Origin of the sequence: Arthrobacter sp. AG1021 (genome assembly GCF_003633665.1) — a bacterium.
Taxonomy (GTDB): Bacteria; Actinomycetota; Actinomycetes; order Actinomycetales; family Micrococcaceae; genus Glutamicibacter; species Glutamicibacter soli.
In genome coordinates this window covers 1-339,701 of sequence record NZ_RBLB01000011.1, presented here as the reverse complement: position 1 = coordinate 339,701, position 339,701 = coordinate 1, and the positions used below count along the sequence as shown (strand labels likewise).

At 62.6% G+C, this 339,701-nt stretch carries 341 protein-coding genes, 4 tRNA genes, 6 pseudogenes and 3 riboswitches; of the genes and pseudogenes, 155 read left to right on the top strand and 196 right to left on the bottom strand.

Annotation, left to right across the window (positions count from 1 at the left end):
• Positions 1-292 precede the first annotated feature (292 nt).
• Positions 293-565: a hypothetical protein gene (locus DFO58_RS16965; protein ID WP_053799215.1), complete on the top strand. Its 273-nt coding sequence runs from the start codon at positions 293-295 to the stop codon at positions 563-565.
• 175 nt (positions 566-740) lie between these two features.
• A complete protein-coding gene (locus DFO58_RS16960) occupies positions 741-1,199 on the top strand; it encodes a hypothetical protein (protein ID WP_147407326.1) in 459 nt (152 codons plus the stop codon).
• Between the two features lie 159 nt (positions 1,200-1,358).
• Here DFO58_RS16960 and DFO58_RS16955 read toward each other — a convergent pair whose 3' ends face one another.
• A complete protein-coding gene (locus DFO58_RS16955; RefSeq protein WP_053799213.1) occupies positions 1,359-1,658 on the bottom strand; it encodes a hypothetical protein in 300 nt (99 codons plus the stop codon).
• A 261-nt stretch (positions 1,659-1,919) separates the two neighbouring features.
• Positions 1,920-2,468: a MarR family transcriptional regulator gene (locus tag DFO58_RS16950; protein ID WP_053799212.1), complete on the bottom strand. Its 549-nt coding sequence runs from the start codon at positions 2,466-2,468 to the stop codon at positions 1,920-1,922.
• Between the two features lie 237 nt (positions 2,469-2,705).
• Here DFO58_RS16950 and DFO58_RS16945 point away from each other — a divergent pair, with 237 nt between their 5' ends.
• The 3 genes from DFO58_RS16945 (at position 2,706) to DFO58_RS16930 (ending at position 4,750) form a co-directional block, all read left to right on the top strand.
• Complete coding sequence (locus tag DFO58_RS16945; RefSeq protein WP_147407325.1) at positions 2,706-3,119, top strand: hypothetical protein; 414 nt, start codon at positions 2,706-2,708, stop codon at positions 3,117-3,119.
• Positions 3,120-3,254: 135 nt separating this feature from the next.
• On the top strand, positions 3,255-3,737 hold the full coding sequence (locus DFO58_RS16940) for a hypothetical protein (RefSeq protein ID WP_082123735.1): 483 nt from the start codon (positions 3,255-3,257) through the stop codon (positions 3,735-3,737).
• A gap of 686 nt (positions 3,738-4,423) precedes the next feature.
• On the top strand, positions 4,424-4,750 hold the full coding sequence (locus tag DFO58_RS16930) for a hypothetical protein (protein WP_183043246.1): 327 nt from the start codon (positions 4,424-4,426) through the stop codon (positions 4,748-4,750).
• A gap of 144 nt (positions 4,751-4,894) precedes the next feature.
• Here DFO58_RS16930 and DFO58_RS16925 read toward each other — a convergent pair.
• The 3 genes and pseudogenes from DFO58_RS16925 to DFO58_RS16915 all read right to left on the bottom strand — a co-directional run bounded on the left by DFO58_RS16925 (position 4,895) and on the right by DFO58_RS16915 (position 7,595).
• A pseudogene (locus DFO58_RS16925) lies at positions 4,895-6,134 on the bottom strand (IS3 family transposase).
• 65 nt (positions 6,135-6,199) lie between these two features.
• A pseudogene (locus tag DFO58_RS16920) lies at positions 6,200-6,457 on the bottom strand (transposase); the annotation flags it as partial.
• A gap of 328 nt (positions 6,458-6,785) precedes the next feature.
• Positions 6,786-7,595, bottom strand: coding sequence for an NADP-dependent oxidoreductase (locus DFO58_RS16915; protein ID WP_286163649.1), 810 nt, complete (start codon positions 7,593-7,595; stop codon positions 6,786-6,788).
• A 365-nt stretch (positions 7,596-7,960) separates the two neighbouring features.
• On the opposite strand from DFO58_RS16915, the gene DFO58_RS16910 reads away from it, so the two are divergent.
• Together DFO58_RS16910 and DFO58_RS16905 are read left to right on the top strand one after the other, a co-directional pair.
• Positions 7,961-8,401 carry a helix-turn-helix domain-containing protein gene (locus DFO58_RS16910; protein WP_286163648.1) on the top strand — a complete coding sequence of 147 codons (441 nt, stop codon included), beginning with the start codon at positions 7,961-7,963 and terminating at the stop codon, positions 8,399-8,401.
• Between the two features lie 834 nt (positions 8,402-9,235).
• A pseudogene (locus tag DFO58_RS16905) lies at positions 9,236-10,434 on the top strand (IS110 family transposase).
• Positions 10,435-10,465: 31 nt separating this feature from the next.
• Here the strand turns inward: DFO58_RS16905 and DFO58_RS18340 are convergent.
• From DFO58_RS18340 to DFO58_RS16885, 5 genes are all read right to left on the bottom strand, one after another.
• Positions 10,466-10,909: a hypothetical protein gene (locus DFO58_RS18340; RefSeq protein WP_147407324.1), complete on the bottom strand. Its 444-nt coding sequence runs from the start codon at positions 10,907-10,909 to the stop codon at positions 10,466-10,468.
• A gap of 211 nt (positions 10,910-11,120) precedes the next feature.
• Positions 11,121-11,582 (bottom strand): DUF4913 domain-containing protein, encoded by a 462-nt coding sequence (locus DFO58_RS16900; RefSeq protein WP_120991777.1) that lies wholly within the window; start codon positions 11,580-11,582, stop codon positions 11,121-11,123.
• Positions 11,579-12,427 carry a hypothetical protein gene (locus DFO58_RS16895; protein WP_147407323.1) on the bottom strand — a complete coding sequence of 283 codons (849 nt, stop codon included), beginning with the start codon at positions 12,425-12,427 and terminating at the stop codon, positions 11,579-11,581. The genes DFO58_RS16900 and DFO58_RS16895 overlap by 4 nt, the downstream gene beginning before the upstream one ends.
• Positions 12,428-12,665: 238 nt before the next feature.
• On the bottom strand, positions 12,666-13,112 hold the full coding sequence (locus DFO58_RS16890) for a nuclear transport factor 2 family protein (protein WP_053799201.1): 447 nt from the start codon (positions 13,110-13,112) through the stop codon (positions 12,666-12,668).
• On the bottom strand, positions 13,109-13,876 hold the full coding sequence (locus DFO58_RS16885; protein ID WP_120991775.1) for a hypothetical protein: 768 nt from the start codon (positions 13,874-13,876) through the stop codon (positions 13,109-13,111). Before DFO58_RS16885 ends, DFO58_RS16890 begins: the two co-directional genes overlap by 4 nt.
• Before the next feature lie 210 nt (positions 13,877-14,086).
• Here DFO58_RS16885 and DFO58_RS16880 point away from each other — a divergent pair, with 210 nt between their 5' ends.
• On the top strand, positions 14,087-15,271 hold the full coding sequence (locus DFO58_RS16880; protein ID WP_053799199.1) for a thiolase family protein: 1,185 nt from the start codon (positions 14,087-14,089) through the stop codon (positions 15,269-15,271).
• An 88-nt stretch (positions 15,272-15,359) separates the two neighbouring features.
• Here DFO58_RS16880 and DFO58_RS16875 read toward each other — a convergent pair whose 3' ends face one another.
• Positions 15,360-16,823, bottom strand: a complete 1,464-nt coding sequence (locus DFO58_RS16875; RefSeq protein ID WP_120991774.1) for an MFS transporter — start codon at positions 16,821-16,823, stop codon at positions 15,360-15,362.
• Between the two features lie 218 nt (positions 16,824-17,041).
• Positions 17,042-18,508 carry an MFS transporter gene (locus DFO58_RS16870; protein WP_120991773.1) on the bottom strand — a complete coding sequence of 489 codons (1,467 nt, stop codon included), beginning with the start codon at positions 18,506-18,508 and terminating at the stop codon, positions 17,042-17,044.
• Positions 18,509-18,795: 287 nt separating this feature from the next.
• Between DFO58_RS16870 and DFO58_RS16865 the strand changes: the two genes are divergently transcribed.
• The 4 genes from DFO58_RS16865 (at position 18,796) to DFO58_RS16850 (ending at position 22,618) form a co-directional block, all read left to right on the top strand.
• Complete coding sequence (locus DFO58_RS16865) at positions 18,796-19,551, top strand: SDR family oxidoreductase (RefSeq protein WP_053799196.1); 756 nt, start codon at positions 18,796-18,798, stop codon at positions 19,549-19,551.
• Positions 19,552-19,683: 132 nt separating this feature from the next.
• Entirely contained in the window at positions 19,684-20,871 is a 1,188-nt protein-coding gene (locus tag DFO58_RS16860; RefSeq protein ID WP_183043245.1) for a Rieske 2Fe-2S domain-containing protein, read from the top strand.
• An 85-nt stretch (positions 20,872-20,956) separates the two neighbouring features.
• Positions 20,957-21,235 (top strand): hypothetical protein, encoded by a 279-nt coding sequence (locus DFO58_RS16855; protein WP_047120458.1) that lies wholly within the window; start codon positions 20,957-20,959, stop codon positions 21,233-21,235.
• A gap of 123 nt (positions 21,236-21,358) precedes the next feature.
• A complete protein-coding gene (locus tag DFO58_RS16850; RefSeq protein WP_120991772.1) occupies positions 21,359-22,618 on the top strand; it encodes an NADH:flavin oxidoreductase in 1,260 nt (419 codons plus the stop codon).
• Between the two features lie 40 nt (positions 22,619-22,658).
• Here the strand turns inward: DFO58_RS16850 and DFO58_RS16845 are convergent, their stop codons facing one another.
• Together DFO58_RS16845 and DFO58_RS16840 are read right to left on the bottom strand one after the other, a co-directional pair.
• Positions 22,659-23,774, bottom strand: coding sequence for a PrpF domain-containing protein (locus DFO58_RS16845; protein ID WP_120991771.1), 1,116 nt, complete (start codon positions 23,772-23,774; stop codon positions 22,659-22,661).
• A 70-nt stretch (positions 23,775-23,844) separates the two neighbouring features.
• Positions 23,845-24,825: an alpha/beta hydrolase gene (locus DFO58_RS16840; RefSeq protein WP_120991770.1), complete on the bottom strand. Its 981-nt coding sequence runs from the start codon at positions 24,823-24,825 to the stop codon at positions 23,845-23,847.
• A gap of 225 nt (positions 24,826-25,050) precedes the next feature.
• Here DFO58_RS16840 and DFO58_RS18640 point away from each other — a divergent pair, with 225 nt between their 5' ends.
• Positions 25,051-25,638 carry a TetR/AcrR family transcriptional regulator gene (locus DFO58_RS18640; protein WP_047120462.1) on the top strand — a complete coding sequence of 196 codons (588 nt, stop codon included), beginning with the start codon at positions 25,051-25,053 and terminating at the stop codon, positions 25,636-25,638.
• Here DFO58_RS18640 and DFO58_RS18635 read toward each other — a convergent pair.
• Together DFO58_RS18635 and DFO58_RS16830 are read right to left on the bottom strand one after the other, a co-directional pair.
• Positions 25,635-26,030 (bottom strand): N-acetyltransferase, encoded by a 396-nt coding sequence (locus DFO58_RS18635; protein ID WP_183043244.1) that lies wholly within the window; start codon positions 26,028-26,030, stop codon positions 25,635-25,637. The two genes, DFO58_RS18640 and DFO58_RS18635, sit on opposite strands and share 4 nt — an antisense overlap.
• A 35-nt stretch (positions 26,031-26,065) precedes the next feature.
• Positions 26,066-26,386 (bottom strand): metalloregulator ArsR/SmtB family transcription factor, encoded by a 321-nt coding sequence (locus tag DFO58_RS16830; protein WP_286163651.1) that lies wholly within the window; start codon positions 26,384-26,386, stop codon positions 26,066-26,068.
• Positions 26,387-26,515: 129 nt separating this feature from the next.
• Here DFO58_RS16830 and arsB point away from each other — a divergent pair, with 129 nt between their 5' ends.
• From arsB to DFO58_RS16790, 7 genes are all read left to right on the top strand, one after another.
• Positions 26,516-27,601 carry an ACR3 family arsenite efflux transporter gene (arsB, locus tag DFO58_RS16825; RefSeq protein ID WP_120991768.1) on the top strand — a complete coding sequence of 362 codons (1,086 nt, stop codon included), beginning with the start codon at positions 26,516-26,518 and terminating at the stop codon, positions 27,599-27,601.
• A 3-nt stretch (positions 27,602-27,604) separates the two neighbouring features.
• Positions 27,605-28,015, top strand: coding sequence for an arsenate reductase ArsC (locus DFO58_RS16820; protein WP_120991767.1), 411 nt, complete (start codon positions 27,605-27,607; stop codon positions 28,013-28,015).
• A 9-nt stretch (positions 28,016-28,024) separates the two neighbouring features.
• Positions 28,025-29,422, top strand: coding sequence for an FAD-dependent oxidoreductase (locus DFO58_RS16815; RefSeq protein WP_120991766.1), 1,398 nt, complete (start codon positions 28,025-28,027; stop codon positions 29,420-29,422).
• 570 nt (positions 29,423-29,992) lie between these two features.
• Positions 29,993-30,166 (top strand): hypothetical protein, encoded by a 174-nt coding sequence (locus DFO58_RS18630; RefSeq protein WP_183043243.1) that lies wholly within the window; start codon positions 29,993-29,995, stop codon positions 30,164-30,166.
• A gap of 36 nt (positions 30,167-30,202) precedes the next feature.
• Positions 30,203-30,493: a transposase gene (locus DFO58_RS16800; protein ID WP_120991763.1), complete on the top strand. Its 291-nt coding sequence runs from the start codon at positions 30,203-30,205 to the stop codon at positions 30,491-30,493.
• A complete protein-coding gene (locus DFO58_RS18915) occupies positions 30,490-30,777 on the top strand; it encodes an IS3 family transposase (RefSeq protein WP_120991762.1) in 288 nt (95 codons plus the stop codon). Before DFO58_RS16800 ends, DFO58_RS18915 begins: the two co-directional genes overlap by 4 nt.
• Positions 30,666-31,322 carry an IS3 family transposase gene (locus DFO58_RS16790; protein ID WP_353616387.1) on the top strand — a complete coding sequence of 219 codons (657 nt, stop codon included), beginning with the start codon at positions 30,666-30,668 and terminating at the stop codon, positions 31,320-31,322. The genes DFO58_RS18915 and DFO58_RS16790 overlap by 112 nt, the downstream gene beginning before the upstream one ends.
• Before the next feature lie 245 nt (positions 31,323-31,567).
• Here DFO58_RS16790 and DFO58_RS16785 read toward each other — a convergent pair whose 3' ends face one another.
• The 3 genes from DFO58_RS16785 to DFO58_RS16775 are packed head-to-tail and all read right to left on the bottom strand — an operon-like array spanning position 31,568 to position 33,952.
• Positions 31,568-32,608: a LacI family DNA-binding transcriptional regulator gene (locus DFO58_RS16785; protein ID WP_082344903.1), complete on the bottom strand. Its 1,041-nt coding sequence runs from the start codon at positions 32,606-32,608 to the stop codon at positions 31,568-31,570.
• 38 nt (positions 32,609-32,646) lie between these two features.
• The gene (locus tag DFO58_RS16780; protein WP_053799185.1) at positions 32,647-32,976 is read right to left on the bottom strand and encodes a hypothetical protein; all 330 of its coding nucleotides are present in this window, start codon (positions 32,974-32,976) and stop codon (positions 32,647-32,649) included.
• A gap of 4 nt (positions 32,977-32,980) precedes the next feature.
• Positions 32,981-33,952, bottom strand: a complete 972-nt coding sequence (locus tag DFO58_RS16775) for a DUF6772 family protein (protein ID WP_220668566.1) — start codon at positions 33,950-33,952, stop codon at positions 32,981-32,983.
• Between the two features lie 99 nt (positions 33,953-34,051).
• On the opposite strand from DFO58_RS16775, the gene DFO58_RS16770 reads away from it, so the two are divergent.
• The 12 genes and pseudogenes from DFO58_RS16770 (at position 34,052) to DFO58_RS16725 (ending at position 44,225) form a co-directional block, all read left to right on the top strand.
• Positions 34,052-35,365, top strand: coding sequence for an MFS transporter (locus DFO58_RS16770; protein WP_053799183.1), 1,314 nt, complete (start codon positions 34,052-34,054; stop codon positions 35,363-35,365).
• A 45-nt stretch (positions 35,366-35,410) separates the two neighbouring features.
• Entirely contained in the window at positions 35,411-36,424 is a 1,014-nt protein-coding gene (locus tag DFO58_RS16765; RefSeq protein ID WP_082344902.1) for an NAD(P)-dependent alcohol dehydrogenase, read from the top strand.
• Position 36,425: 1 nt separating this feature from the next.
• On the top strand, positions 36,426-37,922 hold the full coding sequence (locus DFO58_RS16760; protein ID WP_120991760.1) for an FGGY family carbohydrate kinase: 1,497 nt from the start codon (positions 36,426-36,428) through the stop codon (positions 37,920-37,922).
• A gap of 28 nt (positions 37,923-37,950) precedes the next feature.
• Positions 37,951-39,201 (top strand): phospholipase D-like domain-containing protein, encoded by a 1,251-nt coding sequence (locus tag DFO58_RS16755; RefSeq protein WP_082344901.1) that lies wholly within the window; start codon positions 37,951-37,953, stop codon positions 39,199-39,201.
• Positions 39,202-39,773: 572 nt separating this feature from the next.
• A pseudogene (locus DFO58_RS16750) lies at positions 39,774-41,008 on the top strand (IS3 family transposase).
• A gap of 5 nt (positions 41,009-41,013) precedes the next feature.
• The gene (locus DFO58_RS18910) at positions 41,014-41,223 is read left to right on the top strand and encodes an LPXTG cell wall anchor domain-containing protein (RefSeq protein WP_120991797.1); all 210 of its coding nucleotides are present in this window, start codon (positions 41,014-41,016) and stop codon (positions 41,221-41,223) included.
• Positions 41,224-41,582: 359 nt separating this feature from the next.
• Positions 41,583-41,750, top strand: coding sequence for a hypothetical protein (locus DFO58_RS18840; RefSeq protein ID WP_286163647.1), 168 nt, complete (start codon positions 41,583-41,585; stop codon positions 41,748-41,750).
• The gene (locus tag DFO58_RS18905; protein ID WP_353616389.1) at positions 41,689-41,937 is read left to right on the top strand and encodes a response regulator; all 249 of its coding nucleotides are present in this window, start codon (positions 41,689-41,691) and stop codon (positions 41,935-41,937) included. Before DFO58_RS18840 ends, DFO58_RS18905 begins: the two co-directional genes overlap by 62 nt.
• Positions 41,916-42,221 (top strand): annotated as a pseudogene (locus tag DFO58_RS18835) (IS481 family transposase); the annotation flags it as partial. The gene DFO58_RS18905 and the pseudogene DFO58_RS18835, both read left to right, overlap by 22 nt.
• A gap of 106 nt (positions 42,222-42,327) precedes the next feature.
• Positions 42,328-43,616, top strand: a protein-coding gene (locus DFO58_RS16735) for an IS3 family transposase (protein ID WP_120991759.1) whose coding sequence is annotated in 2 segments (ribosomal slippage) — positions 42,328-42,601 and positions 42,601-43,616 — 1,290 coding nt in all. Because the reading frame shifts where the segments join, the coding sequence is not laid out codon by codon here.
• A 62-nt stretch (positions 43,617-43,678) separates the two neighbouring features.
• Entirely contained in the window at positions 43,679-43,960 is a 282-nt protein-coding gene (locus tag DFO58_RS16730; RefSeq protein WP_147407322.1) for a hypothetical protein, read from the top strand.
• 28 nt (positions 43,961-43,988) lie between these two features.
• Positions 43,989-44,225, top strand: coding sequence for a hypothetical protein (locus DFO58_RS16725; RefSeq protein WP_120991757.1), 237 nt, complete (start codon positions 43,989-43,991; stop codon positions 44,223-44,225).
• 510 nt (positions 44,226-44,735) lie between these two features.
• On the opposite strand, the gene DFO58_RS16715 is transcribed toward DFO58_RS16725, so the two are convergent.
• Both DFO58_RS16715 and DFO58_RS16710 read right to left on the bottom strand, forming a co-directional pair.
• On the bottom strand, positions 44,736-45,074 hold the full coding sequence (locus DFO58_RS16715) for an ATP-binding cassette domain-containing protein (RefSeq protein ID WP_120991755.1): 339 nt from the start codon (positions 45,072-45,074) through the stop codon (positions 44,736-44,738).
• Positions 45,071-46,111: an ABC transporter permease gene (locus DFO58_RS16710; protein WP_286163646.1), complete on the bottom strand. Its 1,041-nt coding sequence runs from the start codon at positions 46,109-46,111 to the stop codon at positions 45,071-45,073. The genes DFO58_RS16715 and DFO58_RS16710 overlap by 4 nt, the downstream gene beginning before the upstream one ends.
• 525 nt (positions 46,112-46,636) lie before the next feature.
• On the opposite strand from DFO58_RS16710, the gene DFO58_RS16705 reads away from it, so the two are divergent.
• Positions 46,637-48,292 carry an AMP-binding protein gene (locus DFO58_RS16705; RefSeq protein WP_120991753.1) on the top strand — a complete coding sequence of 552 codons (1,656 nt, stop codon included), beginning with the start codon at positions 46,637-46,639 and terminating at the stop codon, positions 48,290-48,292.
• A complete protein-coding gene (locus DFO58_RS16700; RefSeq protein WP_053799173.1) occupies positions 48,285-49,010 on the top strand; it encodes an enoyl-CoA hydratase/isomerase family protein in 726 nt (241 codons plus the stop codon). Before DFO58_RS16705 ends, DFO58_RS16700 begins: the two co-directional genes overlap by 8 nt.
• Before the next feature lie 192 nt (positions 49,011-49,202).
• Here DFO58_RS16700 and DFO58_RS16695 read toward each other — a convergent pair whose 3' ends face one another.
• Complete coding sequence (locus DFO58_RS16695) at positions 49,203-50,759, bottom strand: FAD-dependent oxidoreductase (protein ID WP_120991752.1); 1,557 nt, start codon at positions 50,757-50,759, stop codon at positions 49,203-49,205.
• Positions 50,760-51,013: 254 nt separating this feature from the next.
• On the opposite strand from DFO58_RS16695, the gene DFO58_RS16690 reads away from it, so the two are divergent.
• Both DFO58_RS16690 and DFO58_RS16685 read left to right on the top strand, forming a co-directional pair.
• Complete coding sequence (locus tag DFO58_RS16690; protein ID WP_147407320.1) at positions 51,014-52,054, top strand: hypothetical protein; 1,041 nt, start codon at positions 51,014-51,016, stop codon at positions 52,052-52,054.
• Positions 52,054-52,326: a ferredoxin gene (locus tag DFO58_RS16685; protein WP_120991750.1), complete on the top strand. Its 273-nt coding sequence runs from the start codon at positions 52,054-52,056 to the stop codon at positions 52,324-52,326. The genes DFO58_RS16690 and DFO58_RS16685 overlap by 1 nt, the downstream gene beginning before the upstream one ends.
• Positions 52,327-52,976: 650 nt before the next feature.
• On the opposite strand, the gene DFO58_RS16680 is transcribed toward DFO58_RS16685, so the two are convergent.
• Positions 52,977-54,032 (bottom strand): ferredoxin--NADP reductase, encoded by a 1,056-nt coding sequence (locus tag DFO58_RS16680; RefSeq protein ID WP_120991749.1) that lies wholly within the window; start codon positions 54,030-54,032, stop codon positions 52,977-52,979.
• Positions 54,029-54,931 (bottom strand): alpha/beta fold hydrolase, encoded by a 903-nt coding sequence (locus DFO58_RS16675; protein ID WP_047120474.1) that lies wholly within the window; start codon positions 54,929-54,931, stop codon positions 54,029-54,031. Before DFO58_RS16675 ends, DFO58_RS16680 begins: the two co-directional genes overlap by 4 nt.
• A 233-nt stretch (positions 54,932-55,164) precedes the next feature.
• On the opposite strand from DFO58_RS16675, the gene DFO58_RS16670 reads away from it, so the two are divergent.
• From DFO58_RS16670 to DFO58_RS16655, 4 genes are all read left to right on the top strand, one after another.
• On the top strand, positions 55,165-56,349 hold the full coding sequence (locus DFO58_RS16670; RefSeq protein ID WP_120991748.1) for a hydroxylase: 1,185 nt from the start codon (positions 55,165-55,167) through the stop codon (positions 56,347-56,349).
• Between the two features lie 31 nt (positions 56,350-56,380).
• Complete coding sequence (locus tag DFO58_RS16665; protein ID WP_053799166.1) at positions 56,381-56,590, top strand: hypothetical protein; 210 nt, start codon at positions 56,381-56,383, stop codon at positions 56,588-56,590.
• 52 nt (positions 56,591-56,642) lie between these two features.
• A complete protein-coding gene (locus DFO58_RS16660) occupies positions 56,643-57,572 on the top strand; it encodes a VOC family protein (RefSeq protein WP_047120477.1) in 930 nt (309 codons plus the stop codon).
• A gap of 126 nt (positions 57,573-57,698) precedes the next feature.
• Positions 57,699-58,433: an ankyrin repeat domain-containing protein gene (locus DFO58_RS16655; protein ID WP_120991747.1), complete on the top strand. Its 735-nt coding sequence runs from the start codon at positions 57,699-57,701 to the stop codon at positions 58,431-58,433.
• A gap of 18 nt (positions 58,434-58,451) precedes the next feature.
• Here the strand turns inward: DFO58_RS16655 and DFO58_RS16650 are convergent, their stop codons facing one another.
• Positions 58,452-60,185 (bottom strand): hypothetical protein, encoded by a 1,734-nt coding sequence (locus DFO58_RS16650; protein WP_120991746.1) that lies wholly within the window; start codon positions 60,183-60,185, stop codon positions 58,452-58,454.
• Between the two features lie 584 nt (positions 60,186-60,769).
• On the opposite strand from DFO58_RS16650, the gene DFO58_RS16640 reads away from it, so the two are divergent.
• Complete coding sequence (locus DFO58_RS16640; RefSeq protein ID WP_120991745.1) at positions 60,770-61,714, top strand: restriction endonuclease; 945 nt, start codon at positions 60,770-60,772, stop codon at positions 61,712-61,714.
• 361 nt (positions 61,715-62,075) lie between these two features.
• Here the strand turns inward: DFO58_RS16640 and DFO58_RS16635 are convergent, their stop codons facing one another.
• The 5 genes from DFO58_RS16635 to DFO58_RS16615 form a co-directional block, all read right to left on the bottom strand.
• Positions 62,076-62,615, bottom strand: coding sequence for a hypothetical protein (locus DFO58_RS16635; RefSeq protein WP_113607338.1), 540 nt, complete (start codon positions 62,613-62,615; stop codon positions 62,076-62,078).
• 255 nt (positions 62,616-62,870) lie between these two features.
• Positions 62,871-63,704, bottom strand: a complete 834-nt coding sequence (locus DFO58_RS16630; protein ID WP_047120479.1) for a bifunctional allantoicase/(S)-ureidoglycine aminohydrolase — start codon at positions 63,702-63,704, stop codon at positions 62,871-62,873.
• 11 nt (positions 63,705-63,715) lie between these two features.
• On the bottom strand, positions 63,716-64,972 hold the full coding sequence (locus DFO58_RS16625; RefSeq protein WP_120991744.1) for an aldolase: 1,257 nt from the start codon (positions 64,970-64,972) through the stop codon (positions 63,716-63,718).
• Positions 64,969-66,600 carry a malate synthase A gene (gene aceB / locus DFO58_RS16620; RefSeq protein WP_047120481.1) on the bottom strand — a complete coding sequence of 544 codons (1,632 nt, stop codon included), beginning with the start codon at positions 66,598-66,600 and terminating at the stop codon, positions 64,969-64,971. Before aceB ends, DFO58_RS16625 begins: the two co-directional genes overlap by 4 nt.
• A gap of 80 nt (positions 66,601-66,680) precedes the next feature.
• Positions 66,681-68,066 (bottom strand): NAD-dependent malic enzyme, encoded by a 1,386-nt coding sequence (locus DFO58_RS16615; protein ID WP_120991743.1) that lies wholly within the window; start codon positions 68,064-68,066, stop codon positions 66,681-66,683.
• 217 nt (positions 68,067-68,283) lie between these two features.
• On the opposite strand from DFO58_RS16615, the gene DFO58_RS16610 reads away from it, so the two are divergent.
• Positions 68,284-69,057, top strand: coding sequence for an IclR family transcriptional regulator (locus DFO58_RS16610; protein WP_047120483.1), 774 nt, complete (start codon positions 68,284-68,286; stop codon positions 69,055-69,057).
• Positions 69,058-69,147: 90 nt separating this feature from the next.
• On the opposite strand, the gene DFO58_RS16605 is transcribed toward DFO58_RS16610, so the two are convergent.
• A complete protein-coding gene (locus DFO58_RS16605; RefSeq protein ID WP_120991742.1) occupies positions 69,148-70,308 on the bottom strand; it encodes a hypothetical protein in 1,161 nt (386 codons plus the stop codon).
• A gap of 399 nt (positions 70,309-70,707) precedes the next feature.
• Between DFO58_RS16605 and DFO58_RS16600 the strand changes: the two genes are divergently transcribed.
• Positions 70,708-72,429: a 3-ketosteroid-delta-1-dehydrogenase gene (locus tag DFO58_RS16600; RefSeq protein WP_120991741.1), complete on the top strand. Its 1,722-nt coding sequence runs from the start codon at positions 70,708-70,710 to the stop codon at positions 72,427-72,429.
• A gap of 147 nt (positions 72,430-72,576) precedes the next feature.
• Here DFO58_RS16600 and DFO58_RS16595 read toward each other — a convergent pair whose 3' ends face one another.
• The gene (locus tag DFO58_RS16595; protein ID WP_120991740.1) at positions 72,577-74,430 is read right to left on the bottom strand and encodes an ABC transporter ATP-binding protein; all 1,854 of its coding nucleotides are present in this window, start codon (positions 74,428-74,430) and stop codon (positions 72,577-72,579) included.
• 454 nt (positions 74,431-74,884) lie between these two features.
• Between DFO58_RS16595 and DFO58_RS16590 the strand changes: the two genes are divergently transcribed.
• The 4 genes from DFO58_RS16590 (at position 74,885) to DFO58_RS16575 (ending at position 80,052) form a co-directional block, all read left to right on the top strand.
• Complete coding sequence (locus DFO58_RS16590) at positions 74,885-77,056, top strand: heavy metal translocating P-type ATPase (RefSeq protein WP_120991739.1); 2,172 nt, start codon at positions 74,885-74,887, stop codon at positions 77,054-77,056.
• A 35-nt stretch (positions 77,057-77,091) separates the two neighbouring features.
• Complete coding sequence (locus DFO58_RS16585; RefSeq protein ID WP_183043241.1) at positions 77,092-77,715, top strand: TetR/AcrR family transcriptional regulator; 624 nt, start codon at positions 77,092-77,094, stop codon at positions 77,713-77,715.
• A gap of 420 nt (positions 77,716-78,135) precedes the next feature.
• Positions 78,136-79,020, top strand: coding sequence for a sugar phosphate isomerase/epimerase family protein (locus tag DFO58_RS16580; protein ID WP_286163645.1), 885 nt, complete (start codon positions 78,136-78,138; stop codon positions 79,018-79,020).
• A 30-nt stretch (positions 79,021-79,050) separates the two neighbouring features.
• Positions 79,051-80,052, top strand: coding sequence for a Gfo/Idh/MocA family oxidoreductase (locus tag DFO58_RS16575; protein ID WP_053799155.1), 1,002 nt, complete (start codon positions 79,051-79,053; stop codon positions 80,050-80,052).
• Positions 80,053-80,141: 89 nt separating this feature from the next.
• Here DFO58_RS16575 and DFO58_RS16570 read toward each other — a convergent pair whose 3' ends face one another.
• The 3 genes from DFO58_RS16570 to DFO58_RS16560 are packed head-to-tail and all read right to left on the bottom strand — an operon-like array spanning position 80,142 to position 83,310.
• Positions 80,142-81,137 (bottom strand): substrate-binding domain-containing protein, encoded by a 996-nt coding sequence (locus tag DFO58_RS16570; protein ID WP_120991736.1) that lies wholly within the window; start codon positions 81,135-81,137, stop codon positions 80,142-80,144.
• A gap of 26 nt (positions 81,138-81,163) precedes the next feature.
• Positions 81,164-82,348 (bottom strand): Gfo/Idh/MocA family oxidoreductase, encoded by a 1,185-nt coding sequence (locus DFO58_RS16565; RefSeq protein ID WP_120991735.1) that lies wholly within the window; start codon positions 82,346-82,348, stop codon positions 81,164-81,166.
• Between the two features lie 26 nt (positions 82,349-82,374).
• Entirely contained in the window at positions 82,375-83,310 is a 936-nt protein-coding gene (locus DFO58_RS16560; protein WP_120991734.1) for a sugar phosphate isomerase/epimerase, read from the bottom strand.
• Between the two features lie 232 nt (positions 83,311-83,542).
• Between DFO58_RS16560 and DFO58_RS16555 the strand changes: the two genes are divergently transcribed.
• On the top strand, positions 83,543-84,544 hold the full coding sequence (locus DFO58_RS16555) for a LacI family DNA-binding transcriptional regulator (RefSeq protein WP_286163644.1): 1,002 nt from the start codon (positions 83,543-83,545) through the stop codon (positions 84,542-84,544).
• A 74-nt stretch (positions 84,545-84,618) separates the two neighbouring features.
• Here the strand turns inward: DFO58_RS16555 and DFO58_RS16550 are convergent, their stop codons facing one another.
• The 5 genes from DFO58_RS16550 to DFO58_RS16530 all read right to left on the bottom strand — a co-directional run bounded on the left by DFO58_RS16550 (position 84,619) and on the right by DFO58_RS16530 (position 90,099).
• Positions 84,619-85,506, bottom strand: coding sequence for an ATP-binding cassette domain-containing protein (locus tag DFO58_RS16550; protein WP_053799151.1), 888 nt, complete (start codon positions 85,504-85,506; stop codon positions 84,619-84,621).
• An 18-nt stretch (positions 85,507-85,524) separates the two neighbouring features.
• Positions 85,525-86,589, bottom strand: a complete 1,065-nt coding sequence (locus DFO58_RS16545; protein ID WP_053799150.1) for an ABC transporter permease — start codon at positions 86,587-86,589, stop codon at positions 85,525-85,527.
• Between the two features lie 78 nt (positions 86,590-86,667).
• Positions 86,668-87,663 carry a substrate-binding domain-containing protein gene (locus tag DFO58_RS16540; protein ID WP_120991733.1) on the bottom strand — a complete coding sequence of 332 codons (996 nt, stop codon included), beginning with the start codon at positions 87,661-87,663 and terminating at the stop codon, positions 86,668-86,670.
• A 198-nt stretch (positions 87,664-87,861) separates the two neighbouring features.
• Complete coding sequence (locus DFO58_RS16535) at positions 87,862-88,884, bottom strand: LacI family DNA-binding transcriptional regulator (RefSeq protein WP_120991732.1); 1,023 nt, start codon at positions 88,882-88,884, stop codon at positions 87,862-87,864.
• Between the two features lie 9 nt (positions 88,885-88,893).
• A complete protein-coding gene (locus DFO58_RS16530) occupies positions 88,894-90,099 on the bottom strand; it encodes a Gfo/Idh/MocA family oxidoreductase (protein WP_120991731.1) in 1,206 nt (401 codons plus the stop codon).
• Positions 90,100-90,474: 375 nt separating this feature from the next.
• Between DFO58_RS16530 and DFO58_RS16525 the strand changes: the two genes are divergently transcribed.
• Together DFO58_RS16525 and iolB are read left to right on the top strand one after the other, a co-directional pair.
• On the top strand, positions 90,475-91,215 hold the full coding sequence (locus tag DFO58_RS16525; protein ID WP_120991730.1) for a GntR family transcriptional regulator: 741 nt from the start codon (positions 90,475-90,477) through the stop codon (positions 91,213-91,215).
• Positions 91,216-91,248: 33 nt separating this feature from the next.
• The gene (gene iolB / locus DFO58_RS16520; protein ID WP_120991729.1) at positions 91,249-92,145 is read left to right on the top strand and encodes a 5-deoxy-glucuronate isomerase; all 897 of its coding nucleotides are present in this window, start codon (positions 91,249-91,251) and stop codon (positions 92,143-92,145) included.
• A gap of 77 nt (positions 92,146-92,222) precedes the next feature.
• On the opposite strand, the gene DFO58_RS16515 is transcribed toward iolB, so the two are convergent.
• Together DFO58_RS16515 and DFO58_RS16510 are read right to left on the bottom strand one after the other, a co-directional pair.
• Entirely contained in the window at positions 92,223-93,011 is a 789-nt protein-coding gene (locus DFO58_RS16515) for a TIM barrel protein (protein ID WP_053799144.1), read from the bottom strand.
• Positions 93,008-94,099 carry a Gfo/Idh/MocA family oxidoreductase gene (locus tag DFO58_RS16510; protein ID WP_120991728.1) on the bottom strand — a complete coding sequence of 364 codons (1,092 nt, stop codon included), beginning with the start codon at positions 94,097-94,099 and terminating at the stop codon, positions 93,008-93,010. The genes DFO58_RS16515 and DFO58_RS16510 overlap by 4 nt, the downstream gene beginning before the upstream one ends.
• A gap of 94 nt (positions 94,100-94,193) precedes the next feature.
• Here DFO58_RS16510 and DFO58_RS16505 point away from each other — a divergent pair, with 94 nt between their 5' ends.
• Entirely contained in the window at positions 94,194-95,195 is a 1,002-nt protein-coding gene (locus DFO58_RS16505) for a LacI family DNA-binding transcriptional regulator (protein ID WP_120991727.1), read from the top strand.
• Between the two features lie 59 nt (positions 95,196-95,254).
• Here the strand turns inward: DFO58_RS16505 and DFO58_RS16500 are convergent, their stop codons facing one another.
• The 10 genes from DFO58_RS16500 to iolC form a co-directional block, all read right to left on the bottom strand.
• On the bottom strand, positions 95,255-96,466 hold the full coding sequence (locus DFO58_RS16500; protein ID WP_120991726.1) for a Gfo/Idh/MocA family oxidoreductase: 1,212 nt from the start codon (positions 96,464-96,466) through the stop codon (positions 95,255-95,257).
• Positions 96,467-96,514: 48 nt separating this feature from the next.
• The gene (locus tag DFO58_RS16495) at positions 96,515-96,874 is read right to left on the bottom strand and encodes a universal stress protein (RefSeq protein WP_053799140.1); all 360 of its coding nucleotides are present in this window, start codon (positions 96,872-96,874) and stop codon (positions 96,515-96,517) included.
• Positions 96,875-96,877: 3 nt separating this feature from the next.
• The gene (locus tag DFO58_RS16490) at positions 96,878-98,311 is read right to left on the bottom strand and encodes a sugar porter family MFS transporter (RefSeq protein ID WP_120991725.1); all 1,434 of its coding nucleotides are present in this window, start codon (positions 98,309-98,311) and stop codon (positions 96,878-96,880) included.
• 201 nt (positions 98,312-98,512) lie between these two features.
• Positions 98,513-99,394 (bottom strand): sugar phosphate isomerase/epimerase family protein, encoded by an 882-nt coding sequence (locus DFO58_RS16485; protein ID WP_120991724.1) that lies wholly within the window; start codon positions 99,392-99,394, stop codon positions 98,513-98,515.
• A 12-nt stretch (positions 99,395-99,406) separates the two neighbouring features.
• Positions 99,407-100,420 (bottom strand): Gfo/Idh/MocA family oxidoreductase, encoded by a 1,014-nt coding sequence (locus DFO58_RS16480; protein WP_053799137.1) that lies wholly within the window; start codon positions 100,418-100,420, stop codon positions 99,407-99,409.
• A gap of 88 nt (positions 100,421-100,508) precedes the next feature.
• Entirely contained in the window at positions 100,509-101,432 is a 924-nt protein-coding gene (locus tag DFO58_RS16475; RefSeq protein WP_120991723.1) for a sugar phosphate isomerase/epimerase, read from the bottom strand.
• A gap of 48 nt (positions 101,433-101,480) precedes the next feature.
• Positions 101,481-102,995 (bottom strand): CoA-acylating methylmalonate-semialdehyde dehydrogenase, encoded by a 1,515-nt coding sequence (locus tag DFO58_RS16470; protein ID WP_120991722.1) that lies wholly within the window; start codon positions 102,993-102,995, stop codon positions 101,481-101,483.
• Positions 102,996-103,031: 36 nt separating this feature from the next.
• Entirely contained in the window at positions 103,032-104,963 is a 1,932-nt protein-coding gene (iolD, locus tag DFO58_RS16465) for a 3D-(3,5/4)-trihydroxycyclohexane-1,2-dione acylhydrolase (decyclizing) (protein WP_120991721.1), read from the bottom strand.
• Positions 104,964-104,994: 31 nt separating this feature from the next.
• Positions 104,995-105,957, bottom strand: a complete 963-nt coding sequence (locus DFO58_RS16460) for a deoxyribose-phosphate aldolase (RefSeq protein WP_120991720.1) — start codon at positions 105,955-105,957, stop codon at positions 104,995-104,997.
• A 3-nt stretch (positions 105,958-105,960) separates the two neighbouring features.
• Positions 105,961-106,953 carry a 5-dehydro-2-deoxygluconokinase gene (iolC, locus tag DFO58_RS16455; protein WP_120991795.1) on the bottom strand — a complete coding sequence of 331 codons (993 nt, stop codon included), beginning with the start codon at positions 106,951-106,953 and terminating at the stop codon, positions 105,961-105,963.
• 322 nt (positions 106,954-107,275) lie between these two features.
• Here iolC and DFO58_RS16450 point away from each other — a divergent pair, with 322 nt between their 5' ends.
• On the top strand, positions 107,276-108,292 hold the full coding sequence (locus DFO58_RS16450) for a sugar phosphate isomerase/epimerase (RefSeq protein ID WP_053799132.1): 1,017 nt from the start codon (positions 107,276-107,278) through the stop codon (positions 108,290-108,292).
• Positions 108,293-108,404: 112 nt separating this feature from the next.
• On the opposite strand, the gene DFO58_RS16445 is transcribed toward DFO58_RS16450, so the two are convergent.
• The 4 genes from DFO58_RS16445 to DFO58_RS16430 all read right to left on the bottom strand — a co-directional run bounded on the left by DFO58_RS16445 (position 108,405) and on the right by DFO58_RS16430 (position 113,049).
• The gene (locus DFO58_RS16445) at positions 108,405-109,433 is read right to left on the bottom strand and encodes a Gfo/Idh/MocA family oxidoreductase (RefSeq protein ID WP_120991719.1); all 1,029 of its coding nucleotides are present in this window, start codon (positions 109,431-109,433) and stop codon (positions 108,405-108,407) included.
• Positions 109,434-109,447: 14 nt separating this feature from the next.
• Positions 109,448-110,692 carry an MFS transporter gene (locus DFO58_RS16440; RefSeq protein ID WP_120991718.1) on the bottom strand — a complete coding sequence of 415 codons (1,245 nt, stop codon included), beginning with the start codon at positions 110,690-110,692 and terminating at the stop codon, positions 109,448-109,450.
• 71 nt (positions 110,693-110,763) lie between these two features.
• Entirely contained in the window at positions 110,764-111,723 is a 960-nt protein-coding gene (locus DFO58_RS16435) for an ROK family protein (protein ID WP_120991717.1), read from the bottom strand.
• Between the two features lie 84 nt (positions 111,724-111,807).
• Positions 111,808-113,049 carry a low temperature requirement protein A gene (locus DFO58_RS16430; RefSeq protein ID WP_120991716.1) on the bottom strand — a complete coding sequence of 414 codons (1,242 nt, stop codon included), beginning with the start codon at positions 113,047-113,049 and terminating at the stop codon, positions 111,808-111,810.
• A gap of 558 nt (positions 113,050-113,607) precedes the next feature.
• On the opposite strand from DFO58_RS16430, the gene DFO58_RS16425 reads away from it, so the two are divergent.
• On the top strand, positions 113,608-115,077 hold the full coding sequence (locus DFO58_RS16425; RefSeq protein ID WP_286163643.1) for an amino acid permease: 1,470 nt from the start codon (positions 113,608-113,610) through the stop codon (positions 115,075-115,077).
• Between the two features lie 253 nt (positions 115,078-115,330).
• Here the strand turns inward: DFO58_RS16425 and DFO58_RS16420 are convergent, their stop codons facing one another.
• Complete coding sequence (locus tag DFO58_RS16420; protein WP_120991715.1) at positions 115,331-116,593, bottom strand: MFS transporter; 1,263 nt, start codon at positions 116,591-116,593, stop codon at positions 115,331-115,333.
• 353 nt (positions 116,594-116,946) lie between these two features.
• Between DFO58_RS16420 and DFO58_RS16415 the strand changes: the two genes are divergently transcribed.
• From DFO58_RS16415 to DFO58_RS16405, 3 genes are read left to right on the top strand one after another with little or no spacing between them, the layout of a single operon-like run.
• Complete coding sequence (locus tag DFO58_RS16415; protein WP_120991793.1) at positions 116,947-117,561, top strand: XRE family transcriptional regulator; 615 nt, start codon at positions 116,947-116,949, stop codon at positions 117,559-117,561.
• 42 nt (positions 117,562-117,603) lie between these two features.
• Positions 117,604-118,506 (top strand): EamA family transporter, encoded by a 903-nt coding sequence (locus DFO58_RS16410; RefSeq protein ID WP_244910876.1) that lies wholly within the window; start codon positions 117,604-117,606, stop codon positions 118,504-118,506.
• Between the two features lie 53 nt (positions 118,507-118,559).
• Positions 118,560-119,246 carry an SDR family oxidoreductase gene (locus tag DFO58_RS16405; protein ID WP_120991714.1) on the top strand — a complete coding sequence of 229 codons (687 nt, stop codon included), beginning with the start codon at positions 118,560-118,562 and terminating at the stop codon, positions 119,244-119,246.
• 38 nt (positions 119,247-119,284) lie between these two features.
• Here the strand turns inward: DFO58_RS16405 and DFO58_RS16400 are convergent, their stop codons facing one another.
• Positions 119,285-119,533 (bottom strand): hypothetical protein, encoded by a 249-nt coding sequence (locus DFO58_RS16400; RefSeq protein WP_183043240.1) that lies wholly within the window; start codon positions 119,531-119,533, stop codon positions 119,285-119,287.
• Positions 119,534-119,894: 361 nt separating this feature from the next.
• Between DFO58_RS16400 and DFO58_RS16395 the strand changes: the two genes are divergently transcribed.
• Positions 119,895-120,824 carry a DNA-3-methyladenine glycosylase 2 family protein gene (locus DFO58_RS16395; RefSeq protein WP_183043239.1) on the top strand — a complete coding sequence of 310 codons (930 nt, stop codon included), beginning with the start codon at positions 119,895-119,897 and terminating at the stop codon, positions 120,822-120,824.
• Between the two features lie 170 nt (positions 120,825-120,994).
• Here the strand turns inward: DFO58_RS16395 and DFO58_RS16390 are convergent, their stop codons facing one another.
• On the bottom strand, positions 120,995-121,942 hold the full coding sequence (locus tag DFO58_RS16390; protein WP_286163642.1) for a patatin-like phospholipase family protein: 948 nt from the start codon (positions 121,940-121,942) through the stop codon (positions 120,995-120,997).
• A 267-nt stretch (positions 121,943-122,209) separates the two neighbouring features.
• Here DFO58_RS16390 and DFO58_RS16385 point away from each other — a divergent pair, with 267 nt between their 5' ends.
• Positions 122,210-123,004: a carbon-nitrogen hydrolase family protein gene (locus DFO58_RS16385; protein WP_120991711.1), complete on the top strand. Its 795-nt coding sequence runs from the start codon at positions 122,210-122,212 to the stop codon at positions 123,002-123,004.
• Between the two features lie 123 nt (positions 123,005-123,127).
• On the opposite strand, the gene DFO58_RS16380 is transcribed toward DFO58_RS16385, so the two are convergent.
• Positions 123,128-124,759, bottom strand: coding sequence for an APC family permease (locus DFO58_RS16380; RefSeq protein WP_286163641.1), 1,632 nt, complete (start codon positions 124,757-124,759; stop codon positions 123,128-123,130).
• Between the two features lie 56 nt (positions 124,760-124,815).
• Positions 124,816-125,505: a TetR family transcriptional regulator gene (locus tag DFO58_RS16375; RefSeq protein ID WP_053799122.1), complete on the bottom strand. Its 690-nt coding sequence runs from the start codon at positions 125,503-125,505 to the stop codon at positions 124,816-124,818.
• Between the two features lie 101 nt (positions 125,506-125,606).
• Between DFO58_RS16375 and DFO58_RS16370 the strand changes: the two genes are divergently transcribed.
• Together DFO58_RS16370 and DFO58_RS16365 are read left to right on the top strand one after the other, a co-directional pair.
• Positions 125,607-127,223, top strand: coding sequence for an amidohydrolase (locus DFO58_RS16370; protein ID WP_120991709.1), 1,617 nt, complete (start codon positions 125,607-125,609; stop codon positions 127,221-127,223).
• Between the two features lie 67 nt (positions 127,224-127,290).
• Positions 127,291-127,764 carry a hypothetical protein gene (locus tag DFO58_RS16365; RefSeq protein ID WP_120991708.1) on the top strand — a complete coding sequence of 158 codons (474 nt, stop codon included), beginning with the start codon at positions 127,291-127,293 and terminating at the stop codon, positions 127,762-127,764.
• Between the two features lie 154 nt (positions 127,765-127,918).
• On the opposite strand, the gene DFO58_RS16360 is transcribed toward DFO58_RS16365, so the two are convergent.
• From DFO58_RS16360 to uraD, 4 genes are all read right to left on the bottom strand, one after another.
• Positions 127,919-129,454, bottom strand: coding sequence for a nucleobase:cation symporter-2 family protein (locus DFO58_RS16360; RefSeq protein WP_120991707.1), 1,536 nt, complete (start codon positions 129,452-129,454; stop codon positions 127,919-127,921).
• 77 nt (positions 129,455-129,531) lie between these two features.
• Positions 129,532-130,455, bottom strand: coding sequence for a factor-independent urate hydroxylase (pucL, locus tag DFO58_RS16355; protein ID WP_047120510.1), 924 nt, complete (start codon positions 130,453-130,455; stop codon positions 129,532-129,534).
• A gap of 4 nt (positions 130,456-130,459) precedes the next feature.
• A complete protein-coding gene (gene uraH, locus DFO58_RS16350) occupies positions 130,460-130,816 on the bottom strand; it encodes a hydroxyisourate hydrolase (RefSeq protein WP_047120511.1) in 357 nt (118 codons plus the stop codon).
• A gap of 53 nt (positions 130,817-130,869) precedes the next feature.
• Complete coding sequence (gene uraD / locus DFO58_RS16345) at positions 130,870-131,364, bottom strand: 2-oxo-4-hydroxy-4-carboxy-5-ureidoimidazoline decarboxylase (protein ID WP_047120512.1); 495 nt, start codon at positions 131,362-131,364, stop codon at positions 130,870-130,872.
• Between the two features lie 320 nt (positions 131,365-131,684).
• Between uraD and DFO58_RS16340 the strand changes: the two genes are divergently transcribed.
• Entirely contained in the window at positions 131,685-131,867 is a 183-nt protein-coding gene (locus DFO58_RS16340) for a hypothetical protein (RefSeq protein WP_047120513.1), read from the top strand.
• 89 nt (positions 131,868-131,956) lie between these two features.
• Here the strand turns inward: DFO58_RS16340 and DFO58_RS16335 are convergent, their stop codons facing one another.
• The 3 genes from DFO58_RS16335 to DFO58_RS16325 form a co-directional block, all read right to left on the bottom strand.
• A complete protein-coding gene (locus tag DFO58_RS16335; protein WP_047120514.1) occupies positions 131,957-132,292 on the bottom strand; it encodes a cupin domain-containing protein in 336 nt (111 codons plus the stop codon).
• Positions 132,293-132,451: 159 nt separating this feature from the next.
• Positions 132,452-132,925: a hypothetical protein gene (locus tag DFO58_RS16330; protein WP_120991706.1), complete on the bottom strand. Its 474-nt coding sequence runs from the start codon at positions 132,923-132,925 to the stop codon at positions 132,452-132,454.
• Between the two features lie 73 nt (positions 132,926-132,998).
• Entirely contained in the window at positions 132,999-133,658 is a 660-nt protein-coding gene (locus DFO58_RS16325; protein WP_047120516.1) for a TetR/AcrR family transcriptional regulator, read from the bottom strand.
• A gap of 125 nt (positions 133,659-133,783) precedes the next feature.
• Here DFO58_RS16325 and DFO58_RS16320 point away from each other — a divergent pair, with 125 nt between their 5' ends.
• Positions 133,784-136,069, top strand: a complete 2,286-nt coding sequence (locus DFO58_RS16320) for an ABC transporter permease (protein WP_120991705.1) — start codon at positions 133,784-133,786, stop codon at positions 136,067-136,069.
• Between the two features lie 161 nt (positions 136,070-136,230).
• Positions 136,231-136,995: an SDR family oxidoreductase gene (locus tag DFO58_RS16315; RefSeq protein WP_047120518.1), complete on the top strand. Its 765-nt coding sequence runs from the start codon at positions 136,231-136,233 to the stop codon at positions 136,993-136,995.
• A 33-nt stretch (positions 136,996-137,028) separates the two neighbouring features.
• On the opposite strand, the gene DFO58_RS16310 is transcribed toward DFO58_RS16315, so the two are convergent.
• From DFO58_RS16310 to DFO58_RS16300, 3 genes are all read right to left on the bottom strand, one after another.
• Positions 137,029-137,469 carry an SRPBCC domain-containing protein gene (locus DFO58_RS16310; RefSeq protein ID WP_183043238.1) on the bottom strand — a complete coding sequence of 147 codons (441 nt, stop codon included), beginning with the start codon at positions 137,467-137,469 and terminating at the stop codon, positions 137,029-137,031.
• 54 nt (positions 137,470-137,523) lie between these two features.
• Complete coding sequence (locus DFO58_RS16305) at positions 137,524-137,784, bottom strand: hypothetical protein (protein ID WP_120991703.1); 261 nt, start codon at positions 137,782-137,784, stop codon at positions 137,524-137,526.
• Positions 137,785-137,881: 97 nt separating this feature from the next.
• Complete coding sequence (locus tag DFO58_RS16300) at positions 137,882-138,334, bottom strand: MarR family transcriptional regulator (protein WP_047120521.1); 453 nt, start codon at positions 138,332-138,334, stop codon at positions 137,882-137,884.
• 169 nt (positions 138,335-138,503) lie between these two features.
• Here DFO58_RS16300 and DFO58_RS16295 point away from each other — a divergent pair, with 169 nt between their 5' ends.
• Together DFO58_RS16295 and DFO58_RS16290 are read left to right on the top strand one after the other, a co-directional pair.
• Positions 138,504-139,505, top strand: coding sequence for a pirin family protein (locus DFO58_RS16295; RefSeq protein ID WP_120991702.1), 1,002 nt, complete (start codon positions 138,504-138,506; stop codon positions 139,503-139,505).
• 24 nt (positions 139,506-139,529) lie between these two features.
• Positions 139,530-139,862 carry a GNAT family N-acetyltransferase gene (locus DFO58_RS16290; protein ID WP_120991791.1) on the top strand — a complete coding sequence of 111 codons (333 nt, stop codon included), beginning with the start codon at positions 139,530-139,532 and terminating at the stop codon, positions 139,860-139,862.
• A 10-nt stretch (positions 139,863-139,872) separates the two neighbouring features.
• Here DFO58_RS16290 and DFO58_RS16285 read toward each other — a convergent pair whose 3' ends face one another.
• Together DFO58_RS16285 and DFO58_RS16280 are read right to left on the bottom strand one after the other, a co-directional pair.
• Positions 139,873-140,061, bottom strand: coding sequence for a hypothetical protein (locus tag DFO58_RS16285; RefSeq protein WP_053799110.1), 189 nt, complete (start codon positions 140,059-140,061; stop codon positions 139,873-139,875).
• A 13-nt stretch (positions 140,062-140,074) separates the two neighbouring features.
• Positions 140,075-141,319 (bottom strand): MFS transporter, encoded by a 1,245-nt coding sequence (locus DFO58_RS16280; RefSeq protein WP_183043237.1) that lies wholly within the window; start codon positions 141,317-141,319, stop codon positions 140,075-140,077.
• A gap of 144 nt (positions 141,320-141,463) precedes the next feature.
• Here DFO58_RS16280 and DFO58_RS16275 point away from each other — a divergent pair, with 144 nt between their 5' ends.
• Entirely contained in the window at positions 141,464-142,171 is a 708-nt protein-coding gene (locus tag DFO58_RS16275) for a hypothetical protein (RefSeq protein WP_147407319.1), read from the top strand.
• Positions 142,172-142,299: 128 nt separating this feature from the next.
• On the opposite strand, the gene DFO58_RS16270 is transcribed toward DFO58_RS16275, so the two are convergent.
• From DFO58_RS16270 to DFO58_RS18895, 51 genes are all read right to left on the bottom strand, one after another.
• Positions 142,300-142,638, bottom strand: coding sequence for a hypothetical protein (locus tag DFO58_RS16270; protein ID WP_147407318.1), 339 nt, complete (start codon positions 142,636-142,638; stop codon positions 142,300-142,302).
• Positions 142,639-142,640: 2 nt separating this feature from the next.
• Entirely contained in the window at positions 142,641-143,978 is a 1,338-nt protein-coding gene (locus DFO58_RS16265; protein ID WP_183043236.1) for an N-acetylmuramoyl-L-alanine amidase, read from the bottom strand.
• Positions 143,979-144,061: 83 nt separating this feature from the next.
• Positions 144,062-144,472: a hypothetical protein gene (locus DFO58_RS16260; protein ID WP_120991697.1), complete on the bottom strand. Its 411-nt coding sequence runs from the start codon at positions 144,470-144,472 to the stop codon at positions 144,062-144,064.
• Positions 144,465-144,947 (bottom strand): hypothetical protein, encoded by a 483-nt coding sequence (locus DFO58_RS16255; RefSeq protein WP_120991696.1) that lies wholly within the window; start codon positions 144,945-144,947, stop codon positions 144,465-144,467. The genes DFO58_RS16260 and DFO58_RS16255 overlap by 8 nt, the downstream gene beginning before the upstream one ends.
• Positions 144,947-145,246: a hypothetical protein gene (locus DFO58_RS16250; RefSeq protein ID WP_120991695.1), complete on the bottom strand. Its 300-nt coding sequence runs from the start codon at positions 145,244-145,246 to the stop codon at positions 144,947-144,949. Before DFO58_RS16250 ends, DFO58_RS16255 begins: the two co-directional genes overlap by 1 nt.
• Positions 145,247-145,273: 27 nt before the next feature.
• Complete coding sequence (locus DFO58_RS16245; RefSeq protein ID WP_120991694.1) at positions 145,274-148,966, bottom strand: hypothetical protein; 3,693 nt, start codon at positions 148,964-148,966, stop codon at positions 145,274-145,276.
• 5 nt (positions 148,967-148,971) lie between these two features.
• Positions 148,972-150,447, bottom strand: coding sequence for a hypothetical protein (locus DFO58_RS16240; RefSeq protein WP_120991693.1), 1,476 nt, complete (start codon positions 150,445-150,447; stop codon positions 148,972-148,974).
• Between the two features lie 11 nt (positions 150,448-150,458).
• A complete protein-coding gene (locus tag DFO58_RS16235) occupies positions 150,459-151,463 on the bottom strand; it encodes a hypothetical protein (protein ID WP_120991692.1) in 1,005 nt (334 codons plus the stop codon).
• A 448-nt stretch (positions 151,464-151,911) separates the two neighbouring features.
• Positions 151,912-152,766, bottom strand: a complete 855-nt coding sequence (locus DFO58_RS16230; RefSeq protein ID WP_120991691.1) for a hypothetical protein — start codon at positions 152,764-152,766, stop codon at positions 151,912-151,914.
• The gene (locus DFO58_RS16225) at positions 152,763-156,374 is read right to left on the bottom strand and encodes a peptidoglycan DD-metalloendopeptidase family protein (protein WP_120991690.1); all 3,612 of its coding nucleotides are present in this window, start codon (positions 156,372-156,374) and stop codon (positions 152,763-152,765) included. Before DFO58_RS16225 ends, DFO58_RS16230 begins: the two co-directional genes overlap by 4 nt.
• A 27-nt stretch (positions 156,375-156,401) precedes the next feature.
• A complete protein-coding gene (locus DFO58_RS16220) occupies positions 156,402-156,677 on the bottom strand; it encodes a hypothetical protein (protein ID WP_147407317.1) in 276 nt (91 codons plus the stop codon).
• A 119-nt stretch (positions 156,678-156,796) separates the two neighbouring features.
• Positions 156,797-157,159, bottom strand: coding sequence for a hypothetical protein (locus DFO58_RS16215; protein WP_120991688.1), 363 nt, complete (start codon positions 157,157-157,159; stop codon positions 156,797-156,799).
• Between the two features lie 102 nt (positions 157,160-157,261).
• Positions 157,262-157,885 (bottom strand): hypothetical protein, encoded by a 624-nt coding sequence (locus DFO58_RS16210; RefSeq protein ID WP_120991687.1) that lies wholly within the window; start codon positions 157,883-157,885, stop codon positions 157,262-157,264.
• A gap of 58 nt (positions 157,886-157,943) precedes the next feature.
• Positions 157,944-158,333: a hypothetical protein gene (locus tag DFO58_RS16205; protein WP_120991686.1), complete on the bottom strand. Its 390-nt coding sequence runs from the start codon at positions 158,331-158,333 to the stop codon at positions 157,944-157,946.
• A complete protein-coding gene (locus tag DFO58_RS16200) occupies positions 158,326-158,637 on the bottom strand; it encodes a hypothetical protein (RefSeq protein WP_120991685.1) in 312 nt (103 codons plus the stop codon). Before DFO58_RS16200 ends, DFO58_RS16205 begins: the two co-directional genes overlap by 8 nt.
• A 123-nt stretch (positions 158,638-158,760) precedes the next feature.
• Positions 158,761-159,090 carry a hypothetical protein gene (locus DFO58_RS16195; protein ID WP_120991684.1) on the bottom strand — a complete coding sequence of 110 codons (330 nt, stop codon included), beginning with the start codon at positions 159,088-159,090 and terminating at the stop codon, positions 158,761-158,763.
• Positions 159,087-159,521 carry a Gp19/Gp15/Gp42 family protein gene (locus DFO58_RS16190; protein WP_147407316.1) on the bottom strand — a complete coding sequence of 145 codons (435 nt, stop codon included), beginning with the start codon at positions 159,519-159,521 and terminating at the stop codon, positions 159,087-159,089. The genes DFO58_RS16195 and DFO58_RS16190 overlap by 4 nt, the downstream gene beginning before the upstream one ends.
• 14 nt (positions 159,522-159,535) lie before the next feature.
• Entirely contained in the window at positions 159,536-159,913 is a 378-nt protein-coding gene (locus DFO58_RS16185; RefSeq protein ID WP_120991682.1) for a hypothetical protein, read from the bottom strand.
• Positions 159,914-159,916: 3 nt separating this feature from the next.
• Complete coding sequence (locus DFO58_RS16180; RefSeq protein WP_120991681.1) at positions 159,917-160,825, bottom strand: hypothetical protein; 909 nt, start codon at positions 160,823-160,825, stop codon at positions 159,917-159,919.
• Positions 160,826-160,845: 20 nt separating this feature from the next.
• Complete coding sequence (locus DFO58_RS16175; protein ID WP_120991680.1) at positions 160,846-161,205, bottom strand: capsid cement protein; 360 nt, start codon at positions 161,203-161,205, stop codon at positions 160,846-160,848.
• 2 nt (positions 161,206-161,207) lie between these two features.
• Positions 161,208-162,509, bottom strand: coding sequence for a head maturation protease, ClpP-related (locus tag DFO58_RS16170; protein WP_120991679.1), 1,302 nt, complete (start codon positions 162,507-162,509; stop codon positions 161,208-161,210).
• Positions 162,466-163,776: a hypothetical protein gene (locus DFO58_RS18335; protein WP_183043234.1), complete on the bottom strand. Its 1,311-nt coding sequence runs from the start codon at positions 163,774-163,776 to the stop codon at positions 162,466-162,468. Before DFO58_RS18335 ends, DFO58_RS16170 begins: the two co-directional genes overlap by 44 nt.
• 11 nt (positions 163,777-163,787) lie before the next feature.
• Positions 163,788-165,623 (bottom strand): terminase, encoded by a 1,836-nt coding sequence (locus tag DFO58_RS16155; protein ID WP_147407314.1) that lies wholly within the window; start codon positions 165,621-165,623, stop codon positions 163,788-163,790.
• The gene (locus tag DFO58_RS16150; protein WP_183043233.1) at positions 165,565-166,218 is read right to left on the bottom strand and encodes a phage terminase small subunit P27 family; all 654 of its coding nucleotides are present in this window, start codon (positions 166,216-166,218) and stop codon (positions 165,565-165,567) included. Before DFO58_RS16150 ends, DFO58_RS16155 begins: the two co-directional genes overlap by 59 nt.
• Complete coding sequence (locus DFO58_RS18625) at positions 166,185-166,652, bottom strand: hypothetical protein (protein WP_183043232.1); 468 nt, start codon at positions 166,650-166,652, stop codon at positions 166,185-166,187. The genes DFO58_RS16150 and DFO58_RS18625 overlap by 34 nt, the downstream gene beginning before the upstream one ends.
• 8 nt (positions 166,653-166,660) lie before the next feature.
• On the bottom strand, positions 166,661-167,014 hold the full coding sequence (locus tag DFO58_RS16145; RefSeq protein ID WP_120991674.1) for a hypothetical protein: 354 nt from the start codon (positions 167,012-167,014) through the stop codon (positions 166,661-166,663).
• Positions 167,015-167,176: 162 nt separating this feature from the next.
• Entirely contained in the window at positions 167,177-167,476 is a 300-nt protein-coding gene (locus DFO58_RS16140; protein WP_120991673.1) for an HNH endonuclease, read from the bottom strand.
• Between the two features lie 181 nt (positions 167,477-167,657).
• Positions 167,658-168,317, bottom strand: coding sequence for a hypothetical protein (locus tag DFO58_RS16135; RefSeq protein WP_147407313.1), 660 nt, complete (start codon positions 168,315-168,317; stop codon positions 167,658-167,660).
• Between the two features lie 64 nt (positions 168,318-168,381).
• Positions 168,382-168,723, bottom strand: coding sequence for a VRR-NUC domain-containing protein (locus DFO58_RS16130; protein WP_286163640.1), 342 nt, complete (start codon positions 168,721-168,723; stop codon positions 168,382-168,384).
• The gene (locus DFO58_RS16125) at positions 168,720-169,973 is read right to left on the bottom strand and encodes an HNH endonuclease (protein WP_120991671.1); all 1,254 of its coding nucleotides are present in this window, start codon (positions 169,971-169,973) and stop codon (positions 168,720-168,722) included. Before DFO58_RS16125 ends, DFO58_RS16130 begins: the two co-directional genes overlap by 4 nt.
• An 84-nt stretch (positions 169,974-170,057) precedes the next feature.
• Positions 170,058-170,378: a hypothetical protein gene (locus DFO58_RS16120; protein ID WP_120991670.1), complete on the bottom strand. Its 321-nt coding sequence runs from the start codon at positions 170,376-170,378 to the stop codon at positions 170,058-170,060.
• A complete protein-coding gene (locus DFO58_RS16115) occupies positions 170,375-170,641 on the bottom strand; it encodes a hypothetical protein (RefSeq protein ID WP_120991669.1) in 267 nt (88 codons plus the stop codon). The genes DFO58_RS16120 and DFO58_RS16115 overlap by 4 nt, the downstream gene beginning before the upstream one ends.
• Entirely contained in the window at positions 170,638-170,940 is a 303-nt protein-coding gene (locus tag DFO58_RS16110) for a hypothetical protein (RefSeq protein WP_120991668.1), read from the bottom strand. Before DFO58_RS16110 ends, DFO58_RS16115 begins: the two co-directional genes overlap by 4 nt.
• Positions 170,937-171,317, bottom strand: a complete 381-nt coding sequence (locus DFO58_RS16105; RefSeq protein ID WP_120991667.1) for a hypothetical protein — start codon at positions 171,315-171,317, stop codon at positions 170,937-170,939. Before DFO58_RS16105 ends, DFO58_RS16110 begins: the two co-directional genes overlap by 4 nt.
• Positions 171,310-171,621, bottom strand: coding sequence for a hypothetical protein (locus DFO58_RS16100; protein WP_120991666.1), 312 nt, complete (start codon positions 171,619-171,621; stop codon positions 171,310-171,312). The genes DFO58_RS16105 and DFO58_RS16100 overlap by 8 nt, the downstream gene beginning before the upstream one ends.
• A 12-nt stretch (positions 171,622-171,633) precedes the next feature.
• On the bottom strand, positions 171,634-172,254 hold the full coding sequence (locus DFO58_RS16095) for an HAD domain-containing protein (protein ID WP_120991665.1): 621 nt from the start codon (positions 172,252-172,254) through the stop codon (positions 171,634-171,636).
• Positions 172,255-172,260: 6 nt separating this feature from the next.
• A complete protein-coding gene (locus DFO58_RS16090) occupies positions 172,261-172,572 on the bottom strand; it encodes a hypothetical protein (RefSeq protein WP_120991664.1) in 312 nt (103 codons plus the stop codon).
• Positions 172,550-172,693: a hypothetical protein gene (locus tag DFO58_RS18620; protein WP_183043231.1), complete on the bottom strand. Its 144-nt coding sequence runs from the start codon at positions 172,691-172,693 to the stop codon at positions 172,550-172,552. The genes DFO58_RS16090 and DFO58_RS18620 overlap by 23 nt, the downstream gene beginning before the upstream one ends.
• Complete coding sequence (locus DFO58_RS16085; protein ID WP_120991663.1) at positions 172,690-172,935, bottom strand: hypothetical protein; 246 nt, start codon at positions 172,933-172,935, stop codon at positions 172,690-172,692. Before DFO58_RS16085 ends, DFO58_RS18620 begins: the two co-directional genes overlap by 4 nt.
• Complete coding sequence (locus tag DFO58_RS16080) at positions 172,932-173,237, bottom strand: hypothetical protein (protein ID WP_120991662.1); 306 nt, start codon at positions 173,235-173,237, stop codon at positions 172,932-172,934. The genes DFO58_RS16085 and DFO58_RS16080 overlap by 4 nt, the downstream gene beginning before the upstream one ends.
• 2 nt (positions 173,238-173,239) lie before the next feature.
• Complete coding sequence (locus DFO58_RS16075) at positions 173,240-173,527, bottom strand: glutaredoxin family protein (protein ID WP_183043230.1); 288 nt, start codon at positions 173,525-173,527, stop codon at positions 173,240-173,242.
• The gene (locus tag DFO58_RS16070) at positions 173,524-173,724 is read right to left on the bottom strand and encodes a hypothetical protein (protein WP_120991660.1); all 201 of its coding nucleotides are present in this window, start codon (positions 173,722-173,724) and stop codon (positions 173,524-173,526) included. The genes DFO58_RS16075 and DFO58_RS16070 overlap by 4 nt, the downstream gene beginning before the upstream one ends.
• The gene (locus DFO58_RS18615; RefSeq protein ID WP_183043229.1) at positions 173,724-174,512 is read right to left on the bottom strand and encodes a BRO family protein; all 789 of its coding nucleotides are present in this window, start codon (positions 174,510-174,512) and stop codon (positions 173,724-173,726) included. Before DFO58_RS18615 ends, DFO58_RS16070 begins: the two co-directional genes overlap by 1 nt.
• 56 nt (positions 174,513-174,568) lie before the next feature.
• A complete protein-coding gene (locus tag DFO58_RS16060) occupies positions 174,569-175,837 on the bottom strand; it encodes a DNA polymerase III subunit beta (protein ID WP_120991659.1) in 1,269 nt (422 codons plus the stop codon).
• Complete coding sequence (locus DFO58_RS18900; protein WP_220668564.1) at positions 175,834-176,118, bottom strand: WhiB family transcriptional regulator; 285 nt, start codon at positions 176,116-176,118, stop codon at positions 175,834-175,836. Before DFO58_RS18900 ends, DFO58_RS16060 begins: the two co-directional genes overlap by 4 nt.
• Before the next feature lie 62 nt (positions 176,119-176,180).
• A complete protein-coding gene (locus DFO58_RS16050) occupies positions 176,181-176,609 on the bottom strand; it encodes a hypothetical protein (RefSeq protein ID WP_120991657.1) in 429 nt (142 codons plus the stop codon).
• Positions 176,609-178,120: a ParB/RepB/Spo0J family partition protein gene (locus tag DFO58_RS16045; RefSeq protein ID WP_183043228.1), complete on the bottom strand. Its 1,512-nt coding sequence runs from the start codon at positions 178,118-178,120 to the stop codon at positions 176,609-176,611. The genes DFO58_RS16050 and DFO58_RS16045 overlap by 1 nt, the downstream gene beginning before the upstream one ends.
• 58 nt (positions 178,121-178,178) lie before the next feature.
• Positions 178,179-178,388, bottom strand: coding sequence for a hypothetical protein (locus tag DFO58_RS16040; RefSeq protein WP_120991655.1), 210 nt, complete (start codon positions 178,386-178,388; stop codon positions 178,179-178,181).
• Positions 178,388-178,696, bottom strand: a complete 309-nt coding sequence (locus tag DFO58_RS16035) for a hypothetical protein (protein WP_120991654.1) — start codon at positions 178,694-178,696, stop codon at positions 178,388-178,390. The genes DFO58_RS16040 and DFO58_RS16035 overlap by 1 nt, the downstream gene beginning before the upstream one ends.
• Positions 178,693-178,839: a hypothetical protein gene (locus tag DFO58_RS18610; RefSeq protein WP_183043227.1), complete on the bottom strand. Its 147-nt coding sequence runs from the start codon at positions 178,837-178,839 to the stop codon at positions 178,693-178,695. Before DFO58_RS18610 ends, DFO58_RS16035 begins: the two co-directional genes overlap by 4 nt.
• A 109-nt stretch (positions 178,840-178,948) precedes the next feature.
• Positions 178,949-179,212 carry a helix-turn-helix transcriptional regulator gene (locus tag DFO58_RS18895; protein WP_353616388.1) on the bottom strand — a complete coding sequence of 88 codons (264 nt, stop codon included), beginning with the start codon at positions 179,210-179,212 and terminating at the stop codon, positions 178,949-178,951.
• 238 nt (positions 179,213-179,450) lie between these two features.
• Here DFO58_RS18895 and DFO58_RS16025 point away from each other — a divergent pair, with 238 nt between their 5' ends.
• From DFO58_RS16025 to DFO58_RS16015, 3 genes are all read left to right on the top strand, one after another.
• A complete protein-coding gene (locus tag DFO58_RS16025; protein WP_120991652.1) occupies positions 179,451-180,080 on the top strand; it encodes a hypothetical protein in 630 nt (209 codons plus the stop codon).
• A 69-nt stretch (positions 180,081-180,149) separates the two neighbouring features.
• On the top strand, positions 180,150-180,551 hold the full coding sequence (locus DFO58_RS18890) for an ImmA/IrrE family metallo-endopeptidase (RefSeq protein WP_120991651.1): 402 nt from the start codon (positions 180,150-180,152) through the stop codon (positions 180,549-180,551).
• A 255-nt stretch (positions 180,552-180,806) separates the two neighbouring features.
• Entirely contained in the window at positions 180,807-182,216 is a 1,410-nt protein-coding gene (locus DFO58_RS16015) for a recombinase family protein (protein WP_120991650.1), read from the top strand.
• On the opposite strand, the gene DFO58_RS16010 is transcribed toward DFO58_RS16015, so the two are convergent.
• The 7 genes from DFO58_RS16010 to DFO58_RS15985 form a co-directional block, all read right to left on the bottom strand.
• On the bottom strand, positions 182,197-182,691 hold the full coding sequence (locus DFO58_RS16010) for a hypothetical protein (RefSeq protein ID WP_120991649.1): 495 nt from the start codon (positions 182,689-182,691) through the stop codon (positions 182,197-182,199). The genes DFO58_RS16015 and DFO58_RS16010 overlap by 20 nt on opposite strands.
• 49 nt (positions 182,692-182,740) lie before the next feature.
• Positions 182,741-183,220: an ImmA/IrrE family metallo-endopeptidase gene (locus tag DFO58_RS16005; RefSeq protein WP_120991648.1), complete on the bottom strand. Its 480-nt coding sequence runs from the start codon at positions 183,218-183,220 to the stop codon at positions 182,741-182,743.
• A 195-nt stretch (positions 183,221-183,415) separates the two neighbouring features.
• Positions 183,416-183,592, bottom strand: a complete 177-nt coding sequence (locus DFO58_RS18600; RefSeq protein ID WP_183043225.1) for a hypothetical protein — start codon at positions 183,590-183,592, stop codon at positions 183,416-183,418.
• 53 nt (positions 183,593-183,645) lie between these two features.
• A complete protein-coding gene (locus DFO58_RS16000) occupies positions 183,646-184,386 on the bottom strand; it encodes a ZIP family zinc transporter (protein WP_120991647.1) in 741 nt (246 codons plus the stop codon).
• A 61-nt stretch (positions 184,387-184,447) separates the two neighbouring features.
• Entirely contained in the window at positions 184,448-185,803 is a 1,356-nt protein-coding gene (dnaB, locus tag DFO58_RS15995; protein ID WP_113607317.1) for a replicative DNA helicase, read from the bottom strand.
• A 601-nt stretch (positions 185,804-186,404) separates the two neighbouring features.
• Positions 186,405-186,905 (bottom strand): flavin reductase family protein, encoded by a 501-nt coding sequence (locus DFO58_RS15990; RefSeq protein ID WP_047120525.1) that lies wholly within the window; start codon positions 186,903-186,905, stop codon positions 186,405-186,407.
• A gap of 97 nt (positions 186,906-187,002) precedes the next feature.
• Positions 187,003-187,119, bottom strand: a riboswitch (SAM riboswitch).
• A 351-nt stretch (positions 187,120-187,470) separates the two neighbouring features.
• The gene (locus tag DFO58_RS15985) at positions 187,471-188,025 is read right to left on the bottom strand and encodes an XRE family transcriptional regulator (RefSeq protein ID WP_047120526.1); all 555 of its coding nucleotides are present in this window, start codon (positions 188,023-188,025) and stop codon (positions 187,471-187,473) included.
• A gap of 31 nt (positions 188,026-188,056) precedes the next feature.
• On the opposite strand from DFO58_RS15985, the gene DFO58_RS15980 reads away from it, so the two are divergent.
• Positions 188,057-188,992, top strand: coding sequence for a DMT family transporter (locus DFO58_RS15980; protein WP_120991789.1), 936 nt, complete (start codon positions 188,057-188,059; stop codon positions 188,990-188,992).
• An 89-nt stretch (positions 188,993-189,081) separates the two neighbouring features.
• Here the strand turns inward: DFO58_RS15980 and DFO58_RS15975 are convergent, their stop codons facing one another.
• The gene (locus DFO58_RS15975) at positions 189,082-190,872 is read right to left on the bottom strand and encodes an NAD(P)/FAD-dependent oxidoreductase (protein ID WP_120991788.1); all 1,791 of its coding nucleotides are present in this window, start codon (positions 190,870-190,872) and stop codon (positions 189,082-189,084) included.
• Positions 190,873-191,117: 245 nt separating this feature from the next.
• Here DFO58_RS15975 and DFO58_RS15970 point away from each other — a divergent pair, with 245 nt between their 5' ends.
• The 4 genes from DFO58_RS15970 (at position 191,118) to DFO58_RS18825 (ending at position 193,603) form a co-directional block, all read left to right on the top strand.
• Positions 191,118-191,471: a M23 family metallopeptidase gene (locus DFO58_RS15970; RefSeq protein WP_147407311.1), complete on the top strand. Its 354-nt coding sequence runs from the start codon at positions 191,118-191,120 to the stop codon at positions 191,469-191,471.
• Positions 191,468-191,998 carry a hypothetical protein gene (locus tag DFO58_RS15965; RefSeq protein WP_120991645.1) on the top strand — a complete coding sequence of 177 codons (531 nt, stop codon included), beginning with the start codon at positions 191,468-191,470 and terminating at the stop codon, positions 191,996-191,998. Before DFO58_RS15970 ends, DFO58_RS15965 begins: the two co-directional genes overlap by 4 nt.
• Positions 191,999-192,096: 98 nt before the next feature.
• On the top strand, positions 192,097-192,960 hold the full coding sequence (locus DFO58_RS18830) for a hypothetical protein (RefSeq protein ID WP_286163638.1): 864 nt from the start codon (positions 192,097-192,099) through the stop codon (positions 192,958-192,960).
• Positions 192,902-193,603 (top strand): hypothetical protein, encoded by a 702-nt coding sequence (locus tag DFO58_RS18825; RefSeq protein WP_286163637.1) that lies wholly within the window; start codon positions 192,902-192,904, stop codon positions 193,601-193,603. Before DFO58_RS18830 ends, DFO58_RS18825 begins: the two co-directional genes overlap by 59 nt.
• Here the strand turns inward: DFO58_RS18825 and DFO58_RS18325 are convergent.
• Together DFO58_RS18325 and DFO58_RS18320 are read right to left on the bottom strand one after the other, a co-directional pair.
• Positions 193,600-194,037 carry a hypothetical protein gene (locus DFO58_RS18325; protein ID WP_147407310.1) on the bottom strand — a complete coding sequence of 146 codons (438 nt, stop codon included), beginning with the start codon at positions 194,035-194,037 and terminating at the stop codon, positions 193,600-193,602. The two genes, DFO58_RS18825 and DFO58_RS18325, sit on opposite strands and share 4 nt — an antisense overlap.
• A 338-nt stretch (positions 194,038-194,375) precedes the next feature.
• Positions 194,376-194,669, bottom strand: a complete 294-nt coding sequence (locus DFO58_RS18320) for a hypothetical protein (RefSeq protein WP_147407309.1) — start codon at positions 194,667-194,669, stop codon at positions 194,376-194,378.
• Positions 194,670-194,852: 183 nt separating this feature from the next.
• On the opposite strand from DFO58_RS18320, the gene DFO58_RS15955 reads away from it, so the two are divergent.
• The 3 genes from DFO58_RS15955 to DFO58_RS15945 all read left to right on the top strand — a co-directional run bounded on the left by DFO58_RS15955 (position 194,853) and on the right by DFO58_RS15945 (position 197,101).
• Positions 194,853-195,089, top strand: coding sequence for a hypothetical protein (locus DFO58_RS15955; protein WP_120991644.1), 237 nt, complete (start codon positions 194,853-194,855; stop codon positions 195,087-195,089).
• A gap of 283 nt (positions 195,090-195,372) precedes the next feature.
• Positions 195,373-196,431 carry an acyl-CoA desaturase gene (locus DFO58_RS15950; protein ID WP_286163636.1) on the top strand — a complete coding sequence of 353 codons (1,059 nt, stop codon included), beginning with the start codon at positions 195,373-195,375 and terminating at the stop codon, positions 196,429-196,431.
• A gap of 466 nt (positions 196,432-196,897) precedes the next feature.
• Positions 196,898-197,101 carry a cold-shock protein gene (locus DFO58_RS15945; RefSeq protein ID WP_053799219.1) on the top strand — a complete coding sequence of 68 codons (204 nt, stop codon included), beginning with the start codon at positions 196,898-196,900 and terminating at the stop codon, positions 197,099-197,101.
• A 183-nt stretch (positions 197,102-197,284) separates the two neighbouring features.
• Here DFO58_RS15945 and DFO58_RS15940 read toward each other — a convergent pair whose 3' ends face one another.
• Positions 197,285-198,421 (bottom strand): ferrochelatase, encoded by a 1,137-nt coding sequence (locus DFO58_RS15940; RefSeq protein WP_053799220.1) that lies wholly within the window; start codon positions 198,419-198,421, stop codon positions 197,285-197,287.
• Positions 198,422-198,563: 142 nt separating this feature from the next.
• On the opposite strand from DFO58_RS15940, the gene DFO58_RS15935 reads away from it, so the two are divergent.
• The 8 genes from DFO58_RS15935 to DFO58_RS18885 all read left to right on the top strand — a co-directional run bounded on the left by DFO58_RS15935 (position 198,564) and on the right by DFO58_RS18885 (position 205,258).
• Positions 198,564-198,812 (top strand): type II toxin-antitoxin system prevent-host-death family antitoxin, encoded by a 249-nt coding sequence (locus tag DFO58_RS15935; protein WP_022876888.1) that lies wholly within the window; start codon positions 198,564-198,566, stop codon positions 198,810-198,812.
• Entirely contained in the window at positions 198,809-199,075 is a 267-nt protein-coding gene (locus DFO58_RS15930) for a Txe/YoeB family addiction module toxin (RefSeq protein WP_053799221.1), read from the top strand. The genes DFO58_RS15935 and DFO58_RS15930 overlap by 4 nt, the downstream gene beginning before the upstream one ends.
• A 318-nt stretch (positions 199,076-199,393) precedes the next feature.
• Entirely contained in the window at positions 199,394-200,512 is a 1,119-nt protein-coding gene (locus tag DFO58_RS15925; RefSeq protein ID WP_053799222.1) for a tyrosine-type recombinase/integrase, read from the top strand.
• 55 nt (positions 200,513-200,567) lie between these two features.
• Entirely contained in the window at positions 200,568-200,867 is a 300-nt protein-coding gene (locus DFO58_RS15920) for a helix-turn-helix transcriptional regulator (protein WP_220668563.1), read from the top strand.
• A 197-nt stretch (positions 200,868-201,064) separates the two neighbouring features.
• Positions 201,065-202,324, top strand: coding sequence for a hypothetical protein (locus tag DFO58_RS15915; RefSeq protein WP_147407308.1), 1,260 nt, complete (start codon positions 201,065-201,067; stop codon positions 202,322-202,324).
• Between the two features lie 558 nt (positions 202,325-202,882).
• On the top strand, positions 202,883-203,935 hold the full coding sequence (locus tag DFO58_RS15910; RefSeq protein ID WP_183043224.1) for an acyl-CoA desaturase: 1,053 nt from the start codon (positions 202,883-202,885) through the stop codon (positions 203,933-203,935).
• A 426-nt stretch (positions 203,936-204,361) separates the two neighbouring features.
• Positions 204,362-204,766: a hypothetical protein gene (locus DFO58_RS15905; protein WP_286163635.1), complete on the top strand. Its 405-nt coding sequence runs from the start codon at positions 204,362-204,364 to the stop codon at positions 204,764-204,766.
• 69 nt (positions 204,767-204,835) lie between these two features.
• Positions 204,836-205,258 carry a lipopolysaccharide assembly protein LapA domain-containing protein gene (locus DFO58_RS18885; protein ID WP_082344907.1) on the top strand — a complete coding sequence of 141 codons (423 nt, stop codon included), beginning with the start codon at positions 204,836-204,838 and terminating at the stop codon, positions 205,256-205,258.
• A gap of 40 nt (positions 205,259-205,298) precedes the next feature.
• Here the strand turns inward: DFO58_RS18885 and DFO58_RS15895 are convergent, their stop codons facing one another.
• Positions 205,299-205,772 (bottom strand): PGPGW domain-containing protein, encoded by a 474-nt coding sequence (locus DFO58_RS15895; protein WP_082344982.1) that lies wholly within the window; start codon positions 205,770-205,772, stop codon positions 205,299-205,301.
• A gap of 280 nt (positions 205,773-206,052) precedes the next feature.
• On the opposite strand from DFO58_RS15895, the gene DFO58_RS15890 reads away from it, so the two are divergent.
• Positions 206,053-207,024, top strand: coding sequence for a diacylglycerol kinase family protein (locus DFO58_RS15890; protein ID WP_082344908.1), 972 nt, complete (start codon positions 206,053-206,055; stop codon positions 207,022-207,024).
• Positions 207,025-207,180: 156 nt separating this feature from the next.
• On the top strand, positions 207,181-207,747 hold the full coding sequence (locus DFO58_RS15885) for a recombinase family protein (RefSeq protein ID WP_053799228.1): 567 nt from the start codon (positions 207,181-207,183) through the stop codon (positions 207,745-207,747).
• A gap of 38 nt (positions 207,748-207,785) precedes the next feature.
• On the opposite strand, the gene DFO58_RS15880 is transcribed toward DFO58_RS15885, so the two are convergent.
• From DFO58_RS15880 to DFO58_RS15870, 3 genes and pseudogenes are all read right to left on the bottom strand, one after another.
• The gene (locus DFO58_RS15880; RefSeq protein WP_120991640.1) at positions 207,786-208,355 is read right to left on the bottom strand and encodes a hypothetical protein; all 570 of its coding nucleotides are present in this window, start codon (positions 208,353-208,355) and stop codon (positions 207,786-207,788) included.
• Positions 208,352-208,777: pseudogene (locus DFO58_RS15875) on the bottom strand (RNA polymerase sigma factor); the annotation flags it as partial. The pseudogene DFO58_RS15875 and the gene DFO58_RS15880, both read right to left, overlap by 4 nt.
• Positions 208,778-209,212: 435 nt before the next feature.
• On the bottom strand, positions 209,213-210,385 hold the full coding sequence (locus DFO58_RS15870) for a helix-turn-helix domain-containing protein (RefSeq protein ID WP_120991638.1): 1,173 nt from the start codon (positions 210,383-210,385) through the stop codon (positions 209,213-209,215).
• A 249-nt stretch (positions 210,386-210,634) separates the two neighbouring features.
• On the opposite strand from DFO58_RS15870, the gene DFO58_RS15865 reads away from it, so the two are divergent.
• The 3 genes from DFO58_RS15865 (at position 210,635) to DFO58_RS15855 (ending at position 214,071) form a co-directional block, all read left to right on the top strand.
• Positions 210,635-212,233 carry an acyl--CoA ligase family protein gene (locus DFO58_RS15865; RefSeq protein ID WP_220668568.1) on the top strand — a complete coding sequence of 533 codons (1,599 nt, stop codon included), beginning with the start codon at positions 210,635-210,637 and terminating at the stop codon, positions 212,231-212,233.
• Positions 212,234-212,311: 78 nt separating this feature from the next.
• A complete protein-coding gene (locus DFO58_RS15860) occupies positions 212,312-212,890 on the top strand; it encodes a dihydrofolate reductase family protein (RefSeq protein WP_053799233.1) in 579 nt (192 codons plus the stop codon).
• A 29-nt stretch (positions 212,891-212,919) separates the two neighbouring features.
• Positions 212,920-214,071 (top strand): PQQ-dependent sugar dehydrogenase, encoded by a 1,152-nt coding sequence (locus tag DFO58_RS15855; RefSeq protein WP_286163634.1) that lies wholly within the window; start codon positions 212,920-212,922, stop codon positions 214,069-214,071.
• Between the two features lie 79 nt (positions 214,072-214,150).
• Here DFO58_RS15855 and DFO58_RS15850 read toward each other — a convergent pair whose 3' ends face one another.
• Positions 214,151-215,668, bottom strand: coding sequence for an acetyl-CoA hydrolase/transferase family protein (locus DFO58_RS15850; RefSeq protein ID WP_286163633.1), 1,518 nt, complete (start codon positions 215,666-215,668; stop codon positions 214,151-214,153).
• Between the two features lie 267 nt (positions 215,669-215,935).
• Here DFO58_RS15850 and DFO58_RS15845 point away from each other — a divergent pair, with 267 nt between their 5' ends.
• From DFO58_RS15845 to DFO58_RS15830, 4 genes are all read left to right on the top strand, one after another.
• Positions 215,936-216,409, top strand: coding sequence for a hypothetical protein (locus tag DFO58_RS15845; protein ID WP_120991637.1), 474 nt, complete (start codon positions 215,936-215,938; stop codon positions 216,407-216,409).
• Between the two features lie 99 nt (positions 216,410-216,508).
• Positions 216,509-217,114: a DUF305 domain-containing protein gene (locus DFO58_RS15840; protein WP_120991636.1), complete on the top strand. Its 606-nt coding sequence runs from the start codon at positions 216,509-216,511 to the stop codon at positions 217,112-217,114.
• A gap of 14 nt (positions 217,115-217,128) precedes the next feature.
• Complete coding sequence (locus tag DFO58_RS15835) at positions 217,129-217,770, top strand: CueP family metal-binding protein (RefSeq protein WP_082344911.1); 642 nt, start codon at positions 217,129-217,131, stop codon at positions 217,768-217,770.
• A 262-nt stretch (positions 217,771-218,032) separates the two neighbouring features.
• On the top strand, positions 218,033-218,398 hold the full coding sequence (locus DFO58_RS15830; protein ID WP_047120537.1) for an SPW repeat protein: 366 nt from the start codon (positions 218,033-218,035) through the stop codon (positions 218,396-218,398).
• An 86-nt stretch (positions 218,399-218,484) separates the two neighbouring features.
• Here the strand turns inward: DFO58_RS15830 and DFO58_RS15825 are convergent, their stop codons facing one another.
• From DFO58_RS15825 to DFO58_RS15795, 7 genes are all read right to left on the bottom strand, one after another.
• Entirely contained in the window at positions 218,485-218,739 is a 255-nt protein-coding gene (locus DFO58_RS15825) for a hypothetical protein (RefSeq protein WP_183043222.1), read from the bottom strand.
• 222 nt (positions 218,740-218,961) lie between these two features.
• Positions 218,962-219,804, bottom strand: coding sequence for a bifunctional hydroxymethylpyrimidine kinase/phosphomethylpyrimidine kinase (locus DFO58_RS15820; RefSeq protein WP_183043221.1), 843 nt, complete (start codon positions 219,802-219,804; stop codon positions 218,962-218,964).
• Positions 219,805-219,930: 126 nt separating this feature from the next.
• Positions 219,931-220,389: a 50S ribosomal protein L9 gene (rplI, locus tag DFO58_RS15815; RefSeq protein WP_047120539.1), complete on the bottom strand. Its 459-nt coding sequence runs from the start codon at positions 220,387-220,389 to the stop codon at positions 219,931-219,933.
• Positions 220,390-220,407: 18 nt separating this feature from the next.
• Entirely contained in the window at positions 220,408-220,647 is a 240-nt protein-coding gene (gene rpsR, locus DFO58_RS15810; RefSeq protein ID WP_013350683.1) for a 30S ribosomal protein S18, read from the bottom strand.
• Between the two features lie 62 nt (positions 220,648-220,709).
• On the bottom strand, positions 220,710-221,270 hold the full coding sequence (locus DFO58_RS15805) for a single-stranded DNA-binding protein (protein WP_047120540.1): 561 nt from the start codon (positions 221,268-221,270) through the stop codon (positions 220,710-220,712).
• Between the two features lie 55 nt (positions 221,271-221,325).
• Positions 221,326-221,622: a 30S ribosomal protein S6 gene (rpsF, locus tag DFO58_RS15800; RefSeq protein WP_047120541.1), complete on the bottom strand. Its 297-nt coding sequence runs from the start codon at positions 221,620-221,622 to the stop codon at positions 221,326-221,328.
• Positions 221,623-221,820: 198 nt separating this feature from the next.
• Positions 221,821-223,887 carry an acyltransferase family protein gene (locus DFO58_RS15795; RefSeq protein WP_052772554.1) on the bottom strand — a complete coding sequence of 689 codons (2,067 nt, stop codon included), beginning with the start codon at positions 223,885-223,887 and terminating at the stop codon, positions 221,821-221,823.
• Between the two features lie 180 nt (positions 223,888-224,067).
• Here DFO58_RS15795 and lhgO point away from each other — a divergent pair, with 180 nt between their 5' ends.
• Positions 224,068-225,276: an L-2-hydroxyglutarate oxidase gene (lhgO, locus tag DFO58_RS15790; RefSeq protein WP_120991633.1), complete on the top strand. Its 1,209-nt coding sequence runs from the start codon at positions 224,068-224,070 to the stop codon at positions 225,274-225,276.
• Here the strand turns inward: lhgO and DFO58_RS15785 are convergent.
• From DFO58_RS15785 to DFO58_RS15775, 3 genes are all read right to left on the bottom strand, one after another.
• Complete coding sequence (locus DFO58_RS15785; protein WP_183043220.1) at positions 225,273-225,821, bottom strand: LURP-one-related family protein; 549 nt, start codon at positions 225,819-225,821, stop codon at positions 225,273-225,275. The two genes, lhgO and DFO58_RS15785, sit on opposite strands and share 4 nt — an antisense overlap.
• Before the next feature lie 94 nt (positions 225,822-225,915).
• Positions 225,916-226,254, bottom strand: coding sequence for a hypothetical protein (locus tag DFO58_RS15780; RefSeq protein ID WP_120991631.1), 339 nt, complete (start codon positions 226,252-226,254; stop codon positions 225,916-225,918).
• A gap of 364 nt (positions 226,255-226,618) precedes the next feature.
• Positions 226,619-227,881, bottom strand: coding sequence for a M18 family aminopeptidase (locus tag DFO58_RS15775; protein WP_286163632.1), 1,263 nt, complete (start codon positions 227,879-227,881; stop codon positions 226,619-226,621).
• A gap of 247 nt (positions 227,882-228,128) precedes the next feature.
• Between DFO58_RS15775 and DFO58_RS15770 the strand changes: the two genes are divergently transcribed.
• Positions 228,129-228,614, top strand: a complete 486-nt coding sequence (locus DFO58_RS15770; RefSeq protein WP_052772557.1) for a lipopolysaccharide assembly protein LapA domain-containing protein — start codon at positions 228,129-228,131, stop codon at positions 228,612-228,614.
• Here the strand turns inward: DFO58_RS15770 and DFO58_RS15765 are convergent, their stop codons facing one another.
• The 7 genes from DFO58_RS15765 to DFO58_RS15735 all read right to left on the bottom strand — a co-directional run bounded on the left by DFO58_RS15765 (position 228,615) and on the right by DFO58_RS15735 (position 236,520).
• Complete coding sequence (locus DFO58_RS15765) at positions 228,615-229,310, bottom strand: response regulator transcription factor (protein ID WP_047120544.1); 696 nt, start codon at positions 229,308-229,310, stop codon at positions 228,615-228,617.
• A 3-nt stretch (positions 229,311-229,313) separates the two neighbouring features.
• Entirely contained in the window at positions 229,314-230,609 is a 1,296-nt protein-coding gene (locus tag DFO58_RS15760) for a sensor histidine kinase (protein ID WP_120991629.1), read from the bottom strand.
• 25 nt (positions 230,610-230,634) lie between these two features.
• Complete coding sequence (locus DFO58_RS15755; RefSeq protein WP_120991628.1) at positions 230,635-231,489, bottom strand: ABC transporter permease; 855 nt, start codon at positions 231,487-231,489, stop codon at positions 230,635-230,637.
• A gap of 6 nt (positions 231,490-231,495) precedes the next feature.
• Entirely contained in the window at positions 231,496-232,422 is a 927-nt protein-coding gene (locus DFO58_RS15750; RefSeq protein WP_047120547.1) for an ATP-binding cassette domain-containing protein, read from the bottom strand.
• A 155-nt stretch (positions 232,423-232,577) separates the two neighbouring features.
• Positions 232,578-233,603, bottom strand: a complete 1,026-nt coding sequence (locus DFO58_RS15745) for a YdcF family protein (protein WP_147407307.1) — start codon at positions 233,601-233,603, stop codon at positions 232,578-232,580.
• Between the two features lie 11 nt (positions 233,604-233,614).
• Positions 233,615-235,042 (bottom strand): NAD(P)/FAD-dependent oxidoreductase, encoded by a 1,428-nt coding sequence (locus tag DFO58_RS15740; RefSeq protein WP_120991626.1) that lies wholly within the window; start codon positions 235,040-235,042, stop codon positions 233,615-233,617.
• A complete protein-coding gene (locus DFO58_RS15735) occupies positions 235,039-236,520 on the bottom strand; it encodes a glycosyltransferase 87 family protein (RefSeq protein ID WP_120991625.1) in 1,482 nt (493 codons plus the stop codon). The genes DFO58_RS15740 and DFO58_RS15735 overlap by 4 nt, the downstream gene beginning before the upstream one ends.
• 286 nt (positions 236,521-236,806) lie before the next feature.
• On the opposite strand from DFO58_RS15735, the gene DFO58_RS15730 reads away from it, so the two are divergent.
• From DFO58_RS15730 to DFO58_RS15700, 7 genes are all read left to right on the top strand, one after another.
• A complete protein-coding gene (locus DFO58_RS15730) occupies positions 236,807-238,003 on the top strand; it encodes an acylneuraminate cytidylyltransferase (protein ID WP_120991624.1) in 1,197 nt (398 codons plus the stop codon).
• An 11-nt stretch (positions 238,004-238,014) separates the two neighbouring features.
• On the top strand, positions 238,015-238,908 hold the full coding sequence (locus DFO58_RS15725) for an N-acetylneuraminate synthase family protein (protein WP_113607281.1): 894 nt from the start codon (positions 238,015-238,017) through the stop codon (positions 238,906-238,908).
• 102 nt (positions 238,909-239,010) lie between these two features.
• The gene (locus DFO58_RS15720) at positions 239,011-240,009 is read left to right on the top strand and encodes a glycosyltransferase family 2 protein (protein WP_120991623.1); all 999 of its coding nucleotides are present in this window, start codon (positions 239,011-239,013) and stop codon (positions 240,007-240,009) included.
• Positions 240,006-241,358 carry a polysialyltransferase family glycosyltransferase gene (locus tag DFO58_RS15715; RefSeq protein ID WP_113607279.1) on the top strand — a complete coding sequence of 451 codons (1,353 nt, stop codon included), beginning with the start codon at positions 240,006-240,008 and terminating at the stop codon, positions 241,356-241,358. Before DFO58_RS15720 ends, DFO58_RS15715 begins: the two co-directional genes overlap by 4 nt.
• 35 nt (positions 241,359-241,393) lie before the next feature.
• On the top strand, positions 241,394-242,410 hold the full coding sequence (locus tag DFO58_RS15710; protein ID WP_120991784.1) for a hypothetical protein: 1,017 nt from the start codon (positions 241,394-241,396) through the stop codon (positions 242,408-242,410).
• Position 242,411: 1 nt separating this feature from the next.
• Positions 242,412-243,650, top strand: coding sequence for a DUF6716 putative glycosyltransferase (locus DFO58_RS15705; RefSeq protein WP_120991622.1), 1,239 nt, complete (start codon positions 242,412-242,414; stop codon positions 243,648-243,650).
• Positions 243,651-243,945: 295 nt separating this feature from the next.
• A complete protein-coding gene (locus DFO58_RS15700) occupies positions 243,946-245,031 on the top strand; it encodes an inositol-3-phosphate synthase (protein WP_053799275.1) in 1,086 nt (361 codons plus the stop codon).
• 11 nt (positions 245,032-245,042) lie between these two features.
• Here the strand turns inward: DFO58_RS15700 and DFO58_RS18315 are convergent, their stop codons facing one another.
• The 3 genes from DFO58_RS18315 to DFO58_RS15695 form a co-directional block, all read right to left on the bottom strand.
• Positions 245,043-245,228 carry a hypothetical protein gene (locus DFO58_RS18315; protein ID WP_147407306.1) on the bottom strand — a complete coding sequence of 62 codons (186 nt, stop codon included), beginning with the start codon at positions 245,226-245,228 and terminating at the stop codon, positions 245,043-245,045.
• Positions 245,229-245,280: 52 nt separating this feature from the next.
• The gene (locus DFO58_RS18820) at positions 245,281-245,403 is read right to left on the bottom strand and encodes a hypothetical protein (protein ID WP_272926284.1); all 123 of its coding nucleotides are present in this window, start codon (positions 245,401-245,403) and stop codon (positions 245,281-245,283) included.
• Positions 245,404-245,988: 585 nt separating this feature from the next.
• Positions 245,989-247,437: a CCA tRNA nucleotidyltransferase gene (locus tag DFO58_RS15695; protein WP_047120556.1), complete on the bottom strand. Its 1,449-nt coding sequence runs from the start codon at positions 247,435-247,437 to the stop codon at positions 245,989-245,991.
• Between the two features lie 124 nt (positions 247,438-247,561).
• Between DFO58_RS15695 and DFO58_RS15690 the strand changes: the two genes are divergently transcribed.
• From DFO58_RS15690 to trxA, 5 genes are all read left to right on the top strand, one after another.
• Positions 247,562-248,101, top strand: coding sequence for an NUDIX hydrolase (locus DFO58_RS15690; RefSeq protein ID WP_047120557.1), 540 nt, complete (start codon positions 247,562-247,564; stop codon positions 248,099-248,101).
• Positions 248,085-249,842: a murein biosynthesis integral membrane protein MurJ gene (murJ, locus tag DFO58_RS15685; RefSeq protein WP_286163631.1), complete on the top strand. Its 1,758-nt coding sequence runs from the start codon at positions 248,085-248,087 to the stop codon at positions 249,840-249,842. Before DFO58_RS15690 ends, murJ begins: the two co-directional genes overlap by 17 nt.
• Before the next feature lie 129 nt (positions 249,843-249,971).
• Positions 249,972-251,636 carry a hypothetical protein gene (locus tag DFO58_RS15680; RefSeq protein WP_147407305.1) on the top strand — a complete coding sequence of 555 codons (1,665 nt, stop codon included), beginning with the start codon at positions 249,972-249,974 and terminating at the stop codon, positions 251,634-251,636.
• 100 nt (positions 251,637-251,736) lie between these two features.
• A complete protein-coding gene (gene trxB / locus DFO58_RS15675) occupies positions 251,737-252,705 on the top strand; it encodes a thioredoxin-disulfide reductase (RefSeq protein WP_053799278.1) in 969 nt (322 codons plus the stop codon).
• A 24-nt stretch (positions 252,706-252,729) separates the two neighbouring features.
• Positions 252,730-253,053 (top strand): thioredoxin, encoded by a 324-nt coding sequence (gene trxA, locus DFO58_RS15670; RefSeq protein ID WP_047120561.1) that lies wholly within the window; start codon positions 252,730-252,732, stop codon positions 253,051-253,053.
• 133 nt (positions 253,054-253,186) lie between these two features.
• Here the strand turns inward: trxA and DFO58_RS18310 are convergent, their stop codons facing one another.
• The 9 genes from DFO58_RS18310 to rpmH all read right to left on the bottom strand — a co-directional run bounded on the left by DFO58_RS18310 (position 253,187) and on the right by rpmH (position 264,892).
• On the bottom strand, positions 253,187-253,600 hold the full coding sequence (locus DFO58_RS18310) for a hypothetical protein (RefSeq protein ID WP_147407304.1): 414 nt from the start codon (positions 253,598-253,600) through the stop codon (positions 253,187-253,189).
• Between the two features lie 5,738 nt (positions 253,601-259,338).
• Positions 259,339-260,487: a ParB/RepB/Spo0J family partition protein gene (locus DFO58_RS15660; protein WP_053799280.1), complete on the bottom strand. Its 1,149-nt coding sequence runs from the start codon at positions 260,485-260,487 to the stop codon at positions 259,339-259,341.
• A 187-nt stretch (positions 260,488-260,674) separates the two neighbouring features.
• Positions 260,675-261,604 carry a ParA family protein gene (locus DFO58_RS15655; RefSeq protein ID WP_082124035.1) on the bottom strand — a complete coding sequence of 310 codons (930 nt, stop codon included), beginning with the start codon at positions 261,602-261,604 and terminating at the stop codon, positions 260,675-260,677.
• A gap of 175 nt (positions 261,605-261,779) precedes the next feature.
• Positions 261,780-262,421, bottom strand: a complete 642-nt coding sequence (gene rsmG, locus DFO58_RS15650) for a 16S rRNA (guanine(527)-N(7))-methyltransferase RsmG (protein WP_053799281.1) — start codon at positions 262,419-262,421, stop codon at positions 261,780-261,782.
• A gap of 45 nt (positions 262,422-262,466) precedes the next feature.
• On the bottom strand, positions 262,467-262,994 hold the full coding sequence (locus DFO58_RS15645) for a R3H domain-containing nucleic acid-binding protein (protein WP_120991619.1): 528 nt from the start codon (positions 262,992-262,994) through the stop codon (positions 262,467-262,469).
• A 2-nt stretch (positions 262,995-262,996) separates the two neighbouring features.
• Entirely contained in the window at positions 262,997-263,962 is a 966-nt protein-coding gene (gene yidC, locus DFO58_RS15640; protein ID WP_047120567.1) for a membrane protein insertase YidC, read from the bottom strand.
• On the bottom strand, positions 263,962-264,339 hold the full coding sequence (gene yidD / locus DFO58_RS15635; protein ID WP_053799283.1) for a membrane protein insertion efficiency factor YidD: 378 nt from the start codon (positions 264,337-264,339) through the stop codon (positions 263,962-263,964). Before yidD ends, yidC begins: the two co-directional genes overlap by 1 nt.
• Entirely contained in the window at positions 264,339-264,689 is a 351-nt protein-coding gene (rnpA, locus tag DFO58_RS15630) for a ribonuclease P protein component (protein ID WP_082124036.1), read from the bottom strand. Before rnpA ends, yidD begins: the two co-directional genes overlap by 1 nt.
• Before the next feature lie 65 nt (positions 264,690-264,754).
• Positions 264,755-264,892, bottom strand: a complete 138-nt coding sequence (rpmH, locus tag DFO58_RS15625) for a 50S ribosomal protein L34 (RefSeq protein ID WP_082124037.1) — start codon at positions 264,890-264,892, stop codon at positions 264,755-264,757.
• Positions 264,893-265,410: 518 nt separating this feature from the next.
• On the opposite strand from rpmH, the gene dnaA reads away from it, so the two are divergent.
• The 11 genes from dnaA (at position 265,411) to DFO58_RS15575 (ending at position 276,399) form a co-directional block, all read left to right on the top strand.
• On the top strand, positions 265,411-266,847 hold the full coding sequence (dnaA, locus tag DFO58_RS15620) for a chromosomal replication initiator protein DnaA (protein WP_053797104.1): 1,437 nt from the start codon (positions 265,411-265,413) through the stop codon (positions 266,845-266,847).
• 466 nt (positions 266,848-267,313) lie between these two features.
• Positions 267,314-268,441: a DNA polymerase III subunit beta gene (gene dnaN / locus DFO58_RS15615; protein WP_047120571.1), complete on the top strand. Its 1,128-nt coding sequence runs from the start codon at positions 267,314-267,316 to the stop codon at positions 268,439-268,441.
• Positions 268,442-268,496: 55 nt separating this feature from the next.
• A complete protein-coding gene (recF, locus tag DFO58_RS15610; RefSeq protein WP_047120572.1) occupies positions 268,497-269,660 on the top strand; it encodes a DNA replication/repair protein RecF in 1,164 nt (387 codons plus the stop codon).
• Positions 269,653-270,210, top strand: coding sequence for a DciA family protein (locus tag DFO58_RS15605; protein ID WP_120991782.1), 558 nt, complete (start codon positions 269,653-269,655; stop codon positions 270,208-270,210). Before recF ends, DFO58_RS15605 begins: the two co-directional genes overlap by 8 nt.
• 344 nt (positions 270,211-270,554) lie before the next feature.
• Positions 270,555-272,558: a DNA topoisomerase (ATP-hydrolyzing) subunit B gene (gene gyrB, locus DFO58_RS15600; RefSeq protein WP_200899427.1), complete on the top strand. Its 2,004-nt coding sequence runs from the start codon at positions 270,555-270,557 to the stop codon at positions 272,556-272,558.
• A gap of 49 nt (positions 272,559-272,607) precedes the next feature.
• Positions 272,608-275,229, top strand: a complete 2,622-nt coding sequence (gyrA, locus tag DFO58_RS15595; RefSeq protein WP_047120574.1) for a DNA gyrase subunit A — start codon at positions 272,608-272,610, stop codon at positions 275,227-275,229.
• Positions 275,226-275,822: a DUF3566 domain-containing protein gene (locus DFO58_RS15590; protein WP_047120575.1), complete on the top strand. Its 597-nt coding sequence runs from the start codon at positions 275,226-275,228 to the stop codon at positions 275,820-275,822. The genes gyrA and DFO58_RS15590 overlap by 4 nt, the downstream gene beginning before the upstream one ends.
• Positions 275,823-275,942: 120 nt before the next feature.
• Positions 275,943-276,016: transfer RNA gene (locus DFO58_RS15585), tRNA-Ile, on the top strand.
• A gap of 31 nt (positions 276,017-276,047) precedes the next feature.
• The gene (locus DFO58_RS18700) at positions 276,048-276,167 is read left to right on the top strand and encodes a DLW-39 family protein (RefSeq protein WP_220668562.1); all 120 of its coding nucleotides are present in this window, start codon (positions 276,048-276,050) and stop codon (positions 276,165-276,167) included.
• Between the two features lie 7 nt (positions 276,168-276,174).
• A tRNA-Ala gene (locus DFO58_RS15580) sits at positions 276,175-276,247 on the top strand.
• 79 nt (positions 276,248-276,326) lie between these two features.
• Positions 276,327-276,399 (top strand) — tRNA-Ala (locus tag DFO58_RS15575).
• A gap of 44 nt (positions 276,400-276,443) precedes the next feature.
• Here the strand turns inward: DFO58_RS15575 and DFO58_RS15570 are convergent.
• Positions 276,444-277,634 carry a glycosyltransferase family 1 protein gene (locus DFO58_RS15570; protein ID WP_047121024.1) on the bottom strand — a complete coding sequence of 397 codons (1,191 nt, stop codon included), beginning with the start codon at positions 277,632-277,634 and terminating at the stop codon, positions 276,444-276,446.
• Positions 277,635-277,777: 143 nt separating this feature from the next.
• Here DFO58_RS15570 and DFO58_RS15565 point away from each other — a divergent pair, with 143 nt between their 5' ends.
• Complete coding sequence (locus tag DFO58_RS15565) at positions 277,778-278,746, top strand: bile acid:sodium symporter family protein (protein WP_047121025.1); 969 nt, start codon at positions 277,778-277,780, stop codon at positions 278,744-278,746.
• 116 nt (positions 278,747-278,862) lie between these two features.
• Positions 278,863-279,732: a DMT family transporter gene (locus DFO58_RS15560; RefSeq protein WP_047120576.1), complete on the top strand. Its 870-nt coding sequence runs from the start codon at positions 278,863-278,865 to the stop codon at positions 279,730-279,732.
• Positions 279,733-279,737: 5 nt separating this feature from the next.
• Here DFO58_RS15560 and DFO58_RS15555 read toward each other — a convergent pair whose 3' ends face one another.
• On the bottom strand, positions 279,738-279,944 hold the full coding sequence (locus tag DFO58_RS15555) for a hypothetical protein (protein WP_047120577.1): 207 nt from the start codon (positions 279,942-279,944) through the stop codon (positions 279,738-279,740).
• A gap of 170 nt (positions 279,945-280,114) precedes the next feature.
• On the opposite strand from DFO58_RS15555, the gene DFO58_RS15550 reads away from it, so the two are divergent.
• Together DFO58_RS15550 and DFO58_RS15545 are read left to right on the top strand one after the other, a co-directional pair.
• Entirely contained in the window at positions 280,115-280,660 is a 546-nt protein-coding gene (locus tag DFO58_RS15550; RefSeq protein ID WP_047120578.1) for a peptidylprolyl isomerase, read from the top strand.
• 263 nt (positions 280,661-280,923) lie between these two features.
• A complete protein-coding gene (locus DFO58_RS15545; RefSeq protein WP_052772560.1) occupies positions 280,924-281,625 on the top strand; it encodes a rhomboid family intramembrane serine protease in 702 nt (233 codons plus the stop codon).
• Positions 281,626-282,106: 481 nt separating this feature from the next.
• Here the strand turns inward: DFO58_RS15545 and DFO58_RS15540 are convergent, their stop codons facing one another.
• The gene (locus DFO58_RS15540; protein WP_113607272.1) at positions 282,107-282,724 is read right to left on the bottom strand and encodes a LysE/ArgO family amino acid transporter; all 618 of its coding nucleotides are present in this window, start codon (positions 282,722-282,724) and stop codon (positions 282,107-282,109) included.
• Between the two features lie 71 nt (positions 282,725-282,795).
• Between DFO58_RS15540 and DFO58_RS15535 the strand changes: the two genes are divergently transcribed.
• Entirely contained in the window at positions 282,796-283,680 is an 885-nt protein-coding gene (locus DFO58_RS15535; RefSeq protein ID WP_047120581.1) for an ArgP/LysG family DNA-binding transcriptional regulator, read from the top strand.
• A gap of 2 nt (positions 283,681-283,682) precedes the next feature.
• Positions 283,683-283,751: riboswitch (guanidine-III (ykkC-III) riboswitch) on the top strand.
• A gap of 14 nt (positions 283,752-283,765) precedes the next feature.
• Positions 283,766-284,083, top strand: coding sequence for a multidrug efflux SMR transporter (locus DFO58_RS15530; RefSeq protein WP_047120582.1), 318 nt, complete (start codon positions 283,766-283,768; stop codon positions 284,081-284,083).
• Between the two features lie 7 nt (positions 284,084-284,090).
• Here DFO58_RS15530 and DFO58_RS15525 read toward each other — a convergent pair whose 3' ends face one another.
• Positions 284,091-284,345, bottom strand: coding sequence for a cell division protein CrgA (locus DFO58_RS15525; protein ID WP_047120583.1), 255 nt, complete (start codon positions 284,343-284,345; stop codon positions 284,091-284,093).
• A gap of 221 nt (positions 284,346-284,566) precedes the next feature.
• Here DFO58_RS15525 and DFO58_RS15520 point away from each other — a divergent pair, with 221 nt between their 5' ends.
• Genes DFO58_RS15520 through DFO58_RS15515 form a run of 3 tightly spaced genes read left to right on the top strand, consistent with a single transcriptional unit; the run spans position 284,567 to position 286,155 of the window.
• The gene (locus DFO58_RS15520; RefSeq protein WP_052772602.1) at positions 284,567-285,334 is read left to right on the top strand and encodes a class E sortase; all 768 of its coding nucleotides are present in this window, start codon (positions 284,567-284,569) and stop codon (positions 285,332-285,334) included.
• 9 nt (positions 285,335-285,343) lie between these two features.
• Entirely contained in the window at positions 285,344-285,514 is a 171-nt protein-coding gene (locus DFO58_RS18590) for a hypothetical protein (RefSeq protein WP_047120584.1), read from the top strand.
• On the top strand, positions 285,511-286,155 hold the full coding sequence (locus tag DFO58_RS15515; RefSeq protein WP_047120585.1) for an aminodeoxychorismate/anthranilate synthase component II: 645 nt from the start codon (positions 285,511-285,513) through the stop codon (positions 286,153-286,155). The genes DFO58_RS18590 and DFO58_RS15515 overlap by 4 nt, the downstream gene beginning before the upstream one ends.
• 57 nt (positions 286,156-286,212) lie before the next feature.
• Here the strand turns inward: DFO58_RS15515 and pknB are convergent, their stop codons facing one another.
• From pknB to DFO58_RS15480, 7 genes are read right to left on the bottom strand one after another with little or no spacing between them, the layout of a single operon-like run.
• A complete protein-coding gene (gene pknB, locus DFO58_RS15510) occupies positions 286,213-288,147 on the bottom strand; it encodes a Stk1 family PASTA domain-containing Ser/Thr kinase (RefSeq protein WP_120991617.1) in 1,935 nt (644 codons plus the stop codon).
• Positions 288,144-289,970, bottom strand: a complete 1,827-nt coding sequence (locus DFO58_RS15505; RefSeq protein WP_120991616.1) for a protein kinase — start codon at positions 289,968-289,970, stop codon at positions 288,144-288,146. Before DFO58_RS15505 ends, pknB begins: the two co-directional genes overlap by 4 nt.
• The gene (locus DFO58_RS15500; RefSeq protein WP_047120588.1) at positions 289,967-291,430 is read right to left on the bottom strand and encodes a penicillin-binding protein 2; all 1,464 of its coding nucleotides are present in this window, start codon (positions 291,428-291,430) and stop codon (positions 289,967-289,969) included. The genes DFO58_RS15505 and DFO58_RS15500 overlap by 4 nt, the downstream gene beginning before the upstream one ends.
• The gene (locus DFO58_RS15495; RefSeq protein ID WP_047120589.1) at positions 291,427-292,824 is read right to left on the bottom strand and encodes an FtsW/RodA/SpoVE family cell cycle protein; all 1,398 of its coding nucleotides are present in this window, start codon (positions 292,822-292,824) and stop codon (positions 291,427-291,429) included. Before DFO58_RS15495 ends, DFO58_RS15500 begins: the two co-directional genes overlap by 4 nt.
• A complete protein-coding gene (locus DFO58_RS15490; protein WP_047120590.1) occupies positions 292,821-294,218 on the bottom strand; it encodes a protein phosphatase 2C domain-containing protein in 1,398 nt (465 codons plus the stop codon). Before DFO58_RS15490 ends, DFO58_RS15495 begins: the two co-directional genes overlap by 4 nt.
• A gap of 3 nt (positions 294,219-294,221) precedes the next feature.
• Positions 294,222-294,701, bottom strand: coding sequence for an FHA domain-containing protein (locus DFO58_RS15485; protein WP_047120591.1), 480 nt, complete (start codon positions 294,699-294,701; stop codon positions 294,222-294,224).
• Positions 294,698-295,531 carry a DUF3662 and FHA domain-containing protein gene (locus tag DFO58_RS15480; protein WP_053797109.1) on the bottom strand — a complete coding sequence of 278 codons (834 nt, stop codon included), beginning with the start codon at positions 295,529-295,531 and terminating at the stop codon, positions 294,698-294,700. Before DFO58_RS15480 ends, DFO58_RS15485 begins: the two co-directional genes overlap by 4 nt.
• A gap of 282 nt (positions 295,532-295,813) precedes the next feature.
• Between DFO58_RS15480 and DFO58_RS15475 the strand changes: the two genes are divergently transcribed.
• Positions 295,814-295,897, top strand: a tRNA-Leu gene (locus DFO58_RS15475).
• 315 nt (positions 295,898-296,212) lie between these two features.
• Here the strand turns inward: DFO58_RS15475 and DFO58_RS15470 are convergent.
• On the bottom strand, positions 296,213-296,494 hold the full coding sequence (locus DFO58_RS15470; RefSeq protein WP_286163650.1) for a Pr6Pr family membrane protein: 282 nt from the start codon (positions 296,492-296,494) through the stop codon (positions 296,213-296,215).
• A gap of 398 nt (positions 296,495-296,892) precedes the next feature.
• Between DFO58_RS15470 and DFO58_RS15465 the strand changes: the two genes are divergently transcribed.
• Positions 296,893-297,429 carry a YdeI/OmpD-associated family protein gene (locus tag DFO58_RS15465; RefSeq protein WP_120991615.1) on the top strand — a complete coding sequence of 179 codons (537 nt, stop codon included), beginning with the start codon at positions 296,893-296,895 and terminating at the stop codon, positions 297,427-297,429.
• On the opposite strand, the gene DFO58_RS18585 is transcribed toward DFO58_RS15465, so the two are convergent.
• Both DFO58_RS18585 and DFO58_RS15460 read right to left on the bottom strand, forming a co-directional pair.
• A complete protein-coding gene (locus DFO58_RS18585; RefSeq protein ID WP_157359268.1) occupies positions 297,426-297,590 on the bottom strand; it encodes a hypothetical protein in 165 nt (54 codons plus the stop codon). The two genes, DFO58_RS15465 and DFO58_RS18585, sit on opposite strands and share 4 nt — an antisense overlap.
• 2 nt (positions 297,591-297,592) lie before the next feature.
• The gene (locus DFO58_RS15460) at positions 297,593-298,642 is read right to left on the bottom strand and encodes a LacI family DNA-binding transcriptional regulator (RefSeq protein WP_047120594.1); all 1,050 of its coding nucleotides are present in this window, start codon (positions 298,640-298,642) and stop codon (positions 297,593-297,595) included.
• Between the two features lie 139 nt (positions 298,643-298,781).
• Here DFO58_RS15460 and DFO58_RS15455 point away from each other — a divergent pair, with 139 nt between their 5' ends.
• The 9 genes from DFO58_RS15455 to DFO58_RS15415 all read left to right on the top strand — a co-directional run bounded on the left by DFO58_RS15455 (position 298,782) and on the right by DFO58_RS15415 (position 305,845).
• Positions 298,782-299,765 (top strand): nucleoside hydrolase, encoded by a 984-nt coding sequence (locus tag DFO58_RS15455; protein WP_047120595.1) that lies wholly within the window; start codon positions 298,782-298,784, stop codon positions 299,763-299,765.
• 135 nt (positions 299,766-299,900) lie between these two features.
• On the top strand, positions 299,901-300,599 hold the full coding sequence (locus tag DFO58_RS15450) for a dienelactone hydrolase family protein (protein WP_120991614.1): 699 nt from the start codon (positions 299,901-299,903) through the stop codon (positions 300,597-300,599).
• Positions 300,600-300,655: 56 nt separating this feature from the next.
• Entirely contained in the window at positions 300,656-301,087 is a 432-nt protein-coding gene (locus DFO58_RS15445; protein ID WP_053797112.1) for a universal stress protein, read from the top strand.
• Positions 301,088-301,186: 99 nt separating this feature from the next.
• Positions 301,187-301,909, top strand: a complete 723-nt coding sequence (locus tag DFO58_RS15440) for a LysR family transcriptional regulator substrate-binding protein (RefSeq protein WP_147407302.1) — start codon at positions 301,187-301,189, stop codon at positions 301,907-301,909.
• Between the two features lie 53 nt (positions 301,910-301,962).
• On the top strand, positions 301,963-302,751 hold the full coding sequence (locus tag DFO58_RS15435) for an enoyl-CoA hydratase-related protein (RefSeq protein WP_053797114.1): 789 nt from the start codon (positions 301,963-301,965) through the stop codon (positions 302,749-302,751).
• A 2-nt stretch (positions 302,752-302,753) separates the two neighbouring features.
• Positions 302,754-303,419, top strand: a complete 666-nt coding sequence (locus DFO58_RS15430) for a hypothetical protein (RefSeq protein WP_120991612.1) — start codon at positions 302,754-302,756, stop codon at positions 303,417-303,419.
• 9 nt (positions 303,420-303,428) lie between these two features.
• The gene (locus DFO58_RS15425; protein ID WP_047120598.1) at positions 303,429-304,328 is read left to right on the top strand and encodes a carbohydrate kinase; all 900 of its coding nucleotides are present in this window, start codon (positions 303,429-303,431) and stop codon (positions 304,326-304,328) included.
• On the top strand, positions 304,329-305,123 hold the full coding sequence (locus DFO58_RS15420; RefSeq protein ID WP_053797116.1) for a Cof-type HAD-IIB family hydrolase: 795 nt from the start codon (positions 304,329-304,331) through the stop codon (positions 305,121-305,123). It abuts the gene before it with no gap.
• Complete coding sequence (locus DFO58_RS15415) at positions 305,120-305,845, top strand: glycerophosphodiester phosphodiesterase family protein (protein ID WP_047120600.1); 726 nt, start codon at positions 305,120-305,122, stop codon at positions 305,843-305,845. The genes DFO58_RS15420 and DFO58_RS15415 overlap by 4 nt, the downstream gene beginning before the upstream one ends.
• Here the strand turns inward: DFO58_RS15415 and DFO58_RS15410 are convergent.
• Positions 305,842-306,801 carry a hypothetical protein gene (locus DFO58_RS15410; protein ID WP_053797118.1) on the bottom strand — a complete coding sequence of 320 codons (960 nt, stop codon included), beginning with the start codon at positions 306,799-306,801 and terminating at the stop codon, positions 305,842-305,844. The two genes, DFO58_RS15415 and DFO58_RS15410, sit on opposite strands and share 4 nt — an antisense overlap.
• Positions 306,802-306,915: 114 nt before the next feature.
• On the opposite strand from DFO58_RS15410, the gene DFO58_RS15405 reads away from it, so the two are divergent.
• The gene (locus tag DFO58_RS15405; protein WP_120991611.1) at positions 306,916-310,104 is read left to right on the top strand and encodes an HAD-IA family hydrolase; all 3,189 of its coding nucleotides are present in this window, start codon (positions 306,916-306,918) and stop codon (positions 310,102-310,104) included.
• 7 nt (positions 310,105-310,111) lie between these two features.
• Here the strand turns inward: DFO58_RS15405 and DFO58_RS15400 are convergent, their stop codons facing one another.
• Positions 310,112-310,888, bottom strand: a complete 777-nt coding sequence (locus tag DFO58_RS15400; RefSeq protein ID WP_120991610.1) for an SDR family oxidoreductase — start codon at positions 310,886-310,888, stop codon at positions 310,112-310,114.
• 94 nt (positions 310,889-310,982) lie between these two features.
• Here DFO58_RS15400 and DFO58_RS15395 point away from each other — a divergent pair, with 94 nt between their 5' ends.
• The 6 genes from DFO58_RS15395 to DFO58_RS15370 all read left to right on the top strand — a co-directional run bounded on the left by DFO58_RS15395 (position 310,983) and on the right by DFO58_RS15370 (position 317,719).
• Entirely contained in the window at positions 310,983-311,780 is a 798-nt protein-coding gene (locus DFO58_RS15395) for an IclR family transcriptional regulator (RefSeq protein ID WP_120991609.1), read from the top strand.
• Between the two features lie 121 nt (positions 311,781-311,901).
• Positions 311,902-313,572: an FAD-dependent oxidoreductase gene (locus DFO58_RS15390; protein WP_120991608.1), complete on the top strand. Its 1,671-nt coding sequence runs from the start codon at positions 311,902-311,904 to the stop codon at positions 313,570-313,572.
• Complete coding sequence (locus tag DFO58_RS15385; RefSeq protein ID WP_047120605.1) at positions 313,569-313,886, top strand: Dabb family protein; 318 nt, start codon at positions 313,569-313,571, stop codon at positions 313,884-313,886. Before DFO58_RS15390 ends, DFO58_RS15385 begins: the two co-directional genes overlap by 4 nt.
• A 9-nt stretch (positions 313,887-313,895) precedes the next feature.
• Positions 313,896-315,260, top strand: coding sequence for an MFS transporter (locus tag DFO58_RS15380; protein ID WP_047120606.1), 1,365 nt, complete (start codon positions 313,896-313,898; stop codon positions 315,258-315,260).
• A 9-nt stretch (positions 315,261-315,269) separates the two neighbouring features.
• Positions 315,270-316,988: an FAD-dependent oxidoreductase gene (locus tag DFO58_RS15375; protein ID WP_120991607.1), complete on the top strand. Its 1,719-nt coding sequence runs from the start codon at positions 315,270-315,272 to the stop codon at positions 316,986-316,988.
• Complete coding sequence (locus DFO58_RS15370; protein WP_047120608.1) at positions 316,985-317,719, top strand: SDR family NAD(P)-dependent oxidoreductase; 735 nt, start codon at positions 316,985-316,987, stop codon at positions 317,717-317,719. Before DFO58_RS15375 ends, DFO58_RS15370 begins: the two co-directional genes overlap by 4 nt.
• Positions 317,720-317,790: 71 nt before the next feature.
• Here the strand turns inward: DFO58_RS15370 and DFO58_RS15365 are convergent, their stop codons facing one another.
• The 7 genes from DFO58_RS15365 to DFO58_RS15335 form a co-directional block, all read right to left on the bottom strand.
• A complete protein-coding gene (locus DFO58_RS15365) occupies positions 317,791-319,197 on the bottom strand; it encodes a sugar porter family MFS transporter (RefSeq protein ID WP_047120609.1) in 1,407 nt (468 codons plus the stop codon).
• A gap of 145 nt (positions 319,198-319,342) precedes the next feature.
• A complete protein-coding gene (locus DFO58_RS15360; RefSeq protein ID WP_120991606.1) occupies positions 319,343-320,614 on the bottom strand; it encodes a solute carrier family 23 protein in 1,272 nt (423 codons plus the stop codon).
• Between the two features lie 33 nt (positions 320,615-320,647).
• Complete coding sequence (gene thiD, locus DFO58_RS15355; protein WP_120991605.1) at positions 320,648-322,072, bottom strand: bifunctional hydroxymethylpyrimidine kinase/phosphomethylpyrimidine kinase; 1,425 nt, start codon at positions 322,070-322,072, stop codon at positions 320,648-320,650.
• A complete protein-coding gene (thiE, locus tag DFO58_RS15350) occupies positions 322,069-322,710 on the bottom strand; it encodes a thiamine phosphate synthase (RefSeq protein ID WP_120991604.1) in 642 nt (213 codons plus the stop codon). Before thiE ends, thiD begins: the two co-directional genes overlap by 4 nt.
• The gene (gene thiM, locus DFO58_RS15345) at positions 322,703-323,497 is read right to left on the bottom strand and encodes a hydroxyethylthiazole kinase (RefSeq protein ID WP_120991603.1); all 795 of its coding nucleotides are present in this window, start codon (positions 323,495-323,497) and stop codon (positions 322,703-322,705) included. Before thiM ends, thiE begins: the two co-directional genes overlap by 8 nt.
• Positions 323,487-323,581, bottom strand: a riboswitch (TPP riboswitch). (Overlaps the previous gene by 11 nt.)
• A 386-nt stretch (positions 323,582-323,967) precedes the next feature.
• Complete coding sequence (locus DFO58_RS15340; RefSeq protein WP_047120614.1) at positions 323,968-324,333, bottom strand: GntR family transcriptional regulator; 366 nt, start codon at positions 324,331-324,333, stop codon at positions 323,968-323,970.
• Positions 324,330-325,925, bottom strand: a complete 1,596-nt coding sequence (locus DFO58_RS15335) for a hypothetical protein (protein WP_147407301.1) — start codon at positions 325,923-325,925, stop codon at positions 324,330-324,332. Before DFO58_RS15335 ends, DFO58_RS15340 begins: the two co-directional genes overlap by 4 nt.
• A gap of 97 nt (positions 325,926-326,022) precedes the next feature.
• Between DFO58_RS15335 and DFO58_RS15330 the strand changes: the two genes are divergently transcribed.
• Positions 326,023-327,456: an aldehyde dehydrogenase family protein gene (locus DFO58_RS15330; RefSeq protein WP_082124041.1), complete on the top strand. Its 1,434-nt coding sequence runs from the start codon at positions 326,023-326,025 to the stop codon at positions 327,454-327,456.
• A 79-nt stretch (positions 327,457-327,535) separates the two neighbouring features.
• Complete coding sequence (locus DFO58_RS15325) at positions 327,536-328,984, top strand: amino acid permease (RefSeq protein ID WP_047120616.1); 1,449 nt, start codon at positions 327,536-327,538, stop codon at positions 328,982-328,984.
• Here DFO58_RS15325 and pgm read toward each other — a convergent pair.
• Complete coding sequence (gene pgm, locus DFO58_RS15320; protein ID WP_120991602.1) at positions 328,981-330,582, bottom strand: phosphoglucomutase (alpha-D-glucose-1,6-bisphosphate-dependent); 1,602 nt, start codon at positions 330,580-330,582, stop codon at positions 328,981-328,983. The genes DFO58_RS15325 and pgm overlap by 4 nt on opposite strands.
• A 55-nt stretch (positions 330,583-330,637) precedes the next feature.
• Between pgm and DFO58_RS15315 the strand changes: the two genes are divergently transcribed.
• From DFO58_RS15315 to DFO58_RS15305, 3 genes are all read left to right on the top strand, one after another.
• A complete protein-coding gene (locus tag DFO58_RS15315) occupies positions 330,638-330,967 on the top strand; it encodes a DUF4190 domain-containing protein (RefSeq protein WP_052772564.1) in 330 nt (109 codons plus the stop codon).
• 64 nt (positions 330,968-331,031) lie between these two features.
• Positions 331,032-331,787, top strand: a complete 756-nt coding sequence (locus DFO58_RS15310; RefSeq protein WP_047120618.1) for a hypothetical protein — start codon at positions 331,032-331,034, stop codon at positions 331,785-331,787.
• Positions 331,788-331,805: 18 nt separating this feature from the next.
• Positions 331,806-332,000: a helix-turn-helix domain-containing protein gene (locus DFO58_RS15305; RefSeq protein ID WP_286158838.1), complete on the top strand. Its 195-nt coding sequence runs from the start codon at positions 331,806-331,808 to the stop codon at positions 331,998-332,000.
• Between the two features lie 52 nt (positions 332,001-332,052).
• Here DFO58_RS15305 and DFO58_RS15300 read toward each other — a convergent pair whose 3' ends face one another.
• The gene (locus DFO58_RS15300) at positions 332,053-333,510 is read right to left on the bottom strand and encodes a peptide MFS transporter (RefSeq protein ID WP_113607250.1); all 1,458 of its coding nucleotides are present in this window, start codon (positions 333,508-333,510) and stop codon (positions 332,053-332,055) included.
• Positions 333,511-333,562: 52 nt separating this feature from the next.
• Positions 333,563-334,915 (bottom strand): amidase, encoded by a 1,353-nt coding sequence (locus DFO58_RS15295; RefSeq protein WP_120991601.1) that lies wholly within the window; start codon positions 334,913-334,915, stop codon positions 333,563-333,565.
• Between the two features lie 66 nt (positions 334,916-334,981).
• On the opposite strand from DFO58_RS15295, the gene DFO58_RS15290 reads away from it, so the two are divergent.
• Both DFO58_RS15290 and pheA read left to right on the top strand, forming a co-directional pair.
• Complete coding sequence (locus DFO58_RS15290; RefSeq protein ID WP_047120622.1) at positions 334,982-335,308, top strand: rhodanese-like domain-containing protein; 327 nt, start codon at positions 334,982-334,984, stop codon at positions 335,306-335,308.
• Positions 335,305-336,228 carry a prephenate dehydratase gene (pheA, locus tag DFO58_RS15285; RefSeq protein ID WP_120991600.1) on the top strand — a complete coding sequence of 308 codons (924 nt, stop codon included), beginning with the start codon at positions 335,305-335,307 and terminating at the stop codon, positions 336,226-336,228. Before DFO58_RS15290 ends, pheA begins: the two co-directional genes overlap by 4 nt.
• Here pheA and DFO58_RS15280 read toward each other — a convergent pair.
• Positions 336,225-337,271, bottom strand: a complete 1,047-nt coding sequence (locus DFO58_RS15280; RefSeq protein WP_047120624.1) for a diacylglycerol kinase family protein — start codon at positions 337,269-337,271, stop codon at positions 336,225-336,227. The two genes, pheA and DFO58_RS15280, sit on opposite strands and share 4 nt — an antisense overlap.
• Before the next feature lie 38 nt (positions 337,272-337,309).
• On the opposite strand from DFO58_RS15280, the gene serS reads away from it, so the two are divergent.
• Positions 337,310-338,587, top strand: a complete 1,278-nt coding sequence (gene serS, locus DFO58_RS15275; RefSeq protein ID WP_053797132.1) for a serine--tRNA ligase — start codon at positions 337,310-337,312, stop codon at positions 338,585-338,587.
• A gap of 126 nt (positions 338,588-338,713) precedes the next feature.
• A complete protein-coding gene (locus tag DFO58_RS15270; protein WP_120991599.1) occupies positions 338,714-339,544 on the top strand; it encodes an HAD family hydrolase in 831 nt (276 codons plus the stop codon).
• The last annotated feature ends 157 nt before the right edge of the window (positions 339,545-339,701 follow it).

Sequence of the window (339,701 nt, the reverse complement as noted above, 5' to 3'; positions counted from 1 at the left end):
GGTGTTCCGCGGCCCAGTCAGCGGTGTCCGGAAGCAGAGAACGATACCCGAGTGAGTGAAGGGTCAGTACGCGCCATCGGACCTGCAAGGGTTTACTCCCGCTCGCCTCCGATAGACCCTGAGCATGGCGGAAGAACCTGAGCAAAGCGGCAAAGAGGGGGATGCGCCCGAACCGAAGACCGGGCGCACCCCACGAAGGATCTACTGAAAAATTCCCCGCGGCAGTTGATAGTGCGCGTCCGCTCTGAAGATCGGATGTCGCCTTGCGGGATTAGCAGAAAGGATTGGTCTCGTGCGTAAATCGTTGCTGAGTCTCCAATTAGATGATGATCAGATCGATGAGCTCATTGCCGCGCTCTGCGCGTATCGGGATCACTTCGTCGAGCTTATCGAGCTAAATGCTGATGTTGTAGGTCCGCACGCGCGCGAGAATGACCAACAGTGGCAAAGCAAGATCCGCCAGGTGCAGGAAATGATCGATCAAATTAATGAGTCGCTGTATGGCGCACGAAGCAGGCATGCCAAGGTTAATATCAGCCAAGATTTACCAAACGCCGCCGCCTGAGAGCTAATGCCTAAAACCTGTGAATTAGAGACCGTTCGCGCAGGGGAAGCTCTGAGCGTTCTACGATGCAAAGTACTTCACATCCCAAAGCAGCCGAGAACTCGACACTAGGGTTTACCGCTAATCCGGACCTCTAGGATCATATCGACCCTGTCCAAGAACAGGAAAACGAACGATGCTTCACGAAGAATTACGTTCCCATGCCGCAGAGGAAATTAAGAACCTCTTGAGGTCACCGTACGCTCAGGATCATTTACGTCGCTACGGTTGGTATCCGGGAATGCCCGTAGCCGTTGCCGCGCCGTACGAAACCCTCGACACCGTGATGGGCCTAGTTTCCACCTATGATTCCGCGGTGCTTATTGGATCCTATGACCCGTATTTCGATGAACTGACGCTATGGCATGTTTCTGACCCCGCCACCGGGGATCGCTTCGACGAAGAACAGTGCGTGGACCTGAAGCGGAATGAAGCTTTCACTTTCCGCGAGATGCGCCAGAAAGCGTGGCATTGCACCTCCGTGCGTTTCTGGCCGAAAGGCTGGGATCATCCGGTACGGGTCCGGGAAATACCGTTATTTGCGCGCAGCGACCGCTTGGCATGCAGCGAAGCCAAAGCTATCCAATTCGCCTGAAGAAACGAAACATCCCAGAACGTCGCTCCCAAAGATCTCTGGGAATTGCTTATCCGCAAGCGTGCCTAACGAGACCTGCATAGCAGCGGTCCGCCACGATTCCGTGGCGGACCGCTGTCATGTCCCTTGTCAATATATGTCGCGTGCCTCCACAGGTGCTCATTGATTAGAATCAGATTCGAAGTCCCACTCCTGTGCCGACTCACCCTCGGTGCCGGTATCCGTTTCCTTGGTGGAAGATTTGCGCTGTTCAGGCTCGTCAGTACTGTGCTCATGAATCGTCTCGCGCAGGCCTTCAACTTCCTGGGCTCGCCCTTCCCAGTAGGCCGGCTCTAAACCAAAGCCGTTGGTCGCTTCTTCAGCCATATGCTTGAAACCATCTCGATGGTCCTCCAAAGCGTTATTCAGATCTTCGAACTCGTCATGACTAACACTGACATCAACGTGCTTTCGGGGCATTTGATCCATCCTCGATTGTTTGACAGGCTAAATACTCTTTGGTTGCTTCAAACTTACGCGCCTGAGTTATCTATGACAGCGGCCACAAGGTTTTCCTCAGAAACTCAAGGACAGAGATTTTTCGCACTTACGGTGGGCCCTCAAGAAATCAACAATCCCTGGTGGGAACCACCCAAGGAACAACCTTGGGCATGAGCTACTCGGCAAGGCCCCAACCAGTTAGCGCGCCAAAAAGTGAGGTAGACGTCATGAGCAATATGTCTACCGAGAAGGTGCGGCGCCCTCCGCCATCAAAGACTTCTTCTCGGTCGCCTGGCGTGGTTCATCATCGATCTCGACGCTACGGATCATGGCTTTCAAAAACTTGGCCGTAGCAACCCGTTCGTCCTCGGAGAGCGTGCCTGCGGCATCCATCATCCGCTCATGCATTCGATGCAACGTTCCACGAACTTCCGTATCGCTATATTCCGTGGGCACAATCCCCACCGATCGCCGATCTGCAGGATGCACAATACGCTCGGCATACCCATCCCGGCATAAACGGTCGATCAATACCGACACCGAGGCGTTGGAGATCCCCAGTTCCTCAGCAAAATCTCGCTGACGGGGAATCACCCCCTTACGGTGCTCGGCGAGTAGGAAGCGTAGTGCGGACATATCGGTTTCGTTCATACCCATCGAACCGCGGGTCGCGGATCGCATCTTCCGCTCCGCCTCGCGATACCTGCGCATCAGATTCAACAAATCCACCGCCTCGGGCACTGAACTACCCTCGGCATACCAATACCCGCTGGCTTGATACCTGCCCATGAGAACTCCTTTCGCCGGATACGAACGCCATGCCCGCAACCTCCGGGGCTCCTATTGCCCTTGATTCGAGGTCCAGCTTGCCTAACTAAAAATAAATAATGTAACCTAGCTAATAGTTAGCTAGTCTACATATATTTTACTACGAAACAGCTATCAATACCGGAGTGAAAGATGAAAAAGTCCTTAGCAGTTGCCGTAGAAACCACCGCACCCCACGCCGCCGCATGGACCACGCGGATGCATCAAACCGCCGCCTTTGGCTCGCAGCAGTGCCGCAACAAGAACACCGTGCATTCGGCAATTTGCACCATCAGCGGCTCCCCGGAGCAGCTGATCATCAACTTAGCGTGCACCGCCAAGGCCGAAGAGCATGTCTCCGAGTTGATGCAGTACGTCAACGACACCCTCCTGCCGCAGATGGAGAAGACGCTCGGCGTCCAATTTGAGGTGCGGAATTTGCAGTTCGCCGTCGCTGGTAAGGAAAACCTGCTCGCTACACCAGAGCATGTAGCCGAAGCTGAACTCCCCACCCATTGGCTGGATCAACCTTTCACCGCCCCATCACTGACCCCTAGCACTGGCCTGAATCTCGAAACCACCAGGTTGGGAACCGAGGCAGAGGCCTCCCCGGCAGATTTGAGCATGGCCTAGATCCTGCAACACCCGCCGTCCGCGAGGTGCGGCGGCACCATAACGCAGGATCCGCCTCGTAGCGCACCTTCGCTACACACTTCTGATTCCACATCATTATTTTCATGAGCAGTGCCAGAAAGGGAAGTATCTTAAATGCCAGGTCGAATCGTTCGAACCCGCACCGCAGTCAGAGTCGCCGATTTTCTCGCCACCCGTGAAGGCAAAGCCCACCTGTCCAGCTACGGTTGGGCGCAGGGAATGCCAATCGTAATGACCCAACCATCTGAATCCCTCAACGATGCCATGGGCATGGTGTCAATCCATGGGCGGGCCGTGTTGGTTGCCATGCTGGATCCGCAGACCGAAGAACTACTCATGCTGCACATCACTCCCCCGCAGACCGCGTTGAAAGTCGCTAAGGTCTGGTCAGATCAACTTACTATGGGAGAGTTCTTCCAGCGCTTGGGAACCGAGAACGTGGCTGAGTTCCGGGTGAAATTCTGGAAGCACACCGCCGTTGCGCATCAGATCCCGACCTGCCCCGCGATGCAGTCCCAGAACACCACAGCAGCCACCCGCTACCCGCTGCCAACGCGCCGCCACGCCGCCACACCTCTCACCACCGGCGCGAGCTGATCAGCCCCTTGTCCCCCGGTTCTGGCTCATCCCCCTGGCTGGCTCATAGTCCTGGTGGACAGCTGGCGAGCCAGAACCGGGCTTCATGTTGGGACTCCACCGGCTCAGGTCCTCTATCCAGGTTTGCGGATACCAGGACCCTACACAACCAAGAGCCCAACACAACCAAGAGGTCAACACCTCGTGCACCAAGCGTGATCGCATCACCCCTAAATCGGTGCCGCCCATCCTTTCGCGGTCTTCGCAACGGAATTTTCTGCCGGCCAGCTCCCTCTCTGATGCTTGCCCCGCACGCATCGTGAAGAACTGCTCATCATCCGGGCGTAAAATTACCTGGGACAGCGCGTCCACTTCAGCCAACAGCCGCCTTCCCTCTGACCCCGCATTAGCTCTGCGTTGACGGCCTTACTTAACCGTAGGGTATCCCTTAGGGGAGATCTCGCGTACCGTCGATAGTACACTGCGTGACAACCCCTGTGACTTGCCCAAAATACCTGGACAATCTCCGAGGACGCATCACTGTAGGACTCTTACTGGAAATACCGCGAGAGCCGCAAGAGCGGAGGTCCGCCATGTCCACCCACGAACTACGATCCCACACAGCCGAACACGTCAAGCACGTCCTGGGCTCTCGTCAAGCCTGCATTCACCTGGCCTCATAAGGTTGAAGGGAAGGGATGCCCATCGTGTTGGCAGAATCCCGGGAACTGCTCGATGAGGTCATGGGAATGGTCTCTATTCACGGACGATCCGTGATGGTCGCGATCTACGATGAACCCGCCGACCATCTGAGCCTCTGGTTCGTCTCTCTGCCAAATCCTGCTTTGGAAAATGTGCCGGCCGAGCCCCCGGGGCAGACTATGGGCCGCTTTATCACCCAAGGCACACCTGACGGGGCGAGAACGTTCCGTGTCAGATATTGGGCGTACAGTGCAATCATCTTTGAAATCCCCTACTACGTGCGCAGCGACAGGGGACATCGAACTTCCTATAACTCCCGTCCGGGCACATGAGATAAACCAGAGCCTGAAGATTCCCTGGGTAATCCAGAACCTAGGCACTGACCTGTGGCGTTGCGCATTAAGCTGGTTTTGTTTATAACTGAAATAAGCCTTGGCAAGTCCCGGGTTTTGTTGAGGGTCAGCGTATGAAAATTTCTAAGCTGCTTCCAGCAGTGACTGTTCAGCGTAAAACGCTTGCTCCGCCTCCAACGGAGTCTTGTACCCCAGCATCGAATGTAGTCGTTCAGTATTGAACCAATGCACCCAAGCCGCAGTCGCTTGCTCCACATCCTCCAGACCGTCCCACGGCCCATCCAGGAAGATCAGCTCCGCCTTATACAAGCTGTTCAGGGCTTCGGCCATGGCGTTATCATAGCTATCACCCTTGGAGCCCACTGACGCGACCGCTTCCACCTCACCGAGCGCTTGGGCGTAGCGTAGCGCACGATACTGCACGCCACGATCCGAGTGATGAATTAATCCGCTCAGGTCAACGCCTTCCCTGCGACGAGTATGGATTCCCATGTTCAATGCATCCAGAGCTAGATCCGTATACATCCTCGGCGAGGTCTGCCAGCCCACGATCCTGCGGGAGAAGACATCCAGGACAAATGCGACATACACCAGCCGCTGGCGGTTCTAACATACGTCAGATCAGCGACCCATAACTGGCAGGGCGATTGGGCATGGAACTGGCGGTCCACCAAGTCCTTGGGCCGGTTGGTTTCGGGGGCCGGCTTCGTGGTGCGAGGATACTTGCCGCGCACCGTCCCGCGAACCCCCAACTGCTTGCACAGCCGCTCCACGGTGCATCGAGCGACTTTGGAGCCGTTCTGGAGCCGGTGTTCGGACCGGTTCAGCTGGGCGTGGATCTTGCGGATCCCATAAACCCGGGTGCGCGGATGCGCATGAATTTTCATGATCTCCTCACTGATCTGCGTGTCAGCCACGCTCCTTGCCGAGGGGGCACGCTTAATGAAGGCGTAGTAGGTCTGCGAGGCGATCTTGATGCCGAATTCTTCGCGTAGGATCCGGCAGATCGGTTCGATAACCCACAGGTGTTTGTGCTCGTCGATGAACGTGACGATCACTTCTGTGGGCGGTCGAACTCCGCGGCGAAAAAAGCCGCTGCAGACTTCAGGATGTCGTTGGAACGGCGCAGCTCGCGATTCTCCTTCTCCAACTGGATGATCCGCGCCTGCGCATCTTGGGTTTCTACCGGCAGCCCTTCGGTTTCGGCCTTGCGCACCCAGACGCGCAGTGCTTCGCTGCTTACTGCGGTCTGTTTCGCGATGCGTGAGATGGCGCCGTTGCGCAGGGCTGGGTCTTTCCGGGCTTCGAGGCAGAGCCGGGTCGCGCGTTCACGAAGTTCTGCGGGGTATTTCGAGGTAGCCATGAGTGGTTGGTGTTGCCTTCCTTGGTTGGTGCACGCTTACTCTGTATCAAACCAAGGACACTTCAGTAGGCTGCGGTCTTGCGCAGCACCTCGTTCTCCATTTCTAATTCGCGGATGCGTTTGAGCGCTTGGGACATTTCCTTGCGTTCGTCAGCATCAGAGGCTGGGGTCATTCCGTGGGATTGGTAGCGGGCATCACGGACCCACGTTTGCAGGGCTGTCTTTGAAACGCCCAGATCCGCAGCGACTTGCTTCTGAGAAATCCCCGACTCTACGAGAGCGACGGCGTCCTTCTTGAATTCTTCGGTGAAGATTCTTGGCATGGTTTTTGTTCCTTCGTTTGAGCATAACCATAGCTGGGTTATGCGGTCGAAGTGTCAACCAAACCTTCAGCAGACCCTGAGCACCGGTGCGTAGCGGGTCCAGGGCGATCGGGCTTCGGCGGCGATCTGGTCGTACCGGTGCGGTGGTATCCGGGCGTCTGGGCGAGGACTGGATGTCAGAGCAGCGGGCCCCGGCCTCGGTGCTTTGACGGCGTCATGAACCGCCCGGGATATTCGCGTGGGTGTCAATTCGTTCGTTGGGGTCCATGGATGTCCCGGGCCCCGGGTTGCTCGCCGTGGTGGTGGGGATGGGCATCGGCCTCCTGAGTCAGGGGATGAGGACGAGCCGTCCGCGCAGGCTGCCTTCAGCCAACCTGGCGTGGGCTGCCGTTGCCTCCTCGAGCGGGTAGGTCTGTGCGACGCGGGCCCTAATTTCACCTTGGTCGGCGAGGCGGGAAAGCTCGGCGAGCTGGGCGCCGTCGGCCCGCACGTCGAGCGCATCGACACGGACGCCGCGTTCCGAATCCGGTTCCTGTCCCGGCCACAAGCCGACGTAGGAGCCACCGTCCTGGACTGCGGCGATCGCCTCGTTCCCCAGGCCTGCGGCGTCGAGCACACCGTCGAAGCCGGCAGGTGCAAGGTTCGCCCCGCGGGTCAGGAAGTGGTTGGCGCCGCGAGAGACGAGGAACGGTATGTCGCCGGCGGAGGCCAGCACGGTGACCTCCAGGCCCTGTCGGTGGGCCAACTCCACTGTGTGCCCCCCGACCCCGCCGGCCGCTCCCGTGACGAGCAGGCTTTGCCCCGGCCGCACCGCCAGCAGGCCCAGGGCCTGCGCTGCGGACAGCGCGTTCAGGGGCAGCGCCGCGGCATGGACATCGTCGAGGGAGGCAGGGGCCGGGGCGATGGCTTCTGCGTCAAGCACGACGTAATCGGCATGTGTGCCCAGCGACTCATTGTGGCCCGTGGCCAGGCCTATGACCCGGTCCCCGACAGGCCAGTTGACCCCGGCCCCCACGGCATCAATCGTGCCGGCAACATCCCAGCCGAGGCCGATCCGTTCCCCCTCACCGCCGAAGACCCCCGAACGCATGGCAGCGTCCACCGGATTCAGCGCAGCCGCGCTGACCTTGATCCTCACCTGCCCGGGTCCCGGTACAGGTACCGGGACCTCTGTGATCTCGACTGCCTCGGGTCCACCGAAGTGAGAAACTGTTGCGGCGCGCATGAACATAGCCTTCCTATGGTTTGGGTGTGGGCGGTCGTTTCTGCCGCATCGGCTGAACCTTCCGCTGTTGGGTGCGTGCGAAGCCGAACGTCAAACGTGACGGCCCGGGGTGATGGTCTCGGCCGTGCAGGTCCTGTCGGTCTCGGCCAAATGATTGAAAACGAAGATGGCCATTCTTTTCAAGTGCCTTGGTCGGATGGCCCTAAACCGGTTTCTTACACATGGTGCGTAACTCCATAATGGGACAGTATTGAATTCGATACAAAAGGCACACGCGTGTGCGTAACAGGAAGGGCAGGTGCGCCATGGAATCCGGCCCGAGCATCCGGCAGGCTGGGGCACTGTCCGGGCCGTGTTCCCGCTGGCCGGCGGAACACGGGGAAACCATCCGGCAGATCATCGAGCGGGCGGGCAACAAGTGGGCCGTGCTCGTGGTCAGTTCGCTTCAGGGCGGGCCCCTGCGCTACACCGACTTGCTTCACTCCATCCCGGGTCTCTCCCAGCGAATGCTCACCCACACCCTCCACCAGCTGCGGCGTGACGGTCTCATCACCAGAACCGCCTATCCCGAGGTGCCCCCACGGGTGGTGTATGCACTGACTGATCTGGGCACCACACTGCTCGTCGCCATCACCACTCTGATCGACTGGGCCGGAACCCACCACGACGAGATCCAGGACAACCGCACCCGATTCGACACGGCAGAGGCCATCACCTGACGCCCCGTGCCGGCCGGACACCAAAAGCATGCAGGGCAAGGCCGATCGGGGGCAAGAGGGCACTTCCTTATCTACCACCGGAGTCCGCGTCCGCCCGCGGTCCATGGACCCGTCGGGATACAGACAACCCGCCGCGGAGCCGGCATCACCGGACCAACCCGTCACCTATTATCGGCTGTAGGCCGACCTGAGGCACCGGCCGCTGCCCTGAAGAGCTAACAGGATCGCCTCCAAAACAGGAATGCCAGGGCTGGCTCGCGCCAGGTGCTCACGACCAACCAGCCACAGCCGGGTCCGAGACAGCGCAAGAGTACAGTCCATTTGAATAACGGCTGATACCAGTACTAAGCCCGGGACCGGGCCCCCTGTCTGTCAGGGTTTGAATAGAGGGTCAGCAATCACCGGGTAAGTATTATCTGAACTGTGTTCGACCTTCTGGACTACGAGATTGTCTCTGATCTCATAAGTAGTCCGAACTGGGCGTCCAGCACTGTCTACAGCCCAGGGTGCTGCAACAGTTCCATAAATTTCTTCGTTCGCATCCTGAATAAGGACATGCTCTTCGACAATCTCAGCAGACCCGTTACCTTGTTGATAGCTCCCTCACCCGAGGATGATGGGAGCTGTCGGCCGGCCAATCCCGGCATGGTGTCTTGCCCCTGCATATCCAATAGTCCGGGGGTGTTGCCACCGGGATTGGATGGCAGCGAGGTGATTGCTAATCAGGGGCACGGCGCCAGGAACACTGGACGCCAGTCGTAACGTGGGTGTAAGGCTTTGCTACCGACGGTTGGTCGACCTTGAACAAATCATCGGTTCAAAGGAGCACCGGTCATGAACACCACGGAAATCGATATTTTCCTCGGGCTCGACGTCGGAAAGACCGACCATTGGGGCTGCGCCGTGACGGTGGAGGGCACCACCATCTGGAATAAAACCCTGCCCAACGACGAAGCAAAGCTCACCAAGGTCTACCAGGATCTCAGCGCCCAAGGCGCCGTACTGGTGGTCGTGGACCAGCCAGCGACCATCGGTGCCCTGGCCGTCGCGGTGGCCCAGCACCTGGGCATCACCGTGGCCTACCTGCCCGGGCTGACCATGCGACGGATCGCGGACATGTATCCGGGTACGGCCACAACCAACGAAAAGGACGCGTTCATTATCGCTGCCGCGGCCCGCACCATGCCGCATACCCTGCGCAGCCTGCAGGTCTCGGACGAGGAAGAAGCAGCCCTGGGCATGCTCACCGGCTTCGACCTGGATCTCTCCCGCCAGATCACCCAGACCAGCAACCGGATCCGCGGGCTCTTCACCCAAATCCACCCCTGCCTTGAGCGGGTGGTGGGTCCGTGGCTGGAGCATGATGCGGTGCTCGAAGTCCTCGCTGCATGGCCCACCCCAGCCCAGTTGCGGCATGCCGGCAAAGCACGGATCGATGCGAAGCTGAGGAAGCACGGTGCTCGCCGGCACACCGTGTGGGCCGGCGCCATTCTGGACGCGGTGGATGAGCAGACAGTGGTCGTGGTTGGCACTGAGGCCGCCGGGCTGGTCATTCCGCACTTGGCCCGGCAGCTGATCGCTCTGCATGCTCAGCGGGCGGACGTGGCCACGCATCTTGAAGCTATGGTGGAGGCCCACCCTCTTTGCCCGGTCCTGACGTCCAGGCCAAGGGTTGCGGTCAGGACCACTGCAGTATTCATTGCTTCAGACCTCCGGCAAGACCTTTGATAGTGCCGCCGCCTTGGCTTCCTATGCTGGGTTGGCGCCCGTCACCCGCCAGTCGGGCACCTCGATCAAATCCGAACGCGTCAGCCATTGAAGGCAACAAGAGATTGAAGCGAGCCTTGTTCCTTTCGGCGTTCGCTGCGATCCGTTTCGACCCTGCCAGCCGCGCCTATTACGACCGGAAACGGGCCCAAGGCAAACGTCATAACCAGGCGCTCATCGCGTTGGCCCATCGCAGGCTGACGGTATTGTTCGCGATGATCCGGGACGGGTCGCTTGACGATGCTCCGGTGGTGGATGCTGCTTGACAAAATACATAGGGGCACCCCCCATCAGGGATTAGATCGTAGAAAATTCCTGGGGCTGTGAAGCATCTGTAATCGCTACGGATAACCGAACCGAAGCATCTTGCAGAGGTTGAGCAATCAGCCTCGTTCCGTCTTCAACTTCATAATGGACAGAGCCCTCCGATGATTCTTTACCCTCGGAGAGACTCTTATTGGGCAGAGGAACTAATCGGGCCGTTCCGCTAGAGTCAGTAATCTCAATTTTTGCAGATGATCCTGAATCGATAGCCACCTCAGTGCGGTCAATTTTCGCCTCGAATCGGCCACTTTCCATATCCGTCTCAGCCATCGGTATCTCTTCAGGAGCATAATCAGTGATCAGTTGTTCTAAGGAGCTGCTTGGTGTTTCTTCACTCGCGTATGCCGGGAAAGCAAGTGTCGAACTACACACGATACCGAGCACAGTTACAGAAGAAATATGCCGCCAGAGTCTCATGTCACCTTTACTTTTGAATTGATGAAGAACTTCAACAAAGAAGCAATACGCTGCTTCTGTCTGAATAAATTAAATCAAACAGTAGCATGTATAAACTTCACTTCGGCAAATGAGGAAGTTGAGCCAGCATTAATCGTGCTCCAGCGCTTCTGCAGTAGCTATTGAAGCAGTTTCCTTATCTTCCCGTTGGTTCGTTCCTGCGACAACAGCCCTATTGCACGGATGACCGGAAGTACCCCTCCGGAGCCTCAGCCACAGGGAACATCTCCGGTAGCTGCGGGTGCATGACCTTGTCATACGCGTGGAACGGGCCATCCTGCGCGGTGAGCCGATCCATCAGCGGGTAGAAGTAGTCCCGGTAGAACACCAGGATCTGCTGCGGGCCGTCCCACCGCATCTGCTCCCACGTCTCCCACAACGCGGTAATCACCGAATACACTTCAGGGTACTCATACCAGTTCGGCGCCCACGCACGCCCCGAAGGCCCATACTTCCGCAGGTAACGCGGCAGCGCGTAGCCGCGCAACCTCTGCTGCGCATCCTCATACACGAAAGGCCGCTCCGGCTCCGCGTGCCCGGTGTCCCGCGACGGGGCCGCTGGCCGTGCCGTCGGCTCCTGGGTCTCGTCGCCGTCCAGATCCAGCTCATCGTTATTCGGTGGGATGCCGATCATCGCGACAGCTCCTGTCCTTGGATTCGAGCCGGGGCCGCCGCGGACACAACGCGTTTGCGGTGCTTCATCGCCGGCTGCGGATTCTGCGTGCTCGGCGGCAACGGGAAATCAGCATCCTTACCACCCTTCTGCTTCCACACAGCGATCACCCGTACAGAGGCGGCACTGTGCTGATCTAACGACAGCTTGCCCGCATCCTCCGGGCCAGCCCCAGCCGGGGCCGGCTTACCGGCTTCTTCGGCTTCGGCAGTTTTAGCGTTCGCCCGGTCAAGGTGTTCTTCGCCCTCGAACCGTTCAGCTTGCCCCTGATGAGCGGCCTCATCCTGCTGGGCTTCCGCCGCCTCGGCAGTAGCGGTCTGCGGTGGCAGCTTCGCGCCTTCGGGCACCAGGTGCGGGAACTTCCCGGCAATCGCCCGGTCTACCTCATCGTCGTTCCCATACCAGGACGGCACATGACTGATGGTGTCGCGTCCACTAATAGACCGGTCACTCACCGTATCCGCTGGCATACTATCAAGCAGACGCAACGCTTCCTGCTTGCTGATCTCCACATCACGTTCCAGAGCGTTGTTGTAGTCGTAATTCCGGAACGTTCCGTGCGGCTGCGCAAACCACGGCTCCTGGCCCATGGGTGGCGGCTCCGCGGTGGCTCGCTGACCAGCCAAATAGTCGTCCAGGGCATCATGCAAAGCCCGGTGCCAGTCAGTCGCCGCCGTGGGATGATCCCGGTTCAGATCCTCCACATTGACCCCGAACTGGTTCCGGATAGGATCAGCACCAGTCATGAACGCGCGACTGGTGCTATTGTTTGCGCCGTGTTTAGTAACCAACGCCAAAAGAGTCACCTGTCCAGCACTTGCCTCAGAACCGGTTGCATGCCAGAACTTATCGAGTACTGATTCATTGCCGGTTATCTAAGTTACGGCGCTTCAGCCTTCGCTCCGTCTTGTGTCAGCACGGAAAAACTGAACGCACCACAGCGTCATGAATGTAGCAAATACAACTTGGTTAAATCGATCGCTTCGAACCCTCGTCTCGGCTCATGCCGCGATAGTTCCCATGTCTGCCGCATCACGAGCACCACTAGTTGCTGAACAACTGTCGCGCCCATTCGCTGCCGGTCAGCAGCCGGTTCTCGCGCTTGGACACTTTCCAGCCCTCGGCGGTGCGGACGAACTCCCAGCGGTTGGCGCTGACGCGCTCGGCGGTCCACGGCTCGCCGCGGCGGGCGAAAACCAACGAGTGGTTCGTGGCCACTGCGGCGTCCCCGTCGATGCGCAGCGACGGCGCGGTGCCGACGTGCGCGCATCCAGCGGCCATGAAGTCCTTGTGGGTGTCGAATTCGACCAGCCCTGCCAGGTCTTCGTACTGCAGCGTGATGGTGTCGAAGGAGTAGGTCCCGCCTTCCGCCCAGAGCCTCTCGATGGCCTGGCCGTTGCCGGAGTCTGCAAACGGTCCGTAGCTTGCGATCAAGTCCAGGATTTCAGCCCGGTCTTCCAGCGCCTGCAGGCGCTCTTCAATGCTTTTCACCAGTCCCTCCAAGGAATGATTGTGCTCAGTGTCGAGGAGAAGAGGACTTCTCCGGCCTGTGGTGCCGAGGGTTCGGCGGCAAGCTGATGTTCGGTCCTGCGGATGGCGGAACCGGTCATTCGCGGTTCCCCGTCCAGATACAGCAGGCGGATGCGCAGCTCACCCGGCTGGTGGCTGACGGTGTCCGCAAAAGGCAGCGTGGTGTGCTGCTGGGCGTGGCTGAAGGAGAACGTCCAGCCGCCGGCAACCCCGGGGACCTTCAGCAGTTCCGGCATCAGTTCGGTGTCTTCCCAGCGGAAGCTGTCGTGCGCGTCCAGCCCGTGCGGCTCCGGGTAGCGGGTGAGCGTGATGTGCATGCCCTGGTTCGGGCGGAACGGCAGCACGTCGGGGCTGACCAGTGCGTGCGGCGCGGAGTAGCCCTTGACCGGGCGGAAGAAGGCCAGCAGTTTGCGCTCGACTCCCGGGATGATCGGGCCGCGACCCCACTGGAACGACGCTTCGCCCAGGCGGTCCCAGGCGTCGACGCTCTGCTCTACCGGATCACGGAACCAGTACATCGCCACGAAGTCGGTGTCCGCAAACGTCGAGTCCGCCGCGTGCGCGGGGTCCTGCTCGCGCACCCGCGCCCAGCGGTCTCCCCAGGCCACGCCGGGCAGGGCCAGGTTCTCGGGGCGGTGGTCCAGTTGGTGCCAGCGGTTGTACTCGCCATGCAGCGAGGCATCGGCCAGCTGCACGAAGGAGAAGAACGCCAAATCGGAGAACATGAAAACCCTTACTCCGGAAGCTTCCGGGTCGCCGCGCGGGCCCGGTGAGGGTCCCCGCCCTCCATGCTCGCCCAGCCCCAGCCGCCGGCGCCCGAAGGATCCCGGAGAACGGGATCATCTCACGCCTGCCACTAGGACTTTTTTGTAACGTGACAGGCAAGAGGCACGCCGCGGGCCTGCCCCAGTAAACCCTGAGCTAAGGAAGCCGATTTGTCTACAGAAAAGATCGCCATTCTCGACGGCGCACGCACGCCCGTAGGCCGCTACGGCGGAAGCCTCAATTCGGTTCCGGCCCATGAGCTGGGCCAAGTTGCAGCCCGCGAGGCGCTGTCCCGCAGCGGGGTCTCCGCGGAGCAGGTCGACGAGGTCGTCATGGGCTGCGTGGGCCAGGTCGGACCCGACGCCTACCTGGCCCGACGCGTGGCCCTCGGCGCCGGACTGCCCGACTCCACGCCTGCCTTCACCGTCAACCGGCTGTGCGGCAGCGGGCTGCAGGCCATTTGGTCCGGAGCCCAGCAGCTGGCCTGGGGCGGCTCGCAGTTCATCCTCGCCGGCGGGGCCGAGTCCATGTCCCGCATGCCGTTTCTGGACTATGACGCCCGCGGCAACTCGCGGCTGGGCAACCGCACGGTGCTGGACGGCACCGTGGCCATGCTCACCGACCCGTTCTCCGGGCAGCACATGGGTGTCACCGCGGAGAACGTGGCGGACAAGTACGGCATCAGCCGCGAGCAGCAGGACGAGTTCGCCGCCGAAAGCCAGCGCCGCTCGGGCACCAGCGAAGCCCTAGCCGCGTTCGCCGAGGAAATCACGGAGGTCACCACGGGCGGGCGCAAGCCGGTGACCGTCAGCCTCGACGAGCACCCGCGCCCGGACACCACGGCGGAAAGCCTGTCGCTGCTCAAGCCCGCCTTCCGGAAGGACGGCAGCGTGACCGCCGGCAACGCCTCGGGCATCAACGACGGCGCCGCCGCGGTGCTGCTGGCCAAGCAGTCCACCGCGCAGGAACACGGCCTGCGTTCGCTGGCCACCATTGAACATGTCACCACCGCCGCACTCGACCCGGCCTACATGGGCTATGCCCCGACCTTGGCCCTTCACAAGCTGTTCTCCGAAACCGGCCTGTCTCCGCAGGACATCGACACCTTCGAAGTCAACGAGGCCTTCGCCGCGCAGGCGTTGGCAGTGATCCGGGACGCCAAGCTGGATCCGTCGCGCGTGAACCCCTACGGCGGGGCCATCGCCCTGGGCCACCCGATCGGCGCGACCGGAGCCATCCTCACGCTGCGTGCGGCCCAGGACCTGGTGCGCCGCGACCTGACCTATGCGGTGGTCACCATGTGCATCGGCGGCGGGCAGGCGCTGGCCGCGCTGATCAAGCGCAGCGGCGCCTGAGAGACCGCCGCACCGCGAAAAGAGAGGCCGGGGAGGGAACCGAATGATGGTTCCCTCCCCGGCTTCTTGCCTTCAGGTGCTGTGGTGCTTAGCCTTCGACGGCTCCGACCAGATCCTCGTCACCGGCGGCGGCCTGCGCGTTCTTCTTGTCACGGATCAGCCAGGACACCAGGAAGCCGACCAGGCTGGTAGCCAGGATGATCACGTAGGTCAGGGTGTAGGCGGACTCGCTCGGCACCTCGGTGCCCTCCACGGTGGAGGAAGCCAGCGCCATGGTGGTCACGGTCGTGCCCACGCCCATGAAGATGGTGCGGGTGACCGTGTTGATGCCCATGCCCTCGCTGGTGTTCTCCACCGGCACCGACTCGGCGACCAGGTTCGGGAACGCGGTGTAGGCGAACATGGTGCCGATGAACACCACGTTGATCGCGATAATGTAGCTCAGCACACTGTACTGCGCCCAGAACAGCGCACCGTAGCCGATCACGCAGATGACCACGCCGATCAGCAGCGAACGGCGGGCACCCACCTTCGCGGCGATCTTGCCGCTGATCGGCGAGCAGATGAACGCCACGGATGCGGCGCCGAAGATGACCAGTCCGCCCATCGTCGGCGACAGGCCCAGGCCCACCCCGGGGCCGGCCGGGGAGAGCATGATCATCGGGCCGATGATCTGCGCGGCGACCAGCGGGCCCACGCTCAGGATCGCGGTGGCCAGCTGGGTCAACGCCATCTTGTTGGTCTTCAGCACGCGCAGGTTGATCATCGGGTTCTGGACCCGCAGTTCCCACCAGATCCAGATCGCGGCGAGGGCCAGGCCGCCGAGCACGAACTGCAAGGTGCGGGCGCTGGTGATGCCCCAGGCGGCCGCGTTCGAAACGCCGTAGAGCACCAGTGCCACGGCCGGGGCGAAGAGCAAGCCTCCGATGTAGTCGATCCTCCGGTCGTCCTTGCTCAGTCCGGTGGAACGGTCAAGCATAGTCATGGCCATGACCGCTGCGATCAGGCCCAGGATGCCGGAGACCATGAACAGGCCGTGCCAGTTGCCCAGGTCCAGCAGCACGCCGGCCACCAGGCTGCCGCCTGCACCGGCGATGAAGGATACCGCGGCGACCAACGCGATGGCGCCGGGGACCTTGTCCTTCTCGATCCCCGCACGGGCGATGCCCAGGCCCAGCGGCAGCGTTGCGCCCGCCGCGCCCTGGAATGCGCGGCCGATGATGACCCCGATGATGGAGCCTGCCGTGAAGCTGATGATCGAACCGACCACCGAGATGCACAGCACGATCACCAGCATCTTCTTGCGTCCGTAGATGTCTCCCAGGCGGCCGCAGATCGCGGCGGAGGCCGCGGCGACGAGCAGGAAGGAGGTGGCCGCCCAGCCGGCGGTGGCCGCGTCCGTCTGGAACTCGGCCATTAGGCTGGGCAGGGCGATGAAGATCATCGCGGATTCAAAGGTGCCGACCAGTTCCGTGGCGATCAGCACGGTGATGATCTTTGCATAGCTTGACCGAGTGGTCGCGGCTTGCTGCTTGTCTAGAAACGACGCCATCGTGTTTCCTTTGCTGTTGTCAGTGCATGGTTGCGACAGCGCCCGGGGAACCGGGCGCTGGGTAATGCGTACTGAAAGAAAGTCCGGAACGGCGCGCGAGATTTGGGATGCGCCACCGGCGGACAGGTCCCCGCCCCGGACCGCTCGATGCGTCGAGCAAGCCGGGGCGGGTGGAATATGGCGGGTCCGGGCGGTGCCGGACCCGCTGCGCGCGGGGCCTAGCGTCCCTGGACGCTCAGGGTGGAATCCTGCGGATCCGCGGCGTCGGTGCGCGGCGCATCCTTGATGCGCAGCGCCAGCAGGAAGCCGATCACGCAGGAAGCGCAGATGATGATGTAGGCGGTGTTGAACGCTGACTCGGTGGAGACCATGGTTCCCTCCACGGTGGAGGAGGCCAGCGCGACGGTCAGCACCGTGGTGCCCACGGCCATGAAGATCGTGCGGGTCACCGTGTTGATGCCCATGCCCTCGCTGGTGTTCTCCAGCGGCACCGATTCGGCGACCAGGTTCGGGAACGCGGTGTAGGAGAACATGACGCCGATGGAGATCACGTAGGTGTTGATGATGAAGGTGAGCAGGTTGTTGTCGGCCCAGAACATCATCGAGTAGCCAATAAAGCTGATCATGATGCCGATCAGCAGCGCACGCCTGGCGCCCACGGCCGCGGCGACCTTGCCGCTGAACGGGGAGCCGACGAAGCTGAGCGTCGCGGCGCTGAAGATGATCAGGCCGCCCACGGCAGGCGAGACGCCCAGGCCGGCCGGGTCGGTGGCCGGGGCCAGCAGGATCAGCGGGGTCAGGATGCCCACCGCCACCAGCGGGCCGATGCCCAGCACCGCGGTGCACAGCTGGGTCAAGGCCATCTTGTTGGCCTTGAGCAGGCGCAGGTTGATCATCGGGTTGGAAACGCGCAGCTCCCACGCGACCCAGAGGGCCGCCACTGCCAGGCCGCCGAGCACGAAGCCCAGGGTCCGTCCACTGAATACGCCCCAGGCGCTGGCGTTGGTCAGGCCGTAGAGCACCAGGGCCACGGCCGGCGCGAAGAGCAGGCCGCCGACGTAGTCGATGCCGCGGACTTCGCCACGGGCCACCGGTGAGGTCTTCAGCATGGTGATGACCATCAGCGCGGCGATCAGGCCCATGGCCCCGGAAACGATGAACAGCGCCTTCCAGTTGCCCAGCTGCAGCAGCACGCCGGCAATCAGGTTGCCGCCAGCGCCGGCCAGGAACGAGGACCCGGCGATCAGCGCGATCACGTTCGGCACCCTTTCCTTGGGCAGTTCCTGGCGGGCCAGGCCCAGGCACAGCGGCAGCGTCGCCCCGGCCACGCCCTGCAGCGCACGGCCCAGGATCACGCCTTCCAGCGAACCGAAGGTGAAGCTGATAATCGAGCCGACCACGGAGATCGCCAGCACGATCGCCAGCAGCTTCTTGCGCCCGTACATGTCGCCCAGGCGTCCGCAGACCGCGGCGGAAGCAGCGGCCACCAGCAGGAAGGCCGTCGCGGCCCAGCCGATGGCGGCTGCGTCGACGTTGAACTCGTGCATCATGCTGGGCAGCGCGATGAAGATCATCGCCGATTCAAATGTGCCGACGAATTCGGCGACCAGCAGGACGCTGACGATTTTCGCGTAGCCAGGGAACTTGGCCGTTTTCGGTGAGGCATGCTGCCCGGAGGACGCCATGGCGCTTCCTTTTCTGTGCGGTGTGAGTGATGTACGCCCGCGGTGCATCGGTGGTTCCCGGGGCTTCCTCCCCGGGAGTGCGCGGATCGCCAAGCGTCCTGCGCGACGCAAATAACTGCGTGGATCGGGGGCCGGATGCCGGCCGCACTGCGCGAGCGTGAAATTAGTATGTTGCCGATCCGAATTCCGCTCCGCGCAAAGTCCCAGACAGTGGGATGTGAGGAGATCCTCGTCACATCCGCTTGGCACACTGAGTGCTGAAGCGTTGGCAACGAAAAGGAGCAGGCATGGGTGTACTCGACGGCCGGGTGGCTTTGATCACCGGAGCGGGCCAGGGCATAGGCCGCGGCATCGCCCGCGCACTGGCGTTCGAAGGAGCGAGCGTAGCGCTCGCCGGACGCACCGCGCAGAAGGTGGAAGACACTGCCGCCCAGATCCGCGCCGAAGGCGGCGACGCCCACGCGTTCACGTGCGACGTCATCGACCCGGAACAGATCGAAAAGCTGGTCGGGGACGTGGTGGAGCGTTTCGGCTCCCTGTCCATCCTGGTCAACAACGCGCAGACCACCGTGCACGGCCAGCTGCTGGATTTGCCGGAGCAGGACTACCTGCGCGGCATGGAATCCGGCCCGCTGGCCACCTGGCGCTTGATGCGCGCCTGCCACCCGCACATGCAGGGCAATGGCGCCATCGTGAACCTGGGATCCGCCGCCGGCGTGCGGTGGAACCCGACCGGCTACGGCGGCTACGCGGCCGCCAAGGAAGCGATCCGCGTGCTGACTCGCACGGCGGCCTGCGAATGGGCAGCCGACGGCATCCGGGTCAACGCAATTCTTCCGCTGGCCACCTCGCCCTCCCTTGAGCATTGGGAGCGCATCAACCCGGAGGAAGCCCGCGAGTACATCGCGACGATTCCGCTGGGGCGCATGGGTGACACCGAGAAGGACATCGGCCCGGCGGTCGTGTTCCTCTGCTCGGAAAACTCCCGCTACATCACCGGGCATTCCCTGCCGGTGGACGGCGGGCAAGTGCTCATGCGCTGAGCAACCCTGCAAGACCCCCAGCTCGCTGCACCAAACAGGCCTTCACCGATGATGGCCCTGCCATCGGTGCGCAGCTACCCTTCGGCGGCACCTTACGGATCGCCGGCACCACACCAACGCAAAGGAGAAGCCATGTCCATTGACATGACCGAAATCACCGATTCCGAGCAGTTCGACGAAGTCCGCCTGATCGACGCGGGCAGCAACCCGACCCGCTTCGCCCGCGGCTGGCACTGCCTGGGCCGCTCCAAGGACTTCCGCGACGGCAAGCCGCACACCATCAAGGTCTTCGGCACCAAGGTCGTCATCTGGGCCGACACCAAGGGCAAGCTTAACGTGCTGGACGCCTACTGCCGCCACATGGGTGGCGACCTGTCCAAGGGTGAAATCAAGGGCGACGAGATCTCCTGCCCGTTCCACGATTGGCGCTGGGGCGGCGACGGCAAGTGCAAGGACGTGCCGTACGCACAGCGCGTGCCGCTGCGCGCCCGCACCGCCGCCTGGGAAACCATGGAGGTCAACGGCCTGCTGTTCGTCTGGAACGACCCGCAGGGCAACCCTCCCCCGGCTGACGTGACCATCCCGGAGATTCCGGGCTTCGGCACCGACGAGTGGAGCGACTGGTCCTGGAACACCTTCCTGGTCGAGGGCTCGAACTGCCGCGAGATCGTGGACAACGTGGTGGACATGGCGCACTTCTTCTACGTGCACTACCAGATGCCGAAGTACTTCAAGAACATCTTCGAGGGCCACGTCGCCGCGCAGCACATGCGTTCGACCGGCCGCGACGACATCCACACCGGCGTGCAGCTGGACATGCCGGATTCGGAGACCATCTCCGACGCCGCCTACTACGGCCCGTCCTTCATGCTGGACACCGTGTACACCGTTGCCGGCGACACCACCGTTGAAACCAAGCTGGTCAACTGCCACTACCCGATCTCGCAGGACTCGTTCGTGCTGATGTTCGGCACCTCGGTGCACACCATCGACGGCGTCACCCAGGAGCAGGCCGACGCCATGGCCGACATGTTCACCGAAGGCGTCGAGACCCAGTTCAAGCAGGACGTGGAGATCTGGAAGCACAAGACCCGCATCGAGAACCCGCTGCTGACCGCCGAAGACGGCCCGGTCTACCAGCTGCGCCGCTGGTACGAGCAGTTCTTCGTGGATGTCGAGGACATCACCGAGGACATGGTCGCCCGCTTCGAGTTCGAAGTGGACACCACCAAGGCACTGGAAACCTGGAAGGTCGAGGTCGCTGAAAACGTGGCCAAGGGCATCGTTCCGGAACAGGATCCAACCAAGGCCAAGGCCTAGCCTTTACCGACTAACCACGCACCCGGCGCATCGATGCAGGGGAAAAGTACTATCGGCCCGGAAACGGGCCAGCGAGGAGCACCTCATGAAACAGATCGATTGCCAGCAGTGCGGGACCGCCGTCCTGGTGGAGAAGTTCAGCATCCCGCACACCAGTGTGCAGTGGGTCAGCGATGCGGCGACCTCGTGCCCCCGCTTCGCCGAAGCCACGGCCGATGCTCGGGACAGCGTGTGCGGCACCACCGCACTGAGCTGCTCGTCATTGAGCCAGAGCATCGATGACGCGGTGCGCGAGGGCCGCCTGCCTATCAAGTCCCGCGTGGAGCCGGTCATCGGCGACGCGCTTGTCGCCGACGCCCTCTAGGAATTTCGGCGGCGCACCCGGCAAAGGGGCTCCCACCACGGTCCGCACCATGGTGGGGGCCCCTTGTCTTTGTTTGTTATTCCCTATCCCACCACCCGGCCTCGTGCCGCGAAAAGGATGAGCATGACCACCACGATTCCCGATCCGTTCGCCCCGGTCACCCTGGGCCCGGTGACGCTGCGCAACCGCATCATCAAGGCCGCCACCTCCGAGGGGCGCTCCCCCAAGGGCCTGGTCACCGACGACCTGATCGACTTCCACCTGGACTTCATCCGCGGCGGCGCGGGCATGACCACGGTGGCCTACTGCTGCGTCTCCCCCGAGGGCGCCTCGGCGCCGGGCCAGATCCTGATGAGCGAGAAGTCGCTGCCAGGGCTCAAGCGGCTCACCGACGCGATCCACGCCGAGGGCGGGGCGATCTCCGCGCAGCTGGGCCACGCGGGCATGGTCGCCTCCAAGAAGATCACCGGCGTGACCTCCATGGGGCCGAGCAAGTTCGTGAACCCCTCCTCCATGGAATACTGCCGCGCCATCCGCCGCGAGGAAATCACCATGGTCATCGAGCAATTCGGGGCGGCCGCCCGGATCACGGTGGAAGCCGGCTTCGACGCCGTGGAGCTGCACTTCGGGCACAACTACCTGCCCAGCTCCTTCCTCTCCCCGCTGCTGAACCGCCGCAAGGACGAATACGGCGGCAGCATCGAGAACCGTTCGCGCTTCGTGCGCGAGATCGCCCAGCGCGTGCGTGCGGAGGTCGGGGACAAGATCGCGGTCATCGCCAAGATCAGCATGGACGACGGGCTGCCGGGCAGCATCTGGCTGAACGACTCGATCCGCACCGCGCAGCTGCTGGACGAGGACCGCAACCTTGACGCGATTGAGCTGACCCAGGGGTCCTCGATCATCCGTCAGATGTACCTGTTCCGCGGCGACGTGCCGGTCTCTGACTTCGCGGCGGTGGTGAAGGAACCGATGAAAACCGGCGTGCGGCTGTTCGGCAAGTTCGCCCTGGGCAGCTTCCCGTACAAGGACCTGTACATGCTGGACGCGGCGCGCCAGTTCGTGCCGGTCATGAAGCACACCAAGCTGATCCTGCTCGGCGGCATCAACAACCGCGAGCACATCGACACCGGCATGCGCGAGGGCTTCGACTTCGTGGCCATGGGCCGCGGGTTGCTGCGCGAGCCCGACCTGGTCAACCGCATCCGCGAGGATTCCACGGTCACCAGCCGCTGCATCCACTGCAACAAGTGCATGTACACGGTCTACGGGCGCACGCACTGCGTGCTGGAGCCCAATGACCACCATGGCGCAGTCCCGGATCGCAACTCCCCGTACGCGGTGGACCGCGCGCGGCTGCTGCCGCTGAGCAGCGTCGGGTAGCCGTTCATTCCGGAGGCTTCGTGCAGCCGCCGCGGTAGTGCTACCGCGGCAGCTGCACGAAGCCCTTCATCAAGATCCTTGCGGTGCGCAGCAGCGAGGTGTGCACCAGTGCGCCGGCGGCGTCGAAGTGCGCGGCGGCGGACACCGCGCCCGAGGGGGTGCCCAGCCTGATCACGTCGCTGTTCCGCCGCCCGGCCAGCGTCGCGGCAATGCTTCCGGGAATCTGCGCGGCGGCCGCCAGGCACATGGCCCCGGTGCCCGGAACCGCCTTGTGCGTCTGCCCCATGGAGATCACCCGGACCAGCAGATCGCAGTCCCCGGCCGGGCTCAGCGAGCCGTCCAGCAGCATCGCGGGAGCGGGAGCCGCGGCCAGCACAATCTTGGGCATGACCTGCGCCGCGTCCCCGGGAGTGGCGCACAGCCCCATGGCCACCGCCCCGGCCCGGCGGATCTTTTCCAGCAGCGCCATCACCGGCCTGTTCGCATCGATCTGCTCCGGGCTTTCGGTGCCTTCCAGGCCCAGCCGCGCGGCTTCGATGACCACCGTCGGCAGCGCGGCGTCCACCAGGCTCACCGGATACTCCTGCCCATCGACCGGCAGCACGTCCACCGGATTTCCGGTGGGCAGCAGCCCCGGACTGCGGCTTCCGGCCGGGTCGGGGTAGCTCAGTTCAATGGGTGCGGCGGCGCCGTGTACCCCGGGCAGCGACAGCTTCCCGCCTACCGCGGCGCGTCCTTCAATGACGGTCAGGACCACCCGGACGATTTTCGAGGTATTCGTGTTGAACAGCGTGAAGGCCTGCCGCCCATCCGGGACCCGGAGCAGCCCGGCTTCCAGGGCGAAGGGCACCACCCCGGAGGACAGGTTGCCGCAGTTCCCGGCGTAGTCGGTCACCCCGGTATCCACCGCGACCTGCCCGAAGGTGTAGTCCAAGTCCACGCCCTCGCGCTGGGAGCGGGAAACCACCATGACCTTGGACAGCGAGGAGATCCCGCCGCCCAGGCCATCCAGCTGGCGGCCGAAGCGGTCCGGGGAGCCCAGCGCCTCGGCGAAGACCCGGTTCCGGTCGGATTCATCCTCAGGAAGCCAGTCCTGAGCGAAAAACAGGCCCTTGCTGGTTCCGCCGCGGACGAATGCCGCCTCAATCCACTGCACGCAAACTCCTCATTGCCGTCCTCGCAGACCGCAACGCGGCCCCTGCGGCAATTCTAGGTGGGCATCAGCCTCAGGCGTTCACCCGGTCCATGTCGTGCAGGAATTCAAGGAACTTGTCGGTGACCTGCGCGGCGCGCTCCATGGCGATCAGGTAGCCGCCCCCGGGCACGGTCTGCACTGAGCGCACGTCCTCGTGCTGCGCGTCGAGCTGCGCCTGGATGCCGTCGCCGTACTGTTCGGCCAGCTGCAGGTCGGTCTCCGAGCCCAGGAAGTAGTACGGGACATTGGTGCGTCCGGCCGCGCGGGCATTGCGGTATTCCCAGTTCAAATCCGCCACCCGGTACCAATTGATGCCGCCGCCGAAACCGCTGCGGGAGAAGTCGCTGACATAAGTTTCCAGCTCCCATTCATCCAGCCAGGACCAGGGCAGGGCCGGCGGCTGCGGCAGCGCCTGGCGATAAGCGGTTCCCGGCGGGTTGGCGTACACCGCGCCGAAGTCGCCGTCGGTGGACAGCACGTGGAAGATCTTGGAGATGATCTCGCGCGGGTTCACGTCGTAGTCGGCGCGGGCGCCCTGCGGGTCCACGTGGTAGTAGGCCATGTGGTTGAAGGCTTCCTTGCCGCGCTCGATTTCGGTGAGCGAAGGCAGCGCGTCGTAGTGCGGCAGCCCGGCGTATTGCAGGCCGATCAGCGCGCGCACGCGTTCGGGGTGTTCGGCGGCCAGGTCGTAGGCGGCGAACATGCCGTAGTCGATGCCGGAGACCACCGCTTGTTCCTCCCCCAGGTGGTCCAGCAGGCCCACCAGGTCCGCGGTGATGACATCGGCCCGGTACGCCGCAAGCTCTTCGGGCGCCTCGGTCTGGCCCATGCCGCGCAGATCCGGAGCCACCACGCGGTAGCCGGCCTCGGCGAGCGCGGTGATCTGGTGCCGCCAGCTGAACCAGGTGTGCGGGAAACCATGCAGCAGGAGAACCAGCGGGCCCTGGCCTTCTTCCACGTAGTGCATCTGGATGCCGTTGATGCGGGCGTAGTGATGGGTCCAGTTCCTCATGGGCTGCTCCTTCGGGGAAAGACGGTCCGGCGGTCGGTTCACGCCGCCCACCATTACATCCCGGCGCCATGGCGGGCCGAGCGGTGCATCCCGGTGGCCGGGACGCGCCCCGCGCCAATAACGAGCGCTTGGTTAGTTGTTAGGATGGAATTCGACCCGCAGCGCCCGGCGCGCGGCGAATACCCGGAACCTCCTGCACCTGCACCTTCTGCGAAAGAGCGACATATGGCTGAAAAGACCGCCCCGGCCCGACGGACTGTCATCCTCGACAACGCTGCCCGGCTCTTCGCCGAGCAGGGCATCGGCGGCACCTCGGTGCGCGAAATCTCCGCCTCGGTGGGCATGCTCTCGGGCAGCCTCTACCACCACTTCGCTTCCAAGGACGAAATGGTCGAGGAGATCCTGACCGAGTTCCTCGAGGAGCTGCAGGGCCGCTACCGCAGCGTCACCGATTCGGGCACCGAACCGCGCGAGGCGCTGAACCAGCTGATCCGCATCACCCTGGAAATCATCCGCGACTTCCCGTATGCCACGCAGATCTACCAGAACGAGGTCGCGTACATCCAGAAGCTGCCCAAGTCCACCGGTGCGCGCGCCATCAGCAGCGACATCGCCAAGCTCTGGGTGGAAGTCATCGAGCAGGGCATCGCCTCCGGCGTGTTCAAGAAGGACCTGGATGCCCACGTGGTGCACCGCCTGGTCCGCGACGCCCTGTGGCTGACCGCCCGCTGGTTCTCCCCGTCCAAGAAGTACACGCTGGACCAGCTGACCAAGGACTGCAGCGCGCTGTTCCTCGACGGAATCGTGGCCTAGGTGTGCGTTGCTGCGCCCGGCTCCAGGCGCAGCTCGTACAGGACCGTGTCGATCCACCGGCCCGACAGGGGGCCTGCCGGCGCTTGGGCACTGCGCTCCCGGTAGCCCAGCACTCCGGGCAGGGCGGTGCCCACGCCCAGGCCCGCCTGCGCGGCGTCGACGTATACCGAATGCTCGATCACGCCACGATAGGACCGGCGGGCGGACACCGGCGACGCGGCAATCCAGCCGATCACGGTGCTGTCCCGGTGGACCGCGGCCAGGCCCAGCTGCGCAATTTTTCGCGCCGAGAAGTCCTCCCGGGAAGGGACGGCGCCCTCGAAGGTGGCCAGTCCGCCGTCGATGCCCTGGCGGTAGATGCGCTCCACGCCCGGCCACTGCCCAGCGGCCATCGGGCGAAGCTCAAGACCGGCGGGCGGCTTCACGCTCAAAGTTCCGAGATCAGCGCGGCGGCCTTGTCCAATGACCCCGGAACCAGGGTGTAATAGGCCCAGGTCCCGCGCTTCTCGCGGGCGAGCAGCCCGGAATCCACCAGGATCTTCAGGTGGTGCGAGACCGTGGGCTGGCCCAGCTGCAGCGGTTCGGTCAGATCGCACACGCACGTGCCGTCCGCGGGCCCGTGCTTGACGATGGACAGCAGCCGCAGGCGGTTCGGGTCGGCAATCGCCTTCAGGATCCGCGCACTGTCCCGCGCGGACGCTTCATCCAGAGCCTCAGCGGTGCCGATGGAACAGCATACGTCGTCCATCGCGCCTGCGGGCACCGAGGTTGCGGTCATCGGGAACCTCCTGCCTAGATTGACATCCTTCGATATCGGTCATCATACTCGACAGAGGAACATATATCGATAATCATCAATGTCACTGAAGGACAGCTCGTGCCGCCAACCACATCCCCCGAAACGACAACCGCTCCGGGGAAGCTCTCCACCCTGGATCGCTACCTGGCGGTCTGGATCCTGCTGGCCATGGCCCTGGGCCTCGGCTTGGGCAGGCTGGTCCCGCAGCTCGGCCAGATCATGGATTCCGTCCAGGTCGCCGGCGTCTCGCTGCCCATCGCCTTGGGGCTGCTGGTCATGATGTACCCGGTCCTCGCCAAGGTCCGCTACAACGAAACCGGGCGCGTGCTGGCCGACAAGAAGCTGATGATCACCTCGCTGGTGCTCAACTGGTTGCTGGCCCCGGCCTTCATGTTCCTGCTGGCCTGGCTGTTCCTCCCCGACCTGCCCGAATACCGCACGGGACTGATCATCGTGGGATTGGCCCGCTGCATCGCCATGGTGATGATCTGGAATGACCTGGCCTGCGGCGACCGCGAGGCCGCCGCCGTGCTCGTTGCGGTCAACGCGATCTTCCAGGTCGTGGCCTTCGGCGTCCTGGGCTGGTTCTACCTGCAGGTCCTCCCCGCCTGGCTGGGCCTGCCGACCACCAGCGCGGAGTTCTCCGTCGGGGCGATCACGCTCTCGGTCCTGGTGTTCCTGGGCATCCCGCTGCTGGCCGGATTCCTCACCCGCACCGTGGGCGAAAGAGCCAAGGGCCGCGACTGGTACGAGGGCGTCTTCCTTCCCAAGATCGGCCCGTGGGCGCTGTACGGGCTGCTGTTCACCATTGTGCTGCTCTTCGCCCTGCAGGGGGATGCGATCATCAGCAACCCGTGGGACGTGGCCCGCATGGCCCTGCCGCTGCTGGTGTACTTCGTGGTGGTGTTTGGCGCCGGGATGCTGATCGGGCGCGCCCTGAAGCTGGGCTACGAGCGCACCACCACCCTGGCCTTCACCGCCGCCGGCAACAACTTCGAGCTGGCCATTGCGGTCGCCATCGCCACCTTCGGCGCCACCAGCGGCCAGGCCCTGGCCGGGGTCGTCGGCCCGCTGATCGAGGTGCCGATCCTCGTGGCACTGGTCTACGTGGCGCTCTTCTCGCGCAAGTACTTCCCCACCCCGGCACAAGAGCTGAAAGGCTAGCCCATGACCACTCCCAAGCCATCGGTCCTGTTTGTCTGCGTGCACAATGCGGGGCGTTCGCAAATGGCCGCCGCCTATCTGCAACGCCTTTCCGAAGGCCGGATCGAGGTCCGTTCGGCAGGCTCCGCACCGGCCGACCAGGTGAACCCGGCCGCCGTCCAGGCGATGCGCGAAGAGGGCATCGACCTGTCCGCCCAGACCCCCAAGATCCTGACTACGGCGGCTGTGCAGGCCTCCGATGTGGTCATCACCATGGGCTGCGGGGACACCTGCCCCATCTTCCCCGGCAAGCGCTACGAGGACTGGACGCTGGATGATCCAGCAGGCCAGGGCATCGAGCCGGTGCGCAAGATCCGCGACGAGATCCGCACCCGCATCGAACATCTCATCAGCGAACTTCTCCCGCAGCGTTAGGAACCCGCCATGAAGAACGGCCATCCCATCGTGATCATCGGCGCAGGTCCCATCGGGCTGGCCGCCGCCGCGCACCTCAGCGAGCGCGGAGAACAGTTCCTGGTCCTCGAAGCAGGCGAAGCTGCCGGGGCGTCCATGCGCGAATGGGCGCACATCAAGCTGTTCTCCCCGTGGAAATTCAATGTCGACGCGGCCGCCCGGCGGCTGCTGGAAACCCCGGCGGGAAACTGCCTGGGCGACTGGGCCATGCCGCGGGAAACCTCCCTGCCCACCGGCGGCGAACTGGTGGAGCACTACCTACTGCCGCTGGCCGCGCACCCCGCCCTGGCGCCCTCCATCCGCTACCTGCACCGCGTCATCGGCGTTTCGCGCGTCTTAGACGACGGGATCGGCCTGGACAAGACCCGCACGGCAGGTCGCGACCAGGCGCTGTTCCTTGTCCGCACCCAGTCCCCCGAAGGCATCCGTGACGTCACCGCTCGTGCGGTGATCGACGCCTCCGGCACCTGGAATACCCCCAATCCCGTCGGACGCGCGGGGCTCGAAGCCCCGGGCGAGGCAGAAGCCCGCTCCCGCGGCGCCGTCACCTCGCCGCTGCCCGATCCGCTAGGCGCGGATCAGGACGCCTTTTCAGGCAAAACGCTGCTGGTGCTCGGCGCCGGGCATTCGGCGGCGAACACCCTGATTTCCCTGGGCCGGCTGAAGAGCGCCCACGCGGACACGAAGATCCTGTGGGGACTGCGCGGAACCGCCAACCCGGCCAAGCTCTACGGCGGAGGCGCGGCGGACCAGCTCCCGGCCCGCGGGCAGCTGGGCACCAGCCTGCGCCGCCTGGTCGATACCGGGCAGGTCGACCTCATTGAAAACCTCTCCATCGTGCGCCTGGAAAACGGCGAGCGCACCCTGGTCGTGGGCGCCGACGGGCGGGAACTGCACGTGGACTACATCGTTCCGGCCACCGGCTTCCGCCCGGATCTGTCGATCCTCTCCGAGCTGCGCCTGGAGATGGACCCCGCGGTGGAAGCCCCGCGCGAGCTCGGGCCGCTGATCGATCCGGAGTTCCACAGCTGCGGCACCGTCAGCGCGCATGGGGAGCGCGTGCTGTCCCACCCGGAGCCGAACTTCTACATTGCCGGCATGAAGAGCTACGGCCGCGCCCCGACCTTCCTGATGGCCACTGGCTACGAACAGATCCGGTCCATCGCCGCCCATCTGGCCGGCGACCTGCAGGCCGCCGCGAGCGTCCAGCTCTCCTTGCCGGAGACCGGGGTCTGCTCCACGGATCTCGGCGGATCCTGCGATGCCCCGGCCCAGGACGCATCGGGCTGCGAAACTGGCCAGCCGGAGCCCGAATCCTGCTGCGGGACGCCGCAACCGGTTACCTCAGGGTGCCTACAAAGTCAGTGAGCAGCTACCAAACCAACCATGGCTAACACCGTTCCCGACTGATATCGAAGCTTCCGCATCACCCTGGCAAGGTTCCGGTATCCACGCTGCTTCAACAAGGTGATGACGATGTTCCGCAGAATTGCCATAACCTTCAGCGCGTTAGCCTTCCTCACCTGAGACTTATCCTCGTTCCAGTCATTTCCCGCCGCCAACGCAACCAGTTCTCAATGCCCCAGTGGTCACGGATGAGCCCGCCAATCTCCGCTGGGCCAGCCACATGAGTGGGCAACGACGTCAACGCCTGCACCGTTTCCGTATGCCACTTCGTTGAACCTGTCGCCCGGGATTTACGGGTGACCTGTAATGCCTGGGCTACGTGAGGGAAGCTGATTCCGGCCGTCACCGTCGCGCACTTGATAGTTTAGATCGTCCTGCGCCCATTCTTCGATTCCACGCTCTGGTTCCCAGCCGGCACTTGATCCCAAGGAATCTATACGAGCTCGTCATGCAGCTCGGGCTGGTTACCTTTCACCGTAAACACATCATGCGCCCCGCGACCATGCATATGGCGGGCATGGCGGTCTGCGTATGCAGCGCATCGACGGTGATCGCTTTGCCCTTCAGATCCAGAAAATGGTCAGGCAGGGTGGAGAACTGTGTGATCTCATTCGTCTTGGCACCGACGGGATCTTGGCCGCAAACGGCGCAGGTGCCTTGGTCCAAAGCGACCAAAAGGTGCGCGCTGAATCGCACCGGGTTTAATAGAGGCAAGGAAATTGGAAAAGGAACACTTCTCTCTTGCCGATCAAATACACCGACGAACTCAAGACCCGCGCCGTGGACCTTGTGATCCATGCGCAGGCCGAGCCAAGCACAGCTAATGGCGCCATCCGACGCGTTGCCAAGGCGCTGGGCCTGAGCAGTGAAACGCTGCGCACTTGGGTGCGCAACTACAAGAACAGCGGCGCGATGACGCCGGCCCAGTCCATTGACCTGGAAGCCGAGAATAAGCGCCTGCGCGCCGAGCTGGCCGAGACCAAGCGGGCCAATGAGATCCTGAAGAGGGCAGCGACTTTCTTCGCGGCGTGAGCTCGTATTATGCTGCGAAGCAACGGCCGCCGTCGGCCCGCAGCGTTCGCGACGAACAACTACTGCCTAAACTTCGTGCGGTCTATGAGGAGAACTATTCCTGCTACGGGGTACGGAAAATGTGGCATGCCATGAACAACCAGCATGGCGATCAGTTCGGGACGATTGCCCGGTGCACCGTGGAGCGGCTCATGAAGATCACCGGGATCGATGGGTGCGGCGCAAACGGAAGAAGCCTAAGACCCGTTCAGCGGACCCGGAATCGTGTCCGGTGGATCTGGTGAATCGCCAGTTCACCGCAGCAGCCCCCAATCGGCTCTGGGTCGCTGACATCACCTATGTTCCGACCCACGCGGGGTGGGTCTATGCCATGTTCATTCTTGATGTGTTCAGCCGTGAAATCGTGGGCTGGCAAGTGACCAACCACATGCGGGAATCCTTGGCCAGGGACGCTTTGATGACGGCCTTGGCAAGGAAATACAAGGATGGCGAGGACGTGACCGGCCTCGTGCATCATTCAGATCGTGGGGTGCAATTCCGGTCCATCAGATACGGGCAGGCGTTGGCCGAGTCCGACGCGATCGCTTCGGTGGGTTCCAAGGGCGATTCGTACGATAATGCCATGGCCGAGGCGCTTAAATCGGTCTACAAGGCGGAGCTGATCGACCGGAAGCAATGGTCTGGACAGGTTGAGGTCATGGCCGAGACCTCCAGGTGGGTTGGCTGGTACAACTCCCAGCGGCTGCATTCGGCACTCGGATACAGGCCGCCGGCTCACGTGCATCAACAGTGGACCGAACGGACGCAGACGGACGTTGCGGCTGCTTAGAAAAACAAGTTAAAGAGTCTCTACAAAACCCGGGGCTTGACAGCTCTCAAAGAGTCAAATATTGACCATATCCGGTTAATTCTCGCGTGTTCCGGGTACTTTCCCCAGAAATATCCAGAGATTCCCGAACCTTAAGTTTTCCACGCGTAGATGGCAGGGTCCTATTCGAGACTGGCCAAACATGGACCATGCAACTTAATTGTCGCCCTGACGTAAGAGACAGTTTCTAACTGACAGATTTGAAGTTAAGTTGTTCGTTCAGCTAATACAGCACTGCTAGCGCGCACCTTGAGCTCTGGACGGATCAGTCTTCGTATACGTGGCCCTGAAGCTCCTGCTACTCGTTGAAGCAAGGTAGCTACCGCCAATTCTCCGACTAATGTTGCAGGCAGGTCTACGGTGCTGAGGGCAGGCGAGACCCACTCAGCAAAGGGAAGTCCCCCATATCCAACAACCATTACTTCCTCTGGCACACGCCGGCCCGATTCCTGCAGCGCTTTGAGAGCGCCAAGGGCAAAGAAGTCATCCCCAGTTATTACCGCGTCGTACGTGCGGTCCTCGCTAAGGCGATCGTTCACAATAAGGAATGCTTCGTGAGCCCGCCACTGGGGGCCAGTATTCTCAAAACGTCTGGTGTGTACATCTGCGAAGTCCACAGTGGCCTGAGGGGACTCCTCTAGGGCTCGTCTGATCCCCGACTTCCTGGCTTCCACTGTGCTGATCGCCAGATTCTCATCGATACTGAGGATCCTTTTCGCACCCGAGCCGATAAGGTGTCTTGCAGCTGCATAGCTTCCTGCTTCACTGTCCACGCCGATGAAATCGGTTGGGCTTTCAGCAATTTCACGAGTTGTTGCAACGACTGGGATTCCTGCTGCCTGTACAGCAGCCCAAGGATGGCTCCGCCCTTGGACGGGTATAGCAATGACACCGCTGGGTCGGGAAGCGATGATTTGCTCCGCAATCTGTTGCTCTTGCTCCGGCAGTTCCTCCGTCGCGTATAAATCCAGCGAGTATCCTGCTGCCCGCACTCCGGACTCAATCGCGGCTAAGAGTTGGGCTGCGAACGTGTGTGTTGCCGACGGCACTGTCACCGCGATGGTATCGACGCCGGTAGTCGGATGCTGTTGCGGGATAACGTACCCAACTTTAACCGCCTCGCTGAGGACAAGCTGGCGGGTTCGTTCACTTACTCCATCACGGCCTCGTAAGGCGCGCGAGACGGTATTGGGAGAAAGGCCAAGTGCAGTGGCGATGTCGTCCAATGTGTGACGAGTAGATTTCATTCCCGCTCCTCCCGCGCGCCTGAGTGCGCTCTAACTGATTATTCCTTAAGCACGAGGTAAACCCGTGTCAGGGGAGCCGAGGTAACTTCTTCCGGCGTGATGACGAGACGAAGCCAATGCCCGAAATCCCGCACAGAGGTGGTAATCACTCCCCTCATCTCGCCTACGGCTGGCTCGGACTCGTGATCGACCCAGGTCAGGCCATCGGCCGAGATCTGCGTCTTGGCTTGCACCCGGCCAGTATCGGACTCTAGGAATTGCACGAACCAGCGGGCTTCCGTCGCCCAGGCAGCTTCGAACGGTTCTGTTGCAATTTCTCCTTCAAGAACGACACCGCGTTCGAGGACTGCGGTTTGAGATTCACGCATGATTTTACCAATCTGCCGAGATAACGACGGAGTCGAGGAACAAGAAGTTTCGCTGGCCGCTCATCGAACGTACCGAGAAATAGAAATTCAGAAGATTTTCCAAAGATCCATAGCGTTCTTCGTAGATGGGCACTGGGACATCAGACCAATCCATGATCTGATCATTCAGCTGCAATTCAACATTGCGTCGAGTTTCGGTGTTGATGACCCATCGCAAATAATGCCAGTTCACTTTGGTCGGGACTTCGTTCATGCAAAGCTCTTGGGGCTCACCGTAGACTTCCCAATCTTCCGGGTTAGGAGCTGTGAAATCAGCCGCATAGGGGAAGTCTACTTTGCCCTCAAAGTGCTCGCGAGGAGTTGGTTCTGGAACGGTCGGGTACCTCCATTGACGAAGCATGTTCCCATCTTCGTCAGCATTCTGGTAGCGGGCGACTGTATGGTAGCGGATTCCATCATCTCCGCAGAGGTCAGTGGCGACAGTGAATGCGCCAAATTGCGCTTCTGAGGGATGGCTGTTGCCGTCGAACTTCATTTCCCCGAAGGCTTCATCTGCATCCGGGTCGACCACTGCTTCGGCTTTATATGCCAAGTAGGCTTCGATCTGCAGCAGGCCTCTCCCGCTCATGGTAAGCCGTCGGATAGCTGTCGCGGTGTGGCCAGGATAAGGCCTCGACGCCAACTTCAATGCATACGTTCCTGACATCGCTCCGTGTGTGCCAACATCGAAAAAGTCGCAGGACGAAAGCTGCGGTGGGCGAAAATCTCGGAAGTGCCTGTCTAGGGATTCGTACTCTCCCTTGCCGTTGTAGTTGCCGCCGAGTTCAACCCACCCGTGTAAGCCGGAGTTGAACTCATCATGCGCAAGGATGCGGGGCAAGGGTTTGAATTTGGATAATTTTGGATCCGCGCTCTGAACAGCTTTCCTGATCGTAGCGCTGAGATCTGTTTCTGGGGTGTTGTGCATATTTTGCATATTCCTAACGTTAGATCGTAATTGAAAAAAGTACAAGACTATTGAAAAAGAATAGTTTAGTTATAGAATCAATGTGACTCACACCACCGAAAGGGAATCATGGCACCCAAACGCCCTATTTCAAAAGCAACATTGGCATCGACTGTAGGTACTGCTCTCGAGTGGTACGACTTCTCGCTGTACGGCATAGCCTCAGCACTCGTACTGTCGCAGGTATTCTTTCCTGGAGAGAATCAAACATTGGCTGTGCTGGCATCGCTAGGAACATTTGCGGTCGGGTTCTTCGCCCGCCCTGTGGGCGGTGTCATTATCGGTATCCTCGGGGACCGCTTCGGACGAAGACTGATGCTTTTCGTCACCCTATTGCTCATGGCAGTGTCATCGACGCTCATCGGATTGCTCCCGAGCTACAGCCAGATCGGAGTATGGGCTCCCATCCTCCTGGTGTTCCTTCGAGTTCTCCAGGGCCTTGGCGCTGGAGGTGAATACGCCGGCGCTATGTTGTTATCCGCTGAGCACGCCCCCGCAAAGCGCCGAGGACTCAACGCCGCGATCCCTAGCGCGGGAAACGCGCTCGGCTCTCTCATGGCGACAGGTATCTATTTCTTGGTTCAGTCCGTCCTGCCTCATGAAGATTTCATTGCCTGGGGCTGGAGAGTCCCTTTCTTGCTCAGCATCATCCTTGCCGTCGCCGCCTTCATCATTAGGCTCCGGGTAAGCGAAAGTCCAGAGTTCGAACAAGGACATCAGGAAGAAAAGCCAGCGGTTCCTCGTTTCCGCGAAGTTTTCCGTCTCGGTGGCCGCCGCATTCCTCTAGCCATGGTCATGAGCATCTCGCCGAACGTGCTTTCATACCTCCCTTCGGTATATGCGCTGAGCTATCTGGCAACCACGGTGGGCGCTTCCGAATGGATAGGGCTCTTTGGCATCATCATCGCCAACCTTCTGAAACTCATCACCATTCCGTTAGCGGGGTTGCTTTGCGATCGTTTCGGCGGCAAAAGCCTGATGATCATTGGTTCTGTATCCGGCGCGGTACTTTTCTACCCCTTCTTCTGGATGCTCGATACCGGAACCCCAGTTTGGATCTGGGCCGCACTCGTCTTGATCTTCACTTTGTGTTGCGATCTAACCTTGGCCTCGCAAGCCACTATGCTTTCAGGGCTTTTCGATGTGCGCGTTCGTTACACCTCAGTGACGTTCAGCCGAGAAATCACAGGCGCCCTAGTCGGCGGAACCCTTCCCTTTGTCGCCGCGGCGCTGACCAGCAGCTCGGACGGTTCGCCATGGCTCGTGGCAATGTATTGCTCAGTGATGTGCTTACTGTGCGCTGGTGCAACCTACTTCCTGCCTTCTACTCGGCATATGGACCCCCACGCCATCGAGTCCCCCGCCCAAAGCGTGTCCAGATAATGCATGTCGACTCAGAATCGTTGAGCGTTTAAGAAAAGGATTGAAATGGCAAATTTCGCCGCAGTAATGACTGACCTCGGAACTATGGAACTTCGAGAAGTCCCAGAACCGACCCTTGAGCCGGGGCAAGCAATCATTGCCCCTCGCGCCGTGGGGGTATGCGGTTCAGACGTCTCCTATTTCGTCTCAGGAAAGGTCGGGCCCTTCGTCGTCTCCGGAGATTTCATCCTCGGACATGAGCTTTCCGGAGATGTTCTTGCCATCGCCCCGGATGTCACCAATGTCAAAGTTGGAGATCGGGTCGCCGTGGAGCCCGGAACCCCCTGCCGCGACTGCGCTCAATGCCGCGCCGGACGCTACCATCTATGTCCAGATCTCGAATTTCTGGCCACCCCGCCTTATGACGGCTGCCTCGTCCAGCGTCTGGCAGTCGATGCGCGTTCCCTACACGTCATGCCCGAATCCATGAGCTACGAAGCAGGAGCACTACTCGAACCGCTCTCCGTTGGACTGTGGGGATGCAGAAGAGCTGGGCTACTTCCAGGCGATAAGGTATTAGTCACCGGCGCAGGACCCGTCGGCATCCTCGCCGCGGAAGCAGCAAGGGCAGAAGGTGCCTTGGAAGTGGTAGTTTCGGATGTTTCAGAGACACGACTAGAACTCGCTCGAACCCACGGATTCCACACTTTCCACAGCAATGAAATCAAAAAGCATGATCCTAGTTTCGATGTCCTTCTAGAATGCAGTGGAGTGCCACAGGTACTTAACGCTGGGTTACACCTATTACGGCAAAATGGCAGAGCAGCTTCAATTGGCATCGGCAAGACCGACGTCGAATTACCTTTGCATACGCTGAATTGGAACGAAATCACCCTCGCCACGGTCAACCGCTATAACAACACCTGGCCTTTGGCAATGGCTCTAGTCGCCAGCGGAAGAGTCGACCTCTCAGGGCTGCACACGGGAAGCTTCCGACTCTCCGAATCCAGTCAAGCCCTACTGGCAGGTCGAGTCGACGAGCATGCAGTGAAGTCAATCATCTACCCGCAAGAAGTTTGATATGACTTCAGCAAACACAGGACAAGCATCAAAGGATACGCCGATATCCGTGACTCTCGGATTTGATGTGGGGACCTCTAGCAGCAAAGGAGTGCTGGTCGATTCGCAGGGGAATATCCTTGCGCAGGCAACAAGATCGCATGAGGTTTCACGGCCAGAACCTGGATGGCATGAGATGGATCCCGAACTCTGGTGGGAAGAATTTCAGGATATCTCGCGCGAGCTACTGGCACATGGACACTACAAAGTCGCTGCGGTAGGCGCTAGTGGCATGGGACCCTGCGTCGCCATCGCAGACCGCCACGGAGTGCCCTTACATCCAGCTATCCTCTATGGAGTAGACACCCGTGCAACCCAACAGATCCAAGCCCAAAATACACTGCTGGGTGCCGAAGATATTTACACTCGCTGCGGGTCCTTCCTGTCATCGCAATCTGTTGGGCCGAAGCTGCAATGGCTTGAGGAGAATGAATCCGAGTCATTTAAAGAAGCCCGCATGTTCTTCATGCCTTCGAGCTGGATCGTCTACCGTTTAACCGGCCAATACGTTTTGGACCATCATTCAGCGAGCCAATCCACACCTCTATATGATCTGTCATCAGCAGGCTGGTACGAACCATGGTTTGAGAAGATCGCGCCTCAGATCAATAGGCCTCGCTTGCTCTGGCCCGATGAACAAGCAGGAACCATTACTGCTGAAGCGGAACTTCAAACTGGAATTCCTGCCGGAACTCCAGTGATCGCCGGCACCGTCGATGCCTGGGCCGAAGCCATTTCTGTGGGAGCAACTCGCACGAATGACACCATGCTCATGTACGGCACAACCTTGTTTATAGTCCACCACACTCAGCGATCACTGCGTCACCGCTCCCTATGGAGCACCGCAGGAACAAGACCCGGTGCCTACTGCTTGGCCGCTGGGCTAGCGACTTCCGGAGCAATCACCCAATGGATCCGCGAACTAACCCAGACTGACTATGAAAACCTGTTCCGAGAAGCCGAAAAAAGCGGGCCGGGCGCTAAAGGCCTCGTGATGCTCCCCTACTTCAGCGGCGAACGAACACCCCTCCACGATCCCCAAGCCCGGGGAGTGCTGGCCGGCTTGGAGCTGTCTCATACGCAAGGTGACATCTTCCGCAGCGCGCTGGAAGGAGTTGGCTACGCAGTACGCCATAACTTGGAAACGTTCCAGCAAGCTGGCGGAACAACACAACGAATGTTCGCAGTTGGCGGTGGAACAACGAGCAAGCTATGGCCACAAATTATCAGCGAAATCCTCGGGACAGAACAGATCATCCGCAAGTACGCCATCGGTGCCAGCCTGGGTATGGCATTTCTTGCAGCCTCGCTGTTCACCGATCCAGACATCGAACGCTGGAACCCCGTTCTGTATAAAACACAACCCATCAAAAATCCGGTGTACGAAGCCAGATACCAACAATTCCGAGATTTGTATCCTGCAACGAAGAATATCGTCCACGATCTGTCCCGGAAATAATTCCGGTCAAAGACAATAAGGATTTGCCATGAAAATTCCAACCAAGATCAGTGCCCTAGCATTGGCTACGACGTTGTCGGTAACTGCTATCCCAGCGGCGAACGCCCAATTGGCAGGTTTGAGCACTTCGCGTTCCACCAATCTGCAAGAAGCTACCTACAAGCAAGCTGAGGTGCCCTGCGCACAAGCGAAGGAAGTACAGGTCGAAACAGGTGCAGTATTCAGTGATCCACTCCAGAACAGGGCAGGAGCTGTTGCCGAACGACTATGTTCCTACTTCAAGCAAGCTGATACAGGTTCAACGATCTCACTAGCAGCTTTCGTCATTTCTGGCGCATCTGGTGAAGACTATGTCAATGAACTTCTGGCGGCCTACCAGCGAGGGGTCAATGTCCAGGTAGTTATCGACGGCTGGCAAATAAGTTCTGCTCCCGCAGCACGGTTGATTGATGCCCTAGGCACAGACATTAAAGCAAAGTCATGGGTCGCCGTATGCAAGCACGAATCCCCTGAAGGAAATACTTCATCGTGCCAAGGCACCAAAGGGATGCACAACAAGTTCGCCTTGTTCTCCTCCGTTTCAAATGAGCGAAACGTCGTAGTCCAGTCATCAGCCAACGTCACGGACGTCAACCATACAAGCTACTGGAACAACGCTCTGACCGTGAAGGGAGATGAGAAGCTCTACCGCGCATACAAGAAGTACCACAAGGACCTTTCTAAGATGACGCAGGATCCGGACTACTACAAGGAGCATCATTCACGCGGTGAAGATGGATTCAGTGTCGCCCGGTTTTTCCCGTCTGGCTCACTGGATCCAGTGAGCGAAAGACTCTCCCATCTAGATTGCATAGCAAATGAGACGACGATTGCGGTTGGGATCAGCGAATGGGACTCGACGCGAACAGCTATCGCAGAAGAGCTTGCCAGACTTAGTAATGCCGGTTGTAACGTATCAGTTGTCGCTGGTCCTGTAGCGCCCAACATTTCAAAGATCTTGAACAACTCACAAGTTCCCTTAGGCGACTTGTCTCAGACAGACACTACCGGTCGGATCCATTCGAAATTCTTTGTAGTAGACAAGGCCTACGACGATTCCAGACCTAACCAGCATGGCCCGAGCTCATTCGTTTTCACCGGAAGCCACAACTATAACGAAACAAGCCTCAAGCGCAACGATGAAGCAATTCTCGAACTGCATAATCAACACGTTGTTCAGCAATACATGGAAAACACCGAACGCTTATGGGAAGCAACCCTAGAAGCGGAAGACTCCTAAGACGTGGGACGCAGATTCCACTACGGCATAAGAGAATTAGATCAGGGGTAGACCAAGGGATGCAGCGTCCAGGATTCGTTGGATGTTGCATCTCTTTGTCTCAATTCTCCTGTAGGAGGCGCAACCTGCCAGCCCTTGGGGGAAACTGACAAGTTCCAATAGGCTTCGCCAATATTGGGGACCTGAACGGTTCTCCCACCCACTGGTTTAGTCTGCGCATGCAGCAAACGGGTCTATCTCAATTGGCGACCTGCTTTTCCGGCTCAACTGCATGTTGAATCATGCACTCACCGGGAGATTGCGTATCGGATGAACTGTGAAAGACGCCTGCTGTAACTCACATAACCGGCACACCACCGTAGCTGGTTGCATCGCCCCTGCAAGCAACATCAAGAATAAAATGTGGATTGACGGATCTTCTCGCGGATACCACGCCCTCTCGCTTCCTACACGAGGCAAACCGTCTGCACCGTAAAGACCGTCATTGAATGAATGACACTGGGGTTAGCCTGAATTAGTGGACACCCGAACAAGCGGGATCACCCGATCCCACATTTGAGAGGATGTCACTAATGAGCAATATGAAAAAGCAACGCAGGTCCTTCACCGAGGAGTACCGCAGGGAAGCCGCCGGCCTGGTCATCGACACCGGACGCACCATCAGCGCGGTCGCCAAGGAACTGAACCTCGGCGAGCAAACACTGGGCACCTGGGTGAAGAAAGAACGATCCCGCCGAGGCCTGGACGGTGAGCCGACCGGAGCATTGGACGAGTCCGAACGTGAAGAACTCAAACGCTTGCGCAAGGAAGTCTTCGAACTGCGGGAGGACAACCGTTTCCTGGGAAAAGCGGCGTCCTTCTTCGCGTCGAAGCAACATCGGTCGAACGGTTCGAACTGATGCACGCGTTGAAGGATGAGTTCGCCTTGACCCGCATGGCGTCATTGCTTCACGTTTCGAAATCCGGGTACTACGCCTGGAGGCAACGCTAATCCGCTGGCCCGTCCCCGAGGGCTGCCGCGCAGCGGGCACGGGATGTGAAGGTCGCCAAGATCTTCAACGACTCCCATCAGACCTACGGGGCGCCGCGGGTGGCCGCGCAACTGGCCCGCGAGGGATCCCCGGCCGATCCCAAGACCGTCGCTGCTTCAATGCTGCGCCAGGGCATCGAAGGGATCAGCCCACGGAAGTTCACCCCCGTGACCACGATCCAAGGCGTTGACACGTACCACCTGCCGGATCGGGTGCGCCGTCAATGGGACCAGGGAGCCTTGGACAAGGTCTGGATCAGCGACATCACCTATCTGCGCACCAATGAGGGCTGGCTGTACTTGTGCGCAGTGCGTGATGGCTGCTCCCGCCGGGTGCTGGGCTGGGCGCTGGATAGCGTGCAGAACACCGATCTGGTGGAACGGGCCCTGCGCATGGCCAGAACCCTGCGCGGACAGATTCCGGGTCAGGTGGTGTTCCACGCGGACCGTGGCTCGCAATTCACCTCGGCCCAGTTGCATGAGGTGGCCATTGAGTTGGATTTGCTGCAGTCCGTTGGGCGCACGGGCGTGTGCTGGGATAACGCCATGAGCGAGTCATTCTGGTCGACGTTGAAGACCGAATTCTATGACCGCTACCGATGGGCTACCCGGGCGGACGCCAAGCAGAAGGTCGCGTGATGGATTGAGGATTTCTATGACCGACGCCGGCTGCATTCAAGTCTGGGGATGGTTCCTCCGGTGGAGTTTGAGCAGCTGCTTCGCAGCCAGCAGGAACGCGTTGAGCAGCATGGGACCGCGCTAACGCTGGCTGCATGAGCTAGATCACGTGTCCACTAATTGCGGGGAACCCCACTGCATCAGGGAGAGAAGTAGTTGAAAAAACTGAAGTTGCCTCGTCCAAATCTACGCAGGTAGAAGGTGAGCTTGCCAAAACAGGAGCCAACGCCTCGATTACTATCGTTGCCGGTGGCCTGTTGCTGGCCGCAGCGGGTATCGCACTGACCATGTCGCGACGTCGGAACAAGCACTAAACATTCAGTAGGTAGGTCATCCGTCTGACCCTGCAGAGATTCTTCTTGGGCAGGCGGCGATGAATCCGCTACCCAGGGCGCTGTACCAATCATGTGATTGGTACAGCGCCCTGGGTTTTTCTCCCACCAGCATTGGTTCCCCGTTCTTTCTGATGTCCGTATCGTGTGGAAAAGGGGCAGAACCCTTTCGGATGCCAGCAAATTTTGAACAGTTCTGAGAACCATAGTGCTAATTCGTTACCGGTTCTGAACGGTTCAATTCGCGGCTCAAAGAATCATTAGGTAGACGATACAGAGAGATTCGGGGGAGGACAGAACATATACTTCGTCTCATAGCTGCGCAACATAGTGTACTGGTAGTGGAAGATGATGCAGCTCTCTCCATGATGCTCAAGGAATTGTTCGAAGGTGAAGGTTACGAGGTTGTAGTTGCTCGTGACGGGCAGCGGGCTTTGCAGCTCGGGTTTGGCCGTCACTTCGTTGTCTTGGTTTTCGATCGGGGGTTTACCCATTATCGAGGGGCTTGATATTTTAGAGCGTTTACGGCGAAAAGGCATTAGTTCTCCTGCACTGATTTTGTCGGCTTTGAGCAATCCGGCGGATAGGGTTGAGGGTCTTGACCGTGGGGCGGAGGACTATCTAGGTAAGCCACCACATTTGAGGACACCAGCCCGACTGCGGGCAAGGACGCGGCGGCGAGCCCGGAACCGGTGAAGCTCGGTGCCACGCTGCGGGCCGAACTGATGGAGCCTGCCGGCAGCCAGCTGATGCGCGTGAACAAGAACCGGTGCTTGAAGGTGGCTGGCGCCTAGCTCTATCTGGGCAAGCTACTGCGCTCAACGTTGGTGAAAGTCCTCTGGGACCAAGCGGAGCTGATGGTGATCTCGATGGATGACGAGCTGATCACTAAATACGACTATCCGTTCCCCGCTGGGGTGACGTACCTGAGCTTGCGGCATGCGAAAGAGAAGTTCCAGAACACGCCTGACGTGAAGTGACTGTTACCGATGTCTCGAGACATCACACCTCTTATTTATAAATGGCGATACACGCTGAACCGTCCCGGGTTTGATGCCGCTGTCTTTCGAGAGAAAGATAGCAACCATGCCCAAGAAATACCCTGCCGAAGTCCGCGACCGCGCCGTAGCGATGGTTCTGGACCGGCTCTCCGAATATCCTTCCGTGTATGCGACCTGCAAGGCCCTGGCTCCGAAGCTGGATGTCGGTCCCGAATCATTGCGCCGCTGGGTGCTGCAGTCCCAGGTCGACGCCGGTGTGAAGGACGGGCCGACCACCGATGAACAGGACGAGCTCAAGCGGCTACGCGCGGAAAACCGGGACCTGAAGGAAGCCAACGAGATCCTGAAGGCGGCATCGATTTTCTTCGCGAGGGAACTCGACCCTCGCCGCCGCTAATCTGTCGGTTCGTTGATGAACAACGGGCCGAAGGTCATGCGGTCGAGTCGATCTGCGCCGTCCTGCGCGAGCAGGGCGTACAGGTTGCCGCACGAACCTACCGGGCATGGAAAACAAGGGTTCCGGCCCTGCGAGCAGTTGAAGATGCGAAGGTCATTGACACGTTGCGCGGGCTTAACAAGCGAGATGCCAAAGGACGACCCCGGCCGGAAATCCTCTACGGCCGCTGGAAAATGACCGCATGGCTGCGCCGCAACGGCTTCCCCGAGGTCTCCAAACACACCGTTGACCGACTCATGCGTGACGAGGGCATGAACGGCCTGATCCGGGGCCGCAAGACCCGCACCACCATCCCTGGCAAGGACGGTCGGCGAGCCGGCGACCTGTTGAACCGGAACTTCAGCGCCAGCGCCCCCAACCGCATTTGGGTCACGGATTTCACGTATGTTCCGGTGTATTCCGGATTCGTCTACGTGGCCTTGGTGATCGACCTGTATTCGCGGGCCATCGTCGGGTGGGAAACCTCCACGGTCAAGGACACGGCGTTCGTGGAGCAGTGCCTGAAAATGGCGCTGGGGCGCCGAAAATACAGCAATAGACCGGTTGACAAGGGACTTTTGCATCACTCAGATGCGGGAAGCCAATACACCTCGATCCGGTACACCGACACCTTGGAAATTGAGGGGCTGGTTCCTTCGATCGGCAGCGTCGGCGACGCTTACGATAATGCCGCCGCGGAGACCGTGATGGGCTTGTTCAAGAACGAGGCCGTGGCCAAAGGTTCCCCCTTCCGCGCTGGTGCGTTGAAGACCGAATCCGACGTCGTGGAGGTCGTCTTCGACTGGGTCTTTTGGTACAACAATGATCGCTTGCATTCCTCGCTGGGCCACCAGACGCCGGAGGAATTCGAGCAAACCTACTATGATGAAAATTCCGGCTCGTTACCCGACGCTGCCGCACACAAGACGGCGGCATGATTTCCGGGACGGTTCACGGATACGCCAAAATCTCTCTGGGCCTAGCCAAACTTGTAACCAAAATGAGCAAAGCATCCAAAACAAGCAGCCTTGGGAAAGCTTATGCCGCATGGAACAAGCTCGGAACATCAAATAAGGCCAAATTCAACGAGTTGATTGCACGGGCAAAAAACTTCGCTCAAGACGTCGTCAAGAAGGGCGCGTCCTCGGCCTTTGCGAAGCACAGGAAGCAGAGCACCAAATCCGCAGCTATGCTGGTTCTCTTGAGAGAAGGCGGCCTCGTGGTGGCCAGTGTCTTCGGTGTAAAATCCTGCTTTGAAGTCGTAAGGGAAGTCTGGAAATAGTGAACAACTACATCGAAGGTTACGTATCATGAACCCCATCATCACCTGGGCTATGTCCTTGTTGCTTTTTTTCATCGTTTTCTACACCGCGCGGAAACTCCAGCCGGTCCAGACCGCGGACCAAACAACTGGCGCAAAAGCACCGTTAAGTAAACGAATTTCTGGATTCATCGCCACGTTCGATTATCTCAGCTGGGCTCTACTAATAGCCGCGGTTTGCTTCCTGATTGCTGCCATAGCGCAGACCATCGGAACGTTTAGCTAAATATTTCCATTGGGACGTCTGGAGAACTTTCCAGGCGTCCCAATTGTGTGCCGGTACTTATTGGAAGCATTTAAGTGACCGCACAGACGACTCGTCCAAGGGGTTTGACGTCCTTCCGTGTCTCCTTTTTCGATGCGCCTAAAGGTCTGCTCTGACTGCTGCTGCCGTTTGGAAACTTACGGGAATCGAAGTAGCTGCGAGAACTCCCGTCCATCAGCAAATCCACCGTATCTGTATGTCAGGCTGACTTTGTCTGCTTCGCCGCTCTTGGGATCGGCGGCTACTCTTGCCTCTCGAGCTCTTGCGGGCGTAGTTTTCCTGCATCTAATGCATGTTTCCATGGTTTAGGGGCGTCGTGAGTGATGTCGTTCCTGGCTTCGTCCCGCGGATGCTGGTGGATCCGGACATTGGGCTATTCCGGGCAGACGAACGAGTGTACACTGCAATGCTGGATGGGTGGCAGGCACAGATGCTGGCCCGCGGGCTCCCCACTCAGACCATCAAACAGCGCTACCAGCCTCTGGAACGGTTCCAACGGTTTACGGGTGAGTTCCCATGAGCTTGGGCTTTCGAGCTCAACGCCGTCAGCTCGTGTTCATCGAGCCGCACCTGACCGGAATCCGGTTGTGACAAGGATCCGGCCACGGCCAGCAGGGAGGACTTGCCAGAGCCCGAAGGTCCCACGATAGCGGCGAATTCGCTGCGGGCAACATGAAGATCAACTGCATCCAGCGCCCGGACTTGCTGGTCGCCGTCACCCAAAACCAGCGTCACCGCACTGAGGGAAAGTCCAGATCCGGTGCTCCTGTCCTGCGTGGGTGACGAGTGCGGTGCGGTTTCTTGGCTCATCGGTTTCCTCCAAGGGCGGTCAGCGGGTCAACTTTGGCAATGCGGACAATCGAGACGGCGGCACCGAGCAGGCCCAGCGCTATGGACAAGCCGGTAGCAACAGCGATCGGCCCGCCTTCCAGCGAGAACGGAACCCCAGTTGGCATGAGCACTCCCAGTCCCAAGCCTGCGGCCAGCCCGATGAAGGTAAATCCGACCAGCAAGATTGCTGCTTGGGCGATACCGTCGCGCAGCAGGTAGCCGACGGGGGCGCCCATCGCCCGCACCACGGCAATTTCTTGTTTCCGCTGGATGGTCCACACCGAGAAGAAGGCGCCAACCACCAGAGCGCAGATGGCGTAGAGGAAGGTCTGGATCATATTGAGAGTCGTCGTTTCTGCTTGGTAGCCGGGTGATGCATTGAAGGCCTCGGAGAGCTCCATGCTCGTCGCCGAAGCGGCGGCATCGCCGTCAGACAAGGAGGGTGTGCTTCCGGGAACGAATTGAAGTGCGGCGACGCTGGCATAGTCGAAGTCGAGCTTGTCGATGTCATTCTGGGTGGGAGCACCCTCCGGGGCCCGCCCGGAAGCGATCAGCTGCCATGTCTGCAACGGCAGATAGGCCACGTCCACGTGGCCGAAGGTCGCTTGTCCCTGAGTGAATCCAATGACCGTCAGCTGAGTGTCGAGACGGTCAAGGGTCAGCACCGTTCCCAACTCCACGCCTTCTTTCCGCAAAGTATCGGAGACGACAATGCCGTCGACCTTGCCAAGCCGAGAACCCTCGGAGACTTCAGGGGAGAGGAAAGAATCCGAAGCAACACCAAAGAGCGCCACGTCAACCTGCGCACCATCATTGATGACCCCGTTGGCCATGGAACTGTCCATGGGCTGGGCACTTTGGATTCCAGGTTGCCCAGACCAGATGTCAATCTGCTCCATCTCAAGCATGGATCGCGAAAACGCGTTGTCGGTCTTGGTGCCCTCGTCGAAGGCGAAAGCCGAGGCGGGCATGGATTTGAGTCCGGAGACGCCGTCATTGACGAGTCCCGCCGACATCCCCGAAAGCATGACTGAGAGAATCGCGATGAGAGCGATAACCGCCCCCATAAGGCTGAAACGCCCTTACGCATACGCCAATTCTCGTAGCGCTAAAAACATGATGAACCTTAGGTTGAGAGAATTTTTTCGACAGGTTGTCGATAAGATGCAAACATCATGTCGGAAAGAATCGATCGATCGCAAACTGGATTCCGCACTCAGGAATTCTGAACGGTCATGCTGATTCCGGAAGCTACAGAATGGCACCCCTACTGCGGGCCACAGGACCTGAATGGATAAACCGTCGAATGGATGCAAGGTCTCTCACCGTCCGCGTCAGGCCTAGGGATACGGCCTTGGTTGCGTTACTCCCGCCCACCGGGACAGCTTCCGCGTTGCATTCCCAACCTCAGTAGCCTCGAACTATTTCCCCCCGCGCATGTCCCAACGGGTCTGCCGAGCGGAAATCCAGCTGGATTACGCCAACACAGAGCGTCCCCACAGTTGCGGACGGTGCTGCGAAAAGACAAGGGAGCCACGTGCATGCACAGCCATGAGCAACCGCAAACCATCCCCGCCCTGGTGGCCTACGCCGCCGAGCACTTCACCGACCGGGAAGCGCTGGTCGATGGGCCGGTGCGCCTGAACTTCGCCGAACTGGCCGAGCAGGTCCGCCAGGCCTCCGCGGCGCTGATCGCCAGCGGCGTGAAGCACGGCGACAAGGTCGCCATCTGGGCGCCGAACACCGCGCGCTGGGTGATCGCGGCACTGGCCGCCACCAGCGTGGGCGCCGCCATGGTGCCGCTGAACTCGCGCTACCGCGGCGTCGAGGCGCACCAGATCCTCTCCCGGGCCGAGGCCCGGGTTTTGTTCGTCGCCGAAGGCTTCCTGGACACCTCCTACACCCGGCTGCTGGTCGACGGGGCCGCGCAGCTGGGCTACACCGACGAATCCCACGTGGTTCCGGGCCTGCCCAAGCTGAAGACCCTGGTCAGCCTGCCGGCGGGGCCATCCGGCGCTCCGGTGGACTCGGCGGTGCTCCCGCTGGCCAGCTGGGACGACTTCCTGGCCTCCGGCCTCGGCGTGGACCCGGCCCTGGTGGCCGAGCGCGCAGCACAGGTCACCGCGGACGACGTCGCGGATGTCATCTTCACCTCCGGCACCACCGGGCGCAGCAAGGGCGTCGTCTCCGCGCACCGCCAGTCCCTGGGCGTCAGCTACGCCTGGGCCGGCCATGCGCAGATCTCCGCGGAGGACCGCTACCTGGTGGTCAGCCCGTTCTCGCACACCTTCGGATACAAGGTCGGCATCCTGGTCTGCCTGGCCACCGGCGCGGCCATCTACCCCATGGCGACCTTCGACCTGGATGAAACGGTCCGCCTGCTGCGCGAGGAAAAGATCAGCGTCATCCCCGGCGCCCCGACCATCCACCAGTCGATCCTGGACCACCCGGACTTCCCGGCCGCGGAAGAGACCAACTGGCGCCTGGCCGTGCTCGGCTCCGCCATGGTCCCTGACCGGCTGCTCGAACGCCTGCGCACCGAGGCCCAGGTCCAGCAGCTGACCACCGCCTACGGGCTGAGCGAGGCGGTTGTGGTCACCATGTGCCGCCCGGGCGACAGCGCCCACACCGTCACCACCACCGCAGGCCGGCCCACTGCCGGCTTCGAGGTGCGCGTGGTGGACACCGGCGGCCGGATAGTCCCGGCCGGCACCCCGGGAGAGATCCTGGTGCGCGGCGAGAACGTGATGCTCGGCTACCTGGACGACCCGCAGGCCACCTCGAAGGCCATCGACGCCGACGGCTGGCTGCACACCGGGGACATGGGCAAGCTCAACGAGGACGGCTACCTGAGCATCGTTGACCGCATCAAGGACATGTTTACCGTGGGCGGGTTCAATGTCTACCCGGCCGAGGTGGAGAACACCATCGGTTCGCTGGACGGGGTCTCCGCCTGCGCGGTGCTCCCCCAGCCCGATGCCCGCATGGGCGAGGTCGCCCACGCGGTAGTGGAGGTGCTGGCCGGCTCGCAGCTGACCGAGCAGGACGTCATCACACACTGCCGCAAGTGGCTGGCCAACTACAAGGTGCCGCGCACCGTGGAAATCACCGCCCAGCTGCCGCGCAACGCGGCCGGCAAGATCCTCAAGCGCAACATCCGCCCGCTCGCACCCACCTCGGCAGGCGCCAATGCCTAGCCTGCGACTTGAATCAACCACCGCGATTCTGGACCTGGGCGGAGATGAGAACCGCCAGTCCCTGGCCTGGCTGCAGGAGGTCAACGACCTGCTGGACCAGGTGCTCGCCGGCGAAGCCACCGCCTTGGTCACCACCGGCTCGGGCAAGTTCTACTCCAACGGGCTGGACGTGGCCGAGGCCGACGGCCCGGTGGAACTGGACCCGGACTACGTGCGCGAGCTGCAGGCGGTGTACGCAAGATTCCTGGCCCTGCCGATGCCCACCGCGGCGGCCGTCAACGGCCACGCCTTCGGCGGCGGGGCGCTGCTGGCCATGGCCCACGACTACCGGCTGATGCGCACCGAACGCGGGTTCTTCTGCTTCCCGGAAGTGAACATCGGCATCGCCTTCACCGAAGGCATGGCGGCCCTGGTGCAGTCCAAGCTCAGCGCTGCGCAGGCCCGCGACGCCATGCTCACGGGGCGGCGCTTCGACGGGGATCAGGCGGCCGCGGCCGGGCTGGTCGACGAGGCCGTCCCGGTGGAACAGCTCGTCGAGCGCGCCGTGCAGCTGGTTTCCGAGAACACGCCGCAGCACCCGGACACCCTGGGCGCCGTCAAGGAGATCATGTACGCGGACGCCGTGAAGGCCCTGGCGCTGCCGCACCGGCCAGCTGGCGCACTGGCCGGCTGGCGCGCTGGCCGGCTCCCGCTAGGGACAGACGCCGCCAAACCATAAGAAGCACCACCCAGCCGGGGCCGCCTCCATCATGGATGCGGCCCGGGCTGCGTTGCGCTGTGAAAAACCCGGCAACGCCGCACGCAGGGCGCAGAACGCAGAGAACAGAGTACAGCAAAATAGCCGAAGCCGGCTGGCGCACCTTGCGGTGCGCCAGCCGGCTTCGGCTTGTGGACTTCCCGGCGGGCGGTCCTAGACGGACTGCGCCTGGGCCGGTGCCTTCAGGGTCTGGGCTGCGCGGTAGGCGAAGACCATACCCGAACCCAGCGGGGTGCCCGGACCCGGGTAGAAGCCGCCGGAGAAGGATGCGCTGGTGTTGCCCACCGCGTACAGGCCCTCGATGGCGGTGCCGTCCTCGCGCAGCACGCGGGCGTCCACGTCGGTGCGCAGGCCGCCCTTGGTACCCAGGTCGCTGAGCACCATGCGGGCGGCGTAGAACGGCGCCTGGTCCACAGGGATCAGGGTCGGGCCCGGACCGTATTCAGGATCCGCGAAGAACTGGTCGTACGGGTTCTCGCCGCGGTGGAAGTCCTCGTCCACGCCGGTGACGGTGAAGCCGTTGAAGCGCTCGATGCTTGCCTGCAGCGCGTCGGCCGGCAGGCCGGTGGCGGCAGCCAGCTCTTCGAGGGTGTCGGCCTTGACCCAGGTGCCGGCGTCCAGGTGCTCCTGCGGGGAGGTGTTGAACGGACGCATGATGCCCGGCATCTGGCCGCCGAAGCGCGAGTCGAAGATGAACCAGGACGGGATGCGCTCAGGCGCGGCGGCCAGCACGCGGCCCATCTGGTCGTAGGGCAGGCACTCGTTGGCGAAACGCTTTCCGTTGGCATCCAGCCACACGCCTCCGCGGAAGCCCAGCGCGAAGGCCGCGTTGCCCTTTGGCTGTGCGGCGCCCGGGCACCACCAAGCCTGGTGCAGCTGCTCCACCGCGCCGCCGGCCTTCTGGCCGGCGCGGATGGCGGTGCCGATGTTGGCGCCGGCCGGAGCCATGGTCCAGCCCGAGCTGCCCGGGGTGCCGTTCACGGTACGCAGGTCCTGGTTGGCTTCGAAGCCGCCGGCGCCCAGGATGACGCCTTCGGTGGCGTGGATGCGGCGGGTGCCCTCGGCGTCCTTGACGATCGCGCCGGTCACGCGGCCGTCCTCGGTGACAAGGTCCACGAGCTCGGTTTCCAGCTGGATGGTGCCGTTGCCGGTGTTGGTCAGTGCCAGCAGCAGGCGGCCGATGAGAGCCTGGCCTGCGGTCAGCGGGCCGTCCGGGTGCGGCTGGTTGTAGCGGTCGTATTCGACCAGCGGACGCACCAGGTCGGCCAGCTCACCGATTTCCTCGCGCGGCAGGTCCACCGGCATCATGGAGCGGCCCAGCGGCTTGCTCTCATGGGCGTTGAAGTAGTCCGGGAATGCGGTCCAGTAGAACTCGATGGCCGGATCCGATTCGAAGAACTCGACCAGTTCCGGGGCGGTATCCACGAAGGCCTCGCGGCGCTCCACCTCGTGGTCACCCATGACGGCCTTCAGGTAGGCCTTGGCCGACTCGCTGGAGTCCTCGACGTCGGCGCGCTGCTGCACCTGCGTTCCGGGCAGCCAGCAGGAAGCACCAGAGTAGGCCGAAGCGCCGCCCAGAAGGTTGGTCTTTTCCACGAGCAGGGTCTTCAGACCGCGCCGGGCCGAGCTGTAGGCGCCAGCCAGGGCCGCAGCGCCGGAACCGACGACTACGACCTCGTATTCGTCGTCCCAAGCCTGGTTGTTGGACATAGTTTCTCCTTTGTCGTCCACATGGGTGTGAGCGCTACCCAATCAGACTCGGCATGGTGCCTGGATGCCGCATCCCACCCAGTAGGACAATTCGGGACAAACCCGCTTCGAAGGTTTTTGTGACGTCCCACACACCGGGATTCACCGTTTCCAGAACGGAAATTTATGGCTAGATATAGACTTACGCCTTCTTCCGGGACCGGTCTCCGGAAAGAGCGTCTCCAGGTCAGGTGTGACGAAGGAATGGGATGCACATGGTTCGGGTCGATCCGCAGCCACTTGGCGATCAGTCGCCCCACGCTGTTCCCGCGCGCTACGCGCGAGGCTGGCACTGCCTTGGCCTGTCCCACAGATTCCGCGACGGCGGCGTGCACCGCCTCGCCGCCTTCGGCGTGACGCTGCAGGTGCAGGCAGATGGCCAGGACCAGCTGACCGCCCGGCTTGAGGCCGAACAGTTCGCGCAAGACCTTTCCTGCCTTGAGCAGGACGGCCTGTTCTACGTGTGGCACGACCCGCAAGGCAATCCGCCGCCGCAGGACCTGTCGATACCCCGCCTGCGCAGCGGCACCGGCTCGGAAGACGACGAAGACCTTGAATGGTCGGCTTGGGCGTGGAAGGAAACCACGCTCGCCGCCAGCACCGGCCAGGTCATGGAGCACGTAGTGCATCTGGCCGATTCGCCCCACGTCACCGAAAGCGAGCAGCTGTACTTCAAGAATGTTTTCGAAGGACAGCTGGCCACGCAGTACTTCGAGGGGCCGCTGCACCACAGCTATCAGCTGCAGGATCCGGGGCCGAATGCTGCGGCGATCCAGCTGGCGGACTCGGTGGCCGGCTACTACGGGCCGGCCGTCATGATCGCGCAGCTGGACTACGTGATGGAAGACCGCAATCTCGACGCCATCGTGCTCACCGCGCACTACCCCATCGACGAGCAGCACCTGGTGCTGATGACCGGGGTCATGGTCCGCACCGAGCAGCCCCCGGCCCCGGAACTGAAGACCGCCGCCGCCGGGCACGCCACGCAGATCCTGCGCTCGATCACCGGGGCCGTGCGCGCGCAGCTGGACGACGCGGCCGCAACGGGCTGCAGGGCCGCACGCGGGGCCAGCAGCCCCGTCGCGGCGCTGCACCGCTGGTACTCCCAGTTCTTCGTCGACGAGCAGGACGTTTCCCCGCAGATGACCGAGCGCTTCGAGTACGAGGTGGACACCACCATGCCGATGGACCTGTGGACCAGGTCCTCGGCCCGCAACCTGATCCTCCGCCGAGTCAACGGAAAGCAGCTGGCGTAATGTCGAACCGCGAGCAAGAACTAGACACCGCAATGCAGCAGGTGCGCTGCATCGAATGCCTGGCCAAGGTGCAGGTGCGTAAGAGCGCGTGGGAGCAGACCAGCGTCCAATGGACTGAAGAGGCGCTGGACCTGTGCCGCGAGCGCCCCGCCCGCGCTACGGGCAACCTGCCGCGCGACCAGTTCGTGGGCTGCGAGACCCTGCGCGCGGCGGTGCGCGATGAGACGGTGCAAGGCAACCTCAAGCTCGCAGATCGGGCCGCGGCTTCCTGACCGGGCCCAGCTGCTGCGGTTGCCCGGGGATTGCCCCGGCCTGCCCCTGCGGGCTCGCTGTAACCCGAAGTCATACCACCAGCCCCAGTGCCGCCTTCTGCCTGGCGACGGGTCACGGTTCCCTCCCCTGGTGAGCCACTGCGCCGGAGTGGAGCGCTGCCCTCCTGCCACCAGTTCCGTATTCTCCGACGAGAAGAACCCTTCGGTCGCCTGCGGATGGATTCCCACCGGGAGTGGCGCCATCACGTAGGAGAGCCCCGGCTGCGCTGCAGCGCCTAACCGCGGCCAGACCAGGCCAAGCAGCTCGACTGTTTCCCGGGCCGAGAGGGTGGAATCCAAGAATTGGGCGCGAGCGACGGCATTCTTTGCAGATGCCCGCGCAACGTCGAGTTTTATGCCGCGAAGCCCCTCATCCCGAACTTTCCGCTCCTCACGGGCAAATCCTGCGGTGTCGATGCGATCCCCGAGGGTCCCGGCATCATCACGAATCTTCTTTTCGAGCGCATACAGCACGTGGGGCATCGAGGTCATTGGAACCCTCTCCTTGCATGCACTGCACAACAGCGGGGAATGCTGCGGGAATCCCGATAGAAGAATTTCAGCCAAAAACAGCAGATGCCCCGCCATTGGCGGGGCATCTGCTGGTGGTTCTAGCCTTCGTAGGTAATCTTCACCTTCGGGCTCAGCGCCTTGGCCTGGCAGGCCAGGATCAGGCCCTCTTCCAGGTCCTGCGGTTCGAGCACCTCGTTGCGCTCCATCTCCACTTCGCCTTCCAGCACGATGCAGGTGCAAGCGCTGCAGGCGCCCTCGCGGCAGGAGAACGGGGCGTCGATTCCCGCGTTGAGCAGGACGTCGAGCAGCTTGTTGCCGGCAGGCCAGGCAACGTTGCTGGTCTTGCCGTCCAGTTCCACCTCGACCTGGGCCGTTTCGCCATCGGCATCCACCACCAGCGGGTCCACCGGGGCGAACGGATTCGCCTCCAGCGAGTTGAAGCGCTCGATGTGGATGCGCTCCGGGGCGGCGCCCAGGTTCTGCAGCACTGTCTCGATGCAGTCCATGAACGGGCCCGGGCCGCAGATGAACGCTTCGCGCTCCGCGTAGGGCTTGGCCAGCGCGGTCATCGAGGCGAGGTCAGGGATGCCCTGGACGCTTTCCAGCCAGTGGATCACGTGCAGGCGGCCCGGGTTGGCCTTGGTCAGCGCGACCAGCTCGTCCTTGAAGATCACGTTCTGCTCGTCGCGGTTTGCGTAGATCAGGGTGATCGACCCGGTGCCGGCGATCAGCGCGGACTTCAGGATGGAGAGCACCGGGGTCACGCCGCTGCCTGCAGCGAACAGCAGGAAGTCGGTGTCCAGGGAGGACGGGACGAAGGTTCCAGCAGGCTTGAGCACCTCAAGCACGTGGCCGGCTTCCACGTTGTCGCAGATCCAGTTGGACGCGTACCCGTCGCGAGTGCGCTTGATGGTGACCTTCAGGCGTTCGTCCTCCTCCGGGGAGCTGCACAGCGAATAGCAGCGCGCGGCGTCCTGGTCGCGGTCGCTGGGGATGCGCAGGGTCAGGAACTGGCCCGGGCGGTAGCGGAAGCTGTCGGCCTGCTCGGCCGCAGGCTCCAGCACCAGGGTGTGGGCGTCGTGGGTTTCCTTGATGACCTCGACGACGCGGGTTTGCAGCGCGGTGATCCGCGGGGTGCTGACGATGCTGGTCATGACGTGCTCTCCTCACGGTTCAGGAATTCAACGACAACGCTTTCGAAGGCGGCCTTCTGCTCGATCATGGCCCAGTGCCCGCACTTCGGGAACACGTGCAGTTCCACGTCCGGGATGGTGCGCATCGGGATCAGCGAGGCGTCCATCGGGGTGACGCGGTCATCGCGGCCCCACAGGATCAAGGTCTTGGCCTTGACCTTGTGCAGCATGGACCACGCCGGCGGATCATCGGATTCGGCCTGGGCAGCGATCTGCGCCTTCATGGCGGCGGAGCTGTACATGCGGCGCGCGCTTTCCAGGGTCTTCGGCTCGGTGGCCAGGGCCCAGCGCTTCTCGATCAGTTCCTCGGTGACGGTTTCCTCGTCGAACACCATGGAGCGCAGCCACTGGATCAGCCGCTCGCGGGTCGGGTCCTCGGTGAAGGCGATCAGCAGGTTGATTCCCTCGGCGGGGAACGGCGCGAAGGCGTTCAGGCCCAGGCCGCCCACGGTCACCAGGCGGCGCACGCGCTCGGGGTGGCTCATGGAGAACAGGGTGCCGACCATGCCGCCCATGGAGTTGCCGATGATGTCGACCTTGTCTAGGCCCAGCCCGTCCAGCAGGTCGATGACCGCCTGGCTGGCCGCCGGCATGGGGTGCTTGTCGGTGGGGTCACTGACGCCGAAGCCCGGGAATTCAATCACGTAGCAGTGGAAGTGCTCGGCGAAGGCCGGCAGCACGTCGCCGAAGTTCTGCCATCCGCTGACGCCCGGTCCCGATCCATGCAGGAACACCAGGGGGCGGCCCTGGCCGGCTTCCCAGTAGCGCAGCGTTCCCTGCTCGGTGGGCAGTTCACGCAGGATTGCGTCGGCGCCGGCTGCAGGCGATCCGCCCGGCGCATTGCGAAGTTCCGTAGTCATCTGATTGGCTCCTCGATCTGCGGATACAAATTGGTCTTTGGTGAACCTTATTGCGGTGGAGCAAGCCAAAACAGGGCGGATCCCGATGACCGGGATGCCGCATTCCAGCCCGGGAAATCGAGTCGAAATCGACAATCCCGATGGCTGAGACATAGGTCACGTTAAGACGATTCTTTGCCTAGATTTTAGCCAGCAGCAAAGTTTGACGAGCTTGATTAGGAAGCGAGAATTCCATGACGATTACCACCGTGAGCGACGTCCTCACCACCCGTGCCGATGAGCTGCGCGCATTGGCCTCCGTCAACGAAGAACTGGGCAAGCTCAGCGACGAGACCGTGCAGATCATGCGCGAGTCCGGCGTCATGAAGCTGCTGGCACCGGTGGAGTACGGCGGAACCCGCGCCCACCCTGTGGAATTCGCCGAAACCGTCATGAAGCTCGCAAGCCTGGACGGCTCCGCCGGCTGGGTTGCCGGCGTCGTCGGCGTGCACCCGTGGGAACTGGAACTCATGTCCCCGAAGCTGCAGGAAGAAATCTGGGGCGAAAGCGACGAAGTCTGGGTCTCCTCGCCCTACGCACCGATGGGCACCGCCACCCCGGTCGAGGGCGGCTACCGCTTCTCCGGCCACTGGCAGTTCTCCACCGGCACCGACCACTCGGACTGGGTCATCCTGGGCGCCTTCCTGGGCGATTCCGAGGGCAAGCCGGTGCAGCCCCCGCAGTTCCTGCACGTGGTCGTTCCGCGCAAGGACTACACCATCGTCGAGGATTCCTGGGATGTCGTGGGCCTGAAGGGCACCGGCAGCAAGGACGTCATCATCGACAACGTCTTCGTCCCGGAATACCGCGCCATCGACCAGGCCGAGTTGTTCGCCGGAGAGGTGGCCCGCAAGGCCGGCAAGAACGAGCCGATCCACCGCCTGCCGTTCTACAGCATCTTCCCGGTTGGCCTGACCGCCGCCGTCATCGGCATCGCCGAGGGCGCGCTGCAGGCGCACCTCGACTACCAGCGCGAGCGCGTGCAGATCAACGGCTTCAAGTCCGTCGAGGACCCGTACACCATGTACGCGGTCAGCGAGGCCGCCGGCGAGATCAGCGCTTCCCGCGACACCCTGCTGGCCAGCGTCACCCGCCTCTACGACACGGTCGCAGCCGGCGGCGAGATCACCCTGGAGCAGCGCGCCCTGGCCCGCCGCACCCAGATCCAGGCAGCATGGCGCGCCACCAACGCCATCGACATGATCCTGTCCCGCTCGGGCGGCAACGGGCTGCGCATGAACAACCCGGTCCAGCGCTTCTGGCGCGACGCCCACATGGGCCTGGCCCACGCGATCCACGTCCCGGGCCCGAGCTACCACGCCGCCATCATGACCCAGGTCGGCGTCGAACCACCAGCGAATCTCGCAGCCGGCGTCTAGCCGCCCGGCAAGGAACTGAAAGGAAAATCCCATGGCACGTCAAACAGATTGGACGAAGCTCGCAGGCAAGCGGGTGGAACTGCGCAAGGGCGGACAGGTAGTCCGCACCGGATTCGTCAAGGACGTCCTCGACTCGGCCGATGTCCTCTGGCTGGAAGCCGAGCGCTTCCGGCAGCGCACCCTGATCGACAAGAGCATGGGGTTCACCATTCGTCCGATGCAAGATCCTTCACTGAACTAGCGGGCCCTGCCCGCACCGCAATTCACCGATACAAAACAAACGAGGGAACATCATGACCCACATTCGTGGACTTGGATATCTCAAGGTCCAGACCCAGCACATCGCCCGCTGGCGCGAACTGACCGTCGAAGCCCTGGGCTTCGCCGAAACCGTAGGCCCGAACCCGGACGGCCTGTACCTGCGCATGGACGAGCGCGAAGCCCGCCTGATCGTGCTCCCGGGCGACGTCGACCAGGTTGTCGCAGTGGGCTGGGAGGTCCGCGACCAGTTCGCCCTGGCCGCCGTGGCCAAGGACGTCGAGGCCGCAGGCATCGCGGTGACCTGGCTGACCGAAGAGGAAAACGACGAGCGCGGCCTGGAGCAGGTCATCACGTTCACCGATCCAGCCGGCCACCCGGTGGAGATCTTCTTCGGCCCGCGTATGGACCACACCCCGCTGATCACCGGCTACGCGCAGAAGTTCATCACCGGCGCGCAGGGCATGGGCCACGTCGTGCTGCCGACCACCAAGATGGAGGAGACCACCTCCTTCTACACCGAGGTGCTCGGCTTCCTGCCGCGCGGCGCCGTCCGCCTGGGCCCGGAGCGCCCGGCCACCCGCTTCCGCTTCTACGGCTGCAACCAGCGCCACCACTCGCTGGCCATGGGCCCGGCACCGCACGGCGAGGCACCGGGCCTGGTGCACCTGATGGTGGAGGTCGAGGACCTGGACACCGTGGGCCGCGCCTACGACAAGGTGCGCCAGATGGACTTCAACATCACCGCATCCCTGGGCCGCCACACCAACGACCACATGGTTTCCTTCTACGTCCGCGCACCGGGCGGCTGGGACATCGAGTACGGCACCGACGGCATGCTCGTCGACGAGTCCTACTACACCGCCGAGGAAATCACCGCTGAGAGCTACTGGGGCCACTCGCACGAGGGCGCCGAACCGCTGGCGGCCTTCATGCCGCCGGCAGCAGTCGCCGCGGCAAACTAGTCGCAGACGCGCATGACGCTCCCCGGTGCCTGGTTGGAAACAGCCAGGCCTCGGGGAGCGTCTTTTTGTCCAGAAAGACACGTAGGGCTGATGCGGCGCACCGCTGACTGCTGGCAAGCTGGAAGCATGACCGAAATCAGGCTCCGCCGCTCCGCGTGGCACGCCTTGCTGCCCTCGCTGGCGCTGGGTGCGGTGCTATTGCTCGGTTCTTGTACCCCCGCCGCGGCCCCTCCGCCTGCCGACAGCGGGCAGGGGTCCGCGGGTGCCCACGACCAGACGGCCGCACTTCAGACAGCGGTGGATTCCGGAAACCTGGCGGCGGCGCAGGCGGCCATCGCTTCCGGAGCGGATGCCAACGCACGCTTCGCGGACCAGACGCCGTTGCTCGTGCGCGCGGTGAAAAACGAGGATACCTCGATGGCTGCGGTACTAGTCAAAGCCGGCGCGGACGTGAACGCCAAGGATCCCATTCAGGATTCGGCCTTCCTCTATGCGGGAGCCGAGGGCCTGGACGAGATCCTCGAGCTCGCCATCGCGCACGGGGCCGACGTCGCCAGCACCAACCGCTACGGCGGCACCGCGCTGATTCCCGCCGCGGAACACGGCCATACAGAAACCATCAAGATCCTGCTGGAAGCCGGTGTTCCCGTGGACCACATCAACAACCTGGGCTGGACCGCCCTGCACGAGGCCATCGTGCTCGGCGACGGCGGCCCGGGACAGGTCGAGGCGGTGCGTTTGCTGCTGGCTGGCGGTGCGGATCCCGGCATCCCGGATGACAACGGGGTTTCGCCACGTGATTTGGCAAAACAGCGGGGGTATGAGGACATGGTGAAAGCCCTCGACGAATACCTGCCGTAGTCCGGCGCTTGGCTTCCGTTAGCGTTGGAGGATCTTCGAATTCTGGCGGGAACGTTTCATCTCCTGTTGAAACGCCCGGTGTCGTGGAAACCTGGAAACGAGCATCGTTGCGAAGTGTTCAGCTCCGCTCTGGTCCGAAGTCAAATAGCCGACTTCCAAACGGCTAGTGATCAGATTTGCGGCCGACGCATAGAGTGGGCGATTCCGGCCGGCGACAACCTGTACTACGCTCCGTTCAATCAATGACTCGGCTGCTCGAATACGCGCCGCACGCTGCTCTTCGGAGAGCTGTTCAACTTTAATTCTCTCCATAAGAATCGCGGCAAGCGACATATCGTTATTACGATCTAATTTTGCTACCACACTCGAAGAATCGAAAAAATCAGTGCTTTGAAGGTTCCAAAGAAAAGAATCAGTTTGGTCAATTCCAGTCCACAACTGTGCCAGCCAGCTGCCTGTAGTGGGAAGTACACTCGGTTTCTCCAGTACGGAGAGCAACAAGAACGGCAGGAGAATTTTCTGTCCAGCTTCAATATTTCGTCCAGCACCCGGAATTGCCTCGACAACATTTATAGCTTCTTCCACCTGACCCGCGAGGATCAGCAATGCTAAGTACGTTGCAGGCGAAATTTCAGTCGCACGCCTTTCTGAACGGAAGAAGTCGATCTCATTGCGCATGCTTTGCGCCGGATTCGTACGCTTTGCTTCTTCCGTATGGAGAATTACCAAGCGGCATAGATTCGGATCCGATCTGAAGGCCTCTCGCCTGGCCATCAGCCGTTGGCTTTGGTCGCAACTGCTCAAGGTCGCCAGAATATCGGCGATTTCGGCCCTGGTCCTTCCGGGTTCGGCGAGGATGTCCAATGCTTCACGCGCGGTTGCAACGGCCACTTCGTCCTTCCCCAATGACTGCACCAACACGACCCAATCTCGGTATAGCTCTGCCTGTGCAACTCTTGCATTCCGGGCAAGTTCGGCCAATGAGTCCAGTCCGCCGCTGAACAAGGTTGCTTCAACTAACAGCTTGCGAACGCGACTATTAGGGCGTTCCTGCATTCGCGCTTGCAGCTCGTTGATCCAACGAGGCAAGAAGGTATCCATATCCACAAGATCAGACTCACGGCATCGGTCAACATCTTGCAGAGTTATCGCATCCTCGAAGTCCGTGTTTTCAAACCATGCATGGGCAACTTCTGAGGCGCGTGTGTTTTCTGGCGTCAGTTCGTAGACGCACCTCAGATATTGTGTCCGGTTGATGGCAAGGTCTAGATCGAGCATGTCCGCAGCACACAATGGCCCGCTGAATATTCCAATCTCGCCATCCAGATCGAGGATTGCGAAAAGTCGTTCATAGGCTTCCTTCGCTTTGTCCAGTTCACCGGTACTGAACAGCTCGCTAGTCATGCTGAACAGGTCAGTCAATTCCTCCGCCCAAGATTCATCGCCGAAGGACCGCTCATCGTAGATATCTTCATCCCATCCGAAGCCGTCGAAGTCCTCCCCCTGTTCGAGTCGGCTATGTAGCCCGGCGATGTCTTCGAGTAGATTTCCAGATGCTATTCGTGACGCTAGAGGCTGATAACCCAGCGATCCGGAAGCATGGGCAAATACCTCGGCAAAGCCATTTCGTTGGGACGCCTCCATCTTCTGCGCATAGTCCAATATTCCTTGACGCAGGTCACCGATGGAAAGCTGGAACAAATCTCGCGTCAGCCCATCCAGGAACTTCTGCTGTTCGGGATCTTCAAGCATCGAATACTCGCTTAACTGGTCGTGGATATGCTGAACGGACCTGCCCAGCCTATCTGTTGGTCTGGCATCCCCGAGCGGAACGAAATGGCGGTATAGGTACCGAGTTTTTCACACGCTATGGGTTCCTGCTGGACCAAAATAACGATCGAAATCATAATCATCACGAGACAGGGGAAGCAGATTGGCCGTGTCCGGAATCTTTTACCGAGGACTCCTCGGACAATGATCGAGGACGCCGCGCCTACCACACACCATTTTTCCTCAAGCGACTTCATGACATTCGCAGAGCTGCCAGTTGCAAGGCACTGGGAGCTACAGCCAGATTGGTTGTTGCACCCACTTTCGATTCTCAAAACCACAGTAGACTCCGTGAAGCTACTACTACCGCTCGCGGTACGGAATGCCAAGATTCGTATGGCATGAGACAATTAAAGATTGTCAATGCGACTGAGGAAACCGAACGAAAGTTTGCGAACCTCGTTGCCAAAATTGAATACCACAAATCGAGCTATTTCTTCGGGATCAGTGGACTCGATAACTTCGTCCTGGCTTTGCAGGAATGCATTTTCAAAGGAGAACAATAGATGACGACAAGCAGCGAAGCTCCAATAACGGAGGCTTTCGAATCAGAAGTTCCGATTTGGCCTGTCTTCGTGCGCCACGTTCTGTCTGTGTTGTCTGATGGAAGTACTCTGCACCGTCGTGACCTCGTCAGCAGAGCCATCGACTCCGCTCAACTCTCGAATTCAGCACGAGAAGAAACGCTGAATTCAGGCGGCCTACGATCAGAGCAACGTCTTGGATGGGCGATTAGCAATCTGTTCAAGGCTGGATGGATAGAGCGACCTGTCCGGGCGAATTATCGGATTACTGAAGCTGGCAAAAAATGGTTCGGCGATCATCCCGACGGCATTTCCAGCTTCGCCGTTGCCCAACGGACCTTTGCTGCGTACTGGCCACAGGCCCAAAAAGACTCCGCTCCAGCCGAAACTGAGGGCCCGGATAAGGAGTCCACTGATCCGATCGAACTAATCGAAGAGGGAATCAATCGCATTTCATCCGACGTCGGCGATGCTCTGCTAATACGCCTACGAGACAGCCACCCTGAATTTTTCGAGGAAGCAGTCGTCAAACTACTACTTGCGATGGGCTACGGAGGAGCGGAACAACGCGGCCGGAGAATTGGTGGCACGGGTGACGGTGGAGTGGATGGAGTCATTGACCAGGACGCACTTGGTCTTGACCAAATCTATGTGCAGGCCAAACGCTACGCCGAAGGTAAGTCGATCAGCCGGGAAACAATTCAAGCTTTCATTGGCGCACTTCACGGATTCGGCGCCAGCCGGGGCGTGTTCATCACGACCAGCCATTTCACCCAGCATGCCCGCGAATACGCAGCAGCCATTCAAAATCGTATCGTCCTCATCGACGGTAAGCGGCTAGTATCACTCATGATCAAGTACCGCGTGGGGGTTCAGGTGAAGCAAAGCTACGATGTGGTAGACATCGATGAGGATTTCTTCGAGTAGACCACATATCCGGTCAGATATTGTGGCTTTCTACAGAAACAAATAGTCAAAGAGCCCAAAGTGTCGTAGCTGACATTTTGGGCTCTTCAACTTCTCGGCAATATTAACCGTACGGATGCGGACAGCAGTGCCGGATGAATTTCAACAGCTAAGTAGCGTCTTTGGATGATTAGAGGTTGGTTAGGTACCGTCTAAAATCCAGCTTTCGTGCCGGCCAGATTAAGCGCTTCTTGCCGGGCCGAAGAAGGCTACTCTCATGAAAAGTTCTCTGACCCATTTGCCATGCTCCCTTCACGCCCGAACGGCAGGGGTTGTGTCGACGAGTAGTGATCAAGCTAAGCGATGCATCGGCAGCTCGTCATCACGAATTTGCTTCGCGCTCCTGCTGGATTTTCTCCACCGTGCCGATCGCATCCGGCGCGAAGGCATAGAGCTTGCCGCCGCTCTGGCTGACCCAGAACCGTCCGCACAAATCTGTGGTGCGGGATTGGGTTTCCTCCGGCCACCATTCGGCGTCCAAGGTCCGCGTTGTTGAGATCTCTTCGGGGTCCATTCGCTTGACACGCTCGTCGGAGGCGTAGGCGGCGGCAAGTTCCTCGGCGCTCGGAGCGCCCGTGGTTTTCACCGGAATGCAGGATTTCTTCGGCAGCTCCCCGTCATAGTCCATGACGAAAATGCGTTCACTGCCGGTGTTGCGCTGGATTAATTCCACAGCGGTTCCGCCGGCGGGAACCCAGCCCGGCAGGATGCCCTCCTTGACTGCTTGTTCCGAGGTGGCAGCACTGCGGGTGGTCGATTCATCGAGACGGTCTTGGGCCAGTTCCCCGACATCGCAGCCGGTCAGCGCCGCAGCCAGCGGCAGGGCCAGAAGTCCGGCAATCACAAACTTTTTCTTGAGCATGAATCAACCCTATGAAGACTCGATGTTTCGAACATCGGCGCCAAGTACCAACTGTTCCGGGTGGCTGTCCTACCCTGGGTGGACAGCGCCGCCGTCCGCGACGGAAAAACCGGGGCCAGCACCCTGCGACAACCCGTACTCCGATTCACCATGCCCGAGCAAAAGAAACATCACTGGAACATGAGGTGGACGTGGTGCGCCGACGAGCGGCGGGTTCTCGCGGGTGCTGGCCCCGGCGGTCTGAAAAGCTATCGATTACAAGGTGATCTGGCGGTTCTGGTCCTTGTACAGCAGGTAGCGGAAGTTGCTCGGTCCGCCGGCGTAGCAAGCCTGCGGGCAGAAGGCGCGCAGCGCCATGTAGTCGCCGGCTTCGACCTCGACCCAGTCGTCGTTCAGGCGGTAGACTGCCTTGCCCTCCAGCACGTACAGGCCGTGCTCCATGACGTGGGTTTCGGCGAACGGGATGGATGCACCCGGCTCGAAGGTCACGATGTTCACGCCGAAGTCGTAGGCCAGGTCCTGCGGATCCAGCATGCGGGTGGTGCGCCACTTGCCGTCGGTGTCCGGCATGTGGCCCGGCTCGATGTCCTTCTCGTTGCCGACCACTGCCTTCGGTGCCGGCACGTAGTCCAGCGCCTCGTAGCGCTTGCGGATCCAGTGGAAGGTCACGATCTCGGACTCGTTGTTCTTCAGCGACCAGACGGCGTTCGGCGGAACGAAGGCGAAGCCGCCCTCGTCCAGCACATGCTCCTCGCCGTCGAGGGTCAGGGTCAGCGCGCCGCCGACCACGAACAGGAAGCTGGAGACCCCTGCCTGAGGTTCCGGCTTGGCGGCGCCGCCGCCCGGGGCGATCTCGACGATCACCTGGGAGAAGGTGGTGGGGCCGCCGGCGACCGGGCGGTTCAGCACCCAGGCGCGGGTGTCGGTGAACTCCGGGAACACGCTGGTCACGATGTCGCGCAGCACACCCTTGGGGATCACGGTGTAGGCCTCGGTGACGATCGCGCGGTCGGTCAGCAGGTCGGTCTGCGGCGGATGGCCGCCGTAGGTGTTGTAGTACGGGCTCTTCACCTGGGCTGGAACGGTCATGGGAAAATCTCCTAGTTTGCGTGGGAGCGATTCAGCGCGATCGCTTCCAGTTCGGCAAGTGTAATTTGGGCAAGATCGGTGACTTCCTGCGCGCCCACCGCGCCGCAGGCCACCCCGCGGTGGATGTAGCGCGCCAGGGCACGGGCGGTGGCGGGCTCGTCCATGATGGCCGATTCGATCTTGTGCACGTAGTTGCGCAGGCGGGTGCCGGCCGCTTCCAGCCCTTCGCGGAAGAAGGCGAAGGTGGCCAGGTAGCGGGTCACCAGGTGGTTTTCGTGCATGTCCCAGCCCTGGTAGATGCCGCGGGTGAGGTGGCGGGTCACCAGACGGGCGTGCAGCGCCCAGGCGGCGGCGATGTTCTCCGGATCGCCGGCCGGGATGATGTTGGTGGAGCCGTCGGACAATTCCACGCCGGTGCCGGCCACGGCGACCTGCATGACATCCTTGGCGAAGTCGGCCGCCGGATGCTCCATGGACTGGTAGCCGGCGGCCACCCCCAGCGAGGCCGAGTAGTCGTAGGTGCCGTAGTGCAGAGAGGAGACCCGTCCCTGGCCGGCGTGGATCAGGGCGGCGACCGGGTGGCTGCCGTCCGCGGCGATGATCACCTGCGGGGTCTCGACCTGCACCTCGAAGCGGACGCGCCCGTCCTCCAGGCCGTGCGCTTCCTCCAGCTTTTCGGCCAGGAAGACCATGGCTTCGACCTGGTCCACGGTGGTGACCTTGGGCAGCGTCAGGCGCAGCCCCTCGGGAAGGGGGCCGTTGGCGAGAAGCCGCGAGATGAACAGGTCCAGGGTGCGGATGCCGCGGGCCCGGGTGGGGGCCTCGAAGCACTTGAAACGGATGCCGATGTAGGCCGGGGCCTTGCCGGCGGCTACGGCGGCGGATACCGAGTCGGCGGCGGCCAGGGCCGCTGCATCCTCCTCGGCATCCGGCCGATTACCGTAGCCGTCTTCAAAGTCCAGACGCAAATCTTCGATGGGTTCGCTCGCCAGCTTCGCGGCCACCAGCTCGCCCAGGCGCTCCGGTTCGGCCAGGTTCAGCTTGGCTGCCAGCTTGGCCAGCCCCGCGGCGTTGCCGGCGGCGGCCAGGGCGTTGGAGCCCCAGGCCTCCGGCAGGCCGACGGTGAACTTGTCCCCCGGCACGTACACGGTGTGCACCGGCTGGCGGGCGCCGGAATCCCCCGGGTAGGCGGATGCCAGCAGCTGGTCGGTAGCGGCCAGCTTGGCTTCTACCGCGGCGAGCGTTGACTCATCGAAGACGTTGCTCATGGCTTGGTCACGTATTCCTTTTCCAGTAGTTCGTAGGCGCCGGTGGTGAGGAAGTCGGCGAAGTCCTCATCGCGCCCGGAGACCAGGGTGCCGATCAGCGTGGCGGCCGGCTCGTAGTACTTCGCGAAGCGCTCGGCGTCGTTGACCTCCCCGCGCAGCTTCTCTACCTCTTCGTCCAGGATGCTTGCCACCAGTTCGGCGGTGATGGTGTTGCCGGTGTCGGCGGCCACGACCTTGTTGCGGATCTGCTGCCAGATCTGCGAGCGGGAGATTTCCGCGGTGGCGGCGTCCTCCATCAGGTTGTGGATTGCCACGGCGCCGTTGCCCGAGAGCCACACGGCGGTGTAGGCCACTGCCACGTAGAGGTTCAGGCGCACGCCGGCCTCGGTGACCGAGCCCGGGGCGCTGGCGATGTCCAGCAGCTGCTCCGCGGTGACCTCGACCTCCGGGCGCTGCTTGTCCAGCTGGTTCGGCTTGCTCCCCAGCACGGAGTCGAAGACCTCCATGCAGGTGCCGACCAGGTCCGGGTGGGCAACCCAGGAGCCGTCGAAGCCGTCGTTCGCTTCGCGGGTCTTGTCCGCGCGCACCTTCTCGAAGGCCGCGGCGGTGACTTCAGGTTCGCGGCGGTTCGGGATGAAGGCCGCCATGCCGCCCATGGCGAAGGCGCCGCGCTTGTGGCAGGTCTTGACCAGCAGTTCGGTGTAGGCGCGCATCATCGGCGCGGTCATCGAGACATCCGCGCGGTCGGGCATGATGAACGCGTCGCCGGCTTCGCGGAAGGTCTTGATGATGGAGAACAGGTAGTCCCAGCGCCCGGCGTTCAGGCCCGAAACGTGGTCACGCAGCTCGTAGAGGAACTCGTCCATCTGGAAGGCGGCAGGGATGGTCTCGATGAGCATGGTGGCGCGCACCGTGCCGTACTCGATGCCCAGTTCGGCCTGCGCGAAGGTGAAGACCTCGTTCCACAGGCGCACCTCCAGGTAGTGCTCCATCTTCGGCAGGTAGTAGAACGGTCCCTGGCCGGATTCGGCGAGCACCTTCGCGTTGTGGAAGAAGTGCAGGCCGAAGTCGACCAGCGCGCCGACGCCCGGCTTGCCATCGATCAGCACGTTGTTCTCCGGCAGGTGCCAGCCGCGCGGGCGGACCACCACGGTGGCCAGCGGCGCATCGGTGCGCAGTGCGTAGGACTTTCCGGTCTTCTCATCGGTGAAGGCCAGCTTGCCGCGGGCGGCGTCCGACAGGTTCTTCACCGCGTCGATGACGTTGTTCCAGCTCGGGGTGGAGGCGTCCTCGAGGTCCGCCAGCCACACCTTGGCGCCCGAGTTCAGCGCGTTGATGGCCATCTTGGCGGGGGTGGCCGGGCCGGTGATCTCCACGCGGCGGTCCTGCAGCGCTGCAGGCGCCTCGGCGACCTTCCAGTCGCCGTTGCGGACCTCTTCGGTGGCCGGGTCGAAGTCGATGGCCTTGGCGTCGGAGAACTGCTTGCGGCGCACGTCGCGGGCGGCCAGCAGCTCGTTGCGGGTTCCGGCGAACTTCTGGTGCAGCTTCTCGATGAATGCCAGCGCGTCATCCGAGAGGATGTCTGCCGCGCCGTCGAACTCCGGAATGCGGGATAGTGAAATGCTCATGTGGGTTGCTCCTTAACCTCTGTGCTCTGTTCCAGTGATGCGGCCCGAAAGGGCCAGGGGTGACTAGCCCCGGGTTGTGGTTAGTCCTTTGCCGCGGCGAGTTCCACCGCGACGGCCACGTCGGTGGCGACCTGCGGGTCGAACACCGAAGGGATGATGAAGCCGGGGTTCAGCTCATCGTCGGTTACCCGGGCGGAAATCGCGTCTGCGGCGGCCAGCAGCATCTCATCGGTGATGTCTGCGACGCCGGCATCCAGCAGGCCGCGGAAGAAGCCCGGGAAGGCCAGGACGTTGTTGATCTGGTTCGGGAAGTCACTGCGTCCGGTCGCGACCACCGCCGCGTGACGACCTGCAACCTCCGGATCCACCTCTGGATCCGGGTTGGCCATAGCGAAGACGATCGCTCGCTCGTTCATTGCGGCGATGTCGGCTTCGTCCAGGACATTCGGGGCGGAGACGCCGATGAAGACGTCGGCGTCGACCACGGCGTCCTTCAGCGATCCGGAGAAATTCTCGGGGTTGGTGTTCTGCGCCAGCCACACGCGGTGCTCGTCGGAGTACTGCTCGTCGCGGGTGATCGCGCCGTTGCGGCCGCAGGCGATGATGTTCTTCGCTCCGCGGGCCGCCAGCAGCTGGATGATGGCGTTGCCTGCGGCGCCCACGCCGGAGACCACGATGCGCACGTCCTCGATCTTCTTCTCGACGACCTTCAGCGCGTTGGCCAGGGCGGCCAGGGTGACGATGGCGGTGCCGTGCTGGTCGTCGTGGAAGACCGGGATGTCCAGTTCCTCGCGCAGCCGGGCTTCGATCTCGAAGCAGCGCGGGGCGGCGATGTCTTCAAGGTTCACGCCGCCGTAGACCGGGGCCAGTGCCTTGACGATCTTGACGATTTCGTCGGTGTCCTGGGTGTCCAGGCAGACCGGCCAGGCGTCGACGTCGGCGAACTGCTTGAACAGCGCGGCCTTGCCTTCCATGACCGGAAGGGCCGCCGCCGGGCCGATGTTGCCCAGTCCCAGCACGGCGGAGCCGTCGGTGACCACGGCGATGGTGTTGCGCTTGACCGTCAGGTTGCGGGCATCGGCGGGGTTCTCCGCGATGGCCATGCAGACGCGGGCCACACCCGGGGTGTAGGCGCGGGAGAGGTCGTCGCGGTTGCGCAGGGCGACCTTCGGGACGACTTCGAGCTTGCCGCCAAGGTGCATCAGGAAGGTGCGGTCCGAGACGTTGCGGACGTTGACGCCGTCCAGCCCGTTGAGCGCGTCGCGGACCTTCTCGCCGTGGGCGACATCCATGGTGTTGCACGAAACGTCGACCACCATGTGGGTGTGGTGCGATTCGGTCACGTCGAGGGCGGTGATGTGGGCACCAGCCGAGCCAACCGCTGCAGCCAGTTCGCTGGTCGCGGTAATCGACGCTGGGGTCTCTACGCGAAGCGTCAATGAATATCCCGGGCTAGGTGCTGCCATGAGGTCCTCCTGTAAAAGTTTCCGTATAGTGGATACTAATATCCTCAAAATGAAAACGCAAGGCCATTTTGTGCAGTATGACACAACTTTTCACACTAATTTTTCTCGCATCATGGAATCTCTGTTCATCATGGGGCTATTCTTAGAGAAAAGATTTCGCATCGCAGAAGTTAAGTGCCGACAACTTCCACGATTCAGAGGCACCGAGGAGTCGTATATGACGCAGACAACCAGCAAGTCGACCACCGGCGGCGTCCAGTCCGTCGAGCGCGCCTTTGAATTGCTCGAAGTCATCGCCCGAGCCGGCGGCGAAGCCGCGCTGAGCGAATTGGCCGCCGACACCCCGCTGCCGCTGCCGACCATCCACCGCTTGCTGCGCACGCTCGTGGGCGTGGGCTATGTGCGCCAGCTGCCCAACCGCCGCTACTCGCTGGGCCCTCGCCTGATCCGCTTGGGCGAGGTCGCCAATCGCCAGCTGGGCGCCTTGGCCTCGCCGGTGCTCAAGGAATTGGTCGCCAAGCTGGGCGAATCAGCGAATATCGCCGTGCTGGACGGCGACATGGTCACCTATATCGCCCAGGTGCAGTCCCCGCACTCAATGCGCATGATCACCGAGGTGGGACGCCGCGCCATGTTGCACAACTCTGGCGTCGGCAAGGCGGTGCTCTCGGTGCTGGACGACGAGCGCGTCCAGCGCCTCGTGGCCCAGGCCGGCATGCCGCCGAAGACCGCCAACACCATCACGACCCTGGGCAAGCTGTTCACCGATGTGGAGGCGACCCGCGAGCGCGGCTACGCCATCGACGAGGAAGAGCAGGAGCTGGGCGTGCGTTGCATCGCCGTCCCGGTGCCCGGAGCGCCAACTCCGATGGCCATCTCGGTCTCCGGCCCCGTCACCCGCGTCGACGAGGCATTCATGCAGCATGCGGTCCCGGAACTGCAGGAAGCCGCGCGCGAGCTCGGCCGCCAACTGGTGGCCGCCGCCGACTAGCCATTCAAGCCCTGCTGCCCCGGGCCGCCGGCATGTCATCATGCGGCGCCCGGGCAGTTTCTTGTTAATAGGCGTGGAGCTTGATGCGCGCTATTCGAGGATCTCGCTGGCAAAGCTCACTGAGCCCGAGCTGGTCTTGGTGCTCCACGCCAGGGCCTTGTCGTTGCCGAAAATATTCTCGAAGTTGTTTTCCGGGCTGAAGGCGAACAGCTCGCCCGTCGACGCATCGAGAGCTACCGCTTCGTTGCCAAGAGACCCCAGTTCCTCCATCTGCTCCGCAGACCAGGCAATGAAGGAGTAGGATCCCGAGGTTGACTGCCCGACGGGGATCCGGCCATCCGGTATCTCGATGAGCCAAGCCTGCTTGGTCTCGAAATTCAGCACGGCCACGTTGAAGCTGTTCTCGCCCCTGTCAAGGTTGAAGCTCAGGGTGGAACCGCCATTCATGACCGGCCTCGGGCTATACGGATCGCCGCTGAATCCACCCAGTTCGAACTCTTCCGTGGCGTGGAGCAATTCAGTGCCGTCGAGCAGCTGCACGCCGCCGATCTGGTTCATTGTGTCCTCGGATTGAGGATCTTCCTGCGTGAGCACGGCGACACCCCGGTCGGTGCGGTAGACGGCCCCCGCGTTCTCTGCTTCCACTTTTTTGCTTCCGCCGGCCAACGGGATCGATACCACCCGGCGGCTCTTCGCGTCCGCTTCGCTCCAGTACACCTTGCCGCCGTCCAGGACGAGGGACTCGCTGTTCGAGTCGCTGGCCTTCTGGAAGTCCTTGATCTCCTGGATCCCGTCCTTGTCGTCGTAGGCCATCAGGGTGGTTGCGCTTCCGCCGTCGACTCCGCGGACCGTAGCCACCACGGTATCGCCGTGGATGGACCAGGAGGTGTCGTCAGTGGCGGCGTCCCGCTTGGAATCGGGCCAGTACTGCGAGTACTTCCCTGTTTCGTCGACGGTGTACGGCAGGCCCTTGCGCAGTACGACGGGTCGGGCATCACTCAAGACGCCCAGCAGTTGCTCCCCCTCGGGAAGATCGTGCGCTGCGCGATCGGAGATGGCGTCGCCGGGCGGCTTCACCGCGTCCCCCACTGAAACAACGGAAGCCTCAACCGGCGTGCCATCCGTCCAGCTCAGGCCCTCGATCTGGCGTCGCTGTTCAGCCGCAGGCTGGCTGGCATCCTCCGTCGTCGGGGTGCCCGAAGCGCTGGAAGAAACGCTGGGAGGATTCGAGGCTTCCGCAGACTGCTCCACGCCACTTACTCCGCTGGAGCAGGAGGCCAGGACGAGTCCAAGTCCGCATATCCCTGCGATAACGGTCGGAGGACGGATTGTTCGAGTCGATGGTGGCATGGATGGATTACCTCCATAAATATCGGATTAGGTCCGTTCCGCCCATGGTTCATTAATCTATCGATGTTTACACCCCCTGGCCGGGAATCGTGATCTTCGCGCTACCGCACGTTAACCAGTCCCCGGCCAACAAGCCAGGTCCCCGCCGGGGAAGCGCCGCCTCACCCCTATAGGACAGTTCCCCGGTCATCAGGCTGCAGATCCCTGTTATCGGGACTGCGCACCGAACAGGGCTGCCGCTTGGCTAGCATGAACTAACTCAGGACCCACTTCCCGGCGTCGTTCATAGGAGACCGCTTCATGGCATCGAAAACCGTTCTTGCACCCGTCAAAATCGATCAGCTCGAAGTCGACCTGCTGGTCATCGGTTCCGGCACCGGGCTGGCCACCGCGCTGGCCGCCAAGGAGCTCGGCCTCAACGTTGCCGTGGCCGAGAAAACCAAGTACGTGGGCGGCTCCACCGCCCGTTCGGGCGGCGCCTTCTGGATTCCCGCCAACACGGTGCTCAAGCGCGACGGCGCCGTTGATTCCCTGGACCGCGGCGAGAAGTACATCGAATCCGTCGTGGACGGCTCGGGCCCGGCGGAGCGCTGGAAGGCCTTCCTGGAATACGGCGACGAAACCGTCAAGATGCTCGAACGCATGACCCAGCTGAACTTCTTCTGGTCCAAGGGATACTCCGACTACCACCCCGAAAAGCCGGGCGGCAGCGCCGCCGGACGCTCGGTCGAATCGCGCCCCTTCGACCTGAACAAGCTCGGCGACCAGCTCGGCCGCTTCCAGCCGGCCACCATGGCAGCGCCCATGCCAATGCCGGTGACCGGCGCCGACTACAAGTGGATGAACCTCATTGCCAAGGCGCCGCACAAGGCATTCCCGCTGATCGCGAAGCGCCTCATCCAGGGCGCCGGCGGACTGCTGCTCGGCCGCAACTACAGCGCCGGAGGCCAGGCCATCGCCGGCGGCATGTATGCCGGGGCCCTTGATGCCGGCATTCCCGTCTGGACCGAAGCGAAGCTGGTCGACCTTGAATTCACCGATGGCGTTGTCACCGCGGCGGTCCTGGAACAGTCCGGCGAACGCGTGAGCGTGCGCACCAAGTACGGCGTGGTGCTGGCCGCCGGCGGCTACGACCACAACATGAAGATGCGCCAGGAGCACCAGAGCCCCTCGCTGGTCGAGGACCTGAGCCTGGGCGCCAAGGGCAACCACGGCGATGCCATCGAATTGGCGCAGAAGCACAACGCCCAGCTGGCAAGCATGCAGCAGTCCTGGTGGTTCCCGGCCGTGTCGCCGCTCAAGCCCGGCGGCTCGGCCAAGATCCTGCTGGCCGAGCGTTCGCTGCCCGGATCGTTCATGGTGGACCAGTCGGGACGCCGCTTCATCAACGAGTCCACCGACTACATGAGCTTCGGCCAGGAGATCCTGCGCCGCGAGGCGGACGGCGATCCGGTGGGCGAGATGTGGCTCATCTTCGACCAGACCTACCGCGACAGCTACATCTTCGCCGGGCAGTGCTACCCGCGCATGGCCCTGCCCGAGTCCTGGTACAAGGCGGGCATCGCCCACAAGTCGTCCTCGATCAGCAAGCTCGCGAACAAGATCGAGGTTCCCGCGCAGGCGCTGGAACAGACCCTGTCGGCATTCAACGAGGGCGCCGGAACCGGCATCGACGACCAGTTCGGCCGCGGCGAGTCGGCCTACGACCGCTACTACGGCGACCCGACCCAGAATCCGAACCCGAACCTGCGCGCGCTGGACGGCAAGACGTACTACGCGGTGAAGATCGTGCTATCGGACCTGGGCACCTGCGGCGGCGTAATGACCGACGCCCATGGCCGCGTGCTGGACAATTCCGGCGACGTCATCGAGGGGCTCTACGCCCAGGGTAATACCGCCGCGAACATCTTCGGCAACGTGTACCCGGGGGCCGGCGCCACGATTGGGCAGGGGCTGGTCTTCGGCGCCATCATCGCCACCCATGCAGCGCAGAAGGCCCGCGAACTGGTCCGCAGCGCCTAGCCTTCGTTATCTTCCGAGACCGGCCGCGCCGGCTGGACAGGCAGCAGTGAACACCGGATCCTTCGGATCCGCCCACTGCCGCCCCAGCCTGGCGCGGCCGTCTGCGTTTAGGAGGAACCGTGCACCGGTCCACCACGGTGCCTGCGGCTACTGGGCGAACTGCGTCTCGTAGAGTTCGGTGTACTTCCCGCCCAGGCCCAGCAGCTCGCTGTGCGTTCCGCGCTCGATGATGCGCCCGCCCTCGACCACCAGGATCTGGTCCGCGGAGCGGATGGTCGACAGCCGGTGCGCGATGATCAGCGCGGTGCGGTTTTCCAGCGCCTCGGTCAGTGCCGCCTGGACTGCTGCCTCGTTGGCGGAGTCCAGCGCGGCGGTGGCCTCATCCAGGATCACGACCTGCGGGGCGGCAAGCAGCAGCCGGGCGATGGTCATGCGCTGGCGTTCGCCGCCGGACAGCCGGTAGCCGCGCTCGCCCACCACGGTGTCCAGCCCGTCGGGCAGGGCGGCGATGACCGGCTTCAACCGCGCGCGTTCAAGCGCTTCCCAGATCTGCGTATCGTCGGCCCCGGGTCGGGCGAGCAGCAGGTTGGAGCGGATCGACTCGTGGAACAAGTGCCCGTCTTGGGTGACCATGGAGACGGTTTCGCGCAGCGAGTCGAGCTTCAGCTCGCGGATATCGGTTCCCGCCAGCTCGACGGCCCCGGAATCCACATCGTAGAGCCGGGCCAGCAGCGAGGCGATGGTCGACTTTCCGGCGCCCGAGGAGCCGACCAGGGCGACGGTCTGCCCTGCTTTCACCTCGAAATCGATGTCATGCAGGACTTCCTGCCCGCCGCGGGTATCCAGCACCGCGACCTCTTCCAGGGACGCGAGCGAGACCTTGTCAGCGCTCGGGTAGGAGAAGTTCACGTGGGAGAACTTCACGGGCACCGGCCCGGGTTTCAGGCGGCGGGCGTCGGGCGCATCGGTGATCAGCGGCTGGAGGTCCAGCACCTCGAACACGCGGTCGAAGCTGACCAGCGCACTGGTGATTTCCACGCGGGCATTGGCCAGCGCGGTCAGCGGAGCATACAACCGGGTCAGCAACATGCCCAGGACCACCACGTCGCCAGCGGCCAGGTCGCCACGCACCGCATACATGCCTCCAAGGCCATATACCAAGGCCAGTGCCAGTGCGGCGACCAGAGTCAGGGTCGCGACGAAGTAGTACTGGCGCATGGTGACCTTGACGCCGATGTCCCGCACGCGGCCCGCGCGCAGCGCGAACTGGTGGGATTCGTCCTTGGGCCGGCCGAAGAGCTTGATCAGCGTCGCTCCGGGCGCCGAGAAACGCTCGGTCATCTGCGTCCCCATTGAGGCGTTCAGATCCGCGGATTCCTTGCGCAGCAGCGCCACCGACTTGCCGAAGTGCCGTGCCGGCAGCAGGAAGACCGGAAGCAGCACGAGCGCAATGGCGGTGACCTGCCAGGAAGTCGTGAACATGACCGCCGCGGTGAGGATCAGGGCCACGGTGTTGGACACCAGCCCGGACAGGGTCCCGGCGAAGGCCGCCTGCGCGCCGATGACGTCGTTGTTCAGGCGGCTGACCAGCGCCCCGGTGCGGGTTCTGGCGAAGAATGCCACCGGCATCTTCTGCACGTGGTCGAACACCGCGGTGCGCAGGTCGTAGATGATACCCTCGCCGAGCTTGGAGGAGAACCAGCGGACCACGACGGAAACGATCGCGTCCAGCACCGCCACCAGCGCGATGACCAGCGCCAGGTTGACGATGATCCGGATGCCGCTGCGGGCGACGATTTCATCCACGATCCGGCCGGCGAGCACCGGGGTGATGACGGCAAGCACCGCCGAGCAGATGGAGAAGAGCACGAAGATGAGCAGCCGGGTCTTGTAGCCTGCGGCGAATTGCAGAACGCGTTTGGGTGTTGTCGGCGCGTAGGCCTTGCCTTTGTCCCCCGACAGCTTCCAGAGGGAATGCCAGGCGGCATTTTCCATGCTCATTGTGTCTTCTCGCGTTCCTACTCGGGCGAATGCTGCAACCTACCTGCCCATGGTGCCAGCTGGCAGGCAGTTGATTCCAGCTAGGGTCAGCTTAGGCGACGGCCCTCGCCTCCAGAACCGTTACCGGCCGAGTTTCCGGACGTCCCGCAAGCCCGGAGCCTCCGCCGCGCAGCATGGCACCTCGAAGGCAATCCGTCCGACCTACTGGATTCCGCCGCATGGCGAGACCAGCTGCCAGCACCCCCGGAGCAGCACCCTGGACTGCAGTCCCCGCGCGCCGCAGCCTCCCCTACGCCGCCCGGATTGCCGATCTCGAATCTTGGCCTCTCCGGAAAGATCGGCATACACCCTAGACTGATACCCCCGGGGGGTATATCCTCGATGCTGAATGGCGGATCCGAGCACCTCTCGGAATTTGCCGACCCATCCGAAATTACAAGCAAGGGAGGACATCATGAGTACCCAACGGCATTCAGGGCATCCCGTGGAGCACGACCAGCACCCCGGACATGAGCATCCAGCGCCCCGGAAGCACGGCGCATCCCATGGGCACGGAACACCCGCAGGCCACGGGGAGCACCAAGGCCATCAGATGCACGAAGATCACTCCGCGCATTCCGGCCACGCGGGACACGGCGGGCACGGCGGCCATGCCGCCGCCTTCCGGAACAAGTTCTGGCTGAGCCTGGTCCTCGCGCTGCCCGTGGTGTTCTTCAGCCCCATGGTTTCGCACATGCTCGGCTACCACCTGCCTGAAGTCCCGGGCGCCGCCTGGATTCCACCGGTCCTCGGCACCGTCATCTACTTCTACGGCGGCTGGCCGTTCTTGGCCGGCGGCGTTTCCGAGATCTCCTCGCGCCGGCCAGGCTTGATGCTGCTGATTTCCATGGCCATCACCGTGGCGTTCGCGGCCTCCTGGGTGACCAGCCTGGGCATCGGCGGGTTCATGCTGGACTTCTGGTGGGAGCTGGCGCTGCTGGTGGTCATCATGCTGCTGGGCCACTGGATGGAAATGCGGGCGCTCGGCCACGCCTCCGGGGCGCTGGATGCGCTGGTAGCGCTGCTGCCCGACGAGGCCGAACGCGTCACCGAGTCCGGCACGGAAACCGTCTCGCTGGGCGAGCTGGCCGCCGGCGACCTGGTGCTGGTCCGCTCCGGCGCCCGCGTTCCGGCCGACGGCACCATCGAGCAGGGTGGCGCCGAATTCGATGAATCGATGATCACCGGCGAATCCAAGACCGCCGCGCGTTCGGCCGGGGACAAGGTCGTGGCCGGCACCGTGGCTACCGACAACGCGGTGCGCATCCGGGTCGAGGCGGTGGGCGGGCAAACCGCGCTGGCCGGAATCCAGCGGCTGGTCTCCGAGGCGCAGTCCTCCTCCTCCAAGGCGCAGGCGCTGGCCGACCGTGCCGCCGCCTGGCTGTTCTGGTTCGCGCTGGGCGCGGGCGTGATCACCTTCATCACCTGGATGCTGCTCGGCGCCCCGGATGATGCCGTCATCCGCACGGTCACCGTCCTGGTCATCGCCTGCCCGCACGCCCTGGGCCTTGCCATTCCGCTGGTCATCGCGATTTCCACCGAGCGCGCGGCCCGGTCCGGCGTGCTGATCAAGAACCGCATGGCGCTTGAACGCATGCGCACCGTCGACGTGGTGCTATTCGACAAGACCGGCACCCTCACCCAGGGCGCCCACGCGGTGACCGGCATCGCGGCCGTCGCGGGCATGCCCCGCACCCGGCTGCTGGCGCTGGCCGCAGCGGCTGAATCCGACAGCGAGCACCCAGTGGCCCGCGCCATCGTCCGCGCAGCGAACGAGGATCCCGAGGCGAAGTCCTTGGGCCTGGCCGGACGCGATTTCAGCTCGGCCACGGGCCGCGGCGTGCGCGCAGAGGTCGACGGCTCGCTGATCGAGGTGGGCGGCCCGAACCTGCTGCACGAGAAACAGCTGCAGCCTCCGGCCGAGCTGGCCGGGCAGACCGGGCAGTTCATGCAGCGCGGAGCGGGCATCCTGCACGTGCTGCGCGACGGGGAAATCATCGGTGCGCTGGCGCTGGAGGACCAGATGCGCCCCGAATCCCGGGCCGCCATCCGGGAACTGCACGCCCGCGGCGTGAAGGTGGCGATGATTACCGGCGATGCCCGCCAGGTGGCCGAGGCGGTCGCCGCCGACCTGGGCATCGACGAGGTCTTCGCCGATGTGCTGCCGCAGGACAAGGACTCCAAGGTCCGCGCCCTGCAGGAGCGCGGGCACAAGGTGGCCATGGTGGGCGACGGCGTCAACGACGCCCCGGCGCTGGCTCGAGCGGAGGTCGGCATCGCCGTCGGCGCCGGCACCGACGTGGCCATGGAATCTGCCGGCGTGGTGCTGGCGGGCAGCGATCCGCGTGCGGTGCTCTCCATGATCGACCTGTCCCGCGCCAGCTACCGCAAGATGCTGCAGAATCTGGCCTGGGCCACCGGCTACAACGTGCTCTCCCTGCCGCTGGCCGCGGGCGTGCTGGCGCCGGTCGGCTTCGTGCTCTCCCCGGCGGTCGGCGCGGTGCTGATGTCGCTGTCGACCATCGTCGTCGCGCTGAACGCGCAGCTGCTGCGGCGGGTGGAGCTCGACCCGCGGCAGCTGGCTTGAACCACGGCGCACTGACTCTGGATAGACTGGTGCGGGTGAGCGACGACCAAGAATCCAGCACTGGCGCACCGGCCCCCGCCAAGCGCGGCCGCCCCCGGCAGGCGGGGAAAAACGAGCAGATCCTGGGCGCAGCGCAGCAGCTGCTGGCCGAATGCGGATTCGCGGCATTCACCATGGACGCAGTGGCCACCCGCGTCGGGGCCTCCAAGGCCACGATCTACCGCCGCTGGGCCTCCCGCACGCAGCTGCTGGCCGAGGCCATCAGCACCCTTGAGTGGTCCGCAAAGGCACCGGACACCGGGAGCCTGCGCGCCGACCTGATTGCGCTGGCCGACGTATGGTTCGCCGAAGACCCACAGCGCGATGCGATCTTCGTGAACCTGCTCGGGGCGCTGCCGCAGGACGATACGCTGCACGAGCTCTACATCTCCAAGCTCGCCGGACCGCGGGCCGAATTGGTGAAGCAGGTCCTCGACCAGGCGGCGGCCCGCGGCGAGCTGGCCACGACGGCCGCCGTGGAGAGAACCCGCGGCATCATCCCGGGACTGGTCTTCCACCGTTTGGCGGTCGAACGGCTGCCGGTGGACCGCGCCTACATCACCTCGCTCATCGACCACGTGATCCTCCCCGTGCTGCAGCGCTGCGCCATCGAAGCCTAGGAATCCGACGTTCAAGGCGTTGGACCGGTCCACGAGCCGTGGATGCCAAAGATCTTCCTGACCGGAATACTGCTGCGTGCCATCGCCTGCCCCGCCCAAGCTACTCTGCGAAACCCCGTTGCCAACGACCCGCTGACAACCGTTCAAGCCGCGCGCCGAGACCCACGCTCCAGTTCATTTCGAGGCCTCGGCGCGTTTTCATTCCCGCGGGGCAATTTGCCTGCGGGACCCAGCACGATACCGATCCGGCAATATGGCGGCTAGGACTCCAAGAGACTTTCTTGCAGCACATCCACGGTTCCCAGCTATGGATTTACCTGGCGGGATGACCTAGAGTTTTTGTGTGTCAAAATGTCAGGACATATTCACATAGTTCGCTCACTTGCCTCAATCCAAGCAGCGCCCCTGAAGGGAAAACCCGTGCCCAAACTCTCCATGAATGTCACCACCACGTTTTACGGCAACGTCGCTACCGACATCGCCACGGCGAAGGCGGCCGGCTTCGGCGGCATCGAATTGCAGAGCCCCAAACTTTACCGCTATCTAAATGCCGGGTATTCGGTGCAGGAACTGCCGCCGCTCCTGGAAGGGCTGGAAGTCACCGGAATCGGCGCGGTTCTGGACATGGAACGTCAGGGCAGTGCCCGCGATGAATTTCTGACCGAGGTCGAACGCATGGCGAAGATCGCCACGGTGGTCGGTGCACCCATCCTCCAGCTCTGCACCGGCCCCGTCGACTGGAACGTAGTCAAGGACTTCAAGGCCGGAACCCTGGCCGCAGCCGACCCCCGCTACCGCGGAACCCTGGGCCTGCCTGAATCTGCGGCCATCGACGTCGCCGCGCGGAATGTCAGCGATGCCGCAAGAATCGCGGAGGCCCATGGCCTTGACCTCTACTTGGAGCCGCTGGCGTGGTCGAACATCAACCGTTGCGCCCAGGCGCTGGAAATCATCGAGCGGTCGGGACGCGAGAATGTCGGCATCGCGCTGGACACCTGGCACTTCTGGACGGTTGGCGACACCCTGGACGAGGTCGCCGCACTGCCCAAGGAACTCATCAAGGCCGTGCACATCTCCGACGGGCTGGATCTCGACCGCGAAAACGAAGTGCCCACCCAGGATGTCCATCGCAATGTGGTGATCGGCGGCGGCGCCATTCCGTTGCAGGAGTGGGTTGATGCCGTGAAGTCCACCGGATACGACGGCTGGTGGGTCTCCGAGATGTTCTCCGACAAGGCCAATGAACACGATTTCCTGAAGGTTGCGAGCACCATGCGCAACCTGCTGGACATCATGGTTTCCTAATCCGCACTCGAATCCCCAAGGAACTTCACCATGCAACGCTTTGCACTGATCGGCGCCGGATTCATCGGTTCCGTCCATGCGCGGAACCTCGCCGCCAACCCCGACGTCGATTTCAGCTTGGTCTACGACGTGGATGGGGAACGGTCCACATCGCTCGCCCGCGCCCACGGAGCCCGGGCCGCCAGAGACCTGGATGAGGTCTTCGACCCCGCCCGCATCGATGCGGTGTTCATCGCATCCTCGACCAACACGCACGCCGCCAATCTGCGCCGGGCAGCCGATGCCGGGATCGCGGCCCTGGTGGAGAAGCCCATCGACATGGACTTGGCGCAGGCCAGGGAAACCGTCGCCTACGTCGAACGCGCAGGCATCCGCGCCATGGTCAACTTCAACCGCCGTTTCGACCGGGACCACGCAGAACTCAAGCGCCTGGTTGACTCCGGAGACCTGGGCCCGCTTTCCCTGCTTCAGCTCACTTCCCGCGGGCCAGCCCTTCCGCCCTTGGACTACCTGAAAGTGTCGGGAGGACAGATGCGGGATCAGACAGTGCACTTCTTCGATCTGGCCAGGTGGATCCACGGGACTGACCCGAAGGAAGTTTTCGCGGCCGGTTCCGCCCTCACCGATGCCCGCGTGGCGGAACTCGGAGATGTAGATACCTCCGCCGCGACACTTCTCTTCGATTCCGGGGCCCTGGCCCAGATCGACAGTGTCCGGCACACCGGGTACGGCTATGACGAGCGGATCGAAGCCCTGGGTTCCGACGGCATGGCCGAGTCCGGCCGGATGCGTTCGGGCAATGTCACCCTGTTCCGCGGTCCGCAGTCCCGTTCTGACGGCCTGCACGGCAACTGGTTCGAGCGGGTGGCGCCCACCTACGCCGCGGCTCTACAGGGTTTCACCGATGCCCTAGAGCGTGGCGAGGACGTTCCGGTGACACTTCGCGACGGCCTGAAGGCGCAAGCCATCGCCGAGGCGGCCACCCGCTCGCTGAGCAGTGGGCGCAGCGAACGGATCAATTACGAGTTCTGACGCATGGGTTGCGACAAGGGACCCTAACGGGAAGAACGGCCGCGGCCATCTCCCGGTCGGGTCCCTGCCCCCGCCGCTTGGGCAGGATGCTACCTGATCCCCTCCTGTGCGAACTTCAAAACGTCCGCACCGTTAGTCGAATCGACAATCGCCGGACCGGTCAGGATATTCTTCCCACCGCTGATTTCAAACCCGCCGCGGTGGTTCTGCCATAGGGAATCAACCGCTAAGTACCCTTGCAGCCACGGCTGTTGATCCACGGTGAACAGGATCTTTTGATCCACGATCCCCTGGGCGAGCTCGGCGTTCAAGTCGAAGGATGCGATCACCGCCTCGCTGCCGACCTCCGCTTTCGATGCGGCGGCAGTCAGCGCTATGGGCGCATCCAGCGCGACCAAAGAATCCACTTCCCGGGCGGTCTGCAGTTTCGCCGTGATCGTCGAGGCAACCTGGGTCATGTCGGTGCCCTGGACGTAGAGGTTCTCCGTCTCCGGAATCACATCCTTGACGCCTTCACAGCGGGCTTCCAAGCCCACGTTGCCCTGTTCGTGGATCACGCAGATCGGAGATGTCTTGCCGTCCTGCTTGAGCCGTTCTCCCACCGCCTCGCCAGCCAGTTTTTCGTCGCTCCCGAAATGGGCAAAAGCGCCCATGGCCGCCGACACGTCGCCACCTGAGTTGATGGACACCAGCGGAATACCAGCTTCGTCGGCCTTGGCCAAGACGTCTTCCAACGCGCCAGGCTTCGCCAAGGTGACGATGATGCCGTCAACACCCTGCACCACATACTGCTCGACAAGTTGCGCCTGCCGCCCGGCTTCGGGATCCGAACTGTAGATCAGCTCAACATTGTCCTTCGCTGCGGCCTCCTCGGCACCCCGCCGAATGGTGTCCCAGAATGTGTTTCCAGGAGCGCCATGGGTGATCATGGCAACCTTGATCGGATCGGTGGAGGCAACCTGTCCCGCGGGCGAGTTGTCTTCCACCACCTGCCGGCCACCCTGCGACGAGCATCCGGCCAGGATCAGCGCTCCGGCGAGCGCCAGCCCTGCAAAACGCGAACTCTTCGATTCAATCCAACGCATGTTGTCCTCCCTCGATCCGATGCTGGCTAGCTGTGGGCCACGAGGCCCTTGACGGTTACGGGTTCCTTGCGCTGGTGCGACTCGTAGGCGGCACCGACAACGTTCATCATGCGTTCGGCGGTGCTGAAATCGGTACTCATCGGCTGTCCATCGCGCACGCACCGCACGAATTCCTGGATCTCCGCCACAAACGCCTCGGCGTATCCGGTGCCCACTCCGGCCCCGGGCATGGCCGCCACGTCATTGAAGTACGGGTGGCTCGGGCCCGTGTAGACGGTGCGCGGCCCGTTGTATACGCCGTCGGAGCTAGCTGCGAAGATCTGGAATTCGCCGCCGCGAATGGAGTCGAAGGTGATGCTACCTGCATCGCCGAACAGCTCCACGCCAAGGGAGTTCGGGACGCCGTGCGCGATGCGGCTGAGCTGGACTTGCCCTACGGCGCCGTTCTCCAGGCCCAGCGTCAGCAGGGCCACATCGTCGTTGGTGACCTCGCCCAGCTGTCCGGTGACTGCCCCGCCATGGCCCACTGCGCCGGCGGCGGCAAGCGGGCGCTGCTTGATGACCGTGTTCAGCGTTGCGTTGTGCACAGCTTCAATACGTCCGGCCACGAATTCGACCGCATCCAGGGCATGGGCTCCGATGTCCAGCAGCGCGCCGCCACCGGATTCTTCCTGGGAATAGCGCCAGGTCAGTGCGCCATCTGGATTCGCAGCGTAGTCGGCGTTGTACCAGGCGCGCACCGTGTGAACGGTACCGATCAGCCCCTCGCTCACTGCGGCGGCCACGGCAGCCAACCCGGGGAGGCGGCGGAAGGAGAAACCGACGCCGGTCACTGCTTCGCTGGCCTGCGCAAGCCGTGCCAGATCGGCGGCTTCTTGCGGAGTGCGGCCAATGGGCTTCTCGGCGAACAGGTGTTTTCCGCTGGCCAGCACCTTCGGCAGCACCTGCGCGTGCAAGAAGTTGGGCAGGGCAACGCTGATGATGTCGACATCCGAATTGATCAGCGCATCGACGTCCGCCGTGGCCTGCTGGAAGCCGAAGCGGCGTGCCACGGATTCGGCGAGTTCCAGATTAGGGTCCGCAATGCAGGCCAGTTCGAGGTCCACGGGCTCGCTGCCGCGCACCATCATGGCGTTGCGGAACCCGAAGGCGTGGGCCTGGCCGGCCATGCCGGCGCCGATGATTCCGATGCGTAGTTTCTTGTTGCTCATTGGTCTGCTCCTTGAAGTCTGGTTGTCTAGTGTGCGGCGACGCGGATTCGCGAGGTGCACGAAGAAATGTGGTTAAAAGTGCGCTGTGCGATGGGCAGTGGCTGGTCCATGCTCTTGAGCGGGTACATGTCCTGCTCGACGATCGCGAAGATCTCCCGATCCAAGTTCGCCGCCGCCTCAAGAACCGGTCCGAAGTCGGGAACGCCGAAAGGCGGCTCTACCATGATTCCCATCTGCACCGCAGTGGCGAAGTCGATGTCATCCTTGAGGATCTGGGCAATCAGCTCCGGGTTGACCTGCTTCAAGTGCAGGTAACCGATGCGGTCGGGGCGCTGCGTGATGAGCTTGACGTTGTCGCCTAGGTAGTAGGCGAAGTGCCCCGTATCGAGACAGAGATTCAAGTATCGGGGATCGGTATTGTCCAGCAGCCGATCGATGTCTTGTCTGGTCCCGATGGGGCTGTCCGCGTGGGAATGGAACTGCTGGCGCACTCCGTACTCTTCCCACAACCGGCGTCCCAGCTCGTCATGCCCCGCGCAGAAGTTCTCCCATTGTTCGGCCGAATAGCCACGGCGCCCTTTGACGGCACCGAATTCCTCACGCACCCAGAGTTCGGGAATGACTATCAGGTGCCCAGCGCCGAGCCGGGTGATCAGTTCCGCAACTTGGCTGACTTCTTGCCAGGCCCGGCTAAGTTCCGCACCGCCCAGATGCAGCGAGGTGAAACTCGTTCCACCGGTCAGGGTCAGCCCGTGCTGTTCCAGCTGATCCGACAGCTGGCTGGCATCAGTGCCCAAATAGCCGTAGGGGCCCAGTTCAGTGTAGGAGTATCCGGCGGCGGCGGCTTCTCGCAAGTACTGGCCGGGAAGCGGCTGCAGCGGATCTTCGGCGTTCCATACACCCCATGAGTCCGGGGCGATTCCCACCTTGATTCCTGGGGCAGGGGCCTTTTCAAGAGACATGTATCCTCCGTCGTTGTTGTGTTGTTGGAGTTAATACTAGAGCGCTCTAGATTGCCGGTCAATAGGTTTGTCAGAACATATTCGCCGACATTGTTTCGCCAAGTCAGAATGGCTATTAAGATTCGTTTCGAGACGCTCAGCAGCCCCGGAGGTGCCACACTTCCCATAAGCTAGGTGCTGTGGGGGCCGACCGGCCGCCTACCGAAGAAAATTTTCAGGAAAGGGATCTGCCGTGAAGTCGGTGACCATGGAAGACGTCGCACGTGCGGCCGGAGTCTCTCGTGCGCTGGTGTCCCTGGCCTACCGAAATGCTCCCGGAGTCAACGCGAAGACCCGGGAACGCATATTCCAGGCCGGCCGCGACCTGAACTACCAGCCGAACCGCATCGCAGCTTCCCTAGCCAGCAAATCCCAGAATTCCATCGGGGTTTTCCTCTCGGATCTGCACAACGACCTGTTTGCAGACATCTTCGACGGACTGCGCGAGGGGTTCGGCGAAAGTGCCAAGCAGCTGATCCTCGCCATCGGCAGCATCGACGGCCAGCGCGACACTGCAGCCCTCGACACGCTGGTGCAATCGCGCGTAGATCTGGTCGTTGCGGCCGGACTACTGCTTCCGGACGCCGCGCTGTCAGGTTACGCCGCTGTAACCCCCATGGTCAGCACGGCCAGAATCGCTCCGGGCACGGATAACGTCTACGCCAATAACTTGACCGGCGCCGCTTTGGCGACCAACCACCTCATCGAGTTGGGGCACCGCCGAATCGCATTCCTGGCCAACCCGCAGTCGGACGGCTACCGCGAACGCGGCACCGGCTATCGCACGGCCATGCAAACGTCAGGCCTTGAACCCTGGATCATCGCTTCGTCCTACGCACGCACGCAGGCCGCCGTCGACATCGGGGAAGCCCTGCGTTCATCGCAACGACCTACTGCCGTTTTCGCGCACAACGACCAGAGCGCCTTGGGCGTGCTGGACGCCGCCGCCCATTACGGGATACATGTTCCTTCGGAGCTTTCGGTGGTCGGCTACGACAATTCATCTTCCAGCTTGGTACCCGGGATGGCGTTGAGCACCGTGGACATCCATGCCCGCGAGCTCGGGCTGCGTTCCGCGCAGGCGGCCTTGGCTCGATTGGAAGATCCGTCGGCACCATTGCAGTCCATCTCGATCGAACCCTCGCTGCTGGTTCGCGGCACCAGTGCCCGCAGCGAAGATGCCCGCAATACCTGACCCGCACGGCAAAATCCCCGGAGCACGGGATGAATTTCCCGTGCTCCGGGGATGAAGTCCTCAGATAATCGGAGCTACGACGACGTTCCGGCGGCAGCGCCGGCTTCAGCTTCAGCCAGCTCTTCCTTGTGGCCGCCGATTTGCTCCAGCTCGTGAGCCAGCTCGGCCAGCTCGGCGCCGCCGGCCATCTGGGCGGTGAGCTCCTCAACGGTGATATCCGCTTTGGAGTAGTAGCCGATGGAGCGTCCACGTTTGAGCAGGAGGAATGAATCCCCCACTGGATAGGCATGATGCGGATTGTGCGTAATGAAGATGACCCCCAGCCCGCGGTCGCGCGCCTGCAGGATATACCGCAGCACGACACCAGACTGCTTCACACCCAATGCCGCCGTGGGCTCATCCAGAATCAGCACCTTGGCGCCGAAATACACCGCACGGGCAATGGCTACGCACTGCCTCTCGCCGCCAGATAGCTGGCCGATGGGCTGCTCCACGTCGCGCAAGTCGATACCCATGTCGAGCAATTCCTTCTTGGCGATCTCCTTCATTTTCTTCACGTCCAGCTTCTTGAACGGACCAACACCCGTGGTCAGCTCAGAGCCCAGGAAAAAGTTGCGCCAGATGGGCATCAGCGGGACGACGGCCAAGTCCTGGTAAACCGCGGCGATGCCGGCGTCCAGAGCCACGCGGGGGCTCTTCAACTTGATGTTCGAGCCGTGCAGCGTAAATTCGCCTTCGTCATGCTGATGCAGGCCAGCGATGATTTTGATCAGCGTGGACTTGCCCGCACCGTTGTCACCCAGCACGCAGGTGACTTTCCCCGGGTCGACCTGCATATCCACGCCCCGCAGGGCGATGATGCTTCCGTAGTGCTTGCCCACGTTTTTCAAGGTCAGAAGATTGTCGCTGGTCTTTGGTTCCAGCTTCTCAAGCAGCTGCTCGTTGGTGAGTCGAGATTTCATAGTCCTTTTTCCTTTTCGCTACTTGCTGGATTCCGCGCGCTTCTTCACCACGATGTTCACTACCGTGGCCAGCAGGAGCATCAGGCCCAGGAAGAACTTGAACCAGTCCGGGTTCCATTCGGCGTAGACAATGCCCTTGTTGGCCATGCCGAAGATGAAGGCGCCGATGGCGCCGCCGATGGCTGAGCCGTAGCCGCCGGTCAGCAGGCAGCCGCCGATCACCGCGGCGATAATGTAGAGGAATTCGTTGCCGATGCCTTCGCCGGATTGGACAGTGTCGAAGGCGAACAGGTTGTGCATGCCCAGGACCCAGCCGCAGAAGCCGACTGCCATGAACAGTCCGATCTTGGTGCGTACTACAGGCACACCGACCGCGCGGGCGGCCTTTTCATCGCCGCCGATGGCGAAAATCCAGTTGCCCACCTTCGTGCGAAGCAGGATCCAGGAGGCGATGACGACCATGATCAGCCAGATGAAAACGGTGACCTTCACGTCGATTCCCGCAATATTCACGGATGAGGCGAAAACTGCCTTCGCGCTTTGGAAACCATCCATGTTGGCGATCGATGGCGATGAGACCGAGCCGCCGATTGCGCGAGTCAGGCCCAAATTCAAGCCAGTCAGCATGAGGAAGCTGGCGAGCGTCACGATGAACGAAGGAAGCTTGGTCTTGATCAGAATGATTCCGTTGATGAAGCCGATCAACAATGAGACGACCAGGGCCAACACCACTCCGACCCAAACGTTCAAACCGAAGTACCAGGAAAGCAGCGAGGCGCTCAAGGCGGAGGAAATCACTGCGACACCGGTGGACAGGTCGAACTCTCCGCCGATCATCAGCAGGGAGACGCCCACAGCCATGATGCCGATGGTCGAAGCGCCGTACAGGACGGTTGCCATGGAGGCCGGTGCCAGAAAGACAGGTGCGACGATGGCGAAAAAGATGAAAAGTGCGACGGCACCGACAAGGGCGCCGATTTCCGGACGACCCAGCAGGACTGACAGCGCGCTTTTCTTGGCGACGCGTTCATCTCCTGGTTGTGCCGAGGTTTTACGAGAGGTGGAAGCTGTTGTGAGTGTCATGGTGTTTTCTCCTGGTCCGGTGTTCCTGCGCCGCTAACTCGATGCCGGATTTGGCGGCGCAGGATCGAGTGGACGTGCTTAGCGGATGCCTTCCTGGGCAAAGGTGGAAATACGGTCCGCGACTTCCTTGTCGACAATGGTTGGGCCGGTCAAGGTGGCTTGGCCGCCGCCGATGGTGAATCCTCCCCGGTGGTTCTGCCACAGCGAGTCGACGGCCATGTAGCCTTGCAGCCATGGCTGCTGGTCTACGGTGAACAGCACATTGCCTTCCTGGATTTCGGTGACCAGCTGCGGGTTCATGTCAAAGGAGACCACGTTGACGTCCGAATTGGCGGTGGTCTTTGCCTTGAGCAGTGTCATAGTGATCGGCGCTCCCAGACCGATGATGGCGTCGGCTTCGGCATCAGCCTGCAGCTTGGCCGTGGAGGTCGATTCCACTTGGGTCATGTCGGTTCCCTGGACGTAAAGTACCTCCGTAGCCGGAACGACCTTCTTGACGCCGGCGCAGCGGGCTTCAAGACCAACGTGCCCCTGGTCCTGGATCACGCAGATCGGCTTCTTGATGCCTTCTGACTTCAACTTTTCGCCGGCGGCTTCCCCAGCAAGCTGTTCGTCAGAACCGAAGTGGGCAAAGGCGCCAAGGTCCTTGAAACGGTCTTCGCCCGCATTAAGGCTGACGATCGGAATGCCTGCGTCGGTAGCCTTCTTCAAAGCGCCGGCCATCGCGTCCGGCTTGGCCAGAGTGACGGCAATGCCATCGACACCTTGGTCCACTGCCTGCTCGATGAGCTGCGACTGGCGTCCGCCGTCGGGGTCGCCAAGATACTGCAGTTCGACATTGTCCTTCGCCGCAGCTTCTTCTGCACCCTTGCGGATGATGTCCCAGAAGGTGTCCCCTGGAGGAGCGTGGGTGATCACGGCAATCTTTATGCGATCAGTAGAAGCAACCTGCCCGCCACCTTCCGCCCCGCTAGCTACCGGCTCGCGACCACCCTGGCCCGAGCAAGCGGCCAGTCCGAGGGTCGGAACAATCGCGAGCGCAAGCGCCGCTTTCCGCCAAGTTGTCATTCCCATAGTCCTGTTCCCTTCAGGTAACCGTCGGCAGGTTCCGTCATCCCCTGGATCATGCCGCCTACTCAAAAATGCTCGTGATGTGAATCACAGGTCCCCTAAAGTCTGCGCCAAGAATGTCGATCCGTCAATACTTTGTAAAGACATAAGGATGTTCTTACGAGAAATTCGCTTAATTTGGGCAACACCGAGCTCGCCCGGTCACGGCGCAGGACGCCTCCGACGGGACGATTCACGCACAACCAACTCAGGCGAAACCAGGATCCGTCGAGAAAACTGGCCATCGGGCGCACGGAGCATACGCAGCAGCAAGCGTGCGCCGCATCTGCCCAATTCATCGGTGTCAGGGTCCACGCTCGTCAGAGAAATCCGAGACATGCCCGACAGCGCGATGTTGTCGTACCCGGTGACCGCGACCTGTTGCGCAGCTTCATCCAAGGCCTGCAACGCTCCGAGCGCCACAAGATCGTTGAAGCAGATCAGCGCTTCCGGGACCGGCCCCACCAACAGCATGTCCGCCACGGCCTTCCGGCCGGCTTCCAATGTTGGCCCTGCCTCAAGCACTCGCGCATGCCCCTGCAGCCCATGCTGTCCCATTGCACGATGGTAGGCCGATTCCCTGTTGCCGGACACCGAACCGGAACCGCCGGATACATGAGCAATGCGGGAAAACCCGGCGGCCACCAGATGCTCCACAACCCGCGCAATACCCTGCGCGTCGTCCACTTCGACGACGCCTATAGAACCCTGGGTAGCCCGGCCGCTGCCGATGAACACCGCCTGCGCGCCATCCAGGACAACCTCGAATCCAGAACTCTCGTCAACGGTTCCCACCACCAGGAAGCCACTCACCCGCAAGTCGCGCAATGCCTGAAAAGACGATGCTTCCACACCCCTTCCTTCGTGGGCCGGGGCGGCGCTGAACAAGACATCGAATCCCGTTTCCTGCAGCTCGTCCCGGACGACTTCGGCGACTTCAAGAACCCATGGGTTGTGAAGCTCGCCAAGCACGACTCCGATCACCCGAGGGTTCTCCGAGGCCAGCGAGCGAGCAGCGAGATTTGGCTGGTAACCCAGAGCCCGAATGGATGCTTCAACTTTTTCGCGGCGCTGAGGACTCACACGATCCGGATTCGACAGCACCAGCGAAACCAGCGACTTGGAGACACCCGCATGACTGGCGACGTCGCGGATGGTGGGTCGACGGCGCAACGACTCAGCCATGGCGCCGCCCTACCGGGCGCACGTGGCGCCGACTTGCTGTTCCACCGAATGCCAGGACCTAGTCTGCGCTGACTGCTCGGCGGCCTCCACCACGGCGGCCGCGGCTACCGCGTCATGAATATTGGAATTCAGCTCCGCCCCGCCGGCCACGGCCGCGAGAAATTTCTTGGCCTCGATGATCTTGAGATCATCAAACCCCATGGCATTGCCGGGACCAGGCTGAAAACGCGCATAGTCGCCGTATTTTGGCGAGGCAACGGTGGTGGTATATCCCTGCTCTTCGTTGGCACGCCCGAGCACCACCTGGAGCTCGTTCATGCGCTCGAAATCCCACTTCACCGACCCCTCGGTACCGTAGATTTCCAGCCGGTACCCACACTCGGGGCCCACCGCGACACGCGACGCTTCAATGGTGCCCACCGTCTTGAGCGCCCGGTCCGGCCCGGCGAACTGGACCAGCGCGGCTGCGTAGTCTTCGTTCTCAACCGCACCCAGCTCGCCTCCCTCGATCACGTCGAAATGCGTGCCGCGCCCCATCGATAGCTTCGGGCGGGCTTCAAACATGATGCTGGTCGCCGCGGTGACCTCGCTGATCGCCCCAACCGTGTACTGGCAGAGGTCTACCGCGTGACTGAAGAGGTCAGCCAGCACCCCGCTGCCAGCGAGCTTCCGTTCGAACCGCCACGACAATGCGCCGTTCGGCTCCGCCGCATAACCCGCCAAGAAGCTTGCCCGAACGTTGGTGATTTCGCCCAACCGCCCATCGACCACCAGCTGGCGCACGTGCTCGATGGCAGGGGCATGCCGGTAGTTGAACCCGATGGAGGTTTCCACTCCGTTCCGCTCGACAGCCGCTTGGATCGCGGCGGTCTCAGCAAGGCTTCGACCGGCCGGCTTTTCGATCCAGAAGTGCTTGCCTGCTTCGGCCGCCGCCACAGCCATCTCGGCATGGAGGAAGTTCGGCGCACAAATGGACACGACATCAACTTCAGGGTCGTTGAGCACCTCGCGGTAGTCCTTGGTTCCCCGCTCGAACCCCAGGACTGAGATCGCGAAGTTCACCCGGGACTGCTCGGCATCCGCGGCAATCACCAGTCGCGGAATGATGCCCAGTTCCGGATAAACGTATGGAACCGAGGTATAGGCGCGGGCGTGGAGTTTCCCCATCCACCCCACCGAAATCAGACCGACACCAATGCTTTTCTGCTCTGTCATTTTCACTCCTGCTGCTCTGCCGGGCTTCCCGGGGCGCATCGCCTAGATGCATCCTTCGACCAAAATTGGACCGTTCCACACAGACCTTATGAGCGCTTTGTCGAGTTAATCAATAAAAATCCCAAAGTTTTTTGTCAGGACAATTGGACAAGTAGACCTTCCTGTCCAACGAGCCATGTCGAAGGCTATTTTCAGCATTCAGCCAGCCACCCTTGAAACCCCATGCACCAAGGATTCGAGTGGCCTCGAGAGGCTGAAAAGCGCCGATTTTCAGCAGATTCCCACCACCCGGATGCCCAATTGGCGAACTTTCGGATATATTTGTCCTGTCAAAGCGACATTTGACGGCAAGGTCGCCAGGCAAGGGAGTTAACCGTGAGCGCACCACTGAGCATCAAGATCGATCGATCTTCACCGATTCCCCTGTACCACCAGGTAGTGCAGGGGATTGAAAAGGCCATTCACGACGGATCGCTGGAATCCGGCTCCCGCCTTGAAAACGAAATCGAGCTTGCCCAGCGCCTGCGGCTCTCGCGTCCGACCATCCGCAAGGCCATGGACGATCTGGTCCAGTCCGGCCTCCTAGTCCGCAAGCGTGGTGTTGGGACGCAGGTCGTTTCCAGCCAGATCCGCCGTCATCTGGAGTTGTCTAGCCTGAACGACGACCTCGAACGGGCTGGCAAGAAGCCTTCCACGACCCTGCTGAGCTTCGAACACACGCAGGCCCCGGCCGAAATCCAGGAATTGCTGGCACTTCCCAAGGACGTTTCGGTTTACCACTTCACCCGACTGCGTTCAGCTGGAGGCAGCCCGCTGGCGCTGATGGAAAACTGGGTCCGCGACGACATCGTAGAGCTCAGCGAGGAATCGCTGCGCGAGCATGGCCTCTATGAGCTGCTGCGCAGCGCAGGTGTGAACTTCCGTCTGGCCCAGCAACGTATTGGTGCCACCATCGCCGACAAGTCGCAGGCCGAAGCGCTGGATACCGACAAGGGCTCCGCCCTGGTCACCATGCAGCGTACCGCCGTGGATGACACCGGACGCAATGTCGAAACCGGTTCCCACGTATACAGGGCTGATTCCTACAGCTTTGAAATGACCTTGGTGCAACGCTAGGCGTTTACGCACCGCTCCTGAAAGGAACGATGCATGACCGATTGGATTTACCCCGCCGGCTCCGCAGCCGACGGCGACTGGAGCGTTTCGCTCGGAGCCCATGATTCAACCATGTCCGTTGAGGGCTGGGCCCATACTGGGCTCAAAGTCGCAGAGCTATCCCCGGGACAGGTTCTCGAAATGGACGCCGCCGCCGAGGAACGTATCGTTGTTCCGCTTTCCGGGGGATCTTTCACTGCGACGGTTGACGGTCGGGAATACCAGCTCTCGGGTCGCAGTTCGGTATTCGCCGGGCCCGCAGACGTGCTCTACACCGGGATCGACACCACCCTGACGCTGGCCTCGGCCGGAGGCGGCCGCGTGGCAGTAGCTTTGGCGCCCGCGAAACAGCAGTACCCAACCCGGCTGATCACCTCCGAGCAGACCCCGGTCGAGTTGCGCGGCGCGGGCAACTGTTCGCGCCAGGTGCACAATTTCGGTACCCCCGCAGCGCTTGAAGCCGATCGCTTCATCGTCTGCGAGGTCATCACTCCCGCCGGCAATTGGTCTTCCTATCCTCCGCACAAGCACGATGAGGAGAAGGAGGGCGAGACCTCGCTGGAGGAGATCTACTACTTCGAAACGCAACTGGCTGCCGGTATGCCGACGCCTGCGGCCACCGACCCCATCGGCTACGCCCGCGTGTACGCCTCCGACGAGCGCCCCATCGACGTGAATACCGAAGTTCGCACTGGCGACGTGGTGCTGGTTCCCTATGGCTGGCACGGCCCAGCGATGGCCGCTCCTGGCTACGATTTGTACTACTTGAACGTAATGGCAGGCCCTGGCCGCGTGCGCGACTGGCTGATCAGCGACGACCCGCATCATGGCTGGGTCCGGCAGACTTGGGACGAGCAGCAGATGGATCCACGACTTCCCTTCGGCTCTTAGCCTGGCAAGTACTGGAATTACGGCGATGGCCGGGATCGCTCTCGCGGTCCCGGCCATCGCCATACTTCGGTTTTCTTCTAGAGCATGCCAGCCCACGGCTCAAAGGCGGCGCGGAAGGCTTGTATTGCCTGAAGGCTGTCCCCACTGGCATAGGCTTCGAGGCCCACTGGGCCTTCGTAGCCCAGGCGTGATAATGCCGAGGCAACCGAACGGTAATTAATCTCCCCGGTGCCCGGCTCGCAGCGTCCGGGAACGTCAGCCACCTGCACCTCCCCGATATGCGGCAACGCGCGTTCCAGCAGCGCTATCAGATTGCCTTCGCCAATCTGCGCGTGATAGAGATCCAACATCATCTTCACCCGTGGATGCCCCACTGATTCCACCAGGGCCAAGGTGTCCTTGGCCCGGGCCAGCGGGATTCCAGGATGGTCCACAATGGTGTTCAGGTTCTCGAGAAGGAAACCGACGTCGTGTTCCTCCCCCAACTTGCCCAGCTCCTCCAGGGTTTTCGCAGCAGTCAGCCACATGTCTCCGGTGCTGCGGTAGCGCGGCACCGCGGCCTGCCCGTTGACCAGTTGAGCGGGGTGCACCACCAACCGGCTGATGCCCAGCCGGTGAGCGGTCGGGATCAGCTCGCGAGCGGACTCCACCACGCGATGGGCGGTCTCGGGATCGCACAGGCTTCCGTCGCTGTACCCGCTCATGGAGCCGAAACGCGCTCCACTGCGTTCCAGCGCCGCCAGGTCCTTGCCTTCGGTGTCCCACAGCTCAACCTCGAAGCCGGCTTCATGCAAGGCAGCGGCCCGCTGGTCGAGGGGAAGTTCGGTGAATACCATCTCTGCGCAGACGGCCAGCTTCCGGGTCATCCGGCCACCGCCAGGCGCGACGCGGCATCCAAGCGTACCGGTAGGCCGGATTCGTGGGATTCCAGGGCCGCGAGCGCAATCCGCAGAGCTGCGCGCGCGTCGGATCCTCCGGGCACCTCCAGCGCCGCGTGCGCGGTTCCCTGCCGGGTGCCGCGCACCTTGAGCACAAAAACGTCCAGCTGCTTGCGGTAGGCGTCGGCGAACAAGTCGATGTTCAGTCGAGAAGTTTCCGCCTGCGCACCCTGCGCGTCGAACAATATCGCGGATTGGTGGGCAGGCCCGCCGGCTTGGAGCATCCCTCCGCTGCCGAAGACCTCGCCGCGCACGTCGTACCCGTAGCTGGCGGAGAAACTTGCCTCCGCAATGGCGATGGCCCCATTGTCGTAGCGAACGGTGACGACCGCGGTATCCAGCAATCCGGAGTCCTTGTGTTCCGGGGCGACCAGCGCAGCGGCGACCGTATGCACTTCAACGGCCTGGGCGCCCGGATTAAGCCAATTCAGTGCATCGAAATCGTGGATCAGGGTTTCGGTGAAGATGACGTGGCTACGGATGGCACCGGCGTTGGGCAGTCCCCCGGCGACGGCCGGGTCGCGGGTCACCGAACGCAACAGCTGAACACGCCCAATGGCTCCGGCACGCACCTGCTCCCCGGCGTAGGCGAAATCCGCGGAGAACCGTCGGTTGAAACCGACCTGAAAAACTACCTGCGCTCGCTCGACCTCCTCCAGCGCCGCATCCAGATCCTTGACGGCATGCGCTGTCGGTTTTTCGCAGAAGACGTGTTTTCCGGCCCGCGCAGCCTGGGTGATGAGCTGCGCGTGGAACGCAGAAGGCGCTCCGATCACCACGGCGTCAACTTGTTCGTCTTCAAAGACGTCCTCGATGCGCTGCGTTGCCCGCGGGCAGCCGACTTCTGCTGCAAGGGCCGCCGCTCGGCCCTCGGCCGGATCCGCTACGGCATACAGCTGAGCGCCCGGAATATGGTCGGCCAGACTGCGGGCGTGGAAGGCCCCAATCCATCCGGTGCCAATCACGGCGATCCGCAGCGCCTCGGGCCGCTCGGACGGGATATTTTCGTAGCTCAACGTAGCCTCCTAGAACGTTCTAATTGATGTGTCGATACAAAGCATGGCACACTGGAGAGCACACGTCTAGAACGTTCTAGAAGAAAGTTTTGCGGTGACCGAAACCAAGCCATCCCAGAAGCGCCCGACCCTCGCGGACGTCGCTAGCAAAGCCGGCGTCTCAGTGGCGCTGGCGTCAATCGTGATGCGCAATGCCGAAGGAGCCAGCGAAGCCTCGCGGCAGAAGGTCAAAGATGCAGCCGCGGCGATGGGCTACCGACCGGATTCGCGCGCACGCTCGCTGCGCAGCCACCGCAGCCGGACATTGGGGCTGACCCTGATGCTGGGCGAACCGCTACATGCGGAACTCGCCGACGCCCTTTATGTCGAAGCGGAAAACAAAGGTTATGAGTTGATTTTAGGCGCAACTTCGGAGCGGCGGGATGAGCAGCGCACCATGGACACGCTCATCGATGCGGGGGTCGAGGGGATCATCGCGGTTTCCAGCTCACTGCCGCCAGCAGCCATGGCGCAGCTAGCCTCGCAGGTTCCGGTGGTCAGCCTGCTGCGAAACTACTCCGGCATTCCCTCGGTGCTCACCGACGAAGCTGCCGGCATTGAACAGCTTGTCAGCCATCTGGCCTCCGCCGGGCATACCAGGCTGCTGCACCTGAACGGCGGCGCCGCGGTGGCCGCTCGGCAACGCGCCGCGGCCTTCAACAGGGCGATCGAGGGCAGCAACGGGCAACTGCACGGAGAACAGGTACTCTCGGGTCCTTGCGAACAGGTCGCCGCCCAGGCGCTGGGTGATTATCTGGAACATTGCGACCCCACCCAGATGCCTACCGCGGTGCTCGCATTCAACGACCGCAGCGCCCTCGGTGCCCGTCAGACGCTGCTTTCCCGCGGGCTGTGCATCCCACAGGATGTGGCGCTGACGGGTTTTGACGACAGCGAGTTCGCCCGCCTGGCGTTTGCAGACCTCACTACCTCCCGCCAGGACGTCAACGCACTGGCCGCCTCCGCCATGGGCCTGGCAACGAACCCCGCGTCGAAGGTGCGCACGGTCAAGCACCCGCCCCAGCTGGTCGTCCGCAGCAGCGCGCCGGGCGCCTGAAAGACCGGGCCCCGCAGCCCTTTCGGGACTGCGGAGCCCGGGAAAACGTGGTTCCCCGTCTAGGCTTCCTGCAGCGAGGAGTCGGCGATCTGCACTGCAGCTCCGGAAGACTGCGCCGAAGCCGCCACCGCGTCGAGGATTTCCATGTTGCGCACGCCGTCCGCGAAGGTGGCGCAACGTGGCAGCGACCGCTCTACGGAAAGCCCTGCGACTTCTTCGAGAAATGCCCGAGCCTGGTAGCCGAAGGCGTCGTTCTGGCCGAATCCGACCATCGGGGCGTCCATGGCCAGGCCGCCGCGCAGGTACGGGTGCTCTGGGCCCAGGATGATGCGGCGGTAGCCGTTGGTACGGTCTGATTCGCCGTGCAGGTACAGCTGAATCTCGGATGGCCGAGACTGGTCGAACACCGCAGCGCCGTTTTCGCAGAAGACCTCAACGATCAACGCATTGGCGTGTCCCGCGGCCACGCGGGACACCTGCAGGGTGCCGATGCCCTGTTCGAAGCGGACACCGAAAGAAGCCACGTCGTCGTTCTCTACTGGTTCGGTCACGTCGGAGACCTCGGCGTGATCGTGCCCCAGCACAGCGCCAAGCGGCAGCGGACGCTCGGTAATAACGGTGTCCAGCAGGCCGCCGGATACCGACCGGATCGGGCCGCAGAGGAATTCGGAGACATAGGTCAGGTGGCTTCCAACGTCGGCCAGCGCACCGGATCCGGCGCCGCCCTTGTAGCGCCAGCTCATCGGAGCCTGTGCATCGCAGCCGTAGTCGGTCCAGTAGCGGCCGGAAAAATGCAGCACCTTGCCCAGCGTGCCGTCCTGGATCAGGTTGCGGATCGCAGCCAGGCCCGGGGTGCGGTGGAAGGTGAAACCGATGCGGCCCAGCACGCCGCGGGCTTCGGCCTCGTCAGCGGCCTGCGCCATGGCGCGGGCGTCCTCCAGGGTGTCCGACAAGGGCTTTTCGCACAAAACGTGCTTCCCGGCGGCCAACAGGCCCTCGACGACCTCGCGGTGCATGGAGTTCGCGATCACCACGGACACCACGTCGATGTCATCGGCCTCGGCAATAGCCCGCCAGCTGGAATCATGGCGCTCGTAACCGAAACGATCCGCGGCGGCCTGGCCGAATTCGGCGTTGACATCGCCGATGGACACCAAACGGATCTCCGGCAGGGTCGGGCTGTACAGGGTACTGGCGGCGCGGTAGGCCGCAGCGTGGGCCTTGCCGGCCATGCCTGCACCGATGACGGCGACGCCGAGGGATTCCTTCATTTCTGCTCCTTGTTGAGTGCACCGCGGAATGCGGTTGGTTTACTAGTTTTAGGTCTGCGGCCGGACCGCAAGGACCGGCACGGGGGAATTCAGCAGGATGCGCTGGCTCAGGCTCCCCAAGAGGGCCTTGCCCATGGGTGAACGTTTGCGCAGGCCGATGACCACGCGGGTCACCGTCCGGTTTTCGGATATTTCCTCGAGCAGCGCGTCGACCGGATCCCGGTCCGCACGGCCTTCGCGTTCGATGGCCCGCCAGGAGATGTCGGTGGGAACATCTGCGGGCTTGATCGGAGTGAGGCCAAGGTTGAAGATAATCAGGTCCTCGCGCCGGGTGCGCGCTTCCTCGATCCCCGCGTGCAGGGCAAGTTCGCCTTCCCTGCTTTCTGCGACTGCAGCGATGATGCTCACGGGTTATCCCTTCACTTTTTCGATGAAACCGGTTTGGAATTCCTCTTCGAACTGCTCCAGAGATTTGTTCCCGGTCTCGGGAAGTTCCTTGTACAACACGATGACTGCCACGATGCCCACCGCGAAGAAGCAGTAGAACGTGCCGGCGATGCCGAGCCCTGCGATCATCGGCGGGAAGACGAAGGCGACTACCGCGTTAGCCAGCCACAACGCGGTCACCGCGGTGCCGGTGGCAAAGGTGCGGATTTTCAGAGGAAAGAGCTCCGAGAGGATCAGCCAAGACAGCGGGCCGATAGCGCCCTGCATGGAGATGACGAAGCATAGAACGAAGACCAGGATCATCCACATCTTCGCATCGCCTTCCGGCATGAGCGTTGCAGTCAGCGCGATCAGCAGATGGAAGGTGGTGGTCAGCACGAAGCCGGTGATGATCATCTTGCGGCGGGAGATCTTGTTGATCAGGAAGATGCAGATCAGCACGCCGGAAACCGAGAAGAAGCCGTTGAGGGTGTTGAAGACGATGGCTGCGTCTGCAGAGAAGCCTGCGTTCTGCAGCAACTGCGAACCGTAGTACATGACCGCGTTGATACCCGAGAACTGGGAGAACACACCGACCAGGGCTCCGATGATGACCAGTCGGCGCACCCACGGCACAGCCAGGTCGGACCAGCCCGCAGTCTGGGTTTTCTCCTCTTCCTGCGCCAGATGCTCGACTTCCGCGATTTCAGCTGCGGCACGTTCCTTGTCACGGACCTGTTCAAGAACCATCAGCGCGTGCTTGTGCTTGCCCTGGGAGATCAGCCATCGCGGTGATTCCGGCAGGAAGATCATGCCGACCAGCAGAGCGATCGCCGGGAGCACCGCCACAATGAGCATGTAGCGCCAGATGAAGTCATGGTGGCCCCAGATCTGGTAGATCACCGCGTTGATCACGAAGGCGGCGAACTGGCCGGAAACAATCATGACCTCATTGCGGGTCACCAGCGAGCCACGCTGTTCCTGCGGCGCGATCTCGGCCAGGTAGACCGGGACAATGGCCGAGGCCCCGCCCACGGCCAAACCGAGGATGAAACGGCCCAGCGCAAGAAGCTGCCACGTCGGGGCCAGCGAACACAAAACGGTTCCGACGACGAAGACGATGGCCAGGTACAAGATGGTTTTGCGCCGGCCTGCCTTGTCGGCCAGCCGGCCGCCGAGCAGTGCGCCGACTGCGGCGCCGAGGATCAGGATGCTGACAACAAAACCTTCGGTGGTGGCGTTGATCTGCAGCTCGCGGCGCAGCGGCTCCAGGGCGCCGTTGATCACGCCGGTATCGTAGCCGAAGAGCAGGCCGCCGAAGGTTGCCACGTAGGCGATGATTCCCAGACGCCGCGAGTGCGGCCCCTTGGTCAGCGGGGGCAGCTGATAATGGCTGCCCTTAGTTTTCGATGCCAACATGCGCTCCTTTGCCGCGGGCCACCATAAGGTGACTGCAATCACAAGTTCATTTGTTATGACATTACGTCATTAAGATCAACCGGGCAAGGCTAGTAACGACAAAGTTAACTTCTTTTTCTCCCCGTCAATGATTGCGCCAGGGCAGCGCAAAAGCACCGAAAAGCCATGCTCTTCGGTGCTTTTGCGCAGGATGGATTCCGGTTACGACAGCACGCCGACCTTCTGGATGTACTGCTTCATCGTGTCCATTTGGTAGCGCGCAACCTCGGCCGCGCGCTCGTTTTCTGCGAATACGCAGGTCGCCATGACGGTCTCTTCCCGGTCCAGGAATCCGTTGGAGGCCAGGCCGCCGAAGAATTCGTCCCAGTTCACATCACCATCGCCGATGCGCAGGTGCTGGTGCACGCGCACCGCGTTGCCCGGCGGGTTGGTGATGTACCGCAGGCCGTGCGAGGCGTTGTGGTTCAGGGTGTCGGCAACGTGGACCACGCGCAGGCGGTCTCCCGCCGCCTGCATGATTTCCAGCGGCTCGTCCTTCATATGGAAGGTGTGCGCGGCTACATATGCGAACCCGAAGTTCGGGGAATTGATCCCGCGGATCATCCGCCATCCGGCCAGGCCTTCTTCGACGAAATCGTCCGGATGCGGGTCGATGGCCACGTGGACACCTTCGCGCTCGATCAGCGGTACCAGTTCCTCCATGGAGCGGTAGAAGGCAGCTTCGGATTCCTCCGGTTGTTCAGGGCGTCCGGAGAACTCCGTATTCATCTGGGTGACACCCAGGTCGACGGTAATCTGCACGGCGCGCTTCCAGTAGCGCACCGAGGCTTCGCGGATGACCGGATCCGGGGAGGACCACTTGAGCACAGGCAGCACTGACGCGATCTCGACACCGTGCTTCTTGCATTCAGCGGCCAGCTTGGCCACCAGTTCGTCGTCGGCCTTGGGATGTGAAAAGAACGGCAGGAAGTCCTTGTGCGGAGTGATCTGCAGATAGTCGTACCCCAAATCCCGAGCCAGCTTGGGAAATTCCAACAGCGAGTGGCTGTGGTGGAACGGGGTGGGATCCAATGCAATTTTCATGGATTCGTCCTCTTAGGCGTAGAGCTCGGGCTTGTTCTGGAGTTTTACGTCAATCTTGGCACCGCTGTGCAGCGCTTCAACACCCGCCTCGCAGCAAGCTGCGGCGGCATAGCCGTCCCACGCGCTTGGTCCAGCGATTTCACCGCGCAGCGAGGCATCAACCCACGCTTGGACTTCGGTGTCATATGCCGCAATAAATCGTTCTTCGAATCCCGGAGTGACGTTGCCACCCCAGCGTCCTGCGCTGCGGATATAGGCCCCGGAGTCTCCGCCGATGTTCACGATGCCTTCTTCGAAGGAGGCTTCGGTGGCCACCTGGTAGCCGAACTTGGCCTGCACGAAGATCTCCACGTCGGCGAGCACACCGGATTCGGTTTCAATCAGCACGTGCTGCGGGTCGGCCAGCTTGCCGTCGTTGGTGCGGGTCTTCTTGCCGGTGCGCACCTGGACCGAGGTGATTTCCTCGCCGGTGAAGAAGCGGATCGCGTCGAATTCGTGGACCACGGAGTCTGCGATCATGTTTTCGCTGGTGAAACCCGGTGGAATGTCGGGGTTGCGGTGCTGATGGTGCAGCATTAACAGCTCACCCAGCTCGCCGCCGGCCACGAGGTTGCGCAACTGGATGTATTCCTTGTCGAAGCGGCGCATAAAGCCGACCTGGATGCGTTTGCTGCCCAGCGCGGCCTCGGCCTGCACGACCTCCCATGAGGTGGCAGCGTCCATGGTCAGCGGCTTTTCGCAGAGTACCGGAAGGTCACGCTGGAGGATTGCCAGCAGCGCATCCTTGTGCAGGAATCCTGGCGTGGCCAACAGGACCGCGTCCACCTCACCCGAATCCAGCGCCTGGTTCAGGTCGCTATATCCGGTGGCGCCCGGGATGCCCTCGATGGCGGCGTTCACCCGGTCCAGATCGATGTCCACCACTGCGGTCACTGCCGCCCCGGTAATACGGCGGTGGAGCCGCTGGATGTGGTCCGTGCCCATTCGGCCGGCTCCGACCACGGCAATACGCAGCGTCTGTGCCACGGCGTGTCCCTTCTGTGTGGTTTCCTGTCGTGCGGCGGGAACGGTTCCCGCAGTAGTAACGTTCATGGCGTAGGCCTTTCCAAGGGTTCTAGACGCGGGTCCGCGAGCCGCAGCTAAGCAGGTATTGGCGGGTTCGGGTGGCGATGGGCAGCGGAACCGAGAAATCGGCCACCGGGTACATGTCCTGCTCGACAATGCCGTAGATCGGCCTGCCCAGCGCTTCCACCTCGCGCAGCAGCAGCTCCAGGTCCGGAATGCCAGCCGGGGGCTCGCACATGACGCCGGCCAAGTTGGCGGCGGCCCATGTCATGTCCTCGGCCCGCACCCGCTCCAGCACTACTGGGTCGACCTGCTTCAGGTGCAGGTAGCCGATGCGCTCCGGGTACTTGCGGATGAGCTCGAGACTGGAGGCCCCGCCGTACTCTGCATGGCCGGTATCCAAACACAGATTCGTGTACTCCGGGTTAGTCAGCGCCAAGAACTTCTCAATATCCGGCTGCCCGCAGACGTGGGAGTCCGCGTGCGAGTGGAACTGCTGTTTCAACCCGAAGTCCTCGGCCAGAATCCTGCCTAGGCGGTCGTGCCCGGCCGCCAGCGCCTCCCAGGCCGCATCGTCCAGAACACCGGATTCAATGGCCTGCCCGGTCACGTCGTCGCGCCACATCGCCGGAATGACCACGATGTTTTCACCGCCCACTGCAGCAGTCAGCTCGGCGACCTTGCGGGCCGGTTCCCAAGCTTCGTCCCAGGCGCCGGCCGAACCATCCACGCCGCGGTGGAATGCGGTGAAGACGGTCCCGGCGCTGACCTTCAGGTTGCGCTGGGCCAGCTCGTCGGCCAGCTTTGCAGGGTCTGCCGGCAGGTAGCCGTAGGGGCCGAGTTCGATGGTCCGGTATCCAGCCTCGACTACTTCATCAAGAAAACGCTGCCAGGGGGTCTGCTTCGCGTCGTCGGCGAACCAGACGCCCCATGAATCCGGGGCCGTGCCGATGGTGATGTTGTTCTGTGACATGGGTCTTTTCTCTTCATTCAAGCTGCCGGGGCGACCCGGCGTACGACGTTAGTTGGACGGGAAATTGAAGCTTGCGGTAGATGCCTGCGCAGGTTCGGGCCAGCGCTGGGTGACGGCCTTGCCGCGGGTGTAGAAGCGCACGCCGTCCGGACCGTAGATGTGGTGCTCGCCGAACAGCGAGTCCTTCCAGCCTCCGAAGGAGTGCCAGGCCACCGGAACCGGGAGCGGGATGTTCACTCCGACCATGCCCACGTGGATGCGGCGGGTGTAGGTGCGGGCGTGGGCGCCGGAGGATGTGAAGATCGCGGTGCCATTGCCGTACGGGTTCGCGTTGACCACTTCGATTGCTTCTTCCAGCGAAGCCACCCGCAGCACCACCAGCACCGGGCCGAAGATTTCCTCGGTGTAGGCGCTCATCTCGCGGCTGACCTTGTCCAGGATGGTCGGACCGACGAAGAATCCGTTCTCGTGGTCCTTGACCACCAGGTCGCGCCCGTCAAGAATCAGCGCGGCGCCGGCTTCTTCTGCCTCGCTGACGATCTTCTGCAGACGCGACTTGGAGGCCGGGGTGATGACCGGGCCCATGTCGGCCTTTTCGTCGAAACCGTGGGAGACGTTCACGCCGCGGCCGCGTTCGGCCAACTTGTCCACCAGCGCGTCGGCGGCATCGCCCACGGCCACCGCCACGGAGATCGCCATGCAGCGCTGGCCCGCGGAGCCGAAGGCCGCGGCGTTGATGTGGTCCGCGGCCAGTTCCATGTCCGCATCCGGCATGATGACCGCATGGTTCTTCGCGCCGCCCAGTGCCTGGACGCGCTTGCCGTGCTTGGTGGCGGTCTCGTGTACGTACTTCGCGATCGGGGTGGAGCCCACGAAGGAGATGCCGTCTACGTCCGGGTGGGTCAGCAGCCCGTCCACGGTTTCCTTGCCGCCGTGCAGCACCTGGAATACGCCGTCCGGCAGGCCTGCCTGCTTGAACAGCTCCGCGATCAGCAGTGCCGCGGACGGGTCGCGTTCAGAGGGCTTGAGGATGAAGGCGTTGCCGGTGGCAATGGCCACCGGAGCCATCCACAGCGGCACCATGATCGGGAAGTTGAACGGGGTGATGCCTGCGACGACGCCCAGCGGCTGCCGGAAGGAGAACACGTCGATTCCGCCCGAGACCTGGTCGGAGAATTCGCCCTTGAGCGCCTGCGAGATGCCGCAGGCGAATTCGACAACCTCGATGCCGCGGCCTATTTCGCCTGCGGCGTCCGAGAGCACCTTGCCGTGCTCGCTGGTGACGATGCGGGCCAGCTCGTCGGTGTGTTCGGTCAGCAGCTGCTGGAAGCGGAAGAGGATCTTGGTTCGCTTGACCAGCGAGGTCTCGGACCAGGATGCGGCGGCGGCCACGGCAGCGGCCACGGTTTCATCCAGGTCGGCTGGGCTGGCCAAGCGAAGCTGGCCGGTGACCTCGCCAGTGGCCGGGTTGTAGACCGGGTGGGTTTCAGTGCCGGCGCCAGCTGTGGCTTTGCCGTTGATGAAATGGAGGATTTCGGTGACTTCGGTGGCGATTGCGCTCATGGTGTGTTGTTCTTTCCTTAATTCAAGAATTGTTGCTTAGCCCAGGTACGGCTTCTGGCGGGCCTTGTGGCTCTCGTAGACTTCTCGAGCCTTGAGCGTGGAATCCAGTTCTGCGACTTCCGATACCGGAACGTCCCACCAGGATTCGCTCGACGGGGCATCGGCGTAGAGGTCCGATTCAATGTGGATGAGGATCGGCCCCGATCCTTCCGGGGCTGCCTTGGCCTCGGCCACCGCAGCGGCCAAGTCGTCGATGGCGTTGTGTCCCGGTGCGATGCGGATGACCTTGACGCCCAGCGACTCGGCGTTGGCCGCCAGGTCGATGGGCAGCGTCTCGCCTTCGTCAAAGGAATGTGCGCCCGCATCCAGCTTGCGGTACTTGGTGCCGAAGCGCTGGGAGCCCAGCGATTCGGATAGCGAGCCGATGGAAGCGTAACCGTGGTTCTGGATCAGCACCGTAATCAGCTTGATGCCCTCGGCCACTGCGGTGACCAGCTCGGTGTGCATCATCAGGTAGGACCCGTCGCCGACCATGACGACCACGTCGCGGTTCTCCGCCGCGCCGCGCGCGGCCTCGTCGAGCACCGCACGCTTCAGCCCCAGGCCGCCGGCGATCTCGTAGCCCATGCAGGAGAAGCCGTATTCCACGTGATATCCGAAGGGATCCGAGACCCTCCACATCTTGTGCAGATCGCCCGGAAGCGAACCGGCAGCGCAGACCACCACATCGCGTGGGTCCATGGCCCCGTTGACTGCGCCGATGATCGAGTTCTGGCTGACCAGCGGGCTGAATCGCTCGGCGAAGGCTGCATCCACGGTGGCGTCCCAGCGCTTTTTCTCTTGTGCGGTCGCCACTTCCAGGGCCCCCTCCACGCGGTAGCCGCTCAGCTCCTCGCGCAGGGCGACCAACGCCTTACGCGCATCGGCCACGACCGGCAGCACGGTGGCATGCTTGTAGGCGTCCAACGCCGCTACGTTGATGTTCACGAACTTCACGTCAGGGTTCTGGAACGCAGTGCGGCTAGCGGTGGTGAAGTCCTCGTAGCGAGTGCCGATGCCGATCACCAGGTCCGCCTCGGCGGCCAAGGCGTTGGCGGCAGTGGTGCCGGTGGAGCCGATGGCGCCCAGCGAGTACTTGGAATCCCATGGGAGCACGCCCACGCCGGCCTGTGTGTTACCCACCGGGATGCCGGTGGCCTCGCAGAAGGCAGCGAGCTCGTCGGTGGCGAATGCGTAAAGCACACCGCCTCCGGCCACGATCAGCGGACGCTTTGCCTCGCGGATCATGTGCGCGGCCTGGGCAACATCTTCCGATTCCGGCGCGGGGCGACGGATCCTCCACTCGCGTTCGGCGAAGAATTCCTCGGGGAAGTCGAATGCCTCGGCCTGCACGTCCTGCGGCAGGGAAATGGTCACCGCACCGGTTTCCGCTGGGTCGGTGAGTACTCTCAGCCCGTGGTGGAGTGCGCTGGCCAGCTGCTCCGGCCGGTTGACACGGTCGAAATACTTGGACAGCGGGCGGAATGCGTCGTTGACCGTGATGTCGTAGCCATGGGGCATTTCGAGTTGCTGGAGCACCGGGTCCGCGGCACGGGTGGCGAAAGTATCCGAAGGCAACAGGAGCACCGGCAGACGGTTCGCCGTGGCAAGCGCCGCACCAGTGAGAAGGTTTGAGGAGCCCGGGCCGATGGAAGTGGACACCGCGTAGGTGGCTCGGCGCCGGGTGTGCCGTGCGTAGGCAACAGCCTGATGGGACTGCGCTTGTTCATTGCGCCCCTGGTAGTAGGGCATCAGTGAAGCGTCCTTGGCCTGCCACTGCTTCAGTGCCTGGCCAACGCCGGCCACGTTGCCGTGCCCGAAGATTCCGAACATGCCCGGAATCAGGCGTTCGCGGTACCGCTCCCCGGCGACGGTGTCGACGGTGTACTGGCGGCCCAGGAACTCCACAACCGCCTGAGCGACGGTCATTCTGCGGGTAGTCATCGTGTTCGTTTTCTCCTTAGTTTCCGGCAGGTGCGATGACGGAAGGTTCGATATCCGCCGTGGCGGGGGTGTGGTTCAGCAGCGATGCGGCGGTGGCCACGGCTCCGGCTACATCCCCGTCCGCCGGATACAGCAGTGTGCGGCCAACGGTGAGGCCTTGGACTCCGGGCTGGGCCAGGGCGTCGCGCCAGCTGGCGAATACCTCCTCTGGGCTACCGGCAGGGTCACCGCCCAGCAGGACCGTGGGCAGCGTGGTGGAGGACATCACCCTGTCCATCTCCGCGACAACTGGGATTTTCAGCCATGTGTAGGCGCTGGATTCGCCCAGGCTGGAGGCTATTCCCATGGACTTGATGACGGCATCGGGGCTCAGGTCATTGGAGACCCTGCCCTCGATGCGGCGCGAGATAAACGGCTCCACCATGGCTACCAACCCGTGGGTGGCCAAGTCTGAAACCGCATGGGCGGTGGCTTCCAGGGTTGCGACGGTGTCGGTGTCCTCGTAGCTGATGCGGGTGAGCATCTTGCCTCCGTCGGCGCCGATCGCAGCCAAGGCCGAAGCAGTGTGGCCGGTGAAACGGTCGTCCAGCTCGTTGACAAGCCCCGTCAGTCCACCGCGGTTCATCGAGCCGAACACCAGTTTCCCATCCAGGGCTCCCAGCAGCAGCAAGTCGTCTAAGATGTCAGGGGAGGCCAGCACGCCGTCGCAGGCAGGGTTTTCCAGCGCGATCTGCAGCCGGTCCAGCAGCTCGCGGCGATCGGCCATGGCCATGCGGCGGCTGCCTACCGACAGGGCTCCGCGGGCCGGGTGGTCGGCGGCGATGATGAAGTTCTGCACACCGAGCTTGGCGCCGGTGTGGCGCAGACGCCGGTCCGCCGCGCGTTGCACAGCCTGCGGATCCTCCAGCCGCTGCCGGGTCAGCGACTCATAGCGGCGCGGGTCTTCACGGTCGATCCGTGATTCGAATGCCTGGCTCATGATCTACACCAAGTCCTTCTGCGAGTTGGGAACGGTGCGGCCGCGCTCGGCCAGCAGCGAGATGACTTCAGCAGTGGTGGGCATCGCGTCCGAGCAGGCGACCTTCGATGCCACGATGGCGCCAGCCGCGTTGGCGAAGTCCAGCACCTGCTCCAACGGCCAGCCCGCCAGCAGCCCATGGCAGAAGGCTCCCCCGAAGGAGTCCCCGGCACCCAGCCCGTTGGCGGTCTGCACCGGCACGGGTGCGGAGACGATGCGCTCGGTTCGGGTCTTTGCCATGACTCCTTCAGGGCCCAGCTTGACCACAGCGATCTGCACTCCCGCAGCCAGCAGCCGGTCGGCCTGTTCGTCTGGCGTACCCTCGCCGACTGCCACCGCGCATTCCGTGTCGTTGCCGATCGCAACCGTGGCATAGGGCAGCACCCGGGCGACCTGCTCGCGAGCCTGCTCCACCGAGTCCCAGAACATCGGGCGGTAGTCCAGGTCGAGGATCGTGTGCTGTCCTGCGGAAAGCGCCTCGACGGGGCGGGCTTCATGGGCCGCGATCTGCGCCGAGCGCGAAGGTTCGCGACTCAAGCCAGTAACGGTGGACCAGAAGATTCCTGCACCGCGGATAGCGTCCAGTTCCAGTGCGTCGGGTTCGATGTTCCAGTCCGGCGCCATGGGGAAGCGTCCATAGAAGTACAGCGGGAAGTCTTCCGGCGGCTGGATGGCACAGAAAGTCACCGGCGTCTGCAACGAGTCGTCACGAGCAACCAGTGTGCGGTCGACGCCGAACTTGTCCAGTTCGCGCTCCAGGAACGTTCCGAAGTCGTCGTCGCCAACCTTGGTGATGACACCTGCTGCACGTCCGTGTCGGGCTGCGGCGACCGCGACGTTGGTCGCAGACCCGCCTAGGTATTTGCCGAATGAGGTGACATCGGCCAGGGGGACTCCGATGTCATTGGGGTAGACGTCAACGCTGATGCGTCCGAGGGTGAGTACGTCGTAGGTCACGCAGATCGACGTCCTTTCGTTCCAGAAGTTCATGTGGTCCAGCCCGCCAATTCACTGTGAGGCGAGGCACACATAACACTTTGCACGAAAAAGTTTGGCCTGTCAAAGGTTTGTACTGACATATTGACAAGTGTCGTCACTTTGAATGGAAAACCCCCGGAATTCCGCGGTTTTTCCGCAACAGCTCTGGGGCAACCAACCCAGACCTTGCAAAAGTATTGTTTGTCCTATCATTCTTACCTAGTATGATTTCGTAGTGCGGGTCACAGGAGCCCGCGCACCCTCCACGCCTTCCGGGGCGCCGTCACCCTAAGGACCACAAATGAAACTTGGCGTCTACAACGCAATCCTGCACGACCGTCCGTTGCCCGAGGCGCTGAAGGTCATCGCAGACCTGGGATTGTCCGGCATCGAACTGAACACCGGAGGCTTCCTGCCAGCCGTCCACGTGCCCGCCATGGACGAGATCCTGAGCAGCGATGCAGCCCGAGATGACTACCTGGCTATTTTCGAGGGAACCGGCGTTGAGATTGCCGGCCTGAATTGCAACGGCAACCCGCTGCACCCGAACCGCATCATCGGCGACAAGCACGCAGAAGACATCCGCCGTTCGATTCGCCTTGCCGGCCGACTCGGCCAGACCCGCGTGGTCACCATGTCCGGCCTGCCCGGTGGGGAGCCCGGAGCTACCAAACCCAGCTGGGTGGTCAACGCTTGGAACTCCGCAGCGCTGGATCAGCTGGACTACCAATTCGAGGTAGCCAGCGCCTTCTGGAAGGAAACAGACGCCTTGGCCGTGGAACACGGCGTCAAGGTCGCCCTGGAACTGCATCCCCAGAACATCGCCTTCAATCCAGCCAGCTTCCGCGAACTTATCGAACGCTCCGGAACCAGCAACATCGGTGTTGAGCTGGATGCATCCCACCTGTTCTGGCAGCAAATGGACCCGGTCGCCGTAGTGCGGGACCTGGGCGCCCATGTCGTGCACGCTGCGGCAAAGGACGTACGAATCAACCCCAATGCGGCTATCCAGGGCGTTCTGGACAACAGCTTCCGCAAGTTGCGCGAGGACGAGCCGCGCACCAATTTGGGCGGCGACGAATGGGCCAACGAATGGCCCAAGAACTCCGCCTGGGACTTCGTGGCCCTGGGCAAGGGGCACGACACCGAGTTCTGGTCCGAATTCCTGCGCGCCCTGCACGAGGTGGACCCGGACATGATCGTGAACATCGAGCATGAGGACACCGAGCTCGGCCGCGTGGAGGGCCTCGAAGTGGCAGCCAAGGTGCTGCTGGATGCCCGCGCGCTGCACGAAGAATCGCTCGCACCCCAGGCCTAGCCGGCCCGGGGAGTCCGGGGCCGCAGGTCCAGGGTTGGACGCTCCATGTGCACACACGGTGCGTGCCCCGCCAGGTTGGCGTGGTACGCACCGTGTTGCATTTTCGGTGAAGTCAGCTGCTGAGCGGCACGCTGCGTCCTAGTCGGTCGCTTGCCCGGGCCGCATCAAGGATGTCGATGGTATGCAGCGCCTCGTCAAGATCGACCGGCAGTTCCCCGGCGCCTTCCAGTGCAGCGAACAAGCGGCGGTAGTACTCCGCGTAGTTGCCTGGCAGCGGCTGCACCCGACGTTGGCTGTCAGCCGTGCGCAGCACTCCGAAGTCCTCCCGCTCAACCATGCCCCAGTCACGGGGCTCCGCGGCGGGGCGCTGCCCGGACAGCATTTGATCGATTTGGCGATCCGGCATAGCTGAAGAATAAGATCCCTCGCTCGCATACAGGTCCATCAGCCGAGCCTCGCGGCCACAGAGCTTGCTTGCGGAAACCTGCGAATAGGTGCCGTTCTTATGGTGCAGCCCGAGGCTGAATCCCACGTCAACGCTTATTCCCTCGCGCGTCAACCAGTCCAGTGACGCATCCACGCGCGCCACCGGACCCAACAGCTGCACCGCTTGGTCAACCAGATGGGTTCCCAGATCCCGCAACAGACCACCTTCCGGGTCGAAGTCCAGGGTGCTGGGATCCGCCTGATCCATCACCAGATGGGCGCGAAAGATTTGTCCGAGCTCGCCCGACGAGGCCACCTGCCGCAAAGTCAGGAAATCCGTGTCCCACCGCCGGTTCTGGTACACGGTCAGCACCTTGCCAGCGGTCCGAGCCGCAGCGGCAAGTTCCCTGGCCGTGGCCGCGTCCGGTGCCAACGGTTTATCGGAAACCACGTGCACCCCGCGCGCAAGCGCACGCAGCACCAGCTCACGACGGGTCTGCGGCGGAGTAGAAATGACAACCACGTCCACCCCGGCATCCAGAAGCTCGTCCAATGAGTCGAAAACCTGCATTCCGGGATACTCGGCATCCAGCTGTAGACGGCGTTCGTGTGAACGGGTGACTACCCCCGCCATGTCCCAACACCCCGCGGCTTCAATGTAGGGCAGATGGAAATGGCTTCCACCGAATCCATAGCCGGCTAATCCTATACGCATGCATCCTCCTGAAGTTAGATCAAGGGTTCCCCACCCCGGCGGCGAGAAGGCACCGAAAGCCTAAGATGAAGTGCAGCGCAGAGAACTGCGCTGACAACAACGGCGGCTCCGAACCAGCTGACCGCTTGCGCTTCGCCGAAAAGCTCACCGACCCAGCCCAGCCCCAAAGCACCCGCCGCAGTCAGCGCGTAGCCCAACACCCAAAAGGCGGAACTGGCGCTACCGCGCTGGCCGAGCGGAATATCCTGCAGAACAATGCCCAACCCCACCGGGAACAAGGCACCGTGGCTCAATCCGGCCGCCGTCAACCCAGCTAGGTAGATGACCACCGCTGACATTCCAGGCAATAACGGCGCTAGGCAGATCAGCGCAGCCCCGGAAACTAGCCCGGCATAACCAGCCAGCGCATGACGTCGAACCAATGCTCCACCGAGCTTCTGGCCGATGGCGGTGGCGGCAAAGATCAGCGAACCGATGAGTCCCAGGACCCGCAGGTCGCTGATTCCGAACGAGCGCACCACCAGGATGGAGGTCATCGCGGTGCAGCCGCCCATCACAACGAAGCCCAGGGTCATCAATCCCCCGATGGCAAAATTCCGAAGAGCGAATCGGGGCACCAGCGGCAGACTGGGATAAAGGCGCAGTCGACGCGAGGGCACGCTCTCAGGCCCGAAGCATAGAACAAGCAAGCACAGCCCGGAAACCACTGCATGCGCCGTAAAAGCGATCATGGGCACGGTCGGGACTGCGAAAATCAGCCAGGCGGCCAGCACGGGGCCGCTCCCCAGGCCAACCATGTTGGCGACGCTGGAAACCGCGGCCCCACGGCTGGGGCTGCCTACCAGATCCGTCAAATAAGCCGTAGCCGTTCCGGTGACCAGCCCGGCGCAGACTCCGGAGAGCACGCGGGCTGCAAATAGCATCGGTGCGTCATCCGCAATCGAATACAGCACGCCACTGGCCAAGGAGGCGCCCAACCCGAGCATCATGACCGGCTTTCGGCCCAGCGCATCGGACAGAGAGCCGAATGCGCACAAAACAAGCAATACGGTGACCGCGTAGATTGCGAACAGCTGCGTCGCCGCGGCGGTGCTCAGACCAAAGTCATCCTGAAGCGTGGGGTACAGCGCCGTGGGCATCGTGGTGCCGCACATCGCTACGGCATAGGTCGCCAGCACCCCGAACAGGGCCCCGCGGCCGGGAGCCTTGGGGCGCGCAAAAGGTTCCGCAGGGATCTGCGCTGGGCTTCGACGGGCCATCTGGCTACCTCGCACTTGTGTAAGCTGACAAGCCGAGCCTAGATAAGTCCTAATGTCCTGTCAATGTTAATTCATCGAGCTTGCCGTCGCGCGAGGTCCGCGGCGCCAATCAGCCCAGCCGAAGGCCCCAGCTGCGCCCGGCAAATCTGGGCGAAGGGGCGGTATCCGCGGCCGGATAGGGTACGCCGATAGTGCGCTTCGGCCACGGCAAGCAACTCGGTCTTAGCCGAACCCAGGCCGCCGCCGATGACGACCATGCCCGGATCCAGCACCGAGACCAGATTCGAGATGCCAAGACCAAGCCATTGGCCCATTTCCTCGATCAGGTCGCGGCAGGCGGCGTCTCCCTGCACCGCAAGCTCGGTCACCAGAGCTCCAGTTACCGTGGAGGGGTCGTCATTGCAGGCTTCGCGCAGGCTATGGGCGACGGGCGACTTCGAGCGCACCAGTTCGGCGCCGTCGCGTCCCAGAGCATTGCCGGAGGCATATTGCTCCCAGCAGCCGCGGTTGCCGCAGGCGCAGCGATGGCCGCCGGGAACAATCGTCTGGTGTCCGAATTCCCCGGCGATTCCCGAGCTTCCGCGGTACACCTCCCCACCGAGGATGAACGAACCGCCAATCCCGGTGCCCAAAGTCAGGCAGACCATATCATTGACTCCGCGGGCGGCGCCGAATCGGTATTCAGCCCACCCTGCGGCATCCGCATCGTTGACCAGGGTGACAGGCCGGCCCAGCTGGCTTTCCAAACGGTCGCGCACCGGTTCATCGCGCCAGGACAGATGCGGGCTGAAGAGCACCCGGCTTGAGTCGCGGTTCATCCAGCCTGCGGCGCCTACTCCCACGGGACAGCTTGGCTCCCCGTCGCCCAGCTCCTGGACCAGTTCAGCGATGGCCCGCTCGGTGGCGGGGACATCCCGGGCAGGGGTAGGTCGGTGCAGTTGCCGGGTGATCATGCCGTCGGCGTCAACCAGCGCCGCAAGGATCTTGGTTCCGCCGATGTCGACGCCGATGGAAGGTTCGGAGGATTGCATAGTCACACAGCATAAACCCGATGGCGTCCATCCTTGAAAGCAGCCGAGATTTTTGACGGCGGCAAGCAGCCACGGCTGTCAGTGCTACGCCACCTGCGCGGCAGCCCCATGCTCGTCGGTTTCGCGGACTCCCGACGCCTCGATCAGCACCACCAGCGCCACCATGATCGCCGCCGCCCCCAGCACCGATACCACGACGATCTGCACGTCGGACGCGTCAGTGGGTGTCAGCTGGGGAAGCAGCGGGGCGAAGGCGATGAACAGCGCTCCGACGGGGAAAGCCCACTTGAAGAAGCCGCGCAGGCAGTGCCGCAGGATCAGCGCCCAGACTCCCAGCAGGAAGATCGAGACCGGGACGCTCAGCGTTGCCACCGCCATGGCCGAGGTCAACCCGGAATTCCCGGCCTCGTGGTCGAGCAGCACCTTGAACCCCGCCGAGTACGCGCCGGCGGCCGCGAAAACGAAGTAGTGCCCATAGCCGAAGATCATCGGCGCCGTGCGCCGGCGCAGCCAGACGCTGGCATCCGAGGAGAAGTACACCCACCACAGGCCGGCGACAAGGATGAATCCGCCAACGCCTAGCAGCGAGAATTGCAGCAGCTGGCTGGCGTTCTCGAACGCATTGGCCGCGGCCACGGTGGAAGCCAGCACGGATTCGCCCAGCACGATCAGCGTGAAGGAACCGTAGCGGTCGGCGATGTGCTCCGGATGCCACGGGGTCTGTCCCGCTCGCTCCGCGATGATCGGCACCAGCAGCTCGCAGGCGACCAATACCAGGAACACCGGCAGCGCCCAGTCGGCCGGCGCCAGTGGATAACAGACCCAGAACACCTGCACCACGGCGATGCCCACGGCGTAGCGCAGCGCTGTTTTCCGCAGCCCGGCATGGCTTCGCGAAGCCCTGATCCACTGCACGACCAGCGCCAGCCGCATCACCACATAGCCGGCGATGATCAGGTGGAAATCCCCTTCGGTCATCGCCGGGGTGGTGCCCACCGCGAGGATCACTACGCCGGCCATCTGGGTCAGCGCCAGCACGCGGTAGAGCCAGTCGTCGGCGTCGAAAGCGCTGGCGAACCAGGTGAAGTTCATCCACGCCCACCAGACCGCGAAGAACACCATCAGGTAGGCGACCAAACCGCCGGCCACATTCGCATGGGTCTCGGCATCCACGAGCTGGGCCGAGGCCAGCGAGACCGATACCGCGAAGATCAGGTCGAAGAACAGCTCCAGCGGGCTGGAGGACCTGAAGATCTCGGAGGGGTCCCTCGGGCGCATGCGCTTCACCCGCAGTTTGCGCGAGGCGTAGTGATGGTTCTCCGGCATGGCGGCCCCGCTTCGTTCCTGAGTCCAAAAAACATGTTCTGCTCAAGAATACGAAGCTCGGCGGCAAATATTCCACGTCCGGCGTGAATGACCTGTGTTTGGGTCGGCTGCCGGGACAGCATGGGATGCTCAGCTTTTCCGCCCCGGCGAGCGCACCGCTGCCGCTCTGCCAAGGTGGTCTGGCGTGGAGCATTGCCGACGGATTTGCGGACAAGGACTACACCCTGCCTTATCAAAATGCAGGCCGTGCTTGTCTGGGCGAATGTCGATCTGCAGCAGCCCGGTCTCGCAGGGCTTTCCGGTGCTTGGGAAACAGTAATGCCTGCACCCGTCGCGGGGTCGGCGCCTTCCCTGGCTTCCGAGGCCGGCCGCCTGCGCTCCTGATCGACCGCACTGGAAAAACCGGCGGCCGGCATGAGTCGAGTCACATGGCTGCCTGTCCGGTCCGCCTTTCACTACACCGTGCCGACGTCCTGGATCGAATCACCCGCCAAATCACGACTAGGGTTGTTCGATGTGCATGAAAACGGAAAGCACCGCATACCAAAGGAGAGCTCCGTGGCCCCGAAATCACCCAAACCACCGCAGCAGGACCATTCTGCGGTGCCCGAGGCATCGGAAGAAATGCGGCGCGGACTGAAAAACCGCCATCTTCAGCTGATCGCCATTGGCGGTGCTATCGGCACCGGCCTATTCATGGGTTCAGGCCAGATCGTATCGGTGTCCGGGCCTTCGAGCATCTTCGTCTACGCGATCATCGGCTTTTTCGTTTTCCTGGTCATGCGCATGCTCGGCGAGCTGCTGTTGTCCAATCTCCACTACAAAACCTTTGGCGATATTGCCAAGGATTTCCTCGGGCCTTGGGCCGGCTTCTTCGTGTCATGGAACTACTGGTTTTCGTGGGTGGTTGCCTGCGTCGCCGACATTACCGCCATCGTTGCCTACACCCAGTTTTTCTGGGAAGAAGTGCCCCTTTGGCTACCGGCCCTCGCCGCTGCCCTTTTCCTTCTGGTGTTGAACCTGCAGCCCGTCCGCTGGTTTGGCGAAATGGAATTCTGGTTTGCGATCATCAAGATCGTCGCGATCCTGGCCTTGATTGCAGTTGGCGCGGTACTGATCTTCACCGGGTTCACCCATGATGGATTCCAGGCTTCAATCACCCACCTCTGGGACCAAGGGGGCTTCTTCCCCATGGGGATCAGCGGCTTCGTGCTCGGTTTCCAGATGGGCGTGTTCTCGTTCATCGGTGTTGAACTGGTGGGTACCGCCGCCGCTGAGGCTGAAAACCCGCGGAAGAATCTGCCCAAGGCCATCAATTCGATCGTGGTCCGCATTCTTGTCTTCTACGTCCTCTCGCTCGCCGTGATCATGAGCATTTCGCCGTGGACAGCGCTGGAAGCGGGCAAGAGCCCGTTCGTGCAGACTTTCCTGCTTGCCGGATTTGTCCCGGCCGCGCTGGTGATCAACCTCGTGGTGCTCAGCTCCGCGGCATCCAGCGCGAACTCCGGCGTCTACTCCGGAACGCGTATGCTGTTCGGCTTGGCCAAAGACGGCCACGCTCCACGCAATATCGCGTTCACCGATTCACGCAGCGTTCCACGTCGGGCCGTATTCGCTACCGCGGTGCTTCTGTTCACCGCAGTCCCGCTGCTTTACGCTGGAGACGACGTGGCAACGGCCTTCGGGTTCGTCTCGACGATGTGCGCCACGATGGTTTTGTTCACTTGGGGTTCGATAGTCGTCAGCTACATCGTTTTTCTGAAGAAGCATCCGCAACGCCATCAGGAATCAAAGTTCCGAGTACCCGTCGCCCGCTTGGCGCCCTGGGTTGTTCTCGTATTTTTTGTATTCCTAATTTGCACGTTCCTCTACAGTGACGGCACCCGCTGGGCCACATTGGCGACCCCGGTGTGGTTCATTATCCTGGCGGTCTTCTGGCACCTGCGCAAGCGCGCGCTGCTCCGCGAGGGGAAGCCGTTGGCGGGCACCGTTTCAGAGCTTCCCCACCCGTTGGATGAGGCCAAGTAGCAAGCGATAGTACGTAGGCAGGCCCTCATTACATGGTGCGGCCCGCGTCGAGTCCGGGGCTGAGCCGCCTACCCAACGTGGGAACTGCGCTCAGGTGCTCGACGGCACCGGGTGCTGGGATGGCAGAATCGCACAAAGGTCTGCAGCTTCTGCCGGCCCCTGCGTGGACTGCCCACCGAGGTCCTCGGACTGCGGCCTCCACGCCAGTGTTCCGATACGCCGTGAATCCATGACAGTCAGCCAGCAGAACGCACTAGGCTTCGCCGAGCAGCACGTCCTCGGCGATCTCTTGCGGCGTCTCATGGGCAGCGCCGATGTGGCTGAGCTTGTGCCCCGCGAGCGCCAGCACCAGGATCGACACCACTACCGCCCCGGCACCCAGCCAGTACGGGGCGGCAGCGCCCAGTGCGGCGGCCAGAGGACCCGCGACAGCAGGGGCCACCGCACCACCCAGGAAGCGCACGCCGGAATAGGTGCTGCTGGCGACATTGCGCGGCAAGTCGGTGGCTTCCATGACCGCTTCGGTCAGCGCGGTGTTCATGACGCCAAGCACCAGGCCGGCGACGACGACCAGAATGATCAGGACCTTCAGTTGCTCGTGGAAGACCGCCATCGCACCCAGCAGCACGGCCAGCAGGCCCAGCATGGTGAACAGCACCGGACGCAGCCCGAACGTGCGGGTCGCAGGCGGCGCCACCAGCACCGAGGTAATCGCCAGCGCCAAACCCCAGCCGAAAAAGACAAGCCCGAGTTCGGTGGCGCCGAAGTCCAGCCCCGCCGCATGCGCCGCGGCCTCCAGCGGGAAGGGAGTGTAGGCAAGCAGGATGAAGAAACCGAAGTTGTAGAACACTGCCGTAACGGACAGGGCCAGCAGGGCCGGGTTGCGCAGCGCCTTGAAGCTGGCAGTGATGGAGATCTTGGCCGGCGCCGGCGCCCCGGCCGGGAGCTTCAGGAAGGCGAGGATCGCCACCAGGGCAATGGCCATGAGCATCGCGGTGCCGAAGAACGGTCCGCGCCATGACAGATTGCCCAAGACGCCGCCAACCAGCGGCCCAACTGCCATTCCGACACCTAGCGCGGCTTCATAGAGGACGATGGCCTGGCGGCTTCCGCCGCTGGCGGTGCCGACGATGGCCGCCAAGGCGGTGGAGATGAACAGGGCATTTCCCAATCCCCAGCCGGCGCGGAAGCCCAGGATCTCGTTGACGTTGGAGCTGGCACCGGCAAGCGCGGCGAAGGCGACGATGAGGACCAGGCCGATAACCAGGGTCTTCTTCACACCCAAATGCCCGGAAACCCAGCTGGTGAAGAACATCGCAATGCCGGTGATGAACAGGTAGCTGGTGAAGAGCAGCATGGTTTGGGACTGGCTTGCCTCCAGCGCCCGGCTGATGGCCGGAAGGATGGGGTCGACCAGGCCAATGCCCATGAAGGAGACCATGCAGGCAAAGGCGATGGCCCAGACCGAGCCAGGCTGTTTCAACAGCGATGTCTGTACGTTTCCGGCTTGCGTCATTCGATCGTTCTCATTTCTTGCTGGTGCGATGTTTTGTGCGTAGTCTGCGCTCTTCGTAGATACTCGTGGCAAACGCGAGTCCTCCCGCGATGCGGCCACGCCGGACGGATGCCCCGAGGGGACGATCCGGCGGCGCGATCGCTGCAATCCGCTTGGCAGCTTCACGGCGTTCGGGGATCTGCAGCTCGCAGGGGCACTCGGCCCCGCGCGTTATTGCATAGTCACACTATACATTTATTTACATAGGTTAGCTATGTAAATGCTCGCAGACGCACGGAAATGCCGCACGAACGCAGCGATCGGGCACGCAAGGATTGTAGATTGGTGCACCATAAGTGCACTATTATGCATTTGTGGACGAAAATACCCAGATCCTTGCACATTCCATCGGCGCGCGGGTCAAGCAGGAGCGGTTGGGCCTCCAATGGACCTTGGATCAGCTGGCAGAGCATGCCGGAATCAGCCGACGCATGCTGGTCAACGTCGAGCAGGGAGCCGTGAATCCCAGCGTCGGCACGCTGCTTCGGCTCAGCGACGCCCTCGGAGTCGGCCTCCCCGCGCTGGTCGAACCGCCGACCGCCAGGACCGTCAAGATCACCCGCCGGGGCGAAGGCGCCGAGCTATGGAGCGGGAAGCACGGCGGCCGCGGCGTGCTCCTGGGCGGAACCCGCTCCCCCAATGTCATCGAGCTGTGGGACTGGAGGCTCAAGCCGGGCGAACGGCACGGCAGCGACGCGCACGTCGCAGGCACCGAAGAACTCCTCCAGGTGCTGGAAGGCGAACTGACGGTCCAGGTCGGCGCAGAAACCTACGCGCTGGCCGAGTCCGACGCACTGTGCTTCCCGGGCGATGAGCCCCACTCCTACGAGAACAATTCAGATGCTCCGCTGCGTTTCACGCTGGCCGTCTTCGAACCGGGCGTCGGAACGTCCCACCGCCAGCTGGAATCCGATGCTCCAGCCGACTAGCCACACCCCGACTTCAGCCCAGAACCGCCCAAGGAGACCCCAATGACGGCCCCCCTCACCGGCACCAGCCTTCCTCCATGGACCATGGCCATCGCGGCCATGCTGTCCATCCAGGTGGCCAACGCCCTGTCGGTGGGAGTGCTGCGCGAAGTCGGCCCGGCGGGCACCGCATGGCTGCGCCTCTGCTTCGGAGTGGTGTTCCTCTGGATCATCTCCCGTCCGGCGATCCGGTCCATCCGCCGCAGGGATCTCCCCTCGCTGCTTATCCTCGGCATGGTCACCGGCTTCATGACAGTCTTCTTCCTGGGCGCCGTGGAGCGTATTCCACTGGGCACCGCGGTAGCCATCGAGTTCCTCGGTCCACTGATTATCGCCGGCCTCATGAGCGGCAACCGCAGGGCGCTGACCTGGCCCGCGATGGCCTTGGCGGGCATCGTCCTGCTGACCGAACCCTGGTCCGGATCCTTCGACCCCATCGGCGTCGGGCTGGCGCTGGCAGCAGGCGCATGCTGGGCCTCGTACAACGTCCTCACCCAGCGTGTCGGCGACCGTTTCGCCGGCATCAGCGGCCTGTCGCTGACCATCCCCATCGCCGCACTGGCTACCATGCCCGTCGGGCTCCCCCAGGTGATCAACGGCAACCTCGCTTGGTGGGTCCTGCCTGCGGCAGCCGGCATCGCCTTGATCACCCCGGTCATCGCATTCGGGCTGGAGATGCTGGCCCTCAAGCGCATGAACCACACGGCCTTCGGCACGCTGCTGTCAGTCGAACCGGCCTTCGGCGTGCTCATCGGACTTCTGGTCCTCGGCCAAGCCCCGTCGGTCTTCCAGGCTGTCGGCGTTGTCATCGTCGTGACCGCCGGCGCCGCTGCCCAATGGGACGGAGCGCGCAAGACCAGCGGCAACCTCACCGAAGTCCCCGCTCCCGAGCAAAGCACGCAGTAGCGCTCGTTCCCTGATCCCTGATTCGAACCGAGCAGACAAGCAAGGATGACCACATGACACCCAGCGCACTGATTACCGGAGCCACCGGCGGCATTGGCCGCGCCATAGCCGAGGCCTTGGCGCCAACCCATCACCTATTTCTGGTGGGGCGAAACTTCGAGCCGCTGCAACGCGCCGCAGAAGGTTTTCGATCCGCCACGCCGCTGCTCGCCGACCTTGGGTCCCCCGGCCGCATGGGCGACCTTGCCGCGCAGATCCCCGCACTCGATGTTCTGGTGCACAGCGCCGGCATACTCCGCATGGGCACCGTGGAGGAGACTAGCCAGGAGGATTGGGCACAGAGCATGCAGATCAACGTGTTGGCTCCGGTGGAGCTCACCCGCGCCATGCTGCCTGCCTTGCGCCGGGCACGTGGCCACGTGTTCATGATCAATTCAGGTCTCGGGCACCGCACCATTGCGGGATCGGGCGCATACAGCGCCAGCAAATTCGCCATGAAGGCATTCGCCGACGCCCTCCGGATCGAAGAAGCTTCGAACGGCATCAAGGTCACTTCCATCCACCCGGGGCGCGTTTCCACGCCGATGCAGGAACAGCTGCACTCTTGGGAAGAGAAAACCTACGATGCGGAAAACTGGGTCCGCCCCGAACAGATTGCCGAGGCTCTAATGACCGCGCTTTCCCTGGGTGACCGCGCGAACTTGGATTCGATCGATATCAACCCTTCACCGCAACCATAGGACTGAGGCCGCCATGCGAAGTTGAACAAAAAATTTGTTCATCCTCTCATGGTTCCTGGCAGTCTCCCCGCATTCATTTTCTTGATGCCCGGCAAGACCCGATCGGCAAATTGATCAAAAAATTTGTTCAGATGAGACCTCACCGGGTCACCCACAGCTTCCACGGGCGGCAGTATCGCGAGCGCTCGGGTACCGTCGCGCCGAACGACATTCTGCGGAAAATGATCAAAAAACTTGTTCAGTTTCAGTTTCCGCTTGCGGATCTCCACTGCGAATGAGACTTCCACGAGCTCCACGAGAAGAGGCGTTCTACGATCAGTAAATTTGTTCATTTCAGGTCGTTCGCGAGACCGGCAGGTGCCATGGACGGAATTTCGGTCCCGTCTAATGCGAGCAGCTTCTTGCGTATGCTGAATTCAGAACGGCCGAGTGTGCTTCATTCTGAATTTTCATCTAATTTCTAGTGGCGCTTTCGCGTCAGAATCAGTCTTTCGATCAATTAGTTACACTCAAGGTGACTTCGAAACTTAGCCGGATGATTGGGGCGAAAACATGAGTGCAGGAAGCAACCAGAAGCACCCAAGTTCACCGACTCCTTTCGGGACGCGATGTTTCGGCAAACAGTCCCCCATAGTTCTGAACATCGATTTGCCGATCCAGCACCCCTTTGACGCCCAAGGCATTTTCTCGTTTCTGGAAGCAAGGGCGATTGCCGGTGTAGAGACCACAGATCTCTCGCAGAAAGACAGGCTGATATATGCCCGAACACTCATGTTCCCAAGTGGGCCAGGGGCTATTAGGCTTATCGCTCGTAACTATGGATCCGCCAGCTGGGTCCTGAAAGCTCAGCTTGAACTCCAAAATTTGCGCGATCAAGCTGCCGCAATTTTCCGGATACGGCGCCTCTTGAATCTGGACGCCGACTCAAGCGCCATCGATCTCAACCTGTCCAGAGACCCGGCACTGGAAGCGAGTATCCTTCGAACCCCGGGCATCCGGGTGCCCGGCGCAGTCGACCCTCATGAGCTGGTCATCCGGGCCATCATCGGCCAGCAGATTTCGGTCAAGGCCGCTCGAACCCATCTTTCCCGACTCGTAGCTCAGGCCGGAGCCGCCTACACTTCGAGCTTTACCGGTTTGGACAGGATCTTTCCCGCTCCGGCGGACATCATCGAAACCGTGCACGACCCCGGAGCAGATCTACCGCTGGATCCCGATCGCGTCCTGAAGCTCCCCCGCCGCTCGATCTCTACGCTTCGAAGTGCAGCCATTGCACTTCAGAGCGGTGAACTGGAGGTCGGCTTCGAGAGCAATCCCCAGCTGCTGCGGGAGAGCCTGCTCCGAACACCTGGAATCGGGCCTTGGACCGCCGCCTACCTCGCAATGCGCGTGCTTGGTGATCCCGACGCTTGGATGCGCAGCGATGTTGCATTGGTCTCCGGAGCAGTGCGGCTCGGCATTCTGGAGCCGCAGACCTCGAAAAGCGCCAGTCACCGTTTGCTCGAAGAGTACGCCCGGCGCTGGTCCCCTTGGCGCTCCTATGCCTCCATGCACCTATGGCAGGCAGCCTCCGGCTGATCCTCTTCGTATATCGACGACTTGCCGCGCAAGATGACCCCGTCCCTCCAACGCCTAGGAAACCCGGACGCTCGCGATCCGGATGGATGGCGAGTGCCGGAAGGACACCTGGTCAGCCGTCAGGGACCGCGAGGAGAATCAGCCCGCACGGAGCAGGAAACCGCGACGGATCAACGCCAAAACTCCCGGATCTCTCCGACCTGTTCCCGGCCTTGGCGGAATCCCTCGCGGGCAGCCGTCGAGCGCAGGGACTGGTTCATGGCGTTGACGCCCACGTAGGCTTCGGCGGCGGCATCCGGCACGATGATCTGGATCTTGCTTCCGGACGCGCGAAGCTGGTCCGCCTGCGCCGACAGCTGCATGCCCCAGCTCTCCGGGTGCAGGCTCCGACCGCCCAGCGGAGACAGCGCCAGCACCTTGTCGTATCCCTGCGCCAGATCTGCGTTTTCATTCCGGCGGTAGCCGCCGTCGATGTAGGCGCGCTCCCCGAGCCAATACGGCGGGCCGCTGGAACAGCTGGCGGCCACGGCATCGACCAGCGGAACCCCGCTGGAGTTGTCGAAGACCACCGACTCGCCGTCCTGCGCCTGCACTGCGGTGAGATAGACCAGCCGCTGCGGCCAGTCGGCCTGCGCCATGCGTGATTGCACGATGGATCTCCACCGGGCGCTCAGCTCCCTGTCCCAGGCACCGGGCAGATCCAGCGCGGCGGCAGCCATCCTCCGGTGCATGTCCCCCGGTCCGGAGGAAGCGGAGCTGATGGACCTGATGCGGGACAGCTGGTCGGGAACTCGGGCCGCAGCCGGTGCGGTTGCAGGTCGGGGGGCGGCCGCCGGAGGCGCCGGTGCGGCGATGACCGCTTGGTAGAGCTCGGTCGGGGTGGAGCCGACAAGCTGGGCGGCCGCGGTGGCGCCGGCGGAAGTTCCCACCGTCAATTGCGGCGCGCTGACGTCCAGGCCTTCGGAGGCCAGCCCGGCGAGCACGCCGATCAGCCAAGCGTTCCCCGTGGCTCCTCCGCCGCCCAGCACCAGGGCTCGGGCGCCGGTGGTTTTGGGCAGGCCGGAAAGATAGGGATACGCCATGCTGGCGCGGGAGGTCGGATAGGAGGATGAGTTCATGGCGGGTGCCTTTCGGAAGAATTCCTCGGGCTCACCCGCAGGCCGGCTAGGAGTGCCGGGCCGTCGTACGGGACAGGGGTGCGCCCACGGTCGATCGTGCGGACATCGGGTACCACCTCCCTGCAACGGATTTGAACTGCGTGCATTCATCATAAGGCCGTATCAGACGCATGCGACCGGCCGCATTGCCATTTTTTGGCCCGCCTACGTAGAGTCGACGTAGATGCGGCGTACTCCACGCGCCGTCGGCGAAGGGACGGGAACATCATGAAGATCGCGCTGGCACAGGTATTGAGCACCGGCGATCCCCAGCGCAATCTGGCGATCATCCGCGACCATGCCAAGCAGGCCGCCAAGGCTGGCGCATCGCTGATCGTCTTCCCCGAAGCCATGCAGGTTGCCTTCGGCAACCCCGTGGAAAAGTTCGCCGAGCCGGTCAACGCCCGCTGGGCCGGGCTGCTGCGCCAGCAGGCCCGCGACCTGGGCATCGCCATCGCGGCGGGCATGTTCACCCCCGGCGAGGGCGGCCGGGTGCGCAACACCCTGCTGGTCGTGGGCCGCGGCGTGGACACGCACTACGACAAGATCCACCTCTACGACGCCTTCGGCTATCTGGAGTCGGAGGCCGTCACCCCTGGCGACACCCCGGTGCAGTTCGAGCTGGATGGAGCCACCATCGGCATGGCCATCTGCTATGACCTGCGCTTCCCGCAGCTGTTTGTGCGCCATGCCCGCGCCGGCGCCCAGATCAACATCGTGACCGCGTCCTGGGGCGGCGGCGAGGGCAAGGCCGAGCAGTGGAAGGCGCTGGCCCAGGCCCGCGCACTGGACACCACCACCTTCGTGATCGCCGTGGACCAGGCCGATCCCGAAAGCGTCGGCCGGCCGCTGAAGGGTGCCGCTCCGCTGGGCGTGGGCTACTCGATGGCCGTCGACCCGCTGGGCCGCGTCATCGCTCAGGCAGGACCCGCGCCCGAGTTGCTCATCGTGGATTTGGACCTGGGCCTGATCGAGGAAGCCCGCAGGAAGCTTCCGGTGCTGGCCAACGCCGTCGACCTCTAGGCTCGCTCGCTCAGAACCCCTGGACAACACCGCGGAGCGGGCACCGGCGATTGCCAAGTGCCTGCTCAATAGCGCTGCATGGATCCCCGGTCTGGCCTTACCCGGGCAGGCGATGCGCTCCCGCTACTCGGATAGATCCAGCATTGGCGCCTTGCGCTTGAATCCGCCGGTGACGTAGCCGAGGTAGGCAAGGCCCAATACAATCCACGCCAGGCCGATCTGGAGCGACAACGGGCTCAGGCTGGTCCAGAGCCAGATGGTCAGGCATAGGCCGACCAGCGGCAGCAACAGGTAGTTCACGGTCGACGCTAGACCTCGCTGACGGTGGGCTAGGAAGTAGTACTTGATCACGGCAAGGTTGACTGCGGAGAATGCCACCAAAGCGCCGAAGCTGATCATCGCCGACACCATTTCCAGGCTGGCGAACAAGGACGTGAGCGAAATGAGCGAGACGATCAGGATCACGAAGGTCGGTGTCTTGAATCGCGGGTGCAGATAGCCGAACACCTTGCGCGGCAGAACTCCGTCCCGGCCCATGCTGTAGAGAATACGCGCCACCGATGCCTGCGAAACCAGGGCGGATCCGAGTGCGCCGCAGATGAAACCTGCCGTGAAGAAGATGGCCAGGAAATCTCCGCCCGCCGCGAAAATCACCTGGATCGATGCGGAGTCAGCATTTGCGAATTCGTGGCTGGGGTATACCAAGTGAGACAGGTAAGCCAGGCCCACGAACATTAGTCCGCAGATCAATGTGGTCAGCAGAATTGCCCGCGGCATGTCCCGTTTCGGGTTGCGTGCTTCTTCGGCGAAGGTCGTGATGGAGTCGAACCCGAGGAACGACAGGCACAAGATCGCCGCTCCCGCAGCCAGTGGCGCGAAGCCGCCGGGCTCTCCGTTCCCCCGGAACGGTGCCCAGAGATCCACGGAGACCTGCTCCTTGAGGTAGGCAACCGAAAAAATGACGAACAGGATGATGAAGAGAAACTGGAAGCCGATGATCACGATGTTCGTCCGCGCCACGGAGACAATTCCAACGACGTTCAGCACCGTCACCACGACCATTCCAGCCAGCATGAACGCCCATGGTGGGATCGCCGGGAAGAACTCATGCATGTAGATCCCGAGCAGCAGGTAATTGATCATCGGCAAGAAGAGGTAGTCCAGCAGCAGCGCCCAGCCGGCCATGAACCCTATATTCGGGCCGAAGGATCGCTGCGTGTACACATATGCCGACCCGCCCACCGGGAAAGCCCGCGACATCAGCCCATAGGAGCGTGCGGTGAAGATCATCGCCACCATGGTAATCAGGTACGCCAGCGGCAATCGCCCACCGGTAATCTCGGTGACGATGCCGTAGGTGCTGAAAATAGTCAACGGAACCATGTAGACCATGCCGAAGAGCACCAGATTGGGCAGGCCCAGGACCCGGTTCATCTGGTCGGTGGCAAGCACTGCGCCACCCGGTGGCTTGAGTGGAGATTTCGACATGATGGGCACCTTTCCGTCCGCTACCCGGCATAATCCACCTGCCAGAGGTGCAGGGGCTGGAAGCCAAGGGCCAGATTTAAATGAAGAACGTTCACTAAAGGTAGTGACTGGAGTCACTTGGCGCAAGGGGTGGGCTGGCGCAACCGCCAGCGCAAAGGCGCCGAAAAGCCCGCCCGGCATCGCGAGCAAGGCTTTAATTGCAAGCAGAAAGAGCGCCCCACTAGGCGAAACATGGGATTGTTGATATTCGAACCGGCCGATGGACATCGAATGTTCGGCCGCAAAAGAAAATTTATATTGTTAATCTCCACGCAACATTGGTGTTACATGCCTACGTGATCACGCTGTCCCACTTCTCGCTCTACGGCCGCGATGATGGCGCGCAGCCCGAAGTCGAACGATTGCTCGCTGACTGTCGAGCGCGCTTGCCGCGCAAATTTCTCCCCCAGCTCCAGGACTTCCACATGGCGGGTCTGGCGGGCCCCCGAATCCCCCTCGGGCACCACGGCGACATGGGCTCCGGGAGCCACGATGTCCAAGGCTGCGCCAACCACGAGGGACTCAAAGGCAATCATGATCATGAGGATCCGGGGAACAGCCACCCCTGCCCGGCGAAGGATGCCGCCCAGCTCCTCATAGATGAGCCCAGATTCGGATTCTTCCGTGATCGGCGTGGCCACGATCAGCTCGACGGCCGCAGGAACCCGCAGCAAGGCGTCACGGAACAGTTGGCCGAAATGGAACAGTGCTTCTGGCCACGGGAGCTCGGCGATCAGGCTCTGGTCAATGGAGCGAATCATGTCGCGACGCATGAGGTTAACCAGGTGCTGCCGGTTGTCCACGTGGTTATAAAGCGCCGGAGTCCGCACGCCCAGCGAACGGGCGAGCTTACCCATCGAGAAGTCTTCGGCCCCACCCTCATCGAGCAGCGCGAAGGCGGCCTCGACGATGCGTTGCTGAGTGAGGATCGGCTTGGCCGGGCGTCCGGCAACACGATGCGGCGTAGAAGACATGCACTAACTCCCTTGGTTATTTCCTATCCAATCATGGACAGTAGAGGGCCCAGTGGTTAGACTCAACGATAATTAACACTATTCATTTAGGAGTCGAGCTGATGCAGACGCCCGAAACCGTGATCTTCGCGGACACCATTCACAGCCTGGACGGTGAAAAGCAGTACTCCGCCATGGGCATCACCGCGGGAGTAGTGACGCACCTCGGCTCCCGCTCCGAGGCAACGGAGTGGTCAGGACCGGACACCAAGGTGATCGACCACGGGACGGCAACCATCACTCCCGGCCTCGTCGATGCGCACATTCATCCGATATTCGGCCAGTCGGTCGCCCGCGGAGTATTCCTGGGCGATGCCAAGGACCTGGACGACGCACGCAGGATCTTCGCCCGCCATGCCGAGTCACAGCCTGCAGATGCACCGGTGCTCGGCTACGGACTGAACGTAGCGGTCTTCGGCGAAGCCGAACCCCACGGCGGGCTGCTCGACGAGGCAGCTCCCGGCCGGGCCAGCTACGTCACCTGCTTTGATGCACACTCGGCGCTGGCTTCGCAGCCCATGCTGGCAGCAGCCGGCATCACCGGCACGGAGACGTTTGACGACGCCTCCAGCATCGTGGTGGATTCCGAGGGCCGGCCTACGGGTTTCATCCGCGAATTCTCCGCCATGGCCCTGGTGGAAGAGGCCCTGCCGCCGCTGACCATCGAGGACAAGGTCGACGGACTGGAACGCCTGTTGCGCGGCATGGCCGCCAGCGGCCTGACCGGTGGTGAAATGCTGGATCTGGCGGATCCCGACTCGCTGGAGATCCTGCGCAGGCTCGAAGAACGCACGGAACTGCCGATCAAATTGCGAGTCGCTCCCTGGATCATGGCCAGCGACGTTCCCGAACAACTGCGGCATCTGATCGAGCTGCAAGGACAGCACGGCAGGCGCTGGCAGGTGCGGGGCGTGAAGCTGATGATCGACGGCACCGTCGACAACGGCACCGCTTGGCTTTACGAACCGGACACCGAGGGCGAGTCCACGGAGTCCCTGTACCTTGAGCCCCAGCGGTACGTCGACAACCTGCGGACGCTGGCCGCAGCCGGCATCACCACCACGACCCACGCCATCGGCGACCAAGGCATCGGGTTCGTCATCAAGGCCATCAGCGAGCTGCCTGGGAACGGGGTCCTGCACCGGATCGAGCACCTGGAGGAAATGAACGACGAAGACTTCACCGCGCTCAAGTCCAGCGGCGCCACGGTGAGCATGCAGCCGACCCACTGCACCCACTTCGTGCGCGCCGACGGCTCCGACGCCTGGTCCCGCCGGCTGGGCGGCCACCGCGCGTCGTTCGCCTTCCGCCTGCGCGATGTGCAAGACGCAGGCATGGTCCTGGCCCTGGGGTCCGACTGGCCCATCGCGCCGTACGATCCACGCCTGATCCTGGCCGACGCCCAGACCCGCCGGCGTACCGAGGTGCCGGGCAGCGATTCGGCCCAGCCTCGCCACAAGCTCAGCGCACGCGAGGCCCTGGAGGGGTACACCGTCAACGTGCACGCCAGCACCGGTGCTGTTGGCGGGCGGATCGTGCTCGGCGCGCCTGCGGACCTGACAGTTTTCGCGGAAGATCCACTCTCGCTGGCTCCCGAGCAGCTGTGCACGGTCGACGTGCTGGGAACGTACATCGACGGGCAACCGGTCAACGCCGGCGACCCGCTGCTGACCGCCTGAGCAACGGCAGGCAGGCACCCTCCCGGCGAGCGCGCATCGCGGAGGCGGGATGGCCTAGTCTGGGCAGATGACCCGCCTTCGCCTGACGCATCCTTCGGAGCTGCTGTTCGCGCTCTTGACCCGCGGAACCGTTGCCGGTGTTGCCGTCGCTGTGTTGTGCATCGTGATTCTTGAGTTGCGTGAGTATACCGTCATCACATTCCTGTATGGCGTACCCTTCGGTGCGCTGTACGGACTGCTGGTTGCCGGTGGGGTCTACGCCGTGCTCGCCTTCGGGCATCGGCGCAGGCCCGGGGGCGTCATGCAGCGGCTGGTTCCGACAGCCGCCGCAACTGCGGCGGTCCTCTGCATTCCTGCGGGTCTGATGACGACCGGGCTCGCCGGCTGGGAAGGCGCAGGGTACCTGCTGCCGGCCGCGGCGCTCGTCGCCTTGGGCTCAGCGGTCGCCGCCTGGTGCATGCAACGGGCGATACGCGCTACCGGGCAAAAGCTGAACGCCGGTCGCCCGGACCCGGCTCCTCCTCGACCGGCCCGAGGCTAGGCCTGCCCTTGCAGTTAACCGGACGCTTCGTTCCCGCCAACACGGGCGAACGCCCGCAGGCGCATGGCCTGCGGGCGTTGAGCCCGCTCAGGATGGACCCTTGTCCATCTCTTCGCGGTCGTTCTTGTTTTGTTCGGGATCCCCCGGGTCAGACTCAGTGCTCCGAGCTCCCGGCGAGCCTGGGTACAGGCATCTGGATCGCTCCGGTCTGGATCTTCTCGTAGTCTTCGGAAGTGACCACGGGAATCTCGTAGCCGTCCTTGTCGATCAGCTTGCCGCCCTCGAAGTGGTCTCCTTCGATCAGGCCGCAGACTTCCTCTTCCTTCACCATGCGCGGCGGGGCCGCGGCAAAGACCGAGTTGTCCTTGGTGTTGCCGGCCTGCAGGACGTTGAATAGCAGGTTCAGCAGCACCGCCATGACGGCGGCCGAGGAGATCCCCGAGTGGAAGATGGTCTGGAACCACACCGGGAAGCTCTCGTAGAAGTCCGGCTTCACGATCGGCACGCAGCCGAAGGCGATGGAGGCCGCCACGATGATCAGGTTCTTGCCGTCGTACTTGACCTTGGACAGGGTGCGGATGCCCGAGGCGGCCACGGTGCCGAACAGGACGATGCCTGCGCCGCCCAGGACCGGGGTCGGGATCGCGGCCACCACGCGGCCCAGGACGGGCAGCAGGCCGAGAACCACCAGGATGCCGCCGCCGGCGGCGACCACGAAACGGCTGGTGATGCCGGTGATGGCGACCAGGCCGACGTTCTGCGCGAAGGCGGACTGGGTGAAGGTGTTGAAAATCGGAGCGATTACGGAGGAGGCCATGTCGGCACGCAGGCCGTCGGCGATGCGCTTGGAGTCGACCTTGGTATTGGCGATTTCACCGACGGCCAGGATGTCTGCGGTGGTCTCGGTCAGGATTACGAGCACCACAATGGTCATCGAGATGATGCCGCCGATTTCGAAGATCGGCATGCCGAAGGCCAGCGGCTGCGGGAAGGCGAAGATCGAGCCGTTGCCGACCTTGGAGAAGTCCGCCATTCCCAGCAGGGCGGCGGCGACGGTGCCGATGACGATCGCCAGCAGGATGGACATGCGGGAGATCGCGGCATTGCCGAGCTTCGAGAGCAGGATGACTACCAGCAGGGTGCCGGCGGCCAAGCCGATGTTGGCCAGCGACCCGTAGTCATCCGCCTTGGCATTCCCGCCCATGGCCCAGTTGGCGGCCACGGGAGTCAGGGAGATGCCGATCATCGTGATGACCGTGCCGGTGACGACCGGCGGGAAGAATCTGATGACCCTCGCAAAGAACGGGGCAATGAGGAAGCCGATGAGCGATGCCACGAGAACCGCGCCAAAGACCGCTTGGATGCCGCCTCCTCCGTTGACGATGGCGACCATGGTGGCCACCGAGGCGAAGGACGTGCCCTGCACCAGCGGGAGTTGCGCGCCGAAGAACGGGATGCCGATGGTCTGCAGGATAGTGGCCAGGCCGCCCACGAACAGGCAACTGGCGACGAGCAGGCCGATTTCTTCGGGTGATAGACCGGCTGCGCTGCCGATAATCAGCGGCGGCGCGATGATGCCGCCGTACATGGTCAAGACGTGCTGCAAACCGTAGGCAAAAGTCTTGCCTAGTGGTAACTTGGCATCTTCGGGACGCGTCCCTTTGATAGATTCATCTTGTGTAGCGCTCATGGCTGACCTCCTAAGTCAGTCGCTGCCAAGGGTGTGCCGATGTGTCCGCATCGGCACACCCTCGCCGCTTATCAAAATTAGATAAATGCTGGAATGTTCGACCAGATCGGGTGCTTGGCTGCGCCGCCCTCACGGGTCACGGTGGCTTCGATCAGGCCGTATGGACGGTCCGCGGCGAAGAACACTTCATTCGGGTTGTCCTGGCCGAAGACCTCGAGGTCCACCAGGAAGTGGTGCTTGTTCGGCAGCGAGAACTTGATCTCGGCGATCTGCTCGTTGGCCTCCAGCGCGGCCTTGCCCATCTCGAACATGGTGTGCTGCAGCGCCAGCGAGTGGGTGTTGGCGAACAGCGTCAGCAGCTGCTCGCGCACCGAGGCATAGACCGCGTTGAAGTCGATGCCCGCCTCGATGGCTTCCGAGGTGTAGCGCCAGCGGGCGGTCACGTCGGTGGCCAGGATGCGGTCGCTGGTTTCCTTCAGGGTGGTGTAGCGGTCGACCGGGAAACCATGGAACTCGGAGCCGGTGGACTTCAGGACGGTCAGGTCCTCCAGACCGGCGACGATGCTCTTGGAGCCGTCTTCAGCGATTTCCAGCACCGCGGTGCGGACCTCGTTCTTGTTCTTCGAGAAGGCGTGGTCGTGGTCGTTGATGCGGTCCCAGAAGTACTGCTGGGCCGCCCAGCGGCCGCCGGTGATCCACTCGAACTCGCCGGTGAAGTGGGCGCCCAGGCGGAGCAGGAATTCCTCCGGGCTGTTCACACCGTCGCGGGCCAGGCCGTAGACGGTGTTCTTCTGGGTGTCGGTCGGGACGACCTTGCCGTTGTCCCCCTCCAGGTGGGCTTCGGTGAAGTCGCCGTGCAGCTGGCTGGTGACGTTCAGGTCTTCGATCTGGTGGCGGGCGGTGTCGCGGGTGATCTTGACCAGGCGGACCTCGGCCTTGCCGTACTGGTTCTCGCCAAGGACGATGCCGGTGGATGCTGGGGCGGTGATTTCGGTAGTCATTGTTCTAACTCCCTCGGTACGTGGAATATGCAAACGGGCTGATAAGAAGAGGTACGTGGTAGTGCTCATCGACGTTGTTGACGTAGAAGTCGATGGTTACCCCGGGGAAGAAGCTTTCCGTTCCCTGCTTCCCGAAGTAGTCCCCGATTTCGAATGAAACCCGGTAGTGGCCTGCTTCAACCTGAGTCGGGCCGAGGTTCTTGATGCGGCCGTCCGCATCGGTGATCCCCGAGCCGATTTCTTGCCAGCCGGATGCCGTCTTGGCTTCCAGCGTGGCCTTGACACCGGAGGATGGCCTCCCGGTCCCGGTGTCGAGAATGTGGGTGGTGATGTGGCTGCGCTCTGCGCTGGCATCTGCCATGTGTTCGTCTCCTGACTAATGAGTCGGTCGCTGGAGGGAAGGTGCTCTGGAAGTTAGTTCTTGACCGCGTCCTGCAGTCGCAGCAGGGCAATTTGGCGCAGCTGGTCGGCTACTTCGGCCAGCTCCGCCTCGTCGGTGTTTTCCAGTCGTCGCTGGCATTCGGCGAGGATTTCCTCGCTGCTTCGCCCGGCGGCGCGGATGAGGAAGACGCGGTCGAAGCGCTGTTCATAGGCCCGGTTGGCCGCGGCAAGGCGTTCGATGATGTCCGCATTGAGGTCCAGGGCCGCCTGCTCTCCGCGGGAGAGGGTTGCTTCCTGGCTGTTTCCGCCGGCTCGTTCTCCGATGCGCGGGTGATGAGCCAAGGCCGCGGCGATTTCGTCGCGGTTGAATGGTGCGGCGCTGCGGGTTGCGGACTCGTGGAGGGCAGCCAGCGAGGAGAAGGGGCGAGCAGAAACCAGATCATTGATCCAGCGCTCAACATCGATGCACGGACGCAGAATTTCGGCCGCTTCGGCGGCGGAGACTTCATTGAATACGTTGAGGTGCATCGGGTGCTCAGCTCATTTCTAGCTCAAGGGTTAACCCAGGGAGCTTTAGCTGAACACCCTTACCACCGAAAAATTCGGCTTCGACTAGATGTTGGCTCCGTGGAACTTGTTCACCACTGTAAGCCAGTTCACACCATGGCCGTCAAGTCGTGTTCCAAAAAAACTTGGATAAGTCAGACTTTAGGGTTTTTTCCGCACCATGGATAAGTTTTTTTGCCCGGGACTATTGCCATCGGTGCAGTGAGGCCCCCATACTAGTTTCGTAAAGCAAAATAAAACTTCCATAATTCGGAAGTTGAACCATCTGAAGGAGGGTCGCAATGACCGCTATCAATCCAGCCAACTTCAACTGCTCACCGGAGGGACAGCGTCTGGTCGCGGCCACCGAGGCACTGCGGACAGGGCTCTTTCAACCGATCGAGAACCTGGACCCCGACATCGCTCCGCGCATCCGCATCACCCCGCAGGCGCCGAGCATCTGGACCAAGCTCTTCGGCCGGTAACCAGCACTGCACCTAGGTGCACCCACAAACTGCGTAGAGACCATTCTCCTGAGGCGTCGGGCATGGTCTCTGCGTTATTTAACGGGAAGTCACCGCCCGTTCTTGGCCACGCTCAAGAGAATGCTCGATTCCTCCAGCGCGGTGACCTGGATGCGGCCGTCGGGAAGGACCAGCAGGTCCTGGCTGCGCCCTTCCCACTGCTCGCCGCCCGAGCTGATGCGGATCCTTCCGGAAATCACCAGAATGGTGGCCTCGCCCGGGTTTTCATGCTCCTGCAGCTCGGTGCCCCGCGCCAGAGCCATCACCGTTTGCCGCATGACGTGCTCGTGCCCGCCGAAGACCGTGCGCGCCGCACGACCGTTGCTGGCGTTCACTGCTTCGCGCAATTCAGTGCGCGCAATGGCCGCAAGTGAAAATTTCTTCATGTCATCCCCATTCCGCAGGCGATACTGCCGTCAATGCCCCGAGCAGGTCAGACTCCGCCCGGCACCTTGGCTTACAGCATGTCCTGCAGTTCGGTGCCGGTCAAGGAATTCACGCCGATCCACCCTCCGGGCACCGAGACATATCGCACCCGAGGGCGCCTAGGAATGGGCCAGCAGCTGCAACGCGATGACCACGACGCCGACCAGGACGAGCACGAGCATCAGCCACAGGGTGCGCCAGAAGCCGAGCTTGCTCCGGCGCAAAGAGAGCCAGGCAAAGAATGCCAACGCCGCCACGAGCATCCACTGCCCCCAGATCAGCGCCGTGGACGTGGAGAAGACCCCGAGCGCGCTGAGACCCAACGGGATCAGCGGACCGACAATGGCTCCACCAGCTCCCCACGCGACTTCCAGCTGGTGGCGCAGCTCTGCGCGTGTGGGCAGCGACGCGTGGACCGTCGAGTGGGAAATCAGGTCGGCAACCAGTCCTGCCATCAGGATCGCGGCCACGGTCACCAGCAGGCTCACGGCCGATGCCCCGGGTTTCGGGTCATGGCTGTGCAGGTTCATGGCCAGCAGCACCGCGAGCGCGGTGAAGGTCACGTAGACGCGCTCCTTCAGCCTGCTGGTCATCGCTTCGGGATTTTCCGTTGCTTTTCATGGTGTCCTTCGATACGTCGGTTGATCTGCGGATTGTCCTCGGCTTCTATCCGCGGGATGGCCCGCCGAAATCGAGGAACTCGGATTTCGCGGTGCTCGGGGCGGCGACCATGCCCACGATGGAGTCGACCAGGAAGTAGCCGAGCTCCTCCCAGGTCGCCGCATGCTCCCCCTCGGCCACCTGGCGCTCGAACTCCGCGCTGATCCCGAGCACCATATAGCCGAGGATTCCCGCGCGGGCTCGGAGCACCGAAGCGGGAATGCCGCGCAGTTCGTGGCGCGTCCTGCCCACCAGATCGGCCTGCAGCTCATCACCACGGAGCATTTCTGCGCCGATTCCGGACAGGCCCGGGTAGCCGCGCACCTGATAGAGGAACTGCGCCCGGCAGAATGGCTCGGGTTGGGCGGCCAGGTAGTAGATCCACGGCAGCACCCGATGGGTTACCACTTCGCGCAGGCCGCCGTCGAGGTCCTCGCTGACCGGCAGGGCCTCCCGGAATTCCGAAACTTCGGTGATGGCGCGGCGGATCAGCGCATTGAGCAGGTCGTCGCGGGTCCCGAAATGGTACTTGATCGCCGAATGGTTCGCCGTGCCGGCATGTTCGGTGATCTTCCGGTTCGAGACGCCATCGATTCCATGGATGGCGAAGAGTTCTTCCGCCGCATCCATCAGCGCCTCCCGCGCCTTGTCGCTATGCCTGCTCATGCCCGTACGACCCTTCCTCCGTGCCGCTTGCTTCGGTCGCCAAGTCTATCCTCATGACCTTCACAGGTAATTTTACGCCATGTGGCGTAAATTAGTTGATAGACTGCAACGAAGGCATTTTTCGAATGCAGTTTAAACAGATCAATATCGAGGAGCACGACAGCTTGAGCAACCACACCACCGGCCCCGGACACCAGGCTCCGCCCCGGCGGAAGTCCAGGACGGAGGGGGAACCCCTCGATCCGCAGGCACTCGCGGCCAAACGCGCCAAGGCGGAGAAGATCGGACGCACCGCGGCAGTTTTCATCATGCCGCTGCTGATCGTCGGCATGATGATCTGGGGTTACCTCGGTGCCATGCACCACCAGGAGGCCCGGGACATGCCGGTGGCCATCGCAGCAACCAGCACCGCTCAGGCCGAGGACTTAGCCGCCGCGCTGGAGCAGGCCAACGCCGAGGCAGTGGAAATCAGCATTGTCGACTCCCAGCGCGAGGCCCGCGACGAGGTCTACGACCGCGACGCCAGCGCCGCGGTCTTCCTGGACGGGAAGAACGCCACCTTCTACACCGCCGGCGGCGCCGGCGTATCAGCCGCCTCCTCCATCCAGGCAGTGATCACCCCGGTGATGCTCGAGCAGGACCTGAAGATCTCGGCCGAGGATGTCGCCCCGCTTCCGGAGAACGACCCGAGCGGCATGGGCGCGATGTTCCTGGCCACCGCGATGGTCACCGCCGGCTACATGCCGTGGTCGATGGCCTTCTCAAACTCCCCCGAGCTGCTGCGCCGCCGCCGCGCCTTGCCGCTGCTGGCGGGCTGGTCCCTGCTGATGTCCGCACTGGGCGGGCTGATCGCCGGACCGATCCTGGGTGTGCTTGACGGCGCGCAGAGCGTGCAGGTCATGGGTGTGCTTGCGCTCGGCGTATTCGCTGTGGGCGCCGGTCAGCTGCTGTTGACCCGCCTGTTCGGCGCGATGGCGGTGATTCCGGGGATGTTCCTGTTCATGGTGCTCGGCCAGCCGGCCTCCAACCTGGGCATGTCCATCCACGTGCTGCCCGAGTTCTACACCTTCCTGCACCAGTTCCTGCCGATGCCCGCCCTCGGCGAGGCCCTGCGCTCGGTGATGTACTTCAACGGCGACGGGGCGGCAATCCACCTGCTGATCCTGACCATCGGCGCCGTAGCCGCGCTGCTGCTGACCCAGGTGATCGACAACGCCCGCACCGCCAAGGGCAAGAGCACCATTCCCACCGAGATCAACGTGGCAGGCCTGCACGGCGGCCCGCGCCCGAAGAGCAACGCCTGGCGCTACATCACCCTGGGCGCCATCCCGCTGGGCATGGTCGGCGTCATGTTGACCTTCATGCTCGGCGCCATGCAGTCCCCGACCGTGCGCGACATGCCGGTGGCCGTGGTGGGTTCCACCATCGAGCAGGCCGAGCAGACCGCCGCGGGACTGGAAGGCGACATGGAGGGCATGTTCGACTTCACCGTGCTGGATGACCCCGAAGAGGCCAAGACCCTGATCTCCCAGCAGGACCTGGCCGGCGCATTCGTGCTGCCCACCGCGGAGAACCCGCAGGCCGTGCTGTACACGGCCCAGGCCTCGGGCAACTCCAACGTCCAGGTGCTGAGCTCCGTTTTCGGCCAAGTGGCCGGCGCGCAGCAGCTGCCGCTTGACCACCAGGAACTGGCTCCGCTGCCCGAGGGTGACAATGTCGGCATGACCGCCATGTACCTTGGCATGGGCTGGATCATGGCGGGCTTCATGGCGATCATCGTCGGCGACACCGCCGCCCCGCACGCCCGCCGGCTGAAGAACCTGCTGCCGCTGCTGGCAGGCTACTCGGTCTTCATGTCCGCCGTGCTCTACCTGATTGCCGGCCCGTTCACCGGTGCGGTCCACGGGCACTTCTGGGCCCTGCTGGGAACCGGAGCACTGGCCATCTTCTCGGTGGCGCTGTTCAGCACGATCTTCAGCCGCCTGATGGGCATGCTCGCCCTGCTGCCGATCCTGGCAGTGGTGATGTTCCTGGGTGTTCCTGCCTCCAATGCGTCGCTGTCGATCTACATGGTGCCGCAGGCCTTCGGATGGCTGCATGACATCCTGCCGATGCCTGCCGCCACGGAATCCATCCGCTCGATCCTCTACTTCGATGCGGTCGGCGTCGGTTCCCACCTGATCACCCTGGCCCTGTGGGGCCTGATCAGCCTGGCCGTGGTCATGGTCCTGGACCAGATCAAGCCGGTTCGCGGCCACATGCATCCGGTGCCTGAGGAGGTGCTGGCCGAGCTCAGGGGCCAGACTCCGGCGGACAAGGCGGCCCTGGCCGCCGAATCCGCCAACGAGATCGATGATGAGGCCAGCCACCTGGCCAATGACGAGCTCGAGAAGGACGCGCTGGGCGTCTAGCCGCCTCAACGCCAGCCGTGCCCCGGGGACTTCCCCCGGGGCACGGCCGTCTAACCGGACGGGCGAAACATCCCGGGCGTTTCTGGGAGCTGGCCGCCGCGGTTCCTAGGATGGGAGCAGACGCCTCACCAATGACCCGCTGAATCTTCCAAGGAGAATTGATGACCTCGGCACCTGAGAACCCGTCGGCCGCCCGCACCATCGTGATTACCGGCGCCGGATCCGGCATCGGCAAGGCCACCGCGCAGCTGCTGCTGGCCCGCGGATGGAATGTGGTGCTCGCCGGGCGCACCGAAGCGACGCTGGCCCAAGCCTCCGATGGCCATGACAAGGCCCTGGTGGTTCCCGCCGATGTCACGGACCCGGATGCCGTCGATGCGCTCTTCACCCGGGCGGCGCAGCGCTTCGGCCGGGTGGACGTGCTGTTCAACAACGCCGGGGTCTTCGGCCCCGCGGTGCCCATCGACGAGCTGTCCCCTCAGGCATGGGAGGAGGTCTGCAGCATCAACCTCACCGGCGCGATGAATGCGGCGAGGGCCGCCTTCGCGCACTTCAAGCTGCACGGTGGCGGACGCATCATCAACAACGGCTCGATCTCCGCGCAGGTTCCGCGGGTGAATTCGGTCGCCTACTCGGTGACCAAGCACGCGATCGCGGGCCTCACGAAATCTCTGGAACTCGACGGGCGCCCGTACCGCATCCGGGCAACCCAGCTGGACATCGGGAATACCGCCAGCGACCTGCTTGATGATTTCGGGGCGACGCAGGGGGCTTTGCAGCCCAGTGGGCAACGCCTGGTTGAACCGACCTTTCCGTTGGCCGAAGCGGCGGATGCAGTGGCCTACATCGCGGGCATTCCGCTGGGAACCTCGATCAACCAGTTCACCATCACCGCCGGCGGCATGCCGTACATCGGGCGGGGCTAGCGCCGCGGCCTGCCTGGTCCGGTCCGGAGCGGCCTAGAAGAACTCGGACAGCAGGTTCTCGAGCTTGGAGAACGCGGAATTCCAGGCCTTGGTGCTGGATTCGATGACTTCGTAGGGCAGCGGGCTCTGCGTCAGCGTGATGCTTGTTTTCCCGGCGAATTCCTGGAAGTCGACACGGGTGGTGATCACCAGTTCAAGTGTCATTTCATGCGGCCCGTCGTCGCTGACCAGGCAGGTGTACTCGTCAAAGGCGGTGATGACCGCCTTCAGCGGGACCTTGGCTTCCGGGTTGTCGACCTGGACCATGGTCAATTCATGGCGGCCGCCGACCATGGGCTCGAAGACAATCGAGTCTTCTTCGATGGCCCAGCCGTGCGGGCCCCACCACTGGGCGATGATTTCCGGTTCCACGAATGCCGCCCAGACCGCGGTGCGCGGTGCGGAAAATTGGCGGGACATAACCAGTTCAGTCATCGAATCCATGCTTAGTAGATTATCGCGTCCGGGCCGCCCGGGTCGATGTGAGATCTACTGCTGCGGACGGCGGCGCGGTTCCATGCGGCTGGCGGTATATACGGTCAACGCGTCAGCCTGGGTGCCGGCCGCCTCATGGGCTTTGAGCACCTTGTAGGCGCGGTCCCATTTGTGGCGTTCGCGGGGGCTGTCCTTGAGGTTGCGCTCCGCCGGGCCGAAGATGCTCAGGCCGAGGTACTTCAGGCGCCACAGTGCCCGATAACCCAGCCCCAGGCCAGTGGTGTCTTCGATGATGGGCAGCGGTGACTCATCCATGATGGTCTTTCCTCTTCGGTGTTATCGGACATGCAGTCGGCATCCCCTGGTAACCCCAAGTCTACGATATTAGTTGGTGCACCAACTAATTAATGATTCAGCCCTTCGGCGCGGCCGAACCGGCGGCAATCATCCGGTCCAGGATCGTGCGGAGCTCCACCGCGTCCTCCAGGCTCAGGTTCAGGCGCTTCATCATTTCCTTCGGCACCTTCACGGCCTCGGTGCGCAGCGCCGCCCCCTGCTCGGTGGTGGTGATGACAATGGCCCGCTCATCCTGCGGATTGCGGGTCTTGACGATCAGGCCGGCTGTTTCCAGGCGCTTGAGCAGCGGGGAAAGCGTTCCCGGATCCAGGTGCAGCTGGTCGCTCAGTTCACGCGCGCTCATCGGCGCGAATTCCCAGAGCGCCAGCATGACCAGATACTGCGGATGCGTCAGCCCCATGGGGTCGAGAACCGGCTTGTAGGCCGAGATCACCGTACGTGAGGCTACCGCCAATCCGAAGCACACCTGCTTCTCCAGCTGCAGCAGTTCTTCGTCTTGCAGATTCATGCTCTCCACGGCCCCTACTTCTTCTCGTCGCAATGCTGTCCTCCTATTGATCGTACGCTGTTGCCGGACTTTGGCGGCCGAGGGCTTTCCTCGCCGGCGACCGGCTTCATCCGCCACGCCGCCGCGGAATAGGTAGCGAAACCCGGTTGCACTGCATAGCCTTGTGCCTATGAGCAACCTTGAGCAGGCGCCGGCAGAAATCGACTGCTGCGCGGGTCAATCCCCCTCCGAAATTGAGATCCTCGAACCGCGCGAGGTCCCCTTGGGCGGATTGAGGGCCATGACCGTTTTCCGCACGCTCCCCCAGAAGCAGCGCAGCCTCATCGGCGCCTGGTGCTTCCTCGACCACTACGGCCCCGACGACGTCACGATCACCGGAGGCATGAACGTCCCGCGCCATCCGCACACCGGGTTGCAAACCGTCTCCTGGCTGTTCACCGGGGCCATCAACCACCTTGACTCGGCAGGCTTCGCGGCCACCGTCCGCCCGGGCGAAGTGAACCTGATGACCGCAGGTCACGGCATCAGCCATTCGGAGATCCTCACCGAGGGCACCACGATCCTGCATGGCGCCCAGCTGTGGACCGCGCTGCCAGACGGCGCGCGCGACATGGAGCCGACCTTCGAGAACTACCGCCCGGAGCCGATGCACGGCGATGGCTGGTCGCTGTCGGTCTTCCTGGGCAGTCTCGCCGTCGGATCGCAGAGCTCGACCTCGCCGGTCAAGACCCACACGGAGCTGTCAGGCGCGGAGCTGCGCCTAGCACCGGGCGCCGAGATCGAGATCGTGGTTCCGGAGCATCACGAACACGGCGTGCTGCTGGATTCCGGAAGCCTAGAAGTCAACGGGCACCAGCTGGAGTCTCGCGAATTGGGCTACGTTCGGGCCGGCGGCAGGTGCCTGCGCCTCAAGGCCGGGAATGAACCAGTCCTCGCCCTTGTTATCGGTGGTGAACCGCTGAATGAAGACATCTTGATGTGGTGGAATTTCGTGGGACGGTCCCACGAGGAGGTCCTGGCCTTCCGCGCCCAGTGGCAGGCGGAAATCGGCGCCGAACCCGGCGATGCCAGCGAAGACCGCTTCGGGCCGTTCCCTCCGAACACCCCCGCGGCGCTGCCGGCGCCAGCGCTGCCGACCGTCAAGCTGCGCCCGCGCGTCAACCCGTCCTAGTACATCTGCAAAGGAAACATGAACATGAGTGAGATCAAGCCGGTATTCCTCCCCGAGCGCCAGCGCTTCTCCCTGGACGACAACGGCAAGCGCATCGGCGCGGCCCACTACCGCGACTACGACGGCACCGACGGCGTGGAGCGCATTTTCTTCCACACCACCGTGGACGAGGAGTACGGCGGACAGGGCTTGGCCAGCGTCATGGTGAAGTTCGCGCTGGACAACACCATCTCCAGCGGCGCGAAGATCGTGGCAGTCTGCCCGTACGTCAAGGGATATGTCGCGAAGCATTCGGAATACCAGGCGCATCTGGTGCAGCCGACCCCGAGCCACTTGGAAATCCTTCCGCGCAGCTGAACCGGGGATTTCAGGGTTTCATCTCCAGGCCGCGCGCGGCCAGCTCCTCGCGGAGAATGCGAATGGCTTTCGGTCCGACGCCGTGCAGTGCGAGCAGCGCGGCGGCGCCGGCCTGCCCCGCCTGCTCGAGGCTGGTGATGCCGGCCTGCTCGAAAGCCCTGGCGGCGGGATTGCTGGTCTTCGGAAGCTGCGTATCCATGCCCCCAGCGTAGTCAAGCCGCTGGCCGGGCAACAGGCTTGGTGCGCGGCGAAACGATGATGAGGACCAGCGCCAGGGCCAGGCAGAAGCTGAACACCGAGATGAAGCCCCACCCTGCGGCCGCCGTGGCGAAAATGACGCCGCCCAGCGCCGTGGCGCCGGCGGTACCCAGCGAATCGGCCAGCGTCATGGCCGAGGAGTTGAATCCCTGTTCATGCTCGGCCGAGAGCTTGAGCATATTCACGTTCTGGCGCGGGTAGATCATCCCCATGCCGAAGCCGCCCACGGCCCAGCCGCAGATCAGCACCGCCACCGGCGGGTGGTACACCGCGGTGAGCAGCGCCGTGGAGATCGCGACCGTGCTGGCCAGGGCTCCGAGGGTGATGCTGTGCGAATTCGAGAGCTTGTCGCCCAGCTTGCCCTGCAGCCACGAACCCACCGACCAGCTCAGCGCCGAAGCGGTCAGCACCAGTCCGGCCCGGTCCGGGCTCAAGTGGTAGTCCTCGCGCAACAGGTAGGGCAGGTACACCTCGACACCGAAGAACGCGCCGGCGACCAGCGTGCGTGTGCTCATGGTGGCGGGCAGCCCGCGGCGCACGCTGAAGGTGCCCTTGGGCAACAGCGGGCGGATGGTCAGCAGCGCCAGCAGCAAGGCCGCGAGCAGGGCCGGCAGCGACCAGGCGCCGCCGCTGTTGCCCAGCAGGTTCATCGCGATGACAGCCGCTCCGGTCAACCCGGCCAGCAGCAGGCGTTTCCAGGAGACCGGGCCCAGCTCGGAGTGGGACTCCCGAGGCAGCCGGTCCAGGGCCGGGATGATGGCGCAGAAGGCGAGGGCAACCAGCCCCATGACACCCAGGAACACCCAGCGCCAGCCGATGAACGTCGCAATCAGCCCGGCCAGCCAGGGGCCGATCAGCGCGGGCAACACCCAAGCGGTGGCGAAGAGCGCGAAGATCTTCGCATGCAGGCTGCCGGGGTACGCGCGCGCGATGAGCACGTAGATCGCCACGGTGATCGCGCCGCCGCCGATGCCCTGGAGGATGCGCCCTGAAATCAGGATCTCCATGCTGCCCGCGGTGCCGCACACCAGCAGGCCCGCCAGGAATACCGCTACCGAGGCGAACAGCGGAATCTTCGGCCCCCAGCGGTCGGTGATTTCGCCGGCCGCCACCATGCCCAGCATGCCGCTAGCCATGGGCGCCGCGAAAGACAGGGCGAACAGCCGATCCCCGTCCAGCACCTCGCTGACCAGCGGCATCACCGTGGTGACCCTTCCACAGGTGTGGTTGGGAAACCAGTTAGCGTTGCAGATCAGATTACATTTAGATCTTTCGAGATAGTATCTCTTTAAACTCACCATTTATTGGCCAAAGAGCCACTAATAATCAAAGGCGGCACAATCTTGCGCAAGTCTATTTTTCTATTGCCCGCGCTGGCCCTGAGTCTGGCGCTTGCTTCCTGCTCCGGAGGCTCCGAACCCGCGCCTGCACCAACACCTAGCGAAGCACCCGCGGCGAGTGAGGCGCCGGTAGAATCGTCTGCCTCGCCCTCGGCATCAAAACCCGCGGATGAGTCAGGTGTGAAGGAGTACGCTTTCGCCACCGGAATGACCTTCGGCAAGGTCGCCACGTCCGGCAAGCCCAGCCCTGAACTGGATGCCTTCCTCGATGCCGCCGGCGAAGATGCTGGCGATGCCTACGAGGACGACTTCACTTTCTGGACCGTCACGATCGACAACCGTGAAGGACATGCCGAGGCATTCCCTTACGAGTTCCGCGCCTATGACAAGGACGGCAGTGAGTACATTTTCAAGCGGACCCTAGATTTGGTCGAAGCCGTGCAAGAGCAGCTCCCTGATGCTCCCGATGCCACCGAGGACAGCCCCGAGTGGAAGGCCTACGAGAAGCGATTCGACCTCTACGAGGCCGCGTTCGAGTCCGAGAGCGTCGTGGCGAATCCTGGAGCGTTGAAGAAATTCACGGTGGTTACCGGAGATGACCTTCCAGAGGAATTTACGCGGATGAGCATTGACCTAGGCGGGCTCGTTGGCGAAGCGGAGGTCATCACTTTGGAAGACGCCAATTCACAGGGTTACCCGATGGACTTCTAAAAGTCTCGTCGTAACGCAGAAAACCGCCCCACCCTCGCAATGAGGGTGGGGCGGTTCGTCGTTCAGGTGGGAACGCGCGCGAGCTGAATTCCCAGATATGGCTCTCTGTGGGAATCCAGCGGACTGGTTTATTCGGTGGTGCCCTCGGTGTCGATCACGATGTCTGCCGGCAACGGTTCTTTTTCGACGCCGGTGCCGAGGCCGATCTTCGCGAGGAAGTCCTGCGCCTTGGCCAGCGCCATGAGCCTGGTGATCAGAGTGGCGAGGGCAACGAGGAACGCCACGGCGGCGGTGATCCACGCACCCCACGATGGAGGCAGGTATTCGCCCATCACTTCCTGGAGGATCGGCAGGGCCGCGGCCAGGAAGCCGATGGCCGCGAGCAGGTACGCCACACCTGTGCGGGCGGTCGCTTGCCATGGGTGCGCCACCTGAGTCGGGACGCCAGTTGCAATATGCTTTGCCATGATTACCATGCCTTCACTTTCTTGAGGTTGGAGATGTACTTCTTGGTGAGGTAGCCGTGGGGGTTGTTCCACCCGTTGCGGCCCGAGGTGTAGGCGGCCCATTTCTTCGAGGTCACGCCCCAGTAGCCGTCGGATGCCCAGTTGTCCGGGACGCCCTTCATCTTCTTTGTGGCGTTCTGGGCGCGGACGACTTCCTGGTACTTCGCCTCGGTCTTGGCCAGCCACTGCCCGTCCGGGACCAGCCCGTGCCATGCCTGGTAGGCCTCGACGTCGTTGGCATCGAGGTTCTTGTAGCCCATGGCCTTGAGCTTCTTCTTCACGTCTGTCGGCACGCTTGGCTTGGCGGCAGGCTTGGACGGCTTGGAACCGCCTCCGGCAGGCTTCACCGGCGCGATGCTCGTGCGATCCGGGGCGGAGCCGATCTTGACGCTGAACTTCTCGAACGCAAGTTCCGGCGCGTAATCAGAATTGGAATTGCGCCAGTCCGCCCACAGTTCGAAGTGAAGGTGCGGGCCGGTCTGGGTGCCGGAGCGGTCGTTGTAGCCGAGCAGCTGCCCCGCGACAACCTTGTCCCCCACCTTGAAGTGATCCAGCGGGCGCATGTGGTTGTAGCCGTTGCCCTCGCCGTCCGGGTTGGAGATCAAGCCACCGTTGCCAGTGCGGCGCGGTGCCCAGGTTGAGGACTTGTTGCCAGGCTTGGCGTTGCGGACGATCTCCTGCCACGTGCCGGCGAACGCCGCGTAGACGGGCATGCCGACCTGGCCAGGCTTCGGCGGTGCGATGTCCAGACCCTTATGCCCCGGGTAGCCGTCGCGGTCGTTGTGGTGGCCGGTGAGCCGGCCTTCGAATGGGCTGATCATTCCCACTGGGTTCTCCTTCTGGTTGGGGTCGGTGAGGTCGAGGAATTCTTTCCAGCGGCCTGCAGCGCGCATCTTCGACGGGCAGTCCTTGCCGGTCCAGTGCGCGTGGTCGTACACCTTCGAGCGGCCGATGCCATGCTGGCGGCGCAGATCGCGGACAACCCTGGCCGCGTTCTTGAACGCCTGGTCGTAGTCGCCGTCCGAGTTGACGCAGATCTCCACCGCGATGGATGACTCGGCAGCTTCGCGGGTGCCGCCGTGCCAGCACTGCGCGGTGTCCGGGTAGGAGCGGATCGCTTCGGTGTCGTCCACGGTGATGTGCCAGGACGCTTGCCGGACGTTGCCGGAAGTTTGCAGGTTCGCGTGAGCCTGGGCGTCGGCGCCCTTGGAAGTGTTCGCGGTTTCGTGGACCGTGATAGACGTGCACCGGTTGGTGCCGCCGTAGATCTTGTCTTTCTTCTTGACCAGCTGCTCGCGCATAGGCCAGCCCTTTCTTTCGGGTATGGGTATGCCCGGGAGCGGCGTGCCCCCGGGCATGAAAAAAAGCCACCGTTCCGGGTGGCTTAGTCGATGGTGATGTTCGGGCGTGCCGGCGGGTGCTCGGATGCCCGGTAGTGATGCCAGCGGTGCGTGAGGTCATCCCAGGCGGCGTTGAACGTCCGGACTGCTTCGCGCAGCCGTTGGATCGTCCGGTTCTGCTCCCGGATCTGTGTTTCCAAGGAGTCCACCCGGCCGGCCAGCTTCTGGCGCTCTTCGCGTTCGGAGTTCAGGTCCGTGCGCAAACGGCCGTAGTCCTCCCGCAAATCGTCGGCGATGGCCATGGCCATCTGCTGCGACTTCTCCGCCACTGCGATATCCGCATCACGTTTGCGCACCGGGGCTTCGCGGCTGAATTGCCGGTAGCCCCAGAAGCCGCCGCCCGTGAGCAATGTCAGTACCCCCAGGATGATTGCTACGATCGACGCTTCACTCATGCTGGTGTCCTTCCACCTCGGCCAGGGCCCGGCGCACAGATCGCTCGATCATGATGATCGACACCGCTCGCACCACTGATCCGATACCCAGGGCCAGCGGCACGCCCCAGGCGAACGCGCTGCCTGGGTAATGCCACGAGACGGACAGCGAGTAGGTGGCGAAGCCGCCGGCGGCCATCCACCAGCCCAGCTGCTCGATGGCCCATCCAGTGGAGACCTTGTCTCCCCACCAGTTCAGGCCGGTGAGCGCGAGCAGTCCTCCGGTGCCGAGGAACCCTGACACGAGGATGACGATGGGCCACGGCATCTTGTCCATGCTTTTGGACGGGATGAAGTCCGGGACGATCAGCGACAGGACAACGAGCACCCCGAAGAGCACGGCGACAGCCGCGACCGTCGTATCCATGGGGTGCACCAGCAGCCGGTCCCACCAGCGGGGTGGGTTCCGGGTCGGTTTGAAGACATGCGTCGGCATCACTCCTCCAGCCCCTTGACGGCGTCCATCAGCTGCTCATCGGTCACACCCTCCGTGGAGACTGTGCCGTCGATGTCACAGCTGATGTTGTCCACGCAGGCTTTGGTCACCGCGATGCGGCTGCTGGTCGTGTCCGGTTTGCCTTCGATCTTGAATGCGATCTCCAGGCGAAGACCCCACATCGTGTCCCCGCCGAGCGCCCGCTGGATCTTCAGCAGATCGCTGGTCGTTTGCGGCCGCACCGGATCCGGTACGACCGGTGCCGGGGTTTCCTCCGGCTCCACTGGTGTTTCGTCCATTCCCTCTCCCCTTTCCATGAGTTCGGGTTACTTCGTGTAGGTGATGCGCAGCTTCGTCTTATTTCCGGTGAACAATCCGTAGTACTCAGAAGACGTCGACGAAGACGGAGGCAAGAAGCTGATGCCCTTCGTATTGCCGCTCTTGAATCCGGCATGCACCGAGGACGGCAACGTGATCCAACGCCCCTCCGGCTTCTTCAGCTTCTGCCGTTTCACATCATTCGCGGCCGACGACCACGACGACGGGGCGCTGGCGTGGTTATGCACACCGATGCACGCTGTGCCGCCGGCAGAGGAATGCCAGTGCTTCGCATAGACATAGACCTCGATTTTCTTCACCGTGGCACCCGACAAGCGTGTGAGCTGCGACGGGAACCCCACGAGGCCTCGCATCACACCGTTGCCCGGCACGTACGGCGAACGGCCCTGCGCGGCGGCTCCGCTGTACGTGGAGTGCGTCGCTTGGGAACCGTCGCCGGTGTAGGCCTGCCACCAGGTGGCGTTGATGGTGTCGGTGTACTGCCGCACCGGATCCGGGTCTGGTGCTGGTACAGGCGGCGGCGTGGTGCCTTGCTTGTTCGAGTCGATGTCGCGGCCGGTGTACGAGGAGCGACGGAGCCCCAGGTCGGCGACGACGACTGACCAACGGGCCGTGTCGTTGGTATCGGAGGCGACGGCTGCGCGCCCGGAGTAGATGTACACTTCCGGGCCGAGCATGATCTTCCCTTCGGGGATGTCCTCCGGGCATCGTGCGTACACGGTGACCATGGCTTGGTCGAATCCGCCTCCTCCTCTCAGGTAGTAGCGGGACCCGGTCAGCGCATTATTCGTTGCCGCGCCGGCGGAAATCGATTTTCCAGGAGCTGAATACACGATGGCTGCGCCACCGATGGTGCCACCCATGGAAGATGTTTCCTTGATCGCAGGGGTGCGGTAGGTGATCTGGTACATGCGGCCGTAGACCGCATCCAGCGTCACGACTGCACGGATGCGAGCGTGGTCGATACCTCCGACGGCGTTCCAGCCCTGGTTGGGTGTGGAGACTTCCTGGTGTGCGACGATGCCGTGTGGGATGACGGTCATCCACGCGTTACCGTCGGCGACGTTCGGGTGTTCTTCGACGTACTTCATGAACGTGGCGCCGAGAGTGTCGCGCCCGTTCATCGTCACCCCGTAATCACCGGAACCGTGCCCGCTGGTGAGCGGGTCACTACCTGTGACAACGGAACCGTCCAGCCGTGATTCGCCGGCGATGCTGAGCGCCTGCCCGGTCACGCCACCCTCGGAGTCGAGGGCAGCGAGCACCTCTCCTGTTGTCGGGTTGGTGATGGAGTAGACGGTTCCACCATCGGCACGGATCTCCGTGACCGGTTCGCCGCCCTCGGCGCCGTAGACACGCAAGCCCTGGTTGTCGAGTTTGAGACCGACAGCTTCAGCAGCGTCCGTCCAAAAGTACGAGCCGATGAACTTGCCGCCGAAGAACTCCTTGCCGACGAACATCTCCGACTTGACGATGCGAGCCGTTAGGTCCGCAATGAAACCAGTGTTCGCGGCAAGATCGTCGGTGTCGATTTGCTTGGCTTTCACCGAGCCATCAACGAGCATTTCACCCGCATACATGCGGCGAGCGCTGACATTTCTGACGCGCACATTTACGGTATCAGCGTTGCCAACCAGCCCGATGATCCATGACTTCACCGGCCATGGCGCAGGTGGGACAGTCAGTTCAAGCGAATAATCAGCTTCGGTAGGTCCAAATGAAGCAGTAGTCGAACTGGCCGAAACATTCGATCCGCCGGAGATCTCGCTATACATCCAGATGCGCGCTGACACGTTCACGGTTACAGATGACAGGCCCTTGAGGGTGATCTTTAGCTTGTCGCCTGCTTGGAAGGGGAACCCCGCGTCTCGATCCCGAAACATCAGGTAGAGGTTTGTCGATCCTGGCGCTGATGCTGTGTGGGCACCTTCTGTGACGGTCTTGTAGTTCGCGGGACTTTTGACATTCACATCGAGCACCGGGTCGATGATGGCGTAGTTCTCGAAGTCACCGAATGCTGCCATTTGGGCGGTGATTTTCCGGGACATGACTACGTCGGCCCAGAGCTTGTTGATGACAGCTTCGGACATCGTTCCAGTGGTCGCGAAGAGGTTCTTCACGTCGACCGTCTGGAAGGCCGCGGTAGCCGCCGCGATTTCTTGGGCGTTCAGGCGTGCTGTAGCGATCGTGCCGGCAGTGATCCTGTCTGCATTCAACTGGATCACGGTAGCCACCTGGGCGGCGATCTCCGAAACATTCAAGCGAGCAGTGTTGATCGTGCCGGCTGTGATGCGCGAGGCGTTCAACTGGATCACCGTGGCGACCTTGGCCGCTACGGCGTTCGCATCGAGCCGGTCAGCGCTCAGCGTGCCCGCCGTAATACTCTCGGCATTCAGCTGGATCACGGTCGCGATCTCCGCGGCCAAGCTGGCCACGTCGATCTGTGAGGCCCCGATCTTCCCGGCGGTGATCCGGTCAGCGTTCAGCTCAATGATCGACGCGATCGCCACGGCGAGCGCTGCTGCGTCGAGGCGGGCTGTGGCGATGGTGCCGGAGGTGATCTTGGCTGCGGACAGGTTCGGGATGACCGTGGGGGTCATGGCCATTGCTACCCAGCCGGATGCGGTCCATCGCCAGTAGCCGATTTCGTTGCCGTTGGCGTCGATGCGGGTCCAGATTGCATTGATGGGTCGGCCGGTGCCGTCGGCGAGCACGGGTGCGGCGGTGCTGACCGGGGCGATCAGCAGGGCCATGTCGGCTGCTGCCTTGGCGTTGGCGATCGAGGTAGGTAGCGTGGTGCTGATTGCCGTTTCCGCAGTGGATAGGCGCGACTTCGCGTTGTTCAGTTCGGTCGTCAGGCCCGGCAGTGTGGTTGAGTCCAGCGAGTCCAGGCGGGTTTTGGCCTCGTTGACCTTGGCCGTGTTCTGCTGAATCAGGTTTGGCAGGGGCGCCAGGTCAGTCTTGGCCTGGTTCAGGTCAGTTTGCAGCTGCGGCAGGATCGTCCCAGTCAGGTTCGATATCGTCGCGTCGTTGGCGCTGAGTCGCGTCTCGTGTGCTGCGAGATCTTCCTCGGCCGCGTCCAGTCGGGTCCCAAGGTTGCCGGCCTCGGTGATGACTCCGTCGTATTTCTCGTCAAGCTGGATCAGCTCGTCTTGAATATCTACCGGTGACGGGTAGCCTGGCCCGTCCAGCGTCACGGTGTCGGACATCTGAGACCACTTTCCGGCCTTCGACACCGCGACCAGACCGAACGTCCATTGGCCGGCGTCGAGGATCACTACGGCGACGTCTCCCAGCTCGCCGGTAATCGTGGCCAGTTGCGTCTCATTCGATGGCGTGAACACTTCGACGCGCGAGGCGTGCAACGACACGTGAGAGAGATCCATCGGGGACAAGGCATCACCGGCGAACTTCCCCGACCATCGGCCCTCGACGCTGCCGATACCCGCCGTCAACACAGGAGGGACGGGCTCGGGTGGCACCGGACCATTCACTGTTACCGGCGTGTGCGTGCCATCGTGCTGCTCCCCCACAATCTGCACGAGCGTGCCGTCCTGGTCGTATTCTTCGATACGTCCGGACTCGATGGCTGAGTTCGCCAGCTGCGGGCGGCCGTTGGCCGAAGCCATGCGTTTGGCTTCGGCGATCTGTTCGACCAGCCAGGCGGCGTCATCATTCAAGCGATTCAACTGCTGCTCACTTTCAAAATAATTTGGCCCGTCGGGCAGTCGATTTCTATCTCCCGCACCCGCACCCACTGGTCCAGTTGCACCCAGCCAGCATCACCGGTCAAGTACAACCAGTCACCAGCATCGAAAGAGCCGTATGGGCACATGTCGTGGTCCACCAGGGAAAGGCTGTCGAAGGTCCAGTCCGAGGTGCGGGCTTCGAGCTCATTCCGGGCTTCCCGGCCTGTCTGTGTGGTCTTCGTGAATTCCTTGCGTTCAAGCACGAGCGCACGTCGTAAGCGTCCTGCATCTCGCACTGCCGTGGAACGGACCATGCTGCGGCCCTCGCCGGCGCCCAGGACCATGACTTCCGAAGCGTAATCGCCTTCGACCAGCGGGGGCGGGGCGGTGACGTTCACGCCGATCTCCAGTCTCAGATGCTCACGTCTGACCCCGAACTCCGGGTAACCAATCCGAAGCCGATGCGATAGCGCGTCGTCACCGTCCCACGTCGTTTCTTCCCGGTAGTCGAAAGGGGTCTGGGTCGCCAGGTCCGTGATGATTGAGCCAACGTCGGGGGTGTCCCACCACGAAAGGGTGTATGGCTCTGCCTTCTGCTCCGACAGCTCGCTGACCTTGGACTTGGCGGTGTTGAACTCTTCCTTGGTTTTCGTATGCATCGCTTTGGAGTCCTTGAGGACTTCCTTCTGATCCAGCCATTCAAAAAACCAGTCGCTGGCCGCGTTGAATTTCGCGGTGGAAAGCTCGACCCATTTCTTGCCGTTCCAGGTCGACGCCGAGAGGAGTCCCTCGGCGTTGCCTTTGAACCACAGGTTTCTTTTTGAGCGTTTGTCCCCCGTAGGTTCGCTCGTGGAGCGGATCAACAGCCCGCCGGCTGGGAGCCCTGCTGCAGCGAGCGCTTTGGTCGCGTACTGGTCGACCAGTTTCGCGTCCTCTTCAGCTTGCTCCTTGGTGTAGTCCAGTTGCTCCTGCATGTACGCCTGATGCCGCTTAGCGGCCGTCAGCTGCGCGCCCTCCGGCTTCCCAAGAAACTGTCCAGATTTCACAGCGTCCACAACTACCTGCAGATCTCCCGCCGGCTTGTTCTGCAGGTTCGTCCAGATCAACCGAACCACATCCAATGGGTCAACACGGGTCGAGGAGAACTCCTTATCGACCCACGGCATCCCCGTCGGATAGGACGTGAACCCGCCTGCCGCAACGTTCAGCCAGTCCCCGTCGGTCGTGAGACCGTCGACTATGGCGAAGACCGGATCTCGACCTTCCTGTTCAGCGACAATGGCCGAGCCCCATTCGGTGAGCGCCCGCTGCCCTGAGGGAGCGTTGATCATCCGGTAGCCCAAGGGCAGGCGGCCAGAGATGCTATCAGGGCGCGAAAGCCCAACTGTCACCTTGGCCCCCTGCAGCTGCAGGTCCCGGTCTACCCACTGCCGATCAGGCAAGGTCAACAGATGAAAACGCCAGTCAGACATGCCGCCTCCTATCAGGTGGTCGAAGGGTCAGCGACTTCCAAGAATCTGATCGCCAGGGAGACTCCGGACATCCCGTCTATGGACGCTGTCCATGCTCCACCAGCTGCCCCGTATCGGGCTTTCATCACGAAGATCTGATCGGTCCCTCGAATATCGGCTGGGACGTAGACATCGTCTTCCACAATCCATGGCTGCCGGGTCACACCGCCGCTCGCGGTTCCGTCCCAGGTGTACCTCTGGGTGCTGTACTTCCGAGTTGACGCCCGCAGATAGGGGCCGAACTCAGCCCAAATCTCACCCCAGTTAGTACCTGGTTCAAGCCGCACCCCCATCCACGTGGCGCGGATCTGCGCCCGGGTCGCCCACTTCGGAACGGAAATTGTCTGCTCTCCACCCGCATTCGGGAAGTATTCGCCGTCCACCCCGGCCGCTTTCAACGTTTCGCGGTCTGCTACAACGTTCGGTCGAGGTCGCCACACGTCCGCAACGCGAGGTATTGCTACGTCACGCAGGTCAGTGATCATGCCGTTGGTGATAGTCCCGGTGGAGGCCGGAATGGTGATCTTGGCCAGCAGGATCGCTGGATAGGTCAGACCGAGCTGGTTGATGTTCGAAAGGTTTCCGGGGACGCTGGCGATGCGTTCCAAGCGGGCGTAGTTGAACGTCACCGGATCACTAGGTGCTGCACCTTCGTACTGGGGATCCAGCACCCGTGCGATGATCGCATCCGTGCGGCCGCCACCCGAGCCGGTGGCCGGGATCGTCACCGCGGTAGAAGATGGATTGCGCAGCACGTAAGTCTGCTGAGTGCCGCCGGCGTAACGATTCAGGATCAGGGCTGCTCCCGGCCGGACGGCTACCGTGCCGTTCGGGGTGGACTGGGCCTTTACCGCCAGCGATGCGGGCTCCACGATGCCCTCCGCGCCGGAGGTTGCGGCGTAGGCGAGCAGGCGTGCTACCTCCGGGGAGTGCTGGGCGCCGCCGCCCACGAACCAGGGCGTGAGATCCAAAGCCACAAGGGCCTCCTAAAAGTCATAAAGAATGAATCGAGCGCACGGTCACTATGCTGAAAGCTCCTACACGAACCGCGCATGACCGTGCGCACAGACAAAGGTGAACAATGACCGATTACCAAAGACGATTCCCGATCCATGGCGAAACGCCAGCTAGTACCAATTTGGAACTGACTCTGCGGGACACCATGCATGAACTTACTGATGCACTAGGCACCACGCAGATGACTACCGGTCATCTAGTGACGAGGCATATTGCTGACATTTTCGCCGCAGTGCACGCTGTAACCCTTGAATTGGAAAGTCGGATCAACTTACTCGAAGATGAGCTTCGAAATCGTTGATCCATGCCTTGCCTAGTAGATCCCGGCCCTGAAACACAGGGCCGGTTTCTGCTTCCTCGGTCCAGGATCGGCGCGGTCCTTTGTTTTCATTACCCATCGGGGCCTCCTTAGATTGAGTAGTAAGCGTTGCGCCAGCGCAGTTCGACCAGCGCAGTGCCAGTCGGATCGACGCCACCGAAGGTCAGATCAGAGATGCCGACGGGCAGCACCGCGGAAGATAACCGGGTTTTTCGGGTGAGCATGCCACCCACCGGAGCGGACCCGCGCAGGACGGTGCCGGCGAAAGAGTCGACGGTGACTGACTGGCCAGGCAGCAGTGTCCCTTTCAGGGCGATCTCCCACCCGGCCGCGGCGCGCACATACGGGTCAGTGATTGGCCCCTTGAATACGGCTTTCAGTGGCGTCGCCGCGGTGCCCTTGTTGTCCACGTACCCGGCGCGCGGTGCCGACGAACGGACCGTAGACAGCGGCCCGACAAGCGGAGCCATCAGGCCGCCGGTCGAGGCAGGGACGATCGGAAGCGTCAGCACGGTTTCGGACTCGTCGAAGTGCCGGCTATCCATCAAGCGGAAGTCGCAATCGATGCGTGCTCCACCCTGTTGCGCGCGGATATCCCCGTTGGACCCGGAGAACCGGTCCGGCCGCCCATACACTCGTCGCCACCGGCCGTCCAGCTCGTAGGACAGTGGGGACATAGTAAGCGGTGTCAGTCGGTGCTTCGGGTCGTGCCAGCGACTGGCCAGCGCGGATTCCAACGAAATCGCGCTGGCCAGATCTACAGCATCGGTTGTGAGGCTGATGCCCCACGTCTTGCCACCCAGGAAGTCACGACCGGGAATTACTCCATCACGCTGGGAGCGTTCAGCATCACCAATTCGCAAGCTGGATGTGCCCGAGTTGAAGCTTGTGTTGACCAAGGCCGTGTCCGTGCCGAATGTCAGCCCGTCAAACCTGAACTTCACTTCTTCCCTCCTCGGTTATTCCGACGTCGATGGTGATCCAGTGCGGAGAGGAAGTCATCAACATCAGCATCCTTAGGCAGTTGCATGGTGATCTGATCCCCTCCGTGCTGCACCTGCTCCGCTCCGCGAGCCGCCAGGTTATGAATCGATCGCCACTGGGCCCCGTTGAAAACAGGCTCCGGCGAGCGCGAGGCGTTCATTACCTGGGTTTGTCCCGGTTGCACGTATCCGCCTTGGTCGTACAGGTATGACCGGTAGTTGAACGGTGTGCCGTTGCGCCACAGCTCCGCGTGAAGGTGCGGTCCTGTGGAGCGTCCGGTGTTGCCCGAGCGTGCGATGACGTCGCCGGCTTTGACTCGCTGGCCGGGTTTTGCCGACCATCCTGAGAGGTGGCCGTAGTACGAGGACAAGCCGTTGGTGTGGTCCATGACTGTGCCCTTGCCGGTGCGGCCGGTGACGGCGTTCCATCCGGTTTTTCGGATGATGCCGTCGTACATGGCTCGTACTGCGGATCCGATCGGCACTGCGAAGTCGATGCCCGCGTGGGGGTATCGGCCTCGGGAGGTGCCGAAACCTGAGGTGATGGGGCCGCTGGCTGGCTTCGCGAATTTTCCGAGTGGACCGTCGTAGAACATTGCTCCGCCGTCGGCGACTTGTGCCGCGGCTTTCGCGTCATCTTTCTTGACGGCCCATCCGGTCATGGAGTCGATCAGCTTGTGGCCGGCTCCTCGGATCAGCTCGTTGATTCCTTCTCCCGGGAGCATGGCAGTGATTGAACCCTTGATGGGTTCAGTCAGCGCCCGTACGCCCGCGGCGATGGTTCCAACGGCCCAGTCCTTCACCGCGCCGACGGTGCCTTTCACACCGCCCCATACGTCGGACCAGAAGCCGCCGATTGGTAGTTTCGAGTTCCGCTCGTCGTGACCGCCGGTGAGCGTCGGCAGGGATTCCATCGGAGCCTGCTTTTTGCCCGCCAGCATCGCTTTGGTTTCCGCTGCGGTGTAGACGTACCCTGGACCGGTGTTGATCAGCTCGGGGCCTTCCTCGCCAACGAGTTTCCAGCCGTGCGCCATTTGACCGCCGTCGGCGAATGCTGGGAGTGAGGCAACGTCTGGCAGCTTCCATCCGAGGCCGAGCTTCTCGGCGATGCCGTTGAACATGGCTTTCAGACCATCGTTGTACACCGTGTTCACCACGAAGTTGATGGGCTTTCTTACGATGTTCGCTACGGAATCCCAGATCCCTTGAACTGCTTCCTTGCCGGATTTGAAAGCGGCAGGGAAGTCGCCCTTGAGCAGGTTCGCGATCGTGTCAAATACGGGCTTTCCCCATTTATCCCATACGATCCCGAAGGCTTGCGTCAGGGAGTCCCACCCGGATTTGATCCAGCCGAAGGCAGGCTTGAGCGCATTATTCCAGAGCCACGAAGCGCCGGAGGACACCGCGTCCCAGGCTGGTTTCAGGATGTTCGTCCAGGCCCAGCCGATCCCTGTGGCCAGTACGTTCCAGCCAGCGCCGATCCAACCGAATACGGGTTGCAGGATCGAGGTCCAAAGCCAGCCTGCGGCCACGGCGAGCGCGTCCCAGGTTGGTTTGAGGATGTTGTCCCAGGCCCATTTGGCGTTGTTGGTCCAGTTGGTCCAGGCTTCGGAGATCCAGGTGAAGGTTGGCTGGAGGATGGTTGTCCAAAGCCAGCCCGCTGCGGCTGCTATGCCGTCCCAGGCCGGTTTGAGGATGTTCTCCCAGGCCCAATTCATTCCCGTCATGAGCCCGTCCCAGGCTGGTGCGATCCAGGCGAGGAAGGGTTCGAGGATGTTGGTTTGCAGCCAGCCCATGATGGTGCCCCAGTTGGCGACGGCGACAGCGACAAGTGCTGCGCCGGCGACGATTGCAGCGACGACCCAGGTGATGGGGTTGGCGAGCATGGCCGAGTTCGCTGCCCATTGGGCCACGGTGTAGATTCCCCACGCGGTGGCCAGGCCGCCGAGCCCGATGCCCATTGCTTCCATGACCCCCGGTGTCTGGGTAACCCAGTTGAGGACTTCTTGTGCCGGTCCTAGGAAAGGCTGGATTCCGTCGGCGATGAGGCCTTGGAATCCTCGGCCGAGGGATTCGAGCGATGCGGTTGGTCCCGAATTGATGGCGTCTGTCATCTGCTGGGCGGCGCCTGCGGTGCTATCGAAGGCGTCACCCATGGGGTCGATCATGCCGAGGAAGTTCGGGATCTGGTCAGTGCCGAGGTCTTCGAGTGGTGTTCCGAAGAGCGCGAGGCTGGCCGCGGCTTGTTCGCCTGGATCCTTGATTTCCTGGAGGCCGTGAACGATTTGCGCCATGGCGCCTTCTGCCCGGTCGCCGCCAGCCAGAAGATCGTTGGTCATGGTCGTCATGTCCAAGCCGAGCGCGGAGTATGCGCCAGCGGTGCTCTTGGACATGTCTGTCGAGCGGATCGTGAACTCTTTGAGCGCGTCGCCCATTTTGTCCATGCCGATCGCGCCGTCCTGCGAGGACGCTACGATGATGCCCATGGCGGTGTCGCCATCGATGCCGAGCTGCGCAAAGTGCTTGGAGTACTCGTCGAAGACCGGCAGGATTTCCCCGCGCATGGCTTGGGGTACTTTCTGCATGGATCCGGCAAGCATGTCCATGGCTTGGTCGGCGTCCTTGGCCAGACCGTTCTTGATCAGGATGCCGGCGGTCGTCGCGGATTCTGCGACTCCCACGCCCATGGCCTTTTCGAGGCTTAGGGCTTTGGCGGTGATGGATTCGATCTGCTCCTCGGAGGCATTGCGCATCCCCTGCATGGAGGACACGACGGCGTCCACGGCACCCGTGACGCCTTCCATGGAGTCGCCGAAATTGTCAGCGTAGAGATCGCCGGCGACAGCTCCCCATTTTTGGGCTTCTGCCGGGGTGGCCCCCAGCGAAGCTCCGAGTACCGCGGCGCCATCGGCTTCACCAACTGCGCTCGTGAAGCCGCTGGCCACCAGTGCGGTGGCGCCGGCGACGGCGGTGAGCTTCGTAATGAGCCCACCCATGCCGCCTGTTGCCGCCTTGAATGAATCGTTGGCTGAGCCTACAGAGGACTTGACCTTGTCCCATTTGCTGGGTGCCTTACCTACTTCGGCGGTCTGCTTCTTCTGGGCCTCGGTCAGCTGTTCGCTGATCTTGGCAGCGGCTTTTGATTCTTCCTGAAGCGCAGCTTCTGCGTTCTCGTACTTCCGAGTCGCGTTCTCTGCTTTCTCCTTGGCCGCGGCCAGCTTCAGCGTTGCCGACTGGGCCTGTGCCGATTCGCTACCGTACTTGCTGATCGCGTCGGTGAGCTTTACCTGCGCGTCCAGCTCGGCGGCTTCGGCTTTGTTCTTCGCCTGTCGAGCGGTGGAGATCTCCTGCTTGAGCTTGCCCAGGGCGGCTTCGCTCTTCTTTGCGGAGATCTCCAGCTCTTTGACGAGCCCGTCCGTGGCTCCGGCGGAGTTGTCGGCCATGGCCCTGGTGAATTCATTGCCAGCTTGCCGGCCGGCATCGCGGGCGACCTGGGTAGCTCCGCGCTTGAATCCTGTAGCGAATGGCGACATGTTGGCCAGTACGTCGACCCATACTTCGTCGGCCACAGTGCGCCCTCCTTTCTCTGAAATGAATCAGTGAGGGTTTGGGCGCGCCAGGACTTTCAGAAGGTTGTCCTGCATCTGGTGCTCTGCGGCCTTTTCGAGTTCCTGGTGTTCGCCGGTGCCGGCTTCGGGCCGTGGCAGATACTCCGGTTCCAGTGCGGCACTATTTCCGCGGAACAGGTTATGCAGCTGGATGGAAAGATCGCGGAGCCGGCCGCTGATGTCCCACAGCATCCATTCCTCATCGCCCCACTCGCCGGACACGGCCCGGGCAACGGGGTTCTTCGGCGGGAGGTTTTCCACCATGACGCGGAATTTGCGGAGACTGATCTTCCCGGAGAAAACATCACTGAGCGGGTCGCGCCCGGGGTACGCCTGCAGCAATGCCGCCTCGTACGCCTCGGGCTCGGCCCCAATCAGTTCAGCTATCCCCTGTACCGGAATTTTCCCAGCGAGTCCTTGTACTCCTGGGTTTCAGCTCCGAAGACCAGTGCCAGGTCATCGGTGGTGTAGCCGGCGGCTTTCCACTTTTCCAGCTGCTCTTCACTCGACAGGTCCGGGTGTTCACCCAGGATGACCATGGCGGATTCGTCGCCCGGTGAAGCAGTCTGCAGGCGCTTCATGAAGTCCTGGAAATCTGGGGTGTCCTCGACCTGGAAACCGAGGCGGATGAACACGCGCTCGTCCTTGCCGATTTCAATTGGCAGCAGCTCGTCGGTTCCGACGTTCTCTGCCAGCTGCCTCTTGAAGCGGTCCATGCGTACGACGCGGCGGGTTGGTTCAGCCATGATGATGGCTCCTTTCGTGGGGAATCTGGGGAATCAGCTAAGTGGTTGGGGCTGGCAGGATTCCCCTCGCTGCCAGCCCCAACCGGTTCGGGGGTCGCCCGGTTATGGGACTTGGTGGTAGAACGGTCCGTCCTGCAGCCGCGAGTACGACTTCTTAGCGACGGCATCGCGGAAGAGGCCCCAGGTGCACGAGTAGGTCTCCGCAGCGTTGCGCGCCAGCTTACGGGCGCCCTTCGCGGTGATTGCAGCTCGGTAGGCGTACTCGTAGCGGTAACGAGCCATGTCGCCTACCCCGTCAATTGCGATCACGCCGAGCCGCATGTACGGGTAGTCGGAGATGGCGCCGTCGTGGTAGATCCACGGGCCTACGCTGGTTGCCGGCCAGTCTTCGACCGGCACGCCGTGCCACAATGCCTGGACGTAGGCATTGTCTTCGCCCAGGTTCGTGAGGAGGGTCTTCTCGATACCGGTCAAATCGCGACGGACAGGTTCGAGGGCCTGGTCCATCTGGGTGTTTTCCGAGCTGACCGAGTCTTCCTGGTCGATGCCGTCGGTCGTGATGAATCCGAAGATCTTCGCGTCTGCGGGCAAGATCGGCAGGTGGTCTTCCACCCCGAAGAAGGTGGTAGGTGGCGCGGAAGTCATCGGCTGCACAAACAGCAACTTAGACCCCCACTTGCGGACGTTAGTATCCACGTTGGCCTGATCCAGATCGATTTCTGGCATGATCGCGGCCCCTTTCTAGATATAGAAGAAGGGCCGCATCTGCAGCCCTCGACGGTGGTTATGGTTTCGGTCGGAAATCGACAGTGTACGAAGCGGTTGCCTGGTGCAGGTCCGTGTTTCCATATGGTTCGGCTGTCGGGTGGAAAGCCAACCGCACGTCGTCGGCGTAGCCGTCAGCTGTTCCCTGGCATCGGAGCTTGCGCATCCGATAGTCAGCTTCATCGAGCAGGTCCAGAGCGGCGCCGCGACCTACGGCATAAGCGCAGATCTCGACTGTCGGCGAGCGAGTGATATCTTGCTCGCCCCCGCCAACGACCTGCACCTTGTAGGCTGGAGCGGTTTTCTGCAGGTTTTCATCGGTCTCAGTGAAAATGGGTGGATCGAGCCCCGCCCGCAGCCAGCCAAGCACAAACGCTTCAGCCTTCGGGTAACGGCTCAGGCTAGGCATCCGTGGCCCGCCTGAGGATCTGCTGCCGAGTCAAACGGCCGTACCCGTCGATCTTGCGCATGTCTTCGGTGACCGTTGCTTCGACTCGCGCAAAGGAGCGCAGCAGACCGCTGGGTGACCCGGTGCCAGGACGCGTTCCTTGCCGGACTTTCAGCGCCTGCGCAAACTGGCGCTTGCCATCCTGCAAGGCGATCGACTTCGCCCGGGGAAGAACCCGTTCAGCTTTTGCGGCGAGCGCTGCCCGGACCGCCGGTGACTGCATCGCCTGGTTCAGCTTCTCGGTACTGAGGTTCGGCTGTTTCAACGGCCACCTCCTTTACCGGTGCAATCAGGCCCAACGCGATCGCGTCGGCTTGGCTGTACTTGTTCCCGCGGAAGTCGACACGACCGTCTTCTTCCAGGGATGGTTCATGCTGTGCCATGGTGTCTAGCCTTTCTGATCAATGAGGTTGAGTTCGGTGTGGTCGAGGATTCCCGAGGCGAAGTGCTTGGGTTCGGCTTTCACCTTGTAGGGGTTCCCGGCCACGGTGATGATCGACCCGGCGGTGATGCGTGGGTTGAGGGGCCCGCTGATGAAGTACTCCCCGGTGACGGTGTGCTTTCCGGCTCGGTCCTCGGTGGATGAGGCTGGCTGGAAGTTGCAGGGTCCCCAGTCGATCCGGGTTCTGGTTTTGGAGGGTGTGCCGTCCGGTGCCGGAGTAGTTGCCCCGGTCGGCACGTGCGCGGTGACCATGACCTGGTGCAGTGCGTCGGTCATTCGTACACCTCTTTCCAGTCCGGGAAGATCCGGTTTAGGCCGTAGGCCATGGGGGCTTTGATCTGGGGCAGCGGCGTGGATGCCGCGACCCCTTCGAAGATCTCCACCATCCACTCTTCGAAGCTGAGCCGTTCGTCGCCGCCGGAGGAGTCCAGGGTGATGGCCCGGGACTCGGCTCCGGCGGCAACGGCTACGGATTTCACTCCGTTGTTTTCGATCTTCGGAAGGACCGAGAGCACCATGCTCACGACGACGTCGGTGACGTCTTCGAGTTGCAGTGTTCCGGCGGCGATCCGCTGGTCTACGTCTTTCCAGCGGCGTCGGATCTTTCGGGATGCTGCTCCGATCCAGTACTCGACTCGGGTGGATTCGACCGGTTTCAGCGGGCGCCATGCGTCGACGATGTCTTTGACCTGCGCAAGGTCAGCCATGGCCACCCGCCTTCCTACTTCGTGCCGGTGGTCTTGGCCGCCGGGGTCTTGGCGGCGGCCGGCTTGTTGTCGGCGTTGGCGGCTTCGAGCTGTGCGTTCGCTACGGCCAGCTTTCCGTTTGCTTCGGCGGCTTCTGCCTTGGCTGCTTCGGTGGCAGCCTTGGCTTCTTCCAGCTGGGCCTTGAGCGCTTCGACCGGGTTCTGCGCCGGCGGCTGCTCGGTCACGGTGACCTTCTCGATCAGCTTGCGGCTGACCAGGTGCTTCAGCTGCTCCTCGTCCACGCCTTCAGGGATGATCCCACCGGCGCGGACGATGCGGGCGACACGGTTGCCGTTGGGCGAGCCCACGGAGACCTTCACGACGGAGGCCTTGGCCTTGTACAGAGTTGCCATGGCTTAGGCCCCCGTTCCGGTCATGTAGATGCCGGCCAGCGGGTTGGTGACCACTGGCACGTGCGGGTTGCGGGCCTGCAGGCGGGTCTTGTCCGCCTTGCTCTCGCGGATGGAGGCAACCTCCACGCCGGTGTCGTTGCCAACCGGGCGGTACTCCGGCGACGGGATCGACTCGCGGGCGATGCCGCCGAGCAGGCGGCGGTCCAGGAACAGCGGGTCGGTGACTTCGCCGCCGTCTGCTGCCACCCAGGTGATGCCGCCGATGGTCGGGAAGGCGCCGGTCTTGGCGGTGTCGTCGCTGTCCGGCAGGACGTCCAGCAGCTCAGACACGATCTCGGCGTGCTGGATGCCGTCAAGCACGACGGTGTCGATGTCGTAGCCCAGCTTCAGCGCGCGGACGGTGGCCTTGGCGCGCATGGCATCCTTGAGGATCTGCTTGCCGTTGGTCCATGCGCCGCCGGCGATGGTCTGGGTCACCGAGGACTGGATGACGCCCAGTGCCGCGTCGTTGGCGCTGAACACCAGTTCGGTCTGCAGGAGCAGCAGCGCGTCATCGATTGGCTGGCGCAGGAGCCGGCCCACCTGCTCGTCGGTGACCTCGGTGGCGATGCCTTCCTTCAGCGCGGTGTACAGCTCGTACTGCTCGGCGCTCAGCGGGGTGAGCTTGTACTCGGCGCCTGGGGCGACGGTCTCGGCGCCGCGGTCGGTGCGGATGATTTCCTTGGACGGCACCATGATGGCGCCACCGCTGACCTGGTAGCGGCCCTGCAGCAGGAAGTTGCCGAGGAACTGCTGGGACGTGAGGATGTCGCCCAGGCGGCGGGCGAGCAGAGCAGGAGACTTGATGAAAGCCAGCAGGTCCGCGGCGCTGGCGTTCTCCGTCTGGCTCGGGGTGAATGGGTAGGTAATCATGTCTGGATGATTCCTTTCTTCTAGCGCTGGAGAACCTGGACCAGCTTGCCGTCAGCGGCAGCGGTCAAGGCCAGACCGATGACGGTCCCGGTCGTAGCGGTGCGGACGGCTCCTGCGCCGGCGGCTTCGAGGCTTGCGCCCAGAGCCACCTCGCCGGATGCCTTCAGCTCGTGGATCACTTTGCCGACTTCCACGGTGACCTTGTCACCGATCGCGGCATCGTGGCCGGCAATCCCCACGTAGGAGGTGCTGGCGGCCGCGGCCGGAGCCACGGAACGGTCGGTCGCGCCGACCTGGACAGGATGGCCACCGACTACTGCGGTGGTGACATCGAAGGTGACGGTGTCACCCGGACGATGGATTGGCAGGTACTGGCCCATGGTTAGGACTCCTTCGTGGTCTCAGCGGTCGCGAAGACCTTGCTGTAAACGGTGTCTTCATCGGTGGCCTGGTCCACGCCACCGGTGTAGCCCTTGGCTTCGACCGGCACCAGGCCGGGGGCCAGCGCGTTCAGGCTTTCCTCGGCACCCGGGTCGGCCTTCAAGGCGTTGATCCAGTGCTCGCGGCGTGCTGGCGGGATGCGGCCCGATTCGACAGCCGAGTCCACCACCCGGTTGCGGTGCTCCTCGATCTGCTGGTTGCGGGCCTCACGGCCGGCCGAGGCATCGTTGAGCAGCTGCGAGTACTGCGCCTCGTCGAGCACCACGGTGCCCGGTGCAGGCTGCTGGACGGCGGACGCCGAGGCTGCAGCATCTTGCGAGTCTTCGGCACGCTCGGCGAGCGCTTCGTCCAGTTCGGCCAGGACCGCTTCCTCGGAAACGTCGGTGGCCTTCGGGTCGATCCCCAGACGCTTGATCACGCCCTGGAGTAGAGAGTCCGACATGTCGGCTCCTTCCTTTGTGTGGGGCTGGTTCGGGGATTCCGTTTCAGCCAGATCGTTTCGCCACTGGCCGGCGACGGCGAGCGCCTCGTCCAGGTGGGCTTGGATGTCGCGCCGGGCTGGCGTGGCATTGGTCGGTGTGGGTGCCGGCGCGGCGCGGCGGCCGGCGTAGGCGAACACGCTGAAGTCCAGGCGGTTCTTCAGGTCTTCGGCTTCGGTTTCCGCGGTGCCGACGATGCTGTCGGCGAGTCCGGCGGCTACGGCTTCCTCGGCGGTGTACCAGGTCTCGGCGACCATGCGTTCGCGCCATTCGTCGCGGGTGCCGCCGGCGCGGTCGGCGTAGACGGAGGCGATGGTGTTGGAGATGCGGTCGAGGAAGTCGGCGGCTTCGCGGAAGTCGGCTGGGTTGCCGATCGCGATGGTGAGCGCGTCATGGATCATGATTTCGGCGCCCTTGCCCATGACGATCTCGTCGGCGGCCTGGATGATGAAGCTGGCGGCGGAGGCGGCCAGCCCGTCCACGGTGGCGACGACCTTGGCCTTGTGCCGCTTGAGCGCGTTCATGATGGCCACCGCGTCGTAGACGTCGCCGCCTGGTGAGTTCACGCGGAGGTTGATCGTGTTCGCGGTGACGCCGGAGAGGTCCTGCACGAACTGCGATGCTTCGACTCCCCACCATCCGCCGATCTGGTCGTAGATGAAGATCTCGGCCGCGTCGGATTCGGTGCCGGCTTCCATGCGGTACCAGCTGGTCTTGTTCTCAATCCGCGGCGTCAGGGGGTTCTTCTGCTTCTGGTGCGGCATCGGCTGGTGCTCCTTCCGTGGTTGGCTTGGTGCGTGCCGTGGCGGTGTCTGCCGGGGGCAGGCCGTAGACGGTGCGCAGGTAGATTTCGAGCGGTTCGTCTACGACGATGGCGCCGCAGTCGATGAGCGCCTTGATTGCCTCGGCTGTGGGCTGGTGGCGTGAGCCGATCTCGTCGAAGGTCACCAGCGGGGCTGGTTCGTCCGGGCCGAAGTTCAGGTCGACCAGGTCTTCGACGATGTGCTGCGAGGCGGTCTCCGCGATGTAGCCGGCGAACGTCTGCAGGGACAGGGTGAAGAAGTCCGCGAAGGTGCTTCCCAGTGCCCAGGAACCGGTTTCGGTGCCGAGGTTGAGGAAGTGGGCCAGTACTGCACGGGCGATCTGCTCGTCGTAGTAGCGGATGGGGGCTTCGGCGTCCGGCAGCTGGCCGGTGACTCCGAGCAGGTCGAGCTTTGCCTTTGGCGGGATGGAAGCGCCGGAGGTTTCGCCGGAGCGCACGCCGCGGGCGATGGCCAGGCCAGCGTCCACCTGCGCCTGCATTGCCGTCTGGTACTCGGCGACGGTCATGTTCTCCGGCAGTTCTCCGGCGGTGTACACCGGGAAGCCCATGCCGTTGCGGTCCACAGACTGCAGCTGAACCCGGAGCATGCGGTCCTTGAGCAGCCAGAACTTGTACGCCGGGCGAAGCAGCGACTGGCCCAGCCAGTTGCCGCCCTCCCTGTCGAGCACGTACGCGACCAGGCGCTCCACACCCATGCTGGACTTCTTGCCGGTCGGATCGCCGAGCTGGTGCAGGGTCTTGAGCCCGCCGTCGGCGTCCACGTCGACCTGCGAGATGGTGCGCTGCGGGCGGAAACCCAGCTTGCGGAGCCGCGCGCGGCCCTGCTCGTCGATGCGGTAGACCTGCTCGAAGTAGGCGTGCCCGAAGGGAAGCATCAGCAGTGCGAGGCGCAGATGCTCCTTCCAAGAGAACCTGTCTCGGGAGCGCGGCGCGGTGACGGCCGGCTGTCCTTTGATCGGCAGGCCCAGATCCTCGGAGACCAGCTGCACTACCTCGGGGCGCGCCCCGTTCGGGTCGATGCGCCATTCGGTGCGGATGATCGGCAGGGTCACGGCCCTGAGCACTGACATGACCTGCGCGTCCTGCCGGCGCATCTTGTCGTACACCTCGATGTTGAGGGGCCAGCGCAGTTCCGGGGTTTCTTCGTCCTGCTCGTAGCCCCAGAAGCTGGAGGCTTGATAGCCTCGCTCGTCTTGCGGTGCGGCCATTGACCCTCCTCTCAAAATCCGATGCTGCCGATGTCCGAGGTGTAGCCCTGCCCGCTGTCATAGCTGGTGTGGCTGTCCTGGACGTGGGTCGCAACGTCGCTGGTCTTCACCGCGGCCGGGGCTGGCGGCGGTGGCAGTTGTCGGTCTTCCTTGCGGGTCAGCAGCCACAGCGCGGCCACGGCGGCCATGAGCGGGGCCGTGTCGGCTGGGGAAGCCTTGTCGTCTGGCAGCGTCGCGCCGCCGCTGAACTTCTTCAGCACCGCGGTGGTCGCCGCCAGATCCAGCGGAGGCTGCTTGTGGTGGCGCAGGCTCTTCCCGGTGACCTCGTCCATGAACCGGGACCAGCCGTTGGTGAGGTCGGTTCCCTGCCACGGGATCACCGGCACGTCGAAGTCGTTCTCCGGGTCATCCTTGGCTTCGGCCAGATCCTCAATCAGCGAGGAAACCTGCGCGCCCTTGGACTGGCCTGTGACGGACTTGATTCGCCCGCGGCGCTTGGAGTTCATCAGGTAGCCGCTCGTCCAGCTGGTGCCGTGCCTGGCGGCTACGATCTCCACCTGCGGGCGGCCGTCGGTGCGGTGCCCGGCGAAGGCCATGTACACGTACTCGCGGTCGCTGGATTGGGCCAGCCCCACGGTCACGTCAGAGATGATCCTGTCGGCTTCCGCGATTTGAGGCATGCCGTCTGGGCCGATCTCCGGCTTGTTCTGTCCTTCTTCCCATACACCTGGCGGGAACGGGCCTTCGAGCACGCCGTCCGTCCACTGGCACAAACACTCGGTGCGGAACACCCATTCGGGGTCGGTCTTGCAGGCCGCGGCCAGCGTGCGCTCGGTGAAGCCCGGGTTCCAGCCCACCGAGGGGTTGGCCTGCGCCCAGCCTTCGCGGTCCCACTTCGAGCATCCGGGAGGAGCCGACCATTCGAACAAGCCGAGGCTGTCGGGCTCCTGCTCCCACTCGTCGTCTTCCTCGTACTCCTCGTCATCATGGTCATCAGCGGACTCCATACCCAGATCGATCACGTCGGGCAGCAGGTCTTCACCGGACTTGCAGATGCCGTCCGGATCCCCCGCGCCCTCGTGGCCCATCTGGCGAAGGTAGCGCAGCACGATGCTGGTCACGTCGCCGGCGTTGGACAGCGCGAGGATCAGCGCTTCCAACTGGGCCATGGTGGTCTTGGTGATCGCTCCCCAGGCATCCCAGTTCTGATGCTCGCGCAGTTCGTCGAGCAGGATCAGGTTTCCAGTGAAGCCGCGGCCCGCCTTGCGGTTAGCCGCCTTGACCTTGTACCTAGTCTTGACCCGCTTGGTCTGCTTGAAGTCCTCGACGTCACGGATGATCTCCAAGGCCTTCTTGCCGTTGACCTTCACGACCTTGTCGATCAGCGGGGCCAGCTCTTCGGACTCCTCGACCATGTCGACGGCGCCCTGCCAGACTTCCTCTGCGGTCTCCAAGTCCTGCGCGGTACCGAGCACCAGCGGCCAGCCCCACACGCAGATGATCCACAATGCAAGCACCTGCGAAAGCGTGGACTTGCCGTTCTGGCGAGCAATCAGCACCACCACGGTGCGGAAGCGCAGCTGGCCATCTTCCAACAGCTCCAGCATGTGCACCAGCAACCACTTCTGCCACGGAAACAGGTTCACCTTGAGAACCTGCTCCGCGAAGTCGATCACGTCATAGCCGAGAGTCCACTCCTCCGCCTCCGGCGAGCGCGGTTCAAGCTGGTGCAGCGGCGGGGTGTAGACGCGTGGCTTTTCCTTGCCGTAGAGCTTGGGTCGCTTCTTCCTACCCGGCTTGGCGGCGCCTGTTCGCCCGTTCCTGGAAGCTTGAGACGTTGCTGCCACCGCCTACCCCCTTGTCCTGCTTTGGAGGCTCTGGCGCGGCTCCTGCGCTCAGCGCAGCGGGAGTGATCTGAAGCTCGGAGCACGTCTTCACGTACTGCGGAAGGATCTTCACCACGGCGTCATTCAGTGACTCCATGGAGTCGCGCTGTGCTTCGTCGATCATCCATGCCTGGGTGCGGGCCGCGGCTATCAGGCCTGTGTACTTCTTGCCGGCATCGCCCTGCAGGTGCGGTGAGTTGGCGATGGCCGCGGCGGTGGCGTCGGCCATGTAGCCGCGCTTGCGGGTCGGCCGGACCAGCGGGGCGAAGCGGTCGCCCCAGGTGCGGACCTGCTCGTTGAGCTTCCGGGCGACTTCCAATGCCGGGTGGGCTTGGACTTTGCCGCGGGAGTCGCGGACGACCATGCCTTCCTCGTCGATTCGGCTTTCAGCTTCGCGGAGCCGGGAGACCAGGAAGCAGTAAGCTTCCAGCGCCTGCCGGTCCACGGTGCCGGCAATGTCGTTGGTGGCCACGATCTCGTCCCAGACTTCCTTGACCTTCTCGGGTAGCCGGTCGGGCGCGGTCAGGCGTGGGTCGCGTTCTTCAGTTCCGTCCACCAGGTCACCTCCTGCGCGGTCAGTTCGCGCGCTTGGATGTCGGCGGTGCCGAGCAGCTTGAGCGGTTGGAAGGTTCCCGCGGTGATCGCTTCCAGCTGGGCCGCGGCGATGCCGTTGCCGTCGGTGGCCTCGGAGTCGGCACGGTCGATGTACTCCGGACGGAGCCGGGCGACCAGATCGGAGAGTGTGCGCCGGGACTTGCGCCAGTCCACCATCGTGGCGATGTCCGGGACGCTCATGTGCGGGTAGTCCGCCAGCACGTCGCGGACGGCCGGCTCGAATTCCTCGGTGGCGCTGGGACGCCAGTACTCCAAGCGTGCGTCCTCGGCGAGCGCCCTGCGGATCGCGTTGCGGGACACCTCGTGGTCTCGGGAGATCTCGCGGATCCCTCGGCCGTCGGCGTGCAGCTGGATGATCTTGGGACGGTCACGCATGACGGCTGCTATTCGAAGTGGACGATCGGTTCGGTGGATGTCGCGACGATCGGCGTCAGCACTTCCATCTCTTCGTCTGTCGTCGAGTCGTGCACGTAGAGGATGTCAGCTACAACGCCGATTCCCTCGCACGAGTTCGCGGCCATGACGCGGATGCTTCCGCCGTTCTGAAAGTTGATGAGGCGTTTGCCAGGGACTCGCGAGATGCGCGACGGGTCCAAGTCCAGTGCTGGATCAATCAGCGCGTCCATCCCTATCTTGGCGCTCTGAGCACCGGGGAACGCGATGGCCACACGCTTGCCCAGCGCGGCTTCGGTAAGCACTGCCTGCAGCGCTCCCTTGGTTGGAATCACGGTTTTCACGATGGGGACCTTTCGCTCAAATAGTTAGGCGGGTTCACTTTCACCGCCATATTGCCTTGTCAACCCTAAAAATGGTTCGGAATCCCCCAGGGGGGAGAGGGAGGTAACCGGCGCGACTTACTTTCACCTCGGGGTGCTGGATTTTATTGGGTCTCGGCCTGGTTACCAGTCGTCCTTGACGCCCAAGCCGGTCTGGATGTTGGGTCCGGCGGACTTGTTGCAGTCCAGATGTGCCGGGGCCCAGTTCGTCGGGTCCCAGGTGAGCTGCGGGAAAAGCTTGCGAGGCTTGACGTGCTGCACGCTGCATGACTGCGGGTGCGGGTACATCAGCGAGTAGTCGATGGACAGTTCGCAGATGACGCATGGTGTCTTCGCTCTACGGCCCTTGGTCTTGACTTGGCGCAGCGCTTCGGATGCGGATCGTCCGCTCCATGGCTTGACCGGCATCTGGTTCAGGCTCATGAGTTGATCACCTCACTGCACTTGGGAATGACGAAGCCCCGAACATCTTGGGGTCTGTCCGGGGCTTCGAGTCTCTGGGTTAAATGACGAACCCCCGAGTCTCAGAGAGATTCGGGGGTTCGATTGAGCCACTAAGGCCATTCAATCAGTAAATTTACGGTGCTATGTCAAATCCGTCAAGTCAGGCCCGCTTCTTGGAAAGCCGCGGCCCTCTGCGCTTCTGAGCTCCCAGGGACTTGAGCATGTTCGTCCACGTATCCCACTGCACAGTATGTCCGGCATCGGTGGAGCACTGCACGATGTGGGCACCGGCCCGGTTCTCCACCACGACCAGTTGAGCACTGCATCCCGGGCGCTTGCAGAACTGGTCAGGTAGATCGACCTTGGTCTCGGCTCCATGCGTTGCCGTGACCGTCCAGCCTGCCGCGTCCCGGATCCACCAGTAGGCATTCTTCGTGAACGTCTTATCCGCAGCTCCCGCGATCTTCACCGCCTGGCTCCGAGACAACCACTCCGCCAAGCTTCCGGTGTCCTGGTACACAGGCAAATGCACACCATGGTCATCGACCAGTCGCAGCACCACCGACCAGATGTTGTCCCGAACCACTCGCAGCGCATCCGACACCGCCACATTGATCGGCACCGGCGCCTCGATCCGCTGGGCATGGCGCTCACTGCCACCACCACCGAACCCGGCATGCAACGCTTCCTGAGCGTCATCCCATCGAGCGGCCACGAACCTCAGGTCGGCAATCATCTGGTCATTGCACTCACCGCACAAGTTCAGGCCCGGCATGGATGCCGGGGGCCAGCTGTCCGGGTTATCCAGCAGATGAACCACGCATACCCCCGCTGCTTGCTTCGCCGTCTGGATGCATCCCCAGCACCCGCAATACGGTGACTCCCTATGCTCTCCCAACTACAGCACCTCCTCGCAGCACTCGAATGATCTGACCCGACACGTAATCGATCGGGCGCCACACCTCGGCCGTCGCACCACCACGACGCAAGCCGTTGATCCAGGACTCCTGATCTGTGCTCACCCGACCGGTCTGGGTCTTCAACTCAGCGAACACGAGCTTGCCGGACTTGCCGTGCACGAGCACCAGATCAGGGAAGCCAGGATTAGAGCGCCGGCTATCCGCGGTGTGATACGTCAGCGTGTAGCCCAGGGGCTTGGCCAGCTGGATCACTTGCGATTGGAAGGTTGCTTCGCTCCACAACAGAGCAGGATGGTTCTTCATCATGAGTTCTTTCTCTTCCGAGGTCTTCTACGTCTTGAGCGGTTGGCAGGAGGGCTTGACGGTTTAGGAGATTCAGGGTGGGAAAGATCGCGCCTCCCGCCCCTACCCGTCCCGTCCCGGCCCGACCCGTCCCGACCCGTCCCGGCAGATCTAGATCCGACACCCTCAGGTTTCTTGATGATCAACTGATTATTTTTTGATTCGGAGTTGATCTGAGCCGGTGCGTGGGACGAGCCGGTGATTACCGTTGCGTCGTCGCCAGCTGGAGTCTCACCCTGGCGGGGAGTCGCGACAGCCTCGCTGCCCAGTGCTTCGAGCATCTCCGAGTAGTCGTGGAGCCCTGCGTCGATGTCCGAGAAGGACATGCGCTCTTTCCGGGCCGGTTGGACCGGTGCCTCGGAGTGCTCAACCACGGGCGCTGCCGTTGCTTCCTGAGCGGTGCGGGCGGACGAGCCGGTGGTAGCCGTTGCGTCGTCGCTTGCCGTTGCCTCAGCCGAAGCTGTGGCCGGAGCCTGCGCCTTTTCAGGTGCCGGAGCGGTGGTGGGAGCGTGTAGCTCAACACGTTCGGTGGAGACCTTGACCAGGATTCCCGCCTTGTCGCGCAGCCACGCGACGGTGTCTGCGGTGAAGTACGGCGTTCCTGGTGCCGGTCTGAGTTCTTTGTCCCAGTACTCACCAGCCTTTCTCTTTGAATTGCAGGACTTGCAAGAGACCACGAGCCGTTCGATCGGCGTCGGATCGGAATTGTCCAGGTCCTTCGGGTCGAGATGGTCAATCTCCCCGGCCCGGATGGACTTGCGGTCATTGTTGAATGTGACCAGGCGGCCACACCAGCGGCACTCGGCGCCATCGCGCTTGATGATGGCGCCCTTCTTGGCCATGTCGTAGGTATCAGCGCGACGGTTCTTCTCGCGGTCCTTGTCCGACTTGAGGATCATGTGAAAGAGGTCGTCATCCTCCACGAGCTTGAGTACCCGGCGCATACTGCCGTTCTCCTCAATCTCCTTCTCTTCCAGAATCCCGCAATACAGCGCCGCCCCGAGCAGGTCCTTGTACCTGCTCAGGCCGGCGAGCTGCTTGGCCGTGCCGATCTCCACGATGTAATCCCGGTCAAACGCCGCCGATTGCGTGGCGCAGCGATTGGCCCAGCCGTACATCTCATTCAGGAGACGATCGTCAACCTCATCCAGCTCCAGAACACGCAGCACCAACGGGTGATTCGCCGACACGTCCGACTGCTTCAACCACGACATGCTTGTTCCTGTTCGTATCTCTCGCACGCGGCAATCTGAAGGCTACGGCGAGCGCTGGTGGGTGGTGTTTGGTGTTTCGGGGGTTTAGCACTGGTTCGCGCCTGCTGGAGGCTCTGGGAAGCGGTAGAGGTGCCAAACGAGCCTGTCGGCCAGGCAGCTGGCTATGTGCTCGGCGTTTTCGGGGATGCGCTGCCCGGTGCCGAAGACCTGAACCCTCTGGTTTCCCATGGTCTTGGCCCTCCAGGTGTCTCCATCCAGCTGGGCTTCGACCCAGACTTCGACACGGTCGTGCTCGTGCGTGATGTGCTTATTTCGGTATTCAGTGAAGTGCACGATCTTCCCGGACGGGATCTCGTGCGCCTGGTCGTTGACCTTGAGCTCGTATCGGTAGATTCGACGGTTCATGGCGTGGCCTCAATTCTGATGATGTGCTCTGGGTGGGCTTTGGTCTCCATCTGCTCGCCGTTCCACTTGACGGTGAGCTTGCTGGAGAACTCGCTGTGCGAGGTGAAGACGATCTGGCCGTACATCATCCTGTTTCCTGGCAGCGGGATTCGGGCGTGAAGTCCGTGGTGGAAGTAGTTGATCGCGCCGATTCGGATCTCTTCCATGTCCACGAGCGGGTCGAGCATCTGCGGCGGGCCCTGGTGCTCTTGATCTTCGGTCATTCGTCCCTAGCCTCCTTGCGGTATGGGTTGTCCCATGTTCGGCCGTCTAGATGTTCAAGACGGAGTGTGATCCCATCGGGGTTCAGGATCGCGTGATTCAGAGCAGTTCCAACACCCTCCTGCCAAGCTTTGGCTTCTTTGTCCCTCGTGTGCTGTTCGAGTACCTGAATTGCGTGCTTCTTGTGACGCTTCCCGGCGTTGTCGCCGTTCCCGATAAAGAACCCGCACTGGCATTCACGCTGTCCCTCGTCGTTAAACACGAGCTTGAAATGCTTTTTGAAAACCTTCTTGATGCTCATGGCTTCACCTCCGGGCTGTCAGCTTTGATCATGGCCAGCAATGGAGCGCTGTAGGGGCTCACAGGCTTCTTGAATGGCCTGTCTGGGCCCGATGCATTGCAGGCTCGAATGCCAGCGCTTAATCCCTCTCCGAATGCCGTGTTTGCCAGTGCAAGACCTGCCCGCGTGGTCACGAGTTCTTCGACGCTGGTCACTTCCGGCAGCGCGGCGGCGAGATAAGCGGACACGGCGGCGCGGGCGTGGTTCGAATAGGGCATCATCGACGGCGCATCCGTGAAGGCATAAACCTTGCGTTCCAGCGGGTCGCTCATTCGTTTCCACAGCGCTTGACCAGCTGCTTCGATCGCGATCGGGTCTAGCTGGGGCTGTTCAGGCATTGATCTCGTCCTCCCACTGAGCTCCTACAGCTGGGCCTCGTTCGGGCGCCCTCAAAGGAACCCGGATTCTGTATGTCCTGGTACGACGCGGCATGTTCCGGGATCCGAACCGACGCGCCCACTTCATGTTCTTCTGCCCAATGCGCTCAATATCGAAGGTCTCAACGATGAACTTGTTCCCGGTGATTACCATGCGGGATTCAAGCGGCACGTAATGCCGCACGCCGTTCGCAGTCGCCCATTCGAAGAGCACATCTCGCTGTGATTGGTTCAGCTTGGCGAGGTTGATGATTCCTGGCTTCATAGTTGCCTCCTCCTAGTTGGTTCCGGCGATGCGTGGCACCGCGATGTGGTTTGGTTCGGCCTGCCGGGTGGCTGGCGCCGGCGGTGCGGTCGGGGCTTCTGGTTCTACGTCCGGCATGCGCAGGGCTGGGGCTGGGCTGTCGCCGGCGTAGAAGTGCTGCATCTGGATGAGCATGGTCGGGGTGATTCCGGTCCAGACGCTCGGGACGATAGCCCGGGCGCCGAACTCGTCCATCCATGGGTTCAGGGACTCGGGCTTGTATTCGTCCTCGGCCCAGATGATCCGGTCCCCCGCGCGGCCAACGTCGGCCAAGAACTCGCCGATGGCCGTGGACTTGTGGAAGGTATCGTTCCGGCCCAGCTTGAGCCATGGCCACAGGCCCGCGCCCTGCAGGCCGATCTTCTCCCCGAAGGTTGGTGCTTGGCGTTGCCAGGAGCTGGACCAGATGACCTGCACGTCGTAGTCGTGGATGAGCTGGTTCAGGCCGGCGATCATCCGCGGCGAGATGATCTCGCCCCACTGCTTGCCATCCACGCGGGTGAAGTCAGCCCAGGCCTGCTTATGTGGTGGGACGGTGTAGGCGCGCCATGCGTTGAGCACGCCGTCAATGTCGAGAAAGAGGTAATTCGTCATCTCGTCTTAGGCCACCTTCGCGACATCTGACTTGCGGATGTTCTGCGCAGTGGCAACTGCTCCGAAGATCTCATTCACGGCAGCGAGAACGGCGTCCCAAATGAGGCCACCAGCGTCAGCGAGATCCTCGCCGAGGTACTGAAACGCCCGAAATGGGTTGGCCTGGATACGTGCAGTGCGGATCTCCTGCTTGACCTGGTGGAGCGTCTGGCGCAGGTTCTTCTCGTACAGGGCTGTCATGCGCGGCTGCCTGGTCTGCCGGCAGTGCTCTGCGCGCTTGGCCAGGTCGATTGCTCTAGCGATGCTCGGGCTGCTCATGATCGGCTTTCCTTTCGTTGTCGATGGAGGTTCGTAGGAATCTGGCGAGGATGTAGGCGGTGATCGGAGACTGGAAGACGAGCAAGCCGATGCCCAGCACCAGCCAAGACCAGGCGCTCATTGCCCGGCCTCCGGCGAGTGCTTGCCAGCGATGCTGATTTTGGTGCTGGGGGTCAGTGCGTATTCGCCGGTACTGGTCGTGATCTTGACGGCCTTGAACTCCATGGGAATCAGGTGGCCGTTGTCCTCTTCGACCTCGACCTGCATCGTTCCGTGCGAGACGCTTTCCAGCGTTCCGAAGGTTCCGATGGTGCGTCCGAGGTCGGTGCCGTTGAGGCGGCGGGCTTCGATCATGACGCTCATGCTGAGACCAGGTATCCGTGGAAGGCTTCGTGGTCGTCGCAGACGTCGGCGGCTGGGTACAGGCGCGAGCGTTCCCAGACGTTGCCGTTTTCGTCGAGGTTGCCCCAGGCCCACCAGTGGTTCTCGTGGAAGGTGAATTCCACGAGGTCATCGGCGTCAGCCAGAGCCTCGATGGTCTGCCCGGTCATGTACTCCACGTGCTGGCGGATCGCTTCGTCGGCGCTGTGCGCGTCGGTGGTGCCGGTGACCAGCCATAGGTCGCCGTCTTCGCCCAGTTCCTGGACGGTGATGTTCTCAGCCATGATTAGCCTCTCCTTCTCGTCGGGATGATGATGTGCTGCAGGACCAGGTCGGGACGGTGCCCGAACCACTGCTCCGTTTCGCCAAGGTCGAGGTTCGTAACCTCGACCATCGGCATGCCCAGTGGGATGCCCTTGGCGTCGGAGATCGAGCGGAGCGATGCGATCAGGGCGGCGTTGTCTTCGGCGACGTGCTTCGTCGCGTGCTGGATGCCCTTCTGGGAGAGCAGCTTCTTCGTGCGGGCGCAGTCACCGCAGTCGTCCTTGGTGTAGACGGTGATCTGCAGGCTCAACGGCGCCACCCCCGGTGCGGCCGGTCGAAATCGTCGAAGTCACGATTGATGCGGTGGAACTGCCGCAGCACGAACACGAAAATAGTGACCACCAGGGCGAGCACTACGGCGGCGAAGACGCAGTACAGCACGATGATGATCGGGCCGTACTGCTCAATGAGCCCGGCCATGCGACCCAGCAGCTCTTCAACAGTCATTAGCTTGCCTTCTTCCTGTAGATGGGTTCGCCTGCGGATAGGCGTGCGATTGCGGCGTCCCAGAGGCGGCCAGCACCGCGGTGCGTGAGTCTGACCGAGAACACGACACGTTCTTTGTGCCCGGATCCGATGATGGATTCCTTGACCTTGACCCAGTCGGCCTTGACGGCCTGGGCGGTGGCCTGGTTACGGCGGACGGTCTCCCCGCGGATGATGATGTGCAGTTCGCCGGCAAGATCGAACACGTCCTGGTGCAGAACTTTCGCCGACGGGGCGTTGGACTGCGCCCACACCTGCAGGTGGTTCGCGAGGTCGCTGATTGTCTGCAGTCCTTCGGCCTGCCGGTACATGTCGATCTGGGCAACCTTCGGGCGGGCGGCTTCCAGCTCCTGCGCCTGGTCTGCCACGACGGACTGCAGCTCACCTACGATTTCCAGAGCCCGCTCCTCCAAGCTCTTCGGTTTGACCGCGTACATGCCCGTGCGCCGAATCTCTGGAAGCACCTCACGAGTCATCCACTGCTTGAACGTCTTGGCACCTTCCACTTGCGACCCCAGCACGGCCAAATACAGTCCTGGTTCGGAAATGATCGTCATGTCCTGCGCTCCGGAGGGGGTACTCACTGGGTGAGTATCCTTGTCCTCGTCATCGAGGCGGCGGGTCATGTTGTGCGCGTCGCGGTAGCCCAGAATCCTGGCCACGTCGGAGGCGACGAACCACGGGTCTCCGTCGAGCAGTAGCGTGCGGACTGAATAGCCTTCGAACATATACTTCTGGATGTCGTTCACGATTTCCTCCAATACAACGTTTTTAGTTTGTTTTTTATGAAACAAGGTTTTGTGGACTACTTGCCGGGATTCGGCAATCGGACCGGCATGACTAGCTGCTCCAGCACTATCTGGTCGAGAGGCTCCAGCCCGCTGGTGATCCGGACAGGCTGGGCCATCGAAGCGAACGAGAGACGTACCTTGTCGCCAGGCAGCGCTCTGAGCGCCTCCTGATAGAAGTACGGGTTGAACGCGGTTCGCACCTCGGCTTCGCCCTCCGCCGGGATCAGCGGAGACTTCGCCGGGTTCTCTTCCCAAGTGGTGCTGATTCGAAGCGCCGTGCGGTCCTCGGTGCTGGTCAGCTCGAACGGCTGGTTCCGCTCGGTGGTCGCCCCGATGACCCGGGAAGCTCGTTTCATGGCCGCGGCCGAAAACACCATGTGCGAGGAGTAGTCCTTGGCAAACAGCTTGCGTAGCTCTGGGTACTCACCGTTGACGGTCAGTGCGTTGACCGCGAAGTCCTTCCCGGAGAAGTGCACCGTTTCGAACTTGCTGCATCCAACCGACCCCATCAAGAGCAGCTGCATGTCCCCCGGCTTGTCCATGAGCACCCGGATCCGCTTCCACTCGGACAGCTTGATCAGGAAGCTCCCCTCGAAAGCGACAGGCGAAGGAATCCAGGCCCGCGCCAGCCGGTACCGGTCGGTGGCGTACGCGGTGATGCGGTCCGCAGAGAACACCACGTTGATGGCGGTCAGGACCGGCAAGGTGTCATCCTTGCTCGCCGTGTGAGCTACCGAGTCGAGCAGGTCGCGGAATGCCTGCACATCGACCACAGCCCCAGCGATTTGCTCCTGACCCAGCGCGTTCTTCCAGTCGGCGATAGTGCCGAACTCCTCCGCCTGGGACGCGCTGGCGAGCGACGAGGGCACCGTGATTTCGAACCCATCCGCTTCCAGCGTCAGCAGGCTGATCGAGGCCTTGGCCTTCCACTCCCACTTGAGCGTGACGTCCAGATCCTTGGCCGCGCCGCGTACCAGCTCGGTCAGGGTGTTCATGACATAGTTCCCTGCGATAAGCCGTTCGTGCACCGTCTCGCCCGTTGCCTCGCCGCGGGTGATGCGCAGGCTGGTCTGGTAATCGAACGTGGTGGCTTCCAGCCAGCCGGACTCCTGGAAGCGCAGTGCCGTCAGGTTAAGGAACGGCGCCGGCATACGCCCGACGATGCGGATCTTCTTCAGCATGGCCAGCAGCTCACGGGCAGGGACGGTCACGGCGACGTTGCCGGCGTCTGCGCCGGCGGTTCTTCTGAAGATTGCTTCTAGTGCTTCTGGTGCGGTAATCATGCTGCTTTCGCCTTCCGTCTTCTCTCGTTCGCCTCGGCTCGCTGCTTGAGTCGCTGCCGGGTCCTGCGTTCTTCTTCGGACAGCCCGCCGAAGGTGCCGTACTGCCGGCTACTCGATGCATCCAAGGAGTGCGCGTAGCATTCGGCCAGCACCGGACAGGTGGCGCAGATCCGCTTACCCTCCCTGGCCGCCTCCGGAGCGGCGCTACTCGGATAGAACGGGTCGCCGTTCTTCCGGAAGTCGCCCTTGTCTGCCATTCCTGCGCATGCGGCCCGATCCATCCATGCCAGTGGATCGTTGGACTTCGTCGGGGCTACGGCCGTCAGGCTGGCCAGCCCGGTCGCTACCATTCCGGCGCCCACCTTCGGTGCGGTTCGCCCAGCTCGCCGGTGCGGTGAAACTCGGTGATGTCACGGAAGTGCTCCGTTGCCCGCTGCGCCCACCAGAACACCTCAGATCGGGAACCCGTGGACTTGGTGACCCCACGAGCATTGACGCGTGCTGGCCGGCCCGGCGCTACCCAGACCTTCGCGACGTAGACCATTTCCCCGGGCTTCACGCCAGGCACAGCGCGAACGGTGGTGCGCGGGTAGCTGAGCACGTGCTTGAGCGCTGGCAGGATCTGCTCATGCCCGCGGTCCAGATCCACGACGCGTTGCTTTGGCGCGGTTCCAGCCGTCGAAGGGTGCTGGGCCTGCGAGCGGATCCGGCGAGGATCGACTGCTTTCACCGTTTGCTTGCCCAGTTCGTCGGAAACCTGAACCCATGGCATTAGGCCACCTCGATTCCGTCAATGGCCGGCGCGCACTCCGCGCAGATCCCGGTCCAGTGCTTGTCGGAGACGACTTCCTGATTGCAGTTCCTGCAGGTCGCCGTGTTCAGATGCACGTCGTTGAACGCGTTCTCGCGGGTCTGCAACGCGATCCGGATCATTTGCGCTTCATCCTCGGACGGCAGGTATCCGGCGAAGTCGATCAGCTGCTGGTACCAGCGCGAGAGCGGCGCCCACCGCGCTTCCTTCTCCCACGAATCGCGCATGTACCAGTTCGTCTTACCCAGGTTCCGGTCTGTAATGGCCACCGGCACGTAAGCCAGGAGCAGCGAAAGCTGCTGCAGGGACAAGCCCAGCGCGGCCTTGCGTGCCTCGGCCTCCCATCTCTTCCGGGCTTCCTCCACCTCTGGAGCTCGGCTTGTCTGCTCATCGTCGAGTTCCGGGAAAGGGAGGCCCACTGCCTCGCCAATGGCTTGGCGCTTGAACGTCTCATAGTCGCCGCGGGCTTCCTCGAAGATCATGGAGACCAGCAGGCCGCGGGCGTTGCGGTCCTCAATGCCCTTGCGATCGCGGATCTTGTCGATCACGAACTTGTGGCGGGCGCGCTGCGCGATCGGCAAAACGCCATCCAAGCGGCGGATGTTCTCCCTGCGGGCTTTCTCCTCCGGCGAGGCCTTCGCCTTGGCCGCGGCCTTGGACTTCTCCCACCAGTCCACGGAATCCGGGGTGCTCACGTCGAACTGGTGCCCGGCCGCCACATGGTCGGCGACGTCCAGGACTTGCTCGGTCTTGGCCCACTTGCCGCTGTAGCGGTTCTGCGAATCAATTTCGACGGCGCCCTGCGCGGTCAGCTCGGCACGGAGCGTGTCTCGGCGGGCGTTCTGCTTCTTCTGCTCGATCAGCCGATTCACGTCCATCTGGTCCTTCTTCCATTGGGAAGCCTCCAGATCGTCAACAATGCCGTCGAAAATGCTGGTATCGCCAGTCTCATCCTCGACGTCGAGGACCGCGGCGGCGCTGAGCAGGTCGATGGTGCCCCGGGCATGGATCTGCGCGACCCTCGGGTTATCGGCCAGGCGAGCGCGCGGCTTCACCTCTGCCTTGGGGATGTTGAAGTTCTTCGAGATCCACGCCTCGGACTTCCCCTCGGTCAGCATGCCCTGCAGCGACTTGGACTGGCCCATGCTGTCGAGCGGCAGGTGGTTGTTGCCGGTAGACAGCGCCTCCGTGTACAGCTCCAGCGCGGCGTTCTCCGGAGTCGGGACGATCTCGCACTTGAGCTCGGTCAGGCCGGCGCGCAGCGCGGCGGCATGGCGGCGGTGTCCACCCTGGATCATGTAGTCTCCGTCGAGCTCCGGATGCGGGTACACGCTGATCGCGTCGAACTGGCCAATGGTTTTCAGCTCATGCGCCAGGCCGTCGATGTCGCCCATGTCCTGGCGCGGGTTTTTCGGGTCCGGGTGGATGGCCGAGACCGGCAGCATCCTGAGTTCACCTGGTTTTTGAGACACGAAATCCTCCATAAGGTGTGTCGAGAGAAAGAAAAAAGAGAGTGTGTGATGCCAGCGGTCAGCTGGCCCGGTTAGCTGCGAGTTCGGCGGAGAACCAGTCCCCCAAGGACATGATCACTAGAGCGCCAGCCACCATGATGGCCAGCAAGCTCACACCGGTCTGTTGCGATGCGGTGAGAACCGAGATCGCAAGGGTCGCGAAGATGACCGGCATCCAGACCAGCCACAGACGCCGCGCGGCGCGGGCGAGAATCGTTCCGGCGCTCATCAGCGTCCACCCCCAAATAGGGACGCTGCCGGCACCGGCTCCGGAATGGTCACGGCCGTGAAGTAAGCGAGGTCCACGCCATTGACGTTCAGTAAGCCGCGGCCTGCCTCGCCCTTGTCGCGCAGGTCGTTCTTGTCCGCGATCAAGGTCTGCGACGGGTATACCTGGCGCATCACCTTGAGCACCGCTTCCGCGGCGACCTTCGGGCGTTCCGACTTCGGGTATTCCTGCCACTCGACGTCGATCACCGCCGACGGAGTCAGCTTCTTCATCGGGTACACGCTGACTCTGCCCTTCACCTTGCTCATGCTGCGGCCGTCTCGCGGCCGCCAAGGGCGGCGACCCGCGCCAGATGATCGGCGTAGACCTTGGCGGCTTCGCGCAGGCACTGCGTCCGGGTTGGGCGCAGACCTTCCTGCGCGGGTTTGGTGTCATTCGATAGAATCGTCATTGGAAGTCTCCCTACGTACCGTTTGTATTGATTTCCTGGCCCTCAGCAGCTGCTACTGCTGGGGGCTTTTTTATTGGCGAGGATGAACCTCGCCTAGCTAATGGCTTGCTCATGCAGCACTCAGAGCTCCGGCTGCAGACTGCCGCTTGGAGCCTGCCGCGTTTGTCACTCGGTGTATGCGCGTTGATTCCTTGCGCAGGAACAATTCCTCCACATCACGGTCTAGGCGTCGGGCTATTTCCTTTGCCAAGTCCTCGGAGCAGGCAGTCATGGCGCCAGTCTCCAACGCCGAGATAGTTGCCTGGGTGCAGGTGCAGAGCAACGCCAGGTCTCGTTGCGAAAAGCCGGCGCGCTGTCGAGCGCGGCGGATCATCTCGCGATCCTTTGGTTCCATATACACCTCTCGGTTGTATCGAGCTTTTGGTCGTCGCAAGTACATTCTGCCTCCTAATTTTTTTGAGTACAAGTGAAGCTTGCCGCAAATGTCATTCACTTGTCAAGCGGTATTGGCAAAACTCCTACTGATGCCTAGTAATCTGATGTAGTCACTTGTATTCGAAATACATTGACCCGCTGGTATCAGTGAAACAAGAGCATGGAGGATTGTCGGCATGGACAACGAACAGCCAAGCCTGCGCGATATCGCACAGCGAGCATCCGACCGATTCGGTGGAGCTCGCGGTCGATCCCTGGATCGGGAAGCGAAGCGACTTGGCCTAACGCTGTCCTACACGACCGTGGACAAGATCCTGGCCGGCAAGTACACATCGCGCCCAACGAAGGCGACCCTGGAAGCACTGTCTCAGATGGCACAGGTTCCACTTTCGACCGTGTATGAAGCGGCCAACATGACCATGCCGATGCGCCCGTTAGCCGAACAATTGCCACCCGAAGTTGACACCCTGAAGGCCGACCAGCGTCGAATCGTTATCGATCTTGCCCGCCAGTTCGTGAAGCAGAACAAACACGAGCAGGAGCTGCGCAAGCAGCTGGAAGAGGCAACCCATGCACACACTGAAGATTCACCCACGCCGAAGCGTCCGACACTCCGAGCCGTGGCGCCCGCGAGTGACTCTGGCACTGGACAGAAGACGGGACTCACCGAAGCAGAGGACAAAGTAACCCCACCCCCCATCGAGCAGCTCGCTGCGCACTTCCCGTTCGAAACCGAGCACGAGAAGTTCGAGCGCCTACACGGCGAGCGCGGTGAGGAGAATCAGGATTCGGGGTCTGATTTTTAGGTTCCTGGTTTAGTCGGGTTCGTTTTTCATATTTGGTAGTTGTCGGGCTCTACCCATATATTCGAACGTATGTTCGATGTTTTGGGCAAGTTGAGCACGCTTGTCACCGCCGCGGTTGAGTTCACTCGCCCGCACCCTTCCGTACCCGCAGCCACTGACGGGCGGAGGATTTGGATAGATCCCAAGTTGAAACGCGCTGAGCTGCGGTGCGCGTTGGCCCATGAGGCAATGCACATCAAGCACGGCCACACCTCATGCCAGGGGCCAGCGAAAGAGCGGCAGATCCGCTTGGAGGTCGCCCAGTTCTTGATCCCTTTTGAGGACCTGCAGCGCGTGGCAGGCTGGGCGCGCTGCCCCGAAGACATGGCGGAAGAACTGGACGTGCTTACGGAGGTCGTGATCGATCGCCTGCAGACGCTTGATGGCGATCAGATCCAGCAACTATGGCCGGCTAACGAACATAGCGCTTAGCGCTTATCCACACACCGTATTTTCTTGTTCTCCGCGTTCCTACGTGCTTAGAGACTAGAAAATATCACCGATATACACAGGAGAAACCACAGTGACTACGAATGAACTTCCTACCCATGAAGAGTCTTTCGAGCTGCCTGCCACCGCTTTCGGGTGCGCGCCAAGAGAAGTGACCGCCGAGGACGACAATCTCCTGAAGCTCCTCATCGGCCGCCTGGATGAGCTGACCCGCCCAGACCGGCCAGGGAGGTTGAAGTGACCAGCACGGCACGCCCTCGGGCAATCCTCTACCTGCGTCAGTCCATCTCACGCGAAGACTCCATCAGCTTGGAACTGCAGGAGGAAGCTGGCCGACAATACTGCGCACAGCGCGACTACCAGGTCGTCAGCGTAGAAGCGGACCCAGGCATCAGCGGCCGCACCTGGAACCGGCCCGCCGTGCAGCGCACCATGGCCAGCATCGAGAACGGTGAGGCGGACGTCATTGTCCTCTGGAAATGGTCACGGCTCTCCCGTGCACGCAAAGACTGGGCCCTGGCCATCGACAAAGTCGAATCCGCTGGCGGCCGCATCGAATCCGCTACCGAACAAGTGGACGTCACCACCTCCACCGGACGCTTCGCCCGCGGCATGCTCGCCGAATTCGCCGCATTCGAATCCGAACGCATCGGCGACACCTGGAAGGAAGCACAGCACCGCCGCATCGCCCAAGGAAAGCCCGCCAACGGCCGCAAACGCTTCGGATACACATACACCCGCGAAACCGGCTTCACGCCCCACCCAGACGAAGCGCCGGCCCTACGAGAGCTATACAGGATGTACCTCGTCGGGCACACCACGCGCGAGCTCGTCGAATACCTGAACAGCACCGGCATCAAACCAACCCACAAGTACAGCAGCGTCGTCGCGGAAACCTGGTCAGGCGACACCATCATGCGCATCCTGGACAACCCTTTCGCCACCGGACGCTTCCGGCACGGCGGCCAAACACACCAGGGAATCCACGAACCAATCATCAGCGAAGAAACCTGGGACGAATACCAGGCCCGGCGCCGGGACCGGGTGAAACGCTCACGCGCCGAAAGCTCGCAATACCTGCTCACCGGCATGCTCTACTGCGCGATCTGCGGCAGCAAAGCCTACGGCGGCCGACACGTCCCCACCGGACGCGTCGCCTACTCCTGCAAACAAGCCAGCTACTACAAGCTCCACCGCGGCGGCTACGTCAACGAAGACAAGATCCTGGAGCACCTGCTCCCCTGGCTGGAAAAACTCGCCGACGAAATCAACGCACTGGCCGACGCCGAACCAGCACACGTCCAGGTCGCCGACCCCGCGCCGGCTATTCGGCGAGCAATCATCAAACTGGACAGCCGTCGTGATGTGTTGACGGACAAGATGCTGGATGGGCTAGTTCCGGATGATGTGTACCGTCGTAAGCTGGCAGAGCTGGATCAGGAGAAAACGCAACAGCAGCAGCGGCTGCAGGACATCGAGGCAGCGCAGAAAGTCGGAGAGCTTCACCTGACTGCGGACCTCATCCGAGACTGGCCCAGCATGCAACTCAGCGCACGTCGAGAGCTGTTATCGAGGCTGGTGAGTCGGATCGAGTACACCGCCCAGCGGCCGAACCTCGATGTAGAGGTCATTGCGAAGTGGTCTTAGAATCTTGTTTTTCCATTGGGGCAGGGAAGAGGTACTTGGCGATGATGTGCATTATCGCGATAACTTCTGCCACAACCGACACCAGCCAAGCGGATAGCACCAGATGATGCGCAGCCCCATTGGTTTGGGCGATGTACACCAGAACCCCCATATTGCTGCAAACCAGAACGAAGAATGCCATAGCTACAGCAACACTAAAGAAGCTAGAACGCAGCTCGTTCTCCTGCTTGGCTTTCTCCTGAACATGCTTTCGCATCTCATCGCGGTGTTGCGCATTGTTCAAGAAACTTTGCCGTTGGCGCTTCTTGTAGTCTTCTTCTCCCGAGTCGTTCTCAGGGGCTAAGCCCGGCTTGCCGCTTTGGTCTCCTGCCGGAGGCCCGCCAACCGATTGATCCATCCCGGGGAGCTGATCTTGAGATATTAGAGCCTCCGCGGACTGAGTGCGAAGAACATCGACATTCTTCAGATCAGCCATGCTGGCAGAGAAGGGAACCTTCTTACTGCCAGCATTCGGCTTCTCCGGGTTAGATGAGCCCAAGCTTGTTGATCCTCATTTGAGCAGCCGATTTCGAAACAGCAAAGTACTCCGCAACCTGCGATACGTCTGAAGTCATTTCGTACACGGTACGAAACTCGAATTCCGGCATCAGTAAGTTCGCTGCGTAGGTGTCTGCATAGAGCTCATGGAGGGAGTACCCGTTGCCACCGCGGCGCTCAACGAAAGAATACTCCGCGTCCCCAGCGATAACGCGTTCAAAGTAGTGACCCAGTTCGTGAGCAATAGTGAATCTCTGTCGCGTAAAGTCTTGGGTCTCTTCCACCAAGATGGTTACGTCGCCAGGGCGAGCCACGATCGCACCGGAAATATCTTCAAGCAAGCGGGCAAATTCAACCTTGATACCCTGCGCTTTTGCAAGCTTGCGGGGATCAATTGGGAATTCGCCATCCCATAGTTCACGGAGAGTTTGCTCAGCAGCTTCTGCTGCGGCATCCTTGACAAGCATCAATTCCCCCTATGGTCGCAATCTTGTTATCCACAGATTCTGTGGATAACAATGTTGACAGTTACATAGTATCTATGTATCTATCCGAACAATAGACACTACAGAAAAATTGCACCTGTTGCGAATTGTTATAAATGCTCCGTAACGAGAATCGCATCGTTGCAATGTGATTAAACGTGTGCATGCTTTATCGGTTCATGATTGCAAGATTGCGAACCACACATAACGCGCAGTAACAGTGGTCACCGCCATGGCCTCGAACGCGACCAGGAACACCAGGGTGAACATGCCCAGGGTCGTGGACAGGTACTGCGGCGCGTAGATGGTCTCGACGCCGGGCGCACCGGTGCGAGAGCTGTTGTTCAGGGGCATGGAATCATTCTCGCAGAACCGCGGCGGCTTCAGTCCACCCGTGGGATCGGCGGCTATCCGCCCAGTGCGTGCAGCGAAAAGGCGCTGAGGAATCCGGCGGTGACCAGCAGTCCGGTGTAGTCGTGGTCCACCGCGTAGGCCTCGGGAATCATGGTGTCGGCGATCATCGTGAGGATGCCTCCCGCGGCCACGGCGGTGGTGAAGGCCAGGACCTCGGCAGGCATGCCCTCCAAGGCAATCGCCCCGATGAAGGCGGCCAGGCCGCTGGCCAGCACGATCGAGCCCCACAGGGCGAAGATCGACCGGCCACTGCGCCCGGAGGCCTTCATGCCCGCCGAACTAGCCAGCCCCTCGGGAATGTTGGAGACGAAAATGGCGATCAGCATGGTCGGATTCACGCTGGCTCCCGCGACAAGCCCCAGGCCCAGCGCCACGGATTCCGGGATGCCGTCGATCAGCGCGCCGACGGCGATGGCTGATCCGGAGGAGGATCCGGAGCTGCCTGCCTGGGTGCGGTTTCTCTTGCGGCTGCGCCTGGCCAGCAGCGCGTTGGCGCCGAAGTAGAGCAGGGCGCCGGCAGCGACCCCGGCAGCCGTGGCCGCCAGCCCGCCCATGGTGAAGGCCTCCAGCACCAACTCGAAGCTCAGCGCGCTGACCAGCACGCCGGCGCCGAACGCCATGACGGCGCAGACCCAGACCCGGGGAATTCGCAGCCACCAGGCCGCTACGGCCCCGATCAGCAGCGCTGATCCGGCCACGGTTCCCCAGAGCAACGCGTGGAGGGAGACGAACATGACACCCACTATAGTTGGCGGTCAGCCAACCCAGTAGGTGCCCTGGAAATGCCGGCCGGGGCTACCCTTCCGAGGACATGTTGCTGAAGCGCGAGTAATGTCCCTGGAATGCCACGGTGATGGTCTTGGTGGGACCTGCACGGTGCTTCGCGATGATCACGTCGGCTTCGCCCGGACGGTTCTCCTTGTCGTACACATCGTCGCGGTGCAGCAGGATGACCATGTCGGCGTCCTGCTCGATCGAGCCCGATTCGCGAAGGTCCGAGACCATGGGCCGCTTATCGGTACGCTGCTCGGAACCACGGTTCAGCTGCGACAGCGCAATCAGCGGCACGTCGAGCTCCTTGGCCAGCAGCTTGAGGTTACGCGAGAACTCGGAGACTTCCTGCTGGCGCGATTCCACACGCTTGCCCGAACTCATCAGCTGCAGGTAGTCGAGGATGATCATGCGCAACTCGTTGCGCTGCTTCAGGCGTCGGCACTTGGCGCGGATTTCCATCATGGACATGTTCGGCGAATCGTCGATGAACAGCGGGGCCTCGTTCAGCCGGCCCATGGTGGTCGCGATCTTGGTCCACTGCGCGTCCTCCACCGAGCCCTTGCGCAGGTCCTGCAGCTGGATGGATGCTTCCGCCGAGAGCAGGCGCATTGCGATCTCGTTGCGGCCCATTTCCAGGGAGAAGAACACGGTGGCCATGTTGTGCTTGATGGCCGCGGAACGGGCGAAGTCCAGCGCGAACGTCGACTTGCCCACGGCGGGACGGGCCGCGATGATGATCATCTGGCCGCCCTTCAGGCCCTGGGTCAGCTCGTCGAACTCGTAGAAGCCGGTGGGCACGCCGGTGATGCCGTCGCCGGCGTTGGCGGCGTTCTCGATCTCGTCGACGGTACCCTCGATGATTTCGGACAGCCGCACGTAGTCTTCGCTGCCGCGGTTCTCGGAAACCTTGTAGACCTCGGCCTGCGCCTCGTTGACGATGGCATCCACCTCGCCGTCGGGCGAGTAGCCCATCTGGACGATACGGGTTCCGGCGTCCACCAGGCGGCGCAGCACGGCGCGTTCGCGCACGATTTCCGCGTAGTAGCCGGCGTTCGCGGCGGTCGGCACCTGCTGGATCAGATTGTGCAGGTAGGCGGCTCCGCCGACGCGAGCGATCTCGTTGCGCTTGGTCAGCAGGTCGGCCACGGTCACGGCATCCGCGGGCTCACCGCGGCCGTACAGGTCAATGACCGCCTCGTAGATTGCTTCATGGGCGGGACGGTAGAAGTCGGTGCCGCGAAGGACTTCGACGACATCGGCAATCGCGTCCTTGGAGAGCATCATGCCGCCAAGAACCGACATCTCGGCTTCGATATCCTGCGGCGGCTTGCGCCCCGCATCCGATGCTCGCTCTTCGTAGATCGGCTCTGCACTCATTACAGACACTTCCATCCCCTATGTACCCGCCGGGAAACCACTTTTGCCATATCGGCAACTGTCCATCGTGTCAGCACCAACCGACAGCTGGGCCCGGAGGCCTTGTGGATAGTCTTTCCCAGTGCCAACACTAGGTGGGTTATTAACAGAGGTAAACCCTGATATCCACAGAATATGTGGATAACCCACCACCTCCTGTGGACTCCCCTGTTCACTACGTGGGGATAATCCTGTGGATTACCCCACTTAAATGGCAGATATTAACACTTGACTTGGGTTTTTACGTTTTCACAGCTGTGGATAGAGAATTAATTTTTTCCACTGCACACAAGCTCCGTAGACGTTATCAACAGCCTGATTCCCGGAATCAAGGCGTTTTTCACAAGTTATCAACCCCAATCAACAGGCTATCCACAAAGCTGTGGATAGTGCTGTGGATAGCGACCCCGTCATAATTGCGTGATGAGCTGCGGAAATCCACACGTCGGCGAGCCGCGGTCCACGGAAACCGGGCATCAGGGCCCGAAGCCGCGCGGTTTGGATTTAAAACCGCTGCGGCGCGAAGGATGACCCTTCGCGCCGCAGCGTCTGGTGATGTCAGTTAAACGAGTTCGGGCACTGGCAGTGAGTGAAATCGCGAATCGTGGAAGATCTGCGGGGAATGGTTGGAGAAGTCATGACCGTGGACCTCCAGGAAGATCACCCAATGGTCGCCGGCTTCCACTTCGTTGTAGATCGAGGTCTCCAGCCAGAGGGTGGATTCCTGGATGAACAGGGCGGCTTGCTCAGTCTCATGGGTATCTACGCCGGCAAAGCGGTCGCCGTGCTTTGAGGCGATCTGCCCGCAAATCCCGTCGTTGCGCTCGCTGAGCACCGAGACGCCGATACGCTCCGCGGCACGCAGCTTGGGCCAGGTGTTGGAGGTTTTCTGCACCGCGAACATGACCAGGGCTGGCTCCAGCGATACTCCGACGGTAAAGGACGACGCGACGAGGCCGGTTTTCTCCCCGTCAATGACGGCGCAGAGTGCGGCGACGCCTGATGGGTGCTGCGCGAAAACCTTGCGCAGGGTCAGCGGGTCAAGATCCTGATTCAAAGACATGGCTCGATTCCTTCGGGTCGTGCCCAACGAGCGGGAACGTCCGGCAACAGCCCGTGGAGTTCACTTCTGCGCGCTGCCAGATGTTTGCACACTCGATGTGCGGTACTTGTGCCACGCGTTCTTGCGTGGGACCGAATCCTCACCTGGAGCACCCCACTACCGTTGAGAGGGTTGCCGGCCAGCAAGCCAGGGCTTATAGCTGACGCTCTTGATTCTGGTTAAAACCATATTGCTCGTTACGCCGCACGGTCAAACATTTCACTTCTCAAATCGCAATATTCAAGAAATTGTTCGACTTCTTCGGTAATTTCCGTGTTTCGATCATCCTTTTATTCGGAAGTTTCAGTCATTTTGCACGCATCTCCAGCCAACTTGTGCGGTTTGATTTCAAAGAATGTAGCGGGCCAAGGCAATCAAGCCGCTGGCTTCGTACATCTGCCATGCCGAGGGCAAGCGTCGCCCAAGCCCCCACAGACTTGCAGAACCCGACTCCCCGGATACCCCCGGGCGGTCCACAGCGACGCTTCCGTCAGAAGTACCGCCGCGCTGGCGGCCAGCCCGCCCGTCACGAAATGACGTTTCGAACGAACTTCACCGGTTCCGCGCCGGCATTCACGTAGGAATAGGACTGCGAACTGGGGTAGGTTGCATGTTCCCCCGCGTTCAGGTCCAGGACCGTCGAGGCGAACTCAATGAGCAGCTTGCCGTGAACTACCAAGATCATTTCCGACCAGCCTTGGGGATCGGGCTGGGCGTCATATCGTTCGCCGGGCGCAAGCACCCACGTCCACAATTGCACCTCTTCGCTGGCGGGGGCCGACCCCAGCAGCATCGCCCGACTCTGCGGACTACTCCCCTTCCACGCCAGTTCATTGATTTCGGAACGGGCCGCAGTAGGCGCGGTCACCAGATCAACGAAGCGAATTCCCAGCGCTTCCGCCAATTGGTCGAGTCCCGCCAGGCTGATATTCGCCTCGCCGGCTTCGAGGTTGATGATCGTGCGTCGGCTGACCCCCGAGCGCTGCGCAAGAATTGCCTGGCTCAGTCCCGCGCGTTTTCGGAAGTCGCGGAGATTGGATCCAACGTTGCGGAGAACCGGAGAGTCACTGGAATCTTGCATGTGCACTATTCTGCACTATATGATGTGCAGAATGGTGCACATTTCTGCCATACGGGAAAATTTTTCACTCAGCAGGCAAGAAGCCGCCCTCCTTACCATCACGTCCGTCTGGGGCGGAACTTTCCTGCTGATTCACTTGGCCATGCGCCACAGCGGACCGATGTTCTTTGTCGGCGTCCGATTTGTCATCGCAGGCTTGGTCGCCGCGGCCATTTTCTCGAAGTCGCTCTGCAGGATCACCGGCAGGGAGTTATGGGCCGGAACGGCCATCGGCGTGATGATCTTCCTGGGTTATGGGCTGCAGACCCAAGGGCTTCAAACCATCAATAGCAGCACTTCGGCGTTCCTGACAGCGCTGTACGTGCCGATGGTTCCGCTGTTGCAATGGCTGGTCTTTCGCCAGCGCCCCCACACGATGGTTTTGCTCGGGGCGGGTCTCGCCTTTGTCGGACTACTGCTGCTGGCTGGACCGGGTGCCGTCAGTCTGGGCTTGGGCCCTGGAGAGATCGCAACCTTGGCGAGCACCCTGCCTATGGCCGCAGAAATCCTGTTGATTGGCTTCTACGCCGGCAAGGTCAACCTGGGCAGGGTCACCGTCATCCAGCTGCTTGTTGCCGGCGGCCTCGGATTCTCCGCCATGCCGGCAGCCGGTGAATCCGTCCCCGAGTTCTCCTGGCTCTGGGCCGCCCCTGCCATTGGCCTGGGAGCCGCAAGTTTCCTGATCCAGGCGACCATGAACTGGGCGCAGAAGTCCGTCTCCCCCGCCCGGGCCACCATTATCTATGCCGGGGAACCGGTCTGGGCCGGAATCTTCGGCCGCATGGCCGGTGACCGGATGCCTGCCTTGGCGTTGCTCGGCGCGGCGGTCATCGTGGCCGGGACGTTGCTCAGCGAGATCCGACCGAGACCGGAGGACACGACACGGGATCAGGCTCAGGCTCCGAATCAGGACGCCCTGACCGAATAAGCCCGCAGACCTTTGGCACGCAGCCCTCGGCCCGCCCGGTCGCACCATCGAACCGGGCGGGCCGAGGACCCTCCAAACGCATCCACGCGTCAGAGCCGGTGGAAGCTTTCGGCGAGCGCGTACACCGGAGTGTCCAACCCCTCGTAGCGTGCCTTGAGCTGCAGCCCCAGATACTTGGAGTAGTGCCGGGACTGGTGCAGGTTGCCGCCGTGGAACCACAGGTTCTTGACCCTGGTCGGCTTCCACATGTTGCGCAACTCCCCCTCCCACGGCCCGGGATCCTTGGTGGTGCCCGAGCCCAGGCCCCAGCATTTGCCCACTTCGTCGGCGACTTCCTGGGAGATCAGCTGCGCGGCCCAGCCGTTCATGGAGCCGTAGCCGGTCGCGTAGACCACCGCGTCGGCGGGCAGCTCGGTGCCGTCGGACAGCACCACTGAATGTTCGGTTAGGTGCGAGACCTCGCCCTTGGCCAGCGCGATGGACCCGTCGGCCACCAGCTCCGAGGCGCCGATGTTGATGTAGTAGCCTGAGCCGCGGCGCAGGTACTTCAGGAACAGCCCCGAGTCGTCGTCGCCGAAGTCCAGGTCGAACCCGGCGTCGGTCAGCGACTGGTAGAACTGCGCGTCGTCCTCCCTGATCTGAGCGAAGGCGGGTTTGTGGAATTCGGGCAGCACCTTGTACGGGATCGAGGCGAAGATCAGATCCGCGGTATCGGTATCGATCCCGTTGGCCAGCGCCTCCTCCGAGTACAGCGGCCCGAGCACGGTTTTCATCAGCGATTCGGAGCGCACGATGTGCGTGCTGGAACGCTGGACCATCACCGGCTTGGCGCCGTTGTGGACCAGGTCCGCGCAGATGTCGTGGGCGGAGTTGTTCGCGCCGATCACCACGACGTTCTTGCCGCGGTAGGACTCGCCGCCCGGGTGGGTCGAGGAGTGGTTCTGCTCCCCGGCGAAGATCTCCTGGCCCGGGTACTGCGGAAGGTTCGGGATGCCTGACATGCCGGTGGCCATGACCAGGTGCGTGGGGCGCAGGGTCAGCGGCTGACCGTCGCGGAGAACCTGAACTATCCAGCCTTCGGACTCGGGGTCCTTGCGCGCGCTGACGGCCTCGGTCAGGGACCAGTAGTCCAGTTCCATGAGCTTGGTATAGCACTCCAGCCAGTCCCCCATCTTGTCCTTCGGCGTGAACACCGGCCAGTGGTCGGGGAACTCGATGTACGGCATATGGTCGTACCAGACCGGGTCGTGCAGGGCCAGGGAGTGGTAGCGCGAACGCCACTGGTCGCCGGGCTTGGGATGCTTGTCGATGATCAGCGCGGGCACGCCCATGCGCTTGAGCCGTGCTCCCAGGCCGATGCCGCCTTGGCCGCCGCCGATGACCAGCACGTAGGGCTGCTCGGTGATGCCCAGGGACTGCTGCGCCTTCTTTCTCCGGTCAAGCCAGTTCTCCGAGACCATGGCCGCGCCGTGGTCCGCGCCCAGTGTGCGGCGCGGGCCGGAGGGTTCGGGGAAATCGCGCAGGCTCTGAGCGGTGGAAAGCATGGTCCAGCCCAGCGAGTCGCGCAGCCGGAACAGGCCCTTGCCCTGCATCGCGTTGTTCTCGAAGGTGTACCACGCCTCGATGATGCCGTCGGCTTCCGAAGCTCCGGCGACCTGCAGGTTGCGCGGCCAGGCGCCAGAGTCGATGCCCAGCAGCATGGATTGGATGCCGTCGCGCCCCTCGGCGGTGTGCAGGTTCCAGGTCAGCGCGGTCAGATCGCGCCAGTAGGACTCTTCGCCGAACAGCTGGGCCGCGGCGGTGGAATCGTCTGCTGCCAGCGCCTGCTGCAGCTGCGCCAACCATGCTTGAGCCTGGACTTCCGGGGAGTTCTCAGCCATCGTCATCACTTCATTTCTTTCTGAAACCGTTGGGATGGTGCGGCCGGGGCTGCGCCGCGTGGAATCCAGAATATGATGTAGGCCATAAAATAAAAGGGTTGCAAAAGGTTGCAACCGAGTTGAGGTGCTTCCATTTGTGGTGATCGGCATCCTCGACCATTGCGCCTCTTAAATGCCAAATTCATTCGGCCTTTTCAAGCGCGGAAAACCAGGCAGCCAATGTCAAAGCACTGTGGACACCTGAGGTGATCCACGACCTGACCCCAAAGCAGTTTGATGGCGCGCATGGAACGATGCACCCAGATCAGCTTTATGGCTCCTACGGCAACTACATCTTCGGGCAGATGACCGAAGCCCCGTATCAGGTCTTCGAATTCCACGAAGCCCAAGATCACTTGCTGCTGGTGAAAACCGGCGACGTTGTAAAGAAAGGCACCCCCCCAGGCAAGCCCGGGGCGACCGGTAATTCCAGTGGCATCCACGTGCATTTCCAGATCAACAACCCGAAAACCAGTGTGTTTGACCGGCCCGCGATCAACAACGGCAAAACCTATGACCCGATCCCGATCCTTCGACAGCAAAAGGTGAACATCCAATGAAACACCCCAAGATCCTCACCCTCACCTTGGCCGCAGGACTCGTCGCGGGAGTTGCCGGCTGCACACCGGCCAGCACCGAGACAGAACCCAGCAGCGCCCCGACCGTCGCCCCAACCATGACCAGCCCCACCACGTCAACCCCCAGCAGCAACACTGGGCAGTCGCCGGCGACCGAAGATCCGGCCAAGGTCGATCTGGCCAAGCAAGCGGCCACGATCATGACCACCTGGAACCCGACCAAGGATTTCAACCGCACCGCCGCCGAGCTGCGCGCCCGCCCGCTCATGACCCCCGAACGGGCCAAAGAAGTCATTGCCCCCGAACGGCCCGCGACCGGCGTTGAATGGCTGACCGCTGCCGAAAAGAACGCCACCAGCAAACCCACGGTGAAGCTGATGACCGAGCACCACGAGCAAAACACCATTGCCGTCACCGCCACGTGGCAATGGGTCAGCAAAGACGGGGAATCCTGGGCCGGGGAAGGCAAGCAAACGTTCTTCTTCACCTTCACCGACACCGAACCGTAAAAGATCCGCGACTATGTTTCCTCCGTCCGCTAACCAGCCCCACCGCCTGAGCCGCATCGCCTACAAAGCTATCCCAGTGTGAAGAAAGCGAGTACACCATGAGCACCACCGAAGACCTCATTGAAGCGACCGTCACCAAAGACGGCACCGCCACCGTGAGCATCCAAGGCATCACCCACGAGTTCACCGCAGCCAGCGAAGCTGCCGCCCGAGCACAAACCGTGGAACTGGTCAGCAAACACGCCACCGAACGCGGTACGTCTGTGCGCGCAGTGATGCACGATGGCCAAGGCTCCTGGCCGGTCAAAGTCCACCCCGATGGCACCGTGGAACCAGACACCACCACCCCACCGGCCAGTAGCGACAAGCCCGCTGCGCGCCGCCGCCGTGTCGTTAGTCCCGTCACGCACGTGGCCAACGCGGAAAGGGCCGTCATCAAAGAACCCGCAATGCGTGAAGAAGCCACCGCCGCAGCCCCCGAGCCGCCAGCCACCGCAGAAACTACATCCGAACCGGAGAAACCATCGAAGGAACCCGCCCAAGCTGCCGACGCGCGCCAGAGCGCCACCCCGGCCCCCACCGGCCCATCTAGTGCAACTGCCAAAGCCCCGCAGCCGAACCCGTTCGCCCAGAAATCCCAGTCCCACACCGTTCCCGGAACAGACGGGGCACAGGCAATCCGGCGCGAAGCCCGCCAAAGTTTCCTCACCCAGGAACAAGTTGAAGAACCCGCCACCCAAGGCTGGCGCGGTGCCATGACCCGCCTCGGCATCCGCATGGCACCCAGCGATGCCGAACGCGCCGAACACGCCGATGTGCAAGCAGTGAGCCAGCACTGGCCAGGGCCACGCACCATCGCCATCGTGAACGGCAAAGGCGGATCCGGGAAAACCCCCCACCACGGTGCTGCTCAGTGCGATCTTCGCCCGCTACGGCGGAGCCGGGGTACTGGCCTGGGATAACAACCAGACCCGAGGCACCCTGGGCTGGCGCACCGAACAAGGCCCGCACGAAGCGACCTTGTTAGAGCTGCTGCCCGAATCAGAAAAACTCTTAGGTACCGGGGCGCAATCGGCAGACCTCGCCCATTTCGTGCACCACCAGACCCGCGACCGGTTCGACGTGCTGCGCTCCAAGCCCATGGAGCTGGCCAGCGCCCAACGCGTAGACGCAGCCGACGTGGACGCGATCCACCGGGTGGCCTCGAAGTATTACCGGCTGGACTTCATTGACTCGGGCAATGACGAGTCAGATCCGATGTGGCGGCGCATGATCGAGAACACTGATCAGCTCGTCGTGGCCACCACCACTCGTGATGACCACGCCGAAGCCGGCGCGCTGCTGCTGGAAGCGCTCGCGCAGCAGAACGACAAGGCCCACGCCCTGGCACAGAACGCCGTGGCCGTGGTGACCCAGGCTGATTCCAAGGCGACCGCCGCCGACGTGAAGCGCGTCGCGGACGGCTACCAGACCTTAGCCCGCGATGAGGTAACGATCCCGTTTGATCCAGCGATGGTGGACGGAATCCTGCGCTACGACGCGCTACGCCCGAGTACGCAGCGCGCATGGCTGGCAGCGGGCGCCGCTATTGCAAGAGGTCTTTAGGACCACATATGTGTGTAGTTAGAGGTGTGGCGGATATCGTTTCTGACATTCCAAGGGATTTCACGGATCACAGCGTTCTCGTTCCACCCAGCCATGCGGAAAAGCCCAGTGGGCAGTTCTCGTACGTTCTGACAGAACTCACGGATCGTAATCCCTCGTGGTTGAGGTTGCACCGGTCGAACCTTCGAGAGGGGGCGAGAGACGCGCCAGAGAGTGAAGTTGTCGGTAGCTGCATCAAACACCGCCATAATGAGCGATGAATTGAGCTTCAGTGGCATTCCTAGAACACCCGTGAGTAGTTCATGCGGTGGTATAAAAATTTTGGGCTCATCGGCCAGTCCGCCATGGGCGGCAAGGTGGTTCCGAGTTGCTGGAATGTCAAAGAGCTGACGAAATTCTTGGGTAATCCAAGCAGGGGGCGGTATTTGGAACATGTGGGTCTCCGTTGTTTTCGGCTTCAAAGGCTACCTTTGATGACCGGCGGTCGATGACTTCCTACATGCCGTGTGCTAAACAGTGTGCAGAGCCCATCGATGGGCACACTCTGAGCATACGCCCGTTCGCTCGAGTTGCATACCTGCCGATTATGGGCGGGGAGAAGAAAAATCTTCGGATACCAGTCAGTCGGGGACTGCTAGTTAGGCTTCGCGAGCGGACTGAACTTCGATGATATTTCATATCCTGACAGTGTGTCAGGGGTGTATCTGCGCACAGATGGGATTTCATCTTTTGTACTCCGACATCCACCCTTCGCCGCAGTGCTGGCGTGTATTCACTCGTGATAGATGATGTCTTCGGCGAAGCACCAGATGCCGAAGATTTCACCGGTGTCATCCGTGGCCAGGACATAAACCAATCCTTGGGCCCGCTTAGTCGCTTTGGCTTCCAAACATACGTTGGCTCCCAATATAGGCAGAGTTGCTGAAACTTGCTTAAAAGGTGAGTAGTAGACCGTTTGAGCGTTCCTGTTTGGATTGAAGCGCAACACATCGTAGGTGGCTCCACGGTAGCTGAACTTACGCCCCGAGAGGTCTCCGGTAGGCGGTGGTTTCTTTGGTTCACTCACTTGTGGAACTCTAGACCTGAAAGTAGTTAATCGGCTGCACCGCGGAGGTAACGCACAGGTACATCTCGGAGAGGTACGAGGATTTGTAGTCTTCAATACCCTGCTAGGCTCAAGTAGCTGCTGACCTTACGCCGCAAGTACTGAAGAATCATCCGATTTCATCTTCACTGACAGGAATATCTCATGGGCAACAGCCCTGAAGCAGCATTAGGCATCGCCTTACTTACCTCCCTCGTTCGCCAAGACCGCGAAGCCTTCCTGATCATCGCCTCCCAGCTCGAAGGCGGTAACGCTCAAGCCGTCGCTATCCTTGCACGGCTCGGAGAAGCGATGGTCGGAATGATCGCTGAGCTGCTCCAAACCAGCGATGAGGAAGCCCTCACTCGCATAGCAGCATCCCTCGCACTCGACACTGAATAGAATCCGAAGAAACAGAAGATCGCCCATGGGCTGGCATGAGAAGAGAAGCAAGCGATAGCACCTTCTGTGGATGTGTAATCCGGTCAGTGGCTGACCGCTTCGGTCCGGTACATTTCCCAAGGAAGAATGAAGACTACGGAACTGTCGCTGGGATCAGCGTAGGTCCGCGTAGACTTTGAACTACAGGCTCGGTCGGGTAAGACACCTCCACGACATCGCGAGCTCTTTCAAACAAGGACATTATTTGCCTCGCATTTCTCAGCTGATAACTTCAGCTCCCACCGTGAAACCCGGTGATCCTCAAAGCTTTTTCCACGTCAAGAAACTGGTCGGCGAAGCCGGGCTGATCCGGCGCCGGCCCGGGCATTACCTGGGCATCGGCATCGTATTGGCCACGTTGCTGGCGGGCACCATCACCGGCATGGTACTGCTGGGCGAGAGCTGGTTCCAACTGCTCATGGCCGCCGCCCTGGGACTGCTGCTCACCCAATTCGCCTTCCTGGCCCACGAAGCAGCACACCGCCAAATCCTGGCCTCCGGCAAGACCAACGACAAGCTCGGCCGCTTCCTGGCCAACATCGTGGTCGGCATCAGCTACCAGTGGTGGATGAACAAGCACAACAAACACCACGCCACCCCCAACACCATCGGCAAGGACCCGGACATCGAATGGGACACCATCTCATTCCAGCCCGCCGACGCCCAACGCCAACGCGGCCTGCTCAAATGGATCACCCAGCGCCAAGGCTACCTCTTCTTCCCGCTGCTGACCTTGGAAGGGCTGAACCTGCATCTGCAGTCGATCAAGTACCTGTTCGTCGGCCAGCGGGTGAAGCACCGCCGCCGCGAACTGATCTCGATCGGCCTGCGCATTGCCCTGTACCTGGGCGCCATCTTCTTCCTCTTGCCGATGGGCATGGCCTTCGCCTTCCTCGGCGTGCAGCTGGCGATCTTCGGCATCTACATGGGCGCCTCGTTCGCGCCCAACCACAAGGGCATGCCCCTGGTGCCCGCGGACGCCCGCATCGACTTCTTCTCGCGCCAGGTGCTCACGGGACGCAACGTGTTGGCTCGCTCCAGCTTCGGCAACAGCGTGCTCTCGCACGTCTACGGCGGGTTGAACTACCAGGTGGAGCACCACTTGTTCCCCTCGATGCCGCGCGCCAATCTGGCAGGGGTTTCAAGGATCGTGCGCAGCTACTGCGCCGAGCACCGGATCCCCTACACCGTCGCCAGCGTCCGCGAGTCCTACGCCCAGGTCATCTCCTACCTGAACAAGGTCGGGCTTTCGGGCCGCGACCCGTTCAAGTGCCCCATGATTTCCGGGTACCGGCTCCCATAAGCAGACTGCTTCCAGTAGACGGAACGTTGAAGCCCATCCCCAGGCCTATTCCCGCATCCGCCTAAGCGTTAGCCCGGGGAAAGGAAACCGTGCTAGACGTGGTATTATTAGATTTGGATATAATTCAGCTTGTCAAAAGCGGCATTTTTCCCCTTGGATTTTTAATAAGCGCCTCCTCGGAAGATAATTCCACGAGAGCGAATCGCGTCACTTGAAATATTCGTCCTTGCACTTCTTGCAGGGCATTCGGTTGGCCCCGGGTTTCTATAGGACCTATCCCACCGCTCACACATGCATCTGTATCGATATTTCTGTATACCCGGACTCAGGATTCGATGTTCTGGTCGTAAAGCCCATTCGGGCTTGATGAAAAATCATCTGATGCACCTCAGACTTACTGCGTGCCGCTTCGGCGATACATGCTCTAACCACGGTCTCACCACAGGCATAAGATTTAGGAATACACATGGCTACTGGCACTGTTAAATGGTTCAACTCCGAAAAGGGCTTCGGCTTCATCGCTCCTTCAGACGGATCCGACGACGTTTTCGCACACTACAGTGCGATCCAGAGCTTCGGCTTCAAGAACCTTGAAGAAGGCCAAGCCGTTGAGTACAAGCTTGAAGCTGGCCCTAAGGGTCCTCAGGCTACCGAGATTCAGGCGCTCTAAACGCACCTAGTAATTCTATGAAGAGGGGCGAGATGGGCTTATTGACCATCTCGCCCCCTCTTTATTTAAGTAACTCGTTAAGCTCTTTCTTCGATGAAGCAACCGGCCAAGCCATCAAGATTCAAGAACCGCAGTGTCTTCACTTCTCACCAGCCCTCGTACCCGCAGATACCCCTCGGGTTGCTAGGGTCGGTTACTCGCCGTTAGGGAATCCCAGTTAGGTGTTGTCGGCTTCTGATCCCTTCCCATGCAGCAAGTCGTCGAACAGGATCCACTACCTGGGCTCAACGGGCCTTCGGGAGTCACCGCAGGAGAATCAACCGGATCCCCACGATACTGAGCCACCCGCTCCAGAGCGGCATCGACAAGCCCCGACACAAACACTGGATCAACCCCAACAGTCGCTGCCCGCACATAATCCAGTCCAAGATCCTTGGCAGTCTGCACTGCCTCAGTATCAAGATCGTATTTCACTTCCATATGATCAGACACGAATCCCAACGGAACAACGACCACACCCTCCACGCCCGAGCTAGCGAGCTCCTCGAGTCGATCATTGATATCAGGCTCCAACCACGGAGTCCGGGGTGAACCAGAACGAGAACAGAAGACAAGCTCAGCATTCAACGGCTGCTTTTCTCCCAGTTCTCGATTGATCCATTCGATCAGCTGCAGATGCTGTTCACGATACCCAACAGTCTGCCGCTCCGAGGCTTCTTGCATTGCTAGAGGGATCGAATGAGTGACATAGAGCAAACGGTGCTTCTGCGGGTCTAAAGCCCCGACTTTCTGAATCAAGTCAGTGAGTCCGCGATGCACACAATCCAATTCCGCGTAGGCAAAGCCGGGATGGTTATAGTATTGGCGAATTTTCTCGAAAGATACCTCGATACCTTCCTGGGCCAGGACATTTTGGGTCTGGGCGAAATCTTCGCGATACTGCCGGCACGAGGAATAGCAAGAATACGCGGAGGTATCGATTGCAAGGAATCGCGACCCTCCCGTCCTTTCGGCGAATTCGCGCACGGTGTCAGTGAGGTAAGGATCCCAGTTGCGGTTGCCCCACAATACTGGCGTCGTGATTCCACGTTGTTCGAACTCTTGACGCAGGGCTTCTAGTAGCTGGTGGTTCTGGTCGTTGATGGGGGACTTCCCGCCGAACCCGTAATAGTGTTCACCTACTTCGACTAGTCGCTCATCCGGGATGCCGCGTCCCGCAGTGACATTCTGGAGAAACGGAAGAACATCTTCATCTTTCTCCGGTCCGCCGAAGGACATGAGGATGACTGCGTCGAAGGGGGTTAGATTGCTGCTTTCCATGCCTGAATTTTACGTACTGTAGAAAAAGCGTAAGTCCCTCATTCAGGGCGTCTCCAGCTTTGCTGAGTTTGCCGTTTCATTCTTGAAGTTGCCTGAGAGGATAACTAGAGTGGTACCATATCTAGTACCGCTAGGAGGCGGCATGGCAATCACCACCAGCGAAGCGCGACGCGACTTGTTTGGTCTTATCGAACGAGTGAACCTGGACCACACCGAGGTTGAAATCATGTCCAAGCGTGGGTCCGCAGTGCTCATGTCGAAAGACGAGTACGACTCCCTCGTAGAAACCAGCCACCTACTGCGCTCACCCAAAAACGCAGTACGTCTGCTCGCAGCCTTGGAAGCGGCACGCAATGACCAGACTGCAGAACACGGGCTCATCGAACCGTGAGCGACAGGCTTCTGACCTGGACCGCCGGTGGATGGGAAGACTACGTCTGCTGGCAGACCCAGGATCGTAAAACACTCAAACGAATCAACGTGCTGATCGAGGACGTGCTCCGCGACGATCCTCTCGAAGGCATCGGAAAGCCCGAACCGCTGAAGCATGCATTAGCTGGCGCCTGGTCGCGCCGCATCGATGACGTCAACCGACTGGTGTATATCGCTGATGACCGCGCAGTAACGATTCTTCAAGCCAAATACCACTACTGACACCGCCTTTTGGCGTTCTTGGTCCACCCCTGGGGCCCACTCCCCTGAGCGAATTCTCTGCGCCGATAACCTCCGTTATGTAAAGTTATAGCTGTTGTATTGTCAGAACATGCGAACTCGCGGTCCCCTCGACAATTCATTGATCACCCGGGCGACCTATGTCATCCAGCAACTTTCCCTGGGTCACTCCAGCGCGGGCTGACCGATGAACCGTCTCGAAGCGATGCATGAATTCCTACCTTGACTAGTGCTCTAAAGAACTTCATTGACGATATTCGCAAGTTATGCGAAAGTTTCGCATAACAGGTAGGAGCCGTCATGAGGGATCTGCTACCAGGGCTCGTGCCGCTGAGGCTAACGCAAGGGCTGCCAGCATTACATCCAGAAGAACTTATCTGGTTGGAAATGCTCGATGGATGGCGCAACCAACAACTAGGCGGCAATCTTTCACCGCACACCATCGATCAGCGCATCTCTAATATCGAGCGCTTCCGGAGCTTCACTGAGAAATATCCCTGGAACTGGGAAGCCAGTGACATGGACGAATACTCGATGGAACTTCGAGGCGTCCGTAGGCTTAGCCGGTCAACGATGCTGACCTATCAAGTCACCGTTCGCTTGTTCATGGAATACCTGACTGACTCCAGCTACGGATGGTCCGAAGAATGCTTCCGCCGCTTCGGTTCTTATCCCGCACAGATTGCTTTTGAATGGAATACGGCACGACACCGCTCCGAAGTGATGAGCGATCCAAAGAAGTGTCCATACTCCCGCGAGGAACTGCAATCGCTTTTCGACTGTGCTGACGATCACGTTGCCAGGGCTCGACGGGCGGGACGGAAAGGTTGGATCCCCTGGTACAGAACCTCAATCATAATGAAAACCGCCTACGCCTGGGGACTTCGAAGAAATGAGGTCCGTCAGCTCGAGCTCTCGGATTTTGGGCACAACCCGGCCGTCAAAAAATACAAGGATTTCGGAACTTTTTACGTCCGCCATGGCAAGGCCAAAGCCGGTTCTCCCCCGAAACGCCGCACGGTACTGACCGTTCCCGAAACAGACTGGGCCGTTGATTGCCTCAGCGATTGGATCAACGACGTCAGGCCGCGTATGAGCGTTGCGCTGTCTTGTTCATACTTGTTTCCTTCTGAACGCGGCGGACCGCTGACAGCAGATGCCTTAAGCGCGGCATTCTCCAGCATCCGCAAAGAAGCAGGACTTGCTGACGGGCTGGACTTCCATTCCTTGCGTCGCTCCTACATCACGCATCTGGTGGAATCCGGTTACGACGGCTTATTTATTCAACAACAAGCCGGTCATGAATACGGATCGACGACAGCCATTTACACTGGCGTCTCCCCCGACTATCGGAACAAAGTCGTCCAGCAGGCGCTTAGATCAATGGCTACAGACGCAACGCATCAGAGAAATGAGTGATACCAGATGGGCAAACGAATGGAGTACAAGTGGAGGCTGCGCGAAATCATAAATCATGGCCTCCCGCGGCCTGAACAAGATATCCGACATCTTGCCACTACTGAATGATCGTGGGATCGACTTATCGAGCTCGCAGATTTACCGGCTGATCGGGCAGAAACCAGAGCGCATTTCTTTACAGCTGCTTTTTGCTGTTGCCGATGTCTTGGAATGCACAGTCGAAGATCTCTGCGCTTATGAAGCGGTCGACGCGAGAACCCAGCTTCGCAAAGCCGATACCGATGAGAGCACTGTAGCGTCGCTGAAAGATTCCACCCGTCCACGCCGGGCCCGCGTCTATCTGGCTGACGAATGACATCCCAAGAGCGCTCCTGCGCACGATGCGAACGCACAGGCGTGAAATTCAACGCCATCTGGCCAGAAGGCCATATCTGCCGACGGTGCTACCAACGAGCCACACGCATCCACGGAACTTGCCCACAATGCAACCAAGAACATCTTCTGCCTGGCCTTGCACCTGATGGACAAGCGATCTGCTCAGATTGCGCGGGAATGCCGAATAATTTTGTTTGCACTCGTTGCCACGAAGAAGACGAACTAAGCGCCAAAGGCTTCTGCTCGCGTTGTCTGCTCAAAGATCATTTGCAAGCCCTCCTCCAAGACGACAATGGGAGGATCCCCGAGCATATGCGGCCCTTCTATGACGCCGTCACGACCCAGCCAAACGCCCGTAGCGCAACCGTTTGGCTGAAGACTAACCCTGCGACACGGAAGCTGCTCGGGGACCTGGCTTCCGGGAAAGCAGACCTAGCCCACCGGACCTTCATCGAGCATCCTGAACCGGCCAAAGTTAACCACCTGAGAAGAATCCTTACCAGTCTGGAAGCGCTCGAAGATTATGGCAGCAGGGTCGAGCGATTCGAAACGTGGCTAGAGGCCAAGCTCAGCGACGTGCCAAACCGGGCGCATCAGAAACTGATACAACAATTTGCCACCTTCGTTTACTTGAACAGGCTGCGTACCTTAGAGAGCCAAGGGCAGCTGGAAGAAGGTACGTTGCTGAGTGCTCGGCAATCCACCACAGTAGCAATCGACTTCCTTGCGTTCCTGCAGGAACGTAGAAAATCAGTAGCCGGTTGCACCCGGCAAGACATCTATGACTGGTTGGCGTCAGGGTCCACGACTCGGAGCATCGCTAGAACTTTCGTCCGGTGGGCAATCCAAGCTCGGCACATTCCCAAGCTTGATTTCCCCTACCGTGTTGCCCAAACAGATCCGCGAATCAGTTCTGAAGAACGTAATGAGCTGATACTTCACGCATTGGAGAGCCCCGAGTTCGGCGCGGGTGACCGAGCTGCAGCGATTTTTCTGCTCATTTTTGGGCAGCCTCTATCCAGGATCGCCGCGCTGAAGGTAGACCAGTTCGAGTACTCGGATGACGGCCGTCTGAGAGTAACTTTCAAGGCATCGCCAATCGAGATCCCTCCCCCATTCGATGAGATAATCAAAGAATTTCTGGCTAGCAGGATGAACCAAAACACCGTAGCGAATCAGAATTCCTCATGGTGCTATCCGGGATACGTTTCTGGTGAACACCTCAATGCGAATCATCTGATGCAGCGACTGCGCGAGGCAGGAATAAACCTTCGCGGCGCCAAGAACGCTGCACTTCAGGAGCTCGTGCAACGGATCCCGCCGGCCATTGTCGGCGAAACCATGGGCTACAGCAGCCAGGCTATGGAAATGCATCAGCAGCGCGCCGGCGCGAAATGGATGGTTTATCCGGCATTGATCGATGAGACGAATCCTTAAACGATCTGAGAACTGATGATGATTCTCATCCCTCGTTACGGATAGGCGTGGGAACTGATCTGTTTAGGTTGGAATTCGCGGGTCAGCAATATCTCTGGTCAGCAGTTGAAAGTGAATCTAGCGCTGTTCGAATGATGCGTGAAAAGATCACTTAAGGGGTCGTATTACAGCCGGTGGATTATATTTATTCAATCTGACCAGTGATTTATTCTATCGGCACCAGCTCCTCAGGGTATGCCGCGGGGATCTTAACTCCCAGCAACTTGGCAGAACATTCGCTGCGAAAGAGGCGTAAAATAGAAATAGGATACAAGCACCATGAGCACATGGAGCTGAGGGATCTCGCCGGCGTATAGCTTTTGTGCCACCCACCTCGCGTGGTGTGACGTTCAGATCAAAGCATCAGTGTTGAACCGGAAATGACCATAGGCGGTCAAACCGCTCCACGAGCTTTTACAGGCCTCCGAGGCCTTTTCTGATCAGTTGTTCTTCTCACCAGCGGATTCTCCAATGAACACTTCATCCAGTGTCCCCAGTCCCTCTACCCAAATACGGGACTTGGCCACACAAGCTAAGGAACAGAACCTACTCCGACCGCGTCAGCTTCAGTACGTTCTGCTGGCTCTTGGCCTGTGCACGCTCCTGGCCCTCACTATTATCACCTTCATCTTGATCGGTGATTCCTGGTGGCAGACTGTTACAGCCGTGTGCAGCGCGTTGCTTCTTGTGCACTTCGCTTTCCTTGTCCACGATGGCGCCCATTTCCAAATTTTCCGCACCCCCGCACATAACGAATTTTTCGCCGTAGTGACTGCTGCACTCATTGTTGGGGCCAGCTATAGCTGGTGGCAACACAAACACTCAGCGCATCATCGTAACCCAAACCATATAACTCTAGATCCCGATGCAAAACTCCCCGTCATCCACACCAAACCACATGCCACGGGCATCATGAGCTGGCGACCAATCCGTTTCTTTTCTACCCATCAGGGCGTGCTGCTCTTCGCCCTCATGCCCTTAGAAGGGATTTCCATTTACGCCGCCAGCTGGAAACACCTGCTTCGTTCAGGAACTGTCAAGTACCGTGCCTTGCAGATCACCCTTATAGCAATCAACCATTCAGTAGTCGCATTTTTGATGATTTGGGTCCTTTCCCCTGCAGTTGCGGGCACCATACTCGGGATTCATCTGGGACTCTTCGGGTTCTATTTGGGCATGGTCTTTGCATTGAATCATAAGGGCATGCCACTTATCACCGACACACGAAAAGGTGACTACCTACTGCGACAAGTCCTCGTCAGCAGGAACATTCAATCCAATGCGCTCTTAGCCTGCTTGATGGGCGGACTCAACAATCAGATCGAGCATCATCTATTCCCTACAGCCCCACGTTTTACCCTACGCAAGCTCGCTGTTCTCGTTAAACAGCATTGCCTTCGCATTGGCGTTCCGTATGCACAAGTTTCACTCACCGAAAGCTATCGGCGCGTCTATCAATACGTGAACCGGGTAGGCATCGGACAAAGCAATGACTACATCTGCCCGTTAGGAACGTTTCAACACTCACCTCAGGTCATCCAGACAACAGCATCAAAAGCTGACCCAACATAGACGAAAGGAGCAGTGTGACGCTCATGGAAAAACCGAATAGATGCCCACGTTGCCTTAGAAATTCACTCGTGGAAACTGAAACGCGTCGCTATCAAGACGACGAAAACCAGCTACGCAGATGGGACAACGACGGTGGTCACGATGAAGGAATGCGTCAAGACCTGGAAGTCACTATGCGCGAAGTGCTTTGGACTTGCACCTTTTGTGGCTGGCATAGAGTCGCGTACAGCGCCCAGGAGCCACACCTGGGACCCGAAAAACACCCAGACAAACCACGCACCACACCTATTGGTCCAGCAATTCCACATTCACTCAACTGAGCGGCTCGAATGCCGCCAACCGAAAGATCAGAGATGATGACCTATGAATCACGAACCAACCCCTATCTCCACAGTCCACGACCCCCTCACAGTGGGCAACGTACTAATGGACTCACTGCCAGCAACTCTCTTAACCGCCAAGGCACCAGAAAAATACACAGTGGCCGCAGTATTCAACCGCCGGCCCGAACCTGAAGAGATTCAGAACATCCTCAGCCCGGCCGTCAAACAAGAGCTTGCCTCCGTCGGATACACCAACGTTGAACTGGGGGTCTCAAATCGGCGCCTAGAAATTTCCAACACTTCCCTCGAAGAACTCCGTGACGGCTTGGCCTTTGCGATTGCCTGTGTCCTCACCCAACAAAGCGAAGCATTTCAACAGCACCGCCGCGCAACCGAAGCCCAGATCAAAAAAGAAACAAACGAAGAAACCCACCGAGCCCAGGCCGTCCAGGCCCTAGCCAGTTCCATCTCGTTCAGTCCAAAAGCAATGACTGACCAGATTATCTAGACCCCTACTGTCACCCTGGGCCGTGTACCGGCCCTATAACAAACCCTCCACCCGGATCGAGAATCAGCCATGAAAAAATCATCCAACGTCCCGCGACGACCACTCCCTACTTCAGCGCCTGTCCCCCCACGGGGGCATAACACAGCCTCCAATCTCTCTGAGGTGAACCACTTCGACACAACGTCAAAAAGAACAGTCTCACCAGATACCCGTCCCCATCGAGCGCACGTCACTCGAACAGCAGTGGTGTGGGTGTCAACGGTCATTGGGCTACTACTCTTGGTGCTCCTGATCGTTTTCATCGCACAAAACCAAGCCACAGTCCCATTGCAGTACTTCGGATGGAACGGCTCGGTCGGTCTGGGCCTAACGATGTTTATCTCCGCTGTCGCAGGTGGGCTGGTCATTGCAGTTGTTGCCGTCGCTCGTATCATGCAATTACGTTCTACCACCGTCGCACAGCGAAAAAAGCTCAATCATTGGGGCCCTTAAAGTAAAAAGTCATCCCATTTGGCGAGAATGCGGCAATAAATTAGTTCGCTCCGTCATGACTCTCAGGCAGGGCATGGCGACGGAAATGACGAAAGCTGTAAACCACTGTTCCCAGAGCTATCGTTCCAGAAGCTAGTAAGGTCACCCCAGTGCCCCATCCGCCAAACAACCACCAGTGAGTATCTACTGGCCACCAACCCGGCACCGGCAGCCCAACACCCCAGAAAATACCTACCCCAACAAGCAGACCAGAAAGCAGGAGGCTAAAGGTTATGCGAGGCCAAGTTTGTACGCTTTGACGGGCTAAATGCAAGGCGCGACGTTTGATCGGGCGTAAAAGTTTTTTAGCCCATTCGTAACGCATCGCTAACAGCGCCAGGCCACCAGCGATCAATAACAAGCCAGGCCCAGGAAGGACCACTGCGGCAACTCCTGATGCTACTAACATCCAGCCAGCGACCTCGATCAGCCGAAATTTCAGCCACACCGAAAACCACCATTTTGGCTTCTTCATCACTGCCCCCCCGGCCTCCCGTCTTCAGCAACACCGCCAACTTCATCACAAGGGCTTTAGCGTAAGCCTCCAGCAGCCACCGCACCTGCCAACCTCGCAGACTCACAGCCAATACGCGTTCAGCAATATGTCTGATAACAACAACTCGATGCGTCTTTCGTCGCGGAAACACGATATATGAAGTGTTAGAGGCCCTGTTAGACGTTATGGATATTTGGGAAGGGAAGCCACCTCCAAGCCCATCATTCTAAAACTCACTCATCGCTCCAAAGGACAGCCGATGACAACTCCCCGCGCGGCCGTCATTTACAACCCTGTAAAAGCGCAGCTCAATGAACTGGAAAAATACGTTCGGATCCAAGAAAAACAGCAAGATTGGGCACCAACAACCTGGCATCCCACCGATGCTGACGATCTTGGTCTCGGCGCCGCACGACAAGCGCTGAACAAACAGCCAGATGTAGTAATAGTCGCAGGCGGCGACGGAACTATACGAGCTGTTGCCAATGTGCTGACCAATACCAAAGTTCCTATAGCCTTAGTGCCTTGCGGCACCGGCAACTTACTAGCACGGAATCTCAAAACACCCCTCAACGACTCCGAAGCATGCATCGCCGCTGCTTTCCAAGGAACCACAGCATGCTTGGATGTAGGTCTTATCGATCTAAAACGGCCGCAGGGCGCGCACTGCACCCAACTATTTCTCGTCATGGCTGGTCTAGGACTTGACGCAGACATGGCGGCACACACCAACACTCATATGAAAAAATACTTAGGATGGATCGCCTACAGCGCACCGATCGCACGCTCGGTGATCTCCCATAAGCTGTTCCAGTTTACGTATCGAATCGATCACCAAGAACCAGCTCGGGACCGGGCCCACACCGTTATCGTCGGCAACTGCGGGACACTGACGGGAAACATCTTGCTGATCCCCGACGCAAGCCCCACGGACGGCTTCTTAGACGTTGCACTCCTAAAACCCAAAAGACGACTGGGTTGGGGAAGGATCGCAACAAGATTAGCTCTGCAAGGCATGATCCGGAGTTTACCTCTCAGCCAAGAGATTCTTTCCTATGCCCTGAAACACCACTCCCTGGATTACCTCCAAGGAAGCCGTTTCGAAGCAACCTTCGATAACCCTAGGGCCATAGAGTTAGACGGTGACAGCTTCGGAAATGTCACAGGAATTACAGCGAAAATCCTCCCCGGCGCCCTGATGATCAAAACCGCTCCGAAAGAACATAAGTAGATCCAACGCCGCGCGATCTATCCGTATCGAAAAAGCAACAATTCAACGTTGCCGCATCACTGGATAGCTACAGCCTTTTAACAAAGTCTCGAAAAAATTCGTTTTTGACGCACCATCCTGCCAGCTGAGCTGAAGATCCTCGATAGTTGAAGAGCCATGGGACACCTCCTCGGATACGCCAGAGTCTCCACCGGCGACCAAGACGCGCAACTTCAGCTCGATGCATTGACTAACGCCGGCTGCTACCGAATCTTTACCGACACTGCCTCCGGCACCCTCGTGTCACTGCCAGAGCTCGATAAGCTCCTGGACCAAATTCGCCCCGGAGACACTCTCGTAGTGTGGCGCCTAGACCGACTCGGCCGATCCATCCGTCACCTGATTAACCACATGGACGCGTTGCAGCAACAAGGCATCGAGTTCGAATCCCTGCAGGAGAATATCGACACCAGTTCTTCAGGGGGCCGGCTCTTGTTCAACATCTTAGCTTCCCTGGAAGAGTTCGAACGAGACCTCATCCGTGAGCGCACCAATGCCGCCTTAGCTGCGGCACGTGCCCGTGGACGTACCGGCGGCCGCCCCTCGTCCCTCTCCCCCGACAAGCTGCGCACCGCGAAGAGGCTGTATGAGCAGAAGGACATGACAGTCGCGCAAATTGGTGAAGTTCTGGGTGTCAGCCGCAGCACCGTTTATCGGGCGCTGAGGCGCAACGTTAAGGAGTAAGCATCTCTAATGCAGCGGCTACTCTTGGATCGAAATAATCAGGTTCCGATCTCCGAATAACCGAGAATTTCTCCATGAACATCCTCGACCGTGATCTCCAACCGTAAACGTTCAATGAGTAGCTGGGCACCAAGGCCCCTCTGAACATGCTCTAAGATCTCCCGTTCGATCTGCTGAACGTTAGCTTCGGTGAGTATGCTGACGGTGCATCTAACCAGCCACTGAACATGAGGTATTTTCGTGTCCGTGGCCTTAACCTCGGTGTAGTTCAACTGGGCAGTTTGGGATCGCGAGAACTGCTGCCTAATGCTGCTGATGATCTCGCTCGCGGGGACACGTACAATTTCTCCCGTATCGCGTGAGGCAGCTTCCCAAGTCCTCTGCATAGGTCGCAGTTTTGAAATCTTGGCCAGGACAGTGCTAGTTATGTCAGCGCCGTCGGCGGAGCGATCTTCGCCTCTAAGCTGCTCCAGGACAGTAGCGGTTTGGTCCTTGAGACGGCGTCGTTCTTGATGGCACCATCGGCATTCGAGCTCATGCAGGTCTGGTGCGTCATCAAGCTTATGAAGTACGTCCTCTATCGTGCGTCCGCAGGGAAGATTTTTCATGACACCGCCTCAATGATGGCCTTGCGCGCCCGGGCGACCCGTCCGCGAATAGTGGATTCTGACGTTTTGGCGATTGCGGCTGCTTGCGCATAGGTCATTCCCTCAAGGCATACCAGAACAAAAGCCTGCTTCAAGGTCGAAGGAAGCTTAGCGACGATACCCCACGCCATATCAACCTCGCTTCGTTGTACAGCCAAGTATTCGGGTGAAAGATGCTCCGGTGCCGACTGGCCAGAGAATTCTTCAGCATCAACAACGTGAACCCGATTTTGAGCAGAACGAACTCGATCCAAGCAAACATTCCTTGCCATTCGGAAAATCCACGTCTTGAAGGCACCATTAGCCTTGAGCGTATGCGGGTTCTTCCACGCTTTGATCCAAACTTCCTGCACAGCGTCGTCCGCGTCCTGCCAATTCTCAAAGAAGGAGCGACAAGATCATCAAGCCGACCGGCCGATGCAGAAGACCAGCCTCACCGCCATTGGCCGCTGGCCTCTGGACTACCGCCATCTAAGCGACCTCGCAGCGCATTGTGCGAACGCTGAGTAATGAGGCTTCCTGTTTACCGTGCGCACATAGCGCTTTGCCAGATCAACCTCGACTTTCTTCAGCCACAGCCATAGCATTCTGCCACAGGATCGCTCCGGTCAGGACCAAAAAAGCACGTACGATTCTGCGAGTGTTCGCGGTAACCGCGATGGGACCGTAGCTACACGTCAATTGCCCACGTTGACTCAAAAAAACCTCCGGCACCGCTCACGATAAACGCTTTAGAACAGTACATTGCCTACGACAGCGCTCGCAGCGATCAGCAGCCCCATCGCGTTCATGGTCAGCAAGCGCAGGCTCGGTTCCAGTCACTCGGAGAAGACCACCGGAACGGTCAGCCGGTAAGGGCGCGCGGCGATGATCCCGCCGAGCTTGGCCCGCAGCCGCGAGACCTCGGCACGCACGGTTACCGGGGTTACCGGTTCCTGCCAGAGTTCGCGCAACCCAGCCGCGTCCACCCCCTGCTCCCGGCGGGCCAGAAGCTGCAGGATCCGCCAATGCCGGGAGTTCACTGGCACCTCGGTACGCTCTGATCCCACCCAGATCACCGCGCGCGGCATCGGGCTGGGACACAATTCCAAGACGGTTTGCTCGGCGATGGGGCGCAACATCCATCCGCCCGGCACCGGTGCCGCGTGCATGGCGCCCAGCCCGCGCACCCAGACGCTTCCCTCGTGCAATCCGCCGATCGCCGAAAGCCGCACCGGGCAGTCGAAGCCACGGCTGGCAGCTACCGCGTACTGCTCGTCAACCAGCACGTAGTTATCGGCCGGCTGGTCCACTGCGTCGCGCAGTTCGTTCAGCTTCAACTGGTGCACACGCAGCAGCTCACCCTCCGCTTCCCGGGCGGTCGCGGACACCAACGCGAGGGTGTGCGGGTGCGCAGTGCGGAATGAACCGGCCAGTGTGACGGTGGCAGTGAGCATTCCGGTAGCCGGGCTGACGATCGGCGCCGAGGTGCACACCCAGGCATGCTGTTCCTCGCGGGCGTGCTCCGGGCCGAAAACCTGCACGGGAATCCGCTCGGCCATGGCGGTGCCGATGCCGTTGGTTCCGACATCCGCTTCACGCCAGCGCGCGCCAGCCACGAATCCGATCCCATCGCTCTGCCTGCGCACCGCGCGGGGTCCGAGCACCGTGAGGATGTAGCCCTCGCCGTCGGCGATGACCAGCTGGTTCTCCGCCTGACCCGCCATCGGCAGCAGCCGGTCGCTCAGCAGCTCGCCGAGGATCGACAGCTCATTATTCTCCTGTTGGCGCGCTGCCAGCTCGCCGCTCGGCAACGGCCGGGATTCGCCGCCGCGGCCCTGCGCCCGCTCCCAGGAGCGCGCGATGACCGGGCGAACTTCGCGCTGGATGCGCGCTCCTTCGGACCAGCTGCGGTGCAGCGGCAGCAGCTGGCGGGCGTAACCCAGCGGATCCACGCCGGCGCCAAGCGCTGCCTGAAGGCTCGGAGCGGCCGGAGGGCGGGCAGGTGTCATTCATAGAGGATGACACGCATTCAAGCGCAGGAAAAGACTTGTTTTTCGGCGCGGCATTGCTTCCATAGCGCCCAGAGCGCGGCAGTGCGTTCGGCGCGGCATTGCCTCCGCTTACCGACATGAAACTACGTTTCTTGAATTGAACCTGCGTTTCATGCCACGATATTTGTTGGACGTGCGCCAGCTCACAGGATCGCGGGCGGTGCTACGTGACAGGTACAGAGATCAAAGGACGTCACCCCCATGGCCATGACTCACGCTAACCACTCCGAGCTGACCCCGCTGCGCTTCCTGGAGCGCTCCGCCGAGGTCTACCCGTCCAAGCAGGCAGTCCTGCACGGTACCCGCAGCTACACCTACGCGGAACTCGAAGCCCGGATCCATCGTTTCGCCCAGGTCATCCGCGAGCGCATCACCCCCGGCGACCGCGTGGCCGTGCTGGCCCCCAACACCCCTGAGATGCTCATGGCGCACTATGCCGTGCCGTTGGCCGGGGGCGTGCTGATCGCCCTGAACACCAGGCTGTCCGCCCACGAGCTGCAGTACATCATGGACCACTCCGAGGCGAAGCTGCTCTTCGCCGACACCGAGCTGCTGGGCAACACCAAGATGCTGCGCGCCGAGAACCCCACGCTGCAGGCGCTGATCGAGCTCACCGACGACCAGTTCACCGGGCGGCGCCCCGACGTGGCGGTGGACGCGGTGCTCGACGAGCTGCTGGCGGAGGCCAGCGATGCGAAGCTGCCCTATTGCGTCGAGGACGAGCGCGCGCCGATCACGCTGAACTACACCTCCGGCACCACCGGCAAACCCAAGGGCGTGCTCTATTCGCACCGCGGCAGCTACCTGAACTCGCTGGGCGAGGCCATGCACCAGGGCATGAACTCCGCCACCCGCTACCTGTGGACCCTGCCGATGTTCCACTGCAACGGCTGGTGCACCCCGTGGGCGGTCACCGCCGCCGGCGGCACCCATCTGTGCCTGCGCGCGGTGCGCGAGGACTCGGTGTGGGACGCCATCGAGAACCTGGGCACCACCCACCTGTGCGGCGCCCCGACCGTCTGCTCGATCATCGCCGACGCCGAACGCGCCCACGAGCTGGCCGAGCCGCTGCGCATCACCACCGCCGGGGCCCCGCCCTCGCCTGCCATCATCTCCAAGCTGCAGAAGCTGGGCATCGAGGTGGTGCACGTCTACGGGCTGACCGAGGTCTACGGCCCGTACACCATCTGCGAATACCAGGACGCCTGGGACGAATTGGCGCCGGCCGAGCGCGCCGAGCGGCTCTCCCGCCAGGGCGTCGGCATGATCACCGCCGAATCCGCGCGCGTGGTGGACCTGGACATGAACGACGTGCCCGCCGACGGGGAAAGCATGGGAGAAATCGTGCTGCGCGGCAACAACGTGATGATCGGCTACTACCGCGACCCGCAGGCCACCGAGCAGGCCTTCGCCGGCGGCTGGTTCCACACCGGGGACCTGGGCGTGATGCACCCCGACGGCTACATCCAGGTCCGCGACCGCGCCAAGGACATCATCATCTCCGGCGGGGAGAACATCTCCACCATCGAGGTCGAGCAGGCGCTGGCCGCACACCCCGAGGTGCTGGATCTGGCGGTGGTCGGCGTGCAGGACGAAAAGTGGGGTGAACGCCCGGTGGCCTACGTGATCCGCGCCAGCGGCTCGCAGCTGGATGCCGAGGGGCTGATCAGTTTCGCCCGTGAGCGCCTGGCCGGATACAAGGTGCCGCGCACCATCGTGTTCCCGCAGGATCTGCCGCGCACCTCCACCGGCAAGGTGCAGAAGAACGTGCTGCGCGCGCAGGCGCTGGAAGAGGCCGCCGGATAAGCCCCGGCGGGGTTCCGCGGCGCACCGCAACGGCGTAGAGTTGGCGCACCGCATAGCCTACCGGCCGGAAGGTCCGCCATGCCCGCAACCTATACCTTCGACGTCTTCAGCTCCCTGGACGGCTTCGGCAGCGCCGGCGGCGACTGGGGCGGCTACTGGGGCAAGCAGGGCCCCGAGCTGCTCGAGCGCCGGCTGCAGCTCTACACCCCGGCCTGCCGCATGGTCTACGGCGCCAACACCTTCCGGCTCTTCGAGCGCTTCTGGAACGAGATCGCGGACAACCCGGAAGTCGAGGACCCCTGGGGCATCGCCATGCACGAGCAGCCCGCCACGGTCATCTCCACCACCCTGTCCGAGCCGTTGGACTGGCCCGACGCGGTGCTCGAACGCGAGGACGCGCTGTGCGTGGTGGCCCGGCTCAAGGCCGAATCCGCGGTGCCGCTGCGTTCCCACGGTTCTCTGGCGATGAACCACTCGCTGCTGGCCGCCGGGCTTGTGGACTTCATCCAGGTCACCGTGTTCCCGGTGCTCACCGGCCGCAACGGCGCCTCGCCGGTGTTCGCCGGGGTGGACGACTACGACCTGGAGCTTGTCGACTCCCGGCTGCTGGATGGCAGCATCCAGGAATTCACCTACCGCCCGACCCGGCACGGCTAGCCGCCCCCGGCGGCTGAGAGGAGGTCCAGGTGGCCAGGAAGGGCGCACCGGCGCACCGCACGCGTTCCACGCTTTCCTTGCGCGCCCTGGGGCTGCTAGCGGCCGGGGCGCTGGCGCTGGCTTCCTGCTCGATTCCCAACAACCCGGCGCCGGCCGGCCCCGTACCCGCCAGAGATGCACCCACCAGCGGCTCGCCCTCCGGGGCGGAAAACACCCAGGGCGCAAGCTTCCAAACGCTGGCCTCGAATCTCAACGCTCCGTGGTCGGTGGCGGATGCCGGGGATGCGCTACTGGTCAGTGAACGGGACTCCGGGCGCGTCCTGGAGATCCTCGATTCAGGCGCCGTGCGCGAGGTCGGCCGGCTGCCCGATGTGGACTTCGGCGGCGAGGGCGGGCTGCTGGGCCTGGCCGTCAAGGCCCCGGACCGGCTCTACGCGTATTCCACCGGCCCGAACGGCAACCGGATCCAGCGTTTCACGCTGGCCGGGGCGGTAGGAAGCTATTCGCTGTCCGAGCCCAGGACGCTGCTGGACGGGCTGCCTTCAGCCTCCAACCACAACGGCGGGCGGCTGGCCTTCGGACCGGACGGCATGCTCTACGCCAGCGTCGGGGATGCGGCGCGGCCGGCGAGCGCGCAGGATCTGGGCAGCTTGGGCGGCAAGATCCTGCGGATGGACGCGGAGGGAGGCGTTCCGGCGGACAACCCGTTCCCGGATTCCTACGTGTACAGCTACGGCCACCGCAACGTGCAGGGGCTGGCCTGGGACGCCGACGGCGCCATGTACGCCAGCGAATTCGGGCAGAACACCTGGGACGAGCTGAACAAGATCACCGCAGGCGGCAACTACGGCTGGCCGGAAGTGGAAGGCACCGGCGGCACCGGGGAGTTCACCGACCCCGTCGCCCAGTGGAGCACCGACCAGGCCAGCCCCAGCGGCATCGCGATCATCGATTCCGTGCTCTACCTGGCCAACCTGCGCGGGCAGCGGCTGCGCGCGGTGCAGCTGGACGACCCGGAAAAGCAGCGGGAGCTGCTGGTCAACGAGCTGGGCAGGCTGCGCGACGTGGTCCCGGGGCCGGATGGGCGGCTGCTGGTGCTGACCAACAACACCGACGGGCGCGGCGACCCGGGCCCGCAAGACGACCGGCTGATCTCCCTCCCGCCGTCAGGGACCGGATAGCGGGCTTCCACCCTGCAAACGCCGACGGCCGGCACCGCCCCGTCAGGGGAAGTGCCGGCCGCCGATATGACCTCGGGCGCTACTGCGCTGGGCGCATGTCCCCGGTGGTGCGGAAGCGCTCGTGCCAGGACAATGCCTCGCCCAGCAGGTGCGGCGTGTGCTTGCCGTAGCTTTCCTTGCGGGCGCGGTCGAAGTAGTCCTGCAGCAGCGGACGGTAGTCCGGATGCGCGCAATTGTCGATGATCATCTGGACACGCTGCTTCGGCGACAGGCCGCGCAGGTCTGCCAGGCCCTGCTCGGTAATCAGGATCATGGTGTCGTGCTCGGTGTGGTCCACGTGGGAGGCGAACGGGACGATGCCCGAGATCTTGCCGTCCTTGGCGGTGGACGGGGACATGAATACCGACAGGTAGCCGTTGCGGGCGAAGTCGCCCGAACCGCCGATGCCGTTCATAACGTGCGAGCCGAGCACGTTGGTGGAGTTCACGTTGCCGTAGATGTCGGCTTCGATCATGCCGTTCAGGGCGATGCAGCCCAAGCGGCGGATGATCTCCGGGTGGTTGGAGATCTCCTGGGCGCGCAGCAGGATGCGGTCGCGGTAGTGGTCGACGTTCTTGTTGAACTCGGCGATGCCTGCCTCGGACAGCGAGAAGCTGGTGGCGGAGGCGAACTCGATGGTACCGTCCTTGATCAGCTGGAGCATGCCGTCCTGGATGACCTCGGTGTAGGCGGTCAGCCCCTTGTAACCGCCGCGGGCCAGGCCCGCGAGCACGGCGTTGGCGATGTTGCCCACGCCTGACTGCAGTGGCAGCAGCTTCTCGCTCAGGCGGCCGGCGCGGATCTCGTAGTCCAGGAAGCCCAGCAGGTGGTCTGCGATCTTCTCGCTGGTGGCGTCGACCGGGGCGAACGGGCTCAGGCGGTCCGGGGCGTCGGTCTCCACGACGGCGACGATCTTGTTCACGTCGACGTTCAGGTACTTCTGGCCGATGCGGTCGCGCACGGTGGTCAGGTCGATCGGCTTGCGGTGCGGAGGCAGGGCGGTGCCGTAGTAGACGTCGTGCATGCCATCCATGGCGGCGGACTGCTGGGAGTTGACCTCGATGATGACCTTGTCGGCCATTTCCAGCCAGGTCTTGTTGTTGCCCACGGAGGAGGAAGGGATCAGGTCGCCCTCGGCGGTGACGCCGACAACCTCGACGATGGCCAGGTCGATCCTGCCGTAGAAGCCGAACCAAGCGTGCTGGGCGACATGGGACAGGTGGATGTCCATGTACTCCATGTTGCCCTCGTTGATACGGCGGCGGAGCTCCGGGTCGGACATGTACGGCAGGCGGAGGTTCATGCCCTCGGCCTTGGCCAGTACGCCGTCCAGTTCCGGAGCGGTGGAGGCACCGGTCAGAACGTTGATCTTGAAGTCTCGGCCGGCGTCATGCTCGTCGCCGATGAGCTTTGCCAAAGCGCCTGGCACGGCTTTCGGGTAGCCGGCGCCGGTGAAGCCGCTCATGGCCACGGTCATGCCCGGCTTAACGAAAGTGGCAGCCTGTTCTGCGCTCATCAGTCGTTCGGTGAAGGCGCGATGGTGGATACGCTGGTGCAAAATAGCCCTCTCTCACTTCTTTGTGATCCACGTCTGTAACGAGTATCTCAACCTACTACTCTAGTGTCGCTTTCGACCGTCCGGGGCCAGCTTCTAGGCCCAATGCCGAATAAAGCAGGGGCAAAGCGCTGACCTGTCCAGAGTTTGCGGTGACCGGTCGCCGGAAATTCACCGCGTGCGACTAGTATTCTCCCGAACACCGTGCGCGGTGCAGTTTCAACCTCGTTCTAAGTCCATTGACAGGCTCGGTGGCTAGGTTGGGTAGTGATGACTACAGCACGAGCCGCCGCACCCCGGCACCGCCTCACTGCGGCGCTGGTCCTGTTGCCGCGCGCAGTGCTTCTCTCCCTCCTGCTGATTCTCGGCCTGCTCTTGATGCACGGGATGAACCTGCACAACGAGCATGCGGCCGGTACTGGCGCCGCGGCTCCCGCCCAGAGCGCCCACGGGCACGCGGCAGGACCCCTGGCGCCGGGATCGGGACTCGTCGCCACGGGAACCCAGCATCTTGTCGGCCAGCCGAACGCGCTGGCCTGCACCGACTGCGATGAGCAGGGCGCGCAGGCGGCCGCCGCCGGATGCGTCCTCGCGTTCATCCTCTTTTTCCTGCTCTTGCCGCGCCGCGGCAGCGTACTGGTCCGCCGGGTCTTCCCGTCACGGGCCGGGCCGCGACGTTCCCGGGCAAACTGGAGCGTGCTGCGCGCGCCGAGCCTGATCAGCCTGTGTATTAGTCGCACGTGATGACCGGTGGCGGCCGGAAGCGTTTCGCCGATTCCCTGGCCGCCTCCCGGTAATCCGGCGCGTTTTGCGCGCCCTCGACAACAACACAGGAGATCTTCCATGAAGTCCACCCCTCTGACTCTCAGCGCCCTCGGGGCGGCGGCTGCGCTGGCCCTGGCAGGCTGTTCCGCGCCAGAACCAAACGACCCGGCGGAGCATTCAACCCACGACATGAGTGCCGCCCCGCCTTCGAACGAATCCGTGAACGCCGCGCAGAACGAGGCCGACGAGATGTTCGCTTCGATGATGGTGATACACCATGAACAGGCCATTGAGATGAGCGACATCCTGCTGTCAAAGCAGGGACTGGCCCCGGAAATCCAGCAGCTGGCGCAGGACATCAAGGAGGCTCAGGGCCCTGAAATCCAGACTCTGCGAACCTGGCAGGAACAGTGGAACGTCCCGTCGGACCAGCCCCATTCGATGGGCGAGGATGACGGAATGGTCAGCGACGAGAATCTGGAGAAGCTGCGCCAGGCCACGGCAGCGGAAGGCACCACGCTGTATCTGGAGCAGATGATCGCCCACCACGAAGGCGCCGTTGAGATGGCAGAACAAGAGCTCTCAGAAGGACGTTTCGCCCAAGCCAAGGACATGGCCCAGCGCATCGTCGACACCCAAACCGCAGAAATTGAGCAGATGAATGATCTGCTTTCCGCACACTAAGCCCGAAGGAAGCAATGAACTCCACCGAAAAACCAAGCGTCTGGAGCCGCCAGGCGGTGCGGCTCGCCGCTCCGTTGGCCATGCTTGCCATGGTGCTCAGCGGCTGCTCGCAGGCACCGGCCCCAACACCTGCTCCGGCATCCCAGTCCGACGCCGAATCTACCGCAGATTCAGGCGAACTGCTTGAACGGTTCGGCCTGCAGGGATTGGACGCGGCGCAGATCATCGATCAGCTGGAGCAGCTGCCGGTTGCCGAACGCCCGGCCAATCTGATGGCCTCGGTCCGTCCCGGGCAGCTGGTGCTCAGCGACGAAGCCGGTCGCCAGGCCGCCATGCAGCTGCCTGCGGACAAATTCTACCTTTCCGTCGCTCCCTACGAGAGCCAAACCCACGACTGCCATTTCCACAGTCTCACCACCTGCCTCGGGGAGCTGCAGAATGCTGACGTCATCGTCGATTTCACGACAAACGATGGCACGAAGGTCCTGGACGGCATGCAGCTGGCAACCAATGACAACGGCTTCGTCGGTCTCTGGCTGCCCAGCGGAGTCACCGGTGAACTGACGATCACCGCCGGCGGCAAAACCTCGACGCAGTCCATCTCCACGGCAGGGTCCGAGGACGCCACCTGTCTGACGACCATGCAGGTCGTCTAGGACCGGCTTCCCTTCACCTGGTTCGGCACGGCAGTACACTGCGTGCCGAACCGGTGTGGGCATGGGCCCATGAACGTCGCCACGCCCGAGTTCTGGAGCTTCGAGACGCTCGCTTGGTGCGAAAATCGCCAAATTCCTAAGGAAATCTGGCTGTTACCGTTTTGTCCCCGAATTGCCGTTGACCCGTCATGGGGTCGCTCCTACATTTAAGGTGACTCCCGTCGGGGGCCCTCTGAAAATTCATGTTGGAGGTCGGATTCAAATGAAGAAATGGACTCGGTGGCAAGACTGGGTCGGTGTCGCGGCAGGTCTGTATGCCGCAATCGCATCTATCTGGCTCAATGGAACGACAACATCCATGACGCTGATGATGGTCTTCGGTTTGCTGATGGTCGTCACCGCAGTGTGGAGCGTTGCGATGCCGCGTCTCGTTTCGATGGAATGGGCACTTGCCATTTCCGGTGCACTGCTTTTTGCCTCGCCGTGGATGGGACAGTTCACCAGCTACGCCATGAGCACATGGGTGTCATGGATTTGCGGTGCCGTTGGCATCGCAGCGGGCTTGATGGCCTTGGCCCCGGCCATGGAAATGCGCCACGCAACAGGCGGCTCAAGCACCGCACACTAGATTCCTCGTGAAAGACCAGTGCATTCACATTGCCTGGGCTCCGGATGATTGGCGATCCGGAGCCCAGGCAATGGTTTTTTAGTTGTTCAGGTGCCAATTGGCTCGCCCAGCTCCGTGAGATGTCCCAGCGCTGGGATGCCTCCGAACCAGCCGCTTAGTTGAATGCCGCGTGGGGTGCCTTCGGCGACGTAGCGCAACTCCAAGCGGCAGCCGATGGCCTCCGCATGCCGAGGCAGGGTTGCCAGCTGGACGCGGTCCAGATCTCCTGATTCAAGTTTCTTGACCCGGTCGGCGCTGGCCTTAAGGCTTCCGACGAGATCCTTGGTGCTCAAACCTGCCACTTCGCGAAGCTGCGCCAGCTAGGTATATCCGTCGCAATCCTTGGGAAATCTGGCACGCCTCTTCTGGGATTCCTTAGCCAGATTTTCGATCATTCGGGGATAACGGTACACAAGAGATTCGGCTTTCTCGATGCACGCGAACTATCAACAAGGCCACGGGAGGAACCAACGGTTGCTAGCTTCGGCAGCTGGGCAGGATGATCCGTGATGTCCGTCGTGCTTCTAAATGCGGCCGATTCGGCGCGCTTCAAGCCGTCGGCGTACTGCGGATCCGGCTTGTTCCACGGCGTCGGCGATGCCCAGACCTTGGTGCAGCCCTGCCACGATCGAGGCGGCCATGACGTCCCCGGTTCCCTTGACACGCACGTCCAGGCGCTCGTAGCCGATGGCGGCGACCTCATCTGCTGTCACGACGAGATCCTCGCCGTGCTGCCTGTCCTGCCCCTCCAAGCCGCTGGCAACCACCCATTGGCAGCGTCCGGACAGCAGACGGCGCGCGTCCTTGATGATCTGGTCGACGGGTTGCTCGCGCGCCGGGGGGCTTTCAAGCAGGTGCTGCAGTTCAAAGAGGTTGGGAACGATCCCGGTAGCCAGCGGGAGCAGCTCCTTGCGCAGGGCAGCGGCGACCTCGGGATCGGTGTAGACGCCCACGTCGTAATCCCCAAGCGTGGGATCGACGACGACGCGCAGCTGCGGGCGGCGTTCGAGCAGCATGCGAAGCCAGCTGGCTACGGCGACCACCTGGGCCGGGCCGGCGAAGTACCCGGTGTAGACGGTGGAGACCTCATCTGCGATGCCGAGCGCGGTGAGGTCATGCAGCGCGTCCGCAACCCATGGGCCCGACAGGTCGGCGGCGTGCACCTGCGGGTAGTGCGGCAGGTTGCTGAGCATGGCGGTGGGCAGCGCCGCGACCTTCAGGCCGCGCTCCGTCAACACCGGCACCGAGGCGCTCAGGCCGACCGTGCCGTAAACCACTTGGGATCCGATGGCAATGATATCCACCGGGCAGGAATCCAGTTCCCACCGTTCACGCGACAATGCGCTGTTTTCATCCTGTTGTTCCACACCCATATCTTAACGAGAGGGAGCCCCTGCCGTTCTTTCGGAGTGCTTTGATTAAACGCCAACGGGTGGCGCGCTCCCCTCGCGGAGAGTGCGCCACCCGTCGGACAGGAAGCAGGTCTGGAGGACTTACTTCTTTGCAGCAGCAACAACCTGCAGGCGCAGGTTTGCAACAACGTCCTCGTGAACGCGAACGGTTGCGGTGTAGTTGCCAGTCGACTTGATGTGGTCGCTGACCTCAATGTTGCGCTTGTCGATCTTGCCCAGACCAGCGTTTGCAACAGCAGCAGCAATGTCTGCGGTCTTCACGGTGCCGAACAGGCGGCCGTTGGCGCCAGCCTTGACGGTAACCTTGACCGGCTGGGACTTCAGCGATGCTGCAAGAGCCTGAGCTTCCTCAAGGTTTGCAACGGCGCGAGCAGCGCGAGCAGCCTTGATGGAATCAACCTGCTTCTCACCACCCTGGGTCCAAACGATTGCGAAACCGCGTGGCAGCAGGTAGTTACGGGCGTAGCCGTTCTTTACCTCGACAATATCGCCAGCAGCACCGAGACCGGATACTTCGTGAGTCAGAATGATCTTTGCCATTTTGCTATCCCTTCTTCCTTAGCCTCGGCCAGCGCCGGAGTAAGGCAGCAGGGCAACTTCGCGTGCGTTCTTGATTGCCTGTGCGATCTTGCGCTGTTCCTGCACGGAAACGCCGGTCACACGACGAGCGCGGATCTTACCGCGATCGGAGATGAACTTGCGCAGCAATGCGGTGTCCTTGTAGTCGATGACGGTGATGTCAGCGGCCTTCAAGGGGTTGGACTTTGGTTTGGGCTTACGGATTTCAGCCTTAGCCATCGTGGAGCTCCTTTAGTTTGGGAGCCCGCAGATTATTCTGCGGGATGGTGAATAAATAGTGGTTAGAAAGGCGGTTCGTCGTTGCCCGGGTTGCCCCAGCCGCCACCGTTGTTTCCGCCAGTGCTCCACGGGTCGTTGGCTGGAGCGTTCCAGCCACCACCCTGCTGCGGCTGCTGTTGCTGCGGCTGCTGTGGTGCATTTTGCTGTGGTGCGTTGGAGAAGCCTCCACCGCCAAATCCGCCGCCGCCACCGCCGGAGCGCTGGGTGCGGGTTACCTTGGCGGACGCAAAGCGGAGCGACGGGCCGATTTCATCGACCTCGAGCTCCATAACGGTGCGACGTTCGCCTTCCTTGGTGTCGTAAGAACGCGAGCGCAAACGACCCTGGGCGATGACGCGCATGCCCTTGGTCAGCGTTTCTGCAACGTTCTCTGCAGCCTCGCGCCATACCGATGCACGCAAGAACAGGGCTTCCCCGTCCTTCCATTCATTGGTCTGGCGGTCAAAGGTGCGAGGAGTCGAAGCGATCGTGAAGTTCGCTACGGCTGAGCCGGACGGCGTGAAACGCAGCTCCGGATCGGCGGTCAGGTTTCCGATAACGGTAATAACAGTCTCGCCTGCCATTGACTCTCCTTAGAAAAGTTTGAACGTTTGTCCTACGACGGAAGTACTTGCGTAATTAAACGCGAGCCTCTTCCGGACGGGTGACCTTGTGGCGCAGGATCAGTTCGTTGATCTTGAGCTGACGCTCAAGCTCAGCCGAAGTAGCTGGATCTGCGGTGTAGTTCACCACGATGTAGGTGGCTTCTGCCTTCTTCTTGATCTCGTAAGCCATCTTGCGACGACCCCAGACATCAACCTTGTCGATGGTGCCACCGTGGGAGCGAACAACCTCGAGGTACTTCTCGATGGTTGGCTCTACGGTGCGGTCATCGACCTCTGGATCGATGAGGACCATAAGTTCATAAGCACGCATGTGAACCCACCTCCTTTGGGCTAAACGGTCGCGGCCTTTCCGCAACAGGAGGTTCTTGCGTTGCCTGAGCCGGACACACCCAAGTTTCGGGCGTGCGGTAGCACAGACCTTCCAAGCTTACCCGAGGGTGCCCGCCTTGTAGTAGTCAAGGTGTCGCAGATCATGAAATGCGCTCCGCGCTCGCGACCCGTACCTGTATTAGCCCTCCAGGTCGCGGTCGATCAGCGGTTGGATCCGGTTGATGAAGTCCGGGGCAAGGGTGCGCATGTAGGTGTCTGAGACATGGTGCTTGTCCCGGTACACCAGAACGTTGCCCACGAGCGACGGGCAGGTTTCCTCGGTGCAGAATTGATCGGTGAGATCCAGGACCTGCACACGCGGCTCCAGCTTCCCTGCTTCTCCGGTGACATCCCCCGGCGGCAGGGCCTTGTCCCGCGGGGTGACGCACCGTTGGGGATTCTCGGGATTCTCGGCCAGGCAGTCCCTGGCGTAGCCTTTGAGCGCCGGACGGGGTGTGTCCACCAGCGAGATGACGTCAATCCCCGCATCTTCGAGCTCCGACCAGGCCTCGGCAAATCCCCGTGCAGCGTCCGAAGTGTAGGACGGTTCGGCCCAATTGGCAGTCAGCACCACGTCGATGTCGCCGCGCTCGGCCAAACGCCGCGCGGTTTCCCTGTTCGCCTCGCTGCAGGAAATCGACCCGTCGGCTTCCGCTGTGCGCTGCGCCTTGGAGAACGGGCAGGAGTCCTTCAGATAGGTAACCAGCTTCCAGTCGTTGGCATCAGCCAGCGCCTGCACGGCCTGGTACCAGTGCGTGGCGTGCGAATCGCCGACCAGCGCAATGGTGGTCTTTGCTGACGGGTTGCCGAATTCGCATTCCTTGGCCTGCGTGGACTGGGGTTTTTGCACGCAGTCCCCGAGCTGCGGAAAATCACCGCTGGCTTCGCTGAGCGTGGGAACAATCTGACGGTTCTCGCCCAGATAGGCCGGCATGCCCTGCGCCAGCGAGGCGGCGCCGAAACCGGGAGGCGGGTTGCTGGTCAGTTCGGCCGCCTGCTTGTTCTGCTTCTCAGCGAGGGCGGACTGCGCCTGCTGCGGGACGAATCCCAGCGTCGCGACAAGACCTACGGCAGCTGCCCCGGCCAGCACGGTGCGGCCGGCTCCGCGCGACAAGGTCGGCCAGCGGCGCACCGGATTCTCGACATAGCGGAAGCTGAGCTGCGCCAAAAGCAGCGACAGGGCAAGCAGGCCCACGGATTCCAGCGGGCCGGGATCACCGCCGGTAAGCTGCGCGGCAAAGACGATCAACGGCCAGTGCCACAGGTACAGGGAATAGGACACTGCGCCGACCCACTGGATCGGTCCGCTGTCCACCACCGGGTGCAGCGACAGCAGTCCTTCGGTGCGCTCCGCGGCGATGATCAGCACCGTGGAGAGGACCGGGACCAGGGCGGCAACACCGGGGAAAACGATATCCCCGCTGTATGTGAATGCCGCGCCGGCCAGCGCGGCCAGCGCAAAAAGCACCAGGACATTGCGCAGCACGGCGGGAATTCCTTCCAGAATCCGCCGTCCGGTTTGCGCCCGCTGTGCGGCAACCAGGGCCAGCAGACCGCCAGCCGCCAGTTCCCAGACCCGGGTGGTGGTGACAAAATATCCGCTGGGATCACCTGAGAAACCCAAATAGGCCGAATAGGCCAGCGAAGCCAGCGCGGTGGCCGAGAAACCGATCCACAAGGCGCTGGTTCTCCAGCGGCGAAGCGGTCCGGCAAAGGCGGCCACCACCAGCAGCGGCCAGAAAAGATAGAACTGCTCCTCCACACCCAGAGACCAGAAGTGCTGCAGCGCGCTCGGGGCTTCCTCGGCTGCGAGATAGTCCACCGACGACGCGGCCAGCACCCAGTTCTGCACCGACAGGGCGGAGGCTACGGCCTGGATGCCGAGCGATTCCCACAAGGTGCTGGGCAGGAGCAGCAGCGTTCCCGCCACGACCACCACGATCACCAGCAGCGCCGCAGGCAGGATTCGCCGCACCCGCCCGGCGTAAAAGGACAGCAGGTCGATGCGGCCGGTGCGGTCGGCTTCGCGGAGCAGATGGGAAGTGATGAGGAACCCGGAGATGACAAGGAAAATATCCACCCCGATATACCCGCCGGGCAGGATCCGCGGTTCCAGATGGTAGACCACCACCAGCAGGACCGCCAGTGCGCGCAACGCCTGGATTTCGGGCCGGAAGTTTCTGATCGGGGCGGCAAACGAACTCATAGTGCTTGATCGAATCAGCCCCGGGTAAACATCCGGTGAGCGCCAATCAACGGGCGCAGAAACTGCGCGTCTGAAATGACTGAAAAGGCTGGCGTAATTCAATTGTTTCGCAAGCCGTTCATCGGTAGCGTTTCCAGATGTTCCCGTGATCTTCCGCGCTGCCCGACGTTAGGACCCGCAATGCCCCAAGCCAAGTCGTTTGCAGTGGTAGGTGCCGGGATCATCGGCGCCGCGGTGGCCCGGGAGCTGCTGGCCAGATATCCCGGATCGAGCGTCACCGTCGTGGAGAAGGAACAGGCGGCAACCGGGCACCAGACGGGGCACAACTCCGGGGTAGTCCACGCCGGGCTCTACTACGAGCCGGGAGGCCTCAAGGCCAAGCTGTGCCGACGCGGCGTTGAACTGCTCCAAGACCTTGCCCAGGCCAGGTCTCTTCCCTATGAGCAATGCGGCAAATTGGTGGTGGCGCTGGAAGCCGACGAGGAACAGCGGCTGAAGAACATCTTCGAACGGGCGCAAGCCAACGGTGTTCCCGGGGTGGGGATGCTCGGTCCGGATGGCATCAAAGACATCGAACCCAACGCGGTGGGACGGATGGCCCTGCACTCCCCAGGTACGGCGATCATCAGCTATGCCGCGGTGACCGAAGCCCTGCTCGACGAAGTGCGGCTGGCAGGCGGAGAAGTGCGTTTCGGCTGCGCCGTCGAGCGTATCGAGGAACTAGCCACCGGGGTGCGCCTTCATACCAGCACCGGGCAGTTCCTTGCAGACCACGTCATCGTGTGCGCAGGATCCCAGTCCGACCGGCTGGCCCGCGGTTCCGGGGCCAACGCCCAGCCCAGTGTTGTGCCGTTTTTCGGCCAGTATTTCCAGTTGGAGGAAAGCTACCGCACCATCCTCAACGGGCTCGTCTATCCGGTCCCGGATCCGAAATACCCTTTCCTCGGCGTCCACCTGACCAAGCGCGTGGATGGCCAGATGATGGTCGGACCCAATGCCTTCCTCTCCCTGTCGCGGGAGAAGTACCACGGCCTGGGACTGGATTTCAAGGATCTCGGGGAGGTCATGGCCAACCCTGGTTTCTGGAAGTTCGCGTCGCGGAACTTGCCCACGGCTGTCCGCGAGATCCGCACCGTGGTCTCGGAACAGTTTTTCCTCAGGGAAGCTGCGAAGTACGTTCCGTCGCTGGAGGGAGCCAAGGCGACCCGCCTCACCCGCGGCATCCGGGCGCAGGCCATGGACGCCGACGGCAAGCTGCTGGACGACTTCGCCATCGACTACCGCGATCATGCCACGCATATCCGCAATGCGCCGTCTCCCGGCGCCACCAGCTCCCTGGCCATCGCCGAGTACATCGTAGATTCGCTGGTCTCCAGGAGCATCGCCTAACCGCGGGACTGCTTCTCCCGGATCAGGTCCAAGGCCAGCACCGCGCCGACGGTCATCAGGCGGTGCCCCGGGCTGAGGTTCGGTGCGAGCCGCACCGCGTAGGTGGACTTGCCGATCAGCGCGTTGCCCAGGCCCGACCAGCTGCGCGAAACGGTGGCGATGACCTGGCCGCGGACGCTGATCTGGAATTCGAAATCCCAGAGATTTCCGTCCAGGTCGATCTCTTCGCCTTGGAAATCCACGGTGACCTTGGTCTTGAAGAAGGTGATCCGCTTGACGAGGGTCGCGATCTGGTTGCCCTGGCCGTCCATGATCTCCATGCGGTCGCGCCCCACGCTCATGGTGTCCTTCACCTGGAGTACCGGGTTGTCCGGTCCATCGAACACCGTCAGCTGCCGGGACCCGGCGAACATGCGGCCCAGCGCGCTTCCGCCGGTCTCTACATGGGCGACCTGCACGCCCTCGCCGTTCAAGATGGCGAAATCGTTCTTCATGAGGTTCTTGGTCTGCTGGATGACCAGCACGTCAGATTCGAAGATCGTCATGCCAGCGATTATGCCATTTGCGGCTTGCCGTCCCCGGGCCATCGAACGCGATTCAGCCCAGGAATGTGCGGTCCGCCTTGGACAGCGGCACCGTTCATCCAGCTTCGGATCCAGTCTGAGGCGGAAGGGGATCCAGTTTGAGGCGGAAGGCCGCTTCCAAGGCCAGCCGCCCGGCACCCCAGTACACCGGGAGCACCAGCCATACGTGCCATCCCCAATGCATGGTCAGGGCGAGGATGGGAGTAGCAAAGAGGACCGCAATCCCCAGACCCCGGGAGATCAGCTCCACGCCCTTGGTGTAGGAGTCGCGCTGCTCAGCAACTCGGTATTCCAGCCCATCGACCGAGGCTTGGAACTGCGGCGTTTCCACGCTGGCAAACAAGTCTCCCACCGGCACTTGCAGAGCGGCGGCGGTTTTCGACAGCGTGTCCATGCTGGCGTCCTGGCCGGCTTCCAGACATTGGACTGTTCTGACGGTGACCCCGCTTTCGTGGAGAATCGTTCCTGCGTCTACCCCATGGTGCGGCGTATTTCCGATATGCGTGATTCGTTCATGCAGATCACACTAGCCATTGAGGACACGACAGCACCACGACTTTCTGCCGACAGCTACCCGACAATGTCACGTCATCGCGCATTTCCGGCTTCATGAGACCCGTGGCTACGTTTTCAGGAAAGCTGCTCGGAACGGTGGAACTTCGCGCGAATTGCATATACCTGATACTGCATATGCGATACATTCGAAGGCCGCGACCGGACGTCCTCCCTCTGAGATTCCGGCCGCGGCCTTGGGTCAACTACTCGCCGAAGAAGACGCGGGCCACCTTGGACAGGTACCACGGGTCGTCGGCGCCGCACATCTCGCGGGCCGAGTGCATGGACAGCAGCGCCACGCCCACGTCCACGGTGCGGATGCCGATACGGGTCGCGGTCAGCGGGCCGATGGTCGATCCGCAGGGAACCCGGTTGTTGGAGACGAATTCCTGGTACGGCACCCCGGCGGCGGCGCACCAGCCGGCAAACGCGGCGGCGCCCACGGCATCGGTGGCATACCGCTGGTTGGCGTTGATCTTCAGCAGCGGGCCCGCATTGACCTGCGGGCGGTTCGCCGGGTCGTGGCGCTCGGCGTAATTCGGGTGCACGGCGTGGCCGGCGTCGGCCGACAGGCACACGGAGTTGGCCAGCGCGCGGGCGGTGTCTTCCACCGTGGCGCCGAACGAGGCCTGGATGCGCTGCAGCAGTTCCTCCAAGAAGGGGCCGCTGGCGCCCGAACGCGACTCGGAACCCAGTTCCTCGTGGTCGAAGGCCGCCAGCATGGCGATGCGCCGGCCCTCTGGCTTGCGCGCGTAGTCGGTCAGCGCGATCAGGCCGGCGTGCACCGAGGACAGGTTGTCCAGGCGCGAGGAGGCGAAGAAGTTCTTGCCTTCGCCGAACACCTCGCCGCGCTGCGCCGGAGCGGTCAGCACGTCGTAGCCGGCGATCTGCGCCGGATCCACGCCGGCCGAGGCGGCCAGCACTGCCAGGATGTCAGCGTCAGCCAGGTCTCCGGCACCGAAAATCGGGTTGGTGTGGGTCTGGCGGTCCAGGGTCAGTCCGTCGTTGACCTGTCGGTCCAAGTGGATGGCCAGCTGCGGGATACGCAGCAGCGGCTCGGTCTGCGCCAGGTGCACCGATCCGTCGCGCAGCACCAGACGGCCGGCGAGCACCAGCTCGCGGTCCAGCCACGAGTTCAGCAGCGGTCCGCCGTAGACCTCCACCCCGGCCTGCCACCACCCGTTGGATCCGGTGGTCGGCTTCGGCTTCAGCTTGAAGCCGGGCGAGTCGGTGTGTGCGCCGAGGATGTGGAAGCCAGTGGTGGCAGCGGCCCCCTCGGGCTGCACCCAGGCGATGACCGCGCCGTCGCGCACCACATAGTAGGCGCCGGCCCCGAGGGTCCATGCCTCGGCTTCGTCCAGCGCCGTGAACCCGGCGGCATCCAGCCGCTTCGCCGCGCTCGCGGCGGCGTGGTAACTCGACGGGGACGTCGCTACGTATTCGGCCAAATCTGCAATGTGTGCCATTGCCGCGGCTTGTGCCATGACTGGATGCTCACTTCTTTCGCGATCGATTGTCATCAAGTGCTGCTGCCGGCGGGATCTGCCGGGTTGTCTCCACCTTAGTAGTCTGCGCCGCGGATTGGGTCCGGCGAAGTGCGCGGGCGACCCAGGCGGGGAAATGCCCGCGAATTGCGCGACCGGACTTGACGCGGATCGCGGACGGCGTAAATGCTGTGATCAGGCCTACGCCGACCAAGAAAGCGAGTACATCATGCCAAAGACCAACCGCACGCCCGAAGATTTCCCGGAGCACCGTGATTCCCTCGAGCCGCAGTCGGAGACCAAGGCCGGAGTAGACCCTGAGCAGGCTGATGGGCTGGGCACCACGCTGGATTCCAGCCCGGCATCCGTTGAGACCGAACCCTATGTTCCGGCGGAGCCGGATCCCGAGGGGCTGCGGCCGCTGCCCGTGGAGGACTCCGAGGACCGCGCCCACTCGACCAGGCTCGCCCGGTTGTGGACGGCGACCGTCATCAGCGTGCTGCTGCTGATCCTGCTGATTGTTTTCATCGCGCAGAACCAGAACCCTGTCACCGTGCTGTACTTCGGGCTGCGCGGCGAGATCAGCCTGGGCCTGGCCCTGTTCATCGCGGCGCTGGGCGGCGCGCTGGTGGTCGCGGCCATCGGCGCGGCACGCGTCATCCAGCTGCGCGCCTCCGAACGCAAGAAGCGCCGGGCCGAGCGCAAGGGCCGGTAGCTAGAAGTCCAGTCCCTGCGAGGGAATGACCAGCCCGGTCTCGTAGGCGTAGACCACTGCCTGCACCCGGTCGCGCAGGTGCAGCTTGGTCAGGATGCGCCGCACGTGGGTCTTCACCGTCGCTTCCGAGAGGAAGAAGCGATGGGCGATCTCCGCGTTGGACAGGCCTTCGGCGAGCGCGCGCAGCACCTCCTGCTCACGCGGGGTCAGGTCGTCCAGCAGCGGGTCGCGCTGCGGGGCGGCGGTGCTCGCCGGGGCCTGCCCCGCGTTGCGCACATAGGTCTCAAGCAGCCTGGCGGTCACGCGCGGCGCCACCACGGCGTCGCCGGAGGCCACCAGGCGGACCGCGGAGACCAGCTCCTCCGGGGCGACGTCCTTGAGCAGGAAGGCGCTGGCGCCGGCCTGCAGCCCGGAGAACGCGTATTCGTCCAGGTCGAAGGTCGTCAGGATGATGATCTTGGTTTCCGGGTGCGCCTTGGCGATGCGTTCGGTGGCTTCGATGCCGTCCATGTTGGGCATGCGCACGTCCATGAGCACCACGTCCGGGTGCAGGGCCGCGGTCTGGGTCAGCGCTTCCAGCCCGTCGGCCGCCTCGCCGGCGATCTGGATGTCCGCCTCGCCTTCGAGGATCAGGCGGAAGCCCATCCGCAGCAGGGGTTGGTCGTCGACCAGCAGTACCTTGATGTTTTCGTCCATGTCCTACCCCTTTGATGCCTTCTGGTTACCATTCTTCGCGCTGCACTCGGGCAGCTGCAACATCGCCTTGACAATCCATCCACCGCTGGCCACGGGGCCGGCGTCCACCGTGCCGTCGAACAGCTCGGCGCGCTCGCGCATGCCGCGCAGCCCGCGGCCGCTGCCCACGCTGGGCACCCGGGTGGCGTCCCCGTTGTCCATGATCTCCAGCCGCACCTGGTGCCTGCCGCGTTCCAAGCGGACCTGGACGTCGGTGACGTTGCGCGCATAGCGCAGCGAGTTGGTCAGCGACTCCTGGACGATGCGGAAGATGGTCAGCGCGAACGCCTTGTCCTCCGGCAGCGGCTCCCCCACGTAGGTGTAGGTCAGCGGCAGCCCGGCGGCGCGGAAGCCTTCGAGCAGGTTCTCCATGCTGCCGCCGGTGGGCTGCGGCGCCAGCTCCCCGCCCTCCCCTTCGCGCAGCACGCCGAGCATGCGCCGCATGTCCGCCAGCGCGGCGCGTCCGGTGCCGGACAGCTCCGCGAGCACCTCCTCGGCGCGGTCCTGGTCCCGGCGGCCCACCACGCGGGCGCCTTCGGCCAGCGCGATCATCACCGATAGCGAGTGCGCCACCACGTCGTGCATCTCGCGGGCGATGCGGTTGCGTTCCTGCACCTGCGCCAGCCGGGAGACCTGCGAAGCCCAGTGGTTCAGCTCCGCCTCGTGGATGCGGGCGTTGCGGATGTACACGCCGATGGCGGCGGCGGTGACGTAGAAGCCGATGAGGAACGCCGCGAAGACCCCGATGATGATCACGGCCAGCGTGGATTCGCTGATCCCGTCCGAGGTGTCGAGCTCCATGCCGCTCATGTCGGGGAAGCCGACCAGCACCATGAGGACCATCTGGAAGCTGCCGGCCAGGATGGCCAGCGGAATCGAGCGCCGGGCCGAGTAGCTGGTGGCCACCATGTACAGGGCGAGCATCATGCCCAGGCCCTCGGTCCCGTAGACCGAGCCGACGTCCAGGATCGAGATGCATTCCAGGGCGAACACGATGCACAGCACCGTCATCGGCGCCCGGCGGCGGAACAGCAGCGTGCCGGCGGTGGCCAGCGTGACCAGCAGCAGCGCCAGCTCGTTGCTGGCCTCCATGTCCGCCATCAGCAGCACCCCGGGCAGGGTTCCGAGCAGGTAGAAGACCACGACGCCGATGGACACCAAACGCGGATGGGTCCTCAGGTACCTGCGTACCCGGCCCATCCGCTTGGCGGCCAGTTCGTCGAAGGAGGCTAGCGACTCCTGCTGCGAAAGGTTGCTCATGGTTTCCAGTCTAGTTTTCCAATTCCTACTTGACGTCGCGGCTCTTGAGCAGGATTCCCGCCAGCAGCAGCGGGAGCACGATCCATCCGGCCACCCCGACCAGCTGCTGCCAGGTTTCCAGCGTGCTCGGGTAGCTCAGCGGCAGGGCCAGCGACAGCCCCAGCTGGTCCGGCATGAACCGGGCGTAGTCCTTGAACCAGTCGGTGACTGCCATCAGGATCTGCGCGATCATCGGCAGCACGAAGAACAGCGCGACCAGGCTGGTGATGCCGCCGGCGGAGTTGCGCAGCAGCAGGCCCAGAGCCAGGCCGATCAGGGAGGCCATCACCACGGCGAGCGCCCCGTACCAGAGCACCCGCTGGAAGGCCTCGCTGCCCAGGTCCAGGGTCATCGAGTAGTTCTCGGCCAGCGGCCGGCAGACCAGGTAGGCGGCCAGCGTGGACACCAGCTGCACCACCGCGGTCAGCGCGGTGATCAGGATGATCTTGGCGGTCAGCACCCGCAGGCGCTGCGGGCTGGCCAGGAAGGTGCTCACGGCCGAGCCGGTGGTGAATTCGCCGCTGAACAGCAGCACACCCAGCACGCCGAGGATCAGTTGGGAGAACATCAGGCCGGAGGCCATCGTTTCCACGGCGAAGTCAGCGGTGCCCATGCTTTCGGTGCCCGGGATCTGCCCGAGCTCCGGGCTGCTGCTCATGAACGATCCCACGCCCCACACGCCGATCGCGGCGATGCCGATGTACACGGCGATCGAGACCAGGACCAGGATGCGGGTGGAGTTCAACGAGAAAAAGCGGATCATTTCGCTGCGCAGCACGCCGCCCAGGGTGACCCTGCCGTATCCCCGCGCCGCCGCGCGGGATGCTAGTTCGGTGCTCATGGTTTCCTACTTCCCAGCCTCGTTGTCGGTGGACACCTGCGAGCGGTACTCGATGGCGTCGCGGGTCAGTTCCATGTACGCGTCCTCCAGGGTGCGCTGCAGCGGACGCAGTTCGCTGAGCACGATCCCGGCCTCCAGCGCGCGGCGGCCAATCTCCTCGGACTGAGGTCCGGTGACCTCCAGCGTGGCGGCGTCAAGCCGCCGCAGCTGCACTCCCTCGGCCGCCAGGGAGTTCATCAGCACCTCGATGTCGCGGGCGCGGACCACCGTCTGGGCCAATCCGTTGTCGATGAATTCGCTGATCGGGGCGTCGGCCATGATGCGGCCGCGGCCGATCACAATCAGGTGGTCGGCGGTCTGCGCCATCTCGCTCATCAGGTGCGAGGAAATGAACACGGTTTTCCCGGCGGCCGCCTGCTGGCGGGCCAGGTTGCGGACCCAGGCCACGCCTTCGGGGTCCAGCCCGTTGACCGGTTCGTCGAGGATCAGCACCTGCGGGTCGCCCAGCAGGGCGGTGGCGATGCCCAGCCGCTGCCCCATGCCCAGCGAGAAGCCGCCGACCTTCTTGCGCTGCACCGGCGCCAGGCCGGTCAGCTCCAGCACCTCGTCCACCCGGGACGCGGGCAGGCCGGCGGTGGCGGCCATGGCGCGCAGGTGCGAGCGCGGGGTCAGCGACTTGTGGACCGATTTGGCCTCCAGCAGGGTGCCGACCTCGGTCAACGGGTGGGTGGAGGACTTGAAATTCTTCCCGTTCACGAGCACCTGCCCGCCCGTGGGGTTTGCCAGTCCAACGATCATGCGCATGGTGGTTGATTTGCCTGCGCCGTTGGGGCCGAGGAAACCGGTGACGATCCCCGGTTGAACCGTGAACGACGCATTGTCGACCACGGTTTTTGCACCGTATTTCTTGGTCAATTCCTGTACCTGGATCATATCTCCAGCATAGAAAATCATCCGGTTGGGCGAACCGCCCGGAATGCTGATCTTGCACCTCCCTCGAAAGGTGGATCAACGAGCGGCGGCAGCGCAGTCATATGCACCCGAAGGTGCATGCAACGGCGCGGCCGCGGGTTCTGGGGGTGCGGCTGCTAGGCGACGGCGGTAGCCACGAACAGCGCGCCGACCACCATCACCGCGAAGGGCAGGGCCAGCACGATCATGAATTTCAGGTTGTCACGCACGATCGCCACGCATTCGCGCAGGAACGCGCTGGGACGGTAGTAGGCGGCGGTCTTGCCGCCGAAGGCGCGGGCATCCAGCCCCAGCTGCCGCGAGGCCAGCCCGGCGCGCAGCGCATGGTAGTCGCTGGTCACCAGCCACAGGCGGCCGTCGGTGCGCTGGGCGCGCACCAGCTGGTCGGAGAACTTCAGGTTCTCAATGGTGTCCTTGGCCCGGTCCTCGATGAGGATCTGCTCCTGCGGGATGCCCTGCTCGGCCAGGTAGCGGGCCATGCTCACGCCTTCGGGCTCGACCTCGTCGCGGCCCTGCCCGCCGGTGGGCACCATCAGCGGCTTCGGGTTTTCCTGCGTGCCGTAGAGCTCGATGCCCTTGTCCAGCCGCCCGCGCAGCAGCGGGGTGACCTTGCCGTCGATGGTGCGGGCGCCGAGCACCACCACCGCCGCCCCGCGGCCCTTGGCAGGGAACCGTGCGTGCACCCACGAGTACAGCAGCAGCATGGCGAAGACGCTGGCGCTGAACACGGAGGCGAAGAACATGATGAATGCCAGGGACAGGCTCCACCACTGGGAGATCACCACCAGCCCGAGCGCGGCCACCGGCAGCGCGAACACCAGGATCCCGGCGATCAGCGACAGCAGGTTGGGGATCCGCGCGCCTTCGCGGCGCCACATCAGGATGCCGTTGTAGATCAGGGCGGCGCCGAACACCACCAGCATCAGCGGCGTGAGCACCACCAAGATCGCGACCAGGAAGCCGAAGCCAGGCACGAAGCTGGTGAGCAGTTCGGAGAGCGTGGAGAAGCTGGCCAGCACCAGCGGCAGCAGCGCCGCTGCGAGCACCAGCCGGCGCGGTTCCCTGCGGTACAGCAGGATGAAGGCGGCCCACAGCGCGGCGAGCAGGGCCAGTGAAATGAGGTCGTAGCCGAAGTCTTCCATCAGGATCAAGCCTAGACGGCGTTCCGCCGGGAAATGCCGAATTCGCGCTCCAGCATGGACTTGGCACCGAGGAAGCCGCCCATGCCGTGGACCGATGGGCCAGGCGGGACCGCCGAGGAGACCAGGTACAGGCCCTTGCTGCGCAGATACCAGGGGTCGGTGGACACCAGCGGCCGGCGAACGCTGCCCAGCAGGTCCATGGTGCCGCCGGACAGGTCGCCGCCCACCAGCGCGGCGTTCTGCTTTTCCAGCCCCTGCGCGGTGACCACATGGGATTCGAGGACCAGGTCGCCGAAACCCGGGGCGGCGGCCTCGATCATCGAGCGGATCCGCCCGCTCATGTCCGCCGGGGAGCCCAACGGCACATGGCAGTAGGCCCACAGGACCTGCCGGCCCTGCGGCGCGCGCGATCCGTCGAAGACCGAGGGCTGGGAGACGATCATGAACGGCTTGCCCGGCGCGCGGCGCCTGGCTTCGCGCTCCGCCCGGCCCACCTGCGCGGCCGTCCCGCCCAGGTGCACGGTTCCGGCCTGCGCGAGCACCGGGTCCTTCCAGGGCACCGGTTCGGAAAGCACGTAGTGGACCAGGCAGCTGCCCGGGGACCTGCGGGTCTTGGCCAGCGCCGCGGAGAGCTTCTGCGGCAGCCGGTTCCCGGCGATCCGCCCCGCCATCTCCGCGGAAGTGTCGAACAGGACGATGTCCTCGGACAGCTGCCCGAGGCTGGTGATGCGCCGCCCGGTGTGCAGGCGCCCGCCGTGGGCCCGCACCTGGCCGGCGAGCGCATCGGTAATCGCCTGGGATCCGCCGCGCGGGATGGGCCAGCCCTTGGCGTGCGCCGCGGCCGCCAGGAACAGTCCGGCGCCGGCGTTGGCCGGGCCGCGCGATCCCCCTGCCACGTGGGCGGAGCAGCCGGCGTACAGCGCGGCGGCGCGTTCGTGTTTCGCGGAGAACAGGTCCTTCAGCCCCATGCCGCCCAGGGTGCTGGCGCCGAAGGCGGCCAGCGTCGCCGGATGCGAGGGGACTTTCAGCAGCGGGTTCAGCAGGGTGTCGCCCAGCTCGTCCATCCGCTGCACCAGGAAAGAGAGCAGCCGGGAATACAGCTCCCCGCCGGCGCCCAGCTCCTGCGCGGTGCGCTCGAGGTCCCGCCAGGCGTAGGCGGTGCGGTCATCGAGCACGTGGGCGAAGGACAGCTCGGGGATGATGAAGTCCACCTCGTCCAGCACCCCCAGCTCGCGCATCGCTGGCGACTGCAGGGCCATGGGGTGCACCGCGCTGCCCAGGTCGAATCGGGCTTGGGAACCGTCCAGCGGCTGGGTGCGCGCCGCCCCGCCGAGGGTGTCGTTGGCCTCGTATACGGTGACGTCCAGCCCCGCGCGGGCGGCAACCGCGGCGGCGGCCAGCCCGTTCGGGCCGGAGCCGATGACCGCTACGGCGCTCATGCTTTGGCCTCCGGGGCCGGCGCGTTCGCCGCGTGCTCGGCGTGCTGCGGGGCGCTCGGCTTCAGGCCGCGCAGGGTGAAGGCGTCCGGCGCGCCGGCGAACGGGCCGGCCAGCGGGTCCTCCTGCCCCACCGCGCGGATCGGGTCGCGGCGCGGGTCGAGCACCGAACGCGCCACCAGATACATCAGGTACCCCAGCATCAGCATGTGGGCGAGGACCAGCACAATGTACCCGGTCTCGGGGAACACCTTGTGGATGTCCTCGGCGCCCAAGGAGTCCAGGTAGAACCAGAGCCCGTAGAAGTGGGCGACCTCCACCAGCATCCAGACCACGAACTCGCGCCACCTCGGCAGCGCCAGGGCGAACAGCGGGATCAGCCAGACGACGAACTGCGGCGAATACACCTTGTTGACCATGACGAAGGAGGCCACGATCAGGAAGGCCAGCGAGCCCAGCCGCGGGGTGCGCTTGGCAACCAGGCCGAGCACCGCGATGCCCGTGCAGCACAGGAAAAAGAGGACCAGGCCCCAGAAGGACATCTGCTGGGCGTTGAAGGGCTGGAGCGCCTCGGATTTCTCGGCCAGCAGGTTCCAGACGTGCCAGAAGCTGGAGAAGCCGGCGCCGCGCTCGGAGGAGAAGGCGAAGAAGTGCTTGAACGAGTCCGGGTAGGCCAGCGCATAGGGCAGGTTGACCAGGATCCAGGTCAGCGCCGCGGTGCCGCCAGTGACCCAGAAGGGCTTGAGCTTGCCGGTGCGCACCGCGATCACCAGCACCGCGCCGAGCACGAAGAACGGGTAGATCTTCATGGCGGTGCCCAGGCCGATGAGGATGCCCGCCAGCACCGTGTGCCTGCGCGCGAAGCTGAGCATGCCCAAGGCCAGCAGGGCCACTGCCCACAGGTCCCAGTTGACGCTCCCGGCCAGGATGATGCCCGGGGCGATGGCCACCATGGCGGCGTCCCACGGGCGGCGCCCTCCCATGCGCAGGGTGCAGACAACGGTGACGATCCACAGGATCGCCACGAGGACCAGGTTCATGTCGAAGTAGATCAGCGAGCGGTTGGCGGCCCCCTCGGGCACCAGCCAGGCCACCGCGGAGGCGACCACGCTCATCAGCACCGGATACTCGAACTGCGCTTGCGCCGAGAACGGCACCCACGGGTTCTCAGCGAAGCCGCGGGCCCCGAACAGCGGCACCCAGTCGCTGTAGCAGGCGTAGATATAGGGATTGCTGCCGCCCCAGCCGTTGACGCGGCAGGGGTTCTTGGCCAGCAGCATCAGCAGCGATGCCGCGATGGTCATCAGGATCAGCACGCGTTCCACCGTGAAGAATCCGGGGTTCACCCGTCCGGGGTCGCTGTGTCTGCCCAGCGGCCCGCCGATCACGGCGGTGAACTGGCGCAGAAACCCGTCGGCCCTCGAGGGCACGGTGATCCGCAACGGGCCCCGGGTGGACTGTGGCTGCTTAGACTCGCGCATACCCTCCAGCCTAGTAGCTGGGCCTATTTGAACGGCGCCGCCAGCTCATGTTTCATCACTTGGGTTCACAAAATTACGGGCGCCGCGGTCCACGCGCCGATGCGGGGCCGCGAAATACCCCGACGGATTCCCCGGTGCGGCCAGGCCCCCGGAAGGTCCGGAGACATGGCACCGAAGAGGGGACGGCAAGGCCTCCAGCGAACCAACAGGTAATTAAACCCGCACTTCACCCTGCGTTTACCTCAGCGCACCCGGGTGGTTAACTCGGGTGTTTAACGTCGAATTCGTGAGCAACACCAATCAGCCGCAGGTCCTGGCCATCATCCCCGCACGGGGAGGATCCAAGGGCATCGAGCTTAAGAACCTCCGCCGGATCCACGGCAAGTCCCTGCTGGGTCGCGCCATCGAATCCGCCCAGGCCGCAGCCTCAGTCAGCGATGTTGTGGTGAGCACCGACCATCCCGGGATCAAGGCCGAAGCCTTGGCCTACGGGGCCCGCGTGGTGGACCGCCCGGCAGAAATCGCCGGCGACACCGCCACCAGCGAATCGGTCCTGGTCCACGTGCTTGAACGCGAACCGGACCTGCCGCAGGCCACCGTCTTCATCCAATGCACCAGCCCGTTCATCGATCCGGCGGATCTGGACGCGGCGGTCAACCGGGTGCTGCGCGGCGAACTGGACGTCAGCTTCGCCGCCGTCGCCGACCACGGCTTCCACTGGTCGCTGGATGCCGCCGGGCTCGCCCAAGCGGTAGGCCACGACATGTCCGTGAGACCCCGCCGGCAGGACCGCGAACCGCGCTTCCGCGAAACCGGCGCGTTCTACGCCATGGACTCGAAAGGCTTCCTGGCCGCGAACCACCGCTTCTTCGGACGCGTGGCGGTGCATCAAGTCCCTGCCGAGCACGGGATCGACATCGACACCGAAGCGGACCTGCTGCTGGCCTCCCTGCAAGAGGAGCAGCATCTTGACCCGGTGCTGGTGGACGCGGTGGTCACCGATTTCGACGGGGTGCACACCGAAGACACCGCCTACGTCGACCAGTTCGGCACCGAAGCCGTGCGGGTCTCCCGCTCGGACGGCATGGGTGTCGCCCGGCTGCGCGCCGCCGGGGTGAAGTTCCTGATCCTGTCCAAGGAAGCGAACCCCGTGGTCGCGGCCCGCGCCGCCAAGCTGAAGGTCGAGGTGGCGCACGGCATCGAGAACAAGGCCGAATACCTGGCCCGCTGGCTGGCCGACGAATCCATCAACCCGGCCCGCGTGGCCTACGTCGGCAACGACGTGAACGACCTGGGCGCCATGTCCCTGGTCGGCTGGCCGGTGGCCGTGGCAGACGCCCAGCCGCAGGTGGCCCAGGCAGCCCGGTTGACCCTGGCCCGCAACGGCGGGCACGGAGCGGTGCGGGAACTGGCCGAGCTGGTGCTCGCAGCCCGCGCCGAAGCCGGCGGGGCAACCCAAGAATTTGCACATTTCACCCACTGAAAGGCAGTACCATGACCTCGATTACCACTGACATCAAGCCGGTAGCCATCGGCGAGAACCTGCTCGGCGCCGGACAACAGGTCTACGTGATCGGCGAGATCGGCATCAACCACAACGGCGACTTGGAGATCGCCAAGCAGCTGATCGACATCTCCGCCGAGGCCGGCGCCAACGCGGTGAAGTTCCAGAAGCGCACCCCGGAGATCTCCACCCCGCTGGACATGCGCGACAAGATCCGCTCCACCCCGTGGGGCGAGATGACCTATCTGGACTACCGCTACCGCGTGGAGTTCGACGCCGCGCAGTACAAGGAGCTGATCTCCTACGCCGCGTCCAAGGGCCTGCACGCCTTCGCCTCCCCATGGGACGTCCCGTCCGTCGAATTCATGGAGGAGCAGGGCGCGGTGACCCACAAGGTCGCCTCCGCCTCGGTCACCGATATCGAGCTGCTCACCGCCCTGCGCGAAACCGGCAAGCCGATCATCCTGTCCACCGGCATGTCCACCATCGAGCAGATCGACAAGGCGGTGGAGACCCTGGGCACCAGCAACCTGGTGCTGATGCACGCCACCAGCACCTACCCGCTGCCTCCGGAAGAGGCCAACCTGCGCATGATCGAGACCCTGCGCGACCGCTACCAGGTGCCGGTGGGCTATTCGGGCCACGAGCGCGGCCTGCAGATCTCGCTGGCAGCCGTCGCCCTGGGCGCGGTGACCGTGGAACGCCACATCACCCTTGACCGCACCATGTGGGGCTCGGACCAGGCCTCCAGCCTCGAGCCGAAGGGCTTCGCCTCGCTGATCCGCGACATCCGCATCCTGGAAGAAGCCATGGGCGACGGCGTGAAGAAGGTCTTCCCGGGCGAGCTGGCCCCGCTGTCCCGCCTGCGCCGCGTGGACGGCTAGGCAGTTCCCGCACCGCAGTCCCCGGCGGCCGGACCATCCCGGTCCGGCCGCTTAGGTGTTATCCACCTCCACCAGCACCGAATACAAGGAAGCCGAGCAGCAATGACGAGCTTGACCCCCGGCCGCATCTCCGTGGTCATCCCGGCCTACAACCAGGAGGCGTACATCTGCGATGCGCTGGCCTCGCTGGCCCGGCAGAAGCTGGGCCGCTGGGACCTCGAGGTGCTGGTGGTGGACGATGCCTCCACCGATGCAACCGCCGCGCTGGTGGAAAGCTTCATCGACTCGCTGCCCGGGTTGCGGCTGGTCCGGCTGACGCAGAATGCAGGGGTTTCCGCGGCCCGCAACGCCGGGCTGCAGCTGGCGACCGGCGAGTATTTCACCTTCCTGGATCCCGACGACTGGTACAGCCCCGAGCACCTGGCCGTGCTGGCCGACGCGCTGACCGGGCTGCACGTGGACTTCGTGCGCAGCGACCACGTGCGCGTCACCGGCACCCACCGGGTCATCCACCGCGCCCCGCAGGCGTTGCGCGGCATGCCGCTGAATCCGGCGGACGACATCGAGCCGATCGATTCGCCCTCCATGGTCGACTACGCGTTCGTCTGGGCGGGCATGTACCGCACCGAGCTGATGCGCCAGCGCGGCCTGTTCTACTTCGACGCGGACCTGAGCAGCGCCGAGGACCGGCTGTGGCTGTGGAAGGCGCACCTGGGCACCACACGCTATGCCGTGGTCTCCTCCCCCAGCGTGTTCTACCGCCGCGGGCTGCCCGGCTCGCTGACCCAGGTATTCGACGAACGCCAGCTCGGGTTCATCCCCGCCTACGAGCGGATTCTGGCCGCCGTGCGCAGCCACCAGGACGCCGAGCGCCATCTGCCCAAGGCGCTGCGCCAGTTCTTCGCGATCGTCTGCCACCACGAGAAGCGCGCCAAGCACTACCCGCCGGCCGTGCGGCTGGCCATGAAGCAGCAGCTGCGCCAGGTCTTCACCTCGATCGACCCGCAGTCGGCCCTGCAGGTAGCGCTCGAGATGGATGTCGCCCGCCGCCGCCATATCCTCTCCTTTCTGCAGCCCGGAACGATCGGAGCCGCCAAGTGATCGCATTAGTCGAGGCCAGCAGCTATTTCCAGCTCGCTTCCCTGGCCGCCATGGCCGATGCAGGCCTGCTCCCGGCCGCAGACGAGCGCATCCTGGTGCTGGCCAACGGCTCCCAGGTGCCGGAGCTGACCACACCCTTGCAGGACTCCCCCGGCTTCGAGCAGCTCGCCGCGCGCTTCGACCGCGTGGTCGACTACGCGCAGCTGATGGCCCCGCGCCGCCCCGCGCAGTTCAACCCGCGCGAGGACGAGCTGATGGTCTTCGAGCGGCTGCTGCGCGACGCCTGGGACCTGGACGACGAGCCGCTGCTGCTGGTGCTGGAATCCATCCAGGTCAACCCGTCGCAGGCGCTGGCCAGGATCTTCTTCGACGCGGAAATCTGGGTGCACTCGGACGGGCTGATGTCCTACGGACCCACCCGCAACCGCCTGGCCATGCCGCTGCGCCAGCGCATCACCCGCACCCTGCACGTGGACCTGGTGCCGGGGCTCGAGCCGGCGCTGCTGGCCGAGCTGAACCCGCTGCGCGAGGTGCTGCCGGCCTCCGCGCTGGCCGTCGTGTTCGAGCAGCTGGCCGCGCAGGCAAGACTCGAGCTGCCGCAGGGCGCGGCGCTGGTGCTCGGGCAGTACCTCGGCTCGCTGGGGCTGCTGGATTCCGAGGAGGAATTCGAGCTGCACCTGCAGATGCTGCGCGAGGTCGGCGCCGCGGGGCTGGACACCGTGCTGTTCAAGGCCCACCCCTCGGCCAGCCCCACTGCCGCCGTCCGGCTGGCCCAGGCCGCCGCGGACCTGGGGCTTGAATTCCGGCTGCTGCGCACCGACCACCTGGCCGAAACCGTGATCGCGCTGGCCCGGCCGCAGCTGGTGGTCTCCTGCTTCTCCACGGGCCTGGCCACCGCCCGCTACATCCTGGATACCGAGGTGCGCGCCGTGGGCACCGGCATGATGCTGCAGGCGCTGGCGCCGTACGAGAACTCGAACCGGATCCCGCTGTCGATCATCCATGCCTTGTTCGTCCAGGACCTGCCGGTCCCCCGGGACAGCGGGGACTTGGCCGGGCAGGACATGCTCTCGAGGTTGCTGGCCGCGGTTTCCTTCTGCATGCAGTCGGCCCGGGTCCCGCACCTGCGTGATCAGGCGTCGGCCTTCCTGGAAGAGCACTATGCCGAGTTCTCGGCGCATTTCAAGCGCCGCCGGATCACCAAGCTGGGGCTCCCGCCGCTCTGGGCCCATCTGCCGGCCCGCCGCAGCCTGCCCTCTAAGGTCCGCGGGGCCTCGCGCCACGTGCTGCGCCGCGGCTCCAAGGGGCTGGATTCCTTGTCCAAGTCGCTGAGCCGCCTGGCCCAATGACCGCCGCCGTCCGCAGCGAAGGATTCTCCCGTTCCATGTCCATTAATCTGTCCCGCCACGACACTTCCGAGGTGCCGCGCCCGCGCTTCGGCGCGGCCTCGGTTTGGGTGGAGTCCCCGCTGCAGCTGCTCTCCGCGGTGGAGACCCACGCGGCCGGGCTGCTGGGCCATGAGGTGCGCATCGTGCCGCGGCAGGGTATGCCGTTGGAAGCCACGACCCAGGCCCTGTTGGCCCAGGCGCCGGCCGGTGTGGAATTCGTGCAGGCTGCGCGGAAGCCGCCGGCGCCGAAGTCCTCCACCGACCGTTTCGTCGCCGGGGACGCCTACTCGGGCAAGGTCCAGCGCGCGCTGCTGGCCGGGGTGAAAGCCAAGGAAGTTGTCATCATCGACGACGGCCTGGCCACGTTGGCATTGATCAACCAGCTGGTGGCCGAGGAACCGGCCCCACTGGTCCGCGCTCGTGCCAGGAATTCCGCCGCGCGCACCGCCATGGGCCTGGCCATGTGGCATCGGCTGCGCCAGCTGGCCCGTGAGGGCCGGTTGCTGATCGTCTCCGCGCTGCTGGTCTCCCCCGACGCCCAGCGCCGCATGGCCAAGCTGGGCATCAAATTCGCGCAGCATAAGTTCGAATGGCTTTCGACCCAGCCGGTGGCCGAACGCTTCACCGAGCCGACGCTGCTGATAGGCTCCGCCATGGCGGCCGACGGCCTGATCCATGAGGAGCCCTATCTCCAATGGATCAAGTCCATCGCCGCAGACGGTCCGGTCGCGTATTTTCCGCACCGCCGCGAAACCGCAGAATTCCTGGAGAAGATCAGCCAGATCAGGAACGTTGTGCCCAAGCAGCACACGGTTCCGATCGAGATGCGGTTGCGTGTGCTGCGTCCCGGCCAGGAAATCCGCGCACTGCCTTCGACAGTCATCCCGTCCCTGCGCCTGCTGCTGGGCAATGACGCGCGGCAGCTCTATCCCCAAGCAGTCCCGGAATCATGGTGGACTGAGTCAACCCCGGTGCCGCTGCGCGAACACCTTTCCAGCTCTTTGAAGGTTTGAAATGTTCGTGAATCCATCCATTCTCGCCATCGCCGATTCTGATTCCTACCTGAAGCTGGCAGTGACCTTCCTGGACCGGCTCGGCCCTGCGTGGGACCGTCGGGTTGCCCTGGTTCGCACACCGGTGATGCCTACCGAGGAACAGATTGCCGCGGCGTTCGCCGGAACGAGCTTGGACCAGCGAGACCTGCAATTCATGACGCTGCATCAGCTGAATGCGGATTCGATCCCCGAGGACATCGTGTTCGCCGCGGCCACCGGGCCGGTGGTCGCCGAAGCCTATTCGCGGATCCTGCGCTCGGAACCGGCGCAGGCGCGCCGTACCGCCTTGGTCTCCGCGCTCCCCGGTGTCGCCTACCCGGCTACTGCGAAGGGATGGAACTACCGCCGCGCCGGGGATGCGTTCATCTGCCATTCGCACGCCGAGGCCCGGGATTTCTCGTTCATGACGGAGGAACAGCCGGGTCACCATCCGACCATCATGGTCAGCAAGCTGCCATTCCTGCATTCGGCCGGCTTCCCGCCGGTGACCCATGGCGAGATCCGGAGGGTCGTTTTCGCTCCGCAGGCAAAAGTTCCCTACACCCGAGAAGATCGCGAAAAAATCCTGCTGGCCCTCGAGCGGGCCGCACGGCTGAACCCAGGTCTCGAAGTGGTCGTCAAGTTGCGGGCCCGCGCAGGAGAACCGCAGACGCATCTTGAAGCATTCCCCTATGATCAGCTCTGCGACGAGCTTCAGGTCGCCGGCAGGCTGGGGCCTCACTCCCACCTGAGATTCGAAACCGGCACAATGTCCAACGCGCTGACGCCCGGCAGCGCGCTAGTGACAGTATCGTCGACTGCCGCGCTCGAGTCATTGGATCGAGGACTGCCAACAATGATCCTTTCGGATTTCGGTGTGAACGAACAGATGATCAATGAGGTTTTCCGCGGATCGAACATTCTCGGCACCATGGATGAGCTCGAAGCCCTCAATTTCCCGGTTCCCGCCAAGGCCTGGTTAAGGGAGAATTATTTCCACCGGATGGACGGCAGTTTTCACGAGTCGATGGCGATCCTGGCTCATCAGGCCCGTCAAGGCCGGCTGGTGACCGACGCTGAAATTCTTGCGTTGATCAGGAACCAGCCGATGCGTCAGCGGCTGCGCACAGCGCTTCCCACGCCCGTAGTGCGCATACTGCAGAAAATTAGAAGATTCCTGAACAACGATGGCCGGCAAGACCTCAAATCTTCGTCATGAGCAAAATTCATTTTGATACTGACAGCTATTTATCGCTAACAACATGGTCACTGTCATCAGCTAACAGCTTTACACACCAGTACAAAATGCCAGTTATTTAACGTCATGGGCAATCATTGCATTGCTCGAATCACGCCCGTATTCGGACATTCGAGCGCCAACTACTGCATTTACCGGCAATTCCGGGAATGTTTCCGGGCCCCGAGGACTTAAGATCAATAGGGGCATATCTCTGTGCCGCGTCTTCAGCGCGCCCAGTTGCCCGGAGGTTTATACATTTCAATAAGGAGCTCATGTGTCGGCGAACCCGATTCGCGTTGCCATCGTTGGCGTAGGCAACTGCGCCACTTCACTCATCCAAGGTGTCGAGTACTATCGGAATGCCGATGCAGATTCCACCGTTCCCGGTTTGATGCATGTGCAGTTCGGCGAATACCACGTCGGCGACGTGCAATTCGTCAGCGCCTTTGATGTCGACGCCAAGAAGGTCGGCCTCGATCTGTCCGAGGCAATTCTCGCCAGCGAGAACAACACCATCAAGATTGCCGATGTCCCCACCACTGGCGTGACCGTCAAGCGCGGCCACACCCTGGACGGCCTGGGCAAGTACTACCGCCAGACCATCGAAGAATCGGCATCCGAGCCGGTCGATGTTGTCCAGACCCTGAAGGACGACAAGGTCGACGTGCTGGTCTGCTACCTGCCGGTTGGATCCGAGCAGGCCGCGAAGTTCTACGCACAGTGCGCCATTGACGCTGGCGTTGCCTTCGTCAACGCCCTGCCGGTGTTCATCGCAGGTACCCCGGAGTGGGCCCAGAAGTTCACTGATGCAGGCGTTCCGATCGTGGGCGACGACATCAAGTCCCAGATCGGCGCCACCATCACGCACCGTGTGATGGCCAAGCTGTTCGAAGACCGCGGCGTGGTGCTCGACCGCACCTACCAGCTCAACGTCGGCGGCAACATGGACTTCAAGAACATGCTCGAGCGCGATCGCCTGGAATCCAAGAAGATCTCCAAGACCCAGGCCGTCACCTCCAACACCTCGGCCGAACTGGGCGAGGACGACGTGCACATCGGCCCGTCGGACTATGTTGCTTGGCTTGACGACCGCAAGTGGGCATTCGTGCGCCTCGAGGGCCGCAACTTCGGCGATGCCCCGGTCAATCTCGAATACAAGCTGGAGGTCTGGGATTCCCCGAACTCCGCTGGTGTAATCATCGACGCCGTGCGCGCCGCCAAGATCGCGCTGGACCGCGGTATCGGCGGACCGATCCTGTCGGCATCCAGCTACTTCATGAAGTCGCCACCAGAGCAGTACGACGACGAGAGCGCCCGCCAGAAGGTCGAAGCCTTCATCCGCGGAGACGTCGAGCGCTAAGCTTCGCCAATTCAACAGCCGGTGCTGAAATCCTTGATTTCAGCACCGGCTGTTGTTGTTGCCGCAGTATTTGATTCAAATCCGAGATGGTGCCTTGTTCGTTCCGATTCCGGCGGCCATCCGCATCTATCCATTAATGCGGGAAGCCCGCCGGCTTGCAGGCCGGCGGGCCTCTGAGAATTGATCGGCGAGTTCATAACGTACTCCTTGGTTCGATGGTGCTGATAACGGTAATGGCGCTATCAGTACTTATCGAATGCGGAAGTACATTTCTGGCGGCACGTGGTTCTTCAACTCACGCTGGCGCATGTTGCGGCTGAATTCGGCGCTATCAAGGTATTTGTTCTTGCGCTTGTCCTGGCGTCTTGTCATTTGCTTTCCCTCCCTTCGCGCATGGTTAGAGGTGAAGGAAGATCTTGACGGGTTGTAGAGATTGCACGAGCCTTCAGGCTTTCCGGTCCAGCGAAGATTAGTTCCGAGGTCCGAACTGCGCGTTGGGCTGCCGTGGCGAAAAGTGGAGCAGACATGAAAAAAGTTCCTAAGGTGGGAGTCGATTACTGACTTTCAACCTCAGGAACTATGTCGTGATGCCTAGATGATTTTAGGAATCCGCTGTTCCGGAGGTTGGGGAGACGAAGCGATGGCCGTTGGGCGCAGAAATGCCATTGCCGGATCGCACCGGGCGATCGGTCACAAAGGTCTGATTCATATTCATCGTGTCCCACCTCCTAAAATCTGCTCTGAGTCAATCGCGTTCAACGCGAGACTGTATTTGGATAACTTTTCGATTCGGAATTCTCATTGAGACTTCCCAATCACAGTATTCAGCATACATGGGCAAATGCACCTACGCCAGCTATTTCAATATTTTATTTAAGCAAATTTCAGCTGGGAACACGGAGAGCCTGATTTCCCGTAGGGAATCAGGCTCTCCGTTATCAAACTAGTCAGACGCTACTATTCAGTAACGCTCGGTTGGGACTCCGGTTGCTGCGCCCACCATTGGCGCAGTCGCTCGCTGGCGATTTCCTCACCAAGCACGCCTTCGTCAAGACGCAGGTTCAGCATGAACTTGTAGGCTCGGCCTACTACCGGGCCCGGGCGAATTCCGAGGATAGCCATGATCTGCTCGCCGCCCAAGTCCGGGCGGATCGAATCAAGCTCTTCCTGCTCGGCAATGGCAGCGATACGCGCCTCGAGGTCGTCGTAGGCGAAGGCGAGCCGTTCTGCCTTCCTCCGGTTGCGCGTCGTGACGTCCGAGCGGGTCAGCCGGTGTAGCCGCTCCAGCAGACTGCCGGCATCCGTCACGTAGCGGCGCACCGCCGAGTCGGTCCATCCGGCGTCTCCGTAGCCGTAGAATCGCATGTGCAGCTCGACCAGGCGGGCCACAGCCTTGGTGGTGTCCTTGTCGAAACGCAGGGCGCGCATGCGCGCCTTGACCAGCTTGGAGCCAACCATGTCATGATGGCGGAAAGATACTGCGCCGCTAGGCTCGAACTTCCGGGTCGCCGGCTTTCCCACGTCGTGCATGAGCGCGGCGAAGCGCAGAATGAAGTCCGGACCGGGCACAGCGCCTTCCGCATCCGTTTCAAGTTCCACGGCCTGCTCGAGCACCGTCAGCGAATGCTGGTACACATCCTTGTGGCGGTGGTGTTCGTCGATTTCCAGACGCAGGGCAGAGACCTCGGGCAGAACACGATCGGCAAGGCCGGTATCCACCAGCAGATCGATGCCCGCGCGGGGATCCGCTCCGTTGATCAGCTTGACCAGCTCATCGCGCACGCGCTCGGCGGAGATGATCTCGATGCGATCGGTCATTTCGCTCATGGCCTGACGTACTTCCGGGCTCACTTCGATCTTCAGCTGCGAGGCGAAACGTGCCGCGCGCATCATGCGCAGCGGATCGTCAGAGAAGGAGATGTCCGGCGAACCGGGAGTGCGGATCTGCTGGTCGGTCAGCGACGAGACGCCGTCAAATGGGTCAACCAGCTCCAGCTCCGGCAGGCGCAGCGCCATGGCATTCATGGTGAAGTCGCGGCGGAAAAGGTCATCATGCAGGTTGTCGCCAAAGGCCACCACCGGCTTGCGGGAATCCTTGTCATAGGCATCAGCGCGGTAGGTCGTGACCTCAAGGGTGTGCTCGCCCTTCTTGAAGGCGATGGTGCCGAACTCCCGACCCACATCCCAGGTATTGTCCGCCCAGCCGGAAACAATCTTCAAGGTTTCCTCGGGCCGTGCGCTGGTGGTGAAGTCGAGATCGGGCGAAACCCTGCCAAGGTACAGGTCGCGGACCGGACCGCCCACCAGGGACAGCTCATGACCTGCCCGGACGAATCGGTCGGCGAGCTCAAAAATGACCGAAGGCAGGATTTGACGCAGCGCGTCATGAGTGGGGAGTGCATGCATAGTTCCTTAAGCGTGCCAGAAATCCCGCGAGTTTGCTTCAAAAATCAGTGACATTGCCAGCGAGATCACTTACTTGCCCACGTCGATAAGGCGAAGGAGGGCACTTTCTAGATAGAGTGGATTCATGAACCGACCGATCCCGTCTGCCCCAAAGCGCACGCCGTTGACTGCGTCAATGGCCCGCGCGCAGGCAACTGGCGGTCACACGAGTCTGCCAACCGTCGAGGAAGTCTCCTCCGGAGGCATCGTCATCGACTTCGAGAAACCGGATTTTCCGGTGGCGATCATCGCGCGCTACAACCGTGGCGGACGCCTTGAATGGTGCCTGCCCAAGGGCCACCCGGAAGGCGAAGAAACCAACGAGGAAGCGGCCATCCGCGAAATCGAGGAGGAAACCGGCATCGCCGGGCAGATCCTCGCACCCCTGGGTTCGGTTGACTACTGGTTCACCGTGACGAATTATCGGGTGCACAAGACCGTGCACCATTTCCTACTGGAAGCCACCGGCGGGCATCTGACCATCGAGAACGATCCCGATCACGAAGCCGTGGATGTTGCCTGGGTGCCGCTCGATGCCCTGGGCAAACGCCTGTCCTTCCCCAATGAGCGCCGGATTGCAGAACTGGCACGCGAGGTTCTAACGAAGTATGTCTCAGGTTCCTAATTCCTTTCAGGGCTCCGACCACCCGGTAACCGGAGCTTTGGAAATGGTTCCCGAACCGGCAGCCAAGACCCCGGCCGCCTCCGGCGGTTCCAGGTCGAAGGTCTATGCCCTGATGGCCTCGGGCACCCTGGTGTCCCGAATCCTGGGCTTCGTGCGCACGGCGCTGCTGGCCATGGCCATTGGCTCGGTGACCTCGGTGGCGGACATCTTCGAGAAGGCGAACGTCATCCCGACGATCATCTTCATGCTGCTGGCCGGCGGCATCTTCAACGTGGTGCTGATCCCACAGCTGATCAAGGCCTCCAAGGCCGCGGACCGGGGCGCCGCCTACACCTCCAAGCTCATCACCCTCACGATGGTTGTCATGGGCGCGATGGCCGTGATCCTCACGCTGTGCGCCAGGCCCCTGATCGTGGCATTGACCCACAACTGGACCGAGCCGATGATCGTGCTGGGCACGGCCTTCGCCTACTGGTCGCTGCCGCAGGTCTTCTTCTACGGCCTGTACGCGGTGCTCGGTCAGGTGCTCAACGCCAACGGCAGGTTCGCGGCGTTCATGTGGGCCCCTGCGGTCAACAACATCATCCAGCTGCTGGTCATCGGCGCATTCATCATCACCTTCGGCGCCTACTCCTCCGGCGACCCGATGGATACCTGGACCACCGGCAAAACCATCTGGCTGGCCGGCGGAGCGACGTTTGGCATCGTGATGCAGTCGGTTGTCCTGCTGTGGCCCCTGAAGAAGACCGGGCTGAAGCTCAAGCTCGATTTCTCTTGGCGCGGCATGGGACTGCGACATGTGGGCAAGCTGGCCATCTGGACCTTGGCCGCCATGGTCATCGGCAACGTCTCCTCGCTGCTGTACTCAAAGATCGTCTCCGCCGCGACCGCGGCGCGTACCGAGCTGCCTCCCGAACAGGCTGCCTCCGTGGCCGGCGAGTACGCGCTGAACACCTCGCAGCTGATCACCGTGCTGCCGCACTCGCTGTTCGCGCTGACCGTCGCCACCGTGCTGTTCAATGACTTCACCCGCGCCTTCCACGAGAACCGCCGCAAGGACGTCGGCGGCCTGCTCAGCCAGGGCATGCGCTCGACCGCGATTCCCATCGTCTTCTGCACGCTGGTTTTCATCGTGCTCGCCGGCCCGCTGGGACGCCTGTTCGCCGGCAACTCCGAATACGCCGCGCAGGCCGCCGGTGCGCTGGGCCAGCTGCTGGTGCTGACCGCGCTGGGCCTACCGTTCAAGTCCCTGCAGTTCTTCATGCTGCGCGTGTTCTTCGCCGACGAGGACACCCGCACCCCGATGCTGATCCAGACGGCCACCGCCGCCCTGGGCCTGGTGCTCGCGTTCACCGCGGCCGCCGTGGTCGACCCGCTGCACATCGCCTCCGCCATCGCGTTCATCTACGGCCTGACCAACGTGCTCGGCGCGATCGGCACGCACTACCTGGTCAAACGCCGGTACGGCGACTACGGCATCACCGGGGTCATCGACACCTACGTGCGCATCGGCTGGATGGCCACCGTTTCAGCCCTGGTGGGCTGTCTGGCGCTGTGGCTCATGGGCGGTTTCAACTTCGGATTCGCCTACGACTCGCTGATCACCGCCATCATCACGGTGGTCGTCGTGGGCGGCGTTATGGCCGTGGTCTTCATCGGTTTGCTCTACAAGACCAAGGTTCCTGAACTGGACGGGTTCCTGGGCCCCCTGCTGCGCCGAATCCCGGGACTCAAGCGGTAGCGCAGACACCGCGAAGAACCACGGTGATTCTGCCCAAATAGGCACCAATCCACGGACCTCGGCAGGTAACATGGCAGATGGCGGTGCCTCACTGCCATCGAACCGCAAACCAACCCCTTGGAGATGCACGTGTCGCAGCCAATCGATGTCGGCTCCGTTCTCAGCGGCCGTTACCAGGTCACCGAGACCGTCTTGTCGTCCGCAGAAGGCGATCTGGTCCTGAGCGGCATCGATCAGGTGCTCAACCGCGCGGTGAGCATCATGGTGGCATCGGTTCACAATTCCTCCCAGCTGGCCACCAGCGCCCGTGAAATCGCCATGGGCGAACGCACGGCCAACGTCCAGGTCCTGGATTTGGGCATCACCGATTCGAATCAGACCTATCTGGTCGCCAACGTGGCCCGCTCCTCGGACATGCTGGACCTGGTGCTGGAAACGGACGACGCCCCGTACGTGGAACCGTTCTTCACCGATACCCTGGGCACTGAGATCTTCGGCGAATCACGCCAATCCGTCCCCCAGACTTATGAGGACGACGCCGAGTACTACGAGAACCTGCGCTACGAGGACGCTCCCGAGCAGCAGGGCAAGGTCGGCACCGCGCTGTCCAACGGTTTCGCCGGTTTCAAGAACCGCTTCGGCAAGAAGAACCAGCAGCCTACCGAGGACGTCTACGACGACTCGGACTACCAGCAGGACGACTACCAGCAGGCTGAGGCGCCGGCAGAAGCCGACGACCAGACCGCTCCCAACGCCCAGGTGCCTCCGACTGCCGCCACTCCGATGGCTCCGGCGCAGCCCGGGGCTTCCAAGCCGAAGGTGACCCGGCTGGATGACAAGGACGAGCCCAACGTCACCGCGACAGCTGCCTTGGCCGCCGCGGCACAGTCCAAGGGCCAGGCTTCCAAGACCAAACCTGAAGAATCCAGGCCCCAGCAGCAGAAGCAGCAGCCTAAGGCCCAGCAGCCCAAGCCTGCCGCCGCCTCGAACGACGCCAAGAAGAAGGCCGCAGCGGCGGCTGCCGGCGTCGCAGCCGGTGCTGCTGCATCCAAGGCCTCAACCTTCCCGGCAGCGGCCAAGAACGCCCCGGTGCAGAATCAGGACGTCGAGCAGGTGGACGACGAGGAGAGCACCTCACGCGGCACCCGCCTGCTGGTCGGCGCTGTACTGGTGATCGTCCTGGTCATCGGTGTGGTCTTCGCCTTCAACTTCCTGGGTGGCGACAAGGACAACGTGGCCGAAAACAACGGCGCCACGACCACCAGCGAAGCTCCAACCACCCCGGGTGAGTCCAAGACCCCTGAGGAATCCGAGGCTCCATCGCTGCCGGCACCGGCCATCGCCGACGTCTCACGACTGGTTCCGGGCAACCAGGAATTGAACTCGGCAACCGACGATACCTTGTCGAAGATGACTGACGGCAACGCCTCGAGCAGCTACAAGTCCTTCTCGTACACCACAGGAAACTTCGGCGGATTCGCCTCGAACATGGTTTTCATCCTCGAACTTGAAGAGAAGTCGGCTGTTTCCGAGATCTCGCTGGACGGCCTGAACGCCACCGGTGGCGCCTACGAAATTCTCGTGGGCAGCTCGGATGATCTGGGCAGCGCCACGTCCGTGGCCAAGGGTTCCTTCTCCGGGCCGTCGGTCACCGTACCGGTCAAGGATGGGGACAAGGACTTCATGGAAGGCCAGTACATCTTCCTGAATGTCACCGATCTGCCTCGGCGGGCCTCGGGAGCCAATCCTGATCGTCCGTACGGCCTGCAGATCGGCGAGTTCTCCGCCAAGTAACACGCGCGGAATTTTTTACCAAAGCAATGCGTTGAGGTGGATAGTGAGGTAAGCCCTCGCTATCCACCTCGCATTATAAGAATGAAAGGGTTCTACCCCCGTGACTTCAGTACAGAACGATGAAATCCGCGACGTAATCATCGTGGGTTCCGGCCCTGCCGGTTACACCGCTGCGATCTACACCGCGCGAGCAAACCTGAATCCCCTGGTGATTGCAGGTTCCGTAACCGCCGGTGGCGAGCTGATGAACACCACGGACGTGGAGAACTTCCCGGGCTTCCCGCAGGGCATCATGGGCCCGGACCTGATGGACAACATGCAGCAGCAGGCTGAGCGCTTCGGCGCCGAGATCCTCTTCGACGATGTGACCGAGATGAATCTCGAGGGCGAGATCAAGACCCTCTCGCTGGCCGACGGCACTGTGTACCGTGCCCGTTCCATCATCGTTTCCACCGGATCCGCTTACCGCGAGCTGGGACTGGCGGACGAGAAGCGCCTGTCCGGACACGGCGTTTCCTGGTGCGCTACCTGCGATGGCTTCTTCTTCCGCGAACAGACCATCGCCGTGATCGGCGGTGGCGACTCAGCCATGGAAGAGGCGCTGTTCCTGACCAAGTTCGCTTCCAAGGTCATCGTCGTGCACCGCCGCAGTGAACTGCGCGCTTCCAAGATCATGGCTGACCGTGCCCTGGCGCACGAGAAGATCGAGTTCGTCTGGGACTCCGAGGTTGTCGGCATCAACGGCGAGGACAAGGTCAACGGGCTGGTTGTCAAGAACCGTAACACCGGAGAAGAGTCCACCTTGGACGTCACCGGCGTCTTCGTAGCCATCGGTAACGACCCTCGCGTGGATCTGGTCAAGAACCAGCTTGAGCTAACTGCAGAGGGCACCATCGCCGTCGACGGACGCAGCTCCAAGACTTCGCTGCCAGGCGTGTTCGCCGCAGGCGACGTCATCGACTCCACCTACCGTCAGGCCATCACTGCTGCCGGCTCCGGCTGCGCAGCAGCGCAGGATGTCGAGCACTTCCTGGCCAACGTCAAGACCCCGGCAGAAGCCGCAAACTAATTCCTCAGAAAGGGGTTGCATCTCATGAGCAACGCTAAAGCAGTTACCGAAGCAACGTTCCAGGCAGAGGTTCTGGAATCCGACAAGCCGGTCATCGTGGACTTCTGGGCAGAATGGTGCGGTCCATGCCGCCAGCTCGGCCCGATCCTGGACCAGATCGCTGAAGAGCACGCTGAAAAGGTCACCGTCGTTAAGCTGAACATCGACGAGAACCAGGCACTTTCCGCCAAGTACGGGATTACCTCCATTCCGGCCATGTTCGTGTTCCAGAACGGCGAGCACGTAGCGTCCTCCTTGGGTGCCAAGCCTAAGGCTGTCATCGAGAAGGAATTTGCAGCCTACCTGTAGCCAGTACTCGGCATCTTGAGTGGTGCGGCGGGATTTGTTCCCGCCGCACCACTTTTTTGTTCAAAGGGTTCGCAACTGCCCCTACCTCTTGTTAGAGTCGGCATGGTGTTCGATCCTGGACGCGTTCTGCGCATCATTCCAGATAAACATATTCATGCGATTGTTTTTGATTCAGCGACACCAAAATGTTCGTGGAGCTCGCGTTGGTGTCCTGCCAACTGTTCATAACCGTAAGCGGTTGGGGCAGGCTTTCACCAAAGGCGGCCAGAACTTCATCCGCCAGTTGCGCAGGACGTTCTGGTCGTCGGCTGCGATACTCAGGTAACCGAATCCACGAGAATCGCAATGTTCTGGTCGCGAACCGGCAGGATGCCGATTGCGCTGGATCGGATAGTACTGGAGGCCGCGAGCTATCAATTCCCATCACGTCGAGACGATGCCCCGTCCAGCGACGTGAACGATCCGTATCAATGCCTTCCTGCCGCCATTCCCGGCGGCAATGATCCGAGGCTCCAAGGCCGGCCCGTACACCAGCTAACGACTTCATCCAACCACACTAAGCCGTTGCGCCGGCCTCGACAGCCAACCTGCACCACCCCATATCGCTGGAACACAATTGAAAGAAAGCGGGAACTCTTCAGTCGGCAAGACGAAATCGTTCTGGACCCGGACCTTGTTAACTTTGAGCATGCGCTACCGAAGCTTAGTCATTCATGGCGCGGCCAAGCCTGGAATCCTCAGCGTAATTGCGTCGGTACCTGATGACTCAACGCCGAGTTCACATACTTGGCACCCCGCAGCTCGTCGGACCGAAGATTGCCCGATGCGCCCGTCGAGCGGTGGTAAAGATTTGTTCTGGCCCGGCGACGCGTGCAGAATGCAGGCTTCATCAGCACACAGCATTTTTGGTAAAGACAATTGCCGCCCAAGAGTTCACGGCCGCCCCGAAGTGAAAACTTGCTAGTCCTTCGCTGTTCTCCTCAATAAACGCGAACGCACTTGCATCCCTGGCCAGCGCCCCATGGGGGTTCCGGCACCTGTCGCCAACACCGTTGCAATTCCAGACTCAACGGCACCCGCATAGCCACCTTGCCGGCACCTTTCATCAATCAATCTATTCAACCGGACGCAAGTTCCTACCTGCTGCTCGAACATAGTCGTCACTGCGAAATATCGAAATCGTCGTTGAGTTCCTCTTCAGCACGCTGGCATACTCGCAGCGACAGTGGTGCAGTTGGAGTAGGTGGATTCGTTCGCTGTACTAATTCAGGGCTCACTGCTGAAAGGCGTTTCTAGCCATTGGCATAGCATTCATGCTTGCGAATACCACCCATTCCTCTCTGCAGCCCAGGCGTGTGGCTTTACGCCGCCAGGAGGTAGTTCAAGGTTGTCCTGCGTTCTGCGACTCGTAGACTGGGCTGCAGATACGCGTTTCTTCGGATACTGCCCACTCCCCTGATTGACGCTCGCACTTCGCATCATTCACATATTTCAAGTGTTCGCAGGAGCGGGTCGAATGCATCTGTGCGTGTTGACCGGACCCCTTTTCGTTCCCACCGACAGGCCATTCCCCATGTACTGTTTCACGTGAAACATGATCGCGCACGATACCCTATTGGTGCATGAGGCCTACACTCGACGAAGCTGCTTCCGTGGATCTGTTTCACGTGAAACATGAGTCGAAACTGACCGGTGCTACAGCACTGGTGATGTTCCACGTGAAACTTCGCGCCGAGGGCTAGCCTGCACTGGCACTTCGCCGCGTTGTTTCACGTGAAATATGCTCTGCTCCCAACAACGACAGAGAGCCTGCGTTCGAAACAGTGGCCAATGCCGAGCAGCGCGAGTGAATGCCACGGGGATTAGGAGTGGCCCGGCGAAGGTCAACCGCTCCCCCGATCCCTTAAAGAAGGATGTCGAGACGGACTGCATGTGCAAACCGCGCCGGGGACGCCCCACAAGCTTCACGTACTGCGCAGGCAAAATCACGAGCCCCAGCTCCGTCCCGCTACCGACATTCAAAGACATCGTTTCAGGGGCAGTCCATCGGCCCCTGAAGGCTACGCAGCCGCCGGCAAGCTGCTGGGTCCCTCCTCAGGCGTTCCCGTCGGGTGCAGTCGCCAATACCACCGCAGCTGCGAAGACGTCGCGGAGCCAGCCGCATGGTGGCTTGCAGATCCCTTGCATAGCAGAAGGCAACCAGCTTACAGTCATTGGTGGCCGCTCGGAAAGATCCAATTTTATGACCTCCGGTGAGCAAGACCGTTCAGTGTGGAAGCATTCGTCCCACGGACTTGACCTACCGTACACAGCCGAAGCCAGCCGCATAGACCATAGGTACCGTCTACTCCTTGAAGCAGAATTCCCCTATCTTTGACCGAACCAAAAAATGATGCCGAATCGAATGGAATCCGGAAATTACCCGCAGGAATAACAAGGCAGAGCTCCACGTAGGTCGACTTCCGCAGCAGCTGCCTCAGCTTGCCTGTGTGCCTTTCTGCCGGCATTTCGGACTCCATTGCCAGTGGAACAGCTGCTGAAGCACTCAGGCGTCACAGATCGTTCTTCACGAGCCTGTGCGTGCGACAAGGAACATTGAGGGCAAAACTATTGAGCACGAACGGGATACGTTGGGGTTCAAATATGCATGGCAAGTAGATCCGATCTAGACCGTTCTGGCTTCGTTCCATCTGTTCATAGCCCATCTCAAATCAGCACCCGCCTGGCCACCGAAGCTCATATCTGAAGTCGTTCCCCGACCCATCATCAAGATTCGGTGGCATCACTTTCGTACTAGAAACTGCCAAACTCAAGAACGAACCCGTACAAGCAACGCGAGCGGCACCACGTTGCAGTCTTCATAGCCTTTTCCTCGAAGAAGCATGGGCACGATAATTATCGAGTCGGGCGAATTCAGCAGGCGATGCCCGCTCGACGATCCAGGCAATAGATAGGTCTCCACCCGGAATCACCTTAGCGGCAATCATGCACTGCACATTCTGGTTTTAGGTAGGGCAGCAGTACGTAAAGCAAACCTCGTGTGGCCCGATAGTAGAACTCGCTCTGACCGATTCAGAGGCAGGATTAAACCAAGGCGCCAGTTCTTCCCCCGCGATTCAGTTGGCTGAATGCGGTCGGAAACATCGTGGCCAGAACTTGGTAGAGTTCGTACCTCCAGATGCCTGGACATTCGCGGACAAGTTGAATGACAGCCCGAAGAAGATCGGCCATCTCATTTCCAGGATTCACGTCGTTTCCCTTCAGCAACTGAAGAATCAATTTCCTTCGGTGGGGCATCATTCATCGTGTGGCAACCAATATGCGTTCATGCTTCCGGCTCAATGGAAGATGCACATCATTTCCATTCTTCGGGGCCACTATCGCAAGCATCAACGCCATCTTCAGGGCAGAGGTAATCCTCTATCGACGGATTTGCGACGTGGCAAAGTTGCACGCGGAAATCCGACATACAGCGCATCGCAACACACCTGATAGACCAAAAGCATTAAATTAGCAAAAGGAAGTCCTTGAATTACACATCGCAATCTATCTGAGCTCTTGGTTCTGTTAATACCAGATTATTCGGCGTTCACGGATAGGAATCCAACCCCGAAAATACACAGATGAACTTCTGGAGGTCCTTTGCTTCAGCAGTCTCTACGGATGTGCACCGCAACGCTTGGCTGCTCAGGAATTGAACATGGCGCAGGCTCTACTACCAGCGTGCGTGGGAAAGGATCCCGCTGGCGCGGACGAGAGATTGCATACGTTGAGCAGCTGGCGGTGCCTGATGACGCTAGCAATTACCCCGTCGGGTAATTGTATGAGGTTCAGAATGCGTCGAGGTGATCGTGCCAGACTACTCCCCCTTCTGCCGGTATATTCCTCCTGAACTTCCTTCAATATGTAGGAGCAACGCCGCTACGCACGGTGTTGTACACACCAAGTACGGCAGATGCTGCTGTAGGTGATTCACTTTGAAGATCGTGTTCACCCGTGTCGTAGTTGCATCAATACCCGCTCAGGTTGACCTTCTCTGCATCCAGGGCGAACGTTTCCAGCGAATAGGTTGCCTCTAGCCAGGGAGAGTTTTGGAGACGTACTCATGGCCGAGAGGACCAGTCTCTCTACTGCGTCGACGCTAGCTTCGTAGTTCACTGTAGGGACCTATCCTCCGGGGAAGAATCTAGAAGACTCTACTCATCTAGAAATTGCCCGTTGTGGTTGTGCAGATAGATTTTCTGCTTGTGTTGATGCCAATTTGATCTTCATCCGTGGCCCGATTGCGTCGAATTGAACATGAAACTGGGCAGCCCAAAGCAGGGTGAATAATCGGAGGTTTAGGAGCCACCGATATTCCAATTCAGAGCCGCCTGCCAGGTCACCGCGCCGGCAGGCGGCGCCGGGAACGCATCCCGCCAGTTCGATGCCCCGTCTGGAATGCCGCACCGGGTGCCCCGACTTTGCCCGTTTCTTCGGGGGCAGGATTTCCAAGTTGGCGTCAACCTGGCCGACTTCTTTGTGGAGTGTGCGCTAATCCAGTTGCGTGAACATGCTCTTGTGCTCGTTGCGGCCAAGGAATAAGAACTGTTGGTACACCCTTCTCCCTGTCAGCTCCTTCCACTCGTCCCAGCCGCTTGAGGCAACATTGGCCGCATTCAGGACTTCGGCGGCAGTATTGCGGGACACCGCGAGCCGACACGATGTCGCGTCCCGGGAGCCCCTCGACCTGAAGCTGGAGTAGCCGCTTCGCTTTGTTCTTTTATGGCATTGGCAACGGCTTCTTCCACACATCCAGTTGCAAGGCCGGGAGGAATTTTTGCATGGCGGCGCTGGAAGAGAATAACGCGGCATCCGGCAGGTGGTTCTCGAAGAGTCGAATATTCGGCACGGTCCCAAGAATCTCCGTAGTCAGTTCTGCGCCATCTTAGTGGTGAATTGGAATAGCGTCAGCGATACCCAGAATTGATGGAATCAGACGATCCCCTAGCGCCTTCCAGCTAAGCGACAACTCCGGGGGCGACGTATAAGGGCGGTGACACCATGCTGCGCGCCTCAGAAGGCCTCTGAGAGCCCATGGATCGCCTCAGTGCGGGGTAGAAGCCATATAGGGGGCCTGAGAGGCGCTGTGTACGGTTCTAGCGGCCAGCAGGGACGATCTTGGCAGCAACTTATCCGAGCTTCACTACATGGCAACGGTGCCATAGGTGAAAGATTGGTCCGGGCACCCACGTTCATTGCCAGTGACGCTGTAATTCCCAGAAATATCGCTCTGGTCAATCGACGAACCACCCGTAGCCACTCTCCCTTGGCTAATCCGAGGTAAATATCTTTCATGCGGGCCGGCGCTCCAATGGCAGTTGGGACTTCATCCAAGGACTCTGTTGTTGATCCACAGGCTTTGTTGCCAGCTACAGTGCGCTCTTCGATTCCCCCGCTGCGGACTGATGTTCGACGGAGAATCCAGTGCGAGGAACAGCATCTGTTTCGGTCCGGATGGCAGGCCTCAAGCATAGTCCATGCAACTAAGCGCCCCAATGAAAAAGTCCTGCACCATCGACACTGAACGTGCCCGCGTCGTCGCTCCGATAGTTAGGACAGATTCGGGCAGGTGCAGTGATTCAGGCTCGGCACGAGAAGCATGTTTGGCTCTATGGTGATGCTGTTTGCCCTTGGCAGCATCTAAGAATTATTCGTGGCCATGTTCGCAGGTATCCCCCAATGCATTACACCATTCGCAAGATCATGCTCTTCGAGCTATCCGAGTCGTGGGTGCGGACCGATTCGCCGGATGGGTCTCCGGAAACAAACTGGGTAATAACATAACGTTCGCACTAGCCATCAACAATGGAAACAAGTAGCCCCGGACTGCGCTCGATACCTCAGCTTCAGGATCAGCATTATTGCCCAAGCGGTCTATTGGCCAATTGGATTGTTGTGACCGCAGTATCCGGAGTTTTGCGTGTGACAATTGCATTGTCCGCTGTAGCAACTACCAGGGTCGGTTCCGGTCCATCATGTCCACTGCTCCGAAGGGTAAAGGAAGCGTTCCCAAATACCTTGGCAATGCGTCCTCTTGAGTCCTGGTTTTGTAGTGCATTTTCTTATCGATCCGGGTGTTGAAGCAGGAATTTCAAATCAATCGTCCATCGTCTCGTCTCCCCAAATCAGTCCCATCGACAAGTCGAGAGGTGTTTCACGTGAAACACGGCTCGTGCGAAACGCAGTTAAGGCAAACAGGGTGCATGTTTCACGTGAAACATGCACCCTGAATGGATGGGACTATTAGGATTTCATATTCGGATCGAGAACTTCCATGATTCGATTCAAATCTTCGACAGAGGCGAATTCGATACTGACCTTGCCTTTGCGACTGCCCAGCTGGATCTTGACGTTTGTATCGAGCCTGTCTGCAAGTGATGTCGCGATAAAGTCGAGCCTCTCATTCCGCTGTGCCTCGCGTACCTTGCGCCCCTTAGGTTTTGGCTTGTCATCGCTCAGGGCAACTGCTTCTTCGGTGGCGCGCACAGACAGGCCTTCGTTAATAATGCGTTGGGCGAGCTGCTCAATCGCCTCGTTATTGGAAAGCCCAAGAAGAGCGCGGGCATGACCTGCAGAAAGCACACCGGCAGCAACACGACGCTGCACCAGTGCCGGTAGCTTCATGAGGCGGATCGTATTGGAAATCTGCGATCGAGAGCGCCCGATTCGATCCGAAAGCACTTCTTGAGTGCAATTGAACTCTTCAAGTAGCTGTGCGTATGCAGCCGCTTCTTCCAAGGGGTTGAGTTGCGAACGATGCAAGTTCTCCAAAAGTGCGTCGCGCAGGAGATCCGTATCTTGCGTATCCCGAATGATCGCAGGAATTGTCGAAAGCCCTGCTTCCTGGGTTGCCCGCCAACGGCGTTCACCCATAACCAGCTCATATGGTGCGTCGTTCTTTTCACGAGACGGACGCACGACGATAGGTTGCAAGAGACCGATTTCGCGGATCGAGTGGATGAGCTCATCCATATGTTCTTGGTCGAAATTGGTACGCGGCTGCTTGCGGTTCGGATGGATAAGCTTGACGTCAAGCTCGGCGAACTGTGCTCCAGGAACATCGACGAGCCCGTCAGTTTCAACCTCGACAATGGGTTCCGCGGGCTTCGGCTTGGTCGACGCAACCGTGGAAGTGAGTCCCGGCATAGTTGCTCGCGCCTTCTTGCCGGAACGCGATGAAGTGCTTGTAGACGCCGGAGAGGAGGATTTTCTCCCCGGTTCGAAGAACATGTCTACGGGGCGAGCTGGTTTGGCTTTAGACGGCGGAGGGGTCGTTTCCGGCGACGTTGTTTCACGTGAAACATCCGTTTTTTCTTCTGGAGCCGTCGCTGCTGGCGAGCTGGAAATCAGCGCACCTAGTCCCCTGCCCAAGCCACGTTTCTTCTCGGCCATTTGATGCACGCCCTTTCGTCCAGAATCTCAGCCCACGACTAGTCTACTGTTACCTGCGATAGGAGTTGGGACGCGTTGCACTAGTAATCCGGGTGTTTCCATCACTTCCGGAATTTGGTACAAATAATCCGTCTTAAACAACCAAAAGCAGGAGTTTTCCTTCTCTTCGTTGCTGAAATGCTTCGAGCTAGGCTTTGACTCCACGGTCAGCTATTTCCTGTGCTGCCTCCGAGTACGAAAGAGCTCCTGTGGAGTTCGGATCGTAGGTGATCACGGTCTGCTGGTAGCTTGGCGCCTCGGAAATTCGAACTGAACGAGGAATCACGGCCTGGAGCACCTGCTCGGGGAAATGCTCGCGAACTTCGTTAGCAACTTGAGCGGCCAGGTTGGTTCGTCCGTCGTACATGGTCAGCAAGATGGTTGATACTGTGAGTCGGGAGTTAAGGTGTTTCTGAATCATCTCGATGTTCTTCAGCAACTGGCTCAGGCCTTCCAGGGCGTAGTACTCGCACTGGATCGGGATCAGAACCTCGCGTGCTGCAACGAAAGCATTGACTGTCAGCAGTCCGAGGCTCGGCGGGCAGTCGATGAACACGTAGTCCAGACGCGGCTGTCCCAAGCGCTGTCGGGTACGCGCGTAGTCGTCTAATGCGCGTTGCAGACGCTGTTCGCGGGCTACGAGGGAAACGAGCTCGATTTCTGCGCCTGCTAGGTGGATGGTAGCGGGCGCAACCTGAAGCGAAGGCAGATCAGGGCAAGTAGCTACCACGTCTGCCAGCGGTACGTCGTTAATCAGAACGTCGTAAATGCTGTCTACCTCGGCGTGGTGCTCAATGCCCAGCGCGGTCGAGGCGTTGCCCTGCGGATCGATGTCGATCACCAGGACATTCAAACCTCCCTTGGCCAATGCAGCAGCCAAGTTGACGGTCGTAGTTGTCTTTCCTACGCCACCTTTTTGGTTTGAGATAGTGAAGTATCGGGTCTTGTCAGGCTTGGGCACCTTACGGGCCTCCAAAGCTTCGCGTCGACGATGTTCGCTCGCCAGCTGGCTAGCTAACGGCGAGGAAGAGTCGTTGAAGTCAAAAGCGCTGCTCGACGAATCCTTGGTCTTAGACAAGGTTAAACTCCTCCTCATGGAATGATGCAGTCGCACTTTCTGACTGTCATCGACAATGTTTCACGTGAAACATTCAAAACAAGTCTTTAAGTTTGCAATCAGCTTTTTATGTCGAATTTCTTCAACATAACCGCGTCTGGCGCACCTAGAGCTGTTTCAAGCCTAACTCGTTGGACTAGCCAACCTTGATACGAACCACCGTAGTAGGTTCGGCGAGGAGTCCTTCCCCGATCACCATAACTTCGGTTTCCTTACCGCCCAGCTTGCGGATGGCCTTCGAAGCCTTGTCGATTTCCTCGGCGGCAGAGCGGCCCTTGATGGCGATGAGCTCGCCCTCACCGTGCAGCAATGGAATCGTCAGTCCGGCAAGATTAGTCAGCGCCGAGACAGCGCGTGCGGTCACGTACCGGGCATTGACGACGTCTACCATCTGCTCGGCGCGGCCACGCATGACGGTGACGTTGGTCAGTCCCAAGTCATCGATGACTTCGGAAAGCCAGATGCAGCGGCGCTCCAGGGGCTCGATCAGCGTCAGGTTCAGGTCCGGGCGGGCGATGGCCAAGCAGAGCCCTGGCAGGCCGGCACCGGAGCCCACATCGGCTACCTCGGCGTCCTTCTCCATGACCGACTCGATGACCGCGCAGTTGAGTACGTGACGGGACCAAAGGCGGGGCACCTCACGCGGGCCGAGCAGGCCGCGCTCGATGCCGGAGGTAGCCAGATGCTCTACATAGCGCTTGGCAAGATCAAGACGGTCCCCGAAGATCTTTTCGGCGGCGAGCGTCTCTTCTGGGGTGAGGCTGAGGTCCTCAGTCATTGCATGGTCCTTTGGTTGTTCACGTACGCTTTCGGCCGGCGCGGATTAGTTGTCCAGCATTGACACAACGATGTGCCGGCGGCCCGACTCACCCTCGGATTCGGAGTGCAGTCCAGCGTCGGCAATGACGTCGTGGACCAGCTTGCGCTCATAGGCGCTCATCGGCTGCAGGTGGACGTCCTCACCGGTCTCTCGGGCCTTGTGAATCGCTTCGTCGGCGATGGCACGCAACTGCTCGGCTCGATCCGAACGGTAACCGGCGATGTCCAGAACCAGTCGCGAACGCTCTCCGGTAGCGTTTAGGACAACCAGGCGGGTAAGTTCCTGAAGTGCGTCCAGGACTTCGCCATCCTTGCCGACAAGGCTGCTCAGATCGGCGCCTTCTTCCTCGGTCACGATGGAGATGAACGTGCGGCCACCGCGGATTTCGATGTCGATGTCGCCATCGAGGTCCGCGATATCCAGGAGCTCCTCAAGGTAGTCAGCGGCGACGTCGCCCTCGTCCAGAACTTCCTGTTCGGAATCGACCTGGTTTTCCAGATCGTTCACTTCAATGTTTTCGGCTGCAGTCATGGCTATTTCTTCTTCCGGCGGTTCTTACGCTGCGGCTGCTCGCGCTGGCCCTTAGGCTGCTCGATGACGGGCTGCTCAGCTTCTGCGTTCTTCTTCTGGCCAACTGGTGGCAGGCCCTTGGCGGCGCGTCGGGCGTTGAGCTCACGCTCTGCTTCGGAACCCGGAGTCGGGTTGTTGTGGATGACCCAGTACTGCTGGCCGAGGGTCCACAGGTTGGTGGCGGTCCAGTAGATCAGCACACCGATTGGGAAGTTGATGCCGCCGATGCCGAAGACCAGTGGCAGGATGTACAGCATCATCTTCTGCTGCTGCATGAACGGGCCCTGCAGGGCTTCTGCGCTCATGTTCTTGGTCATCAGCTGGCGCTGGGTGAAGAACTGGGAAGCGATCATGGCAAGGATCATGATCACGGCGACGATAACGACGGCCCAGTTGGTGTTGCCGGAGTTGAAGGTGCCCAAGAACGTCTCGGACAGTGGCGCGCCGAAGATGGTTGCTGCGTCGAAGCTGCGGATATTCTCAACCGACAGGGCGCCGACGGACTGGCCGGACTCGCTTGCATGGGAGGCGTTGTTCAGCACGCGGAACAGCGCGAAGAAGAACGGCATCTGGATCAGCAGCGGGAGGCAGGAAGACAGCGGGTTGGTCTTGTGCTTCTTGAACAGCGCCTGCTGCTCCTGCACCATGGCCTGACGCGACATCTGGTCGGTCTTGCCCTTGTATTTTGCCTGCAGCTTCTTCAAATCCGGCTGCAGGGCCTGCATGGCGCGCTGCGACTTGATCTGCTTGACGAATACCGGAATCAGCAGGGTACGGATCAGCAGCACGAGGAAGATGATGGACAGAGTCCAGGTGACACCCGAGTCGGGATTCATGCCGATGAGCGTGAACAGTTCGTGGAAAGCCCACAGAACCCAAGACACCGCATACGTAAACGGAGTCAATATCGTGTCTAGGAAGTTGTTCATCAGAGGTCGCGCTCCTTGCGGCCGCTATCCGCGGCGTCTTCATCGTCGGGAATCACAGGATGATTCAAAACTATGATCCTCGGCAGTTTACCTTCTGGCCAAATCCTCGGTCCCTCAGGAACGTGATCGACGCCTCCGTGGGAGCACGGATTGCACCGGAGGATCCGCCATGCGGTTAGCCCGACACCTTTAACGACGCCGTGCTGGGTGACTGCTTCGAGCCCATAGGCAGAACAGCTGGGGAAATATCTGCACACATCGCCGTACAACGGCGAAATGATTTTTCGGTAGATCTTGAGCAACCCGATCAAGATATTGCGTGGAATGTCGATGACGAACCACAACACTCCTGTGCGGGGTGCTGAATCTTTGCGCATCAGCGTGCCTCGGTCTTTCGAACTGCCGAGGCAAATGCCGAGGAAACCTGCGAATGGAGTTCGTCCCAGGAGATTTCTGCAGCTCCAGGGAGCGCACGTACGACGATGTCCAGATTTCCGTCCGCACGCCGAAGCTCATGGGCTATTTCGCGCATTCTCCGCTTGGCAAGGTTCCTTTTAACGGCAATACCTACAGCCTTGGACACAATGAATCCAAACCTGTCCCCCGATTCTTCATCAATCCGGGGTCGTGCATATAGCACGACGTTCCGGCGTCCGCTTCGGACGCCGGAACGTACAGTGGCTGTAAGGTCCTGCGCTAGGCGCAGTCGCTGATTCTTTGGCAACATGAGATTTCTTCGTGACTCTTAGCCGAGTCCAGGAAAACTACGCTGCCAAGAGCTGTGTCGCAAATTTATGCGGACAGCTCGCTGCGACCCTTGCTGCGGCGTGCCGACAGGATGGCACGACCCGCACGGGTACGCATACGAAGGCGGAAACCGTGCTTCTTGGCACGACGACGGTTGTTTGGCTGAAAAGTCCGCTTGCTCACGGTGATACTCCAAGACGTTTAGTGATACGCCCTACCCGTTGCTAGCTAGCTGGATAACAACTTGATGGCGCACATTTATTTTTTGAAAAACGCGAGGTTCGGCGGGCTCTTCTAAAACTGAGCAGGTCGCAAAACGCACGCATAGGACTAAATAACAATAGAAAAAACTGCGCGACAGGTCAAATTGGCGCACCTGTAGCTCCCCGTTTGATCCAACAGGGCAGTGCCTGTGAATAATCTACCCCAAACTTGTGGATTATTGGTGGACTCAACGAAAGAAAGTTCACATCCAAACGCGTACTTCCACGTCATCCTGTGCTTGAAAACGCTTGATTTCAAGGGAAAAGTAGATTTCCACAACCAAAACTCCGAGTTTTTCCACCGAGCTGTGCATAACCATGTGGATGACGGATAGAATCAAGGGGGATGATGCCGATTCGGCACCACCTTAGACACCCATTCATGGGGTGTTAAGTGACCAAGATTGCATTAATTCGACGGAAAGCGGGGCGCCCTTAGTGAGCAGCGACGAGACCAATAGCATTGGTAGCTCATGGCGCCAGGTAATCCGGAAGATCGAGGACGACGACCGAGTCAAGGCCCGCCACCGCGCCTTCGTCTCCTTGGCCAAGCCTCAAGGATTGATCGGGACCACCCTGCTGGTCGCTGTGCCCAACGACTTGACCCGAGACATGCTGCAGACCCAGCTCCGAGAGCCGCTGGATGATGCACTGCGGGCAGTCTTCCAGGACGATATCCGCTGCGCCGTCAGCGTCGATCTGTCGTTGTCCGATGAATTGGAAGCCGAAGAGCCCGAAGTTCAAACAGTTCCGGCAACACCACCAGCGGTGACTGAAGCCCCAGGTCCGCGCCCGCAGCCGGCACCGCAGCCCACTCCCCCATCGAACTCGCAGGAATTCGGCCGTCTGAACCCGAAGTACATTTTCGACACTTTTGTCATTGGCTCATCGAACCGATTCGCCCATGCTGCCGCCGTCGCAGTAGCCGAGGCACCGGCCAAGGCGTACAACCCCTTGTTCATCTACGGCGACTCCGGACTGGGCAAAACCCACCTGCTGCATGCAATTGGGCATTACGCTCGCCACCTCTACAAGGGCATTCGTGTGCGCTACGTGAATTCAGAGGAGTTCACCAACGACTTCATCAACTCCATCCGCGACGACGAAGGCGCCAGCTTCAAGCAGACTTACCGCAACGTCGACATCCTGCTGATCGACGATATCCAGTTCTTGGCAAACAAGGACGCCACCCAGGAAGAGTTCTTCCATACGTTCAACGCCCTGCACAACCACAACAAGCAGGTTGTGATCACGTCGGACCTTCCGCCCAAGCAACTTCAGGGCTTCGAAGACCGCATGCGTTCGCGTTTCGAGTGGGGCCTGCTGACCGATATCCAACCGCCTGAGTTGGAAACCCGTATTGCGATTCTGCGCAAGAAGGCCGATGCGGAGAATCTATCCGCGCCCAGCGATGTCATGGAATACATTGCTTCGCGCATCTCAACCAATATCCGCGAGCTCGAAGGCGCCCTCATCCGTGTCACCGCCTTCGCGTCGCTGAACAATCAGCCGGTCGACCTTGCCCTAGCGGAAACCGTGCTCAAGGATCTGATCAGCGACGACGGCGCGCAGGAAATTACGCCCTCGACCATCATCAAGCAGACCGCTGAGTACTTCGGGCTGAGCATTGAAGAACTGAACAGCAAGTCGCGTACCCGCACGCTGGTCACCGCGCGGCAGATCGCCATGTACCTGCTGCGTGAACTGACCGAGATGTCCTTGCCGAAGATCGGTGCGGAACTTGGCGGGCGCGACCACACCACCGTGATCCACGCTGACCGCAAAATCCGTGAATTGATGGCCGAGAGACGTGCGATCTTCAACCAGGTGACGGAACTGACAAACCGTATCAAGCAGAGCCAGCGGGAGCATTAAAAGCTGAAATCACAGGTGTGGATAAATCTGTGGAAGATCTGGTGACGATCTGCGCATAAGTACGGCATCGCATGTGGACGACAGAAATCATGGAACTGAGTTTCAACAAGCACATGGAACTCAGTGTCAGCTTCAATCACATCTTGTTCACATGCACAATCTGCACCAGATCTGACGTTATGGCGGTTATCCACAGTATCCACAAGGGTTATTAACACTTCTACCTTTAAGACCTATTCATCCAAATAACGAGTCCACTCCCCGCCCAGGACTTCGGAACTGTGCAGAACCCAAATTTTTGTTGGCTGTTCCACACTTTGACCCCTTCGCTGCGACAGCGTCGGAGGGACGTGGCAAAATTATTTGCAGAGAACGTGCAACTACCTGATCTATGCTTAAGAACTTGGCGGGAAACTACCTTCTTGGCCTGACTTAAGACTTATGGGTTTCGAAAGGCGGATTTTTCGTGAAGTTCAGCGTTGAAAAGGATGTTTTGGCAGACGCCGTATCTTGGACCGCCCGGTCCTTGGCGCAGCGGCCCCCTTCGCCTGTATTGGCTGGCATTCTGATCACTACCCACGAGGGCATCGTTCGCCTCGAGGGATTCGATTACGAAATTTCGTCCCACATCGAGATTCCAGCGGACATCTCCGAGCAGGGGTCTATCCTGGTCTCCGGCAAGCTGCTGGCAGAGATCACTCGTTCACTTCCGAATTCCACGGTCACCCTCGAAACCGAGGGTTCAAAGATTTCCCTGACCTGCGGCCGTTCGCGCTTCCATCTGGCCACCATGCCAGTTGATGAATACCCGACCTTGCCGGCATTGCCTGAAATCGCAGGCACCATCGACGGACAGGCATTCGCCGAAGCCGTTTCGCAGGTCATCGTGGCCGCATCGAAGGATGACACCCTCCCGGTGCTGACCGGTATCAAGGTTGAAATCGAAAACGATCTCATCACCTTCCTAGCCACCGACCGCTACCGCCTGGCCATGCGCGAGCTGAACTGGACTCCAAACCAGTCGGAAATCTCGACTTCGTTCCTGATCAAGGCAAAAACCCTCAGCGAGGTTGCCAAGACCCTCTCAAGCTCAGGTGAGCTCAAGCTGGCCATCAGCCAGAATGGCGAAATGATCGGCTTTGAAAGCACGAACCGTCGCACCACGTCGCTGTTGATTAACGGCGAATACCCGAAGATCCGTTCGCTGTTCCCTAGCGACACCCCAATCCATGCCACCGTGCGAACCAGTGAATTGATCGAGGCCGTACGCCGTGTCTCCGTCGTTGCCGAACGCAATACCCCGGTACGCATGGCTTTCACCGACGGCCAGCTGACCTTGGACGCCGGCACCGGAGAGGATGCACAGGCGGAAGAAGCCATTGTCGCCGCCCTGCGGGGTGAAGACATCGTGGTGGCGTTCAACCCGACCTTCCTTTCCGAGGGCCTGAACTCCTTCAACACTGATTTCGTTCGTTTCTCCTTCACCAGCGCACCCAAGCCGGCCATGTTGACAGGCCAGGAAAAGCTGGACGAAGAGGATCAGGACCAGTACCGCTACCTGGTCATGCCAGTTCGACTGCCGAACTCCAACTAGCAAATTTTCGGTGGGCGGCAACTGCCGCCCACCGCTTCTTCCTGTCAGGATTCCGGTGTATATCTCGCAGCTTTCCCTCACGAGCTTCCGCTCGTATGCGCAAGCCGACGTGCACCTTGTTCCCGGAATCAACGTCCTGGTGGGGCCGAACGGCGTGGGCAAGACCAACATCGTCGAATCCATCGGTTATCTGGCGAATCTTGCTTCCCATCGAGTCAGCAACGATGCTCCGCTCCTGAATTTCGGCGCCGACCGCGCGTTGATCCGAGGCACGTTGCATCGCGGAAACCAGCAAACGCAGCTCGAGGTGGAGATCACCAGCGGGAAGATCAACCGCGCGCGCATCAACCGGGCGAATCCGGTGCGTGCCCGGGAAATCCTTGGCATGGTTCGCACGGTGCTGTTCGCACCGGAAGATCTTGCGTTGATCAAGGGCGACCCATCGAACCGCCGCCGTTTCCTCGATGAACTGCTGGTGGCCCTGCGCCCGGTCGAGGCCGGAACCAAAAACGACTACGAACGCATCGTGAAACAGCGCAACGCGCTGCTCAAGTCGATCCGCGGCAAGTCCAAGCTGACTGCCTCGCAGGAAAATACGCTGCAGGCGTGGGATCTGCAGCTGGCAGCCTGCGGAGCGCGGCTGATCCGCGGAAGGCTGAACGTCCTGTCGCTGTTGCGCCCCTACATGCAGGCCGCCTATGCGGATCTTGCAGACGGCGCGAAGGAAGCCAGCGCGGTATACCGTTCGTCGCTCGAGGGCGAAGTGGAAGATGCCAGCCTGCCGGCCCGGGACCTCGAATCCCTGGACCAAGAGGAAATCCAGGATCTGCTGCTGTCTGCGATCGAAGCGAACCGCTCCCGCGAGCTGGACCGCGGCATTTCCCTGTTCGGACCGCACCGAGACGACCTGGTCCTCACCCTCGGCGCGGCGCCGGCCAAGGGGTACGCCTCGCACGGTGAAACCTGGTCCTTTGCGTTGTCGCTGCGTCTGGCTGCCTACCGGGTCTTCGGCGACGACGACCCCCGTCCGGGCTCCGGGCCGATCCTGATCCTTGACGACGTGTTCGCCGAGCTGGATGCAACGCGCCGCAACCGCTTGGCCCATATTGTCGCCGGAGCCGAACAGGTGCTGGTCACCGCTGCCGTGGTGGAAGACGTTCCCGAGGCCTTGAAGGGGCATTTCTTCCAGGTCTCCCCTGGGCAGGTTGTCGATGCCTAGCCACAACTTCGACGACGAGCATCGCCTGGATCCGGAAATCGACGCCGCCAAGGCGTTGCTCAACCGAATGCGCAAGATCGCCGAGGAGCGCGGCGATTCGCGTCTGGACGCGGCCCGCATGGCCAAGGTGCGCAAACGCCAGCTCTCCCGCAATACGCTGGGGTCCGCCAAGAAAACCACGGACGAGGACGCTCCTCGCGACCCGAGGTCCATCGGCGCAGTGGTGGCCAGGATGTCCAAATCCCGGGGCTGGAGCACCCAGGTGGCCGTCGGATCGGTGCTCGGCCGCTGGAACGAGCTGGTCGGCGAAAACATCGCCAAGCACTGCCGCCCCGAGTCGTTCGAGGACACCGTGGTCGTGGTGCGCTGCGATTCCACGTCCTGGGCGACCCAGCTGAGGCTGCTGAGCCACCAGCTGCTGAAGAAATTCGATGCCGAGCTCGGCCCCGGCATCGTGACAGTGATCCGGGTGCTCGGTCCGAATGCCCCGACGTGGCGCCACGGCTCGAGATCGGTGGCCGGCCGCGGCCCCCGGGACACCTACGGCTAGAAATGCTGGCATGGCATATGGCGGTCTAACGCACCTCCCGGCTGGATCCCCCCTCAGATGATCACTCAAACTCGCTCAGATGGTCGATTCTGTGCCTTCTGCGGCTGATTTAGGCCACAGAATCCCCGATAATTTTGCTATAGGCGGTAGAATTAGGGGTAGTGAATTGACTGTGCCGTGGGTTAACCCGCGTCTAGGTCGCTCCAGACCAAGATCGCTGAACGCGTCCGGGCTCGGACCGCGCATGGTGGTCGCGCGCCAAATTCGAGGAGTTCGTAGCACCCGTGTCTACCGAAAACGCTTCACCGCAGGAACCGGACAACATCCCAGTACCTGCTGAATCGATGACTTCCAAAGTCGAGCACACATACGGCGCCCAGGATATTACCGTCCTCGAAGGACTCGAAGCGGTACGCAAACGCCCGGGCATGTACATCGGTTCCACCGGCCCCCGCGGCCTGCACCACCTGGTTTATGAAGTCGTTGACAACTCCGTCGATGAGGCGCTGGCCGGCTACTGCGACACCATCAACATCACCCTGCAGGCCGACGGCGGCGTACGCTGCGAAGACAACGGCCGCGGCATTCCCGTGGACATCCACCCCACCGAGGGCAAGCCCACCGTCGAGGTCGTCATGACCATCCTGCACGCCGGCGGCAAGTTCGGCGGCGGCGGCTACGCGGTTTCCGGCGGCCTGCACGGCGTGGGCATCTCCGTGGTCAACGCGCTGTCCCGCAAGGTCGACACCGTGGTCCGCCGGCAGGGCCATGCCTGGCGCATCGGCTACTCCAACGGCGGGCACACCACCACTCCGCTGACCCAGGGCGAGGCCACCGAGCAGACCGGCACCACCCAGACGTTCTATCCGGATCCGGAAATCTTCGACACCATCGACTTCGACTTCGAAACCCTGCGCGCCCGCTTCCAGCAGATGGCGTTCCTGAACAAGGGCCTGCGCATCACCCTCACCGACGAGCGCGTGCCGGAGGTCGCCGAGCCGGAGGCCGAGGTCGAAGAGGAGATCGAGAACCAGGTCGTCAAGCCGCGCCGCGTCGACTACCTCTACAAGGACGGCCTGCTGGACTACGTCAAGCACCTGAACGCCGCCAAGAAAGTCGAGCTGGTCCACGACGAGGTCATCGCCTTCGAAGCGGAGGACACCACCCGCGGCATCAGCCTGGAAATCGCCATGCAGTGGACCACCGCCTACGCGGAGTCCGTTCACACCTACGCGAACACCATCAACACGCATGAGGGCGGCACCCACGAAGAGGGCTTCCGCGCCGCGCTGACCAGCCTGCTCAACCGCTACGCGCGCGAGAACAAGATCCTGCGCGAAAAGGACGACAACCTCACCGGCGACGACGTGCGCGAAGGCCTGACCGCGGTGCTCTCCGTGAAGCTTTCCGAGCCGCAGTTCGAAGGCCAGACCAAAACCAAGCTGGGCAACTCGATGGCCCGCGGCTTCGTGCAGGGTGTGGTCAACGACGAGCTCGGCGACTGGTTCGGCCGCAACCCGAACATCGCCAAGGACATCATCCGCAAGGCGCAGCTGGCGTCCCAGGCCCGCATGGCCGCGCGCAAGGCCCGCGACAACGCGCGCCGCAAGTCCCCCATGGAATCCTTCGGCATGCCCGGCAAGCTCTCGGACTGCTCCTCGAAGAACCCAATCGAGTGCGAAGTGTTCATCGTGGAGGGCGACTCCGCAGGCGGCTCGGCCAAGCGCGGACGCAACCCGCATACCCAGGCGATCCTGCCGCTGCGCGGCAAGATCCTGAACGTTGAACGCGCCCGCCTGGACCGCGCGCTGGGCAACGCCGAGGTACAGGCGATGATCACCGCCTTCGGCACCGGCATCGGCGAAGAATTCGACATGTCCAAGCTGCGCTACCACAAGATCGTGCTGATGGCCGATGCGGACGTGGACGGCCAGCACATCACCACGCTGCTGCTGACCCTGATCTTCCGCTTCATGCGCCCGCTGATCGAGCAGGGCTACGTCTTCCTGGCCAGCCCGCCGCTGTACCGCATCAAGTGGTCCAATGCCCCGCACGACTACGTGTACACCGACAAGGAACGCGACGCAGCCCTGGTCGCCGGCGCCGCCGCCAACAAGCGCCTGCCGAAGGAAAACGGGATCCAGCGCTACAAGGGACTGGGCGAGATGGACTACTCCGAGCTGTGGGACACCACCATGGACCCGGACCGCCGCACGCTGCGCCAGGTCACCATGGATGACGCCGCCGCCGCGGACGAGATTTTCTCCGTGTTGATGGGCGAGGACGTCGAGTCCCGCCGCAACTTCATCCAGCAGAACGCGAAGGACGTCCGCTTCCTGGATATCTAGGCGATACCACCCGCGGACCGTAGAACTTTTTGATGTGTAAGGGAAGAAATTGAGCGACGAGCAGACCCCTGAGAACGAACCGCTGGACGGCGAGGTCATAGCGCACGAGGGCGGGCGCATTGACCAGATCGACCTGCAGGCAGAAATGCAGCGGTCCTATCTTGACTACGCCATGGCCGTGATCGTTGGCCGCGCGCTGCCGGATGTGCGCGACGGCCTGAAGCCGGTGCACCGCCGCGTCATCTATGCGATGTTCGACGGCGGCTACCGCCCCGAGCGCGCGTACAACAAGTGCGCCCGCGTGGTTGGCGAGGTCATGGGCCAGTACCACCCGCATGGCGACACCGCGATCTACGATGCGCTGGTCCGCCTGATCCAGGACTGGGTCATGCGCTACCCGCTGGCCCTGGGCCAGGGCAACTTCGGTTCCCCGGGCAATGACGGTGCGGCCGCCCAGCGTTACACCGAGACCAAGATGGCCCAGCTGGCCATGGAAATGGTCCGCGACATCAACGAGGACACCGTTGATTTCCAGGACAACTACGATGGCAAGAACCAAGAACCCACCGTCCTGCCGGCGCGTTTCCCGAACCTCTTGGTCAACGGCTCCTCCGGCATCGCCGTGGGCATGGCCACCAACATCCCGCCGCACAACCTGCGTGAGGTCGCCGAGGGCGTGCAGTGGTACCTGCAGAACCCGGAAGCGTCGCGCGAGGAACTGCTGGCGGCGTTGATGCAGCGCGTGAAGGGCCCGGACTTCCCGACCGGAGCCATGATCCTTGGCACCAAGGGCATTTCCGATACCTACCGCACCGGCCGTGGCTCGATCACCATGCGCGCTGTGGTCAACGTGGAGGAAATCCAGGGCCGCACCTGCCTGGTGGTCACCGAGCTGCCGTACATGGCCAACCCTGACAACCTGGCGGTGAAGATCGCCGAGCTGGTGCGCGACGGCAAGATCTCCGGCATCGCGGACATGCGCGACGAGACCTCGGGCCGCACCGGCCAGCGCCTGGTGATCGTGCTCAAGCGCGATGCCGTGGCCAAGGTGGTGCTGAACAACCTCTACAAGCACACCGAGCTGCAGTCCAACTTCTCCGCCAACATGCTGGCGATCGTGGACGGGGTGCCGCGCACCCTGCCGCTGGATGGATTCATCCGCCACTGGGTCACCCACCAGATTGAAGTCATCGTCCGACGCACGCAGTACCGCCTGCGCAAGGCCGAGGAAGAGGCGCATATCCTGCGCGGCCTGCTCAAGGCGCTGGACGCATTGGACGAGGTCATCGCCCTGATCCGCCGTTCCTCGACCACCGAGGCGGCACGCGACGGGCTGATGGAGCTGCTGGACATCGACGAGGAACAGGCCCGCGCCATCCTCGACATGCAGCTGCGCCGCCTGGCCGCCCTGGAACGCCAGAAGATCCAGGACCGCCATGCAGAGCTCGAGCGCATGATCTCCGAATTCAAGGCGATCATCGCCGATCCGCAGCGCCAGCGCACCATCGTCTCGGAAGAGCTGGCCGAGATCGTGGACAAGCATGGCGACGACCGCCGCACCAAGATCCTCATGGGCTTCGACGGCGACATGAGCGTCGAGGACCTGATTCCCGAAGAGGAAATGGTCGTCACCATCACCCGGGGCGGCTACGTCAAGCGCACGCGCATCGACAACTACCGTTCGCAGGCCCGCGGCGGCAAGGGCATCAAGGGCGCGTCCCTGCGCGGTGACGACGTGGTGGAACACTTCTTCGTTACCTCCACGCACAACTGGCTGCTGTTCTTCACGAACCACGGCCGCGTCTACCGCACCAAGTGCTACGAGTTGGCCGAGGCCGGCCGCGATGCCAAGGGGCAGCACGTGGCCAACGTGATGGCATTCCAGCCGGACGAGCACATCGCCCAGGTGCTTGACCTGCGCACCTACCAGGATGCGCAGTACCTGATGCTGGCTACCCGCAACGGCCTGGTGAAGAAGACCCGCCTGGAGGACTACGACACCAACCGCACCGCCGGCGTGATCGCCATCAACCTGCGCGAGGACGACGAACTGGTCTCCGCGCAGCTGGTCAGCGAATCCGATGATGTGATGCTTGTCTCGCGCAAGGGCCAGTCGGTGCGCTTCACCGCCACCGACACAGCGCTGCGCCCGATGGGCCGCGCCACCTCCGGCGTGACCGGCATGAAGTTCCGCGACGGCGACGAACTGCTCGCCGCCGACGTGGTCCGCGAAGGCTCCTACATGTTCACGGTGACCGACGAGGGCTACGCCAAGCGCACCACGGTCGAGGAATACCGCGTGCAATCCCGCGGCGGCTTGGGCATTAAGGTGGCCAAGCTCAACGAGGAACGCGGCGAACTGGTCGGCGCCATGATCGTCGACGAGACCGACGAGGTGCTGGTAGTCATGGGCTCGGGCAAAGTGGTCCGCTCCGCGGTTTCGCAGGTTCCTTCCAAGGGACGCGACACCATGGGCGTGATCTTCGCGAAGCCCGACAAGAAGGATTCGATCATCGCGGTCGCCAAGAATACTGAAACCGAGCTTGAAGAGAACTCGGAGGAAGATACCGTAATCTTGGATCCGGAAAACATCACCAATGAGTCATCAGGCACGTCGGAAAGCATTTCCGAGTCCGCAGAAGATGACACCACTAACGGAGGTAACGCATGAGCACGCCCTCGACGCCACGCCCCAGCGGCAGTGCCCCGAAGAGCGCAGCGCCGCGGCCTACCCAGGTAAAGCGACCTGCGACCGCCGGCAGCCGCCCAGCACCGGGCCAGCGCCCGGCCGCCGGACAGCAGCGTCCGGCCGGAGCGCCCCGCCCATCCGCTCCACGCCCAACCGGCCAGCAGCGTCCCGCTGGAAGTCAGGAGCGCCTGGTGCGTCCTGCGCCGAAGGCGAAGGTCCGCAAGGCCCGCCTGCTGGTTTCCAAGGTTGAACCGTTCTCGGTCCTGAAAATCGCCTTCCTGCTCTCGGTGGCCTTCGGCGTCATCACCGTGGTCGCCGCGGTGGGCATCTGGGCCGTGCTGGACCTGAGCGGAACGTTCGATGCCTTCAACCAGCTGATGCGCGATGCCATTGGCGCTGAAGACAGCTTCGACCTGCGCGATTCGATGTCCCTGGGCCAGGTGGCGTCCTATGCAACCATTCTTGCCGTGGTCAACGTGGTCGTGATTTCGGTGGTCGCCATGCTGGGATCGGTGTTGTACAACATCGCTTCCTCGCTGGTTGGCGGCGCCGGAGTGACCCTCACAGACGACTAGAATCACCCAAGTCGAGCCCGGGATTCATGCTGTGACGCATGACACCCGGGCTCGATTTGTATCTTCGTAAAAACCCCGGTAAAGTTTTATTTCGTTCCGAAGGGAACAAAACAAAAGCAAGGGCGTATAGCTCAGGCGGTTAGAGCGCTTCGCTGATAACGAAGAGGTCCCAAGTTCAAGTCTTGGTACGCCCACCGAATCCTTGCTGGAGGGAAAGAGGAAGTAATGAAAAAGTTCCTGGTTCTCGCAACGATCGCAACTGCAGCGGCAGTTTTGATCAAGAAGGTCAAGGCTTCTTTGGAAACCAAGGATACCTGGCACCAGGTAGCCGATAAAGTTTCCTAATGCTTTTGGGGCCTTAGCTCAGTTGGTAGAGCGCCTGCTTTGCAAGCAGGATGTCAGGAGTTCGAATCTCCTAGGCTCCACAAAAAGGAAAAATGGAAAGCGGAAGCTTTCCGTTTTTGCTTTAACCCAGATCGGCCGGTAAGTTTATTCCGGCCATCGGGGGCCTTAGCTCAGTTGGTAGAGCGCCTGCTTTGCAAGCAGGATGTCAGGAGTTCGAATCTCCTAGGCTCCACACCAGAAAACGACGGAAAGCAAAAGCTTTCCGTCGTTTGTTCGTTAACCCCGGCCCTTGTCCAAGCGCCGGCTCCCAACCAGAGCCGGGCCCGTTGCGCTGCCCTGGCGCCTGAGCACCGATTTGTAGTGCTCGAGCAGCTCGTCGCCGATCTTCTGCCAGCTCCTTCCCTGCACGCTTCCCAGCGCGGCAGCGGCGAACGCCTCGCGCTTGCCATCGTCGAAGACCAGGTCGCTGACGCGGTAGGCGAGCTCGTCGAGTTGTCCTGGCTCATACAGCCACCCCGTTCGCGAAGAATCCACCAGATCCAGCGGGCCGCCCCTGCCCACGGCAACCACCGGGACGCGGCTGGCCATCGCTTCCTGGATGGTCTGGCAGAAGGTCTCCGACTCCCCCGGGTGCACGAAGACGTCAAGGGATGCCATGATTTCGGCCAGCCGGATGCCGGACAAGAACCCGGTGAAATGGGCTTTAGGCATCAGTGCCCGCAGCTCGAGCGACTGGGGGCCCGAACCCACGACCACCAGACGCGCTCCAGGCAGCTCGCTGAGTGCCCGAAGGTCCTCGACCTGCTTGTCGGCCGACAAGCGGCCTACATAGCCGATGAGGCGCTCTCCGGATGGTGCAACGGTTTTGCGGAAGGCCTCGTTCCTCCGGCCGGGCGAGAACAGCGCGGTATCGACTCCCCTGCGGAACAATTCCAGGTTGCGGATCCCGAGCGAATCCAGCTGGGCCATGGAAAAGCTGCTGGGGGCCAGCGTCAGGTCCGCAGCGCTATGGACGGCCCTGACATGCTCCCAGAGCCTGTCGGCCAGCCAGGGGAACTTGTAGCGCGCCGCATAGGTGGGAACTTCCGTTTGGTATATCGCAACGGTCGGCAATCCGAGCTCGCCGGCCGCACGCAGCGCACTCCAGCCCAGGAGAAACGGGCTGGCCAGATGAACCAGTTCCACCTGCTCCCGGCGCAGGATCCTTCGCAGCCTATGCCACGAGGCAGTGGACAGCCGTACGTCGGGATACGTCGGCAGCGGTATCGAAGGTACGGTGATGACGCGGAACCCTCGGTAGCGCTTGGGAACTGCCTTCCCACTGAACTCGTTGGCCAGCGAGCCTGCTGGGGCGATGACGACGGCTTCGTGGCCCCTGAGAGCCAGATGCTCAAGGGTCCGCAGGATCGAATTGGTAACCCCGTTGACGTGTGGAAGAAAGGATTCAGCGATGATTGCTACTTTCACACCTACAGCTTCGGCCCTGCAGATGGCCATGAAATGAACTGGAATTGCAGGACGCATGAACAGGAATATTCGGCTGGTGCTGTCCCCAGTTGAAACCAAGCGCCAATAGTTGGCAGGATGTCAGGGTGCTGAATGACGATGCAATGCGCCGAGACATCGACGCGACCCAGACGAAGACCGAGAGCAATTCGCGAATCGCGGTGCTGCTCTTCCCTGCTCTGATCCTGCTCGGCGGCGTCGCCGGAGTCCTGGTCCCCCATGCTTTTTCCGGGCTGTCGTCATGGATCAATCCACTGCTGATGATCATCATGTTCTGCATGGGGCTAACGCTCACCCTGCCGGACTTCGGACTGGTTTTAAAGAATCCGCTTCCGGTGCTCGGCGGCGTCGCTGCCCAGTTTGTCGTGATGCCGGCGATGGGCTGGCTGGTGGCGTGGGGGCTGAACCTGGATCCTGCCCTGGCTGCCGGTCTGATCCTGGTTGGCTGCGCACCAGGCGGTACCGCTTCCAACGTCGTCGCCTACCTGGCAAAGGGGAATGTGGCGCTCTCCGTGGCGATGACGTCGCTGTCCACTCTTGCTGCACCCGTTCTCACTCCGTTGCTCGCGTTCTGGCTTGCCGGCCAGTATCTGCCGGTGGACGCCCGGTCCATGGCAGGAACGGTCCTCCAGGTCGTCTTGATTCCAGTGGTACTTGGCATCGTGCTTCGGATGCTTCTCAACAAAGCAGTGCTCAGGATCTTGGCGGCCCTGCCCTGGCTCTCGGTCACGGCCATCACCATCGTGGTGACCATCATCGTGGCTGGCAGCTCCGAGGCGATCCTGTCCGCAGGGCTGCTGATCTTCGTGGCAGTTGTCCTGCACAACGGTCTCGGACTGCTGCTCGGCTACGGCATCGGAAAATTGCTACGGGTACCTGAGGCTTCCCGGCGGACGATCGCCATCGAAGTTGGGATGCAGAATTCCGGTCTTGCCGGCGGGCTGGCGAAGCAGTATTTCACGCCCGAAGCAGCTCTTCCCGCTGCAGTATTCTCCGTGTGGCATAACTTGTCAGGAGCCATAATCGCAGCCTTCTGGCGAAGGAAGCGACGCGCGCAATATAGCCTAAAATAGCTTATGACATATATATATGCATATAAAAGAATGTATTTCTGGGCCCGGTTCGCAGGCTACATCGGGATTGCGGCAAACGATTTAAGAGCGGTATCAACAACGGGTAATCTTAGCCTGTGACATTTTTGCTTGCTGCACTGGGAATCCTGGGGATTTCGGCCTCCGGCCCGATCATCGCTGCATTTCCCCAGGTTCCCGTGCTGTCCATGGCTTTGTGGCGCAATGGCGCAGCTGCCGCCGTTCTGTCAGTTCCCGTGCTCAAGAGGAACCGGCAGTCCTATCGGCAGATCACGAGCCGTGAATGGTTCTTCACCAGCGTCGCCGGTGTCGCCTTGGCACTGCATTTCGTGTGCTTCATGTACTCGATGCGCCTGACCAGCGTCGCCGCCGGCACCGCCCTAGTGTGCATCCAAGGTGTATGGATCGCGCTCTTCCAGGCATCGCGCGGGGTCCGGTACCGCAAGCCGGTTTTCTTCGGGATGGGCATTGCGATCTTGGGAGTCGTGCTGATTACCGGTTTCGATCTGGGACAGGGCTGCGATGCAATTATCGGAGACCTGCTCGCCCTTGCTGGCGGTGTGCTTGCCGCCATTTACACACTGGCGGGTGCCACGGCACGCAAGACCATGGGCACGGCAACGTACTCCTCCAGCTGCTACGGCATCACCGCGGTGATTCTGCTGGTGCTTTGTCTGGTGGCCGGCCAGCCGGTCTGGGGTTTCAACGCCACCGGATGGCTTGGAATCATCCTGCTTACCGTCTGCGCCCAGCTGCTCGGGCACACGGCCATGAACCACCTGCTCAATGTGCTGGGCCCGCTGACAGTTTCCACGCTGATCCTGCTCGAGATTCCAGGCGCCGCTCTGCTTGCGGCGCTGGTACTAGGGCAAGTCGTGCCGACGGCGACCTATCTGGGACTTGCAGTGATCCTGTTGGGGCTGGTTCTCGTGGTCAGAGGCCAAGTACCGCCTAAAACCGCGGCGTGACCCAGTTACTGGTCTTCGCTCAGAATTTCGCGTACTTCGTCGACAGTCGCTTCGCGCGACGCGACCGGCTGCTGCGGCTCGGCGCTGGCAGGCTCGTTTTCCCATGGGTCCTCAACCGGCTTGGACGCTTTCCAAGCGGCCACCAGCAATGCGACGAGTCCGGCAATTAGGCCTACGGCTAGTAGCTTTCCAGCATTGCTCTTCTTGCTCATGTTTGCTCCCTCTTGATTCAAGCTGTTGTCGAACAGACACCTCCAGCCTAGGCACATGCCACTGCCGGAGCCAGCGTTTGGCCGCCGTGCATCGAAAATTGCCCGAAATTTTCACTGACCGCGTAGGCCGCTTTTCGCGGCTCGGGCCGTGCTCATGGAAGAATAAGAGCATGACCGCAAACGCAACGCACAAAGCCACGATTCACACCTCTTTGGGCGACATCGTTGTCGATCTTTTCGGCAACCACGCTCCAAAGACTGTCAGCAACTTCGTCGGCCTTTCCACCGGTGAGCAGGAGTGGGTTCACCCGGAATCCGGTGACAAGAAGACCAACACCCCGCTGTACAGCGGAACCATTTTCCACCGCATCATTGCAGACTTCATGATTCAGGGCGGCGACCCACTGGGCCAGGGCTTCGGTGGCCCAGGCTACCAGTTCGATGATGAGATCCACCCGGAACTGAACTTCAACGAGCCTTACAAGCTGGCCATGGCCAACGCAGGCATCCGCATGGGCCGCGGCACCAACGGTTCGCAGTTCTTCATCACCACCGTTCCAACCACCTGGCTGCAGGGCAAGCACACCATCTTCGGTGAAGTCACCGAAGCCGAGTCCCGCAAGGTTGTCGACGCTCTGAATGCTGTTGCCACCGATGGCCGCGACAAGCCACTGGAAGACGTAGTTATCAACTCGATCGACATCGAGACCCTGTAACTTCTTCGTCCCGCGATTCGAAGGCTCCGGCGATTCCCTTAGTGGAGTCGACGGGGCCTTCGATGCTTAACCACGACTGTTCAACCCAACGCTAGGTAGAAAACCAAATGTCTTACGGGCAAGTGAATCCTCAAGGCCACTCCCAGCCAACCTGCTTTCGGCATCCAGAGACGGTCTCGTATGTCTCATGCAACCGCTGCGGGCGTCCAGTTTGCCCGCAGTGCCAAGTCCCTGCACCCGTCGGTGTTCAGTGCGTTGAATGCGTGAGGCAGGCGAATCAGAATATTCCGACGCAGAAGACGCAATTCGGCGGCCGTCTGCGCACCGGCGCACCCCTGGTCACGATGATTTTCATCGGGCTGAATGTGTTCGTCTACCTGCTGCAGTGGATTATTCCCGGCTTTACCAAGGATCTGGTGCTGATCCCGGCCATCGCGGCCTACGAACCATGGCGCCTGCTCACCAGTGCCTTCGCGCACTCCACAGGATCGTTCCTCCACATTCTCATGAACATGTACGGCGTCTACATTTTCGGCATGCTTCTCGAACCTCGGCTTGGCAGGCTTCGATTCACATGGCTGTACCTTCTCAGCGCATTGGGCGGTTCGTTGGGAGTCATGCTTCTGAGCCCGGCCACGACGGCAACACTGGGCGCTTCCGGCGCCTTGGCGGGCCTCTTCCTGGCTACGTTCGTAGTTCTGCGAGGCAACAAGCAGGCGCTGCGCCAAATGGCGATTATTCTGGCGCTTAACGTCGTCCTCGGCTTCGTTGTTTCGGGAATCTCATGGCAGGCCCACCTCGGCGGCGCGGTGGCCGGCATTGTCGCCGCTTCTTGCATCATGTTGATTCCTAGGAGTAATCCACAGCGTTCGAAGATTCAGCTTTCGCTCTTGGGTGCATTGAGCGTGGTCATGATTGTTTCAACCTATCTCGCCGTCGAATCGGCTAAGTGGCCTCTGGCCTGATTCGAAAACACGCCAGCAAAGATATCCACACTGCTTATCCACACTGTTAATAACTTACACCCGTGTAACTCTGCGTCGGCGAAGTTATTAATAGCCCGGATTGACTGCAATCCCAGGGAATAAGCCTCCCGAATCGTAGATACTCACACCTTTCTCCCCAGCTGTGGATAACTTTTAAACACGGCTGTAGATATCGCGTCTACGAACGGGAAACCTGTTAATAACCTGCGGTTCGAATCTTTAAACGAAACAGGTGAGTGCTACCGCTTGCTCGGTAAAATGGGTATTTCCACAAGAGGGATCCACAGTGTTAATAACTTTTGTACACAACTAGTTTGTTGCATAAAAACCCTCTGACATGGAGCTTTGCTCTAAATTAAACACAAATGCCCATGTTGTCCCCATCTGTGGATAACGTTGTGAACAAGTTGTGACTACGGGCTATCCACAACGCCTGTGGATAGGTGTGGATAGTTGTTGGTTAACTGGTGAAAAGTGGTGCCAAGAGCATGATGGCGAATGACGACATGAAGATGCAGATGAGGCCATCCAGAACCCGCCAGGCGGTGGGCTTGGCGAAGAATCTGGACAGGAAGCGCGCTGCATACCCCAGCGCGGTAAACCAAAGCACGCTTGCCAGCATCGCTCCCACCGCGAAGGCGCCAGACGCTTCGCCCTGGGATGCGCCGATGGAGCCGAGCAGGAGCACCGTGTCGATGTAGACATGGGGGTTGAGCCATGTCAGCATCAGCGCCGTCGCGGCAACCGACCATGCAGTGGTTGGTGCTGAGGTGCTCGACGAATCCATGCCCGATGGAGCGATGGCGCGTCGCAGTGCAAAAAAAGCATAGCAAATCAGGAAGATTGCTCCGCCGATGCGGGCAATCGTCAGGATCCATGGAGCTCGCTCCACAACCATGCCCACGCCGGTTATGCCCGCGAAAATGAGTACTACGTCGGACAGTGCGCAAAGCACCACCGTCAGCAGGATGTGTTCGCGGCGAATTCCCTGTCGCAGGACAAACGCGTTCTGCGCTCCGATGGCAACAATGAGCGATAGTCCCGTCGAGAGTCCGAGAAGGAGGGAAGCGTTGATCATGGAATGACAGTACGAAAATCAACAAGATGATGTCGAACTTAAGTTTCTGATTCTGCATTAGGGTATCTAATGTGAAATTCGATGTGGAACACCTGCAGACGCTGTTGGCCGTCGTGGATGCTGGAAGCTTCGATGATGCATCCATTGATCTGGGGATTACTGCCTCTGCCGTGAGTCAGCGGATTAAGGCACTGGAGAACAGGCTGGGGGCCGTGCTGGTCGTGCGCAGCCGTCCTGTGGTTCCGACGGAGCAGGGAATCAAGGTGTTGCGGTATGCGCGGCAAATTGCGGCGTTGAGCGCAGAATTCTCCTACGAGATCTCCCTGACAGGCCACCAGCAGATCGCCGTGGGAGTGAATGCCGACTCGCTATCGACCTGGTTTACGCCGGTTTTCGACGAGCTGGCCCGCTGGACCGATGTTTCGGTCGAGATCCTGCGCATGGATGAGAGTCGATCCCTCGACACCTTGCGCAGCGGGCGGGTCAGCGCGGTGGTCACCAATAGCTCGGTTGCCGCCCAAGGATGCACTGTCCGCAAGCTCGGCGCGTTGCGCTATCGAGCAGCGTGCACCCCCGGGATGGCCCGGGAGCACTTCGCCCGTGGATCCTCCGATGGATTCCTAACCGCCCCCATGATGATTTTCGACCGCGAAGATCGGTTGCAGCACCATTTGCTGGAGCAGCTGGGGCTGGATCCGGGCCAGCGGCACGGGGCAGTGCACATGGTTCCGGATTCATGGCAGTTCTTGCGCGCGATCCAGGCGGGCATGGGATGGGGGATGGTCCCCGAACAACAACTCGCTCAAGTTCACGGGCTCGAAGAGCTCGATGATCGGTGGTTCATCGACGTCCCGTTGTATTTTCAGCGCTGGTCCGTGGATTCGGAGATTCTCGGACGCTTGGAATCCACACTGCTTCAGGTGGCCAGCGAGAGCGGCCTGGATTTGCTAACCTGAATGCCAAGCGGGCACTTCGGTCCGCATCCGGACGATGGAGCCGTACCCGGGATCACGACAAGACGGCCAGAGAAGGAATCTGGCGATGTACTGGCTTGTCTTGATTGTTTCCGGGATTTTTGAAGCCGTCTGGGCGACTGCGCTGGGGCTCAGCGACGGATTGTCGCGGCTGGTCCCCACCGTCGTATTCTTCGTGGCACTGCTGCTTTCCATGGGCGGACTAGCCTACGCAATGAAAGAAATCCCCACCGGAACCGCCTACGCGGTCTGGGTGGGGATCGGTGCATCGCTGACCGTCATCTACTCGATGGCCACGGGGCAGGAGCCGGTGACCATTTTGAAGATGGTTTTCATTCTCGGCCTGGTTGGATGCGTGATCGGCCTGAAAGCCGTCAGCCACTAATGTGGGTCTATTTCCAGCCTGTGGTCATGAAGAATCCAACCATGGCAATGCCGAAGCCGATGACGATGTTCCAGCCGCCGATGTTCGGGATCGGGAACAGGGTCTGGGAAATGTAGTAGACCATGATCCACACCAGGCCCAGAAGCATCAGGCCGAACATCACCGGCTTGTACCAAGCGGGCATCGGCTTATCCACGGCATGGGATCCCTGGTTCTCCTGGGACTGTGGCTTGTTCTTGCGTCGTGGCTTTGACTCCGGCACTCGAATGCTCCCTTAGCTTCTTCCGCATAATGTAGTACATGTGGGAGACGATTGGATCCTCCCGGTACGCTAGGTGCAGGAGAACGTTCGCATCGTTCCAGTTTTCCTGCGTAGCTTCCATACTAACGGTAATGCGTCCTGCCCAGAGAGTCGGAACGACTCCTCGCCAAGGAGCTTGCGCCTTTACCGATGCCCGCCCTTAAACAAGGAGCATGATCGACGTGAACCGTGCCGCAACCGCGACAGGCCGCCGAGCGACCCGCCCTCGGCAGTCAGTGGGTAGCCGGATCGCCGGGTTCTTCGGTGAGCTGCTGATTACCCTCGGCATCGTGCTCATGCTCTACGTGGCGTGGGAACTGTGGTGGACAAACATCGATTCGGCCCAGGCCCAGCAGGAAGTCACGAACAATCTGGTTCAAAACCTCGGCGAAGTGGTCATTCCGGAGGTCAAGGACGACGGCAAGGACTACGGCCCGGCGCCGGTGTCCGAATTCGGGTCGGGGGAGACCTTCGGCATCATGTATTTCCCGACGTGGGGATCGAACGGAACCTACCATCCGGTCACCAACGGGGTGGGGGACGACGTCATCAACAACCTGGGCATCGGGCACTACCCGAACACCCAGCAGCCCGGAGAAAAGGGAAACTTCGCGGTGGCGGCGCACCGCCAGACGCATGGCCAGGTGTTCTGGGACATCGACAAGCTCCACGAGGGCGACAAGATCTACCTCCAGACCAAGGACGGCTATTACACCTACACCTGGTCCAAGACGGAGATCGTGAATCCCTCCGATGGGGAGGTCCTGCTTCCCGTGCCGCACGAGTGGGGTGCCGAACCAACGGACTCCATTCTCACCATGACCACCTGCCACCCGAAGTACACGACGCGCCAGCGCATGATCGCATACTCGGAGCTGACCGATTGGCGGCCGCTTGATGCCGGGCCGCCATTGGCAATTCGCGATCTTGTTGCCAAGGCAACCAGCTAGGGGAGAACAATGTACGCCTGGATTTTCCGCAACCTGCCCGGTCCTATGTGGCTTCGTATTATCGAATCATTGATCCTCATTGCCGCCGTCGTGCTATTACTGATGATGTATGTCTTCCCGTGGCTGAATGAGTACATCAGCCCGTTCACCGACTCGACGATTGGCCAAAGCACCCAGTGAGCAGCATCAAGATCCTCGTGATCGACAATTATGACAGTTTCGTCTACACCTTGGTGGGGTACTTGCAGGAGCTGGGCGCGCAGACAACCGTCTACCGCAACGACGACCTCTCCTTCGCACAGGCGGCCGAATTGGCCGCCCAGCATGACGGGGTGCTGGTTTCCCCCGGCCCGGGCGACCCGGCAGGCGCCGGCGTGAGCATCGAGCTGATCAAGTGGTGCGGCGAGCAGTCCAAGCCGATGCTCGGGGTCTGCCTGGGCCACCAGGCGCTAGCCGAGGCCTATGGCGGGGTCGTGACCCACGCCGAGGAACTAATGCATGGCAAGACCTCGCTGGTCTCCCACGACGAGCATCCGGTGTTTGCCAAGGTGGCGAATCCGTTCACCGCCACCCGCTACCACTCGCTGGCTGCAGTGCGCGAGAGCATCCCCGACGAACTTGAAATCATTGCCCAGACCGAGGGAGGCGTCATCATGGGGCTGGCGCACCGTGCTGCGCCGCTGTGGGGCCTGCAGTACCACCCGGAGTCGGTGCTGACCGAGCAGGGCTACCAGATGCTCGGCAATTGGCTGGAATTCGTCGGTCTGGCCGGGGCGGCCGAGAAGGCGTCAACACTCAGCCCGCTATTCAGCGGCGAATAAACAGCGGTCAAACGCATCGCGCCGGACCTTGGTCCGGCGCGATGCGTTTAATGGCGGTTATTCGGTCTGCGGACCGGTGGTAGGCCGGGTTCGATCTCGTCCATTATTCGACGAGTTGCTGTTGTTTCCGTTATTTCCACCGTTTCCCTTGCCATTATCATCGTCAGATGCGGAAGGCTGGTCTTGGGGGTCTTCGCTGACCGTAGCGCTCGGCGAAGGGGTCGGCGTCGGGGTCGGAGTCTGCTCGGGCTTCTCCTTGGCCACCGAGATCTTGACCAGGCTGCCTTGCTCAACGTCGGTGCCAGCGGCCGGATCCTGCGCGAAGAGCGTGCCTGGCTCGTGGTCGTCGGTCTCCACATCGATGAACTGGACCTTGAGCTGGAAGTCCTCGGCGGTCAGGGCCTTGGTCGCTTCATCCTGGGACATGTTGGTCGCGGCGGGCACTGTGACCTGGCCGGTGGACAGGATCAGGTCGACCTTGGAACCGGCCTTGACCTTTGCTCCCAGCTCCGGGCTGGTGCCGATGACCCAGTCGGTCGGAATTGTCGCCGAGTTCTCGCGGCTGACCTCGCCGACCTCGAGCCCGGCCTGGCGCAGCGCATCGCGCGCCGCGGTTTCGGACTGGTTTTCAAGGTTCTTCGGGATCGTGCGCTGCTCCGAGCCGTCGGAGATGTACAGATCCACGGTGGATTCCTTGGCGATCTCCTGGCCGGTGACAGGGTCGGTGCGGGTCGCGTTGCCCTCGTCGACCTCGTCGCTGAATTCGTGTTTCACGCTCACATTGAACGTCGCGTTGCGCAGCAGGCTGGTGGCGTCCTGTTCGGACATGTTCAGCACGCTCGGCACGGCGACCGGGGCCTTGCGCTCCTGGTCCGCCTGGATTGAACGGATCACCAGGAAGCTGGCGATGCCCACGGCGAGTAGCGCGATGATGGTCAGCAGCACGATCAACCCGCGGTTGGTCTTGTGCCCGGGCTGGTCGTTGGCACGTGCTTCGGACCGGGTGGCGAATACCGGGTGCTCGTTGGTCAGCGGGGCCGGTTCGGCCGCGTAGAGCGTCTCGGTGGAGTCGTGTGTGCCGTAGATCGGCATGGTGTAGGTAGGCACCGTGGATTCGTGGAATTCCACGCCGCGGGAGGCGTCCTCCAAGGCGTCGGCAAAGGCGCCGGCGGACTGGAAGCGCTCGTCACGGTCCTTGGACAGCACCTTGAGCACGATCGGATCGTAGATCGGGTTGATGTCCGGGTTGGCCTCGCTGGGCGGGACCGGTGCTTCGCCGACGTGCTGATAGGCCACCGACACCGGCGAATCCCCGGTGAAGGGCGGCTTGTGGGTGAGTAGCTCGTAGAACAGGCAGCCGGCCGAGTAGATGTCCGTCCGGTAGTCGACCTGTTCGCCGCGCGCCTGCTCGGGGGAGAAGTACTGCGCGGTGCCGACCACCGCGGCGGTCTGCGTCATCGTGGCGGAGTTGTCCAGCGCCTGCGCGATGCCGAAGTCCATCAGCTTCACATGGCCCGACTCGGTGACCATGACGTTGGCCGGCTTGATGTCGCGGTGCACCACGTTCTTGGAATGCGAGTGGTCCAGGGCGGAGCAGACGCCGCGGATCAGCTCGACCGCATGGTGGTCGTCGACGTCTCCGTCGGCGATGACCTGCTTCAGGGTGCGGCCGGTGACGTACTCCATGACCATGAAGGGCAGCGCCTCCGCAGACTGGTCGGTCGCCGGCAGCAGTCCGGTGTCGTAGACCGCGACGATGTTCGGGTGGCTGAGCCCGGCCACGGCCTTGGCTTCGCGGCGGAAGCGGTTCACGACCATCGGATTGCCGGCAGTGTCCTGGCGCAGCACCTTGACCGCGACCTGGCGGGCCAGCACGTGGTCGGTCGCGAGGTAGACGTCGGCCATGCCGCCGCGGCCGATCAGCGACTCGATTTCATAGCGCTCGTTGATCAGGCGCGGAAGTCCCGCAGGCAACGGTTCAAATTGGCTCATGGCGTGTCGCTCTGAGCAGTTTCATCGGGCGTAGCCGATTCGGTAGCCTTTCCAGTGTTGCCGGAATCCGGTGATTCGGAATTTTTGGTTGGTGATGGATTTGGCTCCATAGAAGCTTCCGGCCCGGAAGAAACCGTGAGGTTTACGGTCGATCCCGGTGCCGCAGAGCCATCTCCGCGCGGTGATTGATTAAGTACCGTTCCGGCCGCTGCCGAGTCGCTGATTTCTTTCGTCGATGGGACAAGTCCCGCGTCCTTGATATCGGCTATTGCAGCATTGACGTCCATACCCACCACGTTAGGAACGGTAGCCCGCTCGGGGGCTTTGGCGATGGTGATCGTAATAGGAGAACCAAACGGTGCCGAACCTCGTGGAGATATCAGGATCACCGTATTCGGAGTCTCTGATGATTCTTCGTATGTCTCCCTAACTTCGAAACCTTTTTCGTTAAGTCGACCGCGAACGTATGAAGCGTCTTCGCCGCGTAGTGAAACATCATCGATTGCGATCAAGGTAGGGGTTGATGGTTCTTTTTGAGTTGGGGTCGAGGACTCCGTGAGAGAAGGAGTTTCCGATGCACTTTCGGAAGTGTCGGTCTCTGTCGGAGATTGTGTATTTGCGGTCTCTACAGGATTTTTGCCATTCTCGCCGGTGAACGCTGGGATCAGCCAGGCGGCCAGGCCGATGAGCGCGGCGAGCACGATGATCGCGACCAGCGGGATCACCCACGGGCTGCGCTTGCGCTCCGGGTCCTCGTGGTACTCCTGGACGTCGGCGTCCTCGTCGTCGAATCCCTCGCCGTCGCCGGCGCTGGAGACGGTGAATTCGTTCTGCGCCGGGCTGGCCGGGGCCACCACGGTGGGCATGGCGTTGGTCATCGCCGGCGCGGAATCCGCGGCGGAGAAGGCCTGGGTCGCATCGTCGTCGAGGTTCAGCGCCTGGGTGGCGTCATCGGCGACGCCGGCAGCCAGCATGCCGGGCACTGCCAGCGTCGCGGTGTTGGTGTCTCCCGCGCGCAGGGCGTCGGCAGCCTTGGCCAGCGCCGTGGCGTTTTCCGGGCGGTCGGCGGGGTTCTTGGCCAGCATGGACATGATCAGCTGGCGCACCGGGGCCGGGATGGTCTCCGGCAGCGGCGGCGGCGCGTCGTTGACCTGGGCCAGGGCGATGGCGATCTGCGATTCGCCGGTGAACGGGCGGCGCCCGGCGAGGCATTCGTAGCCGATGACGCCCAGCGCGTAGATGTCCGAGCTGCCGGTGGCGTTCTGCCCGGTGGCCTGCTCCGGGGCCAGGTACTGGGCGGTGCCCATGACCTGTCCGGTGGCGGTCAGCGGGACCTGGTCGGCAAGGCGGGCGATGCCGAAGTCGGTGATCTTCACGGTGCCCGAGGGCATGACCAGGATGTTGCCCGGCTTCACGTCGCGGTGCACCAGCCCGTGCTCGTGGGCGGCGGCCAGAGCCCGCGCGGTCTGGGCAATCAGCGACAGCGTCCGGTCCACGTCGAGCTTGCGCTCGCGCTCGATGATGGTGGACAGCGGCGGGCCTGGAACGAGCTCCATGACCAGGTAGGCCGAGCCTTCCTCCTCGCCGTAGTCGAAGACGCCGGCGATGCCGGAGTGGTTCAGCAGCGCGGTGTGCCGGGCCTCGACGCGGAAGCGGGTCAGGAACGACTCGTTGTTCGTGTATTCCTCTTTGAGGATCTTGATCGCCACGAGGCGTCCAAGAACCTGGTCCCGCGCTTTCCATACTTCGCCCATGCCGCCGATTGCAATGCGATCGGTCAACTTGTAACGCCCGCCCAAGGTGGTGCCGGTTATTGGCCTCACTTGTTGAACACCGCCTCTACCATCTTCTTCATGATTGCCCCGGCCGTGTTGTGGCCAGTGTTGTAGTCTACTTGCTGGATTGTCACCGTGATGGCGACCTGCGGATCATCCGCCGGCGCGAAGCCGGTGATCCAGGAGTTCACGATCGGCGTGCCGTCCTCCAGGGTCTTCACCTGGGCCGTGCCGGTCTTGGCACGGAGGTCGACACCCGGAACCGCAGCGTTCATGGCGGTGCCCGACTGCACGGGGCCCTTCATCAGGGACTTCAGGTCCGCCGCGACCTCCGGGGTCGTCGCCGTGGAGAACTTCTCCGGCTTCGGTTCCTCGATGACCCGCAGATCCGGAGCGGTGACCTTCTTGACCATGTTCGGCTTCATGATCACCCCGTCGTTCGCGATGGCCATGGCGGCCATGTTCATCTGCAGCGGGGTGACCTTGTTGTTGTATTGGCCGATGGCCATCTGGGCCAGCTGCGCCGCAGTGATGTCCTTGGTCGGGAACTGGCTCGGGGTGACCGACTGCGGGATGTCCAGCTGCTGGCCGAAGCCGAAGCGTTCGGTCACGTCCGCGAACTTCTCCAGGCCGAGCTTCTGGCTGATCTCCATGTACGGGGTGTTGCAGCTCTGCGCGAAGATGAACTCCAAGGTGGCCTCGGAACGGCGTCCGCAGATGCCCTCGTAGAAGTTGTTCATCGTGTTGCTGGATCCCGGGTAGTTCACCGACGCGGGGTTCTTGATCACGGTGTTCATGTCGTAGTGCTCGGACTCGAGCGCGGCAACCGTGCTCAGGATCTTGAATGAGGAGCCGGGGGAGACCAGGTCGCCGATCGCCGGGTTGACGTAGGGGCTCAACCCGTCGATCTCGCTGATCTTCTTCATGTTCTTGGCCGCTTCGGAGGTCGAGTGGACCGCCAGGTCGTTGGTGTCGAAGGTCGGCTTGGAGACCATGCTCAGGATTTCGCCGGTCTTCGGGTCGGTGACCACCACGCTGGCGCGCAGGCCGTCAGGGATCGCGTCATAGGCTGCCTGCTGCAGCTTGCCGTCGATGGTCAGCTCCACCGAAGCGCCCTCGGCCTTCTGGCCGGTGAACATTCCGGCCAGGCGGTCGAAGAGCAGGTCGGAGCTCGAGCCGGTCAGCCAGTCGTTCAGCTCGGACTCCAGCTGGGTGGTGCCGTTGGCCAGCGAGTAGTAGCCGGTCAGGTGCGCATACAGCTCGGGATCGGTGTACTTGCGCTGGTAGTTGAACTGGCCGTCGTCGGTTTCCACCGACTCGGCGATCGGCTTGCCGTCCACCAAGATGGCGCCGCGCGGAAGATCGAACTCGCGGAACAGCTGCCGCTTGTTCAGGGCGTTGTCGTTGAGGGTTTCGGCGTTGAAGAACTGGATGTAGCTCAGCGCGCCGAGGCAGATGAGGAACATTGCGGTCAGGGCGACCCATACGCGCTTGATTGCCTGATTCACTGATTGGTCACCGCCTTCCGGTCCTTGAGCCTGCTGGTGGAGGGAGTTGCGATTTCATCGGTAGGTCCTACGGTGCCGCTCATGGGGCGGCGGGCATTGTGCGAGATGAGCAGGAGCAGGGCGATGATGATCCAGTTGGCCAGCAGCGAAGAGCCGCCGGCGGCCATGAACGGGGTGGCCAGGCCGGTCAGCGGGATGAGCCGGGTGACGCCACCGATGATGACCACGCACTGCAGGCCCAGGGTGAAGGCCAGGCCGCTGGCCAGCAGCTTGCCGAAGGTGTCGCGGGCCCCCAGCGCGGCGCGCAGGCCGCGCGAAACCAGCAGCATGAACAGCAAGACGATCGCGGTGACGCCGATCAGGCCGATCTCTTCGCCGAAGGAGGCGATGATCATGTCCGAGTTGGCCAGCGGGACGCGGTACGGGGAACCCCCGCCGAGCCCGGTGCCGAACAGGCCGCCGTCGGCCATGCCGAACAGGCCCTCGACAATCTGCGCGCTGCCGCCCCGGGCCTGGTAGATCTCCGGGTCGAAGGCATTGAGCCAGACGTTCACGCGGCGTTCGACGTGGCCCATGGTCAGCGCGGCGAATACGCCGCCGACCACCACCATCAGCAGGCCGATGATGACCCAGGAGATGCGGGCCGTGGCCACGTAGATCATCAGGATGAACAGGCCGAAGAACAGGATGGCCGAGCCGAGGTCGCGCTGCACCACCAGCACGCCGATGGACAGCAGCCAGGCGATGACCATCGGAGCCATGTCGCGCATGCGCGGGAGCTGCAGCGGCCCGACCTTGCGGCCCGCCATCAGGATCAGGTCTCGGTTCGACGAAAGATATCCGGCGAAGAAGATCGACAGGGTGATCTTGGCCAGCTCGCCGGGCTGCAGCGAGAACGGGCCGACATGGATCCAGATGCGCGCGCCGTTGATCGTGGCGCCCAGGAACGGAATCAGCGGTAGCAGCAGCAGGACGATGGATGCCAGCAGCGCGATATAGGTGAAACGCCGCAGGATGCGGTGGTCCTTCACCGCCCACAGCACCAGGGCCGCGACCAGGATGGCGATGGCCGTCCACATCAGCTGTCGGCTGGACTGGGACGTGCCCTTGGCCAGGTCGATGCGGTGGATCATCGCCAGGCCCAGGGAGTTCAACGCCACGGTGATCGGAAGTATTACCGGATCGGCATACTTGGCGAAAATCCGCAGAAGTACGTGGATGATCAGGGCCAGGGCGCCCATGATCCCCATCTGGATCAAAAAGTTCTTGCTGTCGTTGTCCTCGGTGGCGCTGCCGACCAGGAAGAAGGCGGCACCGCCCACGCACAGGGCCAGCAGCAGCAGCAGGAGCTCGAGATTGCGCCGAGGCACCGGTGCGGTTTGCACTTCGGTCATTGCATGATCTCCTGACAGTAGCTTGGCAACGGCGTTTGCGTGGATTGGTTGTCCGCATTGCCCGGAACCTGAACCGGGCAGTTCTGCTTCGCGGTGACCAGAAGCTCCTGGATGATTGACTGGGCGTGCTCCCGGCTGTCGGCCGGAATGGTGGACTCAACACGCTGGCGCGAGTACTCCGGCAGCGCCTCGAGCGGAACCGAGCTGACGGTGTCGATTTCCGAGAGGGAAATCGGGCCGAGCTCCTGCGGCACGCCCTTGTAGATGGCGACCTTCCCGTCCACCGGGCCGACGAAGTACTGGGTCTGTGTCCACATGTAGCCCCAGGCCCCCAGGATCACCACCAGCACGGCCGTCAAGGTCAACAGGATCGGCATCAGCCAGCGTCGATGCGGCAGCGATTCCTCGATGGGATCCAGCACGCCGCTGGCCGCGGGGGAGCGGTGCGTGAGCAGGGCGGCTGCGCGGCGTTCCCCGGTGTGCTGGGTGACGACAGGGATCTGGCCGGTCTGCGTGGCCAGCTGGGCGGCCCCCACCAGCAGGTGCGGGCGCTGGGAGATCTCGTGGCGCAGCAGCGAGGCGCTGGCCTCGACATCGCCTTCCGCGGCGATTGCCAGCTGGCCGGTATCCGGAGCTGGCTCCAGCGCTTCCGGTTCATCGCCGTCCGGGGCCTGGTCTTCCACGATTTCGAACATCACCACGGTGACGTTGTCAGGTGCGCCGTTCTTCAGCGTGATCGCGACCAGGTCGTTGACCGCCTGATCCATGTCCGGGGTCGAACGGATGATTTCCTCGATGACCGGCAATGGCACTGCGTCGGTCAAGCCATCCGAGCAGAGCATCCAGCGTTCGCCGACGCTTGCCTCCAGCTGCTGGACGTCGAGCTCGGGGGAAGCATCCGAATCGCCCAACACGCGCAGGAGCACGTTCTTGTGGGGGTGGATTTCCGCTTCCGCGCGGCTGATGCGCCCCTCTTCGACGAGGCGCTGGACGAAGGTGTGGTCGGTGCTGATCTGCTCGAAAACGTCGTTTTTCAGGCGGTAGGCGCGTGAGTCGCCGATATGGGCCATGTGCAGCGTCGAGCCGGACAGGAGCAGCGAGGTCACGGTGGTTCCCATGCCGGAAAGCTTGGGATTGGCGCCGACCAGTTCGTTCAAGACGAGATTGGCGGCCTGGATTTCATCCGGCAGCGCATTTTGCGGATCGGCCGTCACTGGACGGTCCAGATGCACCAGATCCAGCACGGTGGAGGCCGAGGCGACGTCGCCTCCTACATGGCCGCCCATGCCGTCGGCCAGTACCGCGAGGTGCTGACCCACATAGGCGGAGTCGTCATTCTTCTTGCGGATTCGTCCGACGTCGGACTTGGCAGCAAATTTAAGCTTCAAAGCCATAGGCTAAGCCTTCAATTCCAAGACAGTCTTCCCAATGCGGATGCGCTGCCCCGGCTCAACTGCCTGGGCACGGGTCAGCTGGCTGTCTCCTACGAAGGTTCCGTTGGTGGAACCGAGATCTTCAATGAACCAGCGCGAGCCCTGTGGGAACAGGCGGGCGTGGCGTCCCGAGGCGTAGTCGTCTTCCAGGACCACCGTCGCATCCTGGGCACGGCCGAAGAGGATCGGCTGCCCCTGCAGGGTGATGGTGCGTCCGGCCAGGGGGCCCTCGAGGATCTGCAATGCGCTTGCGGGTTTGCGGGTGGTCGGTTCCGGCTCGGCCAGCTCGGGGTTCTTCTTCAGCGCCCGGGCGCTCGGCTTTCCGGTGCGCGACCGCGAGCCGATGGCCAGATCGCGGCGCATCGACCCGACCACGCTGAGAACGAGTAGCCAGATCAGGACAAGGAAGCCCAAACGGAGCAGGCTCAGAACGAGGTCATTCATGCATGGTCTCCGTTGTTCGTGGTAATCAGTCGGAAGACGATCTTCGTCTGTCCGATATTGATGATTGAACCGTCAAATATACGGGTTTCAGAGGAAATTTTCTTTCCATCAACGTAGGTTCCGTTGGTGGAACCGAGGTCGGAGACGACATAGGTATTCTGTCCGCGGGTCTCGACGCGGACGTGCTGGCGCGAAACTCCCGAGTCGTCCACCGGGATGTCGGTGCTGGCCGAACGGCCGAGAACGATTGAGTGATGGTGCAATGCGAAACGTTCGCCGTCGACTTCCAAGATCGCCTGCTTGGGGATGGAAGGTGCCGCGGGCTCGGGCTTCGGGCGGCTGGTTGGGCGCGGCTGGGCGGTGGTCTTCGGGGAAGCTGGCTCGCGGGGGATTGCGGCGGCGCCCGATGGCTTGGGCGCCGGTTCGCGAACCGGGGCAGAGGCGGCCGGTTTGGAGCTGGCATCCTTGATGGAACCGTTGATCTCCATCTCGCCGACCTTGAAGTTCGGGTCGGAGACGAAATGGATCATGATGTCGCTCTGCACCGAGTAGCCCTGGGTGCTTGCGTGTTCCGCGGTAACCTTAGCCAGCTCGTTGACGACGGATGAGCCCCATCCCTTGGCAGTCTCGAAGTCCTTCTCGCTCAGGGAAACGACAAAGTCATTCGGCGCCAGGCTGCGGCCCTCGCTAATTGGCAGAATGCCGCGATCCATCTCATTGCGCAGGGCGGTGGTCAGCTCTACGGGTTTGATCTCGCTGGTGCTGGTGCCCCGGAAGAAGCTGGTGACGACCTTCTCCAAGCCTCGTTCGACCTTGTCGAGAAAGCCCATTACTCGCGCTCCTTCCTACCTTTTTGGATATCTATCGAGCCCCGATTGAGGTGGCCATTACGACCAGAACACGGAACTTCATTGTCGATCTTACTGTTTTCAGCTGTGCAATTGCCGGAAATTTGCTGGCGAACACGTGGTGCAATAGGCCAACGGAGCGGGCATTAAAAAAGTTGCAAATGTGTTGCTGACCACAAAGTACCGTTTCGATTAGGTGATCGGTAAAAGTGTGTGTAAGCTAATTCTTGTTGCCGCGAGAGTGGGCAGCGAAAAAGTAAATATGCGCGAGTGGCGGAATTGGTAGACGCGCTGGCTTCAGGTGCCAGTGATCGCAAGGTCGTGGGGGTTCAAGTCCCCCCTCGCGCACAAAATGGATAACCTCCGGTTTGAGATCTGAATCTCGAACCGGAGGTTATTTCTTTGCCTTGGAACACCTGTTTCGCGGCCCAAGGCCGTCTGCAAAAACACCTTCTTGCGTCGTGCAGATCTCACCCGGCGCGGACTACTCCGGCGGTCGCCTCGTGTCGGCTATCAAGAAGCCGCCTTCCGGGCGTGCCGCCAGCGGCCCCGCGCATTGACGGCGCAGGCGCGGACCGCGATGGCCACGGCGATGCCGGTGACGTATCCCGCGACCGGGCCGAAGCCGCCCTGCGGATGAGGGTCGAGGAAAGGGTACGGATATCACCCCGGAGTTGTCGCCGGGGTCGTCGCGAACGGAGCGCCGATCCAGGTGTATCCGGGCCAGGCCAGGGGGAAGGTGAGCGCCAAGGCCACGGATTTCCAGGGCAGCGCGCGGGGCTTGGGGTCGAAAAGCGCATCGAGAAGCGTGACGACCGGACCGAAAAGGTGCATGACCTCGTTCGACCAGGGCACGGTGATGCCCTGATCCAGCATGATGCCCCTGAGCAGCAGGTTGTAGGCCACGCCGGTGACGTGCATATAGGTCGTTGCGCAGGCAAGCAGGCCGGCCGTGCGGTGTCACGCGGCCTCGAGCCCTGGCTGGTCATCGGCCATGCGGCAAGCAGCAGCACCACGGCGCAGAAGATATTGGACAGGATCGTGCAGTAGTTGAAGAAATTGGCCATTGTGGTGACCGGATCCCGGTCGAGCGCTACGGTCCTTTCGATGGTGGCCCGGGTCTGGCCGCGAAGGCCGCGGGAAGCAGTAGGCCCATCACGCCGCGCACGGCAGCCCAGGCAAGCCACGAAGCGTTGGTTGATCCGGTCGAGCCCTGGGGCCGCGCGCGTGATCCCCACGGGAAAAGAATCCTGGTAACGCGGAGTGTTCCAATGCCGGGGCGTTCCCGACGGTGGTCCGGTGGCATAAAATCAGTCTCGGGAATTCACCGAAGGGATGGGCTGATGGCCGCCAAGGGCGAAGCATTTGAACTGACCGGAATCGTGCGGCTGATCGCCGACCGGCGAATCGTCGCATTCGACCAGGAATCCAGCGATCGGCTGCCCAGTCGCGGCCAGGTTGCGGTGGAACTGTCGGGTGCCTGCGACACGGTCACAGTCGTGCTCGACCCGGACGGGCGCAAGGGGCACTGGCTGTCCATCGACGGCAGCGGACCGGTGGATATCGACGCTGAACCAGGCTCGAAGCTGGCCTTCACCGCCCAGCTCTGCGGCAGCTGGCCGGAAACCGAGGTGCCGGGGGATCTTTCCGCGGCGCTGAAGGACACCCCGGAGTTGGACGGGACCTGGGCAGGACTGACCCCGATGGCGCGCTGGGAGTGGGTGCGCTGGGTCGGCGCGACCAAGAATCCGCAGACCAGACAGCGTCGCGTGGAGGTCAGCATCTCCAAGCTGCTGGACGGCAAGCGCCGTCCCTGCTGCTTCGACCTGTCCTCCTGCACCGACCCGGAGGTCGCCAAGGGCGGAAAGCTGATCGTCTAGGACCAGCCGGGCAGTGCGGCCTTCAGCAGATAGTAGGTGTCGAGCTCCGGCTCGGGATCGAAGATCAGGCCCAGCACGCCGCTGCTCATGACCACCATGCCCAGCACCACCAGCAGGGCCACGACCGCGGTGGCGACGGTGAAGAACCGTGAATTGCGCACTCCTACAGCCCGCCGTCGGCGGTAGTGGAGCCGCGGACCACAAGGGAGCTTGGAAGCATCGACTGCAGCGACTGCGGCGCCTGGCCGTCGATCAGTTCGCGCAGCTTGAGCGCGGCCTGCCGGCCGACCTCGGTGGCGTGGAGCTGGACGCTGGTGATCGAAGGGCTCGAGGTGGCCGAGTACGGCAAGTCGTCGAATCCGGTGACGGCCAGGCGGTGGGGGATTCGGATGCCCAGGTGGCGCGCCGCGTGCAGCACGCCGAAGGCCTGGGTGTCCGTGGCGCAGGCCAAGGCGGTCACCCCGCAGGACTCCCACATCGGCCAGTTGCGGCTGAATTCATCGGATGCCGCGCCGACGTCGATCATTGAGCTTGCCACATTGCCTGGCAGGACCTCGATGCCGTAGTGCGCGGCGGCGTCGAGGAAGGCTTCGCGGCGAACCATCAGGGTGTCGGTGCCGGTGCTGCCGTCCAGATAGGCGGCCTTGGTGTGCCCCAAGCTGGCGAAATGGGCCACAACTGCCTCGGCGCCCTGGGCCACATCCATGTTCACCGCGGGAATCGAAGGGTCGATGCCCGGCGCATCCAAGGCCACCAGCGGAAGCGGACCGGCCAGGTCTTCCAGGAACACCTTGGTCGGCGCATGGACCAGCAGCCCGGCCGGGCGCAGCCCCAGCAGGCGGCGGGTCTCGGTGGCGCTGGGGGAGATGCCCGCATCGGTCACTGAGAGCAGCAGCTGGTAGTCGTTGCCCAGGACCGAGCGAACGCCGGCGATCACCTTGGCGAAAAACGGGTTCGAAATATCGGGCGCCACCAGGATGACCAGCGAGCTGACTCCCTTGGCCAGCGAGCTGCCGATGCCGTCCACGAAGTAGCCGAGTTCGCGGATCGCCTCCCGGACGCGTTCCTCGTTGTGCTTCGAGACGCGGCCGGCGGACTTGCCGTTGGCCACCAACGACACGGTGGCGGTTGAGACCCCGGCGTGCTCGGCGACCATCGCGGCGGTCACGCGGCGCGGAGGCTGCTTGCCCGCAGATTTTTCCCCAATGTTCATGGATCCATACTAGTGCGCATTCCCGCGTTTGAAAGGCAATAGTTAAGCGTTTGACGATCGTGGTGGTTGCCGGGAGAATCAAGGAAGAACCGTAATCCATGCCGGCGGCCGCCGCCCGGCGCCCGAAGGACAGCACACCATGACTCATGAGGCACCTGCCGCTCGCAAGATCATCCTCGACTGCGATCCAGGCCATGATGATGCTGTCGCGATGCTCCTGGCCCACGGCAGCCCGAAGATCGATCTGCTGGCGGTCACCACCGTGGCGGGCAACCAGACCCTGGACAAGGTGACCGCTAATGCGCTCGCCGTCGGGACCATCGCCGGGATCACAGGCGTCCCGTTCGCCTCGGGTTGCGCCCGCCCGCTGGTGCGCGACATCGAAACCGCAGGCGACGTGCACGGGGATTCGGGCATGGACGGCCCCGCCCAGCCCGTGCCGAACATCGAGCTCGATCCGCGCCATGCCGTGGACCTGATCATCGACACGATCATGGCCCACGAACCGGGCGAGGTCACCCTGGTGCCCACCGGAGCCCTGACCAACATCGCCCTGGCCGTGCGCAAGGAACCACGGATCGTCCAGCGGGTGCGCGAAGTGGTGCTCATGGGCGGCGGCTACCACGTCGGCAACTGGAGCGCCGTGGCGGAATTCAACATCAAGATCGACCCGGAAGCCGCGCACATCGTCTTCAACGAACCGTGGCCGGTGGTCATGGTTGGACTGGACCTGACCCACCAGGCGCTGGCCACCGCCGAGGTCGTCGAACGCATCGAGCAGATCGGCACCGGCCCGGCCCGCTTCGTGCGCGAACTGATGGATTTCTTCGCCCAGGCCTATCGCGACAACCAGGGATTCGACGCGCCCCCGGTGCATGACCCGTGCGCCGTGGCCTATGTGATCGACCCCGACGTCGTGCGCACGGTCAAGGCCCCGGTCAGCGTGGAGCTGCGCGGCGAACTCACTCTGGGCATGACCGTTGCGGATTTCCGGGCCCCTGCGGCAGAGGATTGCCATACCTCGGTGGCGGTAGACCTGGACCACGCAGGATTCTGGAATCTGGTCATCGACGCGCTCGAGCGCATCGGTGATGTCGAGCTCCCGCAGCCCGCGTCCCGCTGAGCTCCGCGCCGCCACGTAGAAGTAGCCGTCACCACACCGCTGATTCACTGATATGTGACTAGGGTCAATGCAATTTCTGCCATCCGTTTTATAGACTGAAATCAACGCGGTATTCATTGAAACGAAGGTTGTGAGATGGCAGTACAAACCCCGCACCAGAACGTGGCATTTGAATCCTCCGGGACCGAAGCGCACGGATACCTCGCGCTGCCTGAATCCGGCAAGGGGCCCGGGGTCATCGTGATCCAGGAGTGGTGGGGATTGACCGACCACATCCGTGACGTCGCAGACCGCCTGGCCGCCCAGGGCTTCGTGGCGCTGGCCCCGGACCTCTTCGGCGGCAGCATCACCCACGACGGCGAAGAGGCAGGGCGCATGATGTCCGAGCTTCCCGAGGAAAAGGGCGCCGAACTGCTGGCCGGTGCAGTTGACTACCTGCTGGCGAGCGACAATGTCACCAGCGAGAAGCTCGGGGCCATCGGCTTCTGCATGGGCGGCGGGTTCGTCCTGCAGCTGGCGGCGCAGCAGGGCGAGAAGATCTCGGCGGCCGTGCCGTTCTACGGCGTCGGCCAGGGCGTGCCCAACGACTTCAGCGGCGTGAGCGCCGCGGTCCAAGGCCACTACGCGAACTTCGACGACTTCTACCCGGTCGACCAGGCGCGCGAGCAGGAACAGCAGATCCGCCGCGAATCCGGTACCGAAGTCACCTACTTCTACTACGACGGAAAGCACGCCTTCCACAACGACGAGAATCCGGCCGGGAACTACGATCCTGCGCTGGCCGACACCGCCTGGAAGCGCGCCGTGGAATTCCTACAGGAAAAAGTCGCTTAAAACCCATAAAGTGGTATCCATCACAGCAAGCAGCATCATTACATAGAGGAGAAAATATGTCTGAGACCATCATTGTCGGCGTCGACGGTTCCGAAACCGCCCAGCGCGCCGCACGCCGCGCCGCCAGCCTCGCAGTCAAGCTGGACGCCGAACTGGTTGTCGTCACCGCGCACGCATCGGACAACACCGAAGTCGTCTCCATCGGTTCCGACACCTGGATCCTGGACGACGCCGAGCAGGCCCGCAAGCTGGCCCAGCGCGTCGCCAACGACGTCAAGAGCGCAGTTCCGGGCGTGAACATCACCGCGGCAGCAGGCCACGGCAAGCCGGGCGACGTCCTGATCTCCGAGGCCGAGGGCCGCAACGCATCGCTGATCGTCGTCGGCAACGTGGGCATGAAGGGCCTGGGCCGCGTGCTCGGCTCCGTCGCCTCTTCGGTAGCCCACTCGGCTCCATGCGACGTGCTGGTCGTCAAGACCGACAAGTAAGCAGCAGACTTCACCCGCTGGCGGGCGCCGGATTTCCCCGGCGCCCGCCAGCGGCGGTTAACCCAAACGACGAAGATCAAAGACAAGTAGGCTTTAACCGTGCAAAAACTTCGAGTTTCCTACGTCGCAGGCGTCACCCCGGGCAAATGGATGGACCGCTTCGCCGAACGCTACCCGGATGTCCAGCTGGTGGCCGCGCGCCACGACGAGGGCGACATCCTCCAGCTGCTGGCCGACGGCAAGGCCGACGCGGTGTTCGTGCGCTACCGCGGTGACTCGCCCAAGGACGCAACCCGCCACGTCATCCCGCTGTACGAGGAACTGGAAGTGGTCTGCGCGGCCAAGGACCACGACGTGGAGTACTACGAGGAATCCATCCCGGCCTCGGTCGTTCGGAGCTTCGCGCAGCTGGACCTGGCCGACTACCCCGAGGAAGTCGGCGGCATTCCCGTTGCGATGGAGGTCGTCGCCTCCGGAGCTCAGGTGGCCCGCGTGCCGCAGAGCATCGCCCGGCTCTTCCACCGCAAGGACGTCATCTACCGCCTCATTGAGGACGGCAACCCGACCCAGATCGGCATCGCCTGGCCTGCCGCCATGGAAGACACCGCCCTGGTGGATGAATTCATCGGCATCGTGCGCGGGCGCAGCGCCAACTCCTCGCGCCAGGCCTCGGTGCGCCAGGACCAGCAGCAGGCGAAGAAGGTCAACGACCAGGCGAAGGCCAAGGCCAAGGCCAAGGCGCAGGAAGCGGCCAAGAAGGCAAAACAGCAGGCCAAGAGCAAAGCGCGGGCCTCAGGCTCCAAGCCGCGCAAACGCCGCTAGACACCCGCGCAATCTCCTAGGACGTGATCCGCAACTCATGAGAGAGTTTGGGTATGAAGCAATTCGATACCCTCACCCTGTCCGTCCAGGACCATGCCCTGATCCTCACCATCGACCAGCCCAAGAGCCTGAACGCGCTGGCCCGCGAGGTGGTCAACGACCTCGAGGCGTTCCTCGACTGGTTTGAAACCACCGGCTACGAGTACCGCGGCCTGGTCATCACCGGCGCGGGGGAGAAATCCTTCGTCGCCGGGGCGAACATCGTGCAGATGAACTCCATGGACGAAGCGACCTTCCTGGCCTATGCCCGCCAGATGCACGTGGTCACCGAACGCTTCGAATCCCTGCAGGTCCCGGTCATCGCCGCGGTCAACGGCTTCGCCCTGGGCGGTGGCTGCGAACTCGCGCTGGCCTGCGACTTCATCTACGCTTCCGAGCGCGCCAGCTTCGGCCAGCCGGAGGTCAACCTGGGCCTGGTCCCGGGCTTCGGCGGCTCGGTGCGCCTGCCGCAGCGCGTGGGACGCGCCATGGCCCGCGAACTGATCTTCACCGGACGGCGCATCAAGGCCGACGAGGCGCTGCGCATCGGCCTGGCCAACCGCGTGACCGCGCCGGACGAGCTGGTCCCCGCGGCCATCGCGACCATCGCGGAGATCGCCGCTGTGTCGCCGACCGCCGTCACCATCGCCAAGCGCGCCATGGTGCAGATGGACGGGCTGGACACCCACGACGCCCTGGCCAGGGAAGCCGACGCCTTCATGAGCGCCTTCCACACCGAGGACTCGGTGGAAGGCCGGGCCGCCTTCGTGGAAAAGCGCGCGGCGAACTTCCCGGGCAAATAGGCATGCACTACGGCGCCCACCCCGACCAGTGGCTCCAGTACTACGAACCGGAGTCAGTCACCGCCCGCGGGGCCGTGATGATCATCCACGGCGGGTACTGGCGCGAAAAATACACCGCCAGCCTGGGTGCGCCGCTGGCCGCGGACCTGGCCGCGCGCGGCATCCCGGCCTACAACCTGGAATACCGCCGCGGCCCGGGCAGCGCCGCGCAGATGCTGGCCGATGCCAAGCTGGCCGTGGGGCTGATCAAGGAGGAAGGCCCCATCACGGTCATCGGGCATTCGGCCGGCGGCCAGCTGGGCTGCGTGCTCGCCGCCCATGACGAACGCATCACTCAGGTGATCAGCCAGGCCGGGCTGCTGGACCTGGGCCTGGCCCAAGCCCTGGCGCTCAGCGACGGGGCAGTGGACGAGCTGCTCGGCCCGCTGCCGCGCGCCTCCTACGACCCGGTGGAATTATGGCCGGTGCGCGCCCGTGTCATAATCTTTCATGGACGGGATGACGCGGACGTGCCGGTGAAGATCGCGCGGCGCGCCGCCCAGCGGGCCGCGGCCCTGGGGCAGGAACACGCCTTCACAATCTTCGAGGGCGACCACTACACCTGGATCGACCCGAGCAGCAGCCAGTGGGACGCCTGCGTGCGGGCGTTGTCCCCCGCGCACTATTAAAGGAGCAACATGAACCCGACCGTCATCGGCGAAGCGCTCGTCGATGTCCTGGCCTCAGGCATCGCCCCGGCCCAGGAATTCGTGGGCGGATCTCCGCTGAACGTGGCGGTTTCGCTGGCCCGGCTGGGCTACCCGGGCACCCTGATCTCCCGCTGGGGGGACGACGAGAACGGCCGCAAGATCGAGTCCTACCTGGCCGGCAACGACGTGCGCTACATCGGCGGCAAGGACAGCGAACCGACAGTGCTGGCCCACGGCATCCTGGACCCGGCCGGCGGGGCCAGCTTCACCTTCAACGCCTACTGGCAGATGCCGAAAATCGGCCCCGAGCTGCCGCAGGACACCGAGCTGGTGCACACCGGCTCCATCGCCACGCTGTTCAGCCCCGAGGAGCTGCTGCCGCTGCTCGCCGCGGCCCGCGCCCATGCGACCATCAGCTACGACCCGAACCTGCGCCCCTCGCTGGTCTCCAGCCACGCGCAGACCGTCGCCCAGGTGGAGCAGTTCGTCGGCCGGGCCGACGTGGTCCGCGTCTCCGGCATCGACCTGAAATGGCTCTACCCGATGCGCTCGGTGCAGGATTCGGCCCGCGCCTGGCTGGCGCTGGGACCGGCGCTGATCGTGGCGACCTCCGGCTCGCGCGGCTCCTGGGGCGTGGTGCGCGCCGGCGACACCGCCCATGAATCCTCGGCCGTGGAGGTCGCGGACACCGTGGGCGCCGGCGACACGTTCACCGCGGCGCTGCTGTGCTGGCTGGCCGAGCACGGCACGCTCGGCGCGGCCAACCGCGCCAAGCTGGCGGACCTGCAGGTCGGCCAGCTGGCCCAGGCGCTGGACTTCGCCTCGCGCGCCGCTTCGGTGACGGTGCAGCGCGCAGGCGCCAACCCGCCGCGCCGCGAGGAGCTGTAGATGATCAAGCTGATTGCCTCGGACCTGGACGGAACCATCGTCAACCACGACGGAACGATCAGCGGCCGCACCCGGCAGGCGTTCCTCGCCGCCAGGGACGCTGGCATCCAGATCGTGTTCGTCACCGGGCGCCCGTTCCGCTGGCTGACCCCGGTGATCGAGTCCTTCGGGGAGATGGGAACCGTCATCTGCTCCAACGGGGCGCTGCTCTACGACCTGGAGCACGACCAGGTCATCTGGTCGCGCACGCTGCCGGTGGAAACCGCCAGGCAGGCCGCGCGCATCATCCTCGACCACGAGCCCCACGCGGCGTTCGCGGCGGAAACCACCAAGGGGCTGCACCTGGGCGAGGGCTTCGCCGACCGCCACCACAACTTCGGCGTGCAGGCTCCGCTGGACCTGTCCAGCGACGAGATCGAGGCCGAGGGCATCGTGAAGTTCCTGGCCCGCTCCCCGCGCATGGCGATGGACGACTTCTACGCCGCGGTCGCCCCGCAGCTGGGCAGCCTGCTCTCGGTGACCCACTCCGCCTTCGACGTCTCGCTGCTGGAGATGGCGCACGTGGACATCCACAAGGCCACCACGCTGGACGAATACTGCCGCCGGCTGGGCATCGGGGCCCACGAGGTGATGGCCTTCGGGGACATGCCCAACGACATCGAGATGCTGCAGTTCGCCGGCCACGGCTACGCCATGGCCTCCGGGCACCCGCTCACCCTGGCCTCGGCCCGCCACGTGGCCCCGCCGCTGGAAGAGGACGGCGTCGCCCAGGTCATCGAGGGCCTGCTGCCATGACCCGCGCCTTCACCCACCGCGGGGTGCGCACCGGGCTGGAGGAGAACACCCTGATTGCCTTCCAGCGGGCGGTGGAGCTGGGAATCGACCACCTGGAATCCGACGTGCATGCTTCCGCGGACGGCACCGTCTACCTGTTCCACGATCAGACCCTGGACCGGGTCACCGACGCCGCCGGGCGCTTCAACGACCACTCGGATGCGCAGCTGGCTCAGGTGCGCGCCGGGGGCCAGCCGCTGTGCACCCTCGAGACGCTGCTGGACGCCTTCCCGCACGCCCTGCTGAACCTGGACGTCAAGGACGATCACGTCATCGGCCCATTGGCACAGCTCATCGAGCGGCGCCGGGCGCACGGCTCCATTGCGCTGGCGTCCTTCGACACCCGGCGCAGCGCCGCGGTCGCCGCGTTGCTCTCCAAGCCGGTGAGGCGCTCGCCGGGGCGGCGCCAGATGGTGCTGATCTGGCTGTGCGCGCACCTGTTCGGGCGTGTTCCGCGCCGGCTGGTCAGGGATTTCTGGGCCGTGCAGGTCCCGCTGAAACAGGGCGCCATCCCGGTGGCCACATCTCGCTTCGTGCGCGCGGTGCAGCGCGCCGGGGCGCAGGTGCACGTGTGGGTCGTCAACGACGAGCCGACCATGCGGCTGCTGGCCGCCCGCGGCGTCGACGCCATCATGAGCGACGACGCGGCGCTGCTGGTGAAGGTGCTCGGCGCGCAGGCCTAGGCCAGCGCGAGCGTATCCAGCACCAGCGCGGCATTCTCCTTGAGCTGCTCGTCCCCGGCGTCCAGCAGCAGGCGCAGCCAGGTTTCATGCTGCGACAGCGGAGCTACCAGGCAGGCCGGGGCCACCAGGTCGTAGAGGTCGTCCGCGCTGCCGTAGGCGGAGAACTCGTTCAGGTAGGCCGCCAGCGCGCGCATGACCCGCTCGTCCTCCAGGCTGCAGTTCCACGCCTCGCTCATTGCCGCCAGCGGGGCTGCCAGCGAGGAGAACGGATGCGCCCAATGGGCCGCGCCCAGGTTCAGGATGCGTCCGTGCTCGCCCGGCTCGGCCGGGACCACGACCTGCGCCAAATCGAAGCCGCCGTGCTCCAGGCTCAACGGCACCGGACCGGCATGCAGGGCCTGGGCCGCGCGGGAGAGCGCGTCGACGTTGGCGACCAGCGCATCGGCGCGGGCGGGATCCAGGTACAGCGGGTGGGCGGGGTCCAGCGAGACGTGCAGCATCAGCGCCTGCTCGAACTGCTCGGGCAGGAACTGCGGATCCACCACGGTCACCCCGGCGTTGAAGAAATCCTCCTCGTGGCCCATGAGCGCCACCTGGAAGGAGCCGAGCGAGGCCAACGCCAGCTCCCAGTTCTCCACCGAATTGCCTAGGTCGATCAGGGTGTGCCCGAAGTCGGGGCTGAGCATGTACCCGGCCATGCGGTCGATCGCCAGCGGCATGACCACGCGGTCCGGCAGCAGTTCACCGGCCTTCACGGTCGCCGCCGCCTCGGCGGCCAGCCCCGGCGCGTTGGCGCTGAAGATCAGGTCGGCCGCGTCGGTCTGCACCAGCGCCGAGATCTGGTGCAGGCTGGCAGGCCAGAAGTCCGGGCCGCCAACCCGCGAAATGTTGTAGGCGCTGCACGCCTGGTCGATCCATTCGGCGGCAGCTTCACGCCAGTCTTCGCTATTCCACACATCTATCCACTGAGCCACGTTCTTAATCGTAGTATGCCGGGTCAAGTGCGCAATGAGTTGCTACCGTAGGAATCACGGCCAGCAATTTGCCCCCTCTGTCGAAGGATCTCGATCGTGAACGATTTTCGCCCCAGCTACCGGCACCGTGACTACAAGGCCGTCCTGTTCGACCTGGACGGCGTCCTGACGCCGACCGCGCTGCTGCACCGCTCGGCCTGGCACGAGCTCTTCTCCGGCTACCTCGCGGCCGAGCACCCCGAGCTGGACCCCTATACCGAGTCCGACTACTTCCGCCTGCTGGACGGGCGCCCCCGCTACGACGGGGTCGCGGCGCTGCTCGGTTCGCGCGGCATCGAGCTGCCCTGGGGAACCCCGGACGACGCGCCGGGCTACGGCAGTGTCTGCGCCCTGGGCAACATGAAGAACAGCGTGTTCACCGCCGTGCTGGAGCGCGACGGCATCGAACCCTATGCCGGGTCGCTGGCCTACCTGCGGCAGGTGCTGGCCGCGGGCCTGGACGTCGCGGTGGTTTCCTCCTCGCGCAACGCCAAGGCAGTGCTGGCAGGATCCGGCCTGGGCGAACTGATCCCCACAGTCATGGGAGGCACCGAGGCCGCCTCCCGCCAGTTGGCCGGGAAACCCGAGCCCGACACCTTCCTGGCCACCGCCCGCGACTTGGGCTGGCGCCCGGAGGAATGCGTGGTCATCGAGGACGCCTCCAGCGGGGTCAGTGCGGCCCGGCGCGGCGGCTTCATGGTGGTCGGCGTGGCCCGCGAGGACAACGAGGCCGACCTGATGGCCTCCGGCGCGCACTTCGTGGTCGGCGACTTGTCCGAGCTGGTCTCCGAGCAGGCGGCCGATGCCTGGGAATACGACCCGTGGTCCATCACCCGCGACGCCGGGCGCGACGAGAACGGGGCCCAGGACACCGTCTTCTCGCTGGGCAACGGCTTCCTGGGCTGCCGCTCCGCGCAGATCGGGCTGGGCGAGCAGGTCGGCGGGACCTTCATCAACGGGCTGCACGAGACCTGGCAGATCCGCCACGCGGAGGGCGCCTTCGGTCTGGCCGAGACCGGACAGACCATGATCAGCGCCCCGGACTTCCGCACCCTGCGCGTGTTCATCAACGACGAGGCGCTGGAAATCGGGCGCACCGAAATGCTGCGCGACGACCTGCGGCTGGACTTCCGGGACGGCACGCTGGTGGCCACCAGCCTCTGGCGCACCGCCGAGGGGCACCGCGTCGCGGTCACCGCGCGCACCATGATCTCCTTCTCCGACCGGCACCTGGCCCTGCAGGACCTGCATGTGCGCCTGCTGGACGCCCCGGCCAACGTGATCGTGCAGTCTTCCTTGATCGGCTACCGCTCCCAGCGTGCGGTGGCCTCGCCAGGCGAGCTGGACGCCTCGGGGCCGGCCTTCGACCCGCGCCGCGCGGACGAGGCCAGCGTGAATCCGCTGAGCTCGGCAGGGCACCGCCGCGACGGGGCCCGCATGGGCATTTCCTATGACGTGGCCGGATCCGGCATGTCGGTAGCCGCCATGGTCGAGCACCAGGTCACCACCACCGGGGGCGGGACACCGCTGGTGGACCTCACCCGCACGGTGAACGAGGAACGCGCCGAAGAGGTGGCCACCGCCCGGCTGGATGCCGGCCAGGGGGTGCGCGTGGCGAAGTTCGCGGTCTTCCACTGCTCGCGGCGCCACCCGGCCGAAGAGATGCTGCAGCGCGCCAACCGCGCGCTGAACCACCTGGTGCCGCGCGGCATTGATGCGCACTTCCGGGCCCAGCGCGATTTCATGGCAGCCTACTGGGAGCGCAGCGATGTCGTGGTGGACAGCAAGGACAAGTCCCTGCAGCGCAAAATCCGCTGGAACCTGTTCCAGCTGGCCCAGGCTTCGGCCCGCGCGGACGGCATGGGAATCAGCGCCAAGGGGGTCAGCGGCAACGGCTACTCGGGGCACTACTTCTGGGACACCGAGATCTACGTCCTGCCGTTCCTGACGTACACCAACCAGCAATGGGCCCGGAACACGCTGCGCGCGCGTGTGGCGATGATCCCGGCGGCCAAACGCCGTGCGCGGATCATGAACGAGGACGGCTTGCTTTTCCCGTGGCGCACCATCAACGGCGAGGAAGCCAGCGCCTACTACCCGGCCGGCACCGCGCAGTACCACATCAATGCGGACGTGGTGTATTCGATGAACCGGTACCTGACGGCGATGGAGGACGACGAATTCCTGATCGGCGGTGGCGCGGAGATCCTGGTGGGCACCGCACGCATGTGGTCTTCGTTGGGCTTCTGGCGTGGCAGCGGGGAGAACGAACGCTTCCACATCCATGGGGTGACCGGCCCGGATGAATATACCGCCGTGGTCAACGACAACCTCTATACCAATGTCATGGCGCGCTTCAACCTGCGTCGCAGCGCCCAGTTGCTCGGAGAGTTCGCGCAGCGCCATCCCAAGGCTTTCAAAGATTTGTCCAAGCGTCTGAATCTGCACCCAGAGGAGCTCTCCACTTGGGAACATGCAGCTTCATGCATACATATTCCGTATTCGGAAAGGGTGGGGATCCACCCGCAGGACGAGCATTTCTTGAACCGCGAGGTATGGGATCTGGAGAACACCGGCGCCGACAAGCGTCCGCTGCTGCTCCACTACCATCCCTTGGTGATCTACCGCTTCCAAGTCATCAAGCAGGCCGATACAGTGCTCGCCCTGTGGCTGCGCTCCAGCGATTTCACCGCGGAGCAGAAGCTCGCCGATTTCAACTACTACGACCCGCTCACCACGGGCGACTCGACCCTCTCTGCCACGGTGCAGTCGATCCTCGCCGCCGAGGTGGGATACCGCGATTTGGCGTGGGAATACTTCGAGCATGCGCTGAACGTGGACTTGGAGAACCTGCACGGCAATACGGCCGACGGGGTCCATGTCGCCTCCACCGGCGGGGTTTGGGCCGCACTGGTGTACGGCTTCGCCGGACTGCGGGACGACGACGACAGGCTCTGCTTCGATCCCCGGCTGCCGCAGGAGTGGAATTCCATGAGCTTCAGCCTGGCTTGGCACGGCACTCGCATCTACATCACGCTGCGCCAGCGGTCCATCGACTTCACGCTGCGCGGGCCGCATTCGCGTCCGGTCTGGGTGCGCGGCGAGCAGCTGGATCTGCCGGTGGACGAAACCGTCACGGTGCCGCTAGACGACCAGGGACCGTTGCGCGAGGGGCGTCCAACCTTGGACCACGTACTCTCGCTGCAGGCCGAGGCCGGAGCCGAGGTGCCGATCAAACCCTGGTAGCCGGGACTCAGGAATCCTGGCGCAGGTTGTTGCCCGCGGTCTCGCCGCCATCGATGGCGATCGAGGAACCGGAGACGAACCGGGACTCGTCGCTGGCCAGGTACAGCACCAGGGAGCTGATCTCCTCGACCTGCGCCGCACGCCCGGCCGGCACCTGGCCGAAACCGCGTTGGAGCCCGGCGGTCAGCGGCGTCTGCACGCTGCCCGGGTGGATCGAGTTCACGCGGATGCCGTCCGGGCCGAAGTCCAGCGCCGAGGTCTTGGTCAGCCCCTGTACCGCCCATTTGGAGGCCGAGTACGCCGCCCGGTTCTTGAATCCGGTCAGGCCGGCGATCGACGAGATGTTGATGATGGACGAGGTGTCCTGCTTGCGCAGTTCGGGTACCCCCGCGCGCATGCCGTAGAAGGTGCCGTTCAGGTCGATGTCAAGGGTGCGGTGCCAGTCGTCGAGGCTGGCGCTTTCCACCGAGCCGGGGGTGTAGATGCCCGCGTTGTTCACCAGCACGTCGAGGCATCCGAAGGTTTCCACCGCGGTGCGCACCGCCAGTTCCCAGTCCTCCAAGCTGGTGACGTTCAACGGCGCGAAGATCGCCGCCTGGCGCCCGGTCTCCTTGTTGATCGACGCGGCAAGCTCGCGCCCGGCCTGCTCCTGCAGGTCGCCGATCACGACGCTCGCGCCATGGCTTGCCAGCACCCGGGCGTGCGATGCACCCATGCCTTGGGCGGCTCCCGAAATGAGGACTACTTTGCCGGCTGCGCGGCCGGCGGAAATCTGTGCATTCATGCGACTCAGGCTATGAGCCGGTGCGGCCAGCAGAACCCGATGTTCCGTTCAACGGTATATTCTTGAGGATCGCAGGCAGAGAGGCAGGTGCGTCATGGCGAACTCGCCATCTGGAGAATCGGTAATCCACCGCGTGGTGCGGATCCTGTCCGCCTTCGGCGAGGATTCCCCCGCCCTGGGCCTCCGGGAGCTCGCCCGCTCGGTCGACCTGCCGGTATCCACGGTCTACCGGCTGGTCAGCGAGCTGGAGCTGGAAGGGCTGCTGGTGCGCGATACCGCGGGCCGGCTGCGCCACGGGCACCGGCTGTGGGAGCTGGCCTCCCGCGGATCCCGGGCGTCCTCTTTGCGCGAAGCTGCCCTGCCGCCCATGGAAGACCTGATCAACCACGGGTTCAGCCACGTCTCGTTGGGCGTCCTGGAGGGCAATGACGTGCTCTACATCGAGCGCCTGGCGGCGGACGACGCCACCGTGAACATCACCAAGATCGCGGGGCGGTTGCCGGTGCACGGCTGCTCGGCCGGACTGGTGTTCATGGCCTATGCGCAGGAGGTGGTCCAGGAGATGTTCCTGTCCCGGCGGCTGGAAAAGCTGACCGAAGACACCGTCACCGAGCCGGAGAAGCTGCGTGCCATCCTGGCCGAGATCCGCGGCCGTGGCTACGTGAGCATGCGCGGCATCATCGTCCCTGAATCCAGCGGCATCTCGGTGCCGATCTTCACGGAGAAGAACCATGCGGTGGCCACCTTGTCGGCCATCGTGCCGCGCGGCGAGGAGTCGCTGAACCTGATTGTTCCGCACCTGAAAATCGCCTCCAGCGCCATCACCCGCCGGCTGGGCTATGAGCCCTCCGGGCGCGAGATCCAGCGCCGCAGTACGCCTGCTACGTTCTAGGTGTTTCATTCAACGGAGCGCGGTGCTCCGTTGAATGAAACACCCCGCCCAGCCCGTGGTGTGACCCATGTCATGATCTTCTGCATCCCAGCAATGCACCTGATCGAAGGGGATCATTTCCATGCGCATCCTGAACCCGCAATCCCGGCAGCCGCTGCCCGGCTACGACGTCGTCGTCGTAGGCTCCGGAGCCGGCGCGCTGACCACCGCAGCCACCGCCGCGAAGGCCGGCCGCTCGGTCATCGTCCTGGAAAAGAGCGAGCTGCTCGGCGGCACCTCGGCGGTTTCCGGGGGCATGCTCTGGGTGGTCGACAACCACCATGCCCGCGAAGCGGGGATCGAGGATTCCAAGCAGGCCGGACGCGAGTACGTGCAGGCCGTAGCCCGCGGCCGCGGGCGCGCCGAATTGCTGGATGCGGCGCTGGACTACGGAGATGCGATGTTGCGATTCGCCGAAACAGAACTCGGCGTGAAATTCATCTTCCTGGACAACTTCCCCGACTACCGCCAGGACCTGCCCGGCGCGGTGTCCGGCGGACGCACCGTCGAACCGGAGCTGTTCAACTTCCGCGAAGCGCTCGGCGAGCTGGCCGCGCATGTGCGCACCGACGGCCGCCACCCCTACACCATGCAGGAATACGAGGACTGGGGCGCCTTCACCAAGTTCCCTTGGGAGGAACTGACCGCCCGGCAGGATGCCGGCGTCGCCGCCAAGGGCCACGCGCTGGTTTCCATGTTGCTCAAGGCCTGCCTGGACAACGGGGTCACCCTGGCCGTCGAGGCCTCCGTGGCCGGACTTGAAACCAGCGAAGGCCGCGTATCCGGCGTGCGCCTGCAGGACGGCACCCGCATCGAGGCCGCCCACGGCGTGATGCTGGGAACCGGCGGCTTCGAATGGGACAAGCCGTTGGCCGACTCGCTGCTGGCCTCCCGCCTGTACACCATGTGCTCCCCGCCCACGAACACCGGCGACGGGCTGAAGATGGCCCAGCGCATCGGCGCCATGACCCGCGGCACCCGCGAAGCCTGGTGGGCCCCGATGTCGGTCACCGGAACGCTGCGCGACGGCGAGCCGGTGGGATCCCTGCTGCGCTTCGAGCGCCAGGGCCCGGGATCCATCATGGTCAACCGCCACGGACAGCGCTTCGCCAACGAGGCGCAGAACTACAACGACCTGGCCCGCGTGCTGCAGTCCTGGGACTCGCCGAACAACCAGACGCTGAACACCCCTGCCCACGTCGTCTTCGACGAGTCGTACCTGCAGCGCTACGGCATCTTGGACCACCGCGCTGGCAAGCCGACCCCTGACTACCTGGTCCAGGCCGACACCCTGGAAGAGCTGGCAGTCAAGATCGGCGTCCCCGCCGGGAACCTGGCGGCCACCGTCGAGCGTTTCAACCAGCACGCGGTGCGCGGCGAGGACCCGGACTTCGGCCGCGGTTCCTCGGCCTACGACCGCTACTGGGGCGATGCCGGGAACCAGTGGCCCAACCCCTCGCTCGGCCCGTTGCAGTACGGACCGTACTACGCGATGGAGGTACTCAACGGCGCCTTCGGCACCTGCGGCGGCATCGGCACCGACGGCCGCGGCCAGGTGCTGGATGTTGACGGGATCCCGATTGAAGGACTGTACGCCGCCGGCAATACCGCCGAAAGCGCCTACTCCGCCGGATACCCTGGCGCCGGAGCGACCCTCGGGCCGCTGATGACCCTCGCCTACCTGGCTGGACGGGCCATCGCCGGCCAGCCGTCCGAGTACTCGGCGCAGAACCTGAGCGCGGTGGCCCGATGATCCGCCACATCGTGATGTTCCGCTTCTCCGAGGGATTCACCCCGCAGATCCGCGAACGCTGGATCGCCGGCCTGGAAGCCATGAAGGGCAACATCCCCGGCATGCTGGATCTGGTCCACGGGCCGGATGTCATGAAGACCGACCGCTCCTGGGACCACGTGATCGTCGCGGACTTCCGCAGTGCCGGCGACATCGCCGTCTACAACACCCACCCGCTGCACGAAGCGATCAAGCCGCTGTCCCTGCCGAATGTGCTGGACCTGGCTTACGTCGATTTCGAGCTGGATTCCTCGCTTCTCCCCTCGCACAGCTAAGGACGCACCATGAGCACCTCACCCGACGTGGCGCCGCAGTCGCCCACCGAGCACGGCGGATCCGTGCCACGGCGCACCCCGGTCAAGGCCGCGCTGGCCTCTTTCCTGGGATCGACCCTGGAGTACTACGACTTCTTCATCTACGGCACCGCCGCCGCCCTGGTTTTCCCGCAGCTGTTTTTTCCGGCGGGCAATCCGGCCATCGCCACCATCGCGGCCTTCGCCACCTTCGGCGTCGCCTATGTCGCCCGTCCGCTGGGCGGACTGGTCATGGGGCACTTCGGCGACAAGCTGGGACGCAAGAACGTCCTGCTCTTCACGCTGATGCTGATGGGCCTGGCTTCGCTGGGCATCGGCCTGCTGCCGACCTATGAGCAGATCGGGGTGTGGGCCACCGTGCTGCTGGTGATCGCCCGCCTGGCCCAGGGCTTCTCCGCCGGTGCCGAATCGGCCGGCGCTTCCTCCTTGACCCTTGAGCATTCTCCGGAGGGCCGCCGCGGTTTCTTCACCTCGTTCGTGATGACCGGGTACGCCTCCGGCATGGTGCTCTCTACGCTGGTGTTCATCCCGGTTACTGCGCTGCCCCAGGAGCAGCTGATGAGCTGGGGCTGGCGCATCCCGTTCCTGCTTTCGGTGCTCGTGCTGGCGCTGGCCTTCTGGGTCCGGACCCGGCTGGATGAAACCCCTGCCTTCGAGGAGCAGGTCGCCGAGGACCAGCCGCGCAAGCTCCCCTCACGCGAGGTGCTGCGCTATCAGCGTTCCGACGTGCTGCGTGTGCTGCTGATGTCGATCTTCTCGGTCATGCAAACCATCTTCACCGTTTTCGGCCTGTCCTACGCGGTGCAGCACGGCGGGATCGAGCGCACTTCCATCCTGGCCGTCAACGCGGTGGCCATCGGACTGTCCATGGTAGCGATGCCGCTGTGCGGCCGGCTCTCGGACCGGATCGGGCGCCGCCCGCTGATGCTGACCGCAATGATTGGCAGCACCGTGAGCCTCTACCTGTACTTCCTGGCGCTGGGCACCGGGAACATCTGGCTGGTCTTCGCCGCGAGCTTCTTGTTCATGACGGTGTTCTACTCCGGATTCAACGGGATCTGGCCGTCGTTCTTCGCCGAGCTGTTCGCCACCCCGGTGCGCTACACCGGCATGGCCATGGGCAACCAGCTGGGCCTGCTGGTGGCGGGCTTCGGCCCGATGATCGGCGGACTGCTGCTCACCGAAGGCGAATTCGGCTGGGTTCCGGTCGCGGTCTTCGGCAGCGTCTGTGCCCTGCTGGCCGCCATTGCAGCCTTTTCCGCCCGCGAAACCGCCCACACGAACATTGCCGAGCTCGGCGAGCCCTACCTGCGGGCCGTCGCCTCCAAACGATAGGACCAGCACATGACTACCACCTACAACTGCGACTTGCTGATTGTCGGATCCGGAGTGGCCGGCCTGGCCGCCGCCATCCGCGCCGCCCACGACGGGCTGAACGTGATCGTCGCGGAGAAGTCCCCGCACTTCGGCGGCACCACCGCCCTCTCTGCCGGCTGGTCCTGGGTTCCGGGCAACCGCAAGGGAGCCGCCGCCACCGGCGACACCCGCGCCGAAGCGGAGGAATACCTCAGGGCGCTGGCCCCGGACAGCTACAACGCCAAGGGTGTCGCAGGATTTCTGGATACCGCGCCGGAGGCCATCGACTTCTTCGAGAACGACACCGACGTGGTCTTCTCCTACCCGGAGAAGGCGCCGGACTACCAGATGGACCTGCCCGGGGCGAAGCTGGGGGGCCGGGCGATCCTGCCCTCCGACGCCGATGTGCGCATGCTGGGCGACCGGCGCAAGGAAATCCAGCCCTACCTCAGCTCCTACACGGTCTTCGGCTACATGCCGCAGGTCGGGCCGGACCTGACCCAGTTCCTGCACGCCAACCAGTCCCCTAAGTCCTTCACCTACGTGGCCGCCAAGCTGCTGAAGACCTGGAAGGACATCGCATTGCACGGCCAGCCGATCAAGCGCACCAACGGCTCGGCGCTGATGGTGCGCATGGTCCGCTCCGCGCTGGATGCCGGGGTGCGGGTCTGGACCGGCACCCCGGTGCAGCAGCTGCGCACCGCTGCGGACGGTTCCGTGACCGGCGCGGTGCTCGGCGGCAAGCACGCCGGTCTGGTCAACGCCAAGCTGGGTGTGGTCCTGGCCGGCGGAGGGTTCTCGGCCGACGACGAGCTGCGCCAGAAGTACTTCGCCCATGACACCCTCGGCGGCCAGCACTTCACCCCTACCCAGGGGCATGACGGCTCCTCGGCCCGCATGGCCATGGCCGCCGGCGGCCGGATCAACGACAACGTCTCCTCGGTGGCCTCCTGGGCTCCGGTCACGGTCTTCAAGTACCTTCGCGGCGGCGCGCTGCGGCTTTTCCCGCACCTGCGGCAGATCGGCCTGCCGGGCATGATCACCGTTGACCGCGACGGCAAGCGCTTCGGCAACGAGGCACTGAGCTACCACGACTTCGGCCGGCAGATGCTGGACCACCACGCCAACGAGCAGGACGTCTACGCCTGGATCATCGGCGACAAGCGGCTTATGGACAAGTACGGCATCGGCTACGCCAAGCCGTGGCCGGTGCCGCGCGGCTTCTTCCATCGGATCGGCTACCTGCACAAGGGACGCAGCATCGCGGACCTCGCGGCGAAGATCGGTGTGGACCCCCAGGGCCTGGAGCAGACCATCGAGCGCTTCAACCGCGATGCGCTCGCCGGGAAGGATACCGAATTCGGCCGCGGCTCCACCGCCTACAACCACTTCCGCGGGGACATGGAGCACAAGCCCAACCCGAACCTCGCCCCTCTGGCCAAGGGCCCGTTCTATGCCGCGAAGGTGCAGATGGGGGACATCGGCACCTTTGCCGGCATTGACGTGGACGACCGGTCGCGGGTCATCCGCGAGGACGGAAGCCGCATTGACGGCCTGTACTCGGTGGGCGCCGCCGCGGTGTCGGTGTTCGGGGGAGGCTACCCGGGCTACGGCTCGCACATCGGCCCCGCGCTGGTGTTCGGCTACCGGCTGGGGCGTGACATCCTCGAGCTGGTCGGTGAAACCCGCGAGGTGCGCCAGCGGTGAGCCCCGATGCCGCAGTGGTCACCGGGGCGGCAACCGGCATCGGGGCCGCCACCGCGCGGCTGCTCGCCTCGCGCGGGTATCGGGTGGTCATCGGGGATGTCGATGCCCGGGCTGAGGATGTCGCTGCCGGGATCCGGGCCGAAGGACACCACGCGCTGGCGGTCTGCTGCGATGTCTCCGACGAAGATTCAGTGGCCGGGCTCTTCGCCTCGGCACGGGACATCGGCCCGTTGCATGTACTGGTCGCCAACGCCGGCATCGCCGAAACCAAGGGGCCGCTGCATGAGCTGGACAGTTCCTCCTGGAACCGGGTGCTGGACATCAACCTCGGTGGTACCGCGCTGAGCATGAAGCATGCGCTGCGCCATATGGTTCCGCAGGGATCCGGCTCCATCGTGGCCATCTCATCGATCCTCGGGCTGGTCGGCCAGGCGAATTCCGCCGCTTACTCGGCGGCGAAGGCCGGGGTGGTGAATTTGGTGCGCTCCACGGCATTGACCTACGCCGCGCAAGGGGTCCGGGTCAATGCCGTAGCCCCGGGCTACGTGGACACCGAACTTCTGCGGAGGCTGCCGCCGGAAGTGCGTTCCCGGATGACCAGCCGGCAGCCGCTGGGCAGGCTCGGCACCCCTCAGGAAGTCGCGAACGTCATCGGGTTTCTCGCTTCGCCTGAGGCGAGCTTGGTCACCGGCGCGGTCTGGGCCGTGGATGGCGGCTACACGGCGCAGTAGGTTTTAACGACCCAAGGAGGCGGGAACTGTGCTGGGTTCCCGCCTCCTTGCCTGCGCCGTGATGCCAGCCGCTACAGCGTCATGTCCTCCAGTGTGCGCCCCTTGGTCTCGCGGATCAGGAAGGCTACGAACACCAGGGACAGCAGCGCGAAGAACGCGTAGATGCCGTAGGCCAGGGCCAGGCCCGCCTCAGCCAGCGCCGGGAAGGTCGTGGATACGACGAAGTTGGCGATCCACTGCGCGGAGGCCGCCACGCCCAGGGCCATGGCGCGGATGGAGTTCGGGAAGATCTCGCCCAGCAGCACCCATACCGCCGGGCCCCAGGTGGCGCCGAAGCCGATCACGAACAGGTTCGCCGCGACCAGCGCGACCATGCCCCAGGAGCCGGGCAGCGAGACCGCGCCGTCCACGGTGACCGCCTGCGCGAAGGCCAGGCTCATCGCGCCCAAGGAGAGCGTCATGATGCCGGAGCCGATCATCAGTAGCAGCTTGCGGCCCAGCACGTCGATCAGCAGCACCGCCACGATCGTTGCCAGCACGTTGATCACCGAGGTGATCAGAGAAATGGTGAAGGAATCGGATTCGGCGAAGCCCACCGACTTCCATAGCGTGGTCGAGTAGTAGAAGATGACGTTGATGCCAACGAACTGCTGGAAGACCGAGAGCAGGATGCCCACCCAGACCAGCGGGTGGAAGCCGAAGCGGCCCAGCAGGTCCTTGAACTGCTGGCGTCGCTCCACATGCACGGTGGCGCGGATTTCCTCGATTTTGTCCTCGGTCGGCTTGCCGGGTTCCAGGCCCATATCGCCGGTGAGCACCGAGGCGGCCTCGACATAGCGCCCGCGCTCCACCAGATAGCGCGGGGATTCGGGCAGGCGCAGCGCCATCAGGCCGTAGAGCACAGCGGGAACGGCCAGCGACAGGTACATCCAGCGCCAGGCGGCCAGGCCGAACAGCCCCACCGCGTCCGCCGAGCCCATCACGAACACCAGCAGCGCGCTGACCAGGAAGGCCACGAAGATGCCCAGCACGATGGCCATCTGCTGCATGGAGCCCAGCCGGCCGCGGTGCGCCGCCGGGGAGATCTCGGCGATGTAGGCCGGGGCGATCACCGAGGCGAAGCCCACGCCGATGCCGCCGACGATGCGCCAGATGACCAGGTCCACGGCGCTGAAGCAGAGCCCGCAGCCGATCGCGGAGACGAGCAGCAGGATCGAGGCGATGAGCATGGTGCGCACGCGGCCTACGCGTTCGGAGACTACGCCGGCCACCCAGGCGCCCAGTGCCGCGCCGAGCAGCGCGCAGGACACGGTGAAGCCGACGGCTACCGCGTTCAGCGAGAATTCATGTTCCACGGCGTCGACCGTGCCGTTGACGATCGACGAGTCGTAGCCGAACACGAAACCGCCCAGCGCCGCCCCGAGGGCGACGAAGATCAGGCGTGCAGAGATCTTTCCATCAGATGTGGTCGCAGTCATAGTTGCTCATCGTAGCGGAATTACGGGCCCCCGTCACTTTTTGGAAAGTACCCTTACTATAAGCTCAGCTCAGCGGCTTAAGCGGGAACGGCGGCCGGAACCCGATGGGGGATTCCGGCCGCCGCAGCGGTGGAGAAGAGCGGACCTAGGCTCCGGTCTGGGACAGGTCGTTGCCGCGCAGCTTCGCCGCGGCGCTCATCAGGTGGAAGACCACCAGGGTGGCAATGGTGCCCAGGGCGATGCCGCCCAGCTTGAACTGGCCGAAGGCGATTTCGCTGGTCACCGCGATCGCGATGATCAGGCCGGTGCCGGCGGTCATCAGGTTGATCGGGTTGCCGAAGTCAACCTTCGACTCGATCCACAGGCGCGCGCCCACGATGCCGATCATGCCGTAGAGCACGATGCCCAGCCCGCCGATCACGCCCTCGGGGATGGTGCCGATCAGCGCGCCCACCTTCGGCATGAACGCCAGCGCCATCGCGGCGATCGCTGCCACCCAGTAGGCGGCGGTGGAGTACACGCGGGAGGCAGCCATCACGCCGATGTTCTCCGCGTAGGTGGTGGTGGCCGAGCCGCCGCCGAAGCCCGCCACCATGCTGGCGGCGCCGTCGGCCATCAGCGCGCGGCCGTTGAACGCGGTCAGGTCGCGGCCGGTCATCACGCCCACGGTGCGCACGTGGCCGATGTTCTCCGCGATCAGCACGAATACCGCCGGCAGGAACATCAGCGCGGTGTCCAGGTGGAAGCTCGGGGTGTTGAATTCGGGCAGGCCGAACCACGCGGCTTCGCCGACCTTGGCGAAGTCCACCTGGCCCTGGGCCAGCGCGATCAGGTAGCCGGCGACCAGCCCCACCAGGATGGACAGGCGCCCCAGCAGGCCCTTGAACACAACGGTGGCCAGCACCGTGGCGATCACCGTCAGGAACGTGGTGGCCGGGAAGTCCTGCATCGGCTTGAGCGTGGCGCCGGCCAGGTTCAGGCCGATCAGCGCGACGATGGTGCCCATGACCACCGGCGGCATCAGCGCGTGGATCCAGCCGGTGCCGGTCTTCTGTACCACCAGGCCCACCAGGAACAGCAGCGCGCCGGTCATCACGATGCCGCCCAGCGCCGCGGACATGTCGTGGGCCTTGGTGGTCGCGACCACCGGGGCGATCAGCGCGAAGGAGGAGCCCAGGTAGCTGGGCACCTTGTTCCTGGTGATCAGCAGGAAGAGGATGGTCGCCACGCCCGTGAAGAGCAGGGTCGTGGTGACCGGGAACCCGGTGATCGTGGGAACCAGGATGCTGGAGCCGAACATGGCCAGGATGTGCTGCGTGCCGATGGAGATCGTCTGCGGCCAATGCAGCCGCTCATCCGGGGCAACAACCTCACCGGGGGTGATGGTCTTGCCGTTGCCGTGAATGCTCCAACTCATGCAGTCCTCCAGACTCTGCGGCCCCAACGCGTTTTAGGCCGTAGAGAATTCTACGCTCTCGGCATGGGCCTGCGCGAAAAAGGCCAGCTCGTGCTCGCTGGAACGCAGGAACGCCTGGCGCATCCGCTCGCGCTGCGCCGGGTCCGCCAGTTTCCATGCGGCGCGCACCATCCCGATGGCCTGCGCGGTGGATTCGTCGAACTCCTCCGAGGCGTAGGTCTGAAGCCAGTCGCCGTAGGGGTGGCCTTCGTAGTTGGCCGCCGCAAGCCGCTTGCCGATGTCCTGGTACAGCCAGTAGCACGGCAGGATCGCGGCGATCAGCTCCGGGTAGCTGGAATTGCAGGAGGACAGGTGGTTCACGTAGTTCAGCGTGGTGGCCGACGGGTTCGCCAGTCCTTCCACCAGGTGGCTGCGGTGCAGCTGCAGCTCGCCCTCCAGGATTTCCCCGGCGCCCTTGGCCCAGAAGCGCTGGGAATCCAGCTCAGGGGCCAGCGCGCTGGCCTGCGCCAGCACCTGCGCGTAGCGCTGCAGGTACAGGGCGTCCTGCGCCAGGTAGTATTCGAACTTCTCGCGCTCCAGGCTGCCGTCGGCCAGCTGCACGATGAACTCCAGCTCGTCAATGCCCGCGCGCAGCGGTGCGATGTCCTCCCACCAGGCGGCCATCGGATCCGCGGCGCCTAAGAAGTCGACGAAGTGGTGCACCGGCCCGTGCCCGGAGCCCACCTGCAGCTCGTCAGCGGAGCCGATGGCGCGCAACAGGTAGCCCTTGGCCTGTTCCAGCGCGGTCGCCCAGTCGCCGGTGGCGGCGAAGCGGGTGGCCAGCGCGCTGGACAGGGTGCAGCCGGTGCCATGGGTGTTTTTGGTAGCCAGGCGCGGGGAGCTGAACTCGGCCAGCACCCCGGCGGCGGAGACCAGCGCATCGGGGCACTGCGCCCCGGCCAGGTGCCCGCCCTTGGCCAGCACCAGCACGTCGTGGGCGGAGGCCAGACGCCGGGCCTGCTCCAGCACGAGCTCCCAGTCCTGCGCGGCGGCTTCGCCGAGCAGCGCGCCGAGCTCGGCGGTGTTCGGGGTGATCACGGTGGCGCGGGCCAGCAGCGGGTACAGCGCGGCGGCGTCCTCCAGCAGGGCATCGCCGCTGGTGGCCACCATGACCGGGTCCAGCACCACCGGGGCGTTGACGGTATCCAGCCAGGCGGCGACAGCGCCGATGATCTCCTGGTTTGCCAGCATGCCGATCTTCACCGCGTCGATGCGCACATCCGCGCTGAGCGTTTCAAGCTGCGCGGTGACGAAATCCCCGTCGATGGCCTGCACTCCGCTGACCCCGCGGGTGTTCTGCGCGGTCAGCGCCGTGATCACTGCCATGCCGTAGCCGCCGTTGGCGGCAATGGCCTTCAGATCGGCCTGGATGCCGGCGCCGCCGGACGGGTCGGAGCCCGCGATGGAAAGGATGTTCACCTGGCCGCCTCCCAGGCGGAAACCAGCTGGGCGCTGGCGCTGCGCGGATCATCTGCCTGGCAGACCGGGCGCACCACGGCCATCCCGGCGCCGCCGCCGGCGCGGATGGCCGCGGCGTCATCGGCGGTCACCGCGCCGATGGCCACGCAGGGCAGCGCGGTCCAGCCGGTGCGTTCCGCGAAGCCGTCCAGGCCCAGCGGGGTGGGGTGGTCCTTCTTGGTCGGGGTGGCGCGCACCGCGCCAACACCCAGGTAGTCGATGAACTCGGCATCCAGGTTGGCCTGGGCGATCTGCTCCCGCGTGGAGGCGCTGAGCCCGATGATGCCCTCGCCGATCAGCTGGCGGGCCAGGGACACCGGCACGTCCTTCTGCCCGATGTGGATGCCGGCCACCGCGGCCCCGGCGGCGCGGGCCGCCAGGAATACGTCGATGCGGTCGTTGACCAGCAGCTGCGCCTTGCCCTCGGTCAGCTTTACGGCCGCAAGCGTCAGCTCGAAGAACTCGCGGGCGCTTTCCTCCTTGGCGCGCAGCTGGATCCACTGGATCCCGCCGGCCACGGCTGCCTCGATCACCTCAAGGGTGCTATGCGGGCTGCAGCTGGCGGTGTTGGCCACCAGGTAGGCTCCGAGATCACGCATAGGTCTTTTCCTCACAGTTCAGGGTCTCAAGTGCGGCGGGCTCAACGGCCGCCAGGGAATCGAGGAAGGCCACGGCAAAACTGCCCGGCCCGGAGCTGGCGGCCAGCGCCTTTTCGGCGGCCAGGCCGTAGTAACCATGGGCCGCCACGGCGGCTTCGAACGGGTCCTCATGCACCGCGAGCATGCCCGCGCACACCGCACCCAGGGCGCAGCCTCCGCCGGTGATGCGGGTCAGGCCGATGCCGTTGGTGTGCACCAGCACGGTGCGCTGCGCGTCGATGATGGCGTCCGCCTCGCCGGAGATCGCGACCACCGAACCGTATTTCACTGCCAGCTCACGCCCGGCGGCGATGGCTTCCTGCACGCTGTCCAGCGAATCCACACCTCGGCCGGAGGACTCCCAGCCGGCCAGCGCCATGATTTCCGAGGCGTTGCCGCGGATCAGAGTGGGGCGGCGGGCGACGATGCGCCGGGCGAATTCCGTGCGGACCGGCAGCGCTCCGACGGCCACCGGATCCAGCACCCAGCGGGTGCCTGCGGCGCTCGCCGAGTCGACGGCTTCTTCCATGGCGCGCAGCTGCTCGGTGGTGGGCGTGCCCAGGTTGACCAGCACGGCCGAGGCGGCCGCGGCGAACGGCCCGGCTTCCCCGGGCAGGTCAGTCATGGCCGGGGCCGCGCCGGAAGCCAGCAGTACATTGGCGGTGAAGTTGGTAACCACGGTGTTTGTCAGGCAGAACACCAAGGGGGATTGTTCCCGGTAATTGCGGGCAACAATAGGCAGAGTCATGCGACATCCCTCCGCTAGCTTGACCTAGTTCAGGTTCAACGGGTCTCATCTCAGTCGGCTTCTCCGACACCCCGTGTCACTGATCCCGAGGGTACGCAGATATCTTCGCAAGGACAAATCCTTAACGCCGTTGGAAGTTGGCCGGCCCGTGCCGGCCGCTAGAGCCTCGGATCTTCGTAGCCCCTGCCGCGATCGATATTCTTCCGTGCTTCTCGAAGTGCCCTGGAGATTTCCGGGTCAGATCCTTCGAGGTCGTCGGCTCGTCGGTCGAGACTGCGCATGGCGCCTATGGCAAACGGCAGCGCGCAAAGTATGACCAAAACGCAGACGATCAAAATCGAAACCGGATCCACAGGTTATCCATTCCAAGCATTGCGGTGAGCTTAGGCTGAGCCTACAAAGAGGGGCGGACACCGTCAACCGAATCCCGGCTGCTCGGGAAATGATGCGGTGGTGACAGGGTTACCGAGCTATCGCGTCCTCCGCGCAACCAGCGCCTTCACCGTCGCCGCGTCCACCCCCAGCTCCGCGGCCAGCGCCCAGACCCTGTCCACTGCCTCGACCAGGTGCTCGTCCAGCGCTGGCTGCCCTGGCAGCTCATTGACCACGGTGCCCGCCCGGCGGCGCGAGGAGATCAGTCCTTCGGCCTCCAGTTCCTTGTAGGCGCGGGCCACGGTGCCGGCGGCCACACCCAGATCGGCGGCCAGCGCGCGCACCGTGGGCAGCCTGCTCCCGGCGGCCAGTTCGCCCAGCGAAATCAGCGAAGCCACCTGGGCGCGGATCTGTTCATAGGGCGGCAGCGCCGAGTCCAGGTCAACGGTGATCTGGGCGCTCATCGGCGGCCCGCGTCACTGGTCTCCGGCCGCATCGAACCTTGCGGGCGCGGCAGCGCCAGCACCGCCGGCGCACAGAAGACCAGCAGGCCGAACAGGGAGAATTCGGCGAACAACTGGTATCCCATCATTGGCATGGCCACGAACGCGCCGGCGACTACGCGCAGCGAGCGGATTTCAAGCACCTGCCGATACCAGATTTCCACCTCTGCGCCCACCTGCCAAGGGATCGCCACGGAGCGGACGAGCAGGACGAATCCTGCATGCGCGGCGAGCAGTGCCGCGGCCAGCCCGGCAATGATCCACCGGTTCGGCGCGACAAATCCCCGCAGCGGATCCAGCGGAGGGAAGAGCAGGAAGTATAGGCTGGCCGCCATCAGGAGTCCGGCAACGACATAGGTCCACAGCGGCAGCCGTGCGGCGGGTTTGGGCATTCGCGCGGCCGCGCGGGTCTTGATCGCCATGTACGCCAGGTAGGCGGCGTTGACCAGCAGGTAGAACAGCGTCGCGCCCGCGAGGAGGGCCAGGATGGCGGTGGCGCGTTCGGCGGTCGGCATCTCCTGCGTCTCGGAGCTCGGCAGCATTGGCCATCCGACGGCGACCAGCAGGATGGCAGCCATGGCGCTCAGATACTGCACCGCGAACAGCTGCTCGCGCAGCCGGGTGAAGGCGCTGGAGACGGCCGGCCGCAGGGATTCGAAGTTCACCGGCGGGCGCCAGAAGAACATGACGACGGTGATCGCCAGGGCGATGTAGTTGGCGGTCTGGTCCCACCGGCCCGCGAGGTCGTTCATCCGTTCCCAGTACTCGATGCCTTCGCCACCCATGGATTTGTCGGCGTCATCGGAGATCCACCGTGCCTTGAAGTGCAGGGCTTCGCCGGCGAGGCCGGCCAGGAGCACCGTCACCGTGCGGTAGAGGCGATTGAGCCAGGTGATGCGCAGCAGCCGGTTGTCGTGCTCGCTGATGCCGTCCAGCGGCTTGCGCCGCAGGATGAGGATGGTGGCGGCGAAGGCGGCGACCAGCAGGAGGACCAGGCTCAGTGCCAGATAGGGCAGGACCTCTGCGGCCGAACGCAACCCGTCCTGGGCATCGGCGGTCATGTAGTAGCCGTCGCCGTCGTCCTCGATGACCTCCGGCGTGGGGGCGAAGCCCGTGACGTCGCGGACGCTGTAAATCGCCAGCATGCCGGCGGCGAAGGTTGCCGCCATGATTCCGACCAGGGACTTGGGCACCAGCCCGGACAAGGTCCGAGGCTGCAGCGAGGCCGTGCGCTTCGGCCGGAGCTTGTGGGGCCAGGTGAACTGCCCTGCGATGTAGATGAACGCGACCCACAGCGCCGGGGTCGCGGCCGCCCCGATGGCCTCGGGAATGCGAAGCGGCGATTCGTCGTAGTACGGGACTGCCGCGAGGGTGCTGAACCAGTCGGCCGACGTGCTGGCGAAAAATCCGATGAGCGCGCACCAGAAGGCGTGCCGGCGGGCCAGAGCCAGCCGGTCTCCGCCCTCCTTGGACGCGAGGTTGCGCAGGATCACGTAGATGACCAAGGCCGCAATCGCGAAGCTGCCGAACTGTGAAGTCAACGAATTATTCATTGGTCCCGCCTTTCGAAAAGAATGTACCAACTAGCTGATACAAAATAAAGGTGGTCGCAATCAGGTCAAGTCCAGCCCGTTGACGTAGTCTCGACTCATGGGTCTGTTTACTTCCACTCCGCTGCCCGATCCCGTCGGCGACTTCGCGCCGCCCGTGGATGAGCATCCGTCGAAAATCGCCGCCACGCTGGCGAACCTGCGCCACTCCGCCGATACCCGCATCACCCACCCGCGCCGTTTCCGCGTCCAGCAGCTGCGCGCGCTGGAGAAGATGCTCGAAGAGCACCTGGACGACTTCCTCGCCGCGCTGAACGAGGACCTAGGCAAGGGCGCCACCGAAGCGAAGTTCTCCGAGGTGGACGTGGTCCGCGCGGAGATCGACTTCGCTCTGCGCCACTTGGCCGAATGGATGGACCACACCAACGTCAAGGTGCCGCTGGCGCTGCAGCCGGCCATGGCCAAGGTCGAGCCCCGCCCGCTGGGCCTGGTGCTGATCATCGGCCCGTGGAATTACCCGCTGCAGCTCATGCTCGCCCCGCTGGTCGCCGCCATCGCCGCCGGCAATGCCGCGGTGCTGAAGCCTTCGGAGATCGCCCCGGCGACCTCCGGGGCGCTGGCCAAGTTCCTGCCGCTGTACCTGGACAACCGCGTGTTCGCCGTCATCGAGGGCGGCGTGGACACTGCCACTGAGCTGCTGGCCGCGCGCTGGGACCACATCTTCTTCACCGGAGGCGAGAAGGTCGCCAAGGTGGTCGCCGCCGCAGCCGCCAAGCACCTGACCCCCACGACCCTGGAGCTGGGCGGCAAGTCCCCGGCAGTGGTCGACAACCAGCTGCCGGCCACCGCCAAGCGCCTGGCCTACGCGAAGTTCATGAACGCGGGCCAGACCTGCGTGGCCCCGGACTACGTGCTGACCATCGGCGACTCGGCGCCGCTGATCGAGCGCCTGGGCCAGACCATCCACAGCTTCTACGGCAAGGACCCGTTGACGCACCCGGACTTCGGGCGCATCGCCAGCCACCGCCATTTCCAGCGCCTGCTGGACATGTTCGAGCAGGGCGAGGTGGTGCACGGCGGGCAGTACGACGAGCAGACCCTGCGCATCGCGCCGACCATCATGCGCAATGTCGACCTCGAAGGCACGCTGATGCAGGAGGAGATCTTCGGCCCGATCCTGCCGGTGATCGAAGTGGCCACCTTCGAGGAGGCCCTGGAATTCATCGCTGCGCGGCCCACCCCGCTGGCCGCCTACCTGATGAGCGAAAGCCCGCGGCTGCAGTCGATCTTCTCCGACCGGGTGCGTGCCGGCGCGATTGTGCACAACGCGCCGCTGGCCCAGATGATCGTTCCGTCCCTGCCGTTCGGCGGCGTCGGGGCCAGCGGAATGGGCTCCTACCACGGCAAGCACGGCTTCGACCGTCTTTCGCAAATGCGCTCGGAACTGAGCAAAACTACGGTGGTCGATACTCTGAGCGCGATATATCCTCCATATTCTTGGGCTAAGCGAAAGATTATTGATCGCTTACTGTAGCGCGGTTCATAGCTTTTGAGCTCGCCGGGGTGCTTGGATTGAAAGGTTGGATTTTTCTATGCACCAGGAGCTGTAACGCATGAGTGAGCCCGCACCGTCCCAAGACGGTCTGAAGCGTGGTCTCAAGGCCCGCCACCTGCAGATGATTGCAATTGGCGGATCGATCGGAACCGGACTGTTCGTCGCCTCCGGCGGAGCCATTGCCGACGCGGGCCCCGGGGGAGCGCTCATTGCCTACGGCCTGATCGGCCTCATGGTGCTGCTGCTGATGCAGTCGCTGGGCGAAATGAGCGCGCGGCTCCCGGTCGCCGGCTCCTTCCAGACCTATGCCACTGTCTTCGTGAACCGGCATTTCGGCTTTGCCATTGGTTGGAACTACTGGTTCAACTGGGCGATCACCGTCGCCGCCGAGCTGGTCGCCGCGGGCATCATCATGTCCTACTGGTTCCCCAATTCCCCGAGCTGGATCTGGGCGGCGCTCTTCCTGGCGCTGCTCACCGGCCTGAACGCCCTGTCCGCCAAGGCCTTTGGCGAGGGCGAGTACTGGCTGGCGATGATCAAGGTCGTCACCGTGATCGTGTTCCTGATCTGTGGTGTGGCGATGATCTTCGGCATCATCGGCGGAACCTCGCCCGGCTTCAGCAACTGGACCGAAGGCGAGGCGCCGATCGTCGGCGGCTGGCTGTCCATCGTCTCGGTCTTCATGATCGCCGGCTTCTCCTTCCAGGGCACCGAGCTGATCGGCGTGGCAGCCGGCGAGGCGGAGAACCCCAAGCGCGACATCCCGAAGGCCATCAAGGCGATCTTCTGGCGCATCATGCTGTTCTACATCGGCGCGATCTTCGTGATCGGCATGCTGATCCCGTACCTGGATCCCTCGCTGCTCTCCTCCGAGGCATCCGACATTGCGACCTCGCCGTTCACCCTGGTCTTCGAGCGCGCCGGCATCGCTTTCGCCGCGGCGCTGATGAACGCAGTGATCCTCTCCGCCATCCTGTCCGCGGGCAACTCAGGGCTATATGCCTCTGCGCGCATGCTTTATTCGATGGCGCTGGACGGCAAGGCGCCGAAGATCTTCGGGCGGCTGAACCGCCGCGGCGTGCCGATGCCCGCCATGCTGCTGACCGCTTCGGTGGGCCTGTTCGGCTTCCTGACGGCCATCATCGGGCAGGGCGCAGCCTACACCTGGCTGCTGAACGTCTCAGGCCTGTCGGGGTTCATCGCCTGGGTGGGCATCGCGGTCTGCCACTACCAGTTCCGCAAGCAGTACATCGCCAGCGGCCAGGACCTGGCCAAGCTGCCCTACAAGGCGCCGCTGTTCCCGCTGGGCCCGATCCTGGCGTTCGTGATCCTCATCGTGGTCATCGCCGGCCAGAACTACCAGGCGGTCATCGAGGGCAACCTGCTGCAGGTGGTCTCCTCCTACATCGGCCTGCCGATCTTCCTGCTGCTGTGGCTGGGCCACTGGCTGGCTACCCGCAAGCAGCCAGCCGTGAAGATCGACCCCTGGACCGCAAAGCTGCACTAGGCGTTCAGCGCCGCATCCACGATCACCCGGGCCTCTGCCAGCACCTGCTGCAGATGCTCGGGTGATTTTGTCGATTCCGCGTAGATCTTGTAGATATCCTCGGTGCCCGACGGGCGCGCCGCGAACCAGGCGTGCTCGCTGGAGACCTTCAGCCCGCCGATCGCGAAGCCGGAGGCCTCGGTGGCCTTGGCGGTGATCGGGTCGCCGGCCAGCTCGGTGGCGCTGACCATACCCGGGTTCAGCTTGCCCAGCACCGCCTTCTGCTCGCGGCCGGCCGGGGCGTCGAAGCGGTCGTAGAAGCTGCCGCCGTGGCGGGCGACCAGCTCGGCGTGGATCTGGCTGGGGCTCTTGCCTGTCACCGCGCGGATCTCGCTGGCCAGCAGAGCCAGCATCAGCCCGTCCTTGTCGGTGCTGAAGGCACGGCCTGCGAAGTCAAGGAAGCTGGCGCCTGCCGACTCCTCGCCGCAGAAGCCCACCTGGCCGGAGGCCAGCGGCTCCACGAAGTACTTGAAGCCCACCGGGACCTCCAGCAGCTCGCGCCCGTGGGCGGCGACCACGCGGTCGATCAGCACCGAGGAGACCAGCGTCTTGCCGACCTTTGCGTCGGCGGGCCATTGCGGGCGGTGGGTGAGCAGGTAGTCGATGGCCACTGCCAGGAAGTGGTTCGGGTTCATCAGCCCGGCGTCCGGGGTGACGATGCCGTGGCGGTCCGCGTCAGCGTCGTTGCCGGTGGAGATGTCGTACTTCTCGCGGTTGGCCACCAGCGAGGCCATGGCGTGGGCGGAGGAGCAGTCCATGCGGATCTTGCCGTCCTTGTCCAGCGTCATGAAGCCGAAGCGCGGATCCACGGTGTCGTTCACGACGCTCAGGTTCAGCCCGTAGCGCCGTCCGATCTCGCCCCAGTAGTGCGCCGAGGCGCCGCCCAGCGGATCGGCGCCGATCGAGATGCCGGAGTCCGCGATGGCCTTGAAGTCGATGACCTGCGCCAGGTCCGCGATGTACAGCTCGCGGAAGTCGAATCGCTGCGCGTCCGGGGTGCCGCGCTTGATCTGCCCGCCGCCGGCCAGCAGCTCGTTGGCGCGGGCGGCGATGGGGCCGGTGATCTCGGATTCGGCCGGGCCGCCGTGCGGCGGGTTGTACTTGATGCCGCCGTCGGCCGGGGGATTGTGCGAGGGGGTGATGATCAGCCCGTCCGCCTGCGCGCCGCCGCGCGCGTTGTGCACCAGGATGGCATGGCTCAGCGCCGGGGTGGGGGTCAGCCCGTCCTCGGCCAGCACCGTGACGCCGTTGCCCGCCAGCACCTCCAGTGCGGTGCGGTAGGCCGGTTCGGAGAGCGCATGGCTGTCCTTGCCCACGTACATCGGGCCGGTGATGCCGGCGGCGGTGCGGTAGTCCACGACGGCCTGGGTGATCGCGGCGATGTGCGCTTCGTTGAAGGTGCCGTTCAGCGAGCTGCCGCGGTGGCCGGAGGTGCCGAAGACGACCGCCTGGTCGGGGTTCGCGCTGGAGGGCACGATGCCCGTGTAGGCGTCGAGGACCGCCTTGAGGTCGATCAGGTCGGTTTCCTGCGCCGGCTGGCCGGCTCGTTCGTGTGCCACTGCGTGTATCTCCTAGTTGGTGCGATGTCCGCGGGGTCGTAGACAATGGATAGTGATGAGCTACTACCCATACCCGCAAAACCCCTACCAGCGCCCGCCGGAATCGACCGGGCTGTCGGTGGCCTCGCTGGTGCTCGGCATCCTCTCGATGCTGGGCTTCGCCATAATCATTCTAGTTCCGCTGGCCGGAGTCATCACCGGACACCTCGGCTATCGGCGTGAACCGAACTCGCGGGCTCTGTCGCTGGCCGGGCTGATCACCTCCTGGATCGGCCTGGTCCTGGCGGCCCTGTTCTACGCGTTCGTGATCTGGCTGGTCTTCTGGATGCCCGGGGCGATCTACGAATACACCGACTACGCCTACAACGACCTGAATTACACCTAGACCCGCAGTCGGAGCGATGCTAACTTAACGATAATCGTTATTAACGACTATCGATAGGATCGCCATGCTCGCGATATTGCCACTGCTGCTGGTCTTGGTCCTGCCCGTGACAGTCCTCGGGATTGTCTACGTGCTGCGCCGCAAATCGTCCGATAGCAGCGCAGTCGTCGCCTTCACCCGGATCGTCGCCTGGATTGGCGTGGTGCTGATCGGCGGCTCCCTGCTTGTCGGCGCTGTGGCGGCGATCGCGAATGGCGAATCGACGCTCCAGGTGCCGGTCGAACCGTACTGGCCTGAATTTCCCGCGGTCAGCGACGTGACCCCGGACCACGGCGACGCCGTGCGCAGCGAAATCACCACGGTGACGGTGACCGCCACGAACCTTGGCGCCGCAACCCGCGGCTTGCTCGCCGCGGGCTCCCTGGTTTCCGGTCTGGCCGTTATCGCGGTGCTGGCGGCCCTCATCGCCCTGTGCGGCAAGCTGCTGGCCGGCAAGCCGTTCAGCGATTCGCTGCGCCGCGCCGGACGGATCGCCGCCTCGGCGCTGGCCCTGGGGACGCTGGTCGGCCAGACGCTCACCGGCATCGGCGCCTACCGGGCGGGCGAGGAAACGCTGCGGGTGGACGGCTACACCAGCACGGGAGACCAGGAATTTCCGGGTTTCTCCCCGTGGCCGGTCCCGGCCTTCTCCATCGACTACGACTTCGCGCCGTTCCTCATGGCCTTGGCCATCCTGGTGGTGGTTGAGCTGGTTAATGCCGGCATGGCGATGGCGCGGCAGAACGAGCGGCTGCGGGCCGAGACCGATGGGCTGGTCTGATCCGTGGAGCTGCGCACGGTGCACTGCAGGCTAACCGAATTGCTGGCCGAGCGCGCTATGACCCTGGTCCAGCTCAGCGAGCTGGTCGACGTCTCGGTGGTGAACCTGTCTGTGCTGAAGAACGACCGGGCCAAGGCCATCCGCTTCAGCACCCTGGTGGCCATCTGCCAGGCCTTGGACTGCGAGATCGGCGAGCTGCTGGTCCTTCGTTAAACGGCTGCGGCGCGGATCCCGGAGGAATCCGCGCCGCTTGGGTGTCCGGGCTTTAGTGCACCGAACCCATGAGCTTCTTCAGGGCCGGGGTGGCCGCCAGCATGGCGATGCCCAGCACGACGGCGGTGCCGCCCATGGCGATGAAGTAGGCAACCTCGTTGCCCGGGGTGTAGAAGCCTGCCAGCACGCCCGACAGGGTGGTGCCCAGCGAGATCGACAGGAAGAACAGCGCAATCATCTGGGTGCCGAAGGCGGCGGGAGCCAGCTTGGTGGTCACTGCCTGTCCGGTCGGGGAGAGCAGCAGCTCGGCGATGGTGCACAGCAGCAGGATGCCGATCATGGCCGGCAGCGGGGTCATTTCCAACGAGTTCAGCGGGATGAAGCACAGGAAGGCTGCGCCCACCACCACTAGCGACAGGCCGAACTTGGTGCCGGTGCGCGGCTGGCGCGTGCCCAGCTTGGTCCACATGGCGGCGAAGACGCCGGCCAGCAGCACGATGAAGACCGGGTTGATCGACTGGACCCAGCTGGCTGGCATCTCCCAGCCGAACAGGTGGCGGTCAAGGCGCTCGGCCGAGTAGGCGGCGACGAAGGTGAACTGCTGCTGGAACAGCGCCCAGAAGGCCGCCGAAGCGATGTAGAACGGAATGAACGCGTACACGTTCTTGCGCTCGCGGTCGGTGACGCGCGGGCTGCGCAGGATCAGCACGAAGTACACGATGCTGGCGGCGATCACCACGTAGGCGATGGTCGAGGCCAGGTTGTCAGGGGTGACGATCTTGGTCGCGAAGGCGGCGATGATCGCCACGATGACTGCCAGGAAGATGACCACGTAGCGGGTGCGCTCGTTCTTCGGCAGCGGGTTCGGGACCTCGCGCACCGAGTCCGGCAGGTTCTTGCGGCCGAACGTGTAGATCAGCAGGCCGACGCCCATGCCCACGGCCGCGGCGCCGAAGCCCACGTGGAAGCCGAAGTTCTGGTGCAGCAGGCCGGTCAGCAGCGGGCCGACCAGGCCGCCGATGTTCACGCCCATGTAGAAGATGGAGAAGCCGGCGTCGGACTTCGGGTCGTCCTTGGCGTAGAGCGAGCCGACCAGCGCGGTGGCGTTCGCCTTCAGGCCGCCGGAGCCGATGGCCACCAGCACCAGGCCGATGGCCAGACCGGTGACGCCCGGCAGGAATGCCAGGGCAAGGTGGCCTGCCATAATCATCAGGGCGGAGACGAACAGCACGCGTTCCGAGCCCCACAGTCGATCGGCGATCCAGGCGCCGAGGATGGTGCTCAGGTAGACTGCGCCGCCGTAGGCGCCGACCAGCGACAGCGCCAGTCCCTGGTCCAGTCCCAGGCCGCCGTCGGCGACCGTGAAGTACATGTAGTAGGCCAGCAAAGCCTGCATGCCGTAGAAGGAGAATCGCTCCCACATCTCGACGCTGAACAGGTTTGCGAGCGCGCCCGGGTGGCCAAAGAAGGTCTTGGCCGGGCGTTGAGTGCTCGGTGTTGCAGTAGACATACGTAATATTTTTCGCTTTTCCGGAGGCGAGTACCTACTTCTGTCGGAAAGCTCACACTGAGATCTGCAACGCTAAAGCCAGGAGCATCCCCTCGTCCGAACGCGGTGAAATCAGCTGGATTCCCAGTGGGAGGCCTTCTTTGCTGGTACCCACGGGGACGGTAATCGCGGCCGCGGAAGAGACGTTGACCATGGAGCTGTACGGGGAGTACTGGCACTGCAACATATAATCGCGCTCCGCCGATCCTTGGGTATAGTGCCCCACCATCGGCGGGACGCCTGACAGCGCCGGGGTGGCGATCACGTCGTAGGCCGACCACTGCCGGATGAAGTCCGCCGCGATCTGCCGGATCCGGGTGGCCGCCTGGGTTGCGGCCTTCAGGCTGCGCTGCTGCGAACGGCGCCGGAATTCCCGCGCGAGGGCCCCAAGCCTCGATTCGTCCTGCAGCGGGATGTCCTTCAGCCCGTTGGTCCACACCGCGCCGAAGGCCTCGGGGTAGTCCTCCGCATAGGCCAGTTTGGCCAGCTCGACCTGGTGGCGCTGCGCCAGCAGCTTCAGCCCGGCGCTGAACGCCTGCTGGGCGTCGGGGGAGACGGTGATCTCGTAGGCGCTCTGGAACGGCGAGTGGGTGCTGTAGCCGATGCGCAGGTTCGCCAGCTCTTCCGGGTAGCGCCCGCGCAGCAGCGGCAGGTAGTGGTCGGTTCCGCGCATCGCATCCATCAGCAGGGCCGCATCCAGCGCGTCGTGGGCCAGCGGCCCGGAGACCGTGAGCTTGGGGGCGCCGAAGCCGTCGCTGTAGCCTTCCAGCACGTCGCTGGGGATCCGACCCAGCGAGGGCTTGAGGCCCACCAGGCCGCAGGCGGCCGCCGGGATGCGCACCGAGCCGCCGCCGTCCGAGCCCGGGCCCACCGGAATCATCCCGGCGGCCACCGCGGCGGCCTGCCCCCCGGAGGAACCGCCGGAGGAGCGCTGCGGGGCGAGGGGGTTGCGCGAGGGCGCGGCGATCAGGTTCTCCGAATAGCTGCTCAATCCGAACTCGGGCACCTGGGTCTTGCCCAGCACGATGACGCCCTCGGCGCGCAGCCGGGCGGCCAGCGCCGAATCCCGGGTCGCGATCGGGTGTTCCACGGCGGCCGAGCCATGCGTGGTCGGCATGCCCGCTACGTCCCCCAGGTCCTTGAACGCGGTGGGCATCCCGTGCATCCGGCCCAGCTGCCCGCGGTTTTTCACGAAGGCCTCGTCGGCCCGGGCCGCGGCATCCAGCGCGGCCTCGGAAACGTGGACGAAAGCGCCCAGGGAGCGCTGCTCGTCGATCCGCTGCAGGTGGTGGGCGGTGGCCTCGCGGCTGGAGATTTCTCCGGCGGCCAGCTGGTCGCGCAATTTCACGGCGCTAAGGGGCAACATGTCGGCTTTCGACGGAGGAATGACTAGTCTTTTAAGCAAACACCCAATCTGAGAGGAATTCCAGCCATGAGCGACTTCGAGACCGTCACGGTCACCAACGTACCCAAGGACGCCTTCATCCTGGACGTGCGCGAGGACTTCGAGTGGGAAGCCGGCCACGCCGCGGGCGCCACCCACGTCGCGCTGGGCACCCTGCCGGAGCGCGTTTCCGAGCTGGACCCGGACGTGGACACCTACGTCATCTGCCGCACCGGCGGGCGCTCGGCGCAGGCCGCCGCTTGGCTGACCGGCATGGGCTACACCGCCTTCAACATCGCCGGCGGATCCGACGCCTGGATCGAGGCCAAGCTGCCAATGGAATCCGAAAACGGTCAGGAGCCGACCGTCCGATGAAATACGCCTATCTGGGCCCCTCAGGAACTTTCACCGAATCCGCGCTGCTGCAGCTTGACGGCGCGCGCGACTCGGAACGCATCCCCGCAGCCAACGTGAACGCCGCCCTGTCCATGGTGCGCGAGGGCGACGTCGACGCCGCCGTCGTGCCCATCGAGAATTCGGTGGAAGGCGGGGTGTCGGCCACGCTGGATTCCATCGCCACCGGCGACTCGCTGCAGATCGTGGCCGAAATCCTGGTGCCGATCACGTTTGTGCTCGCGGTGCGCGAGGGCATCACCGAGCTGGGCCAGATCAGGCAGGTATCGACGCACGGGCACGCGTGGGCGCAGTGCCGGCTGTGGGCCGAGGCGAACATCCCGGCGGCGGTCTTTGCCCCGGCGTCCTCCACAGCGGCCGGCGCGCTGGGCCTGCAGGATCCCGAGCAGCACCACGACGCCGCCATCTGCAGCCCGCTGGTCGCCGAGGAGCGCGGCCTCCACGTGCTGGTGCGCGGCGTGGAGGACAACCTCGGCGCGGTCACCCGGTTCATCGTGGTCACCCGCCCGGGACGCATCCCGCAGCCCACCGGCGTGGACAAGTCCACGCTGATCCTGCCGCTGGCGGAGGACCGCCCGGGCGCGCTGATGGGCATCCTGGAGCAGTTCACCGCGCGCGGGGTCAACCTCTCGCGCATCGAGTCGCGCCCCACCGGCGAGGGCTTGGGCAAGTACTTCTTCTCGGTCGACGTGGAAGGCCACGTGGCGCAGGAGCGGGTCGCCGCGGCGCTGTCGGGCCTGCACCGGCTGTGCCCGGAGCTGAGCTTCCTGGGGTCCTACCCGGCCGCCCAGGGCGCCGCCCCGTTCGTCGACACCCACAACTCCGACGACGCGTTCATCGAAGCGCGCGCGTGGGTCGACGCCGTGCGCGCACGCCTCTAGGGGGTGCGCAGGCGCAGCGAACCGGCGTTCACCGAGACTTCGAGTTCGTTGACCTGGCCGGTGGGATCCCCGTCGATCTGCGTGTTCATGGGTTCGGCGCAGCGCAGGGAGATCCCGCTGGTCTGGTAGAAGCTCATCACCGGGATCTTGTTTTTCGCGCGGAACGCGGTCTTCAGCAGGATCCAGGTCCAGCCCGCGGCCGAGCGCGGGGAGAGCACCACGGCATCCAGCACGCCGTCATCCAGCTTCGCGTCAGGCACGAAGTCCAGCCCCTGCAGCTTGCCCACGTTGGCGAACAGCACCGAGCGGACCTTGCGGGTCTGCCAGTTGGAATCGCCCGAGAGCTTGAAGTGCACGCGCTTGCGGCGGCCCGGCAGCTGGCGCAGGCCAGCCTGCGAGTATGCCAGCCAGCCGACCTTGGACTTCATCTCCTCGTCGGTGTCGTCGAAGAGGTCGGCGTCGGTGCCCACGCCGGCGATCACGAGGAACGCATGGTCCGCGGTGGTGCCGTCCAGCAGGTTCAGCTTCATGTGCCCCACGTCGATGCGCCGCACCGTGCCGCGCACTGCCACCAGCGCGGCGGTGTGCAGGTCCTCCAGCGGGACCTCCACGTTGCGCGCCAGCAGGTTTCCGGTGCCCAGCGGGATGATGCCCAGCGTCGATTCGGTGCCTTCGAGCACCTCGGCCGCGGCGCGGATGGTGCCGTCGCCGCCCGCGGCGACAATCGTGTCGCATCCGGCGTCCAGCGCCTTGCGGGCCGCATCCTGCCCGGCGTTCTCCGGGGTCGTATGGAAAACCAGCGGCGCCTCCATGCCCGCTTCGGCACAGACCCGGGCCACCGCCTCTTCCGCGTCATCCCCTCCTGACTTGGAGGGATTGACGATCAACGCAACCTTGGACGGCTCTGTCTGGGCCACCTCCTCGGCAGGCCTGCTCAGCGGCTTGCTTGACTGCGAAAGTTTGCGCACCGAGTACCAGCTGGTTGCCGCGGCGGCAGCTGCTGCGGCCGCGGCAGAGAGAATGATCGCCCTATTTGTCTGCATAGTGCTCTCATCGTACTCATGGTTGCTACGCTTAATGTGTGATCGACCTGAAAATGCTCACCGAAAATCCGGATTTGTACCGCGCTTCGCAACGTGCCCGCGGTGCCGACGAGTCGCTGATCGATCAGCTCATTGAAGCTGATGCAGCCCGTCGCGAGACCATCGCCACCTTCGAACGCCTGCGCGCAGAGCAGAATGCGTTCTCCAAGAAGGTCGGCCAAGCCAAGGGCGAGGAGCGCGCCGCGCTGCTGGCCGAGGTCAAGGAACTGGCCGCCTCCGTGAAGTCAGCGCAGGCCGAGGCCGACGCCGCGGCGGCCGCTTCCGTGGCGCTGCAGCGTTCCATCCCGAACCTGATCATCGACGGCATCCCCGCCGGCGGCGAGGACGACTTCACCGTCATCAAGCACGTGGGCACCCCGCGCGATTTCAAGGCAGAGGGCTTCGAGCCGCTGGACCACTTGCAGATCGCCGAGAAGCTCGACGCCATCGACATGGAGCGCGGCGCCAAAGTCTCCGGCTCCCGCTTCTACTTCCTCAAGGGCATCGGCGCACGCCTTGAAATCGCCATGATGAACATGGCCCTTGACGTGGCCATGGACCACGGCTTTACTCCGATGATCACACCGACCCTGGTCCGCCCGGAAACCATGCAGGGCACCGGCTTCGACGTTGAGCACGACGACGAGATCTACAAGCTCGAGCGCGACGACCTGTACCTGGTCGGCACCTCCGAAGTGGCTCTGGCGGGGTACCACGCGAACGAGATCATGGACCTGTCCGAGGGCCCGCTGCGATACGCCGGCTGGTCCTCCTGCTACCGTCGCGAGGCAGGTTCGGCTGGCAAGGACACCCGCGGCATCATCCGCGTGCACCAGTTCAACAAGCTGGAGATGTTCATCTACACCAGCGTGGAGAACGCCGAGGCTGAGCACGAGAAGCTGCTGGCCATGGAAGAGGACATGCTCGGCCGCATGGAGCTGGCCTACCGCGTGATCGACACCGCCGCCGGCGACCTGGGCATGAGCGCGGCCCGCAAGTTCGACTGCGAGGCCTGGGTGCCGACGCAGGAGACCTTCCGCGAGCTGACCTCGACCTCCAACTGCACCACCTTCCAGGCGCGCCGCCTGAACATCCGCGAACGCGAGATCGTCGACGGCAAGCCGGGCAAGACCCGTGCGGTCGCCACCTTGAACGGCACGCTGGCCACCACCCGCTGGATCGTCGCCATCCTGGAAACCCACCAGAACGAGGACGGCACCGTGAATGTGCCCAAGGCGTTGCAGCCGTACCTCGGCGGACTCGAAGTCCTCAAGTAAAACCACAAGCAAACCGGCCTTCGGGCCGGTTTGCTTGTTTAAGGAATACTGCGCTTCACCCGAAGTTCACCTGTGCCTGTGCCACGGATCATCGCAATATTTCGCAGGTGATGGTTCACTGGGGACATGACAGTTTTAACTAGAACCGGCAACGATGACCGGTTGAATACACGAAAATTGATGATTTGCCTCGATGTGGACGGAACCATCGTCAACCACCGGGGACAGATGAGTGAGCGGGTACGCCGTTCCGCCCGCGACGTCGTCGGGCGCGGCCACGAGGTCGTCATTTCCACCGGACGCTCGCTGGGCGCGGCCCTTCCGATCGTCCGCGAACTGGGCATCGACCACGGATATGTCGTCGCCAGCAACGGCGGCGTCCTGGCGAAAATCACCGGCGAGGACGTCGACGTCTTCCATCGAGAAGTTTTTGATCCGTCGCTGGCGTTGGCCGCCTTATGGCGTTCGCTGCCCAACGCCAAATACGCGCTGGAGAACGAACGCGGAGAATTCCTGTCCAGCGATGTTTTCACGGACGCCAGCTTCGGCGCCGAATCCCAGGTCGTGGACTTCGAGGAGCTGGTCAACAGCAAGGCAGTGCGCGTGGTGGTGTTTTCCACGGACGCCACCGCCGAGGACTTCGGCCAGGCGGTGCAGGGGCTTGGCCTCTCCGGCGTCACCTACTCGGTGGGCTGGACCGCGTGGCTGGATATCGCGGCCGAGGGAACCACCAAGGCCAGCGGCCTGGAACGCCTGCGCGCGATCCTGAAATTCGACACGGCCGACACTCTGGCCGTGGGCGACGGGCGCAACGACATCGAGATGCTCCAGTGGGCAGGGCTCGGCGTTGCCATGGGCCAGGCCCCGGACGAGGTCAAGGATGTCGCGGACGCGATTACCGACGGCGTAGATGACGACGGTTTGGCAGTGGTCCTCGAAGAGCTTCTGCAGCGATAGCCTACGGGTCGGGGTCTTCGAGGGGGTCTTCGAGTTCCTCCCGGGTCCAGGGTTTCCCGCGTACCCATTTGGACTGGGTGAGCAGGTCCGGGAACTGCCGGTGCCGGTACCCGGTCACCGGGGGAGCGACCGACCGGTAGTAGGCTCCGGTGCCGGG

What these genes read in the sequence shown, in the direction of transcription:
- DFO58_RS16715 (WP_120991755.1), bottom strand. Translation starts at nt 45,074, where the DNA reads ATGAGCCAAGAAACCGCACCGCACTCGTCACCCACGCAGGACAGGAGC.
- DFO58_RS16085 (WP_120991663.1), bottom strand. Translation starts at nt 172,935, where the DNA reads ATGAGCGTCATGATCGAAGCCCGCCGCCTCAACGGCACCGACCTCGGA.
- DFO58_RS16300 (WP_047120521.1), bottom strand. Translation starts at nt 138,334, where the DNA reads ATGAATCTGCAAGACGAAGAACTGCTGCAGCTGGAGAAGCAGGTGTGC.
- DFO58_RS16265 (WP_183043236.1), bottom strand. Translation starts at nt 143,978, where the DNA reads ATGCGCGAGCAGCTGGTCAAGAAGAAAGACAAGATCTACGGCGGCACC.
- DFO58_RS15990 (WP_047120525.1), bottom strand. Translation starts at nt 186,905, where the DNA reads ATGTCTTTGAATCAGGATCTTGACCCGCTGACCCTGCGCAAGGTTTTC.
- DFO58_RS18820 (WP_272926284.1), bottom strand. Translation starts at nt 245,403, where the DNA reads ATGACAAGACGCCAGGACAAGCGCAAGAACAAATACCTTGATAGCGCC.
- iolD (WP_120991721.1), bottom strand. Translation starts at nt 104,963, where the DNA reads ATGACCGTCGCTCAGGCGGTTGTGGAGTTCCTGGGCCGCCAGTACACC.
- DFO58_RS16610 (WP_047120483.1), top strand. Translation starts at nt 68,284, where the DNA reads ATGACGCAGACAACCAGCAAGTCGACCACCGGCGGCGTCCAGTCCGTC.
- DFO58_RS15705 (WP_120991622.1), top strand. Translation starts at nt 242,412, where the DNA reads ATGTTCGTGAATCCATCCATTCTCGCCATCGCCGATTCTGATTCCTAC.
- DFO58_RS15380 (WP_047120606.1), top strand. Translation starts at nt 313,896, where the DNA reads ATGAGCACCTCACCCGACGTGGCGCCGCAGTCGCCCACCGAGCACGGC.
- DFO58_RS16380 (WP_286163641.1), bottom strand. Translation starts at nt 124,759, where the DNA reads ATGTCCATCGGCCGGTTCGAATATCAACAATCCCATGTTTCGCCTAGT.
- gyrB (WP_200899427.1), top strand. Translation starts at nt 270,555, where the DNA reads ATGACTTCCAAAGTCGAGCACACATACGGCGCCCAGGATATTACCGTC.
- DFO58_RS15890 (WP_082344908.1), top strand. Translation starts at nt 206,053, where the DNA reads ATGACAACTCCCCGCGCGGCCGTCATTTACAACCCTGTAAAAGCGCAG.
- pknB (WP_120991617.1), bottom strand. Translation starts at nt 288,147, where the DNA reads ATGAGCCAATTTGAACCGTTGCCTGCGGGACTTCCGCGCCTGATCAAC.
- DFO58_RS16460 (WP_120991720.1), bottom strand. Translation starts at nt 105,957, where the DNA reads ATGAGCCAGGCATTCGAATCACGGATCGACCGTGAAGACCCGCGCCGC.
- DFO58_RS15905 (WP_286163635.1), top strand. Translation starts at nt 204,362, where the DNA reads ATGGACTCACTGCCAGCAACTCTCTTAACCGCCAAGGCACCAGAAAAA.
- DFO58_RS15835 (WP_082344911.1), top strand. Translation starts at nt 217,129, where the DNA reads ATGAACTCCACCGAAAAACCAAGCGTCTGGAGCCGCCAGGCGGTGCGG.
- DFO58_RS15925 (WP_053799222.1), top strand. Translation starts at nt 199,394, where the DNA reads ATGAGGGATCTGCTACCAGGGCTCGTGCCGCTGAGGCTAACGCAAGGG.
- DFO58_RS15280 (WP_047120624.1), bottom strand. Translation starts at nt 337,271, where the DNA reads ATGCAGACAAATAGGGCGATCATTCTCTCTGCCGCGGCCGCAGCAGCT.
- DFO58_RS15340 (WP_047120614.1), bottom strand. Translation starts at nt 324,333, where the DNA reads ATGAGCGCCCAGATCACCGTTGACCTGGACTCGGCGCTGCCGCCCTAT.
- aceB (WP_047120481.1), bottom strand. Translation starts at nt 66,600, where the DNA reads ATGAGCATTTCACTATCCCGCATTCCGGAGTTCGACGGCGCGGCAGAC.
- DFO58_RS16040 (WP_120991655.1), bottom strand. Translation starts at nt 178,388, where the DNA reads ATGAGCGCCGGAACGATTCTCGCCCGCGCCGCGCGGCGTCTGTGGCTG.
- DFO58_RS16000 (WP_120991647.1), bottom strand. Translation starts at nt 184,386, where the DNA reads ATGTTCGTCTCCCTCCACGCGTTGCTCTGGGGAACCGTGGCCGGATCA.
- DFO58_RS16690 (WP_147407320.1), top strand. Translation starts at nt 51,014, where the DNA reads ATGGTTCGGGTCGATCCGCAGCCACTTGGCGATCAGTCGCCCCACGCT.
- DFO58_RS16490 (WP_120991725.1), bottom strand. Translation starts at nt 98,311, where the DNA reads ATGTTGGCATCGAAAACTAAGGGCAGCCATTATCAGCTGCCCCCGCTG.
- DFO58_RS16885 (WP_120991775.1), bottom strand. Translation starts at nt 13,876, where the DNA reads ATGTTCTCCGATTTGGCGTTCTTCTCCTTCGTGCAGCTGGCCGATGCC.
- DFO58_RS15710 (WP_120991784.1), top strand. Translation starts at nt 241,394, where the DNA reads ATGTCCATTAATCTGTCCCGCCACGACACTTCCGAGGTGCCGCGCCCG.
- uraD (WP_047120512.1), bottom strand. Translation starts at nt 131,364, where the DNA reads ATGCACCTCAACGTATTCAATGAAGTCTCCGCCGCCGAAGCGGCCGAA.
- DFO58_RS16780 (WP_053799185.1), bottom strand. Translation starts at nt 32,976, where the DNA reads ATGCGTGAATCTCAAACCGCAGTCCTCGAACGCGGTGTCGTTCTTGAA.
- DFO58_RS16375 (WP_053799122.1), bottom strand. Translation starts at nt 125,505, where the DNA reads ATGTCTTCTACGCCGCATCGTGTTGCCGGACGCCCGGCCAAGCCGATC.
- DFO58_RS16110 (WP_120991668.1), bottom strand. Translation starts at nt 170,940, where the DNA reads ATGAGCATCAAGAAGGTTTTCAAAAAGCATTTCAAGCTCGTGTTTAAC.
- DFO58_RS16170 (WP_120991679.1), bottom strand. Translation starts at nt 162,509, where the DNA reads ATGCCGCACCAGAAGCAGAAGAACCCCCTGACGCCGCGGATTGAGAAC.
- DFO58_RS16305 (WP_120991703.1), bottom strand. Translation starts at nt 137,784, where the DNA reads ATGGATGAGTCACCGCTGCCCATCATCGAAGACACCACTGGCCTGGGG.
- DFO58_RS16960 (WP_147407326.1), top strand. Translation starts at nt 741, where the DNA reads ATGCTTCACGAAGAATTACGTTCCCATGCCGCAGAGGAAATTAAGAAC.
- DFO58_RS16215 (WP_120991688.1), bottom strand. Translation starts at nt 157,159, where the DNA reads ATGGCTGAACCAACCCGCCGCGTCGTACGCATGGACCGCTTCAAGAGG.
- DFO58_RS16410 (WP_244910876.1), top strand. Translation starts at nt 117,604, where the DNA reads ATGACGGCCCCCCTCACCGGCACCAGCCTTCCTCCATGGACCATGGCC.
- DFO58_RS15845 (WP_120991637.1), top strand. Translation starts at nt 215,936, where the DNA reads ATGACTACAGCACGAGCCGCCGCACCCCGGCACCGCCTCACTGCGGCG.
- DFO58_RS18640 (WP_047120462.1), top strand. Translation starts at nt 25,051, where the DNA reads ATGGCTGAAAAGACCGCCCCGGCCCGACGGACTGTCATCCTCGACAAC.
- DFO58_RS16765 (WP_082344902.1), top strand. Translation starts at nt 35,411, where the DNA reads ATGGCAAATTTCGCCGCAGTAATGACTGACCTCGGAACTATGGAACTT.
- DFO58_RS16635 (WP_113607338.1), bottom strand. Translation starts at nt 62,615, where the DNA reads ATGCTCAAGAAAAAGTTTGTGATTGCCGGACTTCTGGCCCTGCCGCTG.
- DFO58_RS16900 (WP_120991777.1), bottom strand. Translation starts at nt 11,582, where the DNA reads ATGATCGGCATCCCACCGAATAACGATGAGCTGGATCTGGACGGCGAC.
- DFO58_RS15695 (WP_047120556.1), bottom strand. Translation starts at nt 247,437, where the DNA reads ATGCATGCACTCCCCACTCATGACGCGCTGCGTCAAATCCTGCCTTCG.
- DFO58_RS16670 (WP_120991748.1), top strand. Translation starts at nt 55,165, where the DNA reads ATGACGATTACCACCGTGAGCGACGTCCTCACCACCCGTGCCGATGAG.
- DFO58_RS16105 (WP_120991667.1), bottom strand. Translation starts at nt 171,317, where the DNA reads ATGCCTGAACAGCCCCAGCTAGACCCGATCGCGATCGAAGCAGCTGGT.
- DFO58_RS16435 (WP_120991717.1), bottom strand. Translation starts at nt 111,723, where the DNA reads ATGCAATCCTCCGAACCTTCCATCGGCGTCGACATCGGCGGAACCAAG.
- DFO58_RS16050 (WP_120991657.1), bottom strand. Translation starts at nt 176,609, where the DNA reads ATGCCATGGGTTCAGGTTTCCGACGAACTGGGCAAGCAAACGGTGAAA.
- DFO58_RS15310 (WP_047120618.1), top strand. Translation starts at nt 331,032, where the DNA reads ATGCTCGCGATATTGCCACTGCTGCTGGTCTTGGTCCTGCCCGTGACA.
- DFO58_RS16660 (WP_047120477.1), top strand. Translation starts at nt 56,643, where the DNA reads ATGACCCACATTCGTGGACTTGGATATCTCAAGGTCCAGACCCAGCAC.
- DFO58_RS16705 (WP_120991753.1), top strand. Translation starts at nt 46,637, where the DNA reads ATGCACAGCCATGAGCAACCGCAAACCATCCCCGCCCTGGTGGCCTAC.
- DFO58_RS16470 (WP_120991722.1), bottom strand. Translation starts at nt 102,995, where the DNA reads ATGAGCGCAATCGCCACCGAAGTCACCGAAATCCTCCATTTCATCAAC.
- DFO58_RS16760 (WP_120991760.1), top strand. Translation starts at nt 36,426, where the DNA reads ATGACTTCAGCAAACACAGGACAAGCATCAAAGGATACGCCGATATCC.
- DFO58_RS15565 (WP_047121025.1), top strand. Translation starts at nt 277,778, where the DNA reads ATGCGCCGAGACATCGACGCGACCCAGACGAAGACCGAGAGCAATTCG.
- DFO58_RS18630 (WP_183043243.1), top strand. Translation starts at nt 29,993, where the DNA reads ATGCAGCGCATCGACGGTGATCGCTTTGCCCTTCAGATCCAGAAAATG.
- DFO58_RS15725 (WP_113607281.1), top strand. Translation starts at nt 238,015, where the DNA reads ATGACCTCGATTACCACTGACATCAAGCCGGTAGCCATCGGCGAGAAC.
- DFO58_RS15935 (WP_022876888.1), top strand. Translation starts at nt 198,564, where the DNA reads ATGGCAATCACCACCAGCGAAGCGCGACGCGACTTGTTTGGTCTTATC.
- DFO58_RS16940 (WP_082123735.1), top strand. Translation starts at nt 3,255, where the DNA reads ATGCCAGGTCGAATCGTTCGAACCCGCACCGCAGTCAGAGTCGCCGAT.
- DFO58_RS16700 (WP_053799173.1), top strand. Translation starts at nt 48,285, where the DNA reads ATGCCTAGCCTGCGACTTGAATCAACCACCGCGATTCTGGACCTGGGC.
- DFO58_RS15760 (WP_120991629.1), bottom strand. Translation starts at nt 230,609, where the DNA reads ATGAGCAACCTTTCGCAGCAGGAGTCGCTAGCCTCCTTCGACGAACTG.
- DFO58_RS16950 (WP_053799212.1), bottom strand. Translation starts at nt 2,468, where the DNA reads ATGGGCAGGTATCAAGCCAGCGGGTATTGGTATGCCGAGGGTAGTTCA.
- DFO58_RS16390 (WP_286163642.1), bottom strand. Translation starts at nt 121,942, where the DNA reads ATGAACTCATCCTCCTATCCGACCTCCCGCGCCAGCATGGCGTATCCC.
- DFO58_RS16955 (WP_053799213.1), bottom strand. Translation starts at nt 1,658, where the DNA reads ATGCCCCGAAAGCACGTTGATGTCAGTGTTAGTCATGACGAGTTCGAA.
- DFO58_RS15420 (WP_053797116.1), top strand. Translation starts at nt 304,329, where the DNA reads ATGATCAAGCTGATTGCCTCGGACCTGGACGGAACCATCGTCAACCAC.
- DFO58_RS16600 (WP_120991741.1), top strand. Translation starts at nt 70,708, where the DNA reads ATGGCATCGAAAACCGTTCTTGCACCCGTCAAAATCGATCAGCTCGAA.
- DFO58_RS18590 (WP_047120584.1), top strand. Translation starts at nt 285,344, where the DNA reads ATGTACGCCTGGATTTTCCGCAACCTGCCCGGTCCTATGTGGCTTCGT.
- DFO58_RS15460 (WP_047120594.1), bottom strand. Translation starts at nt 298,642, where the DNA reads ATGAACATTGGGGAAAAATCTGCGGGCAAGCAGCCTCCGCGCCGCGTG.
- DFO58_RS18890 (WP_120991651.1), top strand. Translation starts at nt 180,150, where the DNA reads ATGTTCGATGTTTTGGGCAAGTTGAGCACGCTTGTCACCGCCGCGGTT.
- DFO58_RS15495 (WP_047120589.1), bottom strand. Translation starts at nt 292,824, where the DNA reads ATGACCGAAGTGCAAACCGCACCGGTGCCTCGGCGCAATCTCGAGCTC.
- iolB (WP_120991729.1), top strand. Translation starts at nt 91,249, where the DNA reads ATGACCGATTGGATTTACCCCGCCGGCTCCGCAGCCGACGGCGACTGG.
- DFO58_RS16240 (WP_120991693.1), bottom strand. Translation starts at nt 150,447, where the DNA reads ATGTCTGACTGGCGTTTTCATCTGTTGACCTTGCCTGATCGGCAGTGG.
- DFO58_RS16080 (WP_120991662.1), bottom strand. Translation starts at nt 173,237, where the DNA reads ATGGCTGAGAACATCACCGTCCAGGAACTGGGCGAAGACGGCGACCTA.
- DFO58_RS16070 (WP_120991660.1), bottom strand. Translation starts at nt 173,724, where the DNA reads ATGACTGTTGAAGAGCTGCTGGGTCGCATGGCCGGGCTCATTGAGCAG.
- DFO58_RS16640 (WP_120991745.1), top strand. Translation starts at nt 60,770, where the DNA reads ATGACGACAAGCAGCGAAGCTCCAATAACGGAGGCTTTCGAATCAGAA.
- DFO58_RS16485 (WP_120991724.1), bottom strand. Translation starts at nt 99,394, where the DNA reads ATGAAAATTGCATTGGATCCCACCCCGTTCCACCACAGCCACTCGCTG.
- DFO58_RS16035 (WP_120991654.1), bottom strand. Translation starts at nt 178,696, where the DNA reads ATGAGCAAGGTGAAGGGCAGAGTCAGCGTGTACCCGATGAAGAAGCTG.
- DFO58_RS15745 (WP_147407307.1), bottom strand. Translation starts at nt 233,603, where the DNA reads ATGGAAGACTTCGGCTACGACCTCATTTCACTGGCCCTGCTCGCCGCG.
- DFO58_RS16650 (WP_120991746.1), bottom strand. Translation starts at nt 60,185, where the DNA reads ATGCTTGAAGATCCCGAACAGCAGAAGTTCCTGGATGGGCTGACGCGA.
- yidD (WP_053799283.1), bottom strand. Translation starts at nt 264,339, where the DNA reads ATGCGCAAAGATTCAGCACCCCGCACAGGAGTGTTGTGGTTCGTCATC.
- DFO58_RS16250 (WP_120991695.1), bottom strand. Translation starts at nt 145,246, where the DNA reads ATGGACGAAACACCAGTGGAGCCGGAGGAAACCCCGGCACCGGTCGTA.
- DFO58_RS16285 (WP_053799110.1), bottom strand. Translation starts at nt 140,061, where the DNA reads ATGGATACGCAGCTTCCGAAGACCAGCAATCCCGCCGCCAGGGCTTTC.
- DFO58_RS16590 (WP_120991739.1), top strand. Translation starts at nt 74,885, where the DNA reads ATGAGTACCCAACGGCATTCAGGGCATCCCGTGGAGCACGACCAGCAC.
- DFO58_RS16815 (WP_120991766.1), top strand. Translation starts at nt 28,025, where the DNA reads ATGAAGAACGGCCATCCCATCGTGATCATCGGCGCAGGTCCCATCGGG.
- DFO58_RS15805 (WP_047120540.1), bottom strand. Translation starts at nt 221,270, where the DNA reads ATGGCAGGCGAGACTGTTATTACCGTTATCGGAAACCTGACCGCCGAT.
- DFO58_RS16005 (WP_120991648.1), bottom strand. Translation starts at nt 183,220, where the DNA reads ATGCTTGTCAAGGATGCCGCAGCAGAAGCTGCTGAGCAAACTCTCCGT.
- thiE (WP_120991604.1), bottom strand. Translation starts at nt 322,710, where the DNA reads ATGCGTGATCTCGGAGCCTACCTGGTGGCCAACACCGCCAGCTGCAGC.
- DFO58_RS16535 (WP_120991732.1), bottom strand. Translation starts at nt 88,884, where the DNA reads ATGGCTGAGTCGTTGCGCCGTCGACCCACCATCCGCGACGTCGCCAGT.
- DFO58_RS16530 (WP_120991731.1), bottom strand. Translation starts at nt 90,099, where the DNA reads ATGACAGAGCAGAAAAGCATTGGTGTCGGTCTGATTTCGGTGGGGTGG.
- DFO58_RS16010 (WP_120991649.1), bottom strand. Translation starts at nt 182,691, where the DNA reads ATGGCTGATCTGAAGAATGTCGATGTTCTTCGCACTCAGTCCGCGGAG.
- DFO58_RS16185 (WP_120991682.1), bottom strand. Translation starts at nt 159,913, where the DNA reads ATGGCAACTCTGTACAAGGCCAAGGCCTCCGTCGTGAAGGTCTCCGTG.
- DFO58_RS15290 (WP_047120622.1), top strand. Translation starts at nt 334,982, where the DNA reads ATGAGCGACTTCGAGACCGTCACGGTCACCAACGTACCCAAGGACGCC.
- DFO58_RS15270 (WP_120991599.1), top strand. Translation starts at nt 338,714, where the DNA reads ATGACAGTTTTAACTAGAACCGGCAACGATGACCGGTTGAATACACGA.
- DFO58_RS16550 (WP_053799151.1), bottom strand. Translation starts at nt 85,506, where the DNA reads ATGAAATCTCGACTCACCAACGAGCAGCTGCTTGAGAAGCTGGAACCA.
- DFO58_RS18620 (WP_183043231.1), bottom strand. Translation starts at nt 172,693, where the DNA reads ATGAGCGCCTGGTCTTGGCTGGTGCTGGGCATCGGCTTGCTCGTCTTC.
- DFO58_RS15590 (WP_047120575.1), top strand. Translation starts at nt 275,226, where the DNA reads ATGAGCACGCCCTCGACGCCACGCCCCAGCGGCAGTGCCCCGAAGAGC.
- rplI (WP_047120539.1), bottom strand. Translation starts at nt 220,389, where the DNA reads ATGGCAAAGATCATTCTGACTCACGAAGTATCCGGTCTCGGTGCTGCT.
- DFO58_RS16860 (WP_183043245.1), top strand. Translation starts at nt 19,684, where the DNA reads ATGTCCATTGACATGACCGAAATCACCGATTCCGAGCAGTTCGACGAA.
- DFO58_RS16685 (WP_120991750.1), top strand. Translation starts at nt 52,054, where the DNA reads ATGTCGAACCGCGAGCAAGAACTAGACACCGCAATGCAGCAGGTGCGC.
- DFO58_RS16290 (WP_120991791.1), top strand. Translation starts at nt 139,530, where the DNA reads ATGAGTGAGATCAAGCCGGTATTCCTCCCCGAGCGCCAGCGCTTCTCC.
- DFO58_RS15660 (WP_053799280.1), bottom strand. Translation starts at nt 260,487, where the DNA reads ATGGCCGAGAAGAAACGTGGCTTGGGCAGGGGACTAGGTGCGCTGATT.
- DFO58_RS16565 (WP_120991735.1), bottom strand. Translation starts at nt 82,348, where the DNA reads ATGAGCAACAAGAAACTACGCATCGGAATCATCGGCGCCGGCATGGCC.
- DFO58_RS16625 (WP_120991744.1), bottom strand. Translation starts at nt 64,972, where the DNA reads ATGAGCAACGTCTTCGATGAGTCAACGCTCGCCGCGGTAGAAGCCAAG.
- DFO58_RS15720 (WP_120991623.1), top strand. Translation starts at nt 239,011, where the DNA reads ATGACGAGCTTGACCCCCGGCCGCATCTCCGTGGTCATCCCGGCCTAC.
- DFO58_RS16855 (WP_047120458.1), top strand. Translation starts at nt 20,957, where the DNA reads ATGAAACAGATCGATTGCCAGCAGTGCGGGACCGCCGTCCTGGTGGAG.
- DFO58_RS15400 (WP_120991610.1), bottom strand. Translation starts at nt 310,888, where the DNA reads ATGAATGCACAGATTTCCGCCGGCCGCGCAGCCGGCAAAGTAGTCCTC.
- DFO58_RS15390 (WP_120991608.1), top strand. Translation starts at nt 311,902, where the DNA reads ATGCGCATCCTGAACCCGCAATCCCGGCAGCCGCTGCCCGGCTACGAC.
- DFO58_RS16310 (WP_183043238.1), bottom strand. Translation starts at nt 137,469, where the DNA reads ATGACTGAACTGGTTATGTCCCGCCAATTTTCCGCACCGCGCACCGCG.
- DFO58_RS16865 (WP_053799196.1), top strand. Translation starts at nt 18,796, where the DNA reads ATGGGTGTACTCGACGGCCGGGTGGCTTTGATCACCGGAGCGGGCCAG.
- DFO58_RS15550 (WP_047120578.1), top strand. Translation starts at nt 280,115, where the DNA reads ATGACCGCAAACGCAACGCACAAAGCCACGATTCACACCTCTTTGGGC.
- DFO58_RS16060 (WP_120991659.1), bottom strand. Translation starts at nt 175,837, where the DNA reads ATGATTACCGCACCAGAAGCACTAGAAGCAATCTTCAGAAGAACCGCC.
- DFO58_RS15795 (WP_052772554.1), bottom strand. Translation starts at nt 223,887, where the DNA reads ATGAGTTCGTTTGCCGCCCCGATCAGAAACTTCCGGCCCGAAATCCAG.
- DFO58_RS16180 (WP_120991681.1), bottom strand. Translation starts at nt 160,825, where the DNA reads ATGATTACCTACCCATTCACCCCGAGCCAGACGGAGAACGCCAGCGCC.
- DFO58_RS15295 (WP_120991601.1), bottom strand. Translation starts at nt 334,915, where the DNA reads ATGTTGCCCCTTAGCGCCGTGAAATTGCGCGACCAGCTGGCCGCCGGA.
- DFO58_RS15430 (WP_120991612.1), top strand. Translation starts at nt 302,754, where the DNA reads ATGCACTACGGCGCCCACCCCGACCAGTGGCTCCAGTACTACGAACCG.
- DFO58_RS16680 (WP_120991749.1), bottom strand. Translation starts at nt 54,032, where the DNA reads ATGACCAGCATCGTCAGCACCCCGCGGATCACCGCGCTGCAAACCCGC.
- dnaB (WP_113607317.1), bottom strand. Translation starts at nt 185,803, where the DNA reads ATGAGTGCAGAGCCGATCTACGAAGAGCGAGCATCGGATGCGGGGCGC.
- DFO58_RS16595 (WP_120991740.1), bottom strand. Translation starts at nt 74,430, where the DNA reads ATGAGCATGGAAAATGCCGCCTGGCATTCCCTCTGGAAGCTGTCGGGG.
- DFO58_RS15425 (WP_047120598.1), top strand. Translation starts at nt 303,429, where the DNA reads ATGAACCCGACCGTCATCGGCGAAGCGCTCGTCGATGTCCTGGCCTCA.
- DFO58_RS15840 (WP_120991636.1), top strand. Translation starts at nt 216,509, where the DNA reads ATGAAGTCCACCCCTCTGACTCTCAGCGCCCTCGGGGCGGCGGCTGCG.
- DFO58_RS15885 (WP_053799228.1), top strand. Translation starts at nt 207,181, where the DNA reads ATGGGACACCTCCTCGGATACGCCAGAGTCTCCACCGGCGACCAAGAC.
- DFO58_RS18600 (WP_183043225.1), bottom strand. Translation starts at nt 183,592, where the DNA reads ATGCCCCTGAACAACAGCTCTCGCACCGGTGCGCCCGGCGTCGAGACC.
- DFO58_RS15360 (WP_120991606.1), bottom strand. Translation starts at nt 320,614, where the DNA reads ATGAGTTGGAGCATTCACGGCAACGGCAAGACCATCACCCCCGGTGAG.
- pucL (WP_047120510.1), bottom strand. Translation starts at nt 130,455, where the DNA reads ATGACTACCGAAATCACCGCCCCAGCATCCACCGGCATCGTCCTTGGC.
- DFO58_RS15645 (WP_120991619.1), bottom strand. Translation starts at nt 262,994, where the DNA reads ATGACTGCAGCCGAAAACATTGAAGTGAACGATCTGGAAAACCAGGTC.
- lhgO (WP_120991633.1), top strand. Translation starts at nt 224,068, where the DNA reads ATGCCCCAAGCCAAGTCGTTTGCAGTGGTAGGTGCCGGGATCATCGGC.
- DFO58_RS15740 (WP_120991626.1), bottom strand. Translation starts at nt 235,042, where the DNA reads ATGAGCGCCGTAGCGGTCATCGGCTCCGGCCCGAACGGGCTGGCCGCC.
- DFO58_RS16140 (WP_120991673.1), bottom strand. Translation starts at nt 167,476, where the DNA reads ATGAGCCTGAACCAGATGCCGGTCAAGCCATGGAGCGGACGATCCGCA.
- DFO58_RS16630 (WP_047120479.1), bottom strand. Translation starts at nt 63,704, where the DNA reads ATGACCGTTCCAGCCCAGGTGAAGAGCCCGTACTACAACACCTACGGC.
- DFO58_RS15325 (WP_047120616.1), top strand. Translation starts at nt 327,536, where the DNA reads ATGAGTGAGCCCGCACCGTCCCAAGACGGTCTGAAGCGTGGTCTCAAG.
- DFO58_RS16675 (WP_047120474.1), bottom strand. Translation starts at nt 54,931, where the DNA reads ATGACTACGGAACTTCGCAATGCGCCGGGCGGATCGCCTGCAGCCGGC.
- DFO58_RS16315 (WP_047120518.1), top strand. Translation starts at nt 136,231, where the DNA reads ATGACCTCGGCACCTGAGAACCCGTCGGCCGCCCGCACCATCGTGATT.
- DFO58_RS15465 (WP_120991615.1), top strand. Translation starts at nt 296,893, where the DNA reads ATGGCCGCCAAGGGCGAAGCATTTGAACTGACCGGAATCGTGCGGCTG.
- DFO58_RS16695 (WP_120991752.1), bottom strand. Translation starts at nt 50,759, where the DNA reads ATGTCCAACAACCAGGCTTGGGACGACGAATACGAGGTCGTAGTCGTC.
- DFO58_RS15445 (WP_053797112.1), top strand. Translation starts at nt 300,656, where the DNA reads ATGTCTGAGACCATCATTGTCGGCGTCGACGGTTCCGAAACCGCCCAG.
- DFO58_RS15395 (WP_120991609.1), top strand. Translation starts at nt 310,983, where the DNA reads ATGGCGAACTCGCCATCTGGAGAATCGGTAATCCACCGCGTGGTGCGG.
- DFO58_RS16450 (WP_053799132.1), top strand. Translation starts at nt 107,276, where the DNA reads ATGAAACTTGGCGTCTACAACGCAATCCTGCACGACCGTCCGTTGCCC.
- DFO58_RS15865 (WP_220668568.1), top strand. Translation starts at nt 210,635, where the DNA reads ATGACTCACGCTAACCACTCCGAGCTGACCCCGCTGCGCTTCCTGGAG.
- DFO58_RS16725 (WP_120991757.1), top strand. Translation starts at nt 43,989, where the DNA reads ATGAACCCCATCATCACCTGGGCTATGTCCTTGTTGCTTTTTTTCATC.
- rpsF (WP_047120541.1), bottom strand. Translation starts at nt 221,622, where the DNA reads ATGCGTGCTTATGAACTTATGGTCCTCATCGATCCAGAGGTCGATGAC.
- DFO58_RS15980 (WP_120991789.1), top strand. Translation starts at nt 188,057, where the DNA reads ATGGTGCACATTTCTGCCATACGGGAAAATTTTTCACTCAGCAGGCAA.
- DFO58_RS16330 (WP_120991706.1), bottom strand. Translation starts at nt 132,925, where the DNA reads ATGACCAGCAGGCTGAAGGAGCGCGTCTACGTGACCTTCACCGCGCTC.
- DFO58_RS15755 (WP_120991628.1), bottom strand. Translation starts at nt 231,489, where the DNA reads ATGAGCACCGAACTAGCATCCCGCGCGGCGGCGCGGGGATACGGCAGG.
- DFO58_RS16100 (WP_120991666.1), bottom strand. Translation starts at nt 171,621, where the DNA reads ATGAAGCCAGGAATCATCAACCTCGCCAAGCTGAACCAATCACAGCGA.
- DFO58_RS16325 (WP_047120516.1), bottom strand. Translation starts at nt 133,658, where the DNA reads ATGAGCAGGCATAGCGACAAGGCGCGGGAGGCGCTGATGGATGCGGCG.
- DFO58_RS15860 (WP_053799233.1), top strand. Translation starts at nt 212,312, where the DNA reads ATGCCCGCAACCTATACCTTCGACGTCTTCAGCTCCCTGGACGGCTTC.
- DFO58_RS16130 (WP_286163640.1), bottom strand. Translation starts at nt 168,723, where the DNA reads ATGATGAAGAACCATCCTGCTCTGTTGTGGAGCGAAGCAACCTTCCAA.
- DFO58_RS16255 (WP_120991696.1), bottom strand. Translation starts at nt 144,947, where the DNA reads ATGCCGACGCATGTCTTCAAACCGACCCGGAACCCACCCCGCTGGTGG.
- DFO58_RS15375 (WP_120991607.1), top strand. Translation starts at nt 315,270, where the DNA reads ATGACTACCACCTACAACTGCGACTTGCTGATTGTCGGATCCGGAGTG.
- DFO58_RS16260 (WP_120991697.1), bottom strand. Translation starts at nt 144,472, where the DNA reads ATGAGTGAAGCGTCGATCGTAGCAATCATCCTGGGGGTACTGACATTG.
- DFO58_RS16515 (WP_053799144.1), bottom strand. Translation starts at nt 93,011, where the DNA reads ATGACCCGGAAGCTGGCCGTCTGCGCAGAGATGGTATTCACCGAACTT.
- DFO58_RS16095 (WP_120991665.1), bottom strand. Translation starts at nt 172,254, where the DNA reads ATGACGAATTACCTCTTTCTCGACATTGACGGCGTGCTCAACGCATGG.
- DFO58_RS15965 (WP_120991645.1), top strand. Translation starts at nt 191,468, where the DNA reads ATGAAACACCCCAAGATCCTCACCCTCACCTTGGCCGCAGGACTCGTC.
- DFO58_RS16270 (WP_147407318.1), bottom strand. Translation starts at nt 142,638, where the DNA reads ATGGCAAAGCATATTGCAACTGGCGTCCCGACTCAGGTGGCGCACCCA.
- DFO58_RS16570 (WP_120991736.1), bottom strand. Translation starts at nt 81,137, where the DNA reads ATGCGTTGGATTGAATCGAAGAGTTCGCGTTTTGCAGGGCTGGCGCTC.
- DFO58_RS15485 (WP_047120591.1), bottom strand. Translation starts at nt 294,701, where the DNA reads ATGAATGACCTCGTTCTGAGCCTGCTCCGTTTGGGCTTCCTTGTCCTG.
- DFO58_RS15895 (WP_082344982.1), bottom strand. Translation starts at nt 205,772, where the DNA reads ATGAAGAAGCCAAAATGGTGGTTTTCGGTGTGGCTGAAATTTCGGCTG.
- DFO58_RS16385 (WP_120991711.1), top strand. Translation starts at nt 122,210, where the DNA reads ATGAAGATCGCGCTGGCACAGGTATTGAGCACCGGCGATCCCCAGCGC.
- yidC (WP_047120567.1), bottom strand. Translation starts at nt 263,962, where the DNA reads ATGAACAACTTCCTAGACACGATATTGACTCCGTTTACGTATGCGGTG.
- DFO58_RS15530 (WP_047120582.1), top strand. Translation starts at nt 283,766, where the DNA reads ATGTACTGGCTTGTCTTGATTGTTTCCGGGATTTTTGAAGCCGTCTGG.
- DFO58_RS16440 (WP_120991718.1), bottom strand. Translation starts at nt 110,692, where the DNA reads ATGGCCCGTCGAAGCCCAGCGCAGATCCCTGCGGAACCTTTTGCGCGC.
- DFO58_RS16785 (WP_082344903.1), bottom strand. Translation starts at nt 32,608, where the DNA reads ATGAAATCTACTCGTCACACATTGGACGACATCGCCACTGCACTTGGC.
- DFO58_RS18340 (WP_147407324.1), bottom strand. Translation starts at nt 10,909, where the DNA reads ATGAGACTCTGGCGGCATATTTCTTCTGTAACTGTGCTCGGTATCGTG.
- DFO58_RS16175 (WP_120991680.1), bottom strand. Translation starts at nt 161,205, where the DNA reads ATGGGCCAGTACCTGCCAATCCATCGTCCGGGTGACACCGTCACCTTC.
- DFO58_RS15335 (WP_147407301.1), bottom strand. Translation starts at nt 325,925, where the DNA reads ATGAATAATTCGTTGACTTCACAGTTCGGCAGCTTCGCGATTGCGGCC.
- DFO58_RS18610 (WP_183043227.1), bottom strand. Translation starts at nt 178,839, where the DNA reads ATGACGATTCTATCGAATGACACCAAACCCGCGCAGGAAGGTCTGCGC.
- DFO58_RS16115 (WP_120991669.1), bottom strand. Translation starts at nt 170,641, where the DNA reads ATGACCGAAGATCAAGAGCACCAGGGCCCGCCGCAGATGCTCGACCCG.
- rpsR (WP_013350683.1), bottom strand. Translation starts at nt 220,647, where the DNA reads ATGGCTAAGGCTGAAATCCGTAAGCCCAAACCAAAGTCCAACCCCTTG.
- DFO58_RS15765 (WP_047120544.1), bottom strand. Translation starts at nt 229,310, where the DNA reads ATGGACGAAAACATCAAGGTACTGCTGGTCGACGACCAACCCCTGCTG.
- DFO58_RS16830 (WP_286163651.1), bottom strand. Translation starts at nt 26,386, where the DNA reads ATGGACGACGTATGCTGTTCCATCGGCACCGCTGAGGCTCTGGATGAA.
- DFO58_RS15945 (WP_053799219.1), top strand. Translation starts at nt 196,898, where the DNA reads ATGGCTACTGGCACTGTTAAATGGTTCAACTCCGAAAAGGGCTTCGGC.
- DFO58_RS15975 (WP_120991788.1), bottom strand. Translation starts at nt 190,872, where the DNA reads ATGGCTGAGAACTCCCCGGAAGTCCAGGCTCAAGCATGGTTGGCGCAG.
- DFO58_RS15315 (WP_052772564.1), top strand. Translation starts at nt 330,638, where the DNA reads ATGAGCTACTACCCATACCCGCAAAACCCCTACCAGCGCCCGCCGGAA.
- DFO58_RS16560 (WP_120991734.1), bottom strand. Translation starts at nt 83,310, where the DNA reads ATGTCTCTTGAAAAGGCCCCTGCCCCAGGAATCAAGGTGGGAATCGCC.
- DFO58_RS16655 (WP_120991747.1), top strand. Translation starts at nt 57,699, where the DNA reads ATGACCGAAATCAGGCTCCGCCGCTCCGCGTGGCACGCCTTGCTGCCC.
- DFO58_RS16500 (WP_120991726.1), bottom strand. Translation starts at nt 96,466, where the DNA reads ATGAAGGAATCCCTCGGCGTCGCCGTCATCGGTGCAGGCATGGCCGGC.
- DFO58_RS16755 (WP_082344901.1), top strand. Translation starts at nt 37,951, where the DNA reads ATGAAAATTCCAACCAAGATCAGTGCCCTAGCATTGGCTACGACGTTG.
- DFO58_RS16195 (WP_120991684.1), bottom strand. Translation starts at nt 159,090, where the DNA reads ATGACCGACGCACTGCACCAGGTCATGGTCACCGCGCACGTGCCGACC.
- DFO58_RS16370 (WP_120991709.1), top strand. Translation starts at nt 125,607, where the DNA reads ATGCAGACGCCCGAAACCGTGATCTTCGCGGACACCATTCACAGCCTG.
- DFO58_RS16615 (WP_120991743.1), bottom strand. Translation starts at nt 68,066, where the DNA reads ATGGCAGCACCTAGCCCGGGATATTCATTGACGCTTCGCGTAGAGACC.
- DFO58_RS16840 (WP_120991770.1), bottom strand. Translation starts at nt 24,825, where the DNA reads ATGAGGAACTGGACCCATCACTACGCCCGCATCAACGGCATCCAGATG.
- DFO58_RS15605 (WP_120991782.1), top strand. Translation starts at nt 269,653, where the DNA reads ATGCCTAGCCACAACTTCGACGACGAGCATCGCCTGGATCCGGAAATC.
- trxA (WP_047120561.1), top strand. Translation starts at nt 252,730, where the DNA reads ATGAGCAACGCTAAAGCAGTTACCGAAGCAACGTTCCAGGCAGAGGTT.
- rsmG (WP_053799281.1), bottom strand. Translation starts at nt 262,421, where the DNA reads ATGACTGAGGACCTCAGCCTCACCCCAGAAGAGACGCTCGCCGCCGAA.
- DFO58_RS15880 (WP_120991640.1), bottom strand. Translation starts at nt 208,355, where the DNA reads ATGAAAAATCTTCCCTGCGGACGCACGATAGAGGACGTACTTCATAAG.
- DFO58_RS18830 (WP_286163638.1), top strand. Translation starts at nt 192,097, where the DNA reads ATGAGCACCACCGAAGACCTCATTGAAGCGACCGTCACCAAAGACGGC.
- DFO58_RS18315 (WP_147407306.1), bottom strand. Translation starts at nt 245,228, where the DNA reads ATGAACTCGCCGATCAATTCTCAGAGGCCCGCCGGCCTGCAAGCCGGC.
- DFO58_RS15480 (WP_053797109.1), bottom strand. Translation starts at nt 295,531, where the DNA reads ATGGGCTTTCTCGACAAGGTCGAACGAGGCTTGGAGAAGGTCGTCACC.
- DFO58_RS16025 (WP_120991652.1), top strand. Translation starts at nt 179,451, where the DNA reads ATGGACAACGAACAGCCAAGCCTGCGCGATATCGCACAGCGAGCATCC.
- DFO58_RS18700 (WP_220668562.1), top strand. Translation starts at nt 276,048, where the DNA reads ATGAAAAAGTTCCTGGTTCTCGCAACGATCGCAACTGCAGCGGCAGTT.
- DFO58_RS16770 (WP_053799183.1), top strand. Translation starts at nt 34,052, where the DNA reads ATGGCACCCAAACGCCCTATTTCAAAAGCAACATTGGCATCGACTGTA.
- DFO58_RS18885 (WP_082344907.1), top strand. Translation starts at nt 204,836, where the DNA reads ATGAAAAAATCATCCAACGTCCCGCGACGACCACTCCCTACTTCAGCG.
- DFO58_RS15915 (WP_147407308.1), top strand. Translation starts at nt 201,065, where the DNA reads ATGCCGAATAATTTTGTTTGCACTCGTTGCCACGAAGAAGACGAACTA.
- DFO58_RS16575 (WP_053799155.1), top strand. Translation starts at nt 79,051, where the DNA reads ATGCAACGCTTTGCACTGATCGGCGCCGGATTCATCGGTTCCGTCCAT.
- DFO58_RS18625 (WP_183043232.1), bottom strand. Translation starts at nt 166,652, where the DNA reads ATGCGTGACCGTCCCAAGATCATCCAGCTGCACGCCGACGGCCGAGGG.
- pheA (WP_120991600.1), top strand. Translation starts at nt 335,305, where the DNA reads ATGAAATACGCCTATCTGGGCCCCTCAGGAACTTTCACCGAATCCGCG.
- DFO58_RS16710 (WP_286163646.1), bottom strand. Translation starts at nt 46,111, where the DNA reads ATGTCGGCGGGACTCGTCAATGACGGCGTCTCCGGACTCAAATCCATG.
- DFO58_RS15775 (WP_286163632.1), bottom strand. Translation starts at nt 227,881, where the DNA reads ATGGCACACATTGCAGATTTGGCCGAATACGTAGCGACGTCCCCGTCG.
- DFO58_RS16335 (WP_047120514.1), bottom strand. Translation starts at nt 132,292, where the DNA reads ATGAAGAAATTTTCACTTGCGGCCATTGCGCGCACTGAATTGCGCGAA.
- DFO58_RS15920 (WP_220668563.1), top strand. Translation starts at nt 200,568, where the DNA reads ATGGCCTCCCGCGGCCTGAACAAGATATCCGACATCTTGCCACTACTG.
- DFO58_RS16540 (WP_120991733.1), bottom strand. Translation starts at nt 87,663, where the DNA reads ATGGGAATGACAACTTGGCGGAAAGCGGCGCTTGCGCTCGCGATTGTT.
- DFO58_RS15770 (WP_052772557.1), top strand. Translation starts at nt 228,129, where the DNA reads ATGCCAAAGACCAACCGCACGCCCGAAGATTTCCCGGAGCACCGTGAT.
- DFO58_RS16475 (WP_120991723.1), bottom strand. Translation starts at nt 101,432, where the DNA reads ATGTCACAGAACAACATCACCATCGGCACGGCCCCGGATTCATGGGGC.
- DFO58_RS16090 (WP_120991664.1), bottom strand. Translation starts at nt 172,572, where the DNA reads ATGAGCAGCCCGAGCATCGCTAGAGCAATCGACCTGGCCAAGCGCGCA.
- DFO58_RS16190 (WP_147407316.1), bottom strand. Translation starts at nt 159,521, where the DNA reads ATGGCTGACCTTGCGCAGGTCAAAGACATCGTCGACGCATGGCGCCCG.
- DFO58_RS15300 (WP_113607250.1), bottom strand. Translation starts at nt 333,510, where the DNA reads ATGTCTACTGCAACACCGAGCACTCAACGCCCGGCCAAGACCTTCTTT.
- DFO58_RS16360 (WP_120991707.1), bottom strand. Translation starts at nt 129,454, where the DNA reads ATGAGCGCTACACAAGATGAATCTATCAAAGGGACGCGTCCCGAAGAT.
- DFO58_RS15455 (WP_047120595.1), top strand. Translation starts at nt 298,782, where the DNA reads ATGACTCATGAGGCACCTGCCGCTCGCAAGATCATCCTCGACTGCGAT.
- DFO58_RS15955 (WP_120991644.1), top strand. Translation starts at nt 194,853, where the DNA reads ATGGGCAACAGCCCTGAAGCAGCATTAGGCATCGCCTTACTTACCTCC.
- uraH (WP_047120511.1), bottom strand. Translation starts at nt 130,816, where the DNA reads ATGGCAGATGCCAGCGCAGAGCGCAGCCACATCACCACCCACATTCTC.
- DFO58_RS16280 (WP_183043237.1), bottom strand. Translation starts at nt 141,319, where the DNA reads ATGCCGCTGGTCAGCGAGGTGCTGGACGGGGATCGGCTGTTCGCCCTG.
- DFO58_RS18635 (WP_183043244.1), bottom strand. Translation starts at nt 26,030, where the DNA reads ATGGCCGCTGGGCAGTGGCCGGGCGTGGAGCGCATCTACCGCCAGGGC.
- DFO58_RS16850 (WP_120991772.1), top strand. Translation starts at nt 21,359, where the DNA reads ATGACCACCACGATTCCCGATCCGTTCGCCCCGGTCACCCTGGGCCCG.
- DFO58_RS15690 (WP_047120557.1), top strand. Translation starts at nt 247,562, where the DNA reads ATGAACCGACCGATCCCGTCTGCCCCAAAGCGCACGCCGTTGACTGCG.
- DFO58_RS15435 (WP_053797114.1), top strand. Translation starts at nt 301,963, where the DNA reads ATGAAGCAATTCGATACCCTCACCCTGTCCGTCCAGGACCATGCCCTG.
- DFO58_RS16820 (WP_120991767.1), top strand. Translation starts at nt 27,605, where the DNA reads ATGACCACTCCCAAGCCATCGGTCCTGTTTGTCTGCGTGCACAATGCG.
- DFO58_RS15415 (WP_047120600.1), top strand. Translation starts at nt 305,120, where the DNA reads ATGACCCGCGCCTTCACCCACCGCGGGGTGCGCACCGGGCTGGAGGAG.
- DFO58_RS15780 (WP_120991631.1), bottom strand. Translation starts at nt 226,254, where the DNA reads ATGGACACGCTGTCGAAAACCGCCGCCGCTCTGCAAGTGCCGGTGGGA.
- DFO58_RS15540 (WP_113607272.1), bottom strand. Translation starts at nt 282,724, where the DNA reads ATGATCAACGCTTCCCTCCTTCTCGGACTCTCGACGGGACTATCGCTC.
- DFO58_RS15330 (WP_082124041.1), top strand. Translation starts at nt 326,023, where the DNA reads ATGGGTCTGTTTACTTCCACTCCGCTGCCCGATCCCGTCGGCGACTTC.
- DFO58_RS15385 (WP_047120605.1), top strand. Translation starts at nt 313,569, where the DNA reads ATGATCCGCCACATCGTGATGTTCCGCTTCTCCGAGGGATTCACCCCG.
- DFO58_RS18335 (WP_183043234.1), bottom strand. Translation starts at nt 163,776, where the DNA reads ATGGCCGCACCGCAAGACGAGCGAGGCTATCAAGCCTCCAGCTTCTGG.
- DFO58_RS16420 (WP_120991715.1), bottom strand. Translation starts at nt 116,593, where the DNA reads ATGACGCAAGCCGGAAACGTACAGACATCGCTGTTGAAACAGCCTGGC.
- DFO58_RS18325 (WP_147407310.1), bottom strand. Translation starts at nt 194,037, where the DNA reads ATGTTCCAAATACCGCCCCCTGCTTGGATTACCCAAGAATTTCGTCAG.
- DFO58_RS16120 (WP_120991670.1), bottom strand. Translation starts at nt 170,378, where the DNA reads ATGAACCGTCGAATCTACCGATACGAGCTCAAGGTCAACGACCAGGCG.
- DFO58_RS16430 (WP_120991716.1), bottom strand. Translation starts at nt 113,049, where the DNA reads ATGCCGGAGAACCATCACTACGCCTCGCGCAAACTGCGGGTGAAGCGC.
- DFO58_RS16220 (WP_147407317.1), bottom strand. Translation starts at nt 156,677, where the DNA reads ATGGTGGAAAACCTCCCGCCGAAGAACCCCGTTGCCCGGGCCGTGTCC.
- DFO58_RS18900 (WP_220668564.1), bottom strand. Translation starts at nt 176,118, where the DNA reads ATGGATCGGGCCGCATGCGCAGGAATGGCAGACAAGGGCGACTTCCGG.
- DFO58_RS16665 (WP_053799166.1), top strand. Translation starts at nt 56,381, where the DNA reads ATGGCACGTCAAACAGATTGGACGAAGCTCGCAGGCAAGCGGGTGGAA.
- rnpA (WP_082124036.1), bottom strand. Translation starts at nt 264,689, where the DNA reads ATGTTGCCAAAGAATCAGCGACTGCGCCTAGCGCAGGACCTTACAGCC.
- DFO58_RS16405 (WP_120991714.1), top strand. Translation starts at nt 118,560, where the DNA reads ATGACACCCAGCGCACTGATTACCGGAGCCACCGGCGGCATTGGCCGC.
- DFO58_RS16870 (WP_120991773.1), bottom strand. Translation starts at nt 18,508, where the DNA reads ATGGCGTCCTCCGGGCAGCATGCCTCACCGAAAACGGCCAAGTTCCCT.
- DFO58_RS18310 (WP_147407304.1), bottom strand. Translation starts at nt 253,600, where the DNA reads ATGAAGTCGTTAGCTGGTGTACGGGCCGGCCTTGGAGCCTCGGATCAT.
- DFO58_RS16365 (WP_120991708.1), top strand. Translation starts at nt 127,291, where the DNA reads ATGACCCGCCTTCGCCTGACGCATCCTTCGGAGCTGCTGTTCGCGCTC.
- DFO58_RS15870 (WP_120991638.1), bottom strand. Translation starts at nt 210,385, where the DNA reads ATGACACCTGCCCGCCCTCCGGCCGCTCCGAGCCTTCAGGCAGCGCTT.
- DFO58_RS16320 (WP_120991705.1), top strand. Translation starts at nt 133,784, where the DNA reads ATGCAGTTTAAACAGATCAATATCGAGGAGCACGACAGCTTGAGCAAC.
- DFO58_RS16545 (WP_053799150.1), bottom strand. Translation starts at nt 86,589, where the DNA reads ATGACACTCACAACAGCTTCCACCTCTCGTAAAACCTCGGCACAACCA.
- DFO58_RS15940 (WP_053799220.1), bottom strand. Translation starts at nt 198,421, where the DNA reads ATGGAAAGCAGCAATCTAACCCCCTTCGACGCAGTCATCCTCATGTCC.
- DFO58_RS16445 (WP_120991719.1), bottom strand. Translation starts at nt 109,433, where the DNA reads ATGCGTATAGGATTAGCCGGCTATGGATTCGGTGGAAGCCATTTCCAT.
- DFO58_RS16295 (WP_120991702.1), top strand. Translation starts at nt 138,504, where the DNA reads ATGAGCAACCTTGAGCAGGCGCCGGCAGAAATCGACTGCTGCGCGGGT.
- DFO58_RS15450 (WP_120991614.1), top strand. Translation starts at nt 299,901, where the DNA reads ATGGCAGTACAAACCCCGCACCAGAACGTGGCATTTGAATCCTCCGGG.
- DFO58_RS16945 (WP_147407325.1), top strand. Translation starts at nt 2,706, where the DNA reads ATGCATCAAACCGCCGCCTTTGGCTCGCAGCAGTGCCGCAACAAGAAC.
- murJ (WP_286163631.1), top strand. Translation starts at nt 248,085, where the DNA reads ATGTCTCAGGTTCCTAATTCCTTTCAGGGCTCCGACCACCCGGTAACC.
- DFO58_RS15735 (WP_120991625.1), bottom strand. Translation starts at nt 236,520, where the DNA reads ATGCGCGAGTCTAAGCAGCCACAGTCCACCCGGGGCCCGTTGCGGATC.
- DFO58_RS15830 (WP_047120537.1), top strand. Translation starts at nt 218,033, where the DNA reads ATGAAGAAATGGACTCGGTGGCAAGACTGGGTCGGTGTCGCGGCAGGT.
- DFO58_RS15985 (WP_047120526.1), bottom strand. Translation starts at nt 188,025, where the DNA reads ATGCAAGATTCCAGTGACTCTCCGGTTCTCCGCAACGTTGGATCCAAT.
- DFO58_RS16875 (WP_120991774.1), bottom strand. Translation starts at nt 16,823, where the DNA reads ATGGCGTCGTTTCTAGACAAGCAGCAAGCCGCGACCACTCGGTCAAGC.
- DFO58_RS16730 (WP_147407322.1), top strand. Translation starts at nt 43,679, where the DNA reads ATGAGCAAAGCATCCAAAACAAGCAGCCTTGGGAAAGCTTATGCCGCA.
- DFO58_RS15555 (WP_047120577.1), bottom strand. Translation starts at nt 279,944, where the DNA reads ATGAGCAAGAAGAGCAATGCTGGAAAGCTACTAGCCGTAGGCCTAATT.
- DFO58_RS15365 (WP_047120609.1), bottom strand. Translation starts at nt 319,197, where the DNA reads ATGACTGCGACCACATCTGATGGAAAGATCTCTGCACGCCTGATCTTC.
- DFO58_RS15490 (WP_047120590.1), bottom strand. Translation starts at nt 294,218, where the DNA reads ATGGCTTTGAAGCTTAAATTTGCTGCCAAGTCCGACGTCGGACGAATC.
- DFO58_RS16125 (WP_120991671.1), bottom strand. Translation starts at nt 169,973, where the DNA reads ATGTCGTGGTTGAAGCAGTCGGACGTGTCGGCGAATCACCCGTTGGTG.
- DFO58_RS15750 (WP_047120547.1), bottom strand. Translation starts at nt 232,422, where the DNA reads ATGATCCAGGTACAGGAATTGACCAAGAAATACGGTGCAAAAACCGTG.
- thiM (WP_120991603.1), bottom strand. Translation starts at nt 323,497, where the DNA reads ATGACTCTGCCTATTGTTGCCCGCAATTACCGGGAACAATCCCCCTTG.
- DFO58_RS18895 (WP_353616388.1), bottom strand. Translation starts at nt 179,212, where the DNA reads ATGATCCGCCGCGCTCGACAGCGCGCCGGCTTTTCGCAACGAGACCTG.
- DFO58_RS15785 (WP_183043220.1), bottom strand. Translation starts at nt 225,821, where the DNA reads ATGACGATCTTCGAATCTGACGTGCTGGTCATCCAGCAGACCAAGAAC.
- DFO58_RS16205 (WP_120991686.1), bottom strand. Translation starts at nt 158,333, where the DNA reads ATGCCTAGCCTGAGCCGTTACCCGAAGGCTGAAGCGTTTGTGCTTGGC.
- DFO58_RS16210 (WP_120991687.1), bottom strand. Translation starts at nt 157,885, where the DNA reads ATGCCAGAAATCGATCTGGATCAGGCCAACGTGGATACTAACGTCCGC.
- DFO58_RS16775 (WP_220668566.1), bottom strand. Translation starts at nt 33,952, where the DNA reads ATGCAAAATATGCACAACACCCCAGAAACAGATCTCAGCGCTACGATC.
- DFO58_RS16340 (WP_047120513.1), top strand. Translation starts at nt 131,685, where the DNA reads ATGACCGCTATCAATCCAGCCAACTTCAACTGCTCACCGGAGGGACAG.